Source organism: Mesotoga infera (assembly GCF_900157305.1).
Lineage (GTDB): Bacteria > Thermotogota > Thermotogae > Petrotogales > Kosmotogaceae > Mesotoga > Mesotoga infera.
Map to the genome: position 1 here is coordinate 2,475,723 of NZ_LS974202.1, position 461,373 is coordinate 2,937,095.

At 49.0% G+C, this 461,373-nt stretch carries 415 protein-coding genes, 6 tRNA genes, 1 other RNA gene, 1 pseudogene, 1 CRISPR repeat array and 1 riboswitch (2 of these 425 running past the window's edge); of the genes and pseudogenes, 212 read left to right on the plus strand and 211 right to left on the minus strand.

Features of this window, described 5'->3' with window-relative positions; translation table 11 throughout:
* From MESINF_RS11310 to MESINF_RS11335, 6 genes are all read left to right on the plus strand, one after another.
* A protein-coding gene (locus MESINF_RS11310; protein ID WP_169699924.1) for an ABC transporter ATP-binding protein crosses the window boundary here: on the plus strand, positions 1 to 61 show its 3' portion. It extends 1,463 nt beyond the left edge of the window; only the last 61 of its 1,524 coding nucleotides appear in the window; its start codon lies beyond the left edge, outside the window; its stop codon occupies positions 59 to 61.
* Between the two features lies 1 nt (position 62).
* Entirely contained in the window at positions 63 to 1,175 is a 1,113-nt protein-coding gene (locus MESINF_RS11315; protein WP_169699926.1) for an ABC transporter permease, read from the plus strand.
* Positions 1,168 to 2,106 (plus strand): ABC transporter permease, encoded by a 939-nt coding sequence (locus MESINF_RS11320; protein ID WP_169699928.1) that lies wholly within the window; start codon positions 1,168 to 1,170, stop codon positions 2,104 to 2,106. Before MESINF_RS11315 ends, MESINF_RS11320 begins: the two co-directional genes overlap by 8 nt.
* Before the next feature lie 257 nt (positions 2,107 to 2,363).
* On the plus strand, positions 2,364 to 3,335 hold the full coding sequence (locus tag MESINF_RS11325; protein WP_169699930.1) for an ABC transporter substrate-binding protein: 972 nt from the start codon (positions 2,364 to 2,366) through the stop codon (positions 3,333 to 3,335).
* Positions 3,336 to 3,339: 4 nt separating this feature from the next.
* Positions 3,340 to 4,359, plus strand: a complete 1,020-nt coding sequence (locus MESINF_RS11330) for an ABC transporter permease (protein ID WP_169699932.1) — start codon at positions 3,340 to 3,342, stop codon at positions 4,357 to 4,359.
* Positions 4,332 to 5,054 carry an ABC transporter ATP-binding protein gene (locus tag MESINF_RS11335; protein ID WP_169699934.1) on the plus strand — a complete coding sequence of 241 codons (723 nt, stop codon included), beginning with the start codon at positions 4,332 to 4,334 and terminating at the stop codon, positions 5,052 to 5,054. The genes MESINF_RS11330 and MESINF_RS11335 overlap by 28 nt, the downstream gene beginning before the upstream one ends.
* Here the strand turns inward: MESINF_RS11335 and MESINF_RS11340 are convergent.
* Together MESINF_RS11340 and MESINF_RS11345 are read right to left on the minus strand one after the other, a co-directional pair.
* Positions 5,046 to 6,158, minus strand: coding sequence for an NAD(P)/FAD-dependent oxidoreductase (locus MESINF_RS11340; RefSeq protein WP_169699936.1), 1,113 nt, complete (start codon positions 6,156 to 6,158; stop codon positions 5,046 to 5,048). The two genes, MESINF_RS11335 and MESINF_RS11340, sit on opposite strands and share 9 nt — an antisense overlap.
* Positions 6,151 to 7,311, minus strand: coding sequence for an MFS transporter (locus MESINF_RS11345; protein ID WP_169699938.1), 1,161 nt, complete (start codon positions 7,309 to 7,311; stop codon positions 6,151 to 6,153). Before MESINF_RS11345 ends, MESINF_RS11340 begins: the two co-directional genes overlap by 8 nt.
* Positions 7,312 to 7,610: 299 nt before the next feature.
* On the opposite strand from MESINF_RS11345, the gene MESINF_RS11350 reads away from it, so the two are divergent.
* From MESINF_RS11350 to MESINF_RS11365, 4 genes are all read left to right on the plus strand, one after another.
* The gene (locus MESINF_RS11350) at positions 7,611 to 9,605 is read left to right on the plus strand and encodes a urocanate hydratase (protein ID WP_169701054.1); all 1,995 of its coding nucleotides are present in this window, start codon (positions 7,611 to 7,613) and stop codon (positions 9,603 to 9,605) included.
* A 5-nt stretch (positions 9,606 to 9,610) separates the two neighbouring features.
* Positions 9,611 to 10,186: a pyruvate kinase alpha/beta domain-containing protein gene (locus tag MESINF_RS11355; RefSeq protein WP_169699940.1), complete on the plus strand. Its 576-nt coding sequence runs from the start codon at positions 9,611 to 9,613 to the stop codon at positions 10,184 to 10,186.
* Between the two features lie 40 nt (positions 10,187 to 10,226).
* Positions 10,227 to 10,302 (plus strand) — tRNA-Ala (locus tag MESINF_RS11360).
* Positions 10,303 to 11,098: 796 nt separating this feature from the next.
* On the plus strand, positions 11,099 to 12,502 hold the full coding sequence (locus MESINF_RS11365; protein WP_169699942.1) for a DUF1254 domain-containing protein: 1,404 nt from the start codon (positions 11,099 to 11,101) through the stop codon (positions 12,500 to 12,502).
* A gap of 365 nt (positions 12,503 to 12,867) precedes the next feature.
* Here MESINF_RS11365 and MESINF_RS11370 read toward each other — a convergent pair whose 3' ends face one another.
* Positions 12,868 to 15,576 (minus strand): hypothetical protein, encoded by a 2,709-nt coding sequence (locus tag MESINF_RS11370; RefSeq protein WP_169699943.1) that lies wholly within the window; start codon positions 15,574 to 15,576, stop codon positions 12,868 to 12,870.
* An 803-nt stretch (positions 15,577 to 16,379) separates the two neighbouring features.
* On the opposite strand from MESINF_RS11370, the gene MESINF_RS11375 reads away from it, so the two are divergent.
* The 13 genes and pseudogenes from MESINF_RS11375 (at position 16,380) to MESINF_RS11430 (ending at position 30,047) form a co-directional block, all read left to right on the plus strand.
* Positions 16,380 to 18,461, plus strand: coding sequence for a PAS domain S-box protein (locus MESINF_RS11375; protein ID WP_169699946.1), 2,082 nt, complete (start codon positions 16,380 to 16,382; stop codon positions 18,459 to 18,461).
* Positions 18,458 to 18,904 carry a response regulator gene (locus tag MESINF_RS11380; RefSeq protein WP_169699947.1) on the plus strand — a complete coding sequence of 149 codons (447 nt, stop codon included), beginning with the start codon at positions 18,458 to 18,460 and terminating at the stop codon, positions 18,902 to 18,904. Before MESINF_RS11375 ends, MESINF_RS11380 begins: the two co-directional genes overlap by 4 nt.
* Positions 18,905 to 18,919: 15 nt before the next feature.
* Positions 18,920 to 19,930 (plus strand): AI-2E family transporter, encoded by a 1,011-nt coding sequence (locus MESINF_RS11385; protein WP_169699948.1) that lies wholly within the window; start codon positions 18,920 to 18,922, stop codon positions 19,928 to 19,930.
* A gap of 20 nt (positions 19,931 to 19,950) precedes the next feature.
* The gene (locus tag MESINF_RS11390) at positions 19,951 to 20,580 is read left to right on the plus strand and encodes a cyclase family protein (RefSeq protein WP_169699949.1); all 630 of its coding nucleotides are present in this window, start codon (positions 19,951 to 19,953) and stop codon (positions 20,578 to 20,580) included.
* Positions 20,581 to 20,591: 11 nt separating this feature from the next.
* Positions 20,592 to 21,509 carry an MBL fold metallo-hydrolase gene (locus MESINF_RS11395; RefSeq protein WP_169699950.1) on the plus strand — a complete coding sequence of 306 codons (918 nt, stop codon included), beginning with the start codon at positions 20,592 to 20,594 and terminating at the stop codon, positions 21,507 to 21,509.
* A gap of 176 nt (positions 21,510 to 21,685) precedes the next feature.
* Entirely contained in the window at positions 21,686 to 21,769 is an 84-nt protein-coding gene (locus tag MESINF_RS13800) for a hypothetical protein (RefSeq protein WP_408631280.1), read from the plus strand.
* Positions 21,770 to 21,954: 185 nt separating this feature from the next.
* On the plus strand, positions 21,955 to 24,663 hold the full coding sequence (locus tag MESINF_RS11405; RefSeq protein WP_169699951.1) for a hypothetical protein: 2,709 nt from the start codon (positions 21,955 to 21,957) through the stop codon (positions 24,661 to 24,663).
* A gap of 270 nt (positions 24,664 to 24,933) precedes the next feature.
* Complete coding sequence (locus tag MESINF_RS11410; RefSeq protein WP_169699952.1) at positions 24,934 to 25,881, plus strand: TAXI family TRAP transporter solute-binding subunit; 948 nt, start codon at positions 24,934 to 24,936, stop codon at positions 25,879 to 25,881.
* A 133-nt stretch (positions 25,882 to 26,014) separates the two neighbouring features.
* Entirely contained in the window at positions 26,015 to 26,245 is a 231-nt protein-coding gene (locus MESINF_RS11415) for a DUF1850 domain-containing protein (protein WP_169699954.1), read from the plus strand.
* Positions 26,236 to 26,406 (plus strand): hypothetical protein, encoded by a 171-nt coding sequence (locus MESINF_RS11420; RefSeq protein WP_169699956.1) that lies wholly within the window; start codon positions 26,236 to 26,238, stop codon positions 26,404 to 26,406. The genes MESINF_RS11415 and MESINF_RS11420 overlap by 10 nt, the downstream gene beginning before the upstream one ends.
* A gap of 68 nt (positions 26,407 to 26,474) precedes the next feature.
* A complete protein-coding gene (locus tag MESINF_RS13575; RefSeq protein WP_197712672.1) occupies positions 26,475 to 26,900 on the plus strand; it encodes a hypothetical protein in 426 nt (141 codons plus the stop codon).
* Positions 26,901 to 26,920: 20 nt separating this feature from the next.
* Positions 26,921 to 28,433, plus strand: a pseudogene (locus tag MESINF_RS11425) (TRAP transporter permease); the annotation flags it as partial.
* Between the two features lie 270 nt (positions 28,434 to 28,703).
* A complete protein-coding gene (locus MESINF_RS11430; RefSeq protein ID WP_169699958.1) occupies positions 28,704 to 30,047 on the plus strand; it encodes an APC family permease in 1,344 nt (447 codons plus the stop codon).
* 572 nt (positions 30,048 to 30,619) lie between these two features.
* On the opposite strand, the gene MESINF_RS11435 is transcribed toward MESINF_RS11430, so the two are convergent.
* The 7 genes from MESINF_RS11435 to MESINF_RS11465 form a co-directional block, all read right to left on the minus strand.
* Positions 30,620 to 32,434, minus strand: a complete 1,815-nt coding sequence (locus MESINF_RS11435) for a glycerophosphodiester phosphodiesterase family protein (protein WP_169699961.1) — start codon at positions 32,432 to 32,434, stop codon at positions 30,620 to 30,622.
* A 197-nt stretch (positions 32,435 to 32,631) separates the two neighbouring features.
* Positions 32,632 to 33,456: a DegV family protein gene (locus MESINF_RS11440; RefSeq protein WP_169699963.1), complete on the minus strand. Its 825-nt coding sequence runs from the start codon at positions 33,454 to 33,456 to the stop codon at positions 32,632 to 32,634.
* Between the two features lie 96 nt (positions 33,457 to 33,552).
* Positions 33,553 to 34,452: a carbohydrate kinase family protein gene (locus MESINF_RS11445; protein ID WP_169699964.1), complete on the minus strand. Its 900-nt coding sequence runs from the start codon at positions 34,450 to 34,452 to the stop codon at positions 33,553 to 33,555.
* A 214-nt stretch (positions 34,453 to 34,666) separates the two neighbouring features.
* Positions 34,667 to 35,200 (minus strand): DUF6512 family protein, encoded by a 534-nt coding sequence (locus tag MESINF_RS11450; RefSeq protein ID WP_169699966.1) that lies wholly within the window; start codon positions 35,198 to 35,200, stop codon positions 34,667 to 34,669.
* Positions 35,201 to 35,266: 66 nt separating this feature from the next.
* A complete protein-coding gene (locus MESINF_RS11455) occupies positions 35,267 to 35,809 on the minus strand; it encodes a hypothetical protein (protein ID WP_169699968.1) in 543 nt (180 codons plus the stop codon).
* A complete protein-coding gene (locus tag MESINF_RS11460; protein WP_169699970.1) occupies positions 35,806 to 40,278 on the minus strand; it encodes an MG2 domain-containing protein in 4,473 nt (1,490 codons plus the stop codon). Before MESINF_RS11460 ends, MESINF_RS11455 begins: the two co-directional genes overlap by 4 nt.
* Positions 40,279 to 40,291: 13 nt before the next feature.
* Positions 40,292 to 41,284 carry a DUF1175 domain-containing protein gene (locus tag MESINF_RS11465; protein ID WP_169699972.1) on the minus strand — a complete coding sequence of 331 codons (993 nt, stop codon included), beginning with the start codon at positions 41,282 to 41,284 and terminating at the stop codon, positions 40,292 to 40,294.
* 500 nt (positions 41,285 to 41,784) lie between these two features.
* On the opposite strand from MESINF_RS11465, the gene MESINF_RS11470 reads away from it, so the two are divergent.
* Genes MESINF_RS11470 through MESINF_RS11500 form a run of 7 tightly spaced genes read left to right on the plus strand, consistent with a single transcriptional unit; the run spans position 41,785 to position 53,385 of the window.
* Entirely contained in the window at positions 41,785 to 42,522 is a 738-nt protein-coding gene (locus MESINF_RS11470) for a FadR/GntR family transcriptional regulator (RefSeq protein WP_169699974.1), read from the plus strand.
* Complete coding sequence (locus tag MESINF_RS11475; protein ID WP_169699976.1) at positions 42,512 to 44,701, plus strand: MGH1-like glycoside hydrolase domain-containing protein; 2,190 nt, start codon at positions 42,512 to 42,514, stop codon at positions 44,699 to 44,701. Before MESINF_RS11470 ends, MESINF_RS11475 begins: the two co-directional genes overlap by 11 nt.
* Positions 44,702 to 44,750: 49 nt before the next feature.
* Positions 44,751 to 46,052 carry an ABC transporter substrate-binding protein gene (locus MESINF_RS11480; protein WP_169699977.1) on the plus strand — a complete coding sequence of 434 codons (1,302 nt, stop codon included), beginning with the start codon at positions 44,751 to 44,753 and terminating at the stop codon, positions 46,050 to 46,052.
* A gap of 59 nt (positions 46,053 to 46,111) precedes the next feature.
* Positions 46,112 to 48,385 carry a carbohydrate ABC transporter permease gene (locus MESINF_RS11485; RefSeq protein ID WP_169699980.1) on the plus strand — a complete coding sequence of 758 codons (2,274 nt, stop codon included), beginning with the start codon at positions 46,112 to 46,114 and terminating at the stop codon, positions 48,383 to 48,385.
* A gap of 16 nt (positions 48,386 to 48,401) precedes the next feature.
* Positions 48,402 to 49,241, plus strand: coding sequence for a carbohydrate ABC transporter permease (locus MESINF_RS11490; protein WP_169699982.1), 840 nt, complete (start codon positions 48,402 to 48,404; stop codon positions 49,239 to 49,241).
* 24 nt (positions 49,242 to 49,265) lie between these two features.
* Positions 49,266 to 50,297 carry a glycoside hydrolase family 172 protein gene (locus MESINF_RS11495; protein WP_169699984.1) on the plus strand — a complete coding sequence of 344 codons (1,032 nt, stop codon included), beginning with the start codon at positions 49,266 to 49,268 and terminating at the stop codon, positions 50,295 to 50,297.
* Positions 50,298 to 50,310: 13 nt separating this feature from the next.
* Positions 50,311 to 53,385, plus strand: a complete 3,075-nt coding sequence (locus MESINF_RS11500; protein ID WP_169699986.1) for an amylo-alpha-1,6-glucosidase — start codon at positions 50,311 to 50,313, stop codon at positions 53,383 to 53,385.
* On the opposite strand, the gene ruvA is transcribed toward MESINF_RS11500, so the two are convergent.
* The 7 genes from ruvA to MESINF_RS11535 form a co-directional block, all read right to left on the minus strand.
* Positions 53,375 to 53,971, minus strand: a complete 597-nt coding sequence (ruvA, locus tag MESINF_RS11505; RefSeq protein WP_169699987.1) for a Holliday junction branch migration protein RuvA — start codon at positions 53,969 to 53,971, stop codon at positions 53,375 to 53,377. The genes MESINF_RS11500 and ruvA overlap by 11 nt on opposite strands.
* Positions 53,955 to 55,280 carry a bifunctional folylpolyglutamate synthase/dihydrofolate synthase gene (locus MESINF_RS11510; protein ID WP_169699989.1) on the minus strand — a complete coding sequence of 442 codons (1,326 nt, stop codon included), beginning with the start codon at positions 55,278 to 55,280 and terminating at the stop codon, positions 53,955 to 53,957. Before MESINF_RS11510 ends, ruvA begins: the two co-directional genes overlap by 17 nt.
* Positions 55,277 to 57,880: a valine--tRNA ligase gene (locus MESINF_RS11515; protein WP_169699991.1), complete on the minus strand. Its 2,604-nt coding sequence runs from the start codon at positions 57,878 to 57,880 to the stop codon at positions 55,277 to 55,279. The genes MESINF_RS11510 and MESINF_RS11515 overlap by 4 nt, the downstream gene beginning before the upstream one ends.
* An 88-nt stretch (positions 57,881 to 57,968) precedes the next feature.
* Complete coding sequence (locus tag MESINF_RS11520; protein ID WP_231936923.1) at positions 57,969 to 58,697, minus strand: hypothetical protein; 729 nt, start codon at positions 58,695 to 58,697, stop codon at positions 57,969 to 57,971.
* Positions 58,698 to 58,711: 14 nt separating this feature from the next.
* Positions 58,712 to 60,034 carry a tRNA uridine-5-carboxymethylaminomethyl(34) synthesis GTPase MnmE gene (gene mnmE / locus MESINF_RS11525; RefSeq protein WP_231936748.1) on the minus strand — a complete coding sequence of 441 codons (1,323 nt, stop codon included), beginning with the start codon at positions 60,032 to 60,034 and terminating at the stop codon, positions 58,712 to 58,714.
* Positions 60,015 to 63,059 (minus strand): transcription-repair coupling factor, encoded by a 3,045-nt coding sequence (gene mfd, locus MESINF_RS11530; RefSeq protein ID WP_169699995.1) that lies wholly within the window; start codon positions 63,057 to 63,059, stop codon positions 60,015 to 60,017. The genes mnmE and mfd overlap by 20 nt, the downstream gene beginning before the upstream one ends.
* Positions 63,035 to 64,270, minus strand: a complete 1,236-nt coding sequence (locus tag MESINF_RS11535) for a CinA family nicotinamide mononucleotide deamidase-related protein (protein WP_231936749.1) — start codon at positions 64,268 to 64,270, stop codon at positions 63,035 to 63,037. Before MESINF_RS11535 ends, mfd begins: the two co-directional genes overlap by 25 nt.
* A gap of 46 nt (positions 64,271 to 64,316) precedes the next feature.
* A riboswitch (TPP riboswitch) is annotated at positions 64,317 to 64,418 on the plus strand.
* A 33-nt stretch (positions 64,419 to 64,451) separates the two neighbouring features.
* Between MESINF_RS11535 and MESINF_RS11540 the strand changes: the two genes are divergently transcribed.
* Both MESINF_RS11540 and MESINF_RS11545 read left to right on the plus strand, forming a co-directional pair.
* On the plus strand, positions 64,452 to 65,423 hold the full coding sequence (locus tag MESINF_RS11540; RefSeq protein WP_169699997.1) for a thiamine ABC transporter substrate-binding protein: 972 nt from the start codon (positions 64,452 to 64,454) through the stop codon (positions 65,421 to 65,423).
* Between the two features lies 1 nt (position 65,424).
* Entirely contained in the window at positions 65,425 to 66,993 is a 1,569-nt protein-coding gene (locus MESINF_RS11545; RefSeq protein WP_231936750.1) for an ABC transporter permease, read from the plus strand.
* Here the strand turns inward: MESINF_RS11545 and MESINF_RS11550 are convergent.
* The gene (locus MESINF_RS11550) at positions 66,938 to 67,582 is read right to left on the minus strand and encodes an endonuclease III domain-containing protein (protein WP_169699999.1); all 645 of its coding nucleotides are present in this window, start codon (positions 67,580 to 67,582) and stop codon (positions 66,938 to 66,940) included. The two genes, MESINF_RS11545 and MESINF_RS11550, sit on opposite strands and share 56 nt — an antisense overlap.
* On the minus strand, positions 67,575 to 68,987 hold the full coding sequence (locus MESINF_RS11555) for an aminopeptidase (protein ID WP_169700001.1): 1,413 nt from the start codon (positions 68,985 to 68,987) through the stop codon (positions 67,575 to 67,577). The genes MESINF_RS11550 and MESINF_RS11555 overlap by 8 nt, the downstream gene beginning before the upstream one ends.
* Before the next feature lie 224 nt (positions 68,988 to 69,211).
* Here MESINF_RS11555 and MESINF_RS11560 point away from each other — a divergent pair, with 224 nt between their 5' ends.
* The 7 genes from MESINF_RS11560 to MESINF_RS11590 all read left to right on the plus strand — a co-directional run bounded on the left by MESINF_RS11560 (position 69,212) and on the right by MESINF_RS11590 (position 75,922).
* Positions 69,212 to 69,775 carry an RNA polymerase sigma factor gene (locus MESINF_RS11560; protein ID WP_169700003.1) on the plus strand — a complete coding sequence of 188 codons (564 nt, stop codon included), beginning with the start codon at positions 69,212 to 69,214 and terminating at the stop codon, positions 69,773 to 69,775.
* Positions 69,765 to 70,256 carry a hypothetical protein gene (locus MESINF_RS11565; RefSeq protein ID WP_169700005.1) on the plus strand — a complete coding sequence of 164 codons (492 nt, stop codon included), beginning with the start codon at positions 69,765 to 69,767 and terminating at the stop codon, positions 70,254 to 70,256. Before MESINF_RS11560 ends, MESINF_RS11565 begins: the two co-directional genes overlap by 11 nt.
* Before the next feature lie 38 nt (positions 70,257 to 70,294).
* Positions 70,295 to 71,176 carry a hypothetical protein gene (locus MESINF_RS11570; protein ID WP_169700007.1) on the plus strand — a complete coding sequence of 294 codons (882 nt, stop codon included), beginning with the start codon at positions 70,295 to 70,297 and terminating at the stop codon, positions 71,174 to 71,176.
* A 118-nt stretch (positions 71,177 to 71,294) separates the two neighbouring features.
* Positions 71,295 to 71,720, plus strand: coding sequence for a Fur family transcriptional regulator (locus MESINF_RS11575; protein ID WP_169700009.1), 426 nt, complete (start codon positions 71,295 to 71,297; stop codon positions 71,718 to 71,720).
* A gap of 26 nt (positions 71,721 to 71,746) precedes the next feature.
* Positions 71,747 to 72,781 carry a phenylalanine--tRNA ligase subunit alpha gene (pheS, locus tag MESINF_RS11580; RefSeq protein ID WP_169700011.1) on the plus strand — a complete coding sequence of 345 codons (1,035 nt, stop codon included), beginning with the start codon at positions 71,747 to 71,749 and terminating at the stop codon, positions 72,779 to 72,781.
* Positions 72,778 to 75,147: a phenylalanine--tRNA ligase subunit beta gene (gene pheT / locus MESINF_RS11585; RefSeq protein ID WP_169700012.1), complete on the plus strand. Its 2,370-nt coding sequence runs from the start codon at positions 72,778 to 72,780 to the stop codon at positions 75,145 to 75,147. The genes pheS and pheT overlap by 4 nt, the downstream gene beginning before the upstream one ends.
* Complete coding sequence (locus MESINF_RS11590) at positions 75,140 to 75,922, plus strand: inositol monophosphatase family protein (protein WP_169700014.1); 783 nt, start codon at positions 75,140 to 75,142, stop codon at positions 75,920 to 75,922. The genes pheT and MESINF_RS11590 overlap by 8 nt, the downstream gene beginning before the upstream one ends.
* A 6-nt stretch (positions 75,923 to 75,928) precedes the next feature.
* Here the strand turns inward: MESINF_RS11590 and lnt are convergent, their stop codons facing one another.
* The 5 genes from lnt to MESINF_RS11620 all read right to left on the minus strand — a co-directional run bounded on the left by lnt (position 75,929) and on the right by MESINF_RS11620 (position 82,219).
* Positions 75,929 to 77,839 (minus strand): apolipoprotein N-acyltransferase, encoded by a 1,911-nt coding sequence (gene lnt / locus MESINF_RS11600; RefSeq protein ID WP_231936751.1) that lies wholly within the window; start codon positions 77,837 to 77,839, stop codon positions 75,929 to 75,931.
* Position 77,840: 1 nt separating this feature from the next.
* Positions 77,841 to 78,680 (minus strand): Cof-type HAD-IIB family hydrolase, encoded by an 840-nt coding sequence (locus MESINF_RS11605; protein ID WP_169700016.1) that lies wholly within the window; start codon positions 78,678 to 78,680, stop codon positions 77,841 to 77,843.
* Between the two features lie 3 nt (positions 78,681 to 78,683).
* Positions 78,684 to 79,571, minus strand: a complete 888-nt coding sequence (locus MESINF_RS11610; protein WP_231936752.1) for an adenine nucleotide alpha-hydrolase family protein — start codon at positions 79,569 to 79,571, stop codon at positions 78,684 to 78,686.
* A gap of 293 nt (positions 79,572 to 79,864) precedes the next feature.
* Positions 79,865 to 80,968: an aldo/keto reductase gene (locus tag MESINF_RS11615; RefSeq protein WP_169700020.1), complete on the minus strand. Its 1,104-nt coding sequence runs from the start codon at positions 80,966 to 80,968 to the stop codon at positions 79,865 to 79,867.
* Between the two features lie 15 nt (positions 80,969 to 80,983).
* Positions 80,984 to 82,219, minus strand: a complete 1,236-nt coding sequence (locus tag MESINF_RS11620; protein ID WP_169700022.1) for an L-cysteine desulfidase family protein — start codon at positions 82,217 to 82,219, stop codon at positions 80,984 to 80,986.
* A 262-nt stretch (positions 82,220 to 82,481) separates the two neighbouring features.
* Between MESINF_RS11620 and MESINF_RS11625 the strand changes: the two genes are divergently transcribed.
* Together MESINF_RS11625 and MESINF_RS11630 are read left to right on the plus strand one after the other, a co-directional pair.
* Positions 82,482 to 83,927, plus strand: coding sequence for a radical SAM protein (locus tag MESINF_RS11625; RefSeq protein ID WP_169700024.1), 1,446 nt, complete (start codon positions 82,482 to 82,484; stop codon positions 83,925 to 83,927).
* Between the two features lie 22 nt (positions 83,928 to 83,949).
* Positions 83,950 to 84,519 carry a TetR/AcrR family transcriptional regulator gene (locus tag MESINF_RS11630; protein ID WP_169700026.1) on the plus strand — a complete coding sequence of 190 codons (570 nt, stop codon included), beginning with the start codon at positions 83,950 to 83,952 and terminating at the stop codon, positions 84,517 to 84,519.
* An 18-nt stretch (positions 84,520 to 84,537) separates the two neighbouring features.
* On the opposite strand, the gene MESINF_RS11635 is transcribed toward MESINF_RS11630, so the two are convergent.
* The 3 genes from MESINF_RS11635 to MESINF_RS11645 all read right to left on the minus strand — a co-directional run bounded on the left by MESINF_RS11635 (position 84,538) and on the right by MESINF_RS11645 (position 87,502).
* The gene (locus MESINF_RS11635) at positions 84,538 to 85,368 is read right to left on the minus strand and encodes a MurR/RpiR family transcriptional regulator (protein WP_169700028.1); all 831 of its coding nucleotides are present in this window, start codon (positions 85,366 to 85,368) and stop codon (positions 84,538 to 84,540) included.
* A 3-nt stretch (positions 85,369 to 85,371) separates the two neighbouring features.
* On the minus strand, positions 85,372 to 86,355 hold the full coding sequence (locus MESINF_RS11640) for a BMP family ABC transporter substrate-binding protein (protein WP_169700030.1): 984 nt from the start codon (positions 86,353 to 86,355) through the stop codon (positions 85,372 to 85,374).
* A gap of 94 nt (positions 86,356 to 86,449) precedes the next feature.
* Positions 86,450 to 87,502, minus strand: coding sequence for a hypothetical protein (locus MESINF_RS11645; protein WP_169700033.1), 1,053 nt, complete (start codon positions 87,500 to 87,502; stop codon positions 86,450 to 86,452).
* Positions 87,503 to 87,791: 289 nt separating this feature from the next.
* On the opposite strand from MESINF_RS11645, the gene rsgA reads away from it, so the two are divergent.
* The 12 genes from rsgA to MESINF_RS11705 all read left to right on the plus strand — a co-directional run bounded on the left by rsgA (position 87,792) and on the right by MESINF_RS11705 (position 98,560).
* Complete coding sequence (gene rsgA / locus MESINF_RS11650; protein ID WP_169700036.1) at positions 87,792 to 88,688, plus strand: ribosome small subunit-dependent GTPase A; 897 nt, start codon at positions 87,792 to 87,794, stop codon at positions 88,686 to 88,688.
* Positions 88,689 to 88,859: 171 nt separating this feature from the next.
* Positions 88,860 to 89,162: an AbrB/MazE/SpoVT family DNA-binding domain-containing protein gene (locus MESINF_RS11655; RefSeq protein WP_169700038.1), complete on the plus strand. Its 303-nt coding sequence runs from the start codon at positions 88,860 to 88,862 to the stop codon at positions 89,160 to 89,162.
* Positions 89,159 to 89,899, plus strand: coding sequence for an ABC transporter ATP-binding protein (locus tag MESINF_RS11660; RefSeq protein WP_169700040.1), 741 nt, complete (start codon positions 89,159 to 89,161; stop codon positions 89,897 to 89,899). The genes MESINF_RS11655 and MESINF_RS11660 overlap by 4 nt, the downstream gene beginning before the upstream one ends.
* 69 nt (positions 89,900 to 89,968) lie before the next feature.
* Positions 89,969 to 90,622 carry an ABC transporter permease gene (locus MESINF_RS11665; protein WP_231936753.1) on the plus strand — a complete coding sequence of 218 codons (654 nt, stop codon included), beginning with the start codon at positions 89,969 to 89,971 and terminating at the stop codon, positions 90,620 to 90,622.
* Between the two features lie 835 nt (positions 90,623 to 91,457).
* Positions 91,458 to 91,700 (plus strand): sterol carrier protein domain-containing protein, encoded by a 243-nt coding sequence (locus MESINF_RS11670; protein WP_231936754.1) that lies wholly within the window; start codon positions 91,458 to 91,460, stop codon positions 91,698 to 91,700.
* Between the two features lie 272 nt (positions 91,701 to 91,972).
* A complete protein-coding gene (locus MESINF_RS13805; protein WP_408631281.1) occupies positions 91,973 to 92,053 on the plus strand; it encodes a hypothetical protein in 81 nt (26 codons plus the stop codon).
* 65 nt (positions 92,054 to 92,118) lie between these two features.
* Complete coding sequence (locus tag MESINF_RS11680; protein ID WP_169700045.1) at positions 92,119 to 93,423, plus strand: sulfite exporter TauE/SafE family protein; 1,305 nt, start codon at positions 92,119 to 92,121, stop codon at positions 93,421 to 93,423.
* 106 nt (positions 93,424 to 93,529) lie between these two features.
* Positions 93,530 to 94,702 carry an iron-containing alcohol dehydrogenase gene (locus MESINF_RS11685; RefSeq protein ID WP_169700047.1) on the plus strand — a complete coding sequence of 391 codons (1,173 nt, stop codon included), beginning with the start codon at positions 93,530 to 93,532 and terminating at the stop codon, positions 94,700 to 94,702.
* A gap of 202 nt (positions 94,703 to 94,904) precedes the next feature.
* Entirely contained in the window at positions 94,905 to 96,074 is a 1,170-nt protein-coding gene (locus tag MESINF_RS11690; RefSeq protein ID WP_169700049.1) for a PAS domain-containing protein, read from the plus strand.
* 22 nt (positions 96,075 to 96,096) lie between these two features.
* Entirely contained in the window at positions 96,097 to 96,714 is a 618-nt protein-coding gene (locus tag MESINF_RS11695; protein ID WP_231936755.1) for a sensor histidine kinase, read from the plus strand.
* Positions 96,711 to 97,154, plus strand: a complete 444-nt coding sequence (locus tag MESINF_RS11700; protein ID WP_169700053.1) for a response regulator — start codon at positions 96,711 to 96,713, stop codon at positions 97,152 to 97,154. The genes MESINF_RS11695 and MESINF_RS11700 overlap by 4 nt, the downstream gene beginning before the upstream one ends.
* Before the next feature lie 8 nt (positions 97,155 to 97,162).
* Entirely contained in the window at positions 97,163 to 98,560 is a 1,398-nt protein-coding gene (locus tag MESINF_RS11705; protein WP_169701066.1) for an HD domain-containing phosphohydrolase, read from the plus strand.
* Positions 98,561 to 98,657: 97 nt separating this feature from the next.
* Here MESINF_RS11705 and MESINF_RS11710 read toward each other — a convergent pair whose 3' ends face one another.
* Positions 98,658 to 99,197, minus strand: coding sequence for an HdeD family acid-resistance protein (locus MESINF_RS11710; protein WP_169700055.1), 540 nt, complete (start codon positions 99,195 to 99,197; stop codon positions 98,658 to 98,660).
* A gap of 141 nt (positions 99,198 to 99,338) precedes the next feature.
* Here MESINF_RS11710 and MESINF_RS11715 point away from each other — a divergent pair, with 141 nt between their 5' ends.
* Entirely contained in the window at positions 99,339 to 99,500 is a 162-nt protein-coding gene (locus MESINF_RS11715) for a catalase (protein WP_169700057.1), read from the plus strand.
* A 19-nt stretch (positions 99,501 to 99,519) separates the two neighbouring features.
* On the opposite strand, the gene MESINF_RS11720 is transcribed toward MESINF_RS11715, so the two are convergent.
* Genes MESINF_RS11720 through lipB form a run of 3 tightly spaced genes read right to left on the minus strand, consistent with a single transcriptional unit; the run spans position 99,520 to position 101,561 of the window.
* The gene (locus MESINF_RS11720) at positions 99,520 to 99,966 is read right to left on the minus strand and encodes a flavodoxin family protein (protein WP_169700059.1); all 447 of its coding nucleotides are present in this window, start codon (positions 99,964 to 99,966) and stop codon (positions 99,520 to 99,522) included.
* A 46-nt stretch (positions 99,967 to 100,012) separates the two neighbouring features.
* Positions 100,013 to 100,882 carry a lipoyl synthase gene (gene lipA / locus MESINF_RS11725; RefSeq protein ID WP_169700061.1) on the minus strand — a complete coding sequence of 290 codons (870 nt, stop codon included), beginning with the start codon at positions 100,880 to 100,882 and terminating at the stop codon, positions 100,013 to 100,015.
* Positions 100,875 to 101,561 (minus strand): lipoyl(octanoyl) transferase LipB, encoded by a 687-nt coding sequence (gene lipB / locus MESINF_RS11730; RefSeq protein ID WP_197712675.1) that lies wholly within the window; start codon positions 101,559 to 101,561, stop codon positions 100,875 to 100,877. The genes lipA and lipB overlap by 8 nt, the downstream gene beginning before the upstream one ends.
* A 386-nt stretch (positions 101,562 to 101,947) precedes the next feature.
* Between lipB and MESINF_RS11735 the strand changes: the two genes are divergently transcribed.
* Genes MESINF_RS11735 through MESINF_RS11745 form a run of 3 tightly spaced genes read left to right on the plus strand, consistent with a single transcriptional unit; the run spans position 101,948 to position 104,779 of the window.
* Positions 101,948 to 102,754, plus strand: coding sequence for an acetoacetate decarboxylase family protein (locus tag MESINF_RS11735; RefSeq protein WP_169700063.1), 807 nt, complete (start codon positions 101,948 to 101,950; stop codon positions 102,752 to 102,754).
* Positions 102,755 to 102,768: 14 nt separating this feature from the next.
* Positions 102,769 to 103,575 (plus strand): SDR family NAD(P)-dependent oxidoreductase, encoded by an 807-nt coding sequence (locus tag MESINF_RS11740; RefSeq protein ID WP_169700065.1) that lies wholly within the window; start codon positions 102,769 to 102,771, stop codon positions 103,573 to 103,575.
* A 1-nt stretch (position 103,576) separates the two neighbouring features.
* On the plus strand, positions 103,577 to 104,779 hold the full coding sequence (locus MESINF_RS11745; protein ID WP_169700067.1) for a hypothetical protein: 1,203 nt from the start codon (positions 103,577 to 103,579) through the stop codon (positions 104,777 to 104,779).
* A gap of 89 nt (positions 104,780 to 104,868) precedes the next feature.
* Here the strand turns inward: MESINF_RS11745 and MESINF_RS13580 are convergent, their stop codons facing one another.
* The 9 genes from MESINF_RS13580 to MESINF_RS11785 form a co-directional block, all read right to left on the minus strand.
* Positions 104,869 to 106,128, minus strand: a complete 1,260-nt coding sequence (locus tag MESINF_RS13580) for an Ig-like domain-containing protein (RefSeq protein WP_197712676.1) — start codon at positions 106,126 to 106,128, stop codon at positions 104,869 to 104,871.
* A 223-nt stretch (positions 106,129 to 106,351) separates the two neighbouring features.
* Positions 106,352 to 106,810: a hypothetical protein gene (locus MESINF_RS13710; RefSeq protein WP_231936756.1), complete on the minus strand. Its 459-nt coding sequence runs from the start codon at positions 106,808 to 106,810 to the stop codon at positions 106,352 to 106,354.
* Between the two features lie 183 nt (positions 106,811 to 106,993).
* Complete coding sequence (locus MESINF_RS13715) at positions 106,994 to 107,161, minus strand: hypothetical protein (RefSeq protein ID WP_231936757.1); 168 nt, start codon at positions 107,159 to 107,161, stop codon at positions 106,994 to 106,996.
* A gap of 334 nt (positions 107,162 to 107,495) precedes the next feature.
* Entirely contained in the window at positions 107,496 to 107,870 is a 375-nt protein-coding gene (locus MESINF_RS11760; protein ID WP_169700069.1) for a hypothetical protein, read from the minus strand.
* Positions 107,871 to 107,977: 107 nt separating this feature from the next.
* Positions 107,978 to 108,538, minus strand: coding sequence for a DUF2202 domain-containing protein (locus tag MESINF_RS11765; RefSeq protein ID WP_169700071.1), 561 nt, complete (start codon positions 108,536 to 108,538; stop codon positions 107,978 to 107,980).
* A gap of 129 nt (positions 108,539 to 108,667) precedes the next feature.
* Positions 108,668 to 110,050, minus strand: a complete 1,383-nt coding sequence (locus tag MESINF_RS11770) for a sialate O-acetylesterase (RefSeq protein ID WP_169700073.1) — start codon at positions 110,048 to 110,050, stop codon at positions 108,668 to 108,670.
* Positions 110,047 to 111,018: an ROK family protein gene (locus MESINF_RS11775; protein WP_169700075.1), complete on the minus strand. Its 972-nt coding sequence runs from the start codon at positions 111,016 to 111,018 to the stop codon at positions 110,047 to 110,049. The genes MESINF_RS11770 and MESINF_RS11775 overlap by 4 nt, the downstream gene beginning before the upstream one ends.
* Entirely contained in the window at positions 110,988 to 112,733 is a 1,746-nt protein-coding gene (locus tag MESINF_RS11780; RefSeq protein ID WP_169700076.1) for a class I mannose-6-phosphate isomerase, read from the minus strand. The genes MESINF_RS11775 and MESINF_RS11780 overlap by 31 nt, the downstream gene beginning before the upstream one ends.
* Positions 112,734 to 112,738: 5 nt before the next feature.
* On the minus strand, positions 112,739 to 114,595 hold the full coding sequence (locus tag MESINF_RS11785; protein WP_169700078.1) for a hypothetical protein: 1,857 nt from the start codon (positions 114,593 to 114,595) through the stop codon (positions 112,739 to 112,741).
* 284 nt (positions 114,596 to 114,879) lie between these two features.
* On the opposite strand from MESINF_RS11785, the gene MESINF_RS11790 reads away from it, so the two are divergent.
* From MESINF_RS11790 to MESINF_RS11855, 12 genes are all read left to right on the plus strand, one after another.
* Positions 114,880 to 116,139: an ABC transporter substrate-binding protein gene (locus MESINF_RS11790; protein WP_169700080.1), complete on the plus strand. Its 1,260-nt coding sequence runs from the start codon at positions 114,880 to 114,882 to the stop codon at positions 116,137 to 116,139.
* Between the two features lie 77 nt (positions 116,140 to 116,216).
* Positions 116,217 to 117,104, plus strand: coding sequence for a carbohydrate ABC transporter permease (locus MESINF_RS11795; protein WP_169700082.1), 888 nt, complete (start codon positions 116,217 to 116,219; stop codon positions 117,102 to 117,104).
* 13 nt (positions 117,105 to 117,117) lie between these two features.
* Positions 117,118 to 117,960 (plus strand): carbohydrate ABC transporter permease, encoded by an 843-nt coding sequence (locus tag MESINF_RS11800; protein WP_197712677.1) that lies wholly within the window; start codon positions 117,118 to 117,120, stop codon positions 117,958 to 117,960.
* A gap of 19 nt (positions 117,961 to 117,979) precedes the next feature.
* Entirely contained in the window at positions 117,980 to 120,145 is a 2,166-nt protein-coding gene (locus MESINF_RS11805) for a glycoside hydrolase family 38 N-terminal domain-containing protein (RefSeq protein ID WP_169700085.1), read from the plus strand.
* A gap of 5 nt (positions 120,146 to 120,150) precedes the next feature.
* Positions 120,151 to 121,137 (plus strand): LacI family DNA-binding transcriptional regulator, encoded by a 987-nt coding sequence (locus tag MESINF_RS11810; protein WP_169700087.1) that lies wholly within the window; start codon positions 120,151 to 120,153, stop codon positions 121,135 to 121,137.
* Between the two features lie 18 nt (positions 121,138 to 121,155).
* The gene (locus MESINF_RS11815) at positions 121,156 to 123,840 is read left to right on the plus strand and encodes a glycoside hydrolase family 38 N-terminal domain-containing protein (protein WP_169700089.1); all 2,685 of its coding nucleotides are present in this window, start codon (positions 121,156 to 121,158) and stop codon (positions 123,838 to 123,840) included.
* A 1-nt stretch (position 123,841) separates the two neighbouring features.
* Positions 123,842 to 125,074 (plus strand): uroporphyrinogen decarboxylase family protein, encoded by a 1,233-nt coding sequence (locus MESINF_RS11820; protein ID WP_169700091.1) that lies wholly within the window; start codon positions 123,842 to 123,844, stop codon positions 125,072 to 125,074.
* Entirely contained in the window at positions 125,058 to 127,718 is a 2,661-nt protein-coding gene (locus MESINF_RS11825; RefSeq protein ID WP_169700093.1) for a glycoside hydrolase family 38 N-terminal domain-containing protein, read from the plus strand. The genes MESINF_RS11820 and MESINF_RS11825 overlap by 17 nt, the downstream gene beginning before the upstream one ends.
* A 47-nt stretch (positions 127,719 to 127,765) precedes the next feature.
* The gene (locus MESINF_RS13585; RefSeq protein WP_197712678.1) at positions 127,766 to 128,767 is read left to right on the plus strand and encodes a cytochrome b5-like heme/steroid binding domain-containing protein; all 1,002 of its coding nucleotides are present in this window, start codon (positions 127,766 to 127,768) and stop codon (positions 128,765 to 128,767) included.
* A 184-nt stretch (positions 128,768 to 128,951) separates the two neighbouring features.
* A complete protein-coding gene (locus tag MESINF_RS11845; RefSeq protein ID WP_169700095.1) occupies positions 128,952 to 129,581 on the plus strand; it encodes a bifunctional 4-hydroxy-2-oxoglutarate aldolase/2-dehydro-3-deoxy-phosphogluconate aldolase in 630 nt (209 codons plus the stop codon).
* Entirely contained in the window at positions 129,574 to 130,500 is a 927-nt protein-coding gene (locus MESINF_RS11850; protein ID WP_169700097.1) for an ROK family protein, read from the plus strand. Before MESINF_RS11845 ends, MESINF_RS11850 begins: the two co-directional genes overlap by 8 nt.
* Complete coding sequence (locus tag MESINF_RS11855; RefSeq protein WP_169700099.1) at positions 130,469 to 130,822, plus strand: cupin domain-containing protein; 354 nt, start codon at positions 130,469 to 130,471, stop codon at positions 130,820 to 130,822. Before MESINF_RS11850 ends, MESINF_RS11855 begins: the two co-directional genes overlap by 32 nt.
* Positions 130,823 to 130,837: 15 nt before the next feature.
* Here MESINF_RS11855 and MESINF_RS11860 read toward each other — a convergent pair whose 3' ends face one another.
* The 3 genes from MESINF_RS11860 to MESINF_RS11870 form a co-directional block, all read right to left on the minus strand.
* The gene (locus MESINF_RS11860; protein WP_169700101.1) at positions 130,838 to 132,694 is read right to left on the minus strand and encodes a beta-galactosidase; all 1,857 of its coding nucleotides are present in this window, start codon (positions 132,692 to 132,694) and stop codon (positions 130,838 to 130,840) included.
* Between the two features lie 155 nt (positions 132,695 to 132,849).
* Positions 132,850 to 134,571 (minus strand): acyl-CoA dehydratase activase, encoded by a 1,722-nt coding sequence (locus tag MESINF_RS11865; protein WP_169700103.1) that lies wholly within the window; start codon positions 134,569 to 134,571, stop codon positions 132,850 to 132,852.
* Entirely contained in the window at positions 134,568 to 135,824 is a 1,257-nt protein-coding gene (locus MESINF_RS11870) for a 2-hydroxyacyl-CoA dehydratase subunit D (protein ID WP_169700105.1), read from the minus strand. Before MESINF_RS11870 ends, MESINF_RS11865 begins: the two co-directional genes overlap by 4 nt.
* 282 nt (positions 135,825 to 136,106) lie before the next feature.
* On the opposite strand from MESINF_RS11870, the gene MESINF_RS11875 reads away from it, so the two are divergent.
* From MESINF_RS11875 to MESINF_RS11940, 14 genes are all read left to right on the plus strand, one after another.
* Positions 136,107 to 137,708, plus strand: a complete 1,602-nt coding sequence (locus MESINF_RS11875; protein ID WP_197712679.1) for a peptide ABC transporter substrate-binding protein — start codon at positions 136,107 to 136,109, stop codon at positions 137,706 to 137,708.
* A gap of 94 nt (positions 137,709 to 137,802) precedes the next feature.
* Positions 137,803 to 138,723 carry an ABC transporter permease gene (locus tag MESINF_RS11880; protein ID WP_169700107.1) on the plus strand — a complete coding sequence of 307 codons (921 nt, stop codon included), beginning with the start codon at positions 137,803 to 137,805 and terminating at the stop codon, positions 138,721 to 138,723.
* Positions 138,724 to 138,733: 10 nt separating this feature from the next.
* Positions 138,734 to 139,663 carry an ABC transporter permease gene (locus MESINF_RS11885; RefSeq protein ID WP_169700109.1) on the plus strand — a complete coding sequence of 310 codons (930 nt, stop codon included), beginning with the start codon at positions 138,734 to 138,736 and terminating at the stop codon, positions 139,661 to 139,663.
* 14 nt (positions 139,664 to 139,677) lie between these two features.
* Complete coding sequence (locus tag MESINF_RS11890) at positions 139,678 to 140,721, plus strand: ABC transporter ATP-binding protein (protein WP_231936758.1); 1,044 nt, start codon at positions 139,678 to 139,680, stop codon at positions 140,719 to 140,721.
* Position 140,722: 1 nt separating this feature from the next.
* Positions 140,723 to 141,694, plus strand: coding sequence for an ABC transporter ATP-binding protein (locus MESINF_RS11895; RefSeq protein WP_169700113.1), 972 nt, complete (start codon positions 140,723 to 140,725; stop codon positions 141,692 to 141,694).
* Positions 141,695 to 141,748: 54 nt separating this feature from the next.
* Positions 141,749 to 143,143 (plus strand): TldD/PmbA family protein, encoded by a 1,395-nt coding sequence (locus MESINF_RS11900; protein WP_169700115.1) that lies wholly within the window; start codon positions 141,749 to 141,751, stop codon positions 143,141 to 143,143.
* Positions 143,144 to 143,145: 2 nt separating this feature from the next.
* Complete coding sequence (locus tag MESINF_RS11905) at positions 143,146 to 144,495, plus strand: TldD/PmbA family protein (protein ID WP_169700117.1); 1,350 nt, start codon at positions 143,146 to 143,148, stop codon at positions 144,493 to 144,495.
* A 47-nt stretch (positions 144,496 to 144,542) separates the two neighbouring features.
* Positions 144,543 to 145,160 carry a helix-turn-helix transcriptional regulator gene (locus tag MESINF_RS11910; RefSeq protein WP_169700119.1) on the plus strand — a complete coding sequence of 206 codons (618 nt, stop codon included), beginning with the start codon at positions 144,543 to 144,545 and terminating at the stop codon, positions 145,158 to 145,160.
* 31 nt (positions 145,161 to 145,191) lie between these two features.
* The gene (locus MESINF_RS11915) at positions 145,192 to 145,662 is read left to right on the plus strand and encodes a RidA family protein (RefSeq protein WP_169700121.1); all 471 of its coding nucleotides are present in this window, start codon (positions 145,192 to 145,194) and stop codon (positions 145,660 to 145,662) included.
* On the plus strand, positions 145,659 to 146,864 hold the full coding sequence (locus tag MESINF_RS11920; protein WP_169700123.1) for a MalY/PatB family protein: 1,206 nt from the start codon (positions 145,659 to 145,661) through the stop codon (positions 146,862 to 146,864). The genes MESINF_RS11915 and MESINF_RS11920 overlap by 4 nt, the downstream gene beginning before the upstream one ends.
* A gap of 15 nt (positions 146,865 to 146,879) precedes the next feature.
* Positions 146,880 to 147,896, plus strand: coding sequence for a Sapep family Mn(2+)-dependent dipeptidase (locus MESINF_RS11925; protein ID WP_231936759.1), 1,017 nt, complete (start codon positions 146,880 to 146,882; stop codon positions 147,894 to 147,896).
* Between the two features lie 231 nt (positions 147,897 to 148,127).
* Positions 148,128 to 148,265: a hypothetical protein gene (locus tag MESINF_RS11930; protein WP_169698557.1), complete on the plus strand. Its 138-nt coding sequence runs from the start codon at positions 148,128 to 148,130 to the stop codon at positions 148,263 to 148,265.
* A 196-nt stretch (positions 148,266 to 148,461) separates the two neighbouring features.
* Positions 148,462 to 149,730 (plus strand): group II intron reverse transcriptase/maturase, encoded by a 1,269-nt coding sequence (gene ltrA, locus MESINF_RS11935; protein WP_169700879.1) that lies wholly within the window; start codon positions 148,462 to 148,464, stop codon positions 149,728 to 149,730.
* A gap of 77 nt (positions 149,731 to 149,807) precedes the next feature.
* Complete coding sequence (locus tag MESINF_RS11940; RefSeq protein WP_231936761.1) at positions 149,808 to 150,215, plus strand: zinc-binding metallopeptidase family protein; 408 nt, start codon at positions 149,808 to 149,810, stop codon at positions 150,213 to 150,215.
* A gap of 480 nt (positions 150,216 to 150,695) precedes the next feature.
* On the opposite strand, the gene MESINF_RS11945 is transcribed toward MESINF_RS11940, so the two are convergent.
* The 12 genes from MESINF_RS11945 to MESINF_RS12000 form a co-directional block, all read right to left on the minus strand.
* On the minus strand, positions 150,696 to 151,481 hold the full coding sequence (locus MESINF_RS11945; protein ID WP_169700125.1) for an alpha/beta fold hydrolase: 786 nt from the start codon (positions 151,479 to 151,481) through the stop codon (positions 150,696 to 150,698).
* A gap of 389 nt (positions 151,482 to 151,870) precedes the next feature.
* Positions 151,871 to 152,575, minus strand: coding sequence for an ABC transporter ATP-binding protein (locus MESINF_RS11950; protein ID WP_169700127.1), 705 nt, complete (start codon positions 152,573 to 152,575; stop codon positions 151,871 to 151,873).
* Positions 152,575 to 153,291, minus strand: a complete 717-nt coding sequence (locus tag MESINF_RS11955; protein WP_169700129.1) for an ABC transporter ATP-binding protein — start codon at positions 153,289 to 153,291, stop codon at positions 152,575 to 152,577. Before MESINF_RS11955 ends, MESINF_RS11950 begins: the two co-directional genes overlap by 1 nt.
* 1 nt (position 153,292) lies before the next feature.
* Positions 153,293 to 154,231: a branched-chain amino acid ABC transporter permease gene (locus MESINF_RS11960; RefSeq protein ID WP_169700131.1), complete on the minus strand. Its 939-nt coding sequence runs from the start codon at positions 154,229 to 154,231 to the stop codon at positions 153,293 to 153,295.
* Positions 154,228 to 155,118 (minus strand): branched-chain amino acid ABC transporter permease, encoded by an 891-nt coding sequence (locus tag MESINF_RS11965; RefSeq protein WP_231936762.1) that lies wholly within the window; start codon positions 155,116 to 155,118, stop codon positions 154,228 to 154,230. The genes MESINF_RS11960 and MESINF_RS11965 overlap by 4 nt, the downstream gene beginning before the upstream one ends.
* 110 nt (positions 155,119 to 155,228) lie before the next feature.
* Positions 155,229 to 156,464 carry an ABC transporter substrate-binding protein gene (locus tag MESINF_RS11970; RefSeq protein WP_169700136.1) on the minus strand — a complete coding sequence of 412 codons (1,236 nt, stop codon included), beginning with the start codon at positions 156,462 to 156,464 and terminating at the stop codon, positions 155,229 to 155,231.
* Between the two features lie 108 nt (positions 156,465 to 156,572).
* Complete coding sequence (locus MESINF_RS11975) at positions 156,573 to 157,772, minus strand: acetyl-CoA C-acetyltransferase (protein WP_169700138.1); 1,200 nt, start codon at positions 157,770 to 157,772, stop codon at positions 156,573 to 156,575.
* Positions 157,773 to 157,782: 10 nt separating this feature from the next.
* Entirely contained in the window at positions 157,783 to 159,081 is a 1,299-nt protein-coding gene (locus MESINF_RS11980; protein WP_169700139.1) for an acetyl-CoA hydrolase/transferase family protein, read from the minus strand.
* Positions 159,078 to 160,256, minus strand: coding sequence for a TetR/AcrR family transcriptional regulator (locus MESINF_RS11985; RefSeq protein WP_169700141.1), 1,179 nt, complete (start codon positions 160,254 to 160,256; stop codon positions 159,078 to 159,080). Before MESINF_RS11985 ends, MESINF_RS11980 begins: the two co-directional genes overlap by 4 nt.
* Positions 160,253 to 160,999 (minus strand): 3-oxoacyl-[acyl-carrier-protein] reductase, encoded by a 747-nt coding sequence (fabG, locus tag MESINF_RS11990; RefSeq protein ID WP_169700144.1) that lies wholly within the window; start codon positions 160,997 to 160,999, stop codon positions 160,253 to 160,255. The genes MESINF_RS11985 and fabG overlap by 4 nt, the downstream gene beginning before the upstream one ends.
* Positions 160,996 to 162,033, minus strand: a complete 1,038-nt coding sequence (locus tag MESINF_RS11995) for a 3-oxoacyl-ACP synthase (RefSeq protein ID WP_169700145.1) — start codon at positions 162,031 to 162,033, stop codon at positions 160,996 to 160,998. The genes fabG and MESINF_RS11995 overlap by 4 nt, the downstream gene beginning before the upstream one ends.
* Positions 162,034 to 162,199: 166 nt before the next feature.
* A complete protein-coding gene (locus MESINF_RS12000) occupies positions 162,200 to 163,009 on the minus strand; it encodes an alpha/beta fold hydrolase (RefSeq protein WP_169700147.1) in 810 nt (269 codons plus the stop codon).
* A 134-nt stretch (positions 163,010 to 163,143) separates the two neighbouring features.
* On the opposite strand from MESINF_RS12000, the gene MESINF_RS12005 reads away from it, so the two are divergent.
* Positions 163,144 to 164,148: an SIS domain-containing protein gene (locus tag MESINF_RS12005; RefSeq protein WP_169700149.1), complete on the plus strand. Its 1,005-nt coding sequence runs from the start codon at positions 163,144 to 163,146 to the stop codon at positions 164,146 to 164,148.
* A gap of 40 nt (positions 164,149 to 164,188) precedes the next feature.
* Here the strand turns inward: MESINF_RS12005 and MESINF_RS12010 are convergent, their stop codons facing one another.
* The 13 genes from MESINF_RS12010 to glpX form a co-directional block, all read right to left on the minus strand.
* The gene (locus tag MESINF_RS12010; RefSeq protein WP_197712680.1) at positions 164,189 to 165,964 is read right to left on the minus strand and encodes an aldehyde ferredoxin oxidoreductase C-terminal domain-containing protein; all 1,776 of its coding nucleotides are present in this window, start codon (positions 165,962 to 165,964) and stop codon (positions 164,189 to 164,191) included.
* On the minus strand, positions 165,961 to 166,371 hold the full coding sequence (locus tag MESINF_RS12015) for a 4Fe-4S dicluster domain-containing protein (protein ID WP_169700151.1): 411 nt from the start codon (positions 166,369 to 166,371) through the stop codon (positions 165,961 to 165,963). Before MESINF_RS12015 ends, MESINF_RS12010 begins: the two co-directional genes overlap by 4 nt.
* Before the next feature lie 16 nt (positions 166,372 to 166,387).
* Positions 166,388 to 167,050, minus strand: coding sequence for a class I SAM-dependent methyltransferase (locus MESINF_RS12020; protein WP_169700153.1), 663 nt, complete (start codon positions 167,048 to 167,050; stop codon positions 166,388 to 166,390).
* A gap of 70 nt (positions 167,051 to 167,120) precedes the next feature.
* Positions 167,121 to 168,359 carry a metallopeptidase TldD-related protein gene (locus tag MESINF_RS12025; RefSeq protein WP_169700155.1) on the minus strand — a complete coding sequence of 413 codons (1,239 nt, stop codon included), beginning with the start codon at positions 168,357 to 168,359 and terminating at the stop codon, positions 167,121 to 167,123.
* Between the two features lie 9 nt (positions 168,360 to 168,368).
* Positions 168,369 to 169,709: a TldD/PmbA family protein gene (locus MESINF_RS12030; RefSeq protein WP_169700157.1), complete on the minus strand. Its 1,341-nt coding sequence runs from the start codon at positions 169,707 to 169,709 to the stop codon at positions 168,369 to 168,371.
* 32 nt (positions 169,710 to 169,741) lie between these two features.
* Positions 169,742 to 171,052, minus strand: coding sequence for a patatin-like phospholipase family protein (locus tag MESINF_RS12035; protein WP_169700159.1), 1,311 nt, complete (start codon positions 171,050 to 171,052; stop codon positions 169,742 to 169,744).
* Between the two features lie 88 nt (positions 171,053 to 171,140).
* Complete coding sequence (gene pap, locus MESINF_RS12040) at positions 171,141 to 172,595, minus strand: polyphosphate:AMP phosphotransferase (protein WP_169700161.1); 1,455 nt, start codon at positions 172,593 to 172,595, stop codon at positions 171,141 to 171,143.
* A complete protein-coding gene (locus MESINF_RS12045; RefSeq protein ID WP_169700163.1) occupies positions 172,595 to 172,894 on the minus strand; it encodes a hypothetical protein in 300 nt (99 codons plus the stop codon). Before MESINF_RS12045 ends, pap begins: the two co-directional genes overlap by 1 nt.
* 72 nt (positions 172,895 to 172,966) lie before the next feature.
* Positions 172,967 to 174,031, minus strand: a complete 1,065-nt coding sequence (gene proB, locus MESINF_RS12050) for a glutamate 5-kinase (RefSeq protein WP_169700165.1) — start codon at positions 174,029 to 174,031, stop codon at positions 172,967 to 172,969.
* On the minus strand, positions 174,031 to 175,275 hold the full coding sequence (locus MESINF_RS12055) for a glutamate-5-semialdehyde dehydrogenase (RefSeq protein ID WP_169700167.1): 1,245 nt from the start codon (positions 175,273 to 175,275) through the stop codon (positions 174,031 to 174,033). The genes proB and MESINF_RS12055 overlap by 1 nt, the downstream gene beginning before the upstream one ends.
* A complete protein-coding gene (proC, locus tag MESINF_RS12060; protein WP_169700169.1) occupies positions 175,272 to 176,087 on the minus strand; it encodes a pyrroline-5-carboxylate reductase in 816 nt (271 codons plus the stop codon). Before proC ends, MESINF_RS12055 begins: the two co-directional genes overlap by 4 nt.
* Positions 176,084 to 176,698 carry a type 1 glutamine amidotransferase gene (locus tag MESINF_RS12065; RefSeq protein WP_169700171.1) on the minus strand — a complete coding sequence of 205 codons (615 nt, stop codon included), beginning with the start codon at positions 176,696 to 176,698 and terminating at the stop codon, positions 176,084 to 176,086. Before MESINF_RS12065 ends, proC begins: the two co-directional genes overlap by 4 nt.
* A gap of 183 nt (positions 176,699 to 176,881) precedes the next feature.
* Positions 176,882 to 177,895, minus strand: coding sequence for a class II fructose-bisphosphatase (gene glpX / locus MESINF_RS12070; RefSeq protein ID WP_169700173.1), 1,014 nt, complete (start codon positions 177,893 to 177,895; stop codon positions 176,882 to 176,884).
* A 298-nt stretch (positions 177,896 to 178,193) separates the two neighbouring features.
* Here glpX and MESINF_RS12075 point away from each other — a divergent pair, with 298 nt between their 5' ends.
* The 4 genes from MESINF_RS12075 (at position 178,194) to MESINF_RS12090 (ending at position 181,165) form a co-directional block, all read left to right on the plus strand.
* Positions 178,194 to 178,889 (plus strand): DUF3298 and DUF4163 domain-containing protein, encoded by a 696-nt coding sequence (locus MESINF_RS12075; RefSeq protein WP_169700176.1) that lies wholly within the window; start codon positions 178,194 to 178,196, stop codon positions 178,887 to 178,889.
* A gap of 120 nt (positions 178,890 to 179,009) precedes the next feature.
* Positions 179,010 to 179,099 (plus strand) — tRNA-Leu (locus MESINF_RS12080).
* A 42-nt stretch (positions 179,100 to 179,141) separates the two neighbouring features.
* The gene (locus MESINF_RS12085) at positions 179,142 to 179,882 is read left to right on the plus strand and encodes a WecB/TagA/CpsF family glycosyltransferase (RefSeq protein WP_169700177.1); all 741 of its coding nucleotides are present in this window, start codon (positions 179,142 to 179,144) and stop codon (positions 179,880 to 179,882) included.
* Positions 179,879 to 181,165, plus strand: a complete 1,287-nt coding sequence (locus MESINF_RS12090; protein ID WP_169700179.1) for an amidohydrolase family protein — start codon at positions 179,879 to 179,881, stop codon at positions 181,163 to 181,165. Before MESINF_RS12085 ends, MESINF_RS12090 begins: the two co-directional genes overlap by 4 nt.
* Here the strand turns inward: MESINF_RS12090 and disA are convergent.
* From disA to MESINF_RS12120, 6 genes are all read right to left on the minus strand, one after another.
* Positions 181,146 to 182,225, minus strand: a complete 1,080-nt coding sequence (gene disA, locus MESINF_RS12095; protein WP_169700181.1) for a DNA integrity scanning diadenylate cyclase DisA — start codon at positions 182,223 to 182,225, stop codon at positions 181,146 to 181,148. The genes MESINF_RS12090 and disA overlap by 20 nt on opposite strands.
* On the minus strand, positions 182,212 to 183,534 hold the full coding sequence (radA, locus tag MESINF_RS12100) for a DNA repair protein RadA (protein ID WP_169700183.1): 1,323 nt from the start codon (positions 183,532 to 183,534) through the stop codon (positions 182,212 to 182,214). The genes disA and radA overlap by 14 nt, the downstream gene beginning before the upstream one ends.
* Before the next feature lie 112 nt (positions 183,535 to 183,646).
* Positions 183,647 to 186,139, minus strand: a complete 2,493-nt coding sequence (locus tag MESINF_RS12105) for an ATP-dependent Clp protease ATP-binding subunit (protein ID WP_169700185.1) — start codon at positions 186,137 to 186,139, stop codon at positions 183,647 to 183,649.
* A 7-nt stretch (positions 186,140 to 186,146) separates the two neighbouring features.
* Positions 186,147 to 186,776, minus strand: coding sequence for a dTMP kinase (gene tmk / locus MESINF_RS12110; RefSeq protein ID WP_169700187.1), 630 nt, complete (start codon positions 186,774 to 186,776; stop codon positions 186,147 to 186,149).
* 8 nt (positions 186,777 to 186,784) lie between these two features.
* The gene (locus MESINF_RS12115; protein ID WP_231936764.1) at positions 186,785 to 187,480 is read right to left on the minus strand and encodes a tRNA1(Val) (adenine(37)-N6)-methyltransferase; all 696 of its coding nucleotides are present in this window, start codon (positions 187,478 to 187,480) and stop codon (positions 186,785 to 186,787) included.
* Entirely contained in the window at positions 187,467 to 189,356 is a 1,890-nt protein-coding gene (locus tag MESINF_RS12120; protein ID WP_169700189.1) for a hypothetical protein, read from the minus strand. The genes MESINF_RS12115 and MESINF_RS12120 overlap by 14 nt, the downstream gene beginning before the upstream one ends.
* A 226-nt stretch (positions 189,357 to 189,582) precedes the next feature.
* Here MESINF_RS12120 and MESINF_RS12125 point away from each other — a divergent pair, with 226 nt between their 5' ends.
* Both MESINF_RS12125 and MESINF_RS12130 read left to right on the plus strand, forming a co-directional pair.
* Complete coding sequence (locus MESINF_RS12125; RefSeq protein ID WP_169699247.1) at positions 189,583 to 190,464, plus strand: transposase; 882 nt, start codon at positions 189,583 to 189,585, stop codon at positions 190,462 to 190,464.
* 107 nt (positions 190,465 to 190,571) lie between these two features.
* Positions 190,572 to 191,072: a dihydrofolate reductase family protein gene (locus MESINF_RS12130; protein WP_169700191.1), complete on the plus strand. Its 501-nt coding sequence runs from the start codon at positions 190,572 to 190,574 to the stop codon at positions 191,070 to 191,072.
* A gap of 1 nt (position 191,073) precedes the next feature.
* Here the strand turns inward: MESINF_RS12130 and MESINF_RS12135 are convergent.
* The 18 genes from MESINF_RS12135 to MESINF_RS12220 all read right to left on the minus strand — a co-directional run bounded on the left by MESINF_RS12135 (position 191,074) and on the right by MESINF_RS12220 (position 205,344).
* Positions 191,074 to 191,149, minus strand: a tRNA-Gly gene (locus MESINF_RS12135).
* A 63-nt stretch (positions 191,150 to 191,212) separates the two neighbouring features.
* Entirely contained in the window at positions 191,213 to 192,577 is a 1,365-nt protein-coding gene (locus MESINF_RS12140) for a GlmL-related ornithine degradation protein (protein WP_169700193.1), read from the minus strand.
* On the minus strand, positions 192,574 to 193,035 hold the full coding sequence (locus tag MESINF_RS12145) for a GatB/YqeY domain-containing protein (protein WP_169700195.1): 462 nt from the start codon (positions 193,033 to 193,035) through the stop codon (positions 192,574 to 192,576). The genes MESINF_RS12140 and MESINF_RS12145 overlap by 4 nt, the downstream gene beginning before the upstream one ends.
* Positions 193,036 to 193,040: 5 nt before the next feature.
* Complete coding sequence (gene lysS, locus MESINF_RS12150) at positions 193,041 to 194,549, minus strand: lysine--tRNA ligase (protein WP_169700196.1); 1,509 nt, start codon at positions 194,547 to 194,549, stop codon at positions 193,041 to 193,043.
* Positions 194,550 to 194,561: 12 nt separating this feature from the next.
* Positions 194,562 to 195,053, minus strand: coding sequence for a transcription elongation factor GreA (greA, locus tag MESINF_RS12155; protein ID WP_169700198.1), 492 nt, complete (start codon positions 195,051 to 195,053; stop codon positions 194,562 to 194,564).
* A gap of 9 nt (positions 195,054 to 195,062) precedes the next feature.
* Positions 195,063 to 195,515, minus strand: a complete 453-nt coding sequence (gene nrdR, locus MESINF_RS12160; protein WP_169700200.1) for a transcriptional regulator NrdR — start codon at positions 195,513 to 195,515, stop codon at positions 195,063 to 195,065.
* Entirely contained in the window at positions 195,515 to 196,441 is a 927-nt protein-coding gene (gene whiA, locus MESINF_RS12165; protein ID WP_169700202.1) for a DNA-binding protein WhiA, read from the minus strand. Before whiA ends, nrdR begins: the two co-directional genes overlap by 1 nt.
* Positions 196,438 to 197,400, minus strand: coding sequence for a gluconeogenesis factor YvcK family protein (locus MESINF_RS12170; protein ID WP_169700204.1), 963 nt, complete (start codon positions 197,398 to 197,400; stop codon positions 196,438 to 196,440). Before MESINF_RS12170 ends, whiA begins: the two co-directional genes overlap by 4 nt.
* A 7-nt stretch (positions 197,401 to 197,407) precedes the next feature.
* Entirely contained in the window at positions 197,408 to 198,226 is an 819-nt protein-coding gene (gene murI, locus MESINF_RS12175; RefSeq protein WP_408631259.1) for a glutamate racemase, read from the minus strand.
* Positions 198,213 to 198,494 carry a cell division protein ZapA gene (gene zapA / locus MESINF_RS12180; protein ID WP_169700208.1) on the minus strand — a complete coding sequence of 94 codons (282 nt, stop codon included), beginning with the start codon at positions 198,492 to 198,494 and terminating at the stop codon, positions 198,213 to 198,215. The genes murI and zapA overlap by 14 nt, the downstream gene beginning before the upstream one ends.
* A 12-nt stretch (positions 198,495 to 198,506) precedes the next feature.
* The gene (locus tag MESINF_RS12185) at positions 198,507 to 198,743 is read right to left on the minus strand and encodes a hypothetical protein (RefSeq protein WP_169700210.1); all 237 of its coding nucleotides are present in this window, start codon (positions 198,741 to 198,743) and stop codon (positions 198,507 to 198,509) included.
* A 94-nt stretch (positions 198,744 to 198,837) separates the two neighbouring features.
* Positions 198,838 to 199,539: a triose-phosphate isomerase gene (tpiA, locus tag MESINF_RS12190; protein WP_231936766.1), complete on the minus strand. Its 702-nt coding sequence runs from the start codon at positions 199,537 to 199,539 to the stop codon at positions 198,838 to 198,840.
* Positions 199,540 to 199,586: 47 nt separating this feature from the next.
* Entirely contained in the window at positions 199,587 to 200,804 is a 1,218-nt protein-coding gene (locus MESINF_RS12195) for a phosphoglycerate kinase (RefSeq protein ID WP_169700215.1), read from the minus strand.
* A 61-nt stretch (positions 200,805 to 200,865) separates the two neighbouring features.
* On the minus strand, positions 200,866 to 201,861 hold the full coding sequence (gene gap / locus MESINF_RS12200) for a type I glyceraldehyde-3-phosphate dehydrogenase (protein WP_169700217.1): 996 nt from the start codon (positions 201,859 to 201,861) through the stop codon (positions 200,866 to 200,868).
* A 12-nt stretch (positions 201,862 to 201,873) separates the two neighbouring features.
* Positions 201,874 to 202,239, minus strand: coding sequence for a YbaB/EbfC family nucleoid-associated protein (locus tag MESINF_RS12205; RefSeq protein WP_169700219.1), 366 nt, complete (start codon positions 202,237 to 202,239; stop codon positions 201,874 to 201,876).
* Position 202,240: 1 nt separating this feature from the next.
* Positions 202,241 to 203,722 (minus strand): DNA polymerase III subunit gamma/tau, encoded by a 1,482-nt coding sequence (gene dnaX, locus MESINF_RS12210; protein ID WP_169700221.1) that lies wholly within the window; start codon positions 203,720 to 203,722, stop codon positions 202,241 to 202,243.
* A gap of 140 nt (positions 203,723 to 203,862) precedes the next feature.
* Positions 203,863 to 204,699 carry a 5'/3'-nucleotidase SurE gene (gene surE, locus MESINF_RS12215; RefSeq protein WP_169700223.1) on the minus strand — a complete coding sequence of 279 codons (837 nt, stop codon included), beginning with the start codon at positions 204,697 to 204,699 and terminating at the stop codon, positions 203,863 to 203,865.
* A 111-nt stretch (positions 204,700 to 204,810) separates the two neighbouring features.
* The gene (locus MESINF_RS12220) at positions 204,811 to 205,344 is read right to left on the minus strand and encodes a flavodoxin family protein (protein ID WP_169700225.1); all 534 of its coding nucleotides are present in this window, start codon (positions 205,342 to 205,344) and stop codon (positions 204,811 to 204,813) included.
* A 385-nt stretch (positions 205,345 to 205,729) separates the two neighbouring features.
* Between MESINF_RS12220 and MESINF_RS12225 the strand changes: the two genes are divergently transcribed.
* From MESINF_RS12225 to MESINF_RS12245, 5 genes are all read left to right on the plus strand, one after another.
* Complete coding sequence (locus MESINF_RS12225; protein ID WP_169700227.1) at positions 205,730 to 206,578, plus strand: damage-control phosphatase ARMT1 family protein; 849 nt, start codon at positions 205,730 to 205,732, stop codon at positions 206,576 to 206,578.
* 15 nt (positions 206,579 to 206,593) lie between these two features.
* The gene (locus MESINF_RS12230; protein WP_169700228.1) at positions 206,594 to 208,936 is read left to right on the plus strand and encodes an Orn/Lys/Arg family decarboxylase; all 2,343 of its coding nucleotides are present in this window, start codon (positions 206,594 to 206,596) and stop codon (positions 208,934 to 208,936) included.
* Positions 208,937 to 209,012: 76 nt separating this feature from the next.
* A complete protein-coding gene (locus MESINF_RS12235) occupies positions 209,013 to 209,720 on the plus strand; it encodes a nitroreductase family protein (RefSeq protein WP_169700229.1) in 708 nt (235 codons plus the stop codon).
* Positions 209,721 to 209,804: 84 nt separating this feature from the next.
* On the plus strand, positions 209,805 to 210,899 hold the full coding sequence (locus MESINF_RS12240; protein ID WP_169700230.1) for a winged helix-turn-helix domain-containing protein: 1,095 nt from the start codon (positions 209,805 to 209,807) through the stop codon (positions 210,897 to 210,899).
* Entirely contained in the window at positions 210,892 to 211,965 is a 1,074-nt protein-coding gene (locus tag MESINF_RS12245) for a hypothetical protein (protein ID WP_169700231.1), read from the plus strand. The genes MESINF_RS12240 and MESINF_RS12245 overlap by 8 nt, the downstream gene beginning before the upstream one ends.
* Here the strand turns inward: MESINF_RS12245 and MESINF_RS12250 are convergent.
* From MESINF_RS12250 to MESINF_RS12270, 5 genes are all read right to left on the minus strand, one after another.
* Entirely contained in the window at positions 211,957 to 212,706 is a 750-nt protein-coding gene (locus MESINF_RS12250; protein WP_169700232.1) for an alpha/beta hydrolase family protein, read from the minus strand. The genes MESINF_RS12245 and MESINF_RS12250 overlap by 9 nt on opposite strands.
* A gap of 10 nt (positions 212,707 to 212,716) precedes the next feature.
* The gene (locus MESINF_RS12255; protein ID WP_169700233.1) at positions 212,717 to 214,498 is read right to left on the minus strand and encodes a CehA/McbA family metallohydrolase; all 1,782 of its coding nucleotides are present in this window, start codon (positions 214,496 to 214,498) and stop codon (positions 212,717 to 212,719) included.
* Positions 214,499 to 214,561: 63 nt separating this feature from the next.
* Positions 214,562 to 215,806: an ABC transporter substrate-binding protein gene (locus MESINF_RS12260; protein ID WP_169700234.1), complete on the minus strand. Its 1,245-nt coding sequence runs from the start codon at positions 215,804 to 215,806 to the stop codon at positions 214,562 to 214,564.
* Positions 215,807 to 215,834: 28 nt separating this feature from the next.
* A complete protein-coding gene (locus MESINF_RS12265) occupies positions 215,835 to 216,665 on the minus strand; it encodes a carbohydrate ABC transporter permease (RefSeq protein WP_169700235.1) in 831 nt (276 codons plus the stop codon).
* The gene (locus MESINF_RS12270) at positions 216,662 to 217,516 is read right to left on the minus strand and encodes a carbohydrate ABC transporter permease (RefSeq protein WP_197712681.1); all 855 of its coding nucleotides are present in this window, start codon (positions 217,514 to 217,516) and stop codon (positions 216,662 to 216,664) included. Before MESINF_RS12270 ends, MESINF_RS12265 begins: the two co-directional genes overlap by 4 nt.
* Before the next feature lie 311 nt (positions 217,517 to 217,827).
* On the opposite strand from MESINF_RS12270, the gene MESINF_RS12275 reads away from it, so the two are divergent.
* The gene (locus MESINF_RS12275) at positions 217,828 to 219,135 is read left to right on the plus strand and encodes a patatin-like phospholipase family protein (protein WP_169700239.1); all 1,308 of its coding nucleotides are present in this window, start codon (positions 217,828 to 217,830) and stop codon (positions 219,133 to 219,135) included.
* 14 nt (positions 219,136 to 219,149) lie between these two features.
* Here MESINF_RS12275 and uvrA read toward each other — a convergent pair whose 3' ends face one another.
* Together uvrA and glmM are read right to left on the minus strand one after the other, a co-directional pair.
* Positions 219,150 to 221,981 carry an excinuclease ABC subunit UvrA gene (gene uvrA / locus MESINF_RS12280; protein ID WP_169700241.1) on the minus strand — a complete coding sequence of 944 codons (2,832 nt, stop codon included), beginning with the start codon at positions 221,979 to 221,981 and terminating at the stop codon, positions 219,150 to 219,152.
* The gene (gene glmM, locus MESINF_RS12285; RefSeq protein ID WP_169700243.1) at positions 221,974 to 223,290 is read right to left on the minus strand and encodes a phosphoglucosamine mutase; all 1,317 of its coding nucleotides are present in this window, start codon (positions 223,288 to 223,290) and stop codon (positions 221,974 to 221,976) included. Before glmM ends, uvrA begins: the two co-directional genes overlap by 8 nt.
* 99 nt (positions 223,291 to 223,389) lie before the next feature.
* Here glmM and MESINF_RS12290 point away from each other — a divergent pair.
* From MESINF_RS12290 to ssrA, 4 genes are all read left to right on the plus strand, one after another.
* Positions 223,390 to 223,480, plus strand: a tRNA-Ser gene (locus MESINF_RS12290).
* Positions 223,481 to 223,564: 84 nt separating this feature from the next.
* Positions 223,565 to 224,404, plus strand: a complete 840-nt coding sequence (gene rsmA / locus MESINF_RS12295; RefSeq protein ID WP_169700246.1) for a 16S rRNA (adenine(1518)-N(6)/adenine(1519)-N(6))-dimethyltransferase RsmA — start codon at positions 223,565 to 223,567, stop codon at positions 224,402 to 224,404.
* A complete protein-coding gene (locus MESINF_RS12300) occupies positions 224,361 to 226,094 on the plus strand; it encodes a sigma-54 interaction domain-containing protein (RefSeq protein ID WP_231936767.1) in 1,734 nt (577 codons plus the stop codon). The genes rsmA and MESINF_RS12300 overlap by 44 nt, the downstream gene beginning before the upstream one ends.
* Positions 226,095 to 226,108: 14 nt before the next feature.
* Positions 226,109 to 226,459: a transfer-messenger RNA gene (gene ssrA / locus MESINF_RS12305) on the plus strand.
* Between the two features lie 161 nt (positions 226,460 to 226,620).
* Here the strand turns inward: ssrA and MESINF_RS12310 are convergent.
* The 13 genes from MESINF_RS12310 to MESINF_RS12370 all read right to left on the minus strand — a co-directional run bounded on the left by MESINF_RS12310 (position 226,621) and on the right by MESINF_RS12370 (position 240,989).
* Positions 226,621 to 228,738: a glycosyltransferase family 4 protein gene (locus tag MESINF_RS12310; RefSeq protein WP_169700248.1), complete on the minus strand. Its 2,118-nt coding sequence runs from the start codon at positions 228,736 to 228,738 to the stop codon at positions 226,621 to 226,623.
* Positions 228,739 to 228,824: 86 nt separating this feature from the next.
* Positions 228,825 to 231,239 (minus strand): xanthine dehydrogenase family protein molybdopterin-binding subunit, encoded by a 2,415-nt coding sequence (locus MESINF_RS12315; RefSeq protein WP_169700250.1) that lies wholly within the window; start codon positions 231,237 to 231,239, stop codon positions 228,825 to 228,827.
* A 1-nt stretch (position 231,240) separates the two neighbouring features.
* Positions 231,241 to 231,729 (minus strand): (2Fe-2S)-binding protein, encoded by a 489-nt coding sequence (locus MESINF_RS12320; RefSeq protein ID WP_169700252.1) that lies wholly within the window; start codon positions 231,727 to 231,729, stop codon positions 231,241 to 231,243.
* Positions 231,726 to 232,598 carry an FAD binding domain-containing protein gene (locus tag MESINF_RS12325; protein WP_169700254.1) on the minus strand — a complete coding sequence of 291 codons (873 nt, stop codon included), beginning with the start codon at positions 232,596 to 232,598 and terminating at the stop codon, positions 231,726 to 231,728. The genes MESINF_RS12320 and MESINF_RS12325 overlap by 4 nt, the downstream gene beginning before the upstream one ends.
* A gap of 27 nt (positions 232,599 to 232,625) precedes the next feature.
* On the minus strand, positions 232,626 to 233,417 hold the full coding sequence (locus tag MESINF_RS12330) for a cyclase family protein (RefSeq protein ID WP_169700256.1): 792 nt from the start codon (positions 233,415 to 233,417) through the stop codon (positions 232,626 to 232,628).
* 16 nt (positions 233,418 to 233,433) lie between these two features.
* Entirely contained in the window at positions 233,434 to 234,696 is a 1,263-nt protein-coding gene (locus MESINF_RS12335) for a YlbE family protein (RefSeq protein WP_169700259.1), read from the minus strand.
* Entirely contained in the window at positions 234,680 to 234,859 is a 180-nt protein-coding gene (locus MESINF_RS12340) for a hypothetical protein (protein WP_169700261.1), read from the minus strand. The genes MESINF_RS12335 and MESINF_RS12340 overlap by 17 nt, the downstream gene beginning before the upstream one ends.
* Positions 234,856 to 236,391, minus strand: a complete 1,536-nt coding sequence (fdrA, locus tag MESINF_RS12345; RefSeq protein ID WP_169700262.1) for an acyl-CoA synthetase FdrA — start codon at positions 236,389 to 236,391, stop codon at positions 234,856 to 234,858. Before fdrA ends, MESINF_RS12340 begins: the two co-directional genes overlap by 4 nt.
* A 37-nt stretch (positions 236,392 to 236,428) precedes the next feature.
* A complete protein-coding gene (locus MESINF_RS12350) occupies positions 236,429 to 237,121 on the minus strand; it encodes a DUF2877 domain-containing protein (RefSeq protein WP_169700264.1) in 693 nt (230 codons plus the stop codon).
* Positions 237,118 to 238,308, minus strand: coding sequence for a CaiB/BaiF CoA transferase family protein (locus MESINF_RS12355; RefSeq protein ID WP_169700266.1), 1,191 nt, complete (start codon positions 238,306 to 238,308; stop codon positions 237,118 to 237,120). The genes MESINF_RS12350 and MESINF_RS12355 overlap by 4 nt, the downstream gene beginning before the upstream one ends.
* Positions 238,305 to 239,195: a carbon-nitrogen hydrolase family protein gene (locus tag MESINF_RS12360; RefSeq protein WP_169700268.1), complete on the minus strand. Its 891-nt coding sequence runs from the start codon at positions 239,193 to 239,195 to the stop codon at positions 238,305 to 238,307. The genes MESINF_RS12355 and MESINF_RS12360 overlap by 4 nt, the downstream gene beginning before the upstream one ends.
* Positions 239,196 to 239,804: 609 nt before the next feature.
* Positions 239,805 to 240,185, minus strand: a complete 381-nt coding sequence (locus MESINF_RS12365; protein WP_231936924.1) for a (deoxy)nucleoside triphosphate pyrophosphohydrolase — start codon at positions 240,183 to 240,185, stop codon at positions 239,805 to 239,807.
* A gap of 114 nt (positions 240,186 to 240,299) precedes the next feature.
* Positions 240,300 to 240,989: a Crp/Fnr family transcriptional regulator gene (locus MESINF_RS12370; RefSeq protein WP_169700272.1), complete on the minus strand. Its 690-nt coding sequence runs from the start codon at positions 240,987 to 240,989 to the stop codon at positions 240,300 to 240,302.
* Positions 240,990 to 241,298: 309 nt separating this feature from the next.
* Here MESINF_RS12370 and MESINF_RS12375 point away from each other — a divergent pair, with 309 nt between their 5' ends.
* From MESINF_RS12375 to MESINF_RS12395, 5 genes are all read left to right on the plus strand, one after another.
* Positions 241,299 to 241,871, plus strand: a complete 573-nt coding sequence (locus MESINF_RS12375) for an HAD-IA family hydrolase (RefSeq protein ID WP_169700274.1) — start codon at positions 241,299 to 241,301, stop codon at positions 241,869 to 241,871.
* A gap of 25 nt (positions 241,872 to 241,896) precedes the next feature.
* Positions 241,897 to 243,240 carry an ABC transporter substrate-binding protein gene (locus MESINF_RS12380; protein WP_169700275.1) on the plus strand — a complete coding sequence of 448 codons (1,344 nt, stop codon included), beginning with the start codon at positions 241,897 to 241,899 and terminating at the stop codon, positions 243,238 to 243,240.
* A gap of 78 nt (positions 243,241 to 243,318) precedes the next feature.
* Complete coding sequence (locus MESINF_RS12385) at positions 243,319 to 244,227, plus strand: carbohydrate ABC transporter permease (RefSeq protein WP_169700277.1); 909 nt, start codon at positions 243,319 to 243,321, stop codon at positions 244,225 to 244,227.
* Between the two features lie 11 nt (positions 244,228 to 244,238).
* Entirely contained in the window at positions 244,239 to 245,069 is an 831-nt protein-coding gene (locus MESINF_RS12390; RefSeq protein WP_231936768.1) for a carbohydrate ABC transporter permease, read from the plus strand.
* Positions 245,070 to 245,091: 22 nt separating this feature from the next.
* Positions 245,092 to 246,426 (plus strand): NlpC/P60 family protein, encoded by a 1,335-nt coding sequence (locus MESINF_RS12395; protein ID WP_169700280.1) that lies wholly within the window; start codon positions 245,092 to 245,094, stop codon positions 246,424 to 246,426.
* A gap of 30 nt (positions 246,427 to 246,456) precedes the next feature.
* On the opposite strand, the gene MESINF_RS12400 is transcribed toward MESINF_RS12395, so the two are convergent.
* Positions 246,457 to 247,032, minus strand: coding sequence for a CYTH domain-containing protein (locus MESINF_RS12400; RefSeq protein ID WP_169700282.1), 576 nt, complete (start codon positions 247,030 to 247,032; stop codon positions 246,457 to 246,459).
* A gap of 114 nt (positions 247,033 to 247,146) precedes the next feature.
* Here MESINF_RS12400 and MESINF_RS12405 point away from each other — a divergent pair, with 114 nt between their 5' ends.
* From MESINF_RS12405 to MESINF_RS12435, 7 genes are read left to right on the plus strand one after another with little or no spacing between them, the layout of a single operon-like run.
* A complete protein-coding gene (locus tag MESINF_RS12405; RefSeq protein ID WP_169700284.1) occupies positions 247,147 to 247,530 on the plus strand; it encodes a DUF1292 domain-containing protein in 384 nt (127 codons plus the stop codon).
* A gap of 53 nt (positions 247,531 to 247,583) precedes the next feature.
* Positions 247,584 to 248,246, plus strand: coding sequence for a 5'-methylthioadenosine/S-adenosylhomocysteine nucleosidase (locus MESINF_RS12410; protein WP_169700286.1), 663 nt, complete (start codon positions 247,584 to 247,586; stop codon positions 248,244 to 248,246).
* A 12-nt stretch (positions 248,247 to 248,258) separates the two neighbouring features.
* Complete coding sequence (locus MESINF_RS12415; RefSeq protein WP_169700288.1) at positions 248,259 to 248,597, plus strand: HIT domain-containing protein; 339 nt, start codon at positions 248,259 to 248,261, stop codon at positions 248,595 to 248,597.
* Positions 248,594 to 249,202, plus strand: a complete 609-nt coding sequence (locus tag MESINF_RS12420) for a class I SAM-dependent methyltransferase (RefSeq protein ID WP_169700290.1) — start codon at positions 248,594 to 248,596, stop codon at positions 249,200 to 249,202. The genes MESINF_RS12415 and MESINF_RS12420 overlap by 4 nt, the downstream gene beginning before the upstream one ends.
* On the plus strand, positions 249,177 to 249,893 hold the full coding sequence (locus MESINF_RS12425; protein ID WP_169700292.1) for an energy-coupling factor ABC transporter ATP-binding protein: 717 nt from the start codon (positions 249,177 to 249,179) through the stop codon (positions 249,891 to 249,893). The genes MESINF_RS12420 and MESINF_RS12425 overlap by 26 nt, the downstream gene beginning before the upstream one ends.
* Positions 249,887 to 250,672: an ABC transporter ATP-binding protein gene (locus tag MESINF_RS12430; RefSeq protein WP_169700294.1), complete on the plus strand. Its 786-nt coding sequence runs from the start codon at positions 249,887 to 249,889 to the stop codon at positions 250,670 to 250,672. The genes MESINF_RS12425 and MESINF_RS12430 overlap by 7 nt, the downstream gene beginning before the upstream one ends.
* The gene (locus tag MESINF_RS12435) at positions 250,666 to 251,343 is read left to right on the plus strand and encodes a DUF554 domain-containing protein (protein ID WP_169700295.1); all 678 of its coding nucleotides are present in this window, start codon (positions 250,666 to 250,668) and stop codon (positions 251,341 to 251,343) included. Before MESINF_RS12430 ends, MESINF_RS12435 begins: the two co-directional genes overlap by 7 nt.
* Here the strand turns inward: MESINF_RS12435 and MESINF_RS12440 are convergent.
* From MESINF_RS12440 to MESINF_RS12455, 4 genes are all read right to left on the minus strand, one after another.
* Positions 251,336 to 252,187 carry a thiamine pyrophosphate-dependent enzyme gene (locus MESINF_RS12440; RefSeq protein WP_169700298.1) on the minus strand — a complete coding sequence of 284 codons (852 nt, stop codon included), beginning with the start codon at positions 252,185 to 252,187 and terminating at the stop codon, positions 251,336 to 251,338. The genes MESINF_RS12435 and MESINF_RS12440 overlap by 8 nt on opposite strands.
* Positions 252,184 to 253,854 carry a 2-oxoacid:acceptor oxidoreductase subunit alpha gene (locus tag MESINF_RS12445; RefSeq protein WP_169700300.1) on the minus strand — a complete coding sequence of 557 codons (1,671 nt, stop codon included), beginning with the start codon at positions 253,852 to 253,854 and terminating at the stop codon, positions 252,184 to 252,186. Before MESINF_RS12445 ends, MESINF_RS12440 begins: the two co-directional genes overlap by 4 nt.
* Before the next feature lie 65 nt (positions 253,855 to 253,919).
* Complete coding sequence (rd, locus tag MESINF_RS12450; protein ID WP_169700302.1) at positions 253,920 to 254,081, minus strand: rubredoxin; 162 nt, start codon at positions 254,079 to 254,081, stop codon at positions 253,920 to 253,922.
* 22 nt (positions 254,082 to 254,103) lie between these two features.
* Complete coding sequence (locus MESINF_RS12455) at positions 254,104 to 254,457, minus strand: class II SORL domain-containing protein (protein WP_169700304.1); 354 nt, start codon at positions 254,455 to 254,457, stop codon at positions 254,104 to 254,106.
* 256 nt (positions 254,458 to 254,713) lie between these two features.
* Between MESINF_RS12455 and MESINF_RS12460 the strand changes: the two genes are divergently transcribed.
* Together MESINF_RS12460 and MESINF_RS12465 are read left to right on the plus strand one after the other, a co-directional pair.
* A complete protein-coding gene (locus MESINF_RS12460; RefSeq protein ID WP_169700306.1) occupies positions 254,714 to 255,448 on the plus strand; it encodes a cytochrome c biogenesis CcdA family protein in 735 nt (244 codons plus the stop codon).
* A 4-nt stretch (positions 255,449 to 255,452) separates the two neighbouring features.
* A complete protein-coding gene (locus tag MESINF_RS12465) occupies positions 255,453 to 256,127 on the plus strand; it encodes a thioredoxin family protein (RefSeq protein WP_169700308.1) in 675 nt (224 codons plus the stop codon).
* Here MESINF_RS12465 and MESINF_RS12470 read toward each other — a convergent pair.
* The 11 genes from MESINF_RS12470 to MESINF_RS12520 form a co-directional block, all read right to left on the minus strand.
* Entirely contained in the window at positions 256,105 to 256,671 is a 567-nt protein-coding gene (locus MESINF_RS12470; protein ID WP_231936769.1) for a macro domain-containing protein, read from the minus strand. The two genes, MESINF_RS12465 and MESINF_RS12470, sit on opposite strands and share 23 nt — an antisense overlap.
* On the minus strand, positions 256,671 to 257,981 hold the full coding sequence (locus tag MESINF_RS12475) for a replication-associated recombination protein A (RefSeq protein ID WP_169700312.1): 1,311 nt from the start codon (positions 257,979 to 257,981) through the stop codon (positions 256,671 to 256,673). Before MESINF_RS12475 ends, MESINF_RS12470 begins: the two co-directional genes overlap by 1 nt.
* Entirely contained in the window at positions 257,944 to 258,888 is a 945-nt protein-coding gene (locus MESINF_RS12480; protein ID WP_169700314.1) for an NAD-dependent epimerase/dehydratase family protein, read from the minus strand. The genes MESINF_RS12475 and MESINF_RS12480 overlap by 38 nt, the downstream gene beginning before the upstream one ends.
* Positions 258,889 to 258,900: 12 nt before the next feature.
* Entirely contained in the window at positions 258,901 to 259,518 is a 618-nt protein-coding gene (locus MESINF_RS12485; RefSeq protein WP_169700316.1) for a uracil-DNA glycosylase, read from the minus strand.
* A gap of 11 nt (positions 259,519 to 259,529) precedes the next feature.
* Positions 259,530 to 263,882: an LptF/LptG family permease gene (locus MESINF_RS12490; RefSeq protein ID WP_169700318.1), complete on the minus strand. Its 4,353-nt coding sequence runs from the start codon at positions 263,880 to 263,882 to the stop codon at positions 259,530 to 259,532.
* A gap of 17 nt (positions 263,883 to 263,899) precedes the next feature.
* A complete protein-coding gene (locus tag MESINF_RS12495) occupies positions 263,900 to 264,589 on the minus strand; it encodes a phosphate signaling complex PhoU family protein (protein WP_169700320.1) in 690 nt (229 codons plus the stop codon).
* Positions 264,579 to 265,406 (minus strand): NAD(+)/NADH kinase, encoded by an 828-nt coding sequence (locus MESINF_RS12500; protein WP_169700328.1) that lies wholly within the window; start codon positions 265,404 to 265,406, stop codon positions 264,579 to 264,581. Before MESINF_RS12500 ends, MESINF_RS12495 begins: the two co-directional genes overlap by 11 nt.
* A complete protein-coding gene (locus tag MESINF_RS12505) occupies positions 265,403 to 265,705 on the minus strand; it encodes a YggT family protein (protein ID WP_169700330.1) in 303 nt (100 codons plus the stop codon). The genes MESINF_RS12500 and MESINF_RS12505 overlap by 4 nt, the downstream gene beginning before the upstream one ends.
* A gap of 1 nt (position 265,706) precedes the next feature.
* Positions 265,707 to 266,753 carry a Holliday junction branch migration DNA helicase RuvB gene (ruvB, locus tag MESINF_RS12510; protein WP_169700339.1) on the minus strand — a complete coding sequence of 349 codons (1,047 nt, stop codon included), beginning with the start codon at positions 266,751 to 266,753 and terminating at the stop codon, positions 265,707 to 265,709.
* Between the two features lie 9 nt (positions 266,754 to 266,762).
* On the minus strand, positions 266,763 to 268,061 hold the full coding sequence (asnS, locus tag MESINF_RS12515; protein WP_169700341.1) for an asparagine--tRNA ligase: 1,299 nt from the start codon (positions 268,059 to 268,061) through the stop codon (positions 266,763 to 266,765).
* An 86-nt stretch (positions 268,062 to 268,147) separates the two neighbouring features.
* The gene (locus MESINF_RS12520) at positions 268,148 to 269,890 is read right to left on the minus strand and encodes an S-layer homology domain-containing protein (protein WP_169700344.1); all 1,743 of its coding nucleotides are present in this window, start codon (positions 269,888 to 269,890) and stop codon (positions 268,148 to 268,150) included.
* Positions 269,891 to 269,978: 88 nt separating this feature from the next.
* On the opposite strand from MESINF_RS12520, the gene aspS reads away from it, so the two are divergent.
* Genes aspS through plsY form a run of 5 tightly spaced genes read left to right on the plus strand, consistent with a single transcriptional unit; the run spans position 269,979 to position 276,909 of the window.
* The gene (aspS, locus tag MESINF_RS12525; protein ID WP_169700346.1) at positions 269,979 to 271,769 is read left to right on the plus strand and encodes an aspartate--tRNA ligase; all 1,791 of its coding nucleotides are present in this window, start codon (positions 269,979 to 269,981) and stop codon (positions 271,767 to 271,769) included.
* On the plus strand, positions 271,766 to 273,289 hold the full coding sequence (gene cmk, locus MESINF_RS12530; RefSeq protein ID WP_169700348.1) for a (d)CMP kinase: 1,524 nt from the start codon (positions 271,766 to 271,768) through the stop codon (positions 273,287 to 273,289). Before aspS ends, cmk begins: the two co-directional genes overlap by 4 nt.
* Positions 273,261 to 274,976 carry a S1 RNA-binding domain-containing protein gene (locus MESINF_RS12535; RefSeq protein ID WP_169700350.1) on the plus strand — a complete coding sequence of 572 codons (1,716 nt, stop codon included), beginning with the start codon at positions 273,261 to 273,263 and terminating at the stop codon, positions 274,974 to 274,976. Before cmk ends, MESINF_RS12535 begins: the two co-directional genes overlap by 29 nt.
* The gene (der, locus tag MESINF_RS12540) at positions 274,976 to 276,298 is read left to right on the plus strand and encodes a ribosome biogenesis GTPase Der (protein ID WP_169700352.1); all 1,323 of its coding nucleotides are present in this window, start codon (positions 274,976 to 274,978) and stop codon (positions 276,296 to 276,298) included. Before MESINF_RS12535 ends, der begins: the two co-directional genes overlap by 1 nt.
* Positions 276,295 to 276,909, plus strand: a complete 615-nt coding sequence (plsY, locus tag MESINF_RS12545; RefSeq protein ID WP_169700354.1) for a glycerol-3-phosphate 1-O-acyltransferase PlsY — start codon at positions 276,295 to 276,297, stop codon at positions 276,907 to 276,909. Before der ends, plsY begins: the two co-directional genes overlap by 4 nt.
* 27 nt (positions 276,910 to 276,936) lie before the next feature.
* On the opposite strand, the gene MESINF_RS12550 is transcribed toward plsY, so the two are convergent.
* Positions 276,937 to 277,686: a type 1 glutamine amidotransferase gene (locus MESINF_RS12550; RefSeq protein ID WP_231936770.1), complete on the minus strand. Its 750-nt coding sequence runs from the start codon at positions 277,684 to 277,686 to the stop codon at positions 276,937 to 276,939.
* Between the two features lie 48 nt (positions 277,687 to 277,734).
* On the opposite strand from MESINF_RS12550, the gene MESINF_RS12555 reads away from it, so the two are divergent.
* Positions 277,735 to 277,821, plus strand: a tRNA-Leu gene (locus MESINF_RS12555).
* Positions 277,822 to 277,878: 57 nt separating this feature from the next.
* On the opposite strand, the gene hutH is transcribed toward MESINF_RS12555, so the two are convergent.
* The 5 genes from hutH to MESINF_RS12580 form a co-directional block, all read right to left on the minus strand.
* The gene (hutH, locus tag MESINF_RS12560; protein WP_169700356.1) at positions 277,879 to 279,393 is read right to left on the minus strand and encodes a histidine ammonia-lyase; all 1,515 of its coding nucleotides are present in this window, start codon (positions 279,391 to 279,393) and stop codon (positions 277,879 to 277,881) included.
* Positions 279,394 to 279,485: 92 nt separating this feature from the next.
* Positions 279,486 to 280,148 carry an amino acid ABC transporter permease gene (locus tag MESINF_RS12565; RefSeq protein ID WP_169701080.1) on the minus strand — a complete coding sequence of 221 codons (663 nt, stop codon included), beginning with the start codon at positions 280,146 to 280,148 and terminating at the stop codon, positions 279,486 to 279,488.
* A gap of 14 nt (positions 280,149 to 280,162) precedes the next feature.
* Positions 280,163 to 280,915 (minus strand): amino acid ABC transporter ATP-binding protein, encoded by a 753-nt coding sequence (locus tag MESINF_RS12570; RefSeq protein ID WP_169700358.1) that lies wholly within the window; start codon positions 280,913 to 280,915, stop codon positions 280,163 to 280,165.
* On the minus strand, positions 280,912 to 281,520 hold the full coding sequence (locus tag MESINF_RS12575) for an amino acid ABC transporter permease (RefSeq protein ID WP_408631282.1): 609 nt from the start codon (positions 281,518 to 281,520) through the stop codon (positions 280,912 to 280,914). Before MESINF_RS12575 ends, MESINF_RS12570 begins: the two co-directional genes overlap by 4 nt.
* A gap of 89 nt (positions 281,521 to 281,609) precedes the next feature.
* A complete protein-coding gene (locus tag MESINF_RS12580) occupies positions 281,610 to 282,332 on the minus strand; it encodes a basic amino acid ABC transporter substrate-binding protein (RefSeq protein ID WP_169700360.1) in 723 nt (240 codons plus the stop codon).
* A 217-nt stretch (positions 282,333 to 282,549) separates the two neighbouring features.
* On the opposite strand from MESINF_RS12580, the gene mnmA reads away from it, so the two are divergent.
* Both mnmA and MESINF_RS12590 read left to right on the plus strand, forming a co-directional pair.
* Positions 282,550 to 283,587 (plus strand): tRNA 2-thiouridine(34) synthase MnmA, encoded by a 1,038-nt coding sequence (gene mnmA / locus MESINF_RS12585; RefSeq protein ID WP_231936773.1) that lies wholly within the window; start codon positions 282,550 to 282,552, stop codon positions 283,585 to 283,587.
* 33 nt (positions 283,588 to 283,620) lie between these two features.
* Positions 283,621 to 283,696, plus strand: a tRNA-Pro gene (locus MESINF_RS12590).
* A 111-nt stretch (positions 283,697 to 283,807) separates the two neighbouring features.
* On the opposite strand, the gene MESINF_RS12595 is transcribed toward MESINF_RS12590, so the two are convergent.
* Entirely contained in the window at positions 283,808 to 284,269 is a 462-nt protein-coding gene (locus MESINF_RS12595; protein ID WP_169700362.1) for a GNAT family N-acetyltransferase, read from the minus strand.
* A 413-nt stretch (positions 284,270 to 284,682) separates the two neighbouring features.
* Here MESINF_RS12595 and MESINF_RS12600 point away from each other — a divergent pair, with 413 nt between their 5' ends.
* Positions 284,683 to 285,837, plus strand: a complete 1,155-nt coding sequence (locus MESINF_RS12600) for a transposase (protein WP_169698367.1) — start codon at positions 284,683 to 284,685, stop codon at positions 285,835 to 285,837.
* Here the strand turns inward: MESINF_RS12600 and MESINF_RS13590 are convergent.
* Together MESINF_RS13590 and MESINF_RS12610 are read right to left on the minus strand one after the other, a co-directional pair.
* The gene (locus tag MESINF_RS13590) at positions 285,834 to 287,609 is read right to left on the minus strand and encodes an ABC transporter ATP-binding protein (RefSeq protein WP_197712686.1); all 1,776 of its coding nucleotides are present in this window, start codon (positions 287,607 to 287,609) and stop codon (positions 285,834 to 285,836) included. The two genes, MESINF_RS12600 and MESINF_RS13590, sit on opposite strands and share 4 nt — an antisense overlap.
* Positions 287,593 to 289,317 (minus strand): ABC transporter ATP-binding protein, encoded by a 1,725-nt coding sequence (locus MESINF_RS12610; RefSeq protein ID WP_197712687.1) that lies wholly within the window; start codon positions 289,315 to 289,317, stop codon positions 287,593 to 287,595. Before MESINF_RS12610 ends, MESINF_RS13590 begins: the two co-directional genes overlap by 17 nt.
* A 253-nt stretch (positions 289,318 to 289,570) precedes the next feature.
* Between MESINF_RS12610 and MESINF_RS12615 the strand changes: the two genes are divergently transcribed.
* Positions 289,571 to 290,956 carry a protein O-GlcNAcase gene (locus MESINF_RS12615; RefSeq protein WP_169700366.1) on the plus strand — a complete coding sequence of 462 codons (1,386 nt, stop codon included), beginning with the start codon at positions 289,571 to 289,573 and terminating at the stop codon, positions 290,954 to 290,956.
* A gap of 221 nt (positions 290,957 to 291,177) precedes the next feature.
* On the opposite strand, the gene MESINF_RS12620 is transcribed toward MESINF_RS12615, so the two are convergent.
* Positions 291,178 to 291,939, minus strand: a complete 762-nt coding sequence (locus tag MESINF_RS12620) for an SDR family NAD(P)-dependent oxidoreductase (RefSeq protein ID WP_169700367.1) — start codon at positions 291,937 to 291,939, stop codon at positions 291,178 to 291,180.
* 115 nt (positions 291,940 to 292,054) lie between these two features.
* Here MESINF_RS12620 and MESINF_RS12625 point away from each other — a divergent pair, with 115 nt between their 5' ends.
* The gene (locus MESINF_RS12625) at positions 292,055 to 292,618 is read left to right on the plus strand and encodes a hypothetical protein (protein WP_169700369.1); all 564 of its coding nucleotides are present in this window, start codon (positions 292,055 to 292,057) and stop codon (positions 292,616 to 292,618) included.
* Between the two features lie 78 nt (positions 292,619 to 292,696).
* Complete coding sequence (locus MESINF_RS12630) at positions 292,697 to 293,773, plus strand: M20 family metallopeptidase (RefSeq protein ID WP_169700371.1); 1,077 nt, start codon at positions 292,697 to 292,699, stop codon at positions 293,771 to 293,773.
* On the opposite strand, the gene MESINF_RS12635 is transcribed toward MESINF_RS12630, so the two are convergent.
* The 5 genes from MESINF_RS12635 to MESINF_RS12655 all read right to left on the minus strand — a co-directional run bounded on the left by MESINF_RS12635 (position 293,748) and on the right by MESINF_RS12655 (position 297,191).
* Entirely contained in the window at positions 293,748 to 294,470 is a 723-nt protein-coding gene (locus tag MESINF_RS12635) for a protein-L-isoaspartate O-methyltransferase family protein (protein ID WP_169701083.1), read from the minus strand. The two genes, MESINF_RS12630 and MESINF_RS12635, sit on opposite strands and share 26 nt — an antisense overlap.
* Positions 294,471 to 294,706: 236 nt before the next feature.
* A complete protein-coding gene (locus MESINF_RS12640) occupies positions 294,707 to 295,588 on the minus strand; it encodes a transposase (RefSeq protein WP_169700373.1) in 882 nt (293 codons plus the stop codon).
* Between the two features lie 61 nt (positions 295,589 to 295,649).
* Complete coding sequence (locus tag MESINF_RS13810; protein WP_169700375.1) at positions 295,650 to 296,249, minus strand: sulfite exporter TauE/SafE family protein; 600 nt, start codon at positions 296,247 to 296,249, stop codon at positions 295,650 to 295,652.
* A gap of 13 nt (positions 296,250 to 296,262) precedes the next feature.
* Positions 296,263 to 296,718 carry a MarR family winged helix-turn-helix transcriptional regulator gene (locus MESINF_RS12650; RefSeq protein ID WP_169700377.1) on the minus strand — a complete coding sequence of 152 codons (456 nt, stop codon included), beginning with the start codon at positions 296,716 to 296,718 and terminating at the stop codon, positions 296,263 to 296,265.
* Positions 296,715 to 297,191 carry a glutathione peroxidase gene (locus tag MESINF_RS12655; RefSeq protein ID WP_169700379.1) on the minus strand — a complete coding sequence of 159 codons (477 nt, stop codon included), beginning with the start codon at positions 297,189 to 297,191 and terminating at the stop codon, positions 296,715 to 296,717. The genes MESINF_RS12650 and MESINF_RS12655 overlap by 4 nt, the downstream gene beginning before the upstream one ends.
* Positions 297,192 to 297,767: 576 nt before the next feature.
* On the opposite strand from MESINF_RS12655, the gene MESINF_RS12660 reads away from it, so the two are divergent.
* From MESINF_RS12660 to MESINF_RS12710, 11 genes are all read left to right on the plus strand, one after another.
* Positions 297,768 to 300,251: an NEW3 domain-containing protein gene (locus MESINF_RS12660; protein ID WP_169700381.1), complete on the plus strand. Its 2,484-nt coding sequence runs from the start codon at positions 297,768 to 297,770 to the stop codon at positions 300,249 to 300,251.
* 238 nt (positions 300,252 to 300,489) lie between these two features.
* Positions 300,490 to 301,590 carry an ROK family protein gene (locus tag MESINF_RS12665; RefSeq protein WP_169700383.1) on the plus strand — a complete coding sequence of 367 codons (1,101 nt, stop codon included), beginning with the start codon at positions 300,490 to 300,492 and terminating at the stop codon, positions 301,588 to 301,590.
* A gap of 28 nt (positions 301,591 to 301,618) precedes the next feature.
* Positions 301,619 to 302,863: an extracellular solute-binding protein gene (locus MESINF_RS12670; protein WP_169700384.1), complete on the plus strand. Its 1,245-nt coding sequence runs from the start codon at positions 301,619 to 301,621 to the stop codon at positions 302,861 to 302,863.
* A 57-nt stretch (positions 302,864 to 302,920) separates the two neighbouring features.
* Positions 302,921 to 303,808, plus strand: a complete 888-nt coding sequence (locus MESINF_RS12675; protein WP_169700386.1) for a carbohydrate ABC transporter permease — start codon at positions 302,921 to 302,923, stop codon at positions 303,806 to 303,808.
* Positions 303,809 to 303,823: 15 nt separating this feature from the next.
* Positions 303,824 to 304,645 carry a carbohydrate ABC transporter permease gene (locus MESINF_RS12680; RefSeq protein WP_169700388.1) on the plus strand — a complete coding sequence of 274 codons (822 nt, stop codon included), beginning with the start codon at positions 303,824 to 303,826 and terminating at the stop codon, positions 304,643 to 304,645.
* Positions 304,646 to 304,650: 5 nt separating this feature from the next.
* A complete protein-coding gene (locus MESINF_RS12685) occupies positions 304,651 to 305,532 on the plus strand; it encodes an amidohydrolase family protein (RefSeq protein ID WP_169700390.1) in 882 nt (293 codons plus the stop codon).
* Between the two features lies 1 nt (position 305,533).
* Positions 305,534 to 306,970 (plus strand): lyase family protein, encoded by a 1,437-nt coding sequence (locus tag MESINF_RS12690; RefSeq protein WP_169700392.1) that lies wholly within the window; start codon positions 305,534 to 305,536, stop codon positions 306,968 to 306,970.
* A 12-nt stretch (positions 306,971 to 306,982) separates the two neighbouring features.
* Positions 306,983 to 307,798: a fumarate hydratase gene (locus MESINF_RS12695; RefSeq protein WP_169700395.1), complete on the plus strand. Its 816-nt coding sequence runs from the start codon at positions 306,983 to 306,985 to the stop codon at positions 307,796 to 307,798.
* On the plus strand, positions 307,788 to 308,288 hold the full coding sequence (locus MESINF_RS12700) for a FumA C-terminus/TtdB family hydratase beta subunit (protein ID WP_169700397.1): 501 nt from the start codon (positions 307,788 to 307,790) through the stop codon (positions 308,286 to 308,288). Before MESINF_RS12695 ends, MESINF_RS12700 begins: the two co-directional genes overlap by 11 nt.
* Positions 308,288 to 309,523 carry an NAD(P)-dependent malic enzyme gene (locus MESINF_RS12705; RefSeq protein WP_169701089.1) on the plus strand — a complete coding sequence of 412 codons (1,236 nt, stop codon included), beginning with the start codon at positions 308,288 to 308,290 and terminating at the stop codon, positions 309,521 to 309,523. The genes MESINF_RS12700 and MESINF_RS12705 overlap by 1 nt, the downstream gene beginning before the upstream one ends.
* A 207-nt stretch (positions 309,524 to 309,730) precedes the next feature.
* The gene (locus MESINF_RS12710; protein WP_169700398.1) at positions 309,731 to 310,105 is read left to right on the plus strand and encodes an FMN-binding protein; all 375 of its coding nucleotides are present in this window, start codon (positions 309,731 to 309,733) and stop codon (positions 310,103 to 310,105) included.
* A gap of 9 nt (positions 310,106 to 310,114) precedes the next feature.
* On the opposite strand, the gene MESINF_RS12715 is transcribed toward MESINF_RS12710, so the two are convergent.
* The 11 genes from MESINF_RS12715 to MESINF_RS12765 form a co-directional block, all read right to left on the minus strand.
* Positions 310,115 to 310,594: a nuclear transport factor 2 family protein gene (locus MESINF_RS12715; RefSeq protein WP_169700400.1), complete on the minus strand. Its 480-nt coding sequence runs from the start codon at positions 310,592 to 310,594 to the stop codon at positions 310,115 to 310,117.
* Positions 310,595 to 310,645: 51 nt separating this feature from the next.
* Complete coding sequence (aroQ, locus tag MESINF_RS12720) at positions 310,646 to 311,068, minus strand: type II 3-dehydroquinate dehydratase (protein ID WP_169700402.1); 423 nt, start codon at positions 311,066 to 311,068, stop codon at positions 310,646 to 310,648.
* Positions 311,065 to 312,552, minus strand: a complete 1,488-nt coding sequence (locus MESINF_RS12725; RefSeq protein WP_169700404.1) for a shikimate kinase — start codon at positions 312,550 to 312,552, stop codon at positions 311,065 to 311,067. Before MESINF_RS12725 ends, aroQ begins: the two co-directional genes overlap by 4 nt.
* Positions 312,500 to 313,624 carry a chorismate synthase gene (gene aroC / locus MESINF_RS12730; RefSeq protein ID WP_169700406.1) on the minus strand — a complete coding sequence of 375 codons (1,125 nt, stop codon included), beginning with the start codon at positions 313,622 to 313,624 and terminating at the stop codon, positions 312,500 to 312,502. The genes MESINF_RS12725 and aroC overlap by 53 nt, the downstream gene beginning before the upstream one ends.
* Complete coding sequence (locus tag MESINF_RS12735) at positions 313,621 to 314,400, minus strand: shikimate dehydrogenase family protein (protein WP_169700408.1); 780 nt, start codon at positions 314,398 to 314,400, stop codon at positions 313,621 to 313,623. Before MESINF_RS12735 ends, aroC begins: the two co-directional genes overlap by 4 nt.
* Positions 314,397 to 315,659 carry a 3-phosphoshikimate 1-carboxyvinyltransferase gene (gene aroA / locus MESINF_RS12740; RefSeq protein ID WP_169700410.1) on the minus strand — a complete coding sequence of 421 codons (1,263 nt, stop codon included), beginning with the start codon at positions 315,657 to 315,659 and terminating at the stop codon, positions 314,397 to 314,399. Before aroA ends, MESINF_RS12735 begins: the two co-directional genes overlap by 4 nt.
* 15 nt (positions 315,660 to 315,674) lie before the next feature.
* Entirely contained in the window at positions 315,675 to 316,691 is a 1,017-nt protein-coding gene (gene aroF, locus MESINF_RS12745) for a 3-deoxy-7-phosphoheptulonate synthase (RefSeq protein ID WP_169700412.1), read from the minus strand.
* Between the two features lie 298 nt (positions 316,692 to 316,989).
* Positions 316,990 to 317,967, minus strand: a complete 978-nt coding sequence (locus tag MESINF_RS12750) for a 2-hydroxyacid dehydrogenase (RefSeq protein WP_169700414.1) — start codon at positions 317,965 to 317,967, stop codon at positions 316,990 to 316,992.
* 343 nt (positions 317,968 to 318,310) lie between these two features.
* Positions 318,311 to 318,781 (minus strand): tetratricopeptide repeat protein, encoded by a 471-nt coding sequence (locus tag MESINF_RS12755; protein ID WP_169700416.1) that lies wholly within the window; start codon positions 318,779 to 318,781, stop codon positions 318,311 to 318,313.
* 123 nt (positions 318,782 to 318,904) lie between these two features.
* Positions 318,905 to 319,816: an HAD-IIB family hydrolase gene (locus MESINF_RS12760; RefSeq protein WP_169700418.1), complete on the minus strand. Its 912-nt coding sequence runs from the start codon at positions 319,814 to 319,816 to the stop codon at positions 318,905 to 318,907.
* Positions 319,817 to 319,839: 23 nt separating this feature from the next.
* Complete coding sequence (locus MESINF_RS12765; RefSeq protein ID WP_169700420.1) at positions 319,840 to 320,364, minus strand: cob(I)yrinic acid a,c-diamide adenosyltransferase; 525 nt, start codon at positions 320,362 to 320,364, stop codon at positions 319,840 to 319,842.
* Between the two features lie 288 nt (positions 320,365 to 320,652).
* Here MESINF_RS12765 and MESINF_RS12770 point away from each other — a divergent pair, with 288 nt between their 5' ends.
* The 7 genes from MESINF_RS12770 to lpdA all read left to right on the plus strand — a co-directional run bounded on the left by MESINF_RS12770 (position 320,653) and on the right by lpdA (position 324,914).
* The gene (locus MESINF_RS12770; protein ID WP_169700422.1) at positions 320,653 to 320,892 is read left to right on the plus strand and encodes a sulfurtransferase TusA family protein; all 240 of its coding nucleotides are present in this window, start codon (positions 320,653 to 320,655) and stop codon (positions 320,890 to 320,892) included.
* A 19-nt stretch (positions 320,893 to 320,911) separates the two neighbouring features.
* Positions 320,912 to 321,901, plus strand: a complete 990-nt coding sequence (locus tag MESINF_RS12775; RefSeq protein WP_169700423.1) for a YeeE/YedE family protein — start codon at positions 320,912 to 320,914, stop codon at positions 321,899 to 321,901.
* Positions 321,902 to 321,911: 10 nt separating this feature from the next.
* Positions 321,912 to 322,268 carry a DsrE/DsrF/TusD sulfur relay family protein gene (locus MESINF_RS12780; RefSeq protein WP_169700425.1) on the plus strand — a complete coding sequence of 119 codons (357 nt, stop codon included), beginning with the start codon at positions 321,912 to 321,914 and terminating at the stop codon, positions 322,266 to 322,268.
* Positions 322,269 to 322,278: 10 nt separating this feature from the next.
* A complete protein-coding gene (locus MESINF_RS12785) occupies positions 322,279 to 322,632 on the plus strand; it encodes an intracellular sulfur oxidation protein (RefSeq protein WP_169700427.1) in 354 nt (117 codons plus the stop codon).
* Positions 322,633 to 322,642: 10 nt separating this feature from the next.
* The gene (locus MESINF_RS12790; RefSeq protein ID WP_169700429.1) at positions 322,643 to 322,906 is read left to right on the plus strand and encodes a DsrH/TusB family sulfur relay protein; all 264 of its coding nucleotides are present in this window, start codon (positions 322,643 to 322,645) and stop codon (positions 322,904 to 322,906) included.
* 72 nt (positions 322,907 to 322,978) lie between these two features.
* Positions 322,979 to 323,551, plus strand: a complete 573-nt coding sequence (locus MESINF_RS12795) for a sulfurtransferase TusA family protein (protein WP_169700430.1) — start codon at positions 322,979 to 322,981, stop codon at positions 323,549 to 323,551.
* Between the two features lies 1 nt (position 323,552).
* Positions 323,553 to 324,914 carry a dihydrolipoyl dehydrogenase gene (gene lpdA, locus MESINF_RS12800; protein ID WP_169700432.1) on the plus strand — a complete coding sequence of 454 codons (1,362 nt, stop codon included), beginning with the start codon at positions 323,553 to 323,555 and terminating at the stop codon, positions 324,912 to 324,914.
* A 21-nt stretch (positions 324,915 to 324,935) separates the two neighbouring features.
* On the opposite strand, the gene MESINF_RS12805 is transcribed toward lpdA, so the two are convergent.
* Positions 324,936 to 325,319, minus strand: coding sequence for a hypothetical protein (locus tag MESINF_RS12805; RefSeq protein ID WP_169700434.1), 384 nt, complete (start codon positions 325,317 to 325,319; stop codon positions 324,936 to 324,938).
* 80 nt (positions 325,320 to 325,399) lie between these two features.
* Here MESINF_RS12805 and MESINF_RS12810 point away from each other — a divergent pair, with 80 nt between their 5' ends.
* The 3 genes from MESINF_RS12810 (at position 325,400) to MESINF_RS12820 (ending at position 329,060) form a co-directional block, all read left to right on the plus strand.
* Positions 325,400 to 327,061, plus strand: coding sequence for a peptidylprolyl isomerase (locus tag MESINF_RS12810; RefSeq protein ID WP_169700435.1), 1,662 nt, complete (start codon positions 325,400 to 325,402; stop codon positions 327,059 to 327,061).
* A gap of 274 nt (positions 327,062 to 327,335) precedes the next feature.
* Entirely contained in the window at positions 327,336 to 328,661 is a 1,326-nt protein-coding gene (locus MESINF_RS12815) for a TrpB-like pyridoxal phosphate-dependent enzyme (protein WP_169700437.1), read from the plus strand.
* A gap of 126 nt (positions 328,662 to 328,787) precedes the next feature.
* Entirely contained in the window at positions 328,788 to 329,060 is a 273-nt protein-coding gene (locus tag MESINF_RS12820; RefSeq protein WP_169700439.1) for an HU family DNA-binding protein, read from the plus strand.
* Between the two features lie 15 nt (positions 329,061 to 329,075).
* Here MESINF_RS12820 and uvrC read toward each other — a convergent pair whose 3' ends face one another.
* From uvrC to MESINF_RS12855, 7 genes are read right to left on the minus strand one after another with little or no spacing between them, the layout of a single operon-like run.
* Positions 329,076 to 330,803, minus strand: a complete 1,728-nt coding sequence (gene uvrC, locus MESINF_RS12825; RefSeq protein ID WP_169700441.1) for an excinuclease ABC subunit UvrC — start codon at positions 330,801 to 330,803, stop codon at positions 329,076 to 329,078.
* Complete coding sequence (locus tag MESINF_RS12830; RefSeq protein WP_169700444.1) at positions 330,793 to 331,329, minus strand: DUF501 domain-containing protein; 537 nt, start codon at positions 331,327 to 331,329, stop codon at positions 330,793 to 330,795. Before MESINF_RS12830 ends, uvrC begins: the two co-directional genes overlap by 11 nt.
* On the minus strand, positions 331,299 to 332,114 hold the full coding sequence (locus MESINF_RS12835; protein ID WP_169700446.1) for a 50S ribosomal protein L11 methyltransferase: 816 nt from the start codon (positions 332,112 to 332,114) through the stop codon (positions 331,299 to 331,301). Before MESINF_RS12835 ends, MESINF_RS12830 begins: the two co-directional genes overlap by 31 nt.
* Positions 332,111 to 332,848, minus strand: coding sequence for a ribonuclease III (rnc, locus tag MESINF_RS12840; protein WP_169700448.1), 738 nt, complete (start codon positions 332,846 to 332,848; stop codon positions 332,111 to 332,113). Before rnc ends, MESINF_RS12835 begins: the two co-directional genes overlap by 4 nt.
* Complete coding sequence (locus tag MESINF_RS12845) at positions 332,845 to 334,743, minus strand: transketolase (RefSeq protein WP_169700450.1); 1,899 nt, start codon at positions 334,741 to 334,743, stop codon at positions 332,845 to 332,847. Before MESINF_RS12845 ends, rnc begins: the two co-directional genes overlap by 4 nt.
* Positions 334,744 to 334,760: 17 nt before the next feature.
* Positions 334,761 to 335,645, minus strand: a complete 885-nt coding sequence (locus tag MESINF_RS12850) for a PSP1 domain-containing protein (protein ID WP_169700452.1) — start codon at positions 335,643 to 335,645, stop codon at positions 334,761 to 334,763.
* Positions 335,638 to 336,672 (minus strand): hypothetical protein, encoded by a 1,035-nt coding sequence (locus tag MESINF_RS12855; protein ID WP_331838479.1) that lies wholly within the window; start codon positions 336,670 to 336,672, stop codon positions 335,638 to 335,640. Before MESINF_RS12855 ends, MESINF_RS12850 begins: the two co-directional genes overlap by 8 nt.
* A gap of 48 nt (positions 336,673 to 336,720) precedes the next feature.
* Between MESINF_RS12855 and ndk the strand changes: the two genes are divergently transcribed.
* From ndk to MESINF_RS12960, 21 genes are all read left to right on the plus strand, one after another.
* Entirely contained in the window at positions 336,721 to 337,164 is a 444-nt protein-coding gene (ndk, locus tag MESINF_RS12860; RefSeq protein ID WP_169700455.1) for a nucleoside-diphosphate kinase, read from the plus strand.
* Positions 337,164 to 338,339 (plus strand): class I SAM-dependent rRNA methyltransferase, encoded by a 1,176-nt coding sequence (locus MESINF_RS12865; protein ID WP_169700456.1) that lies wholly within the window; start codon positions 337,164 to 337,166, stop codon positions 338,337 to 338,339. Before ndk ends, MESINF_RS12865 begins: the two co-directional genes overlap by 1 nt.
* Positions 338,340 to 338,344: 5 nt before the next feature.
* Positions 338,345 to 339,157, plus strand: a complete 813-nt coding sequence (locus MESINF_RS12870; RefSeq protein ID WP_169700457.1) for a hypothetical protein — start codon at positions 338,345 to 338,347, stop codon at positions 339,155 to 339,157.
* A gap of 68 nt (positions 339,158 to 339,225) precedes the next feature.
* Entirely contained in the window at positions 339,226 to 340,353 is a 1,128-nt protein-coding gene (glgD, locus tag MESINF_RS12875; protein WP_169700458.1) for a glucose-1-phosphate adenylyltransferase subunit GlgD, read from the plus strand.
* A gap of 16 nt (positions 340,354 to 340,369) precedes the next feature.
* Positions 340,370 to 341,638, plus strand: a complete 1,269-nt coding sequence (locus MESINF_RS12880) for a glucose-1-phosphate adenylyltransferase (protein WP_169700459.1) — start codon at positions 340,370 to 340,372, stop codon at positions 341,636 to 341,638.
* Complete coding sequence (locus tag MESINF_RS12885; RefSeq protein WP_169700460.1) at positions 341,601 to 341,951, plus strand: hypothetical protein; 351 nt, start codon at positions 341,601 to 341,603, stop codon at positions 341,949 to 341,951. The genes MESINF_RS12880 and MESINF_RS12885 overlap by 38 nt, the downstream gene beginning before the upstream one ends.
* Positions 341,952 to 341,964: 13 nt before the next feature.
* Complete coding sequence (locus tag MESINF_RS12890; protein WP_169700462.1) at positions 341,965 to 343,422, plus strand: 5'-nucleotidase C-terminal domain-containing protein; 1,458 nt, start codon at positions 341,965 to 341,967, stop codon at positions 343,420 to 343,422.
* Between the two features lie 179 nt (positions 343,423 to 343,601).
* Entirely contained in the window at positions 343,602 to 344,921 is a 1,320-nt protein-coding gene (gene rsxC, locus MESINF_RS12895) for an electron transport complex subunit RsxC (RefSeq protein ID WP_169700464.1), read from the plus strand.
* The gene (locus tag MESINF_RS12900) at positions 344,918 to 345,865 is read left to right on the plus strand and encodes an RnfABCDGE type electron transport complex subunit D (RefSeq protein ID WP_169700466.1); all 948 of its coding nucleotides are present in this window, start codon (positions 344,918 to 344,920) and stop codon (positions 345,863 to 345,865) included. Before rsxC ends, MESINF_RS12900 begins: the two co-directional genes overlap by 4 nt.
* Positions 345,858 to 346,580: an RnfABCDGE type electron transport complex subunit G gene (locus MESINF_RS12905; protein WP_169700468.1), complete on the plus strand. Its 723-nt coding sequence runs from the start codon at positions 345,858 to 345,860 to the stop codon at positions 346,578 to 346,580. Before MESINF_RS12900 ends, MESINF_RS12905 begins: the two co-directional genes overlap by 8 nt.
* Complete coding sequence (gene rsxE, locus MESINF_RS12910; protein WP_169700470.1) at positions 346,580 to 347,191, plus strand: electron transport complex subunit RsxE; 612 nt, start codon at positions 346,580 to 346,582, stop codon at positions 347,189 to 347,191. The genes MESINF_RS12905 and rsxE overlap by 1 nt, the downstream gene beginning before the upstream one ends.
* A gap of 12 nt (positions 347,192 to 347,203) precedes the next feature.
* The gene (gene rsxA, locus MESINF_RS12915) at positions 347,204 to 347,785 is read left to right on the plus strand and encodes an electron transport complex subunit RsxA (protein ID WP_169700472.1); all 582 of its coding nucleotides are present in this window, start codon (positions 347,204 to 347,206) and stop codon (positions 347,783 to 347,785) included.
* Between the two features lie 10 nt (positions 347,786 to 347,795).
* Positions 347,796 to 348,494 carry an RnfABCDGE type electron transport complex subunit B gene (locus MESINF_RS12920; RefSeq protein ID WP_169700474.1) on the plus strand — a complete coding sequence of 233 codons (699 nt, stop codon included), beginning with the start codon at positions 347,796 to 347,798 and terminating at the stop codon, positions 348,492 to 348,494.
* Entirely contained in the window at positions 348,491 to 349,618 is a 1,128-nt protein-coding gene (dxr, locus tag MESINF_RS12925) for a 1-deoxy-D-xylulose-5-phosphate reductoisomerase (RefSeq protein WP_169700476.1), read from the plus strand. The genes MESINF_RS12920 and dxr overlap by 4 nt, the downstream gene beginning before the upstream one ends.
* A complete protein-coding gene (locus MESINF_RS12930) occupies positions 349,609 to 351,120 on the plus strand; it encodes a site-2 protease family protein (protein WP_169700477.1) in 1,512 nt (503 codons plus the stop codon). The genes dxr and MESINF_RS12930 overlap by 10 nt, the downstream gene beginning before the upstream one ends.
* Positions 351,120 to 352,178, plus strand: coding sequence for a flavodoxin-dependent (E)-4-hydroxy-3-methylbut-2-enyl-diphosphate synthase (ispG, locus tag MESINF_RS12935; RefSeq protein WP_169700479.1), 1,059 nt, complete (start codon positions 351,120 to 351,122; stop codon positions 352,176 to 352,178). The genes MESINF_RS12930 and ispG overlap by 1 nt, the downstream gene beginning before the upstream one ends.
* 69 nt (positions 352,179 to 352,247) lie before the next feature.
* Positions 352,248 to 353,315 carry a DUF4384 domain-containing protein gene (locus MESINF_RS12940; RefSeq protein ID WP_169700481.1) on the plus strand — a complete coding sequence of 356 codons (1,068 nt, stop codon included), beginning with the start codon at positions 352,248 to 352,250 and terminating at the stop codon, positions 353,313 to 353,315.
* A gap of 19 nt (positions 353,316 to 353,334) precedes the next feature.
* Entirely contained in the window at positions 353,335 to 354,216 is an 882-nt protein-coding gene (locus MESINF_RS12945; RefSeq protein WP_169700483.1) for a DMT family transporter, read from the plus strand.
* Positions 354,213 to 354,875, plus strand: a complete 663-nt coding sequence (locus MESINF_RS12950; protein ID WP_169700485.1) for a response regulator transcription factor — start codon at positions 354,213 to 354,215, stop codon at positions 354,873 to 354,875. Before MESINF_RS12945 ends, MESINF_RS12950 begins: the two co-directional genes overlap by 4 nt.
* On the plus strand, positions 354,865 to 356,139 hold the full coding sequence (locus tag MESINF_RS12955; RefSeq protein ID WP_169700487.1) for a HAMP domain-containing sensor histidine kinase: 1,275 nt from the start codon (positions 354,865 to 354,867) through the stop codon (positions 356,137 to 356,139). Before MESINF_RS12950 ends, MESINF_RS12955 begins: the two co-directional genes overlap by 11 nt.
* Positions 356,136 to 357,647 (plus strand): 1-acyl-sn-glycerol-3-phosphate acyltransferase, encoded by a 1,512-nt coding sequence (locus MESINF_RS12960; RefSeq protein ID WP_169700489.1) that lies wholly within the window; start codon positions 356,136 to 356,138, stop codon positions 357,645 to 357,647. Before MESINF_RS12955 ends, MESINF_RS12960 begins: the two co-directional genes overlap by 4 nt.
* Positions 357,648 to 357,836: 189 nt before the next feature.
* On the opposite strand, the gene MESINF_RS12965 is transcribed toward MESINF_RS12960, so the two are convergent.
* On the minus strand, positions 357,837 to 358,592 hold the full coding sequence (locus MESINF_RS12965) for a transposase (RefSeq protein WP_169700491.1): 756 nt from the start codon (positions 358,590 to 358,592) through the stop codon (positions 357,837 to 357,839).
* A gap of 229 nt (positions 358,593 to 358,821) precedes the next feature.
* On the opposite strand from MESINF_RS12965, the gene MESINF_RS12970 reads away from it, so the two are divergent.
* The 3 genes from MESINF_RS12970 to MESINF_RS12980 are packed head-to-tail and all read left to right on the plus strand — an operon-like array spanning position 358,822 to position 361,280.
* On the plus strand, positions 358,822 to 359,307 hold the full coding sequence (locus tag MESINF_RS12970) for a hypothetical protein (protein ID WP_169700494.1): 486 nt from the start codon (positions 358,822 to 358,824) through the stop codon (positions 359,305 to 359,307).
* A gap of 31 nt (positions 359,308 to 359,338) precedes the next feature.
* A complete protein-coding gene (locus MESINF_RS12975) occupies positions 359,339 to 359,683 on the plus strand; it encodes a hypothetical protein (RefSeq protein WP_169700496.1) in 345 nt (114 codons plus the stop codon).
* Positions 359,652 to 361,280, plus strand: coding sequence for a hypothetical protein (locus tag MESINF_RS12980; protein WP_169700498.1), 1,629 nt, complete (start codon positions 359,652 to 359,654; stop codon positions 361,278 to 361,280). The genes MESINF_RS12975 and MESINF_RS12980 overlap by 32 nt, the downstream gene beginning before the upstream one ends.
* Positions 361,281 to 361,399: 119 nt before the next feature.
* On the opposite strand, the gene MESINF_RS12985 is transcribed toward MESINF_RS12980, so the two are convergent.
* From MESINF_RS12985 to MESINF_RS13025, 9 genes are all read right to left on the minus strand, one after another.
* Entirely contained in the window at positions 361,400 to 362,920 is a 1,521-nt protein-coding gene (locus MESINF_RS12985) for an FGGY-family carbohydrate kinase (protein WP_169700500.1), read from the minus strand.
* A gap of 14 nt (positions 362,921 to 362,934) precedes the next feature.
* Positions 362,935 to 364,359, minus strand: coding sequence for an L-fucose/L-arabinose isomerase family protein (locus MESINF_RS12990; protein ID WP_169700502.1), 1,425 nt, complete (start codon positions 364,357 to 364,359; stop codon positions 362,935 to 362,937).
* Between the two features lie 101 nt (positions 364,360 to 364,460).
* Positions 364,461 to 365,945, minus strand: a complete 1,485-nt coding sequence (locus MESINF_RS12995) for an alpha-N-arabinofuranosidase (protein WP_169700504.1) — start codon at positions 365,943 to 365,945, stop codon at positions 364,461 to 364,463.
* Positions 365,946 to 365,983: 38 nt separating this feature from the next.
* Positions 365,984 to 367,927, minus strand: coding sequence for an alpha-L-arabinofuranosidase C-terminal domain-containing protein (locus MESINF_RS13000; protein WP_169700506.1), 1,944 nt, complete (start codon positions 367,925 to 367,927; stop codon positions 365,984 to 365,986).
* Complete coding sequence (locus MESINF_RS13005) at positions 367,928 to 369,232, minus strand: endo-1,4-beta-xylanase (RefSeq protein ID WP_231936775.1); 1,305 nt, start codon at positions 369,230 to 369,232, stop codon at positions 367,928 to 367,930. It abuts the gene before it with no gap.
* A 125-nt stretch (positions 369,233 to 369,357) separates the two neighbouring features.
* Positions 369,358 to 370,236 (minus strand): carbohydrate ABC transporter permease, encoded by an 879-nt coding sequence (locus tag MESINF_RS13010; protein WP_169700510.1) that lies wholly within the window; start codon positions 370,234 to 370,236, stop codon positions 369,358 to 369,360.
* 4 nt (positions 370,237 to 370,240) lie between these two features.
* Positions 370,241 to 371,152: a carbohydrate ABC transporter permease gene (locus MESINF_RS13015; RefSeq protein WP_169700513.1), complete on the minus strand. Its 912-nt coding sequence runs from the start codon at positions 371,150 to 371,152 to the stop codon at positions 370,241 to 370,243.
* Between the two features lie 34 nt (positions 371,153 to 371,186).
* Positions 371,187 to 372,419 carry an extracellular solute-binding protein gene (locus MESINF_RS13020; RefSeq protein WP_169700514.1) on the minus strand — a complete coding sequence of 411 codons (1,233 nt, stop codon included), beginning with the start codon at positions 372,417 to 372,419 and terminating at the stop codon, positions 371,187 to 371,189.
* A gap of 619 nt (positions 372,420 to 373,038) precedes the next feature.
* The gene (locus MESINF_RS13025; RefSeq protein ID WP_169700516.1) at positions 373,039 to 374,112 is read right to left on the minus strand and encodes a GntR family transcriptional regulator; all 1,074 of its coding nucleotides are present in this window, start codon (positions 374,110 to 374,112) and stop codon (positions 373,039 to 373,041) included.
* Between the two features lie 317 nt (positions 374,113 to 374,429).
* Here MESINF_RS13025 and MESINF_RS13030 point away from each other — a divergent pair, with 317 nt between their 5' ends.
* Positions 374,430 to 375,692 carry a hypothetical protein gene (locus tag MESINF_RS13030; RefSeq protein WP_169700518.1) on the plus strand — a complete coding sequence of 421 codons (1,263 nt, stop codon included), beginning with the start codon at positions 374,430 to 374,432 and terminating at the stop codon, positions 375,690 to 375,692.
* A 66-nt stretch (positions 375,693 to 375,758) separates the two neighbouring features.
* Here MESINF_RS13030 and MESINF_RS13035 read toward each other — a convergent pair whose 3' ends face one another.
* Positions 375,759 to 376,805 (minus strand): Gfo/Idh/MocA family protein, encoded by a 1,047-nt coding sequence (locus MESINF_RS13035; RefSeq protein ID WP_169700520.1) that lies wholly within the window; start codon positions 376,803 to 376,805, stop codon positions 375,759 to 375,761.
* A 382-nt stretch (positions 376,806 to 377,187) separates the two neighbouring features.
* On the opposite strand from MESINF_RS13035, the gene MESINF_RS13040 reads away from it, so the two are divergent.
* The gene (locus MESINF_RS13040; protein ID WP_169700522.1) at positions 377,188 to 379,209 is read left to right on the plus strand and encodes an alkyl/aryl-sulfatase; all 2,022 of its coding nucleotides are present in this window, start codon (positions 377,188 to 377,190) and stop codon (positions 379,207 to 379,209) included.
* Positions 379,210 to 379,370: 161 nt separating this feature from the next.
* Here the strand turns inward: MESINF_RS13040 and ltrA (MESINF_RS13045) are convergent, their stop codons facing one another.
* From ltrA (MESINF_RS13045) to MESINF_RS13125, 17 genes are all read right to left on the minus strand, one after another.
* Complete coding sequence (ltrA, locus tag MESINF_RS13045) at positions 379,371 to 380,639, minus strand: group II intron reverse transcriptase/maturase (protein ID WP_169700841.1); 1,269 nt, start codon at positions 380,637 to 380,639, stop codon at positions 379,371 to 379,373.
* Positions 380,640 to 380,835: 196 nt separating this feature from the next.
* Complete coding sequence (locus MESINF_RS13050) at positions 380,836 to 380,973, minus strand: hypothetical protein (RefSeq protein ID WP_169698557.1); 138 nt, start codon at positions 380,971 to 380,973, stop codon at positions 380,836 to 380,838.
* Positions 380,974 to 381,501: 528 nt separating this feature from the next.
* Complete coding sequence (gene ltrA / locus MESINF_RS13055) at positions 381,502 to 382,770, minus strand: group II intron reverse transcriptase/maturase (protein ID WP_169700841.1); 1,269 nt, start codon at positions 382,768 to 382,770, stop codon at positions 381,502 to 381,504.
* 196 nt (positions 382,771 to 382,966) lie between these two features.
* On the minus strand, positions 382,967 to 383,104 hold the full coding sequence (locus MESINF_RS13060; RefSeq protein WP_169698557.1) for a hypothetical protein: 138 nt from the start codon (positions 383,102 to 383,104) through the stop codon (positions 382,967 to 382,969).
* A gap of 801 nt (positions 383,105 to 383,905) precedes the next feature.
* Positions 383,906 to 384,733, minus strand: coding sequence for a hypothetical protein (locus MESINF_RS13065; RefSeq protein ID WP_169700524.1), 828 nt, complete (start codon positions 384,731 to 384,733; stop codon positions 383,906 to 383,908).
* A gap of 4 nt (positions 384,734 to 384,737) precedes the next feature.
* Positions 384,738 to 385,883, minus strand: coding sequence for a tRNA guanosine(34) transglycosylase Tgt (gene tgt, locus MESINF_RS13070; RefSeq protein WP_169700526.1), 1,146 nt, complete (start codon positions 385,881 to 385,883; stop codon positions 384,738 to 384,740).
* Entirely contained in the window at positions 385,876 to 386,505 is a 630-nt protein-coding gene (locus MESINF_RS13075) for a cyclodeaminase/cyclohydrolase family protein (protein WP_169700528.1), read from the minus strand. The genes tgt and MESINF_RS13075 overlap by 8 nt, the downstream gene beginning before the upstream one ends.
* A 1-nt stretch (position 386,506) precedes the next feature.
* On the minus strand, positions 386,507 to 387,175 hold the full coding sequence (gene deoC, locus MESINF_RS13080; RefSeq protein ID WP_169701091.1) for a deoxyribose-phosphate aldolase: 669 nt from the start codon (positions 387,173 to 387,175) through the stop codon (positions 386,507 to 386,509).
* 128 nt (positions 387,176 to 387,303) lie between these two features.
* On the minus strand, positions 387,304 to 387,852 hold the full coding sequence (locus MESINF_RS13085; RefSeq protein WP_169700530.1) for an HDIG domain-containing metalloprotein: 549 nt from the start codon (positions 387,850 to 387,852) through the stop codon (positions 387,304 to 387,306).
* Positions 387,827 to 388,510: a RadC family protein gene (gene radC, locus MESINF_RS13090; RefSeq protein WP_169701092.1), complete on the minus strand. Its 684-nt coding sequence runs from the start codon at positions 388,508 to 388,510 to the stop codon at positions 387,827 to 387,829. Before radC ends, MESINF_RS13085 begins: the two co-directional genes overlap by 26 nt.
* Positions 388,511 to 388,528: 18 nt before the next feature.
* Positions 388,529 to 389,092, minus strand: a complete 564-nt coding sequence (locus MESINF_RS13095) for a Maf family protein (protein WP_169700532.1) — start codon at positions 389,090 to 389,092, stop codon at positions 388,529 to 388,531.
* Complete coding sequence (locus MESINF_RS13100) at positions 389,080 to 389,613, minus strand: Gx transporter family protein (protein ID WP_169700534.1); 534 nt, start codon at positions 389,611 to 389,613, stop codon at positions 389,080 to 389,082. The genes MESINF_RS13095 and MESINF_RS13100 overlap by 13 nt, the downstream gene beginning before the upstream one ends.
* A 63-nt stretch (positions 389,614 to 389,676) precedes the next feature.
* The gene (locus MESINF_RS13105) at positions 389,677 to 390,006 is read right to left on the minus strand and encodes a NusG domain II-containing protein (protein ID WP_169700536.1); all 330 of its coding nucleotides are present in this window, start codon (positions 390,004 to 390,006) and stop codon (positions 389,677 to 389,679) included.
* A gap of 14 nt (positions 390,007 to 390,020) precedes the next feature.
* Complete coding sequence (locus tag MESINF_RS13110) at positions 390,021 to 391,061, minus strand: FAD:protein FMN transferase (protein ID WP_169700538.1); 1,041 nt, start codon at positions 391,059 to 391,061, stop codon at positions 390,021 to 390,023.
* Positions 391,031 to 392,026 (minus strand): AmmeMemoRadiSam system radical SAM enzyme, encoded by a 996-nt coding sequence (gene amrS / locus MESINF_RS13115; protein ID WP_169700539.1) that lies wholly within the window; start codon positions 392,024 to 392,026, stop codon positions 391,031 to 391,033. Before amrS ends, MESINF_RS13110 begins: the two co-directional genes overlap by 31 nt.
* Before the next feature lie 21 nt (positions 392,027 to 392,047).
* Positions 392,048 to 392,563: an AmmeMemoRadiSam system protein A gene (amrA, locus tag MESINF_RS13120; protein WP_169700541.1), complete on the minus strand. Its 516-nt coding sequence runs from the start codon at positions 392,561 to 392,563 to the stop codon at positions 392,048 to 392,050.
* A gap of 9 nt (positions 392,564 to 392,572) precedes the next feature.
* The gene (locus tag MESINF_RS13125; protein WP_169700543.1) at positions 392,573 to 393,595 is read right to left on the minus strand and encodes a 6-phosphofructokinase; all 1,023 of its coding nucleotides are present in this window, start codon (positions 393,593 to 393,595) and stop codon (positions 392,573 to 392,575) included.
* 97 nt (positions 393,596 to 393,692) lie between these two features.
* Between MESINF_RS13125 and rnr the strand changes: the two genes are divergently transcribed.
* Complete coding sequence (gene rnr / locus MESINF_RS13130; RefSeq protein WP_169700545.1) at positions 393,693 to 395,894, plus strand: ribonuclease R; 2,202 nt, start codon at positions 393,693 to 393,695, stop codon at positions 395,892 to 395,894.
* A gap of 84 nt (positions 395,895 to 395,978) precedes the next feature.
* Here the strand turns inward: rnr and MESINF_RS13135 are convergent, their stop codons facing one another.
* The 7 genes from MESINF_RS13135 to MESINF_RS13165 form a co-directional block, all read right to left on the minus strand.
* Positions 395,979 to 397,241 (minus strand): InlB B-repeat-containing protein, encoded by a 1,263-nt coding sequence (locus MESINF_RS13135; protein ID WP_169700547.1) that lies wholly within the window; start codon positions 397,239 to 397,241, stop codon positions 395,979 to 395,981.
* 359 nt (positions 397,242 to 397,600) lie between these two features.
* On the minus strand, positions 397,601 to 397,897 hold the full coding sequence (locus MESINF_RS13140) for a hypothetical protein (RefSeq protein ID WP_169700549.1): 297 nt from the start codon (positions 397,895 to 397,897) through the stop codon (positions 397,601 to 397,603).
* A gap of 48 nt (positions 397,898 to 397,945) precedes the next feature.
* Positions 397,946 to 398,086: a hypothetical protein gene (locus MESINF_RS13145; RefSeq protein ID WP_169700551.1), complete on the minus strand. Its 141-nt coding sequence runs from the start codon at positions 398,084 to 398,086 to the stop codon at positions 397,946 to 397,948.
* Between the two features lie 38 nt (positions 398,087 to 398,124).
* Entirely contained in the window at positions 398,125 to 399,117 is a 993-nt protein-coding gene (locus MESINF_RS13150) for a gamma-glutamyltransferase (protein WP_169700553.1), read from the minus strand.
* A 213-nt stretch (positions 399,118 to 399,330) separates the two neighbouring features.
* On the minus strand, positions 399,331 to 400,692 hold the full coding sequence (locus MESINF_RS13155; RefSeq protein ID WP_169700555.1) for an 8-oxoguanine deaminase: 1,362 nt from the start codon (positions 400,690 to 400,692) through the stop codon (positions 399,331 to 399,333).
* 32 nt (positions 400,693 to 400,724) lie between these two features.
* Complete coding sequence (locus tag MESINF_RS13160) at positions 400,725 to 403,556, minus strand: AAA family ATPase (protein ID WP_169700557.1); 2,832 nt, start codon at positions 403,554 to 403,556, stop codon at positions 400,725 to 400,727.
* Positions 403,553 to 404,728 (minus strand): metallophosphoesterase family protein, encoded by a 1,176-nt coding sequence (locus MESINF_RS13165; RefSeq protein ID WP_169700559.1) that lies wholly within the window; start codon positions 404,726 to 404,728, stop codon positions 403,553 to 403,555. Before MESINF_RS13165 ends, MESINF_RS13160 begins: the two co-directional genes overlap by 4 nt.
* A gap of 193 nt (positions 404,729 to 404,921) precedes the next feature.
* Here MESINF_RS13165 and MESINF_RS13170 point away from each other — a divergent pair, with 193 nt between their 5' ends.
* The 8 genes from MESINF_RS13170 to pncA all read left to right on the plus strand — a co-directional run bounded on the left by MESINF_RS13170 (position 404,922) and on the right by pncA (position 411,597).
* Positions 404,922 to 405,353 carry a secondary thiamine-phosphate synthase enzyme YjbQ gene (locus MESINF_RS13170; protein WP_169700561.1) on the plus strand — a complete coding sequence of 144 codons (432 nt, stop codon included), beginning with the start codon at positions 404,922 to 404,924 and terminating at the stop codon, positions 405,351 to 405,353.
* A 141-nt stretch (positions 405,354 to 405,494) separates the two neighbouring features.
* Positions 405,495 to 405,872 (plus strand): hypothetical protein, encoded by a 378-nt coding sequence (locus MESINF_RS13175; RefSeq protein WP_169700562.1) that lies wholly within the window; start codon positions 405,495 to 405,497, stop codon positions 405,870 to 405,872.
* Positions 405,873 to 405,960: 88 nt separating this feature from the next.
* Entirely contained in the window at positions 405,961 to 407,334 is a 1,374-nt protein-coding gene (locus tag MESINF_RS13180; protein WP_169700564.1) for a uroporphyrinogen decarboxylase family protein, read from the plus strand.
* Positions 407,306 to 408,217 carry a CobW family GTP-binding protein gene (locus MESINF_RS13185; RefSeq protein ID WP_169700566.1) on the plus strand — a complete coding sequence of 304 codons (912 nt, stop codon included), beginning with the start codon at positions 407,306 to 407,308 and terminating at the stop codon, positions 408,215 to 408,217. Before MESINF_RS13180 ends, MESINF_RS13185 begins: the two co-directional genes overlap by 29 nt.
* A 227-nt stretch (positions 408,218 to 408,444) precedes the next feature.
* Positions 408,445 to 409,224, plus strand: a complete 780-nt coding sequence (locus tag MESINF_RS13190) for a MetQ/NlpA family ABC transporter substrate-binding protein (RefSeq protein ID WP_169700568.1) — start codon at positions 408,445 to 408,447, stop codon at positions 409,222 to 409,224.
* A gap of 14 nt (positions 409,225 to 409,238) precedes the next feature.
* Entirely contained in the window at positions 409,239 to 410,228 is a 990-nt protein-coding gene (locus MESINF_RS13195) for a methionine ABC transporter ATP-binding protein (protein ID WP_169700570.1), read from the plus strand.
* Positions 410,228 to 410,860, plus strand: coding sequence for a methionine ABC transporter permease (locus MESINF_RS13200; protein WP_169700571.1), 633 nt, complete (start codon positions 410,228 to 410,230; stop codon positions 410,858 to 410,860). Before MESINF_RS13195 ends, MESINF_RS13200 begins: the two co-directional genes overlap by 1 nt.
* A gap of 131 nt (positions 410,861 to 410,991) precedes the next feature.
* The gene (pncA, locus tag MESINF_RS13205) at positions 410,992 to 411,597 is read left to right on the plus strand and encodes a bifunctional nicotinamidase/pyrazinamidase (protein ID WP_169700573.1); all 606 of its coding nucleotides are present in this window, start codon (positions 410,992 to 410,994) and stop codon (positions 411,595 to 411,597) included.
* Positions 411,598 to 412,108: 511 nt separating this feature from the next.
* Here pncA and heR read toward each other — a convergent pair.
* On the minus strand, positions 412,109 to 412,873 hold the full coding sequence (gene heR / locus MESINF_RS13210) for a heliorhodopsin HeR (protein ID WP_169700581.1): 765 nt from the start codon (positions 412,871 to 412,873) through the stop codon (positions 412,109 to 412,111).
* A 489-nt stretch (positions 412,874 to 413,362) separates the two neighbouring features.
* On the opposite strand from heR, the gene MESINF_RS13215 reads away from it, so the two are divergent.
* From MESINF_RS13215 to MESINF_RS13235, 5 genes are all read left to right on the plus strand, one after another.
* Positions 413,363 to 413,950 (plus strand): hypothetical protein, encoded by a 588-nt coding sequence (locus MESINF_RS13215; RefSeq protein WP_169700583.1) that lies wholly within the window; start codon positions 413,363 to 413,365, stop codon positions 413,948 to 413,950.
* A 26-nt stretch (positions 413,951 to 413,976) separates the two neighbouring features.
* On the plus strand, positions 413,977 to 415,140 hold the full coding sequence (locus MESINF_RS13220) for a UvrD-helicase domain-containing protein (RefSeq protein WP_169700585.1): 1,164 nt from the start codon (positions 413,977 to 413,979) through the stop codon (positions 415,138 to 415,140).
* Positions 415,141 to 415,160: 20 nt separating this feature from the next.
* On the plus strand, positions 415,161 to 416,027 hold the full coding sequence (locus MESINF_RS13225; RefSeq protein WP_169700587.1) for a hypothetical protein: 867 nt from the start codon (positions 415,161 to 415,163) through the stop codon (positions 416,025 to 416,027).
* A gap of 1 nt (position 416,028) precedes the next feature.
* Positions 416,029 to 416,961 carry a DUF1848 domain-containing protein gene (locus MESINF_RS13230; RefSeq protein ID WP_169700589.1) on the plus strand — a complete coding sequence of 311 codons (933 nt, stop codon included), beginning with the start codon at positions 416,029 to 416,031 and terminating at the stop codon, positions 416,959 to 416,961.
* Between the two features lie 315 nt (positions 416,962 to 417,276).
* Positions 417,277 to 419,925 carry a PAS domain S-box protein gene (locus MESINF_RS13235; RefSeq protein WP_169700592.1) on the plus strand — a complete coding sequence of 883 codons (2,649 nt, stop codon included), beginning with the start codon at positions 417,277 to 417,279 and terminating at the stop codon, positions 419,923 to 419,925.
* 708 nt (positions 419,926 to 420,633) lie between these two features.
* Here MESINF_RS13235 and MESINF_RS13240 read toward each other — a convergent pair.
* Positions 420,634 to 421,560, minus strand: a complete 927-nt coding sequence (locus MESINF_RS13240) for an ABC transporter ATP-binding protein (RefSeq protein ID WP_169700594.1) — start codon at positions 421,558 to 421,560, stop codon at positions 420,634 to 420,636.
* Between the two features lie 208 nt (positions 421,561 to 421,768).
* Here MESINF_RS13240 and MESINF_RS13245 point away from each other — a divergent pair, with 208 nt between their 5' ends.
* The 15 genes from MESINF_RS13245 to MESINF_RS13315 all read left to right on the plus strand — a co-directional run bounded on the left by MESINF_RS13245 (position 421,769) and on the right by MESINF_RS13315 (position 438,780).
* Positions 421,769 to 422,959 carry a YgeY family selenium metabolism-linked hydrolase gene (locus tag MESINF_RS13245; protein WP_169700596.1) on the plus strand — a complete coding sequence of 397 codons (1,191 nt, stop codon included), beginning with the start codon at positions 421,769 to 421,771 and terminating at the stop codon, positions 422,957 to 422,959.
* A gap of 15 nt (positions 422,960 to 422,974) precedes the next feature.
* Positions 422,975 to 423,964 (plus strand): ornithine carbamoyltransferase, encoded by a 990-nt coding sequence (locus tag MESINF_RS13250; RefSeq protein WP_169700598.1) that lies wholly within the window; start codon positions 422,975 to 422,977, stop codon positions 423,962 to 423,964.
* Positions 423,961 to 425,346 carry a dihydroorotase gene (locus tag MESINF_RS13255; protein ID WP_169700600.1) on the plus strand — a complete coding sequence of 462 codons (1,386 nt, stop codon included), beginning with the start codon at positions 423,961 to 423,963 and terminating at the stop codon, positions 425,344 to 425,346. Before MESINF_RS13250 ends, MESINF_RS13255 begins: the two co-directional genes overlap by 4 nt.
* Positions 425,333 to 426,631, plus strand: a complete 1,299-nt coding sequence (locus MESINF_RS13260) for an amidohydrolase family protein (RefSeq protein ID WP_169700602.1) — start codon at positions 425,333 to 425,335, stop codon at positions 426,629 to 426,631. The genes MESINF_RS13255 and MESINF_RS13260 overlap by 14 nt, the downstream gene beginning before the upstream one ends.
* Before the next feature lie 11 nt (positions 426,632 to 426,642).
* Positions 426,643 to 427,722, plus strand: a complete 1,080-nt coding sequence (locus MESINF_RS13265) for a 4Fe-4S binding protein (RefSeq protein ID WP_231936779.1) — start codon at positions 426,643 to 426,645, stop codon at positions 427,720 to 427,722.
* The gene (gene thrC / locus MESINF_RS13270) at positions 427,719 to 428,969 is read left to right on the plus strand and encodes a threonine synthase (protein ID WP_169700606.1); all 1,251 of its coding nucleotides are present in this window, start codon (positions 427,719 to 427,721) and stop codon (positions 428,967 to 428,969) included. Before MESINF_RS13265 ends, thrC begins: the two co-directional genes overlap by 4 nt.
* Positions 428,947 to 429,420: a (2Fe-2S)-binding protein gene (locus MESINF_RS13275; protein ID WP_169700608.1), complete on the plus strand. Its 474-nt coding sequence runs from the start codon at positions 428,947 to 428,949 to the stop codon at positions 429,418 to 429,420. The genes thrC and MESINF_RS13275 overlap by 23 nt, the downstream gene beginning before the upstream one ends.
* Positions 429,407 to 429,991, plus strand: coding sequence for a nucleotidyltransferase family protein (locus tag MESINF_RS13280; RefSeq protein ID WP_169700610.1), 585 nt, complete (start codon positions 429,407 to 429,409; stop codon positions 429,989 to 429,991). Before MESINF_RS13275 ends, MESINF_RS13280 begins: the two co-directional genes overlap by 14 nt.
* A gap of 175 nt (positions 429,992 to 430,166) precedes the next feature.
* A complete protein-coding gene (locus MESINF_RS13285) occupies positions 430,167 to 430,976 on the plus strand; it encodes an FAD binding domain-containing protein (protein WP_231936925.1) in 810 nt (269 codons plus the stop codon).
* 2 nt (positions 430,977 to 430,978) lie between these two features.
* Positions 430,979 to 431,815, plus strand: a complete 837-nt coding sequence (locus MESINF_RS13290) for an FAD binding domain-containing protein (protein ID WP_169700612.1) — start codon at positions 430,979 to 430,981, stop codon at positions 431,813 to 431,815.
* Positions 431,812 to 432,285, plus strand: coding sequence for a (2Fe-2S)-binding protein (locus MESINF_RS13295; RefSeq protein ID WP_169700614.1), 474 nt, complete (start codon positions 431,812 to 431,814; stop codon positions 432,283 to 432,285). The genes MESINF_RS13290 and MESINF_RS13295 overlap by 4 nt, the downstream gene beginning before the upstream one ends.
* Position 432,286: 1 nt before the next feature.
* The gene (locus MESINF_RS13300) at positions 432,287 to 434,599 is read left to right on the plus strand and encodes a xanthine dehydrogenase family protein molybdopterin-binding subunit (RefSeq protein ID WP_169701094.1); all 2,313 of its coding nucleotides are present in this window, start codon (positions 432,287 to 432,289) and stop codon (positions 434,597 to 434,599) included.
* A gap of 1 nt (position 434,600) precedes the next feature.
* Entirely contained in the window at positions 434,601 to 435,707 is a 1,107-nt protein-coding gene (locus MESINF_RS13305) for a sugar ABC transporter substrate-binding protein (protein ID WP_169700616.1), read from the plus strand.
* A gap of 1 nt (position 435,708) precedes the next feature.
* The gene (locus tag MESINF_RS13310) at positions 435,709 to 437,742 is read left to right on the plus strand and encodes an ABC transporter permease (protein ID WP_169700618.1); all 2,034 of its coding nucleotides are present in this window, start codon (positions 435,709 to 435,711) and stop codon (positions 437,740 to 437,742) included.
* A gap of 90 nt (positions 437,743 to 437,832) precedes the next feature.
* Entirely contained in the window at positions 437,833 to 438,780 is a 948-nt protein-coding gene (locus MESINF_RS13315; RefSeq protein ID WP_169700620.1) for a S66 peptidase family protein, read from the plus strand.
* A 37-nt stretch (positions 438,781 to 438,817) separates the two neighbouring features.
* Here the strand turns inward: MESINF_RS13315 and MESINF_RS13320 are convergent, their stop codons facing one another.
* The 10 genes from MESINF_RS13320 to rpsF are packed head-to-tail and all read right to left on the minus strand — an operon-like array spanning position 438,818 to position 444,992.
* The gene (locus tag MESINF_RS13320; protein ID WP_169700622.1) at positions 438,818 to 439,777 is read right to left on the minus strand and encodes an NAD(P)/FAD-dependent oxidoreductase; all 960 of its coding nucleotides are present in this window, start codon (positions 439,775 to 439,777) and stop codon (positions 438,818 to 438,820) included.
* Positions 439,778 to 439,789: 12 nt separating this feature from the next.
* The gene (gene pdo, locus MESINF_RS13325; RefSeq protein WP_169700624.1) at positions 439,790 to 440,437 is read right to left on the minus strand and encodes a protein disulfide oxidoreductase; all 648 of its coding nucleotides are present in this window, start codon (positions 440,435 to 440,437) and stop codon (positions 439,790 to 439,792) included.
* Between the two features lie 60 nt (positions 440,438 to 440,497).
* Positions 440,498 to 441,049 carry a hypothetical protein gene (locus tag MESINF_RS13330; RefSeq protein ID WP_169700626.1) on the minus strand — a complete coding sequence of 184 codons (552 nt, stop codon included), beginning with the start codon at positions 441,047 to 441,049 and terminating at the stop codon, positions 440,498 to 440,500.
* A gap of 5 nt (positions 441,050 to 441,054) precedes the next feature.
* Complete coding sequence (locus MESINF_RS13335; protein ID WP_169700628.1) at positions 441,055 to 441,987, minus strand: SPFH domain-containing protein; 933 nt, start codon at positions 441,985 to 441,987, stop codon at positions 441,055 to 441,057.
* A 17-nt stretch (positions 441,988 to 442,004) separates the two neighbouring features.
* Complete coding sequence (locus tag MESINF_RS13340) at positions 442,005 to 442,442, minus strand: NfeD family protein (RefSeq protein ID WP_169700630.1); 438 nt, start codon at positions 442,440 to 442,442, stop codon at positions 442,005 to 442,007.
* A gap of 35 nt (positions 442,443 to 442,477) precedes the next feature.
* Positions 442,478 to 443,329 (minus strand): MBL fold metallo-hydrolase, encoded by an 852-nt coding sequence (locus tag MESINF_RS13345; RefSeq protein WP_169700632.1) that lies wholly within the window; start codon positions 443,327 to 443,329, stop codon positions 442,478 to 442,480.
* 1 nt (position 443,330) lies between these two features.
* Positions 443,331 to 443,786, minus strand: coding sequence for a 50S ribosomal protein L9 (gene rplI / locus MESINF_RS13350; protein WP_169700634.1), 456 nt, complete (start codon positions 443,784 to 443,786; stop codon positions 443,331 to 443,333).
* Between the two features lie 47 nt (positions 443,787 to 443,833).
* On the minus strand, positions 443,834 to 444,067 hold the full coding sequence (rpsR, locus tag MESINF_RS13355; RefSeq protein ID WP_169700636.1) for a 30S ribosomal protein S18: 234 nt from the start codon (positions 444,065 to 444,067) through the stop codon (positions 443,834 to 443,836).
* Positions 444,068 to 444,082: 15 nt separating this feature from the next.
* The gene (locus MESINF_RS13360) at positions 444,083 to 444,538 is read right to left on the minus strand and encodes a single-stranded DNA-binding protein (protein ID WP_169700637.1); all 456 of its coding nucleotides are present in this window, start codon (positions 444,536 to 444,538) and stop codon (positions 444,083 to 444,085) included.
* 1 nt (position 444,539) lies between these two features.
* A complete protein-coding gene (gene rpsF, locus MESINF_RS13365) occupies positions 444,540 to 444,992 on the minus strand; it encodes a 30S ribosomal protein S6 (RefSeq protein ID WP_169700638.1) in 453 nt (150 codons plus the stop codon).
* A 231-nt stretch (positions 444,993 to 445,223) separates the two neighbouring features.
* On the opposite strand from rpsF, the gene MESINF_RS13370 reads away from it, so the two are divergent.
* From MESINF_RS13370 to MESINF_RS13380, 3 genes are read left to right on the plus strand one after another with little or no spacing between them, the layout of a single operon-like run.
* Positions 445,224 to 445,697, plus strand: coding sequence for a flavodoxin domain-containing protein (locus MESINF_RS13370; RefSeq protein ID WP_169700639.1), 474 nt, complete (start codon positions 445,224 to 445,226; stop codon positions 445,695 to 445,697).
* A 9-nt stretch (positions 445,698 to 445,706) separates the two neighbouring features.
* Positions 445,707 to 446,306 (plus strand): TetR/AcrR family transcriptional regulator, encoded by a 600-nt coding sequence (locus tag MESINF_RS13375; protein ID WP_169700640.1) that lies wholly within the window; start codon positions 445,707 to 445,709, stop codon positions 446,304 to 446,306.
* Positions 446,303 to 446,716 carry an FMN-binding protein gene (locus MESINF_RS13380; protein ID WP_169700642.1) on the plus strand — a complete coding sequence of 138 codons (414 nt, stop codon included), beginning with the start codon at positions 446,303 to 446,305 and terminating at the stop codon, positions 446,714 to 446,716. The genes MESINF_RS13375 and MESINF_RS13380 overlap by 4 nt, the downstream gene beginning before the upstream one ends.
* A gap of 128 nt (positions 446,717 to 446,844) precedes the next feature.
* Here MESINF_RS13380 and MESINF_RS13385 read toward each other — a convergent pair whose 3' ends face one another.
* Positions 446,845 to 447,339 carry a hypothetical protein gene (locus MESINF_RS13385; RefSeq protein WP_169700644.1) on the minus strand — a complete coding sequence of 165 codons (495 nt, stop codon included), beginning with the start codon at positions 447,337 to 447,339 and terminating at the stop codon, positions 446,845 to 446,847.
* Between the two features lie 22 nt (positions 447,340 to 447,361).
* Positions 447,362 to 448,171, minus strand: coding sequence for a class I SAM-dependent methyltransferase (locus MESINF_RS13390; RefSeq protein ID WP_169700645.1), 810 nt, complete (start codon positions 448,169 to 448,171; stop codon positions 447,362 to 447,364).
* A gap of 188 nt (positions 448,172 to 448,359) precedes the next feature.
* Between MESINF_RS13390 and rapZ the strand changes: the two genes are divergently transcribed.
* The 7 genes from rapZ to MESINF_RS13425 all read left to right on the plus strand — a co-directional run.
* Positions 448,360 to 449,247 (plus strand): RNase adapter RapZ, encoded by an 888-nt coding sequence (rapZ, locus tag MESINF_RS13395; protein WP_169700647.1) that lies wholly within the window; start codon positions 448,360 to 448,362, stop codon positions 449,245 to 449,247.
* A gap of 771 nt (positions 449,248 to 450,018) precedes the next feature.
* Positions 450,019 to 451,433: direct repeats of the CRISPR family, unit length 30 nt; unit sequence GTTGAGCGAGAACCATAGTGGGATGGAAAC.
* 873 nt (positions 451,434 to 452,306) lie between these two features.
* Positions 452,307 to 452,444 (plus strand): hypothetical protein, encoded by a 138-nt coding sequence (locus tag MESINF_RS13400; RefSeq protein WP_169698557.1) that lies wholly within the window; start codon positions 452,307 to 452,309, stop codon positions 452,442 to 452,444.
* Positions 452,445 to 452,640: 196 nt separating this feature from the next.
* Positions 452,641 to 453,909, plus strand: coding sequence for a group II intron reverse transcriptase/maturase (gene ltrA / locus MESINF_RS13405; protein WP_169700879.1), 1,269 nt, complete (start codon positions 452,641 to 452,643; stop codon positions 453,907 to 453,909).
* Positions 453,910 to 454,956: 1,047 nt separating this feature from the next.
* Positions 454,957 to 458,358, plus strand: a complete 3,402-nt coding sequence (locus tag MESINF_RS13410) for a metallophosphoesterase (RefSeq protein ID WP_169700649.1) — start codon at positions 454,957 to 454,959, stop codon at positions 458,356 to 458,358.
* Between the two features lie 14 nt (positions 458,359 to 458,372).
* Positions 458,373 to 459,194: a hypothetical protein gene (locus MESINF_RS13415; RefSeq protein ID WP_169700651.1), complete on the plus strand. Its 822-nt coding sequence runs from the start codon at positions 458,373 to 458,375 to the stop codon at positions 459,192 to 459,194.
* 1 nt (position 459,195) lies between these two features.
* Positions 459,196 to 460,332, plus strand: coding sequence for an ROK family transcriptional regulator (locus MESINF_RS13420; RefSeq protein ID WP_169700653.1), 1,137 nt, complete (start codon positions 459,196 to 459,198; stop codon positions 460,330 to 460,332).
* Positions 460,333 to 460,335: 3 nt separating this feature from the next.
* A protein-coding gene (locus MESINF_RS13425; RefSeq protein WP_169700655.1) for an ABC transporter substrate-binding protein crosses the window boundary here: on the plus strand, positions 460,336 to 461,373 show its 5' portion. It continues 201 nt past the right edge of the window; 1,038 of the gene's 1,239 nt are visible here — the first part of the coding sequence; it begins with the start codon at positions 460,336 to 460,338; its stop codon lies beyond the right edge, outside the window.

The following is a 461,373-nucleotide window of genomic DNA, read 5'->3' on the forward strand; positions in this document are numbered from 1 at the left end:
TCCTTCATACATCGAGGAGATAGGCTTCATGATGGCCGGCACGAGACAGGAGGATCACTAAGATGAAGATCAGAATAGAGAAGAGACTCGAGATACCCCGATACGCTGGGATTGTAGTGCCTGTAATATCCGTGGCGTTCGCCCTATTGATAATGGGAGTCATACTTCTTGTTTTCTTTATGGGCCGCCTGGGAAATTTATCATCGGCCTTCAGGGAAACTTTCGAGGCTTACAAGGAGATGCTGACCTGGCCTTTTGCAAATAGATATGGATTGTTTAGTACGTTCATGAGGATGGTGCCCCTCGCTTTTGTGGCGTTAGGTCTGTCTTTTGCCTACAGGATGAAGATCTGGAACATAGGCGGTGAAGGTCAGTTGTACATGGGTGCGTTGGCTTCTACCTGGGGCGCTCTTTTCCTTTTCAAAGACGTGAAATCCCCTTTGATGATGATTGTCTTGCTTTCGATCATTGGCGCCGCGGCAGGAGCTGTGTGGGCGTTGATACCGGCGCTCATGAAGGCCTTTGCCCGAACCGACGAAATAGTTGTAACTCTCATGCTGAACTATGTAGCCATCTTCTGGGTCGATTACCTCGTTTACGGCCCCTGGAAAGATCCGAAAGGATATGGCTTCCCCGGAACGGCGCCTTTCCCCAGCCAGGCAAGACTTCCCTCTTTTTTTGACGATGAATTCCATATAGGGATCTTCATCGCTCTGGCCGTCGCTTTATTGCTTCAATACATATACAAAAAGACCGGTTGGGGTTTCAATTCTCAAATAGTCGGCGACAACCTACTGGCCGCGAGGTATTCGGGGATAAATGTCAGGAACTACACCATAATCGCCCTGGTGGTAAGTGGCGCGATAGCAGGTCTCGGAGGTGCGGTGCAAATGATGGGGGTTCAGCACAGGCTACAGCATGGATTCTCTCCAGGTTATGGATACACTGCCATAATAGTCGCCTGGCTGGCCAAATTGAATCCACTCGCCATATTATTGGTCTCTTTTCTCTTTGGAGGCCTTCTAGTCGGCAATGACCAGCTCCAGATGTTCTACAAACTTCCGATGGCTCTCATCTCCGTCTTTCAGGGCCTGGTGCTCTTCTGTCTTCTCGGCGGAGAGGCCGTATTCAAATACAGGCTTGCGATCGTCAAGGAGGTGCCGGAAAGTGAATGATCTACCCTCCTTTGTAATATCCACTTTACAGGCAACAGTAAGGGCAGGAACGCCTCTTCTCTTTGCCGTTCTGGGTACGATCTTCACCGAGAGGTCTGGCGTGATGAATCTCGGCCTTGAAGGTCTGATGTTGGTTGGAGCGATAGGAGGTTTTATGGCGTCCTACAATACGTCGAGCCTGGTCGTGGCCATTCTGGTGGCCATGCTGGCCGGCGCCGTGCTTGGATTCATACATGCCTTTTTCACGGTTACACTCAAGATCAACCAGATCGTGAGCGGACTGGCAATCACAATGCTTGGCACCGGAATCAGCGGACTGTGGGGTAAGGACTACATAGGAGTTATAGCCAGAAGGTTCGAACCCGTAAAGATTCCACTGCTTTCAGACATTCCTTATATAGGCAGGATATTTTTCGAGCATGATCTGCTTGTCTATATAAGCTTCCTACTCGTCCCGGTCATGTGGTTCGTGATATACAAAACAAGAGCCGGTATGACGCTCAGGGCGGTCGGAGAATCGCCTGATGCCGCCGATGCCAAAGGAATCAACGTTTTTGCAGTCAGATACCTTTTCACGATTCTCGGAGCCTCTATAACGGCAATCGGTGGTGCCTATCTGTCTCTGGCCTACAACTCGATGTGGATAGAAAACATGACGGCCGGAAGAGGATGGATTGCCATCGCACTGGTGCTGTTCGCCACCTGGGATCCCTTCAAGTCTCTAATCGGTGCTTATCTCTTCGGTGGTATAACAGCCCTGGGGCTGAGGCTCCAGGCCATCGGCGCCCATATCTCTCCCGATTTCTTGAAGATGTTGCCTTACCTCCTCACGATAGCAGTTCTCTTCTTCACCTCTACCGACACTTTAAAAAGAAAGGTCGGCGCTCCAGCTTCACTTGGGATACCTTATTCTAGGGAGGATAGAACGTAATGGAAAGAATAATTTTATTTACTGCATTGATCTGTAACATTGTTTTATGGTATAAAATATCAAACGAAGTTTTTGGAGGTTAACAGTGATGGCTCGGGCAACCCTGGTAAGCTTTGCATACGCTTATTGGTTTAGGAGGAACGTCCTTTCTACGGACTCCTCCAGTGTGTGCTTGAGTTAAAATACACGAAGGAGAGAAGAGAGAGAGGACGTTGAGAGACGTCCTCTCTCTTTTTTTATATCAGGAGGGATGTAGAATGAAGCGGGTTCTTGTATGTGTGGTACTACTTTTAGGTGTTCTTGGATTATCGTTGCAAACGGTGGCGATCACGGCGATAGTGGAGCATCCGGCTTTGGATGCAGTCAGGGAGGGAATCATCGATGTTTTGATCGAAAACGGCTTCAAGGATGGGGAGAACATCAAGATCGATTTCCAAAGCGCTCAGGGTTCAGTTTCTACGGCAGTAGCTATTGCGAAGCAGTTTATCTCCCTAAACCCTGCGGTGATGATAGGAATAGCGACACCTTCCGCCCAGGCTCTAGTTAACGCAACAAAAACGATTCCCATTGTCTTCAGTGCAGTGACCGATCCAGTAAGTGCAAACCTCGTACCTTCCTTCGGAAAAAATCCCGGTAATGTGGTAGGAATAAGCGATATGACTCCCGTGAAGACGCAGATTCAACTCTTGAAACTTGCCATTCCCGACGTCAAGACGATTGGCATCATCTATAACTCGGGAGAGGCCAACTCTGTGACAATTAGGCAGTTTGCAAAAGAGGCCTGTGATGCTCTTGGATTGAACATCATAGATATAACCGGGTCAACAACTGTCGAAATGATTGCCTCGCTAAACGCCCAAATAAAAGATGTAGATGCAATATACATAGGAACAGACAACACAGCTGCATCCAGTATGGAGTCGATCTCCACCGTCGCACTGAGAGAAAAAGTTGCCATAGTCGCCGCAGACATCGATATAGCGAGAACCGGAGGATTGATCGGTTTTGGTTTCAATTACTATCAGATAGGCAGATCTACCGGAGACCTCGTGGTTCAGATTCTGAACGGCGTCAGCCCGTCGGAACTTGAGACCAAGATTCTCGGACAGGAATCGCTTATACTTTTCGTCAATACAGACATAGCCGAACAGCTTGCGATAAACATTCCACAATCAATACTTGACAGGGCAGACCTGGTAGTTGAAGACGGCGTAGAAAAAACAAGGTGATCTGATGGCGATATTGGAACAGGGACTGATTATTGGCCTCATGGCCCTGGGAGTCTATATCTCTTTCAGAATAGTTGATCTTCCCGACTTGACGACAGACGGCTCTTTCGCCCTCGGAGCCGCCGTCGCCGTTAGAGCTTTGGTTACCGGAATACCCGCCTGGTTAGCGATTACGCTGGCGGCTATATTTGGAGCGGTGGCTGGAAGTATTACGGGAATGATACATAGGAAGTTCAAGGTCAACGTTCTGCTGGCCGGAATCCTAGTCATGACAATGCTTTATTCGGTGAATCTCAGGGTCATGGGAGGCCCTAATCTCCCCGTTCCAAGAGTAGTAGCGGAAAAAAGCACACAGAGTTTCGAAGAGATGAGTGGCGGCACCGGTCTTGAAGATCTGTTCGGAGAGTTAGAAATCAAAACGCAGGAACGCGCCCTCAAGACCGGTTCTGTTGTCAAAAACATCTTCAACAACGATCTGAACGGTTCAGATTTGCTTCTCATAATTCTTATAATATCGACCGTGATAATACTCCTTACGATTATCCTCAGATCCGACCCGGGAATGTTGCTAAGGGCTTTCGGCAGTAACCCATCGGGAATAGTAGCGTTTGGCGTTTCCCAGGATACACTTGCCGTGGTAGGTCTGACCATGTCAAACTTTATCGTTGGATTGAGCGGTGGACTTTTCGCCCTGTACAGTGGTTTCTCAGATGCAACGATCGGCCAGGGCATGGTCGTAACGGGACTGGCGTCGGTTATTATGGGTGAGATACTTCTGGGTAGGGTAAAGTTTTTCTATGGTCTTCTCTCGCCCATAATCGGCGGAGTAATATATCAGATGCTTCTTTCACTGGCGATGAGGTACGGTTACAGGATCGGATTCCTGGCAAGCGATATGAAGCTTCTGACTGCCGTATTCATAATAGTTGTAATAGGTGTGCGTCAGATATCCACATCTGATGGAAAAAGGAAAGTGAAACAGGAGGTGAAAAGATTATGGTCGAATTCAAAAATCTCACAGTGACATACAACCAGGGCCTGGAAAATCAGAAAGTTGCTCTTGAAGAAGTGAATATGAAGATACTCGAAGGCCAGTTCATAACGATTGTAGGACCCAACGGGGCCGGAAAATCGACTCTCCTCAAAGTCATACTTGGCGAAGTCAAACCGACGGAAGGTCTCTATATGATAGACGGCAAAGTAATGAACAACATGAAACCGCACAAACTGGCCTGCTTCATAGGGAGAGTCTATCAGGATCCGAATACCGGTATCTTTCCGGCTCTGACAATAGCGGAGAATCTCATAATAGCTTCTAAAAAGGGTGGGCGTTCTATGAAGTTCAGCAAAGTGAAGGAAGAGGCCATCTCCCTTCTTGCAAATCTTGGTCTGGGACTTGAAACGCGCCTCAAGACAAAGGCCGGTGAGCTGTCGGGTGGCCAGAAACAATCTTTGGCAATGGTAATGGCGATCCTGTCACGACCGAGATTGCTTCTTCTGGATGAACACACGGCCGCCCTGGATCCGGTAAGCGCGCAGAAGGTAATGGAGCTGACCCAGAGGATAAACAGAGAGTACGACGTCACGATAGTGATGATAACCCATAATATGGAGTTCGCCAACGCCTACGGTGAAAGGCTTTTAAGGCTGATCGACGGAAGAGTTGCCCAGGATGGTGTCAGAGATCTCAAAACGAAGGCCGTCGCCGCGTTATGTTGATCTTTGGTGTATTCCGCCGGTGAAAAAGCTCTTGAAAACCAAAAGGGATACATTTTCCGCGTACCGGGAAATGTAATTCATGAAAATCCTGGCTGAACGCCTGCTCTTGAGAAGAAGAACGTTTTTCTGAAGGTCGGCGTGAAACCGTCTTCTAAAGGAATCTGCGATCTGGAGATGCTTCACGATCGGGTATAACCTCTCCAGATATCTTTGACCGGCGGTCTTACCTTTGATTCCGTCTTCCACGATCGACAAGGCGGCCTGTCTTCCAGAATCGAGGGCGAAATCTATCCCCTCACCCGTCCAGTTATCTACAAGACCCGCACTGTCACCTGCAAAGAAAAGTCCCTCGAAAGCTTTGTTCAGCTCGAGAACCTTCTCCATCTTGAAAAGCGGTATAGGGGTGCCGGTAAGCTCTACGTCTTCGTCGAAGGTTCTTTTTATAAGCATCTCCATCTCTTCGTAAGCCGGTACATTCTGTGCATCTGGATATACACCGCCACCGATAGAGTCGAAGGATTCTCCTGGAAACTTCCAGAGGTAGCCATCCTGCACAAAAGTTATGGAGGCACTTCCTGTAGGCGAACTGTAACCGTGATAGACTATCCCGTATGCCGGAGGTTCCAGATTTGCCAGCTTTGCTCCGAACACACCTCCTGCAACGATAACGAACTTACTTTCGATCTCGAGGTTTTCGCCTTTGACTAGAAAACCACCATCAGTTTTTTCAATTTCGCGGACCTTGGAGACGGCAAAATTCCCTCCCCTATCTATCACTGATTTTAGAAGAGAGTGATCTAACTCTTTGCGATCAACCGTAAAAAACAAAGGACGCTTCGAAATATATGTCACTAAATCTCTGGCCACGCCCTCGTCGACGTTTCTAAACGAAATCTCTCTCGTTTCGAAGCCTCCTGGCTCGATCTCAGGGAAGATCTCTCCGAGAACTCTAATAGAGCGTGGAGTCAGACCTCCTCCGCAGCCTTTGTAACGGGGAAAGGACTTCGAATCGATAAGAATGAAGTCGACGCCTTCCCTGCCAAGAATCCTCGCGGCGGCCAAGCCGGCCGGTCCGGCACCCACGACGGTTACCGTTCTAGTCATTGGTCTTCACCTTCAATCTCATTATCATCAATGCCACAACTATCTCCAGCGCTATCAGTGCAAGTATGAATATTATACCTGCGTACATACCGAAGATCTGTCCGAGAAAACCTACCAAGTAGTTTGCCATGGCACCACCGAGTGAAGAGGCAACCGTAAAAAGGCCAAGCGCGAAAGCTATTCCGTTCTTCATACGTGATATGAGAATAGCCTGCAGGGTCGGGAAAGTGCCGGAAAAACCGAATCCAGCTAAGACCACGGCCACTCCGATCCACAAAGCAGATTTCATTGCCAACGCAGCACCGAATGATAGAAACGCGATAACTGTCATAAACAAAAGAGAGAGCTCATATCCAAGTTTTTCGACCACTATGCCGGCGACCAATCGCCCTACCAGTATGCCGGTCCATAGAAGTGCCGGAAAGATACTGGCATACCTCAACTCGATACCTTTCGACTCGAACACGAAACTCGAAAGCCAGGAGGTGAAACCTATCTCGTAGGCAACATACAGAAAAACCCCGGCCAGGATGAGCCAGAAGATCTTCTGCGAAAAGAGCTCCTTTTTATGGCGCGAGATCTTTTCATCCGTTCCCGTATAAGGGATCCTGTACAGCATCGGAGTGAAAAAGAGTAAAGGAATGGCCGCAAAAAGGGCAACGAAAAAGGGCTTCCACCAGGAATTGTAATCTACGAGAAAACCGGCGACAATGAAGGGAGAAATGATAGAACCGACGGCAAACAGCGAATGCATGAGATTCAAAGCACTTCCAGGTTTCCTGTACTTAAGACCGGAGACGCCGATACCGATCGAAGTTTCCGTGGCACCCGTCCCGAAGCTAAGAGTCATGCTGCCTATGAGCAACAGTAAAAAACTCCTTCCGATCGAGAGTAGGACCAGCGAACCAGTGATGAAAGAAATACCCATCGTAAGCAACTTGAAAGGCCCCACACGGTTTGCAAGAGTACTCACCACGATCGCCGAAAGCATGAACGCGATTGTCGGAAGTGAAAGCAGAACTCCAGCTATCTGGTGATCTATGCCGAAGCTCTTCTCGATCGCGGGAAGTGCACTTCCGAGTATTATCGAAGTGAACCCGAATAGAAAAAAACCGTACGACGAAATCGAGCTGAAAACCCTCTTAATATCCATGATTGAATTTTATCACGTCGCTGCAACGGATTGAAGGGGAAACAACGCCGCTCGATCTCTAGGGCGTTGTAGAATTGAAAGCTCTGAAAAGAGGGTTAGAACCGTCTTTCGAAAAAGTAGAAGTTCTGTAATAGACTTGCCGCACGAAGCGTGGCTGGCCAAGCCTCCATATTCTTCAATAGCGTCTGGCGCGAACGAGGGATGCCATTTTTTCATTGACAGACAGATAATGATAAAATTGTCAATAGAAAAGGAAAGGAGGGGTTTGCGTGTCTCTTAATTCCATCATTGGAGAGGCGATGACGATAAAGCTGGACGATCATCTTCCGCCGGAGCTTTTCTTCGAGCCATCTATAAGGAGGGCTCCGAAGAGGGAGTTAAATCTCAACCGGGCCGAAATCGAACTGGCCCTCAAGAACGCTCTCAGGTACATTCCTGACGAACTCCATGAAAGGTTGGCTCCGGAATTCCTGCAGGAGCTGTTGACACGGGGCAGGATTTATGGTTATAGATATAGACCGCAGGGCAGGATAAAAGGAAGACCCATAGAGGAATACAGGGGCAACTGCATAGAAGGGAAGGCTTTCCAGGTGATGATAGACAACAACCTGGACTTCGATGTCGCGCTCTATCCGTATGAACTCGTCACTTACGGAGAGACCGGCCAGGTTTGCCAGAACTGGATGCAATACAGACTTATAAAGAGATACCTGGAGGAGCTGACCGACGAGCAGACGCTTGTGGTCATGTCGGGTCACCCTCTTGGTCTCTTCAAGTCTCACCGGTACAGCCCAAGGGTCATTATCACCAACGCCCTTATGGTCGGGATGTTTGACAATCAGCAAGAATGGATACGGGCGCAGGCACTGGGTGTGGCCAATTACGGACAGATGACGGCCGGCGGCTGGATGTACATAGGTCCTCAAGGGATCGTCCACGGCACTTTCAACACCATTCTCAACGCCGGGAGAATGAAGCTGGGCATACCCGAAGATGGCGACTTGAAAGGCCACCTCTTTGTGTCGTCGGGTTTGGGTGGCATGAGCGGCGCGCAGGGGAAGGCAGTGCGTATCGCCGGAGGAGTCGGTATTATTGCGGAGGTCGATATCTCGAGGATAAAAACACGTCTCGAGCAGGGTTGGATCGATTCTCTCGCCTGGAGTCCAAAAGAGTCCTTCAGGATCGCAGCCGAAAAACTGGCTTCCGGTGAGAGCCACGCGGTGGCTTTCCATGGAAACATCGTGGATCTTCTGCAGTACGCGGTGGATGAAAAGATACCCGTAGAACTGCTCTCGGATCAGACTTCCTGTCACGTGCCGTACGATGGCGGCTACTGCCCTCAGGGGCTGAGTTTCGAGGAGCGGACGGAGATGCTGGCCTCCGACAAAAAGAGATTCAGAAGGCTTGTGGACGATTCTCTCAGAAAACACTTCGACCTCATAAAGACGTTGGTAGAGAGGGGGACATATTTCTTCGATTACGGCAATTCCTTCATGAAGGCCGTCTTCGATGCGGGTGTAAAAGAGATAGCAAGGAACGGCCGCGATACTTCCGAAGGCTTCATTTTCCCCTCTTACGTCGAGGATATAATGGGACCTATGCTCTTCGATTACGGGTATGGTCCATTCAGATGGGTCTGCCTGAGTGGCTTGAGGGAAGACCTTCTAAAGACCGACCGGGCTGCCATGGAGTGCATAGATCCTAACAGGCGCGGTCAGGACAGGGACAATTATATTTGGATCAGAGACGCCGACAGAAATGGGTTGGTGGTCGGGACGCAGGCCAGGATTCTCTACCAGGACGCCGAAGGCCGGAAGAAAATAGCGCTCAAGTTCAACGAAATGGTCAGAAAGGGGGAGATAGGACCGGTGATGCTGGGCAGAGACCATCACGATACCGGAGGAACCGACTCGCCCTTCAGAGAAACCTCCAATATAAAGGACGGAAGCAATATTATGGCCGACATGGCGACCCAGTGCTTCGCCGGAAACGCCGCCAGGGGAATGAGTCTGATCGCCCTCCACAACGGAGGCGGCGTAGGGATAGGCAAGGCCATAAACGGTGGATTTGGCCTGGTGCTGGATGGTAGCGAGAGAGTCGATGAGATAATCTCGACGTCCATGCCCTGGGACGTGATGGGCGGCGTCGCCCGGAGGGCATGGGCCAGGAACAAGAATGCCATCGAGACATCAATCGAGTTCAACAGGTCTGCCGGGGGAAAATCACACATAACTCTGCCTTACATGGTCGAGCAGGAACTCATAGACAGAGTATTGAAATCGGTAAAGGAGTGAATGGAATGGTCATCTATTTCAAAAAAAGCGACGAAGAAACGACGAAAACACTTCTGGAACACATTTTCGCAAGCGCGCTGAAACGGAACATTAGGGATATCGTTTTGCCTTCAACACTCGGCAATGTGGCTAAACTCGCCTTCGAGACTGTTCCTTCTTCTTTAAGACTGGTGATAGTGACTCACTCGGTCGGTTTCAAAAAACCCGACCACGACGAATTCGATCCACAGGTGAGAAAGATGTACTATGGTTCGCGTCACGCTATCCTGACGGCAACGCACCTCTTCAGGGGTCTTGATGGCGCCTTCTACAAGAGCAGCGGCGGAACTTACCCGCCCCAGATCTTCGCCACCGCTCTCAGACTCTTCGGCCAGGGGACCAAGGTAGCCATTGAGATCGCTATGATGGCCGCCGATTCGGGCCTGGTGAGCGTGAACGACTGGATAATCTCGGCCGGGGGAACTGGCCACGGAATAGATACGGCCTACATTTTGAAGACCTGTCACTCGAGTGATCTGGGCACATTCAAATTTGGCGAATTGCTGGGAATTCCCTCGACGCTCGAATTAACCGATTCGTGATTGAATTCTCGTTAAATTCAGGCTATAATTCATCTGTCGTGGGGCCGTAGCACAGCTGGGAGCGCGCCGCCTTCGCAAGGCGGAGGCCGGGGGTTCGAATCCCCTCGGCTCCACCAGGGGGAGAGTTTTCTCCCCTTTTTTAATTGTCCGATTATTGCATTCGGTCCTTAAGTTTAATCAACTTTTCCAATTCCTGGCTCTACCGCATTTCAACTAATAGAAGATACTTGAAAGAATTAAGAACGGAAAGTGCGTCTGAGATGTTTGGAAATGTTGTTCAACAAGCTCAAGAAACAGAATTGCATGCAAAAACGTCTGAAAGTTTCTAATAGAGGTGAACCGTTAAAAAGTATTTCCCCGAATAAGGTTCTTGCCCGTGTGGCAAACGAAGACACACAGGAAGCTATGAATATCCACAGGCTCTTGCAGAGAATTATGTAGTATTTTTCCATCTCCACTGGACCTGAGCAAAAAACATAGGTAGTACAAGTTCCAATTGACGTAGATGGTTTCATGACCTTAAGTGCATTATTTGATGATTTTATGTTTTCTTATACATAAAGTATTGATTACTATGACAAGTTTTGGTTGTTAAACCGCCGTTTTTTCAGCCATTTCGGTTGTTGGAAGCGGAATGTCGCGATTCATTATTTAATAATAAAACTGTGATTGGATTCATGATTTCGCCTTAAATTGAACCGTAGAAAAGAATAGTGCATTCGTGACAGAGGATTTTTTGCACTAACAACGACAGGTTATCGTATAGTTATGAAGAGCTCACTCATTTAGATGCATAAGAACTTACCCAAAGCATTTTGTTGTTCTCATAGGGCTGATTCATAGGCTAAATGCGGGCGAAAAGTTGTTCAAGGTCTATATGTTTCTTTTTCAGATAGAGTGAGGAGGCTATTTATGTTTTCAAAGAAGCTATTAATGATTTGGCTGGTATTGTTGACACTGTTCTCAATTGTTTACTCATATCAGCAAGAGCTCACAACTGACCCTTCTGAGGCAAGCTCGCTGGCTAAAGATGCGTATATTTTCGCTTACCCGATGCTTGAGAATTACAGAACTATGTATGTAGAAGCAGTGAGCCCGGGAAATTTCAACACATTCAAACATGTAAAAACTTTATTTGGCCCTGAAAGTAAAACCGTAGTCCGTCCGAACAACGATACTATCTACTCAACCGCCTGGCTCGATTTGAAGACAGAACCGATTGTGATAACTCTTCCAGAAATTCCTGACAGATATTTCTCTTTGCAACTCGTGGATATGTACACACATAATTTCGCATATGCAGGCACAAGAACGACTGGAAGCGGCTCTGTAAAAGTAATGGTTGCATGTCCTTACTGGGAAGGAGAGATACCTTCGGGAATAGATTATGTCTTCTACAGTGAGGGAAACTATGTCTACTGTGTAGTGAGAATGGCTATTAATAGTGAGAAGCTGGGAGATTTGCAGAGGGTCTTTGAAATTCAGCATCAGTGTTCACTGCAGACTCTCAGCAAATATACCGGAACTCTTTCTCCAGAACCGATTCAAACGCAAAACTTTCCTTCTTTTGATCAGACAATTGCCGATTCGGTTGGATTTATTCGATACTTCAATTTCCTTCTCGGTCAACTGAGAATACATCCTTCTGAAACTGCTCTTATCCAGAGCTTCTCGAAGATTGGGGTTGGCCCGGATAAATCATTTGATGAGGCCGAGCTTTCCGAACCCGTGCGAGAAGCAATAAAATCAGCATTAGTTGAGGCCCGTCAGGAAATCTTCCATCCGGGTACGGCAATGGGGAGTATCACAAATGGCTGGTCTCTGCCAGGAAGAATCTTCGGAAACAGAGATAGAATGCAGGACCGATATCTGATCAGAGCTGCCGCCGCACATCTAGGACTGTATGGAAACGATCTCGAAGAGGCCTATTATCCAAGCTGTTTCTTTGATAGCGATGGAGAGATACTTGATGCTTCGAAGTACAATTATTATATCTCTTTTAGCAAGGAGCAGTTACCTCCTGTGGATCCCAAAGGTTTCTGGTCAATTACAATGTACGATGAAAACCAATTCATGGTAGAAAATGCGCTGAACAGATACTCGATAGGTGACAGGTCAGACCTCACATACAACGAAGACGGTTCATTGATGCTGTACCTTCAAAATGAATCTCCCGGTCAATCGAAAGAGTCCAACTGGCTCCCTGCACCCGACGGGAAATTCACCATGACTATGCGAATCTATATTCCGTTGCAGGAAGGACTGGATCCTCTATACTGTCCACCGGTAGTTAGAAAAGCGGGAGCAATCGAATAAAAATTGAAAGGGGCACTTACCTCAATTTATGAGTTTTGAGAAAAAACGACGTACGAATGCGAAACCTCGCTTTAGCCAGCATCGCTCATAACAGTTGCCCGGTGGATTTTCGTACTTCACGATTTTCTGTCCTCCGATCTCGACAGCTCGCAACGTCTCACAGTAAAGTCTCAAGAACATGACTCAACGGATCGGGGCTCTTCATGATGAGGAAATTGTCATTTCGTAGCGCTCATATTCGGGACCTCTTCGTACATTCCTAAGCTGAAATGCCGTATTCTAACAGTAGAAGCATGGCAACTACGAACGAACAGCCTTCTTCAACGATCTGTGAAGAAAAAGATTCTTCTCCCTGACAGATCTGTCTATCTTAAAAATATCCACCAGTTTTTCATGTCGTAGATATCCGAAAGAGATAAAGTACATAGATTGTAGTTAGAATAATCCGGTCCTCTATTTACTTCCGAATATGAAACATATCTGGAGAAAGAAATGTTTCTCAAAACCACTACTTCACCGTAGAAAAGGCCGTCTCCTCCAAAGAGAGTACCAAGAATATTGATGCCTGATGGCACTACATTCAAGTCCCAAAAGGAAGTATCGGCGTTCAGATACAGGCAGAACGTTGTTGAAGGCATTTTGTACTGGTCGTTTTTCTTGGCAATTGAATAATAAGCGGAGAGATCTGTGGGGGCAAGACACGCTGCGCTCAACTGGTCAGTGGCTCTCAGCCAAACTGGATGTGTACGGGTTACATCACCCGTTTGCCATCCCCAGTCGTCCCCCTCAGCCTTATCTCCTTTATTAGTCAGTATTAGCCTACAACTATATCTTCCCTTGGCCTCTCTATCGGTTCCGTCGACTACTGGAGCATCGAATGGGTGGCTGTCCCAGCTGGGAATAAACAGTGTCCATATTTTGTAGTAGTAATAAAGGGGTTCGATCTTCATATACTTGTTAAGAGGGTAGCTTAAAACTCCAACGTAGTCATGATCGGCAACGACATGACTCCTTCCGTAAGTCATTTGCCTTTCCTTGTCGTTGATACGCACCGAAGGCATATACACAGATATCGCCAGCGATTGCACTTGGTTGCTTTCGGAGTTGATACTCAGCGCGTAGTTTGACTCATCTAGGTACTCTAATGCAATTAGTTGATCATTGACAATGTTCTTGTGGACTCCTTCAAGCAACGTGTGAGTATAAGAAGTCTTTTCGACATTGGTATTTGTGCTCCTGGAAATGGAGTACCTGCCGTTCGCTAGATTCTCAAAGACATAACGCCTTACCGATACTGTAGGTTCCTTTGAATTAAGCTTGTCCTGATAAGTGAAAGAGAATCTATTAAGCGTACCAAGAGGTTGGGTCGCTTCAATTGCCTCGTCAACTCCCGTCAGCTGTATCTGCTGATTGTCTAGAGTCAGCTTTATTCCCCCAGCAGTATTGATGAATGCGGTGTATATCTTATCCAGAAAACCGAATGCCAGCTTAATTCCTTGAGGAGTCTCACCATCTACAGAGACATCCATTGTTTCTCCGCTGTTCCAGAAAAGTCTAACAACAATTCCGTTGTCTTTTCCGAGCGCTTTCAGAGCCGCGTCATCGGCTTCATTATAGAACCATGCCTTGTCGTAATCGTATGATGGCTCTATCATTAGACTCTCTCCGCCGATTGCATAAGTAACAAAGATCTCCAGCCATTTCCAGAACTCATTCACTTCTTCGGCTAAATAAGAGTTGTAATTTGCGTAATGATGTTCGGCCATATTACTTCCCATATGGTGTTCGTATTCGTTAAGCAGATTCAGCGCGTATAGCTGTCGCGTGGTCATAGCTTTAAAGAGATTGATGTAGGTATTCACGTAATCGATGAAAATCTCCGAGTCCGGCGAACACCTCTTATAGAATCCCTGTCCGTTTTCTGTAGGCTCATCTAGAAACTTATTCGATCTCAAGGAATTCAGCGCATTGGTTATATACAGCTCAAATATCGACTTGTAGCTTGTTTCTTCGGTGCCGCCTACTATAACTTTTTTTATGTTCAACATTACCTGGTCTAATTTGCTCTCCTTGATCTCATCCATAAGCTCTTGAATGCTTACATCTGTTGAATGTGTTGCTTCCAGGGTAGTAATGTAGACGTATCGATCCTGACAGCTTTCGATCGGAGTGAAGTAATCCTGATCTATCTTTCTGATGTAGATGTCGTAATACTGTTCATCAAGTTTTTGCAGCAGGTCCTGTATTTCGGAATCGATACCATCAAGTTTGTCGGAGATATCATCGAGCTTCTTGTTTATCTGCTCTATTTGCTCCAGGATTTCTTTTATCTCTTCTTCGCTTTTGTCTCCAAGACCAAACAGGCTTTTGAGGATCCAAGAAAAAGCCTTGTCTTTTGCCTTATCGTATATCGAGCTGCCAATCTCTTTGAGGAACATCTTGAGTATATCGGAAATCCCAAGATCGAGGGTTGGCTCTGCTCCAAAATTGAAAGCCGCTCCCTCGACAATCGCTTCTACAACGCCTATTACAAAATCCTTATAGCTCCCACCGAATTGATCCTCAACGAACAAAGCAAGTTTATGCATGGAGAAGTACGAAGTCTCGAATGCAGGATGGATTTGACTTAGAAGGTTCACTCCGTCCGGAATATTTAAAGCTTCCCGCACTTTCTGCAGGGCTTCTGCATAACCTATCTCTTCTTTAAACATGTAGGCAGTGAAAAGAGAGGTCAAAGGGTTGACAGAAATTAACTCAGTATGGAACGATTCTTCCACCGTTGATGCGAGAAAATCCTTCTCTCCGGTATCAGTTGTCGAATCAAATGAACAAAGAATCACTACTGGGAACTCTGTTTCAAGCGGTATTTCTACAGAGAATCTGCCATAAGAATCTGTAATCAGCTGCTCTCCGAGTATCGGATTCCCATCGATATCCAGAATCTGCACTTCGGCTCCCCGTATATACTCATCTGTAAAAACAACTCCTTTAATCATGCGAACGTTAGTGATTTTTAAACAACCGGCAAGAAGAATCAACAATGATAAAAAGCAAGCAAATAAAAGCTTTCTCATAATATCGCCTCCATCCAATCTAGTCAGTACAAAAATGAGTAAGAAACGGAGAGATCAACTATGAATATTTCCAGCAAAGGTTGAATACAATCCAGACGGCATATTATAGCAGCTAATCTTTTGTATACAAACTAAAATTCACAAAGTTCTCAAAGTGAATCTAGGCTGTAATTGAGTTTCGCAGGAACTCAACTCTGAGATAGCATTTTTGGTGTTGGACTAAAGCTTTTCAATCAATGCTCGGCGAGCCGCCCCCATTCGATGGAAGGACTCTATACCCATAGCCTTTCTTCTGAGAGAGAACAAGTCAGTACAGGACAAAAGAGATGCTCTCTCATAGGCAGAGTGATAATCGATTCAGTTGAAGTGACGATAGTTGCAGATGGGGAGTTCTTCAGTCCGAAGTTCCTCAATTGTGCTAAGGGAAGCGGCTTTCATGATTTTATATACAGCTTCTCCTATCTTTTCACTTATCACACGAGCAAGAGCCTTGTTCGAGACAACAATCTTTCCTGGTACCTTTGTGCAAGAATCATTAGAACATTTCTTGCATGCAATTCCATTTTCCTGAGCTTGTTGAATTCCATTCCCTGTCTTTTCAGACGTCCTCCCTCTTCCTGCTCTTTCTTCCGTCAACCTTCTCATTGTTAAAATGGGGTAGGGTCAGACCTATTCTGGATTACCTCAATTGTTGCTGATTTTTTATTGGATACATTGGATACGGTGTAGAGTCAATAATAAGGCTTCTTGAGGATATAATAGCTTTATGGGCGAATAATTCGGACTCTGGGGAGGGCGGGTGTATGGGCAAGGAAGCTGCGCTGGCGCTGGTCAACAACGCCGCATTGCTTATTTCACTCGCGGTAATATACAGTGCACTGTATATAAGATTTAAAAAGGAGAAACTCCTTCTGCAGAAGATCATCTCAGGCCTCCTGCTCGGAGTAATAGCTTTAGCGGTTATGATGAACTCCTGGGAACTTTCTCCTGGGGTAGTTTTCGATACGCGTTCGGTGGTTCTCAGCCTTACTGGACTTTACTTCGGATTCATTCCCTCGATTATAACTGTAATAATGACCTCTGCAATCAGGATCCTTATGGGTGGTTCTGGAGCGGCAGTAGGCGTATCAGTGATAATCTGCTCGGCTACGACGGGTCTTTTGTGGAGATACAGACGGCGAAAAGTTCTCCACCAGATGACTCTAGTCGAACTCTATCTTTTCGGGATTGTAGTACATTTGATCATGCTGTTCTGCATGTTTTTTCTTCCCGATGATCCGAGGAAAGCCTTCTTCTCGATAACTGCAGTTCCGGTTATGCTAGTCTATCCTATCGCAACGGCCCTCACTGGTTGGGCCATGTCAAACAAAGAAGCGCAGCTAAAGGGAGAAGAGGCGGCGCATGAACTCGCTCTGGCCCGGAAAAGACTTGCTGCGATCGTGGAAGCTTCGCCGGTGCCGATTATCAGTCTGGACATGGGATACAATGTGACGGAGTGGAATCAGGCAGCCGAAAAGGTCTTTGGCTGGAAACGTTCAGAAGTGATAGGCAAACCGCTTCCCATAGTTCCCGAGGAAGACATCAAAACCCACAAAGATTTGACCGAAAAGACCCTTTCGGGAGACTACCAAAAGGGAACGTTGTTGATAAGAGAGAGAAAGGACGGCTCAAAGGTGGTGGTTCGACTTCACAACGCCACAATCTTCAATGAAGAAGGTAAACCTGAAGGGATTCTTGGAATTCTCGAGGATGTCACCATACAGCAGGAAGCCGAGCGGGCGCTCAAAGAAAGTGAAATGCGCTTTAGAGAGCTCTATACGAACATGAATATCGGAGTTGCGATCTACAAGGTCGGAGAAAATGATGAGGTTGTATTTCTGGACATGAATCCTGCAGGATGTAGGATAACCGAAGTGAGTCGCGATGCGATTGTAGGGAGAAGAGTCGAAGAGGTCTTTCCCGGTATTATGGAAATAGGGTTGTATGATATAATAATACAGGTGTATAAAAGCGGTTTGTCCCAGCGTCTTCCCCTAAAAAAATACAAAGACAACAGAATCGCTTTCTGGACAGATAACTATGTTTACCGCCACGGGAAGGACGAGATAGTTGTCATTTTCGAGGATGTGACCCAAAGAGAAAAAACGCTTGAGGAACTAGAAAGACGGGTCAAAGAGAGAACCGCCGAGCTGGAGACGGCCAACAAAGAGCTCGAATCTTTCGTCTATTCCGTTTCGCACGACCTCAGGGCTCCTTTGAGGGCCATAAAAGGTTTTGCCCAGATAATTTCGGAACGTTATTCCGGAGCGCTTCCACCCGAAGCCGGCAGGTATTTCAATTACATTATCAGTGCGGGAGAGAATATGTCCGCACTGATTCAGAATCTTCTTGATTACTCAAGATTGGGTAGAGCGGCTTTGAATATCGAAAGGGTATCGCTTGCACAGGCCGTCGATAAAGCGCTCGATACGCTTGCTTCGAAAGTCAAGGAGGAAAGAGGAAAAGTCACGGTGGAGGGGACGCTTCATTTCGTAGAAGCCGATGCCGCGCTTCTAAATCGAATACTGGTAAATCTCATTGAGAACGCGCTCACCTATCACGTACCTGAAAGACCCCCAGAAATAAATATATCTTCCATGAGAGAAGACGGGTACGTTTTCTTAACGGTAAAGGACAACGGTATCGGGATAGACAGAAAGTTCTACAAGAAAATCTTCGAAATCTTTCAGCGTCTACACTCTGCCGAGGACTACCCCGGCACAGGTATTGGACTTGCGATAGTGAGAAAATGTGTCGATCTTATGGGGGGCGAGATCTTCCTGGAATCGACGCCCGGCGAGGGGAGCGCTTTCTCCATAAAATTGAAGGAGGCTTTGAATAAATGAGTGCTGCAGTTATTTTGCTGGTTGAAGACAACGTGATGGATATAGAACTTACACTGGATGCCTTCGCTCAGGTCGGTCTGAAAAATACGATAAACGTTGCCAGGACGGGCGAAGAAGCGTTGAACTATATCTATGGAAAGGGAAAATTCGCCGACAGAAAAAGCTTCCCCACACCGGATCTCGTCCTGCTCGATCTGAAGCTGCCCGGCATTTCAGGACACGAGGTGCTGTCGGAACTGAAGAACGATGAGCGCACAAGAAGGATCCCAGTTATTGTTCTGACTTCCTCGCACGAGGAAGGTGACAGGGCTGTCTGTTATAATAACGGAGTCAACTCATATCTCGTAAAACCGATCGATTTCGGTGAATTCGTGAAGGTCGTCCGCGCAATCGGAGACTACTGGCTCACTCTCAACGTGGGGCCACCGAAACTCATCCGATAAGATTCGCGGTGACGCATGAAGACTACACGAAACTGGCTGATAGCGTATATAGCTTTGTATATCGCTTCTCTCTATCTCTTTCCTCTCACCTCGAGGATTCTCACACTTTCTCTCATACTCGCCATGTTAATAGAGGTCCCGACTGGCTTTTTCAAAAACGAAAGGGCCAGGCGTCTCGCGGCACTGCTAACAGGAGTCGGTCTGGTGGTGATAGTAGTATATCTCCTTTCCAGCTCGATACCCATGATTATTTCCAACATAAGCTCCTTCGGAAATGAAATAGACAGGATTCTTGAGGGAGAAAGGTTCAACAGGCTCATGGCGAGACTGCCGGAATCTGTCGCCGTCAGCGTCAAAGATTTTCTCGGAAGTTTGAACAACGTGATGATAGGGTTTGCACTGGATACGGCCAGAAAAGTGGCGGCCAGTGCTTCGTCCTGGTTGACCGGTGCGGTGCTGCTCATTATCGGCTCGGTATATTTGCTGAGAAACAAAAAGAATTTCTCGGAGAAGATAGTGCCGGTCGTTTTTCCCGGTTGCGATAGGGAGAGTCTTCGTGATTTTTTAGGAGGTTTTAACCGCGACCTGCAGAACTACGTCTTTCAAAGGACTATAATAGCCCTGTCGGTGGGTACGACGATAGGTGCCGGAGCTTTTCTGCTTGGAATTCCTCACCCCCTCTTCTTCGCAATACTCGGAGCGATTACCAACTATATACCCTACGTGGGTGTCGTCATGACTGGAATACCTTTTCTGCTGGTGGGAAACGCCGCACACGGTTTTTGGGGTGTATTCGGAGTCATCGCGATACTTTTGGTCGCCGGTGTGATAGATGGATGGGTAATGACGCCCATGCTGATGTCGAAAAGACTGCGAATGAACTGGTTCATAATACTGGTCGCAGTGATAGCGATAGGAGAGCTTCTGGGTATATTCGGTATGATAATAGGCATCCCGGCACTCCTTTTCATAAAACGTTTCTGGTCGGATTTCGTTATGGGCCGCAGCGATGGTATCCTTGAATAATCTAGAATCGAGGTGAAGGCATGAAGAGATACATAGATCTTACGAGAACGATAGTCGATGAACAGGCCGTTTATCCGGGAGATGACGCGACATCGCTGAAACGCTCCAGGAATCTTTCTATCGACGGTTTCAACAACCACAGACTCCAAATCTCGATGCACTCGGGAACTCACATAGACGGCCCGATGCACATGAGCGATTCTTCCCTGTACATAGACCAGATGCCTCTCGAGAATTTCGTGGGCAGTGGTGTGTTGCTAGATGTGAGAGGCTATAGTGAGATCCTTATGAGGGAGGAGTACGCCGATAGAATAGCAGAACATAGTATAGTACTCTTCTGGACGGGTAGAGACGAGATTTTTGGAAGCCGCGAGTATTTTGTCGAAAATCCCTGTATTACCGAAGAGTTTGCGAAATTTCTGGTCGAGAAAAAAGTCAAGGCCGTCGGTTTCGACTCGTCCTCACCCGACAGGTATCCTTACCCGGTGCACGGGATACTCTTCACGAACGGAGTGTTGATTATCGAAAATCTGACCAACCTTGCGTCGCTGAAGGAGGTTGTCAATTTTAAAGTCATCGCTCTCCCTTTGAAGATACATGCCGATTCATCGATAGCCAGAGTGATCGCGGTGGTTCAGGAGAGCGAATAGGGGGTGCGGATTTGAAGATACGAGAGATTGGAAAGAGGGGGGTGCTTTTCACCTTTGAAGACGGTGACTCCCCAATGGGCTGCGACACCTCCGTATATTTGGTATTGGGAGAGAAGAGAGCCTATCTCTGCGACACCTTTCTCGGTCCGCAATGGATGGATGTGATAAAGCAATACCTGCGAAGCAATGGCTATGAAGGGCGTCTTATAGTATTCAACACGCACTCGGATTTCGATCATGTATGGGGCAACGGGGCTTTCGACGATTCGGACATTCTGGCTCATACCCTTGCCAGAAAGAGGATGAAGGAGAGATGGGAGTTTGACTATTCGAAGCTTTCGCGCTTCCGTCAAGTCGATATCTTTATGAGATTGCCGAACATCACTTTCAGCGACAGTCTTTTTTTCGAAGACGACGGAGTCGAATTTCGTCACATGCCCGGACACACGGTCTGCTCTTCGGTTTGCCTGGACTGGCAGGAATCTGTGCTCTTCGTCGGTGATCTACTTGAAGAACCGGTTCCGGTTACGTTGTGGGGTGATCTGGTGACCTTCACGGAGACTCTCAAATCCCTGAGAAACCTGAACTTTTCGACAGTTATTTCCGCACATTCGGGAGTGGTGGGGCCGGAGCTATTTGAGAAAAACATTGAGTACATCAAAGATCTGTTGCTGAGGAAGGAAATCGCCTTTCCTGCCGGTGCCGACGATGGCGCGCACCCCTTCAACGTTAAATACCTGAAGTACCTCAAATACGAAGAGATGGCCAGGGCGAAAGAAGGGGAGAGTTTCGACTTCTCGAAATTCAAAAGAGAATTCTGGGCATTTGTGGGTTACGATCAGGAACGGATGGCTGAGGAATCGAAGATAATCATAGAAACCCCTCCGGAAAAATATGAAGAGGCATGGGAGAGATATTTGCATGGATAACTTTCAGACTGTAAACAATGCATGTTTCGAGCACGACTCTACGTTTGAAAGTGTAAAGGCGATTTGAAGCGGATATTGAGAACCGATTCAACACAGCCGAGGGAAAGACTGGAGAGCTATAAGCGACTCCAGAACAGCCGTATTTTATAGCCAGCATAGGGAAGCTCTTCACTTCGGTGCTTATCTCCATGCTTGAGGAGAGAGGCCTGATAGCCTACGACGACAGGATCGTAAAATATCTGTATGACGGTGGTAGCTAATTAGAGTTTCCTGATTCACTTCAAAAAATTTTTTTACTATAGTTAGCACAGGCGACTGATCTCTACTTTTTTTTTCGTATAATTAGTTGTCAAGTCAACTTACACGGACTCCATACTCTTTTACCTAGCCGAATCTTTCATCTTTAAGCTGATTTGCAAATCAGGATAATTGGGGGCGAGTTGTGATGAGAAAAGTGGTACTTGTATCACTTGTTGTTCTGGTTGTTTTGCTTACCGGCTGTATCAAGATCTTCCGCACAAACGAGATAAAGGGGACGGTATTCACGGACGAGTACATTGAAAACGCCATAGTAAAAGTCCTCGACATGGAGGGAAATCCAGTCGTCGAGGGCGAGTTCCTCACCGACAAATACGGGAGGTTCTCAATTCCAGTTCATGAGGGCTTGAAGTTTCCCGTAGTGGTTCTTGCCACCTTCAACACCGGAGAGGAACCCGAAGATACCGATGCTCTGGCTTCGATAGTCGAAGAATCGTTCTACACCGAGCAAATTCTGGTAAACCCCGTATCATCTGTTTTCGCGGCATACATGTTCAGAATGGGAATTAGCTACAAAGATGCCGTCGAACAGGTGAGGGATGCCTTCAACGTTCCTCCCGATATAAATGTCCTGAGCCAGCTTTACCCGAAATTCGAAACTACCTATTTCTCCATGGAGAGGCTGGCCAGTTTCGTGGAAGATTATTTCGGGGGAGTTTACAAGGATTTCGTCGAAACCATTGTTGAAGCGATAGTCGGAGGAGCGAGGTACAACTTCGGCGTGGCGGCGACACTGGATTTCGATATATCCATTCTGGCCAAGGATCTCTTCAGCGGCATTACATCGGGAATAGTCGCAAATACTGCTTATAGTAGTATTTCGTGGGTCTTGAAAAACCTGTTCGGACTGGGCGACCAGACCACCGAGTTGATAAACGAGATTCTCAATCAGATACAGGAAGTAAACGCCAAGCTCGACACCATGTCAGAAAAGCTCGACACTATCGACACAGAGATCCAGAGCATCCTGACAAAGCTCGATCAGCAATATTACGATTCCTACATCAGAATGGTCGATCAGAACTATTTCACTCCCATCGAGGTTTGCACAGGGAAATACCTGTACATCACCACTCTGCCTGCGACAACTTCGACCGATTTGAGTATCGAATCGCTTATGCAGGATATATGGAACAGCAAACTGGATCAGGTTATGCTGAATATCAAGAAGGTCATCGTCGGTGGAACCGCCGAGACGAGTTATTTGTCGCTCTTCGAGATTTACATGAACAATGCCATGAACTCCCTGAGAACGCTGGGATTGATAGGTGAACCCACCGGGGATCTCGGTTTTTACAAAAGGTGTTCTCCCGACTCCCCGGTGTTCATACAGTACATTCAGGCTTATGTTGCCCTTTTCAAGGCGTTGACAACACGCCAGCTGCTCGCTTTGAACTTGCTTGTGGAATACGAGCACAAACAGGGAACCAGCCTCGCCCCGCTTCACCTGCAAAACTACACAGCCTATATCGAGGAAGAGGTAGAAATATTCTGGCAATGGCTTGAGACGTTCGTAACATACGCACTCGGCGGAGAGTCACTCATGACCGAACCGTTATACGACCCGGACAAAGCCTGGTTTTTCAACGAAGCCGACAACGCGGCCCTTAAGGCTCTCGGAAAGGATTCGGGAATAGTAGTTAGAGTGCTCTGGAATACTCAACCGATGGATTTCAGCATTGCAGGTTCTACAGAGGTACTACAAATAGGTCTTAAAACTGCTTTGGGATACTTGACTCCCGCTTACGAAATTTTCAAAGATCCGGCGAAGGGCGTAAAGCTTACCCTTGATAAGCAGGAGATTCAGCTCACGGGTGTGGATGAGGCCATACAGGCGACCGATCCCAACGGAGAACTCCGAATCTTGAACTACACCCATCAGGATCTTGATAGCACCAAGGAGCCCGAGGTATTAATGAGGCGCTATATCTTCGAGAATCTCTCGGATGGGAGGTACTCGATCTCCAGAAGTACCAACAACAATATCCTTCAGACATCCTATACACACACGCTTCTCGAAAACACCCACAAAAATATAGCGAACAACCTCTTTATAGCCGACGAATACCTAAGTGAGTCAAATTACGCCCTCAACATCTGCTCTGAGAATTCTCAGGTACAATCGCTTGCCATAGCTGCCTATATGCCTTCGATGAGAATAAACAATCTCGAGAGAGAAATGACCTACGGCAGAAGCGCTAGTGTCGCTGACCATGATTGGGTAGGAGTCCTGAACTATGCCTTGAACAGATACATGAAGATTTCTGATGAGTCGTACTGGGATAGATCGTGGATCCTTTTCATTCCAACCTGGGACAGTTATGGAGTTGATCTTGTCAAGGTCAACGGAACGGACAGAGAGGCTTCCGGGAGATACAGCTGCCGCCTTATACTCACAAACAAAGGCGACAAGGGAACGGGAGACGGATGGGGATGGCAGCAGGGAACGGTCACCAAAGATCATGTCGTCTGGATGAGGGCTACGTCGCAGTTGAGCGATATGTGCCTGGCGCCATATAACCTCTCCAAGTACTATTCCATAGACAAAAAAGACGACAAGTACAAAATGCTCTCGACTACTTACTGCCTGTACCTGAATCATGAAACCAGTCAATGGGATCTTATTGTCGAGCCGACATTCATAAATGTTCTTGGATTGCTCTTCGGTGGCGATAAGTTGTACTACGGCGAGTTGGTGAGGCTCAGACAGGTTAGTAGCGGCAAATACATTTCTTTCAACAAAGTATACACAAGTTCCTCTTCATACTACAATTGCGGTTCCGTAAACGACAACTATAAGTACAGCTTGAACAACTGGTGGGTCTTCTACAGATAATCGAACTATTTTAATTAAAGATCACGCGTCCTGTCCGATTTGGGGCTGCGTGATCTTTTTTCTTTGATTTTTTGCGGACAAACGTGCATTGGAGCCTTTCTTGTGGGTAAAAAATCCTTGAAATACGTGAAGAGTTTATGCTAAACAATTTTTAACTCCAAATTCCCAATTATTTGTACGTAAAATAAAATCGTCTTTGTGTAGGATTTTTCTCTGTCGAGTTAATTGTGCGTTCTGTTCGACATCATGAGAGATCTACTAGTGGAGGGGATGTATGTAAGAAAAGCTTTCCTGGTGAGTTTGCTTCTCGCACTGCTGTTTTGTACCAGTTTTGGGGTAACTAATCTCTATCTTGCAACCGGTGGAACTTCGGGAACTTATTACCCGTTCGGTGGCGTCATTGCTCAGGTCGTAGGTCAACGCTTCCCTGATATCAGTATCAGGGTTCAATCGACGGGAGCCTCTGCCGCAAACATAAGACTCATAGCCAGTAAAGAAGTTGACATCGCCATTGTACAGAACGATGTCATGCACTATGCGTACACGGGAACAGTTCTCTTCAAGGCGGGTGCCATCACGGATTTCTTAACTCTTTTCACAGCTTACACTGAAGTCTGTCAGGTAGTAACAAGAGCCGATTCCGGTATTAAATCGATAGCCGATCTAAAGGGAAAGAGAATATCTGTCGGTGATGCAGGGAGCGGTGTCGAGGCCAACAGCATACAGATACTGGAAGCCTACGGAATAACTTTCAAGGATATCTCAGTGCAGTATCTTTCTTTCGCAGATTCCGCTGCGGCTCTGAAGGATAGAAAGATCGACGCCTTCTTCACAACCGCAGGTATTCCCACCACGGCCATCGCGGAACTTTCAAGCACGAACCCGATAACGATTCTACCCGTCGAGCCGGAAGTAGCCGAAGAGCTAATTAAGAACTACCCCTTCTATGTAAAATTCGTGATTCCGCCCGATACCTACAAGGGAGTCACAGAGCCGGTCAACACAGTTGCCGTAAAGGCGACCTTCTTAGTTCGTAAGGATCTTCCCGAGGATATCGCCTACAATATCGTCAAAGGAATATTTGAGGGCAGGGAAGACATAATCGCCGGGCACGCAAAAGGCAGAGAACTGGATATCAATCTGGCAGTCACCGGTGTTTCCGTGCCTTTCCATCCCGGCGCGGAGATGTATTTCAGAGAACTTGCAGTCATTCAATAAAGTGTTTCGCTCTTATGTCATCGGGCGCTTGACGCGCCCGATGATTTTGTTTCGGTTCTTTGAATTAGGGACAGCGATGGCCTTTTTGCTTCTACCGTGCTGCCTGCTCGCAAACAGTACCAGATTACTTTTGATGGATGAAAGAACAGGCGAAGAGATCACATCGTTCATAATGGAAGACAATGGATACTTCTCGATTTCTTTTGTGCATTCCGTTAACCAGAGTCCGATCGAAGAGGTTTATCAGGTGAGAAAGAACCATATCTATCTGGTTTCCAGTCGCTTCAAAAGCTTCGGCGCGGGTGTCGCGGTGGAAATTCCCGAAGGGCTTATATTTGAAAGGTTTGAAGATGGATGCAGATAACGGGTTTCAACCTGAAGATCGATTATCTAGCTTATGTAGTGGGTACCGTCAGCGATCATATACTGCATATTGATCGAAAAGACTTCAGTCTGCGCGAGTTGTGTGGCCAGAACCGGTTCATTCTCATAACGCCGGCTTCTGGAATCGAAGATGGAGGCTAAGGTCGGAGAACGGAAAGTGAATTGACAAATATATATACTAATATTCGCGAACGGGAGGCGTGTTCTCGGTGAATGAAGAAAAAAAAGAGAATAATCAAATTGATATAGGTGAAGTTGACGCAAAAGCTGTACTGGAGAAATTCGATCGTGAATCCAGCGTGCGCCAGTTCACGGGGAAAAGTAAGATAATAGTCAGGTACCTATTGATAGGTTATTCAATCTTCGCGCTTTGGACCAACGTCGTGGTGACGCTGCCCGAACAGATAAAACGAGCCAGTTTCATCGCCATTGCGATATTCATAGCATTCATCCTCTTCCCTGTCAGAAGGAAGTACACCCAGATGGTAGATCACATCCACTGGTACGACCTGTTACTTGGAAGCGTTGGAGCGGCTGCCTTCTTCTATTATATGTTGTCAATTTTCACGAGATTGCAGCCAGGGCCGGCATGTACACGCCCTTCGAGATCTTCGTCGGTATCGTGGGAATCATGATTCTGCTGGAGATATGCCGCAGGGCCGTCAGGTTGCCAATAGTGATAGTCGTTCTCGGTTTCATCATATATACTTTCTATTCGGGTTTCTCTTACAGACGTATAGTCGTTCACCTTTTCTACGGAAGGTGTGATCGGCATTCCTCTGGGCGTCTGTTCGACTTTTATCGTTCTCTTCATTCTCTTCGGAGCCTTTCTTGAAAAGACTGGCGTCGGTCAGTTCTTCATAGACGTGGCCAACTCGATCGCCGGCTTCGCCACAGGAGGACCGGCCAAAGTCGCCGTAATATCCAGCGCTTTCGAGGGAATGGTTTCGGGGAGCTCCGTGTCCAACACAGTTGGATCGGGCAGTTTCACCATCCCGATGATGAAAAAGATAGGTTATCGCCCTGAATTTGCGGCGGCGGTAGAGGCGACGGCCTCCACTGGGGGACAGATCATGCCCCCTATAATGGGTGCAGCTGCATTCCTGATGGCCGAAATAACGGGCATCCCTTACTCGAATATCGTGATCGCGGCCTTCTTGCCGGCGGTACTGTACTTCACGGGCATCTTCCTGATGATCCATTTCGAGGCCAAGAAACTGGGCTTGAGGGGACTTGATCGCAAGGACATACCAAACTTCACCAAGCTCATGCTGAAAAAAGGCTTTTTGCTGATCCCGCTCTTCGTCATCATCTATCTCATGATGACCGGTTTCACCCCGGCAATGGCGGCCTTCTATTCTATAGTCTCGGCGATAATCGTTAGTATGTTCAGAAAGGATACCAGGATAACATTCAAAAGCGCGGGTGATGGGCTTGAAAACGGTGCTCGCAATACGATAGACGTCGCGATCGCCTGCTCGGTTGCCGGTATAATCATAGGAACGGTCACCCTGACAGGCAATGGGCTCGAACTGGCGACCGGACTTCTCAACCTTTCGGGAGGAATACCGATCATCGCTCTCTTTCTCACGATGATAGCCTGTATTATTCTGGGAATGGGCGTTCCGATAACGGCCAACTATGTCATCATGGCCACGATAACGGCCCCTATCGTTGTGAGACTTGGCATTCCCCTGATGGCGGCACATATGTTCGTCTTCTACTTCGGTATCGTGGCGGATATAACGCCGCCTGTGGCGCTGGCCGCGTACGCCGGCGCGGCCAGCGCGAAATCCAACACTCTCAAGACGGCCATAACGGCGACTAGACTCGCCATAACGGCCTTCATAATCCCGTATATATTTGCACTTAGCCCGAACCTGCTTCTGACTCCCGCTGCCCTATCAAACCCGGTGATGCTTTTGGAGACGGTCTTCATAGTCGTCACGTCCTTTGTTGGAATGCTGGGAATTTCGGCGGGGATGGAGGGCTTCATGTTCAAGCTAATGCCTTTCTGGCAACGTATCGCGGCTATAATCGGCGGGTTGCTCCTCATTTATCCCGGCTGGGTCACCGACCTGATAGGCTTCGGATTAGTAGGAGCGGTTTTTGCCCACCAGTATTTCACGGGAAAGGCCGGCGGCACGGGCCCCGTTACCGTTTCATAAGTGGGCGATTCACAAAACCTCCCGAAAAGGGAGGTTTTTTATTTCAACCACGGGCTTTGTAGAACGAGTTGAACCCGATGGCCGCGAGTAGTGTGACTGCCAAAAACCTTATGGCGCAAACGATCCCCGGCATTGCCGCCATGACTCCGTCCATGGAGAGCTTAATTATTGTCTGCGCCGCGATAACAGGGGCAGCCGTGTTGTATAATACACGATATACAACTCGGACCGTTTTATTGTCCCCCGTAATCGGCCGGAAAGGTGTCCAATATGAAAAAAGCCCTCAAGTTCTGGGATCTCGTCGCTTTAGAAATCGGCATGACGATCGGAGCCGGGATATTCGTCTTTATGCCGATCGCTTACAAGAGTGCGGGAGCGGGAACTATAATGGCTTTTATTTTCGCCTTCCTCCCGATGGCGTTCATAATGATCAACATCATGTTACTCGGCTCGACGCTTCCGACTACGGGGGGAACTTTCAAATACGGCGCCTTCCTTTTTTCGCCAAAAGCGGCGTTTTTAGGTCTCTGGGCATATCTCTTCGGGGCTTTTGTGGGCCTTTTCCCTCTGAATGCGCTCGCGTTGGCATCGTATATGAAAGGGATCTGGAATGGCCTCTCTCTTGTACCCGTGGCCTTGATTGTTTTAACCTTTTTCTATTTGGTCAACCTTCTTGGATTGAAAATGGCCTCCCGTGTGGAGATAACTGCTGTGGCTCTCTTGTTCATCGCCATAGCCGTTTACACTGTGCCGGGCATGGGAAACATTGATAGTAAAAACCTTGAAACCGTTTTCTCGGCAGGACCGGGTACGATCATCTACGCTTCGGCGCTTCTCACATTCACTTTTGCCGGTTCCAACGCCGTGATAGAGCTCGGCGGAGAGGTAGAGAGCGCCAAGAAGAATCTCCCGCTCTCAGTGATCTTCTCTCTTACAGTTGTGCTGATATGCTATCTTATGATGGCCGTAGTCTCATTCGGCGTTGGCGGAGATACGCTGGAAAACGGCACGTTGAACGATGTCGCCTCGAATTATCTGAGCGGTTTTCTTTTCTATGTTTTCGCGTTCGGTGGTCCGATTCTTGCAATCGCCACTACGATAAACGCCACATTCATGTGGGGAACGAGGTCTTTACTTGCGCTCTGCAGGCTGCATGTCTTTCCCTCGAAACTCGGATCGATAAACAGGAGGGGAACACCCTGGGTGTTGCTCACAATTATATGGCTTCTATCTTCGATCATGCTGATTTCGGTCGGCGAATCCGGACTGAATCTCTTTGCATCCTTCGCTTCGATAGGCGGGATCGCGGTCATTATTCCTACAATGTTTGCCGTCTTCAGATTGAAGAGAGATCCCAGGCTCAAAGAAAAGGCCCCGGCTATAGTGAACAGGAAGTGGTTTGGCATTTTACCGGTTCTCGGCACGGTATTTTCGATGATGATAATGCTCATCCTCCTTTATCAGGTCGGGGTAGATTTCAGTATCTCTTTCTTCTTGCTCTTCATTGTCTGGGAAGTCCTTGGAATGATATACTTCCTCTTCAGGTTGAAGTACCTCGACCGTGCAAGGAAAAACCCCTTCTCCAGAAATGATCTGTCGGCGTTCGACGATTAACCGGTCATAACCTCCGCCAAAAGCCACGAAAAACATATCCAGAAGGTTCTGAGGATAATGCCGCCTATGGCGGTGGAATGACGCTGGCGAGAGTTCCTGTGAGATAGTATTCGGCGAAAACTTTGCTATCGAAGTGTTTGAACCTCGCGAAGGATTTGGCGGCGATCACCATACCTATTCACGTTGACCGTAAGGATAGTCAGAACGACAAGCCTCTCGAAAATCCAGATGACCTTCCCCGTTCTGATGTTGTTAAGGACGGCGTTGCGCCCCATTATTCTCGAGATAGTCCGGCCAGTTCCTGAATCAAGTCGAACAGCTTTCGTATAAAGACAGCCCTCCAAAGACCACCGAAAGATAAACGATCGTGGTGAAGAGTATCCTCTACGGGAACCCTTTCGGGATATATCCCCATATAAGTGGTCATACTGACCGATCAAATCTTCAAAATCGGCCGTCACGACACGTACACTCCCGTAAGCCCCGCAACACGCTGCAAACTCTAGAGTTGTTCTATCACAGTCGTCTTCCCGTACTATGGAACGACTTCTAGTTTGTGGGTAATGATGAACTTAGGACGAGAGGACCGCGAGGACCCTTCTCTGGAATATCGATAGCTGCGCTTTTCTGATCAGCAACTGTGAAAGCGTTTCGGGTCTGTCTGTGATTATGGAAGAGACTCCCAAGCTCGTGTAGCGCATCATCGAGTCGGTGTCGTTTACCGTCCAAACGTGCACATCTCTGCCATAGGAACGCGCGCGTATCATGAAGGTTTCGTTCAGTATGGTGGAAGACACGCTGTAGAAATCTACGTCCAGCGACCAGAGGTCTTTTGTTATGTAAGTGACTATCAGTCCGATCTGAATGGCAGGGTTACTCTCTCTCACGGCTGCCAGACGAACTCTGCTAGTAGAAGTTATAATGGTTCTCTGCGTGAATTCATGTTTCTCGAGGATATCGAGAACGGCCTGAACGATCGAGGGCGTTTTTTCGTAATCTTTTAGCTCTATGTTGAGTTTTATTTTCGTATCGACTCCGCTCATATACTCGATAACTTCTTCCAGCGTTGCTATTCTCTCGCCTGCGAAGTTTCTGGAAAATCTCCTCCCCACGTCTATCGCCTTTATCTCCTCCAGAGTCATCTCGGGGACACTTTTACTTACTCCGGCAACTTTGGAGAGCGTTCTGTCGTGGTTCAACACTACATGTCCGTCGCTTGTCAGCTGTACATCTATTTCTATGATATCCGCACCATCGTGTACGGCCCGAATTATAGCGCTCATGGTATTTTCTGGGGCTTTCAAAGAACTTCCTCTGTGCGCAGTAACCAGTGGAAGATCGACCTCCGATTCCACCATGAGCTTACCGTAGTAATCGAAATAAGTCGCCTGGAACGCGAAAAGACCTATCAAAAATAGAATCCAGGGTCTTTTCTGAATCGTCGATTCTTTCACAGAAGAAACTCCAGTTTTCTCAAGCCCCTCAAAACGATTTTCGGAAACCAGTTCGTGGAAGAGGCGGGTAACCAGAATTGAAAACAGTCCCGCGACGATTATCCAGATGACTGTGACAAAAACCGTTTCGGCGGAAGCGAAGAGCGAGAGTCTGAATATATTGAAAGATGTCGGTTCTCTGCTGTAACTGATCATAAGTTCGCGGCCCCATCTGAAGGCGAAAGAAAATACTAGAAGTATCGTCACAGTTAAGAGCCAGAAACGCCCCAGAATGTGCGCCAGTCTCATTCTGTTTCCTTTCACAAGTTTCCTGCTCGATCCAAGGGCCTTCAGAAATTTCTTTCGGCAGAGCAGTCCGAAGTGCATTGTGAAAAGCCAGCTGAGCATCAATCTTATAAGAATCAGTAGGGAAACTGCAGCGAGCAACCAGCCAAAAAAACCTGTGAAGAAAGAGGGATATTCACCATTGCCGGAGTCGGTGATCTTTCTGGTGATAAAAGCGAAGACTGTAAGAAGAGGAACGAAACAGAATGTGTAAACGCCGGCCAGAAAGGAGGAAAGGCCAACTATCCTTGGCGCGGTTCTGAGAACCTTAAACAATACCTCTCTGATTTTGGGAACACTTCCCCGGACTTTTCCCGAAGCGATGATTAGTAGTCCGCTCTGCTCGACCAGAAAACCTACCAGCCATAAAAAGACAATGATCATCACCAAAACCAGGTCAGGAAAGCTCCCCGAGTACTCGAAAAACTCCCAGCTTCCCGATTTCGACTTCACTGGCATCGATACGAGAGATCTAAGAAAAAGGGCCACCGCCGGAATCGAAAGCGAAGCGACTACGAATTTCGACAGGATAGAGAATGTAGCCAGACTCAAAGCAGAGGCTTTGAAATCCGAAAACACCGATCTAAAAACTCCCATAGAATTGGCCAACGAGTACAACTCCCGGACAGACTTTCCATTTAGACGTCAAAATGGATCGGGCGAGTTTTGTAAGGCTCGCTACGGTTTGGTTAAAAAGCAGGATCGTTATCAAACAACGGGTATCTTTACCTGTGAGACAGCATTAAGATGTTCCAAAGATTCCGCCCGCTTTCGAAGAGACGGTAAGGGAGGGTGCAAGTTAGCCTTCAAAGAGCGAGAATCAATCCCCCGATGTCGGCGTAAGTCGCGATGGTGGGTCCCATCGTTCCAACAATCACTTCGGCGTCGGGGATCCTTTTTTTTATCTCGTCGGCGAAGTAACCGGCATCTTTCCGGTTGTCAACATGTGTGATACCGAAGAGCTTTTTTCCCTCGCGAGAGGCTTCGTCTATGAGGTCTATTATAGCCTGCCTGAAACGATTGGCACCCCTGAGTTTCTTGTAGAGTTTCACCTCTCCCCCGACACCGTGAAGGATTATTCTTATATTCAGGATATTTGCGAGACTGCCCTGAAACTTGCTGAGACGGCCTCCTTTGATTATGTTCTCGAGAGTCAACAACGGAATAATGATCCTGACGTTTTTGCGATACTCTTCGATTGCATGGAGTATCTCATCCATGCCCTTTCCCTGGAGCGCCATTCTGGAAGCCATAATAACCTGGATTCCATGAGATAGAGAACCTGCGAGAGAGTCGAAAACGACGGCTTTGTTTCCACTCAACTGTGCGCCGACCTGGGCCGACTGATAGGTGCCGCTCAACTTTGACGATATGGTTATGCAGAGAGGTGTATCGCCTTCCGACTGGATTGAGTTGAAGATATCCGCGAATTCGCCCGGGGAAGGTTGGGAGGTTTTGGGAAGCGTTTTAGCTTCGCCCATTAGCTTCCAGAATTCCTGGGGCGAGATATCTATGTTCTCTTTGTAAGATTTGCCGTCGATCACGACATTCATGGGGACAAAAGTGATACGGTTAGACTCGATGAGTTCTAAAGGCAGATCGCAGGAACTATCGGTAACCACTTTCACCATGGCAGTCTCTCCCGAATCGATTATTCGAAGATATTATAACTCACAGATCGATCGTTACGCGCCCCGTCGAAAATCTCTTTCACTCCAGAACAGGTATCAGAAGGTAATATACGTTCTGTACTTGCCTTCTATCCAGTCTTTTGCGACCGCGTGAGCGGTGGCAATGTCTATTCTTCCATTACCGGCCAGGCCGGAAATGAATCCGGCGTTGAAGGCATCTCCCGCGCCAATCGTATCGACGATATCACCGGTTTTCTCCGCGTGGTGAAATTCGCATTGATCCTTGCCCATCAGCATCGAACCCCTGGAACCCATTTTTATGAGAGCCCTGCTCGTGTAGTCACTCTTGTAAATTTGAACGGCCTCTTCCAGATACTCCAATTGCATGAGAGACAGGAATTCGGCTTCATTTGGCAGGAACCAGTCGACGGAACTGAGCAGGTTGCTAACCTTCGGTCTGAAATATTCCCAGCCGTTCGTCGGCCAGCCCGTATCGAGGTACAGGGTGTTGTCTTCTTTAAGTACATCCATAAGCGATCTCAATTTATCTTCATGCAAGCCTCTGAGCACATTGATCCCGCAAAAAAGAATGTGGGCGCCCTTTGTTTCTCGCAGCCTGTCTGCCACAAAATCGACGTCGAGGGATCTCATGACGCTCTCGTTGCTGAAAAAGCTTCTTTCGTTACTGCTGTGAGTTATGGCTATGGAAAAGGGAGTCCTGCCCTTCAGCAGCTCGAAATCAGACACATCGATGCCCAGTTCGGTGAACCTTGCCTTAAAACCTTTACCGATGAAATCATCGCCGGCTACCGTGACGATTTCCACCGGGAAACCGAGTCTAGAAAGCACCACGGCCGAGTTTGCAGCCTGTCCACCTATTCTAACCTCTATGGAATCCACTCCAACTTCAGTACCCCAGGCGGGCCACCTGTCGATCGATCCGGCTATGATATCGACATTCACGTTTCCCACAACAATCACTCTATCCAATTTCATCACACTCCCTCGGGGTTTAAAATGCACGCAAATTATACCACCCATGAAAAGGAGATACGTGAAAGGACTTATGGCGACCGAATATGGGGTATAGGGTCATAAGGTCTGGTAGTGGCGAGATCGTGTAAAGACACCAAGGCACAACGTTCTGGTTATTGATCCCAATTCTCGCCTGATGCGAACACTTCCGGGGATGATCGGAAAAATATCACCTTTATCCAATTCCGTATCTACCAGTAAGGGAATCTCTGAACGGCTCCAGTTGAGGTGGCCGAAACGTGAAAACTACAAAGATCGCCCCAAGGGCTAGCAAAAAAATGGCGGCCACAACGGCAGTCGCCACAGTTGTCTTTCCGGTTGCGGCTATTTTGAAGGAGACTGTCTGTCCCAGATAGATGGCGAAGGCCATCAGTAGGAGATCTATAATCAGGTTGTGGTGGACGAATAGCGTATAAAGGTAAAAGCCGCCCAGGATAGTGCCGCACATTATGTAAATGCCCAGCGTTTTACCGGTCAGCAAGGAGCTTCCGGAAATGCCTTTACAGAATCCGATTTCCAGAAAAAAGAGGATGACGCCCGTTAGAAAAACGAGCTTAAGATGCTCCCAGACGCTCTCGTTCACCGGAGTAAGTGCTCCAACGAAAACATTCTCTCCGCTCAGTTCATACGCGAAGTGGAGCAGTGCACCCGAGAAAAAAATGAAAAAGAAACCCGCAAATTCCCATCGCTTCAGGCAATCGCTACCCAAATCCACCACCCCGGTATTCTATCTACCGCGAGACGACTTCTGGTATGACAGGCAAGCAGACCGGCTTCACTGAGCGGTCACGAATCTCGAGACCAGTTCGTTGAAGCCGTGCTGTCTGAGCAATTCTCCCACTCTTCTCCAGCAGGTGAAGCTGTAAGCCCTGTATGTCATGAAGTCCATGCCTGCATGATCCAGCTCTTCGATGTTTTCCAGCAACGGCTCTTCCCTGCCGACCCATTCGCCCGTGACCGTGCAAACGAAGCCCTCCTCCAGCCAATAGGGGAGGTTGAAGCGTTGAAAAAAGATGTGCGACATCTCGTGAGCCAGTGTCCGGGCCAGGTCGGGGATAAGGCTGAGCGGTTGAAGATATATGGTCTCCCCGTGTGTGGCCGCCACGAACCAGTAACCAAGGCGGGAGAGCCTTGAAAACTCTCCCGCCGAAGAAGCGATAATTACGTTGTAATTTCCCACAACCGTTCTACCCGTTAGTCTCTCCAGAGCGTTCCTGTAAGCCGACAGCTCGGGAGAGTCCCAGCCGATGTGGGAGCTTGTATATCCTGCCAGAAAAATCGAGGCATACAGAAATGAAACGATCGCGACTCTCTTCATTCCACTTTTAAAAGGACTGGCGACGTATTGGCCGAATACTGACCGTCGTACATGGCCCATGCCTGTACGGCCGGTATGAGGAACTCACCGGTCGTGAGTACTCTCCAGGTCGTTCTTGTCACGAACTCACCGTTGTACCTGAAGAAGAAGGCCACTCTGTCGAACCTGTCCTCACGGAAGGTATAGCCCCACCAGTAATCGTAATAATAGAATTTCGAGAAGCCCAGCATATCTCCCTCGGGATTCTCCTCGATCGCGATCCCCGTTGAGGGCAACATATCTTCCACGACTATGTAAGGGGCGTTTTCCGGTATGTTGACGCGCACCTCCGAAATAATTGTCTCCCCGGCCTTTACCGGCGACTGGGGTTTAAGGGTCATGAGATATATCTCCACCCCGTTGAGATAGTAATCGGATTCGACCGTCTTCAACACGAAACCTTCAGGAGTGCTGCCCATGATCTCGCCCTCGTATATCTTCAGTCCGAGGTGGTACGAGCCGAGCATGAGTTCACCATCTGCTACCGAGAGCGCCATCCCTTCGAGCTGCCTGGCGACGTCTATCTCGAGTCCATCGACTTCATCGGGCGAAAGCAGTTTGAGTGAAGCCACAACGTATGGCGAATCTAGCTGGGGGGTCGTGAGAATGTAAGTGTTATCCATCGGGACGCTCAACTTCCTTCTCAATATCCTTTCCAGCCCGATTCCGCTCTCGGAAGGTTTTATCTCACCGGCCGGGACCGCTGTCTCTCCATTGATCGAAACTGCGACGAGCCCAGTGGTTTTGATCGTCATGACACCGGGCACGATGGCGAATGTAAGGGAAGTGCCATCGCTTACAGCCTCGAGGAGTGAGCCATTGGCCGTAGCGGAAACCTCCGCATCTTTTGATAGAGAAGAGCTGAAGGAGGCCAGCGATGCAACAGCTAGCGCCGTTGAAGCCGTTCTGTACCAGTAACTTCCGTCACCCATCGTCAGGAGCTTTCTGGAGATAGCTCCGATCTCGTCGGGCGAAATCTGGAGATTGACGGCGGCTTTCAACAGGAAGGAGAGAGTCACCGTCTCGTCGAAGAAATAGTTGAAGCTGCTGCCCTTGACCGGTTTATCGCTTTCCAGATCCACGTAGCTCATGGCTTCATCGAAGAGGCTTTTCGCCCGTTCATTTAGGTTGAACACCTTGGCCGTGAGCGAAGAGAGGATCATGGAAGGGACATCTTCCTTGTAATCGACGATGGCACTTATCGGATCTCTGAGCTTTCTGCTGAAGAGGGCTATCACGTACTGCAGGAATGGGTCGGGAGAGGAGCTGTGCAGGTCTTTCATGGCCGAGTAACCCATCCTGATAACATCGCTGTTTATTTTGTAGCCGTTTTCCATGGCCAGATAGAAACCGTACATGACGTAAGCGGTCATGAAGGCGTCGGTCTGGTCGCCTTTCCACCAGCCCCAGCCTCCATCGTAATGCTGATAGCCGTACAGTCTCTCCAGGCTCTGATCAGTTACGACTTTCACTCTCTCGGCGAAGGCTTCATCGGCCCCTTCGAGAAGTTTCGAAGCGGCGACGGCAGGCAGGAATCTGCTCATGGTCTGTTCGACACAGCCGTATGGATAGTCTACCAGGTAGCGTATGGCCTCCAGTAGTATGGGATCTATCGTGGAGGCGACTGTTATCCAGCCGACAGAGTTGGCTGAAAATTCAAGCGTTCTCTCGCCATTCAGGAAGTCCAGTTCACCGAACCTCACATAAGTGAACCTGGGCTTTACGGGTATTTCATATTCCACGCCGTCCGAGCCTCTGCTCCCTTCGACGACGAACTTGACAGTGAGTTTCTCGTCTTTCTGTGAAGCCTCAAGATCGGGTACATTCACTTCGTATTTGAAAGTCGAGCTCTGGAAGCCCGGCACAATCGAACCTTTCTCTTCGATAACTTTTCCATCCACGTAGAAGCCTGAAAGAACTGGCATCTGTGAATCGGTGTTGTTCTTGACAGAAAAGACGAATTGCACCTTATCGCCGGCTATGAGAAACTCGGGAAGGAAGCTACTGATGGTCATCGGCTTCCATGTTTCGAAACTGGATCTGGCGTAGCTGAACCCTCCGCCCTTATCGGACGCCAAAGCCCTCACGGTCCAGGTGTCCAGATCTTCTGGAACTACGAATGAAAGTTCGGCCCGGCCTGCTTCATCTGTGAAGGTTCCAACAGACCAGAGGGCGCTGTCACTGAAGAGTTTTCTGGCCTTAACGTCAGATGTGAGACCCTCTTCCGAACCGCCGCGATCGCCCATTCCATATGTCTCTTTGGCCAGCATCTTCGATTCGGCCGCCGGAGGCTGCGATTCGAGGAGGTCGCCCAGTCGGGCTATGGTCGGATACGGGGAATAATAAAGGTCCACCAGAGTGATCGAGCCGAACCCTCTGTAGAAGGGATTCATGAGCGAACCCTTCCAGTAATCCTGATCTCCTTCGAAGAGCGAGAGCATGGCCTGTGAGACGACCGCTACCGTCAATCCAACGCTGGCCGGTTTGCCGTCGGGATCTGTTACCTCGACCTTCAGATTAACATTTTCTCCCGGCGCGTATCTTTCGTCTGTGATCAACTTCACACTGTAGTCCTTCAGGGGAGAATCGACATCTATCATCCAGCTGTAATTCATTTGGTAGTTCTTGTAGCCAACCATATACAGCACGAAACTCTCGTAAGCGTAGCCTTCGGGTATTTCGACCTCAACCGAGTTCTTACCGGCGAGCGCGTGGTAAGGAAACTGGGAAAATATTCCCGAGAAATCGGCGATAATCCAGAGGTCGAGCTCGCTGGATGAATAGAAGGAGAGGCTAACTTTCGAACCGGGAGCGGCCGGTGTTATCTTGTCCAGCGTCAGGGAATCGTAAATATCGTAGTAAGAGCCTACATATATGGAGTATCTGTCGGTCACTTCGGCTTCACCGGAAGGTGCACCGCTCAGTTCTATGTACACTAGATTGTCGTCGGGCACATCTCCCAGATCTATGGTGAATTCTGCTTTACCGTCGCTTCCAGTGGTTATCTCTCTCCTGACAACGTTGATCTTCACTTTCTTTTCCACGGCTTTGCCCTGATCGATAAGAGTTACGCTCTGTTCGTACCAGGCTTTTACTTCAATTGTCTTAGACACCGGCGTGTCGTCGTTCAGCCGCGTTTCTATTTTGGCCATCAGCTGTTTGTTGTTGAGAGTGTACTCGGTGACGAAACCGAAGGTGCCCTGCACGATCTTGAAGTCCACAGTGGTGCGCGACTGCATGCCCGTATCGTCGGACACGGTTATGACCGCGTAATAGTAACCGGGATCTAGCGGGCCGTTGTAGCCTATGACTGTCTCGCCGATGCCGTCGAGTCTGGCGGTCCCGTTATCTATGTACTGTCCGCCTTTGTATATCGTGTAATCCACCTTTCCCAGCGAGACAGGATCGCCGAAGTAGTACTGTGATTTCACGTTTATACTGACCGCCTCACCCTTCTTGAATACTTTGCCGGTCGCTTCTGCCGTGGTGAAGAAGGTAGGCTTCTTATAGTCGGCTATCTGGAAGTAGTAGTAATCTTCGTTCCCCTCCCAGCGCACTATGATCCTGTAAGAACCCCTGGTGATCTCCGAATAAGTCTTGAAAGACGAGTCTATCGAGCCCAGTTCGTCGGGAATCAGGTTCTCTTTGTACACCGAGCGGTTGAGAGGATCGGTTATCTCGACTTCCACCGGACCCAGTACCGGGATCTTATAACCCTCCGGAGTGATCTCCCTTATGAAAGACCTGAAGTTCACGGTCTCTCCGGCTTTATACGCTGGTCTGTCTGTGAAAGTCATGGATACGTATTTGGAAGGCAGGTAGTAATCGTACTCCCCGGGTTTCCAGAGGAGCGAACCGTTAGGCGACTGAATCAGAATCGCCTCACCGCTTTCAGGAAGTGAATCAAACACGAAGAGCCCGTTTTCGGTCTTTCCTATGAGAGAACCGTCTCTGAGTCTGTAAAGGGAGAAATCTTTTACGAAGATAGAATCCTCCCTCGTCCAGAGCCTCAACATCGCTCCACGCTCGTGTTTCAGCAACTGTGCCCCCACTGTACGGTAGCTGGTGATCACTTTAGCCGTTTTCGATTCGGAAGTGACGACCAGGAGCCTGAGACCTTTCATGCTATCAACCGGAAGGGTCAATCTCTGATTCTCTTTTACGGTCTGCCTGATCGCATAGAGCGGATCGCCCGAGACCCTGACATCTGCAATAGTCAAGGCTCCGGTCAGGTCTTCTTGATCGAGACTGTACACCTTGATGTCGATGTAGCCATCTTTCTTATCGGTATAGATCGTCGGAAGATAGTTCAGAGAGTAGATTTCGATGAAAAAGCCGTCGAAATTGTAATTATATTGCTGGATTTGAAACGCCTGAACCGTGGTGATCGCGGAAACTAACAGGAGCAGGAGAACTATGATTCTCTTCATTTTTCACCCTCCATCACATCCGGGGTAACCACTTGAAGCTGTAAACCCCAAGAAAGTATTCGTTGTTGTTTATAGGTAACCATTGATAAGGCATCATTCTCATATAATCGTTCAAACTCCAGACCTTCAAGGAGCCACTATCGCCAGGCGAAAGGGGACCCGTGTGGTAGATCAATCCATCGCCGGTGTATATCATGGAGTGAAAAGTAGAAGGCGAGGGGTGGTGGAAAAAGATGATATCTCCTGGTCTGGCCGACGCGATATCTCTACCCCTATATACCATATTACTCCTGACGAGGTTATAGGCATCGGCAAAGTAAGTGAATTGCCCGCTAGAATCGATGAAAAGCTTCGGGCCAACGATTGGAATGGCCGGATAGTTGTACTTGACGACATCAGGAAGGATCGTAAGGTCTATGCCGGTCTTTTCAAACCAAAGACGCGTGTCTATTCCCGTCTCCCTGAACCAGTTGTCGTCGTGAACCCTCAGCGCCTCCCTCGCCGCGAATCTTATCAGGCCAGAGCAGTCTCTCTCCTGATTGCTCCACCTGCCCGAGAACTGTATAGCCTGATAGGCCGCGATGTTTACGAACCATGCCCTGAAGCACCAGGCGTCGTTCGAATCGAGAACGAGCATATCCGGAAAGTCGTCGAAATTCTCATCCACGAAATCTTCGAAATCCAGCGAAACGGTTTTTCTGGCCTTGAAGAGGCCGTTATATTCAACTACTATTACGGCGTCGGGGTCGTCGGCTATGAAGAGGTAACTGATCGTTCCTTCTGCTGTCTGAAAATCGAGAAGGCTGGCTCCACGAGAATAAGCTAGAACCGGACGTTCTAGACCGGATACGGGAACCTCCAGAGAAAAACTCTCTCCGCGTCGAATTGCCGCCTTTCCCGTGACTACAATAGCCCCGAAATCTCCCTTCAGAACCAGAAAACCGGAAGAGATGGCGACAGTGACAGAAAAAAGCAAAAAGAGATATATAATCTCGGTACGTTTCATTGCTATCTCCCCTCAGAAATCGCTAAAAAAAACCACACAGTTTATAAGACTTTCACCGCGTCGATTGGTTCATAACGATTCCGGCAAATATCCTCATTTAAACGGTATCGATTTGCTATACCAGTCGAACTCAACGCACTCTGTATGAAAGCCGTTCGAAAGATTGAGAGATTCAATAAAAAACCCGGATGCTCGCTGTACAAGTTATGGGTGACAATGAATATCTCTGAATAGGACTTTGAACACTGATTTAGAGCAGCAGATGGACGGTCTATGCTTATGGCTCATGACCAAACTACGAAGAACCAACTTGTCAACAAGTTAATTCATTGTCTTTCGTTTTGAAGACTTATTCTGGAGTAAACGTTTCAGATTCCGTGTATATACCCCGAAATGTCCATAGACGATCTTCGATGTGGATGATTTAGAAGGTAGAATCGAAATGATAAAGTTGTACAGTGAGTGGACAACTAATCAAATACAGGTGGTAGAAAACAGCTATGAAGACGAAGAAACGCACTTCTACGGATGTTGTGAACAAACTGAAAAAAATGATAGTCCTCGAAGATCTGGAGAGATTGCCCGGCGAGGTGGAGCTTTCCAACAGACTGGGTGTCAGCAGGACCATAATAAGGGAAGCGCTGAGGGTGCTGGAATACGAGGGAGTTACCAGAACCGTTCACGGCAGTGGCACTTTCGTTCTGAAGAGAACAAGTTTGAAGATACTCTTCAACGTGAATTTCGAAATAGAGACCGATAGCGCGAGAGATATTCTTGATCTGATCGAACTGAGAAGCACGCTCGAGAGATCGGCGATAGCGCTTGCCGTTTCTCACGCGAGTTCGACCGATATTGAGGAGTTATCGCTCTGTATGGACAGGCTTTCCAGGGCGATGGCTACCAGAGAGAATCTTGGCGATACCGACGCCAGCTTTCATAAAAAGCTTTTCGAGATCTCACACAACCGCTTCCTCAGGGAAGTCTTCGATGTGGTCTTCGATGGACTCGAAGTGCTATGGAAGTCCCCCCTCGGACTGGACACTTTCGGCGACGCGGGATTGCCTTTACACAGGGATCTTTACGAGGCGATTAGAGAGCGCAATCTTGATGTGGCGCTGGAGATTTACGACAGAATAATAAATCTGGACAGGAAAGACATTATGGACCTCACCGGTTATAAACCGAAATCGCAGAACTTGCAGCATTCGATCACGGGAGTGAAGAAAGATGGAGATTGATGTCCTGAAGATGCTGGAGAGAAGAGACAAGTGGTACCTGGGCGGTGGCAACAGACTTCTTTGGACGCCCCCTTTTCCGTTGCACCTCGATCGCCCCGGCGCCTGGGATTTTGTGAGTTATTTCGATTTGAGGATCGATCCGGGGTACACGATCAGCGTTGTCGATTGGGGAGTTCCGGTAGATTTTGTCTGTGTCGATAAACTCTGGAATCCGGCTACATTGAGAAGCCTCTTCCGTTCGGGCGACCTTGAAATGCTTGAAGAGAAGGCCCTGCTGAAGGAGGATTTTCTGGTGTCCAGGGTAACCCTGAAGAACAACTCGAAGGAAGCGAAAGAGCTGGATATAGTCGTTTGGACGGCCCAGCAATGTTCCGACAGCGACAGCGAGGTCGATACGGAGATAATAGATGTGGCCGACAGCGGTATCGTTTTCAAGAAGAGACTCGTAAAGCCCAGGAGGAGACCTTATCCCGCTTACGTGATTTTGGCTCTGGAAGGGAAGGAAAGCCACAACGTATCATTTTCTGAGAGAACGGGAAATCTCCCGAATTTCAGATTAAGCCCGTTCTACGAAAAGCTCGGAAACGATGGATTGATCGAGAGAATCGATACGAACGGCATCAACAGGGAGGGCTTGCTGTACATAGGTTTGTACAGGAAAGTGAAACTCGCTCCTGGAAACGAAGCGATTTTCAACTGCGGACTGGGCGCAGCCCCAGATGTGGAGGAAGTCGTGAAGGCAGCCAGAAAATCCCTCGCGTGCGACCCTGTAGAAGAGAGCCGTAGAAACTGGGAGTCGTACTTCAGATCACTTCCGCAATTTTCGATCGGAGAGCCATATTTGCAGAAATACTACTATTACCGATGGTACGGTCTCAAGCTTTTCACCAGCAGCGTAAACGAATCCTTCATGAAACACCCGGCTATAGCCGAGGGACTGGATTATTTCCGGGCCTTCATAACTTACAGCGCACAGTGTCACATGCTCGAGACCAGATGGTCGGCCAGTCCAGAGGTGGCAATGGGGAGTCTCTTGAATTTCATAGAAAACCAGAGGGACGATGGCTCCTTCGCCGGGCATATATATGTCAACCAGTTGCAGGAGAACGGTTTTTACCATGCAGACTGGGGTAGAGCGGTGATGGAACTATACAGGATACACCCGGACAGATTCTTCATAGAGCGTATCTACGGCCCCATGAAGAAGTATCTCGGGTATTTCGACAGGGTAAGGGACAGAGAGAACAGCGGACTATACGACGTGGTGGACCAGTTCGAAACGGGACAGGAGTACATGAGCCGTTACACCGTTGTAGATCCTATGGCCGACAGGTATGGCTGGATAAACAACATACGTCTCAAGGGCGTCGATGCCACGGTTTACGTGTACAACCTGAAAAAGGCTCTAGCCTGGATGGCCGGTCTTCTGGGGCTGAAAGAAGAGAGAAAGCTCTTCGAAGAGAGTGCCGCAAAGACGAAAAAGGCTGTACTCGAGCTCATGTGGGACGACCATGAAGAGATCTTTTACGATGTGAATCCCGTCGATTTCAAGAGAACCGGCGTGAAGGCCGCCGTCTGTTTCTATCCGTATATGACCGATATAGTAGATGAATCTCATCTGCCGGGACTCAAAAAGCACCTGCTCAATCCGGATGAGTTCTGGACGGAATATCCTGTCGTATCCACGAGCGTCGATGATCGCCTCTTCAGCCAGTGGGCCGAGTGGAAGGGCAAACGCCACAATTGCCCGTGGAACGGCAGGGTCTGGCCAATGACCAACAGCCACATGGTAGATGTTCTGGGCTTTTGTGCCAGAAGGTTCGACGATAGACTGCTCAGGGAGAAGACCGTGGAGCTGGTGAAAAAGTTCATAAAGATGATGTATTACGAGGGCGACATCGAAAGGCCCAATTGCTTCGAACACTACAATCCCTTCAATGGGAAGGCCTGTGTTTACAGGGGTGTCGATGATTACCAGCACTCATGGGTAGTGGATCTGCTCTTCAGATACCTGGCCGGAATCGATTTCACCGAAAATGGCCTGACGCTTGATCCCTTCCCTTTCGGCATCGATTTCGAACTCGACAACCTGACGATCGCGGGCAAAAAGCTGAGGATAAGATCGAGTAAAGGCATTTTCGAGGCTGAGTACAACGGCAAGACAATAAATAGGCTTTGAATAGGCCGCTTAAATAGCGGACAGGGAAAAAGAAAATGGAGGTGGAAGTATGGATAGGGCAAGATATTCAAGGTTCTTTATCGTAGTCATTCTGCTGATTCTCTCTTCATTCGCGATAGGTGCGACAAAACTCAGGGTAACCACCTGGGCGGGCGCCGAAGAAGCCGCGCTTGACGAGGCGATCATCGCAGAATTCATGAGACTAAATCCGGAATATGAAGTTGTTTACGAACCGGTTCCCGGCGATTATTACCAGAAAATTCTAACAGACATTGGCGCCGGAACACCCCCCGATGTCATACTGCTGGATGCCGAAATGATCCCGGCCTTCGTGGAGGGCAAATACCTGACCGATATCAACCCCTTCATAAATAGACTGAGCAGGGAGGGTGCGAGCGGAACGAACCTCGATGAGTACTTCCCCGTTCTCGTCGATATCTTCAGGTCAGGCAGGAGTCTCTATGCCCTTCCCAAAGACACCAGCCCGATAGGCATCTTCTACAACAAGAACGTTTTCGACCAGTTCGGAGTCCCTTATCCGCCGGAAGGTGGCTGGACGATGGAGGAGTTCGCCGAAACGGTCAAGAAGCTTAGCAAGGATACCGACGGCGATGGAAAGAATGATGTCTGGGGCTTCGCCTTCCCATCTTGGGTAGGCGTGGTAGTGCCGATCCTCTGGGCAGGCGGTGGAGAGGTCTTCAGCCCTGATTTCACAAAGACTTCGGGATATCTCAACAGTGACGTGAACGTCGGTACCTATAGTTTCTACATGGATCTCCTCGCCAAGGGCTATGCGCCTACACCACAGGAAGCCAGCTCTTTGGGCGGAACCTCTGCACTCTTCTATACCGGCAAGGTTGCCATGGTGATCACCGGACGCTGGTTCAACGTCTCTATAAAATCCCAGATCGCGAAAGGTGCCAATCTCAAGGTTGGAGGCGCTTCGATACCGTACGCCAGCGAGCAAAGCAAAGCAACAGTCACTTACGCTTCTGGCTGGGCCGTGCCATCGAACGTAGCCGACAAGGCTGGTGCTACCAAGCTGGCCGCCTTCCTGTCGAGCGAATATGCACAGACCAAGAGATGCCTCGAAGGAGGACTAGCGATCTCGGCCATCAGGAGCATCGCTGAACTACAGGCCGCCAAGGACGCGCTGGATTCTACCTTTATAGGCATGCTCGATTACGCCCGGGTACCGGTAGGCTCGTTGACGAAGTACTACAGACCCCAGTTCGAAGATACGTGGGCCGAGGCCTTCGACAGGATGAACGTCGGAGGTGAGACCGTAAAACAGGCTATGGACTGGGCCGCCGCAACGATCGACGAATACATTGAAAAAGGTGAAAAGTAACAGGTTTTCCTGAGGAGCGGCTATCGCGCCGCTCCTTTCCTTATTCGGGAGGGATGGCTTTGAAGCACAATAAGCTTCTGATAGGTCTTTTTATATTCGTAGCGCTTCTGATGTTGTCGGGGTTCGCTATCCTCAATATATACGCGGCGGACGGTTATTCAAAATACGCTAGAGAAAACGAGGCCTCTCTACTCAAGAGCATAAAGCTCAACTACTTGAATCTTGCGGCTGATATAGACAACGCGTTGTACCCGCTTGTCGATGATCCACAAGCTGCCGGTAGTGTGGTTGAAAACCTATCCGACGATATAGTCTTCGCGGCTCTGTACGATTACGATGGCAAGTTGCTTGAAGACTTCGGCTACTCCGTTCCCGACGATCTGCCATCTTCGATTTTCTTCGAGAATCTGACTTTCTCCAGCGGACTACCGAGGGCTGAAATTTCCAGATTCAATGATAAACTGTACATCCAGGCCGGAATTCTGACACTCGACGACACTGTGTTCGTTGTCCTTCTGAACAGATTCGGCGACTTGCTCGAGAATACTCTCGAAATTTACGATAGAGAGCTTCTGGTCTATTACGGAGATGAAAACAGTTTCAAGACGCCGGCCGGTGCGCCCGAAATCGACAAAGCCACGCTCGGCGATCTCTTCAGAAGAACTATGAACAGCCAACGACCGGAATCGGCGGAGATATATTCAAGTAACGGTGAGCTGATAATTAACGCCCTTGCGATCTACGATTCCGATAACTGGGATGTCATATCCTTCTTCTCGACGGTGACCTCGCCAGCCTTATGGAAGAGAAGTATCGATTCTTTGGCCGTCTTCATATGGGTTTCCGGGATAGCCTCGCTGATTTTTGCGCTTTTCTTTCTTTATATTTACTTCAAGAAAGTTCAAAAGGATCCGAAGATGAAGAAATCCGCGCGCTTCCTTTACGGCCTGACGGCCTTTCTTCCCGCTATTGTCCTCGTCGCGATATTCAGTTACTCCATCTATGGAGAATCACTAATAGGTATCAGCGAAACGGTCGCCCTGAAGAACTCCAGGGGATGGTTCGGCGACGTAGAACGCTTTCTAGAGGTGAAAAGCCCGGAGTCTCCGTCCGAATTTATAGATAGATCCAGAGAGACGACCGGTGCGAATTTTGTGATGCGTCAAGGAGGTTCCCTCCTGGCCTCCAACCTCACCCAAAAGAGGCTTTCAAATCTCGAGACTATCTCCTCAACCGCAATCGAAGGTGGAATTGTGAAGGGAACGGCGAAACTTAACGACGTTCTTCACACTTACATGACCAGAGAGATCTCTGGAATCGAAGCCACCGTTCTGTACGAGGAGACGTCCAGAGAGAACACCGTGCTTTCGATACAGTTCTTCGCGATCGGTATGATTCTGACTTTGCTGGTGATTGCTGTCGTGAGCGGCTTCATAATAAACAACATCCAATCAAGCATACTTATAAAGCGAACCTTCATAGGCTACGGCTTTCTGATGCCGGCGCTGGTCCATCTTATCTGGTGGGCAGTAGGTCCTATGGGATTCGCCCTCTTTCTGGCCTTCAGGAGATGGAGCATAGTGGACGCCGCCAAACCATTTGTGGGGCTGGAAAACTTCATAGAGATCTTTGGCGATTTCAAGTTCTGGAACGCTTTAAAAAACACGGCCGTTTATTCAATCTACGTTCCGATAGGCATGTTCATTTCGCTTCTTCTGGCCATCGCAGTCAACAAACTGGGTAAGCTATCCATAGTTCTGAGAGTCCTTTACTATCTCCCGGTCGTCACGGCCGGCGTCGCGACGACCATAGTCTGGCGTTGGATCTTCAACCGTGACTTCGGAGTTCTCAATTTCATTCTCGGACTGGTTGGAATCAAGCCGATAGCTTGGCTTGAATCACCGCAGTTTGCACTGATCTCGATGATGATAATCGGTATATGGTCGGCCATAGGGAGCCAGTTGCTGATCTTTCTGGCCGGTCTACAGGGTATCCCCAAGGATTTTTACGACGCCGCCAGCGTCGATGGAGCTAGCAAATCGAAGATCTTCTTGAAGATAACCCTCCCGTTGTTGAAGCCAACGAGCCTCTTCGTACTGGTGACCAGTGTGATAGGATCCTTCCAGGTTTTCACACCGATATACGTTCTCACCCAGGGAGGTCCCCTGAGATCGACAGACGTCGTTTTTTACCACATCTGGCAGTCGGCATGGGTGGATATGAGAATGGGGTACGCCGCCGCCCAGTCATGGATACTCTTCCTTTTGCTGGCCGTTCTGACATTCGTCGAATTCAAGCTCTTCGGTAAAGAGAGCTGGCAGGCGTACTTCTAAGAAGGGAAGTGAGATTATGAGGGACAACAAAATCATGACGATTATAACCAGAATAGTTATTTTGGCCCTTCTGATTCTTCTGGGTTTATCGACTCTTTTGCCGTACATACTGATGATCTCCTTCTCTTTCATGGCAGAGTTCGAAATGTACAGACTTCCGCCCAAGTTGATCCCCGATGTCCTCCGCCTGGAGAATTACGTGGAGATGTGGAAGTCGCAGCCCTGGGGAAGATACATCTTCAACACGCTTTTCGTGACTGTCTGCGTGCTGATCGGACAGATAATACTGGTGGCCATGGGCGGGTATGCGCTTTCGAGGCTTTACTTTCCCGGCCGAGACTTCATGTTCAAGCTCTTCATCACTTTCATGCTCCTGCCCGGCGTCGTAACGCTGATACCTGGGTTCATAATTCTCCACTCCCTCAACTGGGTGGATACTTACTGGGCGATGATCGTTCCGGCTCTTGGAAACATCTGGGGAATGTTTTTGATGAGGCAGTATATGCTCAGCCTTCCCAGCAGTATAGAGGACGCGGCCAGGATAGACGGCGCCTCTACATGGCAGATCTTCTGGAGGATCATCATGCCTCTCTGTAAACCGGTCATCGCGACGGTGGGCACCTTCACTTTTCTGGGAACCTGGCGCTCTTTTTTCTGGCCTCTTATAGTCACCAGAAGCAAGGAAATGAGGGTGGTAGAAGTGGGAGTGGCCATGTTCTCCTCGCAGTACACGACCAATTATCCGGCGCAGATGGCCGCGGCAGCGCTCTCTTCGATACCCATGATCCTTATCTACGTCATCGCTCAGAAATGGATAGTACAGGGGATAAGGCTTACATCGGGATTCGACAAGTGAAAATGAATTTCGGAGGGAAATATCATGTTCAATCTAGAAGATCTTAGCCAGTTGAGAAACGAACTGTCAAGATCCATATCGGCCGAAAACCCCTATGGGAGGGTGTCGGGGGGAGCCTTGGAAGATCCCAATGGTTCCGGCCCGGCGAGAAGGCTGGGAAAGGGCTGGAAGGTGAGGCCCTGCATAGATATACAGCCGGGTGAAACGGTTGAGCTGGCCAAAATCACTGGACCGGGAACTATTAGACATATCTGGATGACCGTCGATAGCAAAGCCTACAGAAGTTGCCTCATAAGATTCTATTGGGACGGCGAACCCTTTCCTTCAGTCGAAGCTCCCCTGGGAGATTTCTTCGCCTGCACGCACGGTTTGAGGTATAGCGTGAACTCGCTGCCCGTCGCTGTGAATCCGTCTGGTGGCTTCAATTGCTATTGGCCAATGCCTTTCAGGGAGAGCGCGAGGATTACACTGGAGAATCTCGCGGCCAAACCCGTTCAGAATTTCTTCTACCAGTTCGACTATTCGCTCGGCCAGCTTCCAGAGGGTGCCGCGTATTTTCACGCGTCTTGGCGGAGGTCTATGACTACCCGAGAGAATCCTGAACACATAATTCTCGACGGGGTCAGCGGTACCGGTCACTATGTAGGCACGGTCGCAGCCTGGACGCAGTTCTCGAACGGCTGGTGGGGAGAGGGAGAGGTCAAGTTCTTCCTTGAGGGGGAAGAAGATCCGACCATCTGCACGACAGGAACTGAGGATTACTTCGGAGGTGCCTGGTGTTTTGGTGAGACTTTCTCCGCGCCTTTTTGTGGCTACCCACTCTGGAGAAAAGAGGAGGGAGAAGTTCCCAGACACGGTCTATACCGCTGGCACATATGCGACCCAGTCAGGTTCAGAAAGTCGATAAAGGTAACTGTTCAGGCCCTCGGCTGGTACCCGGATGGAACTTTCCAACCTTTGACAGACGATATAGCGACCGTCGCGTACTGGTACCAGAACGAACCCCACCGAAACTTCGCGGCAGTTTACACCCTCCAGGAACTCTGGCCGAGATAGGTAACGTGCCGATATGATTCGAATACTGGGAAAACGTGAAAGCCGCCTGGAAAAAATCATTTCAAAAACTAAACACAGTGTCAGTCATGATTTAGATACTGTAAGTAAAAATGATGTAGTTTTATTTATAGATACAGTACCCGATAAAGATATACTATCTAGAACTATCGGCAGGACTCCGGTCGTGCTTTACGGCTCTGCCGTGAAGGCTCTCCAGTTGATCGGTATCGAAGAGAGAGGAGCGATAGAAGAGTCGAGAGTCTCTTTGAGCGACGCTCCGTGGGATAAGAGGGGTTTCCAGTCTTACAGGGGTCACCCGCTCTTTCACGGGCTGCACGGCGGCTTTTACAGCATCCATCTCAACGCGTACGAAAAGATGCCCGACGTTTTTTATTACAGGGGAAATGCGGCGAAAGTGATCGCTGTGGAAAAGCGATATATAAGCTATGTAAGAGAGAATGCTTTAATCTGGCTCCACACGTTTGAAGGGTTTCCCGTTCTTTCGATCGGCGGCTTGTTGCCGCTAGAGCGTGAAGACGACCCATACTGGAGAGAAGTCGAAAAGTTCGTTGAAAACACTCTTGAATTCATGTCGGGTGGTGGACAGGGAGGATCATACTGGACCGAGGCGTATTGCGTTTGCAGGCACGTTTTCTTCGACCGTGATTCTGAGATTCCCTCGCTTTCTCCCGTTATAATCTGGCCGGACGCTTCCATCGCCGTCGAAAATGCCTGCGGTTACCTGAGTACTTCCGGAGAGAGATTGCTGGCAAATATGAGTGATGAGCGGATAGAAGAGGTCTGGGCTCACCCTTTCAGGATTCTAAAATTTCTGGAATTCTCCATCGACGGAAAGCCACTTCCTCTGAGCGCCAGGTCGGTTTTTTGCACGCCCGAAAGAGTGGAGTTCAAACTGGAGTGCGGAAGAATTAATGTCTTCAGCAGTCTGAAGGAGCCCTTCCTCTTCGTGCAGGTAGACCCGAACGATCGACGGGAACATACTATTGGTGTTTTATTCGAGTCGGACATGAGAATCATGTGGCCCATGGACGAAGCTTACAGCGGCGATAGGTTCTACACCGTCTTCGAAAGAGGTGTCCGCCTTTTCACCGAAGACGGTCAAATGAGAGCTTTAATAGTCAACTCGAATCCGGTGAGGATAGAAATCGGCGACGACGGAAAGTCGGTCACCGGAAGATTCGAGAGTCGCTTCGAAGGGACCGGTTATATGGCGATAATCGCAAGCATCGCGGGCGAGGAGTGCCCCCGATCGATCGATATGCAGAAAGAGATAGAAAGGGCCAGAAACTTCTATACGGCCTATCTGGAAAGGGGAAGGGTGAGAACCGACGATCACCGTCTGAACGAGGCTCTCGATCTGGCGCGCGTGGGCGCTATCAAATTCAGGGCCGCCACTCCCGGCATAGGAACCGGCCTCATGGCAGGGTACGCTTCGAGCAGGCCGGGGTGGTTCAGCGCTAGACCCGGGTATGCCTGGTATTTCGGCCGCGACAGTCTATGGTGTTCGCTGGCCCTTCTGGATATCGGGGACTTCGAAACCGTGAGGGAAAATCTCGAACTTCTGATCAAGTACCGGAGGCTTGACGGGAAGATCTATCACGAATTGACCTCGAGTGGTGTGGTTCACTACGACGCCGCCGATTCGACACCACTCTTTCTGTACACCCTTTACAGATATGTCAAGCACACGGGCGACCTCGATTTCGTCAGAAAAAATCTCGGCTCTCTGCGCGCGGCTCTCGATTACTGCGCCGGAACCGATTCAGACGGGGACGGTCTAATAGAGAACACTATTGCCGGGCACGGCTGGATCGAAGGGGGCAGGCTTTACGGGGCGAGCGCCTCGTTCTATCTCAACTGTATATGGCTGGCGGCCCTCAGGGGAGTCGGGGAACTGGCCGAAAAACTCCGTGACGCTGAGTTGCGAAATACGGTCGCCTCCTTGGAGGAGAAGGCGGTCGCAGGACTGGGAAAATTCTACGACCCTTCGAATGGATACGCGCTCGGCATAGACCGGTACGGAAGGCAGATGCCCTACAGGACCGTCATGGCTTCGATGGGCGTAATCTTCGACGCTGTGTCGAGCGAGAGTATCGGAGAACAGTTCGATGAGTTCGCCACCGACGACTTCTCTACCGACTGGGGTGTAAGGATAATCGGGAAGAGCTCGGGCATCTTCAACCCCAAAGGTTACCACGAGGGAAGCGTCTGGCCCCTCTTCACGGGCTGGGCTGCTCTGGCGCAGTTCAAAATCGGAGCCGATCTCGACGGTTACAACCACACTCTGGCCAACCTGTACACTTGCAGGGACTTCTCAGGAGGCTATATACCGGAGGTTCTCAACGGCGAGTCCTATGAGCTTTCGGGAGTCTGCCCGCACCAGGCCTGGTCGGAAACTATGGGCTTTCATCCCTTTTACGAAGGCGTACTGGGCTTCGAACCGGATTCTCTTAGGGGAACGTTGAGACTCGGGCCTTCCATACCGCCGAATCTGGGAAGGCTCGAAGCCGGGCCGCTGGTCTTCGGAGACAACTCGCTAGATCTCCGTTACGCTTCTTCCGTAGTCCTGGGCGAATTAATAGGGGTGACTCAGCGTTTCGAATTGAGACTCAAGAGGGAGGTTCCCGTTTACTTCACTCCCCATATACCGGCATACGCCGGAAGGATAGAATTCAGCGTAAACGGCCGCAAAAGACCGGTCAAGGTTTACCGGCGGAGAACGGCGACCGCCTGCAGAATTGAGCCGGACGGACCGGTGAGCGGCAGGGAACTGGAGATCGAGGTCAGGTACAGCGTCCCCTTCCTCCTGATGTCAGTAGAACCGCAGTTGCACAGGGGAAAGAAGAGCCGCCAGCCCAGGATCGTCTCCATCGAAAGAACAAATAAAGGCTGGGAGTTGACACTCGCCGTTCCGGGCGGAAGATCGTGCATTCCCTTCCTGGCCTCGAAGGGTTTGAAAGCCAAAAACGCCGTCTTTGAGGACGGGAAGCTGTGTGTTTCTGGCGACCGGACGGGATACGAACTCGTAAAAATCTTACTTCGACACGAAGAACTCCCTATCCTCTGATCTCTTTTAAGGCCGTTTTGATGAGTTCCTGTGTATCGATCGAGGGATTTTTCTTGAGAAGACCGGCGACGGTCCTTCTCGCTTGCTGTTCATCGAAGCCGAGCGAGGCAAGAGCTATTATGGCATCTTCGCCGGTCGAACGTTGAGTAGTAGGCAGCGATCTCATTTCCTCTTCGCCTTCGGCAATGTTCAGCACAGAGGCCAGTTCGACGACGATCCTCTCGGCCGTCTTTTTTCCCACGCCCGGCAATCTTGATAGCTCGTCGATATTTCTGGTGGCAATGAGGCTTCGCAATCTGGAGGGTGTCGTTGCCGAGAGGATCTTCATCGCCGATTTCGGGCCGATCTTGCTCATCTTGAGCAATGTGTCGAAGAGATCCAGCTCCTCCCTCTCAGCGAAACCGTAAAGCTCGGGAGGTCTATCCTGAGAATAGGCCATGCGGGTGAGAAGAAGAGCCGTCTCTCCCTTCACGAGTCTGTTCAGGGTGCCGGGAGTGCAGTTCAACCTCAAATAGAAGCCTCCAACCTGTACTACGACTTCGGTCTCCCGCTTTTCCAGTACCTTCCCCTCAACGCCTTCCAGCATATTCCTTCACTCCGGTGAGGATGTTCCTGAGCTCGCTCACCAGATAGAGCGAACCGCAAATTAGAAACCGTTTCTCCCCGCCTTTGAGTAGGGAGTCGAGCGCCTCCCGGTAAGAATCTATGTACTCGACGTTGCTTGCGTATCTTTTCCAGACGCCAGCCACGTTCTCGGGATGGACGCTGCGGTGGTTGGGAACTCTGCAGACCACTACCCTATCGGCCACAGGCGCGAGCGCCCTGATGTTGCTTTCAAAGTCTTTATCGTCGAGACTTCCGAAGAGGATGGTCAGCCTTTGGCCAGGGTAATATCTCTCCACGGTCTTTTTGAGGACCTTAGCCGCCTCGGGATTGTGGGCGCCGTCGAGTACTATCTCCTTGCCCTGGACGTGCATCACTTCAAACCTTCCGGGCCAGAAAATCTGCCCGAGCGCCTTTCTCAGAGCCTCTTCCCTCATTTCAAGACCCAGTCTGCCGAACGAGAGTTCAAGAGCCTTTAGCGATATGGCCGCGTTCATTGTCTGGTGCTCGCCGTTGAGATTTATATGCAAATTCTCCAGCGTTCTGTCGCCGTAATAGTCGAAGATATTGTCGTTGGTGGAGTAGCTCCTGCCGGTCGCGTTGAAATCACGCCAGTACGCGTAAAGCGGAGAGTTCAAATTGCGTGCCGTCTCTTCGATCACCCTGAGCACAGACGGACGGGTGACACCGGTTACGATCGGACAGCCGGATTTAATTATCCCGGATTTCTCGAATGCGATCTTCTCTTCACTGTCGCCTAGTATGTTCATATGGTCGAGGCCTACGCTGGTTATTATCGAGACCAGAGCCGAGTCGATAATGTTACTTGCGTCGAACCTGCCCCCCAAACCGACTTCTACGACCGCGACGTCGGCTTGCTTTTCCCTGTAGTACATGAAGCTCATCGCCGTCACCACTTCGAAGAAGCTGGGAGAGTACTCCTCACCCTTGGCATCCATCTTCTCCAGAGCCGGCTGCATCTCTTCCAGGAGGTGTACTACCTCGTCTTCCTTTATGAAATGCCCGTCTAGCTGTATCCTCTCTCTGAAGGACACTATGTGCGGGGAGATGTTCAGACCCGTCTTGAGACCGTGAAACGTTAAGACTGTGGCGATGGTGGCGGCCACGCTGCCCTTGCCATTGGTTCCGGTTATATGGACGATTGGGCAGGCCTTTTGCGGGTTGCCCAGTCTTTCCAGGAGTTCTCTTATTCTATAGAGTCCGTATTTGATCTGTCCATAAGGTCGCGAATTATAAAGGTAATCTATGGTCTGACTGTATGTTCTACTCATCTCAAATCTTCTATAATCTTTTTTATCCTTTCGATGTTGTCCCTGCTCGTTACGAGGCGTTCTCTGTTCTCCAGAACAACTTCTTCGGGAGCGTTTTTAAGGAAGTCTTCGTTAGACAGTTTCACTTCGGTCTTTTCAAGGTCTTTGCATTCTTTCTCAAGTTTTGCCTGAAGTCGGTTTATCTCCGAAGGTACGTCTATCTCTCCAAGGACAACGTAGAAGAGGTTAGACTGGTCTCCCCAGGCCGAGACACTGCCCCTGGATTTGCCGTCTTTGAGAGAAATCGCGTTGGAATTGGACAGATGGGCTATGAGGTCGAGGTAGCTTTTTTCCAGCGGAGTTCCCAGATAGTACACGTCGGTTCTGGTCGAAGGCGGGATGTTCATCTCGGCTTTGACGTTCCTGATGCCCCTCACCGTATCCATGAGGCGAGAATAGGCGTTTTCGGCCTCAGGGTCGATCATATTTCCTTCGACTTTCGGCCAGTCGGCGACTATGAGAGCTCCGTCTGACCCGGGTAGTTTCTGCCATAGCTCCTCGGTTATGTACGGCATGATTGGGTGAAGCATTCTAAGGGATATATCGAGCACCCTGACGAGCACGTTTTGCGCCACTTTTCTGTCGCCCTTCCCTTCGTAAAGCCTGGGTTTGGCGCTTTCTATGTACCAGTCGCAGAATTCGTTCCAGAAGAAAGCGTATATCGTCTTGGCGGCGGCAGGGAAGTCGTAGGACTCCAGACTCACGGTCATCGATTCCAGAGACCTCTGAAGACGCGAGAGTATCCAACGGTCTTCGAGAGCCAGCTCTGCCTTTTCAAGCTCCAGGGATTCGAAGTCTTCCAGGTTCATTATGGCGAATCTGGCCGCATTCCAGATCTTGTTGGCGAACTTCTTGTATATGTCGAAAAACCTTATGTCGAGTTTTATATCGTGATTCTGTGCCGCCAGAATGGCCAACGTGAAGCGCATCGCGTCCGTTCCGTACTCTTTTATAACATCAAGCGGGTCGATGCCGTTCCCCTTCGATTTCGACATCTTCTGTCCGGTCTTATCCCTTATCAGCCGGTTTATGAACACATGTTCGAAGGGTTTTTCGCCCATGAAGTGGTAGCCGGCCATGATCATTCTCGCCACCCAGAAGAAAATTATATCGAAGCCGGTTATGAGGACGCTCGTCGGGTAGTAAGTCGCCAGATCTTCCGTCTCTTCTGGCCAGCCCAGCGTCGTGAATGGCCAGAGCTGTGAGGAGAACCAGGTGTCGAGTACGTCCTCATCCTGCCGGATCTTGCCCGAGCCGCAGTTGGGACAGCTTTCGGGATCGTTCTCCTCAACTATGACCTCTCCACACTCGTCGCAGTACCAGACCGGGATGCGATGGCCCCACCAGAGCTGTCTGGAGATGCACCAGTCCCTTATATCGTTCATCCAGTTGAGATAGACCTTCTTCCAGGTTTCGGGGAAGAAGACGACCTCTCCGTCTTCGACGGCCTTTATTCCCCTCTCGGCGAGCGGTCCGACCTTCACGTACCACTGGTCCGAGAGCGAGGGTTCGACTACCGTGTCGCAACGGTAGCACCTTCCCACTGCATGAACCATAGGTTCTATCTTTAGCAGATAACCCTGTTCCTCGAGATCCTTAACCACCTGTTTCCTGGCCTCGTATCTGTCCAGACCGGCGTACTTGCCGCCGGCTTCGGTTATTTTCGCGTCTTTGTCGAAGACCTCCACCAGCGGCAGATTGTGTCTTATCCCTATCTGGAAGTCGTTCGGATCGTGCGCCGGGGTCACCTTGAGCGCGCCCGTACCGAAGGTCGGATCGACGTACCTGTCGGCCACTATGGGAAGCTCCCTGTTTACCAGAGGCAGTATGGCCGTCTTTCCCTGCAACGATAAGTATCTCTCGTCGGAGGGATAGACGGCAACCCCCGTATCTGCAAGCATGGTTTCCGGTCTGGTGGTCGCTATCACTACGAACTCATCGCTGCCCTTGATAGGATACTTTATGTGGTAGAAGGCTCCCTTTTCGTCCTCGTGTTCCACTTCCTCGTCCGAAAGAACCGTTGAACATCTGGGACACCAGTTGACTATGTATTTGCCCCTGTATATCAGGCCTTCCTTGTAGAGTTGAACGAAGGATTTTCTTACGGCATGGCTCAATCGTTCATCCAGGGTGAATCGCTCCCTGCTCCAGTCAACGGAACAGCCCATGGCCTCTATCTGTTCCCTGATTTTCTGCCTGTATTCCCTGGTCCAATCCCATGTAGTTTCCAGGAATTTTTCACGGCCGAGTTTCCTCCTGTCGATACCCTTCTTGGCGAGGTTTTTCTCGACGGCATTCTGCGTTGCGATACCGGCGTGGTCCTCTCCCGGAACCCAGAGAGCCCTGAAACCCTGCATTCTCTTGAACCTTGTCATGATATCTTGAAGGATGAGATTGAGTGCGTGACCCATATGGAGGGCTGCCGTTATGTTTGGTGGCGGTATCATTATGGTGAAAGGCTTTCCACTGCCCTTAGGTTTGAAGTGGCCGTTCTCCTTCCAGTATGAGTACCACTTCTTCTCCAGGTCGGAAGGAGTGTACCTGGTTCCCAGTTCTTTCATAGGACTACCCCCTTACAAGCTTGCAGCGATTAACAGGAATTATATCACGAAGTGCCGGAGAGAAAGGGGAGGGGTTGTGCATTTGAGGTTAAGCCGTTGGTTCGCCGGGCGATTGCTTAGGTCGGCCGGGGAGTTCCTTTTCTTTTTCGATCTTCTCCTGGAGTTCAAGCACTGTCCTGGGCTCTTCGTAGAAAGTGTAAGCTTCTTCGCCGACTCTCACCACCAGGAAGTAGTCCTGTATTTTGGGCTTTCCCACCAGCTTGATGTTCCTGGCGGGCAGAAACATATCCCTCAAAGACGGATAATACAGATCGCCCGAAGATGTACTCTGGTGGACGGCCACTTCTTCGATATCCTCCAGGGGTATCTCCATGTTGACCTGACCGGAACCGGGTATGTTCACGCTGAAATGGAAACTCCCTCCGTTTACCATGGCGTAACTCTGGCTCATGTTGACTTTCTCTATTCTCTCGACCCTGCCGAAGGTGTAGAAGAGCGATAGGACCATGTTTCTGCTACCTTTACCGGAGAGACCAAGACGCCTGATCATCCTCTCTTTAGGCCTTTCCTCTCCCAGCCCCAGGAGCGCGGTCACCAGGCAGACTATATCGCCAACCAGAAAACCTCCCCTGAAGTTGGCCATCATCAAAGCGATCGATTCCACAATGATCGGTAAAAGAGGGGCGATTACCAATGATATATATGGCACTTTCCGTCTGAGGACGGTAAAGAGAACGAAGGCGGGTACACTCGTCAGGAAATAGGGGAGTGGACCGAGAAAGAGCCTGGTTGAGGCCGCAACTACGATCATCGCCATCAAAAGCAATGCAATCACTTCCCGACGCAGAAATCGCTGAAGATCCTGTCGAGCAGGTCCTCGGTCAGGTTCCTTCCCAAAAGTTCGTCGAGGCTTTTGGCAGCGCTCTCGACGAGCGTGCTCACTATGTCGATTGTCACCCTCTCTTCGATGGCTTCTAAAGATTGGTGAAGATATCGCAGACACTCTTGGAGACAGACCCTTTGCCTTGCGCTGACGATTATCTGCTCTCCGATCGAAGTCAGGTCGACGGTCTTTTCGACCATCAGCTTTTCGAGCGAGGCGAGTCCCTGCCCGGTTCTGGCGCTTATTACGACGTCGTAACCGGCGCCGTCGATCTGTCTTATATCGGACTTGTTCGCTGCTCTGATCACTCTCTTCCCCTCCAGGTCGATTTTTTGAAGATAACCGGGATCGCCTGCCGGATCGCTCAGAAGTATCAGGAGGTCAGCATCTTCGATGGCCTTCAGGCTCCTCTGTATTCCCATCTCTTCGATCGCATCGTTCGAGGCTCGTATGCCGGCCGTATCGATTACTCTGAAGAGAACGCCATTTATGCTCAGGTCCTCTTCGATAGTGTCTCTGGTGGTTCCGGGAATATCGGAAACGATCGCCCGGTCCCTTCTGAGCAGCGCGTTGAGAAGTGTGGACTTCCCGACGTTGGTCTCGCCCACGATAACCGTCTTGATTCCCTGAGCGATCCTCAACCCCTTGCTGGCGCTCTCGATGAAAGCCGAAATACTTTCCGAAAGGTCGTTCAGCTTTTCACCCAGGTCTTTGTAATCGGTCTCGACCTCGTCGGGGTAGTTGAGCTCAACTTCTATCGTCGCCAGCAACCGGATTATCTCTTCTCTGAAGATCGAGATCTCTTTGGAAATACCCTCTACGTAACTCCTTCTCGCCACATCCAGAGCCGTCTCGCTTCGCGAGGTTATCATCGCGTTTATAGCCTCGGCCTTTGGGAGATCGATCTTGCCGTTCAAAACGGCCCGCCTGGTGAACTCTCCGGGAAGAGCTTGTCTGAAACCCGCTTCGAGAAGGGCTTCCATAGCTCTATCGATGATTATCGGATTGCCGTGGAAGGAGAGTTCCACCATCTCTTCTCCAGTGTAGGAGGCCGGTGCCTGGAAATACACGAAGAGTATCTCGTCGAGGAATTCCCCCTTAGCCTTGAAGGAAGTTAGATAGATCCTTCTGGGTTTTGGTTTATCGGGCCGCTCCAGGAGAGGAAGGAGCCTCTCCAGTATCCGCTCGCCGGAACACCTGACCGTCGCGATCGCAGAGACGCCCCTGGCTGTCGCAAGGGCGCATATCGGATCAGTGAACAATCTCTTCAACTCCAAGGAATATCTCCTGAAGAACTCTCATCAATCTTCTCTCTGGTACCGGATATATCATCGTCTTTCCTTCTCTCTCGTTCACGAGCACTTTCTCTCTTTTCAACCGTATCGAGTTGCGATCGTGGTTCTCGGCGTGAGTCAACAGGACTCTTTCCAAATGTGCGTCGTACTCCACGGCCTTTATAGCCAGCCTGAAGGCTCCCAGCCTTATGCGCGAGGCCGTAAGAAGCGATTCTACCTGCACGGGGAGCTTCCCGAACCTATCTTTCATCTCGGCTTCTATTTCGTTGATCTCTTCCTGTTCCCTGCAGGCCGCTATCCTGCGGTATATCTTCAACCTTTCGATGGAGTCGGCGACGAAGGTTTCGGGGATGACCATGTCGAAAGGTATATTCTTCAGCTCCGTATCCACAGCCCGGTCCTGGATATCGACTTCCTGCTCGCCCCTGAGCTCTCTGAGGGCTCTATCGACCATCTCCCGGTAGAGGTACAGTCCCACCGAGTTGATATTGCCATGTTGCTCGGCACCCAGAAGCGTTCCGAAACCCCTTATCTCCAAATCCCTCATCGCCAGCTTCATACCGCTCCCGGCACCGGAAAATTCCTTGAGCGCCTTCAGCCTCTCACGCGAGGGTTCTGTAAGTCTCCTGGCGTCGTAAAGGAAGTAGGAGAAGGCCCTCTTGGTGCTTCTACCCACACGACCCCTGAGCTGGTAGAGCTGCGCCAGTCCGTAACGATGCGAGTCGTCTACTATCAGAGTGTTGGCGTTGGGCACATCGACGCCGCTCTCGATTATGGTCGTGCAGAGAAGGACGTCGAGGTTTCCGGTGTAGAAAGATCTTATCGTCCGTTCGAAGGCCGTCTTGTTCATTTGACCGTGCGCCATTTCGATGCTGACCTCTGGCAGCAGTTCCCTCAGTCTCAACAGAAGATCGGGCAGTTCGTTGACCCTGTTGTGAACATATATAGTCTGGCCTCCCCTGTTGACTTCCCTTAAAACGGCAGTCCTGATCAGCCTCTCGTTGACCGATCCCACGTAAATTTCCGGCGTGGTTCTCCCGGCCGGAGGAGTAGAAATAACCGACATGTCCCTCAGTCCAGAAAGGGACATGTACAGGGTCCTGGGAATGGGAGTCGCACTCATCGAGAGAACGTTGATCTGTAGCCTTAGCTTTTTGAAGTGTTCCTTCTGCATAACTCCGAAAAGCTGCTCTTCATCGACTATCACCAGTCCGAGATCGGCAAACTGGACATCCTTGGAGAGCAGTGAGTGCGTTCCGACCACAACGTCTATCTCTCCCTTTTTGAGCTTTCTTAGAATTCTACTCCTCTCGTTTTCCGTTCTGTAACGGTCGAGGATTTCGACCCTTATACCGAAAGGCGCGAGACGAGTGGAGAAGTTCTCGTGGTGCTGTCGTGCGAGGACTGTCGTGGGTACCATTACGGCAACCTGCTTGCCGGAGAGTACGCTCCTGAAGGCCGCCCTTATAGCCACCTCGGTCTTTCCGTAACCTGCATCGCCGCTTATGAGTCTGTCCATCGGCCTGCCACTCTGAAGGTCCGATAAGACCTCATCGACAGCCTTGAGTTGATCGTCGGTTTCAACGTAGGGGAAGCTATCCCTGAAGCTCTTCTCCATCTCGGCATCCCCCGCGAGCGGTATTCCCCTGACGATTTCTCTGGAACCGTAGAGATTCGTCAGCTCGCTGATCAGCGCCTTTACCTCCTGCCTGACTTTCGATTTCTGCCTGCCCCAACCGTTTCCTTTGAGCGAGTTGAGCTGTACACCGTCGAAATTTCCGACGTATTTGTGTACTCTATCGACTCTTTCGATGGGAACGTAGATCTTGTTGTTGTCTCTGTATTCGAGAACCAGGTACTCTCTCACCCCGAGCACGTTTTCGATGGTCCTAACGCCTAGATAGCGTCCGATGCCGTACTCCTTGTGAACGACGAGGTCGCCCTCCTCCAGTTCCGTCCAATCGACGATCGGTACCCTTGGAACGAACTCTTCCTCTCTCTCCCTCTGCACGCTCCTGACCGCTTCCAGAGTCTCGGTCAGTTCGCTGTCATAAGGTATAAGCTTGACTGTCGAATCCGAAACGATAGTGTAATCGGCCAATTTCATGAATATCTCGGAAGAGACTCCTCCGTACCTGATGTACAGGAACTTGCGCACTGGCCTCTCGGAAAGGAGCTCGATTGTTTCTTTCTCCCTTCTCGCATACTCGGCGAAGGCCTCGTCCGGCCTGACGAAAACCGTTGCGTAGTCCTTCAGGTAATCGGGCAGTATCGTCTGCTTTTCGTAGAATATTCCCGCGATGGTATCCATGGTGTCCATTCTATCCAGGAGCGTTTCATCGCGTGTGCCGACGGTCTTTTCGGCCATTTCGATTCGTCTTCTGGCCCTTTCTTCGTTGTCGGGGGTGTTAAGACTCTCAGCCGCGGGCGTGATCCACGCGCGGTCCAGTCTCTCGACGCTTTTCTGTGTCGATGGATCGAAGAACCTTATAGATTCGATCTCTCTATCGAAAGTCTCTATCCTGAGCGGATGGCTGTTTCCGGGAATGAAGATATCCGTGATCGAGCCCTTGATCGAGAACTCACCGGGAACGGTTACGTTGAAAGTTCTACAATAGCCCATTCTGGCCAGGATCTCTTCATCAACTTTGAGCTCGCCACCCCTGTGTATCGCGATCGTAAGTTCGCTGAAAACATCTAGGGGGACGGTCTTTCTGAGAAGGCCGTGAAATGAACCGAAGACTTTCTTCAGCCTGCCCAGCGAGAGATTGTAAAGCAGTGAGACTCTTTCGGCGCGTATGCGTGGCGAGGTGCCGATCTCCTCGAAGGGAAAGACGTCGTGAGAAAAGAAGTAACCTTCCTCCTCTTTTCTGGCGTGAACGGCAGCGAAAGATTCGAGCATTCTCTCGGTTGGAAATATAACAAGCACCTTGTCGAACGAGGAGAGGTTTTTCTCTATCCATGAAATGGGGTCGTTTACCCTGTATAATCTTCTTTCCAAAGTATCCTCCAGAGTCTTTTGAAAAGGGTATGGGCCGCTCTCAGCTGAATGGTTTCACGATCGCCCCTGAAATGATCCGTGTAGCTCCAGGATCTCTTTCCAAAACTTATAGCCGTGCATACGAGTCCAACCGGTTTTTCGATCGATCCGCCCGACGGACCGGCTATTCCACTCACAGAAAGGCCTATTTCCGTTCCGAAGACGGTGGCGACTCCGCTGGCCATCTCCCTTGCCGTCTCTTCGGAAACGGCTCCGAAACTCTCCAGCGTCTCTCTTCTCACCGACAGCAGAGAGGCCTTCGCCTCATTCGAATAGGCGACTATGCCGCCGGGGAAGATGGCTGAAACGCCCGGAACGGAGGTCAGGATAGCTGAAAGCCTTCCCCCGCTGCAGGACTCGGCCGTCGAAACCGTCTTTTTCCTTTCGACGAGCATCTTCACCACAACGTCCGCGAGTTCCTCACCGGTGGTCGTGTAGATGTTCTCGCCGTATTTCTCTCTCAGCGAAGTAACGATCTCTTCGAGCTGTTCTTCGTTCGGGCCCGAGAGTATGACCGTCGGTCCGGTGTAGTATTTGACTCGGGTGACGAATTTCACATTTTCGTGTTTATCCAGTGACTCTTCGAGAGTCTTTTCTATTTCGGGCTCTGTTATGTCCACAAGCCCGACGGTCCGCATGAAGGGGGCCTCCGGGTGGCTCATGTGTTTGATCGCTTCGGCGAAAACGGCTTTCATCTCCATCGGTGGACCGGGCAGGACTACTATCTCTTTGGCCCCCATCTTCAGAAAGCATCCCCGGGCGCTTCCGACGGCGTTGGGCAGGATAGTAGAGCCCTCTACTGTATAGGCCTGGCGTTCGAGATCGGCGGGAGCCTTCCTCCTGAAGCGCGATTTGAAGCTCCTCTCTAGACTTTCACGATAATCGGCATCGCAGATCAGCGACCGCCCTGCGTATCGGGCTACCGTCTGCAGGGTTATATCGTCGAAAGTGCTTCCTAGACCGCCCGTAATTACTAAAAGATCGGCCCTTTCCAGCGCTCCCGTCATCTCCCGTATCATGAATTGAGCGTTATCCTGTACGATGACGATCGATTGGACTTCATAGCCCATGGCGGTCAGAGTCTCAGCCAGGTAACCTCCGTTGGTGTCATTCACGATTCCCATCGTTATCTCATCGCCGGTGATAAGGATTGCAGCCTTCGGATGATTCAAATAACCACCTCCAGAGCAATTGTATCACCAACTGGCGGGTGATATAATTGGGTGCCGGGGGAGCCCAAGAGGCTGAGAGTGCTTAAGTGCAGACCCCAGGAACCTGATCCGGTTAGTACCGGCGTAGGGAAGGCTTCGGGAGACGCCTCCGGCTATTTTTTAGAAAGTGGAGGTGTTTACGGTGAAAACTCTTTCTCTCCTGTTGCTTTTATTGCTCTCATCGGCCGGTCTTTCGGTTCTGGTAGTGTATTCATACGATTCCTTCGTTCCTCTGGCTCTTGAAACTTTCGAGGAATTCACTCTTAAAACCGGGATCGAGGTGAAGCTCAAGACTCTTAGCGATTCCGGCTCTCTTGTAAATTACATCGTCTCGATGGGAGAGAAGTTCGACGGCGATGTCGTGATCGGAATCGACAACCTTCTTTCAAGAAAGGCCTTCGAGGCCGACATATTTCTCCCCTACAAACCGGCCGGCAGTGAAAATCTGATCAGCCAGGATCTAATTTTCGATCCCCTCTGGAGACTGACACCCTACGATTATGGAGCGATCGCGCTGATCTACGACAGTCAGTCGATAACCTCAAGGATCGAGAGTCTTCAGGATCTGACGGACGTAAAGTTCAAGAAATCGTTGATACTTCAGGACCCCAGAACCTCGAGCACGGGACTGGCCTTCCTGTCCTGGACATACTTGCTCTTTGGGGAGGATTTCGAGCAGTTCTGGCGCTCGCTAAAACCCTCGATCCTGACAATCACGCTTGGATGGGACGACTCCTTCGAAAAGTTCGAAGCCGGCGAAGCCCCTATAATGGTCTCTTACGCCACCGACGGTGCGTACTCGGCCCATTACTACGGTCAAGCAGACTACTCGGTTCTAATTCCCCAGGGTAAGGGCTACGTGCAGATCGAAGGCGCGGGAATCGTGCGCTGGACGGATAAACCCGGGGAAGCCAAAATATTCCTTGATTTCCTTTTGAGTCCTGACTTTCAGAGGCACATTCCGCTCAATCAGTGGATGTTCCCGGTGATCGAGGTGGAGATGCCGGCCGTCTTCCAGTATGCCGTAAAGCCCGAGACGATCCTGAAGCTGCCCTCCGGGGTAGAGCTCGAGGAATTGATCGAAAAATGGGAGAAAATAATCTACGAAAAGTAGCGTGCCAACGGTTCTCTCTCTCCTGATAGCGGTTGCGATCCTCCTTCCGCTGGTGGTTTCTTTCGGGCTTTCCGGTCTGGACTCACTTGGTGAGGCCGTCTCCTCGCCTTCCTTCAACGGCATAACTCTCTTCACACTGAGGCAGGCGGTGTTGAGCACCTCTCTGGCGCTTCTGGCAGGGCTCCCGGCGGCCATATACTTTTCCAGAAGCAGGTCCCGTATTTCGAAGCTCCTTGGGTTAACGACTTATATACCCTTCTTCTTTCCGGGGATCTCCATGGCCATAGGCTTTCTGGCGATCTACGGCAGGAACGGACTTTTGAACTCAACACTGGCACTTTTCGGTTTCGAAAGGCTTCAGATACTCTACTCATTCGGTGCGATATTGCTGGGCCACGTCTTTTACAACGCCCCCATTGTGATACTGATTCTTGGAAACGCTTTGAAGAGGATACCTTCCGATCTTCTGGAGATGGCCAGAATGGACGGTGCCGGTAAATTGACACGCTTTCTGAAGGTCGAACTGCCCCTGGCAGTGCCGGCGCTGGTCAACTCGGCACTCCTGATTTTTTCGTATTGTTTCACTTCCTTCGCCGTAGTTTTGATCCTCGGTGGAGCACAGTTCGCCACGCTCGAGGTCTCCATCTATATGTATTTCCGTCTCCTTGGACGCCCCCAAATGGCCGTGGCGCTGTCGGTGATACAATTCGCGTTTATAATGCTTTTCGGTGTGCTGATCTCCATCTCCGAAAGAAGAATCCCCTTTGAGCAGGGTGAACAGTATATAGAGAAAAAGAACGTCACGCGACTTTACTCCATGCTTTTTCTTGTTTTCGAATGGGTGCCGATTCTCGGGGCTTTCGCGAGTTCCTTCTACGATCCGGCGAGAGGGGAGTTCATTTTTGCAAGAGTAACCCGGCTCTTCCAAGGAGAGTTGCCGCTAATAGGTACCTCACTGGCAAGAACTGTCTTCAATTCTCTATCGCTATCGACGGTCGCGTCGGTCACGACCGTGGGGATCACTTTTTATCTTGCATGGACGGCCAGGAAGATCCGTGGGGGGGCCAAGCAGCTGAAGATAGTCTCTCTCCTGGCTCTCTCGGTTACGCCTTCCATGATGGCCATTTCCTATCTCACCACGTTCGACTTTCTCCCCGTTCCTTTTTTGATGCTGCTGTTATACTCTCTGGTGGCGCTTCCCGTTTCGTTGAACTATATCAACGGTCAGGTGCAGAACGCCGAGCTGGACTTTCTGGAAGCGGCCACCCTCGACGGAGCATCGAGGGTGGCGAAACTCAGATATATGATTCTCCCGTTTTTCAAAAACACGCTGTTTTATGCAGGAACGGTCGTTTTCGCGATTTCGATGGGCGAATTCGGCGGCTCTTTGATTCTCGGCGCACAGGATTTCCCCACTTTTGCGGTCGCCATATACAGATTGAACGGGAGCCGCTACCTTTTGGAGGCCCGGTTTCTCAGCTCGATACTCGGGCTGATGGTCATCTTGGCCGTCGCTATTGCCGGATATCTTCTTTCGAGATCCGGCCGTAGTAATCGCAGCATCGGCTGATCGCGCAATCCCTGCATCTGGGACCTACGGGTCTGCATATCTGGCGGCCGAACTCCACCATTGAACCGTTGACCGGCCCCCAGAGATGCGGCGAAATGATCTTCATTAGCGCAAACTCAGTCTCTCCTGGGGTTTTGGTCTTGACCCAGCCAAGCCTATTGGATATTCTGTGGACGTGCGTATCGACTGCGAGAGCCTCTTTCCCGAAGGATATGTTCAGAACTATGTTCGCCGTTTTTCTCCCGACGCCGGGTATGGAGGTCAGTTCTTCGATGGTGTCGGGGACGCGGCCGTCGAACTTTTCCAGAAGTATTCTGGCACAGTTCACTATCCGTTCGGCCTTCTGGCGGTACATGCCCGATCGCATGATAAGCCCGTAAAGTTCCTCCGGTTTCGCCGCGGCGATCGACTCCACAGTAGGAAAGACAGAAAAGAGCTTCCTGGAAGCTTCGTCTGTGTTCTCGTCCCGCGTTCTCTGGCTCAGTATGGTGCTTATCAGAACCTTGAACGGTTCCCTGTAACCGTGATCATGCTTGAAGTTTTCGATCATCCAGCAAGAAATGGCATCCGGCGAGCAGTCCTCAGACATCGTCCCCCTCCAGGAAGGCCTTGTAGGCCCTGTAAGTTTCGTAAAGATCGGCCTTGGAGATTATCTCGTACGGCGAGTGCATTCCTAGGACAGGGACACCAGCATCAAGAACGGTAACGCCCTTTTCGGCGAAGAACTTGGCCACCGTACCGCCGCCCCCTTTATCGACCTCGCCAAGCATAGCGTTTTGCCAGTGTATCCCCTTTCTGTTGAACAGTGCCCTCACCTTGCCGACGAATTCGGCGCTGGCCTCGCTGGTAGCCGACTTCCCTCTTGAACCGGTGTACTTGGATATGGCGATGCCGTAACCGAGCTTCGCCGTATTGACCGGATCGTAAACGTCTTTGAAGGTCGGGTCGAAAGCTGCCGCAACATCTCCCGATAGCATTCTCGATCTTTCCAGCAGAAAATCTATGGAATACATTTCGTCGATCATTGAAAGGTTCAACAGCCTCTCTATGAAGGTCACCCAGAAGCGGCTTTTGGCACCCGTCACGCCTTCGCTACCAATCTCTTCTCTGTCGAAAAGGAGTACCATCGTCGTCCTGGAAGGCACTGCCGATTCCACAAGGTCGGCAAGGGCCGTCAACGCAGTGTAGGAACAGACTCTGTCGTCATGTGCGTAGGCGCCGATCATCGATCTGTCCAGACCTATATCTCTGGCTTCGAAGGCCGGTACTAGCTGAAAGTCGGCCGAGTAGAAATCCTCCTCCACCATTCCGTACTTCTCGTTGAGGAGCTTCAGGAACGTCAACTTAACGGGGTTTTCGATTTCGCCTGGTTCCGTCGCAGGAATTGAAGCCGAAAGAGCGTTCAGGTCCTTCCCCTGAAAGACTTTCCTGAAATCCCCCTCTCTACCGTCCAGGTGCGGAAGGAGATCGGATATGACGAAGACCGGGTCCCCACTGTCCAGGCCTATCGACACGTCTATTACGGTTCCGTCCTTCTTCACGACCGTTCCGACGAAGGCGAGGGGTATGTTCAGCCACTGGTACTTTTTCACGCCGCCGTAGTAATGTGTCTTCAGAATCGCCAGCTCGGAATCCTCGACCAGGGGATAGGGTTTCAGATCGAGTCTGGGGGCGTCGAGATGGGCCGTGACCATGTCGATCCCCTCGGCGAGGTTCTCGCCCAGGACGGCGGCCACCAGAGACTTCCCATCCCTGGTTATATAGACACGTTCGCCCTTCTCGACCCGGTCGAGACTTTCCAGGGGTTTGAAGCCCCTTTCCACAAGATACTCGACAAGGAAATCGACGGCAAGCCTCTCGGTTTTTGCCCTGTCGATGAATTTCATATACTCCTTCGCGTAAGCGAAGACGTTTTCGCCCTCGAGCGATAACCACAAGTTCTTTCTTTTGTAAACCAGTTGTTCGGAGAGTTTCTTAGCTTCCTCTTTTTTCAAAATCGCACCTCCGCAGGAAATTACAAAAATTATTGGTACCCTTTATAAATCTTCCAATTGATTTTAGCCTAAAGCTCTCGCGATTTCATCACACAACGTTTGATTAACAAACTCTCAGGAGGTTTCTTTCGACTTTCCGACTAAAGATGAGTATAATTGGTATGAGATTGTTTGAACCCCGAACGTCTTTGTGACGTCATATAAGACAGATTAGGGTGGTCTGGTTGGACGAGAAGAAGCTGATAGACGGTCTGAAGAAGAAAAAGGTTTGGGCATACGAGGTTCTGTACGACGATTACGCTCCCAGACTGGGCAGTGTCATTAAGTCTTATCTAGGTTACGACGATGTTGAAGACGTAGTTCAGGAGGTCTTCATAAAGGTTTTCAGGAACATTCGAAAGTTTCGCGGCGACGCCAAGCTCTCGACCTGGTTGTACAGAATTGCCGTCAACATTTGCAAAGATACTCTGTCCAAAAGAAAGAGAAACAACGAATTTCTTACAGACTTTCTCGAGAGCGAGGACAAAGTATCGATCGAACCGCCGGCATCCACCAACGTTTTCAGAGAGGTCATGGACGAGATGTCTTTCGAAGAGCTCATGAGCGTCGTTTCGAAGCTCTCTGAAGACGACAGGTTGCTCATAAAGCTTAGAGACATCGACGATCTTTCGTACGAAGAGATCGCCGAGATACTGGATAAACCGGTAGGCACCGTTAAAAGCAGATTGCACTATGCCCGAAAGCGTCTTAAAGAGCTTCTCGAGGAGGTAGGGTACATTGGACAATGAAAGACTTGTGCGCGTCATGGATCGAGAGATCCCTATCGAGGAACTGAGGGTAGAAGAGAAAATGGAACTCAAAGAGTACGCGAAAGCCCTGATGATTTTCAGGGAAAAATGCTGCTACAAACCTTCCAACCAGTCCAGGGACAGGGTCATCGCGAAAATCAAGAAGATGAAGACGAAACCTTACAGAATGCTGGGAACCGTGGTGGCCTGCATGATCGTGGGCTTCTTCTCCGTCAACTTCTTCACCAACAACACGATCCTCGTGAAGAGAAAGGGAGACCTCTATCAACTGGCCAACGTACTGGGTTACAGCAGCGGTTTGAACGAGAGACTGAAGGTCAATCTTTTGGCGACGGTCGATACGCAGAATAGAAACTCTGTCGCTATGATGGAGAGCGAAATGGAAAGATCTCTGGGTTTCCTGAGCTCCAGGCCAGAGCAGAACAATTTCGAGGTTTCGGGTATAAACACCACTTATTGATTTGACACACCCTCGGACACAGAAGGAGTGAAATCACCATGAAAAAGCTGTCCATCCTGATAGTTCTGTTGTTGCTGGTTGGGCTGGCCTTTGGAAAGGACGCGGTTGAAGAGCTGAGCAAACTGATCAACAATCTGAAGAACTCTTCATACGAGGTCGAAAGGTTTGTTCAGGAGAGCGGCATAGTAACGTTGGCAAGAAGCGAAAAGGTGGTAAAATCCGGTCCGTACAAACTGGTTACTTCCTATTCCTCGATCAAAGGTGAATTCGGCTGGGTGAGAAACAACAACGGTCAGTTCGCGATATTTTCCGATGAAGAGGTGGCCTTCGAGCCTTTAACTAATCTCAAAGATTCGGAGGACAACCTTATAGATATCTTCAACAACAAAAATTACACTATCTCACTGTTTCTCGATCTTCCCAACAGCACCAAAATCACTCTCTCCTCCGGCGGGTTGACCATGGAGGTCACTTTCGACAGTGGCTATCGCCTTTTGAAGCTCGTAAAGTCCTACCCCTTCCATACAGTCAGCGTGAGTTATCGCAACTACTCCGATCTTTCCGGCGAAGGACTTGCAAGACTCACGAACGCGACCAGAGGCATGATCCTGGTCAGACCTCCGGTCTATCTCTCCGAGGCGATGATGGAGGAGTATTTTTCGTGGTCCTCCATGGATTTCGCGACCGACGGAAGGTCATATCTGTACACCCTTCTGATGTACTCTCCCAGTTACGGAAAAATGATCCTGTACTTCTCCTTCAACAGCGAACCGGAAAATCTGCAGCAGTTCTCCATAAAAATGGCAGAAAGCAACGGCTTCAGTTACGCTCTTGAAAAGATCTCCAGCACATCAGCCCTGAGCCTTCTGGGTATGGTGGACTCGGCCACGCTAAGAAAGATTCTCGATAACCTTCACTGAAAAAACTCCGGCAACATTTAGATATACCACACGATAAACCAGCTTTTCAAGAAGCTTTCTCATAATCTTCTGGATTTTATTGTATAATCAATAAAACGTATTTTGGAGGTCCTGACTGATGGAAATTGAAGAGACGATCGCTCTTCTGAAGAGTAGAGGTTACAGGATAACTCCTCAGAGGGTAGCGATTTTGAGGATACTGAAAGACAACACCTGCCACCCCAACGTGGAAGATGTCTTCAGATCGGTTATAAAGATTTATCCAAACATTTCCATGGCTACCGTTTATAATGTCATGGAAGTGCTTGAAAGAGAAGGCATCGTCAAAGAGATAGCTGTTAGCAACGTCTCAAGACGCTACGATCCTAATGTGAATCCTCACGGCCATTTCATATGCAGGGTTTGCGAAAAAGTCTTCGATGTATCTCTCTCAAACATGCGCAGTCTGGGAAAGTGTATTCCTCACGAATTTGACGAATTTGCGATTGAATCGCTTGAAGTGATATACAGAGGAGTCTGCAAAGACTGCAAAGACAAGACCTGAAATCCAGTCAATTCCGGGGGTGCGATATGTTCAACGGGCTAGAAGGGGGACTTGAAGAAGTCCTAAGACGGATAATGGAAACGGCCAGCCTGAACGATCTTCAAGAAGTGAAGGCACGGTATTTGGGGAAGCAGGGACTGGTAACTTCTCTGATGAAAAATATAAAGGAAATCCCTCCCGAAAAGAGAAAGGAATACGGTAGAGAGGTCAACGAACTCAAGAATTCCATAGAAGAGGCGATAGACAACAGAAAGAACGAATTGGAAGAGCTTGGGAGACTCGCAAGGGAAGGTGCCGAGAGACCCGATTTCACTGTGCCGGGCAAGAGAAGAGATATCGGCTCCTATCATCTGATAACTCAGGTTATGGAAGAGGTTCAGGATATCTGGGTCAGTATGGGTTTCGAAGTCACCACCGGTCCGGAGATCGAAACCTCTTACTACAACTTCGAGGCTTTGAACACTCCTGAATGGCATCCGGCGAGGGATATGCACGATACCTTCTATACCTGTGACGGCCAGCTTCTCAGAACGCACACCTCTCCGGTGCAGATCAGGGTCATGGAGTCGAGAAAACCTCCGCTGGCCATATTTTCTCCGGGAACCTGCTACCGTAAAGATACACCCGATACCACCCATCTCCCCATGTTCCACCAGTTCGAAGTGCTCCTCGTCGATAGAGGAACCTCGGTAAGCCATCTAAAAGGGACCCTGAACCATTTCGCCAAAAGGCTTTTTGGAGCCGACAGAAGGATCAGGCTCAGACCGAGCTTCTTCCCCTTCACCGAACCGAGTTTCGAGGTTGACGTTAGCTGCGGTATCTGCGGCGGCCAAGGTTGCAGGAGCTGCAGGGGTTCCGGCTGGCTTGAGATTCTCGGCGCCGGGATGGTCCATCCGAACGTCTTCAGAAACGTGGGTTACGACCCCGAAATCTGGAGCGGTTTCGCGCTGGGAACGGGGCTAGAGAGGATAGCGATGCTGAAGTACGATCTCGAAGATATAAGAGACCTGCTGAGAAACGACCGGAGATTTTTGAAAGGCTACAGGAGGGCGATCATATGAGGGTATGCCTCGAGTGGCTCGGTGACTTCATCGATATTGGCGATAGATCTGCGGATAGTATAAGCCGCTCGCTTTCTTTGAGCGGTACGGAGGTTGAGAGGATCGAGTATCCGTGGGCCGGACTGGAAGGGGCCGTCGTTGGAATGATAGAGTCCGTCTCCGTCCATCCCACCAGCGAAAGGCTTCTCGTGACCGTTGCGAACACAGGTGAAAGAAGGTTATCAATAGTCACCTCCGATACGACCGTGAAGGCAGGAGAGATGGTGGCCGTTCTCCCTGAGGGTTCGCTCTTCGACGGAAAGGCGATCACGACCAGAGAGTTCTCCGGCGTAAAGTCCGAAGGGATGTTCCTCTCTCTCCAGGAACTCGAAATCGAGGATAAGTCGCTTCACATAATGCGACTTGAACACGGAAAGGTCGGAGAGGATCTGAAATCTCTGCTCAGGCTCGACTCTCCGGTGATCGAGGTCGAACTGACGGCAAACCGGGGTGACTGTCTTTCCATGATAGGCCTTGCCAGAGAGGTTGGGGCCGTGCTCGGTCTGAAGACTAGAAGACCTGCGGTCGAAAACGATATCGACACCGGGGAAGATCCGGTTTTAAAAGTTGCGATCGACGATCCAGGCTGCAGACGATATTCGGCCCTCCTGCTGGATGATGTAAAGATAGCCTCCTCTCCTTTTTGGTTGAAGAGAAGACTGGTTGCCGCCGGACTGAGACCTATAAACAACGTCGTGGACATCACCAATTACGTGATGCTGGAGACGGGGCATCCCGTTCACGCTTTCGACGTGGATAGAATCGGATCGACGAAAATCCTCGTCAGAAAAGCCAAAAACGGCGAAGAACTGGAGCTTCTCGACGGGCGTAAAGTCGGGCTGAACGAAAGTGATCTGCTGATAACCAACGGCGAGACTCCCCTTGCCCTTGCAGGAATAATGGGTGGCGAAGACTCGGGAATAGATTCTACCACCAATAGGGTCCTTCTGGAAGTTGCCGTTTTTGATCCTGTGAGAATAAGGAAGACCGCCAGAAGGCTCGGCATATCGACAGACAGCTCCTACAGGTTCGAGCGCGGAGTGGATTACACCGATTCTATATACGTTCTGAAGCGCCTGGCCGGACTGATGGAAGAATTATGCGGTGGCAGAGTCGCCTCTAAGATAGTGGATGTGGGGCTGATCGAGAATCCCAAAGGGATTTTGCTCCGGAAAACCTTCGTCACGGAACGTCTGGGCAAGGAACTCCTGGATGGGGAAATAGAGAGAATTCTTACCAGCCTCGAGTTCGGCATCGAACGTCGTGACGGGGGATGGAAGGTGACACCACCGGCCTTCAGGGCTTACGACACCACCCAGGAGGTTGATCTCGTCGAGGAGATAGGAAGGATCTACGGCTACGATCGCATAGACGATGAGCTACCCAGGATACTACCCGTTTCGATCGGTGTTCCGGGATACCTCAAAAGGCAACGCAAGTTGAAGGAGCTCATGGTCGCGAACGGTTTCGACGAGATTGTCAGTTATAGCTTCATGAACCCCGACGAGATAAGGAAGGTCGATGAAGAGATCTCCTGCGTCGCCCTTCAGAACCCGCTTTCGATGGACATGGCCGTTATGAGGCCCTCCATGATCTTCGGTATGCTTTCGGCCGCTTCCTACAATTTTCGCAGACAGAACAGGGACCTGAAACTCTTTGAGATTGGCTCGATTTTCTCCCCTGAACCCGGAAGAAGAGAGAACACCGCATTGGGCTTTGCGGCGATGGGCAGGGAGAATCCCCTCGACTTCTCGGACAAGAGAGCGATAGACTTCTTTACCGTAAAGGGAATGATCGAGGAACTCTTCTCGCTCTTCGGAGCTTACCCGCAGTTCGGTCAGATATCCAGAAGGTGGCTGGAACAGGGAAAGGCCGTGTCGGTTATGATAGACGGCAGAGAAGCAGGTTTCTTCGGGGCCTTCAGCCGCGGACTCGCCGATTCCCTATACGATATCAAATCGGGGGAGCTTTACGTGGGCGAGCTCAATCTCACTCTGATCGATTCGATGCGGAGGGAGTTCACGGGTTCCAGGAGAATTTCACCTTTCCCAAGAGTATCGAGAGACCTGTCTTTCCTGGTTCCCTATTCGCTCACCTACTCCGAGCTCGAAGGGATCATCGAATCGAGTCTCGAAGGTACCAGTTTTAGCGAGATAAGGGTCTCGGACATATACCGGGGAAAGGGTGTCGAGCAGGGTTACACGAGCGTCACGGTTACACTCGAGTTCGAGAGTTACGAGAGGACGCTGACAGACGATGAGGTCAACGATTGTATGGCTAAAGTACTGGATATGACATCCAGAGCCGGAGTAAAACTACGTGGATGACCTGATACTTAACTCCCTGAACAGGAAAATACAGGCCTTTCTGCCCCAACTGTGGGCGGACATCGATACGGTAGGCTTTTCGGTTGCAAGAAAAAGCAGTTTCAAGGATATAGTGACCTCAATAGACATCGAAATAGAAAACAGACTGCGTCTCTTTCTCGAGAAACTCCTCCCCGGCGCCGGTTACCTCGGTGAGGAGTCCTCTTCGTCTGTCAGGTCGGCGTTGATGTGGATAGTCGATCCGGTGGACGGTACAACCAACTTTTCCAAGTCCAACCCGCATTACTGCACGCAGGTTGCGCTCTACAAAGACGCAAAGATTGTCCTGGCAGTCACTTACGACCACAACAGGAAAGAGATCTTTCACGCCATAGAGGGGCAGGGCGCTTATCTGAACAGCAAGAGGATCTGGGTGAGCAAAGTCGACGATGTGAGCGAAGCTTCCAGCCATGTGGGACTCCAGTATTCGTCCGAGCTCTCTTTCAAAAGAGTGACGGAGAGAATAAGCCGTGCCATCGAAGTTTGTCGGGCCGTGAGGATTACAGGCAGCGCCTGTCTTGACCTGGCCTATGTGGCCTGCGGGAGGGCCGACATTTTCTGGGAAGAGGCTCTGAAACCATGGGACGTGGCCGGCGGTATCCTTCTGGTCAGGGAGGCCGGAGGGGAAGTCACCGGCTGTCTCGACGAACGGTTCGATATGTTCAAACCGGATATCCTCGCCACGAACGGTTCGCGGAGACTTGCCCGGCAGTTCAAAGAAAGAGTTCTTTACTAGATTTCGTCAGGTGAAGAACCTCCTGTGCTCCACGTACATGCATTTGTCCTCTACATAAAGCACAGATCTTTCAGAGGCCAGTTTTCTGGCCTTTTCGCTCCTGATGTCCTTTTGAAGCCAGACAGCCCGGGCGCCCAGTTCGATGGCCTCTATGGCTATCTCTTCCGCCTCGGCCGAAGGCCTGAAGATCTCGACCGCTTCTAAGTTCATGCCGTCGGCTATCACCGATTTCAGGTCGGGATAGACTTTCATGCCTTCGTACTCCTCCATCGTCGGATTGACGGGGATTATCTCGTAGCCCTTCTCTTTCAAATACATCGGAACATTGTTCGAAGGTTTGTCGGGATTCTTGGAAAAACCGACGACCACGATGCGTTTGAAAGTCGATAGAATCTCTTTCGCGTCGTCTTCATGTTTCACAGGAAAAACACCTCCCAGAATGGCGATAGCTATGCCCAGAACGAGCGAGAAGAAGAAGAACCAGTTTCCGAACCTTGTGTACGGTGTAATCTGTGTGCCCGGAAGGTACTGGAATGCGCCTATCACGTATTCAGTGTTCACCTCGTTAATCGTCGGCAGTCTCTTGAGTACTCTTCCGTACGGATCTATGATGGCTGTAATACCCGTATTGGATACCTGGAGAACGTATCTCCTGTTCTCTATGGCGCGGGCTATACCCTTGGAAAAGTGCTGCTGCAGCGCCGTTTCGATGTTGAACCAGCCGTCGTTCGTGGAAATCACGATAATTCCGGCGCCGTTGAGCGTCAGGTTCCTCGCCACCTCTGAGTAGAGAGAATCGAAACAGATCTGGGCGCCGATTTCATGCCCGTCAACGGAGAAGACGGCGAACTCCTCGCCGGCGTCGAAGTAATCGAGAAACTTCAAAAACTCGAATGCCCCGAAGATTTTAGGCCAGGGTAGAAACTCTACGAAGGGCGTGAGCTTAACCTTGGCGTAGAACTCCCCGGAAAAACCGTCTCCGTTCACGAACCTCACCTGGTTGTAGTTCTCGCCATTGTAAATCGGAAAGCCAACCAGTATCTCCAGGTTTCTCTCCTGCGCGAGCTCGACCAGCCGGGCCCCGGTGGGTGTAATCCTTATATCGCTCATGAAAGTGGCCTCAGGCATGATGACCGTCGAGCCTTCGGGTATCTCTTCAAGGCCCATCAGAACGACTTTCAAAGTCTCTTCCGGCGGAGCGTAGTATTTCAGCTGTTGAGAGATATTTGTCTGAAGCGCGTAGAGTGTTTTCTCACTGCTTTCGTCGGTCGGCCGGAGGGGAATCGCGCTCTGGATAAGAGCGTTGACGAGCGCCACCATCGCTACGGCCGTTACGAGCAACGATATGCGACCGCCCTTTCGTCTGGTGCAGAGATCGGCCAGATAATGATTGACCAGAACAACAACGAAGACCAGAAGCAACGGTCCTCCCAGCGCCAGCAGTTGTGAAATGCCCAGCTGGCTGTTCAAGAGGGCGTCCGAGAGTCTGCCGTTGGTGAATCCCAGAGGTCCCAGCTCTCTCAGGCCCTCGAAGACCGTGAAAAGAGATGCCGCGAAAAGCGCTCCGGTGAATTTACGGGTCTGGAAAAAACTCCAGAAAATGGAGTAAACGAAGCCGAAACCGGCGAAAGGAACGGCTATGACCAGACACATCAGAACGTAAACGACGACTCCTATGAAATTCGGGAAGGAATCCAAAACCTCGGGAACGTTGAGGGCGAGGACGGGCAACTCCCAGTAGTGAGTTATCATCAAATAGGCGAAACCGAAAAGAAAAGCCTTCAAAGCGCCCCCGAGCGGCCGGCTGGAACGCATTCCCAGGAAGAAGGGGATCAGCGCGATCCAGATCAGGTAACCCCAGAGCATTCCGGGCATCGAAAGGGCCGTGAGAAGGGCCGACAATAGAATCAGTTTCAAACTAATCCCTCCGCCAGTTGAGAATGCGATCTATGGCCTCGGCAACCCCGCTTTCATCGTTGGTCTTCCCGGTCACGATCTTCGCATGTTTTTTAACCTGGTCGGGAGCGTTGGCCATAACTACCGGAAGGGGACATTTCTTCAGAATATCCAGATCGTTGTAATTGTCTCCTATGTAAGCCACCTCCTTCCAGTCGATTTCCAGGTGTTCCAGTATATGTTTAAGCCCGTTGCTCTTACCCACACCCGGACCGAAGAATTCGTAGAATGCGTGTCTCTCCAGAGCATCGTTCTTCACCACAGTTACCCTGTCGAAACCGGGACGCATGGTACCGATCATTTCTATTATCCTCTCTTCTTCACCCTCTATGGCTATCTCTGCTATCCCCGGTTCGCGTATCCTCTTCGAAGGGTCCTCTTCGAAAACGATCCTGTACGCATTGTGGGCATAGTAGCCTCTGTAAGGGCTATCTGAGAGACCGGTCGTGGAAATGTCCGGCAGATTGAAAAAATCGAAAAAGACCAGGCAGTTAAAGCCCCTCTCGCGACCGCGATTGTAGATCGCCGTGGCCTCGGCCGTACCGAGCAGACACTGTGAGATTATCCTCATGGCTCCATCGTAACCATCTACCACCAGCGCACCGTTCTGATAGGATACGGGGACGCTTATGCCCAGCTGCTCGACGTACTTGTGGCCGGACACGTAACTCCTCCCGGTGGAAATCGATACATGGACACCGCGCTCCAGGGCTTCAATTATCGCTTCTTCGTTTTCTCTTGACACCGACTTGTCGCTGTTGAGAAGGGTTCCGTCGAGATCGATTACTATCAGTTTGATCATAATTCATAACCTCCAAGAATCGACTACCTGAAAAGTCTCCAGTCTGCGGTTGGTGGACCGTGCCCATTCGAATCTTACGGGGAAGGCGAATTCCGGAACTAGCCGGCCGTGCTCTATCCAATAACGCGCTTCTCTGCTGTTGTAGATTCCGGGATTTGCCAGGATTTTTAGTTTCGTTTCACCGTCTATCCATCTGATCTCGTCGATTTCCTTCACGCGTTCGAGCATTGCGGTGATTCTCTCTTTCAGATCCACAGGTGGAAGCGGAGAGACATTGACGAGGGCGATATTCTTCGAAAGTGGCCCGGTTATCTTCACGTTCGCCAGAGTGTGGGGGAAGGATTCCAGACAGTCCAGCAGGATCTCGTTGGAGATAGCCACGGCATAACCGTGATAAGAGGGATTGGCCATGATCTTGAGGAGATGTTTCAGCTTGCATCCTTCGCGCACCGGGGCCTCCCCTATTCTCGGAACATGAATGCCGAGTTCTTCGAGTGCCATTCCTATGAGCTTTTTGTCCCAGTCCCTTATAGGAGCATAGAAACCATCTTTCAACGCGATTCCCGTCTGTCCCCAAGTATCGGACCGATTGGCGCCGGTTGCGATTATGCCGAGAGTGCTGTTGCGCATCGAGGGAAGTTTCGCGTATCTCGTGCACCGGTTGCACGAAGGACCGTTTTTCCAGATAGCCTCCTGCGCTTCGTAACCGGGAGTGAATTCCAATCTCAAGCCGAGTCTGTCAGCCAGTTCAACGACAATTTCAAGACCCCTGCTGTAGCTGTAAGGACCGAAGCAGACATTCACCAGTTTCACACGATCGCTTCCGAGCGCCTCATTTGCCAGGGCCGCAACCAGCGTGCTGTCCTGTCCTCCGGAAAAGGCAACCGTCATCCTTTTCCCTCCGGAAACCGCCCTGATCTCCGCAATAGTCTTATCTATCAGATTACCTTCCATATCACGCACCAAATATACCGATCCCATCTCGACGAAACCGGAAGCTCTATAACAGATATTCTAACAGACACTCGGCTCATGGTTGGTAAGTGTTGGTTAAGAAAGAGCAGAATAGTCGTCCCTGGAAAGAGCAAAGAGCCGTTCCTCGTTCCGACGCTGCGCGTCCAGGTTCCTGGTAAACCCGATTACCTCTTAACTCCCTCTAACCTCTGTTCAGTTAAACGTTTCCGTCACCAGACGAAGCCCCTTTCGAACTTGGATTTCACGATTCGCAGTTTCCGCGGGACGTCCAGTCCGTAGGGACATCTCTGGCTGCAGATGCCGCAATCGGTACAGCTGTCGATACCCGGAGAGAGCGCTTCAAACTCCCTTCTGCCCTGTTCTTCGCTCGAAAACCAGTGGGCCAGTCTGTCTCTAAGGGCGTAATCGGGAGCATTACCGATCCTGCCATCTAACATCTGTCTGTCGTACCTGCCCTCGGACAAAAAGAAGCCCGGTATGTTTATGCCTTCGGGACAGGGGAGACATTTCATGCATTGGCGGCAGACGTAATCGGCCAGCTCTGGAGCTCCGGAAAAAAGTTCGTCCAGTTCGAAGGGTGTCATAGAGGGTCTGTCGAGGGCCAACAGGTCTTCATCGAGATGTTCCATGGAGTTCATGCCGCTGACTATACAGGAGACGGGCAGCGTTTTGACGTACCTGAAGGCCTCTTCCACGCTTCTCCAGAGATAGCCATCGGCCAGGGGTTTCATGGCCAGAATGCCTATACCGTTAGACAGAGCGTAAGGCAGGATCTTCATCTCTATCTCGGGAAAGTTGAATCTGTCGAAGTAATTGAAATGAGTCATGAAGAGATCGAAGGGATACTCTCTCAAAGCCCGGAAGAGGGTGCCTCCGTAGCCGTGGCTTGTGATGCCTGCGAATCTTATGAGCCCTTCGGTTTTCGCCCATTCTAGAGTCTTGAGAGCCCCGTCGGAAGAGGTTATCTTCTCCCAATCGCCATTTTCGGTCACCGCGTGGAGAAAGAGTATGTCTATGTGGTCTCTTCCAAGAGCTTTCAGACTTTCCATCAGCTGCCTTCGCGAACCTTCGAAGGTTCGCTCACCCGTTTTGGTGGCGACGATAACGCCTTCTTCGGGAAGAAAGTTCGAGAGTTTTCTTTCCGAATCCCCGTCGCCGTAAGATCTGGCCGTTTCAAAGTAGTTGCCTCCGGCATCGATATACTTTTTAACCATCTTTCCGACGGTTTCGACACCGACCTCCAGAAGATGAAAGCCCCCCAGACCGAGCAGGGAAAGCTTAAGGCCTGTTTTTCCAAGACTCCTGTACTCCACGATACTACCCCCGGATCACCTTCTCTTCTCGAGCAGTTCTATTATCGCGTTGTCTATCTCCGACATTCCCCTGCTCATGAGAAGCTGAATATTCTCGATTGACTTATCCAGCGTCGGCGCTATGAAACCCTGGGCCGAATCGATTCCCAACTCGTCGATCGCCAACAGGGCGCAACTGTAAGCCTCCTGACCACCCAGTCCCGCCTTCAGCGCGCAGCTCTCCTTCGCCCCATCGCACATCATACCGGTCGTATTGGAAAGCATGGTGATCATAGCCCTCTCCATGACTGATCTATCACCTCCCAGAAGATAAGCGATACCGGCCGTCGCTCCGGTACCGGCCGTCGTCACGCAGCCACATATGGGGGCGATCCTTCCCAGCTTCCTCTTCAGGTAACTAGAAAAAAGGTGGCTGATGGCGACAGCCCTTGCTATTTCACCCCTTGATTTGCCGTGATGCACGCCCACGAGAACTACCGGGAGGGTGGCCACTATTCCCTGGTTGCCGCTGCCGCCGCTGCTCATAACCGGCAGAGGAGCTCCGGTCATCCGCGCGGCCGAAGCCGCGAGACAGTACTTGCGGATCCTGTATCCCAGACTCCCGCTTTCGCATATCTCCGCTTTCTCCCTGGGGGCGACTATCTTTTCAAGACCGTATCTGGCTATTTCGAGGTTCATGTTTATACCCTCGAAGATTCTGTCGATCTCGCTTTCGGTCATCTCATCGACCGCCTTGAAAATGTCCTCGACGGTGAAGTCGATGTCGCGGCTTTCGACGATCCCCTCGTCGCTCTCGATAGCCCTGCCATCCCTTTCTATGAGCACTACTCTTGTGTGGTGGTCCTTTATCACGACTCTGCTTGTGTGGACGGAGCCCTTCGCGATCGCTTCTATGTATATTCCTGTTCTTGAAGTGTCGCACCTGACCGTCACTCTTCCCGAATCGATCATCTCTCTAGCCAGCGCCACCGACTCTGCGCAGCAGGGCTTCAGCGCTTCCAGCTGGAGGGAAGAATCACCGCAAATCGCCCCCAGAGCGGCCGCTACTTCATTTCCTTTTTCGCCGGTTCCGGGTATGTAAACGTACATTCCGTTCTTGTAAACGTTCTTGCTTGTGATCACTTCGACTCTCTCGATTGAATCCCGCAAATGACTGACCGCAAGAGAAACACAGTAAGCTATCGCGCCGGGCTCGGTGCAACCGAGGGCCGGTTTCACCTCTTTGATAAGGTACTCCTCAAGAAAATGCATTTCGATCCTCCACTTGTTAAGTATCTGATAAAGTATAACACCGAGCGCGGCGATACACCTGAAAAACTGTGGAGTGGATTGAAACGCTTCTGTTCGCTGAAGTGACTTTCATTGAAGAGATCACTTTCAGACTCTCAGGGCGGAAGAGAGAGATCAATCGCACCGCGTCCACATAAATTTACAAAACCATAATTTTAGATCCTCGTTGGAGGAGTATGATTTTTACCAACCGGTAAGTAAAAATCTTCTGGGGGTGTTTTTGATGGGCATTGTAGAAAGTATGAAGGCTTCTATGTTGAGACAGGCTGGGAAGTTCGTCGGTTCTCTAGTCAAGAATTCTTCGACGGAAAATATAGCACGTCTCTTCGGGACAGTCGCCGCGCTCAGTAAGGAACCGACCAAGAGCGGGCTGAAGAAGCTGACACAAATGGCCAAGGACGATCATCCGATGATCAAGTCCTGGCAAAGGGTTTTCCAGAGCGCGAGTCCAAAGGCCGTAGAAAAAGCGATGACCAACCTGGTGGTTAACGAATTCGCTCTGGGCGAAAAGATCCGGCAGGAAAAGATGCTCGAGCACGAAGTCGTTATTCCGAAGCTTCTGGTTCTGAGTCCCACTTATGCCTGCAACCTCAACTGCGTAGGCTGTTACGCCGGCCTCTACGGACGGAAGTACCAGTTGTCTAAGGAAGAGGTCAGTTCCATCATCAGGCAGGCGAACGAACTGGGCATCTACTTCTTTATAATAACTGGCGGAGAACCTTTCGTCTGGCCACATTTGCTGGAGATCTTCGAGGAGTTCAACGACTCTTATTTCCAGGTCTATACCAACGGTACGTTGATCACCAAAGAAGTGGCCAAAAAGCTGGCCGAGCTGGGGAATGCCACCTTCGCGGTATCGGTGGAAGGTTTCGAAGGTGAAACCGACTGGAGAAGGGGTAGGGGTGTCTTCGAAAAGATCAAGACCGCCTGGGCCAATCTGAAGGAAGCCGGAGTGATTTACGGAACTTCTGTAACCGCGACACGTCTGAACCACGACGTCATGATGAAGGACGAATTCTGGCAGTTCCTCAAGGACAATGGCGTCGCGTACGCGTGGGTCTTCCAGTTCATGCCGGTCGGTATGAATCCGTCGATGGATCTCGTTCCGACTCCCGAACAGAGGTACGAACGTTTCTTCAAGACCGAAGAGCAGAGACTCGGTGGAGGTTTCGCGTTCGTTGCCGATTTCTGGAATCACGGCTTCCTGACCAACGGCTGTCTAGCCGCCGGAGCCAAATATCTTCACATCAACGCCAAGGGCTACGTGGAACCGTGCGTCTTCCAGCAGTTCGCGGTGGATAGCATAAGAGAGAAGAGCCTGATAGAGATACTCAAGTCTCCATTCTTCACCGCTTACAAGAGAATGGTTCCTTACAGCAACAACCTGTTCAGACCATGTCCGATAATCGACAATCCGAAAGTGCTTCGCGCCATGGTCAACAAATTCAACGCCATTCCGCAGCACGATGGAAGCGAAAACGTAGTAACGGAACTGGCGGGTCAACTCGATGAACTGGCCGAAAGCTGGAAGCAGTACGCCGACAAGCTGTATTACGAAGAGGGCTTCGCCGAAACCCATCCGGCTCACAGGGGCGTGTACGACTTCGAAGTGAGAATGAGGAAGTACGCCAACAACGAAGAAAAACTCGCTATCGATAAAAAACCCTGATGGATGAAGGTGGTGAAATCCGGTGCGAGCCAGGTTGTCTTCAAAGGAGAGAATCGTCAGAGCCGCCCGGAAGGCCTTCGCGGATAGAGGCCGCGATGGAGTGAGCATGTCGGAAATAGCCGGTATCGCCGGAGTCAAAAAGGCCTTGATCTATTATTACTTTCCAAGCAAAGAGGATCTTTTCTACGAAGTCTGGCGATACTCGATCGATGAACTCGAAGACCACATTTTTTCTGAAGCCGATGGAGAAAATGTCTATCTCTCGAAGATAAAGAAAATCCTCCGGTCGTACATAGATTTCATAACCAGCAAGAACGAAGTCAAAAAGATAATGGACCAGGAGAGGGCCAATCTTACCAGAGAAGACATAGAATCCTGGAAAAGGGTACGGGACAGGTACCTGTCGCTGAAAAACAGATTGTCCACAGTGATCAACGACGCAAAAACGGCCAGAGAGATTTCGAACCATGTCGATCCCGACAGCACCGCGGACCTTATCTTGAACGGTTTCAGCATCACCGAAGACCCCGAGGGACTCGAAAGTATAAGAGAGATAATATGGAGAGGTCTAGTAAGTAATTCAGGAGAATGAGAGGGACTGAAGTCCCTCTCATTTTTTTCTTCTCTTGTAATCAAGCGCCTCTTTAAACTTCCTGTATCTCTCCTCGAATTCTTCACCGCACAGCTCCAGAAATCTCATGTAAAGAATGTCCACTATCAAAAGCTGAACGATCCGTGTGATCAACCCGCCTTCGGGAAAGACGAGGCGCGAGTAATAGCTTTCGAGGTTGACGTCTGAATAATTGCAGAGCTTTGAGTTCTCCGGAGCGACCGTTATCACGCCAGCTCCGGATTTTCTGGCGAACTCAAGCGCGTCCGCAAGATCGCCGGACATGCCAGTGCCGGAGATGGCCACTACGATTGAGTCGCGATAGAGGTTCGATGCCGAAATGATCTGTTCATAGCCGTTCTCCAGATGGCGGACCCTTTTGCCGCTCTGGAGCATTTTCAGGTACAGATCGTATCCGGCCACAGAGTCGAAGCCGAAAGAGTAGATATCGATGTTTTCGGCCTCTTTGAGAGAGGCGGCAGCAAGAGAAAGCCTATCCTCGCTGAGGTGTGAATAGGCCTCCCTTATAGTTTCCGAAGACAGCTCTTCGTATGACCGGAGGTCTTTAAGCAGAACGGGTGATTTTTCGCGACGGACAAGAATGTTCAACTCCCCGGCGATGACGAGCTTGAGACCGGTGAAACCAGAATACCCGAGTTTTCGGGCGGCTTTGACGATCATGGACTGGGAGACTTTCAGAATCTTAGACAGCTCGTTTATCGTACACTCCAGACACTTCTCGGGGTTGGATATCATGTAGTCGAGTATCCTCTCCTCGGTCGGCGTTAAGAGATGGAGATTTTCATTGTAAGACTGCAACAGATTTCCCATGTCTCAAAAGTCCGGCAGTCCGCCGCTCTTTATTCTTTCGTACCACTGGAATATCCTCTCCCGGATCTCCCCGGGCACGTATTTTATAAATAGAGGATCGTCGCGTGTATAATCGACCATGCCTTCGGAAATGCCCACCCTGGAATTGGAACCGAAAGGCAGAGAACCTTCGAAGGCCTTTATTATCGTTTCATAAACAAGTAGATCTATGTGCTTGAGGAAGCTGGCCAGTATAACGCCCGGTTTCATCGCCAGAGCGTTGGAATCTACGGTAATTACGTACTTGCCCCTGCTGGCGGCCTCCTCGATCGAGCCCATTCCGCTTCCGCCGGCGATCAACAGTATTATGTCGGCCTTGCCTTCGAACTGTCTGGACGCCAACTCCCTTCCCCTGGCGGGGTCCGACCAGCTGCCCACGATGCCGAAGAGCACTACCGCTTCAGGCTCTATACTTTTTACTCCGGCTTCGTACGCCGGTTTCATCGTGTTTATCATCGCCGGATACGTGTCGCCCGCGATCAGCCCCACGATCTTTTCAAGATTGGTTCCTTCGATGCCCGAGGTGGTTATCATACCGGCGAGAACACCGGCCAGAAAGGTCATTTCGTCATCTTTGAAGGCCACGGAATAAACGTTCGGCAATGGTTCGGGAACGATGCCGTCGAGAAGAACGAATTTCTGGTTCGGGAAGGCCCGGGCGACCTTCGCGACACTCGCCGGCATCCCCTCAGTGAAAGTCATAATCAGGTCGTATTTCCCCGTAGCGGCCATGCTAAGCAGGAGCGGCTCCCACTTCGACTGATTGTAACCGCCTTCGACGATTCTTATTTCTATGGCATCGCTAGCCGCTCTCAGCGCTCCCTGTTGAACCAGTTCATATATGGCGTTGCCGCCAATTTCGCCGGTGATCAAAATTCCCACGCCGAAAGGAGCCGCCAGGGACAGAACGCAACCGAGCAACACGATTGCCAGAAGAAAGCCTCTCATACTATCACTCCCGAAAATCAAGATAATACGAGTATATATTGTGAGAAATAATTTCTCAAGTCTGAGAATATTATTCTTGAAACAGAGAATTGTTCTACATATTGGGAATTATATTCCCGTAGGGTTTCCTCATAACGTATCCCACATAATCGCTTATGTTCAGGTCAATCACTTTCACCAGCTCCACGGGCTCTATCAGCCAGTCCAGCGAGTATTCTTCCACCAGCTCGCTGACGGTTTCCTGAATCACCGCCAGTTCTACTCCGGCCATATAAGAGTGGTAAGCGAAAGACCAGACGAAAGGCGTTCTAGGGCTCTTCGCGGAGACATCGTCGAGGTTCTGGAGAGAAAGTTCCGCATACTCGCCCGGAAAATCTCCCGGCTTATCTACAATCCATCCGTCGGGAGTCCATTTGAAGAAACGTGTGAATTCCGAAAGCTCGGTTACTTCGAGCGATTTGACCATATGATCGTCCAGCACACGGAGCTCTTTGGTTCCGTCGCCGTCGATATCCACGATATTTCTCACCTGACCGGGGCTGATCGCGACTGTGAGCGTATAGATGCCCCTTTCGGTTTGAGTGATGTAGAAGGCTCCCATGGGAGTTGCGTAATCGCCCGTGAGAAAGAGGAACACGGCGGTCTCGCTTTCGACCGTCGGCGTGTCGAGGGCTATGATCGGTCTGAGTATAGTCTTTCCCGAAAGTGTATCTATCAATACCCCATCTTTATAGAACTCTATCACATCGGGAAGACCCAAGCCCGGGTCTCCAGGTTCGAAGTGGAATTCCACCCCTCCGGGTAGAGGTCCACCGCCGTATTCGACGTATACCGTTTCGGTGGCCGCGAACGGGCGAACCGGCTCGAGAAGAGACTCAATCCGGGTAGCGACCTGTGTTGTTGCCGGAATGGAAACGGGATTTTCCTTTGTTGTTTCTATAGGCTGCTCCCGCGGGTCATCGACGAAAAAGCCTTCGAGCTTCAACAAATCTTCGAAAGAATCCAATTTCAGTATCTCTCTGGCTATATCTTCGAAATACGCGGTTGCGGTAGCAGAATGGATATCGGCGGGATCGCTGGCCACCAGACCGACAGATAAAAAGACAATTAAAAATAGGGAAAAAAACCCTCTAGAAATCAAATTCATCTCAACCTCACCCGATTATACACATCAATTATATACTCAAAACGGCCGTTTGGAAAAACGGCGAGGCTTGTTGTATAATAAATCGATCTGTCGAAAGGAGGTGGTGCAGAATGAAGGATAATTTTACGATGTTCCTTAACCCCACGGGTTCCGGCACCGCCATCCAGACGGCTCGCATAAGCTGACGTCATCGACAGTCCGATTATTGTGACCACAGGCGTTTCCGGAGCCTGTGGTCTTTGTTTAATGCAGTCTTTTCAAAATCAAAAACAATAATCGGAGGTTATCGATGAAAGGTGAAGTAGTAAACGTTCAAAAGGGAATGTACCATGTGAGGTCCGAAGACGGGGATTTTTTCCGCTGCCTTCTGAGAGGAAATCTCCTCAAGCTTGAAAGGGAAGAAAAGAGCATTCTCGCCGTCGGAGACGAAGTACTTTTTGAAAGACTTCAAAAAGATCAGGGCATAATCACGGCGATAGAGGAAAGGCGCAGCAGTCTCGTCCGAAAGGGTGCCGGCAAGAAGGGAAGGCATCTTGAACAGGTGATCGCCGCCAACATAGATCAGCTTCTTGTCGTAGTTGCCGTCAAGGATCCCCCCTACAAAAAAAGTCTGATAGAGCGATACATAACTTCGGCCAGGAGTTCCGGTCTGGACGTGATAATAGCCTTCAACAAGGCCGATCTTGGATTTTCGGAAAGAACGATCGAAGATTCGAAGGTTTACAGTGAACTCGGGTACACCGTGAAATTCACGAGCGCGCTGACCGGAACGGGTATAGATGAACTCGCAGGCTTGCTGAGGAAAAAATCGACCGTGCTGACCGGCATTTCAGGCGTTGGCAAATCTTCTCTCGTAAACGCACTGCTGAACTGCGACTTGGCAAAGACAGGCGAGGTTAGCCTGTCAACCCACAAAGGAAAGCACACGACTACCTCTTCGAGTGTTTACTATCTACCCGGAGGAGGAAAGTTAATAGACGTGCCAGGGACGAGGGAGTTCGCCGTGAGCGATACTGAAGGACTCGACGAAGCCTTCGACGACATAACCGAACTCTCAAGGGACTGTCGCTTCAATGATTGCACCCACACGGTGGAACCGGGCTGCGCAGTCCTCAAAGCCGTCGAAGAGGGAAGACTCGAGAAAAGAAGACTGAGAAACTATCTGAGGATCAAACAATACGAATAAGGCCCGGATGCCCGGGCCTTTTCTTTGAAATTACGAGAGATACCGTTCACCTCCTCGGGGCTGTATTGACAGTTCATAAGGCAACAAGTATTATTGGTAATACAAGTCATACAAGTCATACAAATCGTACGTGTCGACAACGATGGCAAGTGAAGAGGGGGCTGATGAACCATGAAGGCAAAATCCGAAAGCAAAGGCAAGTACATGGGCACGGTTAAAGTCGGCCAAAAAGGTCAGATTGTGATTCCAAAAGAGGTCAGAGAGATGTTCGAGATCTCCCCGGGAGACACTCTGGTGCTTCTGGCAGACTCAGAGAAGGGAATAGCCATAGAACGCTACAGCGTTTTTGCCGGGATCGCGGACAGAATACTGTCGGGCAGGGCAAAAGAAGTCTATCCAGATAACAGCGAAGAGGACTCGATAAAGTTTGCAAGAGCCATAAAGTCGATCGAAGATGAAGATGATGAGAAATGACGGCTATAGAGACAAAGGGCCTGTCAAAGACATACAAGGCAACGAGAGCGGTTGAAGATCTCAACCTTACGATTGAGAATGGGGAACTGTTCGCCTTACTTGGGGTCAACGGCGCGGGAAAGACTACGACTATCAAAATGCTCTCCTGCATTATAAAACCGAGCAGCGGTGATGCAACTCTAATGGGAAACAGCGTTGTAACCTCGCCGCTCAAGGTGAAGGAAATCATAAACGTATCGCCTCAAGAAACGGCGGTGGCTCCCAATCTGTCCGTGCGTGAGAATCTCGAACTCATGTGCGGGATTTACGGTTACGACTCGAAAACCGCAAGGGAGAAGACCGACAAGACGATCAAGGACTTCTCACTTTCGGAGATCGAGAAGAGCAGAGCGAGGATACTATCCGGAGGCTGGCAGCGCAGGCTTTCCATAGCCATGGCTATAATAACGGAACCGGAAATACTCTTCCTGGACGAACCTACGCTTGGTCTTGACGTGCTTGCGCGCCGTGAACTCTGGCGCATTATAGAAAAGATGAAAGGGAAAATCACGATTGTCCTTACTACACATTACCTTGAGGAAGCGGAGGCCCTGGCCGATAGAATCGCGATCATGTCCCGCGGAAAGCTGGTCGCTATCGGAACGGCCGGAGAGCTGAAAACACTGGCAAACGCCGGTAACTTTGAAGATGCCTTTGTTGCCCTTTGCGGGGGAGAAAAGACTTATGAAAATGAGTAGTTTTGCAATCAGGAATGCGAAGAGTTAATCAGAGACAGACTCAATCTGGCTTTCGGCATAGGTTTTCCCGTGATTATTCTGCTTCTGCTTACCCTGATTCAGTCCAACGTGCCAGTGGAACTCTTCGCCATCAAGAATCTCACTCCCGGCATCGCGGTCTTTGGACTTTCGTTCATATCTTTGTTCTCGGGAATGATCATTGCGAAGGATCGAACGAGTTCTTTCATGTTGAGGCTTTTAACCTCTCCCATGAGAGCTGGAGACTACATACTGGGATATACCCTGCCTTTGATTCCCATGGCGGCGCTGCAAATACTCGTTTGTTTTATCGTAGCCGTGCCGCTGGGATTGGAAATCAATATCAATATGCTTCTGGCGCTGATCGTATTGATGCCGGCGGCGTTGCTGTACATCGCGATAGGCTTGCTTTGTGGTAGCCTGTTCACAGACAAACAGGTCGGCGGGGTTTGCGGAGCGCTGCTTAACAACGGATCTGCATGGCTTTCCGGCGCATGGTTCGATGTTGAGCTGGTCGGAGGAGCTTTCAAGGCAATCGCAAAAGCTCTTCCTTTTTTACACGCGGTCAATGCCGGTCGATACGCTTTGAACGGGGAATACGGCAGAATAATGCCGGAACTGTACTGGGTGATTGGTTACACAGTGGCTCTCACTGTACTGGCGATCATCGCTTTCACGAAAAAAATGAACAGCGACAATCCGTGAAGAGCGAAAGAGCGGTTCTTTGTTCCGACGCTTCGCGTCCAGGTTCCTGGTTCAAGACAGAGGAAAGATCGGAGATGCCGGATCAGGTCCGGCATGATGGAAAGGAGGAAAGACCGCGAAAATGGGGACTGACGGGCTCCTGACGTCTGTCCCCGTTTTTCGCGAAGACCGGGATCCACTCCTTAGAAAACCGTGATTCTGAGTCAAGCTCAGAATGACGGGAAGGGAGTAAGACTGTCATCCCGTGTTGTCACCGTACTGTCATCCCGTAGTGCTCTTATACGGGATCTCGCTCTTGCTCTTTCGAGGGAGCGGAGATGCCGGATCGGGGTCCGGCATGACGGGAAGGGAGGAAAGGACGGGTTTTCTCTCCTCTCTCTCTTCCTCTCGAGTCTTTTACCAAGAACCTGGACGCGCAGCGTCGGAACGAGGAACTTGGGCGCAACGCGCCGGAACCGTTCTTTCCAAGGACGGGTCCACGCTCCTGGACGAAGGACCAAGTACGGCTCTTCCCGTTTTCTCCTCTCTCTTCCTCTCTCCTCCTCTCGAATCTTTAACCAGGAACGTGAAGTGTGGAGAGTGGAGAGAAAAAACGTCGATATTTCGCTCCGTTCATGAGAAGGGGAGAGCGAAAGTGAAGACTGACGATTCTCCTGACGTCTGTTGAATTCTTCCATTCGAGATTGCAGGCTGGAAGAAAGCTGTAATAATGGATGCCTCATCGCATATGGTAAGAGTCCTCGATCCGCTTCCGGTAGTTTAGAGACTGATGGATACTTCTCCATCAGAAGGGGTCATTTTTAAGATAAAGGATCGATTGCTGCAGGAAAATAATGTGAAAGTCGTGATCGAAAACGGGAAGGCAGAGATAAGAGAAGCAGATGAGAGTTTTGAGATAGAGATCTCGGATCTCACCACTCTCCTTACCGGAAGGCTTTCGCCAATGAGACTGTGGAGGCTCGGAAAGCTGCGGGCCGGCTCCTGGAAGAACGTTCCGTGGGGAATTTCCGAACCGCCCGGGAAAGTTCGAATTCTGGAATCCATATTTCCCGGATTGATTATGCACAACGCTATCTGACCGGTTGGCCACCTTTTTCTATCAAGCCGACTCGACACTAAATCGGATATATGAAGAGCTACCAGCCGATATCCTTCGACATTTATGAACGATGAGGCCCATCAATTTTGTAAACCATGGCAAAACGTATCTGTCACACTTTTGAGTGGACAAAAACTGTCTGCTTTATGCTACAATCAGACAATTATTGTTGGTTTTATTCACTCTTCATCTGCGAGGCGACCAAGTTGAGTTCGAAATCCTCTTCATCAAAGACGTTTTTCGTGCAAGGCATGCATTGTCAGAACTGCCAGTTCTTTGTCGAAAGTAAACTGGAGGAAGTTGAAGGAATAAAAGGGCCAGAGCCTCCCTGAAAGATTCCTCGGTCGAGATTGAATTCCTGGGAAAGGTTTTTACGGTCAAAAGTATCAACAAGATCTTGAGCGGAACGGGCTACAGTGTCGCTGAGGCGAAGCCGGAAAAGTCTACTGGAAAAGCAGTAAAGGTACTCGTTGCCGCTTCTATGGCCATTGTCGTCTTTTTCACCGTGGAGAAATTCGCAATAGGCGGCTTGATAAACGTCGATTCAAATTCGTCGCTGGTAGGCTTCTTCCTTTTCGGGCTGGTCGCAGGGATATCGAGCTGCGCTGCTCTTGTGGGAGGGCTGATCTTTTCTGTTTCCAAACAGTGGTATTCGCTTTATAGTAATGAGGATTCCTTTCTTCAAAAGCTGCGGCCTCATCTGATTTTTCATGCCGGACGGCTGGTCTTTTATAGCCTTTTCGGATTCTTGCTGGGCTGGCTTGGCCAGAGTCTGAAAATCTCTCTGACCTTTTCTTCGATCCTTGTGATAGCAGTCTCGATCGTTATGTTTTTAATTGCACTGCAAATGCTGGGAATCCACACGGTGAGTTTATCGATACCTCCCTTTTTACGTAAAGCGCTTACAGTAGATAAATCCAGACGTGGACGAATGATGCCCTTCATACTGGGCGCTACAACCTTTTTCCTTCCCTGTGGCTTCACGATAACGGCTCAGGCTCTGGCGCTACTATCGGGCTCTCCCTTCCATAGCTCGTTGATAATGCTCTTTTTCGCGCTTGGCACCTTTTTCCCGCTCATCGCCATCGGTGCTTCATCAATCAAGTTCTTCGCCATGAAGACCTTCTCGGAAGTCTTCACGAAAATAGCGGCGGTTCTGATAATATTTTTCGTCATCTACAACGTGAACAGCCAGCTAAACGTTCTGGGACTGCCAAGCCTGAACGATCTGACCATCGGAACCGGCAAGCAGGTTTCATTTATTCCCGATGATTCGCCGACCGTACCGGCAACGGCCGGTGACAGAGAAGAGATAGTTATGGATGAAGCCGGTCGGAAGGAAACGGGAGAGAACATAGACATCGAAGAAAAATTTGAAATTCAGGAAGTTGCAGAAGAACAGCCTTTAGATATCGTCCAGAGTGGACAGGAGATACAGGTTATAAGGACTGTAGCCAACGCGAGAGGTTATACGCCCGATTACTACCAGGTGAAAGCCGGCGTTCCCGTCAGGTGGGAGATCGAAGATGTCGGCACCAGCGGTTGCACCAACGCTATCATCTCACGTAACCTCTTTCCCCAACGTGTAGAGCTCACCAGGGGCAACACTAGCGTTGTAGAATTCACCCCGCAGCTTCCCGGCCAGTATAAATTCAGCTGCTGGATGGGCCACTACACAGGGATAATAGAAGTCGTGAACTGACCACGTCCCACACAAAAGGTTGCAAAGAGATGACTTTCCAGGCGATAGCAGCCAGACCCGTGGTATCATTTACGCAGTATTTCAATCAGTCTGGAGGTCAAGAGGTATGAAGAGCATAGAAGCGTTCGATTATTTTCTTCCAACAAGAATAATCTTCGGCTGTGGAACTATCGGCAGGGCAGGACAGTATTCCAGGAGACTGGGCAGGAAAGCGCTCATAGTTACTGGAAGGCACAGCACGAAGAAGACTGGTCTGCTGGATAAAGTGATAGGACTGTTGAAAGAGGAAGGGATCTCCTCGGTAGTGTTTGACGAGATAGTACCCAACCCTCTCTCTACCAGTATCGACAGAGGGGCTTCAATAGCCGTCAAGGAGAACTGCGATTTCATCATAGGATTGGGCGGCGGTAGTCCGATCGATTCCTCCAAGTTGATTGCCCTCGTGGCGAAGGACGGAGGAAAGTGCTGGGATTACACCGGTGTCGGTGGAGGCAGAAAGCCGAAAGCGGCCTTGCCCGTAATAGCGATCCCCACGACCCACGGAACGGGGACCGAGGCCGACCCCTTTGCGGTAGTCACCAACCCGGAGACCAACGAGAAGATCGGCGTGGGTTTCGACGAGATCTTTCCGGCCGTTTCGATAGTCGATCCAGAACTGATGCTGTCGCTTCCTCCCGAACAGACGGCAGCGACGGGTATGGATGCCTTCTACCATTCAATAGAATCTTATATCAATTTGAATCATCAACCGACCTCCGATCTTCTGGCTCTGGAATCGATGTCGCTTATAAACTATTATCTGCCTCTAGCATATGAAAACCCGAACGACCTGGACGCAAGAGTAGCCCTCGCGTGGGCGAGCACTGCGGCCGGCATATGCGAAACGCTTTCGGGTTGTGTGGCCAATCACTCGCTGGAACACCCCATTAGCGGCCACTACAATGTAACGCACGGCGCCGGGCTCTGCGCGACCGGCCCCTCGCTGCTCGAATACATCCGTCCATATATCGCGGAGAGACTGGCAGAAGTCGCGAGGGTGATGGGAGCTCCCGAGAGTGTCATCGGCGTGGAAGAGCTTTCAAAGATGGCCGTAGTCTTGCTCCGGAGACTTCAGAAGAATGTCGGTCTCGATATTTCCCTCGGCGAACTGGGAGTGGAGAGCTCCATGCTTTCAATCCTGGCTGAAGACGCCATGAGAACGATGGGAGGGCTTGTAAGCGTAACTCCAGGAAACCTGAAAACCGAGGATCTGAGGAACATCTACCAGATGTCGATGTAACTTTTCAGTCGAGGATATGAGGGAGATACTTGGAGATAACAAACTCAGCAGACGGAAACTGTGCAGGACGTCTTTTTTCATAAATGCGAAAGTTTGAAAACCTGGAAGTGTATTTCGAGCGTGATTTCGGAAATATGTACCATGTTATAATGTTTTTGTCAGTTGCAGAAATCAATCCCATCTGACAATCAGGGGGTTTCTTATGAGTCACGAAAGATCAAGTCTTGACCGGACGGAGCGTGACTTACGCCCTTCTGCGGAGGTCGAAAGGAACCTGAACCCTATTCTCGACATCGATATCGACGGAAAAATAACCTACCAGAACGCTGCGGCTACATCATTTTTGAATTCGAGTGGATTGAAAAATCCGGGTATATTTCTGCCAGAGGAGCTTCCGCCGGGTTTTTGGAAGTCGGAAGAACCTTCTTCCTTCAATTATGAAAAGACCATAGGAGAAAAGATCTTCTTTATATCTCTGAACCCTCTTCCCGGAGCCAGTATAGCCAGAATCTACGCCTTCGATATTACTCAAAAAAAGGCCCTGGAAAGACAGCAGCTCGAGACCAAGGAACTCCTTGCGAAGGTTACCGGAAGCGTGACGGACATGCTTTATGCTCTCGATAAAGAGCTGAGATACATATACTGGAACAGCGCCTGCAAAGTTATGATCGGACTCAAGTCCATAGATGTTATAGGAAAGCAAGTGGCGGATATCTTCCCCGAAGATGAAACCACTGAAAAAGCTATGGCCTCCTACCGAAGAGTACTCCAGAATGGGAAACCGGAATCTTCGCTCTTCGAATACAGAGGCAGAGGAAAGACCTCGATACTAGAGATAAACATCTATCCGCTAGGCGAAGGGGTATCGGTCTTCGCCAGGGATATCACCGAACAGAAGAACGCCGAGAGAAAATTCGAGATCGAAAGAAAAAAACTCCGTCAGATACTGGACTATATACCTGAAGGCATCTATATGGTTAGCGAGAACTACGACATCGAGTACGTGAATCCTGTTCTCATAGAAAAATACGGCCCAATAGAGGGTAAGAAGTGCTATGAATTCTTTCAAGAATTCGACGCTCCATGCCCATGGCGCAAAAACGATCAAATTCATTCCGGCCAACCGATCCGCTGGGAACGCAGGTCCGAAAGAAGCGGCCGCATTTACGACCTGATCGACATACCGGTTTTCAACGACGACGGAAGCATATCGAAGTTGCAGGTCGTCCACGATATCACCGACATGCGTGCCTACCAGGAAAAAGTAGAGCAACTGAACGTCGAGCTCGAGGCAAGGGTTGCCGAAAGGACAGCGCAATTGGAGGCGGTCAACAAAGAACTCGAGGCTTTTTGCCTACTCGGTTTCCCATGACTTGCGAGCACCTTTGCGGGCAGTGGATGGGTATTCTAGAATAATCGAGGAAGATTACGCGAACGTGCTCGACGGTGAAGGGTTGAGGCTACTGGATGTAATAAAGCGCAATATAAAGAAGATGGACCAGTTGATTCTAGAGCTATTGGCCCTGTCCAGGTTGAACAGGGCCGAACTTGTGAAGTCGAAGATAGACATGGTCGCGATGGTAAATTCGATATTCAATGAAGTGGCTACTGTCCAAATTCGCGAGAAAGTTAGATTCACGCTGCAGAACCTTCCGGAGGTCTATGGAGACAGCGTCATGATGAAACAGGTATGGATAAATCTGCTTTCAAACGCCTTGAAGTTCTCAGCTCCCAGGGAGGTTATAACCATAGAAGTCGGTGGCTATTCTGAGAATGGAATCAACACATACTACGTGAAGGACAACGGTGTAGGGTTCAACCAGAAATACGAGAACAAAGTCTTCGAAGTCTTTCAGAGGCTTCACAGCTCCAAGGAGTTTGAAGGAACTGGTGTTGGCCTTTCGACAGTTCAGAGGATAATTCACAGGCATGGAGGTACCGTAAGGGCCGAAAGCGAAGAGGGTCAAGGAGCGACTTTCTATTTCTCCATCCCCGAGAGGTGGAAGCGATGAACGATAGCGTAGTCGAGATACTTCTGGTGGAAGACAACCCCGAGGATATCGAACTCACACTGAGAGCCCTCAAAAAGAACAAACTGGCAAACAATATAGTGGTCGCCGAAGACGGAGAGGAGGCGCTCGATTTCATATTTGCCCGGGGCAAGTATAGAGATCGTAGCGTCATTTGCTCTCCCAAGGTGATCTTACTGGACTTGAAACTTCCGAAAGTCAGCGGTATAGAAGTCCTCAGGGAAATCAAGAAAGATCCGAGGACAAGCATGATACCGGTCGTTATTCTTACCTCTTCCACCCAGGAGGAAGATATCGAAGAATCTTACAAACTCGGGGCGAACAGTTATATCGTGAAGCCTGTTAATTTTGAGAACTTCATTCAGTCATTGAGACAGATGAACGATTACTGGCTGGTGCTTAACAGGCTTCCATCGAGGTGAGTTTGAAGATGATTAAAAAAGGCAAGATAAAAATCCTTTTCGCAGAAGATCTATCGACGGACGTCGATCTGGCCAAATGGGAGATCGCCAGAGTGTTTCCAGAAATTGAAGTCGCCGTAGTAGACACGGAACGTGATTTCATTGAAAAACTGAGGGGGTTCTCACCCGACCTCGTTATCTCGGACTACCTTATGCCAGGCTTTGACGGAATGAGGGTGATCGAGCTGGTACTCAAAAACGCCCCAGAGCTTCCGGTTATCATCTTGACAGGTTCAATGAACGAAGATACCGCTGCCGAATGCATGAAGGCCGGAGCGATCGATTATGTGATAAAAGAGCACATGGCAAGACTGCCATACGCGGTCGTTGAGGCGTTGGAGAAAAAAGAGATCAAAATTGCCAAAGAGAAAGCCGAAAAGGCTTTGATCGAGAGCGAGAGGAAGTTCAGGCTGCTGGCCGAAAAGGCTAACGATTTAATTTACAGGTATGAGCTCTATCCAGAAGAAGGATTCAGCTATGTCAGTCCTGCATCGGTACGCATCACAGGCTATTCACCAGATAATTTCTACAAAGATCCCGATCTGATAACCAGAATCGTTCATCCCGAAGATAGAGAAAGGCTCTTGAATCTTACGAATTCTAGCGCTACCTCCCAACAGAGTGAAACATTGACTATGAGGTGGGTGAGGAAGGATGGAAAGATCGTCTGGATCGAGCAACAGAATGTCCGCATCTTCGACGACAACGGGAGGCTGACCGCTTTCGAAGGCATAGCCCGTGATGTCACCGAAAGACATGAGGCAGCCGAAAGGATCAGAGAGGCCTTTTACTCCATAATAACCGTGGTTTCCGATATACTAACGGCGAGAGATCCTTACATCGAATACCATCATCGCAATGTGAGCAGGCTATCCTCCAAGATAGCCGAGAAAATCGGCCTGAACGGCACCAGCATTGAGGCCGTTAAAGTCGCCGGACTACTACACGATATAGGAAAGATAGCCATACCTGCCGAAATCCTCTCCAAACCGGGCAAGTTGAACGACAAAGAGTTCAGCCTGATTCAGCAGCACAGCACAATTGGTTACAACATACTAAGAAACACTCGCCTTCCCTGGCCAGTCGCGGAAATAATTCACCAACATCACGAAAGACTCGACGGCTCCGGCTATCCCGGTAAGCTCAAGGGAAATGAAATATGCGTCGAGGCCAGAATTATCGCCGTTGCGGACGTAGTTGAAGCGATGACCTCTCACAGACCGTACAGGCCGGCCTACAAAATGGAGACGGCATTAGAAGAGATTCGTGACAAATCCGGTACAGCCTTCGATTCTAGGATCGTAGAGGTCTGCATCGAATTGATAGAAGGTGGCTTCGACTTTAAACAGGACGCATCGAAGAACTAGCCATCGCTCTGGCTTTCCACCCGAAACGAGAATCCGGGTACGGGCTTTCCGTACCCGGATTCTTTAAAGAAAACGGCGAGGTTCGTTGATTCTTCTTTCAGACAAGATCGCGTGGTCCGAAGAAAGCCAGTACCAGATGCTGGATACCTGATGCCATAAGTGCGATGCCGATTATTATAGGTATGGAGATTCCCACTATCCAGGGGTGCAGGGCTATTATGATACCGCCTACCAGCAGTAAAAGGTTGAGGACGATGCTGAGAAAATAAATACCCTTTCCGGCGGGTTTTATGCGATCGATGTTGATCAGGTTGTTGACAGCATCGACTATGAACCAGACGGCAACCATTATTGCGAAGACAACCGCGGCGAAGGCCGGTCTGAAAAGAAAGATTATGCCGAGGATCGTGAGCAAGATGCCGACTATGAGAAAAAACCACACCTTGATGGTCGTTCTGTCGTTAACCCTGAAAAAGGCTATTATCAGCATGAGACCACGGACAACTGCGACGATGCCGAGCATGATAGCCAGAGTCAGGAAAGTGGCGACCGGGTTCATAAACGCAAAAACACTACCCACGATCAAAACGATTCCGACCAGTAGCGAGATCCAGTTGAAACTCTTTTTTTCTGCCATAGAAACCACCCCTTTTGGTGCCACGTTTTTTGACCGGAAAATCTTTCAGTTCACCTGGTTCAGTAAATCGACATTGCTCTTAAATAGGATGATTATATATATTTAGGCCCTTTCAAGTCAAGTTTTTGAAGGGCGATTCATTTGCCGAAGTTAAAGCAATCATCGGCAAGGATCGCGATAGTCATCAGAGACCTTTACGAGAGCATCGAAATGGGAGAGTTCCAAAAGTGGATGATGTCCATACGGGTCATGACTAAGGGCGTAGCGGTGGCCACATGTATATCTCTTGATGAGGTGAAATAGAAACTCGACCGGATAGATGCTACCGGCTTTGCAGTGCGCCACTCTTTAGAAAAGATGCGACGCTTTCTACGGCCTCTCTTATCTGAACGCTTCGCTTGAGGCTCCACCAGCCAACGCTCGCAACACCGCAAACCGTGGCGCCTTTCGATTCGCAAAGCCTCTTCATGCTCTCCAGAGTTTTGTTTCTACCCATACCCGCCGGAAAGACGCCAGTTGCAATGCAGGCCGCTTTTTTCCCTTCCAAAGAGGGGATACGATTCAAATAGTCCTTGATCTGTTGGGCTGGTTCACCGCCGTGTACGGGCGAACAGAAGATGACGGCCTCGAACTCGTCGATTTTGAAATCTTCACCCTCCAGCCTCTTCAAAGAAGTTCTGTGTCCCAGAGATGAGAGCTTCTCGGCTAATTTTGATGCCACCGACAGTGTATGCCCCATCTGCGAGTAAACGACGATGCCTATATTCACGACCCATCACCTCCCGTGTCGTATACTGATGCGTTGCCATTTTCCTTTACTTATGCGTTTTTGATTCCGCGAAAAGTTCGGCAGCATGATACGAACTCCTTACAAGTGGCCCGGACGACACGAATGAAAAGCCCTTTTCGAGGGCCTTTTCCCTGTAAAATTCGAACTTTTCCGGCCTCACGTACTCCACAACGGGTAGATGTTCAAGAGATGGACGCAAATACTGCCCAATCGTGAGCAAGCAGCAACCGGCCTCAAGAAGATCGTCCATCACCCCGAGCACTTCTTCATCCTTCTCTCCCAGTCCAACCATGATTCCGGATTTGGTGATTAGCGTACTGTCCATCTCTTTCGCGCTCTTCAAAAGCTTTATCGAACGCCCATAATCGGCCTGAGGACGAACGGAATCGTATAGGGACGGTACGGTTTCGAGGTTGTGGTTCAACAAGTCCGGGTGTTCTTCCACTATTTCTGCAAGCGCTTTCCAGTCTCCACGTAGGTCGGGTATCAGAACCTCCACCGTTGTACCCGGGCACTCCCTTTTGAGAGTTCGAATCACTTCTTTGAACTGATGTGCGCCGCCGTCCGGAAGATCGTCCCTGGTTACCGAAGTCACAACGATATGCTTCAAACCCATCAAATTGGCAGCTTTTGCGATATTCTCAGGCTCACGTTTATCGGGCAAAGCGGGAATCCCCTTCTTCACCGCACAGAAACGGCAGTTTCTGGTACACGTATCGCCCAGTATCATGAAAGTGGCAGTTTTCGAGGTGAAGCATTCCCCGATATTCGGACATCTTGCCCCCTCGCATACCGAATGCAGATTCAACCCGCGAAGCGTAAGCTTCACTTCTCTCAAGTCTTTTCTGTCAAGCGCGATCATATCTTTAAGCCAGTCGGGTTTTCTCTCACGCATTTGCATCACCATCCAGCCATCCTCTGGAGACCTTTATGAACTTTGTATCGAAGACCAGTGAGAACTTCTCCTCCATTTTATCCACCACTTCGGAAAAACACACAGGTGAGATCAAATCGTTTAGCGAGGAGACGGACAATCCCTTCAAACCACAGGGATTGATGAGTTCGAAGTGACTTTTATTCACTTCTATGTTGAAAGCCAGTCCGTGCGTGGTTATCCACCTTTTGACGGCGATGCCGACGGCCGCGATCTTTCTTTCGCCTACCCACACTCCCCTGTATTTGGGTTTCCTCAACGCTTCGATGCCATAATCCGACAGAACCTGAATCACGACCTCTTCGAGAGAAGAAACGTACCAGGGAAGATCCTTTCTCCACTTTCCCAGGTTGAATACCGGATAAGCCACAAGCTGCCCCGGTCCATGATATGTGATGTTCCCTCCCCTGTCGGCACGGTGTAACTCTATGCCCAGCCGCGTGAGCTCATCGCTATCGACGAGAAGGTTTTCCACACCTCCGGACCTGCCGGTAGTGAAAACCGGTCTGTGTTCAAGCATGATTATCACACCATCTACTTCAGATGATTCAACTCTTTCCAGGGCTCTTTTTTGTAGAGACAGCCCCTCGCCGTAACCGGTTAAACCCTCGATTCTAATTTCCATGCAATTTCGATGCATAAGACCTCCACCTTTTGAAATTGTAGCACCGTTCGGGGTTATTGTTTCAAAGCGCTTCGGATATCGTGAATTCCAGAGATTTCTTCGATTGCTTGAAACTGCGAGAAATATTGTAATATCAGATAGTAAAACGATGACCTTTGTCTCCTCAAAACAAATATTATCGACTCTGAACACTCTTGAGAGGAGATCCTTTTCATGGACGAATATGTTTTCATATTTACGTGTAATGTTTAAAGCTAGAAACCGATCGCAAATTGAACAGTTCTGTACACTCTTTACATAAAAATAGATGAAAACTCCAACCAGTCGCAACCTGCGATCGTCAGGACTTGCGATTGCAGCACAGGTTTTAGGTTTTACTTGCAGTCTAAAAGGAGGTATCGATGTCAAGTAGAGGGAAATTCAAACTGAAGGACGATTACGTTTACAAAATGCCGGTCCATTTCGGTGGAGATCCTTTCTACCCGGTGAGAACCATTTACCGAGACATGACGGGTATCAGTATTCAATTCGAAACGGATCAAGAAGCCTTGCTGGAAATCATCCCGCATGATTTCGAGCTTCTGGAACCAGTGGTCAACGTTCAGTATTCGAATTGTCGCGATGTAGATTGGATGGCTGGCGGCGAGTACAGATTGATACAGGTCGGTTCACCTGTGAGATATATGGGCAATTCCGAGGGCCTGGAAGGCCAATATGTCTTTGTAATCTGGGAAAACAAAACCTGTCCGATAATCGGTGGACGGGAAGAGGATGGAATGCCCAAGGTCTTCGCAGATATCTGCTGTGAGCGGCACCTAGAAGATCATTGGTTCACGGCCGCCAGTTACGAAAGCTACACCTTTTTGAAGCTCGATTTCGTTAAGACCGGCGAACTCGATGATGAAGCTGTAAAAGAGGCAAACAAGAACCCAAAGATCAATTTCTTCGGCTGGCGTTACATACCCAATCTCGGCAAAGCCGGGGCGAGTCTGAGCCATGTCACTTTATACCCGCAAGAGGCCTACTTTAGCAAAATATGGACTGGTAATGGCTATTTGGAGTGGACAAAGCTGAATTACGAGAAACATCCCCTTCAATTCAGAATAATTTCCGCTCTGGCCGAATTGCCTGTCGTCAGATACACCGAAGCGAAAATGTCCAAAAACTCTGCCAGATTGAACGTTGGCGATTCTAGAATTCTACCCTGAAAGGAGGGAGATTGATGAGCGAATACTTCGAAAACAAAGTTGCGGTTGTAACCGGCGCAGCCTCGGGTATCGGCCTGGGCCTGACGGAGCATCTTCTCTCCAGAGGCGCCATGGCCGTGTTTATGAGCGACATCAAGATGGAGAACCTCGATAAGGAAGCCAAAAGACTGGAGTCGAACTTCCCCGGAAAGGTCTTTCCGGTGCTTTCCGATGTGACGAAGTTGGAACAAATCGAAGCGTGCATAAACAAGGCCAGGGATTTCGACGGCCATCTCGACTTCCTTTTCAACAACGCTGGTATCGGTATGACTCTGCCCACCGAGCAGGTCAACTTCGATATCTGGAAATATGTCATCGATATCAATCTGATGGGTGTTATCTACGGCACTTACACGGCTATTCCGATCATGAGAAAACAGGGTTCGGGCCATATAGTAAACACCGCTTCTATCGCAGGTCTGGTTCCCGTGCCATACCAGGCATTGTACGCCGCTACCAAGAGCGCCGTGAAGGTGATGAGTGAATCGCTGCAGTACGAACTCGAAACGGAGGGCCTTCAGTTCAGCGTGGTCTGTCCCGGCAACGTCCGTACGGCTATATTTGGCAACCTTACACCTCCACCCGATTCGATAAGCGTCGATGAGGCTGTTCAATACATTCTCGACGAGATGGAGAAAAAGTCTCTTTTGATAGTACTGCCCCAGGCAGCTAGAGATATCGACATTGCCTACAGAACAAACAGGGAAAAATTCGATGAATTCGCCCGCCAGCTGGGCGCCGAAAGACGTGAAAACTACCGAACGAAGGGAACCTATTATTGATATGAGCAAATCCCTGTTGTTTAACAAGGCCGATCTCCAGCTGGAGGTAGTTATCCTGATAATCGCGGGATTGATCGTGTCGATAACGGGCATTTTGCTTTTTCCCGTTGCCACAGGATCACTTCCTTATTACGAAAACGGCCTGTACGGTTTGCTTCTGGTGATGTTTGCACTCCAGATAGTTTCGCTGGGGAAGACTCCCTTCGGCGATATGAAGCGCACATGGCTGCTTATTGCCGCCGGTGTCATCGTCGCCGCCGTGGGAATAGTGACCTGTTTCGTTCCAGATATCTTCAACGAAACACCACGACTGCTCCTCATGCTTTTTTTCGGCCCGGGAGGTTTTTTACTGTTCATGCAAATGATCCTTTCCAGGGACAGACTGATGAACTGGTTGAAATACGGTGGGATCTTTCGTCATTTAATTGCCGGTTGCTCACTGGTCTATCTTCTGTCGATGGTAATAGCTTTGCTTCTGTTGAACCGGAACTTGCTCACAACTCAGGTAACCGCGGCGGTCGTGCTGACCTACGGAGTGTCCATAATCTATCTGGCCCTCGTTCTGCGCAAAATCTATCTGGCTTACCCCCAGGCCGAGAAAAGAGGCGGGGAAAGCGTCGATCTTCCTATGGACAGGGCGATTATTTTGCTTATCGGCGTTTTCATGGTACTGCTGGGTCTGTTACTCATTCCCGTAAACCTCCGTATGTTGCCCTTTTCAGGAAGCGCCCAGCTTGGATTGCTTATGGTCTTCTTTTCGGTTCAGATGCTGGCCTCCGGTAGCACGCCGATAGGTCCCTTCCCCCGCACCTGGCTCATGGTTCTCTTCGGACTCCTGTTCGCATCATTGGGAACCGTCTCGTGCGTGATCCCCGAAATCCTCGTTTTCCCTTTGACAGTCCTTATAGGTATTCTAAACATCCTTGGAGGGCTGCTCAACCTGGGAAAGTTTGTTTTTCAGAGCCTGAAAGGCAGAGGAAAGCCTCGGGCTTCGCTACCTCCGATCGTACACAGACTTGTGCTAACACAGCTTGTTCTGAGCCTTCTTTCGATAGTGTTCGGGACTTCGATGTTGATTTCATCTCTCCTTCCAGGCCTCGTTATAGGAATAGTATTGACGGCCAACGGAGTGGTGCTTCTGTATCTGCTGTACATTCTCTCGGTCATCGACAGGATGAGCAAAACTATGGAAAACACCAGATAGCTTCATTTCCAGTCGAACCACCGTATTGTATATATTTAACCGTAAAAAAGCATACCGCCTTAGCGGTATGCTTTTTTTTGTGTTCCATATTATCTGGTTGATGAATCGGCCGAGCCGGAGAACTCCTCGAACCACGCTTCCTCGGACGTCGTGTAGCCCGGCTGCAGTGCAGTGATAACCACGTTGTCAATGTCGGCCCAGTCGCAAACCTCGTTCGAAAAAGTCAAGAATGATAGATTGGTCACACTGAAGGTGCCGGTGATATTCTCCGTCCTTCTCAAAACATCGTTGACATAGACCCGGAAGTAATTCTGACCGGCGTTAAGGTCGAAATAGATATAAATGTCGTACCAGGTGTTCGCCGTCACATTCATGATCTTGGTAAATAGACCTGTGCTTTCGTTCCAGGAATACAGGCCGTAACCGCTTCCCATATCGCCCAAAAGTATGTATGGAAGCCAGCTTACGTTGTCTCTAAACCCGATACTGCCATTGGCGGCGGCCCTGAGATAGAACTGGACAGAGCCCTTCTTCAAAGCCGAAATATCTCGTGATATCTTCGAATTGCCTGCACTATTAGGGTCTACGAACGTGAGTCCTTTCGAGTTGCCGTAGCCGAAACTGGCGGAAATATACGAGTATCCCGGATCGACTTTTGAGTATGTAGCCCAGGGAAGAGTCGCAGCGCTCAAATTTCCCAGCGGACGCGATTCGAAGTTGTCGTTGACTATCGTGTAGGGCTTTGTAGTAAAAGCCCATACGGGGCCGGTCGTGGTGTTGACGCCGTCCTTGGCCACTATCTTCCAGTAGTAAGTTGTGTTACTCAGTAACCCGGTCTTGTTGTAAGTGGTCGAAGTCAGGTTTGAAGCAAAGAGCGGCGGGTTTGAAATAATTCCGAAATAAAGATCGTACGTTACCGCATCGCCGTCGGGATCTCCGCCGGTCCACGAAAGCGTGAGGTTGGGATAATTCTGGTTGGTTGCGTTGTTCGCCGGCGATGGATTGGATGGAGTGTTTGGTGCCCCTTTGACAGTGATCGTGAAACTCGTGCTTACCTGCCCTTTTCCGTCAGAGGCGCTTATGGTAATTGTGACCACACCTATCGGCGCACTGACCGTCCAGCTGTAAGTACTTCCCGATATCGTTCCCGGTCCGCTTAATAAAGTGAAGACAAGTGGATCGCCGTCGGGATCGGAACAGTAAGTCAAAAGATTTATGTTTACCACCTGCCCGATATTTCTAACTATGTTGGGGATCAAAGTCCATACCGGCAGTTTGTTCAGAAAGGGGCATCCAGTAAGCATTATCAAAAGCGGAATTACCAGTAGAACCAGATATCTTCTCTTCATACCAACACCTCCTCTCGAATGTGTTAAGCGAGTAATTCCAATATTCTCTCCTTGTGTCTTCCTTTTATATGATAGATTCTAAACCCAAACTATCAATACTGACGTTCTTTTTTAGAGTGTTCATTCCACCCGACCAAAAACTATTCGGACCCGGCGCTTATGAAATCTGAGAAGGATAAAATATGAAAAGATAATGATTCGCAGGGTCGATCATCTAAACGGGCTACCAGTCCACAATGGCCTCAAAGAGATCTGTGTTGCCGGGTACGATTCCCATCAAAGTCCCGTGGAAGGCGTAAGCGCTCGAAATGGCGACGACCTTGCCCCCGTTGACACTGGACGCCGCGACGATAGGTATCGGATCGGAAACCTGTGGAATCGGAGCCTGTCCTTCAAGCGATGAAACATACGTCAGGAAAACGGCAGAGTCCTCTGCATAGACAACAGCGGTGGCATTTCCTCCCACTGTGAGCTTCGTAGTGAAGGTCATCGCGATTTTGCTCGATAAAGATGAAGCAATAGGATGGGTACCAAAGTTATCGGACGCTATCACTAACTTGTTGCCGCCGATGTTGTTTACAGTATCCGTTACCAGCCCCCACACGAAGCCTATACAGGTGTTCAGCCCGTCTGAAAGGGCATCGAGGAAGAAAGTGCTTGCCGGCGGTACTTCGACGAGCATATCGATTATTATTTTGCCTTTCTAGCTTAGCTGACTATTGAGAGCGGCTATCTCGGTAGGTGTGTAGGCCTGGAGGGGTATCGACAGAATCACAATTGCGTAGTTCTGAGGAGTGAATCCTACTTCAGATGCGTACGCCACTTCGTAGCCCTTCGAATAGAGGATAGTCACTATGCCTTCGAATTAACCGGCAAGCTCGTTTGTAGCATATTCTTCGATTGAACTGATGGAAATATTGTTGTGGACGTCGTCTATCAGCACTATTTTCGGAAGCGGTTTATCTCTGGGAAAGCAGCCTGAGATTGTCAACAGCATTACTGTACATACTACAACTACCAGTAATCGTTTCATTTTTTCACCTCCTATCGAGATCATAGCAGGAGAAGGGAAGAGAGATTAAATACGGATCGAAGTATAGAAAATTAAGCCGGTCAAACAACAACTTGTTTGTAGGCGAAAGAATTGCAAAATTCGCACGGAAAATAGTCTAAACGACAAGTAATGTTTATTTTGGAAGATGATTAGATATATACCCGGATTTCATTATCTAATAGACACAACATAGAATTAAAATGCATGATCAGAAACACAACGAAGCCACTTAGTACAGAACCTAACTCTCACTGCTTGAATACTAATGAAGAGCTTTCGCAGGTCCTTTGCATCGAGTATAGCCGAGAGAAGATCAAAACCGCTCTTTGATGTAATGAACTGTCGCGGGGCAGCCTTCGCATCTAGTTCTGTAAAGAGGACACTCTGGGCAGTAGCTCTTGCAGGGCGATATTTCGAGCGTCGGTGATGTCTCGCCCCGGGAGAATTCGCTCTCACCGGTTAGTTTTTCAGGAAACAGGAGCTCGATTGATTCCAGTCCTACCGTGCCGGCCGGGTCTTTTTCCGCCGCTTCCAGCCACCAGAGGTGATTTTCTGGCAATCTGAAATGGGACCACACATATCCTCCACAGGTAGAGCAGGTTACAGTGTAAGGGCAGCTCCGGAAGACCTCCGCGATGTTGACCGACTCTCCGCCCTTTCCATACAAAATCACATCGATGTTTCCCATTTAATTACCTCCAGAGATATATATTTTTGTATAGAGCTATTATCGCATCTTTCAACCAAAAAATAACGGCGGGAAAACCCGCCGCCAGGTAGTCAGTTATCTGATACTTATTTCGAGAGAATCTCCATGGCCCTTTCAAAATCCAGCACCGACCAGCTGTAATCGCCGCCGAGTTTTTCGAGCTGTCTGTAGAAGGCCCTTAGGTGATTCTCCGAGCCCGCGAGAAGGTTTCTGTATACTCTTTCGGTTCTCGCGTCGAGTTTGCCTTCGAGAAGTTCTTCAAGATCCTTTATATCTGTCTCTTCTACCAGCAGGCCGACTTTCACGGCCCCCAGGAGAGATTCGCTTCCCATCTCGACGAGATAGTCGTACAGAGCCTGCAACTCCTCGTTTTTGAAAACGCCGATTTCGTTTTCGCCTGCCGGATCTTCGTAACCGAACCCTTCGATCAGCGAGAGAACTGCGCCGGTGTGCCTGGCTTCGGCCTGGGCTATGTTCTTAAATACTTTAAGTCCCCATATTTCATACAGAACGTTATATACATCTTGCGCCAGTTTTTCTTCTTCTCTCATATATGCTATCCCAGCTTCTTCACTCATAGTGGAACTCGCAGTCGCTGTTGCTATAAATACAATCAGTACCAGAAATACGTTCATTGCTCTTTTCATTTTTGCCCCCTCCTTTGTATGCTTTCATACAGATGTTAGTCCCTCAATCTTAGAGGTTGCTGAGAAGAGCCTTAAAATTTCATGAGAAAGACCGGCCATGCTGGGCCGGTCTTCGCGAGTATGTAGAGTTTACAGGTCCTTAGATATTTTGAACCCGTAGAAAGCCAGAGCCGGTAGATGACTCATCGCATCGATGATCGAAAGATAGCCGGGATTGGCGCCGTACTGGTTGTGGACTACCCCATGAACACCGGGCTCTCTTGAAAGACGGAGGAGTATCATATTGTCCTCGATCGAATAGTCTTCTATTTCGATCTCTCCAGATTCGTCGAAAATGGAGAGTGGAAGGTCTCCGGGTTTTAGGTCGAAGGCGTACAGTCTGGAACTGACGTTGTCGAAGATAAGACGAAGTTCTCTCCCTCCAGTCGCCAGGGCAGCGGCTATATCTGGCGCGTCGGCCTGGAGATCTCTTGAGAACAGGTGTTTGAGAACGCTTTTGGCGAGTCGCTCCCCGAGCATCACGTTGCCGTAAGAGCTGTTGTGGATATTGTCCGAAAGTGGCAGATCTATCGCCGGTACTACGAAGATTCCCGGAAGTTCCTTTGCTGCACATCTCTGGGCCTCCCTTACTCTCGACCAGCCTTCGTCGCCCATTCCCCAGGGTCCGGGATCGGCCACGAAACGGTTGAGCTGCACAGTGAAGAAGGGCAGGTTCGGAGTTGCTAGGTCCCGCCTGAGAGATTTAACGAAATTGGCGAATCTTTCGCCATAAGTTTGACTTAGAGTAATTGTGGTATCGGAGCAACCCTGATACCAGAGCACACCCCTGAGTCTTCCGCAGCTTTTAACGATTTCCAGAAGGTTTCCGTATAGTTCTCCGCTCTCAGCCGGGTTCCATTGACCGAGACTCGAGCCTCCCAGCGAGGCCTGGATCAGGCCAATTGGACTGTTCAACTCTCTTTTCAGGTATTTGGCAAAGCTCAGATAAGGCGAATGGCCGGGGTTGATCATCTCCGCGTTGATCGGATGGATCGATCCGGTAGAGTCGTTTAGAGGATGAGTTGCCAGGTCCCACTTCCCGTTGTTTCTAAGCACATGGACTCCGAGCTCGGGCGGATCGAAAATCGGGTCCTTACCGTAACCGGCCGAGTTGCTTTGACCTGTTATGACGAAGAGTTCGCCCACGCCGATATGGTGTACCATGTCTCCCCTGAAGGCATATTCTATGCCAAGACCGTCGGGTTTCAAAGAGGTCTCTATCCTGTAGAGTCCACCGACAGGAAGCTCGAGCGATATCTCCCATCTTTGGCCCTCATGTATCGTGGCCGGAAGCCATGGCAGCACGGTATCGGAGCTTTCCTCGCGCACCACCCTGACGAAGACTATCTGTCTATCCGGTATCTCGCCGGAGGGGAGATACCTTCCCGCGAGCCCGACCTTCGCACTCCCGTTTTCCTGCTGGATTATCTGCCAGTCACAAGGACCGCTGTCGATATAACAACCCGGTTTCATACATTCCCCCCTCTCATGTATCTCTCGACAAAGTATAACGCCAACCCTGAGAGGGTGCATCTCTCAGGATCTGTAGCCTTCAAAACCCCGGGAAGTCCAGCAATTCCCGGCACTTTCAAGGCTTTTTCAAGTTCCTCTTTTAGTGAGGGTGCTATGAAATCGAAAGCGCCGGAGATCTCCCCCCCGATTACTACGAGGTCGGGTTGAAAGAGCTCGACAAAAGGAACGAGTGCCTTTCCTAGAAGGCTTCCAGTTTCGCAAAAGAGTTCTATGCAGAGAGGATCGTTTTTCAAGGCCAGTTCGAAAAGATCCTTCACATCCAGATTGCCCGTGGAAGAGTTCGAAAATTCTCTATATCTTGCAAGTATTCCCCTCCGGGAGATCCTGTCGTCGAGTATGCCCTTCCCGCAGGGGAGGAACCCTATCCAGCCGTAGGGAGGCACTCCCCTTTCATTCTCTATTATCCTGCCATCCTCAACGAAAGCCGAACCCAGCCCCGTTCCTATCGTCAGTCCTATTACTTTCTTAGCTCCGCGCGCGGCGCCTTCAAGACATTGGCCCCGGGTGAAAGCCCAAGAGTCTGCATCAAAGAACACTGGAATCCTGTTGGCGAGGACTTCGTCACGGAAGAAGCTCTTAATATCGATCCCGTAGAGCGCTTCGTACTTTCCCACACCTTTGATGAGGCAGATTCCCCTTTCGTAATCGAAAGGCCCTGGAAAGGCAAGAACGAGACCGGATGGTTGGGAGCCCATTTCGTCGGCTTTTGCGAGAAGATCTATCACGATTTTGGAAAACACATTCAGGATGGTGCTTCTGGAGCCCCTGGAATCAATGGGAGTGTAGTCTATATTCGAAAGAAGACGCCCCTCGAAGTCGCAAAGGACCGATTTCACGGTCGTTCCCCCAATGTCGAGAGCGATTATCACACCGAGATTCATTTCAGGCGTGCCTTCACTATTACACACCTTTCCCCACCCCCGGCCTCGATCGTGTAACGAATTGCACTGGCTGGAACTATAACTGTCTCGGAATAGCCGAGCCTCAACTCCTTACCGCCCGAGATAATCTTCACGCTCTCTCCACCAACGAGCGTGAGTATGTGAAAGCGGCCACCGGTTTCGAAGGTGACACCCGTCTCAAGTTCGAGTCTGTAAACCTCATGGAAAAAGCTTCTGTCGGTCGCAATCAGGTATTCGGCCCAGCCTTCTCCGCAGGCTTTCAGCGATGGCTTCGGTTTCAATTGTCTTTCCACCCGTTTTCCGCGTCTGTACGTTCTGATTACCTTGAAGGCGTGATCGATGTGGATAGGTCTCATAACGCCGTTCAAGTCCGGTCTGAGATGGTCGTAAATCTTGAAGGTGTATCTGTAAGTTGTCGCGCTGATCTCCAAAACCACCAGCCCTTCTCTGGAGCCGTGAACCGTGCCTGGGGGGATCATGAGGATATCGTGTCTGGCTACCGGGATGCTGTGAACGTATTGAGTATAATCGAAGGCGATGCCTTCTCTTTCGGCCTTAACGGCCGCAGCTCTGAATTGGTCGATGCTGGCGTTATCTCTCAGACCGAGGTTAACACGCCTATCGCTCTTGCAATCGACGATGTAGTACATCTCTCCCTGGTGGTACCTCTCGTTGAAATTGAGTTTTATGTAGCCGGTCGGCGGATGGACCTGAATCGAGAGATCTCCACCGTCCATTGTGTCCAGATAATCGAATCTTATCGGGAACTCTCCACCGAAAAGATCTCTGCTCACCTCGCCCATCACATTCTCGTGTGCGAGATCGAAGAAGAGGTTCCAGGGCAGTTCCAGCGTAGTTTCGTGGTTCTTGACCAGAAGCGACATCTCGGGAGCGATCACCTCGTAGCTCCAGGCGCAGTTAGGCCATTCTTCGGGAAGATGTCGCACTCTTTTCAACCACTGTCCTCCCCAGGGTCCCGGTTCGTAAATCGGTTTCAACCTGAAGGGCTTGGAGGAGATTTCACGCGCGATTTCTCTCAGATCTTCTACACCGAGTAAAACCGGAGTGTCTTCCATACCGGCATCGACATAGAAGTCGAGAGAGTCGAGGAGCCTTCTCCTGTGTTTTTCCGAAACTGGAAAGTCTATGTAGTACAGTCTTTTAGGACCGATGCTCTGGGTTCCAAAAGCCGGCCCGGTCATTTTATAACGCCTTAAAGCCTCTTCCCTGGTTAGGTCGAAGTAAACGGTCAGATCGTACTCACCACGCATGGCCACCTGTGCACAACCCCAGCCTACAACGAGTATCGCGTCCAACCGCTTCGATTCTCTCTCCCGTCCGATGTCGGCCTTGAGGACTGCGATACTCTCACTCGAGAAAAGCGTCGCAATGTCGCGCCTGAAGACTTTGCCAAAAACAGCGTCCTCACCCAGATAACTGGCAAGAAGGCTTTCGATCTTTTCGTCGCTTCTTCTGCATTTATCGAAGTCGTAGATCTTTACCGCGAGAAGATTTCGGCCGGCAAACTCCTCGATACTTTCCATTAGTCTCTTCCAGTCGTTTCCTGTGAAACCGTCGATCGCGATAACGAAAGTCCCCTCCGGCCTCTTTCTCCGCCTCGCGAACAGAAACTCCAATATTCTCTCCATACCTTTCACGGCAAAAATGTTCGCCGCCATGGAGATGTTGATCGCACCGGAAAAATCGATGGAAGAACTCAAATGTCTCACTCCCTCCGAATATCTCCGCTTCTTTTGAGCAGTCTGACGAATCTGACCAGTTCATGGGGCTTCAAAATAAAGAGCCGCCCGCTCTCGCCTCCGGACAAAACATACTTCATGGCCCGAACCAGCTTGGTGAGATCCAGCCCCTTCGATGCTTCGCCGAAATAGCAGGGCGTCATTCCCCAGAAGGGTGAATCCAGACCTATTATGGCCCAAACACCTGATGGAACGTTATCGAAACTTCTTTCCCATTTTTTCACATCACTCATGGGCTCGAAACTCCAGTGAACCGTCTGCTGGTTCAACACCAAAAAGTCACCATCATCGTACAGTACGCGGGGCCACTCTCCCTCCTCCCTATAACTCACAGCATATTCGAAGCCAGCCTCTTTCAAGACGGTGAAGTCGGGCTCGGCACTTCTGTGCCTGTACTCCGGGCAGGCGTCCTGGAAAGAATAGTGGCCAACCGGTACGTTCGCCTCACCACAGTGCTTTGATATGATCTGCCTGGCTTTCAGCAGGGAATCAATGTAAACCTTACGCGGAAGGTAGCCTTTGGCCTCGGTGGCCACACCCAAACCGGCGCTGCTGAGAAGGATTTCACCCGAAGGAAAGATACCTCCCCTATCGCGTGGAATAAAGAACTGTTCGAGCGTCTCACCTGCGAAGTCCCACCAGTTCGCCGGGAAGGCTATTCCATCTCTTATCCCCTCGATAGAGTGTAGATCTAGATACCGGGGAAGTACAGGTAGATGACCAAGATCGGCCGCGTAGTTTATGAAGACGAAGGGTATGCCTCCCTCTTCTAGTTTCTTCTGGAGGTATTCGTCGGAAACCTCCTCCTTCCAGGGTGCCTTCGCCTTTTTTAGCCAGAGAGATGGTAGTTTTACTTTATCCTTCACGGTCAGACCAACTTCGACATCGTGCGCCAGAACAAGAATCACCCCTCTCTTCGAGAGAGCCGATATCACACCATCGTCGTAAATCTGGCTTCCCCATACAATATTGTTCCCCGTCTTTTCTACCAGCTCCGAAATGACTGGAACGCTATCTCTCAGAGTCTTGAGGGCAGCAATCGGTAGTGTATCCTCTCTCAGGTATCTGGCCATCCAGCGTAGGGTGATCGGGTCGTTTCCCAGAGCCACACCCCGCCCTTTCCCGGCCCAGCGTCGGGATATTCTGCCAGTCAGATCTAGCAGTGTCTCTCCATCTTTCAGCTCCTCTATCGTATCTGTTTCAAAACCCATACGGTCGAATTTCTCGGCCGCTTCATCGCCACAGCAGGCGAGGAAGAGCCGTTTCACCCCAAGCCCGCGAAGTTTTTCGAACTGCCTCTCTCCGGCTTCGAGGTGAATCGCGAGCGCTTCGCGATAGAGTATTTCCGGGTACAGGAAGCTGTCTATTCTTGAGCGGCCCGGTATCTTGAACGAGCCGAGATCTACGGCCTCCAGAGGAAGATCCCTCTCGCGAGAGGGATAGACGACGGCCTCGGCCGGCAGAGGTTCATCGAAGCTATCGAAAAGCTCGACATACAGTTCCAATAGTTCGTCAGAAGAGCGCACGAGAGACTGACAATTCCTAGCTTTGAAGAACCTCTCGAAGGGTATTTCTTCGCCCTCACCCATGGAGACGAAAAGTATCCTTTCGTAGAAATTGCTCAAAAAATAAAGCTGCTCCTCATGTCTGTTTCCGGCGAAAGGAAGGAAGTCGCCGATCCCGGCGAGACTGGGCCTTACCGAGAAGTAACCGTCGAAATCTATCTCTCTCTTCCTGCATAACCAGGCGATGACCGGAAGGGGCGCGACCCTGGCCGGGCAGCTTTCATGGCTGTAATAGAGGACGAGCTGAGGGATTTTCATGCACACCTCCTTAAAACGCTCATTACAAGCATTTGCAAATAATGATGAATTTTAGAAGACTAGAAATAATTAATACGTCTATACTATACAACAGAAGAGATTTATAAGATATATAAACTAGAGCAAGAAAAAATGCAAGCGTTTGCATTTATAACCAATAATCGCATTTCATTTGCCGTGAAGCACCGAAAGTGGAGATTACCGGGTTCGAATAAGAAACTTCCGAAATGATAGAGTTTGTCAGGCAACACGGGCACCGAACGTATTCCGGGGAGGGATTTAAGGTGAAAAGACCATTACTGATTCTTTTTTTGATCACGTTGATGGTAGCCGTTGCCCTAGGGGCAGCTACGAAGGTGAAGTTCTGGCACATGTATCTTTCCGGTCCATCTAAGGAGATCATGGACGAAATCATCGCACAGTTCAACGAAACACACAAAGGGTCGATCGAGGTCGAGGATCTGGCAATATCCTTCTGGGACTACTGGGACAAAATCAGGGTCGCGATGGCTGCGAAACAGGAGCCGGATGTCTTCTTGCACGATCTGGGCAACGTGGGCATGAGGGCCTCGACGGGTATTCTGTTAGATCTGAAGCCCTATCTGGTGGCAGCAGGTTTCGAACCTGATGAAATCTTTTTCGAAGGACCTCTGGAGATGTGTTCCTATCGCGGCGGCATCTATGCTCTTCCGCTCGAGACGGACGTAAGGCTTCTCTTCTACAACAAAGGGCTTTTCAGGCAGGCGGGTCTCGATCCAGACAAACCGCCAACAAGCTGGGAAGAACTGCTCTCCTTTGCCGAGAAGCTCAATGTTCTCGACAAGAACGGTGAATACGAAATCGTCGGTTTCAACCCGCTTTACGGTCAGTCTTACTTCTGGATGTACGTCTGGGGTAAGGGTGAGGATTTCATCACAGAAGACGGAAAAGTCGTCGTCAACAGCCCGGGTATAGTGCAAGCCCTTCAGGAGTGGGTCGCATTGATCAACAAACTGGGGCTCGAAAAGCTTCTGGCTTTCGGTGCCAACTTTGGCTGGGGCGCGGCCGATGCCTTCATCGCAGGCAAGGTAGGAATGGGAATCCAGGTCGGCAATTTCATAACCGATCTTGCGACCTACGCGCCGGACCTTGATTATGGAATCGTCCAGATACCTTACCCTGTTCAGAACGCGACATGGTCCAATGGCTTCTCCCTCGAGCTCTCATCAAGATCCAGGAACAAGATCGAAGCCGTCGAGTTCGCCCTTTACCTGTTGAGCGACGAGGTGCAACTGAAGCTCGCCCATGGGCTCTCTTCACTCATAGGCAACAAGAAAGCCGCGTACAAATCAGATCTTCTCGAAGACTCCCGGTGGAAGATGCAGATCGATGCTCTCGAGTTCACGAAATTCAGACCCTTCGTTCTCGAAGCACCACTCTGGTACGAAACTTTGCAGGTCGCCACCGAGGAGGCCATCTATGGCAAAAAGACTCCCGAACAGGCTCTCAACGACGCACAGAAACTCATAGAAGCAGAGATTCAAAAATACAAAATGACTCACTGAGAGTGATCACGGGTAGCGGGACACGGCATTTCCGAAGTCCCGCTACCCTTCATTTTTCTGAAGGGAGAGCCTGAAAGATGGGAAAAAAGCGAAGCAAGTACTTCAGAAGAAAAAATCTGGCCGGCTACCTCTTCGCAGCGCCCTGGCTGATTGGGCTGTCGGTCTTCGTTCTAGCTCCAATACTGGCGACACTCTTTCTAAGTTTCACGAGTTACGATATGATCAACGCTCCACGCTGGATAGGATTGACCAACTACAAAATACTTTTCACGCTCGATCCCGGCTTCTGGAAGGCCCTGGGCAACACTTTCTACTACATGTTCGGCTCGGTCTTTCTAAAGGTCTTCGCCGGCCTCGTCTTCGCCCTGCTTCTGAGCAGCGCTCTCAAGGGAATGAGGATATTCAGGACTATATACTTCCTGCCGGTAGTCCTTCCCTCTATCCCTGTTATGTTTCTCTGGATGATGATGTTCAATCCCAGGAGTGGCCTAATAAATCAGTTGCTGGGACTGGTGGGGATAAAGGGTCCTCTCTGGCTGAACTCGCCCCAGTGGTCCAAACCGGCGATGATCCTCATGAGCCTCTGGGGGATAGGCGGAATAATAGTCATCTTTCTGGCCGGTCTTCAGGATGTTCCCGAGTATCTCTACGAAGCGGCCGAACTCGATGGGGCTAACAAGCTCCAGATGTTCTGGCGTATCACCGTTCCAATGATAATGCCCGTGATCTTCTTCAACGTGGTAACCGGTCTCATAGCGGCCTCTCAGGTTTTCGCGGAATCTTACATAATGACGGCCGGTGGTCCTCTTGAATCGACTACCTTCGTCAATCTGAAGATCTACCTGCTCGCCTTCAAGGATGTGAGGATGGGTTATGCCTCGGCGATGTCCTGGGTGATGTTTATGATACTCGTACCGATGACTATCCTTCTTTTCAGGATCTCAAGAAGATGGATGGACTACTGACGGGAGGTGACCCATGAAAAGCCTCAACAGAATGAAATCAATAAGGAGTATCACTATATACGGGATTCTTGGTTTTTTCAGCGTGGTCTATCTGATACCTCTCTTCTGGATGGTATCGACTTCGCTCAAGCCTGACCCACAGATCATGTCTATACCGATGCGGTGGCTGCCAGACCCTCCCCAGTGGAGCAACTACGCCAAGGCGGTCAACAGTTTTCCTTTCTTGAGGTACTTCCTCAACACGCTTTTTCTGACGGTGATGAATGTTCTGGGTAACACTCTCACGGCTTCTCTGGTGGCTTACAGCTTTTCCAAATTGCAGTGGAGGGGCAGAAACCTCATCTTCTACCTGACAATAGCCACCATGTTCATTCCAGGACAGGTACTCATAATACCGGTCTATATACTCTTTACGCAGTTAGGATGGGTTAATAGTTACCTGCCTCTGATCGTGCCAGCTTTCTGCGGGGGCGGTGCCTTCAATATCTTCTTGCTGAGGCAGTTCTTCATCTCCATTCCTGACGAGTTGATGGAATCGGCCAGAATTGACGGCGCATCGGAACTGAGGATCTTCACCAAGATAATCCTGCCGCTCTCCAAACCGGCGCTTTTCACTGTGGCGCTCTTCACGGTCGTTTTCACATGGAACGATTTCTTCGGGCCGCTGATCTATCTCCACGATCCTTCGATGTGGACTCTGGCGATAGGATTGCGTGGTTTCCAGCAGCAGTATTCGACCAACTGGAACCTTTTGATGGCCGCCTCGACTCTCACGGCCCTACCGTTGATAATCCTTTATTTCACGGCTCAGGACAAGATGATGCGCGGCTTCACTTTGAGGGCAGGAATAAGATGAGAAACGGGGGAATCGAAGCATGAAAAGAATCGTGGCAACTTTGGCCGTCCTGTTGCTGGTGGTAGTGTCTGTGGCAAAGATCGAGAAAGTTCACCTCATACCCTTCAGTCACCAGGATATAGGGTTCACCGGAACGCAGCTCGAAGTCGAAAGTTATTACGTTCAGATGTACAACGATCTCCCCGACTTTATGGAGAGTTTCCCCGATTTCAGGTTCACGGTGGAGACCTTCTGGCAATTTGAATGCTGGTTAAAATCCTCTCCCGAACCAGATCTAATCGAGTTGTACAGGAACTACGCTCGGGAGGGAAGAATAGAGTTTGGGGCGGCTTATGGCTCGATGCACACAGGTTTTGCGAACGACTATGTGCTCTCGAAGGCTTTAGAGAGCTCCATGAATTTCGCCCGTGAAAGCGGGTTTCCCCTCACGGTCTGCCTAATGAACGATGTTCCAGGTTATACGGCCGATCTGCCGGACATACTTGCCGGAAGTGGGATAGGTTACTTCATGAGCGGAATTAACGACGCCTACCCACCGGCACTGGCCCTGGAAGAAAGCCACAACCTTTTTTACTGGGAGGGCCCGCTTGGGAAGCGAGTTCTTTGTTGGGTAAGCAAAGACAGCTACGCCGAGGGATACTTTCTCAAAAGCCCCTCGTTGCTGCGCAACTATATTAATAACCTAGAGATATCAGGCTATCCGTACTCGGATGTGGCTGTGATGGTCGCCTTCGATAACGCGGGATATTTCCCCGGAGCGGTCGCGTATCTGGAACTCTACCGGGGATGGGACGACAACACGGGAGTCGAGCTGGTCGTCTCGACACCCTACCAATTCATGAGAACGATGGAAGAGAAGTACGGTCGGGATCTGAAAGTTTACAGGGGCGACTGGTCGGGCTGGTGGGAAATCGTTAAAAGCGGCGGACCCTATTCGGCGGGTGCGATCAGACGCGTCCAGAGGTTCGCCAGGGAACTCGATGGAGATCTTGAGAGAGTCGATCCAGAATTGAAAAGCAGTATGGATCTTGATCTGGTGCTGTACGGCGAGCACACTTCGACTGTAACGGCTGGCTGGCCTGGCAAACTTACCCTTGCGGAGAACATCACCTCGAATGCGAGTGTCGTGGGCTTCGCAACCGATGCTTACTCTACACTCGAAAGACTTCTGAAGAAGATGAGGGACACGGAATCTCCCCATGAACTCTTCCTTGTCTCTCTGAGAGATGGCCAGTACCACGTAGAGATACCGGCGCAGGTACGCGAAGGCGAGTCGCTGCTACTGGAGATCGGGGGCGAGGTCTTCGCCGGACACGCCTTCTCTCGAGAATACAGGGATCTGTGGAATGTCCACACCCAGGGGTACTACTTCCTGCTACCGCTTAAGAAAGGACTCAACTCGGCCACTCTGAAAGGTTATATGACGGAAACGGAAATGAAAACTGACTTTGACAAACTTACACGGCTCGACTGGAGAGAGACCGGAAACGGATCGATAAATGTGACCGTCCATCGTGACGGCGGCAGCGATTTACATCTCGACCTGTGTCTGGAATCTTATTTGACCGGAAGCCCCGAAGAATTTTCACAGATAGATGCTAGGATCTCATCGTACGAGAGGTCTTTCGACGGTTTGAAGGAAGTCGTTACTCTGGACTACGACGATCGGCCGCTTTCGCAGATAATTCTGACCGCCGTTTCGCACGGTGGCCTGGAGATAACTCTCGTGGTCGACAGAACTGGTCTGCCAAAAGTACCGTACAGGGATCATTCGATAAACTATGTTCTTTCGCTGGGCCTTGACGGTATCACCGGTCTGGAGTACATGGGAGCGAGATCCTTCCTTAAAATAGAGAGCGAGCTGGCTGGGGCGAGGCCGCCCTTCATACCCTTCGACAGCTTTGTGATACTCGATAGATCCGGAGAGAAAACCGTTCTTGCCAGCCGCCAGAGCTTTTCCTTCAATCTAGATGGAAGATTGAGGTTCCAGCTCCTGAGGCATTACACCTACAGCGCCACATCGGACTGCGGGATAGTGCCGCTGGGAGAAAACGAGCCTGGTGCCCCAGATTTATTGACCTTTTCGTTCTACATAGATACACTCGAGAACGGTGGATTCGACAGGGCCGTTGCCTTTGTCGATACCCCATTCGTACTCCCAGCTGCGAACGACGAAGAAAGGTGATTGCTATGAGTATCGGTCTGAAGGAGATCGCAGAACTAGTTGGAGTATCGGTTTCCACGGTTTCCAGGGCTTTGAGGGATGATCCGAGAGTCAACAGAAAGACTAAAGAGAGGATCGTCTCCATAGCCAAAAATATGAACTATCTGCCCAACCAGGCCGCCAAGAGTCTGGTAACGAAGAAAACGATGACGATAGGTCTGGTCCTACCGAACCTGAGGTCTTTCATGCACGATATATTCGACGGACTCGAGAGTGTTTGCTCGCCGGCCGGCTACAACATCCTGCTCGGCGTCTCCGACAACGACCCAGCTAAGGAGATGCGTGAGCTCAAGCTACTTCTGGAAAAACGCGTGGACGGTCTGATCCTCTTCTACGTGGGAGGAATCTTCAACCAGGCATCCATAAGGTTTCTCAGCAGTATAAGCGTTCCGATAGTCCTCCTGGACAGGTACATACCCCGTTCCCGTTTCGATTTCGTGGTGAGTGACAACCGCAACGGCTCAAAAATGCTCGTTGAACACCTCGTTTCGAAGGGGAAGGATAAGATCGCTTTCATCTCACAGAAAGAGGATGCGTCGGCCATAAAGGAGAGGATGGACGGTTTTGTCGATGGAGTACTCGAGTGCGGGATAAGTCTGCATCCGAAGTACATGGTCTGCGGGGAACTGTTGAGAATGGAAAACGGCTACGAAAGCACAAAAAAACTGATGGCGCTTGACGATCCGCCACAGGCAATAGTCGCAAGCACCGGAGACATAACGCTGGGCGTTGTCAAATACCTTCTGGAGAATCCGGAGCTGGAGAGTAAAATCACGGTCTGCGGATTCGACGACTTCGATTTTCTCTCCTTCCTGAAGATTCCAGTGACAACCGTGGCTCAGAAGACCAGAGAAATGGGCCGGCAGGCGGCGACGATTCTCCTTGAAAGGTTGAACGGAGACCGGGGCGAACAGAGAAGGATCTTCCTTGAGACTGTACTCGTCGAGCGATAGGATTTGTGAGGCGATTCCATGAGAGTAGTTTCGATGGGAGGAGACTTTAAATTAGAGATACTCTTCACCGATCTGTTGAGGAGGGCCGGCAATGCGCCGAGGCTGGTGGTGGTGCGTAACCTTTCCGGAAAAGCCTGCGAAATCTCTCTTTCACAGGCCGATACAAGGTGTGAAGCAACCGTCGCCCCGGGCCAATCGACATGGCTGTTCTCTGTCGAAAGAGGCCCCGTGAAAATCGTCGTTTTGTCTGATCGAAAGATGTTGGAAAAATGCCTGGAGCTTGAGCCACCGAGGACTGTGGAGTTCGATCTCATTATGTTCTCGCACGTTGATCTGGGCTACACTGCCTCTATAAGTGAAGTAGAGAAGCTCCAGGCCGTCTATACAGCTAAGGCTCTGGAGTATCACCGCAACAGTCTGGCCTTCCCGGAAGAGTCCCGGTTCAGGTGGAATATAGAGACCACATGGGCACTGTCGTGCTTCGAGAAGGTTCATGGTCCCGACCAGACGCAGAAAGTCCACGACCTGTTGAAAGTGGGCGAGTTCGGCATAGGCGCTCTCTTCCTTCACCATTACGCCGACAGAGCGGAATTCGAAGAACTCTTCCACTCTCTGAGAAAGGTAAGATCTCTGAAGGCGGCGGGTATATCTATCAAGAGCGCCTTTCTAAGCGACGTGCCGGGAATGAGCACCGGTCTTCTCGAACTGCTCGCCGAAAGCGGTGTAGAAAATCTCTTCATGTCGATAAACAACTTCGTGGCACCCTTCAAAGAGTATACGAACCTGCGATCACCCTTCTGGTGGAAACTCCCTGGAGGAAAGAGAATACTAACATGGTTCACGGATGATCCAAAATGGGCATATATAGAAGGTTACAGGTTCTTCGGATCGGATTTAAAGACGCTCGAAGGCGAAATTCTGGAAAAACTAGTCGCGATGGATGGCAGGGGATACGGACTGCCCGTCTTTGCCATTCCAATGGCGATCGACAACAGGGAACCGGTCTTCATCCCGGTCGAACTGATAAAAGAGTGGAACCTGATCTGGCGAAATCCCCGCATTACAACGGCTACCATCGACGGCTTTTTCGAAAGGCTGAGATCCTTCGCTTCAAATCTTCCGGAAATAGAGGGTGAATTCAACGGCTGGTGGACTTCGAATGTTCTGGCCTATCCACGTGAGAACTCTCTCTCTTCGATCACTTTCTCCATGCTACACGAGGCTGCTCTGCTGAACCACGTTTCGGGTGGCGGTCATGAGGAGGAAATCAAGGAAGGTTTCGAGCTGCTGAGCGGGTTCAACGAGCATTCAGGTGGTGGCGGTCTTTATCTGTCTAAAGACCCGGAAGCGATCCTGGAGGCGGTCTCCCAGGGTTTCGGCTGGATCTTCCGGGCCAGCCGCCTGTCAGGTAGAATACTCGTTGAACTTCGAGAAAGCCTGTTCGGCTCCGGCAGATACATCACAGTATTAAACCCGACCGGTGTAGCCAGAAACGATTTCTGTGTCATGGACTGCGATGATCCAGATCTTGGTTTGAAGGCGTCCGATGGCACCTATGTTCCTTCGCTCTTTTACAGCGGTAAGCTTTACTTCTACCCGGGGAGACTGGAAGCCTTCGAACACCGGAGCTTTCTGCCTGGTAAAGTTGTGAGAGGCGCCAGAGAGACATCCCATTCGAAAGGCGGTCTCGATATCACGACCTGCGACTACGAGCTCTCCTTCAACGACAGGGGTGAACTGTGTTCGGTCGTGGTCAGAGAAAGCGACCGGGAACTTCTCTCTCCTCCTCTGACTGCCGGAAGGTTGAAGATCGTCCGTCTGCCCGTAAACCCTGTCGATAACCTGTCCGACGCCATCAACCACGACGAGCTTTACACAGGAAGGACGCCCCCGGGTAGCGAGGAGGATTATCTGCCTCTGGAATGTGGTCACAGGGTCTTTGAATCTGCCTGGGGTACGATAGTAGAGTTCGAACCGCTCGATCTCTACTGCAGACCCTTCAGAAAGACGTATCTCCTGCCGGCGAAGTCCGGGGAGATAATTCTAGCCGTCAGATTCAACTATGTATATGGCGTCGGTCCGTCGGACTTTCTCTTCCTCGAAGTACCTCTCGGAATGGAGCGGCCGAAGATAAGCTACCGCACCTCCGGAAGAATTGCGAGGCTCGAAGACCTAATAAGCGGCAGTGGTACGGATACTTTGACGGTCCTGGGAGCTTTGAGAATAGAAAGCCCGAATGATCGCGATTGCTCGCTCAACATCGGCCTGGAAGGCATCAACCTTGTAGATTTCGAATCTCCCTCGCCACTGCAGTTCAGACCGATCCATCAGGCCAGCGGCAGGCTTTTCTTCAGGCTCTTCAGCGGAAATCTTCAAAATCGTTTTGCCAGCCCCTTCCTAAACGGTGAACCTATGGAATTCGCGGTAAGACTGTCGATCAAATCGTCAGGGCTATGCCGATACTCTGCCGCGATCAGACACCCCCTCTCGGTCTTCAGGAGCGACCTCAGAAAGGAACCGTTACTGGCAGGCTTGAGGGCGAGCGAGAACGTCGAATTGTTTTTCGGGCGCGACAATTCGACGAAGACAGCTCTCTTCGCCAAGGAAATTGCGGGAGAGACGGGTTATCTCTACACAGGCGAGGGGATCAGATATACTCTGGAACCTTACAGTTTCATACGAGTTAGAGGAGCGGAGGGATGAAATGACTTCAAGAGAGAGAATAATCGAAGCACTCAATCACAGAGAAGCCGACCGGGTTCCCCTGGATCTTGGGGGCATGAGATCGACTGGTATACACGCAATAGCTTACGGAAAGCTCAAAGAATACATGGGACTTTCCGATAGGTCGGTTAAGATCTTCGACGTCTTCCAGCAGCTGGCGCTCGTCGAGGAAGAAGTGAGGCGGCGCGTCCATTCGGATGTAGTTGAACTCAAGAGGCTTGACGGTGGATTCGATACAAGAATAGATAAATGGAAAGAGTACGATATGTTCAAAGACGGCGGAAGGTATCTTTTGCCCGACGGTTTCGATCCCGTGACGATGCCTGACGGCTCCAGGGCGATAGTCAGGGAGGGTAGGATCGTCGCCAGCATGCCGAAGGGCGGATTCTATTTCGATGGGAAGTACTTTCCGCTGACCGGTGTGCAGGACAGAAAAGCGATCGACGAAGCCGTCTATCCAGACCTTACTGAAAGAGAGATCGCTTTTTTGAAGGACCAGCTGGGAGAATTGAGGAGCTCTACCGACTGTGCCGTGATAGGAACTTTCGGCGGGAACTTTCTTGAGGCCGGCCATAGCTACTTCGGCTACCAGGAATTCATGGAAAGAATGATAACGGACCGGAAGCTGGTTGAGTACTTTCTCGACAGACTTCTCGAGAAGTACACGATCGAACTCGAGAGATACCTCTTAGAAGTCGGCGGTGATATCGACCTTATACAAATCGGTGACGACTACGGGACACAGGAAAACACTCAGATCTCGCCACAGGCATTCAAATCGCTCTTCAAGCCACGCCTGAAGGCCCTCTGTGATTTCATTCATTCGAAGAGACCCAACCTTTTCATCTTTCTCCATTCCTGCGGATCGATCTATCCCTTCATAAGAGATTTCATAGAAGCCGGTGTTCAGGTTCTCAACCCCATCCAGACAAACGCGAAGAACATGGATCCTACCCTGCTCAAACGGGAGTTCGGGAACGAAATAGTTCTCTGGGGAGGAGGTTGCGATACGCAGCACCTGTTGCCATTCGGGACTCTAGAAGAGATCGAAGAGGATGTCAAGAAACGCATAGACATACTCGCCCCTGGAGGTGGGTTCGTTTTCGCCTCGATCCACAATATACAGATGGAGATACCACCGGAAAAGATTCTTCGGCTCTTTGACACGGCTTACGAATACGGAAGAGGTGTGTACGGTGGCCGGAAAAGATAGAGTCGTCCTCGTTATCTCCCATACTCACTGGGACAGAGAGTGGTACGAGTCTTTCCAATCTTTCAGGTACAGACTCGTAAAGGCTATAGACAGACTCATAGAGGTTCTCCAGGAGAACGCCGATTACGGCTGCTTCAACCTCGACGGTCAGGTAGTCGTACTGGAAGACTATCTGGAAATAAGGCCAGAAATGCGGCCGGTCCTGCAAAGACTGGTGAAATCGGGGAAAATCGGCATAGGGCCGTGGTACGTTCAGACCGATGAGTTTCTTTCCGATGGAGAAGCCCTGATACGAAACCTCCTGCTGGGTGCTCAATTGGCCGAAGAGTTCGGTGAGGTGCAGAGACTGGCCTATCTTCCCGACACTTTCGGTCACAACTCCCAGATGCCGCAGATAGCGAGGCAGTTCGGTATATCATCTTCGCTTATATGGCGCGGTGTGTCCGGTGACGATTGGCCGTGGGAGTTTATATGGAAGGGTGCCGATGGCAGCTGTCTCTACACTTATAGACTTCCCGAGAGGCAGGGGTATTGCAACATGGCCTTCACTCCCGAGGGAAAGCCTATAGATTCGGCTTTTTTCATCGGTTCAGCCACGGAGTTCATGAAGAATTCGCTCACTGGCCTAGTCGTTCTTATGGATGGATGCGATCACGTGCAGCCCGATGGGTCTATTCTTCCACTCATAGATTTCCTGGCAGGCGCTGAGGATTCTCTTTCCTGCAGACAGGTTCTCTTCAACGATCTGTCTGAAGAACTCGAAAGAAGGATACCACTCTGCGAAGGGATAGAGGTTCTTCGGGGCGAGTTGAGGGGGGTGAACACTTCCAGGAGGGGATACTTCAACTTCATTCTGCCTAACGTTCTCTCTTCAAGGTGCAACAACAAGCGGGAAAACTTTGACACGCTCAACTGGCTTGAAAGCTACGCCGAACCACTGGCTTCTCTGGCCTGGCTCAACGGCAAGAAGTACCCCAGTGGTTTCCTACGCGAAGCCTGGAAACTGCTTCTCCAGAACCTCGCCCATGACAGCATCGGTGGTTGCAGCATCGATGAGGTCCATCTGGACATGTCGCGCAGATACTCACACTCAGTGGAGATAGCCAGAAATGTCGCCTTCGATTCTCTGGCAGCTCTCTGTTCTGTCACACCTGAAGGATCAAACGGCTCTTTCGTTGTTTTCAACTCTTCGCAGTATTCCAGGGATGAGATCGAGATACATCTCGACCTTCCGGCGATGGTTATCGGAAATCCCCCGAGAAGGCCGGTGATGATAGACGAGAAGGGCGAAGAGGTAGAGTTCCAGATCTCTTCGATGAATGAAGTCGTGAAAGCCCTAAATTACCTCGGTAAATCGGCGCCCATCGAGAAAGTAGTCTCCGTTAAGTTCTACATAAAATCGAAGATAGAAGGGCTTTCCTTTAAAAGGTTCTACATCTCTCCTTCAGAGATGCCAGTGAGTCACAGCCACTCCGGGACGGATAACTCTCTCCGGTTGGAAAACGAGCACATGAGCGTGAACGTTCTGCCAGATGGAACAATCGAAGTCCTCAACAGGGTAACAGGTGAAAAGCTCTTCACAAACCTCTTCGAGGATGGCGGGGACTGCGGAGATGGGTACGTTTACTCAAAGCCGCTTTTCGATACACTTGTCACGAGTTCCGGTTGTCTTAAGGCTATAGAAGTAATCGAAAATGGGCCTCTGGAGAAGGCAATAAGGTTGCGGTACTCCCTGCCAGTTCCGGCAGGCCTGTCGGAAAATGGCCGGAAAAGGAGCTATGACAGGAAAGAGATGCCCATCCAGTGTGTCCTGAAACTCATAAAGACAAACGGTGTTCTGGAGATCGAGACCGAAATCGAAAACAATTGCGAGAACCACAGGGTTCAGGTTAATTTCTGGAGTGAGAGACCTGGAAAGGCTCTTTTCTACAAAACCCCCTTCGACATAGTAAAGGCTGCAAAGGATGAAATCTCTCGATTCAACCCAAACTGGATAGAGGACGAGCCGGTTGCGAGGCCCAACAACGGTCTCTTCGGAGAGATAGAAAGCATCGACAATTTCAAGGGATTTGCCGTGAGCGCCAGGGGGATCAACGAATTCGAAGGTTCGGTGCATGGCCTCAGGCTGACTCTTTTCAGGGCCGTCGGTCATATCGCCTCTCCATATCCACTCTCGAACATGAAAAGACCTGCCGGCCCGAAGATAGAGACTCCCGGGGCGCAGATGAAAGGACGGTTGTTCTTCAATTATTCGGTCTTTTTCATAGATTCGCTAGAAGAGGCACTGAAGAAAAGTTCTCTGTACCTGAAAAAACCTCTGGCACTCGCTTTCACTGGAAGGCTTCCCGAAGCCCCTCTTACTGTTGATAGCTCAACAACAGAAATTACGGCAATGAAGAAGTCAGAAAGCAGGGAGAGTTTCATCCTGAGACTGGCCAACCTTTCTACGGAAAAGGACCGGGTAGAAATAAGGCTGAGAGAGGGGCTCTTCAGGAAGGCCTTTCTTTGCACGGCCAACGAGAAGAGAAGCGGAGAAGTTCCAATCGAGAACGGTGTGGTATGCATTGCTTGCGGACCGAAAAAGGTCGTAACACTCGAACTGGAGGTCAACGGCAGACTGACACTCTCCGATTGGCAGGAGTAAGGTCCGGACGTGTTATCCTTTGTATAATTTCAAATGGAGGTGTCTCGATGGGTAGAACACGTTCGATCACTCTAACGATCCTCTTTATTCTGATCGCTTTCGCGGCTACAGCCGTGACTGCATTGAAGGATTTTTCTCTGGCGAGCATAGATATGAAAGAGTTCCAGGCCGTTCAGCCGATGTACACGATATCGGCCCTGTCCAGGTTCAACGGCAGGTCAGGATCCCCCGCCTACGTCTCGGTCGAGGGCGCCATATACGATTTCTCCCAGCTGAGACGCTGGACAGGGGGTAACCACATGTCTCAACACTCGGCCGGCACCGAACTGACATACGAATTGAAAAGTCTTTCTCCTCACAGGGAGGGGAAGATCGCGGACATAGAGCCGGTCGGCGTTCTGGTGATCACTCTAGAAGAGTTGAAAAAATTTGACGGAAAGAGTGGAAGGAAAGGTTACGTCGCTGCCTGGGGAAAGGTGTACGATTTCTCGCGGCTGGGCAGATGGCGAAACGGTTCACACCAGGGAGGCATTCATCTGGCTGGAGAGGAATTGACTTCCGAGCTCACGAAGGACTCCCCTCACGGAGTACGCAAGATCGAAGGGGTCGATGCCGTTGCCATATTTGGTATGACCATCGACGAGTTGAAAACGATGAACGGGAATGGTGGAAAGAAGACCTATGTGGCCGTAGAAGGGAGGGTTTACGACGTGAGCGCTCTCGCTTCATGGAAGGGTGGAAACCACCAGTGTGGACTTCATATGGCCGGTAATGAGCTAACCGTGGAAATACTTCACGACTCGCCCCATGGAGCGGCAAGCCTTGACAAGGCTTACCTTATAGGCATACTGGTCTTTACGCTGGAACAGCTGAAGAGATACGACGGTGTCGCGGATAACCGTAAGCTCGTCTCGTACGAAGGCGTGGTTTACGATGTGGCCGACATCGACTGGACTGCCGGTTACGGAATCGAGGTCGGAACCTCGCTGGGCAATGAACTCTCGAAGCTCGAAAATGCGCATATTATCGGATATATAGTGCGAAACTGAAAGATCCACGTTTTTTATCGTGTTCAGAACAAAGAGAAAAAAGGCTAGAACGATTTCGTGAGACTACCCGCCGGTTCGATGGTATGATGGTATTGAAGACGCGTGGACGGGTCCTACACATTTTTGCCACAGGCTTTTCAAAGAACATTTTCAAAAATCTTATGGAGATGGGGGTAGTGTTTGGATGTTTCAAAGACTCATAGAAGGCAGGCTTCTGATAGTCATAAGAGGACTGGATACCGGAAGAACTATCGATCTATGCGGTTTGCTCCACGATGCGGGAGTTCTATTTGCCGAAGTTAGCTTTTCCGACCGGTGGGCCTACGAATCACTCAAGGAACTCAAAAAACACTTCGGCGACAGGTTGTTTCTGGGGGCGGGTACGATCTTCAACACAGATGATTATTCGAAGGCGTTGCGTGCCGGCGCCGATTACCTACTCAGCCCCGGTTTCAGTCACGAGGTCGCCTCACTTTCGTTGAAAGATGGTATCCCATATATACCGGGAGTTTATACCTCTACGGAGATCCAGACGGCTTTGAACATGGGCTTTACACTTCTGAAACTCTTTCCGGGGGAACTTGAAGGGCTCAGACTTTTGAAAGCCTACAGGGGACCGTTCCCGCAGGCCAGATTCATGCCATTTGGAGGCGTCACGCCCGATAACGCGGCTACCTTCATCCAGGAGGGTGCAGCAGCCCTCGGTGTGGGGAGTTATATAGCCAACGCGGAGCTCCTCGAAGAGAGGAAATACGGAGAGATTTCGGAGAGAATTTCCAGAATGAAGACCGCGGTGGGGATAATCGATGACTGATCTTGCGATAGATGTCGGTGGGACCAAGACGCTGGTAGCGGTCTTCGAAGATGACTCTGTAAAACCGTCGGAAGTGGACAGATTTCCAACCGATCCCTACGCCGGGCTGGAGAACTTCATAACCAGATTATCGAAGGTCTGCGCGAAATACGTTGATCCTTCGAATGTGAGGTACTGGGGACTTTGCACGGCCGGGGCGGTCGATGTTTCGACCGGCAGGTTGATATGGTCTCCCAACCTCGGCTGGAAGGATGTAAATCTCTACGAAAGGCTCAGTCAGCTTTTCGGAAATCAAGGAATCGTTGAAAACGACTGCAATGCGGCCGCCTATGGCGAGTGGTCTGCCCGACCGGGTATAGATTCTCTAGTTTACGTTACCGTCAGCACGGGCATCGGTATGGGGATAGTATCGTCGGGCCGGATAATACGAGGCTCCCATGGTGCGGCAGGAGAGATAGGCCACACTACGGTGCTTCCTGACGGGCCGGAATGTACCTGCGGACGCAGGGGCTGTCTTCAGGCTATCGCCGGGGGAAGGGGTCTTTCCAGCCAGGTAGAGAGACTCCTGGGGAAGCGTCTTTCCACAGAGGAGATAATCGACCTCGCCAGAGAGGGGGAACCGGAGTACGTCGAGATCGTTGTAAAGGGGGCCATGTTCCTGGGGCGTTTTCTCGCCAACATGATCGATGCGCTCGACCCGGCCGTGCTGGTTATCGGAGGCAGCCTGGGAAAGAATCCCCACTACCGCAAGCTGGTGGTGGATTTTTTTGCGAAGTTCTATTACATACTTCCGGATAAAACCGTTGTGATCGAACCTCCCTCGGCGGAGCCCGATCCCGGCATAATTGGAGTGTTGCAGTTATCCAGATCGATGGGGGTGAGGAAGAATGAAAAGAGCGATAAAATATTCAGTTCATGAGGGAGATTTTTCGAGGGGTATAGAGGGCTTCTCATCTAAAGCGGTGAAGATCACCGGGCCCTTTTCAGGCCGCCCGGAGGCACACCGCGACCAGCACGACCTCTATGTCGTTATTTCCGGGAAGGCACGTGTAAAAACCGGGAAACTTACTGGAGAAATCCAGGAGATAGCCGATGGCGAGTACCGCAGCGACGAGATGCTCGCCAGCGAGGAATTCACCCTAGAGGAGGGTGAATCGCTTCTGATTCCCGCTTCGGTCGCCCACACTGTTCTCGTGGATTCTGGCATTTATGTTCAGTGGGTTTTTAAAATCGACGCATGAGGCGCCACTCTGGAACTAGATCCTTTTTACTTCGTATTGCTTGAGGCTGTGGATTTCTTCGCCGATCTTCAATCTTAAACTGTACGGATATGGGTTCAAGATAACCCTGTAAGACCTCATACTCAACAGCCTGGCCGAACCTTCGGCCTTTCTTTCAATCGAAGCCTCGAGGAAGATTCTTTTTATCGATTCGACGTCCGGGATAGTGCCCACGTAGTAACAGTTTTCCTTTACCGTTACAGCCGGTTTTCCCTTGAAAGGTCCATCTATGTATCTTGCCACCGTCTGGCAGCCGTTAAGTACTTCGATCTCCTCGGCTACGAAGTCACAATCAAAAACGTTCTTGCAGGACGAGACCTTGATCGGGCCTTCCAGTCCTCCGAAATCGACAACGTGAATCCCCGTCAGAAGCTGGAAATCGTCGGCCTTCTGCACCCGGATGTTGTTGTTTTGATCCTTTTGAGCCGTCATGGCGGTGATGAATATCTTCCCTTTGAATTTCAGCAGATCCCTGACGAAATCTTCATCGAGCTTGAAGGCCGAAGGAATGGCAACAAAGGAGTAACTCTGCGGCGATTCTCCGGGAAAGAGAAAATCGACATTGTAGCCAAAGTTCCTGAAGGCTTTATAAATGGGCAGTATCGAGTCGAACAGGAATCTGAAATTGCCGTTTAGATTGTCGGTCTCACCTATCCAGAAATTCTCGTAGTCTATATAGATCGCGGCCTCTTTTTGCGGATCTTCTATCTTCCAGTTTCGTAACTCCTTGATCGTTTCAGCGAAGACTCTGGCCCTCTCCGTCATCGTTCCGTCGTAATTTAAAAGGCCACCGTGAAACTGCTCGGCCCCGAACGGGAACTGCCTGTACCTGAAAACAAGGGAACCGAAGGCTCCGTGTGCGACGGATTGTTTTATCCAGAAGGCCAGCTGTTCGGAAGGATACGCGTTGTTAACAGAGCGCCAATTGACTCTTCCGGGTTGTTGTTCCATCACCAGAAAGGGAGCCTTCTTCAGAGATCTCATCAGATCGTGATTCAAAGCCTGTAGATCGGGATCGTACTCCCCGGCCACGTAGTTATCCCAGGATACGAAATCGATCTTTCTTGCGAGTTTTCTGTAATCTATATCGGTGAAATTGACCATGAGATTGTGGGTCAGCGGGGCTTTGCTGCTCTTCTTAATTATCTCTTTATGAATATCGTGGTATTCGATCGCCGAATCGGATGAGAAGCGTCTATAATCCAACACCAGAGAGGGGTTCGGCGATACAGGACCGGGTTTGGGAGGGTTAATCTCTTCCCAGTCGCCGTAGGTGTGACTCCAGAAAACAGTTCCCCACGACTGGTTTAGATTGTCCAGAGTTCCGTATCTTTCTCTCAACCACTCTCTGAAAGCTCCGGCACAGTTTCTGCAATAACACAGTGTGGAGCCGTGGCAACCGTATTCGTTGTCGGCCTGCCAAGCGATTATTCTGTGGTCTTTCCCGTAGTGATCTACATATGCGCTTACGATCCTTTCCGTCTCGATACGGTAACGCGGAGAGTTGAAGCAGTACTGGCGGCGACCCGCGGCGACGGGTGTCCTTCTATCGCCATCCATTCTAAGCACACCGGGATATTTTTTAAGAAGCCACGAAGGCGGGGCCGCAGTCGGAGTACCCATTATGATTCTGATGCCCTCGGAATACAGCGCATCGATCGCTTCATCCAGTAGAGTAAAATCGATCTGGCCGGGCCGTTTCTCCACAACACCCCAGGAGAACTCCCCAATCCTCACTACATTAATTCCGAGGTATGCCATTACTCTTGCGTCTTCCCTCCATCTTTCCCGGGGCCAGTGTTCCGGGTAATACGCCGCTCCAAACCAGTTCAAATTTCAACACTCCCTTGAAAGCCAGCCAGATGACTTAAGGCACGTTTGTTGTTATTATACAAAACGCCGGATTACATTTCCTTCAATTCATCAGTAAATCAATGGAAAGAATTGCAAGACCGGTCATTTTTACCATAATGGTTGCCAGATTCATATCACTGCCCTTTTTCTTGGCGGTCCGTAGCAAAGAGCGCCGCACCGTAGGCGCCCATTATATCCGGCACTTCGGGAAGGATAACTTTCCTCTTAAACACTCTTTCCATGGCGTGCACGACTCCTGCGTTTCTCGCTACACCACCTGTGAAGACCAGTGGTTCCGGAGAGCCGAGACGTGCGTACATCGCAGCCACTCTTTTCACAATCGCGTTGAATAAACCTGCAGAAATGTCCTCTATCTTCTCTCCTCTGCCTATGAGCGACACAACTTCTGATTCTGCGAAAACGGTGCAGACTGAACTGATCGAAAGCTCTCTGGAGGAACGGGAAGCGAGTGAGGCCATCTCTTCCGGATCAAGTTCGAGAACCTTCGCCATGACCTCCAGGAAGCGGCCGGTTCCGGCGGCGCATCTGTCGTTCATAGAGAAATCCTCCACTTTCCCTTCTGTGGAAAGCTTTATCACCTTGCTGTCCTGTCCCCCGATATCGACAATTCCTCTTGCCGATGGAAAAAGCGTCGAAACGGCTCTGGCGTGGCAGGAAATCTCGGTTACCGTTTCATCGGCGAAATCGATCAGTTCCCTACCATAACCGGTCGCGACTATTCGGGCCACTTCTTCCTTCGTTCCAACGGACTGCGAAATTAGCTCTTCGTAAAGACGCCTGGCAGAAGCCATAGCATTGATTCCCGTTCTGATGGTTTTCCAGTGTAGTATCTTTCCCGTCGAATCGGTCAATACACCATTGGTGGTTGTGGAACCGGAATCTATCCCTAAAAAAAACGAACCTCCCCCTTTTTCCATTTTGGATCGTCGCGCCGAGTTTTTCTCCAGCAATGCTCCCACTCTCGTGGCGATCTGCCCGTGGGAGTTAAGGGGATAATCGATCTCGGCCCTGTATATTTTCGAGTCGGAAGTGTTGCGCGTGAAATCGTAGAAGTCGCAAAACTTCGGTATGGCGTACAGCAGCCCATCAAGTTCCCCGTACTCATTCTCCGCTTTTTCTGAAAATCTCCCGCATGGTGCCCGCCAGCCAATCAACCTCTGTGCCACAGAGAGTGCCGGATCTTTTCCGATACGAGTTCTGGATGCAAAGGGCCTTGCACCCAGGCAGGTCTCGTTAAGGGTTATCACCCCGCCCGCACTCTCGATTATTCCGTCTATCTCACTCATATCCACTATTCCACCAGCCAGACCGAAATTCTTTCCTGATGTTTTACCTTTGTCCACAGAACCTGTCGGGACGTGCTTCAGACCGTTTAGAGCAGAAAGATAGAGTTCTGTGAGATCACGGCCTTCGAGCGTTGCCTCCAGCGATCGAACATGATCGATAAGGTCGTTGAAGCGCTCTATTCCTGCTAAAAGATTAACGTCAATCCCTTTTTTCTCGAGAAACCCGATCAGTCGAAGGACTTCCGAGGCCATGAATTCCACCGCCAGTTCATCTCTCTTCCACGGGAGGCGCATTATGAATACTCCTGCCCTGGAGCTTTCGTTCAGGAGGTCTCCTACTCTGCGCATCGCATCGCACGAATCGGCCACAAGGAGAAAATCGCCCTTGTCAAGCTCCATCCCAGCTCCGTAGACCGTCTTGGCGTAGCCACAGAGATTGCAGCCCAACTCGTGGCAGGACGATGGGGTTACGCTCAACAACCTCTCGAAGTCTCTACCTGTGCCCATAAGGATCTCCAGCGGGATATAGCTGCACGTGTAAAATATCATCTCCTGCCCTCCAGAATCTCTAGAAAGGCCTGAGCACGAGTTCTCAACTGCCCGGCCCCTTCTGAGGTATGATCGACACAGTCGCCCGTCAGCTCCAGGAAGGGAAGTCCCTTCGATTCGAACATCTTTTTGAGATAACTCACACTTCCTGCCGATTGCCTGCATCCCCAGTGGGTGAAATGAACGATCCCGTCGGCTCCGAAATCATCGGCCAGATCGGCGCAGAGTTTCCATCTGTCTTCAGCCCCTCCGCACAGGGGATTGAAGACGAGCTTCTCGGCCAGACTCTCCAAAGGCCTATCGGGTTCCACCGGATAGAGCCAGTCCCACATCAGTTCGTTGCCGACCACAGTATGTTTCGATTTTGGTGAAAAGATCTTGAAAAGCTCGTTGTCGTAGTAAGGTGGGATGTGTAACCAGAGAATCTTCTTCTGCTCATGCCTGTCTGCAATCAGATCCCTTTCGAATTCCTCCGACGCGTCTTTGAGCCTGATATCGCCGGCGAGCGTATGCATTACATAAAGTGCGTTCATGTACTCATACAGCTCCTGTGGAAGATAAGAGCTTTTCATCTCTTTTCGAACCCGCGAAAGATTTTCCACCGTCTGTCTTTCAATGGCGAGTATATCGCTCAAGAGGTTCATCGGGTAAGGCTTCCCGGTAATTTCCTCTATGAGCTCTATAGCCTCCTTGAGTTGTGAATGAACGTATCCTACGGAGTTTTTCATGCGGCCCCGGGGAACGTCAATCAGTATGAAGGGTACCTGATATTCCCGGGAGATCCTCTTGAAAGTAGGCAGGTTCCCGTCGCAGAAGATCGTGGAGGTCATTATGAATCTTGGAGCCGGAAACAGCTTCTTGATGGATGCCCCGAGAGAAGTTCTGTGAAAGGTGCAGAGCGAATCGGGAATTCCCGATTCGGCGGCCGAAGATATGGCAAACCCTTCGAGGTGCATCGAGGCAAGCATGCCCGATACTCCCTCGGCCGAGACGGGATTTATACCCAGAGGCAGGAGCAGTTCCGAAGGGGCTAGCAGGTTGACCCAGGCAGTCTCCCTTCCGGTCAGGGAATAATAAATCTCTTCAACCGCAAGGCTGTTGATGATCCTTAGAAACCGGGCCTTGCGAGAGGGTAAGCGGCGGCGTCTGAAGCTTTCAAAAGCGATTCCCAGATTGAGCCACTTTCTAAATTTTACTTCATCATCTATATATCGTCTCAAGAACCTTCCAAATCCTACACTCTTTTTCGACATCTGCTCCCCTATCTCATATCTCTGCTGATGTAAGGTCTTAGAATTATACTCTCGAAGGATAAAAGTGGTTTTACGATCCTCCGTCGTGATGGGAACACCGTATTGTGGCTCGCGTTCTTCATACACAATTTGTAAAGTGAAAAATTGACATTTTGTCTATAAATATGCTAGTATTTTTTATCATCGACCTTGAGATAAACACAGCGGGTTACTCTGCCGTTTTTGGCGCTTATCCGGCGGGACGGTGGACAAGACAATAGAGGCAAATGGAGGGTGAGGATCGTGAAAAAACGAGTGAGTGTTGTTCTGATTGCACTGATAGCTATTCCAGCTTTTTGCTTCGCGGCCGTTGCCGCACCACAAATCTTTACGTTTGCTGGCCACAACGACGTAATGACACTGGATGTCAGCCAGATGAACGACGAGATGTCTGCCTTGATAATGTATGCGTTGAACGAGGCTCTGATCAGAAACAGCTACAACAACATCGTCCCAGGCCTCGCCGAATCTTACGATGTGTCCGAAGATGGCACAGTCTATACTTTTCATCTCCGCGATGCGAAGTGGTCCGACGGGGTACCGGTGACGGCAAAGGACTTCGAATACTCTTTTCTTAGAACGCTGAGCCCTGAAACCGGATCATCACAGGTTTCCGAATTCGATTCGATCCTGAATGCCAAGGCTTATTACAGCGGTGAGATAACCGATACCTCTCTAGTCGGCATAAAGGCGGTCGATGACAGGACACTGGTTATAACTCTCGCCTACAGCGATCCTTTCTTTATTTCGGAGATGGCCGAGGGTATCAACTTCTACCCGATAAGAAAGGATTACGTCGAGAAATATGGGATGTCCTACGCCTCAAGCGCCCAGACTTTCATAGGTTGCGGTCCTTTCGTGCTCAAAGAATGGGTGCAGGGTGCCAGTATCACCCTCGAAAAGAATCGCCTTTACTGGAACGCCGACAGTGTGAAGCTAGAGAAAGTAGTAGAGTTGATAATTCCCGATGAGAACACCCGGGTTGGTATGTACGATCTGGGAGAGATCGACGCTATTTACTCGATCTCGAAGGTACAGACGATAATGCATCCCGAATACGGCAGCAGAAGCGGCGGTACTCTTCAATATTTGGCATTCAACTGCTCCAACGGGTTAGTAATGAGTAACATGAATTTGCGCAAGGCGCTGAGTTTTGCAATCGACAGAGCTTCGATCGTTGCTGCAATATCCTCTCCGGGGTCGCTCGCCGTCGATCGCATGATTGATCCCAGCATAATGCTTGATGGCAAACCCGTCACGGAAACCTATCCCAATTCTACGGGCGTTCCACCGGACGGAGATGTGGAACAGGCCAAAGCATACCTTCAGAAAGCGCTCGCCGAGATGGGGCTTTCAAAACCGACCGACCTTCCGGCGATAAATTACGTATGCATGGACTCGCCGGTCCACAAACAGTACGCCGAAGCGCTACAGGCTGGTTGGAAGGACTCTTTGGGCGTTAAGGTTGAGATCAAGATACTGCCGGTTCCACAGGCTATCGGGGCGCTTCTCTCCGGTCAGTTCGATATATTCCTGGTCGGACAGTCAACGGGTGTGGATCCCGATACGATATTGAACAATTTCACCATCGGCAACGGCAACAACTACGCCAGGTGGAACAATCAGGAGTATTCCGATCTTATAGCGCAGCAGGGTAACAATCCGAATATCCTTGAAAAGATGCTGCTACTCCAGAAGGCCGAAGCCATCATTCTCGACCAGGTACCGGTTGCTCCACTCTGGACACCCGGTTCGGCGTACCTTCACCGCGAATACGTGAAGGGTCTCCACTATGGAAGACAGACCGGTTCGATCGAATTCATCTACGCGTACATAGAGCATTGAGATAAGGTTTATTCAATCAGCATTCGATGCAGCCGCTGGAGATCTGTTGTCGGCGGCTGCCTTTTTTAAGTGAAAGAGATTTAGGAGTGAAGCGATGATTGGATATGTCTTTAAAAGGTTCTGGATCTCCTTATTGACGCTATGGCTGCTTGCAACGATAACCTTTTTTCTCCTCAGGGTTCTGCCGGGCAACCCCTTTCAAACCGACCAGATATTGACCGTAGAGATGCAGGAAAGAATGATGAATTACTACGGTCTGAACAGGCCGATTTTCGAGCAGTACTTCACATACATGGGAAATCTGCTTCGGGGGAACATGGGGTACTCACTGAAATACACCAACAGAACGGTCAACAGCATCATAGCAAAAGCCTTCCCGGTTTCGGCAGATCTTGGCCTTAGATCGCTCGCACTAGCTTTACCAATCGGGCTCTTCCTGGGAATCGCCTCGGCGAGGAAACGCGGTAAGGCCGTTGATTATCTGTGCGTGGTGGTTTCGGTTATAGGTGTTTCGATACCGAGCTTCATACTGGGCTCTTTTCTCCAGTTCGTCTTCGCGTTGAAGCTCAAGATTCTGCCGATGGCTCAATGGACTACTGAGATGCACAAGATCCTTCCAACGGTCGCGATTGCTCTTGGATTACTGGCGACGCTCACCAGAATCATGAGGGCCAGCATGCTGGAAGTCACTACTCAAGATTACGTTAAGACAGCCAAGTCGAAGGGTCTGAGCGAGGGAAAGATCGTTTGGAGCCACGAAATCAGGAACGCGCTGATTCCAATACTCACCATGCTTGGGCCGATGGTCGCCAGTGTACTCATGGGGACTTTTGTGATCGAGAAGATCTTCGCGATCCCGGGGCTGGGTTTGCATTTTGTCAACTCGATTACCGGCCTTGACTATACGATGACGATGGGGCTGACCGTATTCTTCGGGGCTTTCCTGGTGACGGCCAACTTTCTGGTCGATATCGCTTACGGGATTGTGGACCCGCGTATCAGAATCGCAAAGTGAGGTATCTGCCATGATAAAAGATTTCGCGAACATACCACACGACGAGTTCGAATTTGTCGAAAGAGAAGAAGGAAAATCGGAGGCTCTGACCCGTCCAAGCATTTCCTTCTGGAAGGACGTCTGGAGAAGAATGCTAAAAAACAGAGTTGCTATGGCCGGGCTCTTAATTATTTTGACAATAGCGCTTCTTTCTATAATTATTCCAGAGGTGTCGTCCTATTCATATAGCCAACAAAATCTCAAGAACATAAACGCCGCACCGTCGTCCGAGCACTGGTTCGGTACCGATTCACTTGGAAGAGATCTGTGGGTTCGGACCTGGGTAGGTGCAAGAGTATCTCTCGCGGTGGGGATCTTCGGTTCTATAATTCCGAGCCTCATAGGAATAGTGATAGGGGGCATATCGGGCTACTTCGGTGGCAAGGTGGATATGATAATAATGAGACTGATAGACATAATAATCTGTATTCCTCAGATGATCTATGTGATCCTGATCATGCTTGTAATCGGCTCAGGCCCCGTACCGCTAATACTGGCCTTTGCGATAACCGGATGGATGGGCTCGGCCCGTAACGTCCGTGGCCTCATTTTGAAGATCAAGGAAGAGGAGTTCGTACTGGCTTCGCGCATTCTAGGCGCCTCGCACGGCTACATCATTTTCAAGCACCTTGTCCCGAACACACTGGGGATCGTCGTCGTGAGCATGACACTGGGCGTTCCGGCGGCCATCTTCCAGGAAGCCTATCTCAGTTTCATAGGGCTGGGAATAAAACCTCCTATACCCAGCTGGGGGCAGCTGGCGAATCTTGGCGTTTCTGTCTTCAGGATCTACCCGTCCCAGCTCCTCATACCTGCGATCATGATTTCCCTGACTATGCTTTCCTTCAACCTTTTCGGAGACGGCCTCAGAGATGCTCTCGACCCGAAACTGCGCCGATGAAGGGGGATACTGCAGTGTCCGATAAGATATTGGAAGTCAGCGATCTGGAGTATTCCTTCGATACCTATGCCGGCGAAGTCCACGCGATAAGGGGCGTATCCTTCTACGTGAACAGAAGTGAATCGCTCGCGATAGTCGGAGAATCCGGCTGCGGAAAGAGCGTTACGGTACAGTCGATCATGAAGCTCATACCGACACCTCCGGGAAGGTTCAAGAGAGGTAAGATAATCTATTGCGGCAGCGATATAACCGATTACGACGACAGACAGATGGAGAAGCTGAGGGGGAAGGAGATGTCGATGATTTTCCAGGACCCCATGACCAGCCTTAACCCCACTATGCGGGTCGGAAGGCAGATCAGCGAGGGGATAAGGAAACACGAGAAGATCTCTACCGGCGAGGCTCTCGCGAGGAGCGTCGAACTGCTGAAAGAGGTCGGCATTTCCGACCCCGAGAGAAACGTCATGCGCTATCCTCACATGTTTTCGGGGGGAATGAGACAGAGGGCTATGATAGCTATCGCACTGGCCTGCAATCCAAAGATTCTTTTCGCCGACGAGCCGACCACATCTCTGGATGTCACCACTCAGGCCCAAATCCTGGAAATGATGAACCATTTAAAGCGGGAATTCGAAATGGCCATAGTGCTTATCACTCACAACCTTGGAATAGTAGCAAGATTCGCCGAGCGCATATCGGTAATGTACGCCGGAAAGATAGTCGAAAGCGGAAGTACGGACGACATCTTTTACTCTCCGCGTCACCCTTACACATGGGGTCTTTTGAACAGCGTTCCCGCCGTCGGAAAGAAGAGAACGGAAAAGCTTTCCACGATCAAAGGGACCCCTCCGGATCTCTTTATGCCGCCCGCCGGCTGTGGCTTTTACGATCGCTGCGACTATCGTATGAAAGTCTGTAAGGAGAACGACCCACCTGCAAGGGAAATAGGGGAGGGTCATTTCGCATCCTGCTGGCTTCTGGACAACAGAGCTCCAGGAGTGACACCTTACGTTGCGAAGAGACATACCATAGAGAGTTCTGGCAAGGGTGTGATGTAAGATGCCTCAGACTATTCTCGAAGTCAAGAACCTTAAAAAGTATTTTCGTATATCCAAGAGCCAGGTTCTAAAGGCCGTCGATAATGTCAGCTTTTCGATAGAGCGGGGAAAGATACTTGGAATGGTTGGCGAGTCCGGCTGCGGAAAAACAACCGTGGGAAGGACTATTATGCATCTTTACAGGCCCGACGAGGGGGAAGTCCTCTTCAACGGGATTGATATCCACCAGTTGAATAACAAAAAATACCGGCAGATTACGAAAAAGATGCAGATGATCTTTCAGGATCCATATGCTTCACTCGATCCGAGAAAGACCGTCGGTTCAATAATTGGAGAGGGTATCGATATCCATAGACTGTGCCGCACCAGGCCCGAACGCATGGACCGGATCTACGAGATGCTGGAGATGGTCGGCCTCAATCGCGAGCACGCCAACCGCTTTCCACACGAATTTAGCGGCGGACAGCGCCAGCGTATAGGGATAGCGCGGGCACTTGCTGTGGGACCGGAGTTCCTGGTATGCGACGAGGCGATTTCGGCACTGGACGTTTCCATACAGGCCCAGATCGTAAACCTTCTGATAGATCTCCAGAAGAAGTTTGATTTGACGTACCTGTTTATAGCACACGATTTAAGTATAATCAGATATATCTCAGACGATACGCTCGTCATGTATCTTGGCACGCTGGTGGAGAAGGCAGAGACCGAGGAACTCTTTTTAAACCCTCTGCACCCCTATACAATCGGACTTCTCGAGGCCGTTCCGATAGCAGATCCAGAGTATGAGAAGAACCACAAACGTGACCTGCTTTCTGGCGAAGTGCCGAGTCCGATAAATCCCGCCCCGGGATGTCGTTTTGCGTCGCGGTGTAAGTTTTCAAAACAGATTTGCAAAAGGGAAAGGCCTCTCTTGATGTATGCAGGCAACGGTCACATGGTCGCCTGTCACATGGTCCTTAGCGACAGTTGGTGAGAGTGATAGGTAGAAGACGGCCCTTTTCAATTACAGTAAAAAGGAGGCTTTGCTTTGCTTGAAGTAGAAAGTCTGAAGAGAGTCATAGAAAAGGCTCTGTCCTCGGGAGGCGACTTCGCTGAGATCTTCCTGGAGGATAAAGACGAATTGAATATAAAATGCTCAGGTGGTACTATAAGCGGGGTCACCACCGTTCGAATCAAGGGAGCCGGTATATACGTACTGTATGGCTGCAACAGTGTGTACGTATATACCAACGACCTGAGCCTGCAGAGCCTTGAAAGCTGTGCCGAAAGAGCCAGCGAGCTTTTAGGCGTCCGGAGAAGGCTGTCCGACGATATGGTAGGTACAAAGTTTTCTATGCAAAAGACCGTAAATCCGAACAGATTTGAGATCTATCCTTCCTCTGTGGATTTCAAAGAGAAGATCAGGGTTGTACGAGAGACGGATCTTGCCGCTAGAAACTCAGGAGAAAGTATCAGGCAACTCAACGTCGATTATTTCGACACGGATCAGAAGGTTGCGATTTTCAACAGCGAGGGACTCCATGCAGAAGACAGGCGAATAACTAGCAGACTGAGACTTCAGGCTACCGTAGAGGTCGGGGAGCTTTTCAAGTACGAATGGGGCGATTACACACGCCCGCAGGGCTTCGAAGCCTTCAGTACGAAAAACGATTATACTTCCTTCGCCAGGGAGTTCATAAGAGATATGGCCGAGGACCTCAGGGCTGTGCCGGTAAAATCGTGCAACGTGCCGGTTGTCTTCGAGGCCGGCTCCTGTGGTACATTCTGGCATGAGACTTGTGGCCACCAGCTAGAGGCTTCGGCCGTCTCAAGAAACACGAGCGACTTCGCCGGTAAAATAGGGCTAACCGTCGCTTCTGAAAAAGTCACTTTGATCGACGACGGAACGCTTCCCGGTCTTTATGGATCGGCGGCCATCGACGACGAAGGCTTCCCGACACGTAAGAATGTCCTCATCGAAAACGGTATTCTGAAGAGTTACCTGTGTGACAGACTATGCGGTAGAAAACTGGGAATTCCTTCTACGGCAAGCGGTAGGAGGCAGGGATACATGTACGCTCCGGTGCCCCGTATGAGCAATACCTATCTGGCCCCCGGTAACGACGATGATGAAGAGATGATTCGCTCCGTTGAAAGAGGTCTCTTTGTGAAGAGACTCGGAGGCGGTACTGGTGGTAGGGAGTTCTCGATCTCCGTTAGCGAAGGATACTGGATAGAGAATGGCAGGATCTCCCACAGACTGAGGAGCGGTTTCATTCTCAACGGGAGGGGCATAGATATGATAAAGAGGGTCGATATGGTTGGGAGGAAGCTTCAAAAAGAAGGTGGCAGTTTCTGTGGAGCCGATTCGGGGTTGTGTCCGGTCACCAGTTTCCAGCCCAGAATGAGAATATCGCTAATGTCCGTCGGCGGGGAGGATTGAACATGAATCATCTGGATAGATATCGCCACGCTTTGAGAACCCTTCCAGAAGGAGTGTCTGAGGCCGAAGTAGATGCCGAACGGAGGGTTAGCACAACGGTCAAATGTTCCGGTGGGGAAATTGTAGAGACCGGTTCGTCCGACACCACAGAGCTCTTCGTTCGGGCTTCCGGTGATAAGACCGGGTACGCTTACACACAGGACCTGGAAGAAGAGCCCGAAGGCGTTTTCACGAAGGCACTCAGAAATGCCAGTCAGGTGGAGCTCACGCAGAGGGACAGACTCAACGGAGCCTTCGTGAGAAGGGCATCACCTGACGGGATAGCCAACTCCGATATACAGTCGATGAAGAAAATCGCAGGCGAGCTGGAAAATGTAGTGAGGGACGCCGATCGTTATGTATCGAGCGTTACTGTTGAAATCAGGGCCGAAGGTTTTTCTAGAAGCGTGATTAACTCGCGTGGGCTCGACGTTGAAACATCTATGAGTCTCTATAGCGCGACGGCGACTGTTATGGCCGAAAAGAACGGCCTGCAATACAACGCTTCCTGCTATTCGAGTACAAAAGAGCCGGACCATTTCGTTCTCGAAGGATTCAAGGAAAGGATCGCCGCAGACCTCAGCCACCAGTACGAAGCAACTGAAATCGGATCTGGCGAGTACAGAGTCTTGCTTGACAGCACCGTTGTCACGAATATTTTGATGACAGCCTGGCAGCTATTCAGTGGAATCAAATACAACGATGGTTCCTCGGCATTATCCGGTAGACTGGGAGAAACGATCGGATCGCCCTTCTTTTCGGTAGTCGATTCACCGTCGCACGAACTCACAGCGTATCGTTACGAATTTGACTGCGAGGGGAGTCCTTGCGTTAAGCAAGTTCTTGTCGATAAGGGAAAGCTCGTCGGATTGATGCACAATATTTCTAGCGCTACGAAACTGGGAGTATCCTCGAGCGGTAATGCCGGTAGATACGCTTTACTCAGCGGCTCGATTCCGACCGATATCATAATAACCCCAAGGATCATCTACGTAGAGCCTGGAAGCAAGTCCGTGGGAGAGCTGCTCGAAGAACTGGGAGATGGAATCTACGTAACCAACTCATATGACGTCTTCCACTCGATAAACATCGGCTCGGGCTGGTTTTCTATACCCTGCAGGGGAACGGTTATAAAGGGTGGGATAGAGGATCGCAATGTCACCGGAATGACGATGAACGGGAAGCTAACCAATCTCTTCGCTCGGGTCATGGCTGCGGGAAAGGATCTGTATATAGAGGAGTTCCTGCGCAAAAGTTACTGTGTAGGCGCACCAAGCTTATTGATAGAAAAATTGCAGATCAACGGAAAGTGATATGAAGTTACTTCGACACATTCGACAGAAAAGGAAGTGAGTCGATTATGGGCAGAGAAGAGGCGCTCGACTTTCTGGACAGAGTGGCAAGGGGAATAGCCGAAATGTTTGGAAGCAACTGCGAAACTCTGGTACACGACATGAGTGTTCCGAAGCATCCGATAGTCGTAATATACAACGGACACATCACCAACAGAAAGGTTGGCTCGACCGAGGATGTTTACGGCGATCTCGCAAAATACAGGTCTTCATATCTCGAAAGCGATTTCGTCAACCATCTGGCCGTCTATAAGTCAGGAAAACTCATAAAATCGACGACTTTCCATCTGAAGGGCGAGGGGTACCACTACGCACTCGGAATAAACTACGACTTCACGTATATGCGGGAGTTCTCAGGAATGCTTGAGAACTTCATCAGGGTGGAGTCGGATCTCCAGTCGGCGATCAGCGAAGCCGGTGAGAACAAACTCTCGTCGATCTTCAACAGCTGTCTGGAAGCGATAGGGAAGCCGATCGAAAGCCTCACGAAATCCGATAGGCTTAGGCTGATAAGCCTTCTGAAACGCGAGAAGGCCTTCGCATTTTCGAAATCCGTTCCATACGTCTCCAGGAGACTAAACCTCTCGAGGTACACGATCTATAAATATATCAAGGAAAGCGGTTGAGACAGATGCGTAAGCTCAAAAGGAGAAGACGATGTTTATTGAGAAGAGAATAAAGGAGCTGGGGATCGAACTGCCGCCGTCCTCTCCGCCAGGCGCGATGTATGTTCCGGTGAAGAGGTTGGGAAGAGCTCTGTTCGTCTCGGGTCAAGTACCGATGAAAGACGGCAGGCCCATCTACACTGGAAAAGTCGGGAGTGAAAGATCCATAGAATACGCTCAGGAGGCCGCAAGGCTGTGTGTCATCAATATGCTCGCTGCTGTTAGAGAATATCTGGGAGATCTCGACAGGGTAGCCAACATCGTGAAGCTCCAGACCTTTGTGAACAGCGAAACAGGCTTCACAAACCAGCACATAGTTGCCAACGCCGCCTCGCAGTTACTCCACGATATTTTCGGTGAATCAGGGAGACACGCACGAACAGCCATCGGCACAAACCAGCTTCCGATGGACTTCACGGTTGAGATAGAAGCTATAATAGAGATTAGAGAGAGTGGAGAATGAAATACGATTTCGATACATTAGTCAACAGAGAGAATCAGGGCAACATGAAATATATATGCACTCCTGGGATTGTAAAAAAAATGAACCTTATAAGTTATGCCGGCGCAGAGATGGACTTCAAGACGGCCCCTGTCATAATCGACGCTCTAGTCGAAAAAGCGAAGAACGGTCTGATGGGGTTCACACTGGCCGACGAAAAGTATATCGAGAGCATCCGCTGGTGGATGCGAAACATGCGTGGTTGGGAGGTGCAAAGTGACTGGATAGTGCCGACTTACGGGACTATCCACTCGGTAGCAACGACTATCAGAGCCTTCACAGAGGAGGGCGATGGTGTGATCGTGCAGCCTCCGGTTTACAACAGATATGAGCAGGCAGTTAGAAGAACGAAAAGAAAGATCGTCTATAATCACCTTTCATACAGAGACGGAAAGTACCATATGGACCTTGACGATCTGGAGAAGTGCATGAAGGTGGAAAGTAACAGAATGCTGGTTCTGTGCAATCCACACAACCCGGTTGCCAGGGTATGGGAGCTCTCAGATCTTGAAGGGATAGCCTTTCTCGCAAAGAAGTACGACGTCATAGTCTTCAGCGATGAGATCTTCGGAGAGATCACTTTCAACAATCATATTGCTCTTCCCTACTCCAGTGTTGCCGGAACTGAGAGTAGATCGATAGTCTCTACATCGCTCGGAAAGGTCTTCAACTTGACCGGTGTGAACAACGCCAACATGATAATCCCGGAACCGACTACCAGAGAAAGGTTCAGGACACAGCGCGACACTGACCACTATGGCAGTATAGACCCTATGGTCTATACTGCCGTCTGTGCCGGGTACGGATTCGAAGGAGCCGACTGGGTAAACCAGATGAAGAGCTATGTGTCGGAAAACATATCCATGATAAGGACCTTCTTTGATAAAAAAATACCGGCCGTCACAACTTCGGAGGTAGAAGGCTCCTTCGTGATGTGGATAGACTGGCGTGGGCTAAGATTGGACGAGGATGAGCTGTATTCTTTCCTTCTGAACGAGGCCTACTTAGACTTGGACAGGGGAATTAATTATGGGGTCTGTGGAAAGGGTTTTTCTAGGATGAACGTGGCGGCGCCGAGGCAGAAAATAGCGGAATCTCTGGGCTTTCTTTTCGACGCTTCATCCAGACGAGGATACACAGTCCATAAAATCGTGAATGAATAGAGGTGGGGTTCACCAGTGAAAGAATTGATCGAAGAATACTTTGAAAGAAACAAAGATCTAATGATCGAAGACATCGCAAAACTAGTTAGAATAAAAAGCGACAGGCAGGAGGCGAAGGAGGGAAAACCCTTCGGCGAAGGACCGGCCGAAGTTTTGGCGGTTGCGCTAGAAACAGCATCTAAAATGGGATTTAGGACCTGTAATTACGACAACTACGTCGGTGCAATAGATCTGAACGATCATGAAAGGAAACTAGATATACTGGCCCATTTGGATGTCGTGCCAGCCGGGAATGGCTGGTCGATAACCGAACCCTTCGAACCGTTCATCAGAGACGGCAGAATTTACGGTCGTGGAACAGCAGACGACAAAGGTCCAGCCGTGGCTGCGCTGTATGCAATGAAGGCCGTGAAGGATTTGAATATTCCCCTCAAGACCGGAGCGAGGCTCATTCTAGGAACTGATGAGGAGTGCGGCTCCTCAGATATAAGATACTACTACGGGGTCGAAACTGAGGCTCCGATGACCTTCTCTCCAGACACAGGCTTTCCGGTGGTAAACATCGAAAAGGGAGGTCTTCAGGGAAGTTTTGCTTCTGAGTTCGAAGAATCGAACACAACACCCGGAGTTTCTTCTCTCAGGTCCGGAGTAAAAAGCAACGTGGTACCGGGTGATTCAATAGCAATCATAGAAGGTATGGAACTTTATAAGATCGAAGGATACTGCAATGCGGTGAGCGAAAGAACGGGCGTGCTTTTCGAACTTTCGACCAGTGGCAACATCACGACAGTAAAGGCTAAGGGTGTACAGGTCCACGCAGCTACACCGGGAAAAGGCAACAACGCCCTGACGGCGATGCTTGAAGTCCTATCTTCGATACCCTTTCCAGAGAGCGAAGGCATCGAAAAACTCCGTGCACTCAATGCTATCTTCCCTCACGGAGACTGGCTGGGTAAATCCGCCGGAGTCGCCATGAGCGACGAATTGTCAGGTGATCTCGTGCGCCCGGCATGGTACACAACTATAGGGTGAAAGACCCGAATGTGGGGAGTCAAAGAAGCATTAGCCAGAGGCAAGGGTGTCACTGGTAACGGTGAATCTGAAGGAAGCCCGAGGCAAAGTCCGGAACTGAACGAAAGTGAACCAGAGATGGCCGTTACAGAGGGTAACCCTGCGAGATAAGGGAAAGCCCTGACTCCAGCTGTAAAGGTTCGGATGGCAGGATTCGGATGAAAGTGGTGTATCTTACCCGGGGAAGTCCTCATGAGTCCGAAAGGGGTAACCGTTAGCAAGGAGGAGATCCAAGTTAAGGGAAAGCTCAGGAGGATGGCAGATGAACCCGTAGTAGTGAAGAACCTCTCCGAAAGGAGAAGGGACCTTGGCTATAAGCCAAGGGGGTGATGAGGAGGTCGAAAGGCTCCATCACTTGCGAAGGGGAGAAGGATCGAAGAAATGTGATCGGAAGACAGTGAAGAGACTTAGGTCAGACAGTTAAAGACAAGGTACATATTCCCGGGAGGGTAGAGAAGCCAGTCATTAATTGTCGCAACAATATCTGAGGCTGGAGCTGTTGGAAGGGAGCATGCAGGAGAAAGAGATGAAGTATTACAGTCTAATCGACAAAGTCTATTCGAAGAAGAACCTATTGAAAGCCTATCACAGGGTAAACTCCAACAGAGGAGCTCCTGGGATAGACGGAGTAACCGTAAAATCATTCGGGGAGAAACTCCTTGAAGAAATCGAGAGATTATCCGAAGAAATCAAGAGCGGTGAGTACATGCCCATGCCACTCAGGAGAGTAGAAATCCCAAAAGCAGATGGTAAAACAAGGCAATTGGGAATACCTACTGTGAGAGACAGGGTGGTACAACAATCTCTCAAGGAGATACTGGAACCTATATTCGAGGAAAGATTCCATCCCTCCAGTTACGGTTACAGAAAGGGAAGAAATGCCTGGCAGGCGGTGGAGAAGGCGAAAGCTTTTGCATCCAAATACGGTCTGTGCAATGTAGTGGAACTTGACCTGAGCAAATGTTTCGACACTCTGGATCATGAGAAGATAATAGACTCCGTAGCAGAGAGAGTGAGTGATGGAAAGATACTCAAACTCATACGCGCAATGCTGAAGAGCGGAGTAATGGAAGATGGAGTCTGGAAGGCAACAGAAACTGGCAGTCCACAGGGTGGTGTAATAAGTCCCCTGCTGGCGAACATCTACCTGGACGAGTTCGACCAGAAGATGAAAGCCAGAGGAATAAGGATAGTCAGATATGCAGACGACATATTAATCTTCTCGAAAACCCAGGAAGAAGCCCGAGAGTTTCTGGCAATCGCGATCAACATACTGGAGATTGACATGAAGCTCAAGGTCAACAGAAACAAGACGAGAATCACAACACTGGAGGAGGGCTTTCACTTTCTTGGCTTCGAAATAAAAGGCGAGAGAGTTGGGATAGAGAAATCCAGATTGAAAAGGTTCAAGGGAAAGGTCAAGGGACTTACAAGAAGGAACCAGAGCACACCGGTAAAGGAAATAGTGAAAGAGCTAAATCCACTGTTGAGAGGATTTGCCAGCTATTTCAGGATAGTAGACTTACAATCTACCTTGAGAGGGCTTTTGAGCTGGATAAGGAGAAGGCTTAGAGCCATCATACTACACCAGTGGAAGAGCACAAAGAAACTGAACAGAGTCCTTAGAAGGGCTGGATGGGAAGAGAAAGTCAATTTGAGAATGAACAAATGGCGCTCTTCTCACACAAAAGCAGTCAATTACGCCATTCCCAACAGGTTCTTTGAAGAGATGAACTTATTCGATATGACATCGTACTATCATCCCCTGTCGAAGTATCCGATACTCGATCCATGAGCCGTGTACGAGGCCCGTACGCACGGTTCTGTGAGAGGACGAGGGGCTCCGCCCCTCTCCTACTCGATACTATAAGCTTGAACATTCTGGATTACGATGGCTCCAGCCTTTGCGGAAGCTTCGATTGCAGAGCACCGCTCTGTGCAACCAGAGAGAACCTGGTGGACGTAATCAGAGAGAGATTGGCCAGACATGGAATACGTCTTGAAAACAATGATATGTATCCACCACACCACGTTTCGGGAGAATCTCCTTTTGTCCAGACGCTGTTGAAATGCTACGAACTCTACACCGGAAACAAGGGGTACTGCATCGCAATAGGCGGTGGCTCTTACGTTCATCGATTGAAGAACGGTGTAGGCTTCGGATGCACCATGCCCGGGACGGACAACAATATGCATGGAGCTGACGAATTCGCCGTGATCGACGAGCTGGTCACGAGTGCAAAAATATTCGCCCAGGCGATAATAGAAATCTGTCAATAAAGGGTCGTTGAGGGTGATGAGAAAGAGCGAGATGACGAATCGGCCCATGCATGAAGGGAAAAGAGGAAAGACCGAGATCCTGGCTAGGATATGAGGATTACATAAAGAGAGTTGGCTGCCATCCTGTAATGCTCCGTGGAGCCTACCCTGAAATGCTCTTATTCAAGCCATTTCGTTGTGCTCTTAAAATGGATCACATCTCGTCCGTATCGTTTTCTAATTGAGGGTCAGAGCGATTATAGAGGTGAGAGAAATAAGGTAAGAGGTAAGAAGATCAAGATCTGAGAACCTTCTCACCTAGCCGCTGACCTCTTTTTCACCAGAAACATGGATGCGCAGCGTCGGAACAAAGAACTTCTCTCCTCTTCCGCAGACAGATCGGACAAACGAGATAGACAAATTGCACAGATCAGCACTCAATGCACAAAAAAAGGTCCCATGTGGAACCTTTGTGAGAACTTGAAGTTTTTTCGCACGTATCTATTTTGAGGTAAATTCCAGTAGCATCTCAACAAAAAGCCCGGGATTCTCTACGTTTATGCTGTGACCGTAGTTCTCGAGGACACTTACGTGCACAGTATGCAATATCTTTTCAAAACCTTTTGCCATCTCCTCGGTGATCAATATATCTTTTCTTCCAACTATCACCAGAACGGGGATTTCAATGCCTTTCAACTCTTCGGAATAATTGTACTTCTCAAGAGCGCATGCATTTTCAGTGAAGCATTTCGGATCCATTAGGAGTGCCTCATCGACCAACAATTCGGTGAATTCATCTACCGGCCTGGTCGGCATAGTACCTATGAGAGCCTTCTTCAGAAGTTCTCTGTTGCTCCTGTACATATCTAGAAAGGGATAAACTTCTGGTGGTGTTTTGAGACCGTCGGGCGGTGCAGGGTCTATCAGCACGACTCTACTCAGAAGATCGGGCCTGCGCACCATAACATTCTGGACAACGGCCCCTCCAAGGGAATGCCCTACCAGTATCACTCCTTCGAGTTCTAGCTGTTTGATAAAATCGACTACGTGCTTTCCGTAATTGTCTATACTCACCTCTTCGGTTCTATCGGACCTTCCGAAGTTCGGCAGATCCAGTGCAAAAGTGTGATAACTCTCTGGAAGCAGTTCCATAGCGGGTTCGAACCACTTTCCCGAGGCGAAGTTTCCGTGCACAAAAACCATAGGAATACCGCCGGGCTTGCCGGCCTCGAGATAATGGAGCTTTTTGTCAAGTACCTTAACATATCTGCTTTGAGGCTGTTCCATAGAGTCTTGATACCTCCCATGAAGAGAATGTGTAGCCTCACCGATGTTCGAAAGGTCGTCACTTTCAATAGAATAAATCTGCCCATAAAATAGATCAAACGAGACGTCCCGTAACATACTGGGCGATTCCGGAATACGATTATTATAGCAGAGACCACGGCCAATACATAATGCCCTTCCATCCGTGTCTAGATATTCCTTTGTGATGTTTTGGTCGGAACAAATTAAAAATCGGTTTGGCATATATGAATCGTAAGCACGGACAAGGCCGGGTAGGAGAAGAAATACAATCAGATAGAAAACCTCCATTAACCTTAATCGTTCTCTCGGGATATTGCCCAGCCGTTTTTTCATGACCGCAGCATCTCTTTAGAGGTGAGATCAGCACTTCACAGACCGAGATACGATCTCTTGACGTGTTCGTTGTTCTTGAGATCATCGGCCGTACTTTCTATCACCACAGTTCCGTTCTCCACAACATATCCCCTGTCTATCACTTTGAGACCCTGCTTCACGTTCTGTTCGGAGAGAAGTATCGAGACGCCTTCGGTCTTTATCACGGCCAGTTTTTCGAACAGTTCGGTAACCAGAGAAGGCTGGAGGCCCACGGACGGTTCGTCGAGTATCAGAAGTCTTGGCATAGCCATCAAAGCCCTTCCAACGGCGAGCATCCTCTGCTGGCCACCGCTCATAGTACCGGCCAGTTGAAAGGCCCGTTCTTTGAGAATGGGAAAGATCTTGAACACAAACTCCAGTCTCTCGGACGTCTTTTCCCTGGCTTCTTTTATGTATGAAGATCCTATTCTTAGATTCTCTATAACAGTCATTATCGGGAAGAGTTCTCCATCCTGTGGAACAACCGAGATACCCATTCTCACTATCTGGTATGTCTCCCGATCGAGCAGCGACTGTCCTTCGAAGTTTATTTCTCCGCTAGTCGGTCTCACCAATCCTATGATTGAATTTATGAGTGTGGTCTTACCGGCACCGTTCGGTCCAAAAAAGCCGACGGCTTCGTTACCGACGGAGAAGGTGAAGTCCTTGATCACCTGGATTCTTCCATACGAAACATTCAAGTTTTTTACTTCCAGCATCAGGCATCCTCCCCCAGATAGGCGCTAATAACGTTGTGCTGCATTGACACTACGCTGTAAGGCCCCTCGGCTATGATTTCTCCTCTGTCGAGCACGATGACTCTCTCTGTCAATTCCCTTATCACGCTCATGACATGTTCGATTATGCAGATTGTGACTCCCGTATCCCTGATTTTTCTGACAGTGTAAATCATATCTCTAGTTTCATCCATGTTCAGTCCGGACATAACTTCGTCTAAAAAAAGGATCTTTGGATTGGTTGCCATAGCCCTGGCTATCTCCATTTTTTTTATGTCCAGAACGGTAATCCTGTCAAGAGTTTCGTCGGGTTTTTTTAGACCTATCCCCTCGCAGAGCTCTAAAGCGCTTTTGCGGCCAGTTTTGAGATTCTCACCCTTGCCGAAAAGACCTCCGATCATTATATTCTCCACGACGGTGAGGTTCTTCAAAGGTCTGGCAATCTGGAAGGTTCTGGCGATTCCCAGCTTGCATCTCTTGTGGGCGGGAAGAAGAGTTATATCCGTACCTTCGAAAACGATCTTTCCTTCGCTCACAAGGTGTACACCGGAAATCAAGTTAGTCAGCGTGGTTTTACCGGCACCGTTCGGTCCTATGAGTCCAAGAATCTCGCCCTTTTGAATCTCCATCGTAACATCGTTGACGGCCACAAGTCCTCCAAAACGTTTAGTTACTCTATCTACCTTCAGTATGCTCATCTTATCGTTCCTCCAGGCGGCGCTTTCTATTCATAAAAAAAGCCTTGATAGCACCATAAACTCCGTCAGGCATAAAAAGAACAACTACGACTATTATCACACCGTATATTACTAGATGACCGTAAGGCATGATCAATTTGAGATACTCGGAGGATAGACCGAGGATTATGGCTCCCAGTATCGGCCCGATAGTTGAGTATATACCCCCCACAAGAGCCATGGCGATCGGCAGAAGCAGGTAATGAGGCGAGAAGCTGCTTTCGGGATACACGAACCCGTATTGAAGGGCGTACGTGGCCCCTATTACACCCTGAATGATCGAAGTTACAACGAAAACAAAGATGAGATATTTGTATATGTTCACTCCGTGCGACTTGGCGACGGTCTCGTCTGCTCTGATTGAGTCGATAGCGAAGTGAATTCTAGTCCTCTGAAATAGTTCCGAAATTACTACGGTACCCACCGCTATGGCGAGCAAAAACCAATAAACTTTGCTTGAGTCGTAATTGAATAGAGTGTTGTAAACTATCTTTCCGCTTGGACCACCGGTTAGTCTATGAAGGTTTCTTATTATCACCATGAAGACGCTTGCAAGCGCCATGGTAGTAATGGCGAAGTACAGACCTCTCAATCTCAAGATGGCCATGCCCAGTATAAGAGCTATGCCTCCAGCAACGAGTCCACCCAGCACGATGCCTATCACCGGATTTACTCCAAAGTCTGCGGCCGCTATGATACCTGTGTAACCGCCGAGACCGAAAAAACCTGCCGTTCCGAACGATAGCTGACCCGTTCTCAACATCATATCCCAGCTGAGAGCGAGCGTCATGAAAGTGAGAATGGTGATTGCGATGCTTATGAAGTACGCCTCGGTCATGATTGGAAGCAGCATGGCTGCGGTGAGTGCAATCAAGATTAACAAAGGCTTTGCAATTTTCATAGTGAAGGCCTCCTTATAGATCTTATCATGATTACGGCTATCAGTACTCCAAAGAAGACAATATCGGACCAACCGGCGTAACCCGGAATGGACTGTACTATCGCTTCACCTACACCCAAAGCGATACCGCTGATCAATATGCCTGTTAGGTTTCCAAGTCCGGCCATCGCAACCAAACAGAAGGACTTCATAGTATAGGAAGAGCCAACAGAGGGAAAGATTGCAAATCTCGGTACCATGACACCGGCCGCTATTCCAAGGATCGCCACCGATATTCCGAAGACTATCAGGTAAACGAAACCTGTATTTATACCGACTATCTTGGCCCCTCGCGGGTTTTGACCAACCGCAAATGAGGCTTGCCCGAGTCTGGTCTTTTTAAGAAACAGCTGCAAACCAATTAAAACGGCGATAGCGAAGGCCACATAAAGAAACTCGTAAGTTCCGAACCTGACGCCCGCTACCGTTACGGAGGAAGAAGAGTAACCCACGTACACACTCCTTGGTCTGGATGTCCAGATGAGGTTCATCACTTCCAGAAGAATCATCGAAATTCCGAATGTGAGGAGCAGCTGATTCAAATGACCGGACTTCAGAACTTTCGCTACCGTCAATTTATAAACGCCGGCTCCCAGCAAAAAGAGCAGGATGAAGACCGGAAGAATCGAGACGAGAGGATCCATTCTCGTATTCACGGAAAACATATAGACGATGTATATTCCCAGAGAAAGAAAATCTCCATGCGAGAGGTTCATTATACCAACTATCCCCAACGTCAGGGAAAGAGGCAGGCCGGCAAGAGCGTAAAGACTGCCCCTCTGCAAACCATAAATGGCTGCATGGGGTTTCCATATCGCAACGGCTACTATCAGCAAGATCAAAAACAAGATATTCTTATATTTCTTCCAAAATGAGATGCTCTCCAAGTCTGTCACCACCCCGGTTCTAGCCAATTTGAGATAATAAGGTCGGGCCTAAGGCCCGACCTCGGATCAAACTATCTTCCTTCCCAGCTCGGAAACGGGAACATCGGATCTGCCGTCTTGAGCTCGAGCGGCCATATTACCTGCTGTTCGCCGCCCTGCCACTGAAGTATCTTCTGAGCCGTGAAACCTTGATGCTTGATCACGTTACTCGGAGCGATCCTCAGTACTTCACCGATGGGCGAAGCGTATTCAACTTCTTCCAGAGCCTTGATCAAAGGAGCTTTGTCGATCGTTCCTGCGGCTTTGATACCTTCCGCGAGGAAGTAGATGTTAGTGTAACCGAGTGGTGCAAAGTACGTTGCAGGTTCTTCTTTGAACATCTCGATGTAGGCGTTATAGAAATGCTCGGCTATAGGACTCACTTTGTTTATTGTGGGTGCCCACATTCCGTAAAGTGTCACGCCTTCTGCCAGAGGAGAATCGCCGAAGTGCGCAGGCCAACCCGGAGGTGCTCCTACAAAGAACTCTGGAGCAAAGCCAATTTCTTTGGCCTGCTGAAGCATGGGTAGGGCATCGGCGTCGTAACCGGCCCAGATGAAGAGATCGGGGTTGTAAGCCTTGGCTTGCTGAAGCATGGCCCTGTAATCTCCACCACCGAGCGCGGCGCTCTTGAAGGATACGCCCTTGTAATCGTTCATGATTGCCGCCCAGGCGCCTTCGCCTTGTTGTGCCTGTCTCTGTAAAGCGACGTACGATTCGTGAGAGGCCGTTCCGAAACCGCCCTCTTCGTAAGCGAGGAAGATCCTATCGGTTCTTATTTCTGGGTAGGCTTCCGACAGTTCCGTCCACCCGCGTCCGTAACTCGCCCCCTGCTGATAATCCCAGGGATGTAGATGGAAATACCAGTCGGCGTCCGGTCCCACTGCGTTTTCACAAAGATAAGAAGCGGCGCCTATCCAGATGGTTATTTTCTGGTATCTCTTCATGACGGGAATCTGTGCCAGATGCACAGAAGAACCCATGCCTCCGACAAAGAAATCCACCTTGTCGACAGTTGCAAGTTTATCGATCGCGGCGGCACCTTTCTCCGGTTTCAATTCGTCGTCGATCACGATCAGTTCGACCGGTCTACCTAGAAGACCACCGGCGGCGTTGATTTCGGCTACTGCCAGCTTCATGGCCTTCGCAGCCTGATCACCGGTTATGTCTCCAAGGGGTAGCACGGCGCCGATCTTGATCGGGGTTGCGGCAACAGCCATCATCGCTAATACCGCAAGAACAAGTGTTAATAATATTACCTTTTTCACTTTCCCACCTCCTAATAGGTAGTTCATTCTAGACTTGCCAATTGCGATAAATCCACACACCAGAACGTTTGAGAAGGTCTATGAACAAAGTGATAGACACTGTTTTGCTTAGACTCTCTTGACAACCAGCGCAGTTCCCATGCCGCCGCCGATACAGAGAGAGGCGAGTCCGAACTCCAGGTCCCTCTTTGCCATTTCGTAAAGTAGAGTAACTATTATCCTGTTTCCCGAAGCTCCTATTGGATGTCCAAGGGCTATCGCGCCACCGTTGACGTTCGTTCTCTCCAGCAGCCACTCTTTCGATACGCCATATATCTCCTGCAATCCCTTTAAGACCGAGAGGGATTGTGCCGCAAAAGCTTCGTTCAATTCGAGGAGTTCTATGTCGTTGATTTTCATTCCAAGCTTCTTCAGAGCTTTTTCGATTGCAGGGACCGGGCCGTACCCCATGTATGCTGGATCGACTCCGGCCTGCGCAAAAGCGACAACTTCGCCAAGCGGTCTCAATCCATACTTTTCGACCATCTCTTCGCTTGCCAAAAGCGTAGCACTGCCTCCGTCGTTGATACCCGATGAATTACCGGCAGTTACCGTGCCACCTTTTTTGAAAGCTGGTTTAAGCTTGCCTAGAATCTCCATGCTGGTCTCTCTTGGATGTTCGTCGGTATCGAAGAGCGTATCGCCTTTTCTTCCCTTAATAACCACTGGAGCGATCTCATCTTTGAATTTACCCGCTGCAATGGCTTCCTTTGCTCTCTTCTGGCTCTCGAGAGCGAATTCGTCCTGTTCAAGGCGGCCGATACCATGTCTTTCGGCCAGATTCTCTGCAGTCACACCCATGTGATAACCGTTGAAAACATCGGTGAGGCCATCCCTGATCATATGGTCCACAATACTCCCGTCGCCCATTCTGTATCCAAATCTGGCTCTATCCAGCATGTACGGGCTAATCGACATGTTCTCCATGCCTCCGGTCAGAACCAGTTCAGCCTCACCCATGGCGATATCGGAAGCCCCGATCATCGTAGCCTTCATACCTGAACCGCACAGCATGTTTACCAGATAACCAGGACTCTCGACGGGAAGCCCGGCACCTATCGAAACCTGTCTTCCCGGCCCCATACCCTGGTTGGCGGTGAGAATACAGCCCATTATCGTTTCGTCGATTTTACCCGCATCTATACCGGCCTGTTCAATGGCGGCCCTGGAAGCGGCAATTCCCAGCTCCACGGCCGATGTATCCTTGAGAGTTCCCCCAAAAGTTCCGATAGCCGTTCTCTTTGCACCAACTATGAACACTTTCTTCATCTAATACCTCCTATATCAAACCTATATCGCTGGCCTGTTTTCGCAGTTCGGCCCTGAAGTCGGGATGTGATATGTTTAAAAGGGCTTCTACTCTCTGGAAGACATTCAACCCTTTAAGATGGGCCACACCGAACTCCGTTACTACATAATCTATGTCCTGCCTTGGGACTGTTACGGGCGAGCCCAGGGGCAGCAATGGAACGATTGTAGATACCGTCCCGTTCTTCGCCGTAGAGCGCAGCGCTATAATTCCCTTTCCACCCCGGGCCATGGAGGCTCCTCTGTGTGTATCGAGCTGACCGCCCGTACCGCTGTAATGACGCGTTCCTATGGCTTCGGAACAGACTTGCCCCGTGAGATCCAAGGTTATCGCCGTATTTATCGATACCATGTTGTCGTTCTGAGCCACCACATATGGATCGTTGACATAACTCCCTCTCAAGAGAAGCACTCCGGGGTTGTCTTCGATGAAGGAGTACATCTCTCTTGTTCCCAGGGCAAAAGTGGCGATGAATTTTCCAGGCCAGAGGGTCTTCCTCCTGTTGGTTATGGAACCCTTTTCGAATAGATGTATCATCGATTCGGTAAACATCTCCGTATGGATGCCGAGGTCGTGTTTGTCTTCCATCAATCTGGCTACTGCATTCGGAATCCCTCCGATTCCTATCTGAAGGGTGGAGCCATCGTCAACCAATGAGGAAATATGACCTGCGATTTCCATCTCGGTCTCTGAAGGCTCACTATCGGGAAGTTCAGGTATATCGAAGTTGTTCTCGATAACGTAATCGACCTCGCTTATGTGAACGTGAGTGTCTCCATGGGTCTTCGGAGCCTTTTCGTTGACTTCCATGATGACCATCTTCGCCCTTTCAACCATGTCGCGTTCGTAGACTGTGGAAAGTGAAACGGTCATGTAACCGTTTTTATCCATCGGAGAGGCAACTCCCCAGAAAATATCCGGTCTGTTGGCCATTATCCTTTCCATCCCCGCGTTATGAAGGTTGTTAGGGATATAGGTTACCGTTCTCAATCCGCTGCTTACTGCCTTTCTGGCGCCGACCGAATGGAACCATGATTCATTCAGGAATCTACCTTCGTACTCTTTGTGTGTGAAAAAGGGGTACTCACCTATGTTCAGGCAGGTCGCTACGGCGACGTTCTCCACATTTTCCACCCTGTGAAGGTTTTGCAGCAGTCCCTGAGCTTCCATTGCGGCCATACTTGTGACGATTTTTGTATTTGATTTCACGTTCTTCAGAGCTTCATCTATACTGATTCTCTTCTTTCTGTATTCTTCAACCCAGTTCAACTAACAACACCTCCGTAGCCCTTCGTCATGAGCGCTGCTATTTCTTTGAGGTATCCATCCCAATCTTTTGGTCTGTTATCTACGAAGAGAAGATCCAGTCCCATGAAATGCCCGATTCCCATAAGAAAGACACCCAGATCTCTTGGATCGATGTTCCTTATCTCACCCTTCTCTCGCGATTCTTTTAGAGCACTTATATAGGAAGTGAGCAGTTTCTCGTAGTAGAATCTTCCCGTTTCTGGAAGTACGAATTCCGATTCTCTGACTATGTTGTAGAGTTCTTTGTGTGAATTCATGAATACAAGGAAGGCCTTGTATGATCTTATTTCTTTGTTTAACCTTCCCTTTATACTCTCAGAGGCCTGTCTCATGGTTCGGCGAAGTCTTCTGTTGGCCTGGAGAACCAGCTCTTCAAGGAGCTTTTCTTTGCTTTCGAAATACAGATAAAAGGTCCCCTGGCCGTATCCGGCATGGCTGGTAATATCGTAGATCGACGTCTCGAAATACCCCTTCTCCCCGATCAATTTTTCGGCCGATTGCAAAAGTGCATCCTTGGCCTTGATATCGCCCGAGAAATCGATATTTCCGAGGTCGAGATCCAGAGAGCTCAGTTCGAAATCCGATGGGGAAGCGATGAAACCGTTCATTGAAAAATCGACCAGAGATTCTATCGTCGAGTCGGGAACCCTGACACCGTTGAAGATTATCCAGTAGATGGCCGTGAATCTGGAACTCCCAACTAGAAACCACTTCTTTGGCAGAGAGATGGTTGATCCTTCGATTTTTAAGGCCTTGATGAGAGCCTCCTGATATGTGCTATTAACGGAGCTTTCTACCTCTGGAAATCTATACTCTGCCTCGTGGAAGGCCATGAACTTTTTCTTTGAATTCCAGAGGGTATCGAAGACAGATCTAAAAAAGTTGAAAAGTCTTTCATCCTCTCTTTTGCCATTTATCGTACTGAGAGCGCTTTCAAAATCGGTTTTTATATCATTCACGATTTCCTTGAAGACCTGTTCCTTACCGGAATAATGTCTGTAAAAGGCTCCGTTGGAGAGGCCACAGGTTCTACAAATATTGGCGACAGACGTTAACTCGAAGCCCAGGCGGCTGAACAACTCTTCTGCCGCCTGCTTGATCTGGAGTTTAGTTCTCTCGCTACGTGAGATCCTCAAATCACAAGGCCTCCATCTATTCCTATCACCTGGCCCGTTATATAGGTGGATTCATCGGATATCAAGAAGAAGTATAGATTGGCCACTTCTTCTGGCAGTCCCATTCTCTTCAAAGGTATCTTCTCCTCGAGAGACTGTATTAGCTTCTCGGGGACCTTGTCAGTCATGGGTGTCTTTATGAAGCCGGGAGCCACCGCGTTCACTCTGATTTTAGCGCCCTTTCTAGTCAGTTCCTTGGCCCAGGTTTTTGACATGGCTATCACACCGCCTTTAGAGGCTGCATAGTTGCTCTGACCTATGTTACCGTACACACCAACTATAGAGGACGTGTTCACTATTGAGCCGTAGCCCTGATCCAGCATAACGGGAGCCACGGCCTGTGTCATGTTGAAAACCCCCTTCAGGTTGACATTGATGACCAGATCCCAGTCCTCTTCGGTCATTCTCTGCAAGAGCGCATCTCTGGTGACACCTGCGTTGTTTACTAGGCCGTCTATGTGACCGTACTCATCCCTGAGTGACTTGACAAGCTCGTTGATCGCTGAGCGATCCGTCACGTTCAGTTTTTTCGGTACTACTTTACCTGGAAGAGAAGCGAATTCCTCCCTTAACTTTTCCAGACCGGCCTCATCCACATCACAGGCGATCGTTATAGCACCTTCTCTGGCGAACTTTTCCACCGATGCCTTTCCCAGCCCACTGGCCGCACCGGTAATAATAACCACTTTGCCTTCCATTCTCATCTTTCAGCCTCCATATCTCTGCCCCACTTCACCGTTGTTGCGGCCCATACGAATCCAAGTCCTGCACCGACCATAACTATCAGATCTCCATCTTTGATCTTCCCTTCTTTCAGTCCGAGCTTTATGGAAAGAATCTGATCGTTCTGGCCTAGATGGCCGTATTCGTCGAGGTAAGTGCTCTGGTCTTCCCTCAAACCTAGCTCTTCAAGAACACCGAAGTGGGCGGATTTTTTGAAATGCAGTATGGCAAGATAGTCGATATCCCTCTGAGAGTAGCCGCTTTTCTCGAGAGACTCTCTTATAACTCCGTAGAAATTGACCATCGTCGTCTCACCGAGACGTTTTTTGAAGTCTGCCGCATCACCCGGAACATCGAAGGAAAACCTTGATATATCTTCGGGTTTGATGGGCCAGCTCTTAGACCCTCCAACAGGTACCACGCAATCTTCCGAGAAAGAACCGTCACCTTTGAAGGCCGATGCCAGGACGATGTTGCTGTGGTGGTTCTTCTTCAATACGACCGCGGCTCCGCTAGCCCCCAAATCAAGCATGAAGGAAGTGGCGGGCTTTTTTAGATCTATAAGATCCACATTTCTGTAACCACTTACGAGCAGAACGGTGTTGAGATCTTCATGGGCGATCATCATGCTCTTGGCGATATCAATTCCCGCCATCATCGAACCGCACATGGCCTCCATATCGAACGACCATGCCCTTCTAGCGCCTATAACGTCTGCGACCTTGAGTCCCGCAAGCCAGCAGGGGTAGTCTTTGTGCTGTGCGCCGTTCCATATCAGTAAATCTACGTCCATCGGGTCTACTTTTGCATCATTCAAGGCTTCAAGCGCCGCCATGACTCCCATGCGACTGGTGGTATCATCTGGTCCGGGAACCGGTTTCTGCTTAACACCGAATTTGTTCGCGATGACATCCTCTGGAATTCCCGTCGCCACAGACAGGTCTCTCGCTGTTGTGAATTTCTCGGGTATGTAGAGACCAATACCCGCTATTCCGATCTTCGGAAAACCGTTCAATGAGATCACCTCTCGACCTTTGTGAATTATCTCTCATTTATGACAAGTGAATCATCTCTCACTTTCAGCATACTATATTTAACATTCTTAAATAAGCATAATCAGAGACGACCTGATGCATATACAGGCAATGAGGAGCGAATAAAGATGATTATGAAAGTTAAACTCAAGAATTCTTCAATATAAACCCCGTAACGGCCGTTATGAATTCGGCTGTCTTTTCAAGAAATGCGCCGTGACCCGCGTTGTGAATGACCAGCAATTCTGAGCCCTTTATCCTCTCGTGTATCGGCTCCATCTCTTCAAGAGGGGTAATAATATCTCTGTCGGCGCACAGCAGAAGTGTAGGACAGGTTATTTTCCCGATTCTATCCAGGACATTGAAATCCGGGTTGGAAGAGGCCAGCCTTATGAATCCCTGGAACCAGGCGGCATCTAAGAGATTTTTGAAGGCCTTCTGACGGGCTTTGAGCCATTGGAGGTTGTTGTTGTAGAAGAGATCTGAATAAATGAAGGGAATGGCCAGAGAGAAGAATCTCTCGCCATCTTCAAGTTTGGCAGCTTCCTTCCAGGCCTCTCCCAGTTCCGCAAGGAAGGGTGAAATTCTGGCCGGCGTATTCGCCAGTATCAACGTTTTCAACCTTCCGGGCGAATCAAGGGCAAATAGTTGTGCAACCTGTCCACCGTAAGAGAGCCCTACGAGATTTATCTTGTCTATGGATAATTCATCAAGGAGAGAAAGGATATCCGGTACATGTATTTCTATGGGGTATTGCACGGACTCTCTGCTGGATTTTCCCTGGTCTCTGAAATCCATTAGAATCAATCTGAAATGTTTCGTGAAATCCCCGATAAACCCAGCCCATGAAGCGGTAGACATCATGATTCCGTTCAGTATCATCAAGGGTGGGTTCTCGCAATCGCCGTGAACTTCGTAATAAATATCTCTGTTGTCTCGAGTTTTAATAAACGACATTACCTCACCTCCACAACGATTATTACATTTCCGGACGGTTTTTTCCCCGATGCGGTGGTAAACTGATATTGAAATGAAGCACGAGCAAAAAAGGCACCTTCCAGCGATAAATAACTTCTGAAAGGATGAGTTTGATGTCACAATTCAAGCAAGACTTTATGGAACAGTCCGAAGCGGTTAGACTTCTATTGAGCACTGCAGACGATATAAGCGAAAAATCCCGAAAACTGGACAGTTCGAGGGTTCTTTTCACGGGCATGGGAGCTTCGCTCCATGCCGGAAGCGTCGCGGCGACTTTTCTGCGTTCCCTGGGAATCGATAGCGACTGTGTGGAAATGTCCGAGTTGATTTCCTATTCCTCGCCGGACCTTCTAAAGAATTACGGTACGATCGTCCTGATAAGTCAATCTGGTGAGAGCGCGGAGTTGTTGAGATTCATGGACGACAACGCGAGCCTTCTCGACAGAATGGCCCTCGTAACTAACAATCCGTCGAGTACTGCTGGCAAAAGACTCGAAAGAGAGAAGGTTTTCCCGCTCCTTGCAGGTAAGGAGAGATCGATGGGAGCTACGAAGACTTTCATCAACAGCATCTTGACAACTCTCCTCATGGCCTTGACCTGGTCGGGAACCAGAATCGATTTCTCCAAGCTTCCGGAATCGATCGAAGAGGCTTTCGAGACAGATGTAACTCATCTGGTTGAACTCCTGGCGGGAAATCGTGAGAGAATACTCGTAGCACGAGGATATGGTATCGGTGTTGCCAAGATGGCCCGACTCATGTTCGCCGAAGTTTCTAAACTAAGTCTCGTTTTCTATTCTGGCGCTGCCTTCAGACATGGTCCATTGGAATTGCTGAACGACAGACCCGTTGTCATGACTATGAATCCCTCTGGGGAAACGTCCGCTTTAATGGAGGAGCTTCATAGAGATATTTACCAGAAATGTGAACTGATAACTTTGACAAATTTCCAGTCCGCTTGCGAACGGAGCATCAAGGTGTCAATCGGGCTTCCCGAGATCATCGCTCCGATTCCCATGATGGCCGTCCTTCAAAAGATAGCCAACGAGCTGGCGTTGAAGCGTGGCTTCGATCCTGGAAAGGGTATATTCGGCTCGAAGGTTACGGTCAAAGAATAAGAAGTTAGCGACCGTCTAACTTGTTGATTGGGGACCTGGATCACTCCAGGTCCCGTTTCAGCAGTTGCATGTCTTTTTCGACCAGCATTTCGTACAATTCGAGCCCCTTTCTGAATCTCTCTTGGTCAACCTTTTCGTTGGTCATATATACACGGGAGAGTTTCTCGGGCAGGGCGAGTTTGTCGAACGTGAATCCGTTCCGAACCTTAAAAAGGTATTTAAGACCGTGAATTCTGTGGGAAAGGGCAGTCAATCTATCGGCGCTCCAGTCTATTCCTACGGCATTCAATGATTCGACTATCGTGTTGATGTCGTAGACTTTCCTGGAGAAAAGACAGGCGACTAGCGAGTTTAGAATCATTCTCCATACGCCCTCTTCGTACATTTCCAGGATCGATCTCTCGAAATCTACGGGTACGGGACTGGTGGCAACCTTCTGGTCCAGAGAATAACCAGCGTTGTCCAGATGTGAGTGACGGACACCGGTGGCGTAACCTATAAAGGCAAACGGACCGGTGACATAACCGGGCGCTTCGTTGGAATTGAATGTAATGGAGAAATCGTTTCCGCCATACTTCTTGGAGCAGTAATCGGCCCCTTTTTCAAGGTCTTTGAAGAACTGATTCTTCCCGGTCGATATATTCGACAGAACTTTCAAATAAACTTCTCCATCGCCGAAATTCAGCACTAAACCGTCGGTTTCCCTTTCCGTTATCAGTCCCCTCTGGAAGGCTTCCGTAGCCCAGGCAAGAGTGACACCGATCGAAATGGCGTCCCAACCCTGTTTTTCAACTAGCAGAAGTAGCTTCAGTATCATGTCAGTAGAATCGATAGAAAGGTTTGACCCCAGTGCGTATATCAGTTCGTGATCGTACGAGACCTTGATGGTTTTGTACATATGATGCGGCTCGTTGAATGGTTCCCTCAACGTGGCCATATGAATGCAACCTATTGGGCAGCCGGCGCAGGCGATTTGTTGAGAAAGCCTTGAGCGGGCGAACTCTTCACCGGATATCTTGTCCGCCCCTTCAAAGAAGCCCTGAGAAAAATTCCGCGTCGGTAGTCCGTTGATCCTGCTCAGCGGATAGACATTCATAGATGTGCCTAGATCATGGTACTTTGCCATAGAATCAGACTGAACTATTTCTTTATACAGTCTTAAATAGAGTGAGTTATACTCTCTCTTCTTCTCCAGAGGCCAATATTTACTGCCAGAAATAATGATAGCTTTCAGATTTTTGGAACCAAGGACGCCTCCAAGCCCGAGTCTTCCGAAGTGACGCGAGGCATCTACGGTGGCGCAGGCTATCGGTGATAGTCTTTCGCCAGATGGACCGATCCGAACTATCGACTTCTTGCCGAGCCCTTCTTCGCTATCTCTCAAAACTCTCTCCGTTGCAAGAGCCGACATGCCTTTTAGAGAATTGCACGGCTTAATATATACAGTATCATTTTCTATGACAATATAAGAGAGAGAAGGAGCCCGCCCGCGTATGAGAATCGCGTGGTAACCACTCTCGTACATCGCCAGACTGAGTCTGCCTCCAGCATGGGATTCGCCCAGATCGCCGTTTAGTGGAGATTTGAAAAGTGCAACGGTTTTGGTGATAACCGGAAAGAGATTGTTCAAAGGTCCGATGGCGAAAATTATTGGCGACTGCGGGGAGTACGGATCGAGACCTGCATAGCAATAATCGTATAGTAGTTTGGTTGCCACGCCAGTTCCTCCAAGCCATTCAGAGAACAGCTCCGTGATATCGACCTTTTTGAACTTTCTATCTGTAAGGTCGATTTCAAGCATCCAGAAATGTCTCACCTCTCCACCTCCACAAGCGCGAGGACGTTGTTCGGGCAGAAGGCGGCGCAGATGCCACAATGGTTGCAAACGATCGGGCGAAGCTCTTCCAGATCCCACTGGAGCGCTCTGGGTACACAGGCCTTTATGCATGCGCCACAGTTGATGCATCTGCTTTTTTCGAATTTCACCCCACCGCCATCCCTCGGAGTGAGGGCTCCCGTGGGACAGGCGGCTGCACAATCAGGCTCTATGCAGCCGTAACATACCCTGATTGAAAAGGCTCCTTCAACTCCGGGGTAGTTTTTAACTCTCATGGCCGACTTTTCAACCGTGAGCGCATTTTCCCAAGTTCTGGAACACGCACTCATACAACTGTAGCAGCCTATACACTGTTCTCGATTTATCACTCTCATTAGTTTTGGCAAGACCTCATCTCCCCGATCAGAGAAAGCGGGCACAGATCAGACCGACCAGCGGGTGGACCTGGACAATTTCTATCTCGTCTGCTCCGACTTTTTCGAAGACTTCTCTGATGAAATCTATCGATGCGGGATGGTCCGTTTCGTTGTCGTCGTAATAAACTTCGCTCCATTCGTCCCGATGGTTGTTTGGGTTGTCGAACCACATTATATCGCCAATGACGATAACTCCAGGTCTCTGAATTAGGGAAACGAGTTTGGTCAGGGCTTCGGATTTCATAGGATCAGTTAGATGGTGCAAAGAATAGATCGCTATAACTTTGTTTATGCCCTTTGTTTTTAGGTCGACTTCTTCAGAAGGATCTTCGAAAGAGCCCCTGTAGAACTCGACGTTTGCGACACCGGAGCTCTCGGCGTTCAACCTGGCATCTTCAATCATTCTTCTGCTTATATCGATACCGATAACTTTCTTACAGTGAGCACCCGCAGCGACGGCCCATCTGCCACGTCCGGTACCAATATCCAGCAAAACGTCTTCGCCACACAGATCGAGATAGTCGAGAGCTATCGCGCCGACCGTGGCTATGATGTCACCCTTGAATGGATCTATATCTGCTATGGGAGACGCTTCGGGAAGGTTGTCGAACTCCTCTTCCAGCTTTTTGCGATCGTAACCGTGTTCCACCACTTCCACCTCTTCAAATACTAATTGATCAACAAGATGATTATACCCCCTATTTAATTTCGAACCGCTTCTAAACATTTTTTTCTGCTTTCATGTTCATGACTGTGACTTTGGAGTTTTCCAGGTCCAAAAAGTTGTTACTGGAGACTCCCAGAAAACTGTTCCCAAACATCTCATAGAGGTGAGAGCTGATGTTCAACTCGGGCAAACGTCCTATGAGACGTTCTCCGTCGAAAAGAAAGGCAAGTTGGGCCGGCGTTGCGAAATGACCGTCCGGCGTGAAGTCGCCACCGCTGGCGATGAGAACGAAAATACCCTTCTTACCGCCCAGCAGTTCTTTTGCGGTCTTTTCGGATTCTCTGATTTTGAATTTCGGAAAACCAAGTTCAGGGATCCCGTCGTACTCTCCCCCCGCCGATCCCGTATGGGGAAGATTGAAAAGCGCCGCACTTTTTTTGTCTGTGAAGGGCGCTTTCAATACGCCGTTTTCAATTAGAGGAAAGATATCCCCATCGTTGAAGCTTCCTTCGGTATCGAAGAAGGAACCTTCGAAACCATCGTCGGCCTTCCTGCTCTGATAGAGCGTGAACTCTTCAGAGAACAGTTTCTCCCCGAGTCTTCCGCTGAAAAGAGAGCCTCCACTACCGAAAAGCATTCCATGAAGCGCCTCGTAGAATTTCGTCAGGTACGTGGTGTCGTCAGCGATGAAAACCACCGGGTAATAACCATCCTCAAAATCCTCTATCCTCTTCGTGTAAGCGTCGCATATCATATTGGTGAGGTCTAGAAACCCCTCTTTATCGAACTTTCTTCCTGCGTAGCCTGTGATCGCGTCCATTATGTTGGAAGAGTTTTTGTCCTTTATCACCAGCGTCAGGTTGAGAAAGCTTCTACGGGATCTCAGGTTTAACCCCAAATCGTTATCGATAGAGGTCTCCAGAGTGCTCTGTTTGAATACCTGGCTGAAGCTGAACCCCGGTTGAGTTTCCCTGAGCGCCTTAAGTATCGCTTCGGTTTCTTCGAGAAGCTCCGATTCTCTCTGGAGATCAGATTGAATATCCTCTTCGCGTTCCAACGATCGACCGGGCGAAAATGGATAGGGTACTTCCATTTTCAAAGACTCTTTGGCTCTCGCGAGCAAGTCTTTTTCATTCTCGTCTCCCAGAGCACCGGCGACTCCCATACATTTGCCATCGTAGAGTCTTACGGAGGTTTTTTTGATGTCTTTCTTCCTTATAGAGCTTACCTGTGTCTGTACTATTTTGATCGCATTTTCAACGTAATGGGTTATATATCTTTCTTTTATCATCTCAACACCTCACTGAACATTCAAAGATCTAACACGGACATAAGGCCCGCCAAAACCTACCGGCAACGAGTACTGTTCCATTTTTCCGCAGCCACCGAGAGAAAAGGAAAGTATCTTCGATTCCTTGGTAATACCCTCTATCTCGTTCAGAGTCTGGAAGACGCTTCCAGATATCACGGAAATTCTTACGGGCTCGGCTATTCTGCCGTTCCTTATCATAAAAGCCTGGTTGGGAGCCAGAGTAAATGTTGACATTCCCGATCCGTGGTTGAGAGAACTGACATAGATACCCGTCTCTATACCTTCGAGTAGTTCGTCGAAGGTTAACTCTCCCGGCGAAATGTAGGTTGTGGTCATTCTAACTATCGGTTCGTATTCGAAGTTCACTGCTCTAGCATTTCCAGTAGGCCGCTCTCCCAGTAAAGCCGCCGTTTCCACACTGTGCAACCTACCGGCGAGATAGCCTTCTTTAATGAGATAGGTTTCGCGTGCTCTGGTGCCTTCGTCGTCGAAGGACACGAAACCCACGCCGGCATGGTTGCCATCATCTATGATCGATAGATTGTCACTACCCACTTTTTTCCCAATACTCCATTCCCTCATCATCGTTTCATCGCCAAGCATGAAATCGGCTTCGCTCTTGTGGCCAAAGCTCTCATGGGCGAAAACTCCCGCGGCTTCCGGCGATAGTACTACGGTATATTTTCCCGGTTTGACAGTCGTGGCGTTCTTGAGAAAGTGCTCCGAACTCTTGATTTTTTCCTGCACCTCATGTCCCCTGTCTTTCAGCAGGGAGATGTCGTTCCCGGCCAGATCGTAACGGTCCATGAACTTTTCCTCGCCGAGGGCCATCTGGTAGGAAAGCCTGAAGCCCACTCTCTGGTAATCGAATTCCAGTGCCGAGCCTTTGCTTGAATAAAAGCTTTTGACTACTCTCTGATCTATATACTGGCCTCTCCAGAATTTTATCGGTTCACTCTCTTTTAGATGGGGGAAGTACTGACTCAGTAGATCCATCTTCCCTTTCAGAGCCATTCTGGAGATATCCTTTGAATCTCCGAAATTCAGAAAGCTTCCCTTGTTGATCTCGAAAGTTTCTACAACTTTGTTATTGTCGATGTTCGGGTCAGGATTTGAGAGACAGGCAAGCCTTTCGAGTTCTCTCTGAATGGATTCGATATCTGTTGTGGAGCTATAATACCACCTCCGGCCGTCGAAAACTCTTATAAATGCGGCCTTGTAACGCTGCTCTTTCATGTTGTCAAGCCTGTCGAGCGTAACAGAGATGTCTGTCTTGAAGACATCTTCAATTCTTACGTCGGAATACAATCCTTTGGGAAATCTGAACATTTCAAACCTCCTTAAAGCGTTATAGATCTATTTCAGTTCAATCCTACACAACTTTCCAGAAGACTTTCGATAGTATTGGAGATAAGGTTATATATCTCTAGCGAGGAACCGTCTCCCTGGGTGTTCTCGTGGATGTATCGAAGAAATCTCTCCATCTCCATGTACTCTCTGTTACTAAACCCTCCACTCACCGTAAGAGTGTCATCAATACTACCGGAGATGATACCCAGTAGTTCATCCGTATCATATAGGTGAAGCCTTTCCAATCCCAGAAGGGAAGCGAATCTGTCGAGTATCTTCAGGAAGATGGTTTCTGCATCGCCACCGCTCCTTTCCATAAACTTTTCGAGGCTTATCCACATTCGTTCACCGTCTCCGTCTACTCCACCGATTCCAAGCAGGGCTAGTGCTTCCCTCTTCTGGTCGATCCGAAGCGACATGAATCTCTTCTTGAGATCTCCGGTCGAGGAAGATATGTAGGAATAGCCAGAAAAGATCTTCCCCATAGCCGAATAAGTATCTAAATATCCTTGGACTAAAGTTTTTCTCAGGTCTGACCCGTTGAACTCGAAGAGATCAACATAGTTGTGTTGTGGCGAAATGACCGTGAATTCTATCTCTTCGTTTCCATGGGCACACCAGATATCGAAATAATCCTTGAGTCTTCTGTAGTGGAGATCTACAAGTATTATATCGTTGTAGCCTCTTTCTATGGCCATATTCACCGGTGCATTGTTGTAAATTCCTCCGTCTATGTAGGTTTGAGATTCTATCTCGACCCTTCTAAAGAGAGGAAAGTTTGCGCTGGCGGAAACGAACTCGGCAAGCAGACCTTTTGGTATATCTTCGAGTGACAATTCAAGCGGCTTCATGCGGCTCAAGGAATAGACGACGATGCCCATATCAATGCCCGATGTCCTTATCCTCTCTTCGTCTAGCACTCTTTCCAGTAGAGTTTCTAGAGGTTCGGAGTCTATTCCCCGAGAATCTATTACCTCTTTGGCGAGCGACAGGGCTTCGAAAAGCTTCCATTCGGTGAAGCCCTTCTTCAAAAGTTCAGATGTCTTTTCAGATATGTTGAAGATGGTACCAACCTCTAGCTCCAGCCAGAACTGTAAAGCCATTTCGTACTCCCGGCTGGCCACAGCGGCGGCGTTTATCGCACCGGCCGAACTGCCGAAGACTCCATCGATCTCCACTCCGAGCTGGATCAAAGCCTTCCAGACTCCCATCTGGTAAATACTGCGAACCCCTCCCCCGGAGAGCACCAGTGCAAGCGAAGCCGAAAGGTATCCATGAAAGAGAATTGCCTGACAGAGTAGGATAATAAAAACAATCTTCATGTCAATCTCCGCGACATTTCGCACTAGACGAGGTTATGTTGAAACAGAAAAACACATGTGTTTTATTATTATCAGTCGATATATTCACTCAAAGGTTCTCCTTTAACATATTCACGAGAGTTTCCAGGACCTTCACTCTGGCGTATCTCTTGTCGTTCGACTCAACTACGGTCCACGGAGCGTACGAAGTACTCGTACGAACCAGCATCTCCTCAATCGCCGGTTTGTAAATATTCCATTTTTCACGGTTTCTCCAGTCCTCGGGAGTAATTTTCCACTGCTTCACGGGATCGTTTTCCCTCGTCTGGAATCTCTTCAGTTGTTCTTCGAGGTCTATGTGCAGCCAGAATTTGGCCAGAACGGTTCCATGATCGTGGAGCTGTTCCTCCATATCGTTTATTTCGCGATAAGCTCTGGCCCATTCAGCTTCACTGGCGAAACCTTCGACTCTTTCGACAAGAACGCGGCCGTACCAGCTACGGTCGAAGATAGCGATATGTCCGTCTTTTGGCATATTGGTCCAGAATCTCCAGAGATAATGGTACGACTTCTCGGCATCGTTCGGCGCACTGATTGGTATCACCTCGTAACCGCGGGGATCGAGTTTAGCGGTTAAACGCCTAATATTTCCACCCTTTCCAGCGGCGTCCATGCCCTCATAAACGACTACCAGTGCCCTCCTCTTTTTGTACAGAATATGCTGATACTCTCTCAGTTTTTTCTGTACCTCGGCCAATCTCTTCTCGTAAAGATCCTCCTCCATACTCTTGGAAAGGTCTAGAGAATCTATGACAGATGTGTTGCCAGACCAGGGGTTGACAGTTCCGTTCACACTGTCATGTCTTTCAAGTGCCTTTTCAATGCAGTTCACGACGGTGTTCATTATCTGTACGGCGGCAAGCCTTTCATCGGTTGAGGGTATTATGTACCAGGGTGCGATATCCGTGTCGCTAGCCTGCAGGATCCTCTCGATGAACGACTTCACAGATTCGTAGTTCTTGTTCTGACGGAAATCTCTTTTCTTCACCCGCCAGGAAGTCGATGGATTCGAATCCAGTTTCTCGAGTCTTCTTTTCTGTTCTTTTCGGTCTATGTGCAGAAAAAACTTGATGATTACGGCGCCGGAATCGGTGAGAAGTCTTTCCAGTGAGTTGAAGGTTTTCAAATACGACAGAAACTCTCTCTCTCCAATCGCCTTTTCTTCGTCCAGTAGAACCTTGTACCAGCTTCTATCGAAAATAGTTATGCGTCCACAGGAGGGAAACCGATTCCAGAAAGGCCAGAGATATGGGTGAAATCTGTCGTTTTCGTCTGTGCCGGCCATGGGAAAGACTTTGAAACCTCTGGGGTCCAATGGCATTATGAGATTGTTTATCGCCGTGCCTTTTCCCGACGCCTCCCAACCTTCAAAGAGTATAACCACCGGAATCGATCTCTCTTTGAGTTTTCGCTGGAGAAAGCCGAGAATCGGTTCCAGAGACTCCAGAGCCGAGGAGTATTCCTTACCAGATAGTTTTGCTTCCAGGTCGATTTTATCGAGCATCAATACTTCTCCGAAGAGAACTTCATTTCGTAGGCCTCGTGCTCGGGATTGGCTACCATCATATCTGTAAAGTCGCTTAGTAGTTCCTTGAAGACGCCTGTTTTCATGAACTCGTCGGCATATCTTTTATCTTCCCACATGCCTACGGCCAAAGCCTTTCCACCGTTCGCGGTCATGATAAAGGCACGGATGAAACCCTCGCGTCCGGTAGCCCTTTCGAGGACCGCTTCTTTCCATATCCTGCAGGCCCTCTCGAGAGATTCTTCACGAAAGTGGTACCTCATTACGGCAACGTACATCTCTCTCACCTCCCTTTTCAATTTTACAGTCTCTTTCGCCCGGCGTAGAGAGACGGGGAGAGTGTAGAAAGCTCAATTTTGGTAGATATTGTCTATGTGGACGACGACCTTCGCACAGTCATGCCCAAGTATTGACGACAGTTTGTCGCTTCTTGTTCCTTTGATTCTATCGACTTCGAAGGAACTGAAGTTGCTTATCCCACGCGCGATTTCCTCACCTTCAAAGGAGAGTATCCTGACTACCTCTCCCTGAGAGAACTCGCCTTCGACTCTCTCGACACCGACCGCCAGAAGACTCTTACCCCTTTTCAAGGCGGTAATGGCACCTCTGTTTATTATAAGCGAACCTCCAGGAGTTGATAGAAAACCTATCCAGATTTTTCTGGCCCCGGGCGACGAATCGATCGGTTCGAAAACCGTGCCGGTTTCGATTCCATGAATGAACTTCCCGATGTTCGATAGCTCGCGGCCATTGCAGATGCAGCATTTGATACCTGATGCCGAAGCCCCTCTTGCTGCGCGAATCTTGGTGCCTATCCCTCCGGTTCCCCAGCTACTACCGGACATACTCTTGATCTTGCTGGCCGAATCGAAAACGCGCATAACCTTTCCCTCTTCGTTGTAGATGCCATCGACTGTGGACATGAGTATTAAATAGTCGGCCTTCCAGCCCATCGCAAACATGGCCGCCAGTATGTCGTTATCGCCGAACATGATTTCTTCGGTTGAGGTAGTGTCGTTCTCGTTCACTATGGGTATGACTCCCATTTCTAGAAGACCTATTAGTGTGTTTCTCAGGTTGAGAAAGCGCTTCCTGTGGCCGAAATCGTCTCGGTTGACGAGTATCTGTGCGACCTTTTCTCCGTAGAGATCGAAAACAGTTTCGTACAGCTTCATCAGTTGAACCTGCCCGGCCGCGCACAGTGCCTGTTTCAGGTACAGATCGTGTTCGGCGCTTCTACCGCTTAAGTATCCAAAACCGGCAGCCTTAGCACCGGACGAGACCAGAACCACTTCGTTTTCGAGAGATTTGAGATTGGCTATCTCCCGCGCTAGCTCGGCTATGTAACGTCTGTCGAGCTCTCCGCTCTTTTTCACTAGCAAATTCGAACCAACTTTAAGCACTATTCTGGACATTATTCTCTCACCTGGTAATCGCCCATCACGGTGTACTTGTAGCTCGTGAGTTCTCTTAAGCCGAAGGGTCCACGGGCGTGGAGTTTTTGAGTACTTATGCCTATCTCGCTTCCGAAACCGAACTCACCACCGTCCGTGAATCGTGTAGAAGCGTTCACGTAAACCGCGGCAGAATCGACGGCCTTCAAAAAGTACCTGGCGTTCGAGTAGTCTTCGGTCAGTATAGACTCCGAGTGATGGGATGAATATCTCTCTATGTGTTCGATTGCCTCTTTAACATCGTTTACAACCTTTACGGCCAGGATGAGGTCGAGGAATTCGGTCTCGTAGTCTTCTTCGGTAGCCGGGATCATTTCCGCGAACTGCCTCGACCTTTCACAACCGCGGAGTTCGACATTCTTTCTTGAGAGAGTTTCTTTCATCATCGGGAGAAACTTCCCGGCGATCTTCTCGTGCACAAGAACCGTTTCAACGGCGTTGCACGTTCCCGGTCTCTGTGTTTTTGCGTTGTCAATGATCGCTACGGCCTTGGATAGGTCGGCATTATAGTCCACGAATATATGGCAGTTTCCCGTCCCGGTTTCGATTACCGGTACTGTTGAGTTGTTGACCACGAACTGTATCAGACTGCTACCCCCTCTGGGTATTATCAGCGACAGATATTCCCTCATTTTCAACATCTCCATAACACAATCTCTGGATATATCCTCTATCAACTCTACACATCCGCCGGGTAGGCCGACCGTCTTCAGAGCACGTTTTATAGCTTGCACTATCGCCCTGTTGGAGTTTATCGCGTCGCTGCCACCCTTCAGAAGTACTGAATTTCCGGATTTTAAGGCCAGTATCGAGGCATCGACTGTAACGTTTGGGCGCGATTCGTATATCATACCTATGGCACCGATAGGAACCCTCTCTCTGGATATTCTCAGACCGTCTTTTTGGACCCAGGTGGTTTCTATCTCGCCAACGGGATCGGGTAATGCCGCCACGTCATGACAGGCCTGTATCATACCGTCTATCCTTTTTTCGGTGAGCGCGAGTCTGTCAATCAGCGATTCCTTGATTTCTCTGTTTCTGGCCTGTAAAACATCCAGAGAGTTCGCGTCGAGTATCTCACCGCGGTTCATGTCTATAGAATCGGCTATTGCCTTCAAAGCCTGGTTCTTAACGGTGGTGCTCGCCAGCCTCAGAAATCTGTAAGCCTCCCTGACTTTCACTCCTTTTTCCGTTAGGTCCGTCATTTCTTCCCCTCCAGTTCAGCGTTGATCTCTTTCGCCCTCAGATAGGTGTCGAAGAGAGCCTTCATTATAGTTCCCCTGAGTCCTTCTCTTTCCAGTGAATAAATCCCCTCTATCGTGGTGCCTCCGGGTGAGGTGACGAGGTGTCTGAATTCGCCAGGATGGTTACCCTTTTCTTTGAGAAGCTCGACCGATCCACCCAGGGTACCGAGTATGAGTTCCCTTGAAACCTCGTAGGAGAGACCCATCTTCAATCCCACGTCTATGAGCGATTCGACGATTACAAATACAAAGGCCGGACCGCTCCCGCTGAGAGCGGTAACGGCCGCCAGGTCCTTTTCTCTGACCTCGACTATATCTCCCATCGTCAGAAGTATTCTTTTTACCTCTCGGCGCTCGTCTTCGTTGAAGCCCTCCGAAAACACCAGACCAGTCACTCCTCTGCCGATAGCGCTCGGAACGTTCGGCATGATTCTAGCGATCTTTTTTATGGAAGTGTTAAAGGCTATTGTATCTATCTGAATACCAGTTATGGTGCTTATTATTATAGGACTGTGCTGTCTGCCGTTCTTTATCTGGGCGAAGAGCTCCATACAGTCCTGCGGTTTCACCGAAAGGATCACATGTGTGCAGTTTTTGAATATCTCTGAAGGTTCGGAAGCGACGACTACCTTTGTGGAATCGGAAGTCAAACCGGACAACTTCTCCGGGTATCTATCCAGTAGGTACAGGGCTTCCAGCCCTTCGAATTTGCTCAGCAATCTATGGGCAAAGATTCCTCCTATATTTCCTACACCGATTATTCCTATCTTCATTTTCCCCCTCCTGAATTTTCAGTTGAATGTCTTTCCACTATAGAAGCAAAATTTGAGAATATCTTTAGCGAATCCATCTCCGATCCGAGGTCGATCTCTTCGGGGTGAAACTGTATTCCGTACTTCAGGTTATCTTTCGAGGCTATCGCTTGAATGAAAGTTGAATCGTTCCTGGCGATGATGGAGTAACCATGCGGGACATAAGGCAGGGCATAGTTGTGTCGTTGACATACTTCAAGAGGTGACTTCATGCCCTTGAAAAGGTCGTTTCCGCCATCAAGCCACACCCTCGAGAGCCCCAGCTCCTTCGAGACCACCAGAGAAACTCCTGCAAGCCTCGCCAGTATCTGCATACCTAGGCAGATACCCAGGATAGGTTTGTTGAAATTCCTTAAATAGCTCGCTCCGTATAAATCACTTTTTTCTTCGAAATAATTCTTCATCGTAAATCCGCCCGAGATAATTAATCCATCACAGCAAGAAGCATCCTGCGGAAATCCCTCTCGAAAGGTTCTCCATGTCCGGTAGAGCACCCCCATCTTTTCAAGCGCAAATTCTAATGGAGAGAGTGTCCTGTCGAAATCACTGTCGTTTAGAAGAACACAGATCATCTCGCAAGACCTCCTGTGTTTTGCGCTTATTATATCACCAGCTATTTTCGTTAAGGTTCAGAGAGTTTGCAACGTAAAGACGAATGGACGGATTTTTGCCATCGAAATCTACAATGTTGGGATGTTACCCGTTGATTAAATCAGCCCGAAAAGCGAAACTCAATGTCGTTCAAACCTACAATTTTATATTCTCTTACCCATTAGACTGTTGAAGATATAGACCTCTCCGCCAGTCTTTGTGGTTATAGTTTTGTACGCTATCTCGTGGTATGCGGTTATTCTTCTGACCGTTCGTGTGCTCGATCTCATGGCAATGGAGTCGGTTATGGCTTTACTGTGGGTGAAGCGGACACCTTTAAGGAAAGAGCCGTCGGTTATGCCTGTTGCGCTGAAAATAACCTCTTCGCCCTTTATCAGATCTTGTGTCCAGTAGACATTGTTGATTTTGAAGTTGGATTTCTCCGTTTTTTCAATCTCTGCGCTGTCTCTGGGCCAGCATTTTACCTGTATTTCTCCTCCAAGGCACTGGAGCGCAGCCGCCGCGAGTACAGCCTCAGGCGAACCACCGATCCCCATATATATCTCAGTGCCACCATCGGGAAGGGCCGTGGCGATCGCCGCAGCTATATCGCCATCGTTTATGAGCTTTATTCTCGCTCCGACGTTCCTTATGGCTTCCACCAGTGGATAATTTCTCTCTCTCTCCAGCACCGTGACGGTAAGCTCGGACACTTTGACACCGAGAATCGCGGCCGCGATTTTGAGGTTCTCTCTCGGGCTTGCGTTTATGTCGAGACTCCCGGCAAGTTCTTCACCGACCGCGAGCTTATCGACGTAGTAAGTTGGAAGCGGGGCTATCTTGCCTCTTTCAGTCGCCGCTATCACACTCAAAGCGTTGGGTCGACCGTTGGCCACAAGTCTTGTGCCGTCAACTGGATCAACAGCGATAAGAACTTCGGGATCTTCCTCCCCCCATTTACCGACATGTTCCCCCGCAGCCAGCATTGGAGCATGATCCTTCTCTCCTTCACCGATCACGACTGTTCCGCGCATGTCGAGGAGATCGAGAATTCCCCGCATCGCGTCAACTGCCCTCTGATCAACGATCTCTTTGTCGCCCCGTCCAAGGTAAACGCTAGATAACAACGCCGCGGCTTCTGTTACTCTTACCATGTCAAGAGTGATCTCAGGTATCATTTTTTCACCTCCGATTCAATCATAGCATCACACATTCTCTTAGAGTGATTCTCAGCCTTCTCAAATATATCCCAATTATGGCATGATAAAATCGTAGAAAGTAACTGCGAAGGCTTGTTTTGTATCGTTGCTTTTGATACTGAAAATCTGAAGTATTTGAAAAGTATCGTTTCGGTTTGAGCCTAACGGTTTGTTTGGACCGCAGCTGTTGATGGAAGGGATTCGGTTATGAAGAACCCTTTCAAACCCTTTGAAGTCTAAGGATCGTTTTTCCATAAAGGAAGAGGAGGAGATGGAGATGAAGAAAGCGCTACTGTTACTTTTCATGATTTCTCTAGTCGTTTTGGCAATGGCTATGACCGAAGAGTTGCCGGAAATGGTATTTGTCAGTGGGGGGAACATCATTTACGTTGGAGGTACTCATATTACTGAAGATTCAACGATATGCGCAGTAAATCTTCAGATTCCATTCATTGAAGGGCTTACCAGACCAGGTTTCGAATCCTATATCAACTCTCTGATAAAATCCGAAGTCGAGCAATACAGCAAAGAGATCCAAAAGATGGCAGCAGACGCCTATGAAGCGTCCAAAGAAGATGAATGGCCCTTCAGAACTTTCGATGTCTATGTGGTCTATACTGCTTACTTGAGTAACGGCATTCTCAGCATAGATATGATCTTCAGCGAATTCACTGGAGGAGCCCACCCCAATGCGGCCAGGCGGACGTACAATATCGACATAAGTGGGAACCATTTAGTTTCATTGAAAAGCCTCTTTCCTTCCGAGGATTTCGAGAACAAACTGAACGAGTTGCTTTTTAGCAAGATAAAAGAAAGAGAAGATCTGTGGCCAGCGGAATTCAAGGGCGTTCAACCGGACCAGGGCTTTTACCTGAATGCGGGAAGGCTGTATATATACTTCCAGCCTTATGAGATAGGCCCCTGGGCTTCAGGTATGCCCGAGTTCAGTTTTCTCCTTACTGACCTGATGTAAGAACTGGATTAAAGGCTTTTCCGGGATTCTCTATAACCGGCGCTGAAAAGCGTCGCTGATGTAATTTTACGGTCTACCTCGTTGACACTCTCTGGTATTGATGGTAAAGTTTTATTGCCAGCCGAGGTGGTGGAACTGGCAGACGCGGCGGACTCAAAATCCGCTGGGGTTGAGAGCCCCGTGCGGGTTCGATTCCCGCCCTCGGCACCAGAGGAAGGCTAAGCCTTCCTCATTTTTATGGAGGTGTTCTTCTTGAGATTTCTGGACTTCGATCTACAGGACAGAGATCTGGATTCAGCGGCATCTGAGTTGCTTGATGGAGTAAAGTCCGGCAAGAAGTACTTCGTTCTCACATTGAATGCGCTGATAGTTTATGAGTATCTCCGTAACCGGGATTATCATGAGGCACTTGAGAGAGTAAATTACGTGGTTCCCGATGGAAGCGGAGTTTTAAAAGCCATAAAATTACTCAATAAAAGGAAAGTTGGCAGGGTTCCCGGTATAGACCTGATGCTCACTATCTGCAAACTGGCTTCCATGGGAAACAAGAGAATCTATCTTCTTGGTTCTAAAACCGATACAGTAACAAAAACCATTAAAAATTTAAAAGAAAGATATCCCGGTCTTAATATAGCAGGCTATCACAACGGTTTCTTTGATGAAAGTGAAAGTGATACAATCGTTTCAGAAATAAACAATTCACGTGCGGATATACTGTTCGTTGGAATGGGTGTACCTAAACAGGAATTATGGATCACGGAAAATCTGGACAGATTGAATGTCAAGGTTTTGATGGGTGTCGGTGGCTCCTTCGATGTCATTTCGGGAAACTTGAAGAGAGCTCCCGCCTGGATGCAGAGGTTAGGTCTTGAGTGGTTTTATAGAACCATTCAAGAACCCAGAAAACGCTTGAGATTGATACCCAAACTTGTCAAGTTTGAACTTCATATTCTTAAGTCTTATCTTTGTTTGAGAAGAGGTGGTTCCGGATGATCGTTACCAACGTACTGGCCTTCACGAACGATTTCGCGAATCCTCTTGTGGATGACGCGCTGGTCAGATTCGAGAATGGAGAGATTACCTACGTCGGTCCTAGAAGGGAGTACAGCATTCAGGAAGATGAAGAAGTTGTGGACGGAGAGAAAGGACTCCTGCTTCCGGCTTTTTGCAACGCTCACCTGAGCATTTATTCTAGTGTTTCATCGTACCCTCTCAAAATTATAAAGGGCTATGAGAATGGAGCCGGTTATTTCAACAATCTGCTTAAGTCAGGATACTCCAAAACCAACGAGAAGATCGCAAAAGTATCGGCCGAATTAGCAGTGTTAAAGGCTTTGAAGAGCGGCACTGTCTCATTCAGTGGCCCCATTTTCGATTGTCCAGAAGTGGATGCGGAGTTTTACAGAGAACTCGCACGGAGGTACGGAGTTAACATCGCGGTCGGCCCGGTAGTGGTAAAAGAATCGATCGAATCCATTATCGAGCGATGGCATGAAGTACCCCGTGATAGCAATTTCTGTCCTCTCATATATGTAAGCGAACTGGCGACCTACGACGAAGAAGACCTGATCAAGCTACGCGACCTCTATTCTAAGGGTATAAACTTGAACCTCTTTATATTCGACATGAAGCAAGAGAACGATCTGTGCCTTTCAAGATGGGGCGAAAGCCTTATAGAGAGATTGCTGAAGAATGGCATTCTCGTTCCCGAATGCGGCATTATTTATGGAGGAAACCTGAGTGAAACCGATATGGATATAATCTCGAACAGAAGGATATTCGTTACCAAATCCATACGTTCCGAGATGTACGCCGGAACCTTTCAACCTAATATCGCTGACCTTTTGGGGAGAGGAATGCACGTCTCTATAGGAACAGGTTTCATGGGAACGGAACTCATAGAGGAGGCCAGGGAGATAGTGCTTTCGGAAAGATATCACAAGCACTATGATAACGTTGTAATCGACTACGAAATACGGAAAACGCTTTACGATAATAATTATAAACTGGCACAGCGTTTCTTCGGAAAACGTACGGGGGTAATAAAAGAGGGCTATTCGGCCGACCTCCTTCTGGCCAAACCGGTACTGGATTTTGAAAGACTTGACCCCGAACTGCCCACAGTTCTACAACTGATCTTGAAAACCTCCTGTGAATCTAATTATGAAAAAGTCTGGAATACCGGAGAATTGATACTCGACAAGGGCTTCCCCCAGAGGATATCCAGGAAGGAGCTTAAAGACCTTTCCAGGGATATCAAAAACCTGGAATTGTAACCTGACCGGACTTTTTATATATATCGATCGCATGCCTTATTGCAGAGGCACGCTTTTCACCTATACCATCGACATCCTTCAATTCGTCCTCCGTGCTTTCGAGGAGGTTAAATAGCGTTCCGAACTCCCTTCCCAGATTTATGGCCACATGAAGCGGGATTCGCGGAATATGCCTCGCGAAACGGATACCCCTGGAACGTATAAAATACTCCACTGCCTGAGATGCCGTAGTGATATCGTACCCCAGGATTCTGAGAATTGAACCGAAACTGTTGATCTCTTTCTCGGTCAGTCCGTTGAGCCTGGTAAGAATCTCTTCAAGCTCTTCAGGTTCAACCAATTCATCGCTGAAATCCAGCACCAGGTTCTCTATCTCCTCACCAACATTGACCAACATCTCGGTGATCTGCATCTGGGGAAACCTTCCGTGATTTCCAAGTTCGGCGATTGTTATCTCCGCTTCCTGACCTATCATCATTACCATGAGCCCTTTCTGTATTGTTTTCACCACATCGAATAGAGTGAGAGAGCCGGCCCTTTCCATGAACTCCATTCCTGTCAGAGCCTCTATAAAAGCCTCTTTGTATTTCTCAGCCGTTCTTATCGTTTGGGTTATTTTTGAAGTGAGAGTCTCAACGTTGTTCAACGTATATACATAGTCACCGAAGAAAATAGTCATCGTATTACGCCTCTTGGAAACGGCAACGAGCATCTTTCCCGTCTCTTTTGCCATTCTCTCTGCGGCCCGGTGTCTCATACCGGTCTGGTTGGTGCTTATGTTATGGTCTGGAATCAACTGTACGTTGGCACCTATGATCGTCGAAAGGTCTTCGGTCACAACGATAGCGCCGTCCATCTTGGCCAGTTCGTATAATTTGTTTGCGTTGAAGGAGCAGTTCAAAAGGAAGCCGATCTGCATCAAGTTGCTATATTTCTTGTAATCATCCACAAAAAAGATCAGTCCGCCGATGCTGGCATCCTGGATGTCGTCGAGGGCGTGCCTGAGGGGAGTTCCCGGGGCAATGATCTTCAATTTCTCAATAAACTCACTTCTCTCCACTTTTTATCCCTCCAATGAGCCTCAAAAGTTGCTTCACGTCTTTTATACCATTCTTGCCCTCGGGAGAAATCACTTCATTGAAGGGCGAGTTTTTCACCCGATCCAGTCTCCGTTCCGCGGAAGACACTGAGCGAACCGTACCGTCCAGTCCCAGTTCGCCGAAAACGGCGAAATTATCTGGAATTGCCGTATCTGTGAACGAAGATATGAGAGCGGTTGCGACCGCTAGATCCACCCCGGTATCCTCTATCTGCAGACCACCGGCAACGTTGACATACAGGTCGAGACTGTCGAGTGGTATGTTAGCCCTCTTGGTGAGAACGGCCGCCACCAAAAGAACTCTCTCGAGAGGTACACCGGTGGAAAGCCTTCGCGGGGTTCCGTAGATAGGCCTGGATACAAGGGCCTGGATCTCCACCAGAAAAGCCCTCGATCCCTCGGAGATCACTGCTATTATATTCCCCGGTGAACTGACGAAATCTTCGACGAAAACGCTACTTATATCGGCGATCTCCTTGAGGCCGGAGGAGGTCATTTCGAAGACGGCTATCTCGTCGGATGGGCCGAAGCGGTTTTTCACGGTTCTCAGGAAGCGGTAACCAGTTTTACTGGCTTCGAAATACAGTACCGTGTCGACCAGGTGCTCTATCAACTTGGGTCCGGCAATCTGTCCGCCCTTGGTCACGTGAGAAACGATAAAAACCGGTATTTCTGAACTCTTGGCGCTCGACACCAGGGCATTTGCGCACTCTCTAACCTGCACTATCGAACCTGGCAGGGAGGGAACGTCTGATAACTTGAGTGTTTGGAGAGAGTCGAATACCATGAGTGCATACCTGGAAATATCGCCAGTTCTGATGAAGGTGATATCGTTTGCCGACATAATATGGATGTTTCCTGTGTTCGCCAGGCCAAGTCTGTCGGCTCTCATTTTCAACTGTCGGGGCGATTCTTCACCCGAAACGTAGAGAACCTGGCTGTCTCTGGCTATATAGTTGGAGAGCTGAAGCATGAAGGTAGATTTTCCGATTCCCGGTTCCCCGCTTATTAGAACTGCGCTTCCGGGAACGATCCCACCTCCGATGGACCTGTCGAACTCCTCCATCCCGCTTTTTAAACGAGGCGATTCTTCGATGCTTACATCCGAAAGAGGTTTTATGTCTACCTGCCGCGTCTCTTGAGAGATTCTGTTATCGGTGTGATTGAAGGTCACCGCTGTGTTCCACTCTCCACAAGAGGGGCATTTCCCGAACCAGGCCGGTGATTCGTAGCCGCAGGCATCACAGACATAACTTTGCTTTTTCTTCATAGACTTCTTGATAAAGCTCTCCTTTCTTCGAATATCTTCGATTTATTATAATACACAGGGGGCACAACGAATGTGCCCCCTTTTGAATTAATTAAACGTCAATAGCGATCTATCAGGTTGTAGCGCTGACTTCGGCTTTCTCATCTTTTTTTCTGGTGAAGACCAGCAGCTTGTTCTTCAACTCGATAGTGATCATGTCTCCCTCGTGGAATCTTCCGCGAAGTAGCTCCTCTGAGAGCGGATCTTCAACATACTTCTGTATAGCCCTCTTTAAAGGTCTCGCACCGTACACGGGATTGAACCCTTCCTCAACGAGAAAGTCTTGAGCCTTTTCACTCAACACCAGTTCAAGATGCTTCTCTTTCAGGCGTTTGCGCATATCTCTCATCAGGATATCTATAATCACCTTTATCTGTTCTTTTGTCAATTGATGGAACACGACGATTTCATCGAGCCTGTTGAGAAACTCCGGTCTAAAAGTCTTCTTGACCTCTTCCAGGACTGATGTCTTCATCGATTCGTACTCCCTGTCCTGGCGGGTGGATTCCACAAAACCGATCGAGGTCTTGGTCTTGTTGATGAATTCGCCTCCCAGGTTGCTGGTCATTATTACTATGGTGTTCCTGAAATCTACCTGCCTTCCCTGTGAATCGGTGAGCCGTCCGTCGTCCATGATCTGAAGAAGGATATTGAATATGTCCGGGTGAGCCTTCTCAATTTCGTCGAACAGTATCACAGAGAAAGGTCTCTTTCTGATTCTCTCGGTAAGAGTTCCTCCCTCGTCGTAACCTACATATCCCGGGGGGGCCCCGATCAACCTCGACACCGAGAAGCGCTCCATGTACTCGGACATATCGAACCTGACCAGAGATTTGTCATCTCCGAAGAGATACTCGGCCAATGCCTTGGCCAGCTCGGTCTTTCCAACGCCGGTCGGTCCGAGGAAAAGGAAAGTGCCTATCGGTCTTCTTGGGTCCTTGAGACCGCTTCGGGCACGTCTTATGGATTTGGCGACGGCTGATATGGCCTCGTCCTGCGAGACTATTCTCTCATGAAGAGCCGACTCGAGGGTAAGTAGCTTCTCGGTGTCTGTCTCTTCAAGCTTCCTGAGAGGAATACCGGTCCAGTTGGAAACGATTTCCGCTATCTCGTTCTCGTCAAGTGTCACGATTTCGGAGTCGACCCGGCTGCGCCACTGGTTGTAGCTGTCTCTATACTTCTGCTGGAGTATTCTTTCCTTTTCCTTCAACTGGGCAGCCTTTTCGTATTCCTGATCGGCCGCAGCCGTCTCCCTTTTTATTTTCAGTAGTTCCAGTTCGGTCTGCATCTTTTTCAGCTCTTCGGGTATGGTCAATTTCTGAAGTCTGGCCCTGGAACCGGCTTCATCTATTATGTCTATCGCTTTGTCTGGAAGGAATCTATCGGAAACATAGCGATGAGAAAGCGTAACGGCCGCTTCCAGTGCAATTTCGGTGTATTTGACTTTGTGGTGCAATTCATACTTATGTCTTATTCCTTTAAGTATTTCGACGGACTGCTCCGGTGATGGTTCGGTAACGTAGATCTTCTGGAAACGTCTCTCCAGAGCGGCATCTTTCTCTATATACTTTCTGTATTCGTCGGGAGTCGTAGAACCGATGCATCTTATCTCGCCGCTTGCCAACGCCGGTTTCAAAATATTCGCAGCGTCCACGGCACCTTCGGCCGAACCAGCTCCGACGATCGTATGCACTTCGTCGATGAAGAGTATGATGTTTCCATTGGACTTCACAACGTGAATCAGTTTCTTAAGACGTTTCTCGAATTCTCCCCTGTATTTGGTTCCGGCTATCAGAGAGGCTACGTCGAGCGCAAAGATAACCTTGTTCTTGAGAGTTTCGGGTATCTCCTCATCGACTATCATCTGAGCTAGACCTTCTACTATCGCAGTTTTTCCAACTCCCGGCTCGCCGATCAACACAGGATTGTTCTTCTTTCTCCTGGAGAGGACCTCCATCAGTCTCTGGCGTTCTATCTCTCTGCCTATTATCGGGTCGAGCTTTCCGGCCCGGGCCATTGAGGTCAGGTCGGTTCCAAAACCTTCGAGCTGTTTGACGGCCGCACTGGTACTCGTGTTTTGCTGTGGAGAGAAAACGTTCTCAGGCTCAGAGCCGCCTTCGTCCCAGTCTCCGGTGATATTTTCGATTATCTCTCTCCTGAGCTGAGAGAGGTTTACACCCATCTGCTTCAAAATGTGCGCGGCGATCCCTTCTCCTTCGCGTACGATACCGAGCAAAATATGTTCAACGTCGATCTTGTCCTGACCGAGCATTTTAGATTCATCATTTGCAAGCTCTATGACCCGCCTAGCCCTGGGGGTCATCTGTGGTGCTCCGACGACAGACTGATGAACATTAGTACCCACCATCGAAGTCACTTCTCTGGATACTCTTTCATATGTTATGGAATAGTTCCTGAGAATCCTCGTCGTTTGCTCATTATCGACCTTTATGATTGCCAGAAGGAGGTGTTCGGTTCCAACATATGGGTGGCCGAGACCCCTTGCCTCGTCCTGTGCCGTTACGAAAACCTGCGCGGCGCCTTCAGAAAACTTGTCGAAATACATCTCTATTTCACCTCCCGTTGAGCCTAAATCTCTGTAGAAAACGATCTACAATGTTCCTGATACATTCGTGAACCTCTGTCATACTTCTCGTTCCATCCACAATTTCATAGTTATCCAATTTCTCCCTGATAATTTTCATATAACCGTTCCTTACTTTTTCGAAAAACTCCAAACTCTCCACTTCTATTTTATCATTTTTCTTTTCTTTTCTCATCCGCAAGACAGCTTCAGTTGCAGGAACATCGATGTATATGGTGATGTCTGGAATTGTTGAACCTACTGCAAACCCATTTATGGTACTTACTATTTCTATTCCAAGCGATCTGCCTATTCCCTGATATGCCAGCGACGAATCCATGAACCTGTCCGCCAGTACCACAAGGCCTTTTTCCAGCGCAGGCCTAATGACTTCTCTCACTATCTGGGCTCTTGCAGCCATAAACAACAACAGCTCGGACTCCGGTTGTAGCCTGAAATCGCTGTGGAGGAGAATTCTCCTTATCTCCTCACCGGCTTTGGTTCCTCCCGGTTCTCTCACAACAATATGCTCTACACTTAATTGACTCAAGTATTCCTGTAAAAGTTTGATTTGAGTCGTCTTTCCAGACCCGTCGATTCCTTCGAAACAGATGAACATTCCCGCATTCACCTCAAAATTATTGGCGGTTCTACCAGTACTTCTGATGAAGAATTCTTTCTGCCAGCGATTAAAACGAGCTGGGCTTGCCCTCCGCTTTTGCCGTGTACGAACCTGATTCTGTGAATTGCGAGCCTCACATCCTCCATTCTCCTAATCCACTTCGTAAGGTCTCTGGGATGGATGAGGAAGAAGAAGGCCCCTCTGTTCTTCAAGAGTTCTCCGGTCGCTCCGACGAACTCGCCCATGAGCTGATGGGACATTCTCCTGGCCGTGTTTCTCCTGCTGTCGGGACTCTCGATACCCGGGTGGAGGTAATGTGGAGGATTCGATACCACTATATCGAAGTCGTGGTGTTTCTCGTGTTTGGAAGCGAGAAAATCAACGACCGAACAGTTGAAAAAAGAGACCCTATCCTCCACACCGTTTCTTCGGGCATTCTCCAGAGATAATTTGTATAATTGCTCGTCCACTTCTATTCCCGAGGCCTCTATTCCGTATCTAGAGGCCAGGTAAATAGAAATAGCTCCGCTTCCAGAGCCCAGTTCGAGTGATCTATGGGCTTTCCCGGGCGGTTTGCAGAACCATGATAGCAAAACCGTTCCATGGTTTATTCTGCCAAGCGGATTTGAAATGTCAAAAGTCAGTCCGTTGAGGACTCCGGGATCAAAATCTCCAAAAACCTTCATCTCAGTAAATAGCAATTACCGACTTTTCGTCGGCTTCCAGGTCAAGTTTCCCGGCGAGTTTTTCATCAAGACTTGCCCGCGACAGGGTTCTTACTGAAAGTAAGAATTTTCCATCGCCATAAATATCTTCCAGGCTCAGCGAGGAGGCTTCAAGCACTTCAAGTTTCTCAGAGGATATCTCAAGCCCTGTCATGGAGACTCTAGACAGCTGGTATATTTTAAAATGCTGAGAAGAGACGCCTCCGAGAAAGAAACTCGCCCTCGAATTCTTTATTTCCACCGTGTCGTTCTCTATCGTCGATCTGGAAAGCGTCGAAGATAAAGAATTGCTCAAAACGAACTTTCCGGAAGCGGATCTGGATGAATGTATATACAGATCCATAACGTTCTCGAGTAGTATGTCTCCGACTATCTCACAGTTGTATAGCTGGACGGTTCTGGTGCCGCGTATCTCCAGACCTGCTCCCAGAGTACAGCCATCCATAGCGATCACCGATGCATTTTTTACGACTATTCGCGTTTTGTTAAAATCGACGTTTCTGGCGATCAGAATGCCGTTGGTCGAGACCTCTAGAGTTCCATAAGAGCCCCCGGGGTTCAGGGCTATTCTATCTTTTCTGCCTTCCAGATCAAGGACGCCGCTAACCAGAAGGGTGTTACCTCTTGAAATGGTCAAGGTGGAACCGGATTCAACCTTCATTATGGAGTTCTCCCTCACTACTACATTTCCGAAGAGACGGTAGTCGTTACCCCCTACCAAAAGGGCATCCATTCCTAAAAGTGATGAGATAACTTCCGTACTGAACCTTTTGAAAAAACTCTCTTTTGCAAACACTGGCATCGATGGAAGCATTATTTCTGAAGGACTTTTCACGAGCAACCTGTAAAGATCACCTTCAACGGAAAGAGAGTCTCTAGGAATGGTTGCGGTTCTTTCATCCTGGTTATGGTTCGAGATGACGGTCCATTCACCGCCACTGAACTTCTGCAAAACAGTCGTTCCGTCCTGCGCCGTCCATTTTGCGTTTCGTACCGCGCCTTCTTCAATATACAGCTCTGGAAGGTTCTCCGATGTTCTCTTTATTATGTTGAAGCTCTCCTGATGCTTTGTAGAATTACCCGATGAGTCCGTCACTTTCACCACCAGTGTATCCTCGCCCTGGGGTAGAGGTGATTCGGGAATCAATCTCTGACCATCGTAGAGAAATCTTATACCACTCCGCTCCGTGGAAGCATCCACCAAAAGCCTGTCACTTCTATCCCAGTCGTCTTCCAATGTGAGCGTCACGGGGCCTCCGGAGTATGGAGACTCTATGAAAGTATTTATCTTTGGCGCTTCGTCCTCGTCGAGTAGGAAATCTAGAATCCCGGGCTCGGAAGAATTTGCACCGCGCATTGTGTAACCCTGTATGATGTAATCCCTTCCCTTTTCAATGTCGATCTCGAAAAAGGGAAAGGCCGAGATCTTCTCGATTCCAGAATCGAAAACTATCCTGAAGGCCGTATAAGAAATATCCCCTTGCGTGGCCAAATGAATCGACAACTTTCCTCCTGAAAGTTTCCAGATGATGGATGGGGTTTCAGGGATTCGAGTATCTACCAAGATATCGGTTGAAACAGGACTGGTCAGAAACCTCTTGCCCTTTACCAGGGTCACGTATATCCTGTGGGAACCCGGCGAATCGAGCTTGAAGCTGTACTTGGGTTCTTCGGTTCTGATTCCGTCCATTGCGTCCACGGGTATTCTGTCAACTGTGATAAGAATCTCCGGTCGTTCTCTTCCGGAATACCTTATATCTAGGTCGAGATAACATTCGGAGAATTCACACTTCGCCTGCTTGATCGAAATGGAATAACCTGTCCGATCGCTGCAGGCAACCAGTGAAATCAAGAGAGCGAACATTGAGAGAATCAAGAAAAATCTGAGCCTTATAATCCTCACCTTCCTATCAATAGAGAATAACACAATTGGGGTTTTTTGAGAATTTGTTCTTGGTGTGAAAAAGCGTTAGAATTCAAAAGTACAGTGAGAGGTAGGACCGTATCCAATAAATAGGCGAGGAAAGAAATAAGGCAAAAGAAAAGGGACTCAACTCCATATAGAATGTTTTTTGTGTATGAAAAACAAAACGAAAGGAGAGAGTCCCGAAGAAATGATAACACCAAAGGACATAAGAAAAGTGAAGGAAGCGGTGAGAGAGATAATACCTGCGCACAGGCAGGTGAAAGGAAGACCGAGAGAGTACTCGGACAGAACGATAGTGTTGTTGTATGTGATTTTTATACTTTTCCGTTGTAGCTCAATCGTTGAGATGTACAAAATGATCGAAGGAAAGAAGAGGGTGTTGAAAGTGATAGGTGAGCTTCCATCAAGGCAGACATTATCATATAGACTGAGAAGGCTGGATATTGAAGCTATAAGCAGGAGAATCATAGAAAGCATAAAAGGCGGAACATACATAATCGACTCGACACCGATAAAGGACATCACAAATCAGGGGATAAAAAAGTGTAAGAATCTGAAGTTCGGCAAAAACAGGGACGGATTCTTTTGGGGAAAGAAGGTACATTTCATAATCACTCAAGAAGGGATACCCGTCAAATTCAAGCTGACCCAGGCCAATGAAGACGATGCTAGAGTTGGAAAGGAGATGCTGGACAATCTCAACGGTCTGATTATAGCCGATAGGGGTTACTTCAAATGGAGCTTCTTGTCCCAATTCACCAAAGAAGGCGATCTAAGGGCCATAGTGAGACCGAAATCGAGAAAGAAGGACTCGAGCTTCAAGGAGAAGCACTCACAGACATATTCAAAGCGATGGAAGATTGAGAGGCTGTTCCAGAAAATGAAAGAGGTGTTCAGAGTGGAGATTCCCAGAAAAGGTGGCAGAGATGATCTCTTGTCCAGAGTAACGGCACTATTTCTAACGGTTGTTACTCTTGCCTTCTCCAAGTTCGTGCTCAACTATCCTATTCTGGATTACCTCAATTGTTGCTGATTTGTTTATTGGATACGGTGTGAGAGGTAGGCGAAACCAGGGAAAATCGATATTAATTGCTCCGGGAGCTTCGTAGAAACACATTTCCCACCGGGAGGTAGAGGACCTTGAGATTGATAGCGATTTTTGCGAGTACAGTCAACGGTATGATAGCTCTCTCCGAGAACGACAGGACCGAATGGACATCGAGGGAAGACAAAAGATATTTCAAAGAACTCACAACCAGCGTAGGAACGATCATTATGGGTCGAAGAACTTATGAGAGTATAGGAAGAACACTCCCGGGGAGGCTGAACGTTGTTCTCACCAGAAATCCTACTGCTTATGAAGAATCGGAAAGCCTGATTTTTCGCTCTTCATCGCCCGAAGCGCTGATAGAAGAGATCGAGGAGTGGGGAATCGACCAGGCATGCCTAATCGGCGGGGCAAGAACTTTCGCGGATTTTGCCGACAGAGGATTGGTGAACGAAATCCACATCACACTGGAACCAACTATAAGAAACGGAGTCACGCACCTCGCGACTCACTTGAAAAAACCTGTTTCGCTTGCCCTGCGCGGGATAGTATCTCTAGGTCCTTCGGTTGTGATGATTTACGATGTGAAATAGATGGAGCGGGCGACGGGACTCGAACCCGCGACCCTCAGCTTGGGAAGCTGATGCTCTACCAACTGAGCTACACCCGCATTCAAGGAGATTTTACCATCTGGAATTACAGGTGTCAATGCAAAGCACGTTCGAGAGGGCCCTCACCGCAGCTCTTCGAGTGAGCTGTCTATCAAATCCGTGGCTAGGGAAGCGTCCACCGTCGAGATGAGTCCTATGGCCGCGAATATGTAGTTCCTGTCTCTGTAGATTCTTATATCTGGCCCCGGGAGCAGTTCCTTTGAGTGCAGTTTAGACAACGATCTGGCATTTTCCATTATCTGACGGGTGTATCTCGATCTGCTCAAAAGCCCTCCAGTTCCGATTATGGATTTTATGGCAGTCAGGTCCTTTCCCTGGGCGATCTCAATCCTTCCAGTAGGACCATATATCTGTCGTATATACCCCGCATGGCGCCTTATGGAAGTCTCGAAACAGTATCTGCCGAGACGTGCTGAAAATCTTGAAGCTTCATCGCTAGTTGGGTAAGGCGATAGCTTGCCTACGATTTCGTCGAATGAAGCGAACTCACCTCTCAACTCCTTCTCACCTATGTAATCTATAACGTGGTGTGCATTGACGTAGACTCCGAGATCACCCTCGACCGTTCGCTTCGAGTGTGGCTCGGGCGAGACGAGCATTTTCGAGATCTCAGGGTCGCCGTCTGTAACAGAATCGACATCGGTGGTAGCCCCACCGATATCCACGACCAGAACGTCGTTGTATGTATTAGAAAACAATTCAGCGGCGAGCATCACAGCGGCCGGGGTGGGGATAACCGGCTTGTTTGCAATCAAGTAGATCTTTTCCATCCCCGGTCCCCTTGTGATGTTTCTGGAAAAGACTTCCCTTATGATTTTCCTGGTAGGCTCAACGTTCAACTCATCGATTCTGGGATACACGTTATCTACGAAGTATATTTCTCTTCCTGTCGGAGAGATTATTTCCCGCACCTCGTCGGAGATGGCGGTGTTGCCAGCGTAAACCAGAGGTATCGACCTGTCGAGTCGATTTATCATTCCGGCGTTATGGATCACCGTCTCTTCTTCTCCATAATCCACGCCCCCCGCCAGCAGAACGAGTCGCGGTTGAATCTTCGAAATTTTCTCCAGATCGCGCTCTGAAAGCTTTCCAGCAGTTACCAGTTTTATAACTCCACCGGCCCCGAGAGCCGCCTCTTTCGCTGCCCTAACGGTCATATCGTAAACGAGACCATGAACGGTCATTTTTAGACCGCCAGCCGCACTGGAGGAGGCGATGAAAACCTCCCAGTCGAGTTTATCATCCTTAAGTCGTTTTTTGAGTTCGATCAGGGCCCTTTCAATTCCTATCGTCACATCGTTCTCGATGACTGTTGTATAAGATTCTCCCTGGGCCAGGAAAGAAAGCTTTCCGGATGCGTTGCAAGAAAAGGCCGAAAGCACGGTCGTGGTGCTGCCGATTTCGGCGGTGAGTATTTGAACTTTCATCTACTCTCGAGAAGCTCCCTGACTATTTTGTTGGTCAGTTTTCCGTCGGCCCTTCCCTTGAGCCTGATCATGACCTCGCGCATAACCTTTCCAAGATCCGACGGTCCGTTGGCTTTCAGGTCTTCGATAGTCTTCAGCGCAACTGCACGTATTTCGTTCTCACTGAGTTCTTCGGGAAGATAGCCCTTGAGTATCTCCATTTCCAAAGTTTCCTGGGCCACGAGTTCGTCTCTTCCGGCTTTGACATAGGCCTCTATGGATTCCTCTCTCCGTTTCACTTCTTTTCCGATCAAGCCGATTACCGTGTCATCCTTCACTTCGCCCTTTCTGTTCTCTTCCGAAGACGCCTGGAAGTTTTTCACGGCGGCTATGACAGACCTCAACGTATTGGTTCTGAGCATATCCCGCGATTTCATTGCCTCTTTCATATCGTTCTGTATCTTTTCGTACAGACTCATAGAACTCACTCCTGTAATTCTTCCTCGCTCTGCATCTCTTCTTCTTCAAAAGAGATTGGCTTTACTAGTGGGAAGGGAATTATGTCCCTTATTGTTGGCGAATCGGTTACCAGCATTAGAATTCTGTCCCATCCGATACCCAGTCCGCCGGTGGGAGGCATTCCATACTCCAGCGCCCTCAAAAAGTCGTCGTCCATCATCTGGGCTTCTTCGTCACCCGCTTCTCTCAGTCCTGCCTGATGCAAAAATCTTCTGTACTGCTCTATCGGATCGTTGAGTTCACTGAAGGCGTTGGCCATTTCCATAGAGCTTATTATCAATTCGAACCTTTCAGTCACTCTGGGATCGCTTCTGTGGACCTTGGAAAGAGGCGAGATTATCACAGGATGTTCGGTGACAAAGGTTGGATTAACGAGTTTGTCTTCAACGAGATCCCAGAGTTTCTCTATCAGGTGGCCCCTCTCTTTCATGTCGGGCTCGCTGCCGTGTTTTTTCAGGACCTCTATCAATTTCTCGTCGGAATCCTCGAGTATATTCACTCCGAGGTTGTCCTGGATGAAATCGCTCATCTTCACCCTGCGCCAGGGTCTGGAAAAGTCGATCTCTTTTCCCTGATAGTTTATCTTTGTAGAGCCTGTCAGGTTCTCCACAACATAGTTGATCATTGCTTCGGTGATATCCATAATATCGTTGTAGTCGGCGTAGGCCCAGTAGAGTTCCATCATGGTGAACTCAGGATGGTGTTTGTAGGATATTCCCTCGTTTCTGAAATTCTTTCCGATTTCGAATATTCTTTCGAACCCCCCAACAAGGTATCTCTTAAGAAAGAGCTCTTCCGCGATCCTCAGAAACATCTGGGATTCAAAAACGTTTATCCTTGTTTCGAAAGGCCTTGCCGAGGCTCCACCGGTCAGATGGAGAAGTATGGGTGTGTCTACTTCAATGAACCTTCTCTGTGCCAGAAATTCCCTTATGAGCCGGAAAAGCTCGGAGCGCATTTTGAAGCGGTTGAGCGCTTCGTCGCTGGAGAGCATTTCGACGTATCTCTGGCGATATATTATTTCCTTGTCCTTCAAGCCGTGCCATTTCTCGGGCATGGTTCTCATAGACTTAGAAAGGATCTCGAAGCTTTTTACAAAGACCGACACCTCGCCTGTATGTGTCTTGAAGGGGAAGCCTATGATACCAACGAAATCGCCCATGTTGACATACTTTTTGAAGATTTCAAAGTTGTCTTTTCCAACCGAATCTAGTCTGATGTAGGCCTGAATCCTTCCGGTATCATCGCGAAGGACGAAAAAGAAGGACTTTCCGTGGCTTCTCAAGGCCACTACCCTACCGGCAGTTCTAATCACTACGTCTTCCTTCGTCTGGGAATTTTCCAGAGTGGAGAATTCGTTCTTTATATCCCCTGCCCAGTGGGTCTTTTCAAAACGATAAGGATAGGGTTCTATACCTTCCTCACGCATCTGATCTATTTCTCGAAGCCTCTGTCTTCGTGTCTCTTCACTCATAAATGTCTCCGATCATCTGCCGATGGTAAGTATTTTATACTTGGCCCATCCCGAAGGGGTTTTCACTCTTACGACTTCATCTACTTTGTGGGCAAGTATCCCTTTGCCTATGGGAGAATCGGCACTGATTTTACCTTCGAATATGTTGGCTTCTTGAGCATTGACGATTCTGTACTCTGACTTCTCACCGGTTTCCATGTTCTGAAGCTCCACTATATGACCTAGCTTGACTGTGCTCATGTCACCATCGTCTTCTATTACTTCAGCGTTGTTCAGTATCTCTTCAAGCTGTTTTATTCTGCTGTCGATTCGACCCTGCTCGTTTTTCGCTTCATCGTATTCGCTGTTTTCACTCAAATCGCCAAGCTCACGGGCTTCCTTTATTCTTTCGGCAATATCGTACATGAGTCTCTTTCTAAGGCTTTCTAGTTCCTCTTTCATTCTGTCGTAGCCTTCCTGGGTGAGGTAAATGGCTTTTTTCTTCACGACCTGGATCCCCTCCATTCAACGAACTTAATCGTTCTTTAGCTCTTTTATTATATCCACGAAATGATCTATGTCCCTGAATTCTTTGTAAACAGATGCGAAGCGAACATACGCAACCCTGTCCAGGAGCTTGAGTTTAGCCATTATCATCTCTCCAATCTCCTGCGAGAGAACCTCATGGCGCCCCGACCTCGTGACCTCGTCTTCGATAGAATCTACTATTGAGCTTAGTCTTTCGAGAGAGATAGGTCTCTTCTCACATGCCCTAAGAAGACCGTTCATAACCTTTTCTCTGTTGAATCTCTCTCTCCTCCCGTCTTTCTTGATTACAAAGAAGGGGAGTCTTTCGTATCTCTCGTAGGTGGTGAATCTTCCTCCGCAATCTTCGCATTCGCGGCGCCTTCTGATCGAGGTGTTATCCTCAGTCGGTCTGGAGTCTAGAACTCTGGTAGATTCGCTGGAGCAGAAAGGACATTTCATCAGATCTCCCCCATTTTCTCGGCTAACGATATCAGCTTTTTCAACCTATTATATACTGCGGATTTACTCATGGGCGGGTTCATCATCTCCCCGAGCTCTCTCAGATTAAGATCTTCGTTTTCCAGTCTAAGTATGGCCACCTGTTTCAACTCGCTATCGAGTCTGGAGAGACCTATTTTTTCGTCGATGATTCTAATAGCCTTGACGTGTTTGGCCATTGCCTGTCCCGATTTGTTTGCGTTCGCCGTCAGGAAATTCAGCGTTCGGCTCACATTACCCCTTATCTTTCTTACTTCCACCGCTCTGGAAAGGTGTGCGACCGTGCGTTTTCCTCCCATCAGAGAAAGCAGTTCCATCAAATCACCGGCCGATTTTACGTAGGTCTTGAATTTGTTCCTGACTTTAACTACTCCGCACTTGATGTTGAAATTGTCCTGAAGGTAATCTCTAAAAGAACCGACGAACTCTCTCGTCGTATCGAGCGTTATTTCGAGATGGTATTCCTTGGAAGGGTCCACTATGGAACCGCCAGCAAGGTATAATCCCCTTACAAAGGCTCCAAAATAAACGGGGTCGTCCCTCACGGGAGAGGGTATGATGTCGCTTCTGAGGGAAATGCCGTTGTTTTCAAGGAATTTTTCGACATCTGCGAAGAGGTAGATCAACTCACCCCCGCGCTTTCTCGAGAGGCGTACCTCTTCGGTGACCTGCGTTTCATATATGGGAAGAGAGAGTCTTCTGGTTATCCGAAATAGTCTTTTTAGACTGGTTATGGAAGTCAGAGTGATGACCAGGTAAGGCGTTCCATTCCTTATCCTGAGAGTTCCTCTGGACTTGACATAGCCCAGAAACTCCGCCCTGCTCTCGAAAGTGTCTTCGATGGAGAGATGACATAGTTCTTCCTTCAATTTGTCGGCGTAACTCAAAGCAGAATCTCCTCCAAGATCTCCAGCTCTCTGAGAATGGATACAATGCTCTCCCTTGAGTGCCTAACCACGAGCTTCTCTCTTCCATCGATTATAAGCTCGGTAGTAGCTCCACGTATAACGGTTACCCTCGTATCGTCCGGGAGATCGTTCCTTACAGGTACCGCACCCGCCCGTCTGTACCTTTCCAGAACAGTTTTTTCGACACCGCCAACTTCCGTCCAGAACACACGATCGAACGTAGTCCCAATGTATGATTCGACGGTATCTACGTGTTTCTTGAGATCGAAGCCTTCCGATTCTTTCGGCTGTGTCATTATGTTGCATATATACACTTTTTTTCCGGGAGATCTCGAAAAGGCTTCACTTACTCCAGAGACGAGAAAATTCGGAACAACGCTTGTAAAAAGACTGCCCGGTCCAACAATCAGCGTATCGGCCATCTCTATCTCCCTCAAAACCTCCGGCAAGGCCTGGACCTTTCTATCTAGAGTAAGTCTTTTTATCTTTTTTCCATACCGTGCGACTTCCGATTCACCCTCTATTTTCGATCCGTCATCGAGTTCTCCTATAAGACGAACCAGTGCGTCGGCCACCGGTAGAACCTTGCCCTTAATGTTTAACAGTTTCGATGCGGCGATAACGGCGTCTGGAAAGCTGCCGTACATTTCCGTCAGGCCCGCGATTATGATGTTGCCAAGCGAGTGTTTTTTCATAGCGTCTGTGGAAAACCTGTGCGAAAATACCTTAGTGAGAATCTCTTCGTTGTTAGCCAATGCGATTATATTATTTCTTATATCGCCGGGGGGTGGTATCTTCATTTCCTCACGAAGAATTCCAGAGCTTCCTCCATCATCGGTTATCGCAACTACGAGCGTGAGGTCGACCGGAAAACTTTTCAACACTCTCGCAAATGTAGAGAGTCCAGTACCGCCTCCTATAAGCACTATCTTCCTCAACTCAGCACTACCCTCTTATTGTTATTCTTTCATCTACAAGATCCACCGGTATAACGTTGCCCTCTCTTTGAAAGTATCTTCCGAGGATTCTCTGGAAGGATTCGGGGTTGCCACTCACGTAGTAGGTGACCCGGGACTCTTTATCACCGGTTTCCCCGATCCAGTTTTTTAAATCCACCAGTATATAATCGGCCGGGTCTACCAGAAGAGTTTTTTGAGATATCGAAGCTTCTATGACTTTTCTTATAAAAGGGTAGTGGGTACAGCCCAGTATAAGGTAATCCGGCTCCATCCGGTTGATCTCGGCCAGATAGTATCTGACCACTGCATCTACTATCTCACCTTCCCAGATGCCCTCTTCGATTATCGGCACGAAGAGTGGACAGGCTTTTTGGGTTATTCGACGCAGATTTTCGTATCTGAAAAGCTTCCTCAAATACAACGATCTCCTCACAGTGTTGCTAGTCGCCAATATCGAAACCTCCGACCCTTTCGGAGCGATCGAACCTACCGCTCTGACGGTCGGATCTATGATACTGAAGTACGGCACGGGAAGATTCTGCTTTTCCCTCTGAGAGAGTATAGAATCCGATGTGTTGCAGGCAGTGACGATTGCGTCGATACCGAGTTGAAAAAAGAAATCGAAAATCTCTCCGACATAACCGCGAAGGGTTTCGATGGGTTTCGACCCGTAAGGTACACGTGCTGTATCGGCGAAGTAGAAAAAATCCACGCCGCGGGGAAAGCCCTGCAAGAGTTTTTTTAGTACTGTCAGACCGCCAATGCCGGAATCGAAGACTCCGATCTTCAAATTATTCTTCAACACCTTCACGTCCCTGGAAGTATTCCGAGAGTACCTCTTCATACTTGGCTTTCAATCTTACCAGTTCGTTCTGGCTTTTAATGAGATCGTGAGCGAGGTTCACGCAGATACCCACCATCAACTTCTCGAACCCGATTTCATCTTCCTTCTTCTTGAACGCGTCGTACATTTCGGTGACTTTTGAAAAGACCTGATCGACGACTTCTTGAGGATCGCTGCTCAGAAAGGAGAACTGGCGTCCTCCCAGGTTCAAAGAGACTGATCGTTTCATAATTATTACTCCTTATGTTTTTTTGCTGTTTTCATCGAGACTGACTTTCACACGCTTTATAAGGGAAGATATAGTCTTCGATTCGCTTTCAAGTCTGAGTTCGAGCTCGCGTATCTTCAGCTCGGCTTCTTCCAGCTTTTGCTGCGACTGTTGAACCTGTTTCCAGAGCTGCTCATTCTCTTTTTTAATGCGGCTGAATTCTTCGACCATCTTGTCAACAACCAGTTCAAGCTCCTGATAACTATCCAAGAACCACACCCCCTCATCAGGAGATTATATCATTTGAGTCGGCAAAGAAAACTAAATAGCCGCCCTTCGGGGGCGGCTATGAATTCAGAATGCCTTATGCATGGTTCCTGGCTATGGCAACCAACTGTACGAAGCTCTCGAGAAGACTCGCTCCACCAACCAGGCCGCCATCAATATCTTCCATGGCCACCAGAGAGTCGAAGTTGTCAGGTTTTATGCTTCCTCCGTAAAGGATTCTAATGCTTTCCGCGAAATCACCGTCGTAGAGCCCGGCCAGAAATTGACGGATGTATTTCATCGTCTCTTCGGCCTGGTCAGGTGTCGCCACCACTCCCGTTCCAATGGCCCAAACAGGTTCATAGGCGATTATTACTCTGGAGGCCTCCTCTTTTGCAAAGCCCATCAGGCCGGCCTTTAACTGCCTCTCCAGAACACTGTTGGTGAGGTTCGCCTTTCTCTCTTCGAGAGTCTCTCCGATACAGAGAATCGGCGTAAGACCGTTTTTAAGGATGGCCTTTATCTTCTCGTTGGTCTGTGCATCAGTCTCCCCGAATAGTTGCCTCCTTTCCGAGTGGCCGACGAGAACGTAATCGATATACAATTCCGTCAACATAGAAGCTGAAATTTCCCCAGTGAAAGCACCGCTGTCGGCCGGATAAATGTTCTGCACTCCGACTTTGATCTTCGTGTCTTTCATGATGTCGGCAACACCGGAAACGGCCAGACTTGTCGGGAAGACCGCCACATCGACAGTCGATTCTTCTCCTATCGAAGAGGCCAGGAACCCTGCGAACATTCGCGCCTCCTTCGGCGATTTGTTCATCTTCCAGTTACCTGCCACCATCAATCTTCGTTTTTTTTTCCGGTCGTATTTGCAAGACTCTCTATACCGGGCATTTCGCGGCCTTCTAGCATCTCTAGCGAAGCACCGCCTCCAGTCGAAACGTGCGATACTTCCCCGGCCAGCCCGAACTTGTTTATCGCCGCCGCACTGTCTCCGCCGCCGATTATCGTAACTGCGTTTTTTAGAGCGGCAAGAGCTTTGGCTATCGTTTCGGTTCCTTTCGCAAAATCGTCGATCTCGAATACACCCAAAGGGCCGTTCCAGACGACAGTTTTGGCATCTGCAAGCTTGGACTCGAATAATTCAACGGTCTTCGGCCCTATATCCAGTCCCTTCCAGCCGGCCGGTATTCCATCATCAATCATGACGACTTTCTTCTCAACTCCGGGGGCAATTTCCCTGGCCGTAACCGCATCTACCGGAAGCACGAAATCGACTTTCTTTATGGAGGCCTTGTCTAATATTTCTCTGGCAAGTTCGAGTTTATCGTCTTCCACGAGTGAATCGCCAACGTTTCTACCGAGCGCCTTGAGAAAGGTGAACATCATGGCGCCTCCTATGAGTATTCTATCGGCCTTTTCCAGCAGGTTGGTTATCACTCCTATCTTGTCGGAAACTTTCGCACCACCCAGTATTACCACGTAAGGATGTTCGGGATTCTCTATCGCCATGCTCAGCATCTCGACTTCCTTTTCCATCAAAAAGCCTGCTACACTTACCAGATGAGCCGCCACCCCTGCGTTGGAAGCATGGCCTCTGTGGGCCGTCCCAAAGGCATCGTTGACATGAATATCCGCAAAAGCGGCCAGCTTCGCAGCGAATTCCGGGTTGTTCTTCTCTTCCTCGGGATAGAATCTCACATTTTCCAGAAGCAGTATCTCGCCATCTTTCATATCGGAAACGGCCTTTTCAACTTCGGGACCGATGCAATCACCAACGAATTTGACAGGCTTACCTATAAGCTTTTCAAGTCTAAAGGCCACATTCTTGAGGGTGTATTTGGGATCTTTGCTCCCTTTTGGTCTTCCAAGATGGGAGACCAGAATAGCCTTCCCGCCCTTTTCGGTTATATATTCAATCGTAGGAATGGCCGCCACGATTCTCGTATCGTCGGTCACTTCCCCGGTTGTCTTGTCCAGCGGAACGTTGAAATCGACCCTGACAAGAACTCTTTTTCCTTTGAGTTCGACATCTTTCAGTGTTAGTTTCTTAGCCATACTCTGACCCTCCTTCTCATCAAAACGGGGCCATAAATGGCCCCGCTTCAGAAAGCTTCGATTAGATTTTCATCATTTTCTCTGCAAGATCGACAACTCTGCATGAATAGCCATATTCGTTGTCATACCAGGCACACACTTTCACGAGATTGCCCATCGCCGAGGTGAGTTTGCTGTCAAGAATGCCGGAAACCGTTGTTCCGACGACGTCCGAGGACACCAGTTCTTCTTCGGAGTACTCTATAATTCCTTTGAGTTCATTTTCAGCCGCCTTCTTTATCAGAGCGTTAACTTCTTCGGCCGTCGTTTCCTTCTCTACAACCACCGTGAGGTCAGTTATAGAGCCGTCGGTTACGGGAACTCTCATGGCTATTCCATCGAGCTTGCCTTTAAGCTCAGGAATCACCAAACCGACCGCTTTGGCCGCTCCGGTAGAAGTTGGGATCGTGTTGGCAGCCGCCGCTCTGGCTCTTCTCAGGTCTTTGTGGGGAAGATCGAGTATTCTCTGATCGTTCGTATAAGCGTGTACCGTTGTGAGGTATCCCTTCACGATCTTGAGATTATCGTTGAGTACCTTTATAATTGGGGCTATCGAGTTGGTCGTGCAGGAAGCGTTAGAGACGATCTGCATCTCTGGCTTCAACTCACTGTCGTTTACTCCAAGAACGATCGTCGCGTCAACCGCTCCTTTGGCCGGGGCGGTAATGAGAACCTTTTTTGTGCCGGCTTCGACATGGGGCATCGTTTTTTCCTTGCTCGTAAAAACACCTGTGGACTCAATAACGAGCTCTACTCCAAGGGCCTTCCAGGGCAAGTTCGCCGGACTCTTTTCCGCAAAAACCTTTATCTCTTTTCCATTTACGATTATTGCCCCTTCTTTTGCCTGTACCGTTCCTTTAAACCTTCCATGAACCGAGTCGTATTTCAGAAGATGGGCCAGCGTCGCCGCGTCAGTTAAGTCGTTGATGGCGACTATGTCGAATCCCCCGCGCGCCACCATTTCTCTGAAAACAAGTCTTCCGATTCTTCCAAATCCGTTTATTGCTACTTTGTGCATCTGCTACACCTCCTAAAGTATATTGTTCGGCAGATTCAGTGCTCCGGTTACCTTTGACATTTCTTCATCGCGTTTTTTCGTTACTTCCGATAGTGCTTCGTTTACTCCGGCGATTATAAGATCTTGAACGACCTCGAAATCCTCTTCTTTTAATTCTTGATCGACTTCTATAGATTTTATCCTGTAATCACATGTTGCCACAACGCTGATCGCGCCCCCGCCGGCCGAAGCCGACACTTCCATGTTCTTGAAGGTGTCTTCAAGGTTGTCCATTTCCTCTTGAGCTTTTTGAGCCTGCTTCAAGAGATCGTTCATGTTCGCTCCCTTTTTCGAACCTCCGTAATTTCTGCCTCCAAGGCCTCTGAGTTTTTTGGCCATTTCAGTCCTCCTCTATTTCAATCTTGAATTCTCCAGGTGCACCGTTAACGTTTAAACCGAGCACATCCATGAAGTTCTTGACGTAGGCCCTTTGGTCTTTATCAAGCTTTTCGAAGGCTTTTGGGCTTTTGTCTCTGGAGAGAGAGACAGACTTCCCCACGACCTCCGTAGAGATGCTGTTGATCATGTCGAGTTTCTCTTCTATAAGGTGCGAAACAAAATCCTCGTCGCTATCCACAATGAGCGATCCTCCGTCTTCCGATAGAGTTATCCTCGAAAGACCGAGGAGCACCCAAAGCAAAGTGAAATCTTTTTCGTAGAGATGATCAAGGAGTTTTTCAACCGGACCGCGCGAGATATCGTCTCCTCCTGTCGAAAGAGGCGGGACCTCGACTTTGGTCTGTACGTCATTCTTCGCAACGGCCGTGCCCTCAAGCCCACCTTTTTTCGAGACGACTCCAGTGGTTTTATTTATACCGGCCAGCTCAGAACTCTTCAATATGGTCATCACTTCGAAGACTGCCTTTTTATCTTCGGCGTATTTCATCTCCTTGAGTATTTCCCAGAGGCCCGAAATCATCTGCAGGGCGCCCAACCTCATGTCTTTAACGTATTCTTCCTTAACAAATTCTATCGATTGTTCAAGCAGAGATTCGTACGAAAACCCCTCGTCGAGTACCTCTTTGGAAACTTTAAGCAATCGATTTGGATCTGCCCCCGAAAAGGCTTCCAGAAAGCTGGTGATAAGTTCGTTCGGGAGTATTCCGAGCGTCAATCTCACCGATTGATCGTCCAGCGAGCCGGTGAAGGCCAAAACCCTCTCCATGAGGTTAACCGCGTCTCTCATGCCACCACGCGCGGCACGGGCTATCCTCGTCAGACCGTCTTCTGAAAAGGAGAAGGATTCAGAGGTCGCTATTCTTTCAAGATAAATTACGATCTCTTCTTCGCTTAAAGTCTTGAAGGTGAATACCTGACACCTTGAGAGTATAGTCTCGGGGACCTTCTCGATATTCGTAGTGGCCAGAATGAAGACTACTCTTTCGGGAGGCTCCTCGAGTGTTTTCAATAAAGCATTGAAGGCTTCGCGGGTAAGCATGTGGAACTCATCTATTATGTAGATCTTGTAGCGTCCCATAACCGGCCTATAAGCGGCTGAGTCTCTTATCTTTCGGATCTCGTCGATTCCCCGGTACGACGCAGCATCGAGCTCGACGACATCCAGGTGCGACGATGTATCTATGGCCCGACAGGATTGACATATGCCACAGGGTTTTTCATTCGATTCGGAGAGGCAGTTGAGCATTTTGGCGAAGATACGGGCAGTTGTGGTCTTTCCCGTCCCTCTCGAACCCGAGAAAATATAAGCATGCGAGATGGAACTCTTTTCAAAAGACTTAATCAGGACCTCTTTCACTTGATCCTGACCAACCAGCTCACTGAAGTTTTTTGGCCTGTACTTTCTGTATAGAACCTCCGACATCTTATCACCCGTTCAACTGAATTATAGCAGATTGCCAGAATTTTGTTTGCCCACAATGAAAACATTGAATAAAAATATGTGAAATAATTAACAATCTGTATTATTCAGCAGAACGGTTACCCCTGTCCATAGGCGTTTTCTTATACTGTATCCTTCAAACGTCTCTCACTAGAAAATTCCCGCGCATTGCGATCGAATCGATCGAGCCAGATCTCGTTAAAGGAACGCAGATCGCTTTCAAGATCTTCAACGTATATCTCATCACAGCTCTGGAAGAAATCTATGGGACTGACGGAGATGAAGCCAGCCTTAATGCACTTGAAATCCAGATCGGACTCTTCCAGCTCGTAGATTATCTCTCTTCTCATCCAGTAAACTGGCTCGCCCCATTCATTCGTATTCTTTTCGAACCAGCGCCTTTTCACTAGCCCGCCAGGTCTAGTACGAGCTATACCACGAATATTCTGGCGCGGAAGTGAGGGTACGTTTACGTTCAGAACGGTGTACCTTGGTAGTTTTCTCCAGTCGTAATAAAGTATGAATTTATCGACGAAATCCAGTGCTGCCAAGAAATCAGGATTCTCATCGGACACCACTGAAACGGCGATCGCCGGAATACCAAGAGTTCTAGCTTCGAGCGCCGCCGATATGGTACCCGAATATCTTATGTCCACACCCAGGTTTTGCCCGTGGTTAATTCCACTCACCACTATATCGAAAACGTTATCGCCGAAGAGAGTTGAGGCAGCCACCACGCAGTCTGCCGGCGTGCCGCTCGTACAGAAGGAATTGACACCTTCCACGGTAGCCTTTTCCCGTATCCTCACGGGAGTCAGCCATGTAATCGAGTGACTCACGCCGCTCCGGTTACCTTCCGGAGCCACAACCGTGACATCGTGATTTAGCGCGAGCCTTCTGGCGAGAAGCCGAATCCCCGCGGCTTCTATGCCATCGTCGTTTGTAAGAAGTACTTTCAATTGAATTCACCACCCGATAAACTGTAAGTATTGATCTATCTATCAACCGGTCAATATAAAGATAAAGCCGGAAACTCACTTCTAGCTGCGCCTGTCTTTCCGCATATCGATTCAGAGATCGAGCAGTTCGCGGGCCCACTCTCTTGAAGTCTCAACATACTCGTCCATTCTCGAGGCGGGCGATTCGAAATCGATCTCCTGAACGATCTCGTTTCCCTTTAGAGCTTTCTTCAGATTCTCCAGCGCAGCGCCAATAATTCCCTGATGCGTGCAGAAGAGGGCAATCCTTTTACCTTTAATGTTCGTCTTCTCGAAAAATGTGTTGAATGGCGGCGCATAAGTGAGAGCCCATACAGGCGTACCGATGATTATCATTTCATAAAGATCGGGATCAAAATTGAATGGCTCGAGTTCAGGTTTGTTATTCATAGCAACCGATTCGCTACCCCAAACATGCTCCCTTTCAGGATTGTATCCGGGTGCCGATTCTATCTGTTCGGGATTCTCTGCATGATGGTAATAAGTGCGGGCGAACTCACCGGTAGGCACCAGCCTCAACAAATCAGCGCCGATTGAGGACGCCATCGCCTCAGCCAGCGTCCTGGTACTTTCATCGAAAGAAAAGTAGATTACTATTGACTTCATGCCCTTCGCCTCCTCTTTGGCGGTCTAACAAATCTCGCTGAATGGAATGCCTCACAGATAAGAAAGGACAAACCTCATAGATACTCTTATTATAGACTGAAAAACCGTCGATTTCAGGACTCACTGTGAGGATTATGAGTCGTACGTTGCAGATTGTTGATAAGAGTTGGGAAAGGGTGTCGAAAGTTCCCTTCACTAACGAAAGAGAGAGCGAAAATAAAAGCTGCCAGTCTCCTGATGTCTATACCTGATTTTCGCGTCTCGCATCTTGTTCATCTCGCCCTCTCGCCTCTTATCTCTCCATCTCTCCTCCGGTGCCCCGCTCTTTCGATCATCTTAATCGTCTATTCGCATCCGGCATGTATAATTCCGTCGAGGTGATGGGATGAAAATAGATCCGAGATGTATACCATGCAATATGAGCGCGCTGGTGAGAATACTTTCACAAAACGGCGTCAAGCGAGAAGATCAGCTCTCAGCTGCTAGACTGTTCTTGAAAGATATGGCAGAGATGGATCTGGAGAACGAGACTCCGATTGAAATTGGACGCAAAGTGGGGAAGGCTCTCAAAGTAGTCTTGGGCGAGATCGATGCCTTCAGGGAGGTCAAAAAAGCGGCTAATGATCTCCTCCTTGAAGTCTATGACGTGCTAAAGGAGAAACTCCGTGCGCTCGACGATCCTTTGATCGGAGCTCTGAAGCTATCGGTGGCAGGTAATATCATAGATTTCGCCCCGGGCCACAGAATCGACATAGACGCAACCATGAGGCAGGCTCTCTCCATTCCCTTCGCGATCGACGATCTCGAAGAGCTCTCCAGAAGAATCAAAAAAGCGAAAAGTATGTTGATTGTGGGTGATAACTGTGGCGAAGTGGTCCTCGATAAACTCCTGATGGAGATAGCAGAAGTTCCGGAAACATATTTCGCAGTGCGCGGCGAACCGACTCTAAATGACGTCACTATTAGGGAAGCGCTCGAAGTCGGCCTGGACAGCGTAGCTAATCTTATCGATTCTGGGGCAGACGCCCCCGGTATGCAGGAAGATAGAATGAATGACGAGTTCGAGGATATATATACCGGTGCCGACGTGGTAATCTCTAAGGGACAGGGAAATCTGGAAGGATTGAGCTCTGCTAAAAGGGAGATCTTCTTCCTTTTGATGGCCAAGTGCGAGGTTATAGGCAGTTTTCTAAATGTTCCAAAAGGATCGTTTGTAGCCTACAGAAAGGCATGATTGGGGGGAGCGGAGATGGAGTGGTTCAAGGATTTTTCTATTCTGGTAGTTGACGATGATCTGCGCTCGGAAAACACTGGTGGAAGGGCAACTCGAGAGATAATCAAAGAGCTCCAAAAAAGGGGCCTGTCCGTCATAGAATCGTATTCGGGTTATGACTGCAAAATCGAATTCATGTCTCACTCCAATATAAGCTGCATCCTGCTCGACTGGGATCTCGTGATAAGATCCGACGAAGAGTTTCTCGGTCCGGGAGAGATAATAGAGATAATCAGGGGCAAAAACGCCCTTATACCGCTCTTTCTGATGACCGAAAAACTCAGGGTCAAAGAAATTCCGCTCGAGATAGTCAGTCAGATAGACGGTTACGTGTGGAAACTAGAAGACAGCCCATCCTTCATAGCCGGCCGTATCGAAGAGGCTATCGAGAGATACATGGAAGAACTACTGCCGCCCTTTCTCAAAGAGCTGATTCATTACGTGGATGAGTTCAAGTACTCATGGCACACTCCCGGACACAGCGGTGGCGAAGCCTTTCTGAAATCTCCCACCGGGAAGCTCTTTCACAGGTTTTTCGGAGAGAACGTTTTTCGCAGCGATCTCTCCGTATCTGTCCCTGAGCTCGGCTCTCTTCTCGAGCACACCGAAGCCATAGGTGCGGCTGAAAAGTTCGCGGCCAAGATCTTTGGAGCCGACGAGACGTACTTTGTCACTAACGGAACGTCCACATCCAACAAGATCGTCTTTCATTCCTGCGTTACCCCTGGCGACATCGTTCTCATTGACAGGAACTGTCATAAATCGATAATGCATTCGATTATAATGACAGGTGCGATTCCGATATACCTTACTCCTAGCAGAAACTCTCTCGGTATTATCGGTCCCATTCATGAAGAGGAGTTCGACTGGGCCGAGATAAAAAAGAAAATCAATTCCAGTTCTCTGGTTAGCGACAAAGAAAACTTCAGAATCAAGCTGGCAGTCGTGACGAATTCGACGTACGACGGGCTCTGTTACAACACCAGGAAGATAATCGACAGACTCGAGGGTGTTGTAGATTACGTTCTCTTCGACGAGGCCTGGTACGCGTATGCCAATTTTCATCCGATGTACGTGGGCAGATACGGGATGTCTCCTGAAATAGATCGAGAGAAGGCTCCGACCGTTTTCACGACTCACTCAACGCACAAACTGCTAGCCGCTTTTTCCCAGGGTTCAATGATCCATGTTAAAGATGGGAAGAAGAAAATAGATCACGGAAGATTCAACGAGGCTTACATGATGCATATGTCGACCTCGCCCCAGTACGCTATAATCGCTTCGCTCGATGTTTCCTCGAAGATGATGGCCGGAAACTCCGGTAGATTCCTCATCGACGAAACGATACAGGAAGCGATAATCTTCAGGAAGAAGATGAAACACTTGAGCGAAGAAATAGAGGATAAAGAGGTCGATCGCAAGAGAAGATGGTGGTTCGAGATCTGGCAGCCAGCGCAGATCACCATGGAGAACGAAAAGGGCGAAAGGAAAAGAGAAGATATAGAAGATATCGACGAACAACTCCTCAAGGAGCATCCCGAATACTGGTGCTTGAAGGGAAATGCGGACTGGCACGGTTTCGGGAAGTTGGAAAGCGATTATATACTCCTCGACCCCATCAAAGTGACCGTAATGACGCCGGGGATAACCAAACAGGGCAGAATGAGGAATTGGGGGATACCTGCCACCATAGTGACTACCTTTCTCAGAGACCGCGGTATAGTGGTCGAGAAATCCGGACACTATTCATTCCTTATACTCTTTTCGCTGGGTCTCACTAAAGGAAAGTCCGGTACGCTGCTGGCGGAGCTTTTCACGTTCAAGAAGCTGTTCGACGAAAATGCCCCGCTTGACGATATTTTTCCGGATATAGTCAAGAAACATCCGAAAAAATACGGCAAAATGACTCTCCAGGAGTTATCTGAACAGATGCACGAGTACCTCCGAAAGGCCAGAATCGCTAGAGTTTTGAAAGACGTCTATTCGCAGGCTCCCGAACAGGTAATGCTTCCGGCAAAAGCTTACTATGAATTGGTAAACGGCAACACCGAACTGGTGAGGATAAGGGAACTTCAGAACAGGATTTCCGCTGTCATGGTTGTTCCATACCCTCCCGGCATACCGGTGATCATGCCCGGCGAGAGGTACACGCCCGAAACCAAGAGGATCATCGAATATCTAAACTTTTCGGAGGATTTCGACAACAGGTTCCCAGGGTTCGAAAACGAGATGCACGGCCTAAAGGTGAAGCTAGACAGCAACAATAAAAAGAGATTCTACACCTATTGCCTGAAGGAAACATCCCAGGAATCAACATAATTGATATGTATTTGGAACTGAATAATCTTGAGTTTTATTATCCACATTATGTAGAATACAGTAAAGGAGTGATTTTATGTACGATAGACAGGAAATCGCCAGAGCGATAGAACTCAGGATTACGCAGAGGAAATTCGAAAACAGGCGGCTTAAGGAACATGAAGAAGCATCTGTGAGAGATTCTCTTAAAGGATTAGAGCATCTTGAGCGCTCCGGACCTCTCCAGTGGTACTATTCGCAAAACTTTCCCATAGCCTCCGGAATAGTTCTGGCAAAGATGAACGACTTTTCGACCGAGAAGCTTGTGGAGTACGGCTTCGAAGGTGAACAGATAGTTTTGAATCTCACGCTCAAAGGCTTCAGCACAAGCTGGGCAAGACTACCCAATTACCTTTCCATGATCATTCTCGGTTATCCCGAGAAGAATGAGATCGTGAATGTAGAAAGGGCGGCACGGAAACTTTACCGGAATTCAAATCGAAAACCACTCGAAGAACTGATAATGGGCAGAACGGAACTGCTGGATCCTGATATGCGGGAAATACTCCTTTCGGGAAGACTTGCCCCCTCTTCGTTCAACCGTCAACCATGGACCTTTGAAATTCTTGACGAAAGAGAGATAGCCATTCACGGCTGGAAGAAACTGCCGGTCATTTACGAAGAAGTGATTTCGATAGATCTGGGTGTAGTTCTTTCCCACGTTTATCTGATGGCACGTGCCATCAAGAGCGGGGTTACGCTCGAGAGAAAGAGCACGAGAACTTATTTGCTCAGGTGGTCCTGAAATCTCTTCGACTCAGATATCTATGAATAGTCTTTGACTAATGTATAATATACTGAATCGACTTCCTGGAATGGAGGTATTTTTGTGTTGCCCGAAGGTGTGAATTTCTGTGATTCAAGTAACTATGACTTTCTTTCCTCTCTTTTCAGACTCCAGAACAACGAGTTGATAATGGAAAGATTCAAAAGATTGCCTGCCAATCTCGAAATAGAACCGAACGAGAGAATCCTGAAGTGGGTCGAAAAGACAAGAAAAGCTCTTCCCGATGGAATCAGGGAAAAATTGGGGATTTTTTTCGACAGAGAGTCTTTTTTCGCACTTTTCCTGACCAACCATATAGCGACTAAGAAGTTGATGGAACCGGAGTCTCTACTTTCATACCTTTCAACGATGTCCGACAAAGACTTGATAGTGAACTTTCTCTGTTCCGGCCACGGATTCTCCGAAGAGGCCGATCTTTTGAAGCCGATATCGGCCAGCAACAACGAGCGAGAATTGATAGAGTACATATCGAAAAACATGGCTATGCCGACGAAACAGAAGGCCGATCTCTTGAAACTCTGCAACAATCCATCAGCAGCAAGAAAAGAGTTGATACACCTTCTTCTATGGTACAACGAAAGGATCTACGAAGATCTGCCCTTCGACCCGGTCCGTGAGGTCGAAGAACAACGATCGAAGCTGTACGGTTTTTTCGAGAAGTACGGAAAAAACTACGTTCAGTGGCTCACAGGGAGTTCAGTCAGGAGTGGTGTCCCTGCAACCGGATCCATCACTATAGCTGTCTCCTTCTTCTACGAAATCATTCTGTTGAAGGGCTCAATACCCTACAGAAGAGAGGATATATACGTCGTGGGATACAGATACCCTGAAAGGATAACCCCTCCGGTCGATAAAATGGCCTCGGGAGTAGATCTCTTCACCATCCTTGCAAACGATGTGAACCTGCGAATTCTTAAAAGACTCTCTCAAGGTCCCATGGGAGTAACAGAAATAGCCCTTTCCACAAAACTTACCAACGTCGAGGTAACCGACTACCTGAGCGTGTTGATGAGGTACGGAGTTATTGAAGACAGTGTAGAAGGAGATAGAAGACTGTTCAACCTGAATAAAAACTTTTTGATTAGAACCGTTGGAGATTCCGTTAATGAGATCTTCGGAGAGGCTGTCGATGGCTGATGTAAAGGTTTTTAACAACGAGGCTGTCTCTGTTCTCACTGCACTTTTTCGGCTCAATAACCATGAGAGAATGATCGATCGAGATGCAATCGCCGCCGACAGTCTTGCACGATGGGTGGTAAAATCCAGAGTCGCTATCCCCGTGGAGCTCTTCGAAATGATAGAGGTTTTTTTCAGCTGGGATAGTTTCTTCGGTTTGAGGACGCTTCCTTATGTTTGCTTCGAAGGGATCGACTCCTGCGAAGCTTTTATGGAGTGGCTGGAAGATCTCTCGCCGCAGAGTTTGATGGCAAAGTTTTTCAGCCCGCAATACTGCGAAGACGGCGAGGCGAGAGATCACGCCTTCAGAAGACTGGAACTCGACGAGCGAGAAGCCCTTAAATACGTTTTTTCGAACCTGGAGCTCAGCAATTCCGGCAGGTATTCGGCCATCGAAATCCTCAGAGACCAGAGCAGGGCGAAGGAAAGTTTCACGGGACTTCTGCATTTCTTTTGCCGGAAACTCTTCGACGACGAGCTGAGAGAAATCTTGCGGCAAAGCTCCCGGACCTTCCGAGAGCTATTCGATGGCAACTTCTCTCTCTATGGCCTGCCCTTCCTGAGGGAACTGCTGGACATTGAAACAACGAAAGAAAGCGATGAGCCGGACTTTTATATTTTTTCTTCATGGTTTCTGGGAGGTTCCGTTATCACCGCCAGCCTACCCGAAAGGAACTCTGTGATCTCGATTGTAGGCGAAGAGATGATTAAGAAGAGGAACGTACTTTTGGCAGTCCCGAACGCTCTCGAAATAGCCAGAACGCTTTCCATGGATGGTTCTATGAAACTTTTGAGAGTCCTCATGAACCGCCGGATGAACATAGAATCGATCATCGAGGAAACTGGCCTTCACAGACACGGACTGATCGAAAAACTGGCGGCATTATCCAGACAGCGACTGGTCGTGACAGGCGTTTCCGGCGATGAATTCTGGTTTGAAACCGGCGAACAGCTGATAGATAAGGCCTTGTTAACCATGAGAGATATAATGGTAGAAAAGCGGGTGGTCGGCCACCCGCTAAAGTAATTGATCACAGAGAAACCTTTCCGACACTTCGAATAGCTCTTCTATCCAGTCGAGCCTCTGGTACTTGTGGTTGGCCCCCTTTACTGCGTGGAACTCAACGCCTCTCTCTCTAGCGTAGCGCATGACCGGTTCATAAGGTACCGACTCGTCCTCCGACCCGTGGATAATCATTAGAGGGCCGTGGTAATTCTCCAGTTCCGCGGAGGCATCAACGCTGAGTCCATCCCTTTGAAAACCGGGGCCTAACTTTAGACCCAGAATATCTTTGTACTTTTCGTCTCTGGAAAAGCTGTACTCTTCTCTTGAGAAGAACTCGCCGTTCATTATGACGGGCGACCATAGAAGCACGGCATCGAACTCTCTCTCCCTTCCGGCGAGCAGAGAGGCGACCATTCCGCCCATGCTGTATCCTATAAGCGCCAGCTTTCCATTGAACCAGCTCTTCTCTCTCACAAGAGACACTATTTCTAGAGCATCCCGGAGTTCAGTAAGGGGAGACATATCGCAGAACTCGCCCTCGCTGTCTCCCGAACCCCGGAAATCGAATCTCACGGTCGCTATACCCCTTTTCACGAGTTTTCTCGATAACCGCGGGTATTTGAAGGTCGAGACGATGTGCTCTCCGGTGAAACCGTGAAGCATTACCACCACGGGAAAACTGTCGCCGCCTTCGGGGAGTTCGAAGATACCGAAGATCCTGTTACCGTCTAATCCTGTTGTGAAACTCTCTATTTTCGACATAGATACAACCTCAATCGATATTCAGTCTGGATTTTATGAATTGTACGATTTCTTCGTCCAGCGGCTCTTTGCCGATGGCCTGATTCCACTTTAAAACCAGGCCACCGCTAACTCCGGACGCTATGCCTCCCGAAGGTCCTTCGAAAGAGAGACCACCATCTTCGAGAGAGACACCCCAGGACAGTTCCTCAAAAAGCCTTTCGTAAGTACTCAGCGAATCGTGCGTGATCGCCTTTCTGGCTAGGACAACAATCAGCAGACCACCACTTTCCACATAATTCTTGATGAAGGCGATCTGCTTTTCCGAAATGGCCATGAAGTCCTTCATAAAAGTGTCCTGATCGGGTAGCGGAAGAATCAACACCTGGCCTCTGTTCATTGTCGCTTCCGTCAGCTCGCCTATCACGGGCCTCACATCGCCGCCGAGATTGCTCAAAAGCTCCGTTAGGTACTGCAGCTCGGACACATAGTAATTCTCGTGAGAAGTGTCGAGATGAGCAACGAACCTGGTGAAATCGATCTTCAACCTGAATGCGGATTCGCCGTCAATGCAAAAGACAAGATCCTGGGAAGTGCAGTCTAGAGTCTCCCTTATCTCGACACAACTCATTGGCGGAAGTACGTACTCTTTTTCCATAACAGTACCGCACTCACCCATTATAGTCACATTAAGTCTCTCTTCACTCTTTCTGGAGTTTATTAGATCGAAAGCTATCTCGAAAGGCAGTCCGAAAACCGGTCTGGCATCGACTGATCTGGCATTCAGTATATATTTCTCACTGCTACTTTGGAACCAGATCGGAGAAGAGACTATCTCGTTCCCATCCTTTTGGTCTATCTTAACGAAGTACCAGTTGTAAGAGAACGGATTTTCGACATCGACATCGATTGTCCAGGAATCGCCCTCGACATCCAGTACCAACGGTCCTTCGTTACTGTAAAGCCAGACCGAAGCTACCGGATCGCCGGGATCGCTGTATTCGATCTTCAAAGTTGCTGTCGGTTGATCGTAGAGAATATCGCCCATTTTGGACTGTCCTGCCGAGAAAGATATGAAGGCGTTTCTGTCTTCGCTGGCGTAGATATTTCTCGTTTTCAGTGCCTCGTAAACCTTCTGAGTGGTAAGCTCGTCGATCACGAAGACCGTTCTCGCGTCGTTGGCCGTCGCCCAGTTCTCGTAGTGATTGTCCTGATTGGCCGAGGCACCGACGTGCCAACCCCTGTTCAGAGCTCTCTGGTAACGTTCCAGGTATTCAGGCTTGATCACGTTGTTCGATTTTCCCGCACCATTGCCCACTTCGATAGTATTAATATAGAGATCCACTTCTGGAAAGTACAAAAAATCGAAGAAATCTCCGTAGGTCCGTCCCGGATGGCAGAACTGGGCCGTAGCCTTTTTCTCGACTATCCAGGCGTATATGTCCAGGAGGTCCGAACTGCTCCTGTCAAGGAAATCATCGGTGTTGTAGATCGTGATGTGTCCACGACTTGTAAGAGTCCACTCGTAACCCGAAATCGCTATGAACTTCCCCTCCTGCGTGTACTCTCTTGCCAGGTTACGGATGACGTCCAGCTTCATAGAGCCGTCGGGAAGGGGATATACCAGATCGTGACAGTGCTCGGTTATTGCCTGTATATCTACCACACCAGAATCCCTGGTGTACCTGAAAGCCTGATCTGGCGTCCCACGACCATCTGAGTAAGATGTATGAGCGTGAATGTTTCCAAAAAAGACCGCACCGTAAACGATCAGAGAGATCGATATGAACAATGCCACAAACACTCTTTTCATTTCAAACACCTCTCAAAAAACAGGGGCAGTCTCCGGCTGCCCCTGTCATCGCTGAAAAAAAGATCAATAGTAATCGTCGAGAACTCTCTGTGCATCCTTGTGAAGCTGCTTTAGGACTGCATCTACGTCTTTTGTGGGATCGGACATCACCGATTCCCAGGCAGACGTGATCATGGCGTGCACCTCGGGATAGGGACCATACCAGGGTCTTCTTACTGCGCTGTCTCTAAGTTGCTGATATGTGAGGGCGAATCTTGGGTCGTCGGTCATGATCTTTTGTATCTCGGGCGATTCGAAGGCCGAGATTCTGCTCGTCATGTATCCAGTTGCCAGAGACCACTTCATGGAATTTTCGGTGGAAGTCAGGAACTTCAGGAATTCCCAGGCGGCCTGTTTCTCGGCAGCCGGTCTGGAAGAGAACATGAAAACGTTTGCTCCGCCGATCGGAACTACCTGCTTTTCCTGCATCGGCATTATCGTTGCACCGAGATCGAATTTGGCATTCTGTTTTAGATAACCGAGACTTCCTGTAGAACGGACGACCATCGCTATTCTACCGGAAAGGTCGAGCTCATTTCCGCCAGTCGTTCCGAATATGAAAATTCCCTCTCTTACACCTTTCTGGAAGAAGTTCCAGGCGTTTACCGTCTCGGGAGAGTAGATCAACATTTTTCTGCCATCTTCCGATATGATCTGTCCGCCGAATTGCCATATGTAGGCTTCCAGAAGCCAGTCGTCAATACCAAATCTGTAACCGTAAATGTCGGGACCCAACGTCTTGATCTGTTTGGACGCGGCATAGACTTCGGTCCATGTTTTCGGAGGATTGTCGGGGTCGAGTCCGGCCTGTCTGAAGAGATCCCTGTTTATGTACAGAAGGGGCGTACTGCAGTTCAATGGAAGTCCGAGAAGCCCCTGGTCGTAGGTGTTGGCGGCTATGAATCTGGGCCAGAAATCGTCGAGTGTCGCAGCGAATTCCGGATCGTTCTTGATAAAGACGTTCAAATCCTGGAAAGCTCCCCCGTCAACAAACTGACCGATTCTTGACTGCTCTATCTGGGCTAGTGTAGGCACATCACCGGCTACCAGAGCTGCCAGCAGTTTCTGCATTGTATCCTGATAGTTTCCAGTGTAGACTGCCTCGACTTCGATTTTGCCTTCCTGGAGTTTGTTAAATTCGGCAACGATGTCCAGAAGTGTCTGTGAGTAAATGCCCGTCTGCGCATACCACATAGTGACCTTTACGGGAGCTGCAAAGACAAGTGCAACAACTCCGAGTACAAGAAGCACTAACAGAGTCTTTCTCATAAAAAAACCTCCCCTTTCGAAATTTGGGTTATTCCTTCAAACCCGAGATGCTTATTCCTTCGACAAACTGTCTCTGAACAAAGAAAAAGAAAACTATTACTGGCAAAACCGCCGTCGTCGAAGCGGCCATTCTCATAGTCCACTGAGTCTCCCATCCACTAACGAACTGCGAAATTCCGACCTGGATCATCTGTTTCTTGGCATCGTTTATAACAATGAGCGGCCACATGTATTCGTTCCAATGTGCGAGGAAAGTGTATAGAGACATCGTGTACAGGGCCGGTTTCGACAGCGGAATGATGATCTTCAAAAAGATCTTCATCCTGCTGGCGCCATCGATAATAGCCGCCTCTTCCAGTTCTTTTGGTATTCCCATGAAGAACTGCCTCAACAGGAAGATGCCAAAGGCCGAACTCATGAACGGCACTATCAGAGCTTTGTACTGATTTATCCAACCGAATTGCTTCACGATGACGTAGAGAGGAACCATGGTTACTTCCGGCGGAACCATAAGCGTTCCGATCAAGACCATGAAGACAACGCTCGAACCTTTGAATCTTATTCTCGCCAGGCCGTAAGCGGCGAGCGAGTTGAAGACAAGCTGTAAAAACGTCACCGAAAGAGCAACGAATAGAGTATTGACAACGTATTGGCTAAGAGGGATTAACTGAAAGGCCTTCACGAAATTCCTGAAATCGAAGATCGTTGGCAGAAAACTGGGCGGTATTGTGAAGGCCGCGTCCTCCGTTTTGAAAGAAGTGACCAGCATCCATATGAATGGTAGATTGATCACAATCGCGACGAACAATACCATTAGTACCACTATTGTTCTCAGGGCGATATGAGGTTTTTTTCTCATGAGTAATGCACCCTCTTTTTGCTGACCGCGAATTGAATTAGAGTGAGAACTACCATCAAGGCGAACATAAACACGGCGATGGCCGAGGCGTAACCGAATTTAATATACTTGAAGGCATTTTCATACAGGTAGTAGGTTATGACCTGGGTGCTCTTGGCCGGTCCGCCACGCGTCATGACAGATACGGAAACGAAGACCCTGAAAGAGGCGATGAACTGCATGATAACAACGAACAGCGTGGTCGGTGAGAGGAGCGGAAGAGTTATACTCCTGAACTTATTCCAGGAGGTTGCACCGTCGATCTCTGCTGCTTCGTAGTAAGTCCTTGGTATAGTCTGAAGTCCGGCCAGAAAGAGAACCATATTGTAGCCCACACGTTTCCAGACGCCAACGATTATCAGCGCGAGCAGAGCATAATTGGGATCACTCAACCATTTGATGTTATTTATGCCGAACCACGAGAGAAAATAATTCATCAGTCCGAAATTTGGTTCATAAAGCCATCCCCAAATGACGGCAGCCGCGGCCATCGAGGTTACAACGGGGATATAAAAGAGAGTTCTGAAGATTCCCTTTCCCTTCAACCACTCGATATTCAACAACATGGCTAAAAGGAGGCCTAAAACAACCGAAGGAACGACTGTGCCAAGAACGTAAAGGACCGTTGTCCAGAGAGAGTTCCAGAAATCCGGAGTCTCGAACATCCTTATGTAGTTTTCCAGACCCACCCACTTCATCGGTCGGATCATGTTCCAGCTGTGAAACGATACGTAGAAAGCCCAGGCCAGTGGAAGATAGATAAAAACCACCTGAACAACGAGTGCGGGCGTTACCGTCAACCAACCGGTCATAACCTCCCTGGAACGACGCCGCAAGTGTATCACCCCTCTTATCCGAAAGTACGCAAAATTAGTTACAGCGATTATGACGGCAAAATTCAGGCACGAGATCAAAAACCAGATCAAAAAAAAAGAAAGCCGACGCCATAAAGACGCAACTTTCTCATCATCTCTGTCACGCTATGAATAGTTTAGCATATTCATCAACGCGAAATCAACCTGCGGGAAATGTTGGCTCTTCGATCGTCCTTTCGTGTTATCATTCCCAGCGGGAGAATGAATCATCATATAAGGAAAGGATTATCTGAAGCGGGGTGACTGGATTGCCGAAAGTACCGATAGAGGAAAATTACAATGAGAAAGACGAGTTTCGTTTCGATGGAAAGACGGCTCTGATACTCTCCGGCGGCGGCGCGAGGGGCAGCTACCAAATAGGCTGCTGGAAAGCCCTCAAGGACCATGGAATAGAGATAGCCGGTGTTTACGGTACCTCGGTAGGTTCGATAAACGCCGCGGCGGTCGCGATGAATAACTTCGAGTTGGCGGCTGAACTGTGGAAAAAAATAGATTATTCGACGGTGATGGAGATATCTCCTGAAGTGGAATCAGTAATTCAGATGGCCAAAGCCAAAGCAGGCATCAGAGAGGTCTTCATGGGTATCAAACTTCTTATGGATGGCCGAGGAATCGATATAACTCCCTTGAGGAGATACCTCCATTCCATGATCGATGAAGAGCGCATCAGAAGATCGGGTATCGATTTCGGATTGGTCACATATTCCCTTAGCGAGATGAAACCGGTTATGCTTTACATAGACGAGATACCCCGCGGAATGCTCGTCGATTACATTCTTGCGAGCGCCAACTACCCCGTTTTCAAAAGAGAGGAGTTCGATCGCCGCAAATTCATAGACGGCGGGGTTTATATAAACATTCCCATAGACATGGCCAGAAAAAGGGGCTTTATAGACATGGTCATAATCGATATAGGCACCAAGAGCCTTATAGACAGACTTAGAGTTATAACCGGAGCCTTCGAAAAAGACAAAACCCTGTATATAAGGCCCAAAAGACACTTCGGCAGCCCTATGCAGTTCGAACGCGAGATAACAATGAAATATCTTGTCGAAGGCTACCTCGATACTCTGATGGCTCTGGGAATCGTTCAGGGCAGTTATACCTACATCTACGAGACAGAGGATCTGCTGGCGAGACTGTTCTGGTCCATAGACGAAGAAACGTTTTCCAGGGCGCTCGGTATTCTGAACATAGAGCGTAAGAAAACGGAAAGCCCCATGTACTTTTACTTCAAACAACTTCTGCCGCTTCTAGAAATTGGTCTCAAGACCTGCGGAAGCAAAGGCGTTCTGTGCGGGCTCGCCGATTACACCTTCGGGCTGATGGAGGTCGAAGAACTCGGGCTTTACTCCGGACTCGATTTTTTCGAAGCGATATCCGCAAGACCCCCGACCTCTTTAGAAAGCCTTCGCGGTGCCACAATCAACGAGATACCCCTTGCCGGCCTGCTGGAGATGTTATCGCTCGTGTACAGAAAGAGCCGGTTCAAGGTGAAAAGACCGGCCAGATTCGATCAATATCGGAGTAGCCTGGATTTCCTGGGAGCGAAGTGAAAATCCTGGCGCGATCACCTGACGGGGTTCAACAACTTTCTCAAATAATAGCCGGTATGGCTGAACCTCGTCTCGGCCACTTCCTCGGGCGTCCCCGAGATCACGACCTCTCCCCCTCTGGCTCCTCCTTCCGGTCCGAGGTCTATTATATAATCGGCGTTCTTTATAACGTCCATGTTGTGTTCCACCACAACCACGGTGTTTCCGAGTTCGACCAGCCTCTTGAGGACTTTCACCAGTTTTGACACATCGTCAAAGTGAAGTCCTGTGGTGGGCTCGTCGAGAATGTAGAAGGTACTGCCGGTAGATTTTTTCTTCAATTCCGAAGCCAGTTTTATTCTCTGTGCCTCTCCTCCAGAAAGCGTGGTCGCTGGCTGGCCAAGCCTTATATAACCCAGTCCGACATCGTTGAGCAGCTCCAGTATCCTGTTGAGAACCGGTATTCTTTCGAAAAAAGAAGTGGCCTCTTCCACAGTCATGTTCAAAACATCCGAGATCGATCTACCCCTATATTTTATCTCCATGGTCTCTTTATTGTAGCGACGGCCTTTACAGACATCGCACTCCACGTAAACATCCGGCAGGAACTGCATCTCGATCTTTATCATTCCATGTCCCTGGCAGGCTTCACACCTTCCTCCTTTAACATTGAAGGAGAACCGCCCTTTCGAGTAGCCTCTCGCTCTTGCCTCTTGCGTTTTAGCGAATAGATCCCTAACGAAATCGAAGAGACCGGTATAGGTAGCCGGGTTGGATCTCGGCGTTCTACCTATGGGGCTTTGGTCTATAACTATTACGCTGTCGATCGCTTCCCAGCCTTCGAGGCTGGCTCCGGTATCTATCGGGGTTTTGGAGTTGCCCAGACGGTTTTTTAAAGAGGGGTAAACCGTGTCCATCACCAGTGAACTCTTGCCACTGCCGGAGACCCCCGTAACAGTTATGAACCTACCCAGGGGAAAGGCGACGTCTATGTTTTTCAGATTGTTGCGCGATGCTCCCCTTACTGTCAACCAGCCGCGATCGCCGTTGCCGGCGACTTCAAGCCTCGGGACTGAACACTCACCTTTTAGATACCTTCCCGTCAGAGATCTTTCAGGAGGATCTTCGATGAGTCTCTGCGTAGGGCCCTGATATACTATCTCTCCGCCGTGAACACCCGCTCCCGGCCCCACATCCACAATGTAATCGGAACTTCTTATAACTTCTTCGTCATGTTCGACTACTATCACCGTGTTTCCCAGGTCGCGCAGGTTCTTGAGAGTTTTGATAAGTCTATCGTTGTCTCGGGAATGGAGACCGATGGTCGGTTCGTCCAGTACGTAGGTAACTCCGGTGAGACCCGAGCCAATCTGCGTGGCCAACCTTATTCTTTGGGACTCCCCGCCGGATAGCGTCATCGCGTATCTTGAGAGCGTAATATAATCTAAACCGACATCTATCAGAAACTTCAATCTCTTCTCGATCTCGCCCATGAGTTCGCCGACTATCTCGAACTGGTGTTCGCTGAGGTGTATTTCCTGCACAAAATCGAAGAGCTCCTGGATCGTCATATCGGAAATTGATGCGATATTCCTGTCCTTGAGTGTAACGGCCAGAGCCTCGGGGCGCAGCCGCTGCCCGTTGCACTGAGTGCAGGTTTGCTGAACCATGAAACTGCTCTCCATCCAGTAGCGCATTTCTTCGGACTGGGTTTCCTGGTATCGCCTCTTGAGGTTGTTGATAACACCTTCGTAAGGCCTTTTCAATTCGTAGGTCAGTCTTTCCGATTTGTACTTCATGGTTATGTCATCGGTTGTGCCAAAGAGCAGGGCATTTTTCACGTCTTCTCGCAAATCTTTGAAAGGTTTATCTGGAGAATCCCCGAGCGATTCGATAACCCTGATCAACATCTTCATGGTGAAACTGTCCTGTGACCCAGAGATAGCTTTGAAGGCACCTTTTAGTACGCTCAGATCTTCGTTGACGACTAGATCCCTGGAGAATTCCATTGTATACCCCAGGCCATGACATCTAGGACAGGCACCAAAAGGATTGTTGAAGGAGAAGATTTTGGGGCTTATCTCAGGAAGGCTTATCCCACAGACCGGGCAGGCAAAGTTCTCGCTGAAGATCTTTCTCTCCTCTGTTTCTATCAAACCCACCTCCACGAATCCGTTCCCTTCGTGGAGTGCCATCTCTACGCTGTCGGCGATTCTCGAGGCGTTCTCTCTCTCGACTTTCAACCTGTCGATCACCAGGCTTATTGTGTGTCTCTTGTTCTTGTCTAGTTTTAAATCCTCTTCGAGATCGTAGATATGATCGTCGATCTCCACGCGCACGTAACCCTTCTTTCTGAGATTCTCCAACTCCTTCTTGAATTCGCCTTTCTTCTCCTTGCAAATCGGTGAGTATATGGCTATTCTAGAACCTTCGGAGAACTCTTTGAAGATACCCTCCACTATCTCGTCGAGACTCTGTCGCTGAACTGTTCTTCCGCATGAAGGACAATGTGGCACGCCGACACGCGCGTAAAGAATTCTCAAATGATCGTGGATCTCCGTTACCGTTCCGACAGTGGATCTTGGGTTGTGACTGACGGTCTTCTGTTCTATGGCTATTGCAGGCGAAAGCCCTTCGATGCTCTCTACATCGGGTCTTTTCAGTTCACCCAGAAACTGTCTAGCGTAGGTTGAAAGCGATTCTAAATACCGTCTCTGACCTTCGGCGTAAATGGTATCCAGTGCGAGTGAAGATTTGCCAGAACCGGAAAGGCCGGTTATGATCGTTAACGAGTTTTTGGGTATTTCGACGTTCACGTTCTTCAGATTGTGGACTCTGGCCCCCTTGACAGATATGTATCTATCCATTGCTGCACTCCTCGACGAGCTCAACGAGCTCTTGACAGGTCTCCTCCACTTCGTGCGAATCGACGCCTTCGACCATCACTCTCACATACGGTTCGGTGCCCGATGGACGTAATACTATACGCAGATCGCTCTTGCATTCGAGTTCGCAGAGTCTTGTCTTAAGCTTTTCACACTCCATGACGCCTTTTTTATCGGAAACAGGCACGTTCTTGAGCAGCTGGGGAAACACCGGGAACTCCTTAAGGAAGTCCTCTAGAGTTTCACCGAGCTCACTCAGAGTATTTAACGTTTCCAGTGAAGTTATCAGACCGTCTCCGGTAGTACTTCTGTCCAGGAATATGATGTGTCCGGACTGCTCTCCGCCCAGAACACCGCCGGTCTGTAGCATTCTCTCAAGAACGTATTTATCGCCGACCTTTGTTCTCTCCAGACCGATTCCTCTGCCGGAGAGATACTTCTCGAAACCGAGGTTGGACATCACTGTCGCAACGACGCGGTTGCCCTTCAATCTACCCTGCCTGACCATTTTTCTCGAATTGAGGGCCATTAGCATATCGCCGTCCACAACACGCGAACCCTGAAGAACGAAAAGGCATCTGTCGGCATCGCCATCGAAGAGTATTCCGACCTCTCTTTCCCCGAGAGCCGCTCCAATGAACTCCGGGTGAAGTGAGCCACACCCATCGTTGATGTTTATGCCGTTGGGCTCCATACAGATGAATCGGGCTTCTATGCCGAGTTCATTATAGACAGGTTCGACGACCGTAGTGATTGCGCCGTTCGCCCCGTCGAGAACGAGCTCATTATCGGGGAATTTCTGGCCTGTGAAGATCTTTATGATGTAATCTATGTACTCCTCACGATAAGATGTGACTGTGCGTGTCTTCCCAACACCTGAATAAACGGTATAATGGAAGGGTTTGTTCACTATGAGATTTTCGATCTCGACCTCGTCTTCATCAGAGATTTTCATCCCTTTGGCCAGTACTTTTATACCATTGTAAACTGCCGGATTGTGGGAAGCCGAGATAACCGCTCCGATAGTGTCCAATTTCCTGGTTATATACGCCAGCGAAGGTGTCGGCATAACGCCAGCAAAGTCGACGTTCATGCCTGCTGAAGCGGCTCCCGCGGCCAGTGCGTTTTCTAAAAGATCGCCCGAGCTCCTGGTGTCTTTGGCAATGATAAAGTTCCTATATTTTCCGAGATAGTATCTCCCTATGGCGTTTCCAAGCTTCATTGCGAGTTCTGCAGTCAATTCTTCGTTTATAACCCCCCTGATACCGTCTGTACCGAAGAGTTTCTTCATCTTTTCGCCCCCGATAATCAACATTTCTATACCTATCCTTTAGTTTACCACACAATTGCGTTGACAACTTTAACTACGGTCTATATAATTGTCTGTGTTGGAGAGATGGCCGAGCGGTCGAAGGCGTACGCCTGGAGAGCGTATGACGAGCAAAACTCGTCCGTGGGTTCAAATCCCACTCTCTCCGCCATTAAAAAGGCAGCCCGTCTTCATGACGGGTTTTTCCTTCTGGGCATACATTTTGAACAGATTGAACAGGACTGGAGGAGGTTACTTGGCCAAAGATAGCGTGAATATCAGACTCAACACGGCTTTGGGACAGAATTTTCTGAAAAATGACAGGATCGCCAGGAAAATGGCCGAATTCATAGACCTACCAGTTGGTTCTACCGTCATAGAAATAGGCGTAGGTTCGGGAATATTGACCAGAGTCCTTCTAGAACGCGGCTTCGCCGTTGTAGGTTTCGAACTGGACAGAAGATTCGTTGAAGTCAATCACAAGCTAGAAGGACCCGCCTGCAAACTGATATACGAAGATTTCTTGAAGGCCGATCTCGGTTCTATTCCCGACTATGTAGCTTATGTCGCGAACATTCCTTACTACATAACCTCACCAATAATCGAAAGGATCATGTTCGAAGGCCCGCGTTTTTCAAGTGCGTTGCTCATGGTGCAGAAGGAGTATGCAGAAAGACTGACTGCGTCAGCCGGGACCAAAGAATACGGCGTTCTCACAGTAAACGTGAATACCTTCGCCACGGTCAGGGAGCTTTTCCAGGTTTCAAGAAGCGAGTTTATACCCCATCCAGAAGTGGATTCTACGGTCATAGAGCTTCGACTCCTGGAAAGGCTTGAAGAGTTGCCCGATAGAGACGGTTACAGGGCTTTTATTAGGCATTGCTTTTCTCAGAGAAGGAAGAAGCTAACCAATAACCTCAAGTCCTTGATTGACTCGCCCGATGAACTTCTCCTCTCCTGTGGAATAGATACCTCGGTAAGGGCCGAGGAACTTTCGATAAACCAATTCAAGAAGCTTTATAGCCTTTACACCCTTCAAAGAGAAGCCGGGCATGGGCCGGAAAACAGGAGCGATCGTGAACCGGGATCTCTTTGATAGAATACTCAACTTTCTGATGGAAGGCATAATAGTCATCGATGCCACTGGTAAGATCATTTTCATAAATGAAGAGGCTTTGAAAATAGTCGGACTCACCAGAGACAGGGCAGAAAACCGCCTCATAATCGATACCATACCCAATACCAGATTACATATCGTTCTCCAGAGCGGCACTCCCGAAATAAACAGGATTCAGTATCTGGGGGACAAAACTATCGTAACCTCCCGCTTCCCTCTTATGGACGAGAGCGGAAAAGTCTATGCCGCTATGGCCATCTTTCGCGACATGACGAACGTGGAAAAGATGGCCGAGGAGGTCATCAACCACAAAGAGATGGAGTCTCTTTTGACCGGCATTATCGATGCCACCTACGATGCGATATCTGTCGCCGATGAAAAGGGCAAAATTGTGCTGGTCAACAAGGCTTATACTAGAATCACAGGCATGAGCGCAGAATACGTCATAGGAAAGATGGCCACTGTCGACATTGCAGAAGGGTCGTCACTACACATGGAAGTGGCGAGGATCAGAGAACCCGTCTTCAACGCGAAATTAAAAGTCGGGCCGGGGAAAAAGGACGTCATAGTGAACGTAACTCCGCTTCTTGTCAAAGGAAAATTCAAAGGCAGCGTTGGAGTAATCCATGATATATCGGAAATTGAACGACTCGCAAAGGAACTCGAAGATGCAAGACGACTTCTGAGATACGTAAAAGCCAAATACACCTTCGATGATATCGCCGGCTCCTCACCGCTCATGAAAATTGCGAAAGAACAGGCCCGCAAAGTATCCAGAACGCGCGCCACCGTACTACTGAACGGGCAGAGCGGAACCGGAAAGGAACTCTTCGCACATGCCATACACAACTCCAGCGACAGACGCGACGCAAATTTTATCAGCGTCAATTGTGCAGCCCTTCCCGAAACCCTGCTCGAGTCGGAACTGTTCGGTTATGTTGAGGGAGCCTTCACCGGTGCCATACGCGGGGGCAAGAAGGGGTTGCTTCAGGAAGCTAACGGTGGAACGGTCTTCCTCGATGAAGTTGGAAAGATGAACCTCTCGGTGCAGTCGAAGTTTTTAAGGTTTCTTCAGGACCACGAAATCAAGCCTGTCGGCGGAAACAAATCAGTGAAGCTAGACGTTCGGATAATCGCAGCGACTAACTTAGAGCTCGACAAACTGGTGGAAGAGGGGAGGTTCCTCTCAGACTTATACTACCGGCTCAACGTGGTGCCTATCGTAATCCCAGCGCTCAAAAATCATCTCGAAGACATACCCGAAATAGTACATACAATAATAATGCGCCTCAACCAGGAGTATGGCAGAATGGTTGAAAGAATCGAACCGGCTGCATTGAATTTGCTTCAAAAGCATGATTGGCCCGGAAACGTAAGGGAGCTGGAAAACGTCATAGGCAGAGCCATCATCAACATGGAGCCAGACGAGCACACAATCAAAACATCACACCTTCAGGGACTCTCTGTCGTATCGGAAAGACGCGATTTACTGCCGGAGGGCGATCTCGAGAAGATGATGAGTGACTACGAAAAGCGAGTCATCGTTGCCGCGCTGGATAAAAACGACTGGAACAAGACTGCGACAGCCAAAGAACTGGGAATAAGTATCAGGAATCTATACTATAAGATCGAAAGGTACGGAATACGTGACAACAAAGGTTCCGGATGATATAATAAAAAATTGGGGGCGAAACGGTTTCGACGGGGTCAACGCACCTGCAGGAGCGAGTCGAGGTTCCGGAGCCGCGTTAAAAAACCGGACAAATAGAAATGCCAACAATGAATTTGCTCTTGCTGCTTAATAATTAGTAAGTAGCCGCTCTATCGGCTTTGTGGTTCGATGGGTCGAGATGAGCGTCAGAAAATCGAACTTAACCTGTGCCTTAGCTCCGAAGGTTCGGGGACATTCAGGAGCTCGGATGGTCGGACTCTGCCAGTGTAGTCTTGGCCGTTGACGATGATCACTGGCTGCGCTCGGAGACCCTGCAGGGAACTTGGTTTCGGACGCGAGTTCGACTCTCGCCGCCTCCACCATCATGACTAAACATCCATCTAGCCTAGACGTTGCTTTGGAACGAATACGGAATTTGTTGGCTTAACCTCACACAAAATAATTGTGTGAGGTTTTGCTTTTCAAAAGAACTAGGAGTTGAGGTTACGAATTGAACACTCCTGATTATCTAACCCCATTTCTCCTACTTCTTTTCATCGGGTGATTGTTGGTATGATTTATAGATATCGGCAAACATTCTCGCGACAACCGAAATCGAATACCTTCTATACACAGTCCTGCTGCCGTTTTCGGCAATCATTTTCATTTTACGCAGTGATAGGTCTTTGTCCAGAAGTATTTTGACCAGGTCCCTTCCGAGGGTTTCTTCAGAGGTGGTATCGATGAGGAATCCATTCAAACCGTGCTTTATATACTCTTTCACGCCACCTCTGCGTGGGGCTATCGCCAAAAAACCGGCGGACATGGCTTCAAGAATCGCTATGCCGAACTCCTCCTTGTAAGAGGGCGCTACATAAACCGGTGGTCGTGGACTTTGAGAGATCGCAATATCGTTTTCGAGACAGCGCACGTAATCGTTTTCCATAGCCGGGAGATGACAGAACCCCGCTGAAATCAAGGGGGATTTACGAATGTACTCCTCAATTTTTCTCAGTTCTCCGGCCTCAATTTCATCGGGGTTTTCTATACTACCTCCCACGATGACGAGGTTGTATCTGTTGAAGAGCGGGGATTCTCCCCAGGCTTTAAGAAGTTTAAACTGCCCTTTTAGCGGATCCATTCTCCCCACCGTGAAAATAATGGGCAGATTTTTTCTATTGCGGTCGATGTGGTACTTTCTCTCCATCTCGAACAGCGAATCGTATCCAATATATCTCTGGCGCATTTCGGATGGACATTCATCTCTTAAGGATATTCCTTCCGGCACCATGTTCAACTTACAGCGTAGATTCTCTCTTATCAGCGGCGGATAGTAAGAAATCAGCTGATGTTCGTTCCGGCTTGCTCCGATTCCTATCAAACTATCACACTCTCTCAGCATTCTCCAGGAGATCTGGACCCGAGAAGTGTCTTCCATAACTCTATCGATTCCGGCTTCAAGCAGAGCCCCTCCACCACCGGAAAACCTTCTTTGAGGATCGGCCGTTAATGTGAAGTGAGTCTTTATTCCTCTGAGTTTTGCAAGTTTCATCATAGACAGCGAAGCGTAATCCGAAAATCTCATATGAAAATATGCTGGAGAGATTCCAGCTATCGAAAGAATGTCGTCCATCGTCGAAGCTAGCGGCCATTGATAACCGCTGAAGTGAGCGGCTTTAAGTTTCTGATAACCATAAAGCGGAAAGTAGATGAACAAGTGGCCGTCTTTCTCGACCCTATCTAGCTTGAAATGTTCATCCAGCTCTGTTTCTTCGACGGGGATAACTGTAATAACGCTATCCAAAACACCGGCAAGTTCGTTCCCAAGAGTTCTGAGAAAAGTCCCGATTCCGCCACTGGAGCCCCGACCGGATTTGAAAGGATCTCCATGAAAAGAGAACTGGACCAGCGATCCGACGGCAGTGTAAACGCCTTTTAACTTTTCTAGAGAATGGTAAAGTCCGTTCGCCCAATTGAACCGGCATTTCGAAAGGAACTCCGGAATGATCCCCCGTCTGACCGCTTTGAGTATGGCTTTCATCGAGAGAAGAGGATCGGAAAGGCTGGAACGCTTTAGATATTCCGACCAGTTTGCGTTGCGAGAATCGAGGTAATCCAGTGCCAGAGCCCCTCTATTTCCCCCTTTCATGAGTTCCTCTTCCAGATCTCCCGCAAACTCGAGATCATCACCTTTCAACATGGACGATTCGAGCAAGAAGGAGGAATTGGTTTTGCGTTCTTTAAACTCAACGGTTTCCAGTAGCAACTCATCCATTTCGAGGTTCGTTCCGAAGAGGACGTCGAGGGTTTCGACCGGAAGTGTTCTGCCACTTCTCGCCATTCCGCGCAGGAGAGCAGTTACTGCAAGCCTTTCCGATTCAGGATTAATGATGAATTTGGAAAGTCCTTCAGCAGGGAGAATCTCGCCCAGACGAATGAATGCAAGAACTCTGATATGGGCGTTGTGGGATCTTCCAATCTCGAACAACCTGGAAGCGTTCGTTATCTCACCCGTGAGATACTCGAGGGCTGAGAAATCGTCCTCAACGAGTTCAAATCTCTTCAGAGCCTTTACTGCATCTTCCAGAGAGATTTTGGATCTATCGACCTTCGAAGCTATTTCTTCGAGATTTTCTGTGAACCTGCCATCGTCATATTTCACGGAACACCTCCGAATAGATGATAATAGGCCCACATAGGAAATCATCTGTAGCCAGCCGTTGAGATGCTTCTAAGAAGGCCTAATGCTCACCATTCTTTTTTCGCCTTTCTGAAAGCCAGGTCGAGCGCGTAAGGCCACTCCCAAAAATCTGTCTCTCCCCTTTCCTTCGCGCGCAGGGCTTTGAAAACCCTTTCCCTGCTAAGCGGGTAACTGTGTATCCTTATGCCGGTGGCGTTGAAAAGGGCGTTGTTTGTGGCGGGGGCCGGCGCGATCATTGAATGCTCCCCGACTCCACGGTTACCGTATGGAGAGAGCTCTTCAGGTGTCTCTTCCCAGAAGGCTTCTATCTCGGCAGGCGCATCCTTGAAAGTCGCTATTTTATAATCGGTAAAATCGGGGGTTAACAATTTTCCATTTTCATCGTAGGCCATGGCTTCCATAAGGCAGGCCGAAAGCCCCTGCACAGTTCCACCTTCTATCTGGCCGCGTACATTGATCGGGGTTATCGCCTTTCCCACATCGTAACCTGCAACCGCTCTGTTTATTGCTATCTTTCCGGTTCCAGGATCGACTTCCATATCCACACCGATAGCTCCGAGCGTGAAGTGTACCACGCTCTTGGCCGATTGGCCGGTATCGGTGTCGGGATAGATTATGTCTGGAGGCGTAAATGAACCAGTACCTATAATTGGACCACCTTTTAAAACACCGTCGGGCATTTTGAAACCGTTCTGGACTCTTTCATCGATTCTTTCACTCTTCCCAAGTTTTCTGCATTTCACAACTCCGTATTCAATACTTATACTGTCCTCTGAAACCTGCCAGTATTCGGAAAATAACGCTATGAGTTTTTCTCTCACATCGCACGCTGCACGCTTCACCGCCATTCCCATGGACCAACAGGAACGGCTAGCAACCGTTTGCCAATCATAGGGATGGCTCTGGGTGTCGGGGTAGTAAACCTTTATCCAGTCGTACGGTACGCCGAGTTCTTCCGAGACGATCTGCGCATAAGCGCTGTAAGTTCCCTGTCCCATATCCATAGTCGCCGCGAGGACTTCGACCGTTCCATCTCCGTTCAATTTCACTATGGCCGAAGAGGAAGCGTCCGCCGGAATAGCAGGGGCCTTTATCGCGAGGGCTATCCCCTTTCCCCTCTTCCAACCTTCCCTTACGGGCGGCTCTTTCTCTGAAATCTTCAGTTTAGCGGCAACTCTGTCGATGATTTTGTCGAGTGCGTGATCGTGCATAGGCATGCCTGTACATGTAGTCTGGCCTTTCTTTAGAAGGTTTTTCTTCCTGAACTCCACCGGATCGATGTGCAACTTGTCGGCGGCGATATCTATCACGACCTCGAGTGCGCTCATGAGTTCGGGAAGGCCGAATCCCCTATAAGCGCCCCCGAAGGGTTTGTTGGTGTAAACTGCGTAGCAGTCGGACCAGACGTTTGGTATGTTGTATGCTCCCATTGATGTATAGCCGGCACTCCTGACGGGGTTGGCGCCGTACTCGGCTGAAATACCAGTGTCGAACCAGAAGGTATTGCGGATTGCCTGTATCAGGCCGTCATTATTAACTGCGAGTTCGATTTTGGCCACGAAGCCCTGTCGGACCCATGATGTGAGAAGCACTTCTTCTCTGGGTATGAAGAGCTTGACCGGTCTTCCCGCTATCTCCTTATCCATGGCAGCCGCAAGACAGAGAGCTTCGATCGTCATTCCGGCCTTTCCGCCAAAACCTCCGCCTATCGGAGGAGCTATGACTCTTATTTTATGGAGAGGATAGCCGATGCCTTTCGCGATTATATCCCTGACGGTAAAGGCCGACTGGGCCGATGTCCAGATCGTTATCTCGCCGGATGCGGGGTCTTGTTTGCAGATCGAGCACAGCGTTTCGAGAAAGCCGTGGGCTATCTGCGGACAGGTTACGGTCTCTTCGAAGATATGGTCTGCTTCCTCAAAGGCCTTTTCGACGTCGCCCTTTCTTATCCTGAACCAGTTGCCTATGTTCGTATTGGGTTGGGGTGTTATGAAATCCACGTGTTCATATTTGTGAAGTTCTGGATGTACGAGAACGGTGTTGGTCGTGGCTGCCTTCACCGGATCGAAGATAGCTTCTAGCTTTTTGTAATCTACCCTGACACGCTTCACTGCTTCCCGTGCAGTATTTTCGTTTTCGGCCACTACCAGTGCCACCGGCTCTCCGCAGTATCTCGTTCTGCCGATAGCCATCGGTGTTCGATCCTTGAGATAGAGACCGAAATGGTGGGGAAAATCCTCGCCGACTATAACTCTTACGACTCCGGGCATTTCGAGGGCCTTAGTGGTATCGATCGATAGTATCTCGCCATGTGGAATGGATGAGCGAACGACGGCAGCATGAAGAAGCTCCGGTCCGAATCTTAGATCGTCGGTGAACTGAAGAGTACCTGCCGCCTTCTCAAGATCGAACTTTCTCGGCAACCATTTTCCAACGCCGGTACTGGTTTTTATATTCTTCATATCACTCGCCCCCTTCGCTTCTACCTGCCATGATCCGGGCGCTCTTCTTTATGGCTCTGACGATCGAGAGGTAACCTGTACACCTGCAGAGGTTGCCCGAAAGCGCCTCTTTTATCTCTTCTTCGATTGGAGAGGGATTCTTCAGCAGTAGAGCATAGGTTGTCATAATCATTCCTGGGGTGCAGTAACCGCACTGTATAGCTCCTTCGTCTATGAAAGATTGTTGTATGGGATGAAGTCTCCCATCTTTTATCAGTCCTTCGACGGTGAGGATATCTGCCCCTTCTGCTTCGGCCGCCAGGATGAGACAGGATTTCTCTGGTAGGCTGTTCATGATTACGGTGCAGGCACCGCACTCTCCCTCTTCACAACCCCTCTTTAAGCTTGTGATGCCGTGCTCCCTGAGGGCGTTGAGAAGGGTGGTGTTGTCGCCGGCCACGAGGAAAACGGGCCGACCGTTCAGAGTGAGCTGTATTTTTCTTTCTCTCATGTTGGCCCTCCCCCTTCCAGCTGCTCTACACAGCTTTTTATAGCTCTGCGCGTGAGTTCTTCTACCATCGCCAGGCGGTACTCTCTGCTGGCCCTAACATCTGTAATGGGATTGACAGCCTCCATGGCCAGCTTCACCGCTCTATCGACAATGTCACTATCCATTTTAGTCGTGCCGTTGAGTAGCCTTTCTGCCTCAATGGCTCTGACAGGGCGTGGCGAGACAGCACAGAATGAGATTCTGAACTCCCTGGTGACTTTTTCAAAAGCCGTACAACAAACTGCCGCCTGTGCTATGTCCAGGGCTTCACGACGACCGATCTTGAGGTAACATCCGGCCGATTTCCCCTCGGGCAAAGCGATCTTGATCGCCGTTACTATTTCATCGACAGCGAGAGCCATCTGCTTAGGGCCGGTTATGAAATCGTCGATTCTGAGCGTTCTATTACCCGAAGTGCCGGCAATCTCAACAACCGCCCCGTAACAGAGCAGGGGAGCTATTAAGTCTCCCGACGGAATGGCCGAGCACACGTTGCCGACGACCGTGGCCCTGTTTCTGATCAGAGGATCGGAATGGGCCAAACAGGCCTGTAAAAGCGCCGGCAATCGCTCTTTAACAGAAGGGTGAGAAGCCACCTCGTTCAGTGTTGCAAGAGCTTTTATCTCTATACATTCCTTCGATATCTCAATTCCCTTAAGCTGTTCTATCTTCGTTAGATCGATCACATAGTCGGGATTAACAAGCGATTTATGGAGCCAGACAATCAAATCCGTTCCGCCGCTCTTCACCATGGCCCTTCCTCCAGCTTTTTTCAGGATACCCAAAGCTTCGGGGATGGATTGCGGCCGTTCTAGAATGAAATCTCGCATCGTTATCGCCACGCTTTCAATTAAAATTTATTCCTCTTCGTCGAAAGCTACTATTCTACTTATGCATGACTCTCCACCCACGAATCTCCAGGGAAAACAACCAATTATCATTCTCCTGTTGAGTATCTGGTCGATTTCTCCGCCGACGTTTTCGGCATGTATTATATCGTAGGGGAAGAGAAGTACGTGCATCAACTGGTAATCGTCCGGTGGGAAGATCTCATCAAGAGCCTTGCCGTATTTTTTACGGAAAAAGACGTCACATTCTTTAGCTTGAACGGGCATCCAGTCTCTAATCTTTGTGTTCATCGGATGATCAGCCGAACCGCAATCGACGCCAATCCACTTCAACTTCTTCTTTCTGCACCAATCGGCAAACTCTCTCGTTGGACCGGGATGCTTAATCATATAGCGCACTTCGTCGGCTTCCGGTTGATCGAAGGCGTATCTATGGTATCCCGTGTTGATGATCAATATATCTCCTTCCCTCACCTCGACCCGGTCCTCGATATCTTTGGAGGTATATATCCCGTAATCCTCCGCTATATCGGAGAGATCTACGATAACTCCAGGGGCAACGAGTTCGTTGAGCGGTATGCTCGCAATATCCCGACCGTGAGTACAGAAATGGAGCGATCCATCCAGGTGTGTTCCCACATGGTTTGAGTGCGTAAGAAGCTGACCATTGGCACCATTTGGCGCGAGCCTTTTGAAAAACTTAATCTGCAAAGGTTCGTAGGTAGGCCATGGAGGCGTCAGGTGGCTGATAGGTTGTGAGAGTTCGTAGATTCTGATTTTCTCCCAGTTTTTTAATTCCATTAGCGGTTTTCCTCCTTTATAAATACCTGTCGGTAAAAGCATTTGCGGCCGACACAAAGGCCTTGGAAGGCATTCTTACTATGCCGGCGCCAACTTGTCCCTTGCCGGCTTCGCGATGGGCGGCTCCGGTGTCGAGAACAGGTGTGATACCGGTCTCCACAACTTTTATTAGATCTATACCCGTTGGCGTTCCCCTAAAATTGAGAGAGGGAATCGTGAAGTTCCTGTTCTCACCAAGGCAGATCTCATACATCTCTCTTGTGTAGTTGATAGCATCCTGAGGCGTACCGCCGACGAACTGGACGATAGCGGGCGCGGCCGCCAGTGCGAACCCCCCGACTCCGTAGGTTTCCATTATCGCGCTGTCACCTATATCCCTGTTTACGTCGGCCCTGGTGAATCCCGGGAAAAGCAAAACGTCAGGTAGAGCTGCCTGGCAGGTGAACCATCGCCTTTCTAGACCGGCTATTTGTATCCCGAAATCCGTTCCGTTTCTCGCCATAACGGTTACCATCGTAGAACCCTCGACGAAACCGATGCTGTCCAGCGAAACCTTGGCTGCAGCCATACCGGGATTGAGAAAGAAATGATCGTTGCCGGCCATGAAACGCATCACTTTCGCCAGAGAGGTGTTGTCGGTGGAGGATTCCACAAGATAAGGCGCGAGCGTTCGGATTAACAAGGAGGTAGCAGCCCGGTTTCTGTTATGAAGTTCGTCGCCCATATGAAGGGCCTGGGAGATAAGGCTTTTAAGATTGATTCCTCCGTTATCATTCACATAATGTTCCACGCCTGCCTTTAGCACGGGGAAAAGGATCTCTCTCATCCAGCGAAGCCTTTCGATTACCTCTTCGTCAAAGGCGCCCATTCTGAGGACTTTTCCCAGTCCTTCATTGAGGGTAGCGTAGCTCCTTTTGCCGCTTGAGCGGTCCTCTACAATCCATACGGGCATTCCGGGTGATATTATTCCCGCCATCGGTCCAACTGCACCGTGATGGTGACATGGATCGAACACCACATTGTTTTCTTTCAAGTACTCTGCGGCCTTTTGGGGTGTGTCTGCCCAGCCTTCGTAGATGACTGCTCCTATCATGGCCCCCATCATAGGCCCCGACATCCTTTCCAGTTCTATCGGCGGTCCGGCATGTAGTATGGTGTTCTTCTCTATTCCGGGAATCACTTCACAGGCTATACCGAGATCCACTATATGTGGCTCGGCTTTTTGGAGTCTTTCAAATGCTATCTGATTGGCCTTTTCGATATCAAACAAAGTTACCACCTCTCAGCTTCTTCAATTTCCCGAGCAGTTCTTTGTCGGCCAATGGAGGCTTCCAATCGACCCAGACGGTAGGTACTTCACGGGCTTTAAGATCGATATAGAATTGCTCAATTCCAATGTTTATTACTTTTGGAACGTCTTTCAGCAGTTTTTTCAGACTCATTTCCGTTCTCTCCCCTCCGTAGCCGCCGCTGCGAAAATCGCCGCTTTCGCGTTGCTTTCGAATACATGAACGCCGGCTTCCTTAAGAATTCCGGTCTGTCTCTCCAGATTCTGGGGGTCGCCCGACGTTCCACATACGTAGGCGACGTAAAGAGGTCCTTTCTTCCTCTCAAGGCTTTTTATCGCACTTACCACATCGGCTGAAGGATCCGGTGCGCTGCCGTAGCCGAGAACAACATCGAAGAGAACTACCGCGACTGAAGGATCCTCTGATTGTATCCTGAGCTGCCCGGATCGGAAGGAAGGATCGATCATAGGGTGGAGTTTACCCTGAGTGAATTCATCTTCACCGTAGTCTATGAAACTGTTTTTAATAGGCTTAAGACTATCGGGTAACTTCATTCCGATCTCTAGCGGGTTATTTCCGTAAACCGATTCGAGATATCTCCTGGCTATGCTTTCGGCCTCATAGCAGAGAGTACCGCCCGTGAAGAGACCTCGCAGGAACCGTCCGGAAGCTTCGCTCTTCCGTCCCAGGACTTCGATTTTCAAATACTCATTTATCAAATCCTCTCTGGCTTTTATCACGTCTTTTCCACCCAGGAGAGCCGCCGCTAGAGTTGCGCACTCCTCAAGACCGGTAGCGTATTTCAACTTTGGTTCATCCTCGCGTGGTGATTCTCCCATGAAACACGTAACCGAAGGCTTTCCGCTGCTTCTCAGTGCCTGGACAATCTTCTCCCTCACTTCGGGCGAGGGTGGTTTGCTTATAAACACCATTACGGAGATTTCGGGATCGTTCGCTAGAGCCTCTACCGCAGTCAGCGAAGAGATACCGCCCACGGCCGACTTAATATCTCTGCCACCCGTTCCTAGACCATGTTTCACACCTATTCCACGCCTGGCAAGCTGGACCATTACTTCCTGCAATCCCGTACCGGATGCAGAGACTATACCGACCGGGCCCACCGGGCAGACATTGGAGAAGCCCAGCCCTTGACCGTTTATGACCACTGTTCCGCAATCCGGACCCATCACTATCAGTTCGTTCCGGGAGGCGTACCTCTTCAGCTCGATCTCCTCTTCCAGCGAAACATTGTCGGAGTAGAGCATTACATTCAAACCTCTCTTCAGGGCTTTCATCGCTTCTGCCGCAGCGTATCTTCCTGGCAGGGAAATCAGTGCGACATTGGCTCCCGGAAGCACAGATAGCGCTCCTTCTAGTGTCTTGGGCGTATATTCGCCAGGCTCTTCACTATCCTTCCACGGCAGCGAGGAGAGATAGGATCTGGCCATCTCCATAAGTCTGTCGTACAGCTTTCCAGGACAGTCAATTCCAATTATCAGATCGTCCGGAGAGGCATTTACACTCTCCACCTCGAAACCCGCGGCTTTCATGACATGCAAATTCGCCTCCGTCGCCATATTCAACGTGGCTTCGGTAACGCCTTCGATCTTCTTAAGCTCCTTTGCCACGAGCATGAGAGTCACACTGTCGTAATATTCACCCTTAATAATCTCTACTCTTTTCAAGAGATCGACCTCCATTCTCTCATCTATCTACTCTCACTCACGAAATCCCTTCAAGTCCAGTAGAAAACCCTGCGAGCCAGGCCCTGCCGGAGAGATGCCCCCATTGGAGAATACTCCCGACCGCCGATAGGAACTCAGACGCTGAACTGCCAACTAGTGCCTGGCAGAGTTTATAGCCTCTCTTCCAGATATATCCATTCAAAGCATCTCTTATCATCTGAGTTGAAAACCAAGTCGTTCCGTTTTTCTCCAGCGCCTTAAAAAACCGTTCGCCCACCTCTACCCCCGTCCATCTGAATGCCGTTATAAGGCCGGTGACAAAGTCGTCGCCAGCAGGTGTCGTTCCCGGACCGAGGCCTATCATTCTTTCGGGATTCTCCAGCTGATCCAGCAAACACTCGAACCGGTCATCAAGCAAAAAACGTCTCCACTCACTCCAGAGAGGTTGCCAGAGGAGATTGGCAGGCTCCGAAACTGGATTGATCGAAGGGTCAAAACCCACACTGGAAAGTTCCTGAGAGACTCTTACGCTTTCCCCGGTGCGCAAAACAGGAAGCGCCTCTATGAGAGATGCTCTTGGCAGATAATCCACTTCCCTGGTGATCAGAGAATACCTCCTGTTATCATCTCCTTCAAAATTGATAACCTTAGAATAGATGCTGTGGACCTTCACGACTGACTCAATTTTCTGCCAATCGGAACTTCGTTCAAATGGGTACAGAGTGATCATATGACCCCTCTTTTTTTATACTCCTCTAACTCTTGGAGACTCAAACCAAGTAGTTCCTGATATATTTCTCCATTGTTTTCTCCAAGCGATGGAGCCGGTCCACAGATTCCCGCTGGCGTTGCCGAGAACTTTATGGGTACGCCGGGCATCTTTACGTTGAACCCCTTCTGGGGAACGTCCACGATCATTTCACGCGCAAGTACTTGTGGATCGGTGAAGAGATCAGCGATGTTGTTTATACGACCGGACGGTATATCGAGTTCCTGGAAGAGATCGAGCCAATCTCTGGTGGTTTTCCCAGAAAGAGTGACAGAGATTATCTTTGTGAGTTCGATTATATTTCTCACACGCTCTGGATTGGTGGAAAACCTCGGATCTTCGCACAACTCCGGCCGCTCTATCGCCATGCAGAATTTTTGCCATATACTGTCGTTTCCGATTGCGATGTTTATCTGACCATCAAGTGTCGCGAACGAAGCGAAGGGTGCGATCGACGGATGACTATTGCCGATAGGTTCTGGTATCCTTCCAGTTGCCGAAAACCTCGCGATAGCATTCTCGAGAACGGCAACCATGCTGTCCAGCATCGCGACATCCACCATCTGTCCTTCACCATTTTTTTGCCTGTTGTGGAGAGCCGCTAGAATACCGATACAGGCGAAGGTTCCACAAAATATGTCGGCAATAGAACTCCCGGTCTTCGTAGGGTGGTCTCTATCCGGACCCGTTATGCTCATTATTCCGCTCAATCCCTGTATTATCAGATCGTAAGCCGTCCTCTGACTCATCGGTCCGGAATGTCCAAAACCTGATAATGCCGTGTATATAAGCGAAGAGTTAAGCTCCTTGAGTCTTTCGTAGGAAAACCCGAGCTTCTTCATCACGCCTGGTTTGAAATTCTCCACCAACACATCGGCCTTTTCAACGAGTCGTTTGAAGAGCACCTTCCCCTCGGGAGCTTTCAGGTTCAACGTTATACTCTTCTTTCCCCTGTTGATACTCATGAAATATGCGCTTTCACCGTTTATCATGGGACTGAAAGTGCGGGAATCGTCTCCGCCGTCTGGCCGTTCGACCTTCACCACGGCCGCTCCCATATCGCAGAGCAACATCGTGCAAAATGGCCCCGCGAGGACTCTGGTTAGGTCGAGTACGAACAATCCTTCGAGTGGCTTGGGCAATTTCATCTCCTCCTGAATGGAATGCGCTTTGCCGGTTCGAAGGCTGATTTACCCTCTTCGAGAATTCCGGTGTAGGCCTCTGTGTTCCTGTCTTGAATATGGTCGAATATCTGGTCTCTGTTCGAGCCGGGAATGATCTTTTTTATTGGATCGGGGTCCAGTTCGGCATGGATGAACTCGTCACAACCCCCGGCCTGAGAGAGTTTCATACCTGAAGGGTGAACGATCATCGAGCAGCCGAAGAAATATGCCCCGCTGGCATCTCTTCCGACAGAATTGGTACCTATCCAGTAAACGTGATTATCGTAGGCACGCGCCCTGTTGGTAAGTTCCCACTGATCGAACGTTCGCAGAAAAGCCGATGGTCTGCATATTATCTCAGCTCCCTTCAGGGTCGTAATTCTCGCAAGTTCGGGGAAATCTCCGTCATAACAGATCACCATACCTATGTTGCCTATCGGAGTCTCAACTGAGAAGGGCTCCCTGCCTGGTGTGGTCCATCCGCCTGCCTCCAGTCGTTCCGATGGAAAGGGATGGGTCTTTCTATAAACACCCAGCAGACCATCTGGGCCTATCAGTGCGGCGCTGTTATAGATAACCGGAAAGACCTCACCCCTCTCGTAAGTTGGAAAGCATATATACATATCCAGTTCACTGGCCCATTGAACGGCCCTATCAATTATCGGACCGGGAATTGTGGAAACTGCCTTCCAGAGGTCTTTGACACCACCAATAGGAGTAAACCCGGTAGTGAAACTCTCAGGTAGTACCACCAGATTTGCGTTGGAGAACTCTTTGGTCTTCGTTATCCAGTAATGGGCTATCGAAAGGTTCTTTTCGACGTTCATCGGTTCGATTGCAAACTGTACGGCAGAAACAACGATTCTCTCCATATCTACTCCTTTTTCACAAAGAAGTGGGGATATGCCCAATCTATCACATTTTTATCCAATTTAGGAATAATGGAGAGCAGTGTGTTTGGTGGTTTTTGACTTTGAGAATTGAACCATGTTGAAGAGTGGCAAGTACTCTATAAATGGACTCCTTTTGGTCGGTATCTCAAAAGACCGGAAGCTTTTCAAGGTGTCAATCGAGTATGGATAAGAGGTATGAGAGCAGGCAAATAAGCCAAATTATTGAGTAATGAGTTCTTATATATTGCTTAAAACTCTTTTCTATTGCGGCCTTTAATTTTCTCAATTCTCTCCGTAACAGATTTTTTACATTTATACCCGACAAAATACCTCTTATATATTGACAAAAACGAGTAAATTGGGTAGAATTATATCAAGAAGAACGAGAAGACAGTAAGAACCCTTGCTACCCCCAAGAGTAAAAGGTCACTGAAAAGACAGGAGATAGCAAAAAGAACCCTAGTCATCAACGTGCATGGTCAGGCATGTTGAAACCCCCCTAGAAAATCCCGATTATTGAGCCGCCGGATGGCGGCTTTTTTTCGTGACGCCGATATGGATGATGAAAATATGCTGACGTTGAAACGTTTATCTATGAGAGTCTTTCAAGCTTTCTACGAAGGGGAGATCGGCGGGAGATAAATCGTAACTACCCAGCTCCTGAACGCAGATCCAGCGAACTTCCGAATGATCTTTCAAATCGAACTCCTCCGAGATAAATTCAACACTGAAAGCCTCAAGCCTAATTTTTCCAAACGGGTATTCGTAAATTGAGGTGCCGAAGTGACCCTGAATGTTAATCTCGACACCGAGTTCTTCTTTTATTTCACGTTTCAAACACTGCTCCAGACCCTCGCCGGTTTCAGCTTTGCCACCGGGAAATTCCCATTTCCCGGGTAGCCTTCCCTTATTGAGCCTCCTGGCTATCAGAACCATACCGTTTCTCTGGGCGATTGCGGCCGTCACCACTACCAAAAGATCACTCCCCCTTCAAGATGCTTTCAAAATAGATTCTCTCATGAATCCAGTCAGTACAGACAATTATAAAACCAATAGACGAAAAGACCGGAAGAAATCGGTTCTTCAAAGGTCTGCCGGTTCTCCCACGATTCTTTTCAGAGCGTCCTCGTCGAGTACCCTTATCTTTTTCCCGTCTTGGCCGATGATTCCTTCGGATGTGAACTCCCCGAAAACTCTGGACAACGAAGGCCTTGCAACACCGAAAGCGTCGGCCAGTTCTTCTCTTGTTATCTTAAGTTCGAACTCCGGACCGTTTTCAGAGGCTTTTTTTAAAAGAAAATGCGCCAGTTTCTGGCTTATAGTGTTCAGGGATAGCAACCACACTTTTTCGGCCAGAGTGGTGAGTCTGTTGCCCATATCGCCTAGGAGATTAACCAGGAATCTCTCGTTGTTTCCACATATAGAAATAATTCCGGTCTTCTCCATATAGAGTATTGTGACGTGATCTATGGCAACTATATCGACCGGTAACTTTCTGTCTTTGGCGAAGATGAAACCTGAGGCCAGAATCGAAGGGGCCTTGATTCTCTCAATCTGAACGACCTTACCCGAGAAGTCCTGCATCTGTGCCTTTACTTCACCCAAAAGGAGCACAAGCATTTCCTCGCAGCTACTCCCCTGTTCCTCTATGAGTTCTCCCGGCAGGAATCTACGGATCCTGTGTTTTACCTTTGAAAAAATATCTTCAAGCTGACCCACCGGGATACCGGCAAAGAGGTCACACCTTCCCAGGTTGTAAATCAGAGGATTCAAATGCATTCACCACCTTAATGAGTTTCATCAGAGATGTCGATATAGAGAGCCATTTTTTATTTACGGCAAATTAGATGCCTTCCAGGCTCTCCTGGGTAGATTATACTTATCGATTGCTGAATATCAACGATTTCTGACCAAAAGTTCCCTTCGATTTCTCTTGATTTTGGGTACTGACAAAAGGTATTATATTAAAGTACACTTTGATATCCTGATTTTATGGGTTGTTTCAGATGGGATTTTCGGGTTCAATTTACTTAACCTGTTGTAGTTAATGTATATTTGTAAATACATTGTTTGGAGGCCGAGTTGAGACTCTTTATCTTCGATGTTGGCGGTGTTGTTGCCGCAAATACCAGTGTGGTTCCCCAAATATGCGATTATCTCGATATTCCCCAGGAAAGGTTCATAGAACTCGCAGGCCATGAAAGCATCAAGGCCCTCCAAACGGGCGGGATGACCGAAGAGGACTTTGCCCTTCGTCTGTCTTCAAAGATAGGTAAAGAAGTACCTTCCAATATCTGGTCGATCTTCTTTAATCCTGTTCCGATCGAAGGCACGATCAAGATCATAGAAAAATTAAAAACCCGGTACAGGGTGGTAGCCGGGACGAACACAATTGACCCCCACTACAGGATACATAAAGAACGAAACGATTATGTCTTGTTTGACGAAGTTTACGCCTCCCACATCATGGGTCTGGCTAAACCCGATTCAGAGTTTTACCGTCATATCCTTTATGCCGAGAACTGCACGCCTGAGGAGGCTTTTTTCGCCGACGACACTTTGAAAAATGTTCTGGCAGCGAGAAATCTGGGTATTGTATCATTTCATTTCACAGAACCTTCCGCTCTGGAAGAAAGGCTCAAAGAGTATCTTTGAGTAAAAATCGAAAGGGGTGAAAAGAATGAGAAGACTCACTGTAATTCTACTTGTTTTGCTGATTCTGGTTATTCCTATCGGCGCGATGGCGAAAATCACCATAACGTGGTGGATCAATCCCTGGAGAATAGCACCTCCCGGGTTCCCAGCCGACAAAGCAGCAACAGAAGAGGACTTCCCGAAGTGGGCCGCAGAGGAGTTCATGAGGCTCCATCCTGATGTAGAAATCAAGTACGTAGTTGTAGGCAACACTGAGTACGCACAGAAGATGGCTGCCGCAATAGCGACTGGAACTCAGCCGGATATCTTCAAGGGACCCGTCTGGGATAACAGATGGGTAGGTGCAGGACTTCTCGAGCCAATCGACGACTATCTCACTCAGGAAGATATCGACGATTTCTACGAGCTGGCACTGGAAAGCGGATATGTTAACGGAAAGCACTATATCTGGCCATGGAATCTCGGCACAAATGGAATGGGTACATCGATGCTTCTGTACACTCCAGATTTCGAGAAGGCTGGAATCGACTGGAAGAAGATAGTCGAAGAAGGCTGGACAATGGAGGAGTTCGTAGAAATTGCCAAGAAGCTCACATGGGATTCCGACGGTGATGGCAATATTGACCACTATGCTATAAGTTTCGGTGCCCAGGATACCCACAATCTGATGAACTTCATCTACGCTTTCGGCGCAAAGCTAATCAATGAAGACGAAACGAAAGTCATATTCAATTCCCAGGAAGCCATCGATGGTCTGCAGTTCCTGGTAGATCTGGTTGAAGTTCATGGCGTGGCTCCCAAAGGTGTCGAGGCGATGGGTGTTTACGATGTAATAGGTAACTTCCACTCCCACAAAACCAGCATAGGTTTTGGAGGTCCTTATGAAATCGGTAGAATAACAAGATATGTCAAGTCCGGCCAGCTTGCCGAACAGTTCTATCCGGTCATCGCTCCTTTCCCACATGTAGAAGGAAAGAAAGGTGTATCTTACGCTTCTGCGAGTGGCTTTGTGGTATTCAAGCAGAAAGATGCAGCCAAGAAGGAGAAAGTGATGGAGTTTGCAAAGTTCCTCACCAACAAAGAGAACACGGCGCTTCTCGAGAGCCTTCTTTATCTGACAGCGAGAAAATCGGTGAACGCACAGCTCTTCAAGAGTGATGAATACCTCAACGATCAGACACAGACCTTTGCTAGAATTATGGACGAAACCGGTATGGAGTTCTTTGGATCGCAGAGTTTCCCGTGGTCAGAAATTTCCAAATTCTTCACAAGCGCTATGCAAGGTGCCTTTGGACTGACAAAAACTGTTAAGGAAGCCCTCGATGGTTTCGTTACAGAAGCAAACAGGGCTCTAGCTTACTACTATTGATCCAAAGCAATCAGTCAAAGGAACAGCCTCTACCCCGGTTGGGTCTGGGGCTGTTCCTATTTGATGGGGTGATGAGTTTTGAAGCAGATTCCGGCTAAACAGCATAAGAAGAACGTGCTAAAAGAGGTGTGGAAGAATCGATCGGGATACTTCTTCGTTCTACCGCATTTTGTACTGTTTGCCGTTTTCTTTTTAGTACCTGTTGGTTGGGGCATGTATCTCAGTATGTTCCGACACAATGTCTTTTCGCAGACCTTCGTCTGGTTCGACAACTATAAAAGGATCTTGAGTGATTGGCTTTTTTTAAAGGCCCTCAAGAATACCTTTGTTTATACATTCGGAGTAGTGCCTTTGTGGCTCGGGAAAGCTTTACTGGTAACCGTTTTGATATATCCGTTCCGCAAATCGATACAGACTTTTTTCAAGGCGGCTTTTTATTTGCCTCACGTTACCTCCTCAGTTATAATTTCGATGATCTGGCTCTGGGTTTTCAACCCCAACTTTGGTCTTCTCAACTACTTCATGACCCGGCTAGGACTGGACCCGGTCATATGGCTGGGAAGATCGCTCACGGCCATGCCTTCTTTGATAATCATGCAGGTGATTATGGGAGGAGGATCGACCATAGTGCTTCTTTCGGCGGCCATGGCCTCGATTCCCGAGTACTATTTTGAAGCCGCGACTCTGGAAGGAGCGAGCTCCTGGGCGATTTTCAGAAAGATAACGATTCCCCTGCTCAAACCTACGATTCTCTATGCGTTGGTGATGGGTACTATTGCTAACTTCCAGACGTTCTCTAATATCTACATCATGACCAAGGGTGGGCCGGAGTTTTCAACTACAACTATTGCGTACCTCATCTATGAAACGGCCTTCAAAAGCTATAACCTTGGACTGGCTTCCGCGATGTCTATGGTGATGTTCGTGATACTAGTCGTTTTGGGAATAATACAGTTCAAGTGGCTGGGTTCAAATGTGGAGTATTGAGGTGATTGTGCGTGAAAGCGAAAACTAAAAAGAATATAAAAAAGGTGATATCTCTGTTGATACTGGCTGTACTCGCTTCAATGGCCTTCATTCCACTTTACTGGATGGTAGCAACTGCTTTCACTCAGCCATCGCTTACAATGAAGTTTCCTCCAGATATTATACCAAAAAAACCAACGCTTCAGAACTTCAGTGATCTCTTTGAGAGAAGCATTATCTTCAGATGGACCTTGAACAGTTTCATAGTAGCCGGTACCGTCACATTTGCGCAGATCTTCGTTTGCGCCATGGCAGGGTATTCTCTCGCAAAAAAGCGTTTCCCAGGCAGCAAAGCGTTGTTTTCTATCTATATCGCTTCTATGATGATACCGACGCAGGTGACGCTTGTTCCCCTTTATATCCTCATATCCAAAATGGGTATGATCGATACTTACCAGGCTCTAATTCTGCCAGCGATCGCGGCTCCCTTCGGAGTTTTTCTGATGAGGCAGTTCATGGTTTCCATTCCAACAGAGATAATCGAAGCGGCGAGAATCGATGGAGCCGGTGAGTTCAGAACCTTTATAGAGATAATAGTACCGATATCCAAACCAGCTATGGCCGTGCTCGGCATATTCACTTTCATGGGCCAGTGGAATAGCTTTTTATGGCCTTTGATCGTAACCAACACCATTCAGATGAGAACACTGCAGGCCGGTCTTTCGCTGTTGCAGGAACAGGTCCCGATGCAGTATTCTTATCTTATGGCCAGTGCCACATATTCTGCCATTCCCATGATAATAGTATTTCTTGCATTCCAGAAATATTTCTTGAAAGGAATTACTGTGGGAGCGATCAAATAAACATGAGCTTGGAGTGATATTTATGCATAAACAGTATTTTATGGTTCCGGAAGGCACTTCGATCGAAATGCTTTCTGCCAGGTTTTGGACGCGGAGGATAACGGGCCCGGGTAAGCGTTGGTTGAAAAAATCCGAGCTGAGCGTCTTCAACAAAGAATTGTTAGATAACGCCAAAAGAGAGGGTCTGGAGCGATTTTATCGTGATCTGGATGAGTTTCCCGCCAGGGTTGAGTTGGATTCGATAAGAGCCATGATAGGGGAAATGATTCCGGAAGGCTTTTTCGCAAGAACGTTGGTTTCACCCGAAGGGGAAGAGGTCCCCAAGGAAATAAGCGACGATATTCTTGAAAACGCCACCAATCTCATGAATCAGGACATGGTTCTTCAAATGGGCCTTACAACACGTCGAACACATTTGAGAGCCATGCCAACAGATCTGATCCTGGTCGAAGAGTTTCTTGATAACGATGATCTGCAGTTGACTTCAGTAAGCCTTGCCAGTCCATTTGTCGCTCTGGCCAGAAGCCGTGATAAATCCTGGCTTTTCGTTCAAACACGAACCTACAGAGGCTGGATCAAGAGTGATCACGTCGCCTTAGCCAGAAACAGAAGCGAAGTAATCGATTACCGTAAAAAGGAAGAGTTTTTACTGGCCACCGGTAGCAGAGTAGAGATAGAGCCGGACCCGTTTCTTCCCGATACATGGGACCTCTTTCTTCAGATGGGTGACAGATTGCCGTTGGAGAAACCAAAAGACGTCGAAAATCCCCATGCTCAGGGACCTTACGGCTGTTACGCGGTGAAAATACCCTTTCGTAATCGCAAGGGAACCCTAGAATTTCGAACCGGTCTTATACGGGCAAGCGAAGATGTCAACATGGGTTTCATGAAATTGACCACCAAAAATGTACTTAGACAGGCCTTCAAAATGCTAGGCGAAAGATATGGATGGGGAGACTCTTATAAGAGACGAGATTGCTCGCGATTCGTCCAAGATATATATAAGTGTTTTGGCCTGGAACTACCCAGAGATTCAGGAGTTCAGGAGAGATTGATACCCTCTCCCCGGATCGAGTTCACAGGAAACGCTGTGGAAAGAGAAAGGCAGCTTGCCTCTTTGAGACCGGGAAATCCTCTCTATATGCCTGGACACACTATGATCTATCTTGGGCAACACGATGGACATTTTTATGTGATTCACGATGGAAGCGGTTACACCGATGGGAAGGGCAGACAGGTCTCAGTGCATGGAGTTTTTGTCATGGATCTCTCTCTTAGAACTATGAAGAGTCAGAAAGGCTATATAGAGCTACTGACTAGCGCCTTCGAGATAGATAAAAAGCTCATGGACAGATAGGGTGGCGTGAGGGCGAAAGTTTTCATGAATTCAACCGTAAACGATTGAGAGATATCGTTCAAATCTCCATCTCTGAAGGGGTTCGACAAATGGTATGTTGGGCGGAAGAGGTCTGACCGTGTTGTCTATTGTAATAGCGAGCGAGCGAGCGGTGTAAACCGGATTGTTGGTTACTTCGATAAAATATTTGGCCGGTAGATCCCAAAATTTCCAGGGGTCGGGTATGACATTTCGCGTCTGCGATGTTTCTATCTCGATAACAAAGCCTATATTGGGAACAAAGTATCTGTCTATAACACCTTCGAGTCGCTTTCGCGGATAAACATATCTGGCCTTCACTACGGCCCTCTCGTTCGCCAAACGACAGGCCATCTCGTGAAGGGTCTCTAAGGGAATTTCCCGTTCCTTCTCCTCTCTGACCAGTCCAGAACCGGTCTTCACGGTTTCTATCATTTTGGAACTCCCGGGAGAGACCACAAGTCGGAGTCTTCTTGCGTCAGGTAGGCTCAGATACCACTGAATTATGAGCAGGCAGACCTCCGCTCCCGCAAGTGTTGGATCGTCTATATTTCCACTATAAAGGAATTTTCGTTCAATCTCCAGCATCTTTAGACCCCTCTCCGAAGATGTCTTCTTAAGCAATTCTACTACGTGTTGCTTGTTGCGACTTTTCACTTACTGTGTTAGTATCAACCGAATCGCAAATAATGGAGGTTTACAATGGAAGAAAGAGATGAACTGGAGCTGCAAAATTGTGAAGACTGTTGTGATGGAGACTGTGACTGCAACCACGAATACGAACCCGAAAGATTCTCTGTAACAGATGAAGAGGGTGTCGAACACCATTTCGAGATTATTTACGAATTGGAAGATGATGGCAAGTTCTACTGGATAACCCAAGAATTTTTCGAAGATGAAGATGGGGAACCCATAGAGGACGATGACGAATCGGAATACGTTGTTTTCAGAGCTGAGTACAGTGAGAATAACGATCCGGTACTTTATTCGGTTGATGATGAAGAATTCGAGAAGGTTAGTGCAGCCTGGAACAAGATAGTCGAAGAGATGCTCACCCAGACTGACGATACAGAAGAGGAAGAATAAAAGAGGGGACCTTGGGTCCCCTTTTTTGTTATAATCTCTGTGGGGGTGATCCGATGATTCTCGCTCTGGGTATCTTTGCACCTGAAGTGAAACCTATTATAGACCAGATGCATGTTATCGAATCGGGGGAGATTCTTGGAAGGAGTTACAGCAGGGGTGTCATAGGCAACAACGAAGTCGTTGCCTGCAGTGGCTTCGTGGGAAAGGTGGAGACCGCCTTTGTGACTCAAAAGCTGATAGATTGTTTTCAACCCCGACTGGCCCTGCTTCTCTCCGGCGCTGCCGCTCTCGATAAGTCTCTTAATCCTGGTGACTTGGTGATAGGCACGGAGTTTGAAGAGTACGATACATTCTTCCCCCTTAGTCAGGATAAAATGTCTATAAAGGCACCAGATAATCTGGTTATGAGGTTCCTGAAGATTTATTTTAAAGACGGGAAATTTGGCAAGATAATATCGGGCGACGGTGTAGTTTACAGCGCAGAAGAAAGAGATAGGATAGCGAGCTCCCACAGAGCGCTGGCCCTGGATATGGATTCGGCGGCCTTCGCCAAGATGGCTCACGAAAACAACCAGAGTTTCGTTGTGATAAAAACCATTCTTGATATGGCCGACGAGAACACACAGAGAGATTTTGACAGGAATTTTCCGATTTTTTGCGGAAAACCTGCCCGGCTGATGGTAGAGTTAATGAAAACTCATTATATAGACAGATAGGGAGTGTTAATTATGGACTGTGTGTTCTGCAAAATCGCTGGCGGTCAGATAAAGAGCGCCTTCGTTTCCGAAAACGAAGATTTTGTTGCTTTCGACGATATCAATCCGGTAGCTTCCTGCCATGTGCTCGTGGTTCCAAAGAGACACATCAAAAGCATCAAAGAGCTGTCCGGCTTTTCCGGTCAGGCGCTCAAGAATCTACTCGGCATTATAGATACTGTCACCGACGAAAAAGGCGTCAAGCAGACTGGTTACAGAGTGATCGTAAATCAGGGGAGCGATGCCGGTCAGGAAGTGGAACATCTCCACTTTCACGTTATTGGTGGAAGGAAGCTTGGAAGACTAGGATGAAAAAAGGCTTTGAGCACTATTTTACAGATCAAAAACTGCCACCTAGAACGGTCAAGACAGTGAGGTTCGATCTTAAGAACGGTCATCAGTACATCTTCAAGAGTCCTGAAGGAGTTTTCGCCTATGGAAAGGTTGATCGGGCGTCGGCGATACTGGTCGAGAACTGTGTTGTTTTTGCAGGGAATCGTGTTCTTGATATAGGCAGCGGTTTCGGAATGGTAGGAATCACCTTGAAGCGCGAATACCCTGATATATTTCTCTTCATGAGTGATGTAAATACCAGAGCTGTCACCTTCAGCAAGATCAACGCCAGAGATAACAACGTTCAGGCCGATGTGAGGAAGGGCGATCTTTACGAACCGTGGAAAGATATGGAATTCGATGTAATCCTTTCCAATCCACCCATGGCTGCCGGAAAATCGGTTTGGGAAAGAATCGTTCTTGAGGCACCGACACATCTTGCACTGGGAGGAAGCCTGCAGATAGTCGCCTTTCATAATAAGGGAGGATCACGCATCGAGGGAATAATGAAGCAAGTTTTCGGTAACTGCACCACTCTGGTGAAGTCCGGTGGTATCCGTGTATATCTCTCCAGAAAGGCGTAAAATTCTCTCTCTGAAGGGAGTATCCATTTCATTCAACGGCAACAGGGTGGTTTCAAACGTGTCTCTTGTGCTTCATCAGGGTGAGTCACTCGCTATTATAGGTCTTAACGGTTCGGGGAAGACATCGCTTCTAAGATCCATAGCCGGGATAATAGAGGAAGTCTCGGGCGAGATCCTAGTCGATGGCAGAATCGGGATGGTTTTCCAGAACCCCGATCTATCACTCTTCGGCACAACCGTGGAAGAAAATTTATTGTTCTTGCTCAACGGCTGCGAAGACGACGAGGAAATTATCTCCTCGAAGATCAAGAAGTCTCTTGAAAGATTCTCTATATCGAAGTTGAGAAAGAGGGATATACTTTCGCTCTCCGGTGGAGAGCGCCAGCGTGTCGCTCTTGCAGCTGCAACCGTTGTCTCACCGGACCTCTTACTTCTCGACGAGCCTTTTTCCATGCTGGACAGGTGCGAGATAAGGAATTTGCTCGATATCTTACACATTATGAAGCAGAGAGGTACTTCAATAGTGTTGAGCACCAACAGGTTTTCCGAACTCTCTGATTTTGATCACTTTCTCGTGCTGGGAGACGGTTCAATGATCTTCTACGGCAGCTGGGAGTCTCTAAAAAAAAACCGTGAGATCTTCGCACTGGCCGGTATGCCTGTGCCATTCGAACTGGAGCTCTCATGTTGAAAGTTAAGAACCTTTCCTTTGCATACCCCTCAAGAAGATCCAAGCCTGTGAAGGTTTTATCGAACATCTCCTTCGAAGTCCAAGAAGATTCTCTCGTTCTCCTTACGGGACCTACCGGTTCGGGAAAAACGACCCTCCTGAAGCTTCTTTGTGGTCTTCTGAGGGCGGAATCTGGGGAGATAAGCCTGGACGACGAGAATGTGGAAGGCCATGCGACGATGGTTTTCCAATCCCCAGAAGAGTCGTTCTTCAATGCCACCGTCAGAGAAGAGATTCTTTTCGCCTTTAAAGAGAGACGCTATCCTCACGTTGAAGATCGGTACAGAAATATCTTGAAAACTTGCGGTCTCGATGACGAGAAGTATTCGTCGCGTTCTCCACTCAGTCTTTCCGGAGGTGAGCAACGGCGTGTGGCGTTCGCGTCGATGCTCGGCCTTTCGAAAAAGCTCCTCCTTCTCGATGAACCGGCCGCCGAACTCGACGAGCCGGGAATTGAAGACATACGAAAAATCGTCACATCCGAACGTGACACAAAGAGGATACTCTTTATCGCTACGCATCATTTAATAGATTTTCTCGATCTTGCAACCCATGTTGCAGCTCTGGAGAGTGGTAGGTTAAAATATTTCGTTACAACAAACGAGTATATTCTTGAAAAGGTCCGTGTCGAGGATCTGGGTCTCAGGGAGAAATTGATAGTTCATTACTACCGCAATTTTGGTCGCTTTCCCGGCGACGAGGAGCTTCTATCTTATTGGAGGGGTGAATTTAATTGCTGAATATCTCTGTGATCGTAAACACTCTTGCCGTTATTGCCGGTTCGCTCCTAGGAATCTTCGGTGGAAAGTTGGTCAAAGAAAGTTACAGGAAGGTATTCTTCAACGTAATCGGTTTGCTGACCATAGCGCTGGGAATAGAGATGTTTCTCGATACCAGCAGTGTACTGGTTGTCCTCGGAAGTCTCATAATCGGAGGAGCCATCGGTCAGGCTCTGGATATAGAGGAAAAAATAGGAAAACTCACGGGAAAGAAAAGTGAAGATGTGAATTTCGTGAAAGGGTTCATAACGGCTTCCGTTCTCTTCGTCGCAGGTCCAATGACGGTAATAGGTTCTTTGAAAGCCGGTTTGAGCGGTGAAAATGAACTCATATTCATAAAGTCATTAATGGACGGTATCTCTTCTATAATGCTCGCGGCAGCTATGGGCAGAGGTGTACTCCTATCGGCCGGATCGGTCTATATCGTACAAGGCTCTTTGGTTTCCCTAGCCGGTCTTCTCTCCTTTCTTCAGAGTCCCGTTTATCTGGGCGACTTTTCGGGAGTAGGAGGCCTGATGTTGCTGGGACTGGGATTGAGATTGCTCGAAATAAAAGAAATCAGGGTCGGCAACTTTCTCCCGGCCCTGATAGTATCTCCGGTACTCACATGGATTTCGACGCTTTTTACCTGAAGGATTCCAGCTCTCTCTCGAGATTGAACTCCTTCGAGTCTTTCACTGGAACCACGCCGTCCTTCAAAACAGCGTGCAACTCACAGTAAGAGGGTTTGTCTCTGGTGTATATAATACCCATCGGAATGCGCTCACCCCATTCAAGAGACTTCTCAAAAGCCTTCGCCTTATCGCCTGGATCGTATGATGGGTTCTCTTCCTTGACATCGTATAGACGGTCCTTGTAATATTTGAAAGTGTTCACCTTGTTGAAAGTCACACAAGGTTGCATTATATCGACCACCGAAAAGCCCCTGTGCCTTATCGCGGCAGCAACTACTCTCTTGAAGTGTTCACTATCGCCAATAAAGGTTCTACCGACGAAAGCTGCATCCATTGCAATCGTAAGTGCCAGAGGATTGAGCGGCTCATTTATGACACCCTGCAACTGGGAACTCGTAACCTGACCCTTCTGAGTTGTAGGAGAACCCTGACCCTTGGTGAGCCCATAAATTTGGTTGTCGTGGATGAGGACTGTAATGTCTATGTTTCTCCTAATTCCGTGAATGAAATGATTGCCGCCTTCGCCATACATATCCCCGTCGCCCGATTCGGCAACGACCGTGAGCCGTGGATTGACAGCTTTAATCGCAAAAGCAACTGGCAAACTCCGGCCATGAAGACCGTTGAAGAAGTTCAACTCCAGATAGTGCGGCATCTTTGCAGCCTGACCGATTCCCGAAACCATAACGAAGAGTTCTTTGGGGACTTTCAATTCATCCAGCGTTTCGATCAGATTCTTTCTTAGGGGAAAGTTCCCACAACCGGGGCACCATGCAGGTTCACACTCTCTAAAATATGTCATGACAGCCCCTCCCTTTCTATCTCTTTTGCAATCCAGGAAGCGCTTATCGGTCTGCCATCGTACCTTCCCAGGTGTTTTATATCGAGTTTCGTTATCGATTTGAGAAGCATGGCGAACTGACCGGTGAAGTTTCCTTCCACCGTAACGACCTTTTTGCCGCGCAGAAGATTCGCCACAGAGGCATCGAGGGGGAAAACTTCGTTGTAATGTATATAACCTACATCCTTTCTGCTCCTGGAGAACTCATCTATCGCACCCCAGCTATCGCCCCAGCCGACCAGAACGAGCGGGGCATCGAGGTTGAATTTCAGAGGGTCTGAGACTTCACGTACAAGATCATCTAGCTTTTTCATTCGTTTCTCAACCATCTCTTTGCGTATCTTCAGATCTTCAGTTATATGCCCGTACTCATCATGTTCGTCAGAATCAACTTTCACCAGAGCTTTACCACCGGGTATGGCTCTTGGAGAAATACCGCTTGAAGTTAGTATATATCTTTTGTAATTCTCCTCGCCATCTACTATCGATCTTTCCAAGTATTCTTCTCTGTGCGTCGGTTTCTCAATTGTCGCAGATGAATCCGTCAGACATTGACTTAGGAGTATAATGACGGGTATCTGGTACTTATCGGCTATGTAGAAGGCCTTCTCAGTAATTTCGAAGGCATCTCGGGCGGTTCTTGGAGCGACGACGTATTTCGGGAACTCACCGTGGCCCGAGTGAATCACGAAATGGAGATCCTCCTGCGCTGTTCTCGTTGGTAATCCGGTCGCCGGAGCCGGGCGCTGTGCATCTATGATCACCAGTGGAGTTTCCGTCATTGCCGCCAGCGAAACACCCTCCTGCATCAGGGCGAAACCTCCTCCGGAAGTTGTTACGAGGGATCTTGCACCGGCAAAGGAAGCCCCCACGGCCATATTCACCGCGGCTATTTCATCTTCGGCCTGTTCTACAACTATCCCATGTTTCAAGGAGTTCGAAGCAAGGAAAGTCATCACTCCCGTTCCCGGAGTCATGGGGTAGGCGGCCAGAAATTTGCATCCTGCAGCTATGGCACCAAGACCAGTCCCTTCCGTCCCATTCATGAGATAGTATTCTCTGGAGGTGGTCTGGAAGGCAGGCACTTCAATGGGCAAGGCTATTTCATAGCCTTTGCTAAGGGCAAGAAGGTTGGCCCTGGCTACTTCTTCTTTACCTTTGAAAGCCTCTTTAACAAGTTTCTCGGGGATCTCTTTTTTTACTTTGAGAAGGTTCAAAAGTGCACCTAGAGAAACCACATTCTGTGCACGCGCTTCCCCCGCTTCTTTTGCCATTCTTTTAAACGGGAATTTGACCTCTTTGAAGGATATTCCCGCTTCTTCGGGGGAGACGTGATCGGAATCGGAATCGAAGACCAGTACTGTTTCGTCGTGGAAGTACTCTATCTGACTCAGCGTGGTGCTTTTACTCAGAGAGACCACAAGATCGAATTCCTGCCGCATCGAATAAAGGGGTGTCTCGGATATTCTTATGCGATAAACATACTCTCCACCCCTGATTCTTGAATGGTAGCTCTTGTCGGTAAAGACGCAATAGCCATTTCTGAAAAGGCTTAGGGCCAGCATATCTCCTATAGTGTTTATACCCTGGCCAGCTTCTCCAGAGATAGCGATCACATAGTCCTTCAAATTGACACCTCCAGGTCGATCTAACTTGTTACCAAAAAAAGCGGGAGTTGGACTCCCGCCAAAGTTCAGTCGATAGGTTCAAAATCGTCCTTACTGGCTCCGCACAAAGGGCAAACCCAATCATCTGGAACATCGTCAAAGCCTGTACCGGGATCGACACCGTTGTCGGGATCTCCGACTTCGGGATCATAGATATACCCGCAAATCGTACATCTGTACTTCATCACACCAACCTCCTTGTACTTGATACTAAAAATCGACTTTTTTGGAGCTTTCCCAAAGGCCATGAATATTGCAATAGGAAGTTGCAATAAGGGTTCCTGACTTTTCGAGCTTGATGCTGAGTACTGCCCTGGATTGGGTTGTGACGGGTGTCAACTCGATATGTCCCAGATGAACCAGTAGTTGTCCGTCATCGTACTTGACGTATAGATCGAACCACTTGATGTGATGTTCGATGGTATTCGGATGTGGGATTTCCTTACCGACGGTTATTGTTACATCGAATGCCGTACCGGGAATGACTGACTCGGGGATATCGATAACTGGTACGTGTTTTTCGTTCTTCCAGTCGGCGCTCTTAATAAGTTCTCCAATTCCCATTAAGACCCCTCCTTGTTATGGAACTATGATCAAAAAGATAAGACACATCAAAGACAAACGATTCTCTGAAGAGCTTTCAACGTTAGATTCTGTAGAATTGCCCCATTAGGATAATTATATCATACCATCAAAGTGGTAAATCTATTTGGAATAGTTACAAAGAATTGCGTTTGGGAAACTGGCTTTCGTGCTTTGTAATAGGATTTGCTTTGAAAAGAAAAAAGCAAAGGTTTATAATATACCCAGGAGGGGTAATATGAATGAATTAACGGCTGTTGCAACGGGTACGCTAGTAATCTCTCCGATACTCAGTCCAATAGTAAGCACGAGTGTAACTTACAGCAGTGCCTTTCTTGGAGGGCTTTTGTCTTTCTTCTCTCCTTGTATTCTTCCGCTCATACCTGTTTTCTTCGGTGTTCTTATGGGAGGAGCGTCTGATGGAAAGGCACGTTTACTCAGAGGGATTTTCTTCACGCTTGGTATGTCACTCTTCTTCTTCGTATTGGGAATCGGAGCCACCGGTCTGGGCACTTTCATAAGACAGAACGAAGTTTTAATGAACATATTGTCTGGAAGTCTCTTCGTTCTTTTCGGCTTCCTCTATCTCTTCGAAATAGGTTTTAAAGGTGTGAAACTGAACGTCTGGAAACTCGGAGGATCGGCCATCAGCGGGTTCATTCTCGGAGCAGTTCTCGGGCTGGTTTGGGTACCGTGCGCCGGCCCTATACTCGGTTCAATACTGGTACTGGCTGCCAACCAGAACACTCTGGGCGAAGGAGGAATCATGTTGCTGATCTATTCGCTTGGTTTGAGCATTCCATTCCTCACATTGAGCGGATTAGTGGCGAGGATTACTTCTAGAATTTCTTTTGGAGGCGAGAGTCACTGGAGAAAGGTTATGAGAATCGCCGTGTTCCTTATCCTGGTGGCGGCAGGGATACTTACTATGACTGGAAATCTAAATTTGCTGCAATTTACAACGGGAGGTTGATTTTGTGAGAAGGATATTAGTTTTGCTCGTTTTACTGTTCGCCGTCGCGGTTTTTTCTTATGTGGGAATGCTTGACGACTTCGATACGGCAATGAGACTTGCTTCTATCGAGAAAAAAGAAGCGATTATTATGTTCTCCGACAAGAACTGTAGCTACTGTGTGAAGTTCGAAAAGGAAACTCTTGCAGACAGGAATGTCCAGGAGATCTTGAAGGCTGGTTTCGTGTTCGCCCAAATATACAAATCCAATCCTGGTAAGGCTACCTTTCCAGTCCAGGGAGACAGCAAAGAGTACTCTTATAGTGATCTCTACACGGCCTTCGGTGTAAGGGGGACTCCTACCTTCTGGTTCTACACGATTGACGGAGCACCACTTACACAGCTGCCCGGCTATGTGCCCGCCAGTGATTTCATTCCGATATTGAGGTTCATTGGAGAGAAGGCCTATGAGACTGTGAAGTTCGACGACTACAGGAAAATGCCATCAAAATACATAGGAACGGCCGCACTTGTGAAGGTAAATGAAGAGGATTACGGGTTTGTCCTTGCCAAAGACCCGCTGGCCAGGGAGTACAACGGTGAAGAGTTTGACCCCTTTACGGTCTGGCTAACAAAAGATCTGGCAACTGGCCAACAGCTATTCGAGAGAGGGGCCTTCAGAGTCCTTGTTTTGAACTGAAGTAATCGAAGGATATCGAGAGAAATTCCGAGTACGTTTTGCTGTTTATGAGGCACATCTTTATCAGTTTCAACGATGAAGATGGATAGTTTTTGAAATAGTCCACAGTGGCTTGGAAAAATTTTTTGGCACATATGCGAACTGAAACGCCGAATATACCCGTAGATATGGCCGGCATTGCCAGGGTAACAATACCCATGGAGCCGGCCTTCTTATATACGTTCATGAAGGAGTCGTAGAGCTTCTCTTCGATTTTCTTCTCGCCCAGTTGTGGACCAAGAACGTGTATGATCTTGCCAGCTTTCAGTGTACCAGAGTCTGTCACTGCAACTCCGGAAACTTCCAAAGGCCCATCTCTCTTCACCAGTGCGTCGCTTTCTAGTTGAATTTCTCTACCGCCTGCCCTGACAAGCGCTCCGGCAACTCCACCTCCATGTCTTAGATAGGCGTTTGCCGGATTAACAATCGCATCGACCTCCTGAACAGTAATATCGGCGATTTCCAGTTGCAATACCCTGCCCCTTTCAAGCAAATGGACATGCATCATTCCTCCGGATACTCCTTCATTCCCTTCCAAAGGGTTTTCAATCTCTCGGCTAACTGTCGCTCTTTGCCCATGTTTCCTGGTTTGTAGTAGATCTCCTGTTTGATCTCCTCTGGCAGGTAGTACTCCCTTGAGAAACCACCTCTGTCGTGCGGATAGTGGTACTCCTTTCCGTATCCGAGTTCCTTCATCATATTCGTCACGGCGTTCCTTAGCTTTAGAGGTACCGGAAGATTCGGTGTTTTTCTGACTCGATCGCGAGCCGTAATCATGGCCTCATTCACCCTGTTGCTTTTGGTCGCAACAGACATATAAATCGCTGCCTCCGAGAGGTTGAGAATACATTCTGGTAGCCCCACAGTGTTGACAGCTTCAAAAGCCGATATGGCAATTACAAGTGCCATAGGATCGGAAAGTCCTATATCCTCGGAGGAAAAGATCACCATGCGTCGGGCAATGAATTTCGGATCTTCTCCTCCCTCAAGCATTCTAATCATATAATAAAGGGCTGCATCGGGATCGCTTCCCCTCATACTCTTGATGAAGGCAGATGCTATATCGTAATGCTCTTCACCTTTTTTTGTGTACCGTCCAGAAGGAAGGACCGAAAGCTCATTCATCAGCTCGAGATCTAGCTTCTCCCTTTCAAGCGCGGCGGCGCTTTCCACAAGAGTATCCAGTAGATTGAGGGCTATGCGGGCATCGCCTCCGCTGCTGCTGGAGATTACTTTTATAACTTCATCATCTACCGATACGCCGGATGTGGATAGAACTGCGTCTCGTTCCAGCGCGCGAGATAGCAGGCGTGATATATCTGCTGCATTCAATTGCTTGAGGATCACCAGACGGCAACGCGACAGCAAGGCCGGATTGACTTCGAAACTCGGGTTCTCAGTCGTCGCTCCTATCAATATAATCGTACCGCGCTCGGTAACAGGTAAAAAAACGTCTTGTTGACTTTTGTTCAATCTGTGTATCTCGTCTACGAAGAGAACCAGCTGTTGACCGACTGCCTTCAATCTCTCACCGTGTGAGAAGTGTTTCTTCAGGTCTGCCGTCCCCTGAAGGCTTGCACTGAAGAACTCGAAATGGTAGTTTTTTCCCAGATAGGTCCTGATGAGCTCTCCTATGGTGGTCTTTCCCGTGCCTGGGGGGCCGTACAGTATCATGGAAAAGAGCCGGCCGCTCTCTACGGCTCCCCTGATTATCCCTTTCTTTCCTGTCAGATGTTCCTGTCCGACCAGGTCGTCGAAGGTACGAGGTCTGATCCTTTCACTTAAGGGTTTCCAGTTCGTTTCTGAAATACTCAATAGTCTTTTCCAGTCCTTTTTCCAGCGTCACTGTGGGCTCCCAGTCCAGAAGTGTGCTCGCCTTAGAGTAGTTCAGTATCGATTTCTTTAAATCTCCCGGTCTCGGAGCTTCATGAATCGCTTTACCGGAGTAGCCCGAGATTGCCTTCATCTTCTCGAAAAGCTCATTTACCGAGGTTCCGATCGCCGTGCCAATATTCACCGTGTCGTTTTCAAGTCTATCCATGGCCAGCAAATTAGCCCTAGCCACATCTTCCACATACACGTAATCCCTCACGCATTCACCGTCGCCGAAGATAACCACATCGTCGCTTTTCAGCATTCTCCTGGAAAAGATGGCAACTACTCCGGCTTCGCCGTGGGGGTCCTGTCTGGGTCCATAAACGTTGGCATATCTGAGTGTGGCGTACTTCAGACCATACTCGCAGGCGAAGAACCGAAGGTAATTCTCTGTGGAGAATTTAGCTATTCCATAAGGGGAGAGAGGTTTGGGAAATTCATTTTCATCGGTTGGTATCTTTTTGACATCGTCCCCGTATATGGCTCCACCTGTGGAAGAAAAGATGATTTTTTCCACTCCGTACTTGATCGCCATCTGCAACAGACCGATTGTACCTATTATATTGACCTTAGCATCTTCTTCCGGTTCTTTCACCGATCTCGAAACGCTTATCTGTGCTGCAAGATGGAATACAGCTTTGGGCTTGTGGAGCATGAAAATCTTCTCCATCATCTCTCGGTCGGTTATATCTTGCTGGTAAAAAAGAGCTCTTGGATCGAGGTTCTCTATTTTTCCACTCGAAAGATTATCTATAACTATCGGGATCTTCCCATCTTTTATAAGCGCATCTACTATGTGGGAACCGATGAAACCGGCACCGCCCGTAACAAGGTAATTCTCACCCACATTACCCGCCTCCTATGATTCAATTTCTCTTCCCTCTATTAATCTATCGTACATTTTTCTGATTTTCTGTATATCTTCCCAGGTCAGGCTCTTCGGAGAGCCTGGATCCCGTGAAGGATATCTCAAAAGATAGCTGGGGTGGAACATGACAAATATCTTTATTCCACCGAGCCAGTCGTATAACTTACCCCTGGCCTCCGTCATTCTTATCTTTTCGTCGTTAACGAAAAAGGATAAAGCCGTAGCACCAAGAGCGACGATTACCTTCGGTCTGACAATGGCTATCTGAGAGAGAAGGTAAGGCGCGCATGCGCTCTTCTCTTCTGTGGTGGGAACCCTGTTGTTTGGTGGGCGGCACTTCACGATGTTAGTTATATAGACGTCCTGTCTATCGATTTTCACCGATTCGAGAATCTTTGTTAGCAACTGCCCGGCCTTCCCCACAAACGGCCTTCCAGAAGCGTCTTCATCCGCGCCAGGACCTTCTCCCACGAACATTATCGGAGACTGAATGGAACCTTCTCCGGGCACTACGTTGTTACGCGTCGTGCTCAGAGGACATCGCGTGCAATCATTTATCTTGCTTATCACTCCGAGCAGATGTTCCTTTCTTTTTACGTAATCTGTCACAGCTTATCACCTCAAAATCTGAATCTGAAGAAAGGCGCCCCTTTGTGAAGCCCTACGACCAGGTACCTATCTTTCAATTCCTTGATGTAGAACTTCACGGCAATAGTCTCCAACGTTTCCGCAAACGTCTTCACCTGACTTCCAAAACTGATTTTCAGAATTATCTCAGCGGCCATACAATGGAGATCGAGATAGAGAGGTGAGATCTTACTTATTGATTCATCCCACAGGGATATATCTCCGGCATAAGTTCCTATCTCAACGAAATTCCTGCCGCCACTTCCGTCTATCCCGAAAGAGAAGCGCTTCAATATACCGGGTTTGTCGGACAGGGAGCCCATCGGGAAGTACAGATCGTTAATATGCATCACGAAATCAATGTCATCTGTGAAGGACAGTTCCATGCTCATTCCGAACTCTTCAAACTTTCCCGTGCTGCCTCCCAGCACGATGGAGTTGTTGAACTTCACATTTGCGACTCCCAGGGAGTACGCACTGTAATTGGTGTTGGAAGCCGTTTTTGTAGCTATGAAATACTCTCCTACCGTTAAAGAAGATATTTCGAGCTGCTTCGATTCCCAGATCGCGAAACGTGCCCTGGTTTCGGCAGCACTGAAGTATTTGGCCGGGAACTTGTATTTAGAGTCAAAAGTCGAGAAACCAGTCGTAAAGTCAAGGAAGGCGCTCTTCCATTTGATCTCTCCGATAGTGAGGTTGTTTAACTCGACTCTGATTCTATCGTATATTTTTTTCTGCCCAGATAGATAAGGATATCTGAACTTCAGCGCAAAGGTGGCGAAGTCTTCCAGCGTTATGGAAGAGCCGAAATTCAGGTCCTTCAACCTTCTTTCGTTATCAACGATATTGGGAGAAGCGTCGTAAGTCCAGTCAAGAGTGAACTCTAGTTTGGTCTTTGTCTTTAACGATAGAGTCAACCTCTCCTTGTTCACGAAGTCGTCGAAGAGATCGTTAGATTGCCAATATACCTTGTTCTCGGTACTGTGAGAAAAGATATCGGACTCGAAGCTCACCGAATAGGAGGTCTCCGAAGCTTTTGAAGTTACAGGCATGAAAATGGTATCCGATTTGTGACTGAGAGTGGTACCCCAAAGGTCGAATTTTCCTTCGCTCTTCAACTCTCCTTTTCCCAGCCAGTTCATATCCGTAGGGCTCGCGATGAGTTCTTCATAATCCAGCTCGAGCGAGTAATCGATCTTCAGAACCTCCGTACTTACTCCTGTTATGAGTTTGCCGGGATGATCCAGTCGCCACTCGCTCTTGAGAAAATCGTACGTGAGAACGGGATTGTACTGGATTCCTAGGTAGTACCATTCAATAGGCTTCCACATAACTTCATTCTTCAATGTTATAGGTATCTGATTCTTCGTCAGCTTGAAGTCGCTTCCCGATTCGTACTCGAATGCTATCTCGTAGGCCGGCTCAAGAATGACGTTGAGAGAAACGGGTCCCCACTCTTTTTTTAGCAGTTCGAAATCCTTATAGACTCTGAGTTTCTTTCCTTCTATCTTGAAAGAGCCGTCGTATCTGGATTCGAAGTAAAACTTCAGTTCAACCGTAATAAAGTCTTTGTAGAGAAGGTCGAGGGGATCTATCCAGAAAACTTTATCTTTGTTCTTTTCGTGTTGAGAATCATAATCCAGGGCGTATCTGCCGTTTATTTTAAGCTTTTCATCGTCAGTCACGAAGGTCAGATAGTTCTTTCCAATCCCTTTATTATCTGCTGGCATAGTCATTTTCAACTGTGTTGTCGATGCGTCGAAAGTGCCTTTCAGATCTCCTCCAATTTTTAGATTTCCCATCGTAAAAAGATAGGTGTTGACTTCCAGAATGAAATCCTCCATTTTAGCCGGATCGAAAAGTTCGGTGAAAGTGGCTGCCGCGGAGGCCAGCGAGAAATTCAACGACTTAACTGAGAAATCCGCATCGAAGAGTTCCCCCTCGGTTTGGACTGCCGACGCCTTGGTTCTGAGGGAGTACAGGATCTTCTTATTTATATATCTTTGTCCGAAGAGACCGCTGATGTCGAATTCTCTGGTTTTGAACTTGAAAAAGCCCGTATCGAAGCCTTCTTCAGTTGGAATGGTCAGTTTCTGGAGGTTAACCATCCAAAGCGCCTTGTCATCGAGACGGGCGTAAGCGCCAAAAACATCGAGTTCTATATCCCACTCTTCGGGCGATAGAAACTGAACATATCCAAGAGTCAACTCAGTGGCGTTCATGGTTTGCTTGATCGCGAAGGGATCCATCTGGGTCACTTTCCTGGAGGTAATGGTTTCGCCGAGGTTCAGACCCGTGAAAGGCGTTTGCAATTCTTTTAGCGAAGGCCCTGTTATATATAAAGCTCCACCCTGAACACTTATCCATTCCAGTTTGGGCTTTATCAGCGCGTATCCGCCGTAACTGGTCTGCTTCTCCTGTCCGAACTGCCCGAAAAGTTCGAGATCTCCAAAGGGAGTATAAAGAGCGGCCTTAGCGGTGAAGGCATCTTCCGTCGAAAGCCAGTTCCTGTACCACGACCCCTGTAAAAGCAGCCAGTCCAGTTCAAGATATCTCAAGGTTATTCTGGTTTTGGCATCTACAATTCCGCTTAGATCAACATCGAATGGTCTTCTGTCGGGATTGTCCAGAGGAAAATAGTAGTAGGGAAGATAAAACACCGGCAGGTCGCCGATGTACATTATCATGTTCTGTACCGACATCCCCCTTCCAGGTGTGACGACCGCGTAAGAAACCCTGAACTTGTAATGTGGGTGAGCTCTGTCGCACGTGGTTATGTAACCATCTGTGACGTTCATGGTAGGAGAGGCCTCTATGGTGGATTGAATGTAGCTTCCATAGACATAAAAAGGCACTTTCGATCCATCACTGGAGGTATCTCCTCTCACCGCGGGTACTTCTATTTCTGTTCTAGTGTATATCTCCATACTTTCCAGCTTTTCATTTGTTAGATCGAGTATAAGTCTTTCCGAGTTGATGGTCGTTTCACTACTGACCATGGTTACTTTACCCCAGAAAGATATTGATATTGGATTTCCGTTGGAGGTCAGGACGGAAGCGTTGGAAGCATCAATGGTGGCTGTAAGAGTTTCACTGGAGTAATCGACCCTCACGCCATCCTGGAGGAGTATCTCATTTCCCATTTGCGATCCCAGAATGCTTCCGCCAACTATCCTCACGTTCGCTCCGATAAGAGTTCCCGGTACAATGATCGCCAGAAGTATCACAGAGATTCTCAATAGCCTCGTAAGCATTTCTGAGAGTCTGTAACTCGCTTTGGTATCTATGAGCGAGTACACAATAACTCCAACGATCGCGAAAACTATATTCGGAATCCAGGGTGCAAGTGTGGGGTTTATGAGGTTTTCCTTGCCCATTCCACTCAGCCAGGCACCCGAACCCTGGTAGATGACAACCAGTAAGAATGTGATTATTACCGACCAGGCTTTAGATTGAAGATTGAACATTAATGATACGGGCACACCAAGGAGAACTATTACGAGTGGGGCAACAGACATAGAGTACTTCTCTTGCAAAGCCACTTCCAACGAGGATGTATCTATGCCGGTGTTCTTGAAAGCCTTTATGTCCTGTCTCAACTCGGCGCTCGTTTTCTCTTTTGGTGCTTTGAAGCTGGCCAGATAACGTTCAATGTCTTGATCTATCTCGAACTCGGCGGTATTGAACTGCATCTCGGCCCCCAGGAAACCCGAAGAATCTACCTGGTAGATCCTGACATCTTTCAAGGTCCATTTTTTCGGAGAGATGACCGCAGAAGTGGCCGTTGTAAGAGTTACTTCAGATCTCGTTACTTCGTATATTGAAACTCCCTTCAACTCCTTGGTTTCAGGATCTATTCTTCGAACGTGTATCATCCGCCCCTGATTGTCCTGCATGAATACATTTTCTTTCAGTGTCACTTCGGGCTGTCGATAAACGAACCTCGCCATAGCCTCAGTTGCCTTGGAGGAGGCGTTTGGAACAAGATAATCGTTGAGCAAATAGGCAACTCCGCTGAACACGACTCCGAGAATCAAAAAGGGTATTACGAGTTTCTTGAGGGATATACCATGAGTCTGAAGAGCTATGAGTTCGTTGTCCGAGCGCATTCTGGAAAGGACCCAGAATATTCCCAGAAGCACACCAACCGGAATGCCCATGACGATGAACTCTGGGAGATTGTAGTATATGAGGAGAAAGAGCTTGTCTATCCCTACCTTGTATCGGATTATCATATCGGAAAGGTAGTACAGAAGTTCAAGACTGACAAACACTATGAAACCACCCAGACCGATGAAGAAAGAACCGAGGGTCTGATAGCCTATATACTTTATGAGCGTACCCAAAAAACTCGCCTCCCTGTTCAGTAGGCTTTGAAATCAACGGGCTGAAAAATATCGTTTATACAGCGATAATGCTTTCCTATATCGATATAAACGGCCGCCTCCATGAGCTCGGTGCAAAGGTCAGCTATTTCCTCGAGATAGCAGAATACCCTCAAGAGATCTACGGCTCTGGACGTTATCGAAGGAGATTGTTCCATGTTGCTTAATAGATCGCTGCGAACTCCTTCGAGAAGGCTATCGATGTTCGAATCGTTCCGGCAAAGTCTCTCGGCTTCTAAAAGCGAAGGATCGACTAGATTATCGATGGAACCCTTAAGCATCAGGGAGACCCCGTCGAACATGGTTCGTAGCTTCTCGTAATAACCGATCGGCGGCTTCTTTATTAGAACCATCGCAAGTTCGCATATAGAGACGAATTTGTCCCCGATTCTCTCGAGCGTTTTTACTATACTCATGGTCATAGTCAAAAACCTCAGGTCCTTTCCCGTCGGTGTCAGGATTCCCGTAAGGCTTATTATTGTCTTTTGCAGTTCGATCTGATAATGATCGATGACGGAATCGGAATAGAGGACATCTCTTGCCTGATGTTCGTTGCGCTCAAGCATCGCCACGGAGCTTTTATTGCAAATATTCTGAATATAACGAGCCATCTTGAGTATATCCGAACGCAACAAGGCTATTCTTTCAAACCCAACCTTAGATATCATCCTTCAACCTTCCACCGAAGGCCAGCTTCTTTTTCAACAACGCCACGAAATCCATATTTCCTTCGCGAAGCAGTCTGACCTTTTTTTTAGACATCTGGACTTCTACCGTGTCTCCCTTTGATAGTTTACCGCTGAAGATGCCGTCCACGTAAGTTTCCATTGGGAATCCCTTGTCCTGTGCAACTTCGAGTCTGATTCTCCTGGAGGAGGAAAGAACGAGAGAACCTACAAATGGGTTGTGAGGACAGATCGGTGTTATCTGGAAGCAATGAGCCTCCGGGTCTACCAGCGCGCCTCCAGCGGCCATCGAATACGCGGTCGAGCCGGTGTTGGTCGAGAATATTATCCCGTCTCCAACAACTGGATAACTGCTCTGTCCGTCAATCGATACAGTGAAAGTTACTGTCCTGCTGGGAGAAGAGCGTTCTATGACAAAATCATTCAACGAGTAATGAACCTCGTCTTTGAAATTCACTTTCATCAAAGCTCTCTCACTTGATTGTAGAGCATTCTGGAGAAAGAGTTCCAGAACTGCGTGAAGCATATTGATTTCGAAAGAAGCGAGAAATCCCACACTTCCGACCCTGAAGCTCATAATGGGAAGATCTCTGGTATAGGCCGTTGGAACTGCCTTAAGAACAGTACCGTCTCCACCGAAGGTAATAATAACGGTAGCATCCTCAACCTGACAGGGACTGCCGTCCACACAATAATGAACCCCGAGGCCGTGAGACTCTATTTCTCGCGTCAAAAGATCCAGCGTAACGGACGTAATTTTGGTTCTATTGCAAAAAACAGCGGCCTTCAATTGACTCACCTCAGATTTTGCGCCAGATCGAAAAGAGAAGAAACAAGAAAAAAATCTATGAATACTATTGCCAGCACCGTCACCAATGGCGTGAAGTCTAGTGCGTCACCTTTCAGAAAAGGGCATAGCCTTTGCACCGGAGCCATAGTGAGTCTGGACATCTTGCCAAAAAAACTCTTTACACCCGGGATCATGTACGGGTTGAAAAGCCCTAACAGGGTTGATACAATTATCGACAGCACCTCGAATTGCAGAAACAATCTGGCCACAACAGCGATTGAATACAGCAAATTCGAAAGGATGAACACTTCAAACCTCGTCTTGATTTCCAGTATTGAAATTCCAGAGCAAACCGGAGCCGCCCTCTTCGGTTCTACCAAGATGTCTGTAGGCCTTGTCGGTAACCATTCTACCTCTATTCGTTCTTACCAGGAAACCAGTCTGCAGCAGGAACGGTTCATAAACTTCGCTTATCGTTTCCGGTTCAATGCCGACCGATGCGGCAATCGCTTTCAGGCCTGCCGGTCCGCCATGGTAGTTCTCAATGAGTACGGTCAGTATCTTTTTGTCCATGGCGTCCAGTCCGTCTTCGTCGATAGACATCAACGTCATGGCCGATTGTACTGTGTCTATTGTTATCTCGTGGCCGCCTTCGATGGTCACAACGTCTCTCACCCTCCTGAGAAGGCGATTAGCAATTCTTGGAGTTCCCCTAGACCGGCGCGCAAGGAGCAGCGCAGCCTCTTCGGTTATCGACGTATCCAGGAGACCGGCAGAACGCTGGATTATCTGCTTGAGATCTGCTTCTGAATAGAACTCCATCTCCATGATCATGCCAAATCTGTTTCTCAAAGGCGCACCAATGAAACCCGATCTGGTGGTTGCACCCACGAGAGTGAAGGGGTTCAGATCCAGTCTTATCGAGCGGGCACTTGGACCCTTGCCTATCATTATATCCAGCTGATAGTCTTCCATCGCGGAATATAGTATCTCTTCGACGCTGCGGTTCAACCTGTGGATCTCATCTATGAAGATTACATCGTTCCTTTCCAGACCAGTGAGGATAGCAGCCAGATCTCCCTGTTTTTCTATAACCGGTCCAGAAGTGACGTAAATGCTTGCTCCGAGCTCGTTAGCTATTATGTGGGCCATGGTGGTCTTTCCCAAACCCGGGGGCCCGGCGAGCAAAACATGATCCAGGGCCTCTCCTCTGACTTTGGCCGCTTCAATAGAGATGCCCAGCCTTTTTCTTATGTGAGGTTGACCGATATACTCGTTAAGAGTCTTCGGGCGCAGACTTTTGCCGGTACTGTCTTCCTGTACCTCACCGGGTGTTAAAAACCTCTCTTCCCCCATGGAAACCTCCTAGGGATGAATCCTGTATAGAGTCCTTGCAAATGGTATAGCCTCTCTTATATGTTCTAGACCAGCTATCCAGGCTACAACACGCTCGATCCCCATGCCGAAACCGCTGTGTGGAACCGTTCCATAGTCCCTAAGCTCCAGATACCAATCGTAAGACGAGACGTCCAGACCGTATTCCTTTATTCTGTCGATCAATAGCTCACGCTCGTATATCCTCTCGGAAGCGCCTATTATCTCCCCATAACCCTCCGGAGCCAGCATATCGTCGCAGAGAACGACTTCCGGTCTTTCGGGATCCGGTTGCATATAAAAGGCTTTCATCATTTTTGGATACTTCTCAACAACGACGGGCTTATCGAACTCACTCGCTACGGCCGTCTCTTCATCGGCACCGATGTCGTCTCCCCAGGTTATCGTGAAGCCCTTCTTTTGAAGTAGCTTGATAGCTTCGTCGTAAGTCATCCTCGGAAATGGAGTTTCTATCTTTTTGAGTTTGTCGATATCTCTTCCGATCGCCAGAATATCGTCGCCTGCCCTTTCAAGAGTCTTATGCACAATATAGGAGACCAGATCTTCCTGTAATTTTATGTTGTCTTCGTGTCTGTAGTAGGCCACTTCTGCCTCGTTCATCCAGAACTCTATGAGGTGACGCCGAGTTTTAGACTTTTCGGCTCTGAAAGTCGGGCCCAGGTTGTAAACCTTTCCAAGCGCCATCGCCGCTGCCTCGAGATAGAGCTGACCGGTCTGGGCCAGGTACGCTTTGCCGTAATCGAAATAATCTATCTCGAAAGTATTGCCGGCGCTTTCGCCGATCGATCCGGTGAAGATCGGTGTATCCACTAGAATGAAATCGCGGTCATTGTAGAACTCCCTGACGGCCTTTATTATCTCGTGTCTGATTTTCAGTATATGTGTCTGTCTCTGGGTTCTGAGCCACAGATGCCTGTTGTCCATAAGAAAATCTATCGAGTGGTCCGGTTTGTTGATCGGGAAGTCTTTTTCGGGTATCTGTACCACCTCTATATCTGTAACGAGGAGCTCCACCCCTCCTGGCGCCCTTTCTTCGACCTTAACGACACCATTCACGACGACGCTGGATTCCATTTTCAAATTATTGGCGTTCTGAAAAACGCTGTCGGAGACGGATGATCTCTCCACGATCGCCTGTACGAAACCGCTGCCGTCCCTCAAAAAGAGAAACTGGATCTTTCCACTGGATCTCTTTCTTCTCAACCAGCCCCGTATCGTGACTTCTTCTCCAGTATGACTTCTCAAGTCCGAAATATCTACGACTTTCATGGAACACCTCCAGAGGGAACTTTTCAGCTTCAATTATAACAAAAAACCCGGGTCAAGCCCCGGGTTTTTTGTCAGCAACTATGACATCAAGGTATCGGTCCAGCGATCAACACGTAGATAGCCACTCCAAGTCCAGCGAGTCCACTGATAACCGAGAAGATCAACCAGGGTTGCAGCTTCTTCTGCAGCGTCTCCACATCGGACTTGCTTGCCGCATCGACCGTCGCTTTGTTTATTTCCGCGACCCTGTCCGAGAGATTGGTTATAACGGGCTGGGTTTCGAGGTCGCTGGTTTTGAGATACCTATCGAGATTGGTGACGGTTGCATTCAACCTGGACTCGAGTGTATCGGCCCTGGTTTTCAGTGTCTTGATATCGCTCTCATTCTTACCGAGCTGAGTGTTGACGGTATCAAGGCTAAGAGCGATCTTCGAAAGGTCGGCATCAATCGAAACTTTAAGCAGGTTGTTGGCTTCGTTCATTCTCTTCTCAAGATCGGCAATGTTCGCTTGAGTTGCCGAAAGATTCATAGCCTGCTGGTCGGTTAGGGCGTTGAACTTGCTGTTCAACGCGGTGAGATCTGTCCTGAGAGATGTTACAAGACTCAACGAATTCTTCAGTGAAGAGAGATCGTTTTCGTGTAAAGTCACTATCTCGTTGACCGCGTTCACACTTCTCTGCAAATTTCCGATGTCACTCTTGATTATGCCTGTTTCCGAATTGAAATCGCTTCTCAAAGCCGCGAGACTGTTGGCAAGCGATGCGCTGTCTTCCTTTACCTTCGCCAGTTCGTCAATTCCAGCGTAGAGATTCAGGTTAGCCTTGAGATCGGTCTTGGTGACAAAGTTCTGAGTATCGCCAACTTTGACGTAATCGGATGCGATCGTGTTTACCCTTGCAGACAGATCGTCGAGTTTCTTGGTGGCGTCGGCAGGGAGTTTGATATTCGCAATTTGAGTTTCAAGAGAAGTAATGGCGTTTTGCAGATCCCTGATAGAAGAAGTGTTTCCCGACATTGTATTGATGGTATCTTTTAGAGAGGCTATCTCTATAGCGTTTGTGGATGCCCTGTTCGTCAGAGTACTTATCTTCGCATCGAACTCGTTCACTTCAGTCGAAAGGGTCTTTACGCTGGTTTCCAGGTTCGATATGGCTCTGTCGTGCGTCGAGAAACTCATTTGAATGGCGCTCAAACTGCTGCTCAGAGTATCAACTCTTCTAACGGCGTCGTTAACTTTTGTCTCCATAACCGAAAGATTAGCCATGCTGTTTTGCATATTCTGAATGTCTAGGGCGAGAGTATCGATTTTCTTGGTCGTCAGAGAAAGGTCCTCCACGAATTTCATGACCTGGTTTCTGAGCGAATCGATCGTGCTCTGCGTCACTGTGGTCGCGGTCGTTCCGACGCCCACGGAGTTCACCCTGCTTTCCAGGGCGGTCAATCTCAGCTGCAAGTCGAGTGTATCGATCAACTTTCCACTGGTATCGGTTAGTGCCAGCTCTAAAGCTTCCAGTCGCGACCTTAGACCGGCGTCCGATATGCTTGACTGCGGAATCGTTCCCTGTTTAGCGAAATTCAACTCAATATAGTCTATGGTTCTTTGTAGCATTACTGCTGTCTGATATCTGGTCAGCGGATCGTTACCGTTGAAGTACAGTTTGCCGTCGGCACCCTGAACACCATTCAATATACCGAGGTTAGTCAGATTGATGACTGCATTGTAAGCCCAGTGATTCTGAGCAACATCAACATAATTGACAGGCGCCGCCACTGAAGAGATTACCAGACCGAAAATAAGCAGTGAGGCAAGCAAAAGACTCTTTTTCAATTTCTACACCTCCCCGAAGGAAATATTCGAATTGATTCTACCACAAATCATTATTCCATCCTATAAACTCCCGTGGTAATATTTATGAATGGGGGAGGTGTTGTACTTGAAGAAAAGGACTCATACTTGCGGCGAATTGAGAATATCGGACGCTGGAAAAATTGTAATTCTGAACGGCTGGGTAGATCGAATAAGGGATCTCGGGGGAATAAAATTCGTTCTTTTGCGCGATAGGTATGGTTTTACTCAGGTAGTTTTCGATCCACAGAACGAAGCTCTCTATTCTATGGCGCTGAAACTCGGCAACGAGTTCTGTGTTTCCGTAACGGGTACCGTAAGAGAGCGTCCCGGCGATGCGCGAAACTCAGGAATGTCAACCGGAGATATAGAAATCGCCGCCGACGAACTGGAAATTCTCTCCGAATCTGCAATACCGCCAATATATATAAATATAGACGAAGAATCTTCCGAGGAGATGCATCTGAGATACAGGTACCTCGATCTCAGACGCCCCGCGATGCAAAACAATATAGTAACCAGGCACAGGTTCGTTCAGGCCACCAGGTCATACCTTAACAGAAATGGTTTTATAGATGTAGAGACTCCCGTGCTGGGAAAATCCACGCCGGAAGGTGCGAGAGACTTTCTCGTTCCTTCGAGATTGAAGCCCGGTAAATTTTATGCGCTTCCCCAATCTCCACAAATCTTCAAACAACTGCTCATGGTGGCGGGATTCGATAAATACTACCAGATAGCCAAGTGCTTCAGAGACGAGGACTTCAGAGCCGATAGGCAGCCTGAATTCACTCAGATAGATATAGAGATGTCCTTCGCGACAGAGGAGGACGTCTTCTCAATTACGGAAGGATTAATGAAACACGCTTTCAAGGAGGCCGTCGGCGTAGATCTTGAAACACCTTTCAAGAGATTTACCTATAGAGAGGTAATGGACCTCTATGGGAGTGATAAGCCCGACACGAGATACGAAATGGAGATAAGAGATCTCTCCGCCCAGTTCGATGGAACTTCCTTTTCACCCATAAGCGACGCGCTGGGTCAGGGAATGAAGGTCAAAGGTTTCATGATCAGAGGACTGGCTGGGAAGTTTTCTAGAAAGAGACTTGACGATTTCACTCAACAATCCAAGGAGTTGGGACTCGGAGGATTGATGTGGATCAAAGTCGAGAGCGACTCAATCAAGTCTTCTATAATCAAACACTGTCAGAGAGAAGTTGAGAAGGTAGTCGAATTCTTCGGCGCTGAAGTGGGAGATTTGGTACTCCTCAGCGTTGGTGAAAGCCTGTCGCTTTCCAGGGCTCTCGGTCAACTGAGAATCAGAATAACGAAAGAGGAAAACCTCAGGGCCGAAGGCTTCGATTTTCTTTGGGTAACGGAATTTCCCATGTTCTCCTTCAACAAGGAAGAGGGAAGGATTGAAGCCGAGCACCATCCCTTCACCATGCCGGATCTAGACGATCTGGAGAAATTTGGTGACACGCAGCCTCTGAAAGTCAGATCAAAAGCCTATGACCTGGTTTTGAACGGTTACGAAATCGCCAGCGGTTCGGTCAGAATCCACCGTCAGGATATACAGAGCAGGGTTTTCGATCTCATAGGTCTCTCAAGAGAAGAGGCTATGGAGAAATTTGGCTATCTTCTGGAGGCCTTTCAGTACGGTCCTCCACCACATGCCGGGATTGCGCCGGGACTGGACAGGATAGTCGCGATAATAGTTGGGGCTCCATCTATCAGAGATGTTATAGCCTTTCCAAAGGTTGCCAGTGGAGCCGATCTTATGACTTCAGCCCCTTCAGAAGTCTCTCAAAAACAACTGGACCTACTGAAACTACAGTTGAAAGATTCGGGCGATCGGGAGTGAGGATCGCTATCGACGGACCTGCCGGTTCCGGGAAGTCCACCGTAGCGAAACTCGTGGCGCTTGATTTGAACTTCGTCTATATTGACACAGGAGCGATGTACAGGGCTTTGGCCCTCAAAGCTCACAGGCTCAAAATAGAGTTTTCCGATGAAAGCTCCATGGTTGAAATGATGAATCACACTTACTTCTCCCTTTCGGAGAATGGTATAACTCTTGATGGCAGACCTCTTGGAGAAGAAATAAGGACGAGCGAAGTTTCGATGCTATCATCCGATATAGCCCGGTACCCTTACGTTAGGACTTATCTGACCGAGCAACAGAGAAACCTATCGAGACAGGGAAACGTGGTTATGGAAGGCAGAGACATCGGTACTGTGGTTCTTCCCGACGCCGAACTGAAAATCTTCCTGACAGCCTCTATCGAGGAAAGAGCGAGGAGGAGATACGCAGAACACTTGTCCTCGTTAAAGGAGATCGATTATGAATCGGTTCTCCAGGAAATGAAGGTCAGAGACTTCAACGACTCCTCCAGGAAAATTGCTCCCTTAAAACCTGCAAAAGATGCTATTCTTCTCGACACGACCGGTTTGAGTATCTCCGAAGTCGTGCAAAAAGTGGTGGCTATGGCGAAAAAAAGACAGAGAGTACTGCTCTCGAAGTCCGTGGGATTCTGTTACGGCGTAGACCGGGCCGTGAATGAAGCTATAAAGATTCTTAAAAGCGGAAAAAGCGTTTTCGCGACCGGCGAGATCGTACACAACGAAGACGTCATGAAAAAATTGAAAGGCCTCGGCCTGGAAATAATCGAAGATATATCCAGCTACGATAGTGTAGATGGTATAGCCATTATAAGGGCGCATGGAATCGACCCGGAATCGGAGAAGAGATTGCGCGAGGTTTTTACCGAGGTGATAGACCTTACATGTCCTATAGTGTACAATGTATTTAGCCTTGCGGTTGATCTACAAGCCCGGGGAAGTTTCGTTGTTGTTTTTGGTAAGAGAAATCATCCGGAGGTAACCGCTCTTTCGGGAAGACTAGAACGGTATCTCATAGTGGAGCCGGGAGAGAATTACAGTTCCGTCGTCGATAGCCTGAAAGCGATCGAACATGTTACGGTCATCTCCCAGACTACTATGAATACCGACGATTTCAAGGACTTCTCCTCTTTCCTCGAAGAAAATCTTGGAGGTCGTGTCGAAATACACAACACGATCTGCAGAGTTACCGTAGAGCGCGAATCGGAAGCCAAAAGACTGGCCCGCGAGGCAGATACGGTTATTGTAGTTGGCGGAAAAAACAGCTCCAACACCAGAAAGCTTCTAGATATAATAAGAAGACTGGGAAAGAGAGCTATACACGTTCAAACTACCGGAGATCTTCCCCATGAAGAGATGGGGAAAATCGGTGTGATAAGCGGAACTTCTACACCGTACGATCAGATCCAGAAGATACTGGATTACATAGACAATAAGAGGGAGGTAACCGACAATGGAAGAGAAACTGGACCGGCAAGATGAAAACCTGAGTATGGAGGAGATTTTCGAACAGATGGATGTCTCCTCTGCTAGGAAGGGCAGTAGAAAGGAAGCTGAGGTTTTCTCAATTCAGCCCGATGGCCTGATGGTCATCATGGAAGGCAAGCTAGATGGTTTTGTTCCACTGGATCAACTGGTAAACGACCTGAACGAATACAGTGTTGGTGATAAGATAGAGGTCATGGTCATAAAGACCAACGAAGAAGAGGGAAGAAGCACTGTATCTGAAAAAAGGGTCCACGCGAGACAGGCACTCAGTAGAGTGGAAAAGGCTTTCAGGGAAGGAACCCCAATAGAAGGCAGAGTAGTTTCCGAGACTAACGCCGGCTACAATATAAGACTTCTGAGAACGGTTCCAGCATTCCTTCCGGGTTCCGAGTCGGGGATAAGAAAGGGCGAAAGCGCTCCGGAAGGCAATTTGAAATTCAAGGTGCTCAGATTCAAGAGACAGAGAAACGGTATAAATGTCGTCGTTTCGCTTAAGGCTTTCCAGGACGAAGCCATCAAAGATTATTTCGAGAAGCTGGAAGTCGATCAGGTCGTGGAAGGAACTGTGGAATCTATAAAGAACTTCGGGGCCTTCGTGAGACTCAACGACAACGTAACCGCTCTGATTCCGGCATCGGAAATGAGCTGGGACCCGGGAGTAAGAATAAGTGATCTCTTGAAGATCGGCAGCACTGTGAAGGCCAAGATCATCGGGATCGATGAAAATGAAAAGAAGATCTCTCTGAGTCTCAAGCAGATGAGCGAGGATCCTTGGGCAACTCTTGAGGATAGATATCCGGTGGGTTCGACCGCTGTTGGCATAGTGAAGAACATAACACCCTTCGGTTTCTTCGTTTCGCTTGAACCGGGCGTGGAAGGTTTGGTACATATTTCAGAGGTATTCTGGGGAAATATAAAGAAAGATCTCAAGAGCGTCGTTGAAGTCGGAGACGAAGTGAAAGTCAATATCAAAGAAATAAACGTTGAGAAAAGGACTCTTTCTCTTTCTTACAGGGAAGCCATGGGCGATCCCTGGGAAAACATCGGCCAAAAGTACAGCGAAGGCGACATCGTGAAAGCGAAGACAGCCAAGGTCCTTCCCACGGGAGTAATCCTTGAGCTTGAAGAGTATGTATCGGGATTCGTTCCAGTATCTGAGGTATCGTGGAACTTCGTGGACAGGATAGAAGATGTGGTCAGAGAGGGTGACGAGACAGAGGTTAAGATACTCTCCATAGACAGTGTAAACAGAAGAATGAGATTGAGCATCAAGCAGGCTACGGCCGACCCATGGGAAAGAGTTTCACGCGAACTATCAGTAGGGGACTACATATCCGGTACGGTGACAAGACTGACGAAGTCCGGGGCCATAGTGATGGTGGACTCCTATGGCGTAGAAGCCTTTCTCCCTGTTTCTCAGGTTTCCATCGAAAGAGTGGAGAATATCGAAGACGCTGTAAGCATCGGAAATCACGATCAGTATAAGATAATAAGATTGGTGTATGACCCCGATAACGATACCAGAAACATGGTTGTATCTATAAGACAGTTGATAAAGGACAAAGAAGCGGCCGAATCCGAAGAAGTGATGAAGGACCTCAACGGCAACGGCATGACGATCTCCAGCAATCTGGGCGAAATGATAAAGAATCAGCTCAAAGAAGAGGGAGAAAACCTCTAGTGGCAACTGTCCTTATCATAGGACGTCCGAACGTTGGAAAGTCCACGCTATTCAACAGACTCGTTGGAGGAAGAAAGGCCATAGTGGACGATATTCCGGGTGTAACGCGTGATTTCACGGTAGGCAGGGTAAACTGGCAGCAAAAGACCTTCCAGCTGGTAGATACTTGCGGGTTGTTCGAAAATCCCGAAAATATAGTTGAAGAAAAGATGAAAGAGGTCACTCTCGAGCTGCTCGGAGAGGGTGACCTCTTGATTTTTCTGGTTGACGGTCGTCAGGGAGTTACAAGCGCAGATATCGAACTCTCGGACTATCTCAGAAGGCAGAAAAAAGAGATTGTGTTCGTCGCCAACAAAGTTGAGAGTGAAGGAGCTTTTTACACGGCCGCCAACGATATCTACGCCCTGGGTTTCGGTGATCCGATAAAGATCTCTGCTGCGCATGGCCTGAACATCGACGGACTCATCGACGAGATATTCGAGAGACTCGAAAAACTTGGTCATTCAGTTCACATTGAAGAAGAGGAACAGAGCTCTCTGAGAGTGGCTATCGTAGGCAGACCTAATGCGGGAAAGTCGTCCATCTTCAACTGGATAGTTGGAAGCCCCCGGAGCCTGGTAACGGAGGTAGCCGGTACGACCAGGGACACTGTTGATGAAACGCTCACTATAGATGGAAAAGCAATGACCTTTATAGATACCGCCGGCATCAGGAAGAAATCGAAAGTGAAAGTCATGAACGTCGAGTACTACAGCGTAATGAGGGCAATAGATGCTATCGAAAGATCCGATGTGATCATAATGGTTATCGACTCTACCGAAGGAGTAGGCAACCAGGATCAAAGGATCGCGGGACTAGCCGAGAAGAACGGAAAAGCCACCATAGTAGTCTTCAACAAGAGCGATCTCATTGACGAAAGAAGGAGAAAAGCGCTTCTACGAACGGTAAAGCAAGATCTCTATTTTATCGACTACAGCCCCGTGATATTTACCTCGGCCACAAGCGGTAAGGGGATGGATCTGCTTATAGACAGCATAAAACTCGTAAGCGAAAAGATCGATCTCCGTATTCCTACTCCGCTTCTTAACACGCTGCTTTCCAGGTACTCCGAAACCACCCCGCCACCTGGTAAAGGAAAGAAGAGGGGAAAGATATATTACGGTTCACACATATCTGGCAGACCACCGCTGATAATGCTGAACGTCAACGACCCTGACCTTTTCACTGAGACTTACCTCAGAGGGATAAGAAACACGATCAGGCAGAACTTCGATAGATACGAAGGTACCCCTGTATTCCTCAAACTAAGGAGGAAGAGATGAGATACCTTATTTTCGCCGTAATCGGCTACTTCATGGGTTCTGTACCCTTCAGCTTTCTCGTTCCCCTGTTCTTTGGCGTGAATATAACGAAAGTTGGCAGCGGTAACGTGGGAGGAACTAACGTTTTACGCAACATGGGAGGCTGGCTCGGAGCGGCCGCCATGGTCATGGACGGTGTAAAGGCCTTCTTACCGATAATAATAGCCAGGAGTATTTTTGGCATATCTATGACCGAAGGTATGATGATAGGATTCTTCGCGGCCATCGGTCACAGTTACTCGATCTTCCTGAAATTCCGTGGCGGCAAGGCCGTCGCCTGTACAGTTGGAACGCTCTCTGCTTTGATTCCCTGGTATGTAGCCGTCTTTTTCGGAATCTGGCTGCCGATAGTCCTGATAACGCAGTTCGTTTCACTCGGATCCGTCCTGGCCTTGCTCCTGCTTTCGATAATCCTCTTCTTCACCCAGGGAACGGGCGTAGGCTTATGGATGCTTGCCTTCTTTGTACTTGCGCTTTTCAGACATAGAAAAAACGTCAGGGCTCTGATCGAAGGTAAAGAGAGAAAGACCGACCTGATAGCCGCGTTCAAGAAAAAAAGAGACAGACAGTGATATCCTCTCCTACTCCGTTGTCATCTTTCAGTATGGAAAGACTTTTCTGCCGTTGGGGGGCAGCGGCACCGGAACGGTCTTGGCCTTGCTTATCTTTGCGAAATTTGAAAGAAGTTTCCAGCCTGGAGGGTTCGATAGAAATTCTTCGGAAGTTTCTGGATGAAACTGTACTCCGTAAATCGTTTTGCTTTCGTGCTTAATCATCTGTATAGGAGTGGTACTGCTGCTGGCCATCAACCTGAATCCCTCGGGGAGCTTCGCCACAGCGTATGCATGATTCTCCCAAACTAGCAGTGTATCAGACAACCCTTCGAGAATCTGATCGTTTAGCAGGATTTTAACGTTGTTCCAGCGCCGTTCTTCACTGTAGTACATGACCGATCCGTACACTCGTGACACTATCTGGTGGCCTAGACAGATGCCCAGTATCGGGACTTCACCGCGTAGAATTATTTCACCGCCTTGGTATATTTTGTTGTTCCAGTCTATGTAGTTCCTCATTGAATCTCCGCCGGCTATGATTATGCCTGAGTAATCCTTTTCGTCTCCGGGAAGTTCGTCTTTGAATATCTTGAATATCCTGTACACGATACCCTGCTCAGCCAGAGACCTCTCAATCGGCGAAAGAGCCAAATCGTAGGCCGGGTCGTTTAGAAACAAAGCAATGGGTTTTCCGGAAACTTCCGCAGCAAACAATCGGAAAACCGTAAAAAATAAGATTGAAACCACCAAAAGCATTTTGAGTACGTTGAACTGGCGATAAATTTCTTTTGACATTATCTCTTGACACCTCACACAGCGGATGATAAACTAATTTAGTGCAGTGCCGGGGTGGTGAAATTGGCAGACACGCATGATTCAGGTTCATGTGGGCATACGCCTGTGCGGGTTCAAGTCCCGCCCCCGGCACCATAATGTTAGCACAAAAAGGGGTAGCTATGCTATCCCTTTTGTTATTTCTTGTGAAACTCACTTCCCGTTGACCTTTCGTCCAAGTGCCTCCAGGCCGGCCCTTTCCAGAAGAACTTCGAGGACATTTTCGAACTCATCGCCGAAGTATCGGTCTTCGAGGTATTCGGGAACGACCTCTTTTATCTCACTGAAGAGCCTCTCGATCGACGAACCTGACTTTTTCGGATGTCTGAACCCCAAAGCCCTGTAAGCCAGAAGAGCTTCGATCGAAATCATCGTCATCAGATTGTCCAGGATTATCCAAAGCTTTCTGGCTGCCCAGGCGCCCATGCTGACGTGATCCTCTTGAAACCCTGACGTGGGTATCGAATCGGCCGTTGCCGGGTGGGCAAGGGTCTTGTTCTCCGAGGCGAGCGCAGCCGCCGTGTACTGCCATATCATGTAACCGGAGTTTAGCCCCTCTCTTCCTGTGGTGAGGAAAGGAGGAAGGTCGTTGAGTTTCGGGTTGACCAGCCTGTCTATCCTTCTCTCTATCATATTGGCCATATCGGTCAGCGCTATCGAAAGAAAGTCCAGAACCAGTGCAACGGGTTCCCCGTGAAAATTGCCGCCGGATATAACATCTCCGTTTTCAAAGATCAGCGGATTGTCAGTAGCCGAGTTTATCTCTCGCTCAATAACCTCCCGAGCATACTCGATAGTGTCATAGACGGCCCCGTAAACCTGTGGAATAGTCCGCAGGGTATATGCGTCCTGCACCCTGTCGCACTTGAGATGAGAATTCCTTATTTCACTTCCTTCGAGAGATTCTCGCAGGCACTTCGAAACATATCCCTGCCCGGGATGTGGTCTGGCAAGGTGGATCCTCGCATCGAAGGGTGAAGTACTACCCATGAGCGCATCAACAGACATCGCCGAGACGGTTATGGCCTCTTCGAATATCCGGCGGGCTATATGGGCTGCGCAACCTCCTATTCCAGCCATAAAGGCGGTTCCATTAAGAAGGCTCAAACCTTCTTTTGCCTTCAACACGATAGGCTCGAGCCCCACTCTCTTGAGGGCCTCCCGAGACTCGATCACTTCGCCTTTGAAGAGACATTTTCCCCGGCCGATCATCCCCATAGCGATGTGAGCCAGCGGCGAGAGATCACCGCTCGCACCGACGGAACCTTTTTCCGGGACGACCGGGATAACGTCCAGATTGAGCATATCTACCAGATGACTGACAACATCAGGCCTTATCCCCGATAGCCCCTTGCATAGCGAATTTGCCCTGACCAGCATTATAGCCCTCACGAGCTCTTTTTGCAGTGTTTTTCCCGTTCCGGCCGCGTGAGAGAGAACCAGGTTCCGTTGAAGAATCTCTAAGTCGCCCGGCGATATTTTTTTATCGGCAAGGATTCCAAAACCCGTGTTGACACCATAAATGGTATGCGTTTTACTATCTTCTTCGAGGAATTGCCTTCTCTGCTTCAGAAGTTCAATTACGGTAGTGTCGATCCCGACCTTTTCGTAGTCGAAAGCAACGCTGTATAGTTCTTTAAGGGAAAGATGCTCTCCATCGATTAACAAAGCAACACCTCCGCTTCTTATTTATAGTCAATTATAGCCTCGAGCGGATATGTTGTTCAAAGCTCCGTCCGGTTCGCTATAAGCTCTGGGAGTCATCTAACCCATTCAAGACCGGGGATTTCTACTTTCTTTTCGAGTATGCTGAAGATCTTGGTGAATAAAAGCACCACGATTAGATAGATGACCGCAACCACCAGATAGACTTCGAAAAACTGGAAGTTACGTGATGCGATAAACTTGGCCTGGGCCATGAGTTCGGGAGCTCCGACGATATAAGCCAGAGAAGTGTACTTGAGAAGATAGATGAATTCGTTAGTCCATGCCGGGATAACTCTTCTGAGAGCCTGCGGCATTATTATCTGCATTATAGCCTGCGTTTTGGACATTCCTAGAGATCTGGCAGCTTTCATCTGTGTTCCGGAAATGGATTGTATCGATCCCCTGAGATATTCGGCCTGATAACAGCCGCTGTTGATAGAGAAGCCAATTATCGCCGCTGTGAAGGGAGAAAGATTGACTCCCAACGGGGGAAGACCGTAATAAAGTATGAAAAGCTGTACGAGCAACGGTGTTCCTCTTATTATCTCGATTATTCCTGTCGATAAGCCGTAGAAGAGCTTATTCCCGTAAACTCTGGCTATTGCCAGGACGACACCGATCAGGAAACCAGCCAACACAGAAATAAGAGTCATTTCCATCGTTACTCCGAGACCTTCCAGTAATTTGGGCCAGTATTTTACAGCTATGTCCCATATTCTCTCCACTCGATTCACTCCCCGTAGAGTTCGTTGAGTTTGAAAAGGAACTCCTTGGTCCTTTGATTCTTGGGGTTTTTGAACATTTCTTCCGGAGAACTCTGCTCAACTATGTAACCATTCTCCATAAAGATGATTTCGTCGGAAACGGTTCTGGCGAAACCCATCTCGTGTGTCACCACCAGCATGGTCATGCCACTGAGGGCAAGGTTCTTCATGACCGACAGGACCTCTCCTATCAACTCCGGATCCAGGGCCGATGTAGGTTCGTCGAATAGGATTATTTTCGGCTTCATCGCGAGGGCTCTCGCTATGCCCACCCTTTGCTTCTGCCCTCCAGAGAGTTGAGCTGGATAGAGATCGGCTTCCCTTTCCAGGCCAACTCGTCTCAATTCCGCCATAGCGAGCTCTCTGGCAGCTTCTTTATCCATTTTCTTTACTTTTGTGAGGCCAATCATAACGTTCTTCAATGCTGTCAGATGACTGAAAAGTCCGAAATCCTGAAACACGAAGCCTATCTCCTGACGGATTTTATTCAGGTTTTTCACTGAGGTAATCTCTTCGCTTTCTAGCCAGATCTTTCCACCGTTTGGTACAACTAGCATGTTTATACAGGCCAGGAGCGTACTTTTTCCGGTTCCGCTAGGCCCTATTATTACCTTGGTTTCACCCTTTTTCATCTCGAACGAAACGCCCTTCAGGACTTCCTTGTCTCCAAAGGATTTCTTCAGATCCTCTATCTTCAAAACGATGTCTTCTCCGCTCATCTAACGGTCTCCTTTACATCAAATCCCGGTATTGCAAGCTTTTTCTCAACCCTTCCAAGACTCTTGTTTATAATGATGGTAACGACGAAATAGAAAACCGCTACTGTCAGGTAAATAATCATCGGTTCGTGCTTTGTAGCGATAATGTAACCGCCCTGCCGAAGTATTTCGGTGACTCCGAGAGCGTAGGCGAGCGATGAATCTTTAAGAACAATAGTAAACTCGTTGGTCCAGGGTGGAAGAGCTATCCTAAACGCCTGGGGAAGAACGATAAAGACGAACCCCTGCAAATTGCTCATCCCCAGAGATCTTGCCGCCCTCATCTGGGTCTTGCTTACTGAATTTATGGCCCCTCTGAAGACCTGCGATTGGTATGCCGACGATCTTAAGCCCAGGCCGATAACCACGGCCACGAAAGGCGAGAAACGAACCCCGATTCTGGGAAATCCGTAGAATATCAGGAACAGTATGACCAGTTCGGGAATACTCCTAAGAATTTTTTCGTACACCGCAATTATCATTTTTAGAAGTTTGTTGCCATATATTTGGCCAAAAGAAATGGGGAGGGCCAGAACCAGGCCCAACCCCAGCGTGAAAAAGGTTATCTGCAAAGTTACCCACAAACCATTAAAGAGTGCGGGTAAGGAATCGATAATCAGTCCGAATTTATCTATGATTACCTCCGCCCTTCAGATCAAAAGTGTTTTAGATTCAGTTCGGCCAGCTTGCCCGAGCTCTCGAGTCTTCTTATTCCTTCGTTGATCAGATCAAGAAGGGCTTTATTCGCTTTATTAACGGCAATTCCATAATCCTCGTAAGTTTTGAGAATAGCTACGATTTTAACGGGCCTTACACTGGCAAAACTCTGTGCCACGGGTGAGTCGAGAACAATTGCATCGAGATTTCTATTGATCAGGTCTGTCATAGCAAGTGTATAAGTTTCATATCTCTTGAAGTCGCCTGTTAGAATCTTCGTAGTTACCAGGTTGTCTTCAACCCAGATATCACCGGTCGTTCCGGTCTGTACACCAATGCTGTGCTTTCCAAACAGGACAGTTACGGTAAGATCGGAGTCCTCTCTGACCACAACACTCTGATCGGCAGTCCAGTAAGGTTTGGAGAAGGAAACGACCTCCGCTCTCTCGGCGGTGATAGTCATACCAGATATGACTATATCCAAATTGCCGGATACTAGTGCGGCGATCAGTGAATCGAAACTCATATCCCTTATTTCAATTTCGAACCCCATTTCGGCAGCGATCGCTTTGATCAAATCGATATCGAACCCCATGAATTCACCGTTCTGTACGTATTCGAACGGTGGAAAATCTGCACTGGTGCCAACCACATATTTGGCCCCAAAAAGCGAAATCGCCGAAACAAGAATCACGAGTGATACAAGCAAGATCTTTTTCATAGTACCCCTCCTTTTGATTGAAGATGAAGTGATTATGGACTCAAAAAAATGAATTTGTGATACCCGCATTTTTCTGTAATGGAACTAAACAAGTTCAATAGTGCAACGATTGTCCCAAATAACTAACTATTCATTCGGACCTTTCTTACATTTTTATTATACCCTTTCGCAACACTCTCACCAAAAAAGGTTGCTAACATTGACTGGGTGATTAAAGATGAAGGTCGGTATAGCATTGAGCGGCGGGGTGGACAGCGCCGTTGCAGCAGCATTGATGATAGAATCCGGATACAGCGTTACGGGATACCACATGATAGTACTTCCAACAGACGGAGCGATTACTCAGGCCGTAGAAGATGCTACGAAGGTTGCGGAACACCTGGGTATCGAATTGAAGATATTGGATCTCAGCCATCAGTTCAGGGAGACTGTGATAGAGTATTTCAAAGTCAGTTACGCCACGGGACTCACCCCCAATCCATGCGTTTTATGCAACGATATAATAAAGTTCGGAATCTTCGCCGAACAAATCCTGGCAGATAACAACGAAGCGATAGCCACAGGCCATTATGCCAGGATAATTCGCGACGATGACGGGCGTTTCTTTCTCGCCAGGGCAAGCTTTGACCGGAAAGACCAGGCCTATTTCCTCTCGAGAGTGAAGAAGGAGAAACTTTCCTTCATTCGCTTTCCAAACGGAGAACTCTCGAAAGAAGAAGTGCGGCATAGGGCTCGATCGCTGGCAATTCCGGTACATTCGAAGAAGGATTCCCAGGAGATATGTTTCATACCTGACAACGATTATAGGAACTTTCTTCACGGAGAGGGAATAGAAAGTTCCACCGGCGATATAGTAAAGGGAAACGGTGAAGTAATCGGCCGTCATAACGGTCTCACCGATTACACGATAGGCCAGCGAAGGGGATTAGGGATAAACTTCAGAGAAAAATTATATGTGAAGGATCTCGATTTCACCGGTAACAGACTCGTTCTGGGCCGTAGAGAGGAACTGGTTTCCTTCGGTCTCGAAGCAGTTGATCCAAACTGGTACATAGAACCGGAAAGAGAATTCGATTGTCTTTGTAAAATTCGCAGTTCCATGAACGCTGTTAAGGCGCATGTCAAGCTTTTAGAAGCGGACAGGGTCGCAATAAGCTTTTCGGACGGCGCTTGGGGAGTAACCCCCGGACAGCTGGCAGTGCTCTACAATGACGAAGTCGTGCTTGGAAGTGCCTTCATAGAAAGAAGCTGTTGAAACTGTGTTCTCCACGTGATAGAATTTTCCAGACAGGAAGTAGTTCAGCTGGAAGAACGCTGGTTTCGGGAACCAGAGGTCCGGGGTTCAAATCCCCGCTTCCTGACCAGATAGAACGGCAGACCGTTAACGGTCTGCCGTTTGTGATATTGTAGATCGGCTAAACTGCAATGGCTGGGAAACTCGACTGTGTGAATCGATACCTGTAATTGATGAATGATTAGAGATCTTTGAGCAGCACTTTTTCGTCGCCGTCCCATCTGCCGGTGTCAATAAAGCCAAGCTTCAAGTAGAACTGAAGCGGGCTGGGTTCCTTAACGACGCACGAGGTCAGGAGCTTTTCGTATCCCCTCTCTTTAAGGTTCTCAAAGAGAAGGTGGAGCGCATCGCTCCCATAGCCCTTCTTCTGATAGTTACCGCCTATCATGAAACGCCAGAGAAAGGCGTGTTTAATGTCACCCAACTCTGGAACCGGTGTATAATCTAACATTATGAAACCCACCATCGCGTCTCCAGCATATATAGCCCTGAACCAGGCGTTCTTCGCAAAATGCGCCTGTGCTATCGACACGGCGTTGGAGGCTACAGCCTTATCCTGGTTTTCCAGAAGCGTCTTGCTCAACTTCAGACATTCAATCAGATTATCCTCTGTTATCTCTACAAACCTCACTTTTTCTTCCATATATACCTCCCGGTGAGCACCACGCTTCATTCAGCGTAGAATTTGGGCTTCTTATTTCTCATCTTTTCTATCAACTTTATGAATGGACACTTAAAACCACGCTTCAAAAATAGGTTTTTGAAAATCATCTTCGCCTCCTCAAGCGGTCTTTTCCTTCGGTAGCGAGAACTGAGTCGTATAGAGACTTTTATAGAAGCCGCCACGGGCGATTAGTTCGTTGTGTGTACCGCTTTCAATTATCTCGCCATTATTTATCTCACGGAGTGCATGAAAGTAACGGAAGAATAAATCAGAAAGGCAAAACAAAGGAAAAAGGTCATTGAAAAAGGAATAGAGAAGGGGAGAATAGAAAACCGGACGCTCCAGATGTAGAATATTTTGTCCAAACAAACCACACAAAGGAGCGACCGGTTATGAGTATTCTTGCATCAATTAAGCATTTTGTCCAGCTACACTTTGGTGATTTCTTCTCTTCAATAGAAGCCTTCTATCTTAAAGATATCCTGATTCTTATACAGGGAATACTGGAACCTGGACATAATTCGATCTCCTCAATAGCTAGAGACCCTCTGAACAATGTGGCTCATACAACTCTTACCAGGTTTGTTAATGGTCATCCTGATTTCTGGAATAACCTCGAGAAGCTGATCCAGAAGGTTATTCTCTCAACCTCTTTGGAGAAGATGATCCTGGTTGTGGATGATACTCAACTGGCCAGAAGGAGCAAGAAGATACCTTTCACCACTCTAACGTATGATCATAATCAGAAGCGGTATTGCCAGGCACAGGTTCTCCTTACCGTTGGTAGAGTCAGCGATGGTTTCTTCCCTCTGGAGATGATGTTCTCGAACTCGAAAGAAGGCCCCACCAAGATTGAAAGACTTATAGATTGGCTGAAAGAGAGCGAGATAAGGGATGCAGTGCTTCTTGGAGACTCCTGGTACACCAACAGCCACGTGATAGAGTCCTGCAAACTTTGGTTCGGAATCACTTTCATCGGGAAAGCCAGGGGAAATCTCTTATTCAAGACTGAAGAATCTATCACCAGAGTGTCCCACTACCAGGACTCTGTTCGTGATTTCTCAGAGGAGGCCATAATAAGAGATAGAACCGTCAGATTCCACCAGAGAGTTGTTCGCTTCAAGTCTGTTAGAGTTCCTCTCAAGATAGTTGTGGCCGAACTGGATGATGGGAGAAGAACCACCCTAATCTCTTCAGATACTGAGCTTTCATCTGAGGATATCTTTCTGTATTATCTCAACAGATGGTCCATTGAGTCCTACTTCAAGACTGCCAAACAACACTTCTCGCTCGGCAAAGCCGTACTCTCAACTCAAGATGGCCAAAAGCATTGGATCATCCTGGTTATTCTCGCCTATCTGATTTTCAATGACCTTCATCGATTCATTCTCGAGAAGACTAAGTCTCAAACAAAGAGGTATAAAGTGTTCGAAACGATCCAAAGAGCTATCTCTATGCTCAGGTCTTTACTCCTGGAACAGGTCAAAATCGACTTCCATCTCCTCGATTCCTGTTTCCGCTCTCCTTCTCTTGCTCCTTTCTATTAGCTGTAACATACACGCACTTCGTGAGTATTTATGACGTATATTTTGTCGGCGTTTTTTATGGTACTCAGACGATGAGCGACGACGAAGCTGGTTCTGCCCCGCATCAGATTTCTCATGGCTTCCTGTATGTGCATCTCCGTTCTGGTATCCACATTGCTGGTGGCTTCATCAAGAATCAGTATTTCTGGATCGAGAAGCATTATCCTCGCTATTGCCAGTAACTGCCTTTGACCTTTGCTTATACTGTCAGCGTTCGAGGATATAAGCGTATCGTAGCCTTCCGGAAGGCTCTCGATGAAGTGATCGGCGTTGGCCATCCTGGCGACTTTTCGGATCTCATCATCTTTGGCATCCGGCTTGCCATAACGTATATTTTCCCTTATCGTTCCCATGAAAAGCTGCGTATCTTGAAGTACTATACCCAACTTTTTTCTTAGTTGCTCCCTGTCGAAGGAGGATATGTCGTGATCGTCTATGTAGATAGTTCCACTCTCGATGTCGTAAAATTTAGTCAGGAGGTTCACGATAGTGGTCTTACCGGCACCGGTCGGGCCCACCAGTGCAACGACCTGACCCGGTTGAGCATCGAGGCTTACCTTTTTGAGAACGATCGTCTTGCCGTCATAACTGAAATCTACCTCCTTCAACTCCACCTTTCCTTTTATTTTTTCGGGGAAGAAGTTCTCGTAAGGCTTTTTCTCTCCCTCTTCGTCCAGAACCTCAAAGACTCTTTCGGCTCCTGCAAGAGCAGCCTGAATGGAATTATACAGCTGTGCAATCTGGTTAATGGGTCTGTTGAATTGACCGACATATACCACAAAGCTGGCCACAAGACCGACGCTTATCATTCCCTCTATCGTCATCCACCCTCCGGCGAAGGCAACAACGGCGTATCCGAAGTTGCTAACCATGTTCATCACCGGACCAAACATGCCCGCGAATATCTGGGCAAGAATGGCTGACTTTCTGTAAGATTCATTAATCTTCTGGAACTGTTCGATCGTGAAATCTTCTCTTCCATATGCTTTGACAACCTTCTCTCCAGAAATCCTCTCCTCTATATAGCCGTTCAGCTCTCCCAGGGCTTTCTGCTGCGAAATGAAGTTCTTTTTGCTCTGCTTTGCGATCAAGCCCGTAACCAAAACTACCAAAGGGACCGAAGTCAAAGACACAAGGGCAAGTATGGGACTGAGAACGAACATCATTATTCCTATACCACCCAGAGAGAGGAGACTTGATAGGAGCTGAGTCACACTTTCGCTGAGCGTGGTAGAAATATTGTTGATATCGTTCGTCACCCTGCTCATCAGTTCACCGTGTGAGTGTGTATCAAAGAACTTCACAGGCAACGTCTGGTATTTGTCGAAGACCTCCTGTCTGAGTCTGCGAACCGTCCTCCGAGTAACACCGATCATGACATATCCTTGAAGCCACTGGAAAAGAGAGGATAATGCGTAAATGGCGGCCATAAAGATTGCAATAACGGCCAACCCAGAAAGGTCTCCCACAAGTATGTGATCATCAATGGCCTTTCCTAGAAGGAAGGGACCGAAGATACTTGCGATGGAAGATAGAACCGTAAAAATCAAGACATAAAGAAGACCTTTTTTTTCGTGACCCAGAAACGCCAGCAGCCTGAAAAGCGTTTTGCGTGGGTCGCTGGCTTTCTTCACAGGTGCGATTCTTCCGGCACCGGGCCCGCCCCTGCGTGGTCCTATGTTGATCTGGATGTCGGCCGGTCTTTCTCTTTTCTCTTCAGGCACTTTCCTCACCAACTTCTCCGAATTGCGATCGGTAGATTTCTCTGTAAAGATCGCTCGTCTTCATAAGCTCGCCGTGGGTTCCGCTTGCCACTATGCGGCCGGTTTCGAGGAGGTATATTCTGTCGCAGTTGACTACCGAGCTTATCTTCTGGGTGATTATGATCTTGGTGCACTTGAGCCTGTCATTTATCGCCTTCATTACTGCGACTTCAGTCTGTGCATCAAGGGCACTTGTACTGTCGTCAAAGACTATGATTCGTGCTCTGGACGCGAGAGCCCTGGCAATGGCTACTCTCTGTCTCTGACCTCCCGAGAGGTTCGTAGCCATCTGGCTCAAGTTTGTGTCGTAACCTTCGGGGAGCGTTGAGATAAAGTCTCCAACCCTCGCCATATCGGCCGCCTGCTGTATGTCTTCAAGCGAAGCGTTGGGATTACCGTAGGCGATATTATCGCTTATCTTTCCCGAGAAGAGAATCGTCTCCTGAAAGACAAAGGCTATCTCTTTCCGGAGTTCCCTTCTGGGGATCTTTGTAATATCTATACCGTTCAGCATAATTCTACCGGAAGTCACTTCGTAGAGCCTTGGAATCAGATTGACCAGAGTCGATTTACCCGAGCCCGTGTCTCCTAGGAAAGCCACCGTTTCGCCGGGGTTGATAGTGAGATTGATATCGCGGAGGACCTTTCTTTCATTTCCTTCATATGAAAAATTCACGCTTTGGAATACTATAGGGCCATTGAGATCGAACTTCTCCGTGGTTTCAACATCTTCCTCTTCAGGTGTTTCGAGAACCTCGGAAATCCTTCTGGCAGAAGCCTGGGCCCTGGAAACGAAGATGAGCATCATGCCGATCATCATTATGGACATAAGCATTCTAGTGAGATAGTTGACGAAGGCCATTATCTGACCGGTTTGGAGGCCGCCGGCTTCGACCTGAATACCACCTATCCATATCACGGCCACTATACCGAAGTTTAAAATCAGTGAGAAGAGAGGCATAATGACCACGAGAATCCTGGCCGATTTCATCGACAACTTCATATATTCGTCGTTCGTTTTGGCGAACTTCGCCGATTCCTGCCTGGAAGAAGCGAAGGACTTGACCACCCTTATCCCCGAAACATTGTCTCTCACCACTGCATTGACCTTATCGACTTCTTTCTGAACTCTTGTGAAAAGCGGCAGTACTTTTTTCATCGAGAAGTATATTATCATCACTATCAGGGGAATAATCGCGATGATGATCAGTGAAAGTCGCCAGCTTATCGAAAAGGCCATAATGACACTTCCCAAAAAAAGCAGGGGTGCCCTGACGAACATCCTGAGCATCAGCATGATGAAATGCTGAAACTGGACGACGTCATCGGTTAGTCTGGTTATCAAGCTACCCGTACCGAATCTGTCTAGTGAACCGAAAGAAAGGTGTTGGACTTTACTGAAGAGATTTCTTCTGATATCGGCTCCAGCATTCTGAGCGGCGATCGAAGAGGTCACTGAACAGCCTATCCCGCCGAGCGCTCCTATGAAAGTTATCAGCAGCATCTTCAATCCCGTATTGACAACCATATCTAGGTTGCCCTGTTTTATCCCGACGTCGATTATTTCTTCAAGCAATCTCGGTTGAAAAAGATCTATGGCGACTTCCAGCATCATTAACGCAGGTGCCAGAACTACAAAAACCCAATAGGGTTTGAGATACTTCATAAGCTTTCGCATCAATTTACCTCTAACAACTAAACCTGGAAAGCAAAAGAATCCCGTTGAACTTGAATTTTGAGATAGTCCGGTTTGCAATCAATTAAAGATTATACATTATCCGGCAAGTTTTAACGATTGTGGGGGCTTTCATTAAAACCTCGAGAAAGACAATTAGAATTTCCAGGATCTTCGACAATTAAGAAACTGAAGAGCAGGAATGTGCTAGACTTTATCAGGAATCCAGAACAAAAGGCGAAAGGTGTGATCAAAAGTGAAAGGGTTCAGGATAAGGGGAGTTGTAGAGGGCTTCTACGGGAAACCCTGGTCTATGGAGGATCGATTCGATATCATCCAGTTCATGGGCGATCACGGGTACAATTTGTACATATACGCTCCGAAAGACGACGAGCTTCACAGGTTTCGCTGGAGGGAAAGCTATGGCGACGATTTTGTGAAGGGTTTTTCCATGGTCGTTGAAAAGGGCAGACAGTGTGGAGTCGATGTGGCAATGGCGATCAGCCCAGGTCTGACGGTTGAGTATTCCAGCGAAGACGACCTGCAAACATTCGTCGGGAAATTGTTGAGTTTTACCGAAATGGGAGTCAAGAGCTTCGCACTGTTTTACGACGATATCCCTTTCAGGCTATCTAGCCAAAGGGATAAAGAAAGGTTCAAGTCGCTCGCCAGTGCCCAGGTTTTTTTTGCAAATAGTATTTTCGAAGCTTTGAAAAGAGAATTGCCAGTTTTCGATTTTATAATCTGCCCCACTGAATACCACGGCAGAGCCGAATCAGAATATATCCGGGAACTGGGTGAGGGGCTCTTACCTGATATCAAGATCATGTGGACCGGTCCGCAAGTCTGTTCACAGCACATACCTGAAAGTGACGCCATAAAGGCCAGCGGAGCCTTCAAGAGAGAGATACTTTACTGGGACAATTACCCGGTTAACGATGGGAGTATGATACCTGAGTTGCATATCGGACCGTACGTCGGCAGGGATCCTGAAATCGTGAATCACTCTTGCGGTATAGTGTTGAATCCGATGAACCAGGCTCACGCTTCCATGATAGTTCTCGGTGCAGCGGCCGATTTCTTAAACGACCCCTACGGTTATGACGCAACTATTTCCTGGGTGAATGCCATGAGAAGACTTACTCCGGGACTGATCGACGAGATGCTCCTCTTTGGCGAATACAGTCTAATCAGTCCGATACATCCCGATCAATCGGAAAGACCGAGGAAAGTGATCGAAGAGTTCAGAACACTTTGCTCCCAGGGAAGACTTGAAGAGGCGATTGTGTGGCTTGAAAAAGAGGCACGAACGATACTTGAGTCTGCAAAAAGACTGAAAGACAAACTCCCATCGGTGTTTCTTGAGGAAATGGCCCTCTGGATATACGAATTCGAGCGCTGGGGAGAAGCGCTCTCGGTGACTGTAGAAATTCTAAAAAGCAGACTGAAACTGTACGTTGAAACGCCTGAAAAGAGAGATTTGCAGCAGGTGAGAGAACTCATTGAGAAGGCGGAAACAACAATGATGGAACTTACCAGGGCTAGAACTCTCTCAGGAGGGAACGTATATCGGGAGTTCATAATGGAAATCCTCATACGCACGAAAGGTTACTTTGCACTCAAGGAAAGAAACTGGCTCTGAACATTACCGAATCTACAATAGAATGCGGTTCGTCCTGAAAACTCTACTGAGGTGGCCAGGAAGATGCAAAAAACACCAGTTTTACTAGAGAACAGGATGGCCACTGAAGGATATTGGCATCATGAAGTGGTACTCACGGGAACTCTCCCAATGCTGGTTCTACGCTTATTGGGAGAGTTCAAGTTCGCGTTTTTTAGAATTGGCTGTCTGGTCGTTATAAATCAGAAGTCGCGAAATACCCTTCCTGCGACTTTTAATAGCAGTGCCTTTGGAGCGATTTTAGATCCTCCTGCAACTACTTTATTCGAAAAACCACTCACTACGGATCTCTTGCTTTTTTCGTAAGCCGACATCGCTTTTTTCACCACTTTCTCCGGTGCCATGGAGCCGTACACCTTTCTGCTTTTTCCGGAAGCGACTTCGAAAAATTCTGTGTTGGTCGGTCCCGGCGAGAGAACCATTACTTTGAAGTTACTGTCTTTGAGTTCTTCTGAGAGTGCTTCGCTGAAACTCAATACGAAAGCCTTGGTTGCCGCGTAAACGGCCATGAAAGGAACGGGAAGATAAGCGGCGGTAGAGGCCACGTTGATTATGCCTCCACCCTGTTCTCTTCTGGCTATGACATAAAACTTTGACAACCGATAAAGTGATTCAACGTTGAGACGTATCATCTCTAGCTCTTTCTCGCCTTCCAGCACACTGAAGGAACCGATCAATCCGAAGCCGGCGTTGTTGACCAGCAGATCTACTCCGTAAAGGTAGCCAGATACCCGCTCGAGATCGTCCCTTTGAGAGAGATCAGCCTGAACGGGAGTGGAAGGGGAGTTGAATTGCGCTGTCAACTCCTCCGAAATATCTTTCAATCTTTCGTATCTTCTCGCTACAAGTATTGTCTCATAACCTTTTGAAGCCAGTTCGCGGGCGAATTCTCTACCAATGCCTGACGATGCTCCAGTTATCAATGCCTTTTTCAAATCTATCACCTCACTATAGTTAGACTTGTACTACAAAAAACAGGTTTGCGCCGACAGCATGGTATTGATAGACAAAAGCGATATAATATAATGAATGCTTAGAAACCTGAAAGGGGTGGATTTTGTGAAAAAACTGGCACTATTTCTAATTTTACTGTTCTCTGTCATGTCTTTTGCAACCTGGATGCCTCTGGAAGACTACAGTGGCGTCAAATACGTTTATTACAAGATCAACTACACCCAGTATGAAGAAGAGAAGGAAATGATCTACGGTGTAGAGATCGGATTGGATGAGGAAAAATACATCCTCAATTACAACACTACGGTTTTTCTTTCAAAAGATCAACCGATCGGTAGTGATATCTTGTTTGAGCAGGAACTTTCCATGTTTATGTACACGTTTTTAAACCCGATGTTTTCCTTTTTCTATGAAACTATCGATCTGAATGAGCAGATGAATACAAAGCTCTACGGATTCGGTTCGATAAAATACGAAGGACAGGTAACCGTTCAGGGCAAGAACGGTACATACACCGGTACTAAAGTCGTACTTTACAACGAAGATAACGAGCTTTCCATGTACTGGGTTCTCAACCAGGATATCCCCTTTCCGATAGTCACTTACATGAGCGACGACTATTCAGATGGTTCGACCATGGTGCAGCTGTGGGATTATGAGTTGAGATGACTAATTAAAAATTAAACGGCGCCTTAAAGGCGCCGTTTTTGTTTATAATTATGCGGAGTAGGGATCGAGGAGGTAAAAATGAATCTGGTGGAAGTTAGACACAAATTACACATGATGCCTGAGATAGCTTTTAGGGAGTTCAAGACACAGGCTTACATTAAAGAACTCCTGACGAACCTCTCAATCTCGTATGAGGAAGTCGCGGGAACCGGTATTCTGGCCAGATGGGAGAGCGGTGACGGACCTTACATTTTGTTCAGGGCTGACATGGATGCACTACCTGTGAGAGAAGAAACCGGTTGCGAATTTTCCTCGAGAAACGAAGGGTTCATGCATGCCTGCGGTCACGATATTCACATGTCCGTGCTGCTGGGATTGGTGGAGCGGGTTTCAATTTACAGACCACACGTAAATATACTGTTTCTCTTTCAACCAGCCGAAGAGGCCGGCGGTGGTGCCAAGCTCTGTCTGAAAACGCTCGAAAATTACCCGATCGAAGAGGTCTGGGCACTCCACGTAACGGACGAGTATCCAGAAGGTACGGTAAACACCAGACCTGGAGTCCTTTTCGCCTCGGCTTACGAAATCGATAGCACTTTCGAGGGAAGGTCGGCCCATGTGGCTTTTTTCAAACAGGGAAGGGATGCCGTTGAAGGCGCTATGGAATTTCTCAGACGTATCTACGAATCCGACACCGGCGAGTACGTTTTGAGGTTCGGTTTGATAGAGGGCGGAAGAGTCAGGAACGTTGTGCCGGATTCTTGCACTCTTTACGGTACCATCAGGGCGGTAGATGTTTCCATAACGGAAAGAGTCGTGGCCGAAATCGAAAAACTCGGAAAACTAGTAGCTGACGAACGTGAATTAAGATACCTTCAAAAAGTAGGGTCACGCTACCCACAGCTGGTAGTGAATGGAGATCTTTACAAAAAACTCTGCCGGCTCGTAGATGTCAATGAAGTCGAGATGAAGTACACGGGTGAAGATTTCGCATTCCTGGCCCTCAGGTATCCGGGTCTTATGTTCTGGCTAGGTACTGGAAGAGAAGAGAGGGTGGGTCTGCACAATTCAAAATTTCTGCCTTCCGATTCGGTTATAGAAAAGGGTGTGGAAGTTTTCTGGAAAGTGATCACCGATCGGACGTTATCTCTTTGATGCTTCCCTGAGATACTGTGGCGCGAAAGGAACTGTGCATGTAAAGAGGGTCAGCTTTGATCTCCTCGACCGTCATGAAGACAGCCGGGATGATCTCATAGGCCGAAAAGGATGTTTCACTATCCTTTTCGAAAAGAAAAACCGGCGTGTTCCGGTAATCTCTGAAGACTGGTATGGCGGCTCTTGCACCGGTTTTCATCTGTTCGAAAAGAACGGAGCTCATACCATCGAGCGCAACAGTCGAAATAACGGCATCGTACGGTGCTCCTTCAATAAAACCCTCACGACCGTCACCGGTTATAACTTTAACATTGTCCAAATTGTACATAGAAATATTGATTCTGGCCCTTTCTGCCACGTCGGGGTTTATTTCGACAGAAAGCACAGAGCCTTTATCTAGGAATTTACCTAGAACACATGCACAAAAACCTGTCCCAGTGCCTATTTCAAGAACTCGATGGTAGTTTTCAAGGTTTAAACTTTCGATCATCGAAACAAGAAGTGAAGGCTGCGTCGATGTCGAAAGAATTTTTCCTCCCTCATAAAAGCTTACACAGACTCTATCGATGTAGGCTGAGCTAGAAAGATCCTTTTCAACGAAGTATTTACGATCGATCATAGTTAAAGCCTTTAAGAGCCTTTCGTCGTTGAGGTATCCCATTTTAACGAGAGTTCTCGCCAGATTTACCATAGACATCAATTAAATACCCCCTACTCAGTCATTTAAAAGAGAAGGTATTTGATGGCATTTATAAGGACAACAATAATAAGTATACATCTTGAGAATTTTGCACCCTTTCTCACCGACATCCTGGCCGCCAAGAAGGCTCCGGTCACGTTACCCAGAGAAAGCACCAAACCGGGAATCCAATCGATCATTCCTCTTGAAATAAAAACGATCACTGAAAAAGAACACCGTATCCAATATACAAATCAGCAACAATTGAGGTAATCCAGAATAGGATAGTTGAGCACGAACTTGGAGAAGGCAAGAGTAGCAACCGTTAGAAATAGTGCCGTTACTCTGGACAAGAGATCATCTCTGCCACCTTTTCTGGGAATCTCCACTCTGAACACCTCTTTCATTTTCTGGAACAGCCTCTCTATCTTCCATCGCTTTGAATATGTCTGTGAGTGCTTCTCCTTGAAGCTCGAGTCCTTCTTTCTCGATTTCGGTCTCACTATGGCACGTAGATCGCCTTCTTTGGTGAATTGGGACAAGAAGCTCTCTTTGAAGTAACCCCTATCGGCTATAATCAGACCGTTGAGATTGTCGAGCATCTCCTTTCCAACTCTAGCATCGTCTTCATTGGCCTGGGTCAGCTTGAATTTGACGGGTATCCCTTCTTGAGTGATTATGAAATGTCCCTTCTTTCCCCAAAAGAACCCGTTCTTGTTCTTGCCGAACTTCAGATTCTTACACTTTTTTATCCCCTGACTTGTGATGTCCTTTATCGGTGTCGAGTCGATTATGTATGTTCCGCCTTTTATGCTTTCTATGATCCTCCTGCTTATCGCTTCAATATCCAGCCTTCTCAGTCTATATGATAATGTCTGCCTTGATGGAAGCTCACCTATCACTTTCAACAGCCTCTTCTTTCCTTCGATCATTTTGTACATCTCAACGATTGAGCTACAACGGAAAAGTATAAAAATCACATACAACAACACTATCGTTCTGTCCGAGTACTCTCTGGGTCTTCCTTTCACCTGCCTGTGTGCAGGTATTATCTCTCTCACCGCTTCCTTCACTTTTCTTATGTCCTTTGGTGTTATCATTTCTTCGGGACTCTCTCCTTTCGTTTTGTTTTTCATACACAAAAAACATTCTATATGGAGTTGAGTCCCTTTTCTTTTGTCTTATTCCTTTCTTCGCCTATTTATTGGATACGGTCGAAAAAGAAGTGTATACCAGGACCGTAATGACTTTCGTCGCGTTTGTTAAAACCAGATCGAAACCGAACACAAACGTAATCGCGATCATCAATAAGAAACCTACTCCGGCCTGAATGAATCCTCCGTAGAAACCAACTGCGAGAAAAATTACCGCAGTCGATAGCAGAGATGCTTTACCTACTTCAACTTTCGGAGGTCTGAAGACTGTGATAAATGCCGCCAATAGCAGCAAAATTGCGATTACTCTATTCAAACTCTCAATCTGTATGGATAGAACGAAAAAAGATCCTAATATTGAGCCAGAACTGGCAAACATTACAGCCGGTATTACTTTCCTCTCAGGTCTTATACCCTTCGAAGAGAAGCCAACTGCTCCGGCAATACTCTCTGTAAGAATCGCTATACGGTTAGTTGCATTGGCCACCGATGAAGGCAAACCGATCCACATCAAAACCGGAAGAGTTAAAATAGACCCGCCTCCACCGACCACATTTATAAAACCGGCCAGCGCACCAGTTAAATATACTATCAGGAACTGAGAGCATGATAGAATCTCCGGATGCCAACAAGCCTGAAACACTCTCTTTGAACCTTTAAAGATTCATCTTTGCAATCAATCTCTTCAAAGCGACCATAAGGGTTTCGTACTCTTTCTGATCGATATCCAGATCTTTTGCAAGTTGAAATGGAATGCTCAGGGCATCTTCCTTCATTTTTCTTCCTTTATCCGTTAGACCTATTAGAACGGTTCTTTCATCCTTTATAGATCTCTCTCTTGAGACGATGCCCTGCCTTTCCATTCTCTTCAACAGAGGAGTTAACGTCCCCGAATCTAGAAAGAGTTTTTCTCCCAGATCCCGCACATTCATCTGGCCATGTTCCCAGAGGACCAATAATACCAGGTACTGTGGATATGTTATGTTGAGTTTTTCAAGAATGGGACGGTACATCCTTATGATACCTCTGGCACCTGAATAAAGAGCAAAACAGAGTTGTCTGTCAAGTTTTAGCAAATCCTCTCTGCCGGAAAAATCCTTCTCTTCAATCATAACGCTTCCTCAATGTAAGGTCTTATCTTCTCAGGGTCGTCCTTTGGAGCGAAACGTGCGATTACCTCTCCCTGTCTGTTAATAAGGAACTTCGTAAAATTCCAGCTAATCTTTCCTGCGAACTCCTCTTTGCCTCCTCCAGCTGTGAGATACTTGTAAAGAGGATGTATTTCTTTACCTTTAACATGGATCTTCTCGAACATAGGGAAGGTTATATTGTACGTAACACTGCAAAACTCTTTTATTTCCTCATTGGTGCCCGGTTCCTGCCTTAAAAAATCGTTGGCCGGAAATCCTAGAATGACAAATCCCTTTTCCTTGTAGTCATCGTAGAGCTTCTGAAGGCCTTTGTACTGTGGAGTGAAACCGCACTTACTGGCCGTATTGACTATGAGGATAACTTTGTCCCTGTATTCTGAGAGAGGCCTATTCCATCCCTCGATGGAGATCATGTTAAAATCGTATATGCTCATTTTTGCACCTCCATATAGTTGTGTACAATACTTTTGCTATCAATAATATAGCATGTGTTTTTATAAATTGCAAATACCTGACTCTCAACTAAACGATTCGAATCAAGAGCCGTCCGAAATCATCTAGAAGATAGTCATACCAGATTAGGCGACGATAGTTGAAAACATAACCGAGAACACAGAAGTCTAAAAGCATTTTAGATATCTTTTGAGAGAAGCTTTACGAGCTACATCCGTTAATTATTTGCTTCTTGATCTTGAGCCTTATCTTTCTCTCGAGCTTGAAATGCGTGAATCATGACACTAAAAAATTATTCTCGATTTTCGCTCAGCATTCGGCGGTAACAGTAAATTATGGTATGCCTAATCAATTAAAACCATTCTTCTCATCAAATCATTGCTGAAGGCTATGTTCTTTTATCTAGACATCATTCATCGGTATTTATTCTACGAGTAGAGATTAAGGTATAATACTAGTATGTTAGTCATGTTTACTAACGTGTTATTCTTTTCCCATTCTGTTTTCTGTTGTTTTGAAAAGCTTTCGTCGCCAGAAAAAACAAGGGAGGTATGGAAATGAAGAGAGGTCTGGTTCTAATTGTGCTTTTGTGCTTGATTGTTTTCACTGGTTTCGCCAAGACATACGTCTACGAAGCGATACCGGAAACCGGTCTCGCAAAAACGATACTTGCACTTGAAAAGCTACCGGTATTTGGAACCGTATTTATGATCGGTGCCCACCCAGATGACGAAGACAACGGGTTAATTGCTTATCTGGCAAAGGGTCTCCATCTGGAAACATACTATCTGGTTTCCAACTGGGGGCAGGGCGGCCAGAACGAGATTGGACCGGAGCTTTATGAGGCTCTGGGCGTTTTAAGATCACAGGAACTGGCATCAGCCAGGGCAATCGATGGGGGAAAGCAACTCTGTTTCAATGCTTACGATTTCGGTTACTCCAAGACGGCCGAGGAGACCTTCAACAATCCAAGCTGGGACAAAGAGACGATTATCGGAAACCTGGTCGAACTCATAAGGATCTACAAACCAGATATAGTTCTCTCAAGACATGCTCCAACAGGCGGCCACGGCCATCACCAGGCTTGTGGTGTGTTGGTTCCGGAAGCGGTAGCGGCTGCCGCGGATCCCAACATGTACCCCGAACAGCTCGAAGCCGGACTCCAGGTCTGGCAGGTAAAGAAACTTTATCAGGCCGGTTCCGGCGGCGTTAGAGTCAATACCGGCGAATATGACTATGTGTTAGGCTACTCCTACAACCAGATAGGTCGCATTGCGCGCGGTAGCCATCAGTGTCAGGGAATGGCCGGAAGCCTTGGAACACCGGGAGATGCATATTCAAGTTATGTGCTTCTGAGTAGTGTTGTTGGAACAGAAGAGACAGGTATGTTTGATAACCTGGATTTCTCCCTAAAGGCCATTTCCAACGGCATAGAAGGGGACCCTGAAGTTATTTCGAAGATAGACGGCATGCTCCTCCAATTGAATGGCATCACGAGTTCGATTCTCGCCGGATTCAACGCGATGGATCCTACGGGCATCGGTGATGAAGTCCTCGAAGGACTGTCGCTGGTGAGAGAGATAATAGCGTTCGCAGCTGAATCCAATCTCTCGGATAACAACAAAGAACTCCTAATTGAAAGACTGACATTGAAAGAAGCCGACTTCCTCGCAGCGGCTCGCGAAGTCTTCTCGACAAAACTGTTGGTAAGTGGAAACGACTCCACCATAGTACCAGGCCAGAGTTTTGAAGTGACAGCGACTTTCTGGAACCTTGGCAAAGAAGTCATAGACAAAGCCGAGCTGTCTCTGGTTCTTCCCGAAGGCTGGACCGTCGATAAGGAAAATGTGGCTTTCGAAGCCATCAAGTTCAACACCAACGTACAGGCCAAGTTCACCGTCACAGTTGGTGCAGATGCTGTCTACACAGACGCTTTTGACAAAAACCCGATCAGCGCTGTGGCGGTATGGGAAGTTATGGATACATCAGTCTGGACGGAATCGATTGCCGATGTCAGGGTTGTTCCAAAGATTTCCGTCTCTCTCGATCCTGAAAGATTAATGGCTCCCGCATCTTCTTCGGACATAACCAGAACCATTACTGTGAAAGTTCAGAATAACTCTAAAGGTGCAGTAACGGGAAACGTTTCTCTGGAAATCCCCGCAGGTTGGGAGCTTGTAACTAAGGACACCTCTTTCTCTTTGGGCAAAGAAAACGAGTCAAAGTCGATTCAGGTAGAATTCAAGATTCCTGCCAACGCCCCTCTTGGAGAATCGGAAATCGTCGCAGAAGCGATAGTTGATGGAGAGATTTTCAACAAGGGCTTCCAGGTCATTGCATATCCTCACATAGAAACGAAGAACTACTACAAGTCATCCGTCGCAAGAGTAGCGGTTATCGATGTTAAAGTAGCCCCGGGTCTTAAGGTTGGCTATGTTGATGGCGGACTGGATATCAATACTGTGTATCTGAGACAAATGGGAGTGGATGTCACCGAATTGAGCCCCGCCGACCTTGCTTCTGGAGATCTCAGCAAATACGACACTATCGTTATAGGTATAAGGGCAGCTACAACAAGACCCGATATTGAGGCAAATTCCGCACGACTGAACGAGTATGTGTTCAATGGCGGTAATCTCCTGGTTCAGTATCACAAAACCGGTGAATATCAGAGCAGTTGGGCTCCCTTCGATTTCACCATTAGCAGAAACAGAGTCACCGTCGAGGAAGCCGAAATGAAGATACTCGTCCCCGATCATCCGATTTTCAACTGGCCTAATGCGATCGGAGATTCAGACTGGGAAGGCTGGAAACAGGAAAGAGGTCTCTACTTCCCGAATAAATGGGCACCGGAATTCACGCCTTTGATCGATACCGATGATCCTGGAGAGGATATCGAGCCCGGCTCATTGTTGATTGCAAACTACGGAAAGGGAACCTACATCTACACAGCACTCGTCTGGTACAGACAGCTAGATTACCTCGTACCGGGTGGCTACAGAGTCTTTGCAAATATGCTTAGTTTGCCAAAGGTAAAGTGAGATAGCCATAGAAAAGCCGGGGACCTTTGGGGTCCCCGGTTCTTTAAGAGCAATATACTTAAAGAAACAGCGATAATCAATCTTATTTGCCTTTTATACTCCTTATCTGTCTAAATTTACCATTAGTCTCGTTCCTTGAGAAGACTTTCATAATGTATAATGTTAGTAAGTTAGGCTACTTAACAAAATAAAGGTGATTCCAGTGAGTCGATGCTTACGTGAAACTGAAGAAAAAGTAATGAGAATTGTAAGATGTGAAGGATTGATCTCCAGGGCGGATATATCCAGAAAGAGCGGTCTTAGCAAGCCTGTGGTATCGGTCGTTGTGAACAACTTCATCTCTCAAGGTTCAATAGTTGAAGCAAAAGAAGGCGAGAGTTCACGTAAGGGTGGAAAAAAACCTATCCTTCTGTCTTTCGTTCCAGACTATAAGTACATAGTCGGTGTCGACGTTGGTGGTAACAAGCTGATCTCTATACTGTCAGACCTTGATGGCAAAATAGTCGAAAAAGCAAAGTTCTCCACAAAATCTATTTGCGATGAAAAGGCGTTCTTCGAACTTGTAGAGAAATCAGTGCTAGCTGTGATGAAAGTTCCGGTTTCGAAAGTTATGGGAATCGGAATCGGTGTTCCCGGAACTGTGTCCCCCGAGAGTGGAATGATCTTTTACATGCCTGCGTTCGGTCTTAGAAAAGTGAATTTGAAGAGGCATGTCGAAGAGAGATTCAAAGTTCCGACCTTCATTTCGAACGATGTTACACTCAATGCCCTCGGAGAAATGTGGGCCGGAGCAGCGAAAGGCTGCAGAAACGTTTTTTTGATGGCTCTCGGTACGGGAACTGGCGCCGGATTGATCATAAACAACGAGCTTTATGAAGGTACGAGCGGAATGGCCGGCGAAATAGGTTACATGATAACTGACTGGAGCAGGGAAAAGAATTTAAGTTTTGTCTTTGGGAGCCTTGAAAGCTGGTTTTCCGGATACGCCTTTGAAAAACTCCTTTCCGAATTCGAAAACGAACCAACAGTTGCACAGATGTTTGACCACTCCGATGTGAATCCCCGATTCAAGGAGATAGTCACGGTCGCCTGCGAACACCTTAGTGTGGTCGTTGCGAATGTCATCACACTACTGGATCCAGATGTAGTCGTCATAACTGGTGGAATCGGGTACAACCAATACGACAGGATACTCAGTCTAATAATGCCGGTACTAAAGAGGACAGTTCCGGGTGAAATACTCGAACGCGTGACATTCAAGCGCGGAGAACTCGGCGAAATGGGCGTTTCGCTGGGAGCTGTCTGCAACGTTCAAAGAAAGGTTTTCATGAAAGTATGAGCAACTTCACTATTTTGGAGGTGGGTAAATGAAAAGAGCACTTTTATTGTTTCTGGTTGTTTCGATTGTTTTTGCAGGTTTCGCCGGTGCAGTAAAGATAACTTATTGGCAGTACTACTACGAAACTAAAGTGAAACTGGTGGATCAGTTGATCGAAGAGTTCGAAAAGCTGAATCCAGGGATCGAAGTAGAACAGGTTACTTTCCCCTATGAGAACTTCAACGAAAAGGTGGCCGTGTCGGTACCTGCCGGAATCGGGCCAGATGTTCTCACCCTTTTCTACGGATGGATTCCACTTTACGTTACTTCGGGATATCTGGTACCACTTCCCGCGAATGAATTTTCACCGGAATACTTGAACAGTGAATTCTTCCCGTTCGTGTCAAAAGGAATAGAATTTAATGGCGTACCGTACGCTCTTCCAACAGCAGTAAGGACTCTGGCACTCTTCTGGAACAAGGATCTCTTTGCAGAAGCCGGTCTCGACCCGGAAACTCCACCCACTACTTTCGCAGAGATGGTAGATTACGCGAAAAAGCTGACCAAATACGACGAAAAGGGTAATATAATTCAGGAAGGTCTGACGATGCAGCCATCCGGTCAGGGTCACCAATGGATAAGAGAGGTTCTTGTCAGACAGGTAGGTGGAACTCCCTACAGCGCCGACAATAGGACAGTTCTTTACTACCAGACTGCACCGGAAGCCCTGAAGGTATACACCGACCTGATCACCAAAGACAAGGTTGGTTACCCGGGTTTCTTGAACGATGACGTTACGGCCTTCAGATCTTTGAAAGCCGCGATGACTATCGACGGTTCTTTCAGACTCGGGACCTTCAGACCTCTAACCAATCTCAACTGGGGAGTCACGGAACTTCCATCGATGAACGGTGTGAAGTCTAACTTCGCCTCTTTCTGGGCACACGCGATAACGACCAACGCGACTGGTGAAAAGCTGGACGCTTCGATCAAGTTCCTCAAATTCATAACCTCCGAGTATGCTCAAGAACTGTGGCTCAAGCAGGTTGGTGAACTTCCGGCCAATCCGAAAGTTGCGGCTGCCTACTACGATCATCCTGAATACGGACCGTTCCTAAAGGGGCTTGAATATGCCCACGCGACATTCTTTGTTGACGAGAGTGGACAGCGCCAGGTAATGATGGATGCCGTCGATAAGGTCTGGATACAGGGAATGGATCCTATAAAGGCTTTCAAGGAAGCGGCCGAAGAAGATCAGGCAATAATCGACGATTTCTGGTCGAGAGTAGAGTAATTTGAAGAGCTGGTGGCCGTGGCGACGCCACGGCCATTCTTTTTGGGGGTAATACTAATGAAAATTAGTCAGAAAAGGATTATTACAGCGTATTTATTCCTCGCTATCCCATTGGTCTTCTATATAGTTGTCCGTTTCTATCCGATGATATACGCTTTCTGGTTGAGTTTCACAAACTGGAAGCTGATTTCACCAAAGAAGGATTTTGTTGGCTTCGACAATTTCGTAAAGATTTTCAAAGATAAGGTATTCGTGACTTCTCTATGGAATACCATCAAGTATGTTACTTTTGGTGTACCACTGGTGATAGTTCTTTCCCTTTTTCTGGCCGTAACACTCAACAAAGTAAAGCATTTACAGTGGTTTTACCGTTTGCTTTATGTTATGCCTTACATCACACCCCTGGTAGCGGTGAGCTGGGTCTGGAGATGGATCTACCAGAGACCGCCCGCGGGTATATTGAATAACCTACTGATGGCTTTTGGCCTCGATGCGCAGCCCTTTCTGACCAGCATGAATCAGTCACTGCCGGCCATAGTGGTAACTACGGTCTGGGTGAATCTTGGATACTGTATAATCGTGTTTCTTGCAGGATTGCAAACCATACCACAGGAGTACATAGAGGCAGCCAAAATAGACGGAGCGACATCAAGGCAGTCTTTCTTCAAAATAACCATACCGCTCCTTAATCCAGTCACAGTATTTCTTGTGGTCACACAAAGCATTACGTTCCTGAGGATCTTCACACAGGTTTACAACATGACCGATCAGGGATCGGGAGGTCCTCTCAATGCGACCAAACCCCTGGTGCTTTATATATATCAGAAGGCCTTCAGATCTTTTGACATGGGTCTCGCTTCTAGCGCAACCGTCATACTTTTCTTGTTAATAATGGGTATCACGCTGGTGCAACTGCTGGTATTGAACAAGCGAGTCCAATACTGATTGGTGGGTGGATATATGACTAGGACAGACAGGAAAACAAGTATTTTTGCCTATATATTTTTATCGATCTTTGCGATTGTAATGGTCTTCCCTTTCGTATGGATGTTTTCTTCTTCTTTCAAAACATCCGAGGAGATCTACGAGATGACCGTAATTCCTAGAGACCCCTCGCTGGCCAACTACGAGTTCATTTTCAACTACTCCATGTTTCCCAGATGGTTCCTGAACAGTATTATAGTAGCCGTGGTGACAACTATCTCGGTACTCTTTTTCGACTCACTAGTAGGCTATACACTGGCCAAATATAATTTCCCGGGCAAAAACATCATATTCATACTCATACTCAGCACACTAATGATCCCAACCGAGATGTTGGTCATACCGTGGTACATAATGGTCAGGCAGTTGAAATGGATGGAGACTTACTGGAGCATAATGTTCCCGGGTATGATAAGTGCCTTCGGTGTTTTTCTGATGAAGCAGTTCATGTCGACAATACCGGACGACCTGCTCGATGCCGCGAGAATCGACGGAGTCTCTGAATTTGGTATATTCCTGAGAATTGTGATGCCTCTCGTAAAGCCGGCGCTCGCGACGCTTGCGATCTTCAACTTTATAGGCAACTGGAACGCTTTTCTGTGGCCTCTCATCGTTGCACAAACACCGAAGATGTACACTCTTCCGGTCGGTGTGTCTTACTTTTCGAGCGAAAATCTCACCAGATGGGAACTCATAATGACCGGTGCTGCCGTCTCGACTATACCGCTGATCATTTTCTTTATCATCTTCCAGAAACAGATCGTAAAAGGGATCGCCATGTCGGGACTGAAGGGATGATAAGCATGCGAATAATTGACTCTCACGTCCATTTTCCCACACCCGATTTTTTTGGCAAGCCCGAAGGTAGAGTTCATCCGTGGTTGGCTCAGGAAAGGACACGCTGGAGAAAGGCCTGGCAGTTCGATGGAGCCGAGCCCTTGCAATCTAAAGATGAACTTGTAGAGAGATGGTACAGAGAAGCGATCAAGTACGATATCTCGGTAGTCTTTGTGACTTCTGGAGGTAACGATGCCATGTCGGAGATAGTTAAGGCTCACCCCGACAGATTCTACGGTTACGCTCATCACGATCCTTCGCTGAAAGAGGCTCCCTACTTGCTAGAAAAGGCCATCAAGGAGCAGGGCTTGAAGGGGTACAAAATACTCGGGCCGGCGGTGAACACTCCCCTAGACTGCAAAGATCTATACCCGGTTTGGGAGGTTGCCCAGGGAGAGAATATACCCGTATTGATTCATTTCGGCATCATGGGCTCGGCTGGTGGTATCGCCAACCATGTGAACATCAATCCGCTGATAATACATGATGTGGCTAAAAATTTCCCCGATTTGAAGATTATCGTACCGCATTTTGGTTGTGGATACATTTTCGAGACCTTGAACCTCTGCTGGGCCTGTCCCAACGTATATATCGACACCAGTGGATCGAACCAGTGGATGAGATGGATGCCTTACGAAGTCAATCTCGAAATCCTTTTCAGAAAATACAGAGAAACTATAGGTCCGGGAAGAATTCTGTTCGGCACTGATTCGAGTTACTTCCCGAGAGGTTATGCAAAGTCCTATTTCGACGAGCAATTCAAAGCCATGATCAACGTTGGTTATTCTGACGACGAAATTGATAAGGTCGTTTTTGGAAACATCGACGACCTTCTGAAAGGGAGGTAGCATGGGATTTTCTCCAATATACTCCAAACACGTTCTCGAAAAATCTTACAAACACTGGGCAACAACATTCCTTGACGAGTTCGGGCGGCAAAACAAGGCCCATCTTATCATGCTTGCCAGGCAGGGAATAATCGATTCGAAGACCGCCTCGGCGCTCAAGAAATCCATGAGTAAACTCGACTCGACCATGGAGATACCCGGAGAGTTTCCCGAAGGCGTCGAAGACCTCTTCTTCTACTACGAAAAGCAACTCGAACTCCTACTGGGAGAAAAAGCTGGATCGCTCCATACAGCAAGAAGTAGAAACGATATGGATACGACGGTTTTCCGATTGTACGTGAGAAAGTTGATGATCTCACTCATTAAGCAGATGTTGCTCCTTGCGGGAGCCTTGATTGAAAAGATCAGGGCATCCAGAGAACAGCTGTTGGTTCTTTACACCCATGGCCAGCCCGCGCAAGTATCTACACTTGCACATTATCTCTCGTCTTTTCTGATCGAATTTCTCGAAGGCCTCGAAGGTCTGAATGCTTCGATGAGAGTGGTGAACCAGTGTCCTCTGGGAGCCGCTGCGATCACGACGACGGGCTTCAACATAGACAGGCAGCTGGTCTCGGATCTGCTCGGATTCGAAAGACCGGTTCCTAACTCTTATCAGGCAATCGTTACCTCTCACTGGTTAACTTATCCGTCGATGTGGTTCAAGAGCATTCTCAACGACATAACGCGCCTTATGGCCGACATGGGGCATAAAGCTTCTTGTGAAGTTGGAATGTTAAGCTTCCCAGATGAACTCGTGCAGGTTTCCAGCATAATGCCTCAAAAGCGAAATCCGGTCATTATCGAGCATATAAGAATTCAGTCGGGAATGGCTGCCGGCGACTTCCAGAGTTTGATAGATCTCTTCCACAACGTGTCATATCAGGATGTTAATGAAGTGGCCGATGCCCCTATAACCAGTTTCACCAGAGGTTGCGAAACGCTTTCTGGACTTCTGGAGTTACTTGAGGAGACACTTCTGAAAGTCTCCGTTGATGAGCGGAAGGTCGATGATATAGCGATCGCAACAGGTACGACAACAACGGAATTGGCCGATGAACTTGTAAGAAGAGAAGCGATCTCTTTCAGAACGGCTCATGTCGTGACGAGCGCTTTCGTGAAATCGGGCTACTCCTTTGAAACTCTCCGCAGGAAGTTCTCTGAACTGGTGGGAAGAGCCCTCGAAATGAGTGATCTAGAGCTCAGAAAAGTTCTCTCTCCCAGGCATTTTGTGCAGGTACGTAACGTCCCCGGAGGGCCCTCGATTTCTGCAATGGAAAGTGTTATAACTTTTATTGAAGAAAAAGTGAAAATAATCACAGACTCGCTGAACGGACTCATCAAAAACATTGTAGAGAGAGAAGAACAGCTGTCGATAGAGTTCAACGGTCTGGGTTGACGGGGTGTAGCCTTGATTCCGGCAGGAAGAATTATAGAAAGGCTCGAAGAAGCTATTACGAAGGCGAACACGGATATGGATCCGGCGATTGTTGAGTCACTCGATCACTACGAAGGGCCTTTTTCGAGCGTGTTGAGAGAAAACGCCGTTGCTGCAAAAGAGACGGGACTCCCGATATGTCAGGATACAGGTTTTCTCGAGTTCTTCGTCTTTCAGGGTAATGAAGTTGCTCTAGAAGAGCCGATCATTGAAACACTTAATTCGGCAGTCAAAAAAGTCTACACTGAGAAACCCTATAGATATTCCATAGTGTCGGACCCATTTAAGAGAGTAAATACCAGAGATAATACGCCGGTCGTATGTCATCTCTTTCCGGAGAGGGGGAAAAGGTTCGAAATCCGCTTTCTTATTAAGGGAGGGGGCAGCGAAAATCTTTCACGGCTCTTTATGTTAAATCCCACAGCAACCGTTGACGATTTGGTGCGAACACTCGTTGAATCGCTCAAGGAGAGTGCAGCAAGAGGTTGTCCGCCGTTGAAAGTAGGTATAGGAATCGGCGGGAGTTCGGACAAAGCGATGGTGCTTGCCAAACTCGCTCTTACCAGATCCTTCGACGAGAGACATCACGACAAAGACTACGCGGCCCTTGAAGAAAGAATACTTAGAGAAATCAACGATCTGCAGATAGGATATCAGGGTCTGGGAACTGGCATAACCGCATACTCGGTGCACATAGAGACTTATCCCTCGCATATCGCCATAATGCCTGTGGGACTGGCGACTGATTGCTATATCGCAAGAAAGGGGAGAGTAATCTTTGAAGATTGAAGATTTGCGTGCCGGCGACGAACTCCTTTACTCCGGCGAGTTCCTTCTCATGAGAGACGCCGCGCAAAAACGATTGAAAAAAATGCTCGACGAAGGCAAAGAATTGCCGATTTCTCTCGATGGAATGATAATTTTCTACGCGGGGCCGGCCAAACCGACTAAAGATTCTTTCGGAGCTATAGGACCCACAACTTCGAGCAGAATGGATTCATTTCTCGAAATGCTTTATCTGAAAGGTGTTCTGGCAACGGTAGGAAAAGGAAAGAGAAGCCTTCAGGCCGTTTCGCTCTGTAAAAAATACAGAAGAGTTTACTTTCTGGCTCCCAGTGGTGCCGCCGCCGCTCTGGCCGGTAGAATTTCCGGCATGACGGTCGTGGCTTTCGATGATCTCGGTACGGAAGCGATATTCAGGGTTAGTGTGAAGGATTTCCCGCTCTACGTCGCTATCGATTGCCTTGGAAACGATGTTTTCATTAAGAATAGAGGGTGATTGTTTTGAACGAAGAGGCACTGAAACTGCACAAAGAACTGCGTGGCAAACTCGAGGTGAAAAGTAGGGTCAGTGTGGATAGCATGAGGGCCCTTTCGCTGGCCTACACTCCTGGAGTCGCCGACGTTTGCCGGGTTATCAACGAGAACAAAGAACTGGTCTATGACTATACCAACAAATGGAATTACGTTGCGGTCGTATCGGATGGAACGGCCGTTCTTGGCCTTGGAGATATCGGTCCCGAGGCGGGGATGCCAGTCATGGAAGGCAAGGCCTTGCTCTTCAAGGAGTTCGGAAATGTTGATGCCTTCCCTCTATGCATAAACGTCCATGAACCCGATGAAATCATCGCATTCGTTCAGGCCCTATCACCGACGTTCGGCGGGGTGAATCTGGAAGACATATCCTCTCCGAAATGTTTTTATATCGAGCAAGAGCTGCAACGAAGACTCGACATACCGATCTTCCATGACGATCAACACGGAGCAGCCATCGTGGCAACTGCCGCTTTGAGGAACGCTTTGAAAATAGTGGGTAAGAATATGGAAAATCTGAAGGTCGCGACTGTCGGTGTTGGGGCGGCCGGTGGAGCGACTATCAAGATGTTGCTTGCGGCCGGTATCAGAAACATCGTTGCGGTCGATAGGAACGGTATTCTCAATAAAGACGATCCTAAAACCCTTTTAAATGAGTTCCACCGTAAGATAGTTGGAGAGATCAACCCCGACAACCTTTCCGGTGATCTGGCAAAGGCCATAAAAGGTGCCGACGTTTTCATCGGTACCTCGGTCGGAGGGATAATCTCTGCCGAAATGATCAGATCCATGGCGCCAGGAGCGATCGTTTTCGCCCTGGCAAATCCTGTGCCTGAGATCATGCCCGATCTGGCCAAAGAAGCAGGGGCAAAGATAGTTGCAACCGGCAGATCGGATTTCCCCAACCAGATCAACAATGTCTTGGCCTTCCCCGGAATATTCAGGGGTGCACTAGATGTGAGATCAAGAGAGATCAACGAATCTATGAAGCTCGCGGCGACCGACGCACTTGCCGATGCCGTTGGCGATGACAGACTCTCTGCAGACTACATACTCCCGAAGGCTTTCGAGCCGGGAATAGCACGTAAAGTGGCGATCGCCGTTGCGAGAGCCTCCTTGGAAACCGGTTCCGCAAAATTGAAGATCTCGCCCAATGATATCGAAGAGACAGTAGACAGAGGATTTAGAAGAATAGGTTGAACAGGATATAGAATAATAGGCCATCAGGAATGGCCTATTTTTCGTGGCCGAGAGTCTGGCTAATAGAATGATAGAGCATCGACGGGCCAGTCCGTAAATAATTCCGATAAAATTAATCATAATCTTTCAAACGAGTAATTAATTATAATTCTAAATAAGTGATAATTTAATTATAAAATTCGCAATTTGCCATCCGGAGGAGATACGATGAGATACTGGATCAACGTTTCGATTTTTATAGCACTTTCCGTGACTTTGATAGCGCTGGTGAGCATCTGGCACAGAAACAGACCTGTTGAATTCCCTCAAACTGTTGAGGTTAGACCATTCGGGGAGTTTCAGGATGGCATATACACTGGAACAGAAGGCTACGCAGTTGTTCAAATCGAGATCAATGACGGGAAAATACTCTCCGCGAAGGTTCTCCAGAACAAACCAGGAAGTTATTCCAAAAGTGCCGAAGCTGTTATCGACAGAGTTATAGATGCTCAAAGCCTCGAGGTAGATATGATCACAGGCGCTACGGCCACGAGCAGGGTAATAGTCGATGCCATAAGAAATGCGCTCAAAATCACCGAGTAGTCGCCATCCTTAATACTCAGGAGATTTAGATGCTGGTTCGTAAATACTGAGTATCGGATTGTTCCACTCTCCAGTTATTCTCCATTTCCGGCCCGCTTTTGAGAGAGAGAAAGTCATTTCGGCTTCCACAGAGTAATCTTTATCGTCGTACCGGAAAGAGAGCGTGAAGTTCGCATAAATAACGGCTTGACCAGATGAAGGCTTTTCGACGCTTTCCACGTTCAGAGAGAAGCTTGAAATCTCCCGTTCTGTCAGAAATCGATTGTAATAGTACCTGAGATCCGCTTTTGTAACGGGCCTTCCGGAAGGATTGGCCGTCGTCGAAATTTCCACGGTTTCAGCGTAAAGTTCCAGAATTCTGTCAACATTTCCCCTTAACACTTCTTTTTCGAGCGACTTCAAAACCGATTCCGGTTTGCCCACCATGTTAAGACATCCGGAAACAGCAAATACCAGCAGTGGCAACACAAACAAGAGAGTCTTTTTCAAGGCCACACCCCCGAGTCTTACGAATCTAATCAATAATACCAGATTCGGCTCTCATCTTTGGCCGGCAAGAAACTCTATGGCCAGAAGATATCCTGTAAAGCCCAGCCCGGCGATTGTGCCTGTGCAGACCGATGATACGACGCTTCTGTTCCTGAAGGCTTCCCTGGCGTGTATGTTTGAGATATGCACTTCTACCTTCGGACCGGTGAATATTTCCAGTGCGTCTCTCAGTGCGTAGCTATAATGTGTCAGGGCCCCGGGATTTATGACGAGCGCATCGAAATCCAGTCCATGGATCCTGTCTATCAATTCGCCTTCGTAGTTAGATTGAAAGAACTCGCATTCTATTCCCAGATCTTGAGCCCTGAACTTTATTATTTCTACCAAGTCTTCGTAAGAGAGAACACCATAGATGTCGCTCTTCCTTTTTCCGAGCATGTTGAGGTTCGGCCCGTTTATGACGAGTATCTTCATACCACCACCGCCAGAAGTTCGTCGAGCTTAACCTTTAAAAGCTCAAAATTTCCCGGCGATCTCAGAAGCGGTATCTCTATTTCGGTCTCATCGCAGGTCGTTCCCTTTTTGTCGTTTCTCAACAGACGTAAGGCTTCTTCTATGGGAAGTGGTGGAAGGTCGAGTCCAAATATTTCCGATAGCGTGTCACATACGTCGTTGTAAACAGACTCCTCGACTAGTCCGAGGTTCATGAAATAGTACATCTCGCGTTCCAGTCCCCAGGCAACGGCCGTTCCATGAGACACACCGACTATCGGTTCGTAGAGGTGGCCGAGAGTATGTCCCAGGTTTAGTATTTTTCTGATCCCTCTTTCGTGGACATCCGATGCCACTATTTCGTTTTTCAGAACCACGGCCTCTTCTAGCATCTTATTCAAGGTTACGATATTTCTGTCTTTCAATTTACCACATAAAGACTTGAATTGATCGTACCACTGCCCGGTTATCAGGAATATCTTGAAAGCCTCCACCAGGCCTTCTTCGAATCTACCGGGATCCATTGAAAGCGTTGCTATCGGATCAAGAACCGTTTCGGCCGGGAAATAGAAGTTACCTATCATATTCTTCCCACCCCGGAAATTCAACCCGTTTTTTCCACCTATGGAAGCATCCACCTGAGAAAGAAGAGTCGTGGGAAAGAGGGTCAGAGGAACTCCCCTCTTGAATGTGGAGGCGGCGAATCCAACCAGATCGGTCACAGTGCCTCCTCCCGCAGCTGAAAGAACATCGTTTCTAGAAAGTCCCCGTTCCATAAGGAAGTCGTAGATTTCGAAAAGAGTGTGAAAACCTTTCGCTTCCTCTCCGTCTTCTATCGAAAAGGCCGACGAGGGAATCCATTCAGAAAAGACCTTGAATACCCTGTGCGAGACAACGGCGTTCTGCATTCCCCCGATCGCTTTGAATCCCCCGTTGGCCAGAGTCACCGGATGGGTTCCGTTGATTATTCTCCTCTTCTCCCCCGAAAATAGTCTCATGCAGATCGATGCAACTATCTCCCATTTGGAGTGATTCGATGCCTCTATCGAGGGAAACTGTTCGTACAGTTCTCTCCTCTCTTCCCATATCCTGAAAATCGCTTCCTTCCCCCCCTTCAAGAGAGGCCTATTAAGTGTGTCAACACGTTTGAAGAGATCGGCCGGCGGCAGTTTCAGATATATAGTGTTCTCTTTTTTGAGAGTTCTTCGATTCACCGTGTCGAGAACGATACCGCCTCCAGTGGAGACCACAATGCTCTCCTTTTTAACCAGTTCTTTAAGAAGGTTTCTTTCGAGTTTCCTGAAAACTCCTTCTCCATCATCCTCGAAGATCTTTTCGACAGTCTTTCCGCTTCTGGCTTCTATTTCGCTGTCCATATCCACGAACTCGAGATCGAGAACAGAAGAGAGGATCTTACCGATGGTGCTTTTCCCCGAGCCCATCATTCCAACAAGGAAGACTCTCATTCTCCAACCTCCCTTTCAACAAATCGAAGCTATCGTTTCCGTATTTCTCTAGAATCGACTCAAGAAGTAAAAGCCCGAGCATACTTTCCCCAACGACCGAAGCTGCCGGGACAGCTGTAACATCGGAACGGACGTACGGGGTTTTCTCAACGTTCATACTCTTCAGATTGACTGAGTCTATACCGTTTTCAAGCGTAGGAATCGGCTTGACGCTGGCAACTACGACCAAGGGCTGGCCGTTGGATATACCTCCTTCCACCCCGCCGGCATTGTTCGAAAGCCGCGAAACTTTCCCATTGCTTACTGCAAAGGGATCGTGGTATTGACTTCCGGGTAGGCTGACATCTGGATTGCCTACGAATACTCCCTTCACAGAAGGAATAGCCAAGAAGTATCGTCCAATCTTCGAATCCAGTCTCTCGAAAAGTTCGCCATATCCACCTATCCCTGATGGAAGACCATAGGCGCTGACAGCGAAGATCCCACCCAGAGTGTCACCTTTGTCGATCGCCTTTTCTATCTCGGCCACCATCTCTCCGCTTGCCAGTTTGTCATGGCAGTAAACGGGCGAAGCGTCACGCGCCACAACGCAAACACTATCCGGTATCGGGCAGTGAATCTTTCCTATCGCTATAACCGAACTGACGATCTCGATTCCGAGTTTCGAAAGCATCTGGCACGCTATCGATCCAATAGAGACCAGCGCGGCCGTCCACCTAGCGCTGCTGCGTTCGGCATAAATCGTCAGATCACTCAGCCTGTATTTGGTCCAGGCAGCATAATCGGCATGGCCAGGCCGGGGAATGCTTCTCGTCTCCTTCTCGCTTCTTGGAGCGAGGTTCGCTATCTCGATCAAAATTGGTGCGCCTGTCGTCAGGTCATTCCATAGACCGGACTTTATGATAGCCCTGTCGTGTTCTAGCCCCATTCTCTTTCCCCTGCCGTAGCCACGTTGTCTTCTCTTGAGGTTCTTGTCTATCTCATCGATCGATACCGGGAAACCGGCGGGCAAACCTTCAATTAACCCGTACATCGCCTGACCATGTGAGTCTCCGGCTACGCTGAACTTCATCTGACCACCTCCTCGAAGGCTCTTTCAAAAGTCTTCTTGTCGAAGAGCCCCCAGATCTTCAAGTTCTCGCAGGCCTGGAAGAAGAGCATGGCCTTCCCATCAATTACTTTCTCAACTCCGCACTCCCTGGCAACCTTCTGGAGAGGCGTTTCGCTGTAGATCAGATCGTAAACCAGAGAGATTCCCTGGAACTCCTCGCGTCCAAGACTTAAGTACTCCCCCTTCATTCCGATCGACGTCGCGTTTATTATGCTCTTACTTTTCTTCACAATAGATGGAAGAGAATCGAAAGAAAAGATCTTTACCTCGAAATTTCTGTTGTTGAAATCCTCCGCGACCCTTTCGGCCCTGAACGTACTCCTGTTGATTACATTTATACGGTTAACACCAAACTCTTTAAGAGCGTAAATCACGGCTCTGGAAGCTCCTCCGGCACCCAGTATTGTTATGGGTTCTTCAATTTTTATATCTCTGAGTGAATTACTGAAACCAATCCAGTCGGTGTTATAACCAACCCCTTTGAAAATGCAGTTCACGGCGCGCAAAGATCTCTCCACCATACAATCGACATGAGCAACGACTGCTTCCTTGAAGGGTATAGTCACGTTGAGACCGTCGTACTCTTTGAGAAGAACGTCGATAACCGACGAGAATTCACCGGTCTGTATGTCCAGGGCTTCATAAGTAGCATCGATTCCCTTCATTTCGAAGAAACGCGTGTAGATTCTTGGTGAGAGGCTGTGTGAGACAGGATGGCCTACTATACAGAATCTCATCGACACACCTCCGCGATATCCTTGAAGAATTGCGGATAGGAGATCCTTACCGAATCTGCTCCACCGATTTCGATGCCTTCCTCGCTGAGGATGCCTGCAACTGCGAAGAGCATGGCTATCCTGTGGTCACCGGCCGAATCGATTCTTCCTCCTACAATTTTCTGCGACCCTTCAATCGAAAAGCCGTCTTCGAGCTCCTCAATTACGACCCCGAGCTTTCTGAAGTTCTCAACGGTCGATGTTATTCTGTCCGACTCTTTTTTTCTTAGTTCTCCCGCTCCCCTTATAACAGTCGTTCCGCAAGCCTTCGCCCCGGCAAGGGCCAGTAGGGGAATCTCGTCTATCATGGAGGGAACTAACCCGGTATCGATCTCTAACCCAGTCAATCTGGAAGATTTAGCCACTATTTTGCCGCAGGGTTCGGGCGAGGTTTTTTCGACCGTCCATTCGATCTCGGCACCCATCTTCTTCAACGTTTTCAAAAGACCTGTGCGTCTTTCGTTAAGCCCGACATTTCTGACGATAATTGAGGCGTCTGGATGGAGAATTGCGAGTACTAAGAAGAAAGAGGCCGATGAGACGTCTCCCGGTATTTGAAAGAACACGGGGTTCAGTTCGCCACGTTCTATGGAAACTATCCTTCCGTTGATCTTCATCTTAGCTCCCATCGAGTCTAGCATTCTCTCAGTATGGTCTCTGCTTGGAACGGGCTCGATCACCGTGGTTATACCTTCAGCCTTCATGCCCGCCAGCAGTATTGCACTTTTCACCTGGGCGCTGGCTACCTGGAGGTCATGGGTGCAACCGTGAAGATCTCCGCCCTTTATCGACAGAGGCAAGAGAGTGTCGTTATTCCTTGCGAAAATCAAGGCCCCCATTCTTTTGAGAGGTTCTATCACTCTTTTCATAGGCCGTCTGGATAGAGATTCATCACCGAAGAGGATATGAAGGCCCGGGGTTCCGGCGAGAAGCCCTGAGATAATTCTCGCTGTCGTTCCGGAATTGCCGCAATCGAGGGGTCTAGCCGCCTCCTTCCACAGTGCCGGCATTATCTCCATTCGCTCAAAATCGCCGGAAAACCTCGCTCCGATTTCTTTCATAACCCTAAGAGTGCTCAAAGTATCCCCGCTCTCAAGAAGATTGTGGACGATGCTTCGTCCTTCTGCCATCGATGAGAGAATCAGAGCCCTGTGGGATATCGACTTATCGGGCGGGACCTCCATTTCTGCCCTTACTTTTTTCACCGGTAATATCTTCATCTCTTTCCTCCATCATCAGGTCAGTACGAGCTCTCTTGTATCCACCAGGCTCTTCAATTCTTGCATCAGTCTTTCGAATTCTCTGAAGTTCAAACTCTGTTTGCTGTCTGAAAGAGCGCTCTCCGGTCTTGGATGAACTTCGACCTCTATGCCGTCGGCTCCGACGGCCAGAATTGCCCTAGACAGGGGAATGATCAGGTCTCTTCGACCACTGGCGTGGCTCGGATCGGCAATTATCGGCAGTGGCGATTGCATTTTTATGAGGGGGATCGCCGAGATATCGAGAGTGTTCCTTGTAGATGTTTCGAAGGTTCTTATACCCCTCTCACACAGGATTATCGACATGTTACCACCATAGGCGATGTATTCTGCCGAAAGAAGAAGCTCTTCTACGGTGTTCATGAAACCCCTCTTCAAAAGCACCGGTTTTCCGCAACTGGCAACTCTTTGAATAAGCTGGAAATTCTGTGCGTTACGCGCACCTATTTGAACGATATCGCTCAGAGATGAAACGGCCTCCAACGTTGCTTCTCCGGTCACTTCCGTTACGGTCTTCATTCCATATCTATCGGCTGCCTCTCTGAGAAGTTCGAGCCCCTTTCTGCCCAATCCCTGAAACGAATATGGAGACGTCCTCGGCTTGTAGGCTCCTCCCCTGATAATTCTCACACCCATTTCAGAGAGGAAGGCCGCGCTCTCTTCGATCATCGACCGATCCTCGACCGCGCAAGGACCGGCCATAACAGCGAACTTTCCGTTCCCTATCGATACATCTCCGACCTCGACGTTGAGATCCTCGCCATGGAACTCCCTGGATACTAGCTTGAAAGGCTTCAGTACCCGCACCACCTGCTCCACGCATTCTAGCGCTTCGAAACGTTCAACTGATGTGTACCGATCATCCCCGATGATGCCTACCACTATCTTCTCCGCTCCTTTTGAGATGTGACAACTTAGACCCAGTCGGGAGGACAACGCCTCCACCTTTTCGATCTCTTCATCGCCGCTCCCGTTCCTTAAAATCACTACCATACTTCACCCCGCATTCTAAAAAAGAAAGAGGGTCTCCGGATTGGAGACCCTCTCAATCTTTACTCCGGAGTAAATGCGAAAGCATCTACCCGGAGAGCTGGCTCACGAGCAGATGCTCATAATATAATAATAGCTATTTGCATTTATCCAGGAAAAATCGAATATAGACATATTCGCGCTCCTCATTGAATTAAGTAGATTCTACACTTTTCGGATGGCTCGAGTCAAATTTTTCTGGCGAATAAATTTGTTATCTTTAAGAAACGATTGTATTTTACGGACGTATACATCGAAACGATCAATACATCTTCTCAAGATCCACAATGTCGATCGGATTACCCGTGAGAAGGTAATGTCCGATACTTTCAACTGTTTCATCTACCATAGCCTGCATGCTCTCAGTGGTCCAGCTCCCAACGTGAGGGGACAGGACGACGTTCGGTAATGTGTGAATCGGATATCTTGATGGGAGCGTTACCGGTCTATCGATGGAAGGATAATCATACCAGACATCTATGGCAGCGCCGGCAAGTTTACCGCTCATTAACGATTCGGCCAGTGCTTTTTCTTCTACCACTTTTCCCCTGCTTATGTTTATGAGATAAGCGCTGCCCATGGCATCCAGGACTTCCTGATTCACGATTCCAAGAGTTTCTGAGGTCAAAGGCAGAGCCACGAAAACCAGCTCAGCACCTCTAACGGCTTGTTTGATGTCGTTCGTGATAAAGTCTAAACCTGGATAGCTACCCGAAGGCTCCTTCTTAAAACCATTTATCCTGCAGCGGAACGCTTTAAGGAAACCGGCAATTTTCTGGCCTATTTGACCGAGGCCTAGAATCGCGCATTTTCTTTCTAATATTGAAAACCATGTGAATTCTTTGCTTGAAGGTCTTCCTAGCCATACACCCCTCTCGAGGTTTTTGTGGAGCTCAACCACTCTACCCGTAACGGCCATTGCCAGTGCAATGGCCCTTTCCGCAACCACCTCGGCGTTTCCGTGGTTGTTAGCCAGAATTATTGAACGCTTCTTGAGCTCATTCAGAGGCAGGCCATCAACACCAGTCCATGGAACGAAGACGGCCTTCAGTTTGACGGCTTTTGTTAGTTCCTCTTTGCTGAGCGAACCTTTGACCAATACATCTGCCTCGGGCAACAGTTCCTTAGGATCATTATGATCCAGATAAGAGACGAAATCATGTCCGGGGAAGGCCTTTCTTAGTTGATCTAGTTTTCCATCCCAGTATTTGTCAAATTTATTCAAAAACAGTACCAACACTCAATTTACCTCCTTGAAGAATAGTCTGAAGAATTCACTACAAATAAATATTTCTCTCAACGAGCAGAGAGAGGTAATGGTGATTCAACCATTATTGGCCAATTACCTCAAACACTCTCAGGTCTTCCCGGCGAACCGGAAAAGACCTCCTCAAAACCTTCGGTAAGACCGTTCGGATCTGCTTTTTCGATCATGGGTTCAATATTTTCTCGCCTCTTTTGCTTGAGCCGTGTCCGGAGCGTTCTTCAATATCCACCTCCATTGTTCGTAAGCTTTATCGCTGTTCCTTTTTTCATGAAGGCTTCTCCCAGGTTCAAACGACTGTTCAGCAATATATCATCAACTACCGTACCCTTTGAATACAACTAAATAATTCTTTCGAAATCGGCGATCGATGTATCGAGTTTCCCGAAAAACCGGGAATGTTTATGTACGCGTTGGCTCGTATAAAGAGTATCATGATATTATCGCCGTGATTTTCGACCGCCCTATCGAGGTACTCGAAATCTTTGTTGAGATTGTGGAGCTTCCCGAAGGGGTTCCAGTCGTCCCCGGCCCTCAACAGGTGAGAAGATCCAAGATAAGAGGTTGCCAGATCTTCTTCTTCGTCTCTTATAAGCTTTTCGAAGAGTTTTATTACCTTCAAGACATAATCTTTGTCTCCCCGCACCCCGGCGTTGTGGTAAGCTATTCCTAGCTCAAATAAAAGACTCCTGTCTTCCGGATTGGCCACCAGGCTCTCGAGGCTTTCTATCTCTGTTGCCACGCATACACACGAAAAAAACACTAACAGAACCAGCACGGGCGTTCTCAAAAAAAGACCTCCAGATAGATTTTATCACGTGGCAAATGAAGGACCCTGTCTTCTGAAGTAATTGGACCGAATTTTCACCCGCATAAGAGTGTTCGTTCTGAAACGATACATCAGTGTCAGTATTTAGAGGTCCGCGAAAAAAACGGATATAGCTTTGGCCACTCCTCCCTCGGAATTTGAAGAAGTTATGTATTTGCTTTCTTCCTTCACGACATCCATAGCGTTTGCGACTGCTATGGGCATTCCCACCCTCCTCATCAGTGGAATATCTGCCAGATGATCACCTATAAAGACTACCTTCGATGGGGAAACACTATGGTACTCGAGAAAGCTGTCCAAAGCTTTTCCTTTAGAAATTCCCGAACCGAAAATCGAGAATAGCCCCCATCTTTCGCAATTTCTCTTCACATTCTCCAGGAGAGTCTTATCTTCGATCGAGTTCCAGTAATACTCCATGAAGGCCGAGTCGTCGCTAGTCTTGAGAAGCGTATAGCTGAAACCTCCCGGATAGTCAACAGACAATTCTTTCAAGATCGACGTGAGAGTCTCGTGAAGACCTGTAACATCGATCTGGATCAATCTTCTCTCTTCGGCTACCATATGGAGGTCATCGATATATTCAATTCTGTGAGAATAAGCCTTCAAGAAGGGCAGGTATGGATTCATTCTCAGCCTATCTTTTCTGAACCAGTCGGGAAGTTTGAGGCTGGCCTCTCTGAGAATGATATCGCAACTCCTCCCTTTCGCCATGTTGATTACCGCGTGCGCCAGATCGGGAGATACCGTTGTGCAATCGATGATTTTCCCTTTTCCAGTGATCACGAGCGCTCCGTTTTGAAGGGCGTGCGGACCTTCCGCAGATATTGAATCGAGATATCCACGAGCCATTTCGAAGTCCCTTCCGGTGAAGATACCGATAGGTATTCCCTTTTGCTTGAGATTTTTCAAAGCTTCAAGATTCTCGCTTGAAATTTTTTTATTTTCGTCTAAAAGCGTACCATCCAGGTCAAGGATGAGCGCGACGTATCTATTCATTCTGGCCTCCGCCAAACTCTTTATCAGAATTCGATTCCCTTTCTCGCCTTGACTCCTTTGGTGTAGTAATGTTTTATTTCTACCATCTCCGTTACAAGATCTGCTCTCTCTATGATCTCCTGCGGGGCCTTTCTTCCGGTCAGTACAAGTTCGGTGCGCATATTTCGCAGGTTCATGAGATTCAAAATGTCCGAGGATGAGATTAAACCGAAAAAATGCGCGATGAAGATCTCGTCTAGAATTACAAGACCGTAAGATCCTCCAGCAAGAACTTCTTCCGATCTTCTGAGGCCTTCTCGTGCTAGGCGGAAGTCCTCGGGAGAGGGGTTCTTTTCTATGAAGCAACCGCGTCCGAATTGCTCCAGAACAACGTTTGGCATCAGTTCGGCGATTTTCGTCTCTCCATATTCCATTCCCTTTATGAACTGGCCAATAAAAACGCGCATACCGCTTGCGGCAGCCCTCAGGGCAAGACCAAAGGCTGCTGTGGTCTTGCCCTTACCATTTCCCGTATAGACGTGCACGAATCCCGATTCTACGAATTTCATGCAAACCTCCATAGAGCTTTTATCAAAATACTTATTGTGATTTTAGCATCCTGTCATAAAAATACCCGGCCGAGAGAAAAGAGACTTCTATGATCTCGCTATCCTCCGAGATAGTACCTTAATTTACCAAGTTGTCATAATCATTCAAATATCGGGTAACTGTGGGAGGTTATCTTTCAGTTGGATCGACCCTGAATTTGCCCAATTTTCAATTATTAGGTTGCTCAAATGGGGTTTTATTTTTAATATAAAATGTGAATTATTTCACACCAAACTGGAGGTATGAATATGGCGAAGTATGATGTAACAAAATCAATCGATGTAAGAGGAGAAGTCTGTCCCGTGCCGGATGTCGAAACGAAAAGGGCACTCAAGAAGATGAAAGCCGGAGAGATTCTCGAAGTGTGGATCGATTACGCGATGTCGAAAGAGAGAATACCCGAAGCCGTTAAGAATCTCGGTCATGAGGTTCTCGAAATCGAGGAAACAGGCACCAGCGAGTGGAAGATCTATATAAAAGTCAAGTGATAGGCAGGAGTGAATGACTATGGCCTGGACTGGTCTCTTAATAGGGGTAATATTCGGTATCATTCTTCAAAGGGGAAGAGTATGTTTTAATTCGGCTTTCAGAGATATTTTGCTGTTCAAAGACAACTACCTGTGGAAACTAGGATTTCTCGCGGTAGGACTTCAGGCTATAACGGTTTTGTTCGTCGCCCAGATGGGTTGGATAAGAATAGCTCCCCCGACTCTGAACTTTTTCAGTAATATAGTGGGTGCTTACATTTTCGGTCTTGGAATGGTTCTGGCTGGCGGATGCGCATCCGGGGTCACGTACAGGGCCGGAGAGGGAATGACGACCGCGATGTTCGGAGCCGTTTTCTATGGTCTTGGAGCACTAGCAATGAGGAGCGGCATTTTCTCCGGCATAAGGACATGGGCAGCCGGTTTCAACATTACTGTTGCCGGAAACTCACCGGTATACTTCGATAAAGTCGGTCCTACTCTGGCGACTATATTCAACATCAATCCCTGGATACCTGCGGTTATAGTTGCAGCTTTGTTGCTCTGGTACACTCTTGGTACGAAGACCACAGATAGACCGACGAAGTTCAACTGGAAAGTAGCCGCTATAGCACTCGCTATACTTTCGCCTATCGCGTGGATAACGAGCGTAGCGGCCGGAAGAAACTACGGTTTAGGGATAACTGGCGGTTGGATATCGATCTTCGATACCTTCATATCAAACCAGCCTCTGAGATGGGATGGATACGAAATAATAGGCATAATACTTGGTGCATTGATCGCATCTCTTCTGGCCAAAGAGTTCAAGCTGAGAATGCCGAAGAACCCAAAGACGTATCTTCAGGTCATGGTTGGGGGTATAATGATGGGGGCCGGTGCAAATTTGGCTGGTGGTTGTAACATCGGGCACTTCCTGACGGGGCTCCCGACACTTGCGATCTCATCCATAGTTGCCAGTATCTTTTTGATTCTCGGTAACTGGACGATGGCGTACATACTGTACAGAAAGTGAGGCAGAAGTCTTGAAAATAACAATACAGACACTAGTTCCTCCGTACACTTACGAAGATCTGGATACGGCAATCAAACTAGCTGAAGCGGCCCTTAACAGGGGCCATGATGTTACCATATTTCTGTTCGCCGATTCGATTCTCTCGACAAACAGTTTTGTGAAACCGATCAGGGTAGATAGAAACATTCCGGAGAAACTGAAGTCCCTGATAGCCGAAAAAGGTTTGAAGGTAGAGATCTGTGGAATCTGTATGGACTACAGAGGAGTTACCAAGGACATGATAATTCCCGGCTCCAACCCCAGTGGACTGCCTGAGCTTGCGACCCTTATTTACAGCAGCGACAGGTTCGTGAACCTGATGGCTTGAGGTGATGGTGATGAAAAAGATACTATTCGTTGTTTATCAGGCGCCGGGCGGCTCTATATGGGTAAACGAGGCCTTCAGGACCGCGTTCGGGATGTACGGAGAAGATATCGAACCTTCGGTGCTTCTGGTGGAAGAGGCAACAGTCGCCCTATCGAAGAAAGCTCAGCCGGAATGTCTCGGTCTGCTTCCGATATCGATCTGCTTCAGATTTATCAAGAGGTACGAGACCGAGGTTTACGCTATCAAAGAACACGTGGAAAAGTTCAAGATAAAGGAAACTGAAGAGAGTTTCAACGTTAGGCTCATCGATGAGAAAGAGCTCGGCGATTTTCTCCACAGCTTTGATAACGTAATTTTCATGTGAGGTGTTTGGTATGGCCCTTATTGTAATAAAATACGGCAAGCAGAACGTTGCTGAGAGCTTGAAGTTTATGGCCACAAGGAAGGGTGACAGTGTTGTCCTTGTTCAGGACGGAATCTTCTGGGCTCTGGATGAGCTAAATACCGAGGCCGAGGTTTTTGCGATTATCGACGATGTGAAGGCCAGAGGTTACAGCGCCGATGATTTGACCGTTCCCTCGATCACCTACGATGAATTTGTAGAGATAATCGAAAAATCTGAAAAAACTATCGGTTAATTGATGGTTTTGAAACCCGAGAGATGCTCTTCATAGAAGGGCACCTTTTATTGAAAGGGATAGTGGATTTCCATGGCAAACCTAAAATTACCTGACCTGTTCAAAGTCTTCGCCAATCAAACAAGGATAGAAATCGCGACTCTGATAGTCGATAATTGTATGACAGCCTCGGAGATATCTGAAAGACTTCAGATGGATCTTTCCACAATCTACAGACATCTTCAACACATGAAAAAACGAGGAATATTGAACTCGAAGTTCTCTAAAGGAGTCGAGAGATTCGATTTCAGTTCTCCTAGAATATACAGATTGTTTGAAGAAGCGGTATCCTTCATCAGCGAAACTAAGGAATACAGGTTCCTGGACTGTTCAAAAGGTATTTGCCATCATTATCTTGGAGAAATGGGTGTCGATGTTAAACCCGATCTTCTACTAGATATGCGCGGTGAGTCCTGCCCGGTTCCGGATATGCAAACGAAAGTGACTCTCTCCGAGATGGAAGAGGGAAAGGTTCTATTGGTCATAGTGGATTACCCACTTTCCGGCGAGAGGATTCCCGTATCCGTTCAAAGGGAAGGGCACGAGTTTCTCAAGAAAATCATCGATGATAATGGCGACATTAAGATCTATATAAGGAGGAAATGAGATGTACGATGCTATCGTTATAGGGGGAGGCCCTGGAGGATACGTCTGTGCTATAAGGCTTTCTCAGCTTGGAAGGAAAGTGGCTCTTGTGGAGAAGGAATATCTGGGGGGCACCTGCACAAACTGGGGTTGCATACCGACAAAGGCTATGCTGACCTCGGCCCATCTGTTTTCCGAGATAAAGGATAAATCGAAGAGACTGGGCATCGATGTCTCGGATCTCAACTATCGACTCGATGGAATCATGTCACACATGAACAGGACTGTGACCACTTCACGCAAAGGAATCGAGCTACTGCTGAAGAAAAACGGTGTCGATTTCTTCAAAGATAAAGCCTTAGTAAAAGACCCCCACAGTGTACTCCTTGAAAAGGACAACTCCTTGTTGGAGACAAAGAACATAGTCCTTGCCAACGGATCAGAACCGTCAATGTTCCATCCATTCAGCAATGTCGAAGGGATATGGACGAGCAACGATGTGTTCAAGCTGAATGAGATGCCTTCGAGTCTTGCCATAGTGGGCGGCGGAGTCATCGGAGTTGAGTTCGCAACTTTCTTCAGCACCTTCGGAGTCAAAACGACCGTCATCGAGTTGGCCGAGCATATTCTGCCCTATGAAGATACAGATGTGGCGGAGGAGATAAAGAAGGCCCTGAAGAAAAAAGCTGTTACCGTTCTCGAGAAGACAAAGGTCGTATCAGTCGAGAAGCTCGATAAGGGTTATCTTCTCAATACGGCGGGTGAGGAGGAAACTACGATCGAGGCTGAAAAGCTTCTGGTAGCGGTAGGCAGAAGAGCAGTTCTCTCCGATGACATAAAGAATTTGGGCGTGGAAATTGGAAGGGGTGTCGTAACGGACGGACATATGAGGACTAGCGTACCAGACGTTTACGCGATCGGTGATATCAGGGCCGGTATTATGCTTGCGCACGTCGCCAGCTACGAAGGGATAGTGGCGGCACACAACATAGCGGGTGAGGATCTGGAGATGGATTATTCAGCAGTCCCCTCGATAATTTTTTCAAGTCCAGAGGTTGCTTCTACGGGTTTGAGAGAAAGCGACCTCAAAGGCAGGTCCGATGTTGTTGTCTCCAGATTCCCCCTGAGTGCCAACGGACGGGCACGGACTATACTAGAGAGTTCTGGCTTTGCCAAAATACTGGCCGAACACGAAACCGGGAAGGTTCTGGGTATGAGTATAGTCTCTCCCTCGGCTACCGATTTGATAATGGAGGCCGTGATCGCCGTGAAGAACGGATTGACCGTAGAGCAACTGGAGAATTCGATCCATCCTCACCCAACTTTGTCGGAAACTGTTCTGGGTGCACTTGAAGGAGTAGAGGGCAAGAGCATTCATATATAAAGAGGCCGCAAGGCCTCTTTTTTATTCCCAACTTTTACTCTCAAAACTGGTTATACCGGACAGGGCGGCTTCTTTATCTGGAAACTCGGTCGTCTCTTTACCCTCGTTGCGGGAGTCGATCGTGTAGTACTCATCCGCGGGAGCGAAAACGCAGATCTGAGCTGCCCTGTAATTCCAGAATCTCATACCACATTTATCACAGAGATTAATATCTTCGACGTCCCTTTTGAAATTTACCTCTCTGTTGTACCTCCTGCAGAAGGAGCGATTTTTTTCGTCTGCGAAAAAGTATATCGCCTGAGGTTGATGGGATCTCTCACCTCCTGCAAGTTCTGCTTCCTCGCTATTCAACCATTTCCTGGAGGTTGAGAGAAAACTTTCGAGATTCAAACCCTTCTTTTCCAAAACTTTCACCTCTAATTGTGACACGCAGAACCCAATGAAATGTTATCATGAATATACCAAATACACGAGGGGGAATTATTTTGAAAAAAGCGATACTGATAGTTTTTCTGGCAATTTTCTCATTTACTCTTTTTGCAAGCGATTATGCTGCAAAGCTTACCAGAGCAGGTGAGGTTCTATCTCAGGACTTCTGGGTATCCACCGAGGAACTTCAGCAGGCACTCGATGCAACAATTGCCAACGCCCGAAGCCAAGGTGTCGAGCTTGACCCTTACTTCGACAATATGTATCTGCCGAGCAAAGTCGCTTTGAAGCTCATGTTGGTTTCATACATCGTTGACGAGAAAATTGTCGATATCTATGCTCTGGAAAACTCGTTGCTACCGGACGAAAGCGAAGTCGAAAGCGAGACCGACGCTATGCTTTCCCAGTATACATCGAGTCCCGAAATAGTTACGCAGATAGAAGCGATCTACGGATCGATAGACAATTTCAGAAAGGAGATAAGAAACTACGTTTACCAGTCTCTTAAAGCAGGTGTAGTTCAGGATAACATCGCGCCTTTGAACGATGAGGCACTCACGGCTTATTTCGAGCAAAACAAGGAAAACCTGAAAAACAGCTATGAATATATAAGGGCCAGACATATTCTTTTGAGTGACGAAGCCACAGCGACAAGCCTAAAGAACAAAATCAACGCCGGGGAAATCACTTTCGCAGAGGCGGCCCTTCAGTTTTCAATCGATTCCGGTACGGCTGCAAACGGAGGCGAACTCGGTACAATCCAGAGAGGCCAGACCGTCGCGGAGTTTGAAGAGGCTATACTGACAGCTCCCATAGGTGAACTGTACGGGCCGGTGAAGAGTCAGTTCGGTTATCATCTCATAATAGTCGAAGAGCGTAAGTCGATCGAATCGTTGAACGATATAGTTTCCGATCCTCAGAATTACAACGATTTCGTTTCCACCTATCAGAACGATACTTACTCTGCCTGGATAGAAAAGTATATAGCCGATAACGCTTTCGACTATGAGATACTCGATCCCGAACTGCTTCTGTACGATGATTATACAAAGGTCATGAACGATGAGAGCAGTGCGACGGCAATGGTTGTTGAACTGGCGGCAAAACTATTCGGGCCTTCAACGACAGGAAATCCATTGCCTATTGAATACGCGATCTTCATTCAGCTCTCCGATTCTCTGGGACTGACGGAAAATCCCAATTACAAACTGGCAATAGAAAAACTGTACGAGATCGGCGAAAAGCGTGGAATGATCATGGAACTGATCTTCCAGCTCAAAGGAGATGACCCGGCGGTGGCAACCGATTACTACAACGGCTGGCTAATCGAGCTAGAGAACATCTTCGCCGATCCTCAGCTGTTTCAAACACAGCTGAGTCAGTACGGAGAGAGTTTCGTTCAGTACGTTTTCAACACCATAGACCAGATCGATGCATCTCTCGGACAGCTTCTTGCCGGAGAAATGAAAGCGGAGACTCGAAAGGCGGCTCTCGATGTTTTGCTGAGAAACAACAGTCTGGCCCTGGATCTGAGTTACGATCCTGCATGGCAGAAAGAGAAGCTTGCCGCAAGACTTGTCTATCTCAAGGATTATTTTGTTCTAGAGCCTTCCAGCGATATTCAGTACGAGATAGACAGTATTACATCGCAGCTTGAGACTCTAGAAACCCAGGATTCAACGCCAACTGATACCGGAGAAGCCACGTCCACAGATTGACGCTGCCGTAATTTCAATGGCGGGGATCTCGTGAAAAGAGATCCCCGTTTTTATGTAATCTTTACGTATCATCGCTTGACTGAATAGGGTAAAAAATAGTATAGTTAATCATGCGAAGTAGAATCGATGTGACTAATGGTTTGAGTTCTTACATACTGAATAAGTTCTGGTGGTGGGTTAGCCCCTTTGATGGGGGTTAGCCTTTTGCTATAAAGGTAAACCCATTGAAGGGGCTCTCGTGATGAGAGCCCCTTTATTTTTAGGAGGTAAAGGCATGAAAAAGAGAATCGTGGTTAATCTACCTGTCGAGGAACTTCCAAAGAGCTGGTACAACGTGAAGGCCGATCTGCCTTTCAAAATGGATCCGCCGCTCAACCCGATGACGAAGGAGGTAATGAACCCTGCCGATATGACGGCTATCTTTCCAAAAGCCATCGTAGAACAGGAGATAAGTGAAGAGAGGTTTATCGAAATACCGGAACCTGTATTAGATGAATACGCCGTGTACCGTCCCAGCCCATTGATAAGAGCAACTTTTTTAGAGGAGTTTCTTAGAACCCCTGCCAGAATTTACTACAAATACGAAGGCAACTCCCCCACTGGAAGCCACAAAACCAACACCGCCATAGCGCAGGCCTATTTCAACAGGGTCGAGGGGGTCACCGAACTGACGACAGAAACAGGCGCCGGTCAGTGGGGCAGCGCTCTCTCTTATGCTGGAAGAAAGTTTGGATTAACCGTGAGAGTCTTCATGGTAAGGAACAGTTATGAGACCAAGCCTATGAGACAGCATATGATGAGAATGTTCAACGGAACAGTGGAACCGAGTCCAGGAGAAAACACAGAAAGCGGAAGGAACTTCCTCAAGAACGACAAAAACTATCCCGGTTCTCTTGGAATGGCCATAAGCGAAGCCGTAGAAATCGTACTGAATTCCAAAGATAAAAAGTACTCGCTGGGTAGCGTGCTCGATCATGTACTACTCCATCAGACCGTCATAGGACTTGAAGTTGAAAGGCAACTAGAGATTTTGAACGAAAAACCGACCATTATGCTTGGCTGTCATGGTGGGGGTTCAAACTTTGGAGGTTTTGTTCTTCCATTCATTAAAAGAAAGCTTGAGGGAGAGAAAATCGAATTCGTCGCCTGTGAACCAGAGTCCTGTCCCTCTCTCTCAAAGGGCGAGTTCCGGTACGATTATGGTGACAGCGCAGGTTTGACGCCCATGTTAAAAATGTACACACTGGGCAGGGATTTCGTGCCACCGACCATCCACGCCGGAGGACTTAGGTATCACGGAGCGGCCCCCTTAGTCTCCAGATTGGTTAAGGAGAAGATAGTCACACCGGAAAACTTCCCACAGGAAGAAACTTTCAAGGCAGGGATACTCTTCGCGACGATCGAGGGCATAATACCTGCTCCGGAATCATGTCACGCAATTGCCGGAGCGATTAGAAGAGCTATCAGTGCTAGAGAGAGAAGAGAGGAAGAAGTCATCGTCTTCAACCTTAGTGGGAGCGGTTTATTAGATCTCTGGTCATACGCGAATATTATTGAAAGCAACGAAAGACTTCTCGAGCTTGAAGGGGTCAAGGGTTGATCGGAAAAGGATGGGTTTTCTGAATGTATTTTATTCAGAGGATTTGCGCAACGCAGCCCTTGCAATACTTCTCCATAAGATGTTAGAATATTGATGACATCTGAATTCTAGCCAGGGGGTGTTTACGTGAATAAGAAGGAACTTATCAACGAGCTTTCCACAAGGACCGGTTACACGAAGAAGGTTTCCAGCGATCTGATCGATACCTTCGTCGATATCGTCGGTGATAAGCTCGCAGATGGAGAAGAGGTAAAACTGGTCGGTTTTGGCACTTTCGAAGTGGTGGAGAGAAAACCTCGAAAGGGAGTCAACCCGAGAACCAAAAAAGCAATAAAGATCCCCGGTGCAAAGGTTCCAAAGTTCAGGGCCGGGAAAGAACTAAAGGAAAAAGTGCAATAGTTATAGAAGGTGGAGCTAGTCTCCACCTTTTCTTTCTATCCAATTCCGCACTTCTTCCACAGCTTTTCTGTTTTTTAGAATTGCGTAAAGATCTTCCTCCGAGGCTTCTACTATTCCAGGGATACCTCCAAACGCCTTGAGCAGTTCCTTTTTTCGTTTCGGACCTATTCCCTTTATATCATCGAGTTTGGAGCTTCGATACCTCTTCTCTCTCAGTACCCTGTGATAATTCACGGCAAACCTGTGTGCTTCAGCGTCAATCGAAATGATCATCCTCAGCACCGGATGATCCTGCGGAAGCAATATTCTCCCCCTTTTATCGGGGAAGACCAGCTCGTTGAACTCTTTGGCGAGCCCGACGATCTCGTACCCGCCTATTCCTATCTCCGAAAAGGCCTTTTCGACTGCCCTCACCTGTGGCTCGCCGCCATCGATCAACAGGAGGTCTGGCAAAGGATGTTTCGAATACCGACGCTTCACGACAATCGCAAGCGATTCGAAGTCGTTCGGTTCGGTGATCCCGCTTATTCTGTACCTTCTGTACTCGGTTTTGTTAGGTTTGCCGTTGTCAAAAACCACAACCGACGCCACCGTGTATAGTCCCTGAGTGTGCGAGATATCAATACCTTCGATACGGGAAGGAAATTTGCCCAAGCCTAGTATTTGTTGCGCCTGCTTCAGAGAATGCGAGGCATTTAGGCGCATTTTCAGTTCTTCATCGATATTTTGATAGGCTATCTGGAGCAACCTGATCTCCTGATCGTCCCTGGGTTCTCCGATGTACGAGAAGTCCTTCTTGAAAGGTTTGAGATCGGACTTGCTCAATCCATAAACTATGAGGCTTTTCGGCAGTCTATTGCCCTTTGCGTAGTAGAATTGTGATATGAAATCTACCGGTGTACCGTCAGGAAAGTCGAAAACTAGCTTTCCAAGAAGCATCCCACCACGAACTTGTAGAAGCGTCGCCAGTCCCGAGGAAACGACCAGTATATCGGCCTTCAGGTCGTAAGAGGCCTCCACACCCTGAAAGGTGTAGAGTTGGTCCATCGAGTTCAATATATCCCTTATCTCTGCCGCGCGTTCAAACTGGAGAGTCTGAGATAGGATGTTCATTCTCTCGAGCAGTGCCTGACGGACCTTTATAGTGTCTCCTTCCAGGAATTCCTTTAGGGATTCAAGCCGGTTCGCGTACTCTTCCCGTGTTATCTTCCCAGCGCAAGGAGCTGAACACATCTTCAAATGGTACAGAAAGCAGGGCTTCTTGACCTTCGAAAGATCAAACGTACAGCTCCTGATGCCAAAAATCCGCTGAAGCAATTCCAGAATGCGTCTGACCAGCCCTGTACTGGTATAGGGTCCGAAGTAGGTGCCAGGCCGAGCTTTGACTCTTGTTATTTCTAGGTAGGGATATTCGTCGTCGGACAGGTAGATGTAAGGATAGACCTTCGAGTCTTTAAGCAATACGTTGAATTTGGGCTTCTCTTTGAAAATGATATTCGCTTCCAATAAGAGCGCTTCTCTTTCTGAGGTTACCAGAATGAACTGGAGATCGAAGGCTTCGGTGGCTATATTCCTGACTTTTTCGTTTTTCGACCATGTGGATTTCCTGAAGTACGACTGGACACGGCGACGGAGTTTTTTTGCCTTTCCTACGTATATAGTTTCACCTTTGTCGCTTTTGAATATATAGACGCCCGGTTCCTCGGGTAATTGCGACACTCTCTCGAGCAAGCTATCGTTCATTTCTCCTCAACAACTCCAGACAGATGACTCTTTCACCCCTACATTCCTTCTCGCTCAGAGACTCCCAGACATCCCTTCCGACGGGGTTTGAAACCCCACCGAGATAATTGGCCAATTGCAGGTGCAGACATTTGATCTTGAGATGATTTGCTATACCACCTATTCCGCTTCCGAACAACTTCTCTTTCTGCCACTCAGAAAGCTCCAATCCCACCAGACTCTCCCTCTTTACGAGTACTGTTTCTTCATGTGCCTTCAGGTATCTTTCGCGGTAAGATTCCTCTTTCTCGATCCTATCTTCGAATTTTTGAATCAAACCATTGCTTTCCATAGTCGAGACCAATCTTCTCAACAGTGGACAGGTAAGCCAGAAAAGAGTTGGGAAGGGTTTCCCACCCTGTATCAACTTCGACCGAATCACCTGTGGATATTCCCATTTGCAGGACCTGACAGTTGAAAAGTCGTTCTTCAACTCTCTAGCCAGCTGGAGAGATACTACCTTTTTTTCAGGAGAAGAGCTTTCCAATCACCATCTTCCTCTGTATCATCGATCGTGAAATCTTTATCGACGAGTTTCGAAATCGATCGTATCTTCTCTCCGTAAATTCCCGAGATCACTATCGAACCATTTTCCCTCAAAAACCTCTTCAGATCTCCGACAAAGCGTTCCAGAAGCTCAGCGATCATGTTCGCTATTATCAGATCGAAAGACTCGCCTTCTGAAAGCGCCGAAAGGAAATCGGATTTAACGACTTCGACGGAGACCCCGTTTATTCTGGCCGTCTCGAGCGTTTTCTCCAGCGCGCGATCATCTATATCCAACGCGATGGCTTCCGAAGCGCCGCATTTCATGGCCAATACTGAGAGTATCCCCGTTCCGCACCCCACATCGAGAACACGATCGCCAGGACGAACGGCTTTTTTTGTGAGAGAGGCTGCAAGTCTTGTGGATTCGTGAAACCCAGTTCCAAAAGCCATCCCCGGTATAAGACCAATCTCGTTCAGGCCTTTGACCGGTCTCTCTTCCTCCAGCGGAACTACGGTGATCCCATCATAGAGTGAAAATGGTTGGAGTGTCTGACGCCACTTTTCGTACCAGTCCTCTTCGCGCGTAAAGCCGAGATCCGCAAGCTCCACCATTGAGAGAAACTCCGGCAGGTTCTCGTCCTCGGCCAGTATGACATGAAGTGTTACGGTTCTGTCGGGCAGTTCCTCAAAATAGAGGTTCATGAAGCCTTCCTCCCAGCTCCAAGCCTCAAAAAGGTCCCGCTCTTCTTCTTTAATGACGGTAAACAGGTGCCTGTACTTCATGGTAGATCCTCCCGATCCATCTTTCCCTCAAGGATAGCCTCAAGAGCTTTCCTGGCGGCCGACTGCTCAGCCGCTTTTTTTGTTCTGCCTTCCCCGATTCCCAGAAGCCTATCTTCTACTACTACCTCCACTTTGAATGACTTGTCCTGCGGTGGTCCATCTTCCCGAATCGTCGTATAAGAAGGACGTGAACCGAAACGGGCCTGCGTTAACTCCTGAAGAGAGGTTTTATAGTCCAGTACCAGGGCACCTTCTACCGCTTTGTTCAAATAATGGGACAAGCGCTCTCTGACGAAATTCAGGGCCGTTTCTAAACCGTTGCTCAGGTATATCGCTGCCAGAAGCGCTTCGAAAGCGTCTGCGAGTATAGACTCCCTTTCTGCCCCGCCAGTATGTCTTTCGCCTTTTCCGAGAAAGATATATTCTCCAATCCTGAGTTCTCTGGCCACTTTGGAAAGAACCTTCTCACTGCCCACCATGGCTCTGATTTTCGACATCTCGCCTTCCGAGAGTGCGAAATTTCTGTAAAGAAGCGTCGCGAGAGAAAACTCCAGAACGGCGTCTCCCAGAAACTCCATTCTCTCGTTGGACTCGAGTATCCTGGATGTGTTCTGCGCGAGCTCATTGGTGAAAGACGAATGACACAAAGCTTTGAAGATCAATTCACGATTGGCGTTTATCGAATTGATCGAACAGAACTCAATTACCTTTTTTTCTTCTTCTTGGTTCATCATTGACTCGAAATTTCCCTCACCTTTTCGACGATACTGTCTCTTGAAAGCCCCACCAGATCGTACAGCTTTTCGTTGTCGCCGGAGTACATATATCTGTCTACACCGATCTTAACAAACTTCTCTGGCAGAAATCCCTTTCTCACGAAATACCCTTCAACTATCGAACCAAGTCCCGTGTCGATGTTGTGATCCTCGAGCGTTATAACTGTTCCAGTAAGGTAATCGCTCACACTATCGAGATCCGAAGCAAGCGGGGCGCTGAGATTCAACACCGTTACTTCCAGACCGTCTTCCTTCAGTTGATCAGCCGCCAGAACTGCCTGGTGTGTGACCTGACCGGTCGAAAGGAGCGTTATGCCCTTTCCTTTCCTGATTATATCTATCTTGCCGTATTCGTATTCGTAATTGCCTCCAAAGAAAGGATTGCCGTTCTCATCGGTTATAGGATACATGGTCGATCTTCCCATGGCGATTGCACAGTTACCCTGCATTTGGCTCATGTACCTCACGGCTCTATCGGTCTGGTTGGGGTCGGCTGGAACGATCAGGCCGAAACCGAAGAAGTTCCTCAAAGCTCCTATGTAATCCAGGCAGTGATGGGTCTTTCCATCCTCGCCGACGTCTATTCCCACGTGCGTGACGGCGACTTTAACGTTGGCCTTGTTTATGTCGTTCAATCTCTGCTGATTGTAGGTCTCGTCGATTCCGAAGACCCCAAAATCCGCGAAAAAGCTGAGAGTTCCGCATACCGAGGCGGCACCTGCGACAACGGCTGCGTTGTGTTCCTGCACTCCAATTTGTATGAAGTTCTCCGGCCAGACCTTCTCGAATTCATTCACCTTGGTCGAAGGCTTCAAGTCGCAGTCGAAAACCACCACAGGGGTCCCGTTCCTGTTGGCCCTTCCGATATCTGCCAGAGCCTTCCCGAAGGCCGACCTGTTGTCAGTTTTTTTATCCACGGGGTAAGTGATCGGTGTGCCGGTAATGGGCTTTATGGGCTCATCGATGGGCTTAACCGGTTCGTGGTAGGAAGGTAAAGTCTTTCTCATTTCTACATATTTATCGAGATCATTTTCGAGCCCGAGCTCTTCGAGAGCCTTCGCGGCGGTTTCGAGACTGAGAGGTTTTCCATGGTAAGAGACATCACCCTCCATGAAGGATATCCCCTTTCCCATAACTGTATTGCAGACCACCGCAACGGGTTTTTTGCCCCCGAAGGATCTCGAAATTGCCTCCGTTATCTGGTAATAATCGTGTCCATCGACTTCGATCACATCCCAGCCATCGGCAAGATAATCGGCCTTGATATCAACGTACATAATATCTCGTGCCCTGCCGGATATTTGGGCATCGTTGTAATCAATGACTACAACCAGGTTGTTCAGTTTGTACTTGACGGCCGTTCTTCTGGCCTCGCTCACCTGTCCTTTAGCCTGTTCGGCATCGCTCATAGCCACGAAGACTCTGAAGTTTCTGCCGGTCAGCTTCGAGGCCAGGGCCATGCCAACACCTACCGAAAGTCCCTGACCGAGATTGCCAGTTGTCCATTCTACGCCGGGAATTCCTCTGGTGATGTGTCCTTCGAATATGGAACCTGCATGTCTGAAGCCAGATATGACTTCGTCGATGTTAAAAAAACCCAACCTTCCTAGAGCGGCATAAACTCCCGGAGAAGTATGACCGTGGCTTACGATGACCCTATCCCGGTTCGGATCGAACGGTCTTGAAGGGTCTATATTTGCTTGCTTGTATATAGATAGATACATATCTATCGAAGACATCGATCCGCCGGGGTGACCTGAGTTGGCAATCGTTGTCATCTTTATTATGTCTCCCCTGCAGATTCTCCCGAGTTCTTTGAGTTCTTCAATTCTTCTATCAATGTTTGCTGTCATTTCGCACCTCCGTAAATTCAATCGTCTATCGAAATATCTTCATCTCTGTTCTTTATTAGTAGTTCGGCGTTGGCGTCCTGTATTATGGATTTCTGACTCTTACGGAAATCGTCGAACTGAACCTTTATCATCTGTCCGTCGTCGGCGACGAGAGTTATCACCTTCATGAATATATTCACCGTCAGTACCTTGCAGGTCTTTCCCTCGTAATCAACCAGAGAACCCTCGTCGGGTATATCCATCAATTCGTGTTCATACAACTCCTGCTCGTAAGAAAGGCAGCAGAGCAGTCTACCACAACGACCCGATATCTTCGCCGGGTTGATCAGGAGCTGCTGCTTCTTCGCGTGTTTTAGAGTTATACTTTCGAACTGCCTGAGAAATCTCGCACAGCAGGCTGTCATGCCGCAAAGTCCTAGGCTACCGGTCATTTTTACTTCATCTCTTATACCGACCTGGCGAAGCTCTATTCTCGTTCTGAAAGTTCTTGCAAGATCCTTGACTAGTTCGCGAAAATCCACCCGGCTGTCAGCCCCGAAGTAGAATACTATACGTGAGCGATCGAACATATACCTCGCCTCCAGCAAACGCATCGGCAGAGAGTGTTTCTCGATCAAATCCTGACAGATCTGCATGGCCGAGGCTGCCTCTTCCTTGTTCTTGCGATGTGTCTCCCAGTCTTCGTCTGTCATCGTCCGCACTATTGGCCTAAGCTCTTCTTTAAGTTCATCGATACGCATTTCCACAGGGCCAAACCTGACCCTTCCGACATCCAGACCGAACTCACTCATTGCCAGAACGAAGTCGCCAGGTTTTAAAACCGCTTCGCTCGAGGAGTACACGTACATCTTTCCAACCGAATGAAATTCAACTCCGTATACTGTTCCATATATCTCAGGCATTCATTTTACCTCCAGCAGAATCTCTATTGAAATTCCTCCTGACCGAATACATAGCCCTGAAAAAGACTAACGTCGGGTTCAGAGAGGCAGTGCGTCTTCTCAGGAATCTGTCACACCACAGGAAATCTTCGAGCGTATTCGGTCCCTCCCTGTATTCCATAAGCCATTCTAACAGATCGATGTTGACAACTCGACTCCAGAGCGAAGTCTTCGAGACGACCAGCAAATCCCGTAGGAGTCCTCTCGAGTAGAAAACCAGCAGGCGACACTTTTCGAAGGAACCGGCGCCGCCGAACCACGGCGCGATCTTTCCTGCGAGCGCGAAGAAATCGCTCTCCGTTATGAAGCGTTTTATCAAATTCATGTAGAACTTTCTTCTTTTGATTTTGAAGATTGGGTCTTCATTTTGCACGTCTTCAAGATACTCGACACCGTCTTCGCCTTCCGGGAGCGCAAGAGCATCGACAGTCAAAGCTTCCGTATCAAGGTCCATAAAATAAGACAGGATCGAGTAATCTTCAAGAGAGCCGGCGTAGATATCAACAATTTTATCCCTGTATTTCCTTTTCATTTCCTCCATAAGCGTGTCCGGCACTTCGATGCTTATGGGAATGGCACGGCTGCGTATCGTCGCAAGCAACGAGTTCCAGGACGTGGTGTTGAGGATGATTCTCCCGAAGTCTGGAGGCTCTTCAAGTATCTTCAACAGGGCATTCGCGCTCTCAAGAGTCATTCGCTCGCACTCTGTAATAAGGATGAACTTCCGACGTCCTGCGGGAGGCCTGTGGAGAAAATGGGCTTCAATCTCTCGGACCTTCTCTATACCGATATTTCCGTTCTCTGGCTCAATCAATAGAAAATCTTCTGTCAACCTTTTCCTGTCCCAAGAAAAGTCCAAGCCAATCAAATCCTCCGAGAAAGTCTTGAGATAACGGCCGTCTCTTCCAGTCAGTGCTATGCTTAAGCCCGCACCCCCTGCCAGGATACGGGAAAGTCTCATTATTAAATCCCTATTTGTAGAGTCCATGCTTTAATTATAGCAATGAATGGTTCAATTATCCCGGAGGTTGAAAAGATGGAAAGAACATTCGCGTATCTAAAACCGAACGCTATTCAGAGGGGTCTGGTCGGCGAGATAATTACAACGCTCGAGAAAAAAGGTTTTAAGATAGTGGCACTTAAAATGATAGTTATGGACGAACACCTGGCCGGTGAGCTTTACAGAGAACACACCGGAAAAGATTTCTTTGTACCGCTTATGAAGTTTGTTCAATCGGGACCTGTCGTGGCGATGGTGCTCGAAGGTGAGAACGCTATAAAGAGGCTCCGCCATACAGTGGGAAGGACCGACCCGCTGGAGGCCGACGCCGGAAGCATAAGGGGCAGATACGGAGTATCGGTCCGAAAGAACCTTATTCACGCTTCCGACAGTCCCGAGAGCGCTTCAAGAGAGATAGCGCTGTTTTTCGAAGAAAGAGAAATACTGGATTATACCCTGGCCCTCGAAGGAGAACTTTGATGATTGTCGCTCGCTTGAAAAAGGGAAAGGAAAGAATGATACTCAACGGTTATCCATGGGTCTTCAGGGACGAACTGCTTTCTATTGACGGCCCGCAGCGGTTAGGAGAGGTTAATGTCTTTTCGTACGATTACGGCTTTCTGGGAAGAGGCTTCTACAACCCCGAATCTAACAGAGCCGTGATGGTCCTCACGAACAGGGATGAGGATATCGGTAAAAGCCTGTTTAAAAGACGGATAATGAGAGCACTGAGAAAGAGAGAGACCCTGTACGAACTCCCCTACTACAGGTTGATTCATGGAGAGGGAGACAAACTTCCCGGTTTGGTTGTCGACAGGTACGGCGAAATCCTGGTCGTTCAATTCAGGAATCGGATCGTGCAGAATCTTAAAGAAACAATAATCGAAACTCTCGTGGATGTTACTTCTCCGACGGGTATCTATGAACGGAGCGATTTCGAAATGGGTATCGAAGATAGGATCGACAGAAATACAGGTCTGCTCTACGGAGAGGTACCGGAAAGAATAGAAGTGGTTGAGAACGGATTGAAGTTCCTGGTGGACATCGAAAAGAGTCAAAAGACCGGATTCTTTTTCGATCAGAGAGATTCAAGAGCTTTTTGTTTCTCACTTGTGAAAAAGTTGTCCCTCAAAAAGGGTCTCGACCTCTTTTCCTTTACAGGGGCTTTCGGAATCAATATGGCGGCTGCGGGCGCGGAGGTAATCTGCGTAGACAAGTCTATGGAGGACCTGAAGCTGGCGAAGTTGAACTCGGAGTTGAATGGACTGGATAATAGCGTTCAATTCGTTCAGAGCGATGTTATTGACTTTATAGGTCGGTTTGAAAAAGATGATGCATTTGATATAGTTGTTTTGGATCCACCCTCTCTCGTTAAGCACAGGAAGGAGCTATCGACCGGAGTCGGCCTCTTCAGGGACATTATAAAAGGCCTGCTGCCCATCGTCAGAGACAGAGGGGTACTCGGCATTTGCACGTGCGCGTACAACATAGGTCTGGAGCACCTTGTAGAGGCAGTGAAGAGGTCAACAGAGAACAGCGGGATCACGTTCTCTCACCTTGCGGTTACTCTTCAGTCTCCGGATCACCCCTGGCTTATGCAGGTTCCAGAGAGTCTTTATTTGAAATGTTTGTGGGGCATGATTGAAAAGGAGTGAAGTTCTTGCCCGGGTTCTGGACTCATATAATCTTTGGAAAGGACGTTCTCCAGAAGGTTGGACTGGACCCAGACAGCGAGAGAAAGGGAGAGTTCAATTTCGGATGTCTTTTCACAGATGTAGGCAAGTACTGTGAAAAAAGCTCTCCTGAGTATTCGCTCTGGAAGTTATCTCACACAACCGGGTGCGATGCTTTTGCCGGTGTTCTGTGCAGAGGGCTCGAGGAAGTTTCGAGATTTTACGTTATGGGGGTTTTCTGTCATTTTTTTCTAGATCTTTCCGTTAACCAGTACATTATGGCGCGGGCCGGCACGGGGTACAGAAGCGGACAGCTCGAGATAATGATAGACAGAACCCTGCTCAAAGAAAAGCTGACAGTGGATATACTGAAATTGAGGCCTTTGGCGGAACTCCCCCCCTCGATCGACGAGGAACTCGAACGGGTCTTTCAAAGAGCGGCCGAAGAAGTCTATAACATCGATAGCCCTTCGCTCTCCCGGGCCGTTGACTCTATGAAAGATGTTTTTGACGATTATTACGGTAGATCCAGGTTGTTTCTCTTTTTGAAAGGCCTTTTTTTGAAGAACGAGAGCGCCGAAATTGCTTTTTTCAGAGATACGCACGACGATCCCGTGAATGCCAGAATGAGTCCCTGGTTTCACAGCATAGCGGGTTGGGAAAGCAGGCTGACTTTCAAGGATCTTTACGGGAAGGCCGTTTCCGATGCGGTCAGGTTTCTTCACAGATACCTCGATGGAGAGGAAGACTGGTCGCTTCCGGCGATGTCGTTGATGACCGGTTTGCCTTTGATGGAATAGAAAAAAACAAAAATGTTGAAGGGAGGGAAACCACAGCCCGGCATTAAAGAAGGGCGTGTGGTGAGAGAATGAAGGTACTCGGAATAATATTAGCAGGCGGCAGGGGTGAATACTTGGGACCGCTGACACAGGTTCGAACGAGTGCTGCACTGCCGGTTTTCGGTAAATATCGCTCTATCGACTTCACTCTCAGCAACATGGTTAATGCAGGTATTTCTAAAGTTGGAATAATTACTCAGTACAGCCCAAGGAGTCTTATGGATCACATAGGCTCCGGCAAGGAATGGGATCTTGATAGAAAACAGGGTGGTCTCTTTATCCTGCAACCTTACTATTCTCCATACAACCCGTCCATGGGTTACAAAGGAACGGCCGATGCCATATTCCAGAACATCAACATCCTGAGGAGGGGCAACGAAGATTATGTGATGATAGGCTCCGGTGACCATATCTTCAAAACAGATCTCGGCGAGGTCTTCCGTTACCACCTAGAAACCGGTTCCGATATAACGGTCCTGACGTCAAGCAATATCGATAATTATAATTTTGGAAATGTATCTCTTCTGAAATGCAAGGAAGGCAGAGTTATCGAGTGGATCGAAAGAGAAGGGCCGGTCGAGGACCTCGGGGGCTCCAATTGCGTGGCTTTGGGAGTCTATTTCATGAACAAGTTCCTTCTTCGAGAACTCCTCTACTCGACCGTGCCCAACGGGGAAAACGAGCTGGTGAAGGGAGTTATAATTCCCAACCTCACCTCCCTCAACGTGAGAGAATACAGGTACAACGGCTACTGGCGCGACATAAAGCAGAGCAAAAGCTGTTATTACCGCACCAATCTCGATATTCTCAACCCAGAAATCAGACGTGAGCTCTTCTACGAGCACGGGAGGGTTTTCACGAAGTTGAAGGATCTCCCGCCACCAAAGATAACCGGTACGGCCTTCATAAGCAATTCTGTTATAGCGGATGGATGCGTGGTCGGTGGAAGGCTAGAAGATTCCGTGCTTTTCAGGGATACACGTGTTCTGGCCGGTGCCACGGTGAAAGGTTCCGTACTTCTGGAGGGCTGTATCGTAGAAGAAGGGGCTTACGTGGAGAACGTCATACTCGACAAATATTGTACCGTCAGATCGGGGAAGAGTTTTATAGGCGAGCAATCAGATCCCACAGTGATCGAGAAACATGGCGTTATATAGGGGTTGAGGTGATAATATGGCGAAAAAAGTGGTTGCTTTAATACTGGCCGGTGGCCAGGGTACAAGACTCGGCATTTTAACGGACGAGATCGCCAAACCGGCCGTTCCCTTCGGCGGAAAGTACAGAATAATCGATTTTGCGCTCAGCAACTGCGTCAACTCGGGTATCTACACCGTTGGAGTGCTCACGCAATATAGACCCCATGTTCTTTCAAAGCATATAGGTATAGGAAGGCCCTGGGATTTAGACAGAAAAGACGGCGGGGTGGTGATTCTTCCACCATATGTGGCGCAGGATGATTCGAACTGGTACAAGGGAACGGCAAACGCTGTCTATCAAAACATCGACTATATAGATGCTTATAATCCAGAAATAGTGGTAGTTCTCTCCGGTGATCACATTTACTCGATGGATTACAACGAAATGATAGACTACCATCTCTCCAAAGGAGCAGATGGTACCGTTGCATGCATGCGCGTACCTCTTTCGGAGGCTCATCGATTCGGTATGATGGTCACCGATTTTGAAAACCGAATCGTCGATTTCCAGGAAAAGCCGGAAAAGCCGAGATCGGATCTTGCCTCACTCGGCATCTATGTTTTCAACTGGAGCTTCCTCAAAGAAAGGTTGATAGAGGACGAGCAGACTCCTGAAAGCAGCAACGATTTTGGCAAAAACATACTCCCAGAGACCGTGGATAGAGATCTGGGAAAACTTTTCGCCTTCGTTTTTGAAGGCTATTGGAGAGATGTAGGAACCCTCCAGGCTCTCTGGGAATCCAATATCGAACTGACCAGGCCGATTCCGCCTCTTAACCTCCACGATCCTACCTGGAGGTTCTATACACAGACCGAGGAATATCTACCGGCCTATGTAGGGAGGAGCTCGAGGGTCAGGAATTCTCTGATCAACGAAGGGGCTGAGATATACGGGCGCGTAGATAGTTCGGTGATCTTTCAGGGTGTACAAATAGGCGAGGGTTCGGTTGTTCGCAATTCAGTGATAATGACCAACACCAGAATAGGCAAAGGCGTGCTTATCGACAAGGCTATAATTGGCGAAAATTCCGTGATAAACGACGACTGTATATTGGGGTATGGAGAGGAAGTTCCGCACGAAACGCACCCGGGCATATACGATTCTGGCCTTGTCGTGGTTGGGTACGACGCCATCATTCCTGCCGGAATAAAGATCGGGAAGAACTGTGCGATTGCAAATCATGTGAGGGAGGGAGATTTTTCGGGCGATGTACCGGGCGGAAAGACGATCGCTGCGAAAGAATGATGGCTATCTCTCTTTCGGTCTGCTGATAGCGCTCCTGTTTGTGGCGGCAGCGATGATGTCCATGATAACACCTTTGAGTATCGCAACCAGCGCTTTCAGAGAGTGTTTATGGGAGTTCAGGCTGGCGATCACGCTGAAATCGATCTACCTGTCGGACTTCGAGGAGGCGGAAATGAACGGCTTAAAAATCGAAAAAAGTTCGAGAAGTGTCTTCTCGGATAAAACAGAAATCGAGATTATCCATTACCATATTACTGAGGGAAACAATTCCTTTGACTTCGAAAAAGTAGGAAATATTGCCAACATTTCTTAAAAGGAGGTTCGATATGAAGAAGTTTCTGTTAATCGCTCTGATAGTAACGCTATCGATTTTTGCACTCGCCCAGAGACTCACCATTCTCCACATCAACGACACCCACGGCCATATATGGCCCGAGGGAGAGTTCGGCGGGTTCGCCGCCATCGCGACTCTAGTGAATCAGGCTAGGATGTCCAATCCGAACACTATCTTTTTGCATGCTGGAGACATAAACACCGGCGTGCCTGAATCCGACCTTCAGGATGCCGCACCGGATATAGTCGCCCTCAACCTAATGAAGCTCGATGCCGTGACATTGGGAAACCACGAGTTCGACAACGACGCGAACGTTCTGGCCAAGCAGATGAACATTGCAGCCTTCCCGTTCCTGAGTGCCAACATATACAAAGACGGTAAACCGGCCTTCACACAGTACATAATTAAAGAAGTCGGAGGAATCAAAGTGGCGATAGTCGGCTTTACCGCTCAGGAATCCGAAATACTCGAGTATCTGTATGCAAAGGATTATGAGTGGAAAGAAATAGTTGAAGTGGCCAAAGAACTGATACCTCAGCTAGAAGCCCAGGCCGATATAATCGTCGCGTTGACACATATGGGGAGCAATCCGGTTATAGTTGGACCGAATTCCTGGGAATTGGCAGCGGCCGTCGATGGAATCGACGTGATCGTTGACGGTCACAGCCATACTTTCTACGAGAGACCGGAAGTTATAAACGGTACGTTGATAGTATCGGCCGGTGAATGGGGAAAGTACCTTGGAAAACTGGATCTGGACGTAGTCAATGGAACTATAACATTCGTCTCCTTCAGACCGATCAAGGTGGAGAACTCGATCACTCCGGATTTCGCAGTCGCCACTGTACTCGATTACTTCAAGAAAGCCGGCGGAGAGGCCCTTAACGTTGTGGTCGGCGAAACGACCATAAAGCTCGAAGGTGACAGAAATGTCGTCAGGGCACGGGACACAAACCTCGGCTACTTGATTTGCGATGCCATGATCTGGAAATCCGGCGCCGACATCGCGATAAGTAATTCAGGGGGTATTAGAGCCTCGATAGCGGCCGGTCCGATAACTTACCGTGATATTCTCACCGTTCTTCCGTTCGGCAATTCTCTGTACGTTATCGAAATAAGTGGCGCCGATTTCATGAAAGTCCTGGAATTCACCGCCACGATAGCAGCCGGACAGGGAGCGATGCCACAGGTCAGTGGTGTCAGTTATACGATTGAAAACGGTACCGTCAAAGATGTTTTAGTTAACGGGGAACCGATTGTGATGGATAAGATCTACAAGGTTGCCACAAACAACTACCTGGCTTCCGGCGGAGATGGCTATACAACTCTTGCCAACCACCCTGGTTACGATACGGGATTTGTTCTCGCTGATGTAGTAGTCGAGTATGTGAGCAAGATAAGCCCGATCACATCTTACCAGGAGAGTGGAAGAATCAATCGCGTGAAGTAGTCGTTTCCCAGCGACTGAACATTGTACTATAATAGGAGCGGAGCGATCCGCTCCTATTGTTTGTAAGAATGTTTGCGGGTAATCGTGACTGCAGCTTCAGTGAGCTGTAAGGTTGTTTTTTTGCGGGATATTATCGAAAATGAAGTCAGTCATTGTCAAAACCGTTGAGAGGTGATACGATGAAGTTGCCAACCTTCAGAGGGGGCGTGCATCCGCCAGAGAGGAAGGAGCTGGCTAAAGATATTGCGTTGAGAATCCTTCCGCTTCCAGAAAAAGTCTACGTGTTTCTTGCAAATCATGCAGGTGTTCCGGCAAAGCCTGTCGTTGGTCCGGGTGAGAGAGTCAAGACCGGTCAGCTGATAGCCCAGTCGAACGGTTTCATCTCCGCCAATCTTCATTCTCCACTCACGGGCGAGGTAAAGGAAATCGGAAAATACTACCATCCCACCCTGTCTAAACCCGATGATGCAATAGTTATCGAGAGGACCTCGGAAGATGAATGGGAACTCCTCGGACCGGAAACTTCTTATGAGAAGCTCTCTCCCGGAGAGATAGCAGAGAGAATAAAGCAGGCAGGAATCGTCGGTCTCGGTGGAGCCATGTTTCCGACCAGCGTAAAGCTTTCCCCTCCAAAAGACAAAAAGATCGACCTTCTTATCATCAATGGCGCCGAGTGCGAACCTTACCTCACCATAGACTACCGGTACATGCTGGAACGCGCCGACGGTATTGTAAGGGGAACACTGGCCATAATGAAAGCTCTGAGTGTTCGAAGAGCCCTTATAGGGATAGAAGATAACAAACCGCAGGCTATAGCGAAGATGAGCGAAGCCGTAAAAGGAACGGGAATCGAAGTCAGAAAACTTATAACCAAATATCCACAAGGAGCGGAAAAGCAATTGATATTCGCACTTGAGAAGAGGGTGGTCCCCTCGGGCGGCCTTCCGCTGGACGTAGGAGCAGTCGTCGATAACGTGGGAACGGCTTACGCGGTTTACGAAGCGGTCGAAAAGGGCAGACCCCTTGTCGAGAGAGGAATCACCGTCACGGGTGAAGGCGTAAAATCCCCCTCGAACTTTGTAGCCAGAATCGGGACTATGGCGCAGGAATTGATAGCCTTCGCCGGGGGAGCCGACGAAGAGACTTCAAAAATGATCTTCGGCGGTCCGATGATGGGAATTACCGTTCCAAAGATCGATACACCCGTCGTCAAGGGCACCTCGGGAATAACTTTGATGAAGGATTCGCTGCCTGAAGAAGAGTTCCCCTGCATAAGGTGCGGCAACTGCACGTTAGTCTGCCCCATGGGGCTCCAACCGTTTCTTCTAAACCTTTATGGATCTGCAAGACAGTACGATAAAGCCGTCGATAACGGTTTGATGGACTGTATAGAATGTGGAAGCTGTTCTTATATCTGTCCGGCGAGAATCGAGCTTGTGAAGAATTTCAAGTTGCACAAAAAGATATACCGCAGTCTGAAGGGAGGGGCAAAAAAGTGAAGTTGACGATGACGGCCGCACCTCACCTGAGGTCTGGCAACAGTGTAAGAAGCATAATGCTCGATGTCCTGATAGCGCTCACTCCCGCCGCAGTCTGGGCAGTCGTTACTTTCGGAATCAGGGCCCTGGTGTTGATACTGGTCTGTACAGCGGGAGCCGAAGCACTCGATTTCTTCATTGTACGCTTTTTGAGGAACAAAAAGAGTTATAGACCTGACCTGAGTGGTTCTGTCACCGGTCTCCTTCTGGCCCTGAACCTCTCTCTGGCTGTGAAATGGTGGCAGGCCCTAATCGGAGTTTTCGTATCCATAGCGATCGCCAAGGCGGTCTTCGGAGGACTTGGCAAGAACTTCTTCAACCCGGCTCTCATAGGCAGAGTCTTTCTTTTGATATCCTTCCCCGTTCAGATGACAACCTGGTTCAGCCCCTTCGATCTCCAGACTAGCGCCACGCCCATGGCGATACTAAAAGAAGGTTCGTCGAGGATCTTTTCTCTCCAGGAGATGTTCCTAGGGACCATTCCCGGCTCTCTTGGCGAGGTCAGCGCTCTCCTGCTTCTACTGGGATTCGGCTGGCTATTGCTTCGCAGAAGAGTCTTACCGGTGATACCGGTCGCGTATATAGGGACGGTAGCCATTATGGCCGCGATCTTCAACGGAGTCAATCCGGCTTTCGGATCGCCCCTGTATCACATACTCGGAGGCGGACTTATGCTTGGAGCACTCTTCATGGCAACCGACATGGTGACAAGCCCTATGTCTATCAGGGGACACTTGATATTCGGAGTGGGATGTGGAGTCATCACTATGGTGATCAGACTCTTCGGCGGATATCCAGAGGGGGTCTCCTTCGCGATTCTGGTCATGAACGCCTTTGTACCCTTGATAGATATGGTTTCCAAGCCGAAAATCTTCGGGAAGGTAAAGGTGAAGTCCAATGCGTGACTATTTCAAAACGGGAATAACACTGATGATAATTACCGTTATAGCTGCTTTCGCCCTTTCCGCGGTCTATTCGATCGTCAAGGAACCCATCGCGAACGCCGAACTTGGAGCGAGGCTGCAGGCGATAAGAGATGTGCTAAAGGATCCATCTACCGGCAAATCTATGGTTAGCGATGGGAAAATCCCCTCAACCGCCAGCGATCTGGCCAATTTCGAGTGGTCCCCTTCGGGGTTTCAGGTTGAAGACGGGATAATCTTTAAAGGTGAAGATGGCAGGGGAAAGGTCGATAGTCCCGTTTACAGGTTCACATCCGACGATGGAATGGAAATCTATATAGCCATCGCAAGTGCTGTGGGGTACGGCGGAGATGTCAAAACGATGGCGTCATTCATTTCTACCGACACTGGATTGAAGTTGAACGGAATAAAGGTTCTCGAATATTCGCAGGAGACGCCGGGTCTGGGGGCAAACATAGCCAGTTCCGATATTCAAAAGAGATTCTACCCGGTGGAAACTTCCGGTCTGGAGAGAGAGCTTAAAGTCAATAAAGATGCGGGTGTGACCCCGACCGGCGAGGAGATCGATCTGAAAAGAGAAACCGAAGGAATAGTTACGGTTACGGACGTGATGACCGGTGCGACGATAACTCCGAGGGCCGTAACCGTATCGATAAACACGATGTATCAGTTCCTGAAGAAGGCAGGTGTTAAATAATGGCCGGATCGAGATTGAAGGTATTTACAAACGGTCTGCTCAAACAGAATCCAACTTTCATGCAGGTTCTGGGGATGTGTCCTACATTGGCAACCACGACCAGCGCCGAAAACGGCCTGGGAATGGGGTTGGCGACCACGGCCGTACTGGCCCTGTCCAATATAACAATTTCGCTGGTGCGAAAATTAATTCCCGACAAGATCAGAATACCCGCGTATATCGTCATAATAGCGTCGTTCGTCACTATTATCGACATGCTAATGCATGGTTTTATATATAATCTATGGAAGACGCTGGGGCTTTTCATTCCACTTATTGTGGTTAACTGTATAATTCTCGGTCGTGCGGAGGCCTTTGCATCCAAGAACAACGTCTTCGATTCTTTTCTCGATGGCCTGGGCATGGGGTTGGGTTTCACCGGTGCGTTGGTCTTACTTGGATCGGTGAGAGAATTCCTCGGAAATGGCTCTATCTTCGGTGCACACCTGTCGGACGTCAAGATGTTCGCCATGATTCTCCCCCCCGGTGCCTTCATAGCATTGGGAATGCTTGCCGCCTTCTTCAATTATCTTGGGATAAGGCGTGAAAAAGCGAAGAAAGAGACTAAGTGAGGAGGCTGAAGTATGGCGACCAGACTGTTGTTCATATTCTTATCCGCGATACTTATTAACAATTTCGTTCTCTCGAGATTTCTGGGAATCTGTCCCTTTCTCGGCGTTTCCAAGAAGGTCGATACTGCTGTTGGAATGAGTATAGCCGTTATATTCGTGATGATTCTGGCATCTATAATCACGTGGTTGTTGAACATCCTGCTGGTATCTCTTGGACTTTCCTTTTTGACGACCATCGTTTTCATACTTATAATAGCTACGCTTGTGCAGTTCGTGGAGATAGTGCTGAAAAAGACGAGTCCAGCATTGTACGAGGCTCTGGGTATATTTCTTCCACTAATCACGACCAACTGTGCAATTCTTGGACTGGCACTACTTAATGTTCAGCAGAATTATACTCTCATCGAAACAATAGTGAACTCTGCCGGAGCTGGACTGGGATTTGCACTCGCCCTGATCCTTTTTTCTACAATAAGAGAAAGGATGGAGCTTTCAGATATTCCAGCTCCTTTCAAAGGAACGGCGAGTGCCCTGATAACGGCGGGACTTTTATCGATGGCCTTCATGGGTTTCCAGGGTCTCGTAAAGCTGTGAGGTGTGAGCTATGACGATAGTTTATTCGGTACTCTTAATGGCGATTCTAGGAGTAGGCGCCGGCGTCTTCCTCGCTTTCGCCTCCGCAAAATTCGCCGTCAAAGAGGATCCAAGAGTTAAACTGATTGAGGCAGCACTGCCAGGGGTCAACTGCGGAGCGTGCGGCTTCCCTGGATGTCCGGCCTTCGCGAAAGCGATTGCCGAAGGCAAGGCGGTTCTTGATGGCTGCTTGCCCGGAAAAAGATCGGGAGTCCCTGAAAAGTTGAAAGTCATAATGGACAGCGAAACGGAAAAACTCGTTGCACTCTACGAAGAAGCGGGCGAGGATCCACAGAAGGCACTGGCCAAACTTCTGGAGAGCTCCGGCAAAGAAATAAAGCAAGCTTCTCCTAAACCGGTGAGGCCCTCACAGGAAGAGATAGATACATACAAAGGGAAACTGAGGGACGATAAAAGGGCGACACTTATATACTCTGTATTGCCCAATATCAATTGTGGAATCTGTGGTTCCCCCGGTTGTGCGGCCTTCGCATTGAAAGTAGCGACAAAGGAGGAGCAGGCAGAAAAGTGTGTCCCTGGAAAGAGGCAGAACGTTCCCGATAGAGTGGCAAAAATCATGTCGCTCAAGGATGAGGAAGTCAGCAAAGTACTCGAAGAGACCTCCGGAGACACTGCCGAGATAAAAAAGAAATTCGAGGTGCAAAGTTGAGAAGACTTGCCATATTGGGCTCAACCGGTTCAATTGGTATCCAGACTTTGGATGTAATTTCAAAGATTGAAGGAGTGGAAATTGTGGCCATGAGTTGTGGCCACAATTTCTCTCTCTTCACCAAACAACTGGAAAGGTACAGACCGCCCTTCGCGGCCTCTCTTTCCATAGAAGAAAATTTCTCCGCTCTCTCTTCAGTTAAGAAATTCTTTCACGGCGAAGAGGGAATCGAAGAGATGCTTGAACGCTCGAGGCCAGACACAGTCGTTATTGGTATCAGCGGCGCGATCGGGTTACGATTCAGCCTGAAAGCAACCGAAATATGCAGACGCCTCTGTCTGGCAAACAAAGAATCGATAGTTTGTGGGGGAGATCTACTGATCGAGGCGTGTAAAAAGAAGTCTGTGGAATTGGTACCCGTCGATTCGGAGCACAGCGGTCTCTTTCAGCTTCTCGGTGAAGGACCCCGTCCGGAACGGATATTCATCACGGCCTCTGGTGGAGCTTTAAGAGACTGGAACGCTGAAAGAATGGCAGACGCCACTCCTGAAGATGTCTTGAAACATCCGGTATGGTCTATGGGGCGGAGGATCACTATCGATAGTGCTACAATGGTAAATAAGGGGCTGGAAGTGATTGAAGCACATTATCTGTTCGGATACGATGAAAATGATATAGATACCTATATATGCAGAAATAGTTATATACATGCCGGTGTAGTGTACCGGGACGGAGTTGTGAAACTGCACAGTGGAACACCAGATATGAGGATTCCGATAGCGTATTCTCTCACTTATCCTTTCAGGGAGCGAGTGGTGGATGGAGGTGAGATCACCGGGATTCCACTCCTACTGGAAGAGATCGACGGCGAAAAGTACCCCGCGCTCGAACTGGCAAGAAGCATCTGCGGAAAGCAGTCGAAACAGATAGCCTACAACGCGGCCGATGAAATAGCCGTCGAAGCTTTTTCAAAAGGTGAAATAAAGTTCGGAGGAATTTACAATATAATCGAAAGAACGGTCTCCAGAATGGATGATCAAATACGGGCCGACTACCGTCAAACAATGGAGATCGATAAGATTGCAAGAGCTATTGCGCTGGAAGAGGTGAAGGAATGTTTTTGACGATAATCTACTTTCTTTTGATCCTCACAGGGGTCGTCGTAGTCCATGAACTGGGCCACTATCTCTTTTCGAGGCTTTTCGGTGTGAGGGTAATCGAGTTTGCAATAGGTATGGGACCGAAGATCTGGTCCAGGAAGGGCAAGAAAACCACTTTCAGGATAAACGCCTTCCCCATCGGCGGCTATGTCAGACCGGCCGGAGAGGATCTCGATACCGTAGATTCATCGGTGCCCGAGAATGAACAGATACAGAATAAACCCGCCTGGCAGCGTTTCATAATATATCTGGCCGGACCTGCTTTCTCGTTGATACTTGGTTTCGTCATTCTATCTCTCGTCGCCGTCGTGTGGGGTTTTCAGGAGATAAAAATCGATAAAATAGAACCGGGATCACCTGCCGAGATCTCGGGCATAGCGCCCGGGGACAGAATAGTCTCGGTGAACGGGAAGATATTGATAGACAACACGCGCCTTGGAGAGGCAATCGCGAAAGGCGATCCGATAGATCTGGTAATAATGAGAGATAGCGGAGAGGTTAATATCACTCTCGTGCCTGAAATGCTCCCACAGGAGGCCGTGATGATAATCTCCCGTGCCCAGGGGGACGCAGGCGGAGAAATCACCTCGATTAACGGAGCCACGTTCAGCGGTGACTATGTGGGCTACGGGAAAGTGCTCCAGCCGGAAAGTTTCATTAAAATAGGTTTTTCCGACGGACAGATCCTGTCCGGTACCCTGCTCAATTATTCGCCGGCCGAGGAAAGGTATGCCATGGGGATTTATTACGCCAACTTCCAGCCGAAAATCGCCAAAGACTACGGACCCTTCAAAAAGGGAGATATTATAATTTCTGTGGGTTCTTTGAAAACGAGTACCAGCTACGATCTGACCATGATGAGTCAACTGCTCACCATAGGCCCTTCCGATCTTTTGATCCAGTTCACCGGAAGGGAGGTAGCCTACCAGAACCACGGTTTCGCCGAAGAGATTCTCGTGAAACTTGAAAGGGATGGGAAGTCATTTGAAATCACTGTGAGTAAGCAAGAGATGATTTCGCTTGTGAGTGAGGCCGGAGTCTTTTCTCAGGGGAGCGATTACTGGTATCCCGACAATGTCTTACAGGCTGCCGGTCTGGGTTTGCAGTGGGCCAACAGTATTCTGGTAACCATGGTCAGAGTCGTGGGAAGCCTCTTCACAGGCGGTGCCAATATAAATGAGTTCACCGGGCCGATAGGCCTTGTGACAATCGTGGATCAGGCTATAAGTCTAGGTTTGAGGATAGTTATCTTTATCACGGGTTTCATATCTTTGAACCTGGGCGTGGTCAACATGATTCCCTTTCCGGCTCTCGACGGCGGAAGGATGCTGCTGGCTGTTCTTGAGATGGTAACCAGAAGGAGGCTCGATCCCAAAATCGAAGGGTTGATAAATGTTATCGGGTTCATGGTTCTTATGGGCCTGATGATCTACATAACTTTCGTGGATATAGGTCGCTGGTTCTGATGAGTAAGACCGTTAAAGTTGGCACGGTAACTATAGGTGGCGGAAACCCCGTTTCTGTGCAGTCGATGACAAACACGAAGACAGTGGATACGCAATCCACCCTTGAACAGATCGAAAGGCTGACCGGTGCGGGCTGCGAGATAGTGAGAGTATCTGTTCCAGACAACGAAAGCGCCGTCGCCCTGAAAAGTATCACCCTGGAATCGCCCCTTCCGGTCGTGGCCGACATACATTTCGATTACCGTCTGGCCATCGAATCCATAAGGAATGGAGCGGCAAAAGTTAGGATCAACCCTGGGAATTTCGGACAGGAATGGAAGATAGTTGAGACGGTAAAGGTCGCCAAAGAGTACAACGTTCCAATAAGAGTGGGAGCCAATTCCGGTTCAATCGATCAAAACTTCTCGCATCTCTGTCGGGTCACCGCTTTGGCCGAGAGCGCTCTGGCGCAGGTGAGGTTGCTCGAAAAAGCTGGATTTGAAGATATCATAATCTCCGTGAAGGCTTCCAGCGTTAGTGAGACAGTTGAAGCCACCAGATATGTGAGTGAAAAGGTAGATTATCCGCTTCACCTGGGGGTTACGGAAGCTGGATTCGGCCTGGACTCGATAGTGAAATCTTCGATCGGTATAGGTGCACTCCTGCTGAGCGGGATAGGTGACACAATAAGAGTGTCCATATCGGGTGACCCGATACAGGAGGTAGAAGTCGCCTTCTCGATTCTCAAAGCGCTCAACCTCAGACCGGGACCGGATATAATCTCCTGTCCAACCTGTGCCAGAACGGAAATAAACGTCGAAAAGCTGGCAAGAGAAGTCAAGCAATGGCTAAAAGGCATCGACGATGATATTACCGTTGCCATTATGGGTTGCGTAGTCAACGGCTTAGGAGAAGGAAAGGAAGCCGATATAGGGATCGCCGGAACCCGTACAGGTGGAGTGATCTTCATGAAGGGTCGAATTGTCGAACAGACCGCTAGAGGGGAACTTGAAGAGAGGTTCAAATACTGGCTCGATAAAGCTCTGTGTAAGGGCGAAGATCGATTGCAGAAAAACTGACGTTGCCGATTAGCGCGTAAAACAAGTCTGCAGGCGAATAGCCGCAGCGATAGAGGAGGAGGGAAGAGAATGAAAAGGCTTATGCTCGTTGTGATCGTTATTCTCGGTATAACAGCCTTCGCAACTTCGATCAGTTATGATCCACAAGGTCTCATGTTCCTGAGCAGGCCGGGTGCGGGTATCAACGTTACTGTCAATCTAAACAAGGGGACCGGAGCAACCTATTACGGTGGCGAAACCCTGGGAGTTTCCTTTTCCGTGGATAGAAGCGCGTACGTGGCCGTTCTGGACATCGATCCTTCCGGTCAGGTGCAGGTTCTGTTTCCAAACGTCTATGATCAGGACAACTACATGATAGGTGGTAGAACCTATACCTTACCAACGGAGAAGGCTACGACAAAGTATAACCTGCAGATTCAATCTCAAAGGGGTAGAGAAACTATCTTGGTAGTGGCTTCATCCTCGCCGCTGAGCTTTCTTGGAAATGTCTTTTCACTTTTCGACAGATACCCATTCCCGTATCTCAGCCAAACCGTAAATAACCTTTCCATAGCTATAAATCCCGTCTTCAGCACTAACTGGGGTATGGGATACACCTACTTCTACAACAGCTATGTTCCATTCACCGTGAGAACCACGATCAACGCAGACAAGAGAGATGCCAGTGTCTATGTGGACGGAATACACATGGGCAACGCGCCGGTGACGACCACTCTGGAAGTTGGAACGCACACTATCTATATTTACACCAAGAGGAACCTCGTTTACGGGCCATCGGTGGTCAACGTTCAGCCCGGCTCCAGCGATTTCCATTTCTCCTTGCTGCCCAATTATATATACGGTTATCTCGAAGTCACGTCGATCCCCGACGCACAGGTTTACGTAGATGGCGAATATGTAGGCGATACTCCCTACAGGGACTTTGAAAAAGTCGGAAGCCACACCGTAACTGTTTCAAAATGGGGGTACAGGGATTCCAAGCAGAACGTCTATATAAATCGCGACATGACCACATCGGTCGATTTCAGGCTTCAGGAGAAGACCGAAGAGGAGAAGAGAGCTGACAACATAATCCTCTTCTCGGTCATCGGTATACTGGTGGTGGGCATTGTACTAGCCATAGTTCTCATGAACTGATGACGAAAAGCTCGCTTTCATGTCGAAGATCGAGTCTAAAGCCTACGTCAATCTCTTACTGGTAGTTGTTTTCTGGGGACTGACCTTTCCCATGCAGAAGGATATTCTGCATGGGCTTTCCCCGGTTTTCTATAATGTTGTACGGTTTTCTTTCGCCATACTTTTGCTGATACCTCTGAAAAAAAGGCTGGGACTTTCTTTCTTCGGTAGCGGCTTCAAGAAGGGCGTGGTTCTAGGCCTTTTTCTTTCGGGCGGCTACGTTTTCCAGACCTGGGGACTCGTCTTCACCAGCGCTTCTAAAAGCGCTTTTATTACGGCTCTCTACGTAGCGATCGTCGCAATACTCTCTCCATTGATCGAGAGGAAGATTCCAACAGCCGTACAGATCTCATCTCTGGCTATTTCTCTAATCGGACTCTACTTTCTCACTTCTCCGGATGGTGGTTTCAACTTTGGTGACTTTCTCACGACTATATGCGCTCTGTCCTTCGCGCTACACGTAGTTCTGATATCCCATTTCACCAAATCATCCGGCGATAAGGAGATGGATCTGCTCCTCCCGCAGTTTATGGTGGTTGTTTTGGTGAACCTTCTGCTGACTCCTTTCGTCGAAGGCTCTATATTCATCGATTACAGAATCCTATTGGTTGCACTCTTCACAGCTGTGTTTGCCACTATATTCGCGGTAGTTGTTCAACTCAAGTACCAGAGATACCTTGGATCTGTGGGTGCTTCTCTCATCTACGTTGGAGAACCGGCCTTTGCACTTCTCTTCGCTATGATAATTCTCGGTGAGTCACCTAGTAGAATGGAGATAGTGGGACTATCGCTGATGACTCTGGGAATGGTTGCCGGTGGAACTGTATCTTTGATCCGAAAAGAAAGGGAGGCTAGAGAGTGAAAGGGAACGTGATCGTAGTGGAGGACGACGTCCATATCGGTAAGCTTCTTCAGATGGAACTAACACACGAAGGTTACTCAGTCGAAGTTATAACCGACGGGGTAACTGCCTTGAAAAGGCTGGAAAAGGAGTTACCCGATCTTCTAATACTGGACGTGATGCTTCCCGGAGCGAACGGTTTCAGAGTTTTGAACGAAGTGAGGGAGTACATCTCTACAGATCTTCCGATAATCATGCTTACGGCCCGGGGAGAAGTTGAAGACCGTGTGCGCGGCCTTAAAGGTGGAGCCGACGATTATATTCCAAAGCCCTTCGTAATAGAAGAACTACTTGCCAGAATGGAAGCGATATTCAGACGGAGGGGAATTCTTGACAGGGTGAGTTTCCATGAAATAACGATGGATAATAACACCAGGGAGGTAACTGTTGGTGGCAAACCCGTTCAGTTGAGCAAGACAGAATTCGAACTCCTTTTCGCTCTTTTAACGAATGCCGGAATTGTGATGTCGAAGGAGAGACTCCTTGAGAAAGTCTGGGGCAACGAAGAATGGGGAAACCCCAACGTTGTGGAGGTGTATATCAATTACCTGCGCAAAAAGCTCGGACAATCGGGCGAGAGAATCAAGACAGTGAGAGGTTCTGGTTACGTTGTCAGATAAGAGGGTCTTTTCAACTTCAACACAGGTGGCCTTCAACTCCATGGTTTTACTTGTGTTGATTCTATCTGTTTCAGCGCTCTTTATATACAGGGTGTCGGAGAGCATCTTCATTCGCAATTACTCGGAAGAGATGAGAAAGATCTTCATGGACTCTCCCATGGGGAGGGGCATGAGGATGGGAATAGGCCGCATTATCGGTCGTGGTGGAAATGAGTTCTATGTGAGGATAGAAGGAATAGTGGTGCAAAACCCGACAGGTCTGTCGAACGTACCCGATGTGGAAGGTTACGTGAGGACAAAAATTAACGGGAGTTCTTACCTTTTCTACGGCTTCACCAACGGAAACGAAAAGATCCTGCTTGGCGCGCAGATGGACGATCTGGACTTCTTCCTGCAGAGTCTTTCCACCACACTTGTGCTCTCGATGGTCATCGGAGTAGCGCTGTCCATATTGAGTGGCTATCTCCTCGGGAAGAGGGTTTCAAAGCCGCTGAAAGAGGCAACGTCTCTACTGAAGGAAATAACGCTGGAAGATTTATCCAAAAGGGTTGAGATAGACCCCAGGACTTCAGAGCTTGCAGAGCTTAAAAAAGCCCTAAATACAGCGCTAGATAGGATTGAAGACGGCTATAAAAGGCAGGAACAGTTCTCTTCAGATATCGCCCACGAGATACGCTCGCCTTTGACGTCGATACTCGGCTTTTCCAGAATGATACAGAGATGGGGATCTAAAGATCCGGAGGCTCTTAAAGAAGCCGCTGAAAGGATAACGGCGACCGCAGGCAAGATGCTTACAATAACCGAAGGGCTGCTCTTTCTGGCGCGTCCGGTAATTGAAACGAACAGGGAGAGTTTCGACCTCGGAGAGCTCGTTAATGAACTGGTGAAATCCACACCCATACCTGAAAACATAACTGTCGAAATCGATGTTGGGAATGTGAATGTCACGACCGACAGGGCCTTGCTAAAAATAGCGTTGAAGGTGTTGCTCGAGAATGCGATGAAATATGGGAAAGGAAAACCCATAGGCTTTTATTGGACGAAAGGCTTGCTTCAAGTTAGGGATCACGGAGATGGAATCGATGCAGAGAAGATAGATAGAATTTTCGACAGGTTCTACAGGGGCGATTCCTCAAGAAGCGGAGAAGGTCACGGTCTGGGCCTGTCGATCGTCAGAAAGATCTGTGACGCCCTTGACTTGACAATTACTGCGGAAAACAACGAAGATGGCGGGGCCGTCTTTTCTATCGGGAGGTTATTATGAAGGCTCTGTGTTTTATCACAGAATCGACATTGCTTTGGGTTGTTCTCCCTCTGTGGATACTGTCGGGAAGCGCTTCCGGTATCGGAATTTTTTTCGTGGTAGGCCTTGCAATGGTGGTCGTCTCGGTAGCGTTTTCGCTGTATTCTTCGCTGGCCGCTTTCTACTGGACGGGAAGCTTTCCGGGATTGTTGACTGTTCAGGATCGAACAATCACCAGCGGTCCGTACCGTTTCATCAGACAGCCACTTTATGTAGGATACACTTTCTTTCTGTTGGGTATTGTAATGCTATCGGGGGAGTTTCTTTTTCTTATGCTCTGGGCAGCTATCAGCTGCTGTCTTCTTTTATACACGGTTTTCAGGGAAAGAAAGCTGGCCGAAAGAGACGAACGATACGCCTTTTACATAGAAACCGTGCCGTTGCTCCTGCCAAGACGCGGTAAATATATACCTTTCGACTTCACCAGGTGTGTTCCGTGGCTCTTCATCGCAACTTCTCTCGTGGTGAAATTCCTGATACTGATTCTGCTTCCCTCGAAAGTGAAGAATGCACGGGTACTGAGAGAGAGAAAACCCTTCATAATAGCACTTGCGCACCAGACCCACTACGACGGCCCCCTGATATTTTACTCGACCTGGAGGTATTTCAGATTCGTCGGCACGGCGATCTATGTTGACAGGATGAGACTTTTGAGAAACTTTGGAACGATTCCCGTGAAACGCTACACAATAGATACCACGGCGATAAGACAGATGCTGTCAACAATAAAGGAAGGAATTCCCCTGGGGATAGCGCCCGAGGCGGCTCGTTCCTGGGACGGCAAGTTCTTGAGTGTAAAAAAAGAGATATGGAAACTCTTCAAGATGCTGAAAACCCCCATCGTACCTGTCAAATTCTACGGAATACAGAGACTATGGCCCCGGTGGGCCGGTATCTTCTCTCCCGGTTTCTCCACAGTGGAGTTCGGTGATCCCATACAGCCTGACGATCCCGAAATGGAACGCAAAATAAGCGACTTTCTTTCAAAAGAGGACCCCACTTTCGAAAAACCTTACAGAAGTTACAGGCATATCGAAAGACTAATCTGGAGATGCCCTTCGTGCGGCAAGATCGGTTCGATCAAGGGTTTTCACAGTGGTTTCTCCTGCGGCTCCTGCGGAAAGAGCTGGAACAGGCCGTCGGTCAACAAGGTAATAGAACTTCACGAAAAAATCAAGCCTGGAAATATGGGCCTCTCCTTTCCCGTGAGAGACAGGGTCTTTTTCAGGGGTGAGGAAGTAGAGGGATTGATAATGGAAGATTTGGCGATGATAGGAAGTTTTTCACTTCGGTACAGCGACATAAAGAATTCCAGCATCGAGAAAAGCGTTGAACCCGTCTTTGGAACGGCCGACGAAATGGTGATCTTCAAATCCAATAGTAGTGCACTCATGTGGCAGGAGATAATCGATTTCCAGATAAAGTTCCGTCTCAAGCGCGATGATTATCATACCGACCTCTGGGGATAGTAACCTCGAACATCTGCTTGCAATAAGCCGCTTTTGATTTCGAGGCTTCCCTTGCATGTCAGAATCCATTAACCGGGTAATATCACCGTATCCAATAAACAAATCAGCAACAATTGAGGTAATCCAGAATAGGGTCATTAAGCACAAACTTCGAGAAGGCAAGAGTAACAACCGTTAGAAATAGTGCCGTTACTCTGGACAGGAGATCATCTCTGCCCCCTTTTCTGGGAATCTCCAATCTGACTCTTTCATTTTCTGGAACAGCCTCTCTATCTTCCATCGCTTTGAATATGTCTGTGAGTGTTTCTCCTTGAAGCTAGAATCCTTCTTTCTCGATTTCGGTCTCACTATGGCCCTTAGATCGCCTTCTTTGGTGAATTGGGACAAGAAGTTCCCTTTGAAGTATCCCCTATCGGCTATAATCAGACCGTTGAGATTGTCGAGCATCTCCTTTCCAACTCTAGCATCGTCTTCGTTGGCCTGAGTCAACCTGAACTTAACAGGTATCCCTTCTTCAGTAATTATGAAATGTCCCTTCTTTCCCCAAAAGAATCCGTCCCTGTTCTTGCCGAACTTCAGATTCTTACACTTTTTTATCCCCTGACTGGTGATGTCCTTTATCGGTGTCGAGTCGATTATGTATGTTCCGCCTTTTATGCTTTCTATGATTCTCCTGCTTATCGCTTCAATATCTAGCCTTCTCAGTCTATATGATAATGTCTGCCTGGACGGAAGCTCACCTATCACTTTCAGCAGCCTCTTCTTTCCTTCGATCATTTTGTACATCTCAACGATTGAGCTACAACGGAAAAGTATGAAAATCACATACAACAACACTATCGTTCTGTCCGAGTACTCTCTGGGTCTTCCTTTAACCTGCCTGTGCGCAGGTATTATCTCTCTCACCGCTTCCTTCACTTTTCTTATGTCCTTTGGTGTTATCATTTCTTCGGGACTCTCTCCTTTCGTTTTGTTTTTCTCATACAAAAAACATTCTAAATGGAGTTGAGTCCCTTTTCTTTTGACTTATTTCCTTCCTCGCCTATTTATTGGATACGGTCGGGTAATATGTTAAAATTTTATAAGTAACATCAGGGTGTGCCGTATTTCCGACTTCAGATTAACTGTTGAACTGTCAGGAGAGCGGCACCTCATGACGGGCGAGTGATTATCTTTGAAATGGCGCAGGGCGGCAAAGGGCTTTTCGCTTATGGAAACCGTTATGAATATGTTGCTGACAGCGATAGTTATATCGATCGCGATGGTCATGCTGTCGATAACTTTCAAGATCGGTTTTCAGATCCACAGCCAATTGACAATCGACGAAGAGATCGTCAAATTAAACAGCAACCTTAAGTACATCGTCTCAAGAAACTGGACCGGGCTCGATTTGAGCGAAGGCCTCAACGATGATACAATAACTCTTGAATCGAGATTTCCACTGATTCCCGAAGCCAGCGTGGCAACGATCACTTATCTCGATGGCAAGCTGATATTTATTTACAAGGAAAGTGAAAACACTCTAACTCAAATGGTTGTTGCCGAGTATCTCGATCAGTTCACTTTTTATGACCTCGAGGGACAGTATCTGTATTACCGGGCGGTATTTGAGTACAGGGGAGCCACCAAACAGATCGAAGGGGCGGTGAGGATCTATTAGAAAGGCTTTTTCGACTGCGGAAATTCTTGTAGTGCTTGCCGTGGTAGCAATGCTTATCAGTTCGGGGATCGCCCTCATTCTTCAGTACAGATCCATGTCGGCTACTCTCGAGATCTCCACCAATCTTCATTCGGCCAAGCTGCTGGTGGAAGGTATCGTGAGGAGCGCCAACCGTGTGAGTGAAGAGAACATAATCGATCGAATCGAGCAACTATCTAGTTATCCAGGTTTTCAAGACGTGGAAGTGATTTCGGTAGAGGCGACAAACATCGAGGGTAGCCCCACGAGAAGGATTTTCGAGATCGTCCTCAGGGACAGGCGAGTCGGTATAGAGGAGGTGTTTCATGTATTCAGATTCGACCCCTTCGCGGAATAGAGGTTTCGTCCTGGCGGTAACGCTAATTATTATGATCTTCGCCACCACGATGATAGTAGCCGCCAGTATAATCATCCAGCGCACCTCCAGAAGACTCAACGAGTATTCCCTGCTTTCTGACCTGAGAGTGGCTTCTAACAATCTGGTGGAAGGAGCCGCCATGATTCTGGCCAGAAAATGGAACCAGGACAACTTCAACTCTTCATGGGACGGATTCGAGGATTTCGTACAGTTCGTTTCCTCAAGAGGTGGATATGAGGGCGATCTGTGGTCGGAGGTAATTCAATCCCTCGATTCCGAAAGATGGTGGCTGATCAACGAAGATGAAGACTTCGCTTCTCTGCTCGAGGACGCTTCCTTTTCGGAGCTAACTTCTATGGGGGCGGCTGTTAATCTCACCGGAGGGAAGTATTCGATCGTTTCCTGGGCGGAGAAAGCTGGCGTGAAAAGGTATTCCTACGGTCTGGTACTTGCAGAATCGCTTCTGGAGCATGCGGCTTTGAGATTCGGGGATATTTCCAGAGTTTTCTACGAAGTCACCACGGGCGAGATGAACAAAGACGATATACTTACGGGGCGGGGCGACGTGATCAACGGACAGGCAATCGTAATTGGAGGAGTCGCCGTGAGCGATTCCAACATAAACCTCGAGCTGGTCTTCCCTTACGGCCTGACTGCAAAAAGCATTACCCCAGATGGATCATATACTTACACACAGACGGCCTCCGATTCCGAGCAGTATTTTTCCGATCTCCTTGCCGACCACGAAGACTGGCTGGCGTCACTCTCTCCCGTAGCAACGTACACGGCTCCTTTCAACGACGTAATCACAGCCAGTGAGGACGGTTTGATCGTTTTCAAACCCAACGATAGCAGTGGCTCATCCTACACCATATATTTTCCCGATGTCGCGGGGAGCGATCACAGGTACCTCACAGTAAAGTACAAAAATGATAGCGGAGTATTCACCACAAAAATTTATGCCGGGGACTTCCCGGTAAATATCGCCATTCATGGAAACCTGCTAGTAGGAGACGCGGAAAGCGATCCCCTCAAATTGCATTACATAAACGGACAGTACAACATTACCGTCTATGGCTCGATCACCGTGAATTACCAGCTGATGTACGGCGATTTCGCCGACGAATTCGATGATGCCAGAACACAGGGAGGCAAGGTCAGCAACCAGGAGATCAAAACCTGGAGCAAGATCAAGGAGCTGCTTAACGACTTTTCCGAACGCGAGACTGGGGATCATCTCTCCCTTGTAAGTATAGGAGGAGATATAATAAACACTTACGTGATCGGTAACTCCGGCAAAGGTACCCACGCCATAAGGGCTCTGGCAGGTGAGTTTTCTGCCTTCAAGAAGAATGGAACCGGTGGCGCCTTCACCTTCCCCGATCTGGGTACCGTTGTCAAAAACGAAAGAGCCAAGCTGGGCCAACTTTTCTTTTTTGGATCCATAACAGGGAACCGTTTCGGCACCGTGGAAGAGATGAACTATCTGGACAACCTTTTTGTGAGCTCCACCAGGGGCATCACGGGAGGAACATTCGGCAAACGTTTGATTTTAGCCGGTTTGAGAGCATGGTAGGAAACGGGATTTGGTCTATACCAATGAATGGTTTCGCGACAATAGTAAACTATTCAGATCTTCGCTATCGCCTTTCCCTCTGACAGCCACAATGAAAAGGTGGGGTCTCCCCCACCGTATCAGATTTGCCACATCAAGTCTTTCGTTCTCTCGTAGAGCTGACGGAAGAGTGCGTAAGATTTTTCGTATATCTCCCGATTGTTCGGATCGGGATTGATCGGTTCTCTGAACTTCACCCACTCTTTTATCCTCTCAGGTCTGTCGATCAACCCCACACCCAGTCCTGCCAGGAATGCATCTCCGAAGGGAGCCTCCACAAGGCTGGATACCTGTCTCATCTTGTAGCCAGTGATATCGGCGAAAATTCTGTTCCAGGCCGAGGATTTAGCCACTCCGCCGACTATCCAGCACTCGTCGTTCAGTTTCAGTCCAGCCTTGATTCCCTCCTCGATGTTATGTCGCAGGGCGTACGCCGCTCCCTCCATCAGGGCTTTGTACATATGGGCTTTTGTATGCACGAGTGTAACTCCGAAGAAGACCCCCTTGGCAAAGGGATCCCAGATCGGCGATCTTTCGCCCATGAAGTAAGGGAGCACTATTATTCCGTCGCTTCCGGCAGGTATAGTTTCGACTTCTCTATCCAGAAGCTGGTACGGGGAAATGCCCGTTCTCAAACCCACAGAAGCTTCGCTGTCGGCGAATTCTTCTTTGAACCATCTGGCGAGCGCCCCAGTGGTGGCAGATCCACCGAAGGAGTATATCCGCTCGGTATCGTGAACCACATACGGAAAATTGACGAGCCCGAAGGGTAGCTCACTGCCGTCGTGAACGGTTCCCCAGCAGGTAGAGGTACCAACCATGGCGACGTGTTCACCCTCTTCAAGCGCCCCGGCCGAAAGCTGTGCCACGGGCGCGTCGATTCCACCTGAAATGACGGGTGTTCCCTCGCGAAGGCCGCAGAGTTTTGAGCTGGCCCGAGTTATCTTTCCAACCATATCACTCGATCTCACGATTCTCTCGGGAAGGTATTCGATCGGTATTCCCAAAGCTCTACACATATCCGAGGACCATGTCAGTTTTCTTATGTCGAAAACACCGCCTATATTCCCTGCCGATGAGTAGTCGATAGCGTTTTCTCCGGTAAGCTGATAGATAACGTAATCTTTCGGAGTCACGAACTTGTATATCTTCTTCCAGATCTCCGGTCTGTTGTCCCTGAGCCACATCATCTTGGTGAAGCCATAGTAGGAATCGACGTAATTGCCGGTTATAGAAAAGATCTCTTCTTTAGATATGTTATCCTTAACCCAGCCGGTTTGATCCGTCGCACGTCTGTCCATCCATATGAGACAGGGATAAAGCGGTTTCATCTCCCTGTCCACCGGTACACCGGAGCCGCCGTAGAGACCGCTGATCGCCAGAGCGGCGATCTCTTCCTTCGCCACTCCCGATTTTTCTACCACTTCCCCCATCGTTTCGAAGGCAGCTCTCACCCAGACGTCCGGCCACTGTTCGGCCCAGTTTGAGCCGGGTTTGATGACATCGTACTCTCTCTGCGCCTCGACGAGAACACGACCGCTTTCGTCCACCATAACGCTTTTCGTACCCTGAGTCCCAATATCGCACCCGATCAAATACATATCCTACCACCCTTTCAGATTTCATCGATTTCGTGTCTCAACCAAGATTGTACCTCATCTATTCCAGGCTCGCCAGGATCCAGCTCGACGCCCTTCATGTATTTGACGGCCTCATAGATTACAGGCATTATCCTGTCGTGGACGCTGGCCACGTGATGAATGTAGGGGCCGCACACCAGTTTCTCTTCGAGCTTTGGCCAGTTCCTGAACTTCGCCCAGACGTACGTTCCCTTGTTGAAAGGCCCATCAGTGCTTTCGGCGTGAGATACGAAAAGCTTGTAATTCGAGAAGTCTCCGTCGAACCTGAGAACGCTGAGTTTACCCCCCTTTATCTCCCATTCCGATACCCCGGGACTGTGGCTGTCGAGTATGAAGTGTTTCCCGATGTACGGTTTTTCCTTCGCGAGCGAAAGCGGGAAAGGCCCGCAATGCCACAGCAGCTCGGCATTGTCATCGGTCGGATGTCTGATAGTAAGATCGGCAAGAAAGGAAGGTTTTCGATACATGGTGGCCGCCTGGGCCAGTTCCATGCTTATCGCTCCGTGAACGTCGGTTTCGCAGGCAACGGGGATTTTATTATCCGATAGTAGAGAATGGGCAAAACAGGGCATTACGCCATACACCTTTTGCAGAGCGTTCCAGCATTGAATGGCTATTCCGCTCAATCTCTCTTCGACCGCCCACCTCTCCATCACGATCTTGAGCGTCAATACCTTCTTGAAACTCTCTTCACCCGCACTGGAGTAATCGACTCTGTCCCTTAGTTCGGCCAATTCCTGGTCGAGCTCTTTAGAGTCCAGAAATTTTTTCGCCTCTTCCACAATATCTATCAGAGTTGTCGGGATGAGCTCTATGCCGAACTTTTCCAGAAGCTCTCCTTCGTTGTTTATGACGGTCCAGAAGTCTCTCGGCCTGTTGCTTATAACTCCGATTTTCATATTGCGAAAGGCCCTGACCACCGAAGCAGCGGCGAGGAAGTTTTTAAATCCCCTTTCGAAGAGGGGATCATCGACCGAAGAGTTCACTATGTATGTGAAGGGAACACCGAAGCGTCTCAACAACTTGCCCGTCGCAAAAAGGCCGCACTGGGTGTCACGGGTACGACTTCCATCGGGCAGCGGGGCATCATCTCGCGGCCCCCAGAGGAGAAGGGGCACATCGAGTTCTCTGGAGAGCTTGGCAACGGCTTCTTCGGTTCCAAAATTTACATGAGGCGCAAAGATGGCGTCCACTTTGGCCTTTTTGAAATGTTCCGCCACCGCTGGTGAATCCTTGGGATCGTAAATGAGCCCCTCTTCGTTCAGCCAGTCGAGACCGACGTAATCCACATTCCAGGCCTTCAGCTTTTTTTCGATGAGAATTCTTTGTTCATGAGCATCTTTCTTGCTGAAAACGTTTCTCCTTGTGGGAGCGAACCCGAGTTTTAGCTTTTGATACATCGTTTACCTCCTTTCAACCTCCTGGATGACTCAGTCGGCCGGGCTTGAAAGAATACCTGCCGTAGTTTTCCTCCCATCGAACTCCTTGAGCTTTTACACTCTCAGAGTGTTTTTTCCAGAGTGAACTCGATTACGCTGGCAGACATGGGGGCGAGCCTGAGATTCATCTCCCCGGTTCCCGTGGCCAGTTCATCGCTCACAAGATGTATCCTGTCAGGGTTATCGAAATCGTTCATCTCATCCGGAGCCGAGCCGGTCAGAACATACCGATCGGCCTTTTTCTTCACTTCCAGCCCCGAAAGATCGAGACGTATATCGGCTTCCTTCTGATAATAGTTGATCAGCGCCACGCTGAGTACGCTTCTCCTTTCGTCGTAAGTCGCCGAGCCGTCGATGTAGGGAACATCCTTCAACTGGAAGCTGTTGCGTCCCTCCACGAACGTTCTCGCTTTTATGTCATACCTTTGGGTATCGATATCCATGGCGAGTCTGGTCCGGCCCGTATGGTTCACGAAGAGATCGAAAGCGTGATAGATCGGAGTAAGAACAATCTCGTCACCTTTCGTCTTTATCATACCCAGGGCGTTAACCATCTGCGCCAGATTGGCCATTTGGACCGTATCGTTCATCCTGTGCATAACAACGAATATTCCGGCAGCGAAGAGTCCATCCTTCAGCGCGTACGGCTCTTCTATGAGTACCGTTCCCTTCTCGCTTCCCTCCCTTTCCGCACTGATTTTGTACCATATATTCCATTCGTCGAACGAGATCTTCACATGATCCAGGCGAAGATGTTTTATAAGGCTCTCGAGAAGCTTCAATCTCTGCTCGCAGTAATACACCGAAGCCACGGTACCGAAGTAATCGTCCGAACCGTGGTATTCGTGAATCGAGATATAATCGATCAAGTGTCCGGCGTGCTTCAACACAGTCATATCCCAATCGGGGTTGTCGGCTCCCACGGCTATAACTTTTATCGAACGGTCCACCCCCTTCATGAACTGCGTGTACTGCCTCAGCTTTTCGGCATATTCGGCCGCGCTGCAGTGCCCGACCTGCCAGGGGCCGTATACTTCGTTGCCTATTCCCCAGTATTTAACTCTGTAGGGCTCTGAATGTCCGTTTTCTCTCCTCATTTTCGCGTATCTGGTCGGTGTATCGAGGTTGCAGTATTCGAGCCAGGCGATGGCCTCATCGAGAGTACCCGTCCCCAGACTCACTGCCAAATAGGGCTCGGCGCCGAGTTCGCGACAGTACTGTATAAACTCATCCGTTCCGAACCTGTTGCTTTCAACCCCACCCCATATATAGTTAAGTAGCTGAGGCCGTTTTTCGACGGGTCCGATACCGTCCTGCCAGTGATAAGCGGAGGCGAAATTGCCACCGGGCCATCTCAAGATGGGACACTTGATCTTTTTAACGGCTTCTATGATATCTATCCTGAATCCCCGCGAGTCAGATTTTGAGGATTTTTCGTTGAAAATTCCGTCGTAGATACATCTACCCAGATGCTCCGTGAAATGCCCGTAGATCATATCGTTTATCTTTCCGAGTTTTTCCGGCTTAACCCTGACATATGTCTGCACTGTAATCCCTCCCTGATTGACTAATCGCCATGAGATATTCAAAGACTCCATGTATTCAATCTCAAGACCGTGATCGAATTACCTTCAAAGGTGAATGTGAATCGATTGGAGAAATCCGATAAAACCGTAGTTATAGGTATGATCTTTTCGGGATCGTCGAAAGTGTTTTCGTCGAAGATACTACTGGAAGTAATTACTGTCATTTCCCCTTTACCTGTCAATTTAGTGGTTTCATTTATTTCCACCAGAACCTCTTTATCCCCGGGCCAGGGGTTGACAACCTTTATTATCAAATCTCCGGTTTCATAATCAAAGCTACAGGAGTGATAAAGCGACTTGAACCAGTAGCCTATGACTTCAATATCCTCGTCTGTAAGACTGGAATCGACAATGATATCTCCGAGGTTCCGGTTGAAAACCTTCTGGACATGATAACTGGGGGTTCCATAAACCCTGGTGTTGTCGAACCAGATTAGATCTGGAGTCCACTGCGACCAGCCCGGTCTGTTGAACAGGGGGGCGTAGGCCGCCATAATCACAACGTCGCTATTGCGTTCCAATCCCGTCATCAGTGCCGCTTCTGCCAATGCAGCCTGCAGGGTGTTTCTCCTTCCAGCTTCATGGGCCGCATATTCTCCGAGCATGACCTTTGGGCCTTCTCTATCATATTTATCGTACCTTTCTGTATTTCTCAGCATCCATTCTGGCACGGCATAAATATGCTCGTCTAGCATCTCCACCCCGTTTTGACGGGCCCATCTCCAGGCCCTGTTGAACGATGCGCCTTCGTATGAAGGTGGTCCACTGAAAAGTATGACTATCTCGGGATACCTGTCCTTTATGGCTTTCTGAAACAGTGTGAAACGTTCGTGGTATTCATTTCCCCAGTTCTCGTTTCCTATACCTATATATGTAACGTTGAAAGGTTCGGGATGACCGAGCTCAAAGCGTTTCGCACCCCATGGACTTTCCACCGACCCATTGGCGAATTCTATGAAGTCCAGAACATCCTGAATCCACACGTCCATCGTATTCATAGGGCAGTACTCGGCTCCCCGTACCTGGCAAGAAATTCCCGCGTTGAATATCGGCACGGGTTCGGCACCAAGATATTCGGCTAGAAGGAGATACTCAAAAAATCCTATTCCATAGGACTGATGATAGCCCCAAAGATTGTAATTGGCCCTTCTTTCTTCAGCCGGACCGATCGTGTCCTTCCAGCGGTATGAGTTTTCAAGACTGTCGCCTTCTACCAGACAACCGCCGGGAAACCTCAAGAACCCTGGCCTCAACTCCTCGAGCATTTCCAGCAGGTCCGGTCTCATACCGTGCCAATTTTTATCTGGCAGGAGCGAGATCATGTCCAGAGAAATCAATCCGGAACCCTTCACAATCAACGCCAGTCTACCGTATTGACAGTCCTCGGGAACTTCGAGAATCACTGAATATTTCTCCCACAGATCATCGAAGTCTGATCCCAGAACGGCGGTGATAATTGAGTTTCCCTGCTCGTCAATGAGGTGGATTTCGATTTCTCCGTTGTATTCATAACCTCGGATCAACGAGGAGAAGGTATAATTCTCGCCCCCGACGAGAGGAATTCCATCGTAACCATTGTTCGCGAGAATCACGCACCCGTCGTCGGATTCTATATCGAAGCTAAGATAATGCGTGTTATTACCATTGACAGGTCTTTCGGACTTAATCGAAAAGCTCGCCTTGCAGCCTTTATCAAGGATCACAGACCAGCCTTCCATGCGATCGGTATGCTCGAAGGAGCGGTTTCTTACTAGCTCGGCGTAAAGACCGCCGTCAACCGCATGGTTAATATCCTCAAAGAAGATGCCGTAAAGAATGGGGCTTATTGGGCTAAAACTACTGGGGTTAACTGTCATCACATGATCTATGTCAGCCAGAATGGATGCGGGAAAGAACAGCACAGCCATAAAAACGACTATCAAAATCAAGATGCGAGGCTTCATTCATTGCACCTCCTGTTCCTTTCCGATCACGAGAACGAAGTTGTTTTCTCCTTTACTGCTTACATCCAGGGAGAAGGTCTTAGAAAAACCATCAGTAACAACGGTGATTTCGTAATTACCGGCGAAACCTTTGAAAGCGACTTCTCCAGATGGTACTGCATCGATCTTCAGATATGTTTTCCATTCTCCATGAATCAGGTCCTTCAGTTCGTAGAAAATCGGTTTGATCGACAGGTCATCGCGAAGGAATCCACTTCCCGACTGCCAGGCGCGGTAGAAGTTCCAGTAAGTTATGACTTCTACAGCCGGATGGCTGAAGAAGACTTTGTAGAAGATCTTCGCTATTTCCGCCTGAATCTCTTCGGCCTCGCTTATAGACACTTTGAAGGCATCGATAACTGCGGGAAGAGGGATCTGAAACTCTGAGATATGTATGGGTTTTCCCAGTTGGGCCAGTTCATCTATCGCAAGATAAATGCTCTCAAGCGATCTAAGCTGTTCCTGTAGGTCCTGTGCGGTGAAGATGTGAGCTTCGGCACCTATCGCATCTATCTGTACACCTTCGTCTATCAACTGCCTGGCCCTGGAGATGAAAGCCCTTCTGGTACCGACGTTGACCAGAACGCCGTATTCGTTGAGAACCGTGATTGCATCTGGGTCGGTTTCCTTAACTATTCTGTACGATTGAGCGATATAGTCCGGGCCCAGGGAGTCGAACCAGTTCTGAACGATCGGTTCGTTAACGACATCCCAGTACTGTACAAGATCTTTGAATTCTTCGACTTCTCTAGCCACACGTCTGAAAAGAAGCTCGCCGACCTCCGACCACTGTCCCAGCTTCCCCATTCTTTCCACCCAGCCGGGAACTCCGACACTCGGAGGATTTCCCCAGACGAGTGTGTGGCCTTTAACGGGAATGCCGTTTTCCTTGAGCCACCCGGCGATCTTTTTTGAAGCATCGACAAGGCGTAGTCGCCCTTGGGTGGGTTCATAGTCGGCCCAGTAGAAGGACGGTAGGGTGGCGAAGTTGAAGAGTTCCAAATAGAGTCGCATATACTCCGCGAGGTCTTCCTCCGGTAGAGGCTTGGTTCCGAATCTCCTGCCCCTGTTATAACTCGACTGAGCGTAGGCGTACAGAAGATATTCCGGAGCGTTTCCGAAGTAAAACTCGTGAGAAAGCTGTTTTACAGTCAAAGAAGCATCGCTCACCGACCTTCCCTGACCATCCACGATACCTATTCTGACCGGTATCTTTCTATTGTTTTCTATCCTTTCCTCGAAAAGACTTATATCGACTTCAGACAAAAGATTACCTCCAAAAACAGGAGCACATACGAACAAGGATATAAAAAGCAGGAAACAGGTCTGTACCGCAATTGCGAGATGTACAGAGCCCTTTTTAGAAGAAGAGCACTCGAATGACATGAGATCTACTCCTTTCCTAGAGATCCCAGAGATATCCCTTTCATCAAGTATCTGTGGAAGACAACGAAGATTATCAGTGATGGTGCAACCGAAAAGAAAGCTCCGGCCATCATCGGACCTATGCCGCGGTAGGGGTCTCCCCAGCCGGCACTGAATCTTATGAGCGCTATCGGAAGCGTAAATTTGTCGGACTTGCTAAGAATCAAAAGCGGCCAAAGAAAACTGTTCCACGAACCCAGGAAGGTCATCAAGCCCAGTACGAGCATCGCCGGTTTGACATAAGGAATCACGATGCTTATAAGGAACCTGAACTTCGAACAGCCGTCCATCCAGGCCGCGTCCTCCAGTTCGCCGGGAATATCAAGCATGTACTGTCTCAAGAGAAAGACGCCAAAAGTCCCTCCAAGCCCCGGCAGAATCAGAGCCAGATAGGAGTTTGTAAGTCCCATTCCCTGAATTATGAAAAAGTGAGGCACCAGGAACAACACTCCGGGGAAGGCAAGCACGGCCACATAGATCCAGAAGATCAGCATACGACCCCTGAATCGCAAACGCGAGAGAGCATAAGCAGCCGGGATAGAGAGTGCCAGCGTTGCCAGTGTGGAACCGACGGCGACGATCACACTGTTCAGAGTAGCCCGGATGAGCGAAAGACCTCCTGAAGGCGCGAAAATGATCTTGTAATTCTCCAGGGTCGGGTTTTTTGGTATCCATTCGGGAGGTGACTGAATTACGGCCACCGCCGTAGATTTCAGCGAAGTAGAAAGCATCCAGAAAATCGGCGCAAACCAAAAAGCTGCAAATGCCCAGAGAAGTACCGTAACAACGACGGCAGCAATGCGCTTGCTGAGCTTCTTCTTGTTTCTGGCAACTGTAGAAGTCATCCTCTCACCCCTCTGTCGAGCGTATCGACTTCGTCACGAGCACGAGCTGTATTATCGCAAAGATAAGCACTATCGCGAAAATATACCATGATATCGACGCAGCTCTTCCGAAATCCTGTCTCTCGAACCCCACCAGGTACAGGTAATAGACCATCGTTCTCGTGGTACCGGCAGGCCCCCCGGCCGATAATATATAAGCCTGGTCGAAAAGCCCGAAAGCGAGAATAACCTGTCGAACTACGTCGAAGAAAAGTACGCTCCTTATCCAGGGCAGGGTAATATACAAAAACCTCTTCCACGGTCCCGCTCCATCCAGTTTAGCCGATTCGTACTGCTCGGGAGGTATCCTCTGCAATGCGCCCATATAGAGCAAAATGCTGAACCCCACTATCCACCAAATGGTCACCAATATTATCACTCCCCAGGCGACCCCGGTGCTTCCAAACCAGGAAACGGCAGCATTGATGAAACCTGCTTTATTCAGGTAGTAATTCGCCAGACCTGAGGGAAAGGAAGCGAATATCCATTTCCACGAGCTGAGAATGCCCACCGATCCGAAGAAGGCCGGTGAGACAAAAGCGATCAACAGCCACAACTGTCCGAACCTTTTTTTATTGAGAATATGGGCAAAGAGTATGGCTACGATTATCGTAAGCGGAACGCTGACTATCGCGAATATCACTGTGTTCTGAACAACGGGCCAGAATCTCGAGTCGTTCCATGTGCGGATGTAGTTGCTGGCTCCCACGAAGACATTGTCGTTGAGCAGGCTCCAGTTGAAGAAACTGATTACCATCCCAAAGACCAGGGGAACGGCGACGAACAGAACGAAGAAAACCAGGTGAGGGAGGAGGAACAACCACGACACAACCTCCCTGCGGAAACGTTTACACGACTTCGATTGTGATTGTCTCAACTGCTCCTCCTCCCTTCACCCAACTACAGAAGGCTCATTTTACTCTTGACCAGTAATCGTCGAGAATCTCCTGCACCGCGAATTCAGCTTCTTTCATTCCCTCTTCGGGGGAGATGGAGTGCAGCACGAGTATTTCGTCAAGATATACGGCGATTTCAGCTTCGATTTCCGATATCAACGGGAACATCTGGAACTGCTTTACATATTCCGATTCTTGAGAAACAACGTAAATATGAGGAAGTTTCTCCTTCAGCTCCTGACTCTCCGCGATGGAGATTCTGGCTGGTGTCTGACCGGCCGCGTACCAATCAATCGCATTGTCCCAGAGGTACTTTATGAAGGTCGTTGCCGCTTGTAGAACCTTCGGGTCTTCAACCATTACCTTCGGCATCGCCAGAACGTGCGAGCCTCCGAAGACTGCCTTGGTCGTACCCAGTTGAGGTACTACCGCATAACCGAAGTCCTTGCCGAGCTGTTGCATCCAGGGCTGGATCGTCCAGATACCCGTTATCAAAACAGAACTATCACCCGACTGGAACGATACGCCTGGATCGGCTACCTGCATCGGGAGAATACCTTTTTCCTGCATCATGAGCATCAATTTGCAGGCCTCGATTCCCGCCTTGGCAAAGGCTGGTTTCTTGAAGTCATCGGTCAGAAGATCGCCACCGTGCTGCCATAGCAGATGGAACCATATCCAGGTCCAGGCGGGATTTTCGTAGTAGGGAGTCAATCCGGCCGGGGTAATTGGAATCAGGGCTTCCATAGCCGCTATGAACTCGTCTCTTGTCTTTGGAGGGTTCTCCGGGTCCAGGCCCACTTTTGCGAAGTTGGCCTTATTGTAGGCCATATAGAAAATCCATATATCCAGTGGGATTCCCACGACTTTACCGTCGATCACTAGTCCCTCGAGAACACCGGGGAAGATATCGTTCACGTCGATCCCGTAATTGTTCAGCCATTCCTCGGGAGTGAAGCCTTTGAAATGCTGCAAATACAAAGGCATGTCGAACTTTCGGATGAACATTATTTCCGGCGCGGTTTTCGACGCGATACCCATCGAAAGCTTGTTCTTCATATCCAGAGACGACTCGACCACTACGTGAACAACCTCGATTCCGGGGTGCGTGGCGTTGAACTTTGCAACGATCTCATCCATGTAAGCCCCGTCCGCTCCGGTAAGCGGTGTCATCATCGTAATAGTTATTCCGAAAGAAAAGCCTACAAAAACGATCAGTGCAAGAGCCAAACACATGAGCTTTTTCATTCAGTTTCACCTCCTTGAAAAGGTAATAACCCATTGATCAGAAAAGGATAACTCGATAACATCCATTCTTTCTTTACCACATCACCCCCCATGGAACAAGAAAAATTCTCTGCCGAAAATCAGTTTTTCTATCGTTGTGAAAACAGGATATGACCGGGAGAAATCTGCTGGCTTCGATCGTTATTTTGATATGGACTCAGATAATACTTATATGTACGTACCTTATTGTATTAAGTTCAACTCTCTTCCAGTTTCGATTACTTGAAAAGCATAGTCCGAAAAAACGCCAAAGCAACAGAATTAAAAAGGAAACTGTGAAGTGATCCATCTACGTTAGATTCTACCAAACGTAAAATTCAGCAACAAACACAGTTATATTTGAAAGATACCTGTGAGAAGCGAGTTGCGGGAAATATCGACGATATTCGTACTCTCTTTTACTTGATTGTAGAGTTTTCTTCAGATTTCGTAGGATATCTGATACCAGAATGTCTATACAATATGGTAAATCAAAGTTTTTTTATGAAATCCACGCGGATAAAGAAAACGGAGAAAAGACCGCCCTCTGTGGGCGGCATAATTATCGAAGAGATTTTCCCGATTTGAAGTTCTGAGTTCTCTATGATTTTGCCTGAGTTATTGAGCTTCTCTCTATGAGTTCAGGTTCCAATACTACTTTCTGAGGTTTGCCACCGTTTAGCATATCGAGAAGGATTTCGACGGCTTTTTTGCCCACTTCCTCTTTCGGATGGGCGAAGGTGGTCAAGACATCTCTGAAGTCACCGATGGGGCCATCGTCAAAACCGATAATGGAGATATCTTCCGGTATTCTCAAGGCAAGACGCTTTGCGACAAGCTGAAGCTGAAGGGCAGTCGCGTCGTTGTAGCAAAAAATCGCAGTTGGTCTTATTTGCAAGGGAAGAGACATGAGTTCGTGGGCTATCTGCATGGGTGCTCCGGTGAATTCCGACACGTTGAAAGCCTTATCGTAGATTCTGTCGACACCCAACTGTCGGCACCTTTCACTGAAGCTCCTTGCCCTAACCACGCCGGGGAGATGGGTGGATTTGTAGATGACCGCTACCCTTCTGTGACCGTGATCATAAAAGATCTCGGCAGCTTTTTCACCTCCACACGCATCATCGAGAACGACGCAACTCACCTGATCAATGTTCCAATCGGTGTGAACCAGGGTTATCTTGACCCCGGATTTCGCAAGAGTCTTCACGAAATCCTTGTTAGATCTCTTGGTGGCACTGTAAACAGGGTCGATAATCAGACCCTTGACGCCCGCTTCCATCCACTCGCCAAGAATCTGCCTTTCCTTTACAGGATCTTCGGAAGCGTTTCCCAGGAGCATTTTGTACTCGTTCCTGAAAAGGCAATCCTCCGCGCCGAGCACAACGTAAGGAAATATATAACTGGTTATCTGCTGAACTAGTATTCCAACCAGGTGATTGTCGTTTCCGTAACTGACAAAGGTTCCAAGGCCCGGTCTGCGGACTATGACGGCCTTCAGAGTCAACCTGTCCAGGGCCTTCCTGACAGTCTCTCTACTGGCATTGAACTTCGTCATCAACTCTTTTTCAGTAGGGAGTTTATCGCCGGCCGAATACTTTCCTGACTTTAATTCTTCAAGCAAATAGCGCTCGATGATCCCGTATTTGGAAGTGATGACGACCGCCCCCTGCATCTTAAATGTACGTACGTATTTGAATTCTACACCGTAAATAGCATTGAGTCAAGTTTTTATTAAGATACACAGTAAAGACTATGAAAAGCCTTTCAAATCAGTTTTTGCAGACTTTCGAAAACTCGCGTTCTTTTACGGCTTTGACCAATAACTAAGCACATCTCACCACTCGACACTCGTTACGGCTCTTCGTGGTCTATAATTTGTATATTCAACTTTCCGCTAACGGTTAATTAAAACTACCAGACGGACTCCCGCACTTTTATCGATAACTCCATCATTCACAGTTCTTGTTCAAGCGAAGGAGGGATAACGGTATGAATTATTTCAAGAGAGTTCTTTTCGCATTACTGGCAACGACATACTTTCTGTGGTTCGCAAACGTTGCTATCGCCAATTCTGGAAGGATAATGCCCGAAGATTTCGAGTATCTGGGCGCCTTTCTGGTACCGCAGTGGATAGACGGGATGCCGGACGCCGAGAGCTGGGAGTGGGGAGGCATGTCGATGACCTACGACCCATCTGGTGATCCGGGAGGAAAGAAGGATGGTTTTCCCGGCTCCATCTACGGTACGGGCCACGATGTCTGGAACCTTGTCTCGGAAATAGATATACCCGTTCCGGTGATTTCACCCACCAAGAGGATTTCTGATCTCAACACCGCCCGAACAATCCAACCGTTTGCCGATGTCAGGGATGGGCTCTTCATATGGATCGAGGAGATGCCCCGCGTTGGACTCGAAATACTGGAGCCGCAAGGAGAGCAGAGTTCAAGGAAACTGTATCTCTGCTGGGGCGCGCATTTCCAGGACGAATACTTCTCGCATATGTGGTGCGAGACCGATCTGAATGATCCCCGCCCGGCCGGAATCTGGAAGATAGAAGGGCTCAATCCGTATAACGGGAACGACTATCTTTTCGCGATTCCTTCTGAATGGGCAGACCTCTACACACCCGGGATGCGCCTCGCGACTGGACGTTACCGCGATGGCGGATGGTCCGGCTTCGGGCCCACGCTGGCGGCTATCGGCCCATGGAATCAGGGTAATCCGCCTCCTGACGGAACGACTCTCCAGTCGGTTGTTCTTATCAAATACTCCGACTACTTCGAGGGAGAACCCGACCCGTGGTACCAAATGAACGGTTACGCCCATTCGGACGAATGGACCGGAGGGGCCTGGCTCACTGCAGGCGACAGATCTGCGGTGGTCTTCGTCGGTACCAAAGGGATGAGCGAAGCATGGTACGGCGACACTCTGCGAGAATGCATGGACGACTGTGAGTTTCCTTATCTCCGCGGCTGGTGGAGCCTCTCATTCGAAGGCTGGTTCCTCTTCTACGATACGTCGGATCTGGCCAAAGTGGCCCAGGGAGTGTTGGAACCCTATCAGGTGCAGCCATATGCCCATTTGAACGTGGACGATGTGCTCTATTACGTACATGGAAAACAGGAGAAATACCATCTGGGTGCCTGCTGCTACGATCGCGCAAATCGTCTTTTTTATGTCTTCGAACCCGGTCGCGAGGGTCCATCGGGAGAAAGTGAAAGGACGATCATCCACGTATGGAGAATCAAATAGCAGACACGTACCCCGACGGGAGTCTTTTCACCTCAATTGGCTGGCTTAATCGAAACGGCTAATTTGTCATAGTTCTATGGTTTTGTCGAGGTCAGCCGATTCGTAGAAGCCATCGAGTATCTTCTGAACCACGCAAGCCTCCGCGGCCGTCGGGATGGGTAAGACGTTTCCAAAACAGTTTTCGACGAAGGCTTCGATCGATCTTTTATGACCATCTCCGGTCTCGATAAAGGGCAAGTTTATATCGATCAGCTCGCCGTGCATTTCGGTGTACACCTCGGGCGGGAAGAGCGAGGCCCCGGCCCTGTCACCGTGCAAATGGAGGTTCATCACCGACCGCTCTTTAGTGTTGAGCGCGTAAGCCGTTTCGATAATCATCGTTGCGCCGTTGCGGAATTTTACAAGTCCGAATGCCGAATCTTCGACGGTGAACCCATGAGGATTCCATTTGCCCATGAGTCCGATGCCTTTCCTGTTGCCTATTTTCCGGTAAGTGCTGGCGACAATGCTTTTAGGTTCGGGGAAGTCCATCAAGTGCAGGGCGAGGTCTATCATGTGTACACCTATATCGGCCACGGGTCCCCCTCCCTGCAAATCTCTGTTCGTGAAGGATCCCCAGCCGGGAATTCCTCTCCGTCTTATTGCCTGCGCCGTGCAAACGTAAATTTCTCCCAGTTCTCCCCCCTCGATGAACTTCTTTATCGCGAGGGTTTCTCCGCGGAAACGGTAGTTGAAGTTGAAAGAGAGGATTCTCCCTTCTTCCTCTGCGGCTGTCAACATCTGGCGAGCCTCAACCTCGTTCATAGCTGGAGGCTTTTCGCAGAAGACATGGCATTTAGATCTGAGTGCCGCCAGCGACGCGCTGGCATGGAACTTGTTGGTCGTGCAGACCCATACGGCATCCGGGCCCACTCTTGAAAGCATCTCGTTGTAATCTTGGAAGGTAGTTTCAATCAAGAATTTGCCAGCGAGTCTTTCGGCCTTCTCCAAAGCCGTATCGGCAATAGAGACGAGTTCGACTTTGTCTTTCATCTGCGAAAGTACTGGAAGGTGGACTTTTTCCGCAATCTGTCCCGCTCCGATAAACGCGACACGCAGTTTAGTGGCACCCATGGAATCTCACTCCCATTGATGCAATCTGTGAAGAAACGGAGCTTTCCTGTTCGGCGGATTTATCTACCTTAACAAAAAGCCCTACATGGATCAGCCCTATAAATCTATTCAACTGGCGATCTCTTTTCGAGTTCACGTGAAAAACTTCTGCCAGTGGCTTATCCGGCATCTATCAAAACCTCCTTCGGTGGAGTTCTTTGATTATTATAATCGATTATCGTTGTTCTGCCTTCGATTCACCGGATTGAAAAATTATAAGGCTGAACCGATACAACAATACAAATAATCGTATGAATAATATTCCCCAAATGCTACAATTTCAACTGAGTGTCTTTTGTCGGTGGTCGAAGGTATTTAGCGCAATTTCAGGGAGGTGCAGGGAATGAGAAAGAGATCCGGAACGCTGATGTTGTTTGTAATACTACTGGTCGCGTATGTGTTTGCGAACTCCGCTGTAACTAGTCTGTCGAACTTGAACAACTCACAAAAAGAGGCGACTGACAAGACCGCAGAAGTAAATCGGAGTTACTACTCGCTTCTCGATTTCGATGAAGAAACCGAGTACGAATTTGCAACCAGGGGGCTTATAGCGGCACCGGAGACCCTTGAATTGAAAGACAGCAACGGACGTGTTGTCTGGAGTCAGAAAGCCTATGAATTTGTCGATGAGTTCGAGACTATACCGGACACGGTCAATCCCAGTCTTTGGAGAGATACAGTTTTGAACCATAGTTACGGACTTTTCGAGGTCTGTGAGGGTATCTACCAGGTACGTGGTTACGATCTTACAAATCTCACGTTGATCGAAACTGAAAGCGGTGGCTGGATAATCTTCGATCCCCTGATGAGTCAAGAATGCACCGAAGCGGCCATGAAACTTGTAGAAGAAAATCTCGGCAAGCGACCCGTAATGGCCGTCGTGATAAGCCATCCCCATGTGGATCATTTCGGTGGAATAAGGGGGGTCGTACTGGAAGAACAGGTTGCAGATAGATCTCTCTCGATCGAAGAGCAGATCTCCTCGGGTAAAGTTCCCATTATCGTTCCAGAAGCTTTCACCGAACACGCCGTGAGCGAGAACATTTACGCGGGGACCGCCATGGCGAGAAGAGCCACTTATCAGTACGGTGTGTTTCTTGAGAAAGGTGTAAAAGATTCTCTGGCCATGGGTATAGGACTTTCACAATCAACAGGAACGCTGACCTTCATCCTGCCCACTCACGAAATAAAAAAGACCGGTGAGAGGATAGTCATCGATGGCGTCGAGATGATATTCCAGATGACTCCTGGAACGGAAGCCCCGGCGGAGATGAACACGTATTTTCCCCAGTTCAAAGCCCTTTGGATGGCTGAGAACTGCACCGGAACTCTTCATAACCTCTATACACTTCGCGGCGCTCAGGTGCGCGACGGCAACGCCTGGGCCAAGTATATACTGGAGGCAATAGCTCTATTCGGTTCTGAAGCGGAAGTTACCTTTCAATCACACAACTGGCCTCACTGGGGAAATGATGTCATTATAAGATACATGGAAGACACGGCCGCCGTTTACAAGTTCATACATGATCAGACGCTCATGTATATAAATCTTGGCTACACTTCCGACGAAATCTCTAATATGATACACCTGCCGGAATACTTCGAAAAAGTCTGGTACACGAGACAATATTACGGCACCGTCGCACACAACTCCAAGGCCGTTTACCAAAAGTATATGGGCTGGTACGACGCCAATCCTGTGCATTTGAATCCGCTGGATCAGTCGGAAAGAGCCAGAAAATTCGTCGAATATCTGGGAGATACAGACAGGGTTCTGGAGATGGCCTACAACGATTTCCTGGCCGGAGAGTACCAGTGGGTGGCCGAGATCACCAATATTCTAGTTTTCGCAGATCCACAGAACACAGCCGCTCGTTATCTATGCGCCGACGCACTCGAGCAATTGGGTTACCAATCGGAATCGGGAACGTGGAGAAATGCTTACCTTACCGCCGCCCTTGAGTTGCGCGTGGGAAATTTGAAGGACGAATCCAAACTCGCGAAGGGAAGCGCCGATATTCTCCTCAACACGACCGTTGAAATGATACTCGATTACATGGGAATACTTATCGATTCGAATGCGGCGCAAGATATAGATATCACCTTTAACCTGATTTTGACCGATTCAAACGAGAGGTACTTCGTTCACCTTTTCCACGGCGTACTGCTATATTACCCAGATCAGACGCGGGAGTTTGTGGATGCGACTCTGACATGCCCGAAGATCGGTCTCTTAACCCTTATAAGCAGGAACGAAACGCAGCAGAAGTTGATAATCAAAATTGATGGTGACAGCGATATTCCGATGAAATTGACTCAGGCGATGGTGACACTGGATAAAACCTTCAATATAGTCGAGCCGTAAGACCTGTCACGGCGGGATTCAAGAGCCATAAGGACTGTCATCCAGTGTTGCTCCTCCTATATGTGATCCCGTTCTCCCCCCTTTCGAAGGATGATCGAGTAGGAGAGGGGCGGAGCCCCTCGTCCTCTCACAGAACCGTGCGTACGGGCCTCGTACACGGCTCATGGATCGAGTATCGGATACTTCGACAGGGGATGATAGTACGATGTCATATCGAATAAGTTCATCTCTTCAAAGAACCTGTTGGGAATGGCGTAATTGACTGCTTTTGTGTGAGAAGAGCGCCATTTGTTCATTCTCAAATTGACTTTCTCTTCCCATCCAGCCCTTCTAAGGACTCTGTTCAGTTTCTTTGTGCTCTTCCACTGGTGTAGTATGATGGCTCTAAGCCTTCTCCTTATCCAGCTCAAAAGCCCTCTCAAGGTAGATTGTAAGTCTACTATCCTGAAATAGCTGGCAAATCCTCTCAACAGTGGATTTAGCTCTTTCACTATTTCCTTTACCGGTGTGCTCTGGTTCCTTCTTGTAAGTCCCTTGACCTTTCCCTTGAACCTTTTCAATCTGGATTTCTCTATCCCAACTCTCTCGCCTTTTATTTCGAAGCCAAGAAAGTGAAAGCCCTCCTCCAGTGTTGTGATTCTCGTCTTGTTTCTGTTGACCTTGAGCTTCATGTCAATCTCCAGTATGTTGATCGCGATTGCCAGAAACTCTCGGGCTTCTTCCTGGGTTTTCGAGAAGATTAATATGTCGTCTGCATATCTGACTATCCTTATTCCTCTGGCTTTCATCTTCTGGTCGAACTCGTCCAGGTAGATGTTCGCCAGCAGGGGACTTATTACACTACCCTGTGGACTGCCAGTTTCTGTTGCCTTCCAGACTCCATCTTCCATTACTCCGCTCTTCAGCATTGCGCGTATGAGTTTGAGTATCTTTCCATCACTCACTCTCTCTGCTACGGAGTCTATTATCTTCTCATGATCCAGAGTGTCGAAACATTTGCTCAGGTCAAGTTCCACTACATTGCACAGACCGTATTTGGATGCAAAAGCTTTCGCCTTCTCCACCGCCTGCCAGGCATTTCTTCCCTTTCTGTAACCGTAACTGGAGGGATGGAATCTTTCCTCGAATATAGGTTCCAGTATCTCCTTGAGAGATTGTTGTACCACCCTGTCTCTCACAGCAGGTATTCCCAATTGCCTTGTTTTACCATCTGCTTTTGGGATTTCTACTCTCCTGAGTGGCATGGGCATGTACTCACCGCTCTTGATTTCTTCGGATAATCTCTCGATTTCTTCGAGGAGTTTCTCCCCGAATGATTTTACGGTTACTCCGTCTATCCCAGGAGCTCCTCTGTTGGAGTTTACCCTGTGATAGGCTTTCAATAGGTTCTTCTTCGAATAGACTTTGTCGATTAGACTGTAATACTTCATCTCTTTCTCCTGCATGCTCCCTTCCAACAGCTCCAGCCTCAGATATTGTTGCGACAATTAATGACTGGCTTCTCTACCCTCCCGGGAATATGTACCTTGTCTTTAACTGTCTGACCTAAGTCTCTTCACTGTCTTCCGATCACATTTCTTCGATCCTTCTCCCCTTCGCAAGTGATGGAGCCTTTCGACCTCCTCATCACCCCCTTGGCTTATAGCCAAGGTCCCTTCTCCTTTCGGAGAGGTTCTTCACTACTACGGGTTCATCTGCCATCCTCCTGAGCTTTCCCTTAACTTGGATCTCCTCCTTGCTAACGGTTACCCCTTTCGGACTCATGAGGACTTCCCCGGGTAAGATACACCACTTTCATCCGAATCCTGCCATCCGAACCTTTACAGCTGGAGTCAGGGCTTTCCCTTATCTCGCAGGGTTACCCTCTGTAACGGCCATCTCTGGTTCACTTTCGTTCAGTTCCGGACTTTGCCTCGGGCTTCCTTCAGATTCACCGTTACCAGTGACACCCTTGCCTCTGGCTAATGCTTCTTTGACTCCCCACATTCGGGTCTTTCACCCTATAGTTGTGTACCATGCCGGGCGCACGAGATTCTGAGTCAAGCTTAGAATGATGGGAAGGAAGAAGGACCGTCATCCCGTAATGATCCTATACGGGATCTCGCTCAGAAGAGCCGTCCTTCGTTGTTCGTCCCAGATCATGGACCCGTCCTTCGTGCAGTTCCTCGTTCCGACGCTGCGAGTCCAGGCTCCTCGTTCCTGGTTCAAGACAGAGGAAAGAGCGATCGAGTAGGAGAGGGGCGGAGCCCCTCGTCCTCTCACAGAACCGTGCGTACGGGCCTCGTACACGGCTCATGGATCGAGTATCGGATACTTCGACAGGGGATGATAGTACGATGTCATATCGAATAAGTTCATCTCTTCAAAGAACCTGTTGGGAATGGCGTAATTGACTGCTTTTGTGTGAGAAGAGCGCCATTTGTTCATTCTCAAATTGACTTTCTCTTCCCATCCAGCCCTTCTAAGGACTCTGTTCAGTTTCTTTGTGCTCTTCCACTGGTGTAGTATGATGGCTCTAAGCCTTCTCCTTATCCAGCTCAAAAGCCCTCTCAAGGTAGATTGTAAGTCTACTATCCTGAAATAGCTGGCAAATCCTCTCAACAGTGGATTTAGCTCTTTCACTATTTCCTTTACCGGTGTGCTCTGGTTCCTTCTTGTAAGTCCCTTGACCTTTCCCTTGAACCTTTTCAATCTGGATTTCTCTATCCCAACTCTCTCGCCTTTTATTTCGAAGCCAAGAAAGTGAAAGCCCTCCTCCAGTGTTGTGATTCTCGTCTTGTTTCTGTTGACCTTGAGCTTCATGTCAATCTCCAGTATGTTGATCGCGATTGCCAGAAACTCTCGGGCTTCTTCCTGGGTTTTCGAGAAGATTAATATGTCGTCTGCATATCTGACTATCCTTATTCCTCTGGCTTTCATCTTCTGGTCGAACTCGTCCAGGTAGATGTTCGCCAGCAGGGGACTTATTACACTACCCTGTGGACTGCCAGTTTCTGTTGCCTTCCAGACTCCATCTTCCATTACTCCGCTCTTCAGCATTGCGCGTATGAGTTTGAGTATCTTTCCATCACTCACTCTCTCTGCTACGGAGTCTATTATCTTCTCATGATCCAGAGTGTCGAAACATTTGCTCAGGTCAAGTTCCACTACATTGCACAGACCGTATTTGGATGCAAAAGCTTTCGCCTTCTCCACCGCCTGCCAGGCATTTCTTCCCTTTCTGTAACCGTAACTGGAGGGATGGAATCTTTCCTCGAATATAGGTTCCAGTATCTCCTTGAGAGATTGTTGTACCACCCTGTCTCTCACAGCAGGTATTCCCAATTGCCTTGTTTTACCATCTGCTTTTGGGATTTCTACTCTCCTGAGTGGCATGGGCATGTACTCACCGCTCTTGATTTCTTCGGATAATCTCTCGATTTCTTCAAGGAGTTTCTCCCCGAATGATTTTACGGTTACTCCGTCTATCCCAGGAGCTCCTCTGTTGGAGTTTACCCTGTGATAGGCTTTCAATAGGTTCTTCTTCGAATAGACTTTGTCGATTAGACTGTAATACTTCATCTCTTTCTCCTGCATGCTCCCTTCCAACAGCTCCAGCCTCAGATATTGTTGCGACAATTAATGACTGGCTTCTCTACCCTTTCGGGAATGTGTACCTTGTCTTTAACTGTCCAATCTGAATCTCTTCACTGTCTTCCGATCACATTTCTTCGATCCTTCTCCCCTTCGCAAGTGATGGAGCCTTTCGACCTCCTCATCACCCCCTTGGCTTATAGCCAAGGTCCCTTCTCCTTTCGGAGAGGTTCTTCACTACTACGGGTTCATCTGCCATCCTCCTGAGCTTTCCCTTAACTTGGATCTCCTCCTTGCTAACGGTTACCCCTTTCGGACTCATGAGGACTTCCCCGGGTAAGATACACCACTTTCATCCGAATCCTGCCATCCGAACCTTTACAGCTGGAGTCAGGGCTTTCCCTTATCTCGCAGGGTTACCCTCTGTAACGGCCATCTCTGGTTCACTTTCGTTCAGTTCCGGACTTTGCCTCGGGCTTCCTTCAGATTCACCGTTACCAGTGACACCCTTGCCTCTGGCTAATGCTTCTTTGACTCCCCACATTCGGGTCTTTCACCCTATAGTTGTGTACCATGCCGGGCGCACTAGATCCCGGATCAAGTCCGGCATGACGGGAAAGAGGAAAGACCGCGAAAATAGGGACTGACGGGCTCCTGACGTCTGTCCTGTTTTTCGCGAAGACCGGGATCCTTACTGAGAGCATGCTAGGATGACCTGAAGGGAAAGCCCGCCCTGATGAGCCTGCCCTGAAATGCTCCTATTCAGGGTTATCCCATAATGCTCCTACTAAGAACCGTTATAGGTTGTGCGTTGTGCATAAGAGCGAGATGCCGGATCGGGGTCCGACATGACGGGAAGGGAGTAAGACTGTCATCCCGTGTCATCCCGTAGTGCGCCACTCATGTCATCCCGTAATGTTCCTATACGGGATCTCGTTCTTTTCGTCCGTCTTTAAACAGAGGTAAGAAGAATGAGATCAGAGGTAAGAAGATCAAAATCCCGCTCTTCTCGCCTCACACCTCTACCCTCTCACCTCTGGTTCCGCTCTCTCCAAGGACGGGTTCACGCTCCGGGACGAAGGACCAAAGACCGCTCTTCTCGCTCTTTCTAAGGACGGCCACATCACCATTTGCCCATCACGGCCACGTTCCAGGTCTTCTCGAAGGCTATGGAAGGGATCTTCCTGTTCAGATTGGTTCCTACGCCGCCCGTTATGAGCATATTGCCGATTACGACATCGATGCCGCCACCGATTATGAAATCCATATTATTCTCGAGATCTATGTTCATGGAGACGCCACCCCTCACCGAGAACATCTTGTTGTAGGTGTATTGGGTAGATAGACCGAAATACCTGATCTCCATTCCATTTCTCGTTCCCAGTTCCAGACCTATGACGAAGGGATCGGGAACGAACCTGACACCGGCCAGCACATCAACGGTGTTTTTGTTCGAGCCGCTCGACCAGAGGGTGCTTTCGAAGGCCGCCACATAATCCAGTAATATGAAGGCCTTTCCCGATATACCCCCTTTCAACACGAAATCGTAGTCCGTTGCAGTCGCCACGTGCATATTGACTTTCAAGTCGGCACCGTAAGTGGTCAGAGCGCCCAAATTGCCGGAAATCGTGTAGCTCAGGGAACGCAGACTGGAACCGGGACCGATATCCATGTAGTACTGCAAGGCACCGGCCATATTGTCATCGGAATCTTCGAATAACTGAACGAAGAGATGCCGCTCGTTGACGAGTGGCGAAGCGCTCCTGGTGATCTCCATAAAACTTGTGGAAAAGGCCGAGTTCACTATTCCGTACAGATCGGAAGGACTGCCATAGCCGGAGTTGAATCCCGTTGATATGACGCCGTTTCCGCCGGTTTGGAGATTGAAAGTATTCAATGCCAGAGAAATAACACCGAAAAGCACAAAGAAAAAGACAAGAGACCTCTTCATCACATCACCCCATCCGCTCGCTGGAAAAACTTTCGAGACTATTACTCCCGATCAGTCCATTCCTTAAGCACTCGGTTTTGAAATCCATATATCTTTCTTCGGCTATCGCTTCTCGCAGTTCCCTGACGAAATTCATCAGAAAACTTATGTTGTGATAACTCAACAGGATCTTGCCAAGCATCTCATCTCTGGAGAGGAGATGATGTATGTAAGCCCTGCTGTAAGTCGAGCAAACGGCGCATGAACAGTTTTCATCCACTGGAGACCGGTCAAACCTGTTCCTCGCGGCCTTCAGGTTTACCCTTCCCGTCCAGGTCAGGGCCGTGCCATGCCTGCCCATTCTCGTCGGCAGTACGCAATCGAACATATCTATGCCGTTTTCAACGGCAGCAAGAATTATATCCGGCGAGCCGATCCCCATTAGATACCTGGCTCTATCTGAGGGAAGAAGATCGACCGAATGAGCGAGTATCCTAGTAGTAACGGAAAACTCCTCTCCCACGCTCAGCCCGCCGAGCGCGAATCCGTTAAAATCCATCGACGTGATCTCGGCAGCGCTCCTCTCCCTCAGATCTTCGAAGAAACCGCCCTGAACGATACCGAAAAGCGCCTGCCTGCTTCCCCTGTGCGCTTCTATGCATCGGCGGGCCCATCGGGTGGTTCTTCCCACTGAGCCTTCTACATACTCTCTCGATGCGTCTGGCTCGACGCACTCGTCAAAGGCCATCGCGATGTCCGAGCCTATCGCCCGTTGGATTTCCATCGAGAGTTCGGGAGTCATGAATATCTTGCTGCCATCGAGCGGTGAACGAAATTTCACACCCTCTTCCAGAATCTTCTTATCGCTTAGTGAAAAGACCTGGAAGCCACCACTGTCGGTCAGGATCGAATGTTGCCAGGACATGAACCGGTGAAGCCCACCGAACTCTCTCAAAACATCCAGGCCCGGTCTCAGATATAGGTGAAAGGCATTTCCAAGTATGATGCTAGCCTGGAGGGATTCCAGTTGGTTCTGCCAAAGTCCCTTGACGGTTCCGTTCGTTCCCACCGGCATGAAGACGGGTGTGTCTATCTCACCGTGATCGGTGAACAATCTTCCAAGTCGGGCCTTGCACTCGTTGCTTTTCTTTAATATCTTCAGTTCAACCATTACGTTTTCCGAGTACGTCCATTATTCTGTCATAGGTTGAAGTCATTTGCCTGTCTAGCTGGCTCATCTCATCGGAGATCCAGGCACTGTACTCCGCGTCCTTCAGGGATTTCATGTTTATCATGACATTTGCGTAGGCGATCTTATAAACTGCCATAAGCAGATAAGCGGCGCTTTCGGCGTCCGAGAGGACGTTGAGGTTGCCCCATTTGGCCAGTCTTTCTATGCTGATTATTATATTCTTGCATCTTCTTGCCAGATCAAAAGGCACCTCTATTGCGGTCTTTAAGGCTTGCTGTATCTTCATTTCCCTAGCATTCTTTTCTTCCTCGGTGGCTTTGGGAAGTTTGTAAGCGGACATCACCTGATCGAATGCCTGAATGTCCTTGTTCACCAGTTCGCAAAGATAAACAGACTCGGCTTCGCAGGTTTCCAGAACTGATTCCATGTGGCCTTCCACATCTTCGTATCCCTTTTTACCTATAGTGAGATTGGCCACCATAGAACCCAGGGACGCAGCCAGCGCTGCCACCACTGCTCCGACCGCTCCACCGCCCGGTGTCGGACTTTTCTCCGCCACCTTCTTAAGAAAATCCTTTACAGAAAGAGCGCAAAAATCCATCTCAATATCCCCCTTTATCTCTGGCAATTCCGCCAGTCACTATTTTTATGCCTGAACTGGTGCCTATTCTGTCGGCTCCTGACTTGATCATGGCTATCGTGTCTTCTCTGGTTCTAATTCCACCCGAAGCCTTCACTCTGCAATGGTCGCCGACGACGAATTTCATCAGCGAAACGTCTTCTACCGTCGCACCGCCTGTGGAAAAACCGGTCGATGTTTTGACAAAAGCAGCACCTGCCTCTCTCGAAATAACGCAGGCGGCAATCTTTTCCTCTTCAGTTAAGAGGCAGTTCTCGAGAATGACTTTGACTATTTTGCCTTTTGCCGATTCTACCACTTCGGATATATCATCATAAACCTTCTGATACTCTCTGGCCTTAAGCAATCCCACGTTGATTACCATATCGAACTCGTCGGCTCCATTTTCCAGAGCCCACACCGTTTCGGCGCCTTTGGTCATCGTGGCCATCTGTCCCAGCGGAAAGCCTATAACGACCGTCTTTTTCACGGGCGACCCTTCGAGCGCCTTACTGACGAGCGAGAGATAACCGGTATTGACGCAGACGCTCCAGAAATTGAACTCTCTGGCCTCCTGACAGAGCCTGACGATCATCTCCTGTGTGGCGTCGGCCTTCAGGAGAGTATGGTCTATGTAACCGGCCAGTTCTATGTCCTCGTTCACTTCTCTCACGATCGGAGCATAGCTCTCTCTATATCTTGTCATTTCAGATTCTATGATCTTCTCGATCACTGGAAACACTCCCTTTCACTATATTATGCCATTTCTATACCCTGCAACTACAACCCCAGTTCTGCGGAAATATTTTGCATCGCGCCGAGAGATATGGCAAGAAAATCCTCGAGCGACAGACCGAGCTCTTCGCAGCTGGCCATCTGTTCTCTACTGGCTCCTCTGGCGAAAGACTTCTCTTTGAATCTATTTAGCAAGAACTCCACATCGACATCGGCCAATTTTGCCCCTTTCCGTATGAGGACGGCAGCCACGATGAAGCCCGTTACAGGATCGGCCGCGTAGATGGCCTTCTCGATCAGTGACTGCCTTTCTTTTCTCTCGCAGTGGGCGAGGATGGCATCCTTTATCTCGGTTGAAACATCCTCGTTGGCGAGCATCTCGACGGTCTTCAAAGCGTGTTCTTCAAAGCGGTCTTTGGTGAGTTCGTAGTCGAGATCGTGGAGCAGACCGGCTATCCCCCAACTGTCCGTGTCCTGACCCAGCTTTACGGCCAGCGCGCGCATCACCGCCTCGGTGGCTATCACGTGCTTAACCAGGTTTTTCGATTTCAAATGTTCCTCTACCAGACTATAAGCTCTTTCTCTGGAAATCATCGCCCACCTCCGTGTAAAATACCCTTCCCGCCATAAAGCTGAAAAAGCTGCCTTTCCCTACAATTATATGATCCAGGAGCTTTATGCCCAAAGTTTCTCCCGCTTCTTTTATTCTATCTGTTATATTACCATCTTCCTTACTGGGACTGGGATCTCCCGACGGATGATTATGCACGAGAATGATCGCGGCCGCCATTCTGCTGATGGCAGGTTTGAAAACTTCGCGTGGATGCAGGAGCGAAGAGTCGAGTATTCCCACGCTGACTGTGTTTAGACCACAATAATTCAACCTGGTATCTAGCGAGATCACCCTGACCGTTTCTCTGTCCAGCAGTGTCATATCGTGGCAGAGATAATAGACGCTTTCCGGTTCGTCGAGTTTCATCCGGGTCTTTTTTGACATCTCTCTGAAAACCCTGTGCCCCAACTCCAGGGAGGCCTTGAAGAGAACGGCCTTGGCCAGACCCATTCCCTTCACGTTCATAACTTCCCTCACGTCGGCGCAGAGCAGAGCCGTGAGCGATCCGTAGCGGTTCAGGAGTTCTTTGCTGAATTCCATTACACCCTTTCCTTTTACCCCAGTTCTCAAAAGGATGGCCACGAGTTCTTCGTTCGTGAGCCTTTCTGCCCCGAGCTCGAGAAGTTTCTCTCTGGGCATCAGTACCGTGTCTTCCAACTAGATCACCTCTCTGGTATGTAGTTCCTGCCACAATCTACCGATGGGCAACCCCATTACATTGTAATAATCCCCGTTTATGCTTTCGGTGAAAAGAGCGCCGTAGTCCTGTATGCCATATGCACCTGCCTTGTCGAGGGGGATTCCTGTCTGAACGTATTCCCCTATCAGCTTTAACGGAATTCGGCGAAATTTGACTGCGGTTCTTTCTATAAAACTGAAGTTCCATCGACGCTCGAGCACAGACACTGCCGTGAAGACATAATGCATCTTTTCGGAGAGCCTCACCAGCATCTCAAAAGCCTCATCCTTCGACGAGGGTTTTCCCATGACGGTGTTCTCGAGCACCACGACCGTGTCGGCCCCTATGACCACTGCATCTGGATATCTTTCGTAAACGTTCCGCGCCTTTCTGAAAGAGAGGTCCGCCAGTTCCTCCGGGTCGAAAGAGGTGGAAAGCGCTTCCTTCACTCCGATGGGTGGGATGGTCTCGAATGTAACTCTGAGGAGTTGCAGCAATTCTTTTCGGCGGGGCGAAGATGAGGCCAGTATCAGTCGAACCATATGGTATCACCTATTCTTCTAATCACTTCGTGTGCAATGTAAGCGTTTATGAGAGCCGAGATCGAGCCCAACAGAAGCATATAAGGATAGAGGTAGAGTATCTCCCCGCTCCTCACTATAAGCCAGGCGGCGACGAAGAGCTGCACGAGGTTGCTCACCGCGGCCCCGGCAAGACTGACACCGGCCATGCCGAAGAGTCGGCTTCTGGAGAGGAGCCACATCAGGAGAGCCGAGGCGACTATTCCGGATATCCCCATTATGAAACCCGGCGTACCCAGACGACCTGTGAGAAGTCCACCGACAACCGTCTTTCCTATGGCAAGGTATAGAGTATCGCGCAGAGAGAGACCATTGACGGCCAGCAGAAGCACGAAGTTCGAGAAGCCCCATCTCCCGCCTGGGACAGGCAGTGGAAAGGGTATTAAACTTTCAAGAAGGTACATCACCGAACCAATAGCTACCAGCATGGAAAGCGTCGTTATTCTCTTTGCGGTTTGAGCGTCTGAATCACGATTTATCATAGCCCGTCCACCGTTCAGATTATCCAGTCGCACCGTGCACTGGCCTGCCTCTGTCCTTTCTCTTCACTGAGTTATCGCATCGAGCTGCGTGTAGCCGGCCGGAATCTTTATCAAGATTCTGTTGGGAATGCAGACAATCGGCATTCCAGGTCTGTCTATGGCTCCCTGGTTCACGCAGATCCTGTCGGGGCAGTCGGAATCGACAACCGAGATTCTGCCACCGCTCACGGCGATTTTCATGCCCTCCAGGCTGAACTGCGAATCCACGCGAAGATCAACCGTCATCACCAGCCGTCCATCGTGGTAGATCTCAGCTATCGTGGCCAATTGTCTGCGGGGAATGAAGAGTATGATCGACGTCAGGATCAGTATGACGATAATCAGCCAGTCCAATTTGCCTAAAAACCTCATTTCTGCTGATATACCTCGAATCCCGGTGATTTGAAGGTGCTCCTGTCCTCCATCACCAGAAAGACGAGCGTGCCGTATCTGGGAAGAAAGGTTATCCCAGGATCTTTACCCATCACGAAGGCCGCTGTCGCGTAGGCGTCGGCGAGCATCGCGCTTTTGTTTATCACCGTGGCGCTTATCACCCCGCTCCTAGAAGGGTTGCCCGTTTTCGGGTCGAGTATGTGGTGATACCTTATGCCATCGACAATAAAAAACCTTTCGTAGTCACCAGAAGTGGCGACGGCGCCATCGTAGAGATATATGTACTCTATCACATCCTGTACGCTCTTCCCTCTCGGATCGCGTATTCCGACTATCCAGGGCCTGTCTCCGTATTTGGGTCCGATCACGCCGATATCGCCACCGGCGTCTATGAAGCCTGTGGCTTGAGGATCGAGCGATTTTATTCTGGCAATCGCCAGATCCACTGCGTAACCTTTGGCGATACCGCCCAAATCCAGTGTGAGTCCTTCGGGTAGCCTGACGGCCATCTCGTTTTCGTCAAGCTCCACTCTCCGGTAACCGGTCTTCGCGAGCGCCGAGGCTATTTCACTGTCGAGGGGAACTCTCTTTTCGGAGTCGGCGTCGTCGAAACCCCAGAGGGCGGTCAACGTGAAGAGCGTCGGATCGAATGCACCACCGGTGTTTTCCGCAACTTCCAGCGCCGACTTGACGAGAAACACCGTCTCCTGGTCGAGATCATCGGCCTGGCCGGTCGCATTCAGTCGGGCGATCGTACCCGAGCCCCTGCTGCCGAACTTTTCGTCGATCCTGGCTATTTCTTTCATGGCCGCATCGGCCAGCACCACCGGTGAGATTGTTTTCGAGCCGACTCTCACCGTTACGTAGGTTCCAAGATAGTAACCGGTCCTGTCGTAGTACTCGACCGGCTTTTCCCTGAGGAAGAGGTAAGTCAGGATCGCGGCCGCCGCGATCAGAAGGATTCCATAGAAGAAGATTCTGCCCTTTAAAAAACTAGCGATATTTCTTTTTGACAACTGGTGCACCTGCCTTTTTCATCCACTCCACTCACGATAACATTATAGCCCCTTCTCTCTATGAGCAGGTTTCCGCAGTCGGGACAAAATGTATCGCTATATCCTTCGAGCACAACGTTGCCCACGTAAACGTAGTTCAGGTGTTTCTTCGCTTTCGAAGCCAGTTCTATCAGCGATTCGACCTGCGTTGCGGGGACTGTGTAGTGGTAATTGGGAAAGTATCTGTTTATATGGAGCGGTATGTCCGGCGACAGGCTCTTTATCCACAGCGCCTCTTCTTCCATCTCTTCAAGATTGTCGTTCTTCCCCGGTATGATAAGGGTGGTGAGTTCGATATGCACACCGGATTTTATGGCAATCTCGATGGACCGCAGAACGTTTGCCTTCTCGGTTCCTATTTCCTTTCTGTAGAAATCGTCGTTCCAGCCTTTTATATCTATGTTCATCGCTCTCATCGATTGGGAAAGGAGCTCCATGGGCTCTCTCTCGATAACGCCGTTGGTGACGAGTACACTGTATATTCCCTCTTTGGATGCGGCACGTGATGTGTCGAGAATGAATTCGAAAGAGACCACAGGCTCGTTGTAGGTGAAAGCGATCCCTTTGGATTTTCTTTCAGTAGCTATCTGGATCAGCTGCTGGGGCATGACATGCTTGATCACCTTCGGTCTATCCTTGGAAATCTCCCAGTTTTGGCAGAATTCGCAGCTCAAATTACAGCCCCAGGAACCGACGGAGAGGATCGTCTCTCCCGGAAAGAAGTGAAAGAGCGGCTTCTTTTCTATCGGGTCTATGGCGATCGAGGTCAGCTGCCCGTAGTTCAAGGAGTACAGCATTCCGTCCACGTTTCTCCTGGTCTTGCAGAAGCCGACTTCTCCCTGCTTTATTACGCAGTGGCGTGGACACAGAAGACATTGGAGAGTACTCCCTTCGTCGTACTCGTCGAAATATACGGCCGGTTTCACAAAAATCACCTCTCAGGTTATCTAGTGATACCTTTTTACGGTGAATCGATATATTCGGTAACTCTCGCCCTTGCTTATTCCCGCCTTCATGAGAGCGATTCTGAGTTGTTCGTCGACTGTATCTACCCCCTCCAGATCGGGAAGAAGCACGCCCTTCTTCCAGCCGTGCTGAACGATTACTCCGTATCGCTTTGGATCGAGTTCTTCGGTGGTTGTCGCTTCGGCCTCTCCCAGTACGTCAACGGTTATCACGAGTTCGTCGAGCTCTTCTGGCTCGATTGGCGGGAATCTAGGGTCCCGGGTCGCCGAGGACACAGCGTTCTGGAGTATCTCGCTCGCCAGGTTACCTGTTACGGGCGAGAGCGTACCTATGCAGCCCCTCAGGGCTCCGTCACTCTTGTGAATCGATACGAAGCACCCGGCCATCATCGTTCTGAGTTCCCGGGAAACCCATTCGGGTATGGAGGGAACTCGTCCATTCCTGATGCGCTCTTCAATCGCGTATCTGGCGAGCCTTACCGGTTCAGAGTTTTCCATATATGCTCCTCAACCAAAGAATATTTGCGCCAGTTTGTAATATTCGTAAGGAACTAGTTTCTTGGTGGCTATTCCATATTCCAGAGGTATCGACACTATTTCGTTTCCCCTCAGGGCTACCATTCTACCGAAATCGCCCTTGAGAACCAGCTCCATGGCGCGAACGCCGTATCTGGTACCGAGTAACCTGTCGAAGGCCGTCGGTGTTCCGCCTCTGAGAAGGTATCCCAAAGCCATCGATCGTGTATCGTATCCAGTCCTCTCTCCTACCACTTCGGCCATATAGTGGGCTATTCCGCCGAGCTTTATGTGGCCGAAGGCATCTATATGGTTTTTGTCGCCTACGACATTCTCCAGCTCTGTGGGTTTGAAACCCTCGGCCGTGGCGATTATCATGTAACCCTTATCCTTCATCCTCCTGTTGATATATCCTATTATTTCTTCGATAGTCATGGGATATTCGGGGATCAAGATCAGGTGAGCTCCAGCGGCCAGTCCCGCTTCGAGAGTTATCCAGCCGGCTTCGCGTCCCATAAGCTCGACGAATATGACCCTTCCGTGGGATTTGGCGGTTGAATGCAGTCTGTCGATCGCATCGGCCCCGACGTTGACGGCCGTATGGTAGCCGAAGGTGTAGTCGGTGTTGGAAACGTCGTTGTCTATCGTTTTGGGTACGCCGACCGTCCTGTAGCCCATGGAGGCCAGCTTTGCCGTGACACTGAGCGTATCGTCGCCACCGATGCCGATTATGACGTCCAGCCCCAGCTTCTTAATATTTTCTTCGAGTTTGGTTCTCATTTCCTCCGACCTGAAGGGATTTATTCTCGATGTGCCCAGAATAGTTCCGCCGAGGATGTGTATGCCCTCCACATCGTCTCCGGTCAGTTTCATGTACTCTCCCTGAACAAGTCCCTTCCATCCATGCATGATTCCTATGATTTCTACGTTTTCGGGTGCAGATTTCACTATTCCTCTGATAACCGCGTTCAGTCCAGGGCAGTCCCCGCCACCGGTCAAAATTCCAATTCGCATTGCGAACCTCCTGTTTGAATATATATAACGAAAGACACTGTATAATTATAACATAAATGGGTACGAAATTCAGGTAAAAACGAAAGGAAAGAGGCTAATGAAGCTAACTTTGAAATCACTGCGAACACACTTCAACTCACCCGAATACACTCCCGTGACGCTGAAGAGCCTTGCTCTGCAGCTGGGAGCAAATGACAAAACTTCGAAAAACGAATTAAAAACCCTGCTCGAAGAGATGACTGGTACAGGTGAGATAGTGCGCGATTCCAGGGGCAGGTACATCGTTCCCGGAACCAACAACCTGACCGGTATCATCGAGTTCACAAGGCGCGGCCTTGGCGCCTTCGTGATCGAGTCTGGAGGGGAGGAGATCTTCATTCCACCTGAAGAGACTGGCTTCGCCATTCATGGAGATACAGTGATGGTGGAGATTACGGGCGATTACAAAGACATCCACAGGGGAAGGGTTATCAAGGTTCTCAAGCGAAACAAAACAAGAGTCGTGGGAACTTTCAAGACCAGGGGGATCTTCGCCTTCGTCGTACCGGACGATGTGAAGTTAAAGAATGACTTTTACATCCCTCCGGAGGAATTCAACGGCGCCAAACCCGATGACAAGGTACTGATAAAAATCACCAGATATCCCACGCCGGGCAGAAACCCCGAAGGGTCGGTCGAAAGGGTTCTCGGCGATTCTAGCGCTCCTGAGGTCGATCTCATGACGGTGATATACCGGCACGATCTTCCCGAACCCGATGAATTCCCTCAGGAAGTGAGCGCACAGGCGAAGAAGATCTCCCCGACGATCTCGGAAAGAGATCTGAAAGGTCGGAAGGATTTCAGAGGAGAGGTCGTGTACACGATCGACGGCGAAGACGCCAAGGACTTTGACGACGCTATCTCACTGATCCGTCTGGAAAACGGGAACTACCTGCTAGGAGTGCACATTGCCGACGTCTCGCATTATGTCTTTGAAGGTTCGGCGATAGACAAGGAGGCCTTCTCGCGGGGAACTTCAGTCTATCTACTCGACACAGTAATTCCGATGCTCCCCTTCGAACTCTCGAACAACATTTGCTCGCTCAAACCCGACGAAGACAGATTGACGCTTTCTCTGATTATGGAGCTCGATCAACGTGGAAAGCTACTTTCCTCGAAGGTTGAACAGGGTGTTATCCGTTCCACAAGACGGCTCACATATACTGAGGTGAACGAGTTTCTCGAGGGCAAAGCCTCTAGAGATTCTCTCGAAAAACTTGAACCGGTTAGCAAGAGCCTCCTTCTCTCGCACGAACTGGCCAGCAAGCTGCGTGACAACCGCAAGAAGCGCGGTTCGGTGATGGACATATCCTCGCGCGAGGTTAAGATTATCTTCAACGACAAAGGCCGGGTGCTCGATATCGTGCCCCAGTCGCGTGGGATTTCCGAATGGATCATAGAGGAGTTCATGATACTGGCCAACGAAACGGTGGCCGAACTCTTCAACAACCGGGGCCTGCCATTCGTATATAGAATCCACGAGGAACCGGACGCCGAGTCGATGATGCAGCTGAAGAACTACCTCGAAGCCCTGGGCATGAACGTGAAAATCCCGCGCAACGTACAGCCCAAAGCGTTGCAGCAGATACTGGAGAAGACGAAAGACCACCCGCTCCACACCTCGATAGAGAGAGTACTGGTAAGAGGCATGAAACGCGCCGTCTACTCCGAAAACAATATCGGACACTTCGGTCTGGCCTCACAGGCCTACACCCATTTCACCTCGCCTATAAGGAGGTATCCCGACCTGGTCGTCCACAGACTGCTGAAGGCTTTCTCCTCCCGTGGAAACGGCGAGCTCACCGACGAACAGAGAGAGTACGAGGAAAAGCTCCCCTCAATAGCCTCATGGGCTTCGAAAAGGGAGCGCGTCGCCAACGAGGCCGAATGGGATCTGCTAGACATGAAGAAAGTCGAATATATCTCCAACCACATAGGTGAAGTTTTCCAGGGTGTTATAACCGGTCTCGCAAAATTCGGAATCTTCGTGGAAATAACCGAAAAGATGATATCAGGCCTGGTGCACATATCCACTTTGGACGACTATTACGACTTCATAGAAAACCAGAACATACTGGTCGGCAGAAAGAACAAGAGGATCTTCAGGATTGGCGACGATCTTAAAGTTCAGGCGGTCAGGGCTGATAAAACGACTATGGAGATAGACTTCAGCATAGTGGAAAAAGAGAAAAAGCCTGTCAAAAAAGTCAGTCACGAACAGAAAAACCGTTCAAAAAAGCCGAAGAAACACCACAAATGAACCGCGAGGGAAGGGCGGAAATTGTCCGCCCTTCCTTTTATAGATCATGAAAGCTAGCCGAACCCGAAGGATCGGAAAAGCGGTTTACTTAACGAAAAAAGCCACCAGCGCGATACTCATGGCCGGAAATGAGTATTTCCATTCCGGACTGAAGAGATAAACGCCGTATTCTTCAACCGTGTACCAGCCGGTAAAAGTGTAAGGCTCGTTCGCTATGGCGACGATCGTCACTATGTCACCCTTCTTGTACTGTCCACAGCCCGAAACCATTCCTCCTTCCGTCGGAGAGGCCGAAAGAGTAACCTGGTAGGTCGACAGACCGAACCGGGCCAGAGCCGTGAACCCCGCCTGAGGACCGGAGAAAGCGTACTGGGCGATCTCCTCGTTGCTGAAAGTGTACCAGTGTTCGCCCGTCAGAAGCTGCTCGCCCACAAACCAGTCTTCGTAGCTCAGGCCGTCGGTGGGGGTCACGCCTATCGTCACTTCGTCTCCGTAGAGATAGGTGCCTCCACCGGTCGTGATTCCGGCGTCAGTCGGCGTTACCGTGAGCGTGACATCGAAGGGGAGAGGCGAGAATTTGTGCATCCATGTGGTGTCCGTGACACCCAGTGTCAGGAAATCGGTGGCGTTGAAATTGTACACCGGATTCGGACTGATCAGCTCTCCCTGGTTGTACCAGCCGCCGTTACCGTAACCCGTGTATGGAACTGCCCCCAGCTCCACCGGATCGTCCCAGTAGTACTTACCACCGCCCGTAACCTCTCCGCTGCCGGTAGGTGTGGCGACGACAGTGACTTCGAGAGTCTTGGGATCGAATTCCACCTTGAAATCCAGATCGAAAGCTTCCTGAGTCTCGAAGTAATCTTTCGTGTTGAAGGAAAAGACCGGAGTGGACGCCACCAGTGCATCGTTTCTGTACCAGCCTTCGAGATTGAACGGGAGATTGGGCATGGCGGTCAATGTAACGGGCTCGTCGTAATCGTAGATCCCCTCTCCCATTACGGTTCCGCCTTCGGGTGGGACAATGTTAACCGCGATGACGACCTTTTGCTTTTCAAAGTGAGCCACGATTTCCTTGGACTGATTCATTTTTATGGTGGCGTGCTCATTGGTTCCAGAATGGTCTCCCGTCCATTGAGTGAATTTCCACCCCTCGTCGGGAACTGCTTCCAGCGAAACCGTCTCGTTGAATTTGTACTTGTCCTTTTCGGGAGTAACGACGACCGAGCCGTTGCCCTCGTGCAACACAGTGAGTACATAACTTGCAGGTTTGCTCAAATACTCATATGCTCCAAAACAACGATCAACGCCAATGCTATCAACAACGGAATAACCTTCTTCATTCAATAGCCCTCCTTCAGCATAAAATGCCTGTTCCTGCATTCACCTGTGCTGACAAAAAACTCTGGGCTGAGACAAAGAGTGGGTTATGACAAGACTCACAGAGCGACTGTTTCGACAGACCCCTTCACAGAAGTGGATAGAACGATTCTAGCAGTTATTAAGTTCATAGCAATGCAAAATCTCTACATATCTCTGAAGAAAAGAGTTGAGTTTCTCTTTTATCGCGTTTTGGTCCTGAAGCATTCCTGCCCCGGATATTTTACTATCGTTCCTGAACACTCCTGGATGCAAGATGTTTTAGCCCCACCGGCCCTCGTAGGCTATAACGACGGATTGGACTTATCTTGCATCCCCTGCCTGTCTTATTCTAACAAACAGTGTTCTACTATCGCGTTTTCTATGAATATTGTCGCCGCCACGGTGCCCGCAATCTCCATGGCGTGGGTACCACCCATCAGAAGGAAGGTCGGTCCGGGGTTTCCGCTATCCATGAAATAGACTAGCGTGTCCATATTGGTGCCTTTGAGCGGTTCGAAGTAATCTGAAAGCCACTTCGTTTCAGTGACCCCGTAACCCGGCCGGATATCGGGCCTGAAGAAGGTCGCCAACGATAGCGACGCAACTATCAGTATCAGCAATATTGAAGGCAATTTTCTCATTTTGCAGTATCTCCGTTCATAGCCGAAACTCTCGTCATGTTTAGTATTTTATCTCTGAGAACTCAAAACTCCGGCTTCGGCCAGCAGAGCCTCGACGTAAGAGTCCGTGTTTTCAAAGAGATGGGGTTTGCCTACATAGTCGGTGTAGTAAAGGGCGCTGTCGAGAGCCTGATTGAGATCGATGTTCATGAACCTGGTTTTGGAGTATTCTTTGCTGATCAGGGTTTCTACGGGTACATAAACATAAGCCGGATCGCGCTGTAAGATAGTAGGTCGATCATTGCGAACGTGAGCGCCTGATTTATAATATTTATCACCAGCGGATCGTCCCAGGTAAACGCCGAGAGGTTGAAATGCTCGAGTATGTTCAGAGTCTCCAGCAAATATGGTCCACCTACTACCGGTATGCTCGGCACGAAGAGGTCGTATCCTCTGTAAGTTCCGTGAAGCGGAGTTTTTACGAGCGCCCTGTAATTGACGAGATCACTCTTCCTCAGCAGGCCGCCCTTGGACTGCATCAGAGCATCGATTTTGTTGGCGAGCGCTCCGTTATAAAAGGCCTGCGGACCATTCTCGGCAAGATACTTGTAGGTTTCCGCCAGTTCAGGATTGGTGGCTATATCACCGGCTTCCCAGGCGAAAAGACCATCTTTCAGGAAACCGGGGGCGTTTTCGAGCAGAACATCGTAGCTGCCGCCACACGTTGAGGCGAAAGTGTAGTTGACTTCGAAGCCTTCGCTCGCGAGTCTTATCGCAGGCGCTATCAATTCTGCAAATGGGAGAGAACCTCCATAAAGCCATAGTTCAATGATGCCGGCAAGAACACCCGGCGTACAGATGCTCAATGGCCCGGTCCTGAAATCAGAAGCCTTCAAACCCAGTTCAGCCGCTCTAGCGATAGAGGCAAGTCCCGGTGCCGAACTTCTGAAGTCAACGGCAATCTTTTCTCCTTTGAAGGAAACCACCGCGTAACCCTCTCCACCGATTCCCGAAGCGTAAGGCCCAACTACCCCTAGCGCAAGACTGACGGCGATCGCTGCATCGATGGCATTTCCACCTTTCTCGAGAATCTCCGCGCCAGCCGCTGCGGCGTACGGGTTTCCGGCAGCGACCATGCCGGTATTTGAAGCCTGCAGCTTTCCTACACTCGCGGTAATTACCGAAAAGCTGATTCCTACAAGCAATAACAGATAGAAGAAAGCAAGAATGATTCTTTTCATGCAATAACTCCCAAATGGCTTATCCACCGCAATCAAGCGATGGTTGAAAAAGAAAGTGGTTCGACGAGTCTCGACTGTTGAATTAATTATATGACTTAAGAATTGGAAAAGCGAACAATTTAGTTCTTTTTTTAATCAAAGAGCACAGTGTTTTCGGCGAAAATTTAGAGAGACAGCCTTCTGACCAAAAATCCCGGTCTTTCGTCCTTTCCGTCATGCCGGACTCGTTTCAAGTAGTTTTGCCGATATTTGGTTCTGCCTTTTTATGAGTTCGGGTAGATCGCTATCTATGATTCTCCCATTCTGTACGCGCACTTTGCCGTTAATCATGACGAAGTCGCTCCCATGAGGATCGCAGAGAACGAGCGAGGCAACTGGGTCGGAGAGCCCGCCTGCCATAGAAAGGGTGTCTAACCTGAAAGCGGCGATATCGGCGGCCTTTCCCTTTTCGATCGATCCGGTGAAGTCGTCCATTCTCAGGACTTTCGCGCCGCCGAGCGTGGCGAATTCGAGGACATCTCTCGGAGAGAGCGCGTCGGCTCCCTTCAAAACCCTTTGGAGCATCAGGGCGTTTCTAATTTCTAGCAGCATGTTTCCCGAGTCGTTCGAAGAGCTGCCGTCCACTGCCAGACCTATTCTCATGCCGGCCGCCTTCATCTCTTTTACCGGCGCTATTCCCGAACCGAGGCGCATGTTGGAAGTCGGACAGTGGGCCATTCCACAGTCGTTTTCAACCAGCTTCGATATATCTTTTTCATTGAGCCACACCAGGTGAGCGAACCAGGCACGCCGGTTAAGCCAGCCGACCTTCTCCATGTAATCTACAGGTCGCAGGCCTTTCTTCTGTATGCAGAAATCATCTTCGTCTTTCGTTTCGGCCAGGTGAGTGTGCAAGAGCACGTCGTACTTTTCGGCCAATTGGGCCGTCGCGATCATCGATTCTCCGGTGACCGAGAAGGGAGAACACGGGGCCAGCGCTATTCTTATCATCGCGTTCCTCCGCCTGTCGTGGTACTTTTCGATCAGGCGCACGGAGTCTTCGATTATCTTTCTTTCGCTCTGGACCACTGAATCGGGAGGGAGTCCTCCATCCTTCCTGGAGAGAGACATCGAGCCACGGGTGGGATGGAATCTGACGCCGGTCTCTTTCGCCGCTTCAATTTCACTATCGATGAAGCCTTCCCTGCCGGCCGGGTGGAGGTAGAGCATATCGGTGGTGGTAGTGACGCCGGAGGCCATCATCTCGTATATGGCTATCTTCGAGCTCACGAAGATGGCTTCTCCGTCGAGTTTCTTCCACTTTTCGTAGAGAAAGACAAGCCAGTCGAACAGCTTGGCCGAAGCGACTTCTTTGACGCTGCGAAAGAGTGACTGGTAGAAATGATGGTGTGTGTTTACAAAGCCGGGAGTCACTATGTGCCCTTTGAGGTCGATTTCTACCTCGCCCGCTGGACCGATCCCCACGCCGACCTTCTCGATCACTCCATCCACGATTACTATATAGGCGTCTCTCAGCTCTTCCCTTTTTTCGTTCATGGTAACGAGATAGTCTATGTTTTTCAGTACCGTTTTCAAAATTCACACCTCCGTTCAGTGGATATAAGATTTCAACCTCCGGCCTCTTCGCCGAGTCGGATAACCTTTTGTGCCATCTCGGAAAAGACATCGTCGTGTGTGACTATTATAGCCTGATCGAGTTCGCCGAAAAGTTCCCTCATGGATTGCGCCAGAAGTTCCTTTCTCTCCCTGTCGAGATTGGAAGTGGGCTCGTCGAAGATGGCGAGTCTCGCCCCGCTCAAAACGTTTGTCATTGCCGCCCTCAGGCAGAGTGAGACCAGCACCTGTTCGCCGCCCGATAAGTTCGAAAAGCTTCTCAAACTCGCCCCCGCCTCGCCGGGAGATTTCAGGAAAACCTCGTAATCTTCGTTCCAGATGATCGACTCTTCAATTCCGGAGATCTTCCTGTAATCGGCCGTGGCCTTCTTCTCTATGCTGTCCCTGAAACCCGCGGTTATCTTCTCGCCCGTGAGGTTCAGGTTCTCTCGCATCTTTTCAGCGAGCGAAATCTTTCTCTCTATCAATGCCCTTCGCTCTTTCAATTCTTTCAGGCGTTTTTCGTGTTGGCCTATTCTGTCGAGCTCCATTTCCATGTAATCGAGGTCTTTCTTCATGGAAGTCACTTCGTCGCGTCTGGATTTTTGGACCTCCTGCATCTCTTCGTATTCTCTCGCGATTTCCTTAAGTTTAGATCCGTCGAAGCTCCTGCGTAGTTCGAGAAGCTCGCGTCTCAACAAACCTATCCTCTTTGATTTCTCCCTGCAGAGCTCCAGCGACTGGCCGAAGTTCGCCGTGTATTCTTCGAGGTAGCCGGCCAAAATAGAGTTTTTGTTGTATTCGTCATAATCGATTTTGTGAGAGTTCATCTCGCTTCTCGTCTCTTCGAGGGCGAGGGCCACATCCGGAAGGATGCGAAGCCGGCTCTCGAAAACGTCGATCTCTCTTTGCATCTTTTGGATCTCCAGGGCAAGCTCTCCTCCGGCTGAGACCAGCTCCTTCAGCTCTCTATCCGACTCGTCTTCCAGAGTGGTTCCCTTCTCCAGTTCCCTGTCAATATCTGCCAGAGTCTTTTCGGACAGGCGGACTTCGCTTTTGGCCGTCTCGACGGCCGTGATGGCCTCTCTCGTCTCGTCTTCTAGAGTTTCAAACATCTCTTCAAGAGTTCCGGTTCCGTTCAAGACCGTTTCTATCTGCCTTCTAGATTTCTCGAGTCGCTCCAGAGATTTTTTCAGCTTCTCTCGAAGGGCCTGCAGTTCTCCGGTCGCCTGCGCTTTCAGTTCACAGTCGCGCTCCAGTCTGGCCCTGTCTTTCTTCAGTTCATCCAGCGATTGACGGCTTCCTTTGAGCTCCTCAATCTCTCGATCGATCTTTTCGGCGCTCTCTTCCAGCTCCCGTATCATTCTCTCCAGACTCTCGCCGTAATTCTTTCTCTCCAATATGTTCTTACAACTTTCGTTTAGTAAGGGGCAGATACCACCGGAGAGAGAATCGATAGATTCTTCGAGGGCCTTCAGTCTGGCCGAGATGCCAGCCCTTGACGATAGCAGCGATTCGAGCCGTGCGATGTTTTCCTGAAGCGACTTCTCCTGCGCATCCAGCGCTTCGAGCCGCTCCTGTGGATCTGGTTGGGCTGTTAGACTATCGCTCTGGCGTTTTATCATCGCTTCGAGTTCGATGCGCTCGCGCCCGGCCTTTTCGTATTCATCTTTCAGCACTTTCACGGCGGCTTTTTTGTCGTATTTGGCCTGAAGGAACAATTCCCGTTCTCTTAACAGTCTCCGTTTTTCCTCGAGATCGCCGTAATGTTCCTTTCTCATCTCTCTCAGAGTTTTCAGCGACTCGAAGATCTCGCCCTTTCGTTTCTCAGTCGCCGCGATTCTTTCCTGCAATCTGGCCTGTTCCGTGGTTTTTTCCGCCAGCTTTTTGCCGATTTCGACCGTTTCTCTGGAGACGGCATCGAGCTCTTTTTTTTGCTCTTCCAGCTCCCTCTCCCTGCCCAAGAGTTCGTTGTATTTTTCGTGGCCCTTGAAGGATCTGGCGGTTATCTCGCGGGCCATCGAGGATGTTTTGAGCTGTCTGTACCTTTCTTTAAGCCTTCTTGCCTCTTCGATAAGGTCTTTCAACATTATCGAGAGCTTCTCAACAGCCGAATCTATCTCTCTTTCTTTGGATCGAAGGGCTTCAAGCACGGTTTTTCTGCCAGCGATTTCTCTTTCTAACTCTTCCAGTTTTTTCAGGTTGTTCTCAAGCTCCGCGAGTTTTGCTTCACGTTTTCTCTCGAGTTCGGATTTCTTTTCCACGATCGTTCCCGTGAGCAAAATCTCTCCGTCTATGAGGGCTGTCTCCGACTTGAGACCGGAGAGGTACTCTTTCATGTAATCGGTCGCGATACGTCTGTACAGGTCAACTTGAAAGACGCGGTTGAAATACTCTCTTCGCGGCGCGGGGCTTCCGAGGAACTGCTCCGCGATTCTATTTTGAAATGCGACGATGACGTTTTCGAAAGTTTTGGCGATATCGCCCTGGAGGTTGCAGATGGTCTTCACCTTTTCTATCACGGAATCTCTACCCCTGGCCACGAGCAGATCACCCTGCCACAGCTCGTGGTTCGAGGTGCTGCCGAATATCTTTTCTGCTCTGTACTGGTTCCCATCGTCGGCGAGAAAGGTCACACTGACCCTGGCTCTATTTCTTTCCCACATTATCGCGTCTTCCTGCCGGTCTCTGAGACCTCCGCCGAAAAGTGCAAGCCCGATCGCCTCTATGATCGAGGATTTGCCCGAGCCGTTGTGACCGAGTATAAGGTTGACGCCCCTGTCGAATTCGTACTGGGAGTTTTCGTGGTTTCTGAAGTTCTCCAGTTCTACGCTGAGCAGCTTCAAGAAAGCTCACCCGCCAATCCCTCGAGGAAGATATCCAGAGTCTCTTTGAACTGGTCGTACCGTCCTTCTTGCTGAGATTGCTTCAGAGAATCGATCAGTCTTACAAGCGAGTCGCCCTTCGCGCCTAGCTCTCTCCATTCTCTGGAGTTCGTCAGCACTTCGCGTTCGATCTCCCTCGCGCCCATCGAGCGAAACCCTTCGAGCGAGACGGGAAGATCCCTTCTTTTCACGCGAAGGAAGGATTTGAGCGCTCCCTTCTCTTCCAGTCTTCTTTCGATCTTCTCGGTGTACAGTACCGAGTCGCCCGGTACGGTGACCGTGAGCAGGACGAGCGAACCTGCGTGTATGTCCAGCCCTTCGACGAAACCGTTCAGTCGATCCACGGTCGGCTCTTCGTCAATGTCACAGGCGAACTCCTGTCTCTCCCTTCGCGAGGAGGCGTGAAACTCCACCTTTCCCTTAAGCGTGTCGAATACGTTGAATCCTTTCTCGCCGCTTTCCCATACATCCCAGTATTCGGGTGAACCGGGCACGTGAAAGAAGGGTTCTCCCTCAGGGAAACTGGCCCTCGCGTGAAGATGGCCTCCGGCAACATACAGAACCTTTTCCCCGAGCGCCTCGATCTTCTCCAGTGTAGCCAGCCCCGGTATGAAGTCGTTCTTTCCCGGCGCCGAATGGACGAGCACTACGTTGTTCCTGCCCTCAAGCCTTTCGGCCAGTTCCGATAGCAGTTCGTCCACGAGAAAGCCGGGATAACCCAGACCAAAGAAGCTGATACCTCCGGTTTCGAAACATGGAAATGTGTAGCCCCTTCCGTCGTGAAAGGGCGCGAGAAACTTCAGGTAGCCTGTCTTCTCCAGAAAGAGCAGCCAAGATTCACCGGTGTTGAAACATTTGTCGTGGTTGCCTTCGATCACGATCACTTCTATCGAAGCTTCTCTGAGCCTGCCCAGCATCTGCTGGGTTCTGGCCAGTGTATCGGGATTAATATCCTTTCTATCGAAAAGGTCTCCGCTCACCAGAAAAATATCTATCGCCCCCGACAGAGCGTAATCGACGATGTTTTCGAAGGATTTGAAGTAGTCCTCGTAACGGGCCATCGAGTATGTGCTGCCCGGAGAACCTATCGGCCTCCTGCCGAGATGGATATCCGAACAGTGTAGTATTCTCAATGAATTACCACCTCCAAGACAATATTACTATAACTTCCCGCGCTAATTGAGAGATATCAAACAATCGACGGTCGATGGAGTCTTTCGTGAGGCTGATGATAGAATCTTCATATGCGATGAATTCCTGCAATTGTGCCCTTCGTGTTCTGAAGGAAGATTGGGGGGCTAGCGATCCGGAGAGCGCGGATTTTGAATGGAGGTGAGTGCAACGAAGTCATTCAGGAAGGAACTGTATTTCAACACTGAGACCAGGAGAAAGATCATAAACATCACCCCTCAGGTAGAACTGGCCTTGAAAGAGAGCGGTGTGAAAGAGGGCCTCGTGCTGGTGAACGCCATGCACATAACGGCAAGCGTCTTCATTAACGATGACGAGCCCGGGCTGCACCAGGATTTCGAGAAATGGCTCGAAGGCCTGGCGCCAGAGAGACCGTATTCACAGTACGCCCACAACGGGTTCGAAGACAACGCCGACGCCCACCTGAAAAGAACCATCATGGGCAGAGAGGTGGTGGTAGCCATAACCGGCGGAGAGCTGGATTTCGGCCCCTGGGAGAGGATATTCTACTACGAGTTTGATGGAAAGAGAAAGAAAAGGGTGCTTATAAAGATAATAGGAGAATGACTCACCTGGGGGAGTTTTTCGAAGACTACTGCAGATAAAGCCACTTAAACAACCCCAAACATACCTGTGGTTCGTTGTAGGCTTTTGACTTGAGATAGTATGAATGTTATGTTTAAAGTGACAACTAACTGGAGGTGCTGTATGAGCAGCGGAGAGGTGCCAGATCGCTCTCGGTTTTTCACCCGGCTGGATATGGGTATGGTCGATGCTTCACCTATCGCCAGAGATAACGGTATAAAACTTCCCGTAATTCTTACCGAAAAACTCTGGAATGAAGTCGTACAGACCGACGAAGATTCGAGGCTATACGGCCAGAAAGAAGAGAAGAGGCTCGCCAGTCTTTTGAGGACTTTGAAGATGGAGCTTATAAAGTGCAGGGCGAAAGATCTTTCGTTCACGTTCATCGCATGCAAAGGATCCGGCTCGACCATTTGCAGACTTTTAAAGGCCACCTACAGGGAAGACAAATCCGGAAAACTTTATCTAGTTTTAAGTGTTGAAGGTGAGAAAATAAGCTGAATCTTAAGAGTTTCATAAAAAGGGGGCACTTCCGGTAGCTCCCTTTTTTGTTAGAATAAAAGAAAGGTTTTTTTCCGGGAGGTTTACAATGGAGTTTTTTGCGAAAGAAGAGACCGGTAAAGATTTGCTATTGAAGTCACTCGAGAACAAAACCTTACCCCGCGCGCCGTGGGTCCCCTTCGCAGGCGTGCATGCCGGTAAACTCAAAGGCTATACCGCCAAAGAGGTCCTTAACGACGTCGATAAACTGGTTCAATCTTTACTTGAAGTCAACAGACTCTACAGACCTGACGGCCAGCCGGTGGTTTTCGATCTCCAGCTGGAAGCGGAAGCGCTGGGTTGCGATCTGGTCTGGAGCGACGTCAATCCTCCTTCGGTCAGCGGCCATCCCTTGAAGAAAAGCCGGGAAATACCGGGCCTTCTCCCGGACGAAAGTTCGGGGAGGATTCCTCTGGTGCTGGACGCCATGAGAGAGATGAAGAGGGAGGTAGGCCATCACACCGCCCTGTTCGGGCTTGTTTGTGGTCCTTTGACGCTCGCTTCGCATCTGCGTGGAGCGGATTTCTTCATGGACATCATTGAAGAGCCGCAGTACGCTCAGGACCTGCTCTCATATACCAGCGAAGTTTGCGAGCGCATGGCCGGGATGTACATCGAGGCCGGAATGGACATCGTCGCCTTCGTCGATCCCATGGTTTCGCAGATCTCTCCACGTCATTTTAAAAGATACCTGAGCGGCCCCTTTTCTGGGCTTTTCAATTTTGTGAGGCAGAACGGGGCGAAGAGTTCTTTCTTCGTATGCGGAGACGCCACGAAGAACATCGAAGTGATGTGCCAGACCAGGCCGGATTCCTTATTCGTAGATGAGAACATCGATCTGGAGAGCGCGAAGAAAATCACCGATAGTTACGGGGTGGTTATAGGTGGCAACATCCCCCTTACGACCACGATGCTTTACGGAAACCAGAAGGATAACATGAAGTACGTGATAGAGCTTTTGGAGAGACTGGGAACCAGGAACTACATAGTGGCTCCGGGATGCGACATGCCATACAATGTGCCTGTCGAAAACGGCATCGCCATACAACAGGCAATAAGGGACGTCGAAAGGGTGAAAGCGATTCTCAAAGACTACGAAGCTGAGGAGGAGGAAGTAGAGATCGACCTCCCCGATTACGAACATCTCGAAAAGCCGCTTATCGAGGTCTTCACACTGGATTCGGACACCTGCGCCGCCTGCACTTACATGATGAGCGTAGCGAAGCTCGCGCTCGAAGAGTTCAAAGACAGAGTGGACGTTGTGGAATACAAATTCACGGTTCGCGAAAACATTCAGAGAATAAAGAAGATGGGGGTGAAGAACCTCCCTTCCATCTATATCAACGGGCGGTTGAAGTACTCATCTATAATTCCTGACAGGAGGGAATTCTTCAGTGAAATTAAAAAAATCCTCAGTTCCTGAGCTGGTTCTTGTAACGGGTTTTCTTGGGTCGGGAAAGACTACTTTTCTTAAAGTCCTGATGTCGCAGTACCACGATGCCCTTAAAGGCGTCATAATAAACGACTTCGGAAAGGTGGCTATCGACGGATCGCTCTTGGATAAAGAGGGAATCTTCAAAGAAGAAATCTCCGGAGGCTCGATTTTCTGCACCTGCAGGGAGAACGAGTTTGTGGAAGCTCTCAAGTGCATGATCAAAGAGGGGCCGGATATCATCTTTGTGGAGACTTCTGGCATGTCCGACCCGTCCGGTATCGAAAAGCTCCTTCCGATCGCCGGAAAGGTCGAGTTCGTCTGTGGCTACTGCGTGGTGGATGCTTCAAGATTCCTGGCCCTCAGCGATATCTTCTCGGTGGTCGAGAAACAGGTCGCCTCGTCCGACGTCGTGATAATCAACAAAGTGGACAGGGTAAGTGTGGGAGAACTGGAGAGAATAAAACAGGAAATATCCACGATAGGGAATATGCCTCAATACGAGGCCAGGTACGGAGTGACCAGGAAGCCCGTTCCCTTCTTCAAAAGGAAAAAGGAAGTGGCGGAATCGGAGAACAGCCCCAATAACCGGCCAAAATCCCTCCTTATAGAATGGGAAGGCGAAGTTACCATCGAGAAGTTGAGGGACTTTGTAGAAGAGATCCTCGGTTCTGCTTTGAGAGTGAAGGGCTTTTGCAGAACCGAATCCGGTCTCGTTCTCGTGAACGGTGTGGGCTCGTCGGTGGAGATAACACTGGCCGATAACGCAAAGGCAACGGGGCTTTCGATCATATCCGAGCGGAACAAACCGGTTTTGAAGACCATAAAAGACGCCTGGGAGAGGCTCTTCAACACCGAAATAAAAATCACCTGATGCATTGTTTACAGTAAGTTTGCATTGTCGAAAGCAGCCGTGAGTTATAATCTCTCAAACGAACTGTCGGGGGAAACCTATGGATTTTAAAGCAGTCGGCGGGAAGAAAATATCTATGATGATGTACGGCAACGCCCTTGTTTCTTCGGGTGCTTAGCTGTACCTGGAAAAATAGAAACGGGGCGTCTCAAAAGAGACGCCCTTTTTTTATATCGGGAGGGATTTGTATGAAGAAACTGCTGCTGGTATTGGTTCTACTGGGTTTAGTTTTGGCCTTCGGGGCGGAAAAGATCAAAGTCGGGGCGACTCCCGTTCCTCACGCAGAGATACTGGAGATAGTGAAAGGGGATCTGGCGGCCCTCGGGTACGAGCTCGAGATAGTCGTGTTCAACGACTACGTGCTTCCGAACATAGCGCTCTCTACGGGGGAGCTGAGCGCCAATTACTTCCAGCACGTGCCGTACCTGGTCTCCTTCACTACCCAGAGGGGAATCAAGGGACTGATATCCGTTAAAGCGATTCACGTTGAGCCAATGGGCTTCTTTCTGAAGAAACCTCTGGAGAGCCTGGAGGCGGGCGACAAGATCGCCATTCCGAATGACCCCACCAACGAGGGGCGCGCGCTGATACTTCTCCACAACAACGGTTTGATTCAACTTAAAGACCCCACAAAGCTGGAATCTACGGTGCGCGACATCGAGAGCAACCCGAGAAAACTCGATTTTGTCGAAATCGAAGCCGGCTTCATTCCAAGGGTTTACACTGATGACAAAACCGTGGTTGGCGCCGTGATCAACACGAACTACGCCTTGACGATTAACCTCAACGCGACCAAAGACGCCGAATTCATCGAAGGTGCTGAATCCCCGTACGCAAACATCATAACGATCCGCGAGGCCGATAAAGACAAGGACTGGGTCAAGGCGCTCGTGAGCGTGTTGACCACGGAGAAAGTGAGAAACTTCATCAACGAGAAGTACGGCGGAGCGGTAGTGCCGGTATTCTGAGAGGGGAAGTAGCGTTGATCCTGGCAGTCAAAAACCTGAACCTTTCTTTCGAAGACAGGACCGGGAGAAGAAAGATCCTGGACGATGTGAGCTTTTCGGTGGAAGAAGGCCAGATCGTCGGCATAGTCGGACTTTCCGGGGCGGGGAAAACTTCTCTGCTCCGGACGCTCAACCTTCTTCAGCCGGTTGACAGCGGCGAGATATTCTTCGATGGAAAGAACATAGTCAATTTGAAAGATGATGAGATAAGAAAGATGCGCAAGAAGATCGGCGTCGTTTTCCAGAGCTTCAACCTCTTCAGAAACCGGACGGTATCGCAGAACATAGCCTTCCCCCTGAAAATACAGGGGCTGACAGGCAGGGAAGTGAAAGAGAAGGTCGAAAAGATCTCCGGCGAGCTCGGCCTCGATCACAGGATACAGGCCTACCCCTCTCAACTGTCCGGAGGAGAGCAGCAGAGGGCCGCAATAGCCAGGGCGCTAGTCATGGATCCAAAGATGATACTTCTGGATGAACCGACCTCGGCCCTCGATCCCAAGACAACCGGCAGGTTACTGGATCTGGTCGTTGAACTCAACCAAAAGCATAGAATCACCTTTGTCGTAGTTACACACGACATGGATGTGATAAAAAGAACCTGCGATAAAGTCGCCTACCTCGAAAACGGCAGATTGAAGTTCTTCGGACCGGCCCACGAATTCTTCGTGAAAGTCGAAAAAAACGAAGTCAGGGATTTTGGAACACCGCTCGAACTGGATAGAAAAGCGGTAGAACATAAAGGCAAGATAATACGGGTCCTCTTCTGGGGGAAGAAGACGCACGAAGCGGTCATGTGGAAAGTCGCCAGGGAACTTGATGTCTCGGTCAACATACTGTACGGCAAAATCGAAGAATTGAAGCACGGGCCCTTCGGTGCTATGATAATCGGTATTGAGGGTGAACAGCAGGACCTGTTCATCCAGCGCCTCAGGGAGTCGGTCTACTCGCTAGAGGAGGTTGAATAATGGCCGGTGAGATACTGAAAGCCACGCTTGAGACACTCTATATGGTTCTGGTCTCCGGTTTTCTCGCGACTCTCTTTGGAATACCCCTCGGAGTGGTTCTCTTCCTGCTCTCGAGATCCAAGAAGTGGCGGAGACTCTACATAGTGTTCGATCTGTTTGTTAACGTCTTCCGCTCAATTCCCTTCATAATACTGGTTCTGCTTTTGATTCCCGTCACGAAAAACGTCATGGGTACAATCATAGGGCCGAACGCCGCGATCTTCAACCTAACGATAGCCGCTATCCCTTTCATGGCAAGGCTTTCAGAGAACTCCTTCAACGGAGTTCCACGCGGGATTATAGATTCTTCCGATTCCATGGGACTCAACAGATCGCAGTTTATATTCAGAGTTCTGATTCCCGAAACGCTACCAGAGCAAATAGGAAATATCACCGTGCTTCTGATCAACCTCGTGACCTACACCGCAATAGCGGGAGCCGTCGGAGCTGGCGGTCTTGGACAGCTGGCCATAAACTACGGTTACTACAGGTTCCAGTGGGACGTGGTACTGTACGCGGTAATAGTACTGGTGAGCATAAGTCAGGTACTGCAATTCACTGGGGGAAGACTCTCCAGACTATTGAGGAGATGAAGGCGCGACACGAAAGACAAATATGAACAGCGAGTTCGTCGAACTCAAAGCATAACAAAAGACGCTCTCCCCGGCAAGAGCGCTCTTTTCGTTCTGGAATCCCAGCAAGATGCCGAAGAGAGGTGATACAAATGCGAAAGGCACTTCTGGTTGTCGATGTTCAAAACGACTTCTACGAGACCGGTTCTCTGCCCGTGAAAGGAGCAAGCCAGATAAACAAAGTGATTAACAGAGCCATGAGAGACCCCGTATATACGATACTTGCAGGCCAGGACTGGCACCCCTCAAACCACATGAGTTTCGCGGCGAACCACAGAAAAGAGCCTTTCACGCCGTTCGACAACAAAAAGGGCATCGGACCCGTTCTCTGGCCTGTCCACTGTATGCAGGGAACGCCCGGAGCCGAATTTCACCCGGATATAGAGAGCAACCGGTTTGACTACATAGTGAGAAAGGGGACACATCCGGGAGTAGATAGCTACTCGATCTTCAGAGAAAACGACGGAACGAATCTGGGAACGGCCGGGCTGCTAAAGGCTCTAGGCATTGAGGAGATAGACATCTGCGGACTCGCTCTCGACTATTGCCTGAAATACACGGTTCACGATGCGCTTTCCTCCGGCTTCAAGATAAGGGTAATAATAAACGGGACCAAGGGCGTCGAAGCCAACGAAGGAGATGTTCAGAGAACACTGGACGAATTCGAGAGCGCCGGTGTCGAACTGATAGAAAAATAGACCGTAAAAGGCCACTGCCGGTGGTGAGTGAGAGCGGAGAAAGAGCATCGAGAGTACGCTTCGCTCACGAGAAGGAACGGAGATGCCGGATCGGTGTCCGGCATGACGGGAAGGAGCAAAGACCGCGAAAATGGGGACTGACGGGCTCCTGACGTCTGTCCACGTTTTTTCGCGAAGACCGGGCATGACGTGAGGGAGGAAGAACGTGATTCTGGCTAGGAATATGCCAGAATGACGGGAAGGAAGAAGGACCGTCATCCCGCGTCATCCCGTAATGATCCTATACGGGACTCCGCTCTTTATATACGGGATCTCGCTCTTGCTCTTTCGAGGGAGCGGAGATGCCGGATCGGGGTCCGGCATGACGGGAAGGGAGGAAAGGACGGGTTTTCTCTCCTCTCTCTCTTCCTCTCGAGTCTTTTACCAAGAACCTGGACGCGCAGCGTCGGAACGAGGAACTGCTCCAAAGACGTCTTCGTTCATGAGCATTACCTTCATGCCGGTTTTCTTATCATACCGGCCTGAGAGTGCCGGCGAAGACCTGCCAGGCGAGAAGACTCTTGGACACCAGACTGAGTATGACATAGACATTCTCTCCGAAGAGATAATTCTTCCACGGGCCGATCTTCTTGTACTGGAGGAACATATTTATCGCAAAGCTGTTGAAAAAGACTAGAAACGTTACGATGATCGCATAGACGAAAGAGGGGAACTGTACGTTCGCCTTACCCAGGGACGTGAAGAGATAGATGAAGACTGCCACCCACGAGACGGCTCCGGCGATACTGCCGAACACGAAAGAAGTCCAGTTGGTCTTCTCCGTGGTCTGATTATGAAGCTCCATCATGAGGCCGAAGAGATTCATAAGACCGTTCACGGTGAAGAGGAGCATGAGACTAACTATATCGAGCATCCCGGAAAACATGGCCAGCGCTACTATCATCACCGAAGAGCTGATCGAATACTCGTACCACCTCGCATAATTGATGCCCCTCTCGAGATTCCTCGCGTACCACTTGAACCCGAAAGTCGAGACTATGAAATGGGCTATGGACGACATGAAGAGAAAACTGGCTATGAAGGGGCCCATCCGCAGGTTAAAAAGATTCTCGGTTGCGGGAACGAGCTTCATTATTTCACGATCGAAGGCCAGATAATTCCTCGTGATGGTGAGGGTCGAATCGTTGCTCAGGATAAGCATGACAACTCCCTGGATCAGATGCAGAAAGGCCATTATCATGTTGAAGGTGCGGAGCTTTTTGTAGACGTTTTCCATACTTTCTCCCCCTTTTTTGGTTATCTCTAAATGTTAACACTTTCCGCTCCATTTACGACCCTTTATGGAGACTCTTCACCGGCAGATCGTTCCAGTAAGCTTGAGCGATTTCCATTGGCTCTCTCACTCTTTTGTGTGCTTTTTCATGCACCTACCCGCTTGCCGGTATATCTCTCAGACACCCGGTAAACTCTTTTTGTAAATGACCTGTCCGGACTCTCAAACCGATTTTGTTTTTTATCTCCTCAAGTGGTAAAATATATTTAGCTTATTTAGATGTTCCTTTTCCCTCTCGAACCTCTCGAGAGGAATTTTTTTAAAGGGTTATCCAGCACCTTGAGATTTCCTTTTTTCCCTTCCCCTGTGATAACATTTCTTTGGGCTTGCTTCCTGGTTCTCGGTTTATTCAACGGTATAACCGTTGATGTTGGAGGTCTTCCTTTTCGAGAACCTCATATTATTATCTTCAAACGGTAACGGAGGGGATTAATGGCTGAGATCGTGTATTGCAGTTATCAAAAAGCCGAAGGTGGACCTTCTGATGAAGTAAAAGCATATATCTCAAACTTCTTTCGCGATCGTCTTGACAAAAACTGGATAGTCTACATTGAACCATTCTTCAACGGTCAACAACCAGATATTGTACTACTACATCCCGAAAAAGGGATCATGGTCTGGGAAATCGCTCTTTCTTCCGACGATCCTGGACTTGCCCTAAGAAGGGCCGTCTCTGTGAGAAATGCAATGATCGATCTTTATATTCCAACGCTTGGCGAAAGACTGTATCAAAACAAGTGGTTCATCAAGGCGCTGAAAGTTGGTTTGTATATTCCTTCCCTTACACGAAAGGAGATAATAAATAAGCTCTCTAGAATCAAAAACAGTCAATACGCCAGCATTATCGGAAAAGACGGTGTGGAAATGAATCAGGCTCCCTTCGTCTGGAACACTGAGTGTTTCAAAGATATTCCCGAACGTTTGGAACTGGTCGAAGCGCTCAAGACATGGCTTAATCCGCCGTATCACAGGTCTGAAATGGGAAAAGCTTTCAACTTTCGAGACATCAGCAGGTTCTAGCGACTTGCAGGAGCGGCCATATAAGGGTGAGAGGTGCCGCCGGTTCAGGTAAGACCCTCACTCTGGCACACAGAGCGGCCAATATCGCCGCTACGGGCAAGAAAGTGCTAGTGGTTACTTTCAACATCACGATGTGGCATTATATAAGAAAGATAATGGATAGAATCCCGCGGGATTTCGACTTCAAAAATATAGTCTTCACTCATTTCCACGAGTTTTGCTTTAGGGAACTGCGCAGGATGGGTATTGAAGGAAACTTACATTCTGGCGAAAGCGATGACGATTTCTTCCAGAACAAACTTCCCGGCCTTGTTAAGAAAGCTCTTGAAAGTGGTAGCAATCCAAGATGGAGAAGAGAGAAGCCCATTTATGATGCAATTCTTATCGACGAAGGTCAGGACTTTTGCTGGAACTGGTATGATTTGCTCTCATCTTATCTTAGTCCCAATAATGAACTTGTCCTCTTCACAGACTCTCGTCAGAACATATATGGAAGAGAGAGCTGGATAGACGAACCGATGCGAAAAGTCCAGTTTCGCGGAGCCTGGAATGAGCTCAAAGATTCCTTTAGAATTAAAGGAATACTCGTGGATGAGCTGAATCGATTTGCCGCGCAATACATCGCGAAGAACACTGAGGATGTTATCGTTGTGTCAGGACAGATCTCTTTGTATAAAGAAATCCTGATATGGGAAGATGTTGCTCAACATGAAGCAAAGGAGGTCTGTTTTTCAGCCTTTGAATACTTCTTCGACAACAAAGTCTCTCCTTCGGATATCACTATTCTGGTAATGGACAGGAATTTCGGTCTGGATCTTGTGAATGTCTTCCAACTAAAAGGTATAAACGTCAACCACATATTTGCCCCAGACCCGGAGTATCGGAAACACTTGAAAGAACTATTCTGGATGAAGAATCCGCTCCTCAAAACATGCACCGTTCATTCGTTCAAAGGTTCGGAATCCAAGTGCGTTATTTTGGTGATACCTGATGAGGGCAACATGGTTTTCAAAAGAGATACAGTCCACAGTATTGTCTATACGGGAATATCCAGAGCACTTGACAGCCTGTGCGTTGTAAACTGTTCAGAAACTTATAGAGGATTTGGTAAAGAGTGGAACAGGCTTCCAATCAAATCCTCGGGAGGGAACTGGCCATTTTTCCGCAAAACAGAGATTATCGAATTCTAATGATTGAAGGGTGAACTGGATTGGATATTACATCTTTTCTGGAAAGTGTCTTCGCTGATTTTTCTTCTTCTATTAAAAGCGTGGATCGCCTCTGTATTCTAAAAACACTGTCATTCTTGAATTCGAGCACACCAGATTACTCCAATCGTATGATTCAGCAGTTGTATCTGCTTAGATACGCGCCGGCATATATATATGAATACGAAGCCTTCTATGAAGCGCTCATGGATCTTGAAGGATCTACCTCCTTTCTCAGGATCTTTTCGATTGGTTCCGGTTCCGGCCTTGACTATTACGGTGCATATCGCGCCATTAAAAAGAAAGGACTCCCTCCCGACTTCCTTTATTATTCAGGGATCGACGTGATCGATTGGTATTACAGAACAACGCTTAATAATCATAGGTACTACTTCTACAAACAAGACGTGACACGACTATATTCCCTGCCCGACAGATTTATAAATGTCCTGTTCTTTCCGAAATCCATAAGTGAGTTTTCAAACGAATCATTTTCCAGGCTTTTCGAAGTCATATGTAACACGGCTTTCTCCCGTGAACAGATCAACATCTGCGCGTCCGTGAGAAGATCACGTCTCGAGGATGATTATAAGAGATTGGTTAAGATCGTGGAATGCCTGCTGCTGAAAGGAGATTACACGCTTGATTTGACGCACAATTCTCTAGAAGATAATGTTCAGGGTGAAAGTATCTTTTACCCCGAAGACATTTTTCATTTCTTGTCGAATCTGAGAGATTACTGTCCTGCATATAGACGGCGTATATGTAGAGGCGAAAGAGACTGTGATACACTCAATCGGAAACCCATGAAAGATACAGGCTATCGGCAATACTGGATAATTAGACTCGTGAGAAAGGAAAGAAACTAGTATGATATTGAGCGTTAGCCGGAGAACCGATATTCCGGCCTTTTACAGCGAATGGTTTTTCAACAGGCTCAAAGAGAGGTTCGCTCTTGTCAGAAACCCCATGAACCCTCACCAGATCAGCAGGGTAGATATATCACCCAAAAATATAGACTGTATAGTTTTATGGTCGAAGGACCCGGAAAAGATGATCGGTAGACTCGACGAACTCGCCGGCTACACCTATTACTTCCAGTTCACCATAACCCCCTACAACAGAGATATAGAGCCCAACCTCAGAGACAAGAGAGAGATTTTCGGGACTTTCGTGAAGCTCTCCGAAATGATCGGCAGGGAGCGCGTAATCTGGAGGTATGACCCGGTGATCGTAACGGACAGGTTCACGCTCGAGTGGCATTTGAAGGCCTTCGAATCTATGGCCGGAAAGCTCTGCAAATACACCGACAAGTGCGTTATCAGTTTCGTGGACCTTTACAGGAAGATACTTCGCAACATCCGGACAGTCGGGGCGAAGGAGCTGGCGGAGGGGGATTTGCAGGCCCTTGCCGGGGGTTTCTCGGATATTGCTAAAGCCAACGATCTGGTTCTTGAGAGCTGCTCGGAACTCGTGGATCTGTCGGCATACGGCATTCAACACGGAAGATGCGTTGACGACAGGCTCATCTCGAAACTGCTCGGAAGGGAACTGACCGTCTCGAATGACAGAAACCAGCGGGAAGCCTGCGGCTGCGTCGAGAGTGTGGATATAGGAGCCTACAACACCTGCCCGAACGGCTGTCTTTATTGCTACGCGAATTACAGCAAGAGTACCGTGGATAAGAACCGTCGGGCTTACGATCCCGACTCTCCAATGCTGTGTGACAGACCCGGAGGAGATGACAGGATAACCATCAGAAAGAAGAAAGAGAGTAAGGATAACCAGACCAAACTTTTCTAGCAACGAGTCTTCGCACAGGGCATTGACGAGTCAAGTCTATGAAATCATGCGAGGATGCAAGCGCGACGCTCTCTTGTATATAATATACCACTCGTCAGCCAGTGATATGGATCTCTGCCATCTCATCTTAGGAGAATGTGACTTTTCGATTCGGCGGACGTTAAAAAAGAATTTTACGTTATTAGAACTATCTGGATCTCTATGTCAAACCATTGCCCGGAGTTTGTTTAGAGAAAATCAAGTGGTACAATCAAAAGATCGATTCACGATTTTCCATTGTTTAAAGCGGAGAAATGCAGGTGTCACGGAGGTTTTATGAAGTCTTTTGCCGATCTTGCCAATTATATCGTTGATATGGTATTTGTTTCCGATATGCAAGCCAAAATACTCTATGTAAACGATGCCGTGATAAACACTTACGGTTTTTCCAGAGAGGATTTGCTTGGCAAGTCCATATTAACCATTCAAAATGAGATTTCAGAGGAATTCTTCAAAGAATTCTGGTCAAAAGCCGCCATAGGCACTTCCAGAACGATCGAAAGCCTGCATTATCGTAAAAACGGTGATTCCCTTCCCGTAGAGATACACTCTATTCTGATTGAAGACGATGGCGAAAGACTGGTAGTGAGCACTGTAAGAGATATAACGCGACGAAAGCGAGATGAAATGCTTCTTAAAGAGAAGAACCTTCAGCTTCAGGCTCTTGTAGATGCCCCAACCGAATCACTGTTTCAGATAGATCCTTCAGGAAGGGTTATAACTGCAAATCAGACTCTCTGCAAAAGGCTTGGTACTGATCTTGAGTCGCTGATCGGTAAGAATATATATGATTTCGTCCCGCGAGAACTCGCTCAGGCGAGGAAGATTCACGCCGAAGAAGTTCTGAAAACGGGAAAGCCCAGGGTGATCGAGGACCGGCGAGAGGGAATTGTGCTGAAAACAACTATATACCCGGTATTCGGTCAGGATGGGCGGGTCGAAAGCCTTGTTCTCTTTGCTGAAGATATAACGGCAAGCAAAAAAGCTGAAGAGGAACTGAAGGAGAGCGAAAGCAGAGTAAGAAAGAAACTCAAGGCGATTCTCGATCCCGAAAGTGAGATTGAGGACCTGGAACTTGAAGATATATTTGACTTCGAGGCCATTCAGTCTATGATGAACGACTTCTACAGGTTGACGAATATCGGAATGGCGATCATCGACATCCACGGCAAGATACTTGTTGCCACAGGTTGGCAGGAGATCTGCACAAAGTACCATCGTATGAACCCCGAGACGCTCAGAAACTGTCTTCACAGTGATCTCGAACTCTCCAAAGGCATAGTACCGGGAACTTTTAAGCTCTACAAATGCGCCAACAATATGTGGGATATGGCAACTCCGATAATTGTGGGCGATTCTCATCTGGGGAATCTATTTCTGGGGCAGTTCTTCATTGAAGATGAAAGTCTCGATTACGAACTCTTCCGGAGACAGGCAAGAAAGTATGGTTTCAACGAAGACGAGTATATAAAGGCGCTTGATAAAGTACCCGTATGGAGCCGGGAAACTATCGATACCGTGATGACCTTCTACTCGAAGTTTGCAAAAATGGTTTCCACTCTCAGTTTTGCAAATATCAAGCTTGCAAGGACACTCTCTGAAAGAGACGGTCTTCTTCAAACGGTAGAAAAAAAGGAGAGCAAATTCAGAAGATACTTGGAGAGCGCGCCGGATGGAATTTTCGTCTCAGATGAGAGAGGAAACTTTACCGATGTTAACGAAGCTTCCAGCAGAATAACCGGATATACGAGAGAAGAGTTGCTGAATATGAACCTGCTAAAGTTGATCCATCCCGAGAGTCTTGATGATGCCAAAGAACATTTCAGGAAGACTGTCGAGACCGGTGAAGCTGAAGGAATAGTCTCATTTGTAAAGAAGAATGGCGAGAAGGGCTACTGGAACGTCAGGGCGGTAAGGCTGGACGATACCAGTTTCATAGGATTCGTCAGTGACGTGACCGATCTCTTAATGAGCCAGGAAGCTCTGAGAAAGTCCGAGGAAGAGAAATCTTTGATACTCAACGCAACCAAAGAAAGTATAGTTTATTACGACAGGGATCTCAGAATAAACTGGATCAACAGAGCTATGTCGAAACGTCTGGGTGTTGAAGTCGGCGACCTGATAGGAAAGAAGTGCTTCATGATATGGAAAGCCGGTGAGAAATGCGACGACTGCATACTGGAAAAGGTAATTAAAAGCCGCGAGCAGAAAAAAACAGAACTCACCAACGAAATGGGCGAGTACTGGCTTGTGAGGGCCTACCCAGTTATAGGGCCGGACGGAGATGTTACGGGTGTTGTAGAAGTCAGTGAAGATATTACCGAGAGAAAGCGTGCTTCAAAAAAGCTGGAAGCGGCCTTCGACGCATTGGTCCGCATCGCGTCCGATATAGTTAGTGCAAAAGATCCTTACACGGCCGGCCACCAGAAGAATGTGAGCGATCTGGCCGTGGCCATCGGGAAGAAAATGGGTCTGAATGATGAAACTCTTACCTGCCTCAAATTTGCCGGCCTGCTCCATGATATAGGAAAGATTTCGATTCCGTCGGAGATTTTGACGAGACCGGTAAAGCTAAGCAATATAGAGTTGAGCCTTATAAAGGAGCATTCGAGAAACGGCTACAACATTCTTAAGGATATAGACCTGCCCTGGCCTATCGCCGATATAGTACTGCAGCACCACGAAAGACTCGACGGGTCTGGCTATCCGAACGGTCTGAAAAACGATGAAATAAGGCTTGAATCAAGAATAATAGCGGTTGCCGATGTGGTTGAGGCTATAACTTCCCACAGACCTTACAGACAGGCTCTGGGAATCGAGCACGCCCTGAATGAGATAAAGAAAAATTCAGGCATACTGTACGATCCCGCTGTCGTGGAAGCCTGCGTACAGGTTTTCGAGGACGGTTACCTGCTGACAGTTTAGCGAAAATTTATGCTACTCAAAACTTCAAACTTCCAAAGCACCACCGACTTTTACCGGATGGGTTCACCTGCTTCAGAGAGGTCTCTAATACCCGTCAAAAAGACGGACGAGAAGAACGAGAAGAGCCGTCCATCGTCCAAGAGCCTGAACCCGTCCTTGGGGACCTGAGGCTAGAGGTAAGAGGCGGGAGGTGTGAAGAGCGTGAAGATCTTGATCTTCTTACCTCTGACCTCATACCTCTTACCTCTGTTTAGAGACGGACTAGAAGAGCGAGATCCCGTATAGGAGCACTACGGGATGACAGTACGGGGACACCACGGGATGACAGTCTTACTCCCTTCCCGTCATTATGAGCTTGACTCAGAATCACGGTTTTCTAAGGAGTGGATCCCGGATCGGGGTCCAGGATGACAGCCCCTTCGGGTCATCCTGACGTGCTCCCAGTTAGGATCCCGGTCTTCGCGAAAAATGGGACAGACGTCAGGAGCCCGTCAGTCCCCATTTTCGCGGTCTTTCCTCCCTTCCCGTCATGCCGGACACTGATCCGGCATCCCCGCTCTTTCCTCTGTCTTGAACCAAGAACGAGGAACCTGAACGCACAGCGTCGGAACGAGAAACTGCTCTTCCAAGGATGGCTTTTTGCTCTTGCGAACGAAGAACAAAGCTCCTAGCTCCGCAACGAAAAACCGCTCTTCCGAAGGACGGCTCTTACACTTTTTCGAAGGAGTTTTTTATCCTGATTTTAACGTCGGATTTTTCTCTGCATTCGACGGGAAGAAGTAGCACTACTTCTTGGCCCTCCATTTTTCCGTTGCAAAGGATTCGTTTCGAGTCGTAGGGGCCGCAGTGTTCAAGCGTTACATAGCTTCCGTTTTCGTCGATCTCGACATCCTGGGGCCTGAAAACTGCACTACCCACCCTGTTGATACCCATGGTCGAAAAGAGTTCCATCACAAAGTAAGAGGCTGGACTGGTGTAAATTTCGCGGGGTTCGCCGCTCTGAACGAACACTCCCTCTTTCATGACGTAAATCCGATCGGTTATCGCCAACGCGTCTTCCGGGTCGTTGAGAACTATCAGTACCGATTCGCCTATAGCCATTAACAAGCGTTTTATCATCGCCCTTAGTTCCGTTCTGATCTTTTTGTCGAGCCTTTCGAAGGGTTCATCCATGAGGATCAGGTTGAACTTCTTCACCGTCTCGCGAGCGATCGCGGTCAGTTTTTTCATGCCGGCTGGCAGTTCCTTCGGCCAACGGTCCAGGTAGTCGGTCAGACCGTCGAGTTCGGCCGCCTTTTTCTGCACTTTCTCTTCGGTCTGGGGGTCTTTCTTGATCTTCAGGGGGAAGGCTATATTGTTGTGTGTGTCGAAGTGCGGAAAGAGTGCGTTGTCCTGGAAGACGAAGGCCAGTCCCCTCAGGTGGGGCTCGAGATAAGTGACATCCTTTCCGTCTATGAAGACCTGCCCGGTCACGGGCTCCTGAAGACCTGCTATGGTTCTTAGCAGGAGCGTCTTGCCGCATCCGGAAGGTCCTATGAGGCCCACTATCTCTTTTTTGCCCACGTTCAGATCTACCGGCCCCAGTTCGAAAGTGCCGATTCTGGCTTTCAGGTTCACGACTTTGAGAGTATCCATCAGATCACCTCCCCAAAGAGATTATAGTACGCTGGCAGTCAATTTCGATAAGAAAGAGAGTCTTTTCCGCAAGCGGGTAAGAGTGTCGCCATATAAGGACGCACAGAACCTTTGCGGGCTGTTGATAGGGAAGGATGGTCTCTAGCCGTTCTTCATACGGCACACAAATCCGGTTATAATAGTAAAAACAATTCAGGGAGCTGATAGCGTGAAGGGTAGTCTTCTATCTAAAGCGGAAAGTTACAGAGACGATCTGGCAAATTTTTTGAGGGATCTGGTGAGTATAAAAAGCTTCTCGGCCGGTGAACGCGAAGCGGTCGAAAGGATAAGACGGGAAATGGAGAAGGTTGGCTTCGACGAGGTGATAGTCGATGGTCTGGGAAACATCCTCGGCCGGATAGGCAACGGCAAAAAGGTGATAGCCATGGATGCCCACATCGACACTGTAGAGGTCGGGAACGAGAAGCTCTGGAAGGTCGATCCCTTCTCGGGAGAGATGAAGGACGGCGTAATATACGGCAGAGGCGCCTCCGATCAGAAGGCCGGAATGGCCGCCATGGTCTATGGCGCGAAAATTATGATGGAGGAAGGGCTAACGGGTGATTTCACTCTCTATGTTACGGGGACTGTCATGGAGGAGGACTGCGATGGTCTCTGCTGGAGATACATTATCGAACGCGACGGTATAAGGCCGGACTTCGTGGTCATAACCGAGCCGACCAATCTAAACATCTATCGTGGCCATCGCGGCAGAATGGAGCTCCAGATAAGGACGGTGGGCCGTTCCTGTCACGCCAGCGCCCCGGAGAGAGGAGTTAACGCGATATACAAAATGGCCAGGATCATAGCCGAAATAGAGAGGCTCAACGAAAGACTGAAAGACGATCGCTTCCTCGGAAAGGGGACGATCGCTGTCACGCAGATCTTCTTCAAATCGCCTTCACAGAATGCCGTCGCCGACGAGTGTACGATCCAGCTGGACAGAAGGTTGACAGCCGGAGAGACCAAGGAATCGGTGGTAGAGGAGTTGAAAGGGGCTATCGCCCTGGCCGGCGAAGAGGCCGAGATAATCGAACTATTCTATGACAGGCCTTCTTACACGGGGCTCTCTTTCCCGGTCGAGAAGTACTTCCCGACGTGGGTGATGGAGGAGGATTCAGGGATAGTCAGGAAAACTGTCGCCACTTACAGGGAGGTCTTCGGAGCGGACCCGCTGGTAGATAAATGGACCTTTTCGACGAACGGGATCGCGACTGCCGGGGTCTTCTCGATACCCACTATCGGCTTCGGACCGGCCAACGAGATCTACGCCCATAGTCCAGACGATCAGTGCCCGGTCGATCATCTCGTCAGGGCGGCGGCGATGTACGCACTATTGCCCTTGAGGCTTTCACAATAGAGCTGGAGGTAAAATATGAGCAGCATGCTTAGAGGAAAGGATTTCATAACCACGCAGGATTTCGACAGGACAGAGATCGATCTGATGCTGGACCTGTCCTCGGATCTGAAGAGAAGGTTCGCGATCAACGAGCCCACTCCCCTACTGCCTTACCAGACCGTCTTTTTGATGTTTTTCGATCAATCGACTCGAACCAGAAACTCCATGGAGGCCGGCATTACGCAGTTGGGAGGTCACGCCCACTATCTCGATCCTTCCACGATGCAAACGGCCCACGGAGAGGTTCCCAGAGATACGGCTATGATTCTTTCCAGGTACGGCCACGCGATAGCCGTGAGACACTGCAAGTTCAAGGCAGGAAACCAGTATTTGAGAACCCTGGCCAGATACTCGGACGTCCCGATACTGAACCTTCAAGATGACATCTACCACCCGATGCAGGTGATGGCCGACATGATGACCATTCGCGAACGCTTCGGAACCAATCTCAAAGGGTTGAAGGTAGCCATAACCTGGGCTTACGCCGAGAGCCATCTGAAGCCTCTTTCAGTTCCACAGTCGCAAATACTCCTCTTTACCAGATACGGGATGGACGTTAGGCTCGCCTATCCTGAAGGCTTCGATCTAATGCCCGATATCGTGGAGCAGGCGAAGTCGAACGCCCTCGAGAGCGGGGCGAAATTCGAGATCCTTCACGACATGGACGAGGCTTTCAAGGACGCTGATATAGTCATTCCAAAGTCCTGGGGCGGTTTTTACGTCTCGGAAAACACGGACGAGATCATGACGGAGGTCAGGAAAAACAGGGACTGGATCTGCACACCCGAAAGGATGAAACTGGCCGGCAAGAGAGCCGTTTACATGCACGCGCTTCCGGCCGACAGGGGCAGAGAAGTGGTGGACGAAGTGATAGACGGTCCGCAATCGATAGTGATAGACGAGGCCGAGAACAGGCTCCACACGGCCAAAGCGATAATGGCCCTGACGATGGGCGGCAGGCCATGATCTACGACCTTGCCCTGGAGAATGGAACGGTCTGCAACGGGGAGGAGCTCTTCCCGGCAAACGTGTATATCCGGGACGAGGTCATCGAGCTTATAACCGGGCGAAAGATGAAATTCCAGGCCAGGCAGTCGTTGGACTGCTCTGGCCTTTATTTGCTTCCCGGTTTCATAGATCCCCACGTTCACTTCGATCTCTTCCTGGGCAAATATACCTCCCGCGACGATTTCGATTCGGGCTCGGCTCTGGCGCTCAGTGGTGGCGTGACGACAGTAATCGATTTCCTTGATCCCGTGAGAACGCTCGAAAAGTTGAAAGAGGCCGTTCAGAGGCGAATGAGGTCTTCCAGAACCAGTCGGGTCGATTACGCCTTTCACGTAACTCTTGCAGGCAACCCTGAGTTCACGCCCCGGGCGATAGCCGATGCCGCCATAAATCTGGGAATGCCATCGATCAAAGTCTTCACCACTTACAGCGGCTCGGGCAGGAGGACCAACGATGGGACGCTTCTAGAACTTCTCGCCCTTTCGAGGTCGAAAGGCCTGGTGGTCCTCGCCCACGCAGAAAACGACGAAATAATACTTGCGCGCGAGAGAGAACTGCGGAGAGACCGCGAACCGACTCACAGGGATCTGCCGCACCTCCGGCCGGTGATAACCGAGCTCTCGGAGGTGGTGAAACTGATACAGCTATCGAAAAGTGTCGATGGACAGCTCTATGTGGTGCACGTCTCCAGTGGAGATACCGTAGAGGCAGTATCATTAATGAATACAGAATGGAAAAATAATTCTGTTCTTGAAACCTGCCCCCAATACCTGATGTTGAACGACGAGGCCCTCGATGACGAGTCGGGCTTTTTGAACACCTACTGTCCCCCTGCCAGGAGCGAGAGGGAGAGAAGGCTTTTGGTGCGCGGGCTTCTCGAGGGGAATATTGGATCGATAGGAACCGACCACTGCCCCTTCACAACGCAAGACAAGAGAGAGAGCTTCTCCTCGATACCTTTCGGCACGGGATCGCTGGGGCTCTCATTCCCAGTGTTGAACACTCTTTTTGACGGAGATCTCGTGAAGGTGGCGTCGCTCCTATCGATCAACCCGGCCCGGTTGCTCGGTCTCTACCCGGAAAGGGGAACGATCGTGCCGGGACGGACGGCCGACATAGCGGTAGTGAACAGGGAAAGGTCGTACAACTATTCCAGATCACCTCTAACCCGGAGCGATCACTCGCTCTTCGAGGGTATGTCGCTGAGGGGAGAGGTGGTGGCGACCGTGATGAGGGGAAGGCTGGCCTTCCACGAGAACAGGGTTTTACTTGAGGCTGGAAGCGGGAGGTTTATCGAGAGAAAGAGAGTTTTATGGGGGGATCGAAGTGCAGCTGAATAACGTTTCCATATACACCAATGACGGAGAGTTCATAGAACGTGGCTACGTGACCATCGAAGGTGGCGAGATAGTCGCGGTGGGGGCGGGAGAGAGAAGGTACGAAGGCGAGAATCTCGATTTTTCTGGCAGACTCGTTATGCCCTCTTTCGTTAACGCCCACACCCACATTTACTCGACTCTCTCTAGAGGGATGAGACTCTCCCGTTTCAATCCGGGCTCCTTCACCGAACTTCTGGAGCAGCTATGGTGGCGGCTCGACCGTTCGCTCACGCTGGAAGAGCTGAGGATAAGCGGCTATGTCGCCTCGATAGAATCGCTCAAGAGCGGCGTCACGACGCTCTTCGACCACAGCTCCTCGCCAAATGCGATAAACGGCTCGCTGGAGACGATCGCCGGAGCGGTGAACGAGACCGGCCTAAGGTACTGCGGGGCCTACGAGGTCTCCGACAGGGACGGCACGAAGGCGCGCGATGAGGGTATAAGGGAGAATATGGAGTTTTCGCGCTTCAACACTCCTTTCCGCAGGGGCTTCTTCGGAATGCACGCTTCGCTGACGCTGTCGAGGGAGACTCTGTCGCTTGTGTCGAAAGAGGTCTCCGGCTCGATCCCGATTCATGTGCATATCGCTGAAGGGCCGGAAGACCAGGAGAGGAGTCTTTCGCTCTACGACCAGAGAGTGCTGGAGAGATTTCACAGAAGCGGCCTGATGAGTCCGGGCTCTATATACGCCCACTGTATCCACACCACGCCCGAAGAGAGAGAGTTGATTCCCAAGACTGGCGGAAATTTAGTGGTGAACGTCCAGTCGAACACGAACAACGGAGTAGGTCTGCCGGACTGGAAGAGCTTTTTAAGAGAGGGTATCGAAACGGCTATCGGGAACGACGGCTACGGTTTCAACCTCTGCCACGATGTGAGGTTCGCACTTCTTGCGCCCCATTACCTCTCCAGAGATCCGAGGGTGTCGGGTAGCCAGGACCTGAAAGATACGCTTTTCGGAGCCAATTACCGTCTGGCAACCAGGACTTTCGGAGCAAATCTCGGAACCGTTCGCGAGGGAAGCGCGGCCGACCTGGTCGTGATCGATTACTCCAGTCCGACGCCGGTAAAGGCCGGGAACTTTCTCGATCATTACTTCTTTGGGATCTGTGATAACATTAAGGTTACGGACGTCTTTGTCTCCGGAAGGCATGTACTCTCCGGCGGAAGGGCGACGCTGGTCGATGAAGAAGAGATCTACTCTGAGGCCAGAAGACTCTCGTTAAATCTATGGAAGAGAATATAGGGGGCGATACTGTGGACCTGTCCGCAAGACTCGGCAAACTATCACTCTCCAATCCCGTGATGCCCGCTTCGGGGCCGCTGACGGGCGACGATAAAAAGATGCTCTCGATAGCCGCATTCGGCGTCGGGGCGATGGTGACCAAGACTATCTCCACCGTGGCTGCGAAAGTGCCGCGGCCGTGCATAATCGCCACGAACAGTTACGTCGTCAACACTGAGCTCTGGAGCGAGTTCCCTTACGAAAGATGGCTCGAAGAATTCATTCCGGCTTTCAGGGGTGAATCAGATCTTCCGCTGATCGTCAGTTTGGGATATTCGCCGAACGATCTCGAAAAGCTGGTGCCCCTTTTCGATAAATACGCCGACGCCTTCGAGCTATCTACCCATTACGTGGCCGACGATCCATCGCTGATGGAGGAGCTGATATCGGCCGTCAAGAGAAACAGCGACCGGCCGGTTTTTTTGAAACTCGACCCTTCCGTGAACGATCCAGCCGTCATGGTACGGGCGATCGAAAAGGCCGGGGGTGATGGCGTGGTGGCCATAAACTCGCTCGGCCCGGTCTATCCTTACGACGCCACGCTGAAGCGTTCGCCCATGGGAAGCGGGGACGGCTTCGGTTGGATCAGCGGTCCGGCGATCAAGACGCTGGCTCTCTCGATGGTCAGAAGAATACGCGAGGTCACCTGCCTCCCCGTTATAGGCGTGGGAGGCATCGCGAGCGCGGGGGACGTGGTCGATTTTTTGAGCGCCGGTGCCGACGCGGTGCAACTGCTTTCCGGAGCGTTGATAAAGGGAAAGGATATATACTCGAGAATAATCTCCGACCTTCCGAAGGTTCTGGAGAGCAGGGGCTTTCACAGTGTCGCGGAGGCGGTCTCAAGCGTCCGGCAGCCAGGTCTATCCTTCGAGGTGCGCAATCCGGCGATCGATCACGATAAGTGCACCAGGTGTGGTCTTTGCGTTTCGGTCTGCCCTTACTTCGCCCTCTCGCTGAACGGGATGGTGGAGGTCGATAGGGAGTCATGTTTCGGTTGCGGGCTCTGTCAGTCGCGTTGCCCGGTCGGTGCGATCGGGGGTGTGCTGATTTGAGTAAGTACCGCCTAAGGTGCATAACCTGCTCGCAAGAGTACGACCCGGCGGAGGTGGAGTACACCTGCCCGGTCTGTGGCGATAGAAAGGGTACGCTGGAAGTGATCTATGATTTCGATATCGTCAGGCGTGAGTATTCGAGAAACAGGTTCGATTTAGGCAAAAACGGAATCTGGGCCTTCGATTTTCTCCTCCCCTTCGAGGGCGATCATTTCAAGCCGAACCTGCTGGTGGGCAACACTCCGCTTTACAGGTGCGATAATCTCTCGCGGAAGTACGGGGTAGGAGAAGTGTTCATAAAGGACGATGGAAGAAATCCCACGGCCTCCTTCAAAGACAGGGCAAGCTCGGTGGTCGTGGCCAAGGCCGTCGAGAAGGGTTACGGAACGGTCTTCTGCGCCTCGACAGGCAACGCCGCGAGTTCTCTCTCGGGCATGGCTGCAGTTTCGGGGCTCGAGAGCGTCATCTTCGTCCCGGCGACGGCACCACAGGCCAAGCTGACACAGCTCCAGGTTTACGGCTCGAAGGTTCTGGCGATAGAGGACAGCTACGATAGGGCTTTCGATCTGTCGATGGAGATCGGTCTTTCAAGGGGTTGGTACTGCCGCAACAGTGCCATAAATCCGTATCTGCTGGAAGGGAAAAAGACCTGCGCGCTCGAGTTGGCCTTTTCGATGATTGGCGGGCTTCCCGATTATGTTTTCGTCTCGGCCGGCGACGGCACGGTTTTATCCAGCTTCCACAAGGGTTTCGACGACCTGAGGGAGATGGGAGTGATCGACAGGCTTCCAATCATTGTAGGGGTCCAGGCCTCTGGCGCGGCTGCGATAAAGAAGACTTACGAAGCCGGTTTCCCCTTCGAGCCGATCGATATTCGGGCCAACTCGGTTGCCGACAGCATCTGCGTGGGCAAGCCGAGGGACGTGGTGAAGGCCTGTTGTTACACGCACAAGAACAAAGGTATGTTGATAGATGTTTCCGATAAGGAAATTCTTGAGGGTATAATCGAAATGGCCAGAGAAAGCGGCGTCTTCGCAGAACCAGCCGGTGCGACAGCCCTGGCCGGGTTCAAGAAGTGCGCGCGGCAGGGCCTGCTGGCCCGTGATAGCAGGGTCGTGGTCGTGGTGACGGGTAACGGTCTCAAAGATCTCAAAAGCCCTTCGTCGATCATGCCGGAACTTCGCAGGTTATCGCCCGAAAGAGAGGTTATCGAGGAGGCAATAGGTGAAGATCGATTTCAAGCTTAATGGTAGGGATTACTCTCTGGAAGTGAGAGATGACATGAGGCTGCTGGACTTCCTCAGGGAAGAGCTGAAACTCACCGGAACCAAGGAAGGTTGCGGCGAAGGTGAATGTGGAGCCTGCACGGTGATAATCGACGGCAAGGCCGTCAACTCCTGCCTGGTTCTTGCGCCGGAAATAGACGGAAAGGAAGTAATTACGGTGGAGGGCCTGGAAAGAGACGGCCGGCTGCATCCCCTTCAGGAGTCGTTCATAGAAAAGGGGGCCATACAGTGCGGATTCTGCACGCCCGGCATGCTGATGTCGGCCAAGGCGCTTCTGGACAGAAATCCAGACCCATCTGACGAAGAGATAATGGAGGCCATAGAGGGGAACCTCTGCCGTTGCACGGGCTACTACAAGATAGTGCAGGCTATAAGGGCCGCGGCCGAAAAATCGAAAAATGGTGAAGTCTGAGAAATCTGAGAACGTTGCGTTGATCCTTCTGGCGGCTGGCACTTCGAGCCGCTTCAAGTCTGAAAAGCTGACAGCCTTCCTGAAAGGCAAAAGACTTTTGCAGTGGGCGATCGACAGTCTCGGCCCCCTCGAACTGGAAAAGATACTGGTGGTCAAGCCGGGCTTTCCGCTCGGACTCTTTTCCACCGACGGGTTCAGGGTAGTGGTGAATTACGATTACCGGACGGGAATCGCCTCCAGTGTAAAGGCCGGATTGAAGAGCATCGATCCACGGTCGGAAGGATTGGTTCTGACGCTGGGCGATATGCCCTACATAGAGCGGAGGGACGTCGAGAGGCTCCTCGCCGAGGCCCCGCGTGGAAGGGAGATGACGGCCTTCGCTTTTCAGGGCGCAAAAGGCTTTCCCACTTTCGTTCCGCGGGAACTATTCCCCGAGCTTTCAAAGATCGAAGGGGATAGAGGGGCCTTCGCGCTGGTCAAGGAAGGGATCGCAAATTTCAGATCCATACGGGGAGAGAAACGTCATACGGTGGATATAGATCTTCCGGAGGATATAGAGGGTAAGTCTTGAGCGAGAGTGTTGCAGGTTGAGACGGGATAGTCGGCGCTTTTCGGATTCGTGCCCGGGGCGTGGAACAATGCCTATCGATGGTTCTCAGCGCTCCGATATTACTATGTTTCGTCGGAATCGGCGTCCACGGTGAAATGCGAAAGGGTGGTGGTGGCGTATTTCCTTTAAATTATTGATGCCCGTTGATGAGAGAGAACTCAAGAGTATGCTCGACGGCGAAGACTGCAAGATAATGGCCGGCGGGACGGATCTGCTGGTCAGGATAAGGTCGGGCAGGCTCTCCCCGGCCAGGGTGGTAAGTCTAGCCAGAATGAAGGGCATGGACGATATACTCGATCTGGGCGAGGAGATTTCGATCGGGAGCAGGGTGACGATGAGCGAGCTGCTCGATTGCGAACTCGTAGCTAACTGCTGTCCGATTCTACCGATGGCCATTCGCGAGATCGGAAGCCCGCAGATAAGGAACAGGGCAACGCTGGCGGGCAATCTGGTGAACGCCTCACCCGCAGGGGATTCTATTCTGGCCCTCTACCTCTCGAACGCGACGGTGGTGATCTTTGGTGCGAACGGGGAGCGGAGGGAGAAGGCTTCTTCCTTTATAAAGGGACCGGGAAAGACAACGCTCTCTAGAGACGAGTACGTCAACGCGATACTGGTCGAAAAGACAGCGGGCTATTTTCCCCAGTTCTATAAAGTCGGGCAGAGGAGTGCGATGGCGATCGCCGTCGCTTCGGTCGGCTCTTTGATATCCGGCACGAAAATTCGAATGGCCTTCGGCTCGGTTGCGCCCACAGTGGCCATGCCGGAGAAGGCCTGCGAGTATTTCGAGAAGGCCGGAGAGGAGTTCGACGATCGGGAGTTCACTAGACTGGCCATGCTTGCGATATCGCCGATAGACGACGTGAGGGCCAGCGCCTGGTACAGATCGACGGTGGTCAGGAACCTTGTTCAAAGAACTCTAAATGTCTGGAGAAAGAAGGGGTAATCATGCTTTCGAACGTAAAAGAGTACTTCAGGCCAAAGACGGTAGAGGAGGCCTTCGAGATAATGGAGGCCGACAGGGAGCATTCGATCTTCCTCTCGGGCGGCACGATAGTCGCATTGATGGAATCCTCAAGGATAGAAAGGATAATCGATCTTAAAAACCTCAGGTTCGATTCGGTCTCCATCAAAGAGGACGAGATAGTCGTTGGCGCGACTACCACGGTCGAGGCTTTCAGGAAGGACCCGCTGGTGAGGAAGGAGTTCGGCGATTTCTTCTATGATAGTTTCTCGCTGGTCGGCTCATGGCAAATAAGAAACATGGCCACGATTGGCGGCTCGATCGCCCCGAAGCTCGGCTGGTCTGATGTGAGCGCCTGTCTTCTTGCGGCTGGAGCCGGTCTCATAGTCTATGGCTCCGATGGTTATAGAAAGATGTTGCTATCGGATTACTTCGCTCTTCCGGCCGGTGAAAAGCCTTTAATAACCCACATAATAATAAAGAAGGACGGCTGGATATCGGCCTTCGAGAAGTTCTCAAAAACTACCTTCGATATCGCGACCGTGAACGTCGCCTTATCCATCATGCCCGAGAGGGGACGCATAAAAGCCGCGAGAGTCGTGTGCGGTTCGAGGCCGCAATACCCGATGAGGTTCGATACGATAGAGAGCGCCCTGGAGGAACTGGAGATCAACGATTTAATGCCCTCCATCGTGCGCAGTCTGGTCTTCGACAACTTCACCGGCGGATCGAACATGCTCGCCTCATTCGAATACAGAAAGCACCTCGCTTCGGTGATGGCGCAGAAGGCCGCCGAGAAGATAAAGGAGATGGTCATATGAAAATAACGCTCGACGTCAACGGAAACCTTCACGAGATCAACATCGATCCGGGCGATTATCTCCTCGAAGTATTGCGAGATCTCGGCTATAAAAGCGTGAGGAGGAGCTGCCACTCGGCCAGTTGCGGAACCTGCACGGTTCTGGTAGGCGGGAAACCGGTCCTTTCCTGTTCAACCTTCGCCGCGTCCGTTGATGGCCAGCGCATCGAGACCGTCGAAGGACTTTCACAGGGCGAGAAGCTCCATCCCATACAGGAAGCGATTCTGGAGGAGGGAGGGGCGCAGTGCGGCTACTGTATACCGGGGATCGTTTTGACTGGCGAGGCGCTCCTGAGGGAGAATCCCGACCCTTCAGACGAAGACATAAAGCTGGCCCTGAACGGCAACATCTGTCGGTGTACAGGGTACGAGTCCCAGAACAGGGCGATTAAGAAGGCTGCCGAAGTGATGAGAGGTGACGACTATGAGTGATATGAGTGAAGCCTTTGAAACCGTTGGAAAACCGAAGAAGAAGCTCGACGGCAAGGCCCTCGTAAGGGGAAAACCCGTATATACTCCAGATTACGACGTCCCAGGCGCTCTCATCGTGAAACTCTTGCGCTCCCCGTACGCGCACGCGATAATAAAGAGCATAGATGCCGATCGGGCAAGGGCTATCGAGGGTGTCGTCGCCATTCTGACTCACGAGGACGTAGAAAGGATTCCCTATTCCAGGGCCGGTCAGGGATACCCCGAGCCTTCGCCTTACGACACTTTCCTGCTCGACAGGAAGGTGCGCTATGTCGGAGACGCGGTCGCGATCGTGGCGGCTACCTCCGAGAAGGCTGCCTTGAAAGCCCTGAAGTCGATAGATGTCGAATACGAGCTGCTCGATCCTGTTCTGAACATGGAAGACTCGATGAGAGAAGGGGCACCCGTGATACACGACGAGGAAGACTGCTCGGGAGTCTTCGATAAATCGAGAAACATCGCGGCGCACTTCGAAATGGAGATAGGAGATGTCGAGGAAACGCTCAACGGTTGCGATTACGTCATCACGAGAACCTACCACCTGGACACCCAGCTCCACGCCGCACTGGAACCGCACAACGCGGTGACCTACCTCGATCCCGCCGGCAGACTCATTGTGGTGACATCCACGCAGGTTCCCTTTCATTGTCGGCGCATCCTTTCGAGAATACTGAAGAAACCGATATCGGAAATAAGGGTCATAAAGCCCAGGATCGGCGGTGGCTTCGGCGGAAAGCAGTCGATAATAGCCGAACCTTACGCGGCGATGGTGACGCTCAAGACCGGAAGGCCGGCCAGAATAATCTACACCAGAGAAGAGGTCTCGATGGCCTCGAACATACGGCACGAGATGAAGTACGACATAACCGTGGGAGCCGACGCCAACGGCAGGATAAAGGCTATCTCCATGCGCGGTCTCTCCAACACGGGCGCCTACGGAGAGCACTGTCTGACGACTTTCATGGTCTCGGGCTCGAAAACTCTTCCGCTGTACAACAAGGTCGATGCCGTCCATTTCGGCGGGGACGTGGTTTACACAAACCTGCCACCGGCCGGCGCTTACAGGGGATACGGAGCGCCACAGGGACTATTCGCGCTCGACTGCGCCATAGACGAACTGGCGCACGAATTGAAGATCGACCCGCTTAAATTGAAGGAGATGAACTCGATCAGGGAGGGGGAGACCTCTCCGATCTTCAAGATAATGGGCGAGGGCCGTGAAGGCGTTCCACAGATAATGAAGAGTTGCAAACTCCAGGAGTGTATAGATCTGGGAAAGAAAGAGATAGGCTGGGACGAAAAGCGCGGCAGGCGCATGAGAAATGGGAGCAGGGTCAGGGGTGTAGGCTGCGCACTGGCCATGCAGGGATCGGGCATACCCAAGGTCGATATGGGCGCCGCTACGTTGAAGATGAACGAAGACGGCTCCTTCAACCTTCTGGTGGGAGCCACCGATATAGGCACCGGAAGCGATACCATTCTCGCCCAGATCGCGGCCGAGGTCCTCTCCGTGCCCCTGGAGAAGATAATCGTCTATTCTTCTGATACCGACGTGACACCCTTCGACGTAGGCGCTTACGCCTCCAGTACCACTTATGTCTCGGGAAACGCGGTGAGGCTGGCGGCCGAAAAGGTGAAAAAACAGATACTCGAGCTGGCGGCTAACTTCCTGGAGAGGGAGGAAAAGGAGCTGAAGCTCTCGGCCGGAACCGTGACGTGCAGCGATGGAAGCTCGGTTAGCCTCGAGGAGCTCTGCACCAAACACATGTACACCTTCAATCAGCAACAGATCGCCGCGACGGCCTCCTACGTGGGAGAGGAGTCGCCACCACCCTTCCTGGCCACCTTCGCCGAGGTCGAGGTCGATACAGAAACCGGCAAAGTTTACCTGATAAACCTCGTCTCTTACGCCGACTGCGGACTGGCACTAAACCCCATCCAGGCCATAGGCCAGCTCGAGGGCGCCTCGATGCAGGGCATAGGCTGGGCTCTTTATGAGGACATAATATACTCCAGCGGCGGCCGGATGCTCACCAACGATTTCTTCACCTACAAGGTTCCTTCCCGAATGGATTACGGGAAGCTGACCTGTGGTCTGGTCGAAAGCTACGAACCCACTGGACCGTTCGGGGCAAAAAGTATCGGTGAGATAGGCATAGATTCGCCGATACCGGCGATCGGGAACGCGATCTTCGACGCCACGGGAATAAGGTTGAGACACGCCCCCTTCAGGAGCGAAAAGATCTTTTTCGAAATACTGAATCTGGAGGTATGATATGTACAGGTTTATTTGCAGCCTTTTGATACTGACAATCGCCGTTCCCCTGGCAGGGCTGACCGTTTGGGTAAGCTGGGAAGGCGAGGATTTTTACAGGGAAGTCGCCTCGTCGTTCGAGCGGGAAAAAGGAATAAAGGTCGTACTGGAGTATTTCCCCAAGATCGAGGATAAGCTCGGGGTCGCTCTCAAGACGGGTGATCTGCCCGATATGGCCCTCGCCAAGGATACTTATTCGGGGAACCTGGGGGCTTCGAAAAGACCACTCGAAATCGCTGCCGATGACCTGGCAGGTTTCAAAGGGGAGTACCTGGAAGCCTACACTTACGGCGACGCCGTCGTTGCGCTTCCCTTCTACGCCGATGTTCAGGTGGCCTTCATAAACAGGTCTGTCTTCGAGAAGGCCGACCTGCCGCTTCCCGAGGAGCTCGACATGGGAGAGCTCGAAACGCTTGTTCAGGAGCTGAAGAAGGTCGTTCAGTATCCCGTCGCCTTCGATTTCACATCTCCCTACATGATGTTTCCCTATATTTCCGATTCCCCTCCCGTAGGAGAGGACGGAAGGCCGCTCTTGAACGGCAGGGAACGTGTAGAGGCAGTCGAAGCGATCAAGCGATACTTCGACACCGGCGTGATAAGCAGACTGGAGAGGGCCGCGATGAACGGCCTTTTCAGAAACGGGAAGATAGGTATAATGCTCCAGGGCAGTTATATGGCCGAGAAGTTCGCGGCCGCGAATCTTGACTTTGCTATGGTGCCGCTCCCCGACCTGGAAGGCAGGCAGATAAAAGGCGTCATAGATTCCAAGGGCTTCTTCCTCTTCAAAAAGGAAAGCTACGCGCAGTCCATAGAGTTCGCGAGATACCTGATGGAGAAGAGCGAAGCCTTCTGCGGGCAGTACAGAAAATATCCGCTCTTCGAAGCGGCCTGGAGCGATCCGGAGCTGGAGAGAATCGTCGAGGGCGGACAGTTCATGCCCAACGGGCCGGGATACCAGGCGATGCTTTTTGAAGCTTTCGAGCCGGCCCTTCAGGCTATATACGGCGGTAATATGGGTGTCGAGCAGGCATTGAACGGAGCTCAAGGATACATAGATTCGGCCTGGTGAGATGCTTCCGGCGCTGTTGGTTATAATTGCTCTGGTCTCGCTGCAGTTCGTGGTCAGAAAGAACTGGACGCTCGGGCTTCCGGCCTTTCTGATCGTTCTGCTGACAATCGTGGGCCCTGTTCTCTGGGCCCTTTTCATCTCTTTCACCAGTTACGGCGTCTATCAGGAGAGGCCTATCTTCGTGGGCTTCTATAACTATTCGAAGATACTGCAAGATACAGGCTTCAAACTCTCGCTCAAGTTGACGGTTTTGTGGTCTTTTTTGAGAGCTTCGCTGGAGATATCGCTATCGTTTCTTCTTGCCCTGAAGCTGAGAAAAAGCTCAAGAACCACAAGGTTGGCGCTGCTATTGCTGGCGCTCGGTTGGTTCGTCCCCTCCTTTATAACTGTGTCGGGATGGAGGGCCTTCATACAGGGCTACGGTGGCTACTCTCTGCTGAATATCGTTCTGGGAACGGGCGTTGATCTTACTCTCAATCCGGTTCAGGCTTTCCTGGCCACACTTCTGGTAAGTGTCTGGCAGTCGATACCCTTTTCAACGATGATAATAGTCGGGATGCTTGGCAGGGTTTCCGGGGAGCTGGACGATATGATGAGGCTTGACGGCGCTGGTGATTTCGCGGGCGCGACGCTTCTTCTGGGGGAGATACGCCATCTCATGATACCTTACGCCCTTTTCCAACTGGCAAGAGCAACGAAGGAGTTCACATCGGTCTTTCTCCTTTCGGGCAACGGGCCACTGCTGCCGGAGGGGTTCACACCGCAGACGCTGGTCGGCTCGACCTCCTTCGCCGGGGTGGTTCTCTTCAGGAAGTTCGCCGCCGTCAAGGATTACGGTCTCCTCTCGGCCTACACAGTCTTCGCAGGGGGCTTCGCGATTCTGTGGATACTAGGGGCCGTGTTCTCCAGAAACAGCGTCCCTGCGCGCCATAGACAGATCCTCTTCTTGAGCGCCGTGGCGCATCTCTTTCTGGGAGCCTACACAGGCTGGAGCTTCTGGTTTCTGGTGCCGGTAACGGCCTATTCGCTTCTCCCCTTCACCATACCGCGCCACAGAAGACTTTTCCGCTTCGCCGTCGGGGCTTCGGTCATCTACGAAGTCGTAATGAATATTGTGAAGATCTCGCTGGAGGGCGTTAGCGGTATAGTGCCGGCCAGTTTCCTCAGCGTTCCTCTGATTCTCCTTTCGATGAGGTACAGATTTCCACCGATCGACTTCACGCTTCCACGGTGGCTTAAAAGTTCGCTACTGATCCTATCTCTCCTGCCAACGATCTTTCTCGTTGCATACATTCTACTTCTCTCTTTCTCGGGTGAGGGAGAGATAATCCCTTCACTGAACGCGCTCACGGTGTCGAATTATCAGCGGGTCGTAGGCGACGGTCTTTTGAACAGCATCCTCAACACTCTAAAAACGGCCCTCTGGAGCTTCGTGATAATTCTTGGAACAATTACTCCTCTGGCTTATCTCTTCGCTACCAAGAAAGGCTTGCTCGCGAAGACGACTGCATCGCTGGTGCTGCTGGGAAGCCTCTACACAGGGATGCACACGCTATTGCCACTCTATTTCATATTCAGGGGTATAGGTTTGACCGATAGTTTCTTCGGTGTCGCTTTGGTCATTACGGTTCAATCGGCACCTCTGGCCCTGCTAGTTCTCGGAGGCTTTTTCGCCTCGGTGCCACGTGAATTGAGAGAGATATCGAGAGTCGATGGCCTATCCGGGATCGGCTATCTCTGGAGGGTGCTCTTCCCCCTCTCTCTGCCGGTCGTTGGCGGAGTTTTGACTTACGTGCTGGTTTCCTGCTGGAGCTCCTTCACGCTGCCCCTGATCATGCTTAACCGGAGCGAAATGATGCCCTTCTCGCTGAAAGTCTTCTCATACGCCGGCGAGATAAGGAGCTACTACACTTCCTGGAACCTCTTCGCCGCGGCGTCGGTGATCGGTACCGTGCCGCTCCTCCTGCTTTTCAGGATCGCTAGGTCGATGATTTACAGCCCCGGTCTGGGCGACAGGGGCGTCGGTTACGACTGAGTTCTGCGGAGAATCTTTTCAAAGGCTTATTGATTTTGACTCCCGTAGATGGCAAACTATTAAGTATAGCTTTAACTGGAGGATACTCTAATGAGAAAGGTCTGGTTGATGATTATGCTGCTCAACTTCTTGCTTCTCAGCAACTCGCTCTCGGCAGGAGAGATAAGAACGGTCTTCGTGACGGCTCCATCGAGTTTTCCCGACAGGGGCAAACTCGACGCCGGTGTCGCCGCGCTCAGGAACGCCGGTTTCAGGGTCGTCGTCGGAAGGAGCTGTCAGGTCTCTCTCTCTCCGCGGGAGAAGGCTCAGGAGTTGAATGAAGCCTTCTCGAATCCCGAGTACGAAGCGATCATAACGGCCAGGGGCGGCTACGGATCGTACAACATTCTCGATTGGCTTGACTGGGAGACTATCGCCGCCAACCCCAAACCATTGGTGGGTTATAGCGATATAACCGCACTCCTGCTGGCCATCTATTTCAAGACGGGGATCATCACCTATCACGGGCCGATGGTCGCCGTGGAACTTGGAAGCGACAACCAGTCGTTGAAGAATATAATGGACCTCTTCAACGGCAACAAGATCATCAGGTTCAACTACGTCTCCATGCCCGTGATACCCGGATCGATGACGGGAAGATTGATTCCGGCAAACCTTTCGCTCTTCCAGGCGCTCCAGGGCACCGAGTATCTGGGTTCCTTGAAGGACGCGATTCTGGTGCTTGAAGACGTCAGCGAATCGAAGGAGTCGCTCGAGAGAATGATATGGAACATCGCTCATATAAACGGCTTTTCGTTGCTGCGCGGCGTGATCTTCGCCGGTTTCACCGAGATAAAGAACGGCGATCTTAACGATATAAAGAGGCTTATAAACGATTACTTTCTCGGCAAAGAAATACCCGTCTGGATCGGCATGCCGAGCTACCACGGGGACTTTCCAAAGCTCGTGCTTCCCGTGGGCCAGTGGGTGAACGTCGATATGGAGAAGGGAATCATCGAAATACTCGACTCTCCTGCCGACGTGGTGGAAAAGAAATAAGGGCGCCCTTTGGGCGCCCCTGTATTTATTTTTCCGATCAACCGTTGAAATAGGTCCTGGCCGCGTGGTAAACGGCGATCGCTCCATCGGCTGCCGCCGTTACTATTTGGCGCACTTCCTTTTCCCTTACGTCGCCAATGGCGTAAACGCCCTTCACTTCGGTCTCCATGTTCGCGTCGGTCAGAATATAGCCGAACCCGTTCAGCGGCACTTTCCCCTTGAGGAAGCCGCTGTTTGGAAGGAGTCCTATGAAGACGAAAATACCCTCGATCGGTAGTTTCGTGATTTCGCCGGTTTCCTGATGCCTGATATTTATGGCGCGGACCTGCGTGTCTCCCTCGATCGATTCGACCACCGAGCCAAAGATGTACTCGACCTTTCCGGTAGCGTTCAATTTATCCTGGAGAAGTTTATCGGCCGTCAACTTCGGCAGATTCTGAACTATCGTTATCTTCTTGACCATCTTGCTCAGGTATATAGATTCGTCCAGCGCGCTGTTGCCGCCGCCGATCACGGCGATATGCTTATCGGTGAAGAAGTGACCGTCGCAGGTGGCGCAGTAGCTTATGCCCCTGCCCCTGAAAGTCTCTTCGCCTTCCACTCCCAGGCTTCTTGGGTTGGAACCGGTAGCCACGATGATCACATTGGAGGCGATTCTTCTGCCGTTGTCGAGGATCACGGCCTTTTCCGGCCCCTCGAGTTCTACATCCACGACCTCGCCGTAGAAAAACGGCACATCGAAGGCTCTCGCGTGTTCGGCCATCTTTTCACTCAGCTCCATACCGCCGATACTGGTGAACCCCGTCCAGTTCTCCACCGCCTGTGTGTTGTTCATCTGGCCTCCGTCGAGCGCCTTTTCTATTATCAGCGGTTTCAAACCCGCCTGCACGGAGTATATGGAGGCCGTGATACCACCGGGTCCACCACCGATTATAATTATGTCGTACCTGTCTTCAATTTCCGCTTTTTTTGCACTGCCCAGCTCGAAGAACGACATCTCTTCTCCTCCTCAGAGCGCTTTCAATACCTGTTCCACATACTGACCTTCGGGTATGGCTCCGACAAAGGTGACTCTGTCGTTGACAACTATCTGTGGAACCGACGAAACACCATACTTCATGGACATCTCCTGGAACTCGTTGGCCTCGATCATGTAAGCCTTGATGTTCTTGTTGGCCATGGCGATGTGGTGGGCCGTCAATACGGCCCTCGGGCAGTAAGGGCAGGTCGTGGTGACGAAGACCTTTATCTCCACGGGTTTGTCAATGGCCTCTATCTTCTCGAGCGACTCCTTCGACAGTTCGGGTTTCGCGCCTTTGGAGAAGGTCACTATATCCTGCAGGAGCGTCCCAAATTCGTGGCCGGCCGGTACACCCAGGAACCTGACTCCCTTGTCGTCTCCGTCCGGTGTGAGGAGCACTATGCCCGGTGCCAGCTCGATCTCGTACTTGCGTGCCATTTCGGAATCCACGTCGAAGACTTCGTAGGTGAGTTTGCCGTTTATACCAGACAGCTCATTCAAAAGCTGTTCGGCCGTATTACAGTAATCGCATTTCTTCTCGCTCCTGAAAAAAAGCGCCTTAACCGGTCCTTCCAGCGCCGAAAAAACCTCTTTCACTTGTTTGGTGACATTGTCTGGCAGCAGTTTATTCTCCATCTCTATCCCTCCTAATATGGTTGTTTTTATACCCTATGGGGGTATGATAACATAAATATATTACTCTTCCTTTGATAGTTTGTTTCTAAAATCCTCCCCGATCCATCTACTCACGCTCAAGACAAAGGTAGAGAAGGCGAAGACAAGTATGACGCCGACCCATTGATCGGGAAAGAACCGGGACAGCTCTCTGGAGAAGATCATGATCAGCGCCGAGCTCGATGCGAAGGAGATGTTGCTTTCGATCAGCTTCCATTTCCCCTGGACGAGCAGGTAATTCATGAAAAACTCCTCTCTGGTGTACCCCATGGAAAGGAAGAGCACCCTGAAGGTATCGTCGTAACTGATGATGTGTCTTCCGAGAGAGTTGTAGATGAAGAAGTAAGCCACGAAAAAGAGAAAGGTCAGAAACAGTTTCCGGTTATCGGTCAAAACCAGCGAGGCAAGCAGAGTCGCGGTAGTGGAAGCCGCCGAGTTCATGAACATCAGGTGAGCTGGCGGTCTTCTGACACGCAGATAGAATGCAAAAACCGTGGCCACCGCGAAGGCGGTGGCCAGGCCCGATATTAAGATCAGTATGACAAGTAGCTCGATGGTTTCCTGTATCAGCAATCAAATCACTTCTCGCCGGTACTCTCCCGTTCCCCGGAGGTTGACTTTTCCCTGAAAATTTCGGCCATAGAACCGATAGAGCTCAACATGGCGCTGCTTTCGTAAGGCAGGAAGACTTTGTTGGCCTTTCCGTCGGCGATCTGCTTAAGGGCGTCGAGGTAGCGAATGGCGATTACATCCTTTGTAGGATCGCCGGCATGGATCGCTTTGAATACGTTGATTATGGCGTCGGCCTGACCTTCGGCTTCGGCTATCAATTTGAATTTGTTGGCCTCGGCCACTCTCTTGATCGACTCGCTCTGGCCCTCGGCCTGGAGTATCGCCGACATCTTGTCGCCCTCGGCTTTGGTTATCTCTGACTGTTTGTAACCCTCGGCCTCGAGAATCACGGCTCTCTTAGTTCTTTCGGCCTTCATCTGCTTGGACATGGCGTCCATGATATCCTGCGGCGGGTCGATCTTTTTTATCTCTACCCTCGTGACTTTGACGCCCCACTTGTCGGTTGCCTCGTCGAGTACCTCTCTCAAGGTTACGTTTATCCTTTCCCTCGAGGTGAGCGTCTGGTCGAGTTCCATCTCTCCTATGACGTTCCTGAGGTTGGTCTGTGCCAGTTTTATAGCGGCTATCTCGAAGCTGGAGACGTTGTAAACGACCCTGAAGGCGTCGGTGATCTGGTAATAAATGATTGCATCGACCGTCACGACTACGTTATCCTTGGTTATGACTTCCTGCGGCGGAACGTCTATCACGGTCTCGCGGAGATCGACCTTTATCATCCTCTCGATGAAAGGAATTATGAACTGCAGACCCGGTTGGCCTTCTCTACGGTACTTTCCAAGCCTTTCTACCAGACCCTTTTCGAAGGGTCTTATGATCTTTATACCCGATGCCGCAATTATGAATATAACTGCCGCGAGTACTAGCCACACTATTACCATTTCTCACTCCTCCTCCACTACTCTTGTGTTTTTCTTTCCACGAGTACTGTGGTTCCTTCGAGCCTCACTACTCTCACCGGTGTGTCAACGGGAATCGTTCCGCCGTCGATCGAGCTGGCCCTCCAGTCTTCTCCCTCGATCCTCACCAGACCCCTGTCCAGAGAGGGGTTAATCTCCACCACAACTCTTCCAGTAGATCCCACAAGCCCGTCGATGTACATCTTTTTCGGGGAATCGTTCTTCGAGAGCTTTTTCGCTATCGGTCTGGTGAGCAACACCAGTAACGTGCTGCTCAAGGCGAAGACGATTATCTGCCAGCCGAGGTTGGTGGTGAACATCGCCGTGATGCCGGCCAGAAAGGCTCCTATGGAGAACCACAGGAAAAAGAACGTCGGGGTCAGTATCTCCACTACCAGTAGAACCAAACCAAATATCATCCAACCTATGTAACCCATGCTTTACCTCCTCCCGGAGTACTGTGCACAGGTTTTCACAATGTGAAAACGTGCTCTGGGTGAACTACGTACACTTCCACTCCCGTATCTTCGAGTTCCTTCTGGACGAAGGAATGCCATTTCTTCATTCTGGAAGTATACCTTCCCGATATATGATACAATATCAGTCTCTTTATTCCCTCACTGTGCTTCACACTATCTATGACCTCTTCGACGCTTGAATGGTTCTGGTTCCGTCTGTCTTTCTCCTGAAGAAAAGTGCACTCGTGCAAAAGCGTTTCGGAGTTGCTTATTATCTCTGGAGGAAGGGCGAAAGTGTCGCCGCTTATCGTCACTATCTTCTGGGTATAGATGTCCGTTATGGCATCCCTGCCCTTTTCACGAACTATCGAGGCTATTTCGTTCGATGTCAGACCGGAGAGCTCTTCCTTCAGCTTGCGTCTCTCTTCGTAAATGTGGTAGCCGCAACTGATCTCCCCGGCCGTGTGCTTTACCCTGAAAGGTCTGACCGATCTTTTAAAACTGCCGGCCGTTCTCAGAAATACCTCGTTTCCGTCGTCCAGAGGGTTCAGGATCATGTCGTACCTCAACCTCGGATTCATGCTAACTATGAAATCCAAAAAGGCCTCGATCGCCCTGTTTCCGGCCGGGTAATTTATTCTGAGGGGTTTGTCCCTGTCGCCCATGGCGGTGTTCCGTGTGTTGATAAGGCCCCAGAGTCCCGCGATGTGATCGACATGTCCATGGGTCACGAACACGTCTTTTATGGCGTAAACGCTGTTTCCAAGTATGGTGGAGATACCCTCGCCCGAATCGAAGAGAATCCTTTCCGGTCTGTAGAGAATCCATGTAGAGTACAGCGCTTTCGAGAAGATCTGAAACTCCAATTCAGTTCTCCTCCAGGCTCTCTACACGAATCGCTATCTGTCCCCTGACACTTCCGGGAAGCTTTATGTCAACTTTGTACTCGCCCGTCTGCTTGATGTTCTCGGCCAGATCTATATGTCGTCTATCGATCTCCAGCCCGAGAACGTTCTTTATGTGGGAGGCTATATCGGCCGAAGTCACCGCGCCGAAAAGCTTTCCGCTTGCGCCGGATTTCGCCTTTATTATGAAGTGGTGTTTCTGGAGGGTGCTGAGCAATTCCTCGCTCGCCTTCTTTATCCTGTCTTCTTTTTCCTCTTTTTTCTTCTTTTCGGAGTTTAACTTGGCCAGCTCGCCCTGAGTGGCTTCGATCGCCAGACCCCTGGGAATCAGGAAGTTCCTGCCATAACCGTCGGAAACGGTTTTCACTTCGCCGGCCTTTCCAACGTTCTGAACATCCTTCAGCAGTATGACCTTCATAGAAACCCTCCTTTAAAAAAGGGAGGCTCCAGGCCTCCCGTTTTCGTTTATTCTTTGGTGTAAGGAAGCAAAGCCATGAACCTGGCACGTTGTATGGCTTCCTTGACCATCCTTTGATGCTTCGCGCAACTGCCCGTGATCCTCTTGGGTATTATCTTGCCCTTTTCAGTCACGTACTCGCGCAGAAGGGATAAATTCTTGTAATCTATGTAGGTGGTCTTCGAGCCGCAGAGTCTGCACTTCTTCTTGCTTCTCATTCTTCTCCTATTGTCTCTTACCATGTCGTTCCTCCTGTATCAAAACGGGATATCGTCGCCCGTATCTTCAGATTCACTGCCAAAAAAAGTAATATCATCGTTTCCGGTGCTTCCAACCACGCTGTCCTCCTGCGGAGCCTTCTCAAATCCCCCGGTCGAAACGGCCTGGGCCTTAGTTTCCATGAAACGGACATTCGAGGCCACTACCTCGGCATTCGAACGCGACTCGCCTTCCTGTGTCTTCCACTTGTTTATTCTCAACGAGCCTTCCACGAGGATGAGCCGTCCCTTGGTCAGGTAGTTGGCGATGAACTCGGCCGTCTTGCCGAAGGCGACTATCCTTATGAAATCGGTGTTGTCGTTACCGGAAGAGGGTATATTTCTATCTACCGCGAGGGAAAAGGTCGCGATCTGAGTGCCGCTGGCGGCAAATTTGATTTCGGGATCCCGTGTTAGCCTGCCGATAAGAACGACATGATTGTAGCTGATAGACATGTTATTCCTCCGTTTCCACAGTTTCTACGGTCTCTTCACTTACCGCTTCAGAACCTTCAACCACCGTGGACTCTACCGTATTTGTATCGGTCTGTCCTTCCGGAAGCTCTTCTTCGGAGGTCCCTTTCTTTAGAAGGGCCTTCTTTTCGGCCTTCTCTAGATCTTCTCTTCTGAAAGTCTGCCATCTGAAGATCTCCGGCGTGATTCCGTAGAACTTCTCGAGGATATCCACACTCTCCGAATCGGCCTTGAACTGAATAACGGTATAATCTCCTTCGGAAAAGCCTTTTGTTACCCTGTAAGCCAGCTTCCTGATACCCCATCTGTCGAACTTCTCGATTGTACCGCCCACACGTTCGACGATGTAGTCTCTCACCTTTTCGGCCATCGAATTTCTGCTTTCCTCATCGAGCCTAGGTGAGACGATGAACATTGTTTCGTAGATCCTTATCATTTATTGCCTCCTCCCTTGGACTGTGGCCCTGCCTTTAAGGCAAAGCGGGAATTTCAACGCATTGAATTATAACATACCACCGGAATACTGCAAGAGAAGTTTTCTTTTCAAAGGAAAGGCTATCGGAATGAAGATTTTTCCTTCCCGAAACACAGTGGGGGAGAGATAGAATTAAACTCGTGTCATAATATGAACAATGTTCAATATATTTACAACACGGGAGGAACTACAATGAGTACAGTCATAATTTTTGCCAGCAAAAGCGGAACTGCGGAAAAGTGTTCCAAAATGCTCTCAGAAAAACTGCCCGGAGAAGTGAAAGTGATCGATATCGGGAAAAATCCAAACCCCGATTTTTCCGATTACGACAACGTCATAATCGGAGCCTCTGTCAGGGCAGGACAGATACAGAAGGCGATCAAAGAATTCGTCGGCAAAAACCTCGACTCTCTCAAGTCGAAAAGCGTTGGTGTCTTTCTCTGCATGGGCGGCGACAGATCGCAGTTCGATGAGTACCTGAAGCAGAACTTTCCGGGCGAGTTTCTTGATGCGTGCAAGGCAAAAGGCTTTTTCGGCGGAGAGTTCAACATGGAACGCCTCGGCTTCTTTTCCAGGACTATTGTCAAGGCCCTCTCGAAGGGAAAGCCGATCCCGAAGCTTTTCGAGGAAAATATTCAGGCATTCGCCGATTCCTTCAAAAAGTGAGGTGATCTGGTGAAGGGAAGTGATATCCGTCGCGAAAGAAACAGGGAGTATTTTATAAAGGCGGCACGCCGGATAATTGAAGAGGGCGGAATCAAGGCCCTTAATATCAGGAAAGTCAGCGAGCTGGCGGGATACTCTCCGGCCTCGGTTTACAATTACTTCGGGAGTATGGACGGTCTGATCGGTGCAGTAAAGGACAGTTACGCCTTGGACGCTATGGAATACATAAGCGCCCGCCTGACCGATAATATGACTCCCCTGGAAAGGCTGGAAAACAGCTACCGATATTTCGCGGAATACTTTCTAGATAGACCGGAGATCTTCAAACTGATTTTCATGAGCGGATCTTGGAAAGGGCTCGATCAGGAGAACACACCCAATTTCACCGAAATGGCACGACAGAGAATGGACCTCTTTCATTCGGTGATGAAAAACCACAACGTGGGGGAAGCGGTTCTCGCCAGAGTCGAGAATATACTCTCTTCGATGCTGTTTGGCAACCTGTATTTTCGTAACTTCGGTCTGATGGAGGTTGATCGAGAGACCATTCTTGAAAATGTATCGGGGAACGTATCTTTCGTTATGGACATTCTGGGAGGAAGTAAATGAGAAAAAGCAAATTGCTGATCAGGATACTGGCGGTTATTGCAGTGATTGTAGCGGTGGCGATCGTCGTGTTCGTGACAGTGATAATTCCAAAACTCGAGGAAGGTCTCAAGGTGCTGGATACCATCGAGTTTGGCAGCCTAGATCTGGCATCTATAAATGATGGAAATTACGAGGGTAGCTACAGTGCCGGAATCGTAAAGGCCACCGTGAGGGTGAAAGTCGAAAATCACACCATAACTGATATAGATATCCTCAAACATGACAACGGGAAGGGAAAGGCGGCCGAAGCGATAACTTCGGATGTAATAAAGAACCAGTCGGTTCAGGTAGATGTTGTAACCGGCGCGACTTACAGCAGCAAAGTTATATTGAAGGCTATCGAAAACGCCCTGACCTCTTCCCGCCAGTAAAAACGGGGGAGAAGCCTTTAAAAAGAGTCCGCCACGGCAGATGTGCGGACTCTTATCGACTTTATCAGGCTTTAAGACAGGTACGTTTAAAACTCTTCACCGGTGAGCGACACCGGTTGAACGCCGGTCTAAAAGCTGTAACCGAGAGCCAGATACGGCCTGGCGAAGGGAACCGTGTTAAGTGGTTCGAGTATCCAATAACCGTCGAAACCCCCATCAAGCATGAACTTACCGATGTAAGAGCCGAAGCCTATCCTCGAATAGAGAGGTGTGCCCTGAGGCTTTCTGGAACCTTCGATTATCTGGAAAATATGGTTCAGCGACCAGTACAGTTGCAGCCGGACGTAGAAGTTGTTGAAGACGCCCGGAGTGGCGACCAGCCCGATGTAGGAGTGGTCGGGGATGCTGAACCCCTTCACCACGAAACTGGACCAGTTGAAGGAGAAGATGTAGGACTGCACCACGCCCCTGATTAGAGGCGTCCCCACCGACAGCTCGGCGAAGACTGGCGTTTCCACCGAACCGGAGGACATGTCGAGATTGACACCTATTCCAACGTTGAATGCGATCGAAAACACCATTGCCGATAGTACCAGCACCGAAATTAGCGTCAGCTTTTTCACTACGAAACCCCCTTCAAAATCTTCAAAATGAGTTGTTTCCTTCGTTGCGATAACCAGTCGAGAAGATCGTAGGAAGATCGAACTCCCTTCTCTCGACCTTTATGCCCCAGATTTGCGTGTAGCTTTTCTTACCGATCACGAGCCCTCCGGCCATATCGTTCTCGATTCTCTTCATGCCCCTCTCGAAAGCCTCGTCGGAAATTAGTCTGAGGGCGGAGTAAGCCTTTTCTCTGTACTGTTCGTAATGCTGGTTCTTGAACTCGAAATTGGTCTTGACCTTTGTCGTGTAGATCCCTTCGAAGCCTGCCCGTTTCATGGCGTTCATTATGGCCGAGTTGCCCGGGTATCTCTTTCTGTCAATCTCCAGAACCTCCGGAAAATAATGTGTCAGTGTTCTGTCCTCGATATCCTGGCAGGAATCGGTGACGGTTAGAACGTTACCGTCGTACGTCAGGACTCTGTAACTCTCCCTGAAAAGGGTGTCCAGTTCGGAGAGGTAGTGAACCAGGTTAATATTGAAGACGAAGTCGAAACTGTTGTCCCCGTATGGGAAAGGTTCCTGAGCATCGCCGACGATCAGTTCAAGGCTAGGGTTCTTTTGTCTCGCTTCTTTTATCATGTTTTGACTTATGTCGAAACCGTAGCCGCGGGCATTGAGAAGCTCGGAAAGTATCGAAAGATAATCTGCAGGCCCGCATCCCACTTCGAGAATGTTATTGGCGTAACGTACTCTTTTGAAGATATGCTCGATCAATTTTTCGTTGGGGTATCTGAATTGCGCATAAGTCTGCGCAATCTGGTCGAACGGAAAAGCCTTGTCGTTTCTGCTCATTCAATTCACCTCTAGCTTATAGTGTAACAGAATTACCGGTTCAAAGAATTGGAATTGAGGTGTCTTTCCAACGGCGATTCCGACCTCTATCTCATTAGTCATTGTATAATCAACACGAAGGAACGAATCTCGTTTCCATATTTGTTCTATTTCTGTTTGATTATGACATTTCATGAGGAGTGGTACGAATGTCTTCAAACATAGTTATCATTACCGGCATGTCGGGCGCCGGCAAGTCTTCGGCCATAGACGTGCTGGAGGATTTCGGCTTCTTCTGCATGGACAACGTTCCCCCGGCAATGATCGAGCAACTCGTAGGTATGATAGAAGAGCACTCGGTCGAAAAAAGCGCCTTCGTTATAGATATAAGGACGGCAAAAAAATTCGGGGGTATGGAGAAGCTTCGTAATAGTCTGCTGGCGCTGAAAGAAAGGGGGATCAACATACTATCGATCTTTCTCGACGCCGATGATGACGTACTGTATTACCGTTACCAGAAAACCAGGAGAGCCCATCCTCTCCAGCAGGAACAGGAGCTGGAAAAGGCTATACAAAAAGAGCGGAGTATAATGAATCAATTGAAAGGTAGTTGTGACTATACTCTTGACACCTCAACTATGGACATGAAAGAGATGAAGGAAGCCATAATCTCCATCATCCACAACCGCGGTTACAAATTGCCGCCTATGAGAGTCGAAATCGAAAGCTTCTCTTACAACCAGGGCATACCACACGATGCAAACCTCATCTTCGATGTGAGGTTCCTTCCCAACCCCTACTACTATGAAAACCTCGCAGAGCTTACTGGAATGGACAGGGAGGTCCAGGAATATCTGGAAACTTTTCCGGGAATGGAAAAGTACTTCCAGGCAGTCCTCAACCTCTGCAAAATGACCATTGAAGGTTTCGCAGGAAGCGGGAGGAACTCGGTCAAAATAGCGGTGGGCTGCACCGGTGGCCGCCACAGATCGGTATATATAGCCGAAAGACTCTACAAGGCTTTGAAATCGCCGGACCTGAAACTCTCGATAGACCACAGAGAACAGAAAAAACACCGGAACGGCAGCGAGATTTGAGGAAAGGAGAAAAAGAGAGCCTCCGAGAGTACGCTCCGCTCGCAAGGGCGAGAGCGGAAAACGCGAGAAAAAGAACGTTGAGAGTACGCTCCGCTTACGAGAAAGCCAGAATTCTCTTTTTCCCTCTCTTCCTCTCTCCTAATCTCGAGTCTTTTACCAAGAACCCGTACGCGAAGCGTCGGAAAGAACAACCGCTCTTACATAATCCCAAATTCAGTTAACACCTTAACACAAACCCTGTTCACGCTTCGCTTTTTACCCGGTTTTTTACACATTTCATTCACCCGACCTATTGTTTGACCCTCTCTCGCAAGTATCCTCATAAAAACGATCTCAGAACTTCGTACGCTATGCTTATTGTCGCATCACTTTGCGTTTCTTCGATTTGGGTTAACTCCATTTTGCGGAGTATCCCGATCGGTTTATTCTGTTTCGTCGATCCGCCCCTTAGAACTTTAATGACACGCATTAACTTCAGCGTAATTTCATCTCGTCGGAGCGATTGTATACCATCTGCGTCCCTTTTTCTTTCCTGTTCTAGCTTTTAGACTTATTTTGAATAATTCCTGTACAGTTTACATCGACCCGACAGAAAAAAGGTCGATCGACTTTCAGTAAATGGCATTATTTGCTACCGGCAGAATGCCCGGGACAGCCCTGGTCCGCTTGACTCCTCCTAAAAGAAATCTTTTACCGAGGGCGCTGGGCGGGGTTCAGGAGCGATTTGACTTTACCCCCTGTAATCCTGTATAATTTTTTGTAATAAAGGCTGTTGAGCGAGAACCATAGTGGGATGGAAACGGGGAACAAGTAACTGTATTCCCCGTTGAGCGAGAAGTTGAGCGAGAACCATAGTGGGATGGAAACTTGATTGAAACTTTTCCTTCCTGCTGCCAGAAGCGAGTTGAGCGAGAACCATAGTGGGATGGAAACGTTAGTTTTTTGAATTTTCTTGTTGTTTCAGTCTTAGTTGAGCGAGAACCATAGTGGGATGGAAACAGGTATGATATTAACCTCTATTCTAACCTCTATGAGTTGAGCGAGAACCATAGTGGGATGGAAACATATCTAGCTCCTTTAGGTCGAAGAACAACGTTTCTTCGTTGAGCGAGAACCATAGTGGGATGGAAACACCTTGAACGGCGTCCCGACCAGGACGTTATTTCTGGTTGAGCGAGAACCATAGTGGGATGGAAACAGCGTGGAACGTAGATCATTTCTATGATGTCGTTTTGTTGAGCGAGAACCATAGTGGGATGGAAACGAATACAGGCCTCTCCAAGTGTAGCCAACTTTACTTGTTGAGCGAGAACCATAGTGGGATGGAAACAAATCCGACTATTGACACTAGTAAAAAACTGTTTGTTGAGCGAGAACCATAGTGGGATGGAAACGAAAAAAGTTAGCAAAGGCGTTGGAGGATCAGGACTCGTTGAGCGAGAACCATAGTGGGATGGAAACCTTTTGTCCAGAACTCGGGGTTATCGACTGGGTTATGTTGAGCGAGAACCATAGTGGGATGGAAACTCACTAGAAGCAAGACCAATCATCTTCATTTTCCGTTGAGCGAGAACCATAGTGGGATGGAAACTTGCGATGTACGCAGCCATAGCGGAGAAATACTCAGGTTGAGCGAGAACCATAGTGGGATGGAAACAAAGTGTGGCCTCTTGTCCACCACTAAGTTATTAAAGTTGAGCGAGAACCATAGTGGGATGGAAACCCATTAATATCGGACAATCTAATTTTTTTGCATATTGGTTGAGCGAGAACCATAGTGGGATGGAAACAGAGACTCGTGGTAGTCCTTCTCTGTTCTCGAGATGGTTGAGCGAGAACCATAGTGGGATGGAAACAATTACGAACCATAAGTACATTTCCGTCCAACCGCTCAGTTGAGCGAGAACCATAGTGGGATGGAAACAGATAACCGTTGTTCAATATCAAAATTGCTGAGTTGAGCGAGAACCATAGTGGGATGGAAACGCTTAAACACTGAAAGGCTGATCTTTTCTGCCATTCTCGTTGAGCGAGAACCATAGTGGGATGGAAACGAATAAGTAGACAAAACTTGGGGTGTAGGTCGAGTTGAGCGAGAACCATAGTGGGATGGAAACAGAAAACTTGGAGTCCTTCGACTCCAATTATGTTTCCTGTTGAGCGAGAACCATAGTGGGATGATAAGAGCGGTTGTTGGTTATTCGTTGTTGGTTCCTGGTAAGAACGAGATCCCGTATAGGAGCACTACGGGATGACAGTATTGGTGTACTGCGGGATGACAGCCCCTTCCCGTCATGCCGGACCTGATCCGGCATCTCCGCTCTTTCCTCTACCATGAACCAGGAACGAGGAACCCGGACTCGCAGCATCGGAACGAGAAACTGCACGAAGGACGGGTCCATGATCTGGGACGAACAACGAAGGACGGCTCTTCTGAGCGAGAACCATAGTGGGATGGAAATTGCTTGAATCTCTGATGAAGGCTCGCCTTGAAGTCGTTGAGCGAGAACCATAGTGGGATGGAAACCATAGTTGCAGGGCAACGGAATTATCGTGTAGCTTTTGTTGAGCGAGAACCATAGTGGGATGGAAACGTATGGTGTTTCGCCTACGACCATTCTCTCGGTGTTCTGTTGAGCGAGAACCATAGTGGGATGATAAGAGCGGTTGTTGGTTGTTCGTTGTTGGTTCCTGGTAAGAGCGAGATCCCGTATAGGAGCACTACGGGATGACAGTATTGGTGTACTGCGGGATGACAGCCCCTTCCCGTCATGCCGGACCTGATCCGGCATCTCGTGCGCCCGGCATGGTACACAACTATAGGGTGAAAGACCCGAATGTGGGGAGTCAAAGAAGCATTAGCCAGAGGCAAGGGTGTCACTGGTAACGGTGAATCTGAAGGAAGCCCGAGGCAAAGTCCGGAACTGAACGAAAGTGAACCAGAGATGGCCGTTACAGAGGGTAACCCTGCGAGATAAGGGAAAGCCCTGACTCCAGCTGTAAAGGTTCGGATGGCAGGATTCGGATGAAAGTGGTGTATCTTACCCGGGGAAGTCCTCATGAGTCCGAAAGGGGTAACCGTTAGCAAGGAGGAGATCCAAGTTAAGGGAAAGCTCAGGAGGATGGCAGATGAACCCGTAGTAGTGAAGAACCTCTCCGAAAGGAGAAGGGACCTTGGCTATAAGCCAAGGGGGTGATGAGGAGGTCGAAAGGCTCCATCACTTGCGAAGGGGAGAAGGATCGAAGAAATGTGATCGGAAGACAGTGAAGAGACTTAGGTCAGACAGTTAAAGACAAGGTACATATTCCCGGGAGGGTAGAGAAGCCAGTCATTAATTGTCGCAACAATATCTGAGGCTGGAGCTGTTGGAAGGGAGCATGCAGGAGAAAGAGATGAAGTATTACAGTCTAATCGACAAAGTCTATTCGAAGAAGAACCTATTGAAAGCCTATCACAGGGTAAACTCCAACAGAGGAGCTCCTGGGATAGACGGAGTAACCGTAAAATCATTCGGGGAGAAACTCCTTGAAGAAATCGAGAGATTATCCGAAGAAATCAAGAGCGGTGAGTACATGCCCATGCCACTCAGGAGAGTAGAAATCCCAAAAGCAGATGGTAAAACAAGGCAATTGGGAATACCTACTGTGAGAGACAGGGTGGTACAACAATCTCTCAAGGAGATACTGGAACCTATATTCGAGGAAAGATTCCATCCCTCCAGTTACGGTTACAGAAAGGGAAGAAATGCCTGGCAGGCGGTGGAGAAGGCGAAAGCTTTTGCATCCAAATACGGTCTGTGCAATGTAGTGGAACTTGACCTGAGCAAATGTTTCGACACTCTGGATCATGAGAAGATAATAGACTCCGTAGCAGAGAGAGTGAGTGATGGAAAGATACTCAAACTCATACGCGCAATGCTGAAGAGCGGAGTAATGGAAGATGGAGTCTGGAAGGCAACAGAAACTGGCAGTCCACAGGGTGGTGTAATAAGTCCCCTGCTGGCGAACATCTACCTGGACGAGTTCGACCAGAAGATGAAAGCCAGAGGAATAAGGATAGTCAGATATGCAGACGACATATTAATCTTCTCGAAAACCCAGGAAGAAGCCCGAGAGTTTCTGGCAATCGCGATCAACATACTGGAGATTGACATGAAGCTCAAGGTCAACAGAAACAAGACGAGAATCACAACACTGGAGGAGGGCTTTCACTTTCTTGGCTTCGAAATAAAAGGCGAGAGAGTTGGGATAGAGAAATCCAGATTGAAAAGGTTCAAGGGAAAGGTCAAGGGACTTACAAGAAGGAACCAGAGCACACCGGTAAAGGAAATAGTGAAAGAGCTAAATCCACTGTTGAGAGGATTTGCCAGCTATTTCAGGATAGTAGACTTACAATCTACCTTGAGAGGGCTTTTGAGCTGGATAAGGAGAAGGCTTAGAGCCATCATACTACACCAGTGGAAGAGCACAAAGAAACTGAACAGAGTCCTTAGAAGGGCTGGATGGGAAGAGAAAGTCAATTTGAGAATGAACAAATGGCGCTCTTCTCACACAAAAGCAGTCAATTACGCCATTCCCAACAGGTTCTTTGAAGAGATGAACTTATTCGATATGACATCGTACTATCATCCCCTGTCGAAGTATCCGATACTCGATCCATGAGCCGTGTACGAGGCCCGTACGCACGGTTCTGTGAGAGGACGAGGGGCTCCGCCCCTCTCCTACTCGATCGCTCTTTCCTCTGTCTTGAACCAAGAGCGAGGAACCTGGACTCGCAGCGTCGGAACGAGAAACTCCTCTTCCAAGGACGGGTCCATGATCTGGGACGAACAACGAAGGACGGCTCTTCTGAGCGAGAACCATAGTGGGATGGAAACATGCCGCAACTTCCGAGCGCGAGACAGAATTCGTTGTGTTGAGCGAGAACCATAGTGGGATGATAGGAGCGGTTGTTGGTTGTTCGTTGTTGGTTCCTGGTAAGAACGAGATCCCGTATAGGAGCACTACGGGATGACCCTGAATAGGAGCATTTCAGGGCAGGCTCCATGGGGACACCACGGGATGACAACTCCCTTCCCGTCATTCTGAGCTTGACTCAGAATCACGTTCTTCCTCCTTCCCGTCATGCCGGACACTGATCCGGCATCTCCGGTCCTTCAAAAGAGCAAAAGAGCGAGATCCCGTTTAAGAGCACAACGGGATGACATTAGTGGGGTATTACGGGATGACAGAATGGGAGCGGTTAACGGGATGATGGTCTCTTCAGGTCATCCTGAAATGCTCCTAGTCAGGATCACGTTCTTTCCTCTGTCTTGAACCAGGAACGAGGAACCTGGACTCGCAGCATCGGAACGAGAAACTGCTCTTCCAAGGACGGCTTTTTGCTCTTGCGAACGAAGAACAAAGCTCCTAGCTCCGCAACGAAAAACCGCTCTTCCGAAGGACGGCTCTTCCCGCGCAGCGTCGAAACGATTTACCGCTTTACGCTCTTCCAAGTAAGAGTTGTTGTGGTTTATTAGTCTCGAGGTGAAACTAAATACCGGACGGCTACCGTTGAGAAAAAGGGTGTTATTTCCGCGCGAGATGGCCTGTATTTTAGTCTGATCGAAATTCAGCGACTACTACGGTTTGGTTTGTATGTGAGGTTAGTTGTAAAGTCTAGTTGCTATCCTGTCGGCTCACATTTTGGTGTGGTATGGAGGTTTTTATATGAACTGGAAGAGGTTTTTGCTCGTTGTGGAAGCGATTTTGATCGTTCTATCAGGATTTGCTTTCGAAGCGAAACTATTGCCCTTCTGCACGAGCAGCATCGAGAGAATGCCATGGCTCTTCGAAGATGTTCTCTATTTTGTCGGAAACAACTACGATATTTATCAGATTGCCCTGAAAGAAGACGGCAGCTGGGGTGAAATCAAACAGGTGGAAGGCGAGGTCAACACTCTGGCCAACGAGATCAGCCCTTGCGTGGTACGGAGCGGTAATGATCTGGTCATGTATTTCGCCCGTTACAGCGACGCCACCGACTACGATTTCTTCAGGGCTGTTCTGGACAAAAGTAGCGGAGAATGGACAAATGTGACCTCGGTTAAAGAACTGAACACCGACACGCAGGAGTGGAAAATTTGGGTCAACGAGGGCGAGACTCTGGCCTATATAACGACGAAAGGCTCGCACGGCGGCGCAGCTCCGGTAGGCGGAAGAGATATATGGATGTCCGAGAAGGTCGAAGGCAAGTGGACGACTCCTCTCAACGTGGCTGTCCTCAATACAACCGGGGACGAGTGGTCGGTCTTCGTCGCGCCCGATGGGAAGATCTGGATCGACGGATCGAGGGAGGAGGTTATCGGAGGTCACGATATATACTACTACGACCCGAATTCCAAGAAAATCGTCCATCCCGGCGAAGATATAAACACAATGTACAACGACAGGAGCGTCTGGACCGACGGAAAGACACTGATACTCTCCTCGAGCGACAGAAAAGACGGTGCCGGAAGCTACGATCTGTACACCGTCGATCTGGAGGGCGAGGCGATCCTATCGCCCGTGGCAGTGCAGGTAAGGGAAGAGATAACTGCAACACTTGGCGATCTTCGCTCGTCGATGGACGGTAAGTACATTCTCGAAGGCCAGACAGTGACAGTCGAAGGCGTTGCACTTGTCTCGACGGGCGAGTGGCACGATAAGGCGAACTACTTCACGATAGCCGACGCTTCGGCCGGGGTCTTCGTTTACGGGGCCGGTTTCACAGAACCTTTCGTAAGGAAGGGAGACCTGGTCAGAGTGACGGGTACGCTATCGATTGTTGGCTATTCCACTGATATAGGCAGTCTGGTGATCCTTCCATCCGGTCCGGAGGACATCGTAGTCCTCTCGGAGGGTGCCGATCTGCCGACGCCGAAGATCCTCTTCACCGATACTCCCAGAACGGCCCTGGCGGCATACGAGGCCAGACCGGTAATGTTCTTCGGAAAAGTTAGCCAGTACGACAACGAGACCATAGCCAGGGGCTTCGTTATAGACGGCTCGAGCGATTCGGAGTACGAAGATTCGAAGGGTGAAATCAAAGTTAAATTCTATTCTTACGCGCAGATAGATATCTCAGGACTGGAGAACGGCGATTACGCCTCAGTGAAGGGTGTTCTGGTGCTCGACAAGGAAGGTAACTACTATGTGAGACCGACCGAAAAAAGCGACATAAGCGAGATCCAGCGGAACCGGATGATCTTTCTCTCGACGGTCGCCGATAAAGCTCTTCTAGCCGTAGAAGATTCGCAAGAGGTGGAGAGCGAAGCCGGGAACGATCGGATACTTGAGAGCGCCGCCGACAGGATCTTCGCCAGTTCGTCGGACGGAAGGTTGTTCCTGTCGGCGTACTCCGTCGGAGGAACGAGAGCCGGCAGCGGCCCTGCGATCTACGAATACATCGACGGAGAGCTGGTAAAGCTCGCCCTGCCGGGTGAGGCGGAGTATCCAGACATTAAAGGAAAGGGGCTGGTCTTCGCCTGCAGAATATCGCCAGACGATCTGAACTCCAGCTGGGAGATCTACCATCTCGATCTTGAATCGAAGAAGCTGCAAAAACTGCTTTCTTCGCCCAGTGACGAGATCGAGCCTGTGCTTTCTCCCGACGGAAAGAAGGTGGTCTTTTCCAGACAGGCCAACGGCCACTGGGAACTGGTCGAGCTTGAGATAGCCTCTGGCAGTGAGAGTGTGATCGAAGTCAACGCTAAGTCGGCCGACTTTTCATCGGACGGTAGAGAACTGGTTTTCCAGTACCTGGGCGAAAGCTGGGATCTCGTCGAACTTTCGAAACTGGACAGCCCTTTCGGCGCTTCACGGAGAAAACTGCTGGCCACCCCCTTCGACGAAACCTCTCCGGCAGTCAATGACGACTCTAACTTGATAGCATTCGTAGCCGACTATCGCGGCAAAGGTGAAGTCTTCTTGCTAGACACGGTCTCCGGTGAGGTGAGGCCTCTCTTTGCGGAGGTTACAGAGTCGAAGAATCCCTTCTGGATAGAAGATAAGCTCGGCGTTGCGAAGCGATCTGAAACCGGCTGGGAAATGGCCCTCGTCGAGATTGTGGAAGAAAAGATCGGGTCTTTTGAAGAAGTCGCGAATTTTCTCCGCAGGCCGAGGCTGACATCGCCGGCCATGGTGGATCTAGATGAGGTTAGATTCGAGATAAGTCTGAAGGAAGGATTCGTGCCGGTGAAGGCCTACCTTCAAGGTAACGGCCGCACGATACCCGTGATGTGCTACGGAAACGATGCGATCATTACAGGCAACGCGGTCCCCGGTCTCTACGATCTGAGGATCGTAGCGCGGAACTCCTCCGGTTACCACTCCTGGATAGAACCCAAGAGCGTCTTTCTTGGCGATAGCTCCCGGACGGTTCGGATCGTCCAGCTCACAGACATTCATCTGGGCTTAGCGAATAAACCGGAGAACCGCGAGGGGTTCATAAAGTTGCTAGAGAGCGCACAGATGGAAGAGCCAACGATGATAGTCATAACCGGAGACGTTTCCGACGCGGCCCAGTATTATCCAGATGACTACGCCTTTCTCAGGAGCACACTTATTGAGCATGCCGAATGTCCGGTCTTTGTGATTCCCGGGAACCACGACAGTCAGAGGGCCGGAAAGGTCGTCGGAAAGGAAATGTGGACGGAGTTCTTCGGTGAGCTCTACTTCAGCTTCGAGTGGGGTGGATGGCGCTATATTTTCATGGACACGGGAGACTCCGATTACGGACTGGTCAGCGGCATGGTTTCGGAGGAACAGATGGACTGGTTGAGGGGAGAGATCGATAATGACCGCAAGACGGTACTCTTCGCGCACCATAACCCTTTCGACACGAGGTGGAGTTTCTTCGAAAAGGAACCGAACCGGCAGGAGCTGGTCGAGGTTTTGGAAAGCGGAAATTTGATGCTTGCCCTTTTCGGCCACAGGCACTCCGATGCGATAGACTACCACGACGAGATACTTGCAGTTACAACAAGAAAGAGTCTCGAAGGTTCCGCACTTAGTTACAGGCTGGTGATTCTCGATAGAGAGGGAATCTTGAAGATCTCGCAAGAGTTACCGAAAGCTTCAAAATCGATGTGAGAGAGGTGGTTTTTATGCGTAAGGCGATACTGATCGTTCTGGTTATGGCGATAGCCGTTCCCCTTCTGGCTTTCGAGGTTGAAAATCTGCCCGTGAATACCGAAGGCATAGAGCGCATGCCATGGCTTCATGGGGATACGCTGTACTTCGTGGCCGGCAACTACGACATTTACCGCGCCGAGAGGTTGGCCGACGGTTCATGGGGACCAAGAGAACCGGTGCCGGGGGAAATCAACACCGCGGCGAATGAAATAAGCCCATGCATTGTCGAGAGAGATGGAACTCTTATCATGTACTTTGCCCGGTACACCGGTACCGAAAGAGATTACGACTTTTTCAGGGCGGTTTTCGATCCTGTAGAAGGTCTCTGGAAGAATCCGGTGATGATACCCGAGCTGAGCACCGAAACCCAGGAATGGGATATATGGGTCAACGGTGATGAGACGGTGGCTTATCTGACAACCAAAGGCAAGTTTGGCGATGCCGAAATAGTTGGTAAGAGAGATGTCTGGAGATCTGAGAAGGTTGATGGAAAGTGGAGTCTGCCAGTTCTGGTCAGAGAGGTATCGACCGACGGCGACGAGTGGTCGGTCTTCGTCGATCCGCTAGGCAGGATCTGGGTAGACGGCGCCAGAGGCGACGCGTACGGCAGTTATGACATCTATTATTACGATCCTTCGCTCTCTCTTGTGATCCACGTCGAGAAAGACGTCAATTCGATCTACAACGAAAGAAGCGTCTGGACCGACGGCAAGACTCTGGTCTTCACATCGGCTGACAGAAATACCGGAATGGGCGGATACGATATCTACATCACCGATCTGGGAGAAGAGTGATTTGCTCCAGTTGAACGATACCGAGAGGACGGTCCTGGCTTGCCTTTGGCGCCAGGACGGTCTTTCCCGCGCCAGAATCACTGCGCTCACAAAGCTGAGCAAGGCTACAATCTCGAGGGTCGTCAATCAGCTGATGGAAAAGCGACTGCTCACCGAGCAGAGCGTCGAGTCGAGAAAGACCAGAGGACGTCCTTCTACACCGCTGACTCTCGATAGAAATTCCAGATCGGTCGGCGGGGTGAACATCCGCTCTAACTGTTTCGACGTTTCCCTGGGCGATCTTTCAGGAAGGATCAAAGACTTCTTCAGTATCGGGCACGGAAGAACCGACGTGGAAGAAGGGTTGGCAGCTTTGCCTGAGAGGCTTGTAGAGAGGGGAGTAGAGCTGGACAGGCTCGTCTCTTTCAGCATCGTCACCCCGGGAATCGTGGAAAGGGCGACGGGCTCGGTAACGAACGCCTTTTACACAAGCGGGGGAAGGGTCTTTCTCGGAGAGAAACTCGCGCTAGACTGTCCGGTTACGGTAGAAAACGACGCCAACTCCCTAATTTACTCGGAGATCCTCTTCGGCAGGATTCGGGAGACCGACATCCTCTATATAGATAAAGGCTTCGGATCTTCGCTTGTGATCGACGGTAAGGTTTTCAGGGGGCCTCACGGGAGTGCCGGGGAGCTAGGACATCTCCAGCTCGACCCCCACGGACCACTCTGCTGGTGCGGGAAGAGAGGTTGCCTGTCGGCTTATTTCGCTAGAGAGAGCCTCATGGATAGATTTTCCTTTCACCTGAACGAGTCCCATCTGAAACAACCCGAGAGGGCTCTGCTGGGAGTTCTGAGCCAGGAGTACGCCGTATCCTCCGACAGAAAGTTCGCCGAGGTCTTCGAGCAGTTGCTGGACCTTCTCGGTGCGGCGATAGCCAACGTGGTCGATTTTCTCGGTGTAGAAACGGTCGTGTTGAACAACCAGAACCCGGTGTACAATTCCAGAACTTTCGATTACCTGAGAGAGTACATCTTCACCACGGCGATAAAGAGAAAAAATCTGAGGTTCGAAAGTGTAACGGTATCTACGGAAAGGCTGATGCTGGTACCGCTGGCAGTGGCTCTTTCCGCTTTGCTTGAAAAACAGGAGGTGTGAATTATGAAGAGAGTTCTGTCGATACTTTTCATGGTGGTGCTTCTAGTCTCTCCGATCATCGCGAAGACGACGATCACCCACTGGATGCATTACTCCCCGGCCCGTGTTGAGCTTATACTGGAGATGGCCGAAGAATTCATGGCAGCCAACCCCGATATCGAGATCGAGCTGCAGGCCATTCCAGAGGGGGAGTACAAGACCAAGTTGCTCGCCGCCCTTGCGGCCGGGAGCGGCCCAGACGTCGCCCAGATCCCTTCGAACGCTATGACTGAGTTTTACAACTACGGTTTGATTCAGCCTTTCCCCGAAAGTGTCGTCACTCCTGAAAGTATCATCAACGACTACATACCGGCCGCGGTCGAAAAGCTGGTAATAGAGGGAGAGGTCTATGGTGTTCCCACCGATGTCCAGACTATTGTTCTCTTCTACAATCCCGTTCTTTTCGAAGCGGCCGGACTCGATCCGAACAGACCACCGCAGGATTGGAACGAGCTGATTGAATACGCGCGAAAGACCACGATCTGGCAGGACGGCAAGATGGTGCAATCTGGTTGGGGAATAGCAGGCTATCATCCGGTTGTCGAGACCTTCATGCGCCAAGCCGGAGCCACTTTCTGGGATGAAAGCGGCGAAAAGATAGTTTTCGAAGAGGCCCAGCTCGAAGCTTTGAAGTTCATCACCGATGCGGTGAAGGTCGAGAAGGTCTATGTTCCCGAGTTCGGAAGCAGATGGACCGGTTTCAAGCAGATCAAACAGGCCATGGTCTTCGGTCACGGCGCCATGGTCGGTTCGTTCCTGAGCACGGGAAGCAAGGATCTGGTCTTCAAGACGGCGCTCGCGCCGGCTCATCCGGTGACCGGTTCGAGAGCCAACGTTATAACAAACTGGGCGCTCGTTATAATGAGCGATGCCGACAACAGTGAGGCCGCCGCGAAGTGGCTGACATATATTACCTCTGCCGACGCACAGAAGAAATGGATGTTGAAGACCGGCGAACTCCCATCGCTTAAGAAGGTTCTCGAAGATCCCGAGCTGCTTTCA

Coding starts and splice junctions, on each gene's coding strand:
- MESINF_RS11355 (WP_169699940.1), top strand. CDS start 9,611: ATGGTCATCTATTTCAAAAAAAGCGACGAAGAAACGACGAAAACACTT.
- MESINF_RS12440 (WP_169700298.1), bottom strand. CDS start 252,187: ATGACATATTTTAGAGAGTGTGAACCTGCATGGTGCCCCGGTTGTGGG.
- MESINF_RS11930 (WP_169698557.1), top strand. CDS start 148,128: ATGAGTCCGAAAGGGGTAACCGTTAGCAAGGAGGAGATCCAAGTTAAG.
- MESINF_RS12850 (WP_169700452.1), bottom strand. CDS start 335,645: ATGCCTGAGATATATGGAACAGTATACGGAGTTGAATTTCATTCGGTT.
- MESINF_RS12535 (WP_169700350.1), top strand. CDS start 273,261: ATGGAAGAGAAACTGGACCGGCAAGATGAAAACCTGAGTATGGAGGAG.
- MESINF_RS11735 (WP_169700063.1), top strand. CDS start 101,948: ATGTCAAGTAGAGGGAAATTCAAACTGAAGGACGATTACGTTTACAAA.
- MESINF_RS12845 (WP_169700450.1), bottom strand. CDS start 334,743: ATGACAGCAAACATTGATAGAAGAATTGAAGAACTCAAAGAACTCGGG.
- proB (WP_169700165.1), bottom strand. CDS start 174,031: ATGTCCAGAATAGTGCTTAAAGTTGGTTCGAATTTGCTAGTGAAAAAG.
- tmk (WP_169700187.1), bottom strand. CDS start 186,776: ATGTTCATCTGTTTCGAAGGAATCGACGGGTCTGGAAAGACGACTCAA.
- MESINF_RS11415 (WP_169699954.1), top strand. CDS start 26,015: ATGGATGAAAGAACAGGCGAAGAGATCACATCGTTCATAATGGAAGAC.
- MESINF_RS12065 (WP_169700171.1), bottom strand. CDS start 176,698: ATGATCTGTGTTCTTCTAAACGACAGTGATTTCGACAGGACACTCTCT.
- pheS (WP_169700011.1), top strand. CDS start 71,747: ATGTTCAACGGGCTAGAAGGGGGACTTGAAGAAGTCCTAAGACGGATA.
- MESINF_RS13145 (WP_169700551.1), bottom strand. CDS start 398,086: ATGAACATCGATCTCAATCAGGCTCTCGACAGCGCCCTTTACTACACC.
- MESINF_RS11805 (WP_169700085.1), top strand. CDS start 117,980: ATGAAAAGAATCGTGGCAACTTTGGCCGTCCTGTTGCTGGTGGTAGTG.
- MESINF_RS11455 (WP_169699968.1), bottom strand. CDS start 35,809: ATGAAGAGAGTCGCGATCGTTTCATTTCTGTATGCCTCGATTTTTCTG.
- MESINF_RS11385 (WP_169699948.1), top strand. CDS start 18,920: ATGAAGACTACACGAAACTGGCTGATAGCGTATATAGCTTTGTATATC.
- MESINF_RS11905 (WP_169700117.1), top strand. CDS start 143,146: ATGAATCATCTGGATAGATATCGCCACGCTTTGAGAACCCTTCCAGAA.
- MESINF_RS13360 (WP_169700637.1), bottom strand. CDS start 444,538: ATGTCTATCAGCTACAATCATGTCGTTCTTATCGGCAGGCTAACACGG.
- glpX (WP_169700173.1), bottom strand. CDS start 177,895: ATGATACCTGAGATCACTCTTGACATGGTAAGAGTAACAGAAGCCGCG.
- MESINF_RS12270 (WP_197712681.1), bottom strand. CDS start 217,516: ATGACCGGTTGGTTGACGGTAACGCCCGCACTCGTTGTTCAGGTGGTT.
- proC (WP_169700169.1), bottom strand. CDS start 176,087: ATGAAGATAGGAATAATCGGTGTAGGAAATATAGGAGGAATCTTTGCC.
- MESINF_RS13255 (WP_169700600.1), top strand. CDS start 423,961: ATGATCTACGACCTTGCCCTGGAGAATGGAACGGTCTGCAACGGGGAG.
- rsxA (WP_169700472.1), top strand. CDS start 347,204: ATGGCGACCAGACTGTTGTTCATATTCTTATCCGCGATACTTATTAAC.
- MESINF_RS12835 (WP_169700446.1), bottom strand. CDS start 332,114: ATGAAGTACAGGCACCTGTTTACCGTCATTAAAGAAGAAGAGCGGGAC.
- aspS (WP_169700346.1), top strand. CDS start 269,979: ATGGGGGAGGTGTTGTACTTGAAGAAAAGGACTCATACTTGCGGCGAA.
- MESINF_RS12790 (WP_169700429.1), top strand. CDS start 322,643: ATGGCCCTTATTGTAATAAAATACGGCAAGCAGAACGTTGCTGAGAGC.
- MESINF_RS12815 (WP_169700437.1), top strand. CDS start 327,336: ATGAAAAAGAGAATCGTGGTTAATCTACCTGTCGAGGAACTTCCAAAG.
- MESINF_RS12735 (WP_169700408.1), bottom strand. CDS start 314,400: ATGAGATTCTGTATAGTAGGCCATCCTGTCTCACACAGCCTCTCACCA.
- MESINF_RS13175 (WP_169700562.1), top strand. CDS start 405,495: ATGAGCAGCGGAGAGGTGCCAGATCGCTCTCGGTTTTTCACCCGGCTG.
- MESINF_RS13170 (WP_169700561.1), top strand. CDS start 404,922: ATGGAGGTGAGTGCAACGAAGTCATTCAGGAAGGAACTGTATTTCAAC.
- pdo (WP_169700624.1), bottom strand. CDS start 440,437: ATGGAGAATAAACTGCTGCCAGACAATGTCACCAAACAAGTGAAAGAG.
- MESINF_RS11865 (WP_169700103.1), bottom strand. CDS start 134,571: ATGATATTTTACACGTGCAGCTATATCCCGCTGGAGATCCTTATGGGC.
- MESINF_RS11690 (WP_169700049.1), top strand. CDS start 94,905: ATGAGTCACGAAAGATCAAGTCTTGACCGGACGGAGCGTGACTTACGC.
- MESINF_RS12250 (WP_169700232.1), bottom strand. CDS start 212,706: ATGTCGAAAATAGAGAGTTTCACAACAGGATTAGACGGTAACAGGATC.
- MESINF_RS13305 (WP_169700616.1), top strand. CDS start 434,601: ATGTACAGGTTTATTTGCAGCCTTTTGATACTGACAATCGCCGTTCCC.
- lipA (WP_169700061.1), bottom strand. CDS start 100,882: ATGCGTGAGAGAAAACCCGACTGGCTTAAAGATATGATCGCGCTTGAC.
- MESINF_RS13060 (WP_169698557.1), bottom strand. CDS start 383,104: ATGAGTCCGAAAGGGGTAACCGTTAGCAAGGAGGAGATCCAAGTTAAG.
- MESINF_RS11880 (WP_169700107.1), top strand. CDS start 137,803: ATGATTGGATATGTCTTTAAAAGGTTCTGGATCTCCTTATTGACGCTA.
- MESINF_RS12325 (WP_169700254.1), bottom strand. CDS start 232,598: ATGCGAGATTTCATTCTAGAACGGCCGCAATCCATCCCCGAAGCTTTG.
- MESINF_RS12255 (WP_169700233.1), bottom strand. CDS start 214,498: ATGAAAAGAGTGTTTGTGGCATTGTTCATATCGATCTCTCTGATCGTT.
- MESINF_RS11660 (WP_169700040.1), top strand. CDS start 89,159: ATGACGGCTATAGAGACAAAGGGCCTGTCAAAGACATACAAGGCAACG.
- rsgA (WP_169700036.1), top strand. CDS start 87,792: ATGAAAGGTGAAGTAGTAAACGTTCAAAAGGGAATGTACCATGTGAGG.
- MESINF_RS13340 (WP_169700630.1), bottom strand. CDS start 442,442: ATGGGTTACATAGGTTGGATGATATTTGGTTTGGTTCTACTGGTAGTG.
- lysS (WP_169700196.1), bottom strand. CDS start 194,549: ATGAGTGAAGAGACACGAAGACAGAGGCTTCGAGAAATAGATCAGATG.
- MESINF_RS12885 (WP_169700460.1), top strand. CDS start 341,601: ATGTACCGGGCGGAAAGACGATCGCTGCGAAAGAATGATGGCTATCTC.
- MESINF_RS12570 (WP_169700358.1), bottom strand. CDS start 280,915: ATGAGCGGAGAAGACATCGTTTTGAAGATAGAGGATCTGAAGAAATCC.
- rnr (WP_169700545.1), top strand. CDS start 393,693: ATGAAGCTAACTTTGAAATCACTGCGAACACACTTCAACTCACCCGAA.
- MESINF_RS12690 (WP_169700392.1), top strand. CDS start 305,534: ATGGGATTTTCTCCAATATACTCCAAACACGTTCTCGAAAAATCTTAC.
- MESINF_RS13180 (WP_169700564.1), top strand. CDS start 405,961: ATGGAGTTTTTTGCGAAAGAAGAGACCGGTAAAGATTTGCTATTGAAG.
- MESINF_RS13000 (WP_169700506.1), bottom strand. CDS start 367,927: ATGAAGCCTCGCATCTTGATTTTGATAGTCGTTTTTATGGCTGTGCTG.
- MESINF_RS12400 (WP_169700282.1), bottom strand. CDS start 247,032: ATGCTGGAGATTGAACGAAAATTCCTTTATAGTGGAAATATAGACGAT.
- MESINF_RS12765 (WP_169700420.1), bottom strand. CDS start 320,364: ATGAAATTCGTAGAATCGGGATTCGTGCACGTCTATACGGGAAATGGT.
- MESINF_RS12455 (WP_169700304.1), bottom strand. CDS start 254,457: ATGGGAATTGGAGAACTTATTAAGAGCGCCGACTGGAAGAACGAAAAA.
- MESINF_RS13020 (WP_169700514.1), bottom strand. CDS start 372,419: ATGAAAAAGCTCATGTGTTTGGCTCTTGCACTGATCGTTTTTGTAGGC.
- MESINF_RS11765 (WP_169700071.1), bottom strand. CDS start 108,538: ATGAAAAGAGCAATGAACGTATTTCTGGTACTGATTGTATTTATAGCA.
- MESINF_RS11350 (WP_169701054.1), top strand. CDS start 7,611: ATGACGATAAAGCTGGACGATCATCTTCCGCCGGAGCTTTTCTTCGAG.
- MESINF_RS12395 (WP_169700280.1), top strand. CDS start 245,092: ATGCATAAACAGTATTTTATGGTTCCGGAAGGCACTTCGATCGAAATG.
- MESINF_RS12855 (WP_331838479.1), bottom strand. CDS start 336,672: ATGGACTCTACAAATAGGGATTTAATAATGAGACTTTCCCGTATCCTG.
- MESINF_RS12595 (WP_169700362.1), bottom strand. CDS start 284,269: ATGGAAGAAAAAGTGAGGTTTGTAGAGATAACAGAGGATAATCTGATT.
- MESINF_RS13240 (WP_169700594.1), bottom strand. CDS start 421,560: ATGGATACTCTCAAAGTCGTGAACCTGAAAGCCAGAATCGGCACTTTC.
- MESINF_RS11635 (WP_169700028.1), bottom strand. CDS start 85,368: ATGGGAAATCTGTTGCAGTCTTACAATGAAAATCTCCATCTCTTAACG.
- MESINF_RS11705 (WP_169701066.1), top strand. CDS start 97,163: ATGATTAAAAAAGGCAAGATAAAAATCCTTTTCGCAGAAGATCTATCG.
- MESINF_RS11960 (WP_169700131.1), bottom strand. CDS start 154,231: ATGAAAATTGCAAAGCCTTTGTTAATCTTGATTGCACTCACCGCAGCC.
- MESINF_RS12635 (WP_169701083.1), bottom strand. CDS start 294,470: ATGTCTATGGTAAATCTGGCGAGAACTCTCGTTAAAATGGGATACCTC.
- MESINF_RS13585 (WP_197712678.1), top strand. CDS start 127,766: ATGGGTAGAACACGTTCGATCACTCTAACGATCCTCTTTATTCTGATC.
- MESINF_RS12355 (WP_169700266.1), bottom strand. CDS start 238,308: ATGAAATTGCCCAAGCCACTCGAAGGATTGTTCGTACTCGACCTAACC.
- MESINF_RS12980 (WP_169700498.1), top strand. CDS start 359,652: ATGTATTCAGATTCGACCCCTTCGCGGAATAGAGGTTTCGTCCTGGCG.
- gap (WP_169700217.1), bottom strand. CDS start 201,861: ATGCACAAAGTAGCAATAAACGGATTTGGAAGAATCGGAAGACTTGTT.
- uvrC (WP_169700441.1), bottom strand. CDS start 330,803: ATGAACGATAGCTTGCTCGAGAGAGTGTCGCAATTACCCGAGGAACCG.
- MESINF_RS13030 (WP_169700518.1), top strand. CDS start 374,430: ATGAATTATTTCAAGAGAGTTCTTTTCGCATTACTGGCAACGACATAC.
- rpsR (WP_169700636.1), bottom strand. CDS start 444,067: ATGGTAAGAGACAATAGGAGAAGAATGAGAAGCAAGAAGAAGTGCAGA.
- dnaX (WP_169700221.1), bottom strand. CDS start 203,722: ATGTCGGAGGTTCTATACAGAAAGTACAGGCCAAAAAACTTCAGTGAG.
- MESINF_RS13150 (WP_169700553.1), bottom strand. CDS start 399,117: ATGAAAAGAATCATTCTTGCTTTCTTCTATCTGTTATTGCTTGTAGGA.
- MESINF_RS11380 (WP_169699947.1), top strand. CDS start 18,458: ATGAGTGCTGCAGTTATTTTGCTGGTTGAAGACAACGTGATGGATATA.
- MESINF_RS13715 (WP_231936757.1), bottom strand. CDS start 107,161: ATGAAACGATTACTGGTAGTTGTAGTATGTACAGTAATGCTGTTGACA.
- MESINF_RS11605 (WP_169700016.1), bottom strand. CDS start 78,680: ATGATCAAACTGATAGTAATCGATCTCGACGGAACCCTTCTCAACAGC.
- MESINF_RS11955 (WP_169700129.1), bottom strand. CDS start 153,291: ATGAGCATACTGAAGGTAGATAGAGTAACTAAACGTTTTGGAGGACTT.
- MESINF_RS12710 (WP_169700398.1), top strand. CDS start 309,731: ATGAGATACTGGATCAACGTTTCGATTTTTATAGCACTTTCCGTGACT.
- MESINF_RS13230 (WP_169700589.1), top strand. CDS start 416,029: ATGATATTGAGCGTTAGCCGGAGAACCGATATTCCGGCCTTTTACAGC.
- MESINF_RS13390 (WP_169700645.1), bottom strand. CDS start 448,171: ATGAGCAGAAACGACAAGGCTTTTCCGTTCGACCAGATTGCGCAGACT.
- ltrA (WP_169700879.1), top strand. CDS start 148,462: ATGAAGTATTACAGTCTAATCGACAAAGTCTATTCGAAGAAGAACCTA.
- MESINF_RS12220 (WP_169700225.1), bottom strand. CDS start 205,344: ATGAAGTCAATAGTAATCTACTTTTCTTTCGATGAAAGTACCAGGACG.
- MESINF_RS12260 (WP_169700234.1), bottom strand. CDS start 215,806: ATGAGAAAGACTCTGTTAGTGCTTCTTGTACTCGGAGTTGTTGCACTT.
- MESINF_RS11490 (WP_169699982.1), top strand. CDS start 48,402: ATGAGGGACAACAAAATCATGACGATTATAACCAGAATAGTTATTTTG.
- MESINF_RS12105 (WP_169700185.1), bottom strand. CDS start 186,139: ATGTATTTCGACAAGTTTTCTGAAGGCGCCGCGCAGGTTTTCGTAACG.
- MESINF_RS13215 (WP_169700583.1), top strand. CDS start 413,363: ATGGCTGAGATCGTGTATTGCAGTTATCAAAAAGCCGAAGGTGGACCT.
- MESINF_RS13280 (WP_169700610.1), top strand. CDS start 429,407: ATGGTGAAGTCTGAGAAATCTGAGAACGTTGCGTTGATCCTTCTGGCG.
- MESINF_RS11445 (WP_169699964.1), bottom strand. CDS start 34,452: ATGAAATTGGATAGAGTGATTGTTGTGGGAAACGTGAATGTCGATATC.
- lpdA (WP_169700432.1), top strand. CDS start 323,553: ATGTACGATGCTATCGTTATAGGGGGAGGCCCTGGAGGATACGTCTGT.
- MESINF_RS12315 (WP_169700250.1), bottom strand. CDS start 231,239: ATGAAGAATATAAAAACCAGTACCGGCGTTGGAAAATGGTTGCCGAGA.
- MESINF_RS13805 (WP_408631281.1), top strand. CDS start 91,973: ATGCATTGTCAGAACTGCCAGTTCTTTGTCGAAAGTAAACTGGAGGAA.
- MESINF_RS11465 (WP_169699972.1), bottom strand. CDS start 41,284: ATGAAACGTACCGAGATTATATATCTCTTTTTGCTTTTTTCTGTCACT.
- MESINF_RS12760 (WP_169700418.1), bottom strand. CDS start 319,816: ATGAATAGATACGTCGCGCTCATCCTTGACCTGGATGGTACGCTTTTA.
- MESINF_RS11800 (WP_197712677.1), top strand. CDS start 117,118: ATGAAAAGCCTCAACAGAATGAAATCAATAAGGAGTATCACTATATAC.
- MESINF_RS12350 (WP_169700264.1), bottom strand. CDS start 237,121: ATGATCACTCTGTACCCATTTGAACGAAGTTCCGATTGGCAGAAAATT.
- MESINF_RS11745 (WP_169700067.1), top strand. CDS start 103,577: ATGAGCAAATCCCTGTTGTTTAACAAGGCCGATCTCCAGCTGGAGGTA.
- pheT (WP_169700012.1), top strand. CDS start 72,778: ATGAGGGTATGCCTCGAGTGGCTCGGTGACTTCATCGATATTGGCGAT.
- MESINF_RS11345 (WP_169699938.1), bottom strand. CDS start 7,311: ATGGATATTAAGAGGGTTTTCAGCTCGATTTCGTCGTACGGTTTTTTT.
- ndk (WP_169700455.1), top strand. CDS start 336,721: ATGGAAAGAACATTCGCGTATCTAAAACCGAACGCTATTCAGAGGGGT.
- MESINF_RS12265 (WP_169700235.1), bottom strand. CDS start 216,665: ATGAGAAAAAAACCTCATATCGCCCTGAGAACAATAGTGGTACTAATG.
- MESINF_RS11420 (WP_169699956.1), top strand. CDS start 26,236: ATGCAGATAACGGGTTTCAACCTGAAGATCGATTATCTAGCTTATGTA.
- MESINF_RS13315 (WP_169700620.1), top strand. CDS start 437,833: ATGAGAAAGGTCTGGTTGATGATTATGCTGCTCAACTTCTTGCTTCTC.
- MESINF_RS13370 (WP_169700639.1), top strand. CDS start 445,224: ATGAGTACAGTCATAATTTTTGCCAGCAAAAGCGGAACTGCGGAAAAG.
- MESINF_RS13320 (WP_169700622.1), bottom strand. CDS start 439,777: ATGTCGTTCTTCGAGCTGGGCAGTGCAAAAAAAGCGGAAATTGAAGAC.
- MESINF_RS13140 (WP_169700549.1), bottom strand. CDS start 397,897: ATGAGAAAATTGCCTTCAATATTGCTGATACTGATAGTTGCGTCGCTA.
- MESINF_RS13035 (WP_169700520.1), bottom strand. CDS start 376,805: ATGGGTGCCACTAAACTGCGTGTCGCGTTTATCGGAGCGGGACAGATT.
- MESINF_RS12145 (WP_169700195.1), bottom strand. CDS start 193,035: ATGAGTCTGTACGAAAAGATACAGAACGATATGAAAGAGGCAATGAAA.
- pncA (WP_169700573.1), top strand. CDS start 410,992: ATGCGAAAGGCACTTCTGGTTGTCGATGTTCAAAACGACTTCTACGAG.
- MESINF_RS11375 (WP_169699946.1), top strand. CDS start 16,380: ATGGGCAAGGAAGCTGCGCTGGCGCTGGTCAACAACGCCGCATTGCTT.
- MESINF_RS13050 (WP_169698557.1), bottom strand. CDS start 380,973: ATGAGTCCGAAAGGGGTAACCGTTAGCAAGGAGGAGATCCAAGTTAAG.
- MESINF_RS12965 (WP_169700491.1), bottom strand. CDS start 358,592: ATGATAACACCAAAGGACATAAGAAAAGTGAAGGAAGCGGTGAGAGAG.
- ltrA (WP_169700841.1), bottom strand. CDS start 380,639: ATGAAGTATTACAGTCTAATCGACAAAGTCTATTCGAAGAAGAACCTA.
- MESINF_RS11340 (WP_169699936.1), bottom strand. CDS start 6,158: ATGACTAGAACGGTAACCGTCGTGGGTGCCGGACCGGCCGGCTTGGCC.
- MESINF_RS12205 (WP_169700219.1), bottom strand. CDS start 202,239: ATGGCCAAAAAACTCAGAGGCCTTGGAGGCAGAAATTACGGAGGTTCG.
- MESINF_RS12685 (WP_169700390.1), top strand. CDS start 304,651: ATGCGAATAATTGACTCTCACGTCCATTTTCCCACACCCGATTTTTTT.
- MESINF_RS12025 (WP_169700155.1), bottom strand. CDS start 168,359: ATGATAAAAGAAAGATATATAACCCATTACGTTGAAAATGCGATCAAA.
- MESINF_RS13285 (WP_231936925.1), top strand. CDS start 430,167: ATGCCCGTTGATGAGAGAGAACTCAAGAGTATGCTCGACGGCGAAGAC.
- MESINF_RS11405 (WP_169699951.1), top strand. CDS start 21,955: ATGAGAAAAGTGGTACTTGTATCACTTGTTGTTCTGGTTGTTTTGCTT.
- MESINF_RS13335 (WP_169700628.1), bottom strand. CDS start 441,987: ATGGTAATAGTGTGGCTAGTACTCGCGGCAGTTATATTCATAATTGCG.
- pap (WP_169700161.1), bottom strand. CDS start 172,595: ATGCTCGATAAAATCGACCTGGAAGCAAAACTATCTGGTAAGGAATAC.
- MESINF_RS13380 (WP_169700642.1), top strand. CDS start 446,303: ATGAGAAAAAGCAAATTGCTGATCAGGATACTGGCGGTTATTGCAGTG.
- ispG (WP_169700479.1), top strand. CDS start 351,120: ATGAGTAAGACCGTTAAAGTTGGCACGGTAACTATAGGTGGCGGAAAC.
- MESINF_RS11710 (WP_169700055.1), bottom strand. CDS start 99,197: ATGGCAGAAAAAAAGAGTTTCAACTGGATCTCGCTACTGGTCGGAATC.
- MESINF_RS11640 (WP_169700030.1), bottom strand. CDS start 86,355: ATGAGAGGCTTTCTTCTGGCAATCGTGTTGCTCGGTTGCGTTCTGTCC.
- MESINF_RS13235 (WP_169700592.1), top strand. CDS start 417,277: ATGAAGTCTTTTGCCGATCTTGCCAATTATATCGTTGATATGGTATTT.
- MESINF_RS12775 (WP_169700423.1), top strand. CDS start 320,912: ATGGCCTGGACTGGTCTCTTAATAGGGGTAATATTCGGTATCATTCTT.
- MESINF_RS11325 (WP_169699930.1), top strand. CDS start 2,364: ATGAAGCGGGTTCTTGTATGTGTGGTACTACTTTTAGGTGTTCTTGGA.
- plsY (WP_169700354.1), top strand. CDS start 276,295: ATGAGATACCTTATTTTCGCCGTAATCGGCTACTTCATGGGTTCTGTA.
- MESINF_RS11855 (WP_169700099.1), top strand. CDS start 130,469: ATGAAAAGAGCGATAAAATATTCAGTTCATGAGGGAGATTTTTCGAGG.
- MESINF_RS11760 (WP_169700069.1), bottom strand. CDS start 107,870: ATGGGAAACATCGATGTGATTTTGTATGGAAAGGGCGGAGAGTCGGTC.
- MESINF_RS13085 (WP_169700530.1), bottom strand. CDS start 387,852: ATGATTTCCAGAGAAAGAGCTTATAGTCTGGTAGAGGAACATTTGAAA.
- rpsF (WP_169700638.1), bottom strand. CDS start 444,992: ATGATAAGGATCTACGAAACAATGTTCATCGTCTCACCTAGGCTCGAT.
- MESINF_RS13125 (WP_169700543.1), bottom strand. CDS start 393,595: ATGCGAATTGGAATTTTGACCGGTGGCGGGGACTGCCCTGGACTGAAC.
- MESINF_RS12420 (WP_169700290.1), top strand. CDS start 248,594: ATGAAAAAAGGCTTTGAGCACTATTTTACAGATCAAAAACTGCCACCT.
- MESINF_RS12890 (WP_169700462.1), top strand. CDS start 341,965: ATGAAGAAGTTTCTGTTAATCGCTCTGATAGTAACGCTATCGATTTTT.
- MESINF_RS12140 (WP_169700193.1), bottom strand. CDS start 192,577: ATGAAAGTTCAAATACTCACCGCCGAAATCGGCAGCACCACGACCGTG.
- MESINF_RS12235 (WP_169700229.1), top strand. CDS start 209,013: ATGTACGATAGACAGGAAATCGCCAGAGCGATAGAACTCAGGATTACG.
- MESINF_RS13040 (WP_169700522.1), top strand. CDS start 377,188: ATGAGAAAGAGATCCGGAACGCTGATGTTGTTTGTAATACTACTGGTC.
- MESINF_RS12320 (WP_169700252.1), bottom strand. CDS start 231,729: ATGAGAGAAAGAAAAATACAGCTCACTCTGAACGGTCGGCCCGTTTTC.
- MESINF_RS11655 (WP_169700038.1), top strand. CDS start 88,860: ATGAAGGCAAAATCCGAAAGCAAAGGCAAGTACATGGGCACGGTTAAA.
- MESINF_RS11475 (WP_169699976.1), top strand. CDS start 42,512: ATGGAGATTGATGTCCTGAAGATGCTGGAGAGAAGAGACAAGTGGTAC.
- rapZ (WP_169700647.1), top strand. CDS start 448,360: ATGTCTTCAAACATAGTTATCATTACCGGCATGTCGGGCGCCGGCAAG.
- MESINF_RS11740 (WP_169700065.1), top strand. CDS start 102,769: ATGAGCGAATACTTCGAAAACAAAGTTGCGGTTGTAACCGGCGCAGCC.
- MESINF_RS11975 (WP_169700138.1), bottom strand. CDS start 157,772: ATGAAGAAAGTGTTCATAGTTGGTGCAAAGAGAACGGCTATCGGAACT.
- MESINF_RS13200 (WP_169700571.1), top strand. CDS start 410,228: ATGGCCGGTGAGATACTGAAAGCCACGCTTGAGACACTCTATATGGTT.
- MESINF_RS11330 (WP_169699932.1), top strand. CDS start 3,340: ATGGCGATATTGGAACAGGGACTGATTATTGGCCTCATGGCCCTGGGA.
- MESINF_RS13580 (WP_197712676.1), bottom strand. CDS start 106,128: ATGAAGAGAAGATATCTGGTTCTACTGGTAATTCCGCTTTTGATAATG.
- MESINF_RS11700 (WP_169700053.1), top strand. CDS start 96,711: ATGAACGATAGCGTAGTCGAGATACTTCTGGTGGAAGACAACCCCGAG.
- MESINF_RS12460 (WP_169700306.1), top strand. CDS start 254,714: ATGAATGAATTAACGGCTGTTGCAACGGGTACGCTAGTAATCTCTCCG.
- zapA (WP_169700208.1), bottom strand. CDS start 198,494: ATGAAACGATCAGTCTCTTTGAACCTGGGAGGACGCCAGTTCTCCTTT.
- MESINF_RS12360 (WP_169700268.1), bottom strand. CDS start 239,195: ATGGAGAGAATCGTTGTTTCTGCCGTACAGTTTGCAATCGAACCGATG.
- MESINF_RS11685 (WP_169700047.1), top strand. CDS start 93,530: ATGAAGAGCATAGAAGCGTTCGATTATTTTCTTCCAACAAGAATAATC.
- greA (WP_169700198.1), bottom strand. CDS start 195,053: ATGGAGGGGATCCAGGTCGTGAAGAAAAAAGCCATTTACCTCACCCAG.
- MESINF_RS11885 (WP_169700109.1), top strand. CDS start 138,734: ATGATAAAAGATTTCGCGAACATACCACACGACGAGTTCGAATTTGTC.
- MESINF_RS11815 (WP_169700089.1), top strand. CDS start 121,156: ATGAGAGTAGTTTCGATGGGAGGAGACTTTAAATTAGAGATACTCTTC.
- MESINF_RS11785 (WP_169700078.1), bottom strand. CDS start 114,595: ATGAAAATCCCTCAGCTCGTCCTCTATTACAGCCATGAAAGCTGCCCG.
- MESINF_RS13415 (WP_169700651.1), top strand. CDS start 458,373: ATGCGTAAGGCGATACTGATCGTTCTGGTTATGGCGATAGCCGTTCCC.
- ruvB (WP_169700339.1), bottom strand. CDS start 266,753: ATGGGGGAAGAGAGGTTTTTAACACCCGGTGAGGTACAGGAAGACAGT.
- MESINF_RS12985 (WP_169700500.1), bottom strand. CDS start 362,920: ATGTATTTGATCGGGTGCGATATTGGGACTCAGGGTACGAAAAGCGTT.
- MESINF_RS11430 (WP_169699958.1), top strand. CDS start 28,704: ATGAAAAAAGCCCTCAAGTTCTGGGATCTCGTCGCTTTAGAAATCGGC.
- MESINF_RS11390 (WP_169699949.1), top strand. CDS start 19,951: ATGAAGAGATACATAGATCTTACGAGAACGATAGTCGATGAACAGGCC.
- aroA (WP_169700410.1), bottom strand. CDS start 315,659: ATGAAGATATTACCGGTGAAAAAAGTAAGGGCAGAAATGGAGGTCCCG.
- MESINF_RS11895 (WP_169700113.1), top strand. CDS start 140,723: ATGCCTCAGACTATTCTCGAAGTCAAGAACCTTAAAAAGTATTTTCGT.
- MESINF_RS11915 (WP_169700121.1), top strand. CDS start 145,192: ATGTTTATTGAGAAGAGAATAAAGGAGCTGGGGATCGAACTGCCGCCG.
- MESINF_RS11460 (WP_169699970.1), bottom strand. CDS start 40,278: ATGAAGAGAATCATAGTTCTCCTGCTCCTGTTAGTTTCCGCGATCACC.
- MESINF_RS12905 (WP_169700468.1), top strand. CDS start 345,858: ATGCGTGACTATTTCAAAACGGGAATAACACTGATGATAATTACCGTT.
- MESINF_RS12005 (WP_169700149.1), top strand. CDS start 163,144: ATGTCACAATTCAAGCAAGACTTTATGGAACAGTCCGAAGCGGTTAGA.
- glmM (WP_169700243.1), bottom strand. CDS start 223,290: ATGAAGAAACTCTTCGGTACAGACGGTATCAGGGGGGTTATAAACGAA.
- MESINF_RS11370 (WP_169699943.1), bottom strand. CDS start 15,576: ATGAGAAAGCTTTTATTTGCTTGCTTTTTATCATTGTTGATTCTTCTT.
- MESINF_RS13095 (WP_169700532.1), bottom strand. CDS start 389,092: ATGGTTCGACTGATACTGGCCTCATCTTCGCCCCGCCGAAAAGAATTG.
- MESINF_RS12000 (WP_169700147.1), bottom strand. CDS start 163,009: ATGTCGTTTATTAAAACTCGAGACAACAGAGATATTTATTACGAAGTT.
- MESINF_RS13290 (WP_169700612.1), top strand. CDS start 430,979: ATGCTTTCGAACGTAAAAGAGTACTTCAGGCCAAAGACGGTAGAGGAG.
- MESINF_RS12960 (WP_169700489.1), top strand. CDS start 356,136: ATGAAGGCTCTGTGTTTTATCACAGAATCGACATTGCTTTGGGTTGTT.
- MESINF_RS12990 (WP_169700502.1), bottom strand. CDS start 364,359: ATGTATCAAAAGCTAAAACTCGGGTTCGCTCCCACAAGGAGAAACGTT.
- MESINF_RS12640 (WP_169700373.1), bottom strand. CDS start 295,588: ATGAAAAACAAAACGAAAGGAGAGAGTCCCGAAGAAATGATAACACCA.
- MESINF_RS12580 (WP_169700360.1), bottom strand. CDS start 282,332: ATGAAAAAGATCTTGCTTGTATCACTCGTGATTCTTGTTTCGGCGATT.
- MESINF_RS11570 (WP_169700007.1), top strand. CDS start 70,295: ATGAAAAAGCTGTCCATCCTGATAGTTCTGTTGTTGCTGGTTGGGCTG.
- mnmA (WP_231936773.1), top strand. CDS start 282,550: ATGAAGGTCGGTATAGCATTGAGCGGCGGGGTGGACAGCGCCGTTGCA.
- MESINF_RS12865 (WP_169700456.1), top strand. CDS start 337,164: ATGATTGTCGCTCGCTTGAAAAAGGGAAAGGAAAGAATGATACTCAAC.
- MESINF_RS12195 (WP_169700215.1), bottom strand. CDS start 200,804: ATGGCTAAGAAACTAACACTGAAAGATGTCGAACTCAAAGGAAAAAGA.
- MESINF_RS11625 (WP_169700024.1), top strand. CDS start 82,482: ATGGGCATTGTAGAAAGTATGAAGGCTTCTATGTTGAGACAGGCTGGG.
- MESINF_RS12230 (WP_169700228.1), top strand. CDS start 206,594: ATGGAGTGGTTCAAGGATTTTTCTATTCTGGTAGTTGACGATGATCTG.
- ltrA (WP_169700879.1), top strand. CDS start 452,641: ATGAAGTATTACAGTCTAATCGACAAAGTCTATTCGAAGAAGAACCTA.
- MESINF_RS12495 (WP_169700320.1), bottom strand. CDS start 264,589: ATGATATCTAAGGTTGGGTTTGAAAGAATAGCCTTGTTGCGTTCGGAT.
- MESINF_RS11950 (WP_169700127.1), bottom strand. CDS start 152,575: ATGCTGGAAGTAAAAAACTTGAATGTTTCGTATGGAAGAATCCAGGTG.
- MESINF_RS12410 (WP_169700286.1), top strand. CDS start 247,584: ATGATTCTCGCTCTGGGTATCTTTGCACCTGAAGTGAAACCTATTATA.
- MESINF_RS12675 (WP_169700386.1), top strand. CDS start 302,921: ATGAAAATTAGTCAGAAAAGGATTATTACAGCGTATTTATTCCTCGCT.
- uvrA (WP_169700241.1), bottom strand. CDS start 221,981: ATGGATAGATACATATCTGTCAAGGGGGCCAGAGTCCACAATCTGAAG.
- MESINF_RS11365 (WP_169699942.1), top strand. CDS start 11,099: ATGTTTTCAAAGAAGCTATTAATGATTTGGCTGGTATTGTTGACACTG.
- MESINF_RS12330 (WP_169700256.1), bottom strand. CDS start 233,417: ATGGAATTAAAAAACTGGGAGAAAATCAGAATCTACGAACTCTCACAA.
- MESINF_RS12035 (WP_169700159.1), bottom strand. CDS start 171,052: ATGAAGATTGTTTTTATTATCCTACTCTGTCAGGCAATTCTCTTTCAT.
- MESINF_RS13190 (WP_169700568.1), top strand. CDS start 408,445: ATGAAGAAACTGCTGCTGGTATTGGTTCTACTGGGTTTAGTTTTGGCC.
- ruvA (WP_169699987.1), bottom strand. CDS start 53,971: ATGCTGGAAGGCGTTGAGGGGAAGGTACTGGAAAAGCGGGAGACCGAA.
- MESINF_RS12660 (WP_169700381.1), top strand. CDS start 297,768: ATGAAGAGAGGTCTGGTTCTAATTGTGCTTTTGTGCTTGATTGTTTTC.
- MESINF_RS12045 (WP_169700163.1), bottom strand. CDS start 172,894: ATGTACGTTGCCGTAATGAGGTACCACTTTCGTGAAGAATCTCTCGAG.
- tgt (WP_169700526.1), bottom strand. CDS start 385,883: ATGGTTGAACTGAAGATATTAAAGAAAAGCAACGAGTGCAAGGCCCGA.
- MESINF_RS11850 (WP_169700097.1), top strand. CDS start 129,574: ATGACTGATCTTGCGATAGATGTCGGTGGGACCAAGACGCTGGTAGCG.
- MESINF_RS12795 (WP_169700430.1), top strand. CDS start 322,979: ATGGCAAACCTAAAATTACCTGACCTGTTCAAAGTCTTCGCCAATCAA.
- MESINF_RS11945 (WP_169700125.1), bottom strand. CDS start 151,481: ATGGAACAGCCTCAAAGCAGATATGTTAAGGTACTTGACAAAAAGCTC.
- MESINF_RS12550 (WP_231936770.1), bottom strand. CDS start 277,686: ATGTCAAAAGAAATTTATCGCCAGTTCAACGTACTCAAAATGCTTTTG.
- MESINF_RS12930 (WP_169700477.1), top strand. CDS start 349,609: ATGTTTTTGACGATAATCTACTTTCTTTTGATCCTCACAGGGGTCGTC.
- MESINF_RS13065 (WP_169700524.1), bottom strand. CDS start 384,733: ATGAAGAGGTCTCTTGTCTTTTTCTTTGTGCTTTTCGGTGTTATTTCT.
- MESINF_RS13300 (WP_169701094.1), top strand. CDS start 432,287: ATGAGTGAAGCCTTTGAAACCGTTGGAAAACCGAAGAAGAAGCTCGAC.
- radC (WP_169701092.1), bottom strand. CDS start 388,510: ATGCCCAGAGAGAAACTTCTCGAGCTCGGGGCAGAAAGGCTCACGAAC.
- glgD (WP_169700458.1), top strand. CDS start 339,226: ATGAAGGTACTCGGAATAATATTAGCAGGCGGCAGGGGTGAATACTTG.
- MESINF_RS11910 (WP_169700119.1), top strand. CDS start 144,543: ATGGGCAGAGAAGAGGCGCTCGACTTTCTGGACAGAGTGGCAAGGGGA.
- fabG (WP_169700144.1), bottom strand. CDS start 160,999: ATGAGAATGGAAGGCAAAGTGGTTATTATTACCGGTGCGGCCAGTGGG.
- asnS (WP_169700341.1), bottom strand. CDS start 268,061: ATGAAAGTCGTAGATATTTCGGACTTGAGAAGTCATACTGGAGAAGAA.
- MESINF_RS11795 (WP_169700082.1), top strand. CDS start 116,217: ATGGGAAAAAAGCGAAGCAAGTACTTCAGAAGAAAAAATCTGGCCGGC.
- MESINF_RS12075 (WP_169700176.1), top strand. CDS start 178,194: ATGAAGAAAGCGCTACTGTTACTTTTCATGATTTCTCTAGTCGTTTTG.
- MESINF_RS12340 (WP_169700261.1), bottom strand. CDS start 234,859: ATGAGTCTGAAAAAACTGCTGAAAGACGTTCCAAAAGTAATAAACATT.
- nrdR (WP_169700200.1), bottom strand. CDS start 195,515: ATGAAATGTCCTTTCTGCTCCAGCGAATCTACCAGAGTTCTAGACTCC.
- MESINF_RS12030 (WP_169700157.1), bottom strand. CDS start 169,709: ATGTTCAGATTTCCCAAAGGATTGTATTCCGACGTAAGAATTGAAGAT.
- lipB (WP_197712675.1), bottom strand. CDS start 101,561: ATGCATCGAAATTGCATGGAAATTAGAATCGAGGGTTTAACCGGTTAC.
- MESINF_RS12940 (WP_169700481.1), top strand. CDS start 352,248: ATGAAAAGGCTTATGCTCGTTGTGATCGTTATTCTCGGTATAACAGCC.
- MESINF_RS11820 (WP_169700091.1), top strand. CDS start 123,842: ATGACTTCAAGAGAGAGAATAATCGAAGCACTCAATCACAGAGAAGCC.
- MESINF_RS11480 (WP_169699977.1), top strand. CDS start 44,751: ATGGATAGGGCAAGATATTCAAGGTTCTTTATCGTAGTCATTCTGCTG.
- MESINF_RS11610 (WP_231936752.1), bottom strand. CDS start 79,571: ATGACGGTTGCCTTTTCCGGAGGACAGGACAGCACGCTGGTTGCGGCC.
- MESINF_RS12920 (WP_169700474.1), top strand. CDS start 347,796: ATGACGATAGTTTATTCGGTACTCTTAATGGCGATTCTAGGAGTAGGC.
- MESINF_RS12725 (WP_169700404.1), bottom strand. CDS start 312,552: ATGAGAGTCTTCCTTGTTGGAATGATGGGCTCGGGGAAAAGCACCATC.
- MESINF_RS13310 (WP_169700618.1), top strand. CDS start 435,709: ATGCTTCCGGCGCTGTTGGTTATAATTGCTCTGGTCTCGCTGCAGTTC.
- MESINF_RS11410 (WP_169699952.1), top strand. CDS start 24,934: ATGTATGTAAGAAAAGCTTTCCTGGTGAGTTTGCTTCTCGCACTGCTG.
- MESINF_RS12055 (WP_169700167.1), bottom strand. CDS start 175,275: ATGACGGACCTAACGGAAAAAGGAGTGAAAGTCAGGGAGGCTTACAGA.
- MESINF_RS12090 (WP_169700179.1), top strand. CDS start 179,879: ATGATCGTTACCAACGTACTGGCCTTCACGAACGATTTCGCGAATCCT.
- MESINF_RS12415 (WP_169700288.1), top strand. CDS start 248,259: ATGGACTGTGTGTTCTGCAAAATCGCTGGCGGTCAGATAAAGAGCGCC.
- MESINF_RS12380 (WP_169700275.1), top strand. CDS start 241,897: ATGAGAAGACTCACTGTAATTCTACTTGTTTTGCTGATTCTGGTTATT.
- rsxC (WP_169700464.1), top strand. CDS start 343,602: ATGAAGTTGCCAACCTTCAGAGGGGGCGTGCATCCGCCAGAGAGGAAG.
- MESINF_RS11810 (WP_169700087.1), top strand. CDS start 120,151: ATGAGTATCGGTCTGAAGGAGATCGCAGAACTAGTTGGAGTATCGGTT.
- amrA (WP_169700541.1), bottom strand. CDS start 392,563: ATGGAAAACTCTGAACCGGTAAGGCTCGCCAGATACGCGATTGAAGAG.
- MESINF_RS11620 (WP_169700022.1), bottom strand. CDS start 82,219: ATGCATTTTCTTGAGGAGTACCTTATCAAAGAGGTGAAACCGGCCCTC.
- MESINF_RS11495 (WP_169699984.1), top strand. CDS start 49,266: ATGTTCAATCTAGAAGATCTTAGCCAGTTGAGAAACGAACTGTCAAGA.
- MESINF_RS13075 (WP_169700528.1), bottom strand. CDS start 386,505: ATGGATTTTTGCGCTCTTTCTGTAAAGGATTTTCTTAAGAAGGTGGCG.
- MESINF_RS12245 (WP_169700231.1), top strand. CDS start 210,892: ATGGCTGATGTAAAGGTTTTTAACAACGAGGCTGTCTCTGTTCTCACT.
- MESINF_RS13400 (WP_169698557.1), top strand. CDS start 452,307: ATGAGTCCGAAAGGGGTAACCGTTAGCAAGGAGGAGATCCAAGTTAAG.
- MESINF_RS12680 (WP_169700388.1), top strand. CDS start 303,824: ATGACTAGGACAGACAGGAAAACAAGTATTTTTGCCTATATATTTTTA.
- MESINF_RS12470 (WP_231936769.1), bottom strand. CDS start 256,671: ATGCATGTCCATTTGCTTGAAAGGGGCAGGGTATTGCAACTGGAAATC.
- MESINF_RS13410 (WP_169700649.1), top strand. CDS start 454,957: ATGAACTGGAAGAGGTTTTTGCTCGTTGTGGAAGCGATTTTGATCGTT.
- aroF (WP_169700412.1), bottom strand. CDS start 316,691: ATGGTAGTGATTTTAAGGAACGGGAGCGGCGATGAAGAGATCGAAAAG.
- MESINF_RS12405 (WP_169700284.1), top strand. CDS start 247,147: ATGGAAGAAAGAGATGAACTGGAGCTGCAAAATTGTGAAGACTGTTGT.
- MESINF_RS11845 (WP_169700095.1), top strand. CDS start 128,952: ATGTTTCAAAGACTCATAGAAGGCAGGCTTCTGATAGTCATAAGAGGA.
- MESINF_RS11550 (WP_169699999.1), bottom strand. CDS start 67,582: ATGTCTGAGGACTGCTCGCCGGATGCCATTTCTTGCTGGATGATCGAA.
- heR (WP_169700581.1), bottom strand. CDS start 412,873: ATGGAAAACGTCTACAAAAAGCTCCGCACCTTCAACATGATAATGGCC.
- MESINF_RS11920 (WP_169700123.1), top strand. CDS start 145,659: ATGAAATACGATTTCGATACATTAGTCAACAGAGAGAATCAGGGCAAC.
- ltrA (WP_169700841.1), bottom strand. CDS start 382,770: ATGAAGTATTACAGTCTAATCGACAAAGTCTATTCGAAGAAGAACCTA.
- MESINF_RS11770 (WP_169700073.1), bottom strand. CDS start 110,050: ATGAAACCGGGTTGTTATATCGACAGCGGTCCTTGTGACTGGCAGATA.
- MESINF_RS11335 (WP_169699934.1), top strand. CDS start 4,332: ATGGTCGAATTCAAAAATCTCACAGTGACATACAACCAGGGCCTGGAA.
- MESINF_RS11440 (WP_169699963.1), bottom strand. CDS start 33,456: ATGGTGAAAGTGGTTACCGATAGTTCCTGCGATCTGCCTTTAGAACTC.
- MESINF_RS11575 (WP_169700009.1), top strand. CDS start 71,295: ATGGAAATTGAAGAGACGATCGCTCTTCTGAAGAGTAGAGGTTACAGG.
- MESINF_RS11470 (WP_169699974.1), top strand. CDS start 41,785: ATGAAGACGAAGAAACGCACTTCTACGGATGTTGTGAACAAACTGAAA.
- MESINF_RS12430 (WP_169700294.1), top strand. CDS start 249,887: ATGTTGAAAGTTAAGAACCTTTCCTTTGCATACCCCTCAAGAAGATCC.
- MESINF_RS12655 (WP_169700379.1), bottom strand. CDS start 297,191: ATGAGCATATACGATTTTAACATGATCTCCATCGAGGGATGGAATAGG.
- aroQ (WP_169700402.1), bottom strand. CDS start 311,068: ATGAAGATACTCGTCATAAACGGGCCGAACCTCAACATGCTCGGAAAA.
- rsxE (WP_169700470.1), top strand. CDS start 346,580: ATGGCCGGATCGAGATTGAAGGTATTTACAAACGGTCTGCTCAAACAG.
- MESINF_RS12300 (WP_231936767.1), top strand. CDS start 224,361: ATGGGCCGGAAAACAGGAGCGATCGTGAACCGGGATCTCTTTGATAGA.
- MESINF_RS11315 (WP_169699926.1), top strand. CDS start 63: ATGAAGATCAGAATAGAGAAGAGACTCGAGATACCCCGATACGCTGGG.
- MESINF_RS12665 (WP_169700383.1), top strand. CDS start 300,490: ATGAGAATTGTAAGATGTGAAGGATTGATCTCCAGGGCGGATATATCC.
- rplI (WP_169700634.1), bottom strand. CDS start 443,786: ATGAAGGTCATACTGCTGAAGGATGTTCAGAACGTTGGAAAGGCCGGC.
- MESINF_RS12600 (WP_169698367.1), top strand. CDS start 284,683: ATGAGTATTCTTGCATCAATTAAGCATTTTGTCCAGCTACACTTTGGT.
- MESINF_RS12670 (WP_169700384.1), top strand. CDS start 301,619: ATGAAAAGAGCACTTTTATTGTTTCTGGTTGTTTCGATTGTTTTTGCA.
- tpiA (WP_231936766.1), bottom strand. CDS start 199,539: ATGTTCGCAGGGTTCCTGGCCTCTTCGATAGGAGAAGAATCGACTGTC.
- MESINF_RS13025 (WP_169700516.1), bottom strand. CDS start 374,112: ATGCAGGGGGCGGTCGTCATCACTTCCAAATACGGGATCATCGAGCGC.
- MESINF_RS13250 (WP_169700598.1), top strand. CDS start 422,975: ATGAGCAGCATGCTTAGAGGAAAGGATTTCATAACCACGCAGGATTTC.
- MESINF_RS12125 (WP_169699247.1), top strand. CDS start 189,583: ATGAAAAACAAAACGAAAGGAGAGAGTCCCGAAGAAATGATAACACCA.
- aroC (WP_169700406.1), bottom strand. CDS start 313,624: ATGAAGTTCAGCGTAGCCGGAGACTCACATGGTCAGGCGATGTACGGG.
- MESINF_RS13295 (WP_169700614.1), top strand. CDS start 431,812: ATGAAAATAACGCTCGACGTCAACGGAAACCTTCACGAGATCAACATC.
- MESINF_RS12880 (WP_169700459.1), top strand. CDS start 340,370: ATGGCGAAAAAAGTGGTTGCTTTAATACTGGCCGGTGGCCAGGGTACA.
- MESINF_RS12770 (WP_169700422.1), top strand. CDS start 320,653: ATGGCGAAGTATGATGTAACAAAATCAATCGATGTAAGAGGAGAAGTC.
- MESINF_RS11520 (WP_231936923.1), bottom strand. CDS start 58,697: ATGGCGATGATCGTAGTTGCGGCCTCAACCAGGCTCTTTCTCGGTCCA.
- MESINF_RS12785 (WP_169700427.1), top strand. CDS start 322,279: ATGAAAAAGATACTATTCGTTGTTTATCAGGCGCCGGGCGGCTCTATA.
- MESINF_RS12945 (WP_169700483.1), top strand. CDS start 353,335: ATGTCGAAGATCGAGTCTAAAGCCTACGTCAATCTCTTACTGGTAGTT.
- MESINF_RS13710 (WP_231936756.1), bottom strand. CDS start 106,810: ATGCTCGTCGAAGTACCGCCGGCAAGCACTTTCTTCCTCGATGCCCTT.
- rnc (WP_169700448.1), bottom strand. CDS start 332,848: ATGATGAACCAAGAAGAAGAAAAAAAGGTAATTGAGTTCTGTTCGATC.
- MESINF_RS12225 (WP_169700227.1), top strand. CDS start 205,730: ATGAAAATAGATCCGAGATGTATACCATGCAATATGAGCGCGCTGGTG.
- MESINF_RS12650 (WP_169700377.1), bottom strand. CDS start 296,718: ATGATTGAAGAGAAGGATTTTTCCGGCAGAGAGGATTTGCTAAAACTT.
- MESINF_RS11515 (WP_169699991.1), bottom strand. CDS start 57,880: ATGAAAGAACTGGGAACCAGGTACACTCCTTCCGACCTGGAGAAGAAG.
- MESINF_RS13010 (WP_169700510.1), bottom strand. CDS start 370,236: ATGACTTCTACAGTTGCCAGAAACAAGAAGAAGCTCAGCAAGCGCATT.
- MESINF_RS11870 (WP_169700105.1), bottom strand. CDS start 135,824: ATGTCGAAAAAGAGTGTAGGATTTGGAAGGTTCTTGAGACGATATATA.
- MESINF_RS12630 (WP_169700371.1), top strand. CDS start 292,697: ATGAATCTGGTGGAAGTTAGACACAAATTACACATGATGCCTGAGATA.
- MESINF_RS11500 (WP_169699986.1), top strand. CDS start 50,311: ATGATTCGAATACTGGGAAAACGTGAAAGCCGCCTGGAAAAAATCATT.
- MESINF_RS11510 (WP_169699989.1), bottom strand. CDS start 55,280: ATGAGTAGAACATACAGTCAGACCATAGATTACCTTTATAATTCGCGA.
- MESINF_RS11645 (WP_169700033.1), bottom strand. CDS start 87,502: ATGAATTTGATTTCTAGAGGGTTTTTTTCCCTATTTTTAATTGTCTTT.
- MESINF_RS13100 (WP_169700534.1), bottom strand. CDS start 389,613: ATGATAAATCGTGATTCAGACGCTCAAACCGCAAAGAGAATAACGACG.
- MESINF_RS12610 (WP_197712687.1), bottom strand. CDS start 289,317: ATGCGAAAGCTTATGAAGTATCTCAAACCCTATTGGGTTTTTGTAGTT.
- radA (WP_169700183.1), bottom strand. CDS start 183,534: ATGAAGAAAAAGCAAAGTTATGTCTGTGATGCCTGCGGCTACGAATCA.